Genomic DNA, 451,655 nt, shown 5'->3' with positions numbered 1-451,655 from the left:
CACCGTCGTACCGAGAACCTTCTCTTATTTGTTAATGGAGATAATAAGAAGGGTGAAATCTGCTGCAATATTCTCACAGAGTCTTGCTTTTCCCAAGCGGCCGTCAAGGCGGGATAATCCCGCGCATTTCCCTATGGGGGGACGGTTCACCTTTGCATCTCCTGTTGCAAAAAAACAGCGGATACCCCTTGTCGGAGTATCCGCCGCAATTGACGTGTTGACGACTTTTTAGGAAGCCCTAGTGTCCTCAAACGTCGAAGGCCGTGCGTGCACCTGATCCACGCGCAAGCCGTCCCGGCGCGTCACCTCAAAGCCCCAGTCATGCAGCCGGATGGTATCCCCGGCGTCCGGAATCCGGCCGACCGCCCGCAAGAGGCACCCCGCCAGGGTGGCGTCTGGGTATTCGTCGGCAAGCGCCGGCGCATTCAACAGGCGGGCCGCCTCGCCCACGGACAGGCGCCCTTCCAGCAACCACGTGCCATCAGACAACTGCAAGGCTTCAGGCTGGTCGTCGCTGTGCTCGGGCAATTCGCCGGCCACCGCGGTCAGCACGTCCATCGGCGTAACCAGCCCTTCGCAGACGCCGTGCTCGTCCACCACGATCAGCATGTGGTCGCGCGAGGCGCGCAGTTCCTCCAGCACCTTCAGCACCGGGGTCGTTTCCATGACGTAGCGCGGCTCGCGCGCCAGTTCCACCAGGTCGATCGGACCTGGATTCTGCAGCAGCGGCAGCACGTCCTTGAAATGCAATACGCCCAGCACGTTGGAGGCCTCGCCCGCGCACAGCGGCAGGCGCGAGTGGCCACTCGCGAATTTGCGGACGACGATGTCGGGCGTGTCAGACACATCCAGCCACGTCATGTCGCCGCGCGGCACCATGATGGAACGCACGTCGTGCGCGCCCACCGACAGCACGCGCTCGATCATCGAGCTTTCTTCCGGCGCGAAGGCAGGTTCGTCGCCTGCGCTGTCCACCAGCGCCACGACCTCGTCGGCCTGATGGCCGGGTTGGCCGGCACGGCCCGCGCGCAGCAGCCGCAAGACCGCCTGGGCCGTGCGTTGCCGGCGTCCCAGCGCGTGCGTGCCGCGGGCGCGGTTGCGGCGCGCCAACTGGTTGCACAACTCGATCAGGATCGAGAAACCGATGGCGGCGTACAGGTAGCCCTTGGGCACATGGAAGCCCAGGCCTTCGGCCACCAGGCTGAAACCGATCATCAGCAGCAAGCCCAGGCACAGGATCACCACCGTGGGGTGACGGCCGACGAACGCCATCAGCGGGCGGCTGGCCAGCATCATGACGGCCATCGCCAGGACCACGGCGATCATCATGATGCTCAGGTCCTGCACCATGCCCACCGCGGTAATCACGGAGTCCAGTGAAAACACAGCATCCAGCACCACGATCTGCAGGATCACCTGCCAGAACACGGCGTGTTGCGGCTTCTGCCCGGCGTCATGCGACGCGCTGCCTTCCACGCGCTCATGCAGCTCCATCGTGCCCTTGAACAGCAGGAACAAGCCGCCCAGGATCAGGATCAGGTCGCGGCCGGATATCTCGGCCCCCCAGACGGTGAACAGCGGCGCCGTCAAGGTGACGACCCACGCGATGCTCGCCAACAGGCCCAGGCGCATCACCAGCGCCAGCGTCAGGCCGATCAGGCGTGCGCGGTTGCGCTGCTCGGGCGGCAGCTTGTCGGCAAGAATGGCAATGAACACCAGGTTGTCGATGCCCAGCACAATTTCAAGAATGACCAGCGTCGCCAAGCCAAGCCAGGCGGTGGGGTCGTTCATCCAGTCGAAAATCATCGTTGGTCCACGGAAAACGGGCGAGCGCGCGCGAAGGCGTCGCCTTGCTGAAAAGGAAAAGCGTGATCAAGCGAGGGGATGCGGCCAGGCGTCGGCGGCGCGCGGCCGCCCAATCGAGGCGTCGCGGCGATGGCGCGGACCAGATCGGCGCAGCCGGGCTTGCTGGAGGCCGAGGGACAGGCAGGATGGGATGTCGGGCGCCGCAGCGCCCTGCTAGGAGGGGGGTCTTCGGTCATAGTTGGCGGCATTCGCGCACTGCCTGAGGCAGTGATAGCGCGTGAAAACCGCCGTGCTCTCGTTCTTACAGGAACCTGAATATTACCTGAATCCTGTCAGGATGCGAGCCCCGGCGGCCCCTGACGCTAACGGGGATCCGCGCCACCGCCGGAACCAGAGGACGCGCCCGAGCCCGGCATGCCGGCATTGTCGGGCGCGCCCGTCTTGCCGCCAGGCGTGCCCTGCCCGTTGCGGGTATCCGCCCCGGGATCCTTCTGGCGCGGCGTGGAGCCCGCCTTGGAGCGGGAGTCCGTTTCTTCAGTCGATGGCATTTTCTTCTCATCGGTGGTGCGGGCGCCCGGGACGGGCTTGCCGATGGCGTTCGCGGGCGCCGTCTTCTCGTCGGCGGTCGGCATGGGCTGCTGCGGTGCCGCGGCCTGGGCGACCAGCGTAGTGTGGGCGGATTGCGCCCCGGCTGCGTGCCAGGGAAGCAATGCCAGGGCGGACAGCAGTAGCAGTTTGTGGCTTTTCATGGTTGTCTCCAAATGGAAAACAGTGACAAACTAGGCGCCGACAGATAACGAGCTGGTGCGGGATCTCTTTCACCCGGGGGCAAGTAGCGTGCCTGCCCCCGAAGCTGGAGTGATGCATGGACGATCAACCCTCGGACAATCTTTCCCCTGGTCTTCCACGCCCGGACGATCCGCCTGCCCCCGGACGGCGCGGATTGCTCAAGGCGCTGGCGGTCGGGGTCCCCGGCGCCGCCTGGGCGGTAACCGCCCGCAGCGCGCCCGCCGACGCCGCGCCCGCCGCGGCCCCAGGGCAGACGCCCCACGCTCCCGCCCCATCCCCCAATCGCACCCTCACCTTTTTCAATGCGCAGGAAGCGGCAGCGATGGACGCCATCGCCGCGCGCCTGATTCCGGCCGACGACCTTGGGCCCGGCGCCAAGGAAGCGGGCGTCACGCGCTTCCTGGATGGCCAATTGGCCGGCGCTTGGGGCGCGGGCAGCCAGTTCTACCGCCAAGGCCCGTTCGAAAAAGGCACGCCCGAACAGGGCTACCAGCTGTCATTCACGCCTGCCGAGATGATCCGGCGCGGCCTGGCTGCGCTGGATGCCGCAACTCGCAAGCAGGACGGCAAACCGTTCGCCGAATTGGACGAAGCCAGGCAGGACGCCTGGCTTCATGACTTGCAAGCCGGCAAACCGGATTTTTCGCCCTTGCCATCCGACGTGTTCTTCCAGACCCTGCTGGACGCCACCATCGAAGGCTTCTTCTCCGATCCGCTGTACGGCGGCAACGCCGACATGGTGGGCTGGAAGCTGGTGGGGTTCCCGGGCGCGTTCGCGTCGTTCTCCAACGATATCGAACGGCACGGCGTCATCTGGGCCGGCAAGCCCGTATCCATCGCCAATGCCACGGGACATGCGATGAAACCGGGAGACAAGCATGGCTAAGACCTTACCCGCGGTAGACGTGGCGATCATCGGCGGCGGGTGGACAGGGTCCATCATCGGCAAGGAACTGGCGGCCGCCAAGCAGCGCGTAGTGGTGCTGGAACGGGGCCAGGCGCGCTGGCCCTCTCCCGACTTCCAAGGGCCGAACGTCCACGACGAATTGAAATACACCCGCCGGCACGAACTGCACCAGGACGCCGCGACCGAAACCTACACGTTTCGCAACAACACCGACCAGAAGGCGCTGCCCATGCGCCGCTGGCAATTCGCTTATCCCGGCACGCATCTGGGCGGCGCGGGCAACCACTGGTCGGGCGCGTACTACCGCTTCGACCCCACGGATTTCCGCATCCGCAGCCACTACACCGAACGCTACGGCGCGGGCATTTTTGACAAGGAGTTGACCTGTCAGGACTGGCCCCTGACATACGACGAACTCGAGCCTTACTTCGACCGCTACGACTACCTGATCGGTGCGTCCGGGCAAGCGGGCAACATCAAGGGGCAAAAGCAGGAAGGCGGCAACCCGTTCGAACCCTGGCGGTCGCGGCCGTATCCGAATCCGCCCATGAAGGTGCCCTATGCGCCGGCCTTGTTTGGCGAGGCCGCCAAGAAGCTGGGCTACCACCCCTATGTGCAGCCGTCGGCGCTCTGTACGCGGCCCTACGTGAATTCCGAAGGCCTGCACATGAGCGCGTGCGTGTACTGCGGATTCTGTTCCAACTTCGGCTGCGAGCACTTCGCCAAGGCCTCGCCGCAGGTCTGTATCCTGCCGGTGGCGATGAAGATGGAGAACTTCGAAATCCGCACCGGCGCCCACGTGCTGCGCGTGGAGCTGACGCCCGACAAAAAGCGGGCACGCGGCGTGACCTACGTGGACGCCGCCGGCGAAGAGGTCTTCCAGCCCGCCGAGATCGTGGTGCTGTGCGCCTTCAGCATCAACAACGTGCGGCTGCTGCTGCTCTCAGGCATCGGCAAGCCCTACGACCCGGTCACCGACACCGGCGTCGTGGGGCGCAACTATACGCACCAGACGACGTCGGGCGTGAACCTGTTCTTCGACGAATCCGTCAACATCAACCCCTTCATGGGCGCGGGCGCCGTCGCAGTGACGATGGACGATTTCAGCGCCGACAACTTCGACCACGGGCCGCTCGGGTTCGTGGGCGGCGGCTACCTGCAGATCCAGGTCGTCAGCGGCGCGCCGATCGGGTACCACCCCACGCCCAAGGGCACGCCGACCTGGGGCGCTGAATGGAAAAAGGCGGTCAAGCGCTACTACAACCATTCCGCGTCGATCACCATCACGGGGTCCGCCCAGCCCTGGCGCGGCGGATATCTGAGCCTGGACCCCACCTACAAGGACGCCTGGGGCCTCCCGCTGCTGCGCGTGACCTACGATTTTCCTGACAACGACATCCGCATGTCGGCCTTCCTGACCGACAAAGGCGACGAGATCGCACGCGCGATGAAAGGCATTGCGCGTACCGAACCCGGGCCCCGCAAGCGGCCGTTTTCGTCCACCGCCTACCAGTCCACCCATTTGACGGGCGGCGCGGCCATGGGCGACAACCCGGAAACCAGTGTCGTCAACCGCTATGGGCAAAGCTGGGACGTGCCCAACGTATTCGTGACGGGCGCATCGCTGTTTCCGCAGAACTCGGGCTACAACCCGACAGGCACCGTAGGCGCCACCGCCTATTGGATCGTCGAGAAAATCAAGGCGGACTATCTGCGTTCGCCAGGGCGGCTGGTGTGATCATGATCGAACATCGCAAAGGCATCACCATCGCGGTCCTGCTGATCATGGCGCCGCCACTCGTTACGCTGATCGCCACCGCGCACCAGATGATCGGCACGGGCGGTGACGGCCTGATCCGTGCAAGCGCCGTCACCGCACCGCCCGCCCCGCCGCCGGCCGCCAAACCGGCGGCACCGGCGCCGGCACCCGCTGCGTCCGCCACCCCTGCGGCGCCTGCCGCTCCTTCTGCGGCCGCTCCAGCGCCATCGCCAGCCCCGGCCGCAGCCACTCCGGTGCCAGGCCGAAGCGCATTGGACTTCAGCGCCTCGCGTCCTGACTGGGAGGGATTCCTGCGTGGGGCCGATCCCGAGGCCGGCAAGCAATTGGCGGCAAACGGCAAGCCCGGAGCCGGCGTCCAGGCCTGTATCGCCTGCCACGGGCCCGCCGGCATCACGCCCACCGGCGGCATCTTTCCCAACCTGGCCGGGCTGAGCCAGGAGTATCTGGCCAAGCAACTGGCTGACTTCCGCAGCGGGACACGGGTGCAGCCGCTGATGAACACGGTCGCGCGCGCACTGACCGAGCAGGAAATCGGCCAGGTGGCGGCCTATTACGGCACCTTGGCCGGCCCGCCGCTGCATGTGGGCGAATTCGGCGGCGAAGCGGCGCGCAAGCTGGACCTGCAAGGCGACGGCGCGCGTGCATTGCCCGCCTGCGCGAACTGCCACGGGCTGCGCGGCATGGGCGAAGGCCCCTTGCTGCCCAGGCTGGCCGGGCAATCCAAGGAGTACTTCACCGACCAGATGACCGCCTTTCGCAATGGCTCGCGCCAGAACGACGACGTGGGCGTCATGCGCGCCTTCTCGCAACGTCTGACAGACAGCGAGATCGAGGCGCTGGCCTTGTATTACGCAGGTCCCCCGCCCAAACCGAAGTGAAACCCCACCCGCCTTGCGCAATCCGCAGGGCGGGCAATTTTTACTGGTGTTTACCCTAGCCCGGCGCTATACTCGCGGCACTTTCAACCACCTAGAGATCACTGTGGACAACGACGGATGTAGTCGAAAACCGACTGCTCGCGCCGCTTGACGCAGGATCCGCGGAATCTCCCTTCCGCGTGAGTCCTGCGATCAGCCAGGACTTGGGCTTTCAGCCCCTCTCCCCCTAAAGCTTACCGACGCGATACGCGGGCCTAGTTGCGCGCGTGCCTTGCCGGTCAGGCGGCGCATGCCTGTGGACCTTCCACCGTACTCCCCTGTCAAGGAGACGACCATGCGCATCAAGAAATTCTTCCCCTTCCTGGATCGGGCCCATGACGCCCGCGCCGAAGGCCCGGTGTCGTTCGGCGCCCTGCCGTCGCACGCGCCCGTCACGCCGGTCTATCAATTCACCATCGTCAGCCTGAGCGCCACCCTCAACACGCTGAGAAAGCAGCTGTACTACGAGCTGCAAGCCCTGGACCTGCGGGTGATCGCCGTGCGCATTTCGCGCGGCGAATCCGACCAGTTGGCGTCCACGGTCGTCACGCTGCATTGCCCGCCGCACCTGCGCAGCCTGCTCAGCGCCGTGGCGCTGCGGCTGGGACAAAGCCCGGATGTGCGCCGCGTGCACTGGGAAAACGAAACCGGCGCGTCCATCGCCGTGCTGCCGGCCTGAAACCCGGCTTTCCTGGCAAGGAGATTGTCATGAAAGACCCGTACAAAGTCCTGTTGCTGGCCCGCGTGCTGGCCCTGGTGCTGATCTGGCTGGTCGGCGCAGGCCTCGTGCTGGCCTCAGTCTGGCGCCTGCCCTGAGCCCGCCAGGGGGCCCGCCCGGCCCCGTCGAACACCCATAAGCTGAAAAAGGGGCAAGACTATGAAGAACTTCGAAAACATCCAATTCCTGACCCTGGCCAACACGCTGGTCAGCCTGCTGACTGCCTTCGTGCTGGGCTCGATCGTCGGGTTCGAGCGCCAGTTCCGGCAACGCACGGCCGGCCTGCGCACGAACGTGCTCGTGGCGGTGGGGGCCGCCATCTTCGTCGACATGGCGTTCCGCGTGGGCGGCGCGGACGGCGGTGCGCGCGTGATCTCCTACGTGGTGTCGGGCGTGGGATTCCTGGGCGCCGGCGCGATCATGCGCGAAGGCGGCAGCATCCGCGGCCTGAACACCGCAGCCACCTTGTGGGGCTCGGCCGCCATCGGCGCCTGCGCGGGCGCGTCGCTGATGCTGGAGGCGGTGGCGGCCACGGCCTTCGTGCTGGCGGCCAACACCTTGCTGCGCCCCGTCGTCAGCTACGTGAACCGCCAACCGCTCGACTCGCAGACTTCCGAAGTCACGAACGTGATCCACGTCATCGCGAACGTGGAACATCGCCAGGCCGCGATGACCGTGCTGGAGGAGGTGCTGGAGGCCGAACAGCTGCCGCTGTCGGAACTGAAGATCGACCAGTTCGGCGAGAACGAGGTCGAGATCGAAGCCGCGCTCAGCGAGGCGTCGGTCGACGAGCTGGATCTGGACCGGGTGACCGCGAGCATCGCCGCATCGCCCGCCGTGCGCACGGCGTTCTGGGCTGCACGCACAGTGTGAACCTGGGGACGGCTGCGGCGAAACGCTCTAGAATGGGCGCCGACCATGCATACCCCTCTCCCTACTTTCCACCGCGGCAACGCCGGCCTTTGGCTGGTGCTGATGCTGTTCGTGCTGAAGGCGATGGTGCCGCAGGGTTTCATGCCGGCCACGCACCAAACCGGCACGCTGATCCAGCTGTGCTCGGCCGCGGGCCCCATCTGGGTGGCAGGGCCGTCCAAACAGGACAACGCGCCGGACGAACGGCACGCGGCGCAAGCCGCCACCTGCCCCATGGGCATGGCGGTTGCCGCGGTGGCCCTGCCGCCGTCGCCCGTCGTGCTGCCGGCGAAGTTGGCCGTCATGGCCCATCCGCTGGCCGCGCGCGCCCCGCCGGGCCCGGTTCTCGCCTCCGTCACCGGCGCGCCGCTAGGCGCCCGCGCCCCACCCACTGCCTCGGTATCCCGCTAGATCCTGCGCCGCCCCTGCGCGGCAATTTTTAGCTTACCGAGAGCACTCATGCCTTTTTCTTCCGCCAGGACGCATCGCGTCCTGAAGCGGCGCGTGGCCATTTGGACCGCGCTCGCCTTCACGCCCGCGCTGCACGCGCAAACCGCGCCGGTCGCCACGCTGCCGGCCATTTCCGTATCCGGCGACACGGTCGCGCCGACCTTGCTCGAACATGCCGCGACCGGCACCTTGCTGGGCCTGACCCCGTTCGAAACGCCTGCCAGCATCGACATCATCAGCAACGAACAGCTGCGAGCACGCGGCGCCACCACGGTCACCGACGCCATCACCCAGGCGGCAGGCATCAGCGCCATGCGCCATCCGGGCAACGGCGGCTCATCCCTGTCTTCCCGGGGATTCACCGATTCGAACTCCGTCGCGCAACTGTATGACGGCGTGCGCCAGTACGGCGGCGTGGGACAGACCTTCATCTACGACCCCTGGGCGGTGGACCGCATCGAAGTGCTGCGCGGCCCCGCCTCGGTGCTGTACGGGGAAGGCGCCATTGGCGGCGTCGTCAACGTCATCCCCAAGAAGCCCACGCGCGGCCCCATCGAAAACGAACTGATGACGACGCTGGGCACGCACGACACCCAGCGCTTTGGTTTCGGCAGCGGCGGCGCGCTGGATGACAAGTGGTCGTACCGGCTGGACGTCAGCGGCAACCACACGAATTCCGGGATCAGCCTGGGCGATTCACGCGATGCTGCTGTCACCGCTGCCCTGCGGCTGGACGTGTCGCCGGAACTGAACTTCACGCTGACCCAAGCCTACGCCTGGCAGGAACCCACCCGCTACTTCGGCACGCCGCTCGTCGACGGCAGGATGGACTACGGGCTGGCCAAGCAGAACTACAACGTGGCCGACAGCAAGATCATCTACCGCGACAGCCGCACGGAATTGAAGGCCGAGTGGTCGCCCAACGCCGCCACCACCGTGCGCAGCCGGCTGTACTACATCGGCAGCAACCGCGACTATCGCGATGCCGAAAACTACGCGTGGACGCCGGCCGGCCAGATCCTGCGCAGCGGCTATACCGAAATTGGCCACGACCAGGAGCAGACCGGCATGGTCACCGACGCCTCGTTCGACGGCCATCTGTTCGGACTGGCGAACAAAGTGGCGGTGGGGGTCGAGCTGAACCGCGCCTCGCTCAAGCACACCAACAATTCGCCCTATTCCGGCACATCGCTGGTGGATCCGTACGACGTCGATCACGGACGCTTCATCAATGTGGCCGGCACGACGCCGCGCTATCGCAATACGGCCAGCCAGTACGCGCTGTTCGCCGAAGACCGGCTGATGTTGACATCTCGCTGGTCGGTGCTGGGGGGCTTGCGCTACGACCATATCGACCTGAAACGGCGTGATCTGGTCGCTGACGAGACGGCCTTCCGCAGCACCTACACCAACGTCGGATGGCGCTTGGGCACGGTCTACGACGTGCTGCCCACCTTGTCGGTCTATGGCCAATACGCGCAGGCCGCCGACCCGATCGGCAGCCTGCTGTTGCTATCGCCCGCCAATAAGGGCTACGAGCTGTCGCAGGGCAAGCAGATCGAGATCGGCGTGAAGCAGACGTTCTGGGACAACAAGGGCCAATGGACGCTGGCCGCCTATCACATCACCAAGAACAACCTGGTCACGCGCGACCCCAACGACCCCGCGCTGCGCATCCAGGTGGGCGAGCAATCGTCGCGCGGCCTGGAGGCCACGCTGGGCGTGGAACTGTCGCCCACCTGGCGAGTGGACCTGAACGCCGTGGCGCTGCGCGCGCGCTACGACGACTTCAATGAATCGGTCGGCGGCGTGGCAGTGTCGCGTAACGGCAATGTGCCGACCGACGTGCCGGAACGCGTGGCCAACGCGTGGGTCAGCTGGAAGTTCGCTCCGCAATGGACGGCCAGCGCCGGCGTGCGCTACGTGGGCAAGCGCTATGCCGACGCCGCCAACCGGCTGGAAATGGCGGGCTACACCACGACCAACCTTGCGCTGCAATGGGAGCCGCGGCGCGACCTGAGCCTGGCGCTTCGCGCCTTCAACGTGTTCGACCGCCAGTACGCCGAAACCGCCTACTACAACCAGACGCAGTGGCTGCTAGGCGAAGGCCGGCGCGTGGAGCTCAGCGCCAACTACCGGTTCTGAGGCAGGGGCGCATTAAGGGCTGAGCAAGTCCGACAAGGCGTTGCCCAATTCCTTGACGGCGCCAGTCACGCCTTCGGCCGCGCCTTCCGCGCCCACGCCGATGGCGCGGCCAAAGCCTTGCGCCACCTGTGCGGCAAAGCCCCGTCGGACCGAGAACTTGGGATTGTCCAGGCTGCCTTGAAGTTTGAACTGGAAGCGCAAGGCGCCGGTCTTGTCTTTCATGGCGGCCAGCACCGCCTTGCGCGGCAACGAAAACAGGGTGCCGTCGCCGCTGAACTTAAGGTCACGCAGCGCGACGGTGCCCGAGGCCTGCAATTCGCGCTTGGCGATGGTGGTATTCATATCCAGATCCATCGCACCGCCAGTCAGCGACCCCGCGTCCTTTTCCGACAGGTAAGGCGCGGCGTGCCGGATGTCCATATTGCGCACGGCCACTTTCATGTCGGCGTCCGTCCCGCCGACTTGCAACCAGCCCTGCGCGCGCACGGTCGACTCCCCATTGCGGTTCTCTTCCAAGGTGCCGCTGAACTCCATATCGCTGTGCGTGCCATCCCCCGGGACCGACAACGGGCTCAAGCGGGCCTGAACGTTCTTGAATGGAATGCGATGCGACGGCTTGGACACCGCGGCGTCCTCGAAATCCAGCCGGCCGTCACGCAGGATCAGCTCCGCGACACGGATCGTGCGATCTGCGCGCGATTTGCCGTCGCCGCCGGCGCCTGCGTGCAGCGCCGCTTGCAAGGCAGGGGCAATCTGCATTTCGCCATCGGCGCCGCGCACGACCGCAAAATCGAAGCCTTCGACCACGACGGCGTCGAATACGGCCTCATGGCGCAAAAAGGCCGACCATTCCGGTTCCAGCACAACGCGTTTGGCGCTTGCGCCCGCTTGGCCCGGGGCGCCGGACACCTTCACATCAGTCAGCACGACCTGCCGCCAGCCGACCTGCACGTTGCCTACCTGGCCCCGGGGCCCCAGCATGCTTGAAATCCGCTGTTCGGCGATGCGGGTGGCGGCAAACGCCAGCACCCCGGCCAACGCGGCAAGGACAAGCAGCACGGCAAGAGTGGTGCCCAAGGCCGATCTCCGGCGCGGCGCGGCGGCGTTCAAGCTCATTGCGGTTCCTGTTTCGTGATGCCGGGGGGACGCAGACTGCGCATCGCGCAGCGTCAAACTGCAGGCCTCACCCGGGATGGTCAGCGATACGGCGCCATTATTCAATGGACGAAATGGATGATGCAGCTTATGTCCCCTTCGCGCAAACGGCCCCGTCCACGCCATTGAAAGCGCGGACGGGGCCGTTGGAATTCGCGCTGCCGGCTTGCGGACTCAATGCGCGATCAGGGGGTCAGCGCTGCGGCTTGCCGGGCTGCCCGGGTTGCTGGCCGCCCTGCTGGCCCTGGCCTCGATCGGCATTCTGGCCAGATTGGCCAGGCTGCTGGCCGGGCGACTGATTGCGGTCCTTGGGGTTTTCCTGGGCCTGTTGCTTTTGCGGCTGCTTTTGCTGGTCTGGCTGATTCTGATTGGACATTACAAGTCTCCTGATAGGCGGAAAAGGCTCCGCTACATCAGGAGTAGCAACTGGCGTGCCCAACGGCCGTAGCGACAGGATTCTGGAGAAGCAAATCGTAGTCCCCATTTTTTTGACCGGTAAGTCCTGGCCCTGCTGGAAGAAATTGCGCAAGCGGCAACGCGCCTGCGAGCGCTACTGCGTGATGACGCGGGCCGGGAAAGCCGGTTCGGTCTCTTTGGCGCCGCCATCAAAGGCCTCGATCCAGGACGACGCGTAATTGGCAGGCGCGGCCAGGGGTTCGCCGCCGTCACGCTGGGTGCGCAGCCGTACCATCAGGGCGTCCAGGGGCATCGGACGCCCAAGCGCGAAACCTTGCCCATAGCGGCAGCCAGCCGCCCGCAAGGCGGGGATGTCGGCCACGTTTTCCACCCCTTCGGCCACGACGCGCCAGCCCAATCGCGTGGCCAGTTCCGCGGCAGTGCGCAGCACTTCAAACGCCACGGCACTGCGCCGCATGCGCGTCACGAAATACTGGTCGATCTTCACTTCGGACAAGGGAATGGCCGATAGCAACTTCAGCGAGGCATGGCCCGTGCCGAAGTCGTCCAGGCTGACCTCGCAACCCGCGTCCTCCAGTTTCATCAACGACGCGCGCAAGACATCCAGCTCGCGGATGGGCTGGTCTTCGGTCAGCTCGACCCGGACCAGCGAAGCCGGCAGCTCGGCGGCGTAGATGAGATCCAGCAGGAAATCCACGGCGCTATCGTCGGATAGCGTCGACGCGGGCGCGTTGATGGCGACCGGCACCGCAATGCCCGCTCGCCGCATCGTCAGCAATATATCGATCACGCGCAGGCAGACTCGCTCGAACAGCAGCTTGTCCAACCCCATGCGGTTGATCGCAGGAATGAATTCGGCAGGCATGACGACACCCAGGCGAGGATGCTGCCATCGCGCCAGTGCTTCGGCGGATACGATCCTGCCTGTCATCAGGTCCACCTGCGGCTGCAACAGCACCCGCAGGCCATCCTTTCCTGCCACCATGGCCGCGATTTCTTCGTCGCTGACCACCGAGCTTGTGGAAGCCTCGTGATTGGGCGTCATGTCTACGCTCCTCGCGTGCCCCTGGGTAAGGCCTGCGCTGTCCGGGCGCAGAAAGAGGCACATTGGGACATGAGTATTCACTATCGGCTTACCGCGATGCGCCGGCCGTAATTTCCGGCGCATTGAACTGCCAAATGTTTTTTTATGCGATTTCGAGCAATTGTTCCAGGCAAATTTGCGTTCAAGAGGCAGTAAAGTCGCACAAATGAAACCATTTGTGTGGACCCATCCGAATTCATGCACCTGACATCCCGTGGACGACGATGGCGAGGCCGATAAAACCGCCTTGTCGACATGGTAGGGTTTGCGTCTTTCGGCCTTCGGGTCCTACTGCAGCTTGATGAATAGCGTGACGAATTTGCTTACCCGCTGGCGCGCTTCCTTGCGCAATGTCTTGTGGCTGGATGCGCTGCAAGCCGCCGCCATCAGCGCGGCACCCGTGATCCTGGCCGTGCTCGTGCACGAACCCCGCCTGGGCTGGACCGCGATTGCTGCATTCTGGGCCTGCTTCGGCGATCCTGGCGGCCCCTTGCGACAACGTGCCGGCTCCATGCTGGCGCTGGGCCTGATCGGCGGCCTCTTCTGTTTCCTTGCCAGCGCTAGCGCCAGCCATCTGTGGCTGCTGCTGCCGCTGACGTTTATCTGCTGCACGTTCGGCGGCTTGCTGCGCGTGCTGGGGCCGGCGGCGGCCATCGTCGGCACCTTGCTGTCTGCCGGCTTCGTCGTCGCCGCCGAATTGCCGGCGCCCACGCTGACCGAAAGCCTGTCGTACACCCTTTTCTTCCTGGCGGGTGCCGTCTGGGCCATTCTGATGACCGCGCTGGTATGGCGCCGCCGGCCCTGGAAGGACGCCACGCACGCGGTCGCGCATTGCTACCGCGGGCTGGCGGACTTTGCCGATGCGCTGGCACGCATGTATTCGGGCCTGACCCCGGCAGCCGGCCCCCAAGCGTGGACTGCCGTCACCAAGCCGCAGCGCAGCGCCCAGCGCGCCGCCTTGGAAGCCGCCCGCGTCCGTATCCGCGAAGTGCAGGACTCGCGCCCTTCCCGCCGCGCGCGCGCCAATCAGCTGACCTACTTGCTGGACAGCGCCGAAGACAGTTTCATTGCGCTGGTCGCCTGCGCCGACCTGCTGGAATCCCACGCGCCGCAATGGCTGGGCCGCAGCGCCGGCGCACACCTGTCGCATGCGCTGCACCGCTACGCCAGCGTGTGCAACGCGATTGCCAGCACCTCGGACGTCAGCGACCCCAAACAGGCGCAATGCCTGCGCGAGCGACTGGCCCACTATGGCGCCGGCCTGCATGACCTGCGCGGCGGCGCCATGGCCTATGCGCCCGATCTGGCCACGATGGTGCCCGTGCTGGACCGCCTGCTGCACACCGCACAAGCCGTCACGCAAGCGCTGTTCGACCAGGGCGGTGCGCCTGCCGCGCCCGCCCAGCAAGGTCGCGGGACGTCTCGCGCACGGCAGGCCTGGCGCACACTGCGCCAGAACCTGGGGGTGGAATCCGATGCCTTCCGCCACGCCTTGCGCGTGGGCGTCGGCGCCACCATCGCCGTGGCCTTGTCCAAGACATTCGCCGTCAACCATGGTTATTGGATGTCGCTGACGCTGGTCTTCATCCTGCAGCCCTATTTCGCCACCACGTGGCAACGTACCCTCGAACGCGTCACCGGCAGCGTCGCCGGCGCCATCGGCGCATCGCTGCTGGGCCTGCTGTTGAGTACGCCGCTGTCGGTGGCGCTCGCCGTGCTGCCCATTGCGTTGGGCACCTTCGCCGCGCGCACCATCCATTACGCGCTGTTCACCTTCTTCCTGACGTCGCAGTTCGTGCTGGTCAGCCATATCCAGCAACCGGAAATCTATGAGCCCACGCTGGCAGCTTTGCGGGCCTTCAACAGCGTGCTGGGCGGCATCCTGGCGCTGCTGGTGGGCTTTCTGGTGTGGCCGGAAAAAGAGCCGCGGCAATTGGCCGGCGCCCTGACACGGGCACTGGACCGGCACGCCGCGTATGCGCTGGCGCTGACACGGCAAAAAAGCGGCGAGGCCTCGCTGCCGGGCGAAAGCAGCATCGTCGCCTTGCGCCGCCAAGCCTGCCTGTCGGCCGATAATGCCGAGGCCTCACTGCAGCGCCTGCAACAGAATCCCGTGCACCGCGAGCGCAACGTCGACACCGCGGTGAACCTGCTGAACGCCATGCGGCGTATCACGGCAGCCGGCACGGTGCTGGAGATCCAGCCCGCCCTACCTGCCGAAGCGCCTGCGGCGGCTGCCCTGCGCGACTACGGCCTGGTGCTGGCCCACGCGCTGCATCCGCAGGATCACGGGGCGGACCTGCCTCCCCGCCAATGGGCCGTGCCGGCCGCCGTCGCCGCCGCCGACCCGGCCTTGGCCGAGCCGCTGGACCGCATCGCCCAGCAGGCACGCCAAGTGCGCCAATTGCGCGACCGCATCGAAAAAGATCCACCCCAATAGGCCGCAACCGGCCCACGGGCCGTCTTTGCGCCGAATCCGGGTATCTGAACGCCGCTTGATGCGCATCAAGGGCCGGCCCCTCGGAAAGCGTAACCATGTCGCTATGGGACGCTTACTGAGGAGACCCGCATGTATCGCCGCATTGCCGTACACCTGGACCACGGATTCGACTGCGAACGCCGCACCCGGCTGGCGCTGTCGCTAGCCAAACGCCACAAGGCCGAACTGGTCGGCATCTACGCCAGCGCGGCGCCGCCCCAGTATTACTACGGCGAATCCGTGTTGATGTCCCGTACGCTGAATGTCATGAAGGAACTGCAGGCGCAGAACCGCGCCGCGGTGCAGAACGCTTTCTTGGAAACGGCCGCAGCGGCCGATGTTCCGGCGGTCGTGCGCGCCGGAGACACCGCGCCCAGCGTCTGCGTGGCGCTGCATGCCCGCACCAGCGATCTCGTCATCGTCAGCCAGTTCAACCGCGACGATGTCGAAGCCGCGCATGAATCCGAATTCGTCGAGCAGATGTTGCTGACGGCCGGTCGCCCTGTACTGGTGCTGCCCTCCAGCGGCGATTTCCTCACCGTGGGCGACCGCGTGCTCTTCTGCTGGGACGGTAGCCGCGAAGCCGCGCGCGCCCTGGGCGACGCCACGCCGGCGCTGCGCCTGTCGTCGCACCTGATCGCGCTGACCATGGACGAAGGCGGATCCTCGCAGAAAGACGAAGCCACGCCGTTTGAAGACCTGGCCACGTATTGCGTCGCCCATGGCATGCCTGCCCCGGACCACGTGCGCCGCGACATCAAGGGCGTTGGCGTGGGCAGCACCATCCTGAATGCCGCCGCCGACCATAGCGCGGACATGATCGTGATGGGCGCCTATGGCCACAGCAAGCTGCGTCAATGGGCGATGGGCGGCGCCACCGCGTCCATCCTGAAAAGCATGACCGTCCCGATCATGTTCTCGCACTAGGCACGCGGCTAGGCCGCTTCGGCTTGCGCCTCCACCACCGGCGTCAACACGGGCTTGCCGCTGAAATGCGCCGTGGCGTTCCGCAGGAACAGCGCCACGGTCGCCGCCACCGCCTCGGGTGAACGGCCGGCGCTATGCGGCGTCAGCACCACATTGCCCAGTTGCTTCAAGGCATCCGGCACTAGCGGTTCACCATCCACCACATCCAGCCCGGCACCTGCGATGCGCTTTTCAGCCAGCGCGGCGATAAGCGCAGCGGTATCCACCACGCTGCCGCGCGCAATGTTCACCAGATAGCCGTCGGGGCCCAATGCGTCGAGTACCTCGGCGTTCACCAGATGGCGGGTGCCCGCTCCCCCAGGAGTGGCCACCACCAGGAAGTCGGAAGCCGCGGCCAGGGCGCGCGGCGTGTCGAAATAGGTGTACCCGGTTTCGGGCCGCGCGCGACGATTGTAGTAACCGACGCTCATGCCGAATCCGTTGGCGCCACGCTTGGCGATTTCAAGCCCGATGGTACCCAGGCCAAGAATGCCCAGGCGCTTGCCCGACACTTGCGGGCCCATGAAGCCGCTCCAGTGCCCTTGCCGCACCCAGGCGTCCGCTTGAGGCAGATGGCGCGCGACGCCCAACAATAGCGCCATCGCGTGGTCGGCCACCGACACCGCGTTGGCGCCCGGGCCGTTGGTAACGATGATGCCGCGCGACGCAGCCGCGGCCAGATCAATGTTCTCGAAGCCCACTCCAAGCGAACAGACCAGTTCAAGTTTCGGCAAGGCCGCCATTTCATCGGCGCGCAACCCGGTCGCGCCGCGCGTCAGCACGATGCGGATGTCCTGGGCATGGTCCTGGATGGCTTGCGCGCGGGCTTGCGCCGTCGGCGCATAGATGGCTTGAAAGCCGTGGCCTTCAATCGCGGGCAGGAAACCCTGCACGCTGTCGATCAAAATCAATAAGGGAATGGTCATGGAGGCGTTGCCGGATAGGCGGATGGCTGCGAAAAGGCGGGGAAATCTTACGCCTTGCCACGTACCCGCGCTACCAGCCGTCCAAGGGACGGCCATTCCCGGAAAAACCGAGGGCCGGCCGGCGCCGCGGGGCGCTCAGCCGGCCCTCGGCGTTATATCCGTCCCATCAGCAACATCACGATCAGCACGATCACGACAATGCCCAGCAAGCCGCTGGGGTAATAGCCCCAGCCCTTACTGTGCGGCCACGCGGGCACGGCACCGATAAGCAGCAGGATCAGAATGATCAGCAGAATGGTCGACATGATGACTCCTCGTCGTTATTGATTCGAATTGTTCAGCGGCATGCGGGCATCAGCGTTTGGGAGGGTCGATTTCCCTGATCGGCGGCGAAAGCGGCGGCAGATCGACTTCCGGTTCGTCCGTATCGGGTTCTACCGGCAGATCCCCGGGCGGCGATCCCGGCGGGATCGGATCGGGCTTGGGCGGCACGTGTAGCTGTAAGGTGGGTTGCATGGCACTCTCCTGTAAGGATCCTTGCCGGGACGGGAGGTTGGCCCCGGCCCGCAACGATCGGTTCGCTGATGTTGTTGCTGCCGATTGCCTCAGCAAGCGCCGTGCCTGACCCTGTTGATTCCCGCGTAACGTCGCCGTCGGGCACGTTGCTTGCTGCAGGCGCGCCGACGCCGTTGGAGATCAGGATGGACGCCCGCATATCGCCCCCCGAGCCCGTACCGCTGGTCTACGTTGACGACACGCAGCCGGGCTATCGCCGGGTGCGCGTGAACGGCAGCAAATTCCATTACGTGGACGCGCAGGGAAAACGCATCAAAGATGACAAGGAGATCGCCCGCATCCACGCGTTGGTGATTCCCCCCGCCTATGAAGACGTCTGGATCTGTCCCCTGCCCCATGGGCACCTCCAGGCCACCGGCCGCGACGCGCGGGGCCGCAAGCAATACCGGTACCACCCGGGCTGGGCGGCATTGCGCGATGCGGACAAGTATCAGAACCTGCTGGCTTTCGGGCAGGCCCTGCCGCGCATACGGCGCCAAGTGGACCGCCACATGCGCGCAGCCGGGTTGGCGCAAGAAAAGGTAATCGCGACGCTGGTGAAATTACTGGAGACCACGCTGATCCGGATCGGCGCGCGCGAGTATGCCCGGACCAACCAGTCGTACGGCCTGACGACGCTCAAGCGTCGGCATACGACCGTTGCGGGCAGCAGCTTCCGGTTCCGCTTCCAGGGCAAGAGCGGCGTGCCGCACGATGTAACGGTGAAGGATCGGCGCGTGGCCCGCATCATCCGCCGCTGCCTGGAAATCCCGGGCCAGCAGCTCTTCCAATACCTGGATGAAGACGGCGGCAAGCATCCCGTGGATTCCGGGGCAGTCAATGCCTATCTGCGCGCCGCCGGTTCGGGCGACTTCACGGCCAAGCATTACCGCACTTGGGCGGGTTCCGTGCTGGCATATGCTGCGTTGCAGGCTCGCCCCTTCGAAAACGAAGCGCAGGCCAAACAGACCGTGGTAGACGTTATCAAGCAGGTGTCGCAGCGCTTGGCCAACACGCCCGCCGTATGCCGCGCCTGCTATGTGCATCCCGCCCTGCTCGAGGCCTATCTGGCGGGCACGCTGCCGCCGAAGTCGCGGGCGCCGGAGGGCCCGCGCGGCCTGGACGCTGACGAACGGCGTCTCCTGGCATTCCTGCGCGGCCTGCCAGGCAGCGTAGACGGCACCGACCCGGCCGGCGAATCAAAAAAGGGATGAGCGGGCGTTCTTCGCGCGCGGCTGCGGCGCGGCGCCGTCTGCCCAGTTCGATTCGGTTTGATTGTCGACCACCGCGCGTTTGTCGCGCGCCGCCTCATCCGGGGTGGAGGCGTCTGGTTTGACTGGTTGTTTCGGCACATCGACGGGGCCGCTCGGCGGCAGTATCTTAGCGTTGTCTTGCGCGCCGGCCTGCGCGGACCGGTCCGCACGAACAGAGGCGGCCGGCGTCGACGGGGAGCGGTTTTTCATTGGTATCTCCTGCCTGGTTTCGATTTTCCATCCTACGGCCAGCGGCCTCGATAAAACACTCGCAGTACCTTCAAATTGCAAGCGGATGTGCCCGTGCCGGCCGGGCATACCTTTGCCGACGGCCATGGGAACTCACAAGGAGATGCAATGCGAGACCCAAACTTCGAGCAATGTGTGCAAGCCTGCTATGAATGCGCGGTGGCTTGCGACCAGTGCGCCGCGACCAGCCTGGAAATCAATGCCACGCGGATGAAGCGCTGCATCAGTCTGGCCACGGACTGCGCCAGCGTGTGCCGCCTGTGTGCCGCGATGCTGGCGCGCAATGGGGAGTTTTCTACCGCGTTATGTACTTTGTGCGCCTTGGTTTGCGATGCCTGCGCGCGGGCATGCACGCCGCATCAGGACATGGAGCATTGCCAGATCTGCGCCGGCGCTTGCCTGGCCTGCACCCTGGCCTGCCAAGACATGCTCGAGGCCTAGCGCCCCGACACGCCACGCGGCCGCACGGGCCGGTTCGCGCTGGTGGAACTCCCGCCCGATTGCCAGGAGCTTTCTGATGGCCTCTACGAATACCCCTCTGCCTTCCGACTTTCCCGAGAACGGCCCGGACAATCGTGGGTCGCGCAGGCGCGCGCGTCATCCGGAAAGTTGGATCGATGAAATCGAGGCGACGTTACGCGACGCCGACCCGACGGATCTGGACGCGCTGAAGGCCCGGCTGTCGGACCAGTTGAACGCCACGCGGCGCAGCCTGCGTGACGCCTCGGAGAATGCGGGTGATCTGATGCGGGAAACGATCGACTGCACCGAGGAATACATTCATGCCCGGCCGTGGCAAGCGGTCGGGCTGGTGGCCGGCGCAGCATTTCTGTTCGGCGTCATCGTCGGACGCCAATAGCTGCGCCAGCCGGGCCGTGCCGGGCGTCAGCCCGGCTTTTGCGCCTTTTCCTTGGCATCCCCGTAAGCGGCCTGCGTCTTGCCGGCCACCTTCTGCGCTGTCCCCTTCAGTTCGGTGGACGTGCTGCCGGTGGCCTTGCCGGCGACTTCCTTCGCCTTGCCGACGGCTTCGTTGACTTTGCCCTTCACCTGGTCCTTGTTCATGGCTCTCTCACTTTTCATCGCGTGGTTGGAATAACGGCGTCTGGGACGACGCCCACGGCAGGCCTCGCAAGCCGCGTGCCCAAAGCTCCACCCCTGTAATAAAACACTGTGCCAGGAACAGCAATTGCGTCCTTGAACCCTACCGCGCGCCTTGCGCGCCAGCTTCGAGGAGCATCGCATGAGCAAAGCCCCCAGCGCCGGCACCGGCGACCGTCCCCATCCCACCCCGCCCATGCCGGGTCAACATCTTGAGAAGCCCGGCAACGAAGCCGACATGGCGCTCAAGCCGCAATATCAGGCCCCCGGCTATTCGGGCAGCGCCAAGCTGCAGGACATGGCCACCATTGTCACCGGCGGAGACTCCGGTATCGGCCGCGCGGTCAGCGTGCTGTTTGCGCGTGAAGGCGCGGACGTCGCGGTCATTTATCTGAATGAACACGAAGATGCCGAGGACACCCGGCGTGCGGTCGAGGCCGAAGGCCGGCGCTGCCTGCTGATTCCGGGCGACGTGCAGGATGCGGCCTTCTGCAAGGACGCCGTGGCACAAGTGGTGAGCGCCTTCGGCAAACTGGATGTCCTGGTGAACAACGCGGCTTACCAGCAGCATACCGATACGCTGACCGAGATCGACGACGACAAATGGGACAAGACGCTGCGCACCAACATCACCGCTTATTTCTACATGGCCCGGGCGGCGCTACCCCATCTGAAGGCGGGCGCATCCATCATCAATACGGGCTCGGTGACCGGACTTCGCGGTAGCGCCAAGCTGCTGGACTATTCGTCCACGAAAGGCGCCATCCATGCTTTCACCCGTTCGTTGGCGGCGAACCTGGCGGACCAGGGGATCCGCGTGAATGCCGTGGCGCCCGGTCCTGTCTGGACGCCCTTGAACCCGGCGGACCAAAGCCCGAAGGCCATCAAGGAATTCGGCAAGCACACCGACCTGGGCCGGCCGGCGCAACCCGAAGAGATTTCTCCCGCCTATGTGTTCCTGGCGTCTCCCGTGTGCGCCAGCTACATCACCGGCATCGTGCTGCCCATTACGGGCAGCGCCGGCGACTGACCCGTCAGGTGACGGAGGTGGGGGCCTCGACGTGCTGGGGCGGCGTCAAGGGGTCGAAATCCTCCCACTTGCCGTTCAACCAGCGCCCCTGTGCACGTTCGATATCGCGGCCACCGGATTCGCGCAATACCTGCCGCGCAAGCGCCTCTTTGCCCACCGGCACATGCAACGCGAGCATCACGCCCGCCGGGCGAATCGCAGGATGCATTGCTTGCGGGTGGAGTGTGGACTTCCCCTTGCGCTTGTCCCGTCCGACGATCCACAGCGCGCCCGCCAACGCCCCCAGATAGGCGCCTACGCCCGCTGCAGCGATGACGATGAAGATCGATGCCGCCATCTGTGCCGCGATCAGGCCGCCCAGCAGCGCAAACAGCAATCCCAGCGCCGCTGCGCCCGCCACGGCACCGAGGTGGCCGCCTTTGGCGTCCGGATCTGCGACCCGGTCGCCGCCCAACGGATACCGACCGTGCTCACCCGCGGAATTGATATAGAACGTATGCACGTCGTCCTCGGTGAAACCTTCGGCAAAAAGCTTCTGCGCGGCCACGGTGGCTTGGTCGAAAGTCTGGAAACGTGCGGCGACAATCAAGGACATGACGTTCTCCCGGTTGCATGTGTCATCGGTCGCAGCAACTCGCATGCCCGTCACGCGAAGGCACGGCGCTTGCTGTCAGGCGTGCGCACACCTGTCCGGGTGCTGCGCTTCACCCCTACCCGGAGACCGCCATGCCCCGTACCCCCTCCCCCGATTTTCCAGATGGCTTGCCGGACCCGAACGACAATGGCCGCCCCGATCTGGGCCCCAGCGATTCGTCCGATTCGGCCAGTGACCTGCCGCCCGGCCTGGCGCATTCCGACAGCGATTCGCAGGCAACCGGTGAACGCGAAAGCGTTGAGCCGGATGTGCGCAACGACGATGGCAGCGATATCGCACCGGACCGCGTCACCGACGCTGACGAGGCCGGCATTTCCCGTTCGGCGCCTAATCCGGTGCGCAATGGCGGCTGATTCCCTGTCCGCTGAGTCCGCACCGTCGCCGTCGCCCCTCGCGTTCAACGCCGGCACGGCCGGCACGACTCGGGGGGAAAATGTGGACATTCCTGGGGACAGTGAAGTTTTTTCCAACCCTGAAGCAGAAACTGCCGCAAGCGGTGATCCTCGCGGGCGTGAACTGTCGCGACTGGATTGGCTGGCGCTGATGGCGGTCGTCGCGGGCGGGTTGAACTGCGGCCTGATCGCCGCCGTCAACCTCGACGTGTTTGCGAAAATCCTGCCGTACACGGTGGCGACCCGCGCTGTGCAGGGCCTGATCGGCCTGGCCGCCCTGCATTGCGTGGTGCTGCTCTTCCGCCTGGCGGAAGCCCCGGATTGATCGGGGCCTGCCGCCCTACTTTCCGCCCGGGCGCTTGCCGGGATACTCCCCTCCTTCTTCGAATTGCGGCCCCTTGGTGTTGGGCGTCTTGTCTGCCGGCCGCTTGGTTGGCGGATTTTCGGCAACCTCGGGCTCGTCCGCACCGAACTGGCCGCTGCGATGGGCGGCGTCCGTCTTGTCGTTCGGTGTGTTCGCCTCGGGCTTGGCCGGCTTCTGTGCAGTGGGCTGTGTCATCTTGCTCTCCATGTTCCCAATGATGCGCGGGTGGACGCCGCAAGCGGCGTGCCCGGGGGCCGGGAACGCCGCTTGCTTAGTGGTGTGCAGGCCCGCCTTACACCGGGCCCTTACCCAAAGGAGTCAGTCATGAATCTGTCCAAAACCGTTTGCCCCGCTATCGCCCTGTGCCTGTCCGCCCTGGCGTTCCAGGCCTCCGCGCAAACCACGCCGGTACGCAGCAGCGACCAGATCGACAATCAGTACAAGATGGATAAAAAGCAATGCGACGGTATGAAGGGCAACCAGAAGGACGTCTGCCAGCAGCAGGCAGAAGCCAACCGCGACAAGGCGAAGGCCGATGCCAAGGCCGGCAAGGAAAAGGCCGAAGCCAATCATGACGCCGCGAAAACGCGCAACGATGCCGACTACAAAGTAGGCAAAGAAAAGTGCGATGCGATGTCCGGCAACGCCAAGGACGCCTGCATGGCTGACCTGAAGACGCGCTACGGCAAGTAAGATCCGCCGGCGCGATGGCCGCCCCGCTCTGGCGGGGCTGCCATCGCGCCGGCAAAATCTAGCTTTAGCTGCGCGCCTCGTCCGAGCCGCCCTCTCCTGGCAAGACGTAGCCGGCAGCCGCATATTCTTCCAGCCGGTTGTAAAGCGTTTTGGGACTGATGCCCAGCATTGCGGCAGTCTGCTTCTTCACGCCATTGCAGCGTGCAAGCGTTGCCAAAATCAGGCGACGGTCCGCTTCCGCCAACGTCTCGCCCACCGGCACGCTGACCTGCCCGACCGCGGCATCCCCGCTTGGCGAGACGTGAGGTGCCAACATATCCGCATTCAAGACGTCGCCCTCCGCCATGATGAACGCTCGCCGCACAAAGTTCTTCAGTTCGCGCACATTGCCGGGCCAATCGTATTGCGCCAGCGCTTGAGCAGCTTCCGGAGCGAACACCTTGTTCTTTCCAGTTTCCTGGTTCTGGGCCTGGAGGAATCGTTGCGCCAAAAACAAAATGTCGTCGCCCCGCTCGCGCAGCGGAGGCAACTCAATGGGAAAGACACTCAGCCGGTAGTACAAGTCCTCACGCAACTTGCCGTCCTGCACAGCCTGTTCGGGATTTCGGTTCGTGGCGGCAATGATCCGGATGTCGCAAGCAATCTCTCGGTTGGTGCCAACCCTCATGAACTGGCCGGTTTCCAGCACCCGCAATAACTTGACCTGCAGGTCCAGCGGCATCTCCGTGACTTCGTCCAGGAACAGGGTGCCGCCGTCAGCGCGCTCGAAATAGCCCTTGTGCTGGCGGTCGGCCCCCGTAAAGCTGCCGCGCTCGTGTCCGAACATTTCGCTTTCGATCAAGTTCGGGGAAATCGCGCCGCAGTTGACGGCGATGAACGGACGCTGGCGGCGCGAACTCAGTTCGTGGATCGCATGAGCCGCCAGCTCTTTGCCGGTGCCGCTTTCGCCGATCAGCAAGGTCGTAACGTTGGTGGGCGCGACGCGCCCGATCTGGCGATACAGCGCAGTCATGCAATCCGACGCACCATACAGCTTGCCGAATCGCCCGGCTTCCTCGAACGGCATTCCAGGCAGGTCGCCGCCGGCATTGGCGACGACGCGTGTCAGGATGGCGTTCAACCGTTCCATGCAGATCGGCTTGACCAAAAAGTCGGTGGCTCCCAGGCGCAAGGCCTGGACGGCATAGTCCACCGTGCCATGCCCCGTCATCACAACGACTTCCGCGCTGGCTGCGGCGACACTCTTGAAAATGTCCATGCCATTGCCGCCCGGCAGCCGGACGTCGGTCAGCACCAGATCCGGCGCCTGCCGCTCCAGCTGTATGAACGCGTCCTTGACGCTGGCCGCCACGGCAACCGAGAAACCGCTGTCGCGGCCCAGCTCGGCCAAGGTCTCTCGAATCGCGTCGTCATCGTCCACGACCAGCAAGTGAGGCATCTACTTCTCCATAGGGCGATAGGCGGCGCGATGTCCGCGCCGCGCATTCTTGTTTCAATGAGAATAGTCACTCTGGCGACGAGAGGCGTAAATATTCGATACTGTCCACTAAAGTTTTCGAATACTTGCAACTGGTCGCATTCCTGCGCCCACCCCGCCACTACGATTATCAAATCGCGATAGGCTCCCGGCGGGCCGAGGTATAAGCATGGCAAATCGCATCACCACTGGTCGCGAGGACGCGGTAGTGTCCCCGGCCCCCCCGATGGACGTAACCGGCCTGTCCCCGGTCATGCAAAAACTGGGCACCCAGTTGCAACTGGCGGCGTCCACCGATGCCAGCGTCTTCATCGTGGGAGAGAGCGGCGCGGGCAAAGAGATTGTTGCGCGCGCGATCCATGACGCCAGCGAACGGCGCAGCCAGCCTTTTGTCGCCGTGAACTGCGGCGCCATCAGCGGCACGCTTGCCCACGCTGAACTGTTCGGGCACGAGAAGGGAAGTTTTACCGGGGCATTGGCCCAGAATGCGGGCTACTTTGAATATGCCAGCGGCGGCACCCTGTTTCTGGACGAGGTTACCGAGATGCCTCCCGACATGCAGGTGCATTTCCTGCGCGTGCTGGAGGCCGGGACATATCAGCGCGTGGGCGGGTCCGATCTGCTCCGGGCCAATGTGCGCATTATCTGCGCCAGTAATCGCGACCCAGCGGCATCGGTCGCTGAAGGCCGGCTGCGACAGGACTTCCTCCATCGCTTACTGGTCATTCCCCTGCGCGTGCCGCCGCTGCGCGAACGCGGCGACGATGCGGTGATCCTGGCGCACCGGTTCCTGGACACTCTGAATGCGCAGCACCGCACGAAGAAGACGTTTTCCAAGCAGATGCTCGATGCGATCCATCAGCACGACTGGCCCGGCAACGTCCGCGAATTACGCAACGTCGTGCAGCGCGCTTTCATCCTGTCTGATACCCAACTGGACACCGATCTGCTGGCGCGCGCCCCTGCCCGCCAGCGGACGGAGGTTCGCGATGGCGCCCTCAGTTTTCCCGTCGGCATGCCCCTGGGCCGGGCCCAGCGTGAATTCATCCTGGCAACCCTCGCGCATCATGACGGCGATAAGCGACTGGCCGCTGACACGTTGGGCGTCAGCCTGAAGACCCTCTACAACCGGCTGGACGTCTACGACAAGGAAGGCTTGGCAGACCGCTGAGCAGTTCTTACCGCCGGCTTGTAATAGCGTCTCCGCCCGCAGCCGCCATCCCCCCGATACTCACCCGCAAACCCACCTGGCATGGAGTTTGCTTGAGTATCAGGGATGCGCCGCCTTCCGGCGGCTCCCGGCAAGGAGACTCGATTGGGCCACCCTACGCAAGAATTGCGCCTGCGACAGCAGATGACGCTGGCGCCCCGGCTTCAGCAGTCCGTCAAGCTGCTGCAAATGTCGGCGCTTGAATTCACGACCGCGGTGGAGCATGCGCTGGCCACCAATCCGTTTCTTGAAGACGGCGACGAGCAGGATAGCGAGACCACCGACAACGGGCCGGACACCCGGCCCGTCGGCCACGGCGAGCACGCTGATGCGCCGGCGGAGCACACGACCACCCCAAGCGCTGAAAACGAAGAAGCGCCCCCCGACGCCCCCGCCTATTCCGGCGACTACCCCATGCCGTCGTCCGGCACCGGCGAAGGCAAGGACCTGGGCCAATGGGCCAGCGCATCCCTATCGATGCGGGAGCGCCTGTCGCAGGATCTCGGCAACTATCACCTGGAGCCCCGTGATCGGTTGTTGGCGGAATTCATCATCGACGCCCTGGACGACGACGGCTATCTTCGCGTTCCGCTGGGCAGCCTTTGCAGTGCGGACCGGCCCGAATTCAATCCCCCGCCCGATGACGGGGAGTGGATCGCTGCGCTGCGCCTGGTACAGCAGCTGGATGCACCCGGCCTGGGCGCGCGCGACCTGACGGAATGCCTGACGCTGCAATTGACGGCCGCCCGGACGGTCGACGCAGCCACTCGGGACCTGGCGCTGCGGATCGTGCGCGAGCACCTGGACCGCTTGGGCAAGAACGACTGCGTCGGACTGCGCCGCCTGCTGGAATGTTCCGACGAGGCACTGCGCGAGGCGTGCGCGCTGATCCGAAGCCTGGATCCCAAACCGGGCGCCCGCTACAGCGCGGAAGCGCCGGTGTACGTCGTGCCGGATGTATTCGTTGATAAATGGCATGCCCGCTGGCGCGTGCTGCCCAACCGCAATGCGATGCCGCAAGCGCGCCTGCACCGCACCTATGCCGACCTGTTCCGCCGCGCCCGCCTGGACGACCGCAGCCCGATGGCTCAAGAGTTGCAGGAGGCGCGCTGGCTGGTGCGCAATGTGGAACAGCGCTACACCACCATCCAGCGTGTCGCGGAGGCCATCGTCAAGCGGCAGCAGACGTTTTTCGAATATGGCGAGGTGGCGTTGCGCCCGCTGATGCTCCGGGAAGTGGCCGACGATCTCGACATGCACGAGTCCACGGTATCGCGAGCAACCGTCGGCAAGTACATGGTGACGCCACGCGGCGTATTTGAATTCCGCCACTTCTTTTCGCGCGAGCTGGCCACCGAATCGGGCGGCTCGTGTTCGGCCGCCGCGGTACGGGCGCTGATCAAGGAAATGGTCGACGCCGAAGACCCCACCATGCCCTTGTCCGATGTGGCCCTGACCCAGCAACTGGCCGCCAGCGGCATCCTGCTGGCACGCCGCACCGTGTCCAAGTATCGGGGGCAACTACGGGTGCCGCCGGCGGAGTTGCGCCGCCAGCACTAGCCGTTGCCGGTCGGTGCCGCATGCAAAGAAGGCTTCCCTGCGGAAGCCTTCTTTTTATGGCTGCCCTTTCGGGCAGTCAGGTTCAGGGCGCTTACTTCGAACCGCCCGTGTTCGGGTACCCCGGAGGCGGCGCGGCGCCAGCGGCCGGCGTGCGCGGCACGTTGTCGTTGGCTTCGCGCGGACGCTTGGGCGTTTCATCGGAGTGCTTCTTGCCCGAAGACATGGTGCCGCTATGTTGCATCGCGGGCGCGGTGGTCCCCGTAGAGGGCGTCGCGTTAGGCGCAGGCGCCATCTGACCCGCCGGCAAGGGGCGGTTCGGCTGGGCGGCGGAGGCGTCATTCGGCGTGGAAGACGGCGTAGTCGGGCTGGCCGACTGGGCCAGCGCGGCGCCGGCGGACGTCAGGCCCGTCAGCAGTACAAAAGCGCAAGTCATGGCACGGGTTTTCATAGTCAGACTCCTTGGTTGGAATGCGTGGACTTATTCGCAAGCCCCGTTCCCGTCCTTGGAATGACCCTCCCGCCACCGTGCGCCTGGGTAATCCACCCGCCAGCACGCCCGGACGGGTATTTTTTACCTGCCTTTGCAACCCTGGCATCCCACCGCCGGCGCTACCCCTGGCCTGCGCCGCCCGGCACCGCGTCGCGGGACTCCGCCAACATGTGTTGCACCCTTTGGCCCAACGCATCCAGCGAGAACGGCTTCACGATCAGTTCCATCCCCTGTTCCAGAAATCCCCGGTCATGCGCCGCGCTTTCCGCGTACCCAGTCATCAACAGCACCTTCAGCCCGGGGTGCGCCGCCCGCGCGGCATCCGCCAACTGCCGCCCGTTCAGCGCCGGCAGCCCAACGTCCGTCACCAGCAGATCGATGCCTGAAGTGCCCAGCACCAGCTCCAGCCCCGCTTCACCATCGGCTGCGGTCAGCACGCGCATGCCCAATTCGGCCAGGCATTCGTGCACCATGTCGCGCACGTTGTCGTCGTCTTCCACCAGGACCACCACGGACGGCTGTCCGACGCCCGGCACCTGCTGGGCAGAGGGTTCCTGCCGCGCCGCGGCATCCGGCGCGCCGTCATACCGAGGCAGAAACAGCCTGACCGTCGTCCCCTGGCTGACTGCGCTTTCCAGCGTGGCCATGCCGCCGGCCTGTTTGGCAAAACCATAGATCATCGATAGCCCCAAGCCCGTGCCTTCCCCCAACGGCTTGGTGGTGAAGAACGGATCAAAGGCATGGGCCAACACGTCTGGCGGCATGCCGCAGCCGACGTCGGACACGGAAACTTCCACGAAGTCGCCGGCTTTCAAACCCGGAAACTGGCGCAAGCGCATCGCATCCATGGACTGGTTCGACCCGGCGATGGTCAATGCGCCGCCGTTGGGCATGGCATCGCAAGCGTTGATCACCAGATTCAGCAAGGCGTTCTCGAACTGGTTCTTGTCGCACCGCACCGTCCACAGTGCCGGATCCAGGTCGAAGAGCAAGCGCACACGCTCGCCCGTGTAGCGATGGAACAGGTCCGCCATCGATTGCAGCGTCGATGCCACGCTGAACGGTTTCGGATCGATGGGCTGTCGCCGCGAAAAGGTCAGCAACCGCTGCGTCAAGTGCGCGGCCCGGTTGGCGGAGTCCATCGCTACGTTGATGAAGCGCTCGGCCTGCTCGGGCGTGTCGGCGTCCAGCTTGCGCTTGATCAGATATAAAGCGCCGGTGATGCCCTGGAGCATATTGTTGAAGTCGTGCGCAATCCCTCCGGTCAGGCGCCCTACCGCTTCCATCTTCTGCGACTGCCGCAACGCCTGCTCGGTATCCCGCAGCATTTCCGCCTGCGCCTTCAGATCCGTATCGTCCCGGCCCGTCATGTACAGGCTGTCTTGCGACCAAGACATGCTCCAGGTGATCCAGCGATAGGCGCCGCCGCGAGTCAGCAATCGGTTTTCCATATGCCGCACCGCTTGCGCGGGGTCCGCATGCGCGGCCTGTGCAATGGCGGCGCGCGTGGCCGCCTGGTCATCCGGATGCACCAGCTCGGCCAGCCCCATGGAGATGAACTGCTCCGGACTCCAGCCCAGGATGGGGCGCACGGCGGGATTGACGCTGACGAAACGTTCTTGCGCGTCGACCACCGCAAGCAACTCCGGTGACAGGCGCCAGATGCGGTCGCGCTCGGCAATGGCATGCTCGACCCGTTGCTCCAGCGTCCGGGCGTATTGAGACCGCTCGACGGCGTCGCACATGCGTTCCGTCACTTCTTCAATAAAGGTAAGATCGCCGGCCTTGAGCCGACTCGTGGACTGCGGACGCACTACCAGCGCGGCCCCCTGCCGCCCCCAGCGGCGCATGGGCACCACGATCGCAGAGGGCCGGACTTCGCCGCCTGGATCGGCCAACAGCGGTTCCACATAGGCGGTGCGTCCCTTGCGCAGCGCCACCTTGAACTCTTGTCCGAACTGCCCCGGCCCTAGCGCCGGCTGCGTGGCCCGGTCCCCCTCGGACCGCCAGCACGTGGATGGCGACACCGCCGCCGCATCGTCGCCGGGCCAGTCCACCACGGCCACCAGGCCCAACGACAGATGCTGGCCCAACCCTTCGCAGGCGGCGCGTTCGATTTCCGACTGGTGATGCAGTTCACGCATGCGGTCGCCCAACGACAGCAGGAAATTCTTCCGGTGCTGCCCCTCCCACAATTCCGTCTCGGCCGCCTTGCGTGCGGTAACGTCCAGGAACAACGCCATCATACGGTCGTCGCCGTCCTTGCGTGCGCGGGCCTCGTACCAGGCCTCCTTGGGCGCCGGCACGGCGAACTCGAACTGGGTCGGCTCACCCGTTTCCACCACCTGGGCGAACGCGTCCATAATCTGGCCGGGCACTCCCGGGATCATTTCGCGCAGCGTATGGCCCAGCGTGTCGCCTTCACGCATACCGCTTTGGCGCTCGAAGGCCGGGTTCACCTCCAGGAAGCGAAAGTCCACGATGCGCCCGCTGTCGTCGCGCAGCGCCTCGCTCAGGAAGAAAGCTTCCTGCATGCCGTCAAACATGGCGCGCCAGCGCTGGCCGCTCGCGCGCAGCGCGGTATCGGTCAGGTGGCGCTCGATGGCCAGCGCGGCGCTGCGCGTCACGAGCGCAATGGCGTCGATATCGTCGGCCGACGGGGAACGCACGGCGCTGTAGTAGTTCGAGAACACCCCAAGCAAGCGTCCGTCCGGCGCCTTGATTGGCGTGGACCAGCACGCCCGCAATCCGTGGGCCAAGGCCAGGTCACGCCAGCGCTCCCAATCGGGATGCGAGGCGATGTCCTCCACATAGACCGCGCTGCCGGCATAGGCCGCCGTGCCCCAGGAGGCCATGTGGGGCCCGATCGGCGTGCGTTGCACGGCCACATTGAATGCCGCCGGCAAGCTGGGCGCCGCCGCATGCAACAGGAAGGTCCCGGTATCGTCGATCAAGGCGATCGCCGCGCGTAATTCGACGCTGGATTGCGCCTCGATAGCGTGCAGCACGTGTTCCAGCACGTGCGCCAGCGGCATGCCCGCGGCAATCCGCTGCAGCATGATGCGTTCGTCTTCCAGACGGGCAAGCGTATCCGTCCAAGGGAGGGCGACGCGATCTTGTTTTTTCAGCATGTTTGCCCCTTTGCCAACGTCTACTGTATTGCGGGGCGGCGTCACCGTGCGGAAACGCTCGGTAACGCGACGCTACCGTTCCTGCTCGAACGCAGGTTCCCCGTCCAGGCGCAAGGCATTCAGCGCTTCGGGCTTGTCGACCAGCACGCACTGCTTGCCGGTGCGGGTGCAGTGGTCCTTGACGCGCCAATAGGCGCCGTGGCTGACGCACCCCGTCTGGCAGATAACCAGGTCGGCGGCGACCAGGCTGGCCTCCAGCGTGGCGCCGTCCGCGTCGCCTTCGCCACTGTGGCCCAGGTAACGACCGCCGGCAAGTTCAACGACCTTGCGCGTCAACATCAAGGCCATGGCGTCTTCGCCCACGCAGAGCACGGATTTCTGGCGCAGGGCCACCGCCGTCACGGCCGGTAGCGATGCCACGGCTTCTGCCAACCGTTCGACGGGTCGCGCCCGCGCCTGGCTGGCGCGGTCCTGCCAGGCCAGCCGCTCGCGCATAAGGCACTGGATGCGTTCCATCAGTTGCGTGACTCGCCGCGCCAGCGCCACCCGCTTGGGCAGGCCCGGTATAGATCCTTCCAGTGCGAGATGGTCTTCGCGCGCCCAGGCCAGCGCGGTATCCCGCTGGACCACTGCGGCGCGCAGGCGCATCGCTTCGCCTTCCAGGTGCAGGATCCGCGCCGCCTGCGCGCTGAGCAACTGGCTGCAATGCGATTGCGCCTGGCCGTAAGCGGCAAGCAGCGCCGCATGTTCACGCTGCAGCGTCTGGCGGTCTAGGGAAGAGGAAGTCATCGCAGGCCTCGGTTGAAACACCTACCAGGGCGCTGCGTGCAGAAGCACCCCGCAACGCGCCACTTGGCATGCGGGCAATTATAAATGAGAATGCGTCGTTTTTAGAAAATGACCTCATATCCGAAGCGCGCACAGGGAAATCCATAACTGACGCGCCCGAATCGCTTAAATATGATCGACAGATTCTACCGGCTCGCAAGCCCGCCCCGGGCTTGGAATAGGCGTTCCCACGAGGACGCCACGCGCCCTTCCGCTCCGGCCGCGGCCGACCGGCGGAAATTTCGAAGTCAGGGATGCCCGATGCCGAAATCCACCGAACTTCTGCGCGATATCCACGAAACCAACCTGATGTATCTGCTGCTGTTGCAGCGGCTGGCCCGCACCGGCAACGCGCCGGCGATGGCCGGCCTGCAGATATCGGCGCATGCCTGCCAGTGGTTGGCCGCCCTGTCCCATGACGATCTAGCCAAGATGTCGCGATGCAGCGTGCTGCTGGCACAGCTGGATTTGGCGCCGCACCTGTTGCTGTCAGCGCTAAGCCAGGGCATCGACGCCACCCTTGCGGCGCGAACGGTCGCTGCGGCGCCCCTAGAACCGCAGGCAGCTCGACTACCCTAGAAGCCTCAGGAAGACTCGCCGACGATGGCCGTGGCGCGCTTGGCGCTGCCGCTCGTGCGCCAGGCCAGCCCGACGCTGATCACGAGCGCCAGCGTAAGCAGGCCGCCGGCCATCGCCGCCACGCCCGGCCATTGGCTGGAGGCCCAGAAATGCCCGCCCCAGGCGCCCAGCACGCTGGACCCCACGTAGTACACCAGCAGGTACAGCGACGCGGCCAGCGCCTTGTAGCCGCGCGCCATCTGCCCGACCCACCCGCTGGCCACCGCATGCGCCGCGAAAAACCCGAAGGTAAAGAGGACGATGCCGGCGATCAGCACGGGCAATGAATCAGACAGCGTCAGCAGCAGGCCGGCCAGCGCCAGGCCCGTGGCCGCGGACAGCATCGCGCCCCGCCCATGGCGGTCGGCAAGCCGGCCGAAGAACGTCGACGCGAAAATTCCCACCAGATACACGACGAAGATGAAGCCAATGAAGGTCTGGCTCAGCGAGAACGGCGGCAGCAGCAGGCGGAACCCCACATAGTTATAGAGCGTGACGAATGCGCCCATCAGCAAGCCGCCCATCGCGAACAACGCGCACAGCGGGCCGTTCTTCAGATGGGCGCTGACGCCGGCGCGCACGTCGCCCGCCACGCCCGCCCAGCCCCGGCCGCGTTGCGGCGCAAAGCGGCGCGAAGGCGGCAGCAGCCAGACGAACAACACGGCGGCCACAATGCCCAGCAAGCCCAGCGTGCCCATCGCCGCCCGCCAGCCGAAGTGGTCGGACACCAAGCCCGTGATGACGCGGCCTGACAGGCCGCCAAAGGCGCTGCCGCTGATGTACAGGCCCATGACGAAGCCCAGCGTGTCCGGTTCGACCTCTTCGGCCAGATAGGCCATCGCCACCGCGGGCACGCCGCCCATCGCCACGCCTTGCAAGGCGCGCAGCGCCAACAGGCTGTGCCAATCCGGTGCCACCGCCGCGATCGTGCCCAGCATGGCCGACGCAACCAAGGACAACGCCATCACCCGCTTGCGCGGCAGCGATTGCGAGAACAGCCCTACAAAGAAAATCGCCACGGCCAGCAGCCCCGTGCACAGCGACAAGACCAGACTACTTTGCGCGGGTGACACGCCGAACGCCTGCGTGAACAGCGGCATCAGCGGCTGCACGCAATACAGCAGGGAAAAGGTGGAAAAGCCGGCGGCGAACAGCGCCCATTGCGCACGGCGCAACCCGGGCGTGCCCCGGGCAAGATAGTCGGTGGGGGCCGGGGAGGAAGAATTGGCGGAGGGGGTAGACATCAGGATTCTCGAAAGGCATCGGGCGTAGAGCCCGCCCCATCAAAGTAGACTTTTCCCCTGCATATGTCCAATATATGAAACTCACAGAGCCCATACTTTAAACCGATGGAACTCCGCCACTTGCGTTATTTCACCGCCGTCGCTGAAGAACTGCACTTCACCCGCGCGGCCGCCCGTCTGGGCATCGGGCAACCGCCGCTCAGCCAGCAGATCCAGCAACTGGAACGCGAAATCGGCACGCCGCTGTTCCTGCGTCTGCCGCGAGGGGTGGAAATGACCGAGGCCGGCGTCCAGTTCCTGGAAGACGCCCGCGCCATCCTGGCAAGCGCCGACCGCGCCATCGACACCGCCCGCCGGCTTGGCCGCGGCGAACGCGGCGCCCTCACCGTGGGGTTCACCGCATCGGCCGTGTTCCACCCTTACCTGCCGCGCGCCATCCGCGCCTTCCGCGACCGCTATCCCGATGTGCGCGTCACGCTCACGGAAAGCAATACCATTTCGCTGCTGCGTGGTCTGCGGCTGGGCGAGGTGGACGTCGCCTTCGTGCGTCCGCCCTACCTGTTGGACGCCGAATTCGAATCCGAGCGAGTGCTGGACGAGCCGATGCTGGTCGCCCTGCCGCCCGACCATCCCTTGAGCCGCCTGGCCAGCGTGCCCATCGCAGCGCTGGCCGACCAGGATTTCGTGCTGTATCCGCGCCCCATCGGCGCAGGGCTGTACGACGCCATCCAATCCGCCTGCCAGCGGGCGGGATTCGCCCCGCGTGTGATCCAGGAGGCGCCGCAGATGGCGTCCATCGTCAGCCTGGTCGCCGCCGGCGTCGGGATCTCGGTCGTGCCCGCGGCGATGCGCCACATGGGCGCCGAAGGCATCGAGTACCGGCCCATCGCCGGCGACGCCCCGCACGCCTTGCTGGATATGGCCTACCGCCGCCACGACCGTTCGATCGCGGCCGTCAACGCCGTCGACATGTTGCGTCGCCTGGCCCATCCCGAACGGGCTTGAGCGACGGCGCAAAAATGGGGCGGTATCACCCTGTCGCTTTTGTCATCTTCTGTAAAGCCGGCCGGAAAGACGCGGAGTAAATTGTCGCGCTATCGGCGATCCGTCCCTGAACCGGGCCGCAGCCTTGCCGACCTCAACCTTCCTACAGGTGACTTAGTGCGACGTACCCTTCTTGCCTTGGCCATCGCAACGATTCCCGGCTTGGGCGCAGCCGCCGGGCTGGCTTCCTCGATCGGCGCAGTGACGGTCTATCAAGACCGCGCGGTGGTGACCCGGTCGGCCAGCAGCGAGCTTGCCGCCGGCGAACACGAACTGGTGCTGGAGAACCTGCCGGTCACGTTGCAGGAGAGTTCGCTGCAAGTGTCGGCCAAGAGCACCGGCCAAGCCTCGCTGCTGGACGTCCAGGTGCGTGACGCCTACCAGGCCGACACCGCCAATGAACGGGTCCGCGTGCTGCAGGAGCAATTGCGCAAGCTCGAGGCCCAGCAAGCCGAACTGGACGACGAAGCCGCCGTGCTGGACAACCAGCGCGAGCTGGTCCTGATGATGCAGCGCGGCGCGACTGAACCCGCCAAGGAAGGCGCCCGCCTGACCTTGGACGAACTGAAGGCGATCCAGACGCTTAGCGCCGACAGCCTGGGCAAGACGCTGGCCAGCCTGCGCCAGGTCGCCGAACGTAAGACCGTGCTGGAACGCGAAATAGAAGCGCTCCACGACCAATTGAACGTCCTGCAAGGGCAGTTGAGCCGCCGCACCAAGACGGTCACGCTGCGTGTGAACCTGGCGCGTGCGGGCAAGGTGGACCTGGCGGTGTCGTATGCCGTGGGCGGCGCCCGCTGGACCCCCGCCTACGACGCCCGGTTGCGCCCGGCGGACCGCAGCGTGGACCTGGGCTACTTCGGCGTCATCAGCCAGAACACCGGCGAAGACTGGAAGAACGTCAAGCTGACCTTGTCCACGGCTCGCCCCTCGCTGGGCGGCGGCGCGCCGCCCCTGCAACCGTGGATCATCGATGTGGCGCCCCCGCCTCCGCCGCCTCGGCCGCCCCGCCCCGTCGCCGCGCCCGCTCCCGTCACGAGCGAGATGTCGATGAAGCGCTCGCGCCCGAGCTCAGCCGCCGAAGCCTACGCTGACGCCAGGATGGCCGAACCGGCGCCCGAAGCCGTGGAGGTGTCCACCGCCCAAATGCAGAACGAGGCGACCAGTGCCTCGTTCCAGATCAAGAATCCGGCCACCCTGCCCTCGGACAACTCCTCGCAACGTGTCGCCATCGCAACCGCAAAGCTGCCGGCCACGCTGCAATACCAGTCCACGCCCGCACTGCGCGAGGCCGTCTTCCTGACCGCGCAAGCCAGCAACAATACGGACTTCCCGTTCCTGGCCGGCCCGCTGAACACCTTCCTGGATGACGCTTTCGTGGCATCAAGCCGCATCAAGGCGGTCATGCCTGGCGAAAAGGTCGAACTGGCCATGGGCGCGGACGATGGCATTTCCATCAAACGCCAGTTGGTGAACCGCTTTACCGAAAGCACGGGGTTTTCTGGCAGCGGAAAACGCGTGACCTATGAGTACAAGATCACGGTCAAGAACAACAAGGCTACGAAGGAACAGCTCGTGTTCAAGGACCGCCTGCCGGTCTCGCGCAACGAGAAGATCGTGGTCAAGCTGCTGTCGCCTGCCGACCGCGACGTCAAGCGCGAAGAAGACGGCAAGCTGGCCTGGGAATGGGAGCTGGAACCCGGCAAATCGCGCGAGACGGTGCTGAAGTTCTCGGTGGATTACCCGGGCGACGTCGACGTATCCGGCATCTGAATTCCTGGGACGGGTCTTAGCGCATCTGGAACGCTTCCTGGTGAAACAAGCGGCGCACCGGCATTCCCCGCCGGTGCAGCCCATCTTTCAGCGCATCGGCGAAGCCGGTGGGCCCGCAAAACCACACACTCGGCCAAGGCGCCCCGGCGATATGGCCCGTCAGTAGATCGGCGGCCGTCAACGGCCTTTGCCCCTCGCTGTACCACACACGCAGCGCCACCCGGGGGACCTGTGCGCAAAGTGTCTCCAGCTTCCGTGCGAACGGCGCGTCGGCCTCATTGCGCGCACAGTAGTACAGCGCCGCCTGCGGAGCACGTTCCGGCTCGGCCTGCAACGACTCCAGCCAAGATATGAATGGCGTCACACCGATGCCCGCGGCCACCCATATTTGCGGACGGCCGTCATCTTGCTGCAAGTCGAAGCAGCCATACGGCCCCTCCACCATCACCGCCTGTCCCGGCTTCAGACGGGTCTGGAGCCGCTGAGTGTAGTCTCCCAGCGCCTTGATGGAGAACTGCACACGCCCCGTGCCGTCATCTGCACCCGATACCGTGAAGGGATGCGCGCCTTCGCGGCGATCGGCCGTCAGGAAGGCGAACTGGCCGGCGCGGTGGTGCCAATCCCCCTCGACCCTGCAGGTCAGCGACAGAATGTCGTCGGACAGCGGGTCGACCGATAGCACCAACCCCTTATGCCGCCTGGCTCTCCCGATCAAGCCGGTCAACGCCATGACGGCACAGACACTGCCCACGGCAGTCGCTGCCGCCACCAGCCATCCCGCAGGTTGCCACCACCAGGCAGCGGGCGTCAGCACTACCCCATGAAACGCGACCACCAGGAACACGACAGCCGCGATGCGGTGCACCTGCCGCCACAGATGATAGGGAAACCGCCGCCAAAGCGTCAGCACGACCAATGCCACCAAAATCCAGACCGCCCATTCCCCGATGTCCTTGGCGGACCCGCGGAACATGTCCAACCAAGCCGTCGCGCGTGGCGTCTTGGGCACGGGGTCGAACAGCGCAAGCAGCAGCGGTTTGCCTATCTTGACCAGGTAGTGTGCGGCGGCAAGGGCCGTCGCCAGGATGCCGCTCCACTTATGCAAGCGGTACATTTTGTCCAGGCCACCTAGCCTGGATTCGATCCACTGCGGCCGCACGGCCAGTAGCATGATCAGGGCCATCAGGGCGTAGGCGCCCAGGCCCGTCAACAGGATGAGCTGGTCGCGCAGGGTCCAGATATTGAATTCAGCCGGTGGATTCGTCCAGACCGTGCCGGCCCAGGCCAGCAGGGACAACAGCAGGACGGCGGCAAGTATGCGTCGCATCGATTCACCACTCCAGGGAAACCCTCAAACAGCTTCCATGGTAGTAGCTCGCGGATCACCTAGCCCCTGCGCGACCCGCCCACGTTGATCCCGGTCAATACGGCCAGCAATCCATGCTGGCGGGAGGCGGCCGGGACGCCCGGCCTCAGTGCCGGCGGCAGAAATCGATGAACGCCTCGGCATCCAGCGGCACGGACAGCCCGTAGCCCTGCGCGACGTCGCAGCCCAGCTCCCGCAACAACTGCACGTCGCGGTCTTGCTCAACGCCTTCTGCCACCACGCGCCGCCCCAGCACGCGGCCCATTTCGATGGCCGCGGCCACTACCGCCCGCGAGGCCGCTTCGCGATGCATGTGCACGATGAAGTCGCGGTCGATCTTCAATTCGGTGAACGGCATGGCGGAAAACAGCCGCATCGACGCGATGCCTGCGCCGAAATCATCCATCGCCAGTTCAAAGCCCCGCACCCGCAACAGGTTCAGCACCGACGACAGCGCCAACCAGTCATTGACGGGTTCGTCCTCGGTCAGTTCGATCTTCACCAGCCGGGCCGGCAGCCCCGCCTGCGCCACGCGCTTTTCCAGCAGCGTGGGCAAGTCGCGGGAGCACAGCGTGGACGACGAGGCATTGATGGCGATCGGCACGGCGATGTCCTCGGCATGCATGCGCTGCAATACCTCGATAACCCGGTCTACAACCCGCAGGAACAGCATCCGGTCCATACCCAGGCGATGCGCGGCCGGCACGAAGTCGGCCGCGGAAATCGGGCCCAGTTCGGGGTGATCCCAACGCGAGAGCGCTTCAGCCGCCAGTACCTGGCCCGTCACCAGGCTCATCTGCGGTTGCAGCACCACGCTCATACCCTGGCCGGTGATCAGGGCGCGCCCGAGTTCCGCCTCGATCACGTCGCGCCGCACGGAGGGCTGGCGTGGCGATATTACGTCATCGGCGGACAGCAGCGCCGTCTTGATCGCCTGCTGCATGGACGTGCGCGATACGGGCTTGGACAGGGCCTGCGCCGACGGACAGCCCGCTTGCAGCGCCAGCCGCACATGGGACTGCAGCAGCTCGTCGCTCAGGCTGCTGATCCAGATGATGGGCGGCATAGCTTTGAGCCGCCCGACGTCGACAAGCCGGCGCAGTTCGTTGGGCAGATGCGTGCCGTCGCCATCGCCCATGACGATGTCGCTGATGACCAGGTCGTAGAACTGTCGGCCCAGCGCGCCGACGGCTTCGGTGCTGCTTCCCACGCCGGCGACCCGGCGATATCCCAACGCTAACAGCATGTTCTGCAGGTAAGCGCGCTCGACCGGGTGGTCTTCAACCAGAAGAATCCGTCGAGCCGCTCCGGCGTCGGTTTTAGGCATTACGTTCCGTCCTAGCTTATAGGGCGGGCCTTTGCAGGCGACCGCTTGAAATCCGTGGACTCCATCCTACGGCATCTGCAACCGATCTGTCGTTATCGAGAACGGTTTAGTGCCATTTCCATGCCGATAGGCTTAGGTTTTGGAGCATCTTCCGCCGATAGGCCCGACTCCGTTCGGACGTCCGCAACGCCCGGACTCGGCCAGACGGCCCCCACCGCCCGGCGCACCGCGGCGGCGCCGGTGCGATAATGCCAGTCTTTACGTATCTACGGCACGGAGCATCCCTTGACCCGCATTGACGACCCCCAGCACGACCGCGAGGTCGGCACGGCCGACTCGACCCAGGACAACACGCGCACCGACGACACGCGCATCAGTGCAGTGCGTCCGCTGATTTCGCCCGCGCTGCTCCAGGACGAACTGCCCGTTTCCCCCGCCATCCAGACGCTGGTCGAAGACAGCCGCACGCAGATCGCCGACGTGCTGCATGGCCGCGATGACCGCCTTCTGATCGTGGTCGGCCCCTGCTCCATCCACGACCACGGGCAGGCGATGGAATACGCCCGCCAGTTGCGCGCCGCCGTGGACCAGCACAAGAAAGACCTGCTGATCGTCATGCGCGTCTATTTTGAAAAGCCCCGCACCACCGTCGGCTGGAAGGGCTATATCAACGACCCGCGCCTGGACGGCAGCTTCCGCATCAATGAAGGCCTGCGCCGGGCCCGCGAACTGCTGCTGGACATCAGCGGCCTGGGCCTGCCGATCGCCACCGAATTCCTGGACCTGCTCAGCCCACAATACATCGCTGATCTGATCGCCTGGGGCGCCATCGGCGCGCGCACCACTGAAAGCCCCAGCCATCGCCAGCTGAGCTCGGGCCTGAGCTGCCCGCTGGGCTTCAAGAACGGCACCGACGGCGGCGTGCAGATCGCTGCGGACGCCATGGTGGCCGCCAGCGCCAAGCACGCCTTCATGGGCATGACCAAAATGGGCATGGCCGCCATCTTTGAAACCCGCGGCAACCAGGACACCCATGTGATTCTGCGCGGCGGCAAGCAAGGGCCCAATTACGACGCCGCCAGCGTGGACGCCTGTTGCGCCGCCCTGCGCGCCGCCGGCCAGCGCGAACAGGTCATGATCGACTGCTCGCACGCCAACTCGAACAAGTCGCATCTGCGCCAGATCGACGTGGCCAACGACATCGCCGCGCAGCTTGCCCAAGGCGATGCCCGCATCACCGGCGTCATGATCGAAAGCCACCTTGAAGAAGGCCGCCAGGACTTGAAGCCTGGCCAGCCGCTGCGCCGCGGCGTGTCGATCACCGATGCCTGCCTGGGCTGGTCCCAGACCGAACCGGTGCTGGACACCCTGGCGCTCGCCGTGCGCAAACGCCGCGAAAAGGCCTCGGCCTGATCCTGCGTCAGCGGCGCAAGCCGTAAGGCGCCGGATCCATATCCGGCGCCTGTCCCGTGATCAGGCTGGCCAGCAGCTTGCCGGTCACAGGGCCCAGCGTAAAGCCGTGATGCGCATGGCCAAACGCCATCCACAGCCCGGGGTGCTGGGGCGCGGGCCCGATCACCGGACGCATGTCCGGCATGCAGGGGCGGCAACCCATCCACGGTTCGCGCTCGACCGCGGCGCCCAAGGGCAGCAACTGCCCGGCCAACACCCGCGTCCGCTCAACCTGGATGGGAGACGGCGGCGCGTCGCGCGCCGCGAACTCCGCCCCCGTCGTCAGCCGCACGCCCAACGTCATCGGCGTTACGACGAATCCGCAGTCGATGTCCGCCACCGGGTGCGATAAGGTCGCGCCGTCCTCCAGCGCGAAGTGCTGGTGATAGCCCCGCTTGACCGCCATTGGAATGCGATAGCCCAATGGACGCAGGACATCGGGCGACCACGGCCCCAGCGCCACGACCACGTCGCGCGCTTCGATCACTCCATCCTCGCCCTGCACCTGCCAGCCTTTGCCCGCGGCTGGCTTCAGGCTGCGTGCGTCGCCCCTGGCAAGCTGCCCCCCACGCTGCTGGAACAAGGCGGCGTAGCCCCGCGTCACGGCGCCGGGATCCGACACGTTGACGGGGTCCAGCCAATGGACCGCGCCCACCATCCGCGCAGACAGCGAGGGCTCCAGCGCCGCCAGCGCCTGCCGATCCAATACGCGGTAATTCAAACCATAGGGAGCCAGGGCGTCGGCCTCGGCGATGGCGCGCGCCAAGCCGGCTTCGGTGCGCACACCGTCGATCCAGCCGTTGCGGCGGAACAGGTGCGAGATCTGCGCGTCGTCCTTCAAGGCATCATGCTCGGCCACGCTGCGCTCGATCAGCGGCAACATCGCGTCGGCCGCGCGGGCCAGCCGCGCCGGCGATGAATGCCACCAGTAGCGCAACAGCCAAGGCGCCACGCGCGGCAAGAAGCGCGGGTGATAGCTGACGTCCGGCGTGTTGTTCCGCGCATAGCGCCACAGGCTGCGCCAATCGCGCGGAAACGCATAGGGTATGACGCTGGCGCGTTCGATCAGGCCGGCATTGCCATAACTGGTTTCCTCGCCCGGACCGCGCCGGTCCAAAAGCACCACGGATCGCCCGCCCGCCACCAGATGCAGCGCGGTGCTGACCCCCACGATGCCCGCCCCAAGAACCACGACGTCTGTTTTCATGCGCCGGATTCTGCGCCAGGCGCCCGGGTTCGGCAAGCCTGCGGCAAGCGTAGAATCCAACGCTGCACACGCCCGCTCCCGGATTTCGACATGCCCCTTCCCTTGCTGCAACCCGTCACGCTTGAAGGCGACGTCGTCCGCCTGGAACCGCTGGCGATTGAACACGCCGACGCGCTGGCCGACGTCGGCCTGCATCCCGAGCTGTGGCGCTTGCAGCCCGAACCCATCGCCACCGCCGACGACATGCGGCGCTACGTCGAGCGCGCGCTGGCCGGGCAACGCGACGGCGCCTGTCTGCCTTTTGTCATCGTGCAGCAAAGCTCCGGGCAGATCATCGGCACCACGCGCTATATGGACCTCGCGCTTGCGCACAAACGGCTGGAAATCGGGGCAACGTGGCTCACGCCGGCCGTCCAGCGCTCTGGCGCCAATACCGAAGCCAAATTCCTATTGTTGCAGCACGCCTTTGAAACAATTGGTATCATACGCGTCGTCTTCAAGACGGAGCTAAGCAACGCGCAGTCGCGTCAAGCCATTCTCCGGATCGGCGGCGTCGAAGAGGGTGTGTTCCGCAAGCACCTGATCGCGCAGTCGGGACGCGCCCGCGACATGGTCTATTACGCCATCCTCGACGAGGACTGGCCATCGGTGAAGGCCCGCCTGAAGGCGCGCTTGCACCGGCCGCAATAGCGCCGCGCGCATTACGCTCTTTTCGCAGCCGGTTTCCGCGTTCATTAGAACCGGGCCGTTATCGCAGGACCGGTGAGTCGCGGGCGCCCAATGCCCGCGCCGCCATTTTCAAGTCAGGTATGGACTCTTCTCCCCTCCTCCCGGCCGCAGGCTCCCAGGCGCGCCACACCATATTCCTCTATACGGAAGAACAGCGGGGCAACCAGTTGGTCGAGTCGCCGGTCATCGGCATGCTGTCCGATGTGTCGGGCTCCGACAAGCTGGTAGTCGTGCAGGATCCGCACAGCGGCCTGAAGTTCATCTATCGCGTCGACCACGAAAGCAGCAACCTGGATGCCGCCGCCATCACCGAGCAAGACCCTGCCTCGTTCAACGGCAAGACCTCGGTGCAGATCAATGCGATGTCGTACCGCCTGGGCACCGTCGAAAATGCCATGAAGCTGCTGCGCGGCAAAACTCAGTGGATCCAGGACAAAGGGGCCGTGCTGTCGGTATTGCTGCAAAATGCCGCCGCCCGCAAGACGCGCTTCTCTGCCGTGCGCATCGAGCGCGACCGCATGCGCAAGGTGCCACAGGGCGTTCCTGTGGAATACCTGCCTACATAAATAGGATGGCGCCAGACGGGCGTGTCTTATCCACAATTTCTGTGGATAAGACACGCCCGTCTGCATGATGACCGGCCGTTCAAGCGACCGCGCACGGGGCTGCGCATTTTTTGATCAATCCAAAGTTCTTTGCGAGCGGATGACATCCCGCACACGTGCCGCACCGCCACAAACGAGGAAGTGATATTCTCCGCAAGCGCCGACGATACAAAACGTATCTCGCCCCTTGGCCGGCGCACCCGCCCGCAGCGGACTCCCCCAAACAAGAAGCCGTAGCATGACAACAGCAAAAAGCGTGCTTGCCGTTGGAGCGCCTCGCGTGCAAGCGCGGGGGCCTTCCACGCCGTGACGATCATCATCGTCGACGACCATGGAGACTGGCGCGACACCATCGCCGAATACATCCAGGACCTGGGCCTGGACAAAGCCATCCTCACCGCAGGCTCGCTGGCCGAGCTGGATCAGCTATTGCTGACCGTCACGCCCGGCATCCTGGTGCTGGACGCCATGCTTCCCGACGGCGACGCACTGACCCGGGTGTCGCATCTGCGCACGACCTATCCGTCAATGGGCATCATCATGCTGACCGGCCGGCTGCTCAGCGAAGACAAGGTGTCGGGCTTGAGCCTGGGCGCCGACCACTATCTGACCAAGCCCGTCAACCTGGCCGAGTTGGGCGCTACCCTGGTGTCGCTGTCGCGCCGACTGCGCGTCGTGCGGCCCGCCGATGCCAACGACGCGCAGTCCGATGCCTGGCGTTTCGATCCTTCGCGCCGGACGCTGATGTCCCCCAACCAGGTCTGCGTCGACATTACCGATACCGAAAGCCGGCTGATCGGCGCGCTGATCCAGGCCGCGCCACTGCCCCTGTCGCGCGGCCGGCTGGTCGAAGCCCTGGGCGCCAGCGCCGACGCTTACGACACCCACCGCCTGGATGCGCACATGCACCGCCTGCGCCGCAAGCTGCGCGCGCAAGCCGGCGGCGACATGGGCATCCGCACCGTGTATGGCGTAGGCTATGTCTGCACCACGCCGGTACAGATCGTCGGCAACCTCAAGCCCTGATACGCCTCTTATGACGCTACCTATCCGCCCTCGCCGCTCCGTTCTCTACATGCCCGGCGCCAATGCGCGCGCGCTGGATAAAGCGCGCAGCCTGGACGCCGATGCGCTGATCCTGGATCTGGAGGACGCCGTCGCGCCCGACGCCAAGGCCGCGGCCCGCGAACAAGTCGCGCACGCCTTGCGCGAAGGCGGCTACGGCCGTCGCGAATGCATCGTACGCATCAATGCGCTGGACACACCATGGGGCCAGGACGACGTCGCCGCCATCGCGCAAGCCGGCGCGCATGCGGTGTTGCTGCCCAAGGTGCAATCCGCCGGCCAACTTGGCGCACTGGCGCAAGCCTTGGACGCCGCCGGCGCGCCACCTGATCTGCCCTTGTGGGCCATGGCGGAAACCCCGCTGGGCTTCTTGCGCCTGGATGCGATCGCGGGCGGGCATCCGCGGCTGGCAGCCATCGTGGTCGGCACCTCCGATCTGGTCAAGGACCTGCACGCGCGCCACACGCCGGCGCGCGAAGAAACGCTGCTGGCGCGCTCAATGGCCGTGATGGCTGCCCGTGCGCACGGCCTGGCGGTGCTGGACGGCGTGCATCTCGATTTACAGGACGACGCGGGCCTTGCCGCCGCCTGCCGCCAAGGACGCGATCAGGGCTTTGACGGCAAGACGCTGATTCACCCCAAACAGATTGCCGCCGCGAATGACGCGTTCGCGCCCACCGAAGCGGAGCTGGCCACCGCCCGCAAGCGCCTGGATGCCTGGCGCGCCGCACAAGCCGCAGGCCAGGGCGTTGCCGTGGTCGATGGCGCGCTGGTGGAAAACCTGCACGCGCAGGAAGCCGAACGCCTGTTGGCGCTGGCCGCCGCCATCACGGTACAATAGCGCCCACGACTGGACGGCGGCTTTGATTGGCCGCCCTTCTATTTCGCCTTTCGCGCCCGACTGCACCCATCAGTTCGCCAGCCTCGCGCGCGATCCCGCCCCGGTTCCCTTTTTTGCGCCGCGCCTTGTGGCGGGAGCCTTGCCGCGCGCCTGACGCGCCACCCCCAGCCACACGATTCATGATCCGCTTCCAACAAGTTTCACTCATGCGCGGCGTCAAGCCCTTGCTAGACAAGGTCGACCTGCTGCTGAACCCCGGCGACAAGATCGGCTTGATCGGCGCCAACGGCGCCGGCAAGTCGAGCCTGTTCGGCCTGCTGCGCGGCACGCTGCACGCCGACCAGGGCGACCTGGACTACCCCTCCAGCTGGCGCATGGCCTATGTGGCGCAGGAAACCCCCGCGCTGGATCGCCCCGCCATCGAGTATGCGATCGACGGCGACGTCACGCTGCGCAAACTGGAAGCGGAACTGGCGGCCCTGGAAGCCGAACCGGAAAGCGCCGAGAACGGCCTGCGCATGGGCGACATCTACGCCGCGCTGGCCGACGCGGACGCCTACACGGTGCACTCGCGCGCCGAACAGCTCCTGACCGGCCTGGGCTTCACGCAAGCGCAGATGCATCTGCCGTTGACGAGCTTCTCGGGCGGCTGGCGCATGCGCCTGAACCTGGCGCAAGCGCTGATGTGTCCGTCCGACCTGCTGCTGCTGGACGAGCCCACCAACCACTTGGACCTGGACGCGATCATCTGGCTGGAAGACTGGCTCAAGCGCTATCCGGGCACGCTCATCGTCATCTCGCACGACCGCGATTTCCTGGATGGCGTGGTGAACGTCATCGTCCATATCGACGAACGCAAGCTCAAGCGCTACTCGGGCAACTATTCGTCGTTCGAACGCCAACGTGCCGCCCAGCTGGAATTGGCTCAGGGCATGATGGAAAAACAGATGCGCCAACGCTCGCACCTGCAGTCCTTCATCGACCGCTTCAAGGCCCAGGCCAGCAAGGCGCGCCAGGCACAGAGCCGCATCAAGGCGCTGGCCCGCATGGAAGAAGTGGCGCCGCTGCGCGCGGCCGCGGAATTCTCGTTCGAATTCCGTGAACCGCTGCGCGCGCCGAACCCGCTCTTGACGATGGACAAGGTCAGCGCGGGCTATCGTGTCGAAGATGAAGACACACAAGCCGTGTCCGACAAGATCATCGTGTCGGGCATCAATTTCTCGTTGCAGGCAGGCCAGCGCATCGGGCTGCTGGGCATCAACGGCGCGGGCAAGTCCACCTTCATCAAGACCATCGCCGGCGACCTCGAAGCACTGGCGGGCGACACGCAGTTCAACAAGGGCCTGTCCATCGGCTACTTTGCCCAGCACCAGGTCGAAATGCTGCGCCACGACGAATCCCCGCTGTGGCACATGATGAAGATCGCGCCCACCGTGCGCGAACAGGAACTGCGCAACTTCCTGGGCAGCTTCAACTTCAACGGCAACATGGCCACCAGTTCCATCGCCCCGTTCTCCGGAGGCGAAAAGGCCCGGCTGGCACTGGCGCTGATCGTCTGGCAACGCCCCAACCTGCTGCTGCTGGATGAGCCCACCAACCACCTGGACCTGGAAACGCGCGAAGCGCTGACTACCGCGCTGGCGCAATTCGAAGGCACGCTGATGCTGGTCTCGCACGATCGCCACCTGCTGCGCGCGACCACCGATGAGTTCATCATCGTGGCCGATGGCGCCGTCAGCCCCTTCGACGGCGACCTGGACGACTACAAAGACTGGCTGTACAAGACCAAATTGGCCGCCAAAGCCGCCTGATCGAGTTACAATCCCGCGAATTGCCCGCACCGGTCTTCAATCGGACTGGTGCGGGCAACCTTCAACCACGTCCCGCTGTTCGCGGGACGCGTTTTTTCAGCGCTCGTAGATGACGATCAAAGACCAAGTATTCCTCGCCAGCCAGTATCTTGCGCCCCACCACCTGGTGTCGCGCTTTTTCGGATACGCCTCAGACTGCCGGGAACCCGCGGTCAAGAATTGGATGATCTCGCGCTTTGTCCGCAAGTACGGCGTGGACATGCGCGAAGCCGTGCAAGAAGATCCGCTGGCCTACGAGTGCTTCAACGACTTTTTCACCCGCGCGCTGAAAGACGATGCGCGTCCGCTGGACGACGAGCCCGGCTCGGTGCTGTGCCCCGCCGACGGCGCGATCAGCCAGATGGGCGCGATCGAACAAGGCCGCATCTTCCAGGCGAAGGGCCATAGCTACGGGCTGGTCGATCTGCTGGGCGGCGACACCGAGCGCGCCGCGCCCTTCCAGGGTGGCCAATTCGCCACGGTGTATTTGTCGCCCAAGGACTACCACCGCGTGCACATGCCGGTTGCCGGCACGCTGCGCGAAATGGTGCACGTGCCTGGCCGCCTGTTCTCGGTCAACCCGCTGACAGCCCGCAACGTGCCGCGCCTGTTCGCCCGCAATGAACGCGTCGTCTGTCTGTTCGACACTGAGCACGGCCCGATGGCCCTCATCCTGGTTGGCGCGATGATCGTCGCGTCCATCGAAACCGTGTGGGCGGGTCTTGTCACCCCGTACAAGCGCCGCGTCAAATCCGTGCGCTACGACGACCTGGCGCGCGCGCCGATCCATCTGGCGAAAGGCGCCGAAATGGGCCGCTTCAAGCTCGGCTCGACGGCGATCGTGCTGTTCGGACCGAACAAGGTCCGCTGGGCTGACACGCCGTCGGTACTGGGCCCCGTGCGCATGGGCGAACTGCTGGCATTGCCCGCTCAGGGCTGAACGCCGATCCAAATGCGGCGAGCCTTCTTGGCCGCCGCACCAGCAATTTCGCTTTTAGCGAATAGGGTTTTCCTTATTTATTCGCTTTCAGCGATGAAGTGGCGTTGTTAGATTACGGGCTTTTACCGGCCCGCCATGACATCCACCGCCCTGCCCGCCACCGCGCCCAATGGCGCTGCCACCCGCCAGCCCCTGCCGCGCGCGCTGGCCCGCATGCTGTCCCTGGACGACTTCGAAGCGGCGGCGCAGCGGCGCCTGCCCCGGCCCATCTTCGGCTATGTCGCCGGTGCCGCTGAAGACAATCAATCCCTGCAAGACAACCGCCACGCATTCGCACAGTACGCGTTCATGCCGCGCGTGCTGGTCGACGTGTCCCGACGTACGCAGCAGACTGAACTGTTCGGACGCCAGTACGCATCGCCCTTCGGCATTGCCCCGATGGGCATCAGCGCCTTGTCGGCGTACCGCGGCGACGTCGTGCTGGCGCGCGCCGCGCGCGAGCAGAACATCCCCGCCATCCTCAGCGGCACTTCGCTCATTGCCCTGGAAGACGTCATCCGCGAAGCGCCCGGCACCTGGTTCCAGGCCTACCTGCCCGGCGACCCCGCGAAGATCGATGCACTGGTCGAGCGCGCCCGCCGCGCGGGCTACGAAACCCTGGTGCTGACCGTGGACATACCGGTCTCGGCCAATCGCGAAAACAACGTGCGCACGGGATTCTCCACCCCGCTCAAGCCCAGCCTGCGTCTGGCCTGGGATGGCCTGACGCGGCCGCGCTGGCTGGCCGGTACCTTCCTGCGCACGCTCATGGCGCATGGCATGCCGCACTTCGAAAACTCATTTGCGACGCGCGGCGCCCCCATCGTATCGGCGTCGGTGCTGCGCGACTTCACCGCCCGCGACCACCTCAGCTGGGAGCACGTGGCGCGCATCCGCAAGCAATGGCCCGGCACCCTGATCATCAAGGGCATCCTGCATCCGCGGGACGCGGCACTCGCCCGCCAACATGGTGCCGACGGCGTCATCGTGTCCAACCACGGCGGCCGCCAATTGGACGGTGCGATCTCGCCGCTGCGCGCACTGCCCGGCGTGGTCGCGGCCGCCGGCGGCATGACGGTCATGATGGACAGCGGCGTGCGCCGGGGTGGCGACGTGCTCAAGGCGCTGGCCCTGGGCGCGCGCTTCGTCTTCGTCGGGCGGCCGTTCAACTACGCGGCGGCCGTGGGCGGCCAAGCAGGCGTCAGCCATGCGATCGACCTGCTGCGCGCCGAGGTCGACCGCAACATGGCGATGCTGGGCATCAACAACGTCCGTGAGATGGACGCCAGCCTGCTATGGCGAGACGGCCCGGTCGGCCCTTGACGCAAACGGGCACGAAGCGCCGCGTGCACCCGGCATAGAATGGCGTTTCCCTTGCTACCCGTGCGCCGGCCCCGAAACCGGCGCGCCCTGTGCCCGCCGTGTCCCTACGCCAATCCTCGTTTTTCCTGCGCTTCCTGACTCTCGGCGCGCTAGCCCACGTCTATGTGGGCGCACGACTGATTCCAGACGCGCTGCTCAGCAACGCGGGCGCCGCCGCCGCCACCATCGCCCTGATCCTGTCATGCATCCTGATCCCGCTGGGGATGCTGGGACGTTCGTCCGTGCATCCCCCTTGGGGCGACCGCATCGCGTGGGTCGGCCTGATCGCAATGGGGCTGTTCTCGTCGTTGTTCGTGCTGACCGTGATCCGCGATGCCGTGCTGCTGCTGACCTGGCTCATCAGCCTGGCGGCGGGCGCCGACCTGCCCTGGATCCGGCTGCGCAGTATCAGCGCGTGGACCGTGGCGGGGCTGGCGGCAGCCGGCACGTTGCTCGGCTTCTACAACGCGCGCCGCCGGGCGCGCGTCGTTGACGTGGACGTACCGATTCCGGGCCTGCCGCAGGACCTGGACGGCTTCACCATCGTGCAGATCAGTGACATCCATGTCGGCCCGACCATCAAGAAGCATTACGTGCAGGCCATCGTCGACGCCGTGAACGGACTGCTGCCCGACGTGATCGCCGTCACGGGCGACGTGGTCGACGGCAGCGTCGAGCATCTGGCCGCGCAGGCCAGCCCGCTGGGCACGCTGCGTGCACCATTCGGCGTGTATCTGGTCACCGGTAACCACGAATATTATTCAGGCGCCGCGCCCTGGGTAGCGGAGTTCCGCCGCATGGGGCTGCGCGTGCTGATGAACGAACACGCCGTGATCCACCCCTCGGGCCTGCCCGTGGTGGTAGCAGGCGTGACAGACTACAGCGCCGGCGCGTTCGACCCGCAGCAATGCAGCAATCCGAAGGCCGCGCTGGCGGGTGCGCCCGCGGACGCCTGCGCCAGAATCCTGCTGGCCCACCAGCCTCGCAGCGCCGCCGCGGCCGAACCGCTGGGTTACCACCTGCAGCTATCCGGCCACACCCATGGCGGGCAGTTCTTTCCGTGGGGCTTTTTCGTGCGCTTCCAGCAGCCGTTTACGGCGGGCCTGCACCGCCTTGGCAAGATGTGGGTGTACACCAGCCGCGGCACCGGCTATTGGGGCCCGCCAAAGCGCTTGGGCGCTCCGTCGGAAATCACGCGCTTGCGTCTGCGCACGGCGCCTCTGCGCAGCTAGCGCCCTCAGGCCTTCGCGTCCGGCGTCGTGTCCGGCAGCGGCCCGCGTTCCAGGTAGCTGGTCAGCGCGATATCGCTGGTGGTGTTGGTGATGCCGTCGATCTTGTGAATGCGCGCCAGCAGCAGTTCCAGCGCCTGGGTATCGCGCACCCGCACCTTCAGCAGCATGGCGCTTTTGCCGGTGATGGTGTGGATCTCTTCCACTTCGGTCAATTCCGCCAGACCCAGCACCTGTTGCGTGATGCTCCAGTTGTTGGTGTCCACGTGCACAAAAGCCAGCAAGGGGCGGCCGATGCGCGCGCCGTCCAGCTTGGCGGCGATGCCCTTGATCAAGCCGTCGCGCTTCAGGCGCTTGACCCGTTCGTGCACCGCGGGCGCCGAAAGGTTCAGCATTTTGCCCAATTCGGCATAGCTTGGCGTGGCGTCGTCCGCCAGCAGCGTTAATAGTTTTCGGTCGCGGTCGTCCAGGTCTGGCATCGGAATCAGGTTCTGCCTTACGGCATTCGAACTTTTATGGAATAAGGAAATATCAGCGTTAACCCTTATTTTATTCCAATAAAATTCGCGGCATGCAGAATCGTAGCAATCGCAATACCCGTACACCCTCTTCCGTCCCCGCATTGATGTTCGCCGTCAGTGTCGTGGGCTCCAACGGGCTGGCGCTCAGCCCCATCTTGAGCGATGTGGCGCGTTCGTTCTCGACGTCCGCGCTGACTATCAGCACCGCCATTTCCGCCTATGGCGCCGCCACGGCGGCCAGCGCCTTCTTCCTGGCCGCGCGCATTGACCGCATCGGTATCCGCCGGGCCTTGCTGGGCGCGATGGTGGCGCTGATTGCCGCCCTGATCCTGTCGGCCGCCGCGCCGCACTGGATCGTGCTGACCCTGGCGCAAGCCCTGGCCGGTGCCGCCGCCGGCGTCATCCTGCCCGCGGCCTACGGTTCGGCATCGCTGGTCGCGCCGCCCGGCCAGGAGGCCCGCACACTCGGCCGCGTCATCGCCGGCTGGTCGGTGTCGTTGGTGGCCGGTGTGCCGCTGTCGGCCCTGATCTCGGACGCCGTGGGCTGGCGTGCCACCTATGGCGTGCTTGCCCTGTGCGCCGCGACTGCCCTGCTGGGGCTGCGCAAGCTGCCCGAGCGCCGCGCCGAAAACCCCGCGCCGCTACGCCTGTCGCGGCTGCTGGCGCCCTTGTCCTATCGCGACGTGCCGGTGCTGCTGCTGGCTTGCCTGGCGTTTTCGTCGGCGTTCTACGGCGTGTATGCCTTCCTGGCGGACCACGTCCGCACATTGCTGGCGCTGTCTGCCGGGCAAGTCGGCTTCATCGCCTTTGCCTACGGCGCCGGTTTTCTGCTGGCCGGCATCGCGGGCGCCCCGCTGATCGAACGGCTGGGACCGCGCCGCGCCTTGCCGCTGGCCCTGGGCGCGATCGCGCTGGTCTATCTGGCGCTGTTGCCCGCCGCGCATGCCCTGGCCGCCGTGCTGGCCATCGCGGCATTCTGGGGCGCCGCGTCGCAACTGAGCCTGAACCTGCTGGTGCTGCTGCTCTCGCGCGCACGCCCCGATGAGCGGGGCGCAGTGCTGGGCCTGAACACCTGCACCACCTATCTGGGCGCAAGCGTCGGCACGGCGATCGCCGGCACGCTGTATACGCACGCCGGGTTCGAAACCCTGGGGCTATGCGCCTCGGCGGCCGTCGGCATGGCCGCCATCGGCCTGCATTGGCGGTTGAACGGGCGCCGGGCCGCGCGCGGCGAAGCCGCCGCCTGACCGGCGCGCCGGCTTACCAGGGGAAGCTGATCAGGTCGCCGTACAAGCGCTTCAGGGTGCTTTTGACCTCCGGCGAGTTCTGGTAGATCGCAATGAACTTCAGCAGCCGGGGATCCTGCGCCTTGTCCGGCGTCGTGACCCAACGGATTGCGTAGCGCCGGATGCTGACGGGGTCGGTGTTGTCGAAGGCCAGCCCGTCCTTTTCATTCAGGCCGGCCTGCTTGGCGAACGTCGTATAGGTCACCGAAGCCGTCACATCGTCGAACGTACGCGCGGACTGCGAGCCTTCGATCTGCACGAACTTCAACTTCTTGGGATTGGACACCACGTCTTCCAGCGCGGCCTCATGCGCCACGCCTGGCTTCAGCTTGATCAAGTCGATCGACTCCAACAACAGCAAGGCCCGCCCGGTGTTCACGGGATCGTTGGGCACGGCGATCGTGGCCCCGTCCGGCACCGTGTCGCCCTTTTTCAGCTTCTTGGAAAACAAGCCGATCGTGGTGGAGTAGCCGTAAGCGATGGGCGTCAGGTTCGCGCCGCGCCGCTGGTTGAACAGTCGCAGGAAGGGTTCGTGCTGGAAGAAATTCGCGTCGACCGAGCCGTCCGCCACGGCGATGTTGGGCAGCACCCAGTCGTTGAATTCCACCAGTTTGACGTCCAGGCCTTCTTTCTTTGCCTGCGCAATGGCCAACTCGGTCGCTTCGTTCGCCACACTGGGAATCACGCCAATGCGCAAGGGCTTGTCCTGCGCCATCGCGGTGGCGGACGCCGCCAGGCCCAGGGCCGCAACGGCTACGCCGCGCGTCAGTTTGAAAAGCAGGTGCTTGAGAAGCATGAAGAGTGTCCAGAAGTCTTGGAAAGCCGGCCCCGCGCCGGCGCTGGCGATATTGTGCAGCAGCTTGCGCGCCGATTCCCGAAAGGCCTTTGTCACGCAATGGCAATGTCTGGACGCCGGGACTAGCGCTAAGATGGTCGCAATCCGTCCCTTCCGGGAGGCCTCATGAATTCCGTGCTGACCACCCTGCCCGGCGCCCGGGCCGCCGCCCGCCGCCGCGACCAGATCGAAGACCAGCTGGGCGCCCACAACTACCATCCCCTGGATGTCGTCATCGCCCGCGGCAGTGGCGTCTGGGTCTATGACGTGGATGGCCGCAAATACCTGGATTGCCTGTCGGCATATTCCGCCGTCAACCAGGGGCACTGCCATCCGCGCATCCTGGCCGCCATGGTCGAACAGGCGCAAACCCTTACGCTGACCTCCCGCGCCTTCCGCCACGACCAGATGGCGCCGTTCTACGAAGACCTGGCCCGGCTTACCGGGGCGCACAAGATCCTGCCCATGAACAGCGGCGCGGAGGCTGTCGAAACCGCCATCAAGGCGGTACGCAAATGGGGTTATGAGGTACGTGGGGTGCCGCAGGACCAGGCCGAGATCATCGTCTGCGCCAACAACTTCCATGGCCGCACATTGGGCATCGTGGGCTTTTCCACCGACCCCGACGCCTACGGCAGCTACGGCCCCTTCGCGCCCGGCTTCAAGATCGTGCCCTTTGGCGACTTCGACGCCTTCGATGCCGCCATCACCCCCAACACCGTCGCCTTCCTGGTCGAGCCCATACAAGGCGAGGCCGGCGTGGTGATGCCCCCCGCCGGCTACTTCACACGGGTACGCCAGCGCTGCACCGAGCGCGGCATCACGCTGATCCTTGACGAGATCCAGACCGGGCTGGGTCGCACGGGCAAACTGCTGGCCGAAGAGCACGAAGGCATCGAAGCCGATGTCACGCTGATCGGCAAGGCGCTGTCGGGCGGCTTCTATCCGGTGTCCGCCGTACTGTCCAACGCCGACGTGCTGGGCGTGTTTCAGCCGGGCCAGCATGGCAGCACTTTCGGCGGCAATCCGCTGGCCTGCGCCGTGGCCCGCGCCGCGCTGCAAGTGCTGACCGACGAAGGCATGATCGAGAACGCGGCGGCAGTCGGCGCCTATTTTCTGGAACGGCTGCGCACCCTGCCCGGCCCCGTGCGCGAGGTCCGCGGACGCGGCCTGATGCTGGCAGTGGAGCTTGAGCCCGATGCGGGCGGCGCGCGCCGCTTCAGCGAACGCTTGCAGGCACGCGGCATGCTGGTCAAGGATACCCACGGCCACACGCTGCGCCTGTCGCCACCGCTCATCGTCACGCGGGAACAGGTCGACTGGGCATGCGACCAATTGGCCGCGGTACTATCCGCCTCTTGAAGAACCCACCGGAGCCCGCCCACGTGCAGAACACCGCCACCCTGCCTACCCAAATCACCCTCATCGGCGCACCGACGGACATTGGCGCCGGTGCGCGCGGCGCATCCATGGGCCCGGAAGCCTTGCGCGTGGCCGACCTGGGTCCCACGATCGAGGCCCAAGGTTTCCAGGTGACCGACCGCGGCAACCTGTACGGCCCCGCCAACCCCTGGCTGCCGCCTGTGGACGGCTACCGCCATCTGGAAGAAGTCGCGGCATGGAACCGGGCGGTGCACGATGCCGTGTACGCCGAGTTGGCCGAAGGCCGTCTGCCCGTGCTGCTGGGCGGCGACCACTGCCTGGGCATCGGCTCGATCAGCGCGGTGGCGCGCCACTGCCGCGAAGCGGGCAAGAAGCTGCGAGTGCTGTGGCTGGACGCCCATGCCGATTTCAATACCAACGCGTTGACGCCCACCGGCAATGTCCACGGCATGCCCGTGGCCTGCCTGTGCGGCTACGGTCCCGAGCAGATCACGGGCATGTCCGGCCAGACGCCTGACATCGAACCGGGCTGGGTCCGCCAGATCGGCATCCGCAGCGTGGACCAGGGCGAAAAGCGGTTGGTGCATGAAGCCGGGCTGGAAGTGTTCGACATGCGCTATCTGGATGAAATGGGCATGCGCGCCACGATGGAAGCCGCGTTGGCCGGGCTGGATGCCGACACCCACTTGCACGTGAGCTTCGACGTGGATTTCCTGGACCCCGAGATCGCCCCCGGCGTGGGCACGACGGTGCCCGGCGGCCCGACCTATCGCGAAGCGCAGCTGTGCATGGAAATGATCGCCGACACCGGGCTGATGCGCTCGCTGGACGTAGTGGAACTGAACCCTGCCTTCGACGTGCGCAACAAGACGGCGGAACTGGCGGTGGATCTGATCGAAAGCCTGTTCGGCAAATCGACGCTGATGCGTCGCGGCCCTTGAATCTGGGCTGGATGGCCCTCCGGGGCTAAACTGCGCGCGCCCGGCGGATCGCTTCCGCCGCCGCGTGCAGATGACGCAGGTTCTGGTCGCGCTGTTCCCACACCCGCGGCGTGGGTCCGGCCATGCACAGCGCGTACCATTCCCCGCCCAGATCCAACGCGACCGCCAGTCCGGTCAGGTCGGCCACGCTTTCGCCCACGTTGGCCGCCCACCCTTGCGCCTGAACCTGTTCCACCTCGGCCCGCAAGGCATCGCGGGTAACCAGCGTGCGTTCGGTGTAGCGCGTGTAGTCCGGCGCCGCCAGCAGGCCATCCCGATCCGCCGGCGCGAGCCGCGCCAGGATGGCTTTGGCGACCGAACTGGTGTGCATCGGACGGCGCTCCCCCGGGCGCGCCGCGTAATGCACCGGGTGGGTCGATTCCACCACGTCCAGGAACACCACGGCGCCATCCTGGATCTTGCCCAGCATCACGGTTTCATTGGCCGCGTCGCGCAAGGCAACCAGATGCGGCCGCACGGCCTCCAGCCAGGGATCGCCTGCCTGGATCTGCCCGCTCAAGGCGTGCAGCTTGGCGGTCGGGTAATACCCCCCGCGTCGGCGCACTTCGTACAGATAGCCGCGCGCGACCAGCGTGCGCACCAGCGCCAGGCAACTCGACATCGGGGCGCCCAAACCCTGCGCCAATTCCGTTAACGGCATCGGCCGCCGCGTCTGTGCGAACAGCTCGATCAGTTCCAGCGTCCGCACGACTAGTTTCACTTCCATGTGTCGACCCCTGTTCGGATTTGCCTTCAGAAAATTTGTAAATCTGCTAGGTCATCCACTAAGTTGACTTTTCATATGGGCGAACCTAAATTCTTGCACAGGAATTTATATTCACCAATAAGAAATGAATTTCAGCCGGCTGGAGAACTGGCGCCTCGGATAGCGGTACCGCGTCATCACCACAATTCCAATAATCGGCCCCGACCCGGGCCGGGGAGACAGACAGATGCGTATCAAACCCCTGCTGGCGGCCCTTGCCGCCGTGATGGCCGCGTCCGCGGCCCAAGCCCAATCGGATGTTGTGCGCCTGGGAGTGTCCAATGACCGTTCAGGCATCTATTCCGACCTGGGCGGCCTGGGCTCCGAAATGTCAGTGCGCATGGCGGTCGAGGATTTCGGCGGCAAAGTGGCCGGCAAGACCGTGGAAGTGATCGGGGCCGATAACCAGAACAAGGCAGACGTGGCCTCGGCGCTGGTCCGCCGCTGGTTCGATACGCAAGGCCTGGTCGCCGTGGTGGACGGCGGCGCCAGCTCCGCAGGCCTCGCCGCCCAAGGCGTCGCCAAGGAGAAAGGCGGCACCGCGCTGATCAGCGGCGGCTTTGCCGGCGACTTCAGCGGCAAGCAGTGCAGCAACCTCAGCACGCAATGGGCGCCCGACACCTATGCGCTGGCCAACGCGGTCGTCAAGAGCGTGGTGGAAAGCGGCGGCAAGTCCTGGTACTTCATCACCACCGACTACGTCTTCGGCAAATCGCTGGAAAGCAATGCCACGCGTTTCGTGCAGAACGCGGGCGGCAAGGTGGTGGGCAGCACGCGCCACCCCTTGGGTGCCATGGACTTCGCCTCCTTCCTGGTTCAGGCGCAGTCCTCCAAGGCCGATGTGGTGGGCCTGGCCAGCGCAGGCGGCGACCTCGTCAACCTGATCAAGCAGGCGCAGGAGTTCGGTCTGACCGGCGGCAAGCAGCGCATGCTGACCTTCCTGACCTTCATCAACGACGTGCAGGCGATGGGCCTGCCCGTCGCCCAAGGGCTGACCTTCCCCACCGGCTTCTACTGGGACGCCGACGAAGACACCCGCGCGTGGACGCAACGCTGGCAGAAGAAGATGGGTGTCACGCGCCCGCCTTCCATCGTGCAGGCACTCAGCTACGTCGCCACCACGCATTACCTGCAAGCGGCCCAGGCCGCCGGCACGTTCGAGGGCGCCGCGGTCAATCAGAAGATGCGCGAGTTGCCCATCACAACCAAACTGATCAAGAATGCCCGGATCCGTCCTGAAGACGGCCGCGTCATCATGGACCTGTATCTGGTCGAAGTGAAGAAGCCCGCCGAGTCCAAATATCCCGGCGACTTCTACCGTATCCTGTCTACCGTGCCTGGCGAAAAAGTGTTCGTGTCGCTGGCCGACAGCGAATGCCCGCTAGTAAAGAAGTAGCGCCCCTCGCAGTGCCCCGGCCATAAGAATCACTAAAGGAGACATTCCATGAAGTGCTATTGCGTCGTCAACTTCCGCGAACCCTTGCAGGAAATGAATCAGCCCACGCCCACCCCGCAAGGGACGCAGGTGCTGCTGAAGGTCCGTGCGGCGGGGGTTTGCCACAGCGATATCCACTTGTGGGAAGGCGGTTATGACCTGGGCCAGGGCCGCACGCTGTCCTTGAAGGACCGCGGCGTGTCGCTGCCGCTGACGATGGGCCATGAAACCGTGGGCGCCGTCGTCGCGGCAGGCCCCGAAGCCTCGGGCCTGTCCGGCGACCGCAATTACCTCGTCTATCCGTGGATCGGCTGCGGCAAGTGCCCGTCCTGCGTATCAGGCATGGAAAACCACTGCTCCGCGCCGGCCTGCCTGGGCGTGCACCGCGCCGGCGGCTACGCCGACCACATCGTGGTGCCGCATCCCAAGTACCTGATCGACATCGGCGACCTGGACCCGGCGCAGATCGCGCCTTACGCCTGCTCAGGCCTGACCACCTACTCGGCGCTCAAGAAGATCGGCGCCAACATCTACCGCGAACATCCAGTCGTGATCTTCGGCGCTGGCGGCTTGGGCCTGATGAGCCTGACCCTGATCAAGGCGCTGGGCGGCGCGGGCGCCATCGTGGTCGACATCGATCCCGCCAAACGTCAGGCCGCGCTGGACGCGGGCGCATTGGCTGCCATCGACGGAGCCGCGCCCGACGCCGCGCAGCAGATCATCAAGGCGGCTGGCGGCAAGCCCGTCCAGGCGGCGATCGATCTGGTGGGCGCGCCCGCCACCACCTCCCTGGCCTTCGACTTCCTGACCAAGGGCGGCAAGCTGATCATCGTGGGCCTGTTCGGCGGCGCCTCGTCGTGGCCGATCGCACTGATCCCCATGAAGGCCATGTCCATCATCGGCAGCTACGTGGGCAACCTGACCGAACTGCAAGAATTGATGGAACTGGTGCGCGCCGGCAAGGTGCCGCCGATGCCGGTGCACCGCCACGCGCTGGCCGAAGCCGACAGCGTGCTGTCCGCGCTGCGGGCCGGCAAGGTGGTGGGCCGCGCCGTGCTGACGGTGGATTGACGCGCCAAGGCCGCAGGCAAACCGCGCTGGGCGGCCGGGCTGGATCAGCCGGGCCGCAAGCGCGGGTCGTAGATGAACCGTTCGCGCCGCACCACCACGATGTGTTCCGCATCCGGATGCGCGGGGTTGATCAACAGATTGCAGTCGGGCACGCCGCGATACGGCACGATGGCGCTGGGCAGTTCCAGCAGCGCCGACACGCCAGAGGCCACCCAGTTGTCGCCCACGGCCTGGGAGGCCTCGGCGAACGGCACCGCTTCCCAGAAGGGATAGTCCTCTTGCAGTTGGCCTAACGTCAGGACCTGCCGGGCCTCATGAATGGCGCGTGGCACCGCCAGTTCGATCAGATACCGGTTGGCCTGTTCGGACGCGCGGGCCGCGAAATGCACCACCGTTTCCAGCACGGCCAACGCCACGCTGGACGAGGCATACACCACCGCCGTGCCCGGGCTGTTGTAGCGCCCCCCCACAGCGGCCGCGCCGGCTCCGCTCAAATCGTCGGCGCGGTACTTGCCGGCCGTGGTGCCGATGCGCCACAGCGAGACGAACTCCGTCATGCGTAGACGCCGGCCGCGGCGCGCGCCAAGGTGTCTTCCACGATTCGGCTGCTGGCGTCAGACGTCAGCAGCGACAAGGGCTTGACGTTGCCCAGGGCCGGCACCGGCGTGTTCAACCACAGCACCGCCTCTTCGTCGCTGCCCAGCACCTGGCGGGCTACACGTGCCACACGGGCCACCCGGGCCAGACGGTCCGATTCACCCAGCGGCAGCATCTGGCCTTCGCGAGTCCAGCGCGACAACGACGCCGCCTTGACCTCGGTGATGGCCATGATTTCCGATTTGGGCACTTGCAGGAAGTCGGCAGCGTCGTCCACCATCTGCGCGGGCAGGCCCCGGCGCACGTCGCGCGCAATGTCGCTCAACGGGCTGTCCACCAGTTCAAGGAACAACTGCTTGGCCCGGGCCGCCGCGTGCCGCGGAGGACGCTTGGCAGAAGCGCCGCGCTTGTCGGCCGCCTTTCCAACGATGGCGATAGTCATGATGCCCCCAGATAGTTCCAAACAGAATTTATAATATCCCATTTGGAACATCGATTTCAAGGCGACTTCCGGTGGATGCGCGCGCGCCTCCGGGTTGCACCGGATTTGGGCATATCATAGGCGGCGTTACACACGATCACGGACAAGGACAGGCAATGACGGACCGGCAGCTCACGATACTCGCGGCGTTGAACCTCATGGTAGCGGTGGGTGCCGGCGCCTTCGGCGCGCATGGACTCAAGCGCATGCTGACCCCGGAGCTGCTGTCCGTCTGGCAGACGGGCGTGATGTACCACCTGATCCACGCCCTGGGCCTGTTCATCATTGCGCTGCTGGGCGCCCGGTTCGGCTCGCCGCTGCTGTCGGCGGCCGGCCTCGTCATGTTCGCGGGCATCGTGCTGTTTTCGGGCAGCCTGTACATCCTGTCCCTGACGGGCACCCATTGGCTTGGCGCCGTCACGCCCATCGGCGGCGCCGCCTTCCTGGCGGCTTGGGCCATGGTGGCGCTGGCCGCCTACCGCGCCCAGGGCTGATACCCGCCCGCCCGCACGTCCCCTTTTCCCCATGGCGGCAGGAACCGCCGCCCTTGCAGGTTTCAGATGTCTTCCTCAACCGTATTACCCGCCGCCCGGGACCATTCCGCCGCCGCAGGCATCGCCTGCGTGGTGGGCGGCATCTTTTTCCTGACGCTCAGCGACGCCAACGCCAAATGGCTGGGCGCCCACTACAACCCGCTGCAGATCCTGTTCCTGCGCGCCTTGATCGCACTGCCCTTCGTGACCGCGCTGGCCTTGTGGCTGGGCGGCCGCCGCGTGCTGCGCACCACCCATCCGGGCCTGCACCTGACCCGCGGCGCGATCAACGTGGTGTCCGCCTGTTGCTTCTATCTGGGCTTGCGCGCGCTGCCGCTGGCTGAGGCGACCGCCATCGCGTTTGCCGCGCCGCTGTTCGTCACCGCGCTGTCGGTGCTGATCCTGAAGGAACGCGTGGACGGCAAGCGCTGGCTGGCGGTGTTGGCCGGCTTTGCCGGCGTGCTGATCGTGGTGCGCCCCGGCTCGGCCACGTTCCAGGCGGCAACGCTGTACCCGCTGACGACCGCCCTGCTGTATGCCGTGATGATGATCACCGCGCGCGGCATCAACCGCGGCGAAGGCATGCTGACGACGACGTTCTACATCGTGCTGGGCCAATTGGTGTGCAGCGCGGTCGCCCTGCCGTGGGTCTGGCAGACGCCCGCCACGGAGCATCTGCCCTACTTCTTCGGCATTGCGCTCTTTAGCACCTTGGGCTTGGCGTTGATCACGCAGGGTTTTCGGATTGGCCCGGCGTCCGTCGTCGCTCCCTTCGATTACACGGGCCTGATCTGGGCCACGATCCTGGGCTGGATCTTCTGGCGCGAAGCGCCGGATGCCTTTGCGTATCTGGGCGCGCTGTTCATCGCGGGCAGCGGCGTGTACATCGCCGTGCGCGAAGCGCGCGCCAAGGGCAAGCGGCGCGGTAAGGCATAGCGCCGCGCCGCCGAACCCGCCGCCGCGCCTATTCGGTCGGCGGCGGGAAATTCCGTCGCAGCACCCGCGCCACGTTCGGCTCCAGCGCGGCTTCGCGCGCCACGGCCGTCAACGCCGGGCAGACCGAGGCGAACCAGGCTTGCCCTGGCCGCCAATGCGTCATGACCGTCACATACAGATCCAGCGCGGAAAACCGGCGGCCCAGCATGTGGGGCGCCCCCGCCTGACGCTCCAGTTCCTGCCACAATTCCGCCCGCCGCGTATGCACGCGCTCGCGCAACAGGTCCGCGGCCGCGCCTTCGCTGGTCCATTGGGGCGGATTATCGCCGTAGGTGAAGGTCGGGTAGATGGCCGCGACCAGGCGCAGCAGCAGATTCAGGAAGCGCGCGCGCTCGGGCTTGTCGGGCCCCGGCGCCAGGCCCGCTTGCGGCGCCACATCGTGCAGGTGCAGGATCATTGCCGCGCTTTCCGTCATGACCTCGCCGTCTGGCGTGACCAGCGTCGGCACCTGCCCCAGCGGGTTAAGATGCAGCAGCCGGTCGCGCTCGGGGCCGGGTTTCAGATACGGCACATCGGTCAACGTGTGCGGCACGTTGGCCAGCACCAACGCCATCTCCACAACGGCCGAACCGCAGCCCGCGGATCCGATCAGTTCATAGGTTTTCATCGCTCACCCTCCCGACTCGGCCGGCGCGATCCGCAGCAATTGGCCGGGCGATGCGTCGGTCAGCACATACACATACCCGTCCGGCCCTTGCCGCACGTCGCGTATCCGGCTCTTGCGGTCAACCAGCAACCACTCCTGCCCCACCACCCGATTGCCGTCGAGCGTCAGTCGAATCAGGTTCTGATTGGCCAGCGCGCCGATGAACACGGATTTCTGCCATGCCGGAAACCGGTCTGCGTTGTAGAACGCCATGCCGCTGATCGCGGGGGACTTGGCCCACCAGAAAAGCGGCTGTTCGGTGCCCGGCGCGGTTTCGCCCTTGGCCTCGGGAATGGGTTGGCCCGAATAGTTGATGCCGTAGGTCGCCAGCGGCCAGCCATAGTTCTTGCCCGGCTGCACCAGGTTGATCTCGTCGCCCCCGCGCGGCCCGTGCTCGTTTTCCCACAAGTCGCCGGACCACGGGTTCAGCGCCATGCCCTGCGGGTTGCGATGCCCGTACGACCAGATTTCGGGCCGCGCGCCGGCCTTGCCCACAAAGGGATTGTCGGGAGGCACGCTGCCGTCGACCTTCAACCGCACCACCTTGCCTTGCAGCTTATCCAGGTCCTGCGCGGTCGGGCGCTGGTTGTTCTCGCCCAGCGAGATGAACAGATACCCCTTGCCGTCAAACACCAGGCGCGACCCGAAGTGCAGGCCGGAAGACAGCTTGGGCGCCTGGCGAAACAGCACCTTGAAATCCTGCAAGCTCGTCGCGTCGTCCGACAGGCGTCCCCGGCCGACAGCCGTGCCGCTCTTGTCCCCATCGGATTCCGCATAAGACAAATACACGTAACGGTCGGTCGCGAAGTCCGGCGACAGCGCCACGTCCAGCAAGCCGCCCTGGCCGGACGCGGCCACCTTGGGCACGCCTGCCAGCGGCTTGGACAGCCCACCCGGCGTGCGCAGCAAGCGCAGGTTGCCGGGCCGTTCGGTGATCAGCACTCCGCCGTCAGGCAGAAAGGCCATCGCCCAGGGGTGGTCCAATCCGCCCACGACAGGCGTGACGCGAGCGGCGACCGATGGCGGTTCCTGGGCGGCGCGCACAGGCGTAGCCGCGTACAGGGCGCCCGCGACCACCAGCAACGAGGAAACAAACAGGGGAATCGCGCGCGTGCTCGCGGCGGTGCGTGACTGCATGGACATCTCCGGCGGCAACTGGGTTGAATGCGGGCACGGATGGCATGACAAGATGGCGCGGACTGCACCGCGTGTGGCGTACCATAGCGCCCAGGGACGGGTGTCTCCCGTCCTTCCTCTCAGGAGACTCCATCAGATGAAACTGTACTACATGCCCGGCGCGTGCTCGCTCGCTTCCCACATTGTCCTGGAGTGGGTCGGCAAGCCTTACGAAACGCACAAGCTCAGTCGCGAAGAGCTCAAGGGCCCCGACTTTCTGAAAGTGAATCCGCTGGGCGCGGTGCCCGCGCTGGTCGACGGCGATTGGGCCGTGACGCAGAACGCATCGATCCTGGAATACATCGCCGAACAGGCTCCGCAAAGCAAGCTGCTGGGCGACGGCAGCGCCCGCTCGCGCGCGGACGTGCGCCGCTGGCTCGGCTTCATCAATTCCGACATCCACAAGACCTTCTCGATGATCTTTGGCGCCTCCCGCTTCCTGGGCGACGAAGGGGCGCAGAAGGAACTGGCGGGCTCGGCCTCCAAGCTGTTGACGAAGCTGTTCTCGCAACTGGATGCGCAACTGGCCGGCAAGGCGTACCTGACGGGCGACGCGCCCTCCATCGCCGACGCCTACCTGTACGTCGTGCTGCGCTGGGCGCATGCCAAGGAAGTCGACCTGTCCGGCCAGGACAATCTGGCGGCTTTCTTCAAGCGGATGGAAGCCGACAAGGGCGTCCAGGCCGCACTGAAGGCCGAAGGACTGTAAGCCCCCACCGGGCGGCGCGGCCAGCCGCTACCGCCCGCGTCCGCCTGATTCAGTCCTCATCTGGCGCACCGGTCAGCCCGGGTTGCGCCACCCCTTCCAGCGTTTTCTTCACCGCCGCCAAAAAGCGCCGTGCCAGCAAGGGCGGCGCGCTCAGGTTCGAGTGCGTGGCCCAGATCTCCACACAGGCCTGGGGCTCGATCGGCCGCAGCACCATGTGCGCCGCCTGGTCTGGCGTAACGCACCACGCGTCCACCAGCGCCGGCCCCAGACCCTGCTGCACGAATGAACAGGCCGTGACGGGCGAATGCACCTCGACCGCCGCCGCGCATCGGGGTCCATCGCCGAAGAACGGTTGCAACGCCCGGCCCAGCGGCGTATCCCGCGGATAACCGATCCATGCCGCCGACGCGAAGTCCTCGGGCCGCACCACCTCATGGGTGGCCAGGGGATGGGACTTGGGCATCACGCAGACCACCGGCACCTGGGCCAGGCGGATGGAGGTCAGGTTCGGATGATCAGGCGGCTGCATGGAAATGCCGATGTCCGCTTGCCCCGACAGGAAGTACGCCGCCAGTTCATCAAACGTGACACTGCGGTAGTCGACCCGGGCATCCGCGTTGCGGCCGCGAAAGCGCTCCAATGCCATGGGAATCAGGCGCTGGCCGAAACTGGCGCTAGCCACGATCTTCAGCATGCCCGCGCCAGACTGCCCCAGGCTGGCCGCCAGGTCGTTCACCCGCTGGATGCCGCCATAGACCTGCTCTACCTCGGCATAAAGCCGGCGCGCCTCGGCCGTGGGCGACAGCCGGCTCTTGACGCGTTCGAACAGACGATAGCCCAAGCGGCTTTCCGTCAACGCCAGCACCCGGCTGACGGCGGGTTGCGACACGTGCAGCATGCGCCCCGCCCCGCTGATCGAGCCGGACATCATGATCGCCCGGAATACCTCGATCTGGCGCAGGTTCAACGGCCGTCCGGCACTGGGCCCGACCTCGTCGGCATAGGCATCCGCATCCAATTTGTTCCCCTTGATCGATAACGGCGGATTATAGGAGTGCCACATTTTTCGATGATGCAGCGCCGCAATGCGGGTGTAATCTGCGCCCCTCAACACAACAAAACAAGGGGAATACCACCATGCACCGCAACTTTTTCCGCAGTTTGTCCGCGCTGGCCATCAGCGCCGCATTGATCGGCACCGCCGTCGCCGGCCCTTATCCCGACAAGCCCATCACCTTCGTCGTGCCGTCGGCCGCCGGTGGATCGCCCGACGTGCTGTCGCGCCTGATCACGACGCAGCTGGCCCGCGACACGGGCGCGACGATGGTCGTCGAAAACCGTCCGGGCGCTGCCGGCAACATCGGCATCGCGCTGGTCAAGCGCGCCGCCGCCGACGGCTACACCGTGGGCTACGGCAACATCAACACGCTAGCCGTGAACCGTTCGCTGTTCAAGCGCCTGCCTTACGACGTGGACCAGGACCTGACGCCTGTGGCCCACATGTTCGACCTGTACAACGCGCTGATCGTGCCGGCCGACTCCCCCGTCAAGAGCGTGCAGGACCTGATCGACCTGGCCCGCAAACAGCCCGGCCGCCTGTCTTACGGCGCCTCGGGCGTCGGCACCACGGGCCACATGGGCGGCGAACTCTTCAAGAGCATGGCCAAGCTCGATGTGATGTTCATCCCCTACAACGGCGGCCCTGCCGCCATCCAGGACCTGCTGGGCGGCCGACTGGACTACCTGTTCGTCAACACCTCCGAAGCTACGCCGCTGGTCAAGAGCGGCAAAGTGCGCGCCATCGGCGTCAGCAGCCTGAAACGCCTGTCGCTGATGCCCGATGTGCCCACGCTGGACGAATCCGGCTTGAAGGGCTATGAAACGGTCGCCTGGGGCGGCGTGGTCGCCCCCAAGGGTACGCCCGCCGACGTAGTGGCCACGCTGAACGCTGCCATCCAGAAGGCTCTGCAGGCGCCCGAAGTGCGTACCGGCCTGGCCACGCTGGGCGCCGAGCCCGCCACGGGCTCGCCCGAGGATTTCAAGCAGCTGATCGATCGTGAAACCGCCAAGTGGCAGAAGATCATCGAAACCGCTGGCATCGAGAAACTGGACTAAGCAACCCCATGACGGATCGCACCTTGCAGGCAGACTTCATCGTGGCGGGCGCCACGCTTATCGACGGCTCGGGCGGGCCCGCCCGTCAAGGCGACCTGGCCGTGCTGGGCGAACGCATCGTGGCCGTGGGCAGCTTCGTCCACCCCGAAGGCGTGCCCGTGATCGACGGCCGGGGCCAGGTCCTGGCCCCCGGCTTCATCGATTCGCACACCCACGATGACGGCTACCTGCTGGCGCATCCGGACATGCTGCCCAAGGTGTCGCAAGGCATCACCACGGTCGTCACCGGCAATTGCGGGATCAGCCTCGCGCCGCTTCAGCGCGACGCCATCCCGCAGCCGCTGGACCTGTTGGGCCCGCCCGAGCTGTTCCGCTTCGGCACCTTCCGCGCCTGGATGGATGCGCTGCGCGCCACGCCCGCCGCCGTAAACGTCATCCCGCTGGTGGGCCATACAACGCTGCGCGTCGCCGTCATGGACGACACGTCACGCGCCGCCGACGAAGGCGAACGCGCCGCCATGCGCAATCTGATGCAGGAAGCGCTGGACGCCGGCGCGTTCGGCGTTTCCACCGGCACGTTCTACCCCCCGGCCAGCGCCGCGCCCACCGATGAAATCATCGATGTCTGCCGCCCGCTCAAGGACTTGCGGGAATCGGGCCGGCACGGCCTGTACGCCACCCACCTGCGCGACGAAGCCGACCACATCGTGCCGGCCATGGAAGAAGCGCTCCTGATCGGCCGCGAGCTGGACTGCCGCGTGGTGTTCTCGCACCACAAGCTGGCGGGCGAACGCAACCATGGCCGCACGCGCGAAACCCTGGACCTGATCAGCCGCGCGGCCGCCAGCCAGCCGGTCTGCCTGGACTGCCACCCCTACCCCGCCACCTCCACCATGCTGCGCCTGGACCGCGCGCGGCTGGCCAGCCGTACGATGATTACGTGGTCCAAGGGCTACCCCGAGGCCACAGGCCGCGACTTCAGTGAGGTCATGCAGCAACTCGGCCTGGACGATGAAGCCGCGGTCGCCCGGCTGGCACCAGCCGGCGCGATCTACTTCCTGATGGACCCGGCAGACGTCAACCGGATCTTCGCGCACCCTTTGACCATGGTCGGGTCAGATGGCCTGCCCTTCGACCCGCATCCGCACCCCCGCCAATGGGGCACGTTCACCAATGTGCTGCGCACGATGGTGCGTGAACAGCAGCTGCTGTCGCTGGAGGCCGCCATCCACAAGATGACGGGATTGGCGGCTGGACAGTACGGCGTCGCCGAGCGCGGGTTGCTGCGCGAGGGGTATCATGCTGACCTGGTGCTGTTCGATCCCGCCACGGTGACAGATGTGGCCACTTTTTCAGCTCCCATTCAGGCAAGCCAGGGCATCCACACGGTGTGGGTCAACGGCAAACCGGTGTGGGACGGGGAACGGACCAGCGCTGAACGCCCGGGCCAGGTCCTGACGCCCGGCGACGCATTACCTCGGAGTTTATAAAGTGAAGACGTTTTCCCAGGGCTGCTACCTGGGTGTATTGGGCGGCATGGGCCCCATGGCCGGTGCGGCTTTCGCCCTTCGCCTGGCGGCGCTGACGCCCGCCGCGATCGACCAGCAACACATCCCCACGCTGCTGCGCAACGACCCCAGAATTCCCGACCGATCCAGCGCCTATATGGCGGGCGGCGAAAGCCCCCTTCCCCATATGGTCGACGGCGTGCGCTTCCTGGAGCAGGCTGGCGCCCAATTGATCGCCATTCCCTGCAACACGGCCCACCTCTGGTACGACGAGATCGCCGCGTCCACCGGCCTGCCCGTGCTGCACATCATCCAGGCCGTCATCGACGACCTGCGCCGGCTGGGCCTGCCGCGCGGCCGCATCGGCCTGATGGGCACCGCGGCCACCTTGAAGCTGGGGCTGTATCAAAAGCACCTTGAAGCCCAAGGCTACGAGTGCATCGTGCCCGACGACGATGAAGTCGAACGCTATTGCATGGGTTCGATCCGCGCCGTCAAAGGCAACCAGCTGGAAGCCGCCTTCGCGCCCGCCGCCGAGTGCATCGCTCGCCTGAAAGCACGCGGCGCCGACGCCGTGGTGCTGGGCTGCACCGAACTGCCGCTGGCCGTACCGCACGCGCTGCGACCGAGCCTGGGCGTGACGCTGACGGATTCGATCGACGCGCTGGCCCGCGCCGCCATCGCGCACTATGAAGCCGACCAGGCCAAGCAACTGATCGCGGCGTGAGGGGTGACGCGCGCTGACGGTCAAGCCCTTTGGCCCGCCTTGCGCGCCACCCGAAAAAAAAGCGCATCTTTCGATGCGCCCCAATTTCCCTTCGCGGGGAATAATGTTCTGAACGTCAGCCGCCCAGGTAAGCCTTGCGGACCTGATCATTGACCAGCAGATTGGCGCCCGTGTCCTGCAGCACGACACGGCCGTTCTCCAGCACATAACCGCGGTCGGCCACGCCCAGCGCCTTGTTCGCGTTCTGCTCCACCAGGAACACCGTCACGCCTTGTTCGCGGATCTCGCGGATGATGTCGAAGATCTGCGCGATTACCAGGGGCGCCAGACCCAACGTGGGTTCGTCCAGCAACAGCAGGCGCGGACGCGTCATCAAAGCACGGCCGATAGCCAGCATCTGCTGCTCGCCGCCCGACATCAGGCCGGCACGCTGGCTGGAACGCTCCTTCAAGCGCGGGAACAAGCCGTAGACGTGCTCGATGCCCGCCTCGATTTCCGACCGCTTCGAGAAGAAGCCGCCCATCATCAGGTTTTCGGCAACGGTCAGGTCCTTGAAGACCCGGCGACCTTCCGGCGAAATGGCGATGCCATTGCGCATGATGTGGTGCGTGTCCTTGTTGGTGATGTCCTCGCCTTCGAACGTGATCTTGCCTTCACGGGCCCGGGGATTGCCGCAGACCGTCATCAGCAGCGTTGTCTTGCCGGCGCCGTTAGCCCCGATCAAGGTCACGATTTCGCCCTTGTTGACGTCCACGGACACGCCGTTCAACGCCTGGATGGCGCCGTAATAGGTGTGTATGTTTTCCAGCTTAAGCATCATTCCTCCCCCAGGTACGCTTTGATGACGCGCTCGTCGTTGCGCACCTGCTCGGGGGTGCCGGTAGTGATGGGCTTGCCGTGTTCCATGACGAGGATACGGTCGGAAATGCCCATGATCAGGCTCATGTCGTGCTCGATCAGCAGTACCGCGACGCCGAACTCGCGACGCAGTTGGTCGATCAGCGATTGCAGATCGCGCTTTTCCTGAGGGTTCAGGCCAGCCGCCGGTTCGTCCAGCATCAAGAGGCGCGGCTTGGTGATCATGCAGCGCGCGATCTCCAGCCGGCGCTGATGGCCGTACGCCAGGTTGCCCGCTTCGCGGTTGGCGAATTCGCGCAAGCCCATGAAGTCCAGCCATTGCGCCGCGCGCGACAGCGCATCGGTTTCGGACTGGCGATAGCCCTTGAGCTTCAGCAGGCCCGGCAACAGCCGCGATTCCACCTGCGTGTGCTGGGCGACCAGCAGGTTTTCCAGCACGGTCAGCTGCTTGAACAGGCGCACGTTCTGGAACGTGCGCACCAGCCCGTGGCGCGCGACCTTATGGCTGGGCAGGCCGGTGATCGGCTTGCCGTCCATGATGATGTCGCCCGCCGTCGGCGCGTAGAAGCCGCCCACGCAGTTGAACACGGTGGTCTTGCCGGCCCCGTTGGGGCCGATGATGGCGAAAACCTCGTCGGATTTGACTTCGAACGCCACGCTGTCGACGGCCAGCAGGCCGCCGAACCGCATGGTCAGTCCGGATACTTTAAGCAATGCCTCGCTCATTTAGACAGCTCCACGTGGGGACGCTTCATGGGCAACAACCCCTGCGGACGCCACATCATCATCAACACCATCACCAGACCGAACATCAGCATCCGGTACTCGGCGAATTCGCGCGCCAGTTCAGGCAGGACCGTCAGCAGCACGGCCGCCAGGATCACGCCCACCTGCGAGCCCATGCCGCCCAGCACCACAATGGCCAGGATCAGCGCAGATTCGATGAAGGTGAAGGATTCCGGGTTCACCATGCCTTGGCGCGCCGCGAAGAACGCGCCACCGAAGCCGGCAAACGTGGCGCCCAGCGTGAACGCGGACAGCTTGATGCGCGTGGGGTTCAGGCCCAGCGAACGGCAAGCGATCTCGTCTTCGCGCAGCGCTTCCCACGCACGGCCGACCGGCATGCGGATCAGTCGCGTCGACACGAACAGCGTGACCAGCGCCAGCAACAGCGCCATCATGTACAGATAGATCACCATGTCCTGGTTCTGGAACGTCAGGCCGAAGAACTCGTGGAACGTCGTGCCCCCTTCCGTGCTGGCGCGGCGCGTCATCTCCAGGCCGAAGACGGTGGGCTTCGGAATCCCCGAAATGCCGTCCGGACCTCCGGTCAGCGTATTCAGGTTGATCAGCAGCAGGCGGATCATTTCACCGAACCCCAGCGTCACGATGGCCAGGTAGTCGCCCCGCAGGCGCAGCACTGGGAAACCCAGCACGAAGCCGAACAAGGCCGCCATCGCGCCCGAGAACGGCAGCGCTTCCCAGAAGCTCCAGCCGCCCCAGTGATACAGCAAGGCATAGGTGTAGGCGCCCACGGCATAGAAGCCTACAAAGCCCAGGTCAAGCAGGCCGGCAAACCCCACCACGATGTTCAGGCCCAGGCCCAGCATCACGTAGATCAGCACCAGCGTGGCGATGTCGACCGAGCTGCGTCCCGCGAAGAACGGCCAGACGACCGCTATCGCCAGGATCAGCAGCATCATCCCCTTGTGGTTCTTCGCCGGCGCCGACGGCAAGGTCGGCAACGCCGTCTTGAGCTTCTTGAACGGCAAGGCGATCCACGGGCGCAGCATCTGGAACACGAACACGACGGCCGCGGCAAGCGCCACCAGCCCCCAGTGGGATTCCATTGACGTGCGTGCACCCTGGCGGATCAGTTGCAGGCCGAATACCGGGGTAACGATGACCGCCGTCAGCACGGCCGCCATCGTGGCGTTTTTAAGATTATTTTTCGACATCAGACTTTTTCCACCTCAGGTTTGCCCAGCAGCCCGGTGGGACGGAACAGCAGAATCAAGACCAGCAGCGAGAACGCCACGATGTCCTTGTACTGTGACGAGATATACGCAGCTGCGAACGTTTCGGCCAGGCCCAGCAGCACGCCACCCAGCATGGCGCCGGGGATACTGCCGATACCGCCCAGCACAGCTGCCGTGAAGGCCTTGATGCCGGCCAAAAAGCCGATGAAGGGATTCAGTTTGCCGATGGTGATGGCGATCAGCACGCCGCCCACCGCCGCCAGGATCGCGCCCATCACGAACGTGAAGGAAATCACGCGATTGGTGTCGATGCCCAGCAGGTTGGCCATGTGCATGTCCTGCGAGCAGGCGCGCGAGGCGCGGCCCATGCGGGAATACTTGATGAAGAGCGTCAGCCCGACCATCAGCACGACCGTCACGACGATGATCATGATGCGCGAATACGGCACCGTCACGTCAAAGTCCGATCCCATGTGGAACTGCACGGCGCCCGACACCAGCGAGGGCACGGCCATATCGCGCGCGCCTTGGCCAAGAGCCACCCAGTTCTGCAGGAAGATCGACATGCCGATCGCCGAGATCAGCGCCACCAGTCGGGGGCTGCCTCGTACGGGCCGGTAGGCCACGCGTTCGACGGAAAAGCCGTAGATGCCGGTCACGGTGATCGCGACAAGCAGCATGGCGGCGATGATGAATGGCACCGGCAAGCCGCTGTTGGTGCCGATGGACGTCAAGGTGACCAGGCCGACATAGGCGCCGATCATATAGATTTCGCCGTGGGCGAAGTTGATCATACCGATGATGCCGTAGACCATTGTGTAGCCGATGGCAATCAACGCATAGATCGCGCCCAGAGACAATCCATTGAAGAATTGCTGGGTAAGTTGGGGTATGAGGTCAGACATTATTTCTCTTGCTCCAAATGGTTCCGGCCCCGGTAGAGAGACCCGGAGCCGGAAACCTGGGCGTATTTTATAAGGGCCTGCCGTCAACTGATGCCGGCCGCACAGCGCTTTTGGCGCATCGCTACGCGGATTACGGCACAACGAGGACGACAGGCCCTACACGCCGGCACCGCGCCGGCGGGATCGCGAGTTTACAGCTGGGTCTTCTTTCCGTTCTTGTCCCATTTGTAAACAGCAAACTCGAAGTTCTTCAAATCACCCTTGGCATCGTATTCGACCTTGCCGATGCCGGTGTTGAAGGTAGTCTTGTGCATGTAGTCCGCGACCTTGGCGGGATCTTCGCCCACGGCGTTGATGCTGTCGGCCAGGATCTGCACGGCGGCGTACGCCGGCATCTGGAAGGCGCCGTCCGGATCGCGCTTGGCGTCCTTGAAGGCCTTCACGATGCTTTCGTTGCCGGGCAGCTTGGTGAAGTCGGCCGGCAGCGTGACGAGCAGGCCGTCGATGGCCGGGCCGGCGATGGCCACCAGATCCTGGTTGGCCGTGCCTTCCGGACCCATGAACTGGACCTTCAAGCCCTGTTCGCGCGCCTGGCGCAGCAGCAGGCCGAGTTCGGGGTGGTAGCCGCCGAAATAGACCAGGTCCACGCCCGCGGACTTCAGCTTGGTGATGATGGCCGAGTAATCGCTGTCGCCGACGTTGATGCCTTCGAACATGGCGACGTTCACGCCTTCCTTGCCCAGCGAATCCTTGACCTGGGTGGCCACGCCCGAGCCGTAGGTCTGCTTGTCGTGCAGCACCGCGACCTTCTGCGGCTTCAGCGTCTTGGCGATGTAGCTGGCGGCGTACGGGCCTTGCTGGTCATCGCGGCCGATGGTGCGGAAGAAGTAATGCGGCTTGATGGTGTCCGTCACCAGCGGCGACGTGGCGCCCGGGGTGATGCCGACAATCCCCTCTTCCTCGTAGACCTTCACGGCGGCAACGGTCACGCCCGAGCACGCATGGGCCACGGCGAACTTGGCGCCGGAGTTGACCACGCGGTTGGCGGCCGGCACGGCCTGCTTGGGTTCGCAGCCGTCGTCGATCAGGATCGGTTCGAGCTTCTTGCCCTTCACGCCGCCCTTGGCGTTGATGGTCTCGATAGCGGTCAAGGCGCCGGCCTGGATCTGGTCGCCATATTGGGTGTTGGGACCGGTCATGGGCTGGGGAATGCCGATCTTGATCGTGTCGGCGGCGTGCGCGGCGCCAGCCAAGGCAAGTGCCCCAAGCGCCATGGCTACCGGGGTAAGGCGATTCAGAAACTTCATGCGGAGTTCTCCAGCGAGGTTTTGAGCGGCTCTGATCGAAACGGGTTATCGGGTGGGTACCCCGCAATCCGTATCGCGCGTCGCCGGCTTCTTGGGCAAAAACACGGTGTGGCCGGTATTCTGGAAGCAAGCCGCCATACTGTCACTGCGTGTAATCCCCAATATTTCCAGGCCAACCTTTAATCGTGACGGATCAGCGTGACAAGCCCATGAATTCACTGGATAAATCGCAAATTTGCCTTATTAATAGATTGGCAAACGACAAGATTTTGTGCTTGGCGCAATTTATGAAAAATCATTAATACGCCGTTCGAAAATGCATTTAAATACAGTACTTACGCGGGACTTACGAATAATGATTATCGCGTTAATAAAAAAGCGCACATCCGGCGGGCCTTGAGCCGCCGCGATGCACGCTTTTCTTTGGACGCCTTGCCTGCCCCGATGATCGCGATCAGGCGTTGGCGGGTTTGGCCAGGTTCCACATCAGCGCACGGAACGGCGCCAGCATGCTGATATTGACCACCAGCTTGATCGCCAGGTCGCCCATCATCCACGTCGTCCAGGGCGCGCCGGTGGCGGCGAACGCCACGCTGAAGAACACTGCCGTGTCCAGGATCGCGCCCAGCACGCCCGATACCAACGGCGCGCGCCACCAGCGCTGGTCACGCAAGCGGTCAAAGACCTGGATGTCGACCAGTTGGGCGCAGATGTAGGCCAGGCCCGAAGCCAGCGCGATGCGCGGCGACGCTACCCAGAACGACACCACCAGCGCAGCGGCAAAGCCGAACCAGACCACGCGGCGCGCGGCGCGCGGGCCAAAGCGGCGGTTCAGTACGTCAGTGACGAGGAAGGCCACCGGATACGACAGCCCGCCCCACGTCAGCCAGTCGTTCAGCGGCACCTGGACCAGGATGTTCGAGCCCACCACCACCAGCAGCATGCACAGCACGGCAACACCGAACTGCAAGCGGCTCATGGGCGGAAAGCCCCGGCTTGCCACGCTCATTTCCCGAACTCCTCGGCCAGCTCGCGCGAGCGACGGGCCGCGGCGGCCATCGCGTCTTCCACGATGCCCGTGAAGCCGGCATCGCCGAACGCCGCCAAGGCAGCAGCCGTGGTGCCGCCCTTGGAGGTGACGCGTTCGCGCAGCACCGCCAGGGGCTCGGTAGACTCGGAGGCCAGCTTGGTCGCGCCCGCCAGCGTGCCCAGCGCCAACTGCTTGGCCTGGGCTTCGGTCAGCCCGACCTTCAGGCCGCCCGCCACCAGCGCTTCGAGGAACAGGAACACATACGCCGGACCACTGCCCGACAACGCCGTCACGCCATCCAGCGCGGCATCGTCGGCCACCCAGACCACTTGCCCGACGCTTGCCAGCAAGGTGGCGGCCAATTCGCGGTCGGCTTCGCTCACGCCGTCCAGCGCGGCAAGACCCGTGATGCCCGCGCCCACCAGCGCGGGCGTGTTCGGCATGCAGCGCACCAGGCGCTTGAACGGCGCGTCAGGCGAACCCAGCCAGCCGGCCAGGGTGTCGGCCCGGATTCCGGCCGCAACGCTTACCACCAAGGTGTCGTCCTGCAACCACTGACGTGTGGAAGCCACAACATCTTTCATGTTCTGTGGCTTGACTGCGAACACCCATACGCGGCACCGCGCCAGGGCCTCGTCGGGGGCCGTCGCGGTGGTCATGCCGCGGGCCTGCCAGGCGGCATGCCCATCCTGGTTTATGTCAATGACATGGATGTTCCCGGCGGGGCATACTTTGCCAGCCAGTCCGGAGGCCAAAGCGGCCGCCATATTGCCGCCGCCAATGAACGCAATCGAAAGTTCGTTTTTCATAGCCAAGCATTGTAAACGGTCAGCTTCGTTGGGGAAAAAAAAGAAAATGTTCGTTCGCGCCTAAAACGCGCAATTTGACAGGCGTTTAGAGTGATGTGAAAGTCACGGTTTTGTCACAAACAATTCATAAGGTGTCGTGTTTTCTGTGCCCGGACAACCCGGTCGCAACACGCCCAACTGGAGGAAACCTCACCATGCGATCCCATCGTATTGCTTTAACCTTCGCCGCCATCATGACGGCTTTCGCAGGCGCCTCCGCGCATGCCGCCACCGAGATCCAGTTCTGGCACTCGATGGAAGGCGCCCTGGGCGACCGCGTGAACGGTCTGGTGGACGAATTCAACAAGAAGAACCCTGACTACCAGGTCAAGGCAATCTACAAGGGCAACTACGGTGAGTCCATGAACGCCGGCATCGCCGCGTTCCGCGCCGGCAACGCCCCGGACATCCTCCAGGTGTTCGAAGTCGGCACCGCCACCATGATGTACGCCAAGGGCGCCATCAAGCCGGTGCAGCAGATGTCCGAAGAAGTCGGCAACCCGATCGACCCGAAGGAATTCATCGGCGCGGTCGCGGGCTACTACTCGTCGGCCGACGGCAAGCTGGTGTCGATGCCCTTCAACAGCTCGACCGTGGTGTTCTACTACAACAAGGACGCCTTCAAGAAGGCTGGCCTGGACGCCGACAATCCCCCCAAGACCTGGGAAGAGCTGGCAGCCGCTGGCCAGAAGCTGAAGGCAGCCGGCCAGGAATGCGGCTACACGACCTCCTGGCCGTCGTGGGTCCAGCTGGAAACGTTCTCGGCCTGGCATAACGTGCCGTACGCCACCAAGGACAACGGTTTCGGCGGCCTGGACGCTCGCATCGCCATCAACACTCCGCTGCACGTGCGCCATCTGGAAAACCTGGCCAAGCTGGGCAAGGAAGGCATCTTCATGTACGGCGGCCGCGGCGACGAGCCGAACTCGCTGTTCATCAGCGGCAAGTGCGCCATGATCACCGGTTCGTCCGGCCTGCGCGCCAACATCGCCAAAAACGCCAAGTTCGAATTTGGCACCTCGACCGTGCCCTACTACGCCGACGTGCAAGGCGCCCCGCAGAACACCATCATCGGCGGCGCTTCGCTGTGGGTCTTCGCCAACAAGAAGCCGGAAACCTACAAGGGCGTGACCGCGTTCTTCAAGTTCCTGGCCAGCCCGGAAATCGCTGCTCGCTGGCACCAGCAGACGGGCTATGTGCCGGTCACCAAGGCTGCCTACGAACTGACGAAGAAAGACGGTTTCTATGACAAGAATCCGGGCACCGAAGTCGGCGTGAAGCAGCTGAACGTGGAAACGACCGCGCAGTCGCGTGGCCTGCGCCTGGGCTTCCTGCCGCAGATCCGTGAAATCGAAGACGCTGAAATCGAACGCATCGTGTCCGGTAAGGTTGCGGCCAAGGACGGCGCCGAGAACATCGTCAAGCGCGGCAACGAGTTGCTGGAGAAGTTCGAGAAGAGTGTAAAGTAACGCCCTTTCCGGGACGCCGGCGGGTGTTTGTCAACTAGCATTTTCCATGCAATGACAAGCACTTAGCGGCCAGACCGGATGCAAGCGCAAGGCTTAAAGCCCTGGTTTTTTTAGGGCTTTAAGCCTATCGTATTTTTATGAAAGCGGTTTCAAGCGGCGGTTAATCCAACCGCCGCTTTTCTGTACCTTGGGTTCCCCCTATGGAAAAACGCGTTGTATTCGGGCACAAGACCTTGCCCTATCTGCTGCTTCTGCCGCAGCTGATCATTACCGTGGTCTTCTTTTTCCTGCCTGCCGGACAAGCCATGTGGCAGTCCATGCGGCTTGAAGATGCCTTCGGTCTGTCGTCCGAGTTCGTCGGGCTCGACAACTTCATGGAACTGTTCTCGCAACAGGCCTACCTCGATTCCTTCCGCGTCACCGCCGTGTTCTCGGTGCTGGTGGCGGTGGTGGGTCTTGGCGTGTCCTTGCTGCTGGCCGTCATGGCCGACCGCGTGATTCGCGGCGCAGGACTCTACAAGACGCTGCTGATCTGGCCCTACGCCGTGGCGCCCGCCGTCGTCGGCGTGCTGTGGCTGTTCATGTTCTCCCCTTCCGTCGGCATCCTGGCGGTTGCGTTGCGCAAGTCCGGCGTGGACTGGAACCCCCGGCTGGACGGCAACCAGGCAATGATGCTGGTGCTGGTGGCTGCCGTGTGGAAGCAGATCTCGTACAACTTCCTGTTCTTCCTGGCAGGCCTGCAATCGATCCCGCGTTCGCTCATCGAAGCCGCCGCGATCGACGGCGCAAGCCCGGCCCGCCGCTTCTGGAGCATCGTGTTCCCGCTGCTGTCGCCCACCACGTTCTTCCTGCTCGTGGTCAACATCATCTATGCCTTCTTCGACACCTTCGCGGTCGTGGATACCACCACGCAAGGCGGTCCCGGCACGTCGACCTCGATCCTGGTCTACAAGGTGTACAGCGACGGCTTCCGCGGCCTGGACCTGGGTTCGTCCGCGGCCCAGTCGGTTGTGCTGATGTTCATTGTGGTTGCCTTGACGGTCGTACAGTTCCGGTACGTCGACCGCAAAGTGCAGTATTGATTTTGTTCGAGGCTAATAACAATGGTTGAACGCCGTCCCTGGCTGGATATTCTGGCCCACGTCATTCTGCTCTGCGGGGTGGCGATGGTGGCATTTCCGCTTTACATCACTTTCGTCGCGTCTACCCAGACCGCTCAGGAAGTGGCGCAAGCGCCGATGTCGCTGATTCCCGGTCCGCACTTTGTCGATAACTACATGCAGGCGCTGTTCGGCGGCTCGTCCGGCGGTTCGTCGGGCGCGCCCGTGGGCCGCATGATGTATGTCAGCCTGATCATGGCCCTGTCGATTTCCATCGGCAAGATCGCGATCTCGCTGCTGTCGGCTTTCGCGGTCGTGTACTTCCGCTTTCCTGGCCGCATGTTCTTTTTCTGGATGATCTTCGTCACCCTGATGCTGCCCGTCGAAGTCCGGATCGCGCCCACCTACAAGGTGGTGGCGGACCTGGGCCTGCTCAACAGCTATGCCGGCCTGACGCTTCCGCTGATTGCGTCGGCCACGGCCACCTTCCTGTTCCGCCAGTTCTTCCTGACGGTGCCGGACGAGCTGATCGAAGCCGCGCGCATCGACGGCGCAGGCCCGGTGCGCTTCTTCTTCGACGTGCTGCTGCCCCTGTCCAAGACCAGCATCGCCGCCCTGTTCGTGATCCAGTTCATCTATGGCTGGAACCAATACCTGTGGCCGCTGCTCGTTACCACCCAGGAAGACATGTACCCCGTCGTCATCGGCATCAAGCGGATGATCAGCGGCGGCGACAGCGTCACCGAATGGAACATCACCATGGCCACCGCCATGCTGGCCATGATTCCGCCGGCGCTCGTCGTCATCCTGATGCAGAAATGGTTCGTCAAGGGTCTGGTCGACACTGAAAAGTGACGCTTGCCCATCCGCACCCACCCGAACACGACTCCGAACACGAATAAACATGGCTACTCTCAGCTTCCGTAACGTCAAGAAAACCTACGCCGGCAACGTGCCGGTCATCCATGGCATCGACATGGATGTCAAAGACGGTGAATTCATCGTCATCGTCGGCCCGTCGGGCTGCGGCAAATCCACGCTGATGCGCATGGTCGCCGGCCTGGAATCCGTCACCAGCGGCGACATCGTGATCGACGACAAGGTCGTCAACACGCTGGAACCCGCCGAACGCGATATCGCGATGGTGTTCCAGAACTACGCGCTCTACCCGCACATGACCGTGTTCGAGAACATGGCCTACGGCTTGAAGATCCGCAAGTTCTCCAAGGAAGAAATCAAGAAGCGGGTCGACGTCGCCGCGCAGATCCTGGAACTGAGCCACCTGCTGGACCGCCGTCCCCGCGCGCTGTCCGGCGGCCAGCGCCAGCGCGTCGCCATGGGCCGCGCCATCGTGCGCGAACCCAAGGTCTTCCTGTTCGACGAGCCGCTGTCCAACCTGGACGCCAAGCTGCGCGTGGCGATGCGTCTGGAAATCATGAAGCTGCATCGCCGCCTGGGCACCACCAGCCTGTACGTGACGCACGATCAGGTCGAAGCCATGACCCTGGCCCACCGCATGATCGTCATGTATCAGGGCGTGCCCGAGCAGATCGGCACCCCGATGGAAGTGTTCGAAAAGCCCGCATCGACGTTTGTCGCCGGCTTTATCGGCTCGCCCCCGATGAACCTGATGGAAGTGCAAGTGGCCGGCGACGGCACGGTGCAGACCACCGACGGCATGGCGCTGGAGATCTCGCCGCTGCAGGTGCCGGCGCAGGTTCGTGGCCGCAAGGTCATCATGGGCATGCGTCCGGAACACATGCTGCTGAACACGCAAGGCGTGCCGGCGGAAGTCGAAATGGTGGAAACGCTGGGCTCGGAACAACTGGTCCACTGCCGTTGCGGCAAGACCACGCTGGTCGTGCGCTGCACCACCCGCCAGTTGTCCGAGTCGTCCGCCAAGGTGACGGACCGCGTCAACGTGGGCCCGGACGGCCGCCATCCCCTGCACTGGTTCGAAGCCGACACGGGCCGCCGCGTCCAAGGCCTGTAAGCCTTTCTGCGCATCCTCGAAAGAACCGGCGGCCAAGCGCTAGCCCGGTTCCTTTCCTAAACTCGCCGCCTGCCGGCGGCGAGTCCCTTCCCGCCTCAATACGTGTACGTCACCATCGTTCCGATGGTGTACTGGTTCCGGTCTTTCACGATCGGGCTGTCTGCCGCGTCTCCAAACAGCCGCCGTGCCTCGGCCGCGACCGTCCAGGACCAGGACTGGCTAACCGGCAGCGTCCAGGTTGCGCCCAAGCCCATGCTCTCCAGGCCGCCCTTGGGGTTGTAGCGGCGATAGCCCGATTTGGCCGATTGCCGGTCACTGACGCCGTACCAGGTGCGCATGTAGTTGCCGTCGCCCAACGTGCCGCTCAGCGCCAGGGACACCGAGCCCGCCGAACCTTCATACACCGTCGTGCTGGCGCCCAGGTTGAACATCGTATAGGCGCTACCCACGTCGCTGTCGTCGCCCTTCTTGAACGCGTGCGCCACGGTCGCCGACAGCACGACAGGCCCCAGCGCCGTTTCGGCATCCATGCCGATCTGGGCGCGGCTTTTGATGTCGCCCATGCCGCGCAGCTTGTCCGATCCCTGGAAGCCTTTCTTGTGGTCCTTGCGCGAGGCACTGGGCGACACATAGAAGCGGAACGTACTGTCCAGCGCCTGCGTCTCCCAGCCCAGGCCGTGATCAGTGCCCAGGAAGAAGCCGTTGGGACTGCGCACACCGAAACCAACGATCGGCACGACGGAACTCTCGTCGCTGCCGCTATACCGCGGCGCATAGCCCACGCCGGCCGTGCCGTAAAAGGTCCATTGGCCTTCCGGGCGCTCGTCCCCGGTCGCCACCGTCAAACCCCGAGAGCTCGCGCCCCGCTGTCCATAGACTGAACTGGCGTCCGTGACCGACAGATCGGCGGCAACGGCGGACAGGCTTGGGGCCGCCACCAGCAATGCTGCCGCGGCGGCACGGCGCGGGACAAACGACAAAAGGGGAAATCGCTTCATAAATGCATCCGGGAAACGAGGTTGATGAACGGTGCAGGCTCAGCGCGCCTGCGGGGCGCGAAATATGTCCTGTCGGCCTGGGCTAGTCGACGCCAGCGCCTTGCTTGGCCTGCCGCATCAGATGCATGGCCAGCGTCGATACAGACGCCACCAGGGGCTCGCCCGTATCGGCATTGCTCATGACCAGCACGGCAAGCTTGTCTTGCGGGGCCAACAGGTATCTGGCGTGAAAGGCTTCGGTAGCGCCGCTGTGCTCATGCAGTGGAGCGCCGCCCACGATGTCCTCGCCGCAGGGCGCGGCCAGCCAGGAGAGCGCCAGGCGGCAACTCAGGTCCAGACTGGCGCCGGATACCGTTTCCAGGTTCAGGACGGCGGTGGCGGATTCATCCTTCAGCACACGCGCGCCCCGGTACACGCCGCCGGCGAACAACATGCTGGAAAACCGCGCCATTTCGGAGGTGCTCATCCACAGGCCGTCGGCCGCCTCGTTGGGCTGCGGGCCTTCGTTCCAGGGAACGCCGCGGCGATAACCCGCCGCACGCAAATCAAGCATGCGGGCGTCTGCCCGATAGCCCGCGCGCGGCATGTTCAACGGCTGCAAGATCGTGCGGCGTACATAGTCGTCAAGCGGTTCGCGGGCCACATGCGCCACCATGTCGCCCAGCAAGGCGTACGCCATGTCAGCGCGGGCTCGGCCCATTGTGTCTTCCAGCGTGGACGGATGCAGGGTCAGCAAGTTGCGCGCGGTGTAGGGATCTGCCCCCATCCACTGCAGGGCGTTGCGGCGCGGTTCGACATGCCAATCGGGCAGGGACTGTCCGGCCGGCGCATCCAGCGGCAGGCTGCCGTCATCCGCGGCGCGCAGGACGCCTGCCGCCGTGACGATCTTGCTGATGGCGCCTACCCGGTACAGGGTGTCGCTGGTCGCGGTGCGATGCCGGACCGGATCCGCATACCCGAAACCCGTGCTCCAGACCACGCGCTGGTCGTCGACGATGGCGATCGACAGGCCAGGCACCTTGTGCTTGCCCATGTCGTAAGGAATGCGTGCTTCCAGATATCCCAGAACCGCTGCGTAGTCGCCTTTTGCGACGGTGGGCGGCGCCGCCGGCGGCAGATGCTGACAGCCGCCGGCGGCGACCAGCAACGACCCGATGGCGACGAGGCGGCTAAGGGAAAACATGGTTGGCGGCAAACCCTCTTCAAGAAGAATGCCGTCATGCTATCCACGCGCCCGAGCCGGATCTTTCCCGCTTTGTATGGAGTTTGTGAAGATTCGGAGCGCGTTTTGTGAAGTTTCTTTACGCCTGTCGCCGACGCCGCGTCAGTCCGCCTTCCAACTGACCACGAAACGCGCGCCCCCCAAGGGGCTGTCGGTGGCCAGCGCCGTGCCGTTATGCCACCGCGCGACCCGGCTCACGATGGCCAGCCCCAACCCGGTGCCGCCCGTGCCGCGGTCGCGGCTTTCGTCCAGGCGGATGAAGGGCTCGAAGATGCGTTCGCGGTCGGCGGGCGGCACGCCCGGCCCGTCGTCATCCACCGTCAGTACGTATTCCTGCGGCGCCGGGCTGGTCAGGCTGACCTGCACCCGGCCGCCGGCATGGCGGATGGCGTTCTGCAGCAGATTCAGCAGCGCCCGCGTCATGTAGCGCTGGTGTAGCCTCACTTGGGCCACATCGCACTGCGACACGGCACAATGCACGCCCGAGACGCCGGCTTCGTAAGCCGCGTGCTGCACGACGGAATCCAGCCACCCGCGCGCATCCTGCGCCCGCAGCGCGACGTCGTCGCTTTTGTGTTCCAGTCGGGCGTACATCAGCAGTTCGGATGCCATGCTGTCCAGTTCCGCCACGTCGTTCTTCATTTCCTCGACCAACCGCTTGCGCGCTTCGGGGTCGGCTTCGCGATCGATCATGTCCAGTTCAAAGGACAGGCGGGCGATCGGGGTGCGCAGTTCGTGCGACACGGCGTTGGTCAGGTCGCGCTGATTGCTGATCAGCGCGCCGATGCGGTCGGACATCTGGTTGAATGTCTCGCCCAGGTTGCGGATGCTGGAATGGCGCGACAGCCGCGCCCGCGCCTGCAAATCGCCCTGCCCCATCCGCTGGGCCGCGGTCTTCAGCGCTTCCAGGTCACGCCAGATGGGCAGCGCCCACACCAGCATGAACGCGCACAACAGCAACCCCAACGCGGAATAGATGCCCGCGATCACCCACGGGCCGATCGGTGGCTCCGGAGGCAGCTTCACTTCGATCCACTGCGCCCCCGGCCCTGGAATGGCGGTGACGAACGTCATCAGCTTGTCACGCAGGAAAAAGCCGCCGTCGGCGATCGTCTTGCGTTCTTCTTCCGTCAGTTGATAGCTTGCGGCCTCGTAGTCCGCGGGATCCAGCACTTTCAGCCCCAGGCCGTAATGCGGAGCCAGCGCATCGCGCACATAACTCGCGCGCGCCTCTGGTGCGACCCGCCCCACTTCCTGGGTCAGGCTGTGGAGTTGCCCCCGAACAGCTTCGCGCGCGTACGCCGCATTGACCGGCTCGAAGAAGTAATTTGCGGTCCGATCCACCACTTCGTTGGAGATGACGAAACCGATCGCCATCACCACGAAGAGCCGCAGGACAAACTTAAGCATCGCTGCCCTCGTGCGCCTTGGGCGAGAACAGATAGCCCTTGCCCCACACGGTCTTGATGCGCGCCGGATCGCGCGGGTCGTCGTCCAGCTTGCGCCGCAGCTTGCTCACGCAGACGTCCACGCTGCGATCCAGCCCATTGAATTCAATACCCCGCACGGCATTAAGCAAGTCGTCGCGGGTCAACACCTGGCCGGCCTGGCTGGCCAGCGCCCAGAGCATCTCGAATTCCATCGTCGTCAGATCGACTTCCACGCCGGCATGAACGACGGCGCGCGTGCGCCGGTCAATGGTCAGCGGCCCGAACTCCAGATGCTCCGGCGGCTCGTCCAGCTGATTGTGGCGACGCATCAGCGCGCGGATTCGCGCAAGCAGCACGCGCGGCTCCACGGGTTTGATGACGTAATCGTCGGCGCCGGACTCCAGCCCCAGGATCTGGTCCAGGTCGTCCTCGCGCGCGGTCAGCATCAGGATGGGCGCGGACGAGAACGCGCGCAGATCGCGGCACACCTGCAGGCCATCCCGTCCCGGCAGCATCAGATCCAGGATGGTGATCGCCGGCTCGTGGCGGCGGAACGCTTCCACGGCGTGGTCGCCGCGGTAGGCCTGGGCGACGTTGAACCCGTGTTGCTCCAGGAACTGCGCGATCAGGCGCGACAGCTTGGGATCGTCTTCAACTAGTAGGGCCTTGGTCATAATGTGCGGACAAGAGTAGGTCTAGGGGCCGCTGCGCTTTCGCGGGCGGTGGTCCGGCCGTTCGACACCGCAGTGGCGGTCCGGTTCCCGGCAGGGGGCACTCAAATGCAAAAACCGGGCCGGAAGTCTGTGGCTTCCGGCCCGGTGGTCATGCGGACGCTTGCGGGTCCGCATCCGATGCCGCGGGCGATAGGGCCGACGACCCTATGCCCGCTGGCGCATCACTTGTAGACGGTCTTGGAACCATCCTTGTGCCAGGTGAACACGTCGAACGAGAAATTCGTCAGGTCACCTTGCTTGTTCCACGACACCTTGCCGATCGGCGTGTCGAAGGAATTGGCGTGCAGGTACTTGGCAACCTTGGTCGGGTCGTCCGAACCCGCGCCCTTGATGCCGTCCGCGATGACCTGGGTGGCCGTGTAGGCCGTCATCTGGAAGGCGCCGCCGGCATTGCGCTTCTTGGCTTCGAAAGCCTTGACGATATCGGCGTTGGCGGCGTTCTGGGTGAAGTCGGCCGGCAGGGTCACCAACATGCCTTCGACGGCGTCGCCGGCGATGGCGTTGATGTCCGGGTTGCCCGCGCCTTCCGGACCCATCCACTTGGCCTTCACGCCTTGCTCGGCCGCCTGGCGCAGCAGCAAGCCCATTTCAGGGTGGTAGCCGCCGTAGTAGACGAAATCGACGCCTTGGCTCTTCAGCTTGGTGATCACGGCCGAGTAGTCGCTGTCGCCGGCATTGATGCCCTCGAACACCGCGACCGGCACGCCGCCCTTTTCCAGGTCGTTCTTGACGGCCGTGGCGATGCCCTGGCCATACGACTGCTTGTCGTGCAGCACGGCAGCCTTCTTCGGCTTGATCTTCTCGAGCACAAACTTGGCGGCGGCGGGGCCTTGCTGGTCGTCGCGGCCGATCGTGCGGAAGATGAACTCGTAGTTCTTGCCATCCGTCAGCGCCGGGGCCGTGGCCGACGGCGTCACCATGACGACGCCTTCATTGTTATAGATGTCCGCAGCGGCGATGGTGGCGCCCGAGCACACGTGGCCCACGACGAATCCGATCTTGCTGTTGACGACGCGGTTGGCGGCCACCGGACCCTGCTTGGGTTCGCAGCCGTCGTCGATGACCACGGTTTCGAGCTTCTTGCCGTTCACGCCGCCAGCGGCGTTGATGCGCTCGACAGCCGTGTCGACGCCTTCACGGACCATGTCGCCATACTGGGTGACGGCGCCGGTGGTGGGGCCGACAACGCCAATCTTGATGGTTTGCGCTTGCGCTCCCGCCGCAAACGTCAGGCCAGCGGCGACTCCCAGCGCCGCAATGACCGGGGTCAGACGAAATACTGGCTTCATGAGTGGACTCCTCTAATCGCTTGTAATCGTTGGTTTTTGAACCGGGCGGACGCTTCAAACCGATGTGGTCACGCCCCGTTACTGTGCATGTGCACGGCAAGCATACACTGAAAAAACCCCGCTTTTGGAGCCCATCCGGCCCGACTTCCGGTGCTCTTGGCGCACCTGGGTGCCGCATCGCGGGCAGGTGCCGCTTTATACCCGGCACCATCTATGCAAAGGACGATTTATTCGTTTGAGTTACTAGGGCGTCGCGGCATCATGGCCGCCATGAGACTCCAACCGATCATCGTCCCCGGATGGAAAAACTCCGGACCGGACCACTGGCAATCACGCTGGGCAACCCTGCTGCCCCACGCCGTGCGCATCCAGCAGCGCGACTGGGAGAACCCGGCCGCGCCTGAATGGATTTCCACGCTGGCCACCGAAGTCGACCAGGCCCGCAGCCCGGTGCTGCTGATCGCCCACAGCCTGGGCTGCCTGATCAGCGCCGCCCTGCCCGTCCCGCTACGGGCCAAGGTCGCGGGGGCATTGTTGGTCGCGCCCGCCGATGTCGAACGCCCCGACGCGCCCGATTGCTTGCGAGGGTTTGCGCCCATTCCGCGCCAACCCTTGCCGTTCCAAAGTGTGGTCATCGCCAGCGACAACGATCCCTACTGCCGCCTTGAGCGTGCGCGCGCCTTCGCGCAGGACTGGGGCAGCCGGGTCGTCGTGCTTCCCGGCGCCGGACACATCAACGCCGAAAGCGGCTTGGCCGACTGGCCACAGGGGCTGAAGATATTCGGCGCATTGCGCCGTCGCGCCTCGTGGCGCATTCCCACCCCCGCCAAGCGGATACCGCCTGTTCCGGTCTGCGGTGTGTCGTGACCAACTGCTCATCGTGGCACCCGCGCAAGCGCACCTTCCCGGTGCGTTTTTTTTGCCACAAATCTGCAGGCAATTGACCCAGGATTAGCCAGGTTTGGTCTTTTTGTTGTTCGATTCTTGCAAGTTTTGCAGGTCACAACAGGAAAGATCGAGATTTTCGTCACTCCTGAATTGTTTTGATTAATCTTGCCCAATACTAGTTACAAATGGTTGATATCCTACGGCCCGAGACGCTTAAGACAGCATTTTGAAAGCATGGCTTCCGGTGTTTCGCGGGGTGTGTGCTTTTGGGGTCAATCTGGCTGACAGTACGGTTACGGTAAAATCGGCAAGTTTTAAATCAATTTGTTTCTGCAAACGCACCCAAAGACGCCCCTTCATCCACGAATGAAGCCGAGAACGCGTCGGAGCAACAGAGAACAGAACAATCAAGTAATGGGCATAACAATTATTTACACGGCGCGCCGGCAGCAGCGCCAATGCAGAGTACAGGTCAAGGGGGCCATCCCAGCGATGGCAGCAATAGGGAGAACCGCCACATCCGGCCGTATCGGCCGCACTTGATCCTCAGGCGCAGTTCGCCCTGCTCGGGTCTCTAGGCGTCCGGATTCACCGGCACAAGGCCGTTACAGGCCACATTCCCCCTGCGGTTTGACCGCATTCTCATATACCGCGTCGCGACTCGACGGGGCTAGAAGGACACTGCATGGCTAAGCGCGTTGCCGTCATCGGACTATCGTTCCGATTCCCCAGCACCACTGTAGACAGCTACTGGCCAGCGCTGCTGGAAGGCCGCGATCTTGTCTCCCGCGTCGCCGAAGACCGCTGGTCCGCCGATACGTACCTGCATCCGGCCAAGGACCACCCCGGCACCGCCTATACCTTCTCCGCTGGCTCTATCGGCGATATTGCCGGTTTCGACGCGGGCTTCTTCGGCATTTCCCCGCGCGAAGCCGCCCTCATGGACCCGCAGCAACGCCTACTGCTGGAAATGAGCTGGGAAGCCATGGAGCAAGCGGGCGTGCGCCCCTCTACCCTGCGCGGCACCAATTGCGGCGTCTATATAGGTATCGCCAGCTCCGACTACGCCTACCGCCTGGCCGAAGACCTGAACGCCGTCGATGCATCGATGGCGACGGGCAATACCGCCAGCATTGCCGCGAACCGCTTGTCGTACTTCTTCGACCTGCGCGGACCGAGCATCGCCATGGATACCGCGTGCTCGTCATCGCTGGTCGCCTTCCACCAGGCTTGCCGCAGCATCATCTCCGGCGAGTGCAGCCAGGCCCTCGCAGGAGGCGTGAGTCTGCACCTGCACCCTTACGGTTTCATTACATTTTCCAAGGCATCGATGCTGTCGCCCCGCGGCCGCTGCAATGTCTTTGACGCAGCGGGCGACGGCTACGTCCGCTCGGAAGGCGGCGGGATCTTCCTGCTGAAGGACTATGATCAGGCCGTTGCCGACGGCGACAACATCCTGGCCGTCGTAGCCGGGTCGGCCGTCAATACCGATGGCCGCAAATCGGGGCTGACGGTGCCAAGCGCCGATGCGCAGGCCACGCTGATGCGCCAGGCCTATGAACAGGCAGGCATTTCGCCCGCCGACATCGATTACCTGGAAGCGCACGGCACCGGCACCGCGGTCGGCGACCCCATCGAGACGCGCGCCATCGGCGCCGCCCTCGCACAGCAACGCAGCAAGGACGCGCCGCTGCCGATCGGATCGGTCAAAAGCAACCTGGGCCACCTGGAAGCCGCGTCCGGCGTTGCCGGCCTGGTCAAGGCGATGTACGTGCTGCGCCATCGCGTGGTGCCCGCCACCATCGGCATCAAGACGCTTAATCCCAAGATCGAATTCCAGAACTGGAACCTGGATGTCGTCACCCAGAACCGCAAGCTGCGCCCGACGGGCAGGCTCGTCGTCGGCGTGAACTCGTTCGGATTCGGCGGCGCCAATGCCCACGTGATCCTGGAAAGCGCCCCGCCGCGCAGCCCGGCCGCTGAAGGCAAAATGGCCAAGACCGCACCGATTCCGGTTGTGGTGTCGGGCAAAACGCCCCAAGCCCTGAAAACCGCAGCACGCCAGATGGCGGCGGTCCTGCGCGATCAGCCCGCCAAATTCCTGTACAACGCGGCCTATCACGCCGCGATGCGCCGCGACTGGCACACGGAACGGGCTGTGGTCTTCGGCACCCATTGCAATACGATCGCCGACCTGCTCCAGCAGTTCGCCGACGACACCGAACCCAAACCAGAGGTGACAGCCGGCACGGCGCTGAAGCACGCGCGCGGCCCCGTCATGGTCTATTCGGGCAATGGCTCGCAATGGGCCAATATGGGCCGCCGCCTGTTGGCAGACCCTGTTTTCGCTACCGCCATCGACGAAGTCGACGCCCTGTTTTCGCAGTACGCCGATTTCTCGCTGCACAAGGAATTGGCCGGTGAAAACGGCGACGACCGCTACGAACGCACCGAAGTCGGGCAGCCCGCGCTATTCGCGCTGCAAGTCGGCATCACCCGCATGCTGGCGCAACGTGGCGTCGTGCCGTCGGCGGTTATTGGACACAGCGTCGGTGAAGTGGCGGCCGCCTGGGCCTGCGGCGCGTTGAGCCTGCCAGACGCCGTCTGCGTCATCTTCCAGCGCAGCCGACTGCAAGGTGAAACCAAGGGCCAGGGGCGCATGACGGCCGTCGGCATCAACGGCGAAGAAGCGCTGGCGCTGATCGCCCAACACAATCTGGGCGACCGGGTTTGCGTAGCCGGCTTCAACAGCAGCCGCGGCGCCACCGTGGCCGGCTCACCGGACGCCTTGAGCGTGCTGGAGGCGGCACTGGCCGAGCAAGCGCTGTTCTTCCGGCGCCTGGACCTGGACTACGCCTTCCACAGCCCTGCGATGGATTCCATCGAAGCAGGTATCCGTGAAGCGCTTGCCGACATTCAGCCACGCGCGACCGACGTCCCTTTCTACTCCACCGTCACCGGTACTCCGCTGGACGGCACCGCCCTGACCGCCGACTACTGGTGGCACAACGTACGCGAACCGGTGCGCTTCGAGCAAGCCGCCAACCGATTGACGGCCGAAGGCAACAATATTTTTGTCGAAGTGGGCCCGCACCCGTTGCTGCGCTCGTACTTGAACGACACGCTCAAGACCGCCGACATGCACGGCCGCGTGCTCAGTACCGCGACGCGCGGCGGCGATGATCCCGAAAAGATCTGGACCGCGGCCGGACAGGTCATTGCCAGCGGCGGCCAAATCGATCTGCAATCGCTCTTCCCGTGGGAAGGAACGGCGGTCGACCTGCCGACCTATCCGTGGCAACGCGAGCGCCATTGGCATCCCACCACGCCGGAATCGCTAGGCATGCTGTCGCGCCGCCACGTGCATCCGTTGCTGGGCTATGCTTTGCAGCAGCATGAGAACACCTGGCAGAACCAGCTGGACACCCAGTCCCATCCGACGCTGGCAGACCACGTCGTCGGTGACGCGGTGGTCTTCCCCGGCACCGGCTTCGCCGAAATCGCCCTGGCGGCCGCGTTGCAATGGCAGGATGGCGACTATGCCGAGCTGGAAGAACTGGAAATCCACGCCCCGTTGCTACTGAACGCCGCGCCCAGCAAGCTGACGCGCCTACTGCTGGACGACGCCGACGGCCGGTTCCGCATCAACGCCAAGGACAGCAACAGTACGGAACCGTGGGTCAAGCACGCCAGCGGCCGCCTGCTGCGCGAAGCCAGCTCGGCCCGCCTCACGCAGGCCAAGCTGCTCCTGCCGACCCGCGCGGCCGACTTTACCGGCGACACCCATGAGGCCCTGACGCGCGCCGTCGGCCTGGATTACGGCACCGCCTTCCGCGCTGTGTCGCACGGCTGGATGGAATCGGACACTAGCGTCCTTGCCGTCCTGCAAGCCGACCCCGTCATTGAAAGCGAACTTGGCGCCACTCACCTGCATCCCGCCCTGCTGGATTGCGCCTTCCAGCTGATCATCCAACTGCTGCGCAATGACCCGGCCATGGGCCAGGGTATCGCTTTCGTGCCTGCCAAGATCGGGCGCTTGAGCCTGCGGGCCCATGCGGGCCAGCCCGCCGCCGCGCGTGTGCGCCTGGAACGCCGCGCCCCGCATTCGCTGACCGCCAGTTTCGAACTCTATAACGCCGCCGGCGAGCAGATCGCCGCCGTCGAACAGGCGCGGTTCCGCAGTATCCGGCTGCGCAAACCGGCCGCCGACCATCTCAGCTTCCTGGATGTCGCCGCAACGCCGCGTCCGCACGCGCCGTTTGGCCCCTCCCCCCTGGACCTCGCCACGTTGCGTGCCGCCCTGGCTGAAGCCATCGCGGAATGCATCGAAGATGGCGCACACGCGCGCTATGCAGAAGAGGTCGACCCGCTGCTGGAAAGCCTGTGCGACGGTTTTTCGCTGGACGCACTGCGCCAGATCGCACCCGACGGACAACTGGTACCGCAGGCGCTGGTGACCGAACTCTGCCGCTACGCACCGGAATCCGCGTTGCTGCTTCAACACACCATCTCGCGCCTGACGGCGGCCGGTTTCGTTGAAACCGGCGCCGCAGGCGTCCATTTACCCGCCCCGGACGGCAACGAAAACGGCACGACAGACATCTGGAACACGCTGCTGCGCGAGTATCCGGACTACGCCCAGATCGTCCATGCGGTGGGCCGCGTCGGCCTGCACCTGCCCGCTTTGCTGCGCGGCGAAGCCACGCTGGACGCGGTTTGCCCGCGTGCCAGCACACCCGCCTCGATCGGCCGCAGCGCCCTGGGCGCCGCCAGCGGCCAGCGCCTGGGCACCGCCTTGCGGGCGGTACTGGCGCAAGCACAAGCCAATCGCCTTCCCGGCCAACGCCTGGCGATCATCGAAGTCGGCCAAGCCGCGCCGCTGTTCGCATTCAGCTGCTGCGACGCGTTGGACTTCAACGTGGCCGACTACTGCTACGCGTCGAACGACCCGGATGTGCTGGATCACGTCATTCATCAACAGGCCGAACGTTACCCGAACGCCCGCACCGAGCTCATCGGCGAAGGGGGTATCGCGCCTACCGCCCTGTGCGACCTGGCAATCTTCCACTGCGAGTTCGACACCCTGGAAGCCGCACGCGCGGCCTTGCGCCATGCGCGCGCCAGCCTGAGGGCGGACGGCGTGTTGCTGGTCTGCGGCGCGCACCCTGCCGCCTGGGGCGACTTCGTCTTTGGAGGCCGTCAGAACTGGTGGCAAACCAGCGAGGGCGGAGAACAACTGTCCACGCAGCAACCCATCGGCTTCTGGCAGGATGAGCTCCAATCGCTTGGATTCCTGTGCGACAGTCCGCTAGAATTTTCTGGATCGTTCGCCAGCGGCGCCTATCTGCTGACCGCGCGGCTGGACGGCGTGCAAGCCTTGGATGCCCTGCCCGGCGCGGATGCCTCGAATGCACCCACGAACTGGCTGATTCTGGCCGATCGCAACTCCGAGCACGGCGCGGGATTGGCGCAATCGCTGGAAGCCAAGCTGAAAGCCGCCGGCCATCACGTCCGCCTGGCGGTCCAGGCGGATCCGGAAGCGCTGGACGGCTTGCTGCGCAATGGCGCCACCGGCCCGGTCAACCACGTCATCCATCTGGACGGCCTGGCGTGGGCCGATGCGCACCAGACGCCTGAAGAACTGCTCGCCCTGCAGACCCGCCGCTGCGCCACCGCCGCTGCAGTCATCCAGGCTTGCGAACGCACGCAGACTGGCGCCACCGTCTGGCTGGTCACCGCCGACGCCGTACAGTATCTGCGCCAAGGGCCCCAAGCCCCCGCCGCCATGCACGCGTTGAACGACGCTGCGCTGTGGGGCTACGGTCGTACGCTGGCCAACGAAGCGTCCAATTTCCGCATCCGCATGGTCGACCTGCCGCTGGCTCACGCCAGCAATCTGGCCGACGCGCTGATCCGCGAATTGAGCTGCGCGGACAACGAAGACGAAATCATTCTCGACGAAAGCGGCGCACGCTATGCGCCGCGCCTGCGCCACGCTCCGCGCCCTGCGCCGACTGCCGCTGACGCCAACACGTCGCAAGCCGTGCGCCTGGGCTTTGAGTTCCCCGGCCAGCTGCGCAACCTGCGTTGGGAGTCGTGCCCGGCGCCGACACCGGCCGACGACGAACTGGAAGTCCGCATCGAGGCCACCGGCCTGAACTTCCGCGACGTCATGTACGCATTGGGCCTGCTGTCCGACGAGGCCATCGAAAACGGCTTTGCCGGCCCGACACTCGGCCTGGAGTTTTCGGGCACGGTGGCCAGGGTCGGGTCGGACGTCGACGGCTACGCCGTAGGCGATGCCGTCGTGGGTTTTGGACCCGCCAGCTTTGGCGACCGCGTGCTGACCAAGCCCAGCGCCATCTCGCACATCCCCGAAGGCTTCTCGTTCGAAGCCGCCGCAACCATTCCCAGCACGTTCTTCACGGTCTACTACGCGCTGCACCACCTGGCGCGCCTGGAAGAAGGCGAGAAGATCCTGATCCACGGCGCGGCCGGCGGCGTCGGCATCGCCGCCATCCAGTTTGCACAATGGCTGGGCGCTGAAATCTACGCGACCGCCGGTTCCGACGAAAAGCGCGACCTGCTGCGCCTGCTGGGCGTGCGCCATATCTATGATTCGCGCTCGCTGTCATACGCCGACGAAATCCTGGCAGACACAGGCGGCCGGGGTGTCGACGTCGTACTGAACTCGCTGGCCGGCGAAGCGATCAACCGCAACCTGCGCGTGTTGAAACCGTTCGGCCGCTTCCTGGAACTGGGCAAGCGCGACTTCTACGAAAACACCCGCATCGGCCTGCGCCCGTTCCGCAACAACATCAGCTACTTCGGCATCGACGCCGATCAGCTGATGAACGAGCGCCCGGACCTGACCCAACGGCTGTTCGGCCAGATGATGGCGCTATTCCGCCAAGGCGCGCTTCATCCGCTGCCCTATTCCGTCTTCGACGCGAACGACATCGTCGACGCCTTCCGCTACATGCAGCAGGCCCGCCAGATCGGCAAGATCGTCGTCACGTACCGCAACGGCATCAGCGGCGTGCATACGCCGGCTGCCCATACGGCACCCGGCCTGACGTTGTCCGCCGACGCGACCTATCTGGTCACCGGCGGATTGGGCGGATTCGGTCTGCGCACTGCCCAGTGGCTGGCTGACAAGGGTGCCCGCAACCTGATCCTGATCAGCCGAAGCGGCCCTGTAAGCGAAGCCGCGCAAGCAGCACTCTCAGCATTCGACGCGCAAGGCGTACGCGTCCACGCGGCTGCCTGCGACGTCACGGACCGCGCGGCGTTGGCCCGCCTGCTGGACGAAACCGCGGGCACCATGCCGCCCCTCAAGGGCGTCGTCCATGCGGCTGTCGTCATTGACGACGGCCTTGCGCGCAGCGCCACCCCAGTGCAGATTGAACGGACGCTCGCGGCCAAGGTGCTGGGCGCCCAGCACCTGCACGAACTGACGCGCGCGCTGCCGCTGGACCTCTTCATCTTCTATTCGTCGGCTACGACCTTGTTCGGCAACCCCGGCCAAAGCAACTACGTGGCCGCCAATGCCTGGCTGGAGCGCCTGGCCGCGCAGCGCCGCGCGGAAGGCCTGCCCGCCACGTGCGTGCGCTGGGGTGCCATCGACGACGTCGGTTTCCTGGCCCGCAACCAGAAAATCAAGGACGCGCTGCAAGGCCGCATGGGCGGCGGCGCGCTGGCTTCGCAAGTCGCCCTGGACGCCCTGGAAGACATGCTGGTTGCCGACGTTTCAGGACTGGGTGTCCTGGAACTGGATTGGCGCGCGCTCAGCCGCTTCCTGCCGTCCGCGAATCTGCCCAAGTTCTCGGAGATCGCCCGCCAGGCCGGTGACACCGGCGACGACGACAGCGGCGCCAACGACATCGCGCACCTGATCGCCACGCTGGACGATGCCGCCCTGCACGAACGCTTCACCGAGATGCTCAAGGCCGAGATCGGCGAAATCCTGCGCGTGTCTCCCGACAAGATTGAAGCGACCCGCTCGGTCTACGACATGGGCCTGGACTCGTTGATGGGGGTGGAACTGGTCGTGGCGCTGGAGAACCGCTTCGGCATCCGCCTCCCGGTGATGGCGCTCAACGAAAGCCCCACCCCTGCCAAGCTGGCCGAAAGGCTCGTGCTGCTGCTGCGCGACGAACACGACGAGCAGACCGATGCCGTGACCGCCAGCGTTCAACAGGTGGTCGCCAGCCACGCGGCGGAAGTCGGCTCCAACTCCGTGTCCGATTTCGTCGACGAAATCAAGATGAACGGCAGCCTTCCCATGCAACGCATGATCCAGTAGGTCGGAATTAATTGAGCACCATGAAGAAGTTGCCGGGCCTTGCGGCCGGCATCAAAGACAAGCTGATCCAGCAAGCCCTGGAGCGCAAACTGCGCCAAGCCGCCGCGCCCGGCGGCCAGGCACCTGCGCGCCCCGCGGAGAAAAAAGCCGAGATCCCCGAGGAACACTACCGGTTCCATCTGCATCCCGGCTATCAGCAACTGCGCATCATCAACGATGGCGCAAAGCGCCTGGGTGTCAAAAACCCCTTCTTCAAGCTGCACGAAGGTACCGCCGGCGCGGACACGCAGATTGGCGGCCGCGAATTCATCAACTACGCCAGCTACAACTACCTGAACATGTCGGCCGACCCGGCGGTCACCGCGGCGGCCAAGGCGGCTATCGACCGCTACGGCACGTCGGTCTCCGCCAGCCGTCTGGTCTCGGGCGAACGTCCCGTGCACCGCGAACTGGAAGATGAAATCGCCGCGCTGTACGGCGTGGATGACGCCATTACGTTCGTCAGCGGCCATGCCACCAATGTATCGACCATCGGCTATCTCTTCGGCCCACGCGACCTGGTCCTGCATGACGAACTGATCCACAACAGCGTCCTGCAAGGCATCCAATTGTCAGGCGCCCGCCGCCTGCCCTTCCCCCACAATGACTGGGAAGCACTAGACACCATCCTGAACGAACAACGCCACCAGTTCGAACGCGTGCTGATCGTGCTGGAAGGCATCTACAGCATGGACGGAGACTATCCCGACCTGCCCCGCTTCATTGAAATCAAGCAACGCCATCGCGCGTTTCTGATGGTCGACGAAGCGCATTCCCTCGGCGTCATGGGCGCGCGCGGGTATGGCATCCGCGAACACTTTGGCGTGGCTGGCAAAGACGTCGACATCTGGATGGGAACGCTGAGCAAGACGCTTGCGGGCTGCGGGGGGTATATCGCGGGAGAGACGGCGCTAGTGGAACATTTGAAGTTCCTGGCGCCGGGGTTTCTTTACAGCGTCGGCATGCCGCCGAGTGTCGCTGCCGCGTCGCTGGCGGCCCTGCGACGAATGAAAGAACTGCCGGATCGCGTGGCGACCTTGCAGGCGCGCGGGAAATACTTCCTGGAGCAGGCGAAGGCAGCGGGGATTGATACCGGGACGAGCACTGGATTTGCAGTCGTGCCGGCAATTACCGGAAGTTCGTTGAAGGCGACGCGCCTGTCAGCAGCGTTGTTCAAACAAGGGATCAACGTGCAGCCGATTCTTTATCCGGCAGTGCCGGAGAAGTCGGCCAGGTTGCGGTTCTTTATTTCTTGCATGCATACAGAAGAGCAGATCCGCATGACGATTCAAGAGATTATCAGGGCAGCACAGCGCGACAAGGCTTGACTCCAGCCTAGGACGAACAGCCTGCCCCCGCCAATTACAAACTGCAATCCAAAACTCCAGATTCTCAATGCAAGACTCCCCCCTGTTTGGCACCTTCTATCGCGAGATCGCAGAACTTCCTGGGATAGAAGCATTGTTGGGCGCGCAGGTCCGGCAAATCAAGTGGCCGCGCCAAACGTCGCCTAGCAGGCTGGCGGCCGTTTTGGGCTGGGGATTGCGTCCGACGACAGCTCGTGCCCGAAAGTGGGCCGTTGCACGAGAGCTGCCATTCATTGCACTGGAAGATGGATTCCTGCGTTCGTTTGGTACGGGAAGGGAAAATCCTTCGGTGTCGCTAGTTGTCGACGACCTTGGCATTTATTACTGCGCCACCCGTCCTTCTCGGCTCGAAGCCCTGCTCGCATCCGACGCCGACCTGCTCATCGGTGAAGGCGCTATCGCTCAAGCCGCATTGGAGACCATTCTGCGCCTTCGCTTGAGCAAGTACAACTTCGCGCAGGACTTTCAGCCTGACCAGAGAAAGCGCAGCACGAAATCAGTATTGATTGTGGACCAAACACAAGGCGATGCATCCATTTTTCACGGCTTGGCCACGCCCGACAGCTTTAGGCATATGCTCGAAGCAGCGCGCCTAGAGAATCCCGGCGCGACGATCTACATAAAGACCCATCCTGAAGTGAATAAGGGTACAAAGCGCGGATACTTGACCGACGTCCGGGAAGATGCCCGTACCATCCTGATTCGAGAGTCAGTGAATCCACTCAGCTTGGTCTCCCACATGGATCGCATCTATGTCGTTACATCACAACTGGGTTTTGAAGCACTTATGGCGGGTAAGCCTGTCACTTGCTTCGGCATGCCCTGGTACGCCGGTTGGGGCGCAACGGATGACCGTCAACGTTGCGCCCGGCGCCAACGTATACGCAGTCCGATCGAGCTTTTCTCAGCGGCATACCTCCACTACACGCGTTATCTGAATCCACTCACACACCAACGCGGCACAATCTTCGACGCTATTGATTGGCTCCAAACTCAACGCCAGAGCGCGATACGATACACAGGCAGAAGTATTGTCGTCGGTTTTAAGCGATGGAAAGCGACGAACGTCCTCCCCTTCCTGCACTTTGACTCCAAGCACGTGCACTTCGTACCCTCGGCGACTGACGCCGCACGCATGCAGCCGACGACACAGGACCGCATCATTGTCTGGGGCGGCATATCAGCTAACGAAACCGTGCAACTGGCAACTCGTACCGGGGCCTCGCTGCTACGCATGGAAGACGGTTTCCTGCGGTCTGTAGGCCTAGGGTCGGACTTTGTTCCACCTTCGTCTTTGGTCATGGATTCAGGTGGCATCTACTTCGACCCGTCCCGCCCTAGCGATCTTGAGAATCTTCTTAATCAACAGGAATTTTCAAATCAAGACCGACAGCGCGCGCAACACGTCCGGGCGCAGATACTCCAACATGGATTGACCAAATACAACGTTGAGCCGCAACGCAAGCCCACGTGGGCTTCTAAAGACCTCCACGTCGTATTAGTGCCTGGCCAAGTGGAGGACGACGCCTCCATCCGCCTGGGTTGTGACGACGTCAAAACCAACCTTGACCTGTTGCGTTCCGTCAGAGCCGCGAAGCCGGATTCGTTCATTGTGTACAAACCGCATCCCGATGTCTTGGCTCGAAACCGCAATGGAGATGTTGTACAAGGCTTGGCACTGCAATATGCAGATGTTGTTGAAAAAGAGGTCTCGGTCGTCAGTTGCCTGGAATCCTGTGACGAAGTGCACACCATGACATCGTTGACCGGATTTGATGCGTTGCTGCGCGGAAAGAAAGTCACAGTATATGGACGCCCTTTCTACGCAGGTTGGGGGCTGACGCAAGATTTGCTTACTGTCCCCAGGCGCGATCGTCGTCTGACCCTAGACGAACTTGTGGCTGGCGCATTGCTGCACTATCCCGTCTACTGGGACTGGACCTTGCGAGGATATACACAGTGCGAAGCCGTCATCACCCAGTTGATCAACCGCCGGGATCACATCATGAGAACCCGAGGACAGCTATCAACTGGCCTTGGATACGGCGCGCGGCAATGGCACAAGGTGAAGCTCTGGGCCCGGGCGGGCTTTGTACTCAAACGTTGAAAACTAACAAGACGTGCACATTCCATGGACTTACAGCCTAACCGCTCCATGATCGCGCAAATCAGCGATCAGCGGCGAACTCATAACGCATGAATCAGCACTTTCTATTCCTGCAAGGGGTATGCTCACCATTCTTCCCAAGGCTTGCAACCGCGCTTCGCCATCAAGGCCATGCCGTCACCAAAGCGAATTTCACAGTTGGGGACCGCGTTTACTGGCGTCAGGGCCAGCATCTGAATTATCGCGGCCCGATGGTGGGTCTGCCGGATTTCTATCAGACGATTTATGCAAGCCGCAGCATCAGCGACATTGTCCTGTTTGGCGATTGCAGACCAGTACATCAGCCCGCTATTGCGCTCGCGCGCTCCGCCGGCATTCGTATTCACGTTTTCGAAGAAGGCTATTTCCGGCCGCACTGGATAACGCTTGAACGTGACGGCGTCAACGGCAATTCGACCTTGCCCCGCGACCCAGCCTGGTATCGAGACCGAGAAAATCACGTTCCCCATTATGATAATGGCCAGCCGTTTAACACAGCATTCTGGAAACGTGCGGCGTACGATGTCGGATATAACTTCTGGGCAGGGTTAAATCCAGTGCTGCATCGCGGAGTTCGCAGCCACGTCCCATATAGTCCTTTGACTGAGTATTTTGGTTATATCCGTCGCGGGATCCGCCTTAAATACTATGCAAAGGATGCCAAAAATAAAGAGAAGGAATTACTGGCCTCGAAAGATTCGAAGCCGTTCTTCCTCCTACCGCTGCAATTGGCCACCGATGCGCAAATCGTGCATCACTCGCAGTTTTCCAGCATGGCACAGGCGACACACCATGTCATGCAGTCGTTTGCAGCCAATGCCGCCGATAACACTCGGCTGGCCATTAAGATCCATCCTCTGGATCCAGGCTTGGTCGACTATCGGAGGCTGGCACAAGTATGGGCCCGGCAACTGCGGATACAAGATCGAGTGTTTTTCCTGGAATCGGGCAATCTCCCGCCGCTATTGACCCACACGGCGGGCGTCATTACTGTCAACAGTACTGTGGGCGCATCAGCTATTCTTCATGGAAAACGCACCATTACGCTCGGCAACGCAATTTACGACATGGCGGGCCTAACCTATCAAGGGCAACTTGACAATTTTTGGGCCGCCGATGAACGCCCGGACTTGAAACTGTTCAAGGCGTTTCGCAATGTCGTCATCAACACCTGCCAATTGAATGGTGGCTTCTATTGCGCCCGTGGCATCGATCTGGCCATTGACGCCGCCCTTCCGCGTCTACAGGCGTAGTAGCTTGGCACAGCAGATATGCAGGCGCCGGCGCATAACGCGCCGGTACCCCAAACTAAAAAACTATGCTTTCTTGGCCTGACGCAGCCCTGCAATGATCTGTTGGCTCGCGGTGCCATCGCCATAGGGATTGTGGGCGAAACTCATCCTGCGGTATTCCTCGGAATCGTCAAGCAGTAGCGACAGCTGTTCGCGGATCCGAGCCACATCCGTACCGACCAGGCGCACCGTGCCCGCCTCGACTGCCTCGGGACGTTCCGTCGTGTCTCGCATCACCAGGACCGGTTTTCCCAAGGATGGGGCCTCCTCCTGGATGCCCCCCGAATCAGTCAGGATCAGGTACGAACGGGACATCAAATAAACGAACGGCAAATAGTCCTGTGGTTCGATGAGGTGCACATTGTTGCGCCCTTGTAGCAGCCGGTTGACAGGTGCTCGCACATTTGGGTTCAGGTGCACGGGATAGACGAAATCCACGTCAGGATACTGGTCGGCTGAAGCCGCGATTGCTTCGCATATTCTTTCAAATCCCGAGCCAAAGCTCTCGCGCCGATGGCCGGTAATGAGTACCAGACGCCGGTCTGCCGACAAAAAATCAAACTGGCAGCCCATCGCCTCGGACAGTTGAACATCAGTCTCGACTTTCTTGCTGACCCACTGTAGCGCATCAATGACGGTATTTCCCGTGACGAGAATTGTTTCCTCGCTCACCCCTTCCCGGCGCAAATTGTCTCGCGACGAAGCCGTCGGCGCAAAATGCACCGACGCAAGCACCCCCGTCAATTTCCGATTGCCCTCTTCCGGCCATGGCGAATAGATATTCCCCGTACGCAACCCTGCTTCAACGTGTCCGACAGCAATGCCCTCGTAGTATGCGGCCAAACTGGCAGCGAATGTGGTTGCGGTATCACCATGAACGAGAACATAATCTGGCCGAAATTCTTTGAGCACGGATCTGAGCCCAGCGAGGATACCGCAAGTAATATCCGTCAAATCCTGACCGGGTTTCATGATGTTCAAATCAAAATCCGGTTTGATTTCAAACAAATCGAGAACAACATCGAGCATCTCTCGATGCTGAGCAGTCACGCAAACTCGTGCGTCGATGCCATCCGCGACTTGCAAAGCCCTGACCAGCGGAGCCATCTTAATGGCCTCAGGACGCGTACCAAATACACTTAAGACTTTCATTCAGATACCCATAATTAAGTTAAAGCCCAGGCTCAGGAAAAATCAACGCACGACACGCCGGATTTACCTGCCTCCTGAACCAGCTCCCGGTAATCATGATGAGGAACAAGCATGACAACAAGCTTGGTGTTTCGCTTCAAGAGCGTACCGACGGTCGGCACTTCCCTCAGTATTTTCGGCGCCAGGGCATCTGCCGAAGCAAAATGATCGTAAATGTCTACACGACCGTTCCAGCGATGGACAATTGAACTTGCGAGTGCCATTGCCGCGCTATTCCTGCAATCGCTGCTGTCCGCCTTGTAGGTAACGCCCAGTACGGCCACCCGAGCCTGAGTGTCTTGCTCCAGCAACTGATTCACCAGGTTCAGCACCTTAGTTGCCACGAAGTTGCGCCGATCGGTATCGACAGCCCGAGCGGCGCGGATCAATTGCGTATTATGATTTGTGGAACCCATCAGGATCCAGGGTGAAACCGGTATGCAATGGCCCCCGACGCCACAACTGGGCTTCAGGATGTTCACTCGCGGATGTAGATTGGCAACCGAAATCAATTCGTTTGCATTTACACCGACGTCATCGCAAACCATCGCCAACTCATTGGCAAATGCGATATTGACATCGCGATACGTATTTTCAGTGACTTTCGCCAATTCTGCCACGCGGCTGCTGGTAATAACCACGTCGACGCCCAAAGCCTTACGTAGCACCGCTGCGGCCTTCTGCCCGGAACCTTCATCGACGCCGCCGACGATTCTCACGTTTTGCGTCAATTCCGACAAAATATTTCCGGGGATGACTCGCTCTGGGCAATACGCGATCGAAATTGCTGCCTCGCCGTCCACCGAGCATAGGTCAGGTCTGGCGTCGAGGATATACTGTAATACACGTTCTGTCGTTCCCACCGGGCACGTTGACTCGAGAATGATAATATTTCCGGCCTCCAGCACTGAGCAAATGCTGTCGATCGCAGCGAACACAAAAGACAGGTCAGTCCTATACTCCCCATCTAGAGGCGTGGGCACGGACACAAGATGTACATCCGCCGCAACCGGCGTTACGCTGGCAAGTAGCTTTTCTGACTTCACGCTGGTGTTGACTAGTACGTCGAGCCCGGGTTCTGGATGCGAGAGAGTAGCCGAATTGATGGCATCAACAAGATCCCGATTAATATCGACACCGTGCACACGATTTCCCTCAGCCGCAAAAACTGCAGCAGTCGGCAACCCAATATATCCTAAACCGTATACGGCCACTTGCATTCTATAATCCGCTTAATTTAAATTATTAGAAAACTTATTCAATGGAATACCCAGCGCAATCGCAACCCGAGGCACACAGGCCTCTTGCTACCGCCCGAGTCTATCTTGTCAGCGACGACCTCACAGCGGATGCGCTGAAAGATGAAATCGACTTAATACACTTATCACCACTCAACTATCGACTAAGGACGTATTTTCAACGTGCCGACTACCTGCTGGTTGAGTCAGCTTGGCAGGGTCAAAACAATAAGTGGAAGTACAGGATTGCCAACTACCCCGAACATCCGAAAAGAACCAATAAAAGCCTCAGGCGGTTGGTGGATTTTGCGAAAAACTGTGGAATATCCACGGTATTCTGGAACAAGGAGGACAGCGCCCACTTCCACCGGTTCATCGATAGCGCCAAGCTCTTCGATCACATATTCACGGTTGACGAAAATTGCATCGGTGATTACCGTCGAATAGTGCCTGCCGCCACAACTGTAGATACGTTGATGTTTGCCGTTCAGCCGTCAATTCATCACCCGGATCCCTCAATTCGCCCGGAAAATCGCGCCACTTTCATTGGAAGCTACGGCAAGCATGTTCACGATGCGCGACGCGCGTGGCAGGACATGATCTTTCAAGCCGCTTCCGACGAAAAATACCCGGTCCTTATCGTAGATAGAAATTCTCACAGAAAAAATGATACCTATCGATATCCGGGCTTTACGAACGTCACTGTCTCGCCACGCGTTTCCTACAGTGAAACGGCAAACCTATATCGACGCAATGCGATTTCCTTGAACGTCAACACAGTAACTGACTCGAAAACTATGTTTTCGCGTCGATTAGTCGAGATCCTCGCCTGCGGCGGAATTGCGGTAAGCAATCCCGCAGCTTCCGTGCTCACGCTATTCAAAGACTATTGCCACATCATCAGCAACCTGGACCAAGCCAGGGAATTGTTTTCCCGGCTTCAGCTTGATGGTCCCTCAAAGTTGGATATAGACCGAGCGATGTCTGGCGCAGAATATGTCGCCAAAAATCACACTTGGGCCCACCGACTAGCTCAAATATCCGAGACCATTCACCGATAGACGCCGGAACCCGGGGCGCGCCGCTCTTGCAATGTGCCCCAAGCTTCCATCATCTGCCCAGCAATGACAGGCCAATCACGCTTCAACGCCACAAAATCGCGGCCCTCCCGCGCACGTTGCTCGGCTTTTTCCTTGTTTTTCGACACCTCGTCTATTGTGTTCGCTAAATCTTCGAGGTCCCCCGCAATGAACGAATAGACGCTGTCGCCGCACAGCTCTTTCAACGCGGGCACATCAGAGATCAACACGGGAATCCCCATGCTCATGGCCTCCAATGGCTTTAGCGCTGGCACGATGCGGCACACCATCTCCGGCAAGCGAGGATACGCCGCCAGATCAAACAGCGAATAATATCTATGCACTTCATCCGGTGACACCCGACCCACCAATTTGAAGGCGCTTGCAACGTCTGGTGGAAACTGAGCGATAGCTTCTTGTACCGCGGCACGCGCATTGCCGTCGCCAACGACGATCAGAGCTACATTCTGGCCGCGGCTCAATAGCTTCTGTATTGCTCCGACTAGAAGGCTCAAGCCCTCATAGCCTACGACCGAACCAAGAAACCCGACCACGAATGTGTCAGCGGATATGCCAAGCTTCTCGCGGTCAATGGGTTCCGGGTTCCGAGCAGGAAAATCTTGAAGAAATACGCCATTTTCCACGACTCGAATCTTTGCACTGTCACAACCTCGGGAAACCAATTCGTCCCGTAACGTGGCTGAGATTGCTAATACCAAGTCCGCGGATTGCGCAATGGACAACTCCAAGCCCTTCATGCACTCGAACTTCTCCGTATTCTCGAAGTTCGGAATGCGCGAAACAGCCGTCAACTCCCATAGGCCTCGAACCTCGTATACAAAGGGAACCTGGGCGGATCTCGCCGCTAGTAGCGCTGGTAAGGCATTGACGTAGTTCGAAGGAGCCTGGACCAGGTTCAGATTTTCTTGCCTAATGGTCCTGAGAATTTCGTCGCGCGAGCGAAGGATGTAATCCGCCGCACTCAAATTGCGGCCGTCCCGCAATGGCAGACGCCGATAAGCGCTGAACTCATGCGGCATTGGGGGGGTGCCGTCTTTGATGGCATCATCGCGATCTTCCGGATATCCCAGCCTCGTGTAGCAAAGCACTTCCGCCCCCCGCGCGATCAAGGAGCGGCATACCGCCTCTGACCGGCGGCTGTAGCCGTTCACGTGGAAAGGATAAGAGCAATGCAGAAAGTAGCCGACCCTCCATCGCCGCTCGCCGAGCGGCACATTCTGCAGAACGTCGTACGTCGGCGGCGGCAACGAGGCAATCAGTTGCTGCGTGTGCTCCAACGCCAAGATTCTGCGCGCACGCAAGCGTTGCACGTCGTTCAATTGATGGAGGTCGGCGCCAATAGCATTAATAATCCGGCAAGCCGTCTTTACATTGCCGGCAGCATCCAGGGTCGAAGCCGTCCAGAATCCAGAGTTTACGTCTGGCTTACCAACACCCATTGCAAAATCAATCAATGCTGTCGCGGCTTCGGGAAAACCCGCGAAATAGCATCGGGCGACGCGAAAGCAGATCTCAACGACCACCTCGGGTGACAGACCTTCTAGGCCTAGCGAACGTAGCTGGTGTGGCTCTTCGTTGATTACGACGAACTGCACTGCCAGTTCGAACTGCTTTTCCGGTCCTAACAAACCTTTTGACTGTTTGGAGAGTCTCTTCCGCTCTTCGGCATACTTGTGAATGCGCCACAACGCCAGCGGCAGCCTTACCGCTGAATTCAAGTTTCGCAGTCCGTCCAGCAGTGTCTTGCCAAGCTGGAACGAAATTGTCCCTTCTTTGCGGACCAACGCGGATTCCAGCTCATAGATGCGTTCGGAAAGCGCAGCCAGCTTACGACGATAGGAAGCATCATCTTCAGACGCCCGCCGATCCTGAATCGCTTGTCCAGAGATCGGCAACGGAGGCTGCTCCCCCCCATCGCAAGACTGTGCGGGAGTTGCCCGTTCAAAGGAAGGCATCAAGTCGGATGGCAAGCCGGTGGACGTATTGTGCGTCTTCAACCCAGCAATGCCGTCAGTCGCCATAAGCTGCTGCGTCATTTCAGTACTTAGTCCAACACGAACACTTCATCAAGGATCTTGCTCACGCGATTCGCACGGATGTCACGCGGATTCTCTTCCAGGATGTTGGTGGCCAGCGCCTCAGCAGCGCGCAGGGCGCGATAAACGACCTTGTGTGCATCCTGATCCTCGATCGCAACGGCCAAGGCTTTGGACCATGCGCGAATGGCCTGTGCAGACTCGGTTTCGGCGAGCGCCTTCAGACTGGTCGCGGTGTGGTCAGCGAAGGGCTCAGCGACGCGGCACACTCTTGCCAGCTTCGCGCGGGCTTCATTTCGTTCATTAGCAATGCGTTTGACCCGTTGTTCCAAGAGCTTGATGCGCTCTTCAAGTTCCAAAATGGTAGGCGCTTGAGTAGTATCAGTCGTCATTTGTAATTCCTGTATAAAAACTCAGATTGCTTCAAATCCGAGCTTGCAGTCACGTTTGCTGTAGTGAGTAGATAAGTTAGAAAATCGGCGCGAGCGTTTGGCGAGAAATGCGCCCTATGGCAAGCCAGAAGCTTTGCAGAGAAGTCCTGAAGCTGAGTTGGGTCTATCACACCCAACTTGGCTTCAATATCTTCCAAGTCTGACGTATCGATAATTCTAAATTCTGGTAGATGTTTGTTTACCTCCCTAACTCCAAGGGATACGTGAGGCACCCCAAGTGCGGCATATTGAACTACTCTGCTGGGTAGATAGAAACTGCCAAATTGTTCCATCCCGTGGAAGTAGTTCTCAGATCCCACGTAGTCGCCAAAATACTGTGGGATATTTACAGCCAAGCGCCCAGAGAGCAGCGCCTTAGTAATCGATCGCGAATCACTCAAATAGCCCTTAAAGATCCCGAGTTCAGGCCTATCAGTCTTCCCGTAACAGGAAATCCTTGTCCCGAAGCGCGCAAGGATGTCGTTGCGCTTTGTTTTCACGGGCCCTACCGCATTTCCGAGAAAAACGAAATCGGACGACGCTCGTCCGACGTCATAAACGCTCTCATTGCCAGTTTCGCACCAAAACGGGAAATTCACGCCGGGCCTATGGCCCATTTTTTTATAGAATTCCAGGATATCGGCTCCCCCCGCATGCAACACGAGATCATAAAAATCGACCACGTGCCGATAAAGCGACGTGTAAAGCACGGGATCATCCGCCAGCCACACAACCGAACGAATTCCAACCTGTCTCAGCCGAATCAGCATCGCTGGCGATAGCGACCCGGGCCTGAAATTCACGAGCACATCTGGTTTCGCCGCAATAATTGCTTCGAATTTTTGCTCAATCTTCACTCGCGATTGCCACGACTGCAGCGGCAAAACCGTCTTGCCCAGCAAGCCCGTCGAGATAATCTCGTGCCCTTGATGGCGCAAGGCGTCGGCAAGACTTCGTGCCAAGTGCTCTTCGAGCAACGAGTCAAAGATGGCGATGTGCATTGTCAAAACCAGCGAGGCAGATAGGCAGCCCAGACCTTGCCAAGCCACTTGTACTCACGCTTGGCGCTCTGGTTGATCAGCGAGTATGGACTTGAGGCAACTGCGCGAGACGCGCCTTCGTAATCTGTCTGACGAATGCACGCATTGCTAATTTTTATCTTTGCGGCCTTTTCCCAACTCCAGTTCTTGCAATTGCGGGCCGCAACCAACTCGAACGTCAGACGCGAAATGCCCGCCTCTGCCTGCTTCTTGCCGATCAGGACAGAAAGATTGATATCTCCGCGACGCAGCGCGATGTCTTCCATCCAAACCGGCGTTCCGTCGACCTTAAGCAAGCAATAGATATAGCCCTTGTTGCGCGGCCGCTCATAGTGCTTGTGCAATTGGAACGACAATTCGTGTCCTCGACCCATAATCAGAGGCACTTCAATAATGGCTTGAGTCGAATCCCTACGCCGAGGCGCCGAAATCGGCAATCGCAACGAGATTGCAGCAGCTGAAGTTACAACGGCACCTTCCACTGAGACATGCGTGTGCACATGGCTCGTCACCCCCTCGTCCAAGCGAAGAACGTAGCGACGGTCGTCGACCTCTTGAGTCTCCTGGAACGGATTGCCCCCCACACCCACCAATTCGGACCCTGACGTCCGCAGATCAAGGCGAACAGCCCCTTCACTGTCGTTCCTCTCCGAGTTGACGCCGCTCCGCATTGCAGGCCTGTAGGCCGGGGAAATTCCGGCGAGATCAGCATCAACCGACGCGAACGCATCAGCCGCTGCACTTGCTGAAGCCCTGTCAAAGTTGCGCATCTGGGGCCGGCCCGAAAGCCAGTCCCCGCCAGGCGCCATGGCCTCAGAGCCACGCACCTCGAAGGAGCGCAGCGCGGGCCGGACCGTCTTCCGTTGCCACACCTTGTCCGTCGTAAATCCTTGCGCGCCACCGGCAGGGGCCGGTGAAACCTCATGGGCCGCAGCCGACAGGGGCAATTCGAAAGCCTTGTCCACTGCCGGAACCTGCGCAATATCGGCCGCAACGCGATCCAGTGCGCTCGACGCGTCCAGTTCCATTTTCGCAACATCGGCCAAGCTCTGCGCCGATAATTCACCCTGCACTGATACCAACACGTCGAATTTCTCGACAACCTGCGTCGCAGAAGCTGAGATATCAAGCACGAAGTCCGAGCGGCTGATTTCCGCAAAGTGCTTCCGGACCTTCGGATCGTACGACAACCCGAGCACCCGCTTATGCAAGCGATGCGCGATTAGCGCGGCATGCAGGCGCATTGCGATCAAATAGTCAAAGCTGTTTAGCACATTAGCAATATTGTGGACGCCAATCACTTCAGGATAGATTTCAGTCGAAGAGCGGTCTTGCATTCTCGAGAATACGAATTCCAACGCATCCCGATCATGAGACCCACCTTCCTGCATGGGGATGCCAACGAAATAGGCATTCCCCCGCGCAGCGATCACATCCAGGGCAGCGGCCAGCGCGACCAAATTCGGCTGCCCCGACTCCTTCTGCCAATGCCGTACGTTCACTCCTACAATCAGCCGCCCCCCCGCGCGCTCGCGCAGCCCATCATCCGGGGTCGTGTCGCCCAAGTCCACGGCGTACACGACGTCCGGCTCCAGCGAGCAAGGCGTCGTCAATTCGAGTTCGTGCAAGGCATCCAAAGATTCCTGGTCACGCACTTGGATGGACGTCGCGTGATTTGCCACCCACTTAAGCAACTGCTTCGCATCCGGATCGTGAAGCGGCCCAACGCCTAGTCCCACCCCAAAAAATGGCACTTGCCGAACCATGCCGATCATTGGCAGAATTGAAAAGCCCGCGATCGAGATTTTGGCGCCGGTGAAGAGACTGCGAATACCACCAGCCCGGCTGAATGTGTAGTCGTGCCACAGCCCTCCTCCTCCCACAACGATGGCGGAGGCATTTCGGCTGTAACTGTCGGCCACGTGATGAGTGCTGCGTCGGAACGCTTCCAATCCGTGAGTCAGTTCCACAAACAGCGGATTTTCAGCCGCGATGACGACCTGCGTAGACTTATCAGCAGCGGCGATACGCTTCGAAATCGAGCGCAAGATCATCTCGTCGCCTGCGTTGTTCGCGCCATAAAAGCCGGAAAGAATAACTCGCTTGGCACGTCCTAAATCCTCGGACAGCCGTTCCCGGAATACATTGCGGGCGGGTTCCGGAATGGGGCAGTTGTCCGATTCAAGCGACTCGTGGATATCCTTGAACAATTGCAGCCAGCGGTGCTCGTACAGGTGCTCACTCACGAGCCTCTCGAACGCACTCTCTACCGCGGCTTGGTAGACAGCGGGATCAGATAGCACACGCGACAGCTCGGACTCTAGCTCTGCCTCACTATCCCAACCGACGATCTGTGTGTCGTAGTCGAAGAAATTCGACATCTCGTCGAAACGCGCAGTGCAAAGCAACCGCCCGCTGGCTATCGTTTCAAAGACACCACACTTGATATTGATATAGCCAGCTCGAGTGGCGGCGAAGTTAACGTGACACTTCCCCTGCCGCGATGCCTGCAATTGACGAGTACCTTCCACCACCTCGCTTCCCGGTAGCAGCCAGCCCCGCCCATACGTCTTCACATTGAAGCGCTCCGCCAATGCAAGCATGACGTCGTTACGCTCTGGCCGAGACGTAGCATGGCCCAAGCAAATCACATCGGCATCCAAGCCAGGCACGTGTGCAACTTCCTGCGTCACATACCCGCGGTCGATCGCAAACGGAAAATACAGCGTATTGTTGACACCAGCTTCCTTATACATGTCCATGGCGCGCATGGCATTTGTTGTATGGAAGTCGAACGATTTTGCGTAAGTAGAAACCGTAGGGAATACATCAGGATCGCTCAGCGTGATTCCCAATGACAGGATGCCCCTATCCTGCACTGCTTTGGCATCCTCCTCGCTGAAACACAATCCGCCAGCACCGAAGATGATGATGTGAGGATGAAACTGATCCACTGCCTTTTCTATCTTGGACAGTTTGACGTAAATAGGACCATTTCCACCCTGCGCACGCGTAGGGTTTTCCGTCATTTCCTTGTGCTTGCCGGTATCGATATTCAGGACTTGGTGGCCCAAATTCTGAAGTGCTCGCATCAAGCAAGAGACGATGTCGGTACTACCATTAACCGAGCGACCCAGAAACATTATTCTCCAATGTTTCTCGGCATCAATCTTCTTGGTACGTAGCTCTTGGCGAAGAGTTTCAATCTTGGAAATCATCTGGAACCCGCAGTTTTAGTTGGAAGATATTATCAGTTTGAGCGGCCATCAGACTCATATCGCCTTATACCCTCTTCCACATCTTCATAAATTTCAATATTTCCATTCTTCATGAAAAATACCATATCGCACATTTTTCTCACTTGACCCATGCCATGAGTCACGAGTAACAACCGGGATTTCAGGACTCGTTCTTTGAACGCGGCGGCGGCCTTTTCGCGAAAATGCGCATCTCCCACGGACATAGCCTCGTCGACCAAGTAGTAATCAAAATCAAAAGCCAAACTTAGACCGAAGGCAACACGGGACCGCATACCCGACGAATATGTCTTCACTGGCAAATCAAAATGCTCGCCAATTTCGGCAAAATCACGCACATAATCTACGATCTTACGCATCTGATCGCCACCGGCGCCCATTACACGCGCCACGAACTTCACATTATCCTGGCCTGTCAGAGAGCCTTGAAACCCGCCACTCAGACCGATGGGCCACGAAATCCTACTGCTAGTGACAATACTGCCTCGATCTGGCTTATCAAGACCTGCGATCAGCCGAAGCAAGGTCGACTTGCCCGAACCATTCCGGCCAATCAGCGCGACATTGCGGTTCGATGGTATTTCAAAGGACAAGTCCTTGAACACGGTATACCTACCAGCCGCAGATATATATGTCTTTTGAATATTGACAAACCGAATCATGCTTGCGCCAGGCTCCTGCGATCATATCGATAAATCAACAAGCCTGCTGCCAGCGCAATCAATGCAATGGCGGGCGGCAAACCGGGATTAACCGTGTCGGTTCGTGGATAAAATTCAAACACCGAACGCCGCAACATATCGATGATGTGATAGAAAGGGTTGTACGCCATGAATTCCTGCACGGTTTGCGGCAAATGCCAAATAGGCGTAAGAATCCCGGTCATAAAATACAGTGGCAAGAACGTAATACGGATCACGAGTTTTGATTCTGGGACCTTCTGAACCAGCACCGACAACATCATCGCCAGACCGACGCAAAATACCGCCCCGCAGGCCATGTAGTAAGCCCACTGAAGTGGGTAGTGAATGGCGACATCAAAATCCATCCAGAACCCCAGGGCGAAAACAAAAATCGTATAAATGACGATCATCAAAAATGATTCGACGACTGCCCGCGCCAAAATGCAATCCAGTGGTTGAATCTGCTTATAGGCGAACAAAGCCTTATTGGCATTGACCGCTTCCATGCCCTTAAGCGCAATATTCTTGAAGAGGATGTAAGGAACGATTCCATTCAGCAGGAAAACCGGAAAATCCACCCCGGGTATCGTCCGAGCCCTCAAAAACGTAAAGATCACCATCGTGCCGATCATCTGAATCGCCGGAGAGATGAACATCCCCAGAAATCCCAGACGATCGAGTCCAACTCGCGCCTTAAGTTCTCGCAAAATCAGCGAAAAAACGACGTCACGAAAAATTCGGACAGACGACCTCTTTTGAAACATTTGGATCTGCCAGTACCTAGTATTTACTGATGGTGCGCCCAAGCAGCATCACTTGAACAATCGGAGCGATAATCTTCTGCCATTCATACACCATGGCAGATGTGACATAGACGGCATCTTCTGGGCGCACCAAAAATTGGCGCGCCAGAAAAATCGCTGCAGGATCCTTCATATTCAAGCGAAACACGATGGGTCGGGCCTGGGTCGCATCGGACTCGCCAGCCGGCTTATCATCCAAACCGTCGGTCGGATCTGGTTGCTCTGGCATACGGAAGACAAACACGCCACTCGGATCCGCCTTTGACTCATCCAGACCTTTGATCTTTCCCAGCACCTCAAGCAAACTCGGATTGTTCGACGGCAAGTCATGCAATCCAGGATCGCCTACAGACCCCATGGCAACGAAACGTTTGCGTGCGCGCTCCAGGATGATTTCCGCGCCGGGGGCCACCACATGGTTGGCACCAGTCAGCAGCTCTTCATAGTTATAAGCAAACGAACGTGAGCCCGTACGTACCAGCACACGAATCAAATGAGGCTCAAGTAGCGGGCCACCGGCGCGATTGATTGCGTCTAGCAAGGTCAATGGACCTTCTAAAGCAGAGAAACGCCCCGGGGCCTTGACGGCGCCGGCGACCAACACAGATCCGGACAAATCACCAGTTACGGAAACTCGAACCTGCACGTCGCTCGTTACGCCAGCCAACCGCTTACGGATGATCTTTTCGATCTCGCTCAACGTTTCGCCCGCAACATTCACCGTGCCGACGTAGGGGAGCGAGATTTTCCCCTTGTTGTCCACTCTGACGCTTTCAAAGGTTGTTCCTCCCAGTGCTAGAGGGGCAAAAATAGCGCCTTCCGTCACGCTGTCAGCGATGAGGACGCGCAGGACATCACCAGGCATCAGCCGAACTTCCGGTACGTCGGGCATAGCGACATGCGTTGCTAGCGGCTTGTCAAGCGGACGCATATATTGACCAATCGTCTCAGCTGAGATGTCGACCAACTCATAATTCTGTGGCCCTTCCTCAGTCGAGATTGCGGCACGTGAGGGCCCAGCACCCGACAGCAAACTGCCGCATCCAGTGAGCAATAAAGGGAGGGACAAGGCCATGGTACGAATCAGCACACGCCCGTCAAAACTAAATATCATGATATATGCTCTAGTCGCGATGATCTTCAATAGTGGCAACCGCAAATCGGACAATGCCAAAGAGCAACATCAACCCGATGAAAATTGTCAGAAGGTCATACAACCGCTCGGGATAGCTTGGACGTTCGGCCATGTTCGGCGACACCACCATGATTAGGCTGCGCAGCTTCTTGCTTGCCTCGATCCGAGCCGACTCAACCGAGCTAACCGCAAACTTGTACGTTTCCTCGGCAATAGCAGCGTCAATGGTCAGGCTACGATAGCGGGAGGCCACTACATTAAATTGGCTGCCCGTATTCTGCGAAACTAAACGGCGTGTTTCGGATTCAAGTTGCTGTTCTAGCGCACGAATCCGGTTCCGTTGCTGACGAATCTGGGGAGTGTCGTTATCTAATCGACTCTGCATATTCTTGAGGGTCGTCCGCTCTTTGGTAAGGTTGCCTTCCAGCTCGACAATAATGTCGCCCCGCGCCTTGGCGGTCGCCTCCGCATCTAGCACGCTATTCTTGCCCTGGAACTCGAGCATTGCCTCTCGACGCAGTTCGTAGTTTTCACGCGCCTTCGATAGTTCGCCCTGTGCAAACGCCATCTGCTCACGCGCCATACGATGTGACAACTCATTAACGAATCGTTCGCTTTCACCCAACATCACTTGTAGTGTGTCATTTGCAAACTTGGGCTCGAACGCCTGGACGCTTACACCGAGCAGACCCGTCTGCTCATCAAAGTGGGCCCGCACTACTCGCCTGAAGTATTCCAGCTTGTCTTCCTGCGGGGCGTCGTCCTCCAACCAATAAATGGGGTCTCGCAGTTGCGCCGCATAATGCTTGGACCAATCGAGTTCACGTTCAAGCACATCCAACATGTCCTGTGAGCTCAGGAATTCGCGGAGGAACAACGTCTCTTCACGGGAAGTGGGGTTGAGTCCACTAAGCATTATCGCTAGACCTGGAACTGCAGGCGCATCGTTATTGCCGACCTGCCTGACAGCAACTTGTGCGGTGCTGACATAGCGGTCAAGCGCAAAGAAGCTGAAATAGACGATAGCGACGATCATGGGCATCACGATCATCAGCAGAATCAGTCTGCGGCCTTTGAAAAAATCCAACTTGATCATTGCGACTATTAGAGCGAAGAGGAATAAACAGGCTGAAAACGCATTGGGGACGCCTAGGCGCCTGCCGGAGATTTCGGCACTGAAAAATTAAAAGGGAGCAGAGACTACTGCGATTTCGTCCCCTGATGGGCGAACTCTTCGACACGGCCCGATGAACGAATGAAAGAAATCGAGACCAACTACATACTGATACAGAAACACATTGAAACAATCTATCATTTGAATATACATGACTTCATCAATTCTTTCGAAATGCACGCTTTATTAGCGAATATCGAATAAATGCCACAAATTCAGTATAGTCAAATGGCCCTTTTTATTAAGCGACCTGATTGTAGTAGAAATCGCATCGCAATCTGTTGCACAACGGAACCTAAACAAGACGAGCTATTGTAAAGTACAACAATAAGTAAATCTTCGAGGCATTACTCCAGCCCTCGAGCTGCAACTGCTTCTGGCGGCCATACCCCCATGCCCGCTAGAAAAGTCGTAGACAGGGCAGAACTGCTTACACGGTCCGCGTCCGTCAGCTGCGCTCTCCACGAATGCCAAATCACATAGTCTGTAGTGCCATCCACGACGCCTAGTTGCTTGTAGACAGTGGGCATGATCGGCACGTGATCGCCAAAGATGCATAGACCGGCAGGTCGAGACCGCGCAAGTAGGCCACGACGCAATGCGCCAAACATCGCGTCGGCGTTACGCAAATGGCGGGTATAAGCCAGCAAATCAGCACACCCCTGTGGCACGGGCTGCGCCATTAGTTCCTGCTCTGTTCGCTTGTCCACGCCTTCCCAGTGCAAAGGCCCGTGGTTCTCCATGGTGATGACATGAAGGTACAACGGCCTATCCCCCGGACTGTCCAACAGGGCCAATGCTCGCTCCGCCACCGCACGATCCCCAATGTAGGGCCCGTCCGGCAGGACACCCGCGAAATGCGAAATATCCAGGAATTCCTCGAATCCCAGCAACGGCAGAATCTTGTCCCGACGATAAAAACTGCCGTGAAAGGGATGGATGCACACCGTCCGATATCCCAGCGATTTCAGATACGACGCTATCGTAGGAAACCCCTTCGCGGCCAAGCGCCTGTAAGGGTTGTATTGATGGACACCAAGAGCCGCCGCGGGCATGCCCGACAGAAAAGCAAATTCCGTACGCACCGTATTTGCGCCCCAGGCTTCGACAGTCAATTGCCCGTGTCTCGCAGATTCGGATTTCAGCAGGTCGAAATTGGCCAACACGTCACGCCGCACCTGCGGATAGGCACGCCGCACATCGAAGAACGACTCACTTTGCACTACGACCAGATCCGGCATGACGGTCGATTGCCGCGGCAGTTCGGTGGCTGGATTGAACGGCGCAAGCTGTTTCAGCCTGATAGTAGGCTGACGTTCCATTCGAGCATAAGCGCACAATGCTGCGATTAAGCCAATCCGGCGCAGGTCAGCACTTGCGTTCACGGAAGCATCGACCCATGCCCCCGTGCCTTTAGCCAGTGCGAAGCCACATAGCGCGAGTACGCCCGAATGCGAAAAAAATGGCACGGCAGGTGCCGTCGGATCGAACATATGCTCTTGCGGCAAGTCGGCAAATGAAACGAGCCACATGCCTGCGCCTGCGGTGACCGAATCTTCCAACGTCAGCCCAGCCCACAACGCAACCCCATAGCCGCCACCAGACACCATAGCGCGCCAAGCCCCAAAGAACGGCAAATACAACCTCGGATGCCGGATCGCATCCGTGAAATACTCAAAATCCGGATAAACAAACGGTTCCCTCAGCGCCTGATACTTCGCATTGCTGACCAACACGATCACCAACTCGATCGCCAGCACATTCGCGACTGCAAAATAGGGTCGCCTGAACAGCATCAACTCCAACGCAAACGCAAACGTCCATACGCCGACATGCACGCCGACCGCCGCCAGCGGGCGCCGCCACGGCGCAACCGGTCGCGGCGTCAACATCGCCTCCACCAAGAACGACAACACCAGCCCGATCAAATACGGCGGCAGCAACGGAATCCAGAACGCCTCAATCACCGTAGCCCAACCTCTTCAGGATCCAGCCCGACACGGCCGGATGGATCACCGACAGCAGGAAGCAACCCAGATTCAGCGGAAACGGGAAGCTGATCCGCGCCCGGTTCGCCTGCAACCCACGCCGGATTACACGCGCGGCCTTGTCCGCCTTCCATAGGAATGGCTTGGGGCCGGGCATGTCGAAGCACATCTGCGATTCCACGTAACCCGGCATGATGACGTTGAATTTGATGCCCTCATCGGCCAGCGCATCGCGCATGGCTTCGCCATAGACTTTGACGGCCGCCTTGCTGGCGCTATAGCTGGGGGTTTCAGGCAGGCCGCGCCAGGCAGCCAGCGAGCTGATCAGGGCGATCTGGCCGTGGCCACGCTGGCGCATTGCCGGCAGTACGCCATGGACCGTGGCAAAAACGGCCCGGACATTGACGTCCAGCAGGCGGATCACGTCTTGCCAGTCCTCGCCCTGCCCCTGCGGCCCCGTATTGATATTGACGCCGGCATTGGCAACAACCAGCGCGGGCATTTCAGTTTCGCAGACGTCGACCAGCCACGCCATCAAAGCGTCGTGGTCGCGCACATCCAGCGCCTTCGTGACGACGCGCGTCCCCAAAGCGCCGCAGCTGTCGGCCAGCTCTTGCAGGCGTGCGGCGTTACGGCCTTGCAGGATCAGGGTCTTTGCGCCGGCGGCGGCATATTCCAAGGCAAGCGCACCACCGATGCCACCCGTGGCACCGGTAATGAGCACGCAGCTCGGAAAGCCGGGTTCGCGGCTATCAGTGTGGTTCATGCTTGCTGGGATGAGATGGCGGAATCGCCAGAGAACGCGCGACAGAGCGGCGCGACGCGCGGAGCCGGCACTGCGTAGGCGCGGCGAAAGAAATATGAAGCAGAAGGTCGGTGTATAGGCGTTATCTGTGGCACGGTCGCATAGACATGGCCGCCTTTCGGCGGCCATGTTGGGTGTTCACAAGGATCCGGTCACCTCCCCCGAGCAGGGAAGATGGCCGGCCATTGTAAGCGAACGCGCGATTTAGATCATTGCAGCAAGCTGCGCAGCATCCAGGCGTTCTTCTCATGCACGTCCAGGCGCTGCGTCAGCAGGTCGGCCGTGGGCTGGTCGTTGGCGGCGTCGGCCTTTTCAAAGGCGGCGCGGGCGGTCTTGGCGACGGATTCGTTGGCGCTGACCAAAAGTCGGACCATTTCCAGCGCTTCCGGCACCGACTCGGGCTCGGCAATCGACGACAGCTTGGAGTATTCGCGGTAGGTGCCCGGCGCGTAATGGCCCAGCGCGCGGATGCGTTCGGCGATGCTGTCCAGCGCGTTCCACTCCTCCGTGTACTGCGTCATGAACATCAGGTGCAGCGTATTGAACATCGGCCCCGTGACGTTCCAGTGGAAGTTGTGCGTCATCAGGTACAGCGTGTACGAGTCGGCCAGCAGCTTGGACAATTCACCGGCGACGGCCGCGCGGTCCTTGTCCGAAATGCCGATGTTGATGCGCGGAACGCTCGGGGTCTTCTTGGTGGACTTGGCCATTGCTAGCTCCTATGGGATAAGTACGAATTAAGGATACCACTGCAAACACTACGGATTGACTCAAGACAAGCACGAAGCAAGGGATTGCGCGACGACGTTTTGACGCGGCTCAAAAGACCTTTCCGTCGCGTCGCGCCAGCCCTTGCAAAATCAGTCCTGAATCGCGGCCGCCTCGTCGGTCAGCATCTTCACGCCTGGCAACTCGCATTCATAGACGGCCTGCGCCAGGGCCTCGATTGCAGCCAGGCGGGGGAAGCTGCGGCGCCAGGCGAGCACCACGCGGCGCTCGGGCACATGGCCGTCGAACGGCAGGTAGCGCAGCAGGCTGTTGCTGGGCGGATGCTCGGGCACGGCCGTGATCGGCAGTACGGTGACGCCGATGCCGGCCGCGACCATGTGGCGGATGGTTTCCAGCGATGAACCTTCGAAGGTGCGCTGGATGCCGTCGCTGGCGGCCGAGAACCGGGAAAGTTCGGGGCAGACTTCCAGTACCTGATCGCGGAAACAGTGTCCGCTGCCCAAGAGCAGCATGGTCTGCTGCTTCAGGTCCTGGGCATCGATGGACTTGCGCTGGGCCAGTTCGTGGTCGTTGGGTACCGCGACGATGAAGGGCTCGTCATAGAGGGGCTGCATGACGAGGCCGGCTTCGGGCAGCGGCAACGCCATGATGGCGCAATCGATCTCGCCCTGGCGCAGCAGTTCCACGAGGCGCACGGTGAAGTTTTCCTGCAGCAGCAGCGGCATCTGCGGCGTGCGGCCGATCTGCACCGGCACCAGCTTGGGCAGCAGATACGGGCCGATGGTGTGGATGACACCCACGCGCAAGGGGCCGGCCAGCGGGTCGTGCCCCTGCCGTGCGATTTCCTTGATGCTGGCGCTTTCTTCAAGCACTTTCTGCGCCTGCGCGACGATGCGCTGGCCGATCGGCGTCACGCCCACCTCGGCGCCGCCGCGTTCGAACAGCGTCACGCCCAGTTCGTCTTCCAACTTGCGTATCGCGACGGACAGTGTCGGCTGGCTGACGAAACAGGCCTCGGCCGCCCGGCCGAAATGCCGTTCGCGCGCGACGGCGACGATGTACTTGAGTTCGGTGAGAGTCATGGTGGACTACGCCCCCGGGGGTTGCGCGCGGGCCTTGCGGCCGGCGCTTGAAAGATTCAGGTTAAGAATAGGCCGCATGGCGTCACGTCCGCAGGAAGTCTTCGCGGCCGCGCATCCAGCGCGCCAGGTGCGCTTCGACGGCATCGGGATGCTCGGCGCGCAGCCATACCGCGGCATCGCGCGCGTCTTCGGCGATGGCGGCATCGGTTTCCAGGTCGGCAAAGCGCAGCAGCGCCATGCCCGACTGGCGCGTGCCCAGGAATTCGCCCGGGCCGCGTTGTTCCAGGTCGCGACGGGCAATTTCAAAGCCGTCCGACGTCTCGAACATGGCGCGCAGGCGTTCGCGCGCGATCTGGGACAGGGGCGTTTGATAGAGCAGCACGCAGACCGATTCGGCGGTGCCGCGCCCTACCCGGCCGCGCAACTGATGCAGCTGAGCCAGGCCGAAGCGTTCGGCGTGTTCGATGACCATCAACGATGCGTTGGGCACGTCGACACCGACTTCGATGACGGTGGTGGCCACCAGCAGGTCTACCTCGCCTTCGCGGAATGCCTGCATGACGGCGGCTTTTTCGGCTTGCGGCAAGCGGCCATGAACCATGCCGATTCGCAAGTCGGGCAGATCAACCCGCATGGCTTCGTAGGTGTCCACCGCCGTCTGCAACTCCAGCGCTTCGCTTTCTTCGACCAGCGGACAGACCCAATAAACCTGCTGACCACCCCGCGCGGCCTGGGCCACGTGGGCGATGACTTCTTCGCGCCGTGCGTCCGACACCAGTTTGGTGAGCACCGGCGTGCGGCCCGGCGGCAGTTCGTCGATGACGGACACGTCCAGGTCGGCGAAGAATGTCATGGCAAGCGTGCGCGGGATGGGCGTGGCGCTCATGTTCAGCTGATGCGGCACGATGCTGCCACGGACGGTTTCGCCCTTTTTGGTCAGCGCCAGGCGTTGGCCGACGCCAAAACGGTGTTGCTCGTCAACGATCGAGAGGCCCAGGCGATGGAACTCGACGTGATCCTGGATCAGCGCCTGCGTACCGACGACCAGTTGGACGCTGCCGTCGGCAGCGGCCGCGGCGGCCTCGCGGCGGGCTTTGGCGGTGAGGCTGCCGCTTAACCAGGCGACGTTCACGCCTAGCGGCTGCAACCAAGACACCAGCTTCTGGAAGTGCTGTTCCGCCAGGATATCAGTGGGCGCCATCAACGCCACCTGCGCGCCGCTGGCGATCGCTTGCGCTGCCGCGATGGCGGCGACGACGGTCTTGCCGCTGCCCACATCCCCTTGCAGCAAGCGGTGCATGGGATAGGGCTTGGCCAGATCCGCCGAGATTTCCTGCACCACGCGTTCCTGCGCAGCGGTCAGTTTGAATGGCAGCTTGGCGTAGAGCTTGGCCACCAGGCCACCCGGCTCGTTACGCGCCGGTAGCGATTCGGCTTCTTTCACACGGCGCGCCGCACGCGCGGCCGCCAGCGACAACTGCTGGGCCAGCAACTCATCGAACTTGATCCGACGCCAGGCCGGATGCACGCGGTCCAGCAGCGCCTGCTCGGACTCGCCTTGGGCGGGCGTGTGCAACGCGCGAATGGCGGGTTCGAAGGGCGGCAGGTCATAGCGCTGACGCGCTTCGTCCGGCAAGGTATCGGACAAGTCGGCGCGGTCCAGCGCTTGCGCGATGGCGCGACGCAGGGTCAGCTGGGGCAGCCCTTCTGTCGTCGGATAGACAGGGGTCAGCGCCGTGGGCAATGGGGCATCCGCATTGGTCATGCGCGGGTGCACCATCTGGCGGCCGAACATGTTGGTACGGACTTCGCCGCGGGCGCGCAAGCGCTTGCCCACGGTGATCTGCTTCTGCTGGCTGGGATAAAAGTTCAGCCAACGCAATTGGAGTTCGCCGGTTTCATCCACCAGCGTGGCGGTGAGTTGGCGCCGAGGCCGGTACAGCACCTCGGATTTGGTGATCTCGCCTTCGACCTGGCCGGAAAAGCCGGGGCGCAAGGAACTGATCGGAATGACGCGGGTTTCGTCCTCGTAGCGCAACGGCAGGTGCAGCACGAAGTCCTCGGGCAGCACCAAACCCAGGTTACGGAGCTTGCGCTCTGTATCCGTCAACGGTTTCCCGGCGCCTTTGTTATCGGCGCCGGGTCGCTTGGAAGCCACGGCCGCGGCCGGCATGAAGGAACGAACCCCTGGTATCGAAAAGTCCGGGTGTGCCTTACAGGACGAGGATGGCTTCGACTTCGAACTGCGCGCCCTTGGGCAGGCTGGCCACGCCGATGGTCGAACGCGCCGGGAACGGCTGCGGAATGAGTTCGGCCATGATGGAGTTGGCGGCGGTGAACTTGCCCAGGTCGGTCAGGAACAGGGTGAGCTTGACGACGTTGTCCAGCGTGCCGCCGGCGGCGGTGATCACGGCTTGCATGTTGGCGAACGCCTGGCGCACCTGGGCGTCGAAGTTTTCGGAGACCAGATCGCCGGTGCCGGGCTCCAGGCCGATCTGGCCCGAGAGGTAGACAGTCTTGGTGCCGCTAACGGCAACCGCTTGCGAGTAAGGGCCAACGGCGGCGGGCGCGGCGTCGGTATGGATGATTTGCTTGCTCATGGGCGGAATCCTTCAGGTGACGGATAGAAGCTACAACTATCGGAGTTTAAACAGCAATAGACTTTTGCGAAAGTGCCCGGATGACGCAGGGTTGTCACTTCCCGGGTGCTACGAGTCTGCCTGATGCCCCGCCCCGCCGATATCGCCCCGATGCGCGATCAGCAGTTCGTATAGCGCCTGGGCCGCCACCGAGAGGCTGCGGCCTTTGCGTTGCACCAGGTAGAGCGGCCGCGTCAGGGCGCGTCCGGCAAGCGGCACCACACGCAGGTCATCGCTGCGGAAATGAAAGAGCGTCATGGCGGGCACGACCGACACGCCCAAGCCGGCCCGGACCAGGCCGGTCACGGTGGCCAGGTGCTCGACTTCGAACACGGGCAGCGGCGCGTCGGCGCCAAGCGCCTCGTCCAGATGTTTGCGCACACTGCTGCCCCGCGCAAGTTGAATGACGGGATAACGCACGATGTCGCGCAGGCGGACTTGGCTTTGCGCTGCCAAAGGATGATCCGCCCGGCACACCAGGAAATAGCGGTCGGCGTGCAGGAATTCGCTGTCCAGGTCCGTCATGTCCGGGCGGCGGGACGCCACGGCAAAGTCGACCTGACCGCTTCGCACCATGTCCAGGCAGGGGTCCAGCAGCGCATCACGCAAGTCCAGCACGATGCCCGGGTGCGCCTGGCTGAAGCGCGCCAGCAAGCCCGGCAGCCAGCCGGCGGCCAATGAGGGCAGCGCTGCCAGCGCCACGCGGCCGCGGCGGCGGGCGGCGTGATCGCGCAGGTCGTCCATGACCAGATCCATGTCCGCCAGCAGGCGGCGCGCCGAGGCATCCAGCACCCTGCCCTCGGCCGTCAACTCCACGTGCCGCGTGTTGCGGTCGAAGAGCCGCAGGCCGGCGGCGTCTTCCAGTGAACGGATCAATGCGCTGAAAGCCGGCTGCGTCAGGTGGCAGCGCTGGGCGGCGCGGGTGAAGTGCCGCTCGTCGGCCAGGGCCACGAAGGCGCGCAATTGCCGGGCAGATAGATTCATGAGTTTCTTCTATCAATTCATCCGATCTTTCTATTTTACTGATGAACCTCGTATGCCTATAGTGGCCCGGACAGCCCTCAAGGCCGACTGGACCCTTTATGCCTCAATCTCCCCTGCTTATCGGCTGCGCCTCCGGCTTCTCCGGCGACCGCAGCGACGGCGCCGCCGCGGTGGTGCGCACGCTGGCCGCCCAGGGCGGCGGCACGCTGATTTTCGAAACCCTGGCCGAGCGCACGCTGGCGTTGGCCCAATTGGCTCGCAATGACGATCCCAGCCGCGGCTACGAGCCGCTGCTGGACGAACTGGTATCGCCGGTGCTGGCAGATTGCCTGCGCCATGGCATCAACATCGTCAGCAATTTCGGCGCCGCAAACCCGGCCGCGGCAGCCCGGCGCATTGCCGCAATCGCGCGCGAGCAGGGGCTGCCCGTGCCGAAGATCGCGGTGGTCCATGGCGACGCCTTGAATACGGCGGCGCAACGCGCCTTGCTGCAGGAACGCCTGGGCGCGGCGCTGGAAGGACAAGAGGTGGTTAGCGCCACGGCCTATCTGGGTGCGACGGAAATCGCGCAGGCCCTGGCCGCCGGCGCGCAGATCGTCGTGGCAGGCCGCGTGGCGGACCCCTCGCTGACATTGGGACCGGCAATGGCGCACTTTGGCTGGGATGCGGCTGACTGGCCCCGCCTGGGCCGCGCCACCATGGCGGGCCACATGCTGGAATGCGGGTTGCAGGTCACGGGCGGCTATTTCTGCGTGCCTGGCCTGAAAGAGGTGCCCGACGTGCACGCGGCGGGATTCCCCATCGCCGCAATCCATGCGGACGGCGAATTCATTATCGGCAAGGCCGCAGATACCGGCGGCGCGGTGGACGCCCGCACCGTCAAAGAGCAATTGCTGTACGAAGTGCATGACCCCGCCCGCTATCTGACGCCCGACGTCGTGGCCGACCTGAGCCAGGCCCGGGTCGTCGAATTGGGCGGCGACCGCGTCGCCGTGCACGGCATCACCGGCCACACCCGTCCGTCCGAACTCAAAGTCAACGTATGCTATCGCGGCGGCTGGCTGGCCGAAGCCGAGATCTCGTACGCGGGCGTGCAGGCCGAAGCCCGCGCGCGCCTTGCTGCGGACATCGTCCAGAAACGGCTGGGCGCTGCCTTCAGGCTGCGCGCCGATCTCATCGGTGCGATCAGCATCCTGGGCGACGACGCCGGTGAAATGCGCCGCGCGCGGCCCGACGGCCACGCGCGCGACGTGCGCCTGCGGATTGCCGGTGAACATGCCGACCGCGCCCAGGCTGAACGCATCCTGCGTGAAGTGACCGCGCTGTATACCTGCGGGCCGGCCGGCGGCGGCGGCGTCCGCACCGCGTTGCGCCCGCGCCTGAACATGGTGTCCTGCACCATTTCCCGCGAAGCCGTGCACAGCGGCTGGAACTTCCTGGAGGATATCGCCCCATGACTCGCAACCCCGACACGCAAGCCGTGCCGTTGTACCGGCTGGGCCACAGCCGCTCCGGCGACAAAGGCGATATCTCCAACCTGAGCCTGATCGCCTGGGACCCGGAATGCTATGCGGTACTGGCGGCGCAAGTCACCGAGGCACGCGTTGCCGCGTGGTTTGCGTACCGGCACCCTGCCCGTGTCACCCGCTACCTGCTGCCCACCCTGCATGCCATGAACTTCGTGCTGGAAGGCGTGCTGGACGGCGGCGTGAACGACGCGCTGAACCTGGACACGCACGGCAAGAGCCTGTCTTTCCGATTGCTGGACTTGACGGTGGAGGTCAGCCCCGACCTGGCCCGCCGGCTGCCAGACATACCCGGCGACCGTCCCGCGGCCGCCTGATCACTGCCATCACCACCCTATAAAAAAACACCACAGGAGACACACACATGCGCATTTCATCCAAGGGCCGGCTGGCCCTGCTGCTGGCGGCCGCCCTCCCCCTGACCGCGCTGGCCCAAAGCTTTCCGGCCAAACCCATCACGTTCATCGTGCCCTTCGCAGCCGGTAGCGCCACGGACCAGATCGGCCGCGCCATCGGCCAGGGCGTCACGGAACAGACCGGTCAGGCCGTCGTGATCGAGAACAAGCCCGGCGCCAGCGCCATGATCGGCGCCGCCGCAGGCGCGCGCGCCGCGCCCGACGGCTATACGGTCCTGATCACCACCAACACCACCCACGCCGCCAATGAACACCTGTACAAGTCGCTGACGTACCAACCCGTCAAAGACTTCGCGCCGATCTCGCTGTTGGGCAAAGGCGGCCAGATCATGGTGGTCAATCCCAATTCGTCCGCCAAGACCGTGGGCGACTTCCTGGCCCAGGCCAAGCAGTCACCGGGCAAGCTGAGTTTTGGCAGCGGCAGCTCCAGCAGCCGCATCGCGGGAGAATTGCTGCAGCAGATGGCGGGCGTGCAGCTGCTGCACGTGCCCTACAAGAGCAATCCGCTGGCCGTGACCGACCTGCTCGGTGGCCAGATCGACATGATGATCACCGACACAGCGACCGGCCTGCCCCAGGTCAAGTCCGGCAAGCTGCGCGCGTTGGGAGTGACCGGGCTGGCGCGTTCGCCGCTGGCGCCTGACGTGCCGACGATCGCCGAAGCCGGCGTGCCGAATTACGAGATGGGTTACTGGTTCGCGGCCTATGCGCCGGCCGGCACGCCGCCCGACGTGATCAAGCGCTTGAATGAGTTGCTGGTGAACGCCACCAAGACCAAGCCCGCCCAGCAGTTCTATGCCCAGACCGGCACTGACCCGGCCACCTCCACGCCCGACGAATTAGCCGCGTTCCAGCAGGCCGAATCCAGGAAGTGGGGCGACATCATCAAGAAGGCCGGAATCCAGCCTGAATAAGCGGGCCTGCCCTGGAATGCAAAAACCCATCGCCTGGGCGATGGGTTTTTTATCGGCACAAAACGCGGTGGCTTATTTGTCGACGAAAGCGCGTTCCACCACGTAATCGCCCGGCTGGCCCACGCCCGGAGACACGACGAAACCGCGCTTGTCCAGCATGGCGCTGATGTCGGCCAGCATATGCGGGCTGCCGCAGATCATGGCGCGATCGGTTTCGGGGTTGATCTGGGGAATGCCGATGTCTTCGCAGAGCTTGCCGTTTTCCATCAGTTCCGTGATGCGGCCCTGGTTGCGGAACGGCTCACGCGTGACGGTCGGGTAGTAGACGAGCTTGTCGCGAACGACGTCGCCGAAGAATTCATTGTTCGGCAGTTCCTTTTCGATGAAGTCCGCATAAGCCAGTTCGCTGACCCAGCGCACGCCATGAACCAGGATGACCTTGTCGAAGCGTTCGTAGATGTCCGGGTCTTTGATGATGCTCATGAAAGGCGCCAGGCCCGTGCCGGTGCCGAACAGGAACAGGTGCTTGCCCGGCTTCAGGTCGTCGACGACCAGCGTGCCCACGGGCTTGCGGCTGACCAGGATGGTGTCGCCTTCTTTCAGATGCTGCAGTCGCGACGTAAGCGGACCGTTCTGCACCTTGATGCTGAGGAATTCGAGGTTTTCTTCGTAGTTCGCACTGGCGATGCTGTAGGCCCGCAGTAGCGGCTTGCCTTCAACTTCCAACCCGATCATGACGAAGTGGCCGTTGTGGAACCGCAAGGCCGCATCACGCGTCGTGGTAAAGGAAAACAGGGTGTCGTTCCAGTGGTGCACGCTCAGTACGCGCTCAGTGTTGAAAGCAGCCATGTCGTAGTAGGTAATATTAGGGTTGACCCTATTCTACAGGGTCTTGATAGGAATTGCTCTCATTATTCCGTAATACCCTTATGCCGTATTGATGGGGATCAAGGGTTGGAACCCATGCCTTACGAATAGTTGAATGCTGTTTCGCTTCCTGTTATCGTCCGGGTCTCAGTTGATAATCGTTTTCGTTAGCAGACCGTTTTAAGCAACGGAAAGCCCTTCACGGCTTCCTCGTTGCTGCCCTAGCCGGAGTTCCCGACATGACCAAGCGTCCCCAATTGAATTCGCTGCTTCGCGCCCTGGCGCTGGCCGGCGCCGCCGCCTTCACCGTCTCGGCCAACGCCGCGGAAGAAGTCAGCCTGTACACCACCCGGGAACCCAAGCTGATCCAGCCGCTGCTGGATGCCTTCACCAAGGAAAGCGGCATCAAGGTCAACACCGTCTTCGTCAAGGACGGCCTGCTGGAACGCGTGAAGGCGGAAGGCGCCAAGTCGCCCGCCGACGTGCTGATGACCGTGGACATCGGCAACTTGCTGGATCTGGTGGACGGCGGCGTAACGCAATCGATCAAGTCCCAGACCCTGGAATCGGTGATTCCCGCCAACCTGCGCGGCGCCGACGGCAAGTGGTACGCCCTGTCGCTGCGCGACCGCGTGCTGTACGTAGAAAAGGACCTGAAGCTGGAATCCTTCCGCTACGAAGATTTGGCCGACCCGAAGTGGAAGGGCAAGGTCTGCATCCGTTCGGGCCAGCACCCCTACAACACCGCCATGGTCGCCTCGATGATTGCGCATGACGGCGCGGAAGCCACCGAGAAGTGGCTGCGCGGCGTCAAGGCCAACCTGGCCCGCAAGGCGGCCGGCGGCGACCGCGACGTGGCGCGCGACATCCTGGGCGGCATCTGCGACATCGGCCTGGCCAATGCGTACTACGTCGGCCACATGAAGAATTCCGAACCCGGCACCGACGGCCGCAAGTGGGGCGACGCCATCAAGGTCATCCGCCCGACGTTCGCCAACGAGAAGAGTGGCGGCACGCACGTGAACGTCAGCGGCGCCGCCGTTGCCGCCCACGCACCGAACAAGACCAACGCGATCAAGCTGCTGGACTTCCTGGTGTCCGAACCGGCCCAGGCACTGTATGCCCAGGCCAACTATGAATACCCCGTCCGCAAGGGCGTGAAGCTGGATCCCGTGATCGCCAGCTTTGGCGAACTGAAGGTGGATCCGCTGCCCCTGACCGAAATCGCCAAGCACCGCAAGCAAGCTAGCGAACTGGTGGACAAGGTCGGCTTCGACAACTGATAAGCCCCAGGTCGCCACGCCCCCGGCGTGGCGCAGCCCTGCGGCAGTATTGGGCCTGTTCCCTTCTTTCCGGAGGGAACAGGCCTTGCCTTTGATGCAATCGACTTTGAAGCATGCACACAGAATCTTTGCCCCGGCCGTTGCGTTTGCGCTGGACTGAACGCGGCGCCGGCTGGCTTGCGGGCGCGGGCCTGATCGCCCTGGCCGTGCTTGCGCCCGTGCTGACGCTACTGTGGTGGGCGTTGGGCGGCGAACTTTCGCACTGGCAGCACCTGGCAAGCTATGTGCTGCCGCAAGCCCTGGCCAACACGGCCATGCTGCTGGCGGGCGTGGGCGTGATGGTGACGCTGCTGGGCACGGGCGCCGCCTGGCTGGTGACCGCCTACGACTTCCCCACGCGCCGCATCCTGACCTGGGCGCTGCTGCTGCCGCTGGCCGTACCCACCTACATCATTGCGTTCTCTTACCTGGACTTGCTGCACCCGATCGGGCCGGTCCAGACGGCGATCCGCGCGCTGCTGGGCTATGACAGTCCGCGGCAATTCCGCCTGCCCGACCTGCGCTCCATCTACGGCGCGATCTTCGTGCTGGGCTTCGTCCTATACCCGTATGTCTATCTGAGCACCCGCGTCATGTTCATGACGCAGGCGGCCAGCCTGCTGGAAGCCGCGCGCACGCTGGGCGCCGGACGCGTTGCAGTGTTCTTCCGCGTCGCCCTGCCCCTGGCGCGGCCGGCCATCGTCGTGGGCGTCAGCCTGGCGCTGCTGGAAACGCTGAACGATATCGGCGCCTCCGAGTTCCTGGGCGTGCAGACGCTGACGGTGTCGGTCTATACGACCTGGGTGACGCGGTCTGACCTGGCCGGCGCTGCGCAGATCGCGCTGACGATGCTGGCCATCGTGATCGGGTTGATCATGCTGGAGCGCCACGGCCGCAAGCGCCAGCGCTACGCCAATACGCAGCGTATGCGCCCGATGCAACCGCGCCGCCTGCGCGGCCTGCCCGCCGCCGTCGCCGCCCTGCTGGGCTGGATCCCCGTCGTCATGGGGTTCATTGCGCCGGCCGCCTATCTGATTTATGAAACCTACAAGCGCCTGCATTTAGTAGGCGGCGTATCGAACCAGTTGATCAACGGCTTGGGCAACACGCTGATCGTCGCGTTCAGCGCCACCATTGTGACCCTGCTGTGCGGGCTGATCGTGGCCTGGGCCGGCCGCACCATGCGCGAAAGCGCCAGTTTCAATCCGGGCCGCGCCTGCGCGCGCATCGCCAGCCTGGGCTACGCGGTGCCGGGCACGGTGCTGGCCATCGGCCTGTTGACGCCTTTCGTCTGGATCGACCATGCGGTCGCCACGGTATTCGGCGGCTCGGGCCTGTTCCTGATGGGCTCCATGGGCGCGCTGGTCATCGCCTACGTGATCCGCTTCCTGGCGATTTCCACGGGCGCGCTGGAAGCCGGCCTTGCCCGCATCCCGCCTTCGCTGGAACAGGCATCTCGCCTGCTGGGCGAAAGCTCGGCGGGCACCTTGCGCCGGGTCCATCTGCCGCTGCTGCGCCCCGCGCTGGCCGCAAGCGCCTTGCTGGTCTTTGTGGACGCCATGAAGGAACTGCCGGCAACCTTGCTGCTGCGGCCGATGAATTTCGATACGCTCGCCACTTGGCTCTACGCCGAAGCCGCGCGCGGCACGTACGAGGAAGGCGCCGTCGCGGCGCTGGCGATCGTCCTGGCCGGCCTTTTGCCCGTCATTCTGCTGGCGCGCACCAATCTGAAAATGGGACATTGATCATCGTGCCCGATCTGTTAGAAATCGATCACCTTTCGCTCGCTTACGACACGCCCGCCGGATTGAAGCCGGTGGTGCAAGACTTGACCCTGGGTTTGCCGACCGGACACATTGGCTGCCTGTTGGGTGAGTCCGGCTGCGGCAAGACCACGGTGCTGCGCGCCATCGCCGGCTTCGAACCGGTGCGTGACGGCCGCATCCTGCTGGACGGCACCGTCATTTCCTCGGCCACCGAGCAAGTGGCGCCGGAACTGCGCCGCGTCGGCATGATGTTCCAGGACTACGCCCTGTTCCCACATCTGACCGTGGCCTTGAATGTGGCGTTCGGCCTGCGCAAGCTGGCGCGCGCGGATCGCGCTCGCCGCGTTGAAGAAATGCTGGAACTGGTGGGTTTGGCGCATGCCGCCAACAGCTACCCGCACGAGATCTCGGGCGGCCAGCAACAGCGCGTGGCGCTGGCCCGGGCCCTTGCGCCCTCACCCGATCTGCTGTTGTTGGACGAACCGTTTTCGAACCTGGATGTGGACACGCGCGAACGCCTGGCGTTCGAAGTGCGGGACATTCTCAAGACCACGGGCCACACGGCCATCCTGGTCACGCACAACCAGGCCGAAGCCTTCGCCATCGCCGACCGCATCGGCGTGATGAGCAAGGGATCCATTGCGCAGTGGGATACGCCCTATAACCTGCATCACCATCCGCGCAACGATTTCGTGCGGGACTTCATCCGGCGCGAAGCGCTGGAGGCGCAGCGCGAGCAGGCTTTCGCCCGCGGGCGCTGAGCCGGCCATCAATCCGCCGACAGCTTGACCTTTTGCGACAGGGCCTTGAAGGCCTCGTGCTGGCTTTGGGTCAGGCGCTCGACCTCTTGCGGGGTCGATCCGTACGGCATGAAACCGGCTTGCTCCAGCTTGTCCTTCACGTCCGGCAGGGCCAACGCCCACTGGAACGCCTCGCTCAGCGCCTGGGTGACTTCCGGCGACATCTTGGCCGGGCCGTACACCGCGAACCACGGGTCAACCACCGCCCCCGCATAGCCCAGTTCGGCCAGCGTGGGCACGTCCGGCAGTGCTGGCGCCCGCTTGCTTCCCGTGACGGCCAGCGCATACACCTTGCCTGCCTTGATGTGCGGCAGCGAGGCAGGCAGGTTGTCGAACATCACAGGCAGGTGTCCGCCCAGCAGATCGTTCAGCCCTTGTGCGCTGCCCTTGTACGGAATGTGCTGCATGCCGACGCCCGTCAGTTGGTCGAACATCACGCCGGCCAGATGCATGGACGTCCCGGTGCCCGGCGTGCCGAAGGCGGTGCCGGGGTGCTGCTTGGCGTACGCGACCAGATCCTTGACGCTCGCCACCTTCAACGCGGGGCCGACCTCAAGCACCACGGTGGATGCGCCCAGCATGCTGACGCCGGTGAAATCCTTGGTGGGATCGAACGGCATCGACGGGTAGACGAAGGGATTCAGCGCGTTCGTGGAGATGGCGCCGAAACCGATCGTGTAGCCGTCCGGTGCGGCCTTGGCCACGGCATCCATCCCGATGTTGCCGCCGGCGCCGGGCCGGTTTTCAACAATGACGGGCTGGCCGAGTTTTTCGGCCACCTTTTGTCCAGCGGTGCGGGCCACCAGATCGGTGGTGCCGCCCGCCGTGTAGGGAACGATGAAGGTGATGGGCTTGGCCGGATAACCAGCAGCGAACGCTGCGGACGCGCCGTTGACCAGCGCCAACGCGGCCAGGCCGCGCGCAAGGTTGGGAGTGTAGCGATGCATGAGTCTCCATCCTGTTGTTATGAAGGTTTGGAGGCGCATCATACTGCCGCGCACGCCTCGCGCGGCAGCGGAAAACACGTCGGCCGCAATCAGGCGCGTGGTTCGGGCAGCGGGATGTATTCGGTCTCGTCGCCGGGCACGATCTGGTCGAAGCGCGTGCGCTGCCAATCCTGCTTGGCCTGCTCGATGCGGTCTTTGCTGCTGGAGACGAAGTTCCACCAGACAAAGCGCGGACCGTCCAGGGGTTCGCCACCCAGCACCGCAAACCGCGCGGCGGTGACAGCGCGGATCTGCACCGGCCGGCCCGGGGCAAACACCACCAGCCGGCCGCTTTCGAACACTTGCCCATCCACCTCGACCGAGCCTTCGGCCAGATAGGCGGCGCGCTCTTCATACTCCGCCGGCAGCACCGTCGTGGCGCCCGCCTTCAGTTGCAGGTCGCCGTAGAACAGGGGCGACAGCGTCTTGACAGACGAGGTCTTGCCGAACAGTGAGCCCGCCACGACTTGGGCGCGCACGCCTTCGCCTTCGACTACCGGCTGCGCATCCAGGCCATAGTGCGTAAAGCCCGGGTCCGTTTCCTCGTGCTGCTTGGGCAGGCCCACCCAGATCTGCAGGCCACAGAGGCGCTGCGGCGCCTGGCGGCTTTCCGGCGACGAACGTTCCGAATGGACGATGCCGCGGCCGGCCGTCATCCAGTTCACTTCGCCAGGCAGAATCGTCTGGGTGTTGCCCGCGCCGTCACGGTGCACCATCGACCCTTCATACAGGTAGGTGACGGTGGACAGGCCGATGTGCGGGTGCGGGCGCACGTCGATGCCCGAGCCGGCATCGAATTCCACCGGACCCATGTGGTCAAGGAACACGAACGGCCCGACGGTTCGGCGCTGCGCCGACGGGATCGCACGGCGGACGGAAAAGCCGCCCAGGTCGCTGGTGCGCGGCACCACGACGGTTTCAATCTGGTTTTCGCCTGCATCGGACAACGTAGACATGGTGTAGCGCTCCGCTTCAATAGGCCAATGGCCATGTTAAGGCCCAACGGCCCGTTCAAAAACAAGACCGGGCGGAAACCCTTCCGCCCGGCCTCGGGCATTACGCCAAGTCAAACACCAGCACTTCGGCGTTCTTGCCGGCCGACAGCTCGACCCGGGTGTCGTCAGTAATAGCGACCGCATCACCGGCCGAGAGCTCGGCGCCGTTGACCGTGACGCTGCCCCGCGCCACATGCACCCAGCTGCGGCGGCCGGCGGCCAAGGCCAGGGTGGCGGACTCGGCGCCGTCGAACAGGCCGCCATACAGGCGCGCATCCTGATGGATCTTCATCGAGCCGTCTTCGCCATCCGGCGACACCAGGGCTTGCAGCCGGCCACGCTTTTGGGCGTCGCTGAAGGTGCGCTCTTCGTATTCCGGGGCAATGCCGGTCACGTCGGGCTCGATCCAGATCTGCAGCATGTGCGTTTCGGTGTCCGGCAGCGGGTTGAACTCGGAGTGCATCACACCGCGGCCAGCGCTCATCCGCTGCACGTTACCGGGCTGGATGGTCGAACCGCTGCCCATGCTGTCCTTGTGCGCAATGGCGCCGTCCAGCACATAGGTGATGATCTCCATGTCCCGATGGCCGTGCGTGCCGAAGCCGCGGCCGGCAGCAATGCGGTCGTCATTGATCACGCGCAGTGCGCCGAAGCCCATGTGAGCCGGGTCGTAGTAGTTGGCGAAGGAAAAGGTGTGAAACGAATCGAGCCACCCATGGTTGGCGTGACCCCGTTCGGCAGCGCGGCGAATCGTAAGCATTGTGGACTCCTGTTTCAATAATATGAATGGTCTGCAGGGTGCGGCGCCGGCATTTCGCTTCGCCGTTTCCACTTAACCCCTGGCATGAGTGATATTCTGCGCGTGCAGGAGGGTCGCTTTGGCGCTATATTTTGATGACTTCATTCAAATTATTTGAATGATCTGCTCGAGCCCCCACCATGCAGCCCATTACGCCTGAATTGTTGATCCTGGTTGACGCCATCGCCCGCCATGGCAGCTTTGCCAAGGCCGCGCGCGAACTGGGCAAAGTGCCGTCCGCCGTGACCTATTCGATCCGCAAGCTTGAAGACGGCCTGGACGTGCTGCTGTTCGACCGCTCAGGACACCGGGCGCTGCTGACGCCCGCGGGCGAAGCCCTGCTGAAGGATGGGCGCCACGTGCTGCAATCGCTGGACGATCTGGCCTGCCGCGTGAAGCGCATCGCCACCGGCTGGGAAGTGGAGCTGCGCATCGCCGTCAGCGCCGTATTACCGTGGCGGCCCTTGTACGACCTGATCGACGAATTCCAGACGCTGGAAAGCGCGACCACGCTGCGCTTTTCCAGCGAAGTGCTGAGCGGCAACTGGGATGCATTGACGAGCGGACGTGCCGACCTGGTGATCGGCGCCGGCGCAAATGCCGAGCCGACGGGGCCCTACCGGTCGCAGGCGATCGGCGCGACGCAGTTTGGATTCTGCGTCGCGGCGCATCACCCCCTGGCGTCGTTGCCGCAACCGCTCAGCCGCGCCGACATCACGAAGTACTGCGCGGTCGTCGTGGCGGATACGTCGCGCAACCTGCCGCCGCAATCGCGCGGCATCCTGGCAGACCAGCCGACCTTGGTGATGCCGTCCATGCAGGCCAAGATCGACGCGCAGGTACGCGGCCTGGGCTGCGGCTACCTGCCGCTGACCATGGCGGCGCCCTACCTGGCGCAGGGTCTGTTGGTGGTGTGCGAGACGGATGAAGGCATGTCCCTCACGGAACACGTGGCGTACGCCTGGCGGGCCGAACCGCCGGGTGAAGCGCTGAAGTGGTGGCTGCAAAAGCTGAAATCGCCGCGGCTCTGCGAAAGCCTGCTGGGAATGGGCTGACGGGTTGCCGGGCGTACAACGCCCGGCAACCCATCAACGATCACTCGTCTTCGATCCCCAGCTCGCGCAGCTTGCGCGTGATGGTGTTGCGGCCGATGCCCAGGCGGGATGCGGCCTCCACACGGCGGCCGCGGCTGGCGTCCAGCGCGCTTTGCAGCAGGATCTTCTCGAACTGGCGCGTCAAGGTCGCCATCACGGCAGGTTCGCCGCGCTCCAGACGGTACTGCGCATCGCGCAGCAGGGAATCCTGCCAGTTGCGCGGCGCGCCGTCGTCCAGACCTTGGGACGCTTGCACCACCGTGCCGATACCCGGCATCGGCGTTGCAGGACGCAACGGGGCCAACCCGGGTTGCTGCTGATGCTCCAGCGCGCGGATTTCCGGCGGCAGGTCCTGGCGGTCCACCGTCTGGCCCGGCGCCATTACCGTCAACCAGTGGCAGAAGTTCTCCAGCTGGCGGACGTTGCCGGGAAAGTCGAACTTGGTCAGCACGGCCAGCGCGTCGGGCGTCAGGCGTTTGACCGGCACGCCCAGCGTGCGGGCGCTTGCCGTCAGGAAATGTTGCGCCAACGCAGGAATGTCTTCCACGCGCTCGCGCAGCGGCGGCAGGCGCAGCCGGATCACGTTCAGGCGATGGAACAAGTCCTCGCGGAACAAACCCTGTTCGACACGCTGCTCCAGCGGCTGGTGGGTCGCGGCCACGATGCGCACGTCCACTCGCACGGGCTGAGCCCCGCCCACACGGTAGAAGCTGCCTTCGGCCAGCACGCGCAACAGGCGCGTCTGCAGCTCGATCGGCATGTCGCCGATTTCGTCCAGGAACAAGGTGCCGCCGTGCGCTTCTTCGAAGCGCCCACGGCGCAAATTGTTGGCGCCCGTGAATGCGCCGCGCTCGTGGCCGAAGAGTTCGGCTTCCAGCAGGTCGCGCGGGATGGCCGCCGCGTTCAGGGCCACGAACGGGCCGCTGGCCCGCACGCCGTGGCCGTGCAAGGCACGGGCGACGAGCTCTTTGCCGGTACCCGATTCGCCGGTGATCAACACCGTCACCTTGGACTGGGCCAGCCTGCCGATCGCGCGGAACACTTCCTGCATGGCGGTGGAAGACGACTGCGTCATCATCCAGCGCTCGTTGTTCTGCGCCGCCTCGCCCTGCCCTTCAGGCGTTTCCGGCTGCGTGGATTCCTGCATGGCGCGCTGGATCAGCGCAACCGCCTCGTTCACGTCGAACGGCTTGGCCAGGTAATCAAACGCGCCGCCCTGGAACGCGGACACGGTGCTGTCCAGATCGGCGAACGCGGTCATCACGATGACCGGCAAGCCGGGATGGCGCTCTTTGAGTTGACGCAACAGCTCCAGGCCGTTGCCGCCGGGCATGCGGATATCGGATACCAAGGCGACGGGCGTTTCGCGCGACAGCGCTTCCAGCACGTCAGCCGATTGGGAGAAACTGCGGGTGGGGACACCAGCGCGGGCCAGGGCCTTTTCGAGGACCCAGCGGATGGCCTGGTCGTCGTCGACGATCCATACGGGTTTCATCAGTGTGCAGGCTCCATCGGTAGGACCAGGCGAAACTCGGTGCGCCCCGGTCGGGATTCAAATTCGATGATGCCGCCGTGCTGCTGCACGAAATCCTGGGCCAGGCTCAAGCCCAGGCCCGTTCCGCCCGCCCTGGCCGTGACCAGGGGGTGGAAAATGCGGTCGCGGATGTGGTCCGGCACGCCGGGACCGTTATCGATAATGGACAGCACCAGCGCCAGCCGGTGCTGGCGGTGGGCCAGCATGACCTGCCGCGCCACACGGGTACGCAGCGTCACTACACCAGGTTCCGTCTTGGGCCCTTCGGGGCGTGCGACCAGTTCCTGCGCGGCGTTACGCGCCACGTTCAGGACGGCCTGCATCAGACGGGCGGCGTCGCCCTTCAGATCGGGAACCGACGCGTCATAGTCGCGCAGGATGGTGACGTCGTTGCGGAATTCAGCCTGGATCAGCGCGCAGACGCGCTCGCAGATCTCGTGGATGTTCACCGGCCGCGCATTCAGCGGCACACGTTGCGGGCCGCTCAGGCGGTCCACCAACGCCTGCAGGCGGTCGGCTTCGGAAATAATGACCTGGGTGTATTCGGCCAGGGCCGCGCTGGGCAGTTCGGCTTCCAGCAATTGCGCGGCGCCGCGCAAACCGCCCAGGGGATTCTTCACTTCATGCGCAAGATTGCGCAGCAATTCACGGTGGGCTTCGATCTCATCAACCAGTCGATGATTGCGGTCGGCCAGCACGCGCTGCTCGATCTCGCGGGTCTCTATCAGCACGGGCCAGCGCTGGCCCGTCAGCCCCACCGTCGTGACGGCGACTTCCACGGATTCGGCGGCGCGGCGCAACGAGGCCAATTGCCTGACGTCGGCGTACCTGCCGGCCGCGGCGCGGTCGATCGAGGACTGGATATTTTCTGGGGTGTCGAACAGCGTGGCGGCGGAGTGCCCGCCCAGTTGCTTGCGCGAGCGGCCGAACAGATCTTCGGCGGCAGCGTTGGCGTATTCAATGTGACCGCGCTCGTTGACCAGGAAAACGGACGTGGCAAGCAGATCGAGAGCTTCTACATTCATTTTTCAACGTACCCGAATGACAGGGGGAAAGCGGAACGCGCCCGCGACGGCGGCGCCGGAACCCGGCGCCCTGCCCGCCAGGCGTGATGCCTGGCGGACAAACCGTCGAGCCGCGACCTGGTGGTGCGCGTGGTGTGGGCCCTGGTTTCTGCCTACATCATCGCGCTCCCCCCCGCCACAGCCTCTAAACGATCAGAGGCTGTAGTACATGTCGAATTCGACCGGGTGCGTCGTCATGCGCAGACGATTCACATCGGCCATTTTCAGGTCGATGTAGGCGCTGAGCATGTCGTTGCTGAACACGCCACCACGGGTCAGGAATTCGCGGTCGGCGTCCAGGGCTTCCAGCGCTTGTTCCAGCGAGGAGCACACGGTCGGGATCTTCGCGTCTTCTTCCGGCGGCAGGTCGTAGAGGTTCTTGTCGGCCGGATCGCCCGGGTGGATCTTGTTCTGGACGCCGTCCAGGCCGGCCATCATCAGGGCCGAGAAAGCCAGGTACGGGTTGGCCAGGGGGTCCGGGAAACGCGCTTCGACGCGGCGGCCCTTCGGGTTGCCGACGTACGGGATGCGGATCGAGGCCGAGCGGTTGCGGGCCGAGTAAGCCAGCTTGACCGGGGCTTCGTAGTGCGGAACCAGACGCTTGTACGAGTTCGTGCCCGGGTTGGTGATGGCGTTCAGGGCGCGGGCGTGCTTGATGATGCCGCCGATGTAGTACAGCGCGAATTCCGACAGGCCGGCGTAGCCGTTGCCTGCGAACAGGTTCTGGCCATCCTTCCAGATGGATTGGTGCACGTGCATGCCGGAACCGTTGTCGCCAACGATGGGCTTGGGCATGAACGTCGCGGTCTTGCCGTAGGCGTGGGCCACGTTGTGCACGACGTACTTGACGATCTGCGTCCAGTCGGCGCGCTGGACCAGCGTGCTGAACTTGGTGCCGATTTCCAGCTGGCCGGCGCCGGCCACTTCATGGTGGTGCACTTCGACCGGCACGCCCATTTGTTCCATCAGCAGGCACATTTCCGAGCGCATGTCCTGGAACGAATCAACCGGCGGAACGGGGAAGTAGCCGCCCTTGACCAGGGGACGATGGCCGGTGTTGCCGCCTTCGAATTCCTGGCCGCTGGACCACGAGGCTTCTTCGGACTTGATCTTGACGAACGTGCCCGACATGTCCGTGTTCCAGGTCACACCGTCGAACACGAAGAATTCGGGTTCCGGACCAAAGTAGGCGGTGTCGCCCAGGCCGGAGGACTTCAGGTAGGCTTCGGCGCGCTTGGCCAGCGAACGCGGGTCGCGGTCATAGCCCTTCAGGTCCGACGGTTCAACGACGTCGCACGACAGGATCAGGGTCGGCTCTTCGCGGAACGGATCCAGGTTGCCGGTCGAGCAATCGGGGATGAGCAGCATGTCGGAGGCTTCAATGCCCTTCCAACCCGGGATCGACGAACCGTCGAAAGCCTGGCCGCTTTCCAGCTTGTCTTCGTCGATCTGGCTGGTGGGCACGGACACGTGGTGCTCACGGCCAACCGTATCGGTGAAGCGGAAATCCACGAATTTGACTTCGTTATCGGCGATCTGTTTCAGGACGTCTTTCGGGCTTGCCATGTCATCTCCATTAGATAAAAGGGTCGAGGGCTTTGCCTCTCGACTGGCATAAAAGAGGGAAGCAATAAGCGTGCCAGGTTTTACCCCCTGGAATCCCTGGGGAAGACCGCACGGTCATGAAAAAATGTAGCACCACTTTGGTGCAAATGGTGGGGCACGATTGCCCCGTTATGGTGCATTCCTGCTAAAGGAACATTTCCTGAAGGTCATTCAGGAAGCGCCACCCCAAGGGCGTCGCCTTCAGACGGGTCGGATCGCCGTCCAGCAGGCCCCGTTTGGAGGCTGCCTCCAATTGGTGCGCAATGGCCGCAAGCGACAAGCCGGTGCGTTCGTTGAACGCCGTGCTGGGCACCCCGTCTTTCAGGCGCAGAGCGTTCAGCATGAATTCGAAAGGCAGTTCGTCGGGGCCGACCTGGCGGCTTTCAGCCAAGTGGCTGCCATCGCGGGCCATCGCAGCCTGCATCCAGGAATCGGGGCTGCGCAGCCGCGCTTCGCGCACGATACGGTCATGGAATGACAGTTTGCCGTGCGCCCCGGGGCCGATGCCCAGGTAATCGCCGAATTCCCAGTAATTCACGTTGTGGCGGCAGCGGGCGCCGGGCTTGGCATAGGCAGACACCTCGTAGCGGGCCAGGCCGGCCGCCGCCAGTTCGGCCTCCACAGCGTCCTGCATGGCGGCGCTGGTGTCGTCGTCGGGCAGGTCTTCGGGCGGGAACTTGGCGAAGACCGTATTGGGCTCCATCGTCAGGTGATACAGCGACAGGTGTTCGGTGCCGAACGAGATGGCCTCGCGCAGATCGGCCACACAGGCGTCCAGCGTCTGGCCCGGCAAGGCGAACATCATGTCCAGGTTCACCCGCGAGACGGCGCGTTGCGCCATGCCAATGGCGGCGCGGGCCTGATCGGCATCATGGATGCGGCCCAGCTTCTTCAATTGGGCATTGTCGAAACTCTGGATGCCCAGCGAGAAGCGCGTGACGCCACTGGCCGCGTAATCGCGAAAGCGGCTGGCCTCGGCGGTGCCGGGGTTCGCCTCCATGGTGATCTCGGCATCCGGCCATACATTGAGACAGGCGCGCAGCATGGCCAGCAATTCGTCCAGCCCTGCCGAGGACAGCAGGCTGGGCGTGCCGCCACCGATGAAGACGGACACGACCTGGCGGCCCCAGATAGACGGCAGCGCCTGTTCCAGGTCGCTGCGCAACGCATCCAGATAGGCGCGTTCGGGGATTTCGCCCGGCGCGGCGTGGGAATTGAAGTCGCAATACGGGCATTTGCGCACGCACCAGGGCACGTGCACATAGACGGACAACGGCGGCAGGCTGGTCAGCGTGGCGCCCGCCGGCACGAGCCGGCGCGAGGGCGATGCGCCCAGGTCGTTGCGGATAGGGATAGTGATGGACATGCGGTTTCCTGGAGCGGGCGCGGCGCGCGCGCTCAAGCCTGGCTCAGCTTGCTCAGCAGTTCGCGCAGCGCGCGGGCGCGGTGGCTGACGCGGTTCTTTTCCTCGGGGTCCAGCGTGGCCGCGGTCAGCCCCATGTCGGGCAGGTAGAAATGGGGATCGTAGCCAAAGCCGTTCGCCCCTTCGGGCTGGTCGATGATCTCGCCATGCCACAGGCCTTCGCCGATGATCGGGCACGGGTCGTTTTCCGAGCGTACCAGCGCAAGCACGGCGACATACCAGGCACGGCGGTCAGCGTGGCCGGCCAGGTTCTGCGTCAGCAGCGCGTTATTGGCCAGATCGGATTTCTCTCCCCCATGCATCTTGGCGTAGCGGGCCGAATAGACCCCGGGCGCGCCATCCAAGGCCGCCACGCACAGGCCGGAATCGTCAGCCAGGGCGGGCAGCCCGGTCAGGCGGCTGGCATGGCGCGCCTTGGTCAGGGCGTTTTCGACGAAGGTGACGTGCGGCTCTTCGGCCTCGGGCACGCCCAGCTCGCCTTGGGGCACCAGTTCGATGCCCAGGGGAGCGAACAAGGCGGAAAACTCGCGCAACTTGCCGGCATTATTGGACGCCAGCACGATGCGGCGCAGGGAATCGGGAATCTTGGGGGAAGTCATAAGGCAAATTGTATAGGGCACAGCCTGCCCGCGCCGCGGCATGACCGCCTGTCCACGTGCGCTCCCGCAACACCGCCGACACATTTTGTCGTCAACATCAGCGATCTTGTCACTGATCGTATCTGACCCCCGGCGATGACCCCTACTCACGCTATGCCCCGGACGGCTTCGGTCCGCGCGCCCCACACCTCCCTGGGCGATGCGCCCACGTCAGCCGGCTTGGCCGGCATTCTGCGCGAACGGCTGCTCCGCCCCCGCTACCAGCCCGTCGTCGACCTGTCGCACAGCCGCATCTACGGCCATGAAAGCCTGATCCGCGGCCCGGCCGATACCGCCCTGCACTATCCCGACGCCCTCTTCGCCGAAGCGCGGCGCCAGGGGCTGCACCCGCAAGTGGAGCTGGCCAGCTTCCGGGCCGGCGCCCAGGGCTTCCAGGACAACGAAGCGGCCGGCAAGCTGTTCCTGAACCTGTCGGGCTCGGCGCTGATCCACTATTGGACGCTATGGGGAGACGACATGCCGCTGCGCCTCTTGAAGGATTGCACCCTGCCCCCGTCGAGCATCATCGTCGAACTGACCGAACAGGACCCGCTGTCGGACCACATGGGCGAACTGGGCTGCGCCTTCGCGTGCCTGCGGGAGCGCGGCATGCGCATCGCCCTGGACGATTACGGCGTGGGCAATTCCAACCTGCAACTGTGGTCCGAGATGCAGCCCGATCTCGTCAAGATCGACCGTTATTTCTTCAACGGCATCGGCCAGAGCGATCGCAAGCAGAACATGGTGCGGGCCATCCTGAAGGTGGCCCAGCACCTGGGCACGGCCATCGTCGCCGAGGGCATAGAAACGGCGGAAGACCTGGCCGTGGTGCGCGAACTGGACATCCGGTACGCCCAAGGCTGGTTTCTGGGGCGCCCCGAGGAAACGCTGCTGACTGAGCTGAACGCGCCGCTGCGCGATTCCCTGCGGGTACGCAGCCCTGCCCCCTTGTCGCAACGTTCCGCAGGCGGCACCGCCGCCAGCCTGCGGGTGGCAGCACCCGCGGCGCTGCTGAATAAGGACACCAACGACGACGTGCATCGGCTCTTCATCGAACACAAGAACATGCACGCGGTGGCGGTCATCGACGGCGACAACCGGCCGGTAGGCATCATCAACCGCCGCGATTTCTCGGAACACTACGCGCAACGCTACACGCGCGAACTGTTCGGCCGCGACGCGTGCTCCACCTTCATGAACGGCGAACCGGTGCTGGTGGACCTGAACGTATCCATCGACCAGCTCAGCCACGTGCTGATTTCAGAAGACCAGCGCTATCTGATGGACGGGCTGATCATTACGCGGGATGGCCGCTACGACGGCCTGGCCACGGGCGAAACGCTGGTGCGCTCGGTGACCGAAATGCGGATCGAAGCGGCGCGCTACGCCAACCCGCTGACGTCCCTGCCCGGCAACATCCCCATCAGCCGGCACATCGCCACCTTGCTGGAGGACGCCGCCGACTTCACCATCTGCTACGGCGATCTCAATAACTTCAAGCCTTTCAACGACGTATATGGCTATTGGCGTGGCGACGACATGATCATGCTGACCGCCGAAGTCGTCAAACAGCATTGCGATCCGCTGCGCGACTTTGTCGGCCATGTGGGTGGGGATGATTTCGTGGTGCTGTTCCGCAGCCCGGACTGGACGCAGCGCGTGCAGCGGATCATCGCCGAGTTCAATGAGCAGGCCGTCGACCTCTATGACGACCAGGGCCGCCACAACGGGGGCATCGAGGCCGAAGACCGTTATGGCGTGCCGCGCTTCTTTCCGTTCGTGACGCTGGGCGTGGGGGCGCTCACCGTCACGCCTTCCCTATGCGAGCGCATCCGCCCGGAGGACATCGCGTCGGCCGCCGCGCATGTCAAGCACAAGGTCAAGCATGGGAACCTGTCGCTGGTGATCGAGCGCTACACCGGCGGCGCCCTGCCCCAGCTGGCCGATTGATTGCCCGGCTGCCGCCTGCACGGCGGCAGCATTCTGGGCCGCCTGGGCAATCTGGAACACCGCCACCGCGCGGCGCAGGCCTTGCGCCTGGATCTCCAGCGCGGCGGCGGCCGCCGCGGTCTGTTCGACCATCGCCGCATTCTCTTGCGTGGACCGCTCGATGTCGGCTACCGCGTCGTTCACCGACGCGATGCCGGCGGCCTGTTCGGCAGTGGCGCTCGAGATCTCGGCCACGATCTGCGTCACCCGGTCAACCGACGCCAGCATGTCGCGCATCGTGTCGCCGGCCAGGTTCACCTGGCGCACGCCCGCCTCGACCCGCGACGCCGAGTCCTCGATCAAGCCCTTGATTTCGCGGGCGGCCTGCGCGCTGCGCTGGGCCAGCGAACGCACTTCGCCCGCGACCACGGCAAAACCCTTGCCCTGTTCGCCCGCACGCGCGGCTTCCACCGCGGCGTTCAACGCCAGGATGTTGGTCTGAAAGGCGATGCTGTCCACCACCCCGACGATTTCGCCGATGCGCCGCGCGCTGTCGGCGATGCCCTGCATGCTCTGCACGACTTCGTCCACTGCCTGGCCGCCGCGTTGCGCCAGACGGGTGGCGCTTTCGGCCTGCCGGCTGGCCTGGTCCGCGTTGCCGGCCGTCATCTGGACGGTGTGCGCCAGCTGGGTCATGTTGGCCGCGGCCTCTTGCAACGAACCGGCCTGGCGCGCCGTGCGATCGGACATGTCCGCCCCGCCGGCCGCGATCTCGCCCGAGCCCGTATGGATTTCCTCGACGCCCTGGCGCACGGAGGCCACGGCGGCAGACAGCCCGGTCTGCATGCGGCGCATGGCTGAATACAGCACGCCGATTTCGTTGTCGCCGCGCATGGCGATGGCGCCCGTCAGGTCGCCGTCGGCGATGCGGTCAAAGTGCGCGCCGGCCTCGTTCAGCGGCCGCAGGATGCTGCGGCGGAACGCCAGCCGGATCAGCACAGCCAGCAGCAGCACCACGCCCAGCACGCCGGCCGCCACCAGAATCACCCGCTCCAGCGTCTGGCTGGCGCCCGCGACTGCGGCCTGGCCCTGCTCGCGCGAATAGGTCTGGTAAGCGTCTGCCTGCTTGACGTAGGCCGCGCCGCTGGCGGGCAGCACCTTGTCCACCAGCCGGTTGACCTCGATGCCGTTCCACCCCTGGATCGCCTTCTGCATGGGCACGAGCGTCTGCTCCGCGAACGCCGTATAGGCCTTGAGCACCTGCTCGAACAGCGGGCCGCCCTGGGCGCTGGCATCGGGATTGCCGCGCAGGCGCGCCAGGCTGGCGCCGGCCTGCTTGAGCAGCGCGTCTGCCTGGGCCAGGGACTCGTCGCGGGCGGCTTCCAGCCCGCCCTCCATGCCGGTCTTGGCGTCGGTCAGCGCGGCGCGCGCCTGAAACAAGCGGCTGGTCATGTCGGCCAGGTCGCTGGCGCGTTCGATGCTGCCGCGGCCCAAGGCTTCGATGTCGGCCCGGTTGTCGCGCAACACCGCGATGCCGGCTGCCGCCGCGACGGCGAACAGCACCACAAACAACGCCAGAATGGCCGATACCGCCGTGGTGACCCTGAGATTTTTCCGCATATCCATCCGTATATAGCCTGGCGCCAAAGGCGCAGTGCATCGGATTATGGGCATCCAGTTTGGCAATTTCTTGACACAACCTGGGCCCGAGCATGACGAACGCCCGTCATGAAACTGCGCTTTTGCGAACAGGAACCCCGTATTAAGGAATTGTGAATTGGCAGCGACACGCCCTTGCGGCACATTCGATGCTGTACCGAACCATTCCCATCATCCATACAGCAGCCCTATGCCACACGCCTCTGACGCTTATCAGGACATCCGCGAAGCCGTGCGCGACCTTTGCGCCCAATTCCCTGGCGAATATTTCCGCAAGATCGACGAAGAACGCGGCTATCCCGAGGACTTTGTCCGCGCGTTGACCGAGGCCGGCTGGCTGGCGGCACTGATCCCGCAGGAATACGGCGGCTCGGGCCTGGGCCTGACCGAAGCGTCGATCATCATGGAAGAGATCAACCGCAGCGGCGGCAACTCGGGCGCCTGCCACGGCCAGATGTACAACATGGGCACGCTGCTGCGCCACGGTTCCGACGCCCAGAAGCGCGAATACCTGCCCCGCATCGCCGCCGGCGAACTGCGCCTGCAATCCATGGGCGTGACCGAGCCCACCACCGGCACCGACACCACCAAGATCAAGACCACCGCCGTGCGCCGCGGCGACCGCTACGTGATAAACGGCCAGAAGGTCTGGATCTCGCGCGTGCAGCATTCCGATCTGATGATCCTGCTGGCCCGCACCACGCCGCTGGACCAGGTCGCGCGCAAGTCCGAAGGCATGTCGATCTTCCTGGTGGACCTGCATCACGCCGTCAAGCACGGCATGACGATCCGCCCGATCCCCAACATGGTCAACCACGAGACCAACGAGCTGTTCTTCGACAATCTGGAAATCCCCGTCGAAAACCTGATTGGCGAGGAAGGCAAAGGCTTCAAGTACATCCTGGACGGGCTGAACGCCGAACGCACGCTGATCGCCGCCGAGTGCATCGGCGACGGCTACTGGTTCGTGGACAAGGTCACCGCCTACGCCAAGGAACGCATGGTGTTCGGCCGCCCCATCGGCCAGAACCAGGGCGTGCAATTCCCCATCGCCCGCGCCCACATCAACGTGGAAGCCGCCAGCCTGATGCGTTACGAGGCCTGCCGCCTGTTCGACGCCCACCAACCGTGCGGCGCCCAGGCCAACATGGCCAAGCTGCTGGCTGCCGACGCCTCGTGGGAAGCCGCCAACGCCTGCCTGCAATTCCACGGTGGTTTCGGCTTCGCGACCGAGTACGACGTCGAGCGCAAGTTCCGCGAAACGCGGCTGTATCAGGTGGCGCCCATCTCTACCAACCTGATCCTGTCCTACGTCGCCGAACACATCCTGGGCCTGCCCCGTTCCTTCTGACCCGACTACGCACATGAACGCCGCCAAAGACACTCCCCACCTCAGCGCTGAACTCGCCGCCTTTGCCGCCAACCTGCGCTACGAGGACATCCCCGCGCCGGTATTGCGCCGCGCCGAAGACCTGCTGCTGGACTGCCTGGCCTCGATCCTGGCGGGCGCCTCCGCCCGCGCCGTGCAGGCCATCGACCGCTATGCCGCCGCCATGGGACCCGCCGACGGCCCAAGCGAAGTGCTGATCACGCGCCGCCGCACGTCGCCGCTGTTCGCCGCGATGGTCAACGCCGCGGCCGCCCATGTGGTTGAACAGGACGACGTCCACAACGGCTCGGTATTCCACCCCGCCGCCGTGGTCTTCCCGCCCGCACTCGCCGTGGCGCAAGCGTTGGGCAGCTCGGGCCGCGACCTGATCACCGCCGCCGTCGCCGGCTATGAAGTCGGCATCCGCGTCGGCGAATTCCTGGGCCGTTCGCACTACAAGATTTTCCACACCACCGGCACGGCGGGCACCCTGGCCGCCGCAGTCACCACCGGCCACCTGCTCAAGCTGTCGCCTGAACAGATGCTGCACGCGCTGGGCTCGGCCGGCACCCAGGCCGCAGGCCTCTGGGAGTTCCTGCGCGACGCCGCCGATTCCAAGCAATTGCACACAGCCAAGGCAGCAGCCGACGGCATCACTGCCGCGTATCTGGCGCGCGAGGGCTTCACCGGCGCCCGCCACATCCTGGAAGGTCCGCAAGGCATGGCGGCCGGCATGTCCACTGACGCCGACCCGTCCAAGCTGTGCGACCGCCTGGGGCAACGCTGGGCGCTGGCTGAGACCTCGTTCAAGTTCCATGCGTCCTGCCGCCACACCCACCCGGCCGCCGATGCGCTGCAGCAGGCGCTGCGCGACAACAACCTGACCGAAGCCGATGTGGCGCGTGTGGTGGCCCACGTGCACCAGGGCGCCATCGACGTACTGGGCCCGGTCGTCAATCCGCAGACCGTGCACCAGTCCAAGTTCTCGATGGGCACCGTGCTTGCGCTGATCGCCCGCAAGGGCCGCGCCGGGCTGGCCGAGTTCGACGCTGGGTTGGACGACCCGGCAGTCGCCGACTTCCGCGGCAAGGTTGAGATGGTGCTGGACGAAGAAGTCGACCGTGCCTACCCGCAACGCTGGATCGGCAAGGTCACCGTCACGACCCGCGACGGCCGCACCGTGCACGGCCGCGTGGACGAACCCAAGGGCGACCCCGGCAACACGCTCAGCCGCCCCGAGATCGAAGACAAGACGCTCAGCCTGGGCCGCTACGCGGACGCCGCCACGGACGCGGAACTGCGCGCGCTGATCGACACCATCTGGGGATTGGAAAAAGTCACCAAGGTCGACGCCTTGTTATCACGCAAGGCGGCCTAATCCTCGCCTTGTTGCCCTCGCCCCATGCAAAACAGCCGCTTTCGCGGCTGTTTTTTCGTGCCTGAAAGCTGTCCCTATCAGGCTAGCGCAGCGCGCTGCGCGCGCACCAGGCTGGCGATACCGCTTTCGGCCAGCACCAGCATCGTGTCCAGTTCGGCGCGGGTGAAGGTCGCGCCTTCGCCCGTGCCCTGTACTTCCACAAAGGCGCCACTGCCCGTCATGATGACGTTCACGTCGGCATCGCACGCCGAGTCTTCCTGGTAGTCCAGGTCCAGCACCGAGCGGCCTTGCACCAGCCCGACGGACACGGCTGCAACCGCATCGCGGATCGGATTGACGGCCAGGTCGCCGCGCTTCATCAGCAAGGCGACGGCATCCGCCGCTGCCACCCAGGCGCCGGTGATGCTGGCGCAGCGCGTGCCGCCGTCGGCCTGCAGCACGTCGCAGTCCAGGTGCAGGGTGCGTTCGCCCAGGGCCTTCATGTCGAACACGGCGCGCAGGCTGCGGCCGATCAGGCGCTGGATTTCCTGCGTGCGGCCGCTTTGCTTGCCGCGCGCCGCTTCGCGATCGCCACGTGTATGCGTCGCCCGCGGCAGCATGCCGTATTCCGCCGTGACCCAGCCTTCGCCCTTGCCTTTCAGGAACGGCGGCACCTTCTCCAGCACGCTGGCGGTGCACAGCACGTGGGTGTTGCCGGCCTTGACCAGCACCGACCCTTCGGCGTAGCGCGTGAAGCCGCGCTCCAGGGCAAACGGCCGCAGTTCGTCGACGGCGCGGCCCGACGGGCGGGCAATGGTGGGCGTAGTGGTCACAGGCAGACTCCAGACAGGAACATTGATTCGCGGCATTGTACGGGCTGGCGCCGCAGGAAATCCCCGCTTGGAGTATCCTGCGGCGATATATCACCAGGAAACGCCCATCATGATTCGCAGCATGACCGCCTTCGGCAACGCCCGAGCAGACTTAGAGCAAGGCACGCTTGCCATCGAACTGCGCAGCGTCAACAGCCGCTTCCTCGACCTGTATTTCCGGCTGCCCGACGAACTACGGCACGTCGAGACGCCGCTGCGCGAACTGCTGACCGCCAACCTGGCGCGCGGCAAGGTCGAGATCCGCGTTTCGTTCACGCGCAACGCCAGCACGGACCTGTCCAAACTCGACCCGACCTGGCTTGAAAGCCTGGCCGAGCAGCTTCAGGCCGCCCGCCGCATCGTCCCCGATATCGCCCCGCCCCGGCTGGTGGAGCTGTTCAACTGGCCCGGCCAGCGCGGTAACGATGCGCTCGACCCGCAAATCTGGGGCGCCGCCTGCCTGCAGGCCGGCCAGCAAGCGCTGACGCAGTTGCAGGAAGGCCGTGCCCGCGAGGGCGAACGCCTGGCCGGCATGATGCGCGAATGCGCCGATGGCGTGGCGCGCGTCGTCGACATTGTGCAGGCTCATCTGCCCCAATTGCTGTCCGACCACCGCGACAAGCTGGCGGCCAAACTGCGCGAAAGCGTGGAATCGGCCTTCCCGGGCGGCTTCACGCATATCTCCGGCACCGAGCTGTCCGAACGCCTGTCGCAGGAAGCCAATCTGTTCGCGCTGCGCATCGACGTGGCGGAAGAGCTGTCTCGTCTGCGTTCACACCTGGAAGAGCTTCGCCACCTTTTGACCGACGGCGGCGGCAAGTCCGCGTCGGGCAAGAAGAATGCGGGCAGCGCCGGCAAGCGCCTGGACTTCCTGTTTCAGGAAATGAACCGCGAAGCCAATACGCTGGGGTCCAAGGCGGGCAGCATGGAAGTCACGCGCGCCGCGATGGACCTGAAACTGCTGATCGAGCAGATGCGCGAGCAGGCGCAGAACATCGAGTAAGCGCCTCGCGCGCAGCCACGCCCGCCTCCCGCAAGCGGAGGGTCAACGGGCGTCGCCCGCCGCGGGTTCGCCGCGCAGGGCCGAATCCAGGTACTGGCTGCGAGCGCGAGCGTCCGGGAAACGCATATCCCGATAGCTGATGAATCGCGACCCGCGCGCCAGCCGGTAGCCCAGCCAGATCAACAGGAACAGCGGAATGCCGACATAGGTGGCCACGACGCCGCCCCAATCGATCCGGTCCTGCAGGAAGGCCTGGTAGTTCTGGCCCAGGGTGATGACCAGGCACAGCACGAAGGCGAAGATCGGGCCGAACGGGAAGAACGGCGACACATACGGCAGGTCGGCCAGGTTATGGCCCTGCTTCACATAGCCGCGGCGGAAGCGGTAGTGACTGATGGCGATGCCCAGCCAGGCGATGAAGCCCGTCATGCCCGACGTGTTCAGCAGCCAGATGTACACCGCATTCGGGCTGAAAATGAAGGTGAAGAAGCACAACGCCGCCACGACTGTCGTGGCCAGCAGCGCCCACAAGGGCACGCCGTTGCGCGAAATGCGGCCGAAGATGCGCGGCGCCTTGCCCTCGCGCGCCAAGCTGTAGAGCATGCGGGTCGCCGCATACATGCCCGAATTGCCCGCCGACAGCACTGACGTCAACACCACGGCGTTCATGATCGACGCCGCCCCCAGCAGGCCGGCGCGCTCGAAGATCAGCGCGAACGGGCTGACGCTGATGTCCTCGACTTCGTTGCGCAGCAGATGCGGATCGGTATAGGGGATGAGCAGGCCGATCACCAGGATGGCCGCCACGTAGAACAGCAGGATGCGCCAGAACACCTGGCGCACTGCGCGCGGCAGGTTACGTGCCGGGTCTTTCGATTCGCCCGCGGCGATGCCGATCAATTCCGTGCCCTGGAACGAAAAGCCCACCACCATGGCCACGCCGATCAGCGCCGCGAAGCCGCCTGCGAACGGCGCATCGCCGACGGTCCAGTTGGCCACACCACCCGTCTCGCCGCCGCGGATGATGCCCAGCAGCATCATCACGCCCATGGCCACGAAGCCCAGCACCGCCACCACCTTGATCAGCGCGAACCAGAATTCGGCTTCGCCGAATCCGCGCGCCGACATGGCGTTCAGGCCGAAGGTGATCGCCAGGAACAAGGCGCTCCAGTAGAAGCCAGGCACGTCCGGGAACCAATACGCCATGACGAGCTGCGCCGCCACCAGGTCCACCGCCACGGTGACCGCCCAGTTGTACCAATAGTTCCAGCCCAGCGCGAAGCCGAAGCCGTCTTCGACGTAGCGGGCGCCGTAGGTGGAAAACGAGCCCGACACCGGCATGGCAGCGGCCAATTCCCCCAGGCTGGTCATCAGGAAATAGACCATCACCCCGATCAGCACATAGCCCAGCAACGCGCCGCCGGGTCCGGCCTTTGCGATGGTCGCCCCCGAGGCGACGAACAGGCCGGTCCCGATGGACCCGCCGACCGCGATCATGGTCAGGTGGCGCGCGGACAGGGTTCGGCGCAGCTCGGACGGCTGATCCGCCTTCGCCGCGCGCGTGCCGCCTGCGCGGCCTTCATCGTGTTCCGATGGTGCCAAAATGCTTTTCCTTCACGTCGTGAAGGCACCCGTGCGATGCGCTGCGGATGCCTTGGGATTACCGGGCAACGCGCGAGAATAGCGCAAACCGCCCCGCCGCGAAAAATGGCGGGGCGTTGGGGACAGATCCTGCTATTGGAAAGCGGTTTCCATGAAGGTGCGCAGTTTGCGCGAATGCAGCCGCTCCGGCGGCATGTCGCGCAGCCGCTCCAGCGCCCGAATGCCGATCTCCAGATGCTGGTTGACCTGCCGGCGATAGAACACGCTGGCCATGCCGGGCAGCTTCAGTTCGCCGTGCAACGGCTTGTCGGATACGCACAGCAGCGTGCCGTAGGGCACGCGAAAGCGGAATCCGTTAGCCGCGATAGTGGCCGATTCCATATCCAGCGCGATCGCCCGCGACTGCGCGAACCGCTCGACCAGTTCCACATGGTCGCGCAATTCCCAGTTGCGGTTGTCGATGGTGGCGACCGTGCCGGTGCGCATGATGCGCTTCAAGTCCCAGCCGGACAGCCCCGCCACTTCTTCCACCGCCTGCTCCAGCGCCACCTGCACTTCGGCAAGCGCCGGGACCGGCACCCAGGTGGGCAGATCGGCGTCCAGGACGTGGTCTTCGCGCACGTAGCCGTGGGCCAGCACGTAGTCGCCCAAGCGTTGGGAATCGCGCAGGCCCGCGCAGTGGCCCAGCATCAGCCAGGCATGCGGGCGCAGCACGGCGATGTGGTCGGTGATGGTCTTGGCGTTGGACGGGCCCACGCCGATGTTCACCAGGGTGATGCCGGAATGGTCGCCGCGCACCAGGTGGTACGCGGGCATCTGCGGCAAGCGCGCGGCCTGCCCCTCATCGCCCGGGCCGCTTTCGCCGCGGCGCGTGATGCGGTTGCCGGGCTCGACCAGCATGTCGTAGTCCTCGTTGCCGCTGGCCATCAGCGCGCGGGCGCGGGCGCAGAACTCGTCGACATAGAACTGGTAGTTGGTGAACAGCACGAAATTCTGGAAGTGCGCCGGCGCGGTCGAGGTGTAGTGCTGCAGGCGGTGCAGCGAATAATCCACGCGCTGGGCGGTAAACGGCGCCAGCGGCTTGGGTTCGCCCTCCTTGCCGCGCCACGAGCCGTTGACGATGGCGTCGTCGGTCACGGCCAGGTCCGGCACGTCGAACAGGTCGCGCAACGGGCGCTTGAGCGCCTCCAGGTGCTCGCCTTCGACATAGGCGCCTTCCGGAAACGCGAAATGCAGCGGGATGGGGGAATCGGATTCGCCGACTTCGACCGCCACGCGGTGGTTCTGCAGCAGTTGGCCGACTTGCTCGATCAGGTAGTCGCGGAACAGTTCGGGCTGCGTGACGGTGGTCTGGTAAATGCCGGGTTCGGCCACATGGCCATAGGACAGGCGCGTGTCGATCGGGTCGTAGGTTTCAACCACGATGCGGATGGCCGGGTAGTACGCACGGGCGCGCTCGCGGCCGTTGCCGGTGCCGTTCAGGACCTCGCGGAACGCGGCACGCAGGAAAGCCGTGTTGCGCGCATAGATCTCGGCCAACCGGTCCACCGCGGCCTGGGCATCCTGGAATGGTTCAAAAGGCATGGCATCGGGCCGGTTCATCGACGACAAAGGGTGGACTGCATTCATCATTGAGCTTTACTCCGCTTTCTTGTCTGCCGATTATGCCCGACCGCGTGGCAGATGAAGCGTCATATTCCGGCGTGCGGGGCCAGCGGTGACGTCGCCAATGATATAGAAACAATATATCATTCCGATTCTTCGAATTTCCTGTCCCCTTCGTCCATGCCGCCCCTGCCAGGCCACCGCCACGCCGCCCCGCCGCCCTACGCGCGCTGGGCCGTGCTTGCCTGGCTGTCCGTTTGCCTGCTGCTGGCGCCGATGGGCAGCCTGCGCCATGCGCTGTCGCATCTGGGCGAGGCGCCCGCCGCCAGCCAGGACGATGCCCACCCGCATGAAAAGCTGGGCCATTGCGACCTGTGCCAACTATGGGATGTGCTGGACGCGACGCTGCCGTCGTCGTTCGCGTGGGTCGGCGGGGACGCCGCCCCTGCGGCGCCGGTTGCCCACCTGCCCGCCGGCACCACCGCCGTCGGCGGAACCTGGTTCCAATCCCGCGCCCCGCCCTTCCAGGCCTGAAATCCGACTTTTCAGCCGCCTTGTAGCGGCGCCGATTTCATCCGCCGGCCGTCTCGCCGGCACCCTGGATTGCCACCATGAATTTTCCGACCGTCCCCGCCGGGGAACGCGCGCCCCTGCGCGCCTTCGCCTTGCGTCCGCTGGCACTTGCCTGCCTGTCTGTCCTGCCCCTGGCCTTGCCCGCCGCAGTCCGCGCGCAGGCCGCCCCCGACACCGCCACGCTGTCGCCCGTCATCATCACCGCCAACCCACTGGGCAGCGACGCGCTGGCCTCGCCTTCTACGGTCCTTCAAGGGCAGGAGCTGGATCTGCGGCGCGGCTCCAACCTGGGTGAAACACTGAACGGGCTGCCCGGTGTGTCCACCACCAGCTATGGCCCCATGGTGGGCCGACCCATCATCCGCGGGCTGGATGGAGACCGCATCCGTTTGCTGAACAACGGCGTCGGCACGCTGGACGCGTCCTCGCTGTCGTTTGATCACGCCGTGCCGCAAGACCCGTTATCGACCAACCGCGTCGAGATCCTGCGCGGGCCCGCCGCCCTGCTGTATGGCGGCAACGCCATCGGCGGCGTCGTCAACACGCTGGACAACCGCATCCCCACCGAACCCATCGATGGCATCCATGGCGACGTGGGCGGCAGTTATGGCGGCGCCAACAATGACCGCAACGGCGCCGTCCAACTGGAAGGCGGCGACGGCACCTTCGCCATCCATGCGGACGTCTTCGGCCGCAAGACCGGCACGCTGCGCATTCCCGGCTACGCCCGCACCGCCACGCAGCGCGCCGCCGACGGCCCCGACGCCGACCAGCCCCGCGATCGCCTGCCCAACAGCGACGGCGAGGCCAGCGGCGGCGCGCTGGGCATGTCCTGGACCGGCGAACACGGCTACGCCGGCCTGTCCTACAGCGGTTACGACTCCAATTACGGTTCGGTCGCCGAAGCCGACGTGCGCCTCAAGATGCACCAGGAACGCTTCGGCCTGGCCGGTGAACTGCGCGACCTGACCGGTCCGTTCCAGAGCATCAAGCTGAACTTCGCCTATACCGACTACCAGCACAAGGAAATCGAAGATGGCGAAACCGGCACGGTTTTCAAGAACCGCGGTTATGAGGCGCGCCTTGAAGCCCGGCACGCCGACATTGGCCCGCTGCACGGCGTGGTCGGGCTGCAACTGGGCCAGACGCGCTTTTCGGCATTGGGAGACGAAGCGCTGGTGCCGACCACCGACACCGATTCCGCCGCCCTTTTCGCGCTTGAGGAATGGAACCTGACCGAGCGCCTGACGCTGTCGGCCGGCGCCCGCATGGATCACACGCGGCTAAGCCCGGCAGCGGGCGGCAACGACCGGTTCGACGATTCGGCCCGCCGCAGCTTCACAGCAGGCAGTTTTTCGCTGGGCGGCATCTACAAGCTGACCCCGGTCTGGTCGCTGGCGGCCAACGGCGCCTACACCGAACGCGCACCGACGTTCTATGAGCTGTACGCCAACGGCCCGCACGCCGCCACCGGCCAATATCTGGTCGGAGACCAGAACCTGGGCAAGGAGCGCGCCTGGTCCGGCGATTTGTCGTTGCGATACAAGGACGGCACGGATCACGGCAGCGTGGGCGTGTTCTACAGCAGCTTCGCCAACTATCTGGCAGAGACGAACACCGGCCGCTATCGGAACGACGATGGCGACGTGGTGGCAGCCGGCGACGACGGCGCCCTGCCCGAGGCGCGCTACCAGGGTGTCTCCGCACGCCTGTACGGCCTGGAGGCGGAAAACGTCACCCGCATCCTGCAGCGCGACGGCCACGCGCTGGATTTGGGCCTGTCGGGCGACTACACGGTATCGCGTAACCGGGATACCGGGCGCTCGTTGCCCCGCATCCCTCCGTTGCGCCTGCGCGTGGCGCTGGATTACGGCTATGGCCCGTATAGCGCGGGCGTGAGCGTGTCCAAGGCGTTCGCCCAGCACGACCACCCCGCCAACGACACGTCCACGCCCGGCTATTACAGCCTGGACGCCAACGCCGGTTACCGGTTCAAGGCCACCGGGGTGCAATGGCAGGCCTACGTGCGCGGCATCAACCTGACTAACCAGGACATCCGTTACGCGACCTCGGTGCTGCGCGACGTGGCCCCCGAAGGTGGCCGCGCCGTGATGGTCGGCCTGCGCGGCAGCTTCTGACAGGCCTATTTGCTGTGGCCGTTACGTTTCGCCCGGGGCGCGGCGTAACGGCAGCGTCCAAATAATGCTGCATTGCACTACAAATGTAATGAAACTTTATTCCATTATAATTTGCGAGCATCCGGGGCGTGCGCCCGCCGGATGCACCCCTTTCCGCCGGCTTGCCCCCTCTGGGCAAAGCCATGCCGCCCACTCCGATTTTTGAAGTGACGTAATGACTCCGCCCACGCGAAAAGTCCGAATTGCCAATTTCAGCATTCCCGTTTTCCTGTCAGCCCCCCTTCTGGCCCTGACCCTTTCCTGGATTCCCGGCGCCGCCCAGGCGTCCATCCCCGCCGAGCAAGCCCGCCCGACGCTCAGCGGCCTGCGCCTGGCGCAAGAGCCCACCGTTCCCACCCTGCGTGAACGCGTCGTGCAAGCCGGCCTGGACGCCATCGGTACCCCCTACAGCTGGGGCGGCGACGACGCCGAAGGCTTCGATTGCAGCGGCCTCGTCCTGTACGTGTTCCGCGAAATCGCCGGACTCGAACTCCCCCGCACGGCACGCGCGCAGCGCACCGAAGGGGAATCCGTGTCCAACAAGAAAGAACTGCGTCCCGGTGACCTGGTGTTCTTCGCCACGCGCGGGCGCGGCGTGACGTCGCACGTCGGCATCTATATCGGCCAGAACAAGTTCGTCCACGCGCCGCGGCGCGGCACGAAGGTGCGTGTCGACGAAATGAAGAATCCTTACTGGACCAAGCGCTACGTCGGCGCGCGGCGCTACCTGGATTCGACGCAGGGCCAGATGCTGGCCCAGGCATCGCGCTAAGCGCGACTGCTGCAAGTCCAGGCGGAAAAAAGGCGCCTGCCGGGCGCCTTTCCTGGGAACATCGACGAGCCTGCCGCGGGCATTACCCGCCGCGGGCCGTTTGCGCGTTCAGCCGCGGCCCACGAAAGGCATGTTCGTCGCCATGATCGTCATGAACTGCACGTTGGCCTCCAGCGGCAGGCGCGCCATGGCGGCAACCGCCTGCGCCACATGCGCCACGTCCATCCGGGGCTCGACCTTCGTGCTGCCGTCCGCCTGCAGGATGCCGGCCGCCATGCGCTCGGTCATGTCGGTAGCGGCATTGCCGATGTCGATCTGGCCGCAGGCAATGCTATAGGGCCGGCAATCCAGCGAAATCGATTTGGTCAGCCCTGTCACCGCGTGCTTGGTCGCCGTATAGGCGATGGAGAACGGACGCGGCGCGTGCGATGAGATCGAACCGTTATTGATGATGCGGCCGCCTTGCGGCGTTTGCGCCTTCATGATGCGGATGGCGGCTTGCGCGCACAGGAACATACCCGTCAGGTTGGTGTCGACGACGTCGCGCCAAACCGCTACCGGCAATTCCTCAATGGGCATCGCCGGCGCACCGCGGCCCGCATTGTTGAACAGCACGTCCAGCCGGCCGTATTCGCGCTGCGCCGTGTCGAACAGATCACGCACGGCGTTCTCGTCCGTCACGTCGGTAGGCACGACCAGCGCTCTCACGCCGTCTTCGCCTGCGGCAGTGCGGGTGGCTTCCAGCGGCTCGCGGCGGCGGCCGGCCAACACCACGCGATAGCCCTGGGCCAGGAATTCCAGCGCCACGGCGCGTCCAATTCCTGTGCCGGCGCCGGTCACCAGGGCAACGCGGGGCGGTTCGATCTCGTTCGTATGCATCGGATTCTCCTTGTTCTCAACCGCCGTGATCCTACCGCAATCATTGTCCCGATGCTGCAAGCAAAGTTAGCAGCGTCGACACACTTTCGCCCCCTGCCACGCAAGCAAAAGAAACGCGGATGCGCGCACTCAAGCCGACGATTTCGCGTTGATCTGTCACAAGTCTTTATATAATTTATGGAAATTAGCTTATTACTCAAAATCCAATAACATTCCTCGGAGCAGGCAACCATGACCCCACGGTCCCTTCCGCGTGCGTTAGCGCTTGGCGCGCTGATCGCCGCAGCCACCAGCGCCCAAGCCGCGCCTGACGGCAAACAGATCAGCACCCAGGGGGCCAATGGCGCACCCGCCTGTATCACCTGTCATGGCGCCCGGGGCGAGGGCAACCCCGCCGCGGGCTTTCCGCAACTGGCCGGCATCGGCGCCAAGTACCTGGCAGAGCAATTGGAAGCCATGGCCAACGGCTCGCGCGTCAGCCCCGTCATGGCGGCAACGGCCAAGGCCCTGGACCCGGCGCAGCAACAAGCGGTGGCAAGCTACTACGCCAGCCTGCCCTCCCCGCTGAACATCGACCGCCTGGCCGCCACCGCCATGCACCCCGTCAAGCCTGCCGATACCGGCGCCTGGCTGGCCACGCGCGGCGCCTGGGACAAGAACGTACCCGCCTGTAATCAATGCCACGGTCCTGGCGGCATCGGCGTGGGCGACAACTTCCCGGGTCTGGCGGGCCAACCCGCGGCCTACATCGCCGGCCAATTGCGTGCGTGGCGGCAAGGCCAGCGCCCGCCCGGCCCGCTGGCCCTGATGCCTGCCGTCGCCACCCGCCTGACCGACGCCGAAATCAACGCCGTGTCGGCCTACTACGCCGGCCTGCCCAAAGCCGCCGACCTGCTTGCCGCGCAAGGCGGCGCTGCCGAGGGGACCAAGCAATGATCCGCTTCCCGCTTTTCCGCCTGGGGTCCGTTGCCGCCTGTCTGGCGTTCTCGGCCACGGCGCTTGCCGCCGATCCCCGCCCCGCCTTCACGCCGCCTTCGGCGGCATCGCTCCCAGACACCGAGTTCGGCAAGATCGTGCGCCAGGGTGAACAGATCTTCCTGCACACGCCGCAGATGGCCGGCAAGTTCGTCGGCAACGACCTGAACTGCGCCAGTTGCCACCTGGATGCCGGACGCCGCCCCGATTCCGCGCCCATGTGGGCGGCCTACGTCCTGTATCCCGCGTATCGGGCGAAGAACGAACACGTCAATACCCTGGCCGAACGCCTGCAAGGCTGTTTCCGCTTCAGCATGAACGGCAAGGCGCCCGCCGCCGACGATCCCACGCTGACGGCGCTGCAAAGCTACATGTTCTGGCTGGCCAGCAAGGCGCCCACCGGCGTAGTGCTCGAAGGCCAGGGTTACCGCAAGCTGCCGGCGCCGGCCCAAAAGGCCGATTACGTGCGCGGCAGCGAGGTGTACGGCCAATATTGCGCCGTGTGCCACGGCGCAGACGGCCAGGGCCAGAAGAACGGCAAGCACTGGGTGTTTCCGGCATTGTGGGGCGCCGACTCATTCAACTGGGGCGCGGGCATGCATCAGATCGGCAACGCCGCCGGCTTCATCAAGGCCAACATGCCGCTGGGCCAGGCCGGCATGCTGAGCGACCAGGAAGCCTGGGATGTGGCCTATTTCATGAACGCGCATGAACGCCCGCAGGATCCGCGCTACGCAGGGTCCGTCGCAGCCACGCGGGCGAAGTATCACGATTCGGACGATTCGCTCTACGGCATCGAAATCAACGGGCATTTGCTGGGCAGCGATTCCCCGGCGCCGGGCGGCAAGCTGATCCAGGCCGCCGCCAAACCCGCCGGCTGACAGGCAGGCGGTCGCCGCGCAGCCGCGTGGCACGCATAAATCGCATGGCCCGACAGCGGGTTTTCCCCCTGCCGGGCCGCGCGATTTGCTAGACTTCCGGTCTTAGCATCACACGCCGGTCATATTCATGCACGCCAACCCCGGAAACGTCTTCATGGTCGTCGCGCCCAGCGGCGCGGGCAAGTCCAGCCTGGTCAAGGCCTTGCTCCAGCAAGACCCTTCCATCGAGCTTTCCATTTCCTGCACCACGCGCGCGCCCCGTCCGGGCGAAGAAGACGGCCGTGAATACCGCTTCGTGACGCCTGACGACTTCAAGCGCATGCGCGACGATCAGAACCTGCTGGAATGGGCGGAAGTCCACGGCAATTTCTACGGCACGCCGCGCGACCGTATCGACGCCGCTACCCGCGAAGGCCGTGACGTTCTGCTCGAGATCGATTGGCAAGGCGCCCGCCAGGTCAAGCAACGTTTCCCCAGTGCAATCGGTATTTTCGTGCTGCCGCCGTCCATCGATGAACTCGAAAGCCGGCTCAAGGCGCGGGGCCAGGATGCGCCCCAGGTGATCGCGCGCCGACTCATGGCCGCGGGCGGCGAAATCGCCCACGCGCCTGAATGCGAATATGTTATTATTAATCAAGAATTTAGCGTAGCCTTGTCGGAACTGATACAAATCGTCAGTGCCGCACGGCTACGCTTTTCGTCTCAGGCCGCCCGCCACGCCGAGTTGTTCTCGCAACTTGGCATCCCGGCCGAGCACTGAGCCGAACGCATTCTCCCTATCATCCATCAGCACCAGGTGTCCTAATGGCTCGCATTACCGTCGAAGACTGTCTGAATCAAATCCCCAACCGTTTCAAGCTCACGCTGGCCGCGACGTATCGCGCTCGCGAGTTGGCCCAGGGCCATGCCCCGCGCCTGGACAGCAAAGACAAGCCCACGGTCACTGCACTGCGCGAAATCGCGGGCGGCCTAACCGGCGTGGAAATGCTGCGTAAAGTTCCCACCTGATAGTCTCCGGGGGGCGGCAAGCATGGCTTTTCCCGGGCTGAAGTACGCTTCATCTGGTCTGCTTGCCGCACTACGTGCCGGCTCCCGTCTTGGGCGCCGCACGGGCAAGAAAGACAAAAAACTCGCTACGCCACCGTCCGTCGCCGCGCAAGAAGCGGCGGACGCAACCGCCTCGCCGGTTGCTTCGCTGGCACCGCTGACCGAAATCATCGGCAGCTATCTCGACAAGAAAGATGTAGAGCGCGTGCGCGAAGCCTATCGCTTCGCGGACCAGGCGCATCTGGGCCAGTTCCGCGCCAGCGGTTCACCCTATATCTCGCATCCCATCGCCGTCACTGAAATCTGCGCAGGCTGGAAGCTCGACGTCAACGCGTTGTCGGCCGCCCTGCTGCACGACGTGATGGAAGATCAAGGCATCGCCAAGCACGAACTGGCCGAGAAATTCGGCCCGGAAGTCGCTGAACTGGTCGATGGCCTGTCCAAGCTGGACCGCCTCGACTTCGCCACCAAGGCCGAACAACAGGCCGAGAGCTTCCGCAAGATGCTGCTGGCGATGGCGCGCGACGTGCGCGTCATCCTCATCAAGCTGGCCGACCGCCTGCACAACATGCGCACGCTGGACGCGGTCAATCCGGAGAAACGCCGGCGCATCGCCCGCGAAACCCTGGACATCTACGCGCCCATCGCCCATCGCCTGGGCTTGAACCTGCTGTTTCGCGAACTGCAGGACTTGTGCTTCGCGGCCATGTACCCGAACCGCTACCAGGTGCTGTACAAGGCCGTGCTGGCGGCGCGCGGCAACCGTCGCGAAGTCATCACAAAGATCGCCGATTCGGTCCGCGCCTCGCTGCCCGCCGCCGGTATCGAAGCCGAAGTCACCGGCCGCGAGAAAACGCTCTATGGCATCTATCGCAAGATGGTCGACCAGAAGAAGTCGTTTTCCGATGTCCTGGACATCTACGGCTTTCGCGTCATCGTCCATACCCTGCCCGAGTGCTATCTGGCCCTGGGCACCCTGCACCAGCTGTATCGCCCGGTGCCCGGCAAGTTCAAGGACTACATCGCCATTCCCAAGGTGAACGGCTACCAGTCCTTGCACACGACGCTGGTGGGCCCCTACGGCACGCCGGTGGAATTCCAGTTCCGCACGCGCGACATGCATCATGTGGCCGAGGAAGGCGTGGCGTCGCACTGGCTCTACAAGGGCGCCGACCTGACCCTGAACGACCTGCAAAAACGCACGCACCAGTGGCTGCAGTCCCTGCTGGACATCCAGAGCCAGACGGGCGATTCCGGTGAATTCCTGGAACACGTCAAAGTCGACCTGTTCCCGGACGCCGTGTACGTGTTCACGCCGCGCGGCAAGATCATTTCCCTGCCCCGTGGCGCGACGCCAGTGGACTTCGCCTATGCGATCCACACCGACATCGGCAACCAGGCGGTGGCCGCCAAGGTCAACGGCGAGTTCGTGCCGTTGCGCACCGAGTTGAACAGCGGCGACACGGTGGAAATCGTGACCTCGCCGGCATCGCGCCCCAATGCGCAATGGCTCAACTATGTGCGCACGGGCCGTGCCCGCTCTGAAATCCGCCACTACCTTCGCACCGTCAAGTACGAAGAATCGGTGGCCTTCGGCGAACGCCTGCTTAGCCAGGCGATGCAAGAGCTGCACATGCCGATGCCCGCCACCGACGACCCGGCCTGGCAAAAACTGGCGCGCAGCACCGGCGCCAGTTCGCGCGAGGAAATCCTGGCCGATATCGGATTGGGCAAGCGCCTGGCAGCCGTGGTTGCACGCCGCTTTGCGCCGGAGCACCAACTGGTCGCCACGACCGCTGCCGCGGTGGACGAACTAACCTCGGCGCGCAGCGCCCCCATCCTGATCCAGGGCAACGAAGGCCAGGCCGTGCAGTTGGCGCCTTGCTGCGGTCCGCTGCCCGGTGACCCGATCGTGGCGGGCATGCGCATGGGACATGGGCTGGTGGTGCACACTGCCGACTGCCCCGTTGCCATGCGCCAGCGCCTGCGCGAACCGGAACGCTGGATCAACGTAGGCTGGGACGCGCACACGGCCAAGCACCTGGCGACCCGCCTGGACATCGTCACGCGCAACGAACGCGGGGTGCTGGGTCGCCTGGCGGCCGAAGTCACGGCCGCCGACGCGAACATCATGCACGTCACGATGCACGACGACGCGGTGTCCACGGTGTCTTTGCATCTGACGATCCAGGTCGACAGCCGCAAGCATCTGGCCCAGGTCATCCGCGCCATCCGCCACGTGCCCCAGGTGCAGAAGATTGTCCGGGTGAAGGGCTAAGTCCTTTCGTCCAGGCGTAAAAAAACCGGCGCTTGCGCCGGCTTTTTTTACGTTTAACACCCCTTCATGCCACGTGCTGCAGAAAATCCTTCAGGCGTTGGCTGGGCGGGTTGCTCAGCAATTCCGCGGGCGGCCCATCATGCGCGATCTTGCCGGCGTCGATGAAGATCAGTCGGCTGCCGACCTTGCGCGCGAATTCCATTTCGTGCGTGACGACAACCATCGTCATGCCCTCTTCCGCCAGATCGCGCATGACCTTCAGCACTTCATGGCGCAGTTCGGGATCCAGCGCGGAGGTGGGCTCGTCGAACAGCATCAGCTTGGGCTTGATGGCCAGCGCCCGGGCAATGGCCACGCGCTGCTGCTGGCCACCGGATAGCTCTGCCGGATAGTGGTGCATGCGTTCGCCCAGCCCCACCTTGTCCAGCAGCCCCTCGGCCAGCTTGCGCGCTTCGCCCCGGTCTTGCCCGCGCGTATGCACCGGGCCGAACATGACGTTCTCCAGCGCGGTCATCTGCGGGAACAGGTTGAACTGCTGGAACACCATGCCGGCCTCGCGGCGGATCTCGCGCACCTGGGCGGAATCGCCCTTCACGCTAAGTCCGTCGACGAGCAGGTCGCCGCCATTGATCGTTTCCAGCACGTTAATGCACCGCAGGAACGTGGACTTGCCCGAGCCCGACGGCCCGACCACCACCACGACCTCGCCCGCGTCGATGTTCAGCGAGATGCCGTTGAGCACCATGGATTCGCCGAAGTTCTTGGTGACGTTATGAAATTCAACCATGCTCATAGTATGCGCATCCTCTTTTCCACCAGGTGCAGGCCCAGCGCCATCAGGCCGGTCAGGATCAGGTAGACGATCGCGACGGCCGACCAGATTTCAACGGCGCGGAAGTTGCTGGCCATGATTTCCTGGCCCTGGCGCGTCAGTTCCGCCACGCCGATCACGATGAACAGCGAGGAATCCTTCAGGCTGATGATGCACTGGTTGCCCAGCGGCGGGATCATGCGGCGAAACGCCACCGGCCCGATGATGTGGAACAGGATCTTGTGGAACGGCAGGCCCATTGCCTGGCCCGCTTCCTTCAGGCCCTTGTGCACCGACAGCAGCGCACCGCGCACGATCTCGGAAATGTAGGCGCCCGAGTTGATGATGAGCGTGACGATGGCGGCCCACTCCGCATCCACGCGGATGTTGACCAGCAGCGGCAAGGCGAAGTAGATGAACATCACCTGCACGACGATCGGCGTGCCGCGGATGACCGCGACATAGACCTGCGCGATGGCCGACAGGACCGGATGCCCATAAGCCCGCGTCACGCCCGACAACGCGCCCAGCAGGAAACCGCCGAACAAGCCCCAGAACGTGATCTTGATGGTCATCAGCGTACCCTCAAGCAGATTGGGTAACGCGTCTTGAATTACACCCCAGTCAAACTCCACGATATTCCCCCTATGGCGCCATCTTGCGCCGCATCATGGCGGGTCCTGCCCGCCGGCGGAAACGGCGCGGGGCCGTCCGCCGGCGTCCGGCGCTCCGGTCAGGAACGTCCGGAGCCCGTTACCGGCGGGCGGCCCCGAATGCAAAGCGACTTCGCATCAATTACGGCTTCTTGCCGAACCACTTTTCGTAGATGGCGTCGTACTGGCCGTTAGCCTTCAGGGTGGCCAGCGCCTTGTTCACCTGCGGGACCAGTTCGCTGCCCTTGGGGAAGGCGATGCCGTAGAAGTCGCCGCTCTTGACCGAGCCGACCACCTTCACACGGCCCTTGCCCGCCGTATTGGCGTAGTACTGGACGTTGGGCGTATCGTGCACGGCGGCGTCCACCCGGCCCGTGGCCAGTTCAAGGTAGGCGTTGTCGATGTTCGGGAAGAGCTTGAGCTTGGCGTCCGGCACCTGCGCCTTCAGGAAGTCCACCGTGGCGGTGCCGGTCTTGACGGCGACGGTCTTGCCGGCCAGGGACTTGGCGTCCTTGATGTCGGTGTTCTTCTCGCCCACCAGGATGGCCAGGCCGCTTTCATAGTAGGGATCAGAGAAGTCGATGACCTTCTTGCGGTCGTCGCGGATCGTGATGCCTGCCAGCGCGGCGTCGATGTTCTTCGTCTGCAGGCCCGGGATGATGCCGTTGAAGTCCATCGGCTGCAGCTTGTACTTCAGGTTGAGTTCCTTGGCGACCGCTGCCCAAAGATCCACGTCGAAGCCCACGTAGGTATTACCCTGCTTGAATTCGAACGGCACGAAAGCGGTATCGGTGGCCACCACCAATTCCTTGCCTTGGGCCTGCGCGCCGGAGACGGCGCCGAACATGGCCACGGACAGGCCGACCAAGGCGGCGGCGACTTTACGTTTGATCATGAAACTCTCCTCTTGGGGACCGTCGGCACCCCGGGGTTGTTGTAGGGGCATGATTCCTGGGCTACGCCGGGGTCTCCGGTGCAACTTATTGGGGATCTTAACGCATCCGTCCCCACCCGAGAGAGCTTAGAAAAATTACAATCCCCATGACACCCGGAGAATCCCCATGCCCTACAAATATGTACGCATTGCCGGAAATCGGCGCCAGGTCGGTCAGGCGCTGGGCAAGCTGGCCCGTCCCCTCATGTCGGCGTATTTGAACCAAAGCGGCACCTGGGAAGCCCTGCGCCCGTGGCGCGGCCATGCCTATGTCGCCGAGCTTGGGCAGCAGGCCCGGGCGGCGCTGCCGCAGGTCTGGGAAGAGCTTGAGGGCTTGGCTGACGGGCTGCGCATGCCGGTCGAAGACGTGCTGCTGTGGAACTGCCGCGGCGACCTGCTGCACAGCACGGGGGACGGCTGCACCTCGGTCGCCCTGAGGGCGGCGGACGGGTCACGCTGGATCGGCCACAACGAAGACGGCGACCCCTATCTATACGGGCGCTGCCACCTGGTGGACGTGGCCCTGGACGACGCGCCGGGCTATCTCAGCTTCTATTACCCCGGCTCGCTGCCAGGCCATACCTTCGGGGCCAACCGGGCCGGCCTGGTGCAAACGATCAACAACCTGCGCACCCGCCAGCGCCATGCCGGCGTGCCGCGCATGCTGCTGGCGCGCGCCGTGCTGGATTGCACGACGCTGGACGAAGCCACCGACCTGTTACGCGACACGCCGCGTTCCGGCGGCTTTCACCATACGCTGGGCAGCGCATCGGACCCGCGCCTGATCAGCGCCGAGGTCACGCCCGGCGCGGTCTCTTTTTTGGAGATCGGCACGCGCTACGGCCATGCCAACCACATGGTGCACCGGGAAACCCGCGGCCAGCCGCAAGTGATCACCGAATCGTCGCGTGAACGGCAGAACCGGATCGACGGGATCGTGGACGGCTGGTCGCCCGAGACCGATAGCACGGACCTGCTGGCCGCGCTGCACGACACGTTGGGCGCCCTGCCCATCCTGCGCACGGACGCCAAAGACCCCGACGGCGAAAATACGCTGGCAACCGCTGTCTTTGAAATCCGGGACGAGGAAGTGGCCTTGCGGGTGTACGACCGCAAGACCAAGGCCGATATCGCGTTGGACGTGATGTCCGACCCCGATTGATCGGAGCCGGACATCGGCGGCGGCCTTACAGCGCGCCGTAACCGCCCCCGCCCGGGGTTTCCACGACGAACACATCGCCTGGATGCAGCTGGGCGCTGTCTTGCGGGCCAAGCTCCTGGATGGAACCGTCGACGCGTTCGACCGAATTGCGCCCCATAGACCCCGGTTGCCCGCCCCCCAGGCCGAACGGCGCAAACCGGCGGTTGTTGGACAGGATGGCCGCCGTCATGTCTTCCAGGAAGCGGATGCGGCGCACGCCGCCTTCGCCGCCCGGATAGCGGCCCGCGCCGCCCGAGCCCTTGCGGATCTCGTAGGACTCCAGCCGGACGGGGAACCGGAACTCCAGCACTTCGGGATCCGTCAGGCGCGAATTGGTCATGTGCGCCTGCACGACGGACGTGCCCGCGAAGCCCTCGTCATGCGGACCCGCGGCGTCGATGCGCACCGGACCCGCGCCCGTGCCGCCCGAGATGGTCTCGTAGTACTGGTGGCGGGCGTTGCCGAACGTGAAGTTGTTCATCGTGCCCTGGCTGGCCGCCAGCACGCCCAGCGCGCCGTACAGCGCGTTGACGATGCACATGGACGTCTCGACATTGCCCGCCACGACTGACGCCGGAGGATTCGGGCGCAGCATCGAGCCTTCCGGCACGATGATGGACAGCGGCACGAGGCAGCCGTCGTTCAGCGGGATGTCGTCGTTGACCATGGTCCGGAACACATACAGCACCGCGGCCACGGCGATCGCCCCGGGCGCATTGAAGTTGTTGTCCAACTGCGCCGAGGTGCCGGTGAAATCCACCACGGCGCTGCGCGCCTCGGTATCCACCCTGACCGCCACGCGGATGACCGCGCCGTTGTCCAGCGGGTATTCGTAGCTGCCATCCTTCAGGACCGAAATCACGCGGCGGACCGCCTCTTCGGCATTGTCCTGCACGTGGCCCATGTAGGCGCGCACGACGTCCAGCCCGAAGTGGTCGCACATGCGCAGCAGCTCTTGCACGCCCTTTTCGTTGGCGGCGATCTGCGCGTGCATGTCAGCGATGTTCTGGTCCGGATTGCGCGCCGGCCAGCGGCCCGAGCCCAGGATGTCCCGGGCGGCCTGTTCGCGGAATTCGCCGTTCTTCACCAACTGGAAGTTGGTGAACAGCACGCCTTCGTCTTCCACCGTCTTGGAGTCCGGCGGCATCGAACCGGGGGTCGTGCCGCCGATATCGGCGTGGTGCCCGCGCGAACCCACATAGAACAGAATCTGGCGCCCGTCGTGATCGAACACCGGCGTGATGACGGTGACGTCCGGCAAGTGCGTGCCGCCGTGGTAGGGATCGTTCACGACGTAGGCGTCGCCGGGCATCATGCGCCCGGCGTTCGCGTTCATGACCGTACGCACGGACTCGCCCATCGATCCCAGGTGCACCGGCATGTGGGGCGCATTGGCGATCAGGCGGGCCTGCGCGTCGAAAATGGCGCAGGAAAAATCCAGACGTTCCTTGATGTTGACCGAATAAGCGGTGTTCTGCAGCCGGTAACCCATCTGCTCGGCGATCGACATGAACAGGTTGTTGAACACCTCCAGCATGACCGGGTCGGCCTGCGTGCCGACCACGCGGCGTTCCTTGCGGACTTCGACGCGCCGGATCACGAAATGGTCCTGCAGCGTCAACTCGGCCTGCCAGCCCGGTTCGACCACGGTGGTCTGGTTGGGCTCGGAAATGATGGCGGGACCCGCCACCACGTCACCGCCCGCCATGTCTTCGCGCACAAACAAGGGCGTGTCGCGCCAGGCCCCGGCGCTGTACATGCTGACCACGCGACGCGGCGTCAGCGCGCCTTCGCGGGTGCGCGACACCGAGGCTTCGCCGACGCGTTCGCCGCCGCCCGTGGCTTCCACCGAGATGGTTTCAACCACCAGTTCGCGATTGGGCATCAGGAAGGAATAGCGTTGGCGATACGCCGCTTCGAAGTCGCTGCGCGCCTGCTCCAGGTCCGAGAACGCGACTTCCAGCGCGGTGTCGGTACCGCGGTACTTCAGGTGCAGCCGGCGTTGGACGCTGATGTCGCCGTCAGGCACGTGCTGACGGCGCAGTTCACCCACCGCTTGCCCGGCCAATTCATCCAGTTCGTCTTTCAGCTGGCCCATCAGGCCCGCGTCCAGCACCTTTTCCACGGTCTTCTGGCGCATGTCCGTCTGGTCGGCCAGCCCCATGCCATAGGCCGACAGCACGCCACCCAGCGGGTGCGCGAAAACCGTCGTCATGCCCAGGGCATCGGCCACCAGGCAGGCATGCTGGCCACCGGCGCCGCCGAATACGGTCAGCGCGTATTCCGTGACGTCGTGGCCGCGCTGCACCGAAATGCGCTTGATGGCTTCCGCCATATTGCCCACGGCGATCTCGAGAAAGCCTTCGGCCAATTGCTCCGGCGACATCTCGCGGCCGGTCGCGGCGCGCACCTCGTCGGACATGGCGGTAAAGCGCTGGACCACGGCATCGCGGTCCAGCGCTTCGTTGGCCTCGGGGCCGAACACCTTGGGGAAGAAATCCGGCTGGATCTTGCCCAGCAGCACGTTGCAGTCGGTCACGGCCAGCGGGCCGCCCCGGCGATAGCAGGCGGGTCCGGGGTTGGCCCCTGCGGAATCGGGCCCCACGCGCAAACGCGCGCCGTCAAAATGCAGGATCGACCCGCCGCCAGCAGCCACCGTATGGATGCTCATCATGGGCGCGCGCATGCGCACGCCCGCCACCTGCGTTTCGAACTCGCGCTCGAACTCACCCGCGTAATGGGACACGTCGGTCGAGGTGCCGCCCATGTCGAAACCGATCACCTTCGGGAAGCCGGCGATTTCGCTGGTGCGCACCATGCCCACGATGCCGCCGGCCGGCCCGGACAAGATCGCGTCCTTGCCGCGGAAGCGGTGCGCGTCGGTCAGGCCGCCGCTGGATTGCATGAACATGAGGCGGATGCCCGGCAGTTCGCCGGCCACCTGGTCCACATAGCGCTTGAGGATGGGAGACAGGTAAGCGTCCACCACCGTGGTGTCGCCACGCGAGACGAATTTGATCAGCGGGCTGACCTCGTGCGAAGCCGAAACCTGCGTGAACCCGATGTCGCGGGCGATGCGGGCGGCGCGCTGTTCGTGCGCGGTGGCGTGCCAGGCGTGCATGAAGACGATCGCGACCGCGCGAATGCCGCTGTCATACGCCGCCTGCATGCTCAGGCGCAGGCCGGCCTCGTCCAGGTCGCGGATGACCTCGCCATCGGCCGCCACGCGCTCATCGGCCTCCACGACGGATTCGTACAGCATTTCCGGCAGCATCACGTTGCGGTCAAACAGCCGTGGCCGGTTCTGGTAGGCGATGCGCAAGCCATCGCGAAAGCCTCGGGTGGTGACCAGCAAGGTGCGTTCGCCCTTGCGTTCCAGCAAGGCGTTGGTCGCGACGGTGGTCCCCATCTTCACGCATTCGACCTGCTCGACCGGCACCGGCTGGCCGGGCGCCACGCCCAGCAGCTTGCGGATGCCGGCCACCGCCGCGTCGCGGTACTGCTCGGGGTTCTCCGACAGCATCTTCGCCGTGGTGGTGGTGCCATCGGGGCGGCGCGCCACGATGTCGGTGAAGGTGCCCCCACGATCAATCCAGAATTGCCACTTCTTCATACATGTCCTTGAAAACGAACGGCCACGGCGCGTATCGCCGCGGTCGGATTGCAGGAGACGGGGTCGTGCCCGAACGGATATCAGAGAGAGGTTGCCGCGCGGGCCGCCTGGTCGTAGAGGCCCGATAGCGCGCGCAAGGTGTGGGCCAATTGGCGGCTGAACTCCAGGCCGCCGCCGCCCGGTCCGTCCAGGCCCGCTGTCAGGCATTGTTCGCGGATTTCGCCATAGCGCTTGAGGATGGCCGCGCCCTGGGGCGTGACGCAATAGAAGACTTCCTTGCTGCTGCGCTCGCCTTGCACTACGCCCAGGCGATCCAGTTTCTTCAGGGCGTAGCTGACGATGTGCGTGTCTTCGACATTGAGGGTGAAGCAGATGTCGGCCAGCTTCTTCGGACGCTGCCGGTGGTAGACGTGATGGAAGACCATGACATCGGTAGGCGTCAACTCAGGCAGGCCGGCAGCGGCCATGCACCGCACCGTCCAGCGGTCGAAGGCATGGCTGGCGATCATCAGGCCGAATTCGACTTCGGACAGGTCAGGCGCGCTGCCGCCGGCCAAATGGGCCGACGACGCGATCAGAGAGGGGCTCATGGAAGGCGCAAGCCAAGTTAACTTGAGCGAAATACTAATAATTTATGGATAGTTCATCCATAAAAAATGATCATTTGGCCGCAGGAAACCCCCATTTCGAGGGAAATCCCCTAGCGCCTGCCTGGCGAATTCACGAAATCAGGGCGCCGACCAACCCATGGGCAGATTGGCGCGGATCAACCAGCCGGCGATCGAAATACGGGGCGCTATGTCGGGCATGGGGTCGCCTGGACCGAACCAACGCGCGTCCGCTATCTCGTCTTCCTGCACGCGGATGTCGCCCGATACGTAGTCGGCCGTGAAGGCGACCATCAGCGAATGCGGGAACGGCCAGGGCTGGCTGCCGAAGTACTGCAGGTTGCCGACCTTCAGACCGACCTCTTCGAAGACTTCGCGGTGCACGGTCTGTTCGATGCTTTCGCCCGGCTCGACGAAACCCGCCAGCGCCGTGTAGCGCGACGTAGCGGTGGTGGTGTGGCGGGCCAGCAGAATGCTGTCGCCCTTGCGGATCAGCACCATCATGGCGGGCGAAATGCGCGGATAGGCCGAGAAGCCACAGGACGGGCAACGCAGGCAGAACTCGTGCGCGACGCGTTCGGCCGGCGTCCCGCAAACGCCGCAGAACCGGTGCGTGCGCGCCCATTCGGCGATCTGGTAGGCGCGGCCCGCCAGCGCCATGCGCTCATCGTCCAGTACGCCGAACAGCGAACGCAGCTTCTTGAAGGCGTAGCCTTCGGGCGCTTCCAGGCCGGGATCGACATGGACGGTGCGGTAAGGCGAATCGGGCGCAATCCACACCGGCTGCAGCGCCGTGGGCGGCACGCCGATCCGTTCGCATAACGCCGTGTCCGGCAACACGCTGGACGTCTCTTGGACCAGCAACTCATCACGGCGGAATACGAAATTCACACAAGCCTCTGCACTACGTTTTCGATCTTGCAATCTTAGAAGAAAAACGTCCGCCCGGATGCGTGGCGGTGGCGCGACGAAAAAAGATTCAACCTTCAATCACCTCGCTATGGCCAGCTTAGGATTAACCCGTAAAACGCCTTTTTTTGTGCGCGTTGTTGCCGCGCAGCACCCTAGAATGGCACGGCTTTCAAGCCGAGCCTCGGCGGCGCAGCCGTCTTTTTCGCAATGCCTATCGGGCACAACCCGTCTTCACCATTCGCAAAGAAGGACCACCCCATGTACAAGAAAATCTCGCTGCTGGCTGGCAGCATCATCCTGGCGTTCAGCGCGGGCGCACAGGCACAAACCAAGTGGGACCTGCCCAGCGCTTACCCGGCCAGCAACTTCCACGTTGAAAACCTCACGACCTTCATCAAGGATGTGGACACGCTGTCGCAAGGCAAGCTCAAGATCCAGTTGCACAACAACGCCTCGCTGTACAAAGCGCCGGAAATCAAGCGCGCGGTGCAAGGCAATCAGGCGCAGATCGGCGAAATCCTGTTGACCAACTTCGCCAACGAAGACCCGATCTACGAACTGGACGGACTGCCCTTCCTGGCGACCGGCTACGACGCCTCGTTCAAGCTGTACCAGGCGCAGAAGCCGTTCCTGGAAAAGAAGCTGGCCTCCCAAGGCATGACCCTGCTGTACGCCGTGGCATGGCCGCCCCAAGGCATCTTCGCCAACCGCGACATCAAGCAGATCAACGACATGAAGGGCCTGAAGTGGCGCGCTTACAGCCCGGTCACGGCCAAGATCGCCGAATTGGTCGGCGCGCAACCGGTCACGGTGCAGCAGGCTGAACTTGCCCAGGCGCTGGCCACGGGCGTGATCGATTCCTACATGTCGTCGGCTTCCACCGGCTACGACACCAAGACGTATGAGTACATCAAGAAGTTCTACGACACGCAGGCCTGGTTGCCCAAGAACGCCATCATCGTGAACAAGAAGGCGTTCGAAGCGCTGGATCCGGCTACGCAGGAAGCCTTGAAGAAGGCCGGTGCGCAGGCCGAGGAACGCGGCTGGAAGCTGTCGCAGGAAAAGAACAAGTGGTACCAGGAAGAGCTGGCCAAGAACGGCATGGAAACCATCAAGCCCACGGTGGAGTTGAAGGAAGGCCTGTCGGTGATCGGCAAGCGCATGCTGGATGACTGGCTGAAGAAGGCGGGTGCCGACGGCCAAGCCATGATCGACGCCTACAAGAAGCAGTGATATCGCCATGCGCCGCTTTCTAGATGGTCTTTACGGCGCGGCCGGCCTGTTGGCCGGCTTGTGCACGATCGGCGTGCTGGTGTCGGTGCTGGCGGCGATCATCGCCCGCCAGCTCAGCCTGAACATCCCAGGCACCGACGCCTACGCCGGGTACTTCATGGCCGCAGCGGGATTTCTCGCACTGGCCAGCACGTTCAAGCACGGCGAACACATCCGCGTGACGCTGATCCTGAATTCGCTGTCCCCCGCCCCTAGCCGCAGGCTGGATATCTTCGCGCTGGCCGTCGGATGTCTCCTGGCCGCCGCCTTCGCGTTCTTCAGCATCAAGCTGACCTACGATTCGTGGCAGTTCAACGACATTTCCACGTCCAACGACGCCACCCCGCTCTGGATCCCCCAGACCAGCATGGCGGTGGGCACGGTCTTGTTTTTGGTCGCCCTCATTGACGAACTGATCCGCCGTTCGCGTGGTCTGGCCGCCGCCTCTTCGCAGCAAACCCATGAATGAACTTCTCGTCATTACCTTATTGGTCGTCTCGATCTTCGTCCTGCTGGGTTGCGGGGTCTGGGTCGGCCTGACACTGGCGGGCACGGCCTGGATCGGCATGGAGATCTTCTCCAGCCGCCCGGCGGGCGACGCCATGGCCGTCACCATCTGGGGCGCCTCGTCCAGCTGGACCCTGACCGCCCTGCCGCTCTTCCTGTGGATGGGAGAAATCCTGTTCCGCACCCGGTTGTCAGAAGACCTGTTCAAAGGCCTGGCCCCCTGGCTGAACCGGCTGCCTGGCCGGTTGCTGCACACGAACGTGATCGGCTGCGCCATTTTTGCGGCCGTGTCGGGTTCGTCGGCTGCCACCTGCGCCACCGTCGGCAAGATGACCATCCCCGAACTGACCCGTCGCGGCTACCCCGAGGATAAGATCCTGGGCACGCTGTCCGGCGCGGGCACGCTGGGGCTGCTGATCCCGCCATCGATCATCATGATCGTGTACGGCGTGGCCGCCGACGTGTCCATCGCCAAGCTGTTCATCGCGGGCATCGTGCCGGGCATCGTCTTGGCGCTGCTGTTCAGCGGCTACATCGCCTGGTGGGCCATCCGCAATCCCGGCCAGGTGCCGGCGGCGGATCCGGGCATGTCGTTCATGCGCAAGTTGTCGCAGTCGCGCCATCTGATTCCGGTGATGCTGCTGATCGGTGCGGTGCTCGGTTCGATCTACTCCGGCATCGCCACGGCGACGGAAGCCGCTGCGGTAGGCGTCGTCGGCGCGCTGATCCTGTCGGCGCTGCAAGGGTCGCTGAATCGGTCCACCTTCAAGCAATCGCTGCTGGGCGCCACGCGCCTGTACTGCATGATTGCACTGATTCTGGCGGGTGCGCAGTTCCTGACCCTGGCCATGGGCTATATCGGCCTGCCTCGCGCGCTGGCGGAATGGATCGGGGGCCTGGGCCTGTCGCAGTTCTGGCTGATCATGGCGCTGATGGTGTTCTTCATCATCCTGGGCTGCTTCCTGGATGGCATTTCGATCGTGGTGCTGACCATGGGCGTGTTGCTGCCGACGGTGCAGGCGGCTGGCATCGACCTGATCTGGTTCGGCATCTTCATCGTATTCGTGGTGGAAATGGCACAGATCACGCCGCCGGTGGGCTTCAACCTGTTCGTGCTGTCGGGCATGAGCGGACGCGAACTGCCCTACATTGCCCGAGCCTCGCTGCCGATGTTCTTCCTGATGATCCTGGCGGTGCTGCTGCTCTATGCCGTGCCCGGCATCGCGACGTGGCTGCCGCTGCACATGACGCTGTAGCCCATCTCGGCCTCTTGAAACCCCGTTCTCTGAACGGGGTTTTTTTTGGGACAATCCGACGATTGTTCCAATAACCGCTTATTTTCGAAATCTGTAAACCAGGGAAAACGCCGAAAAAAAATTGGCCCTACACACCCGGTAACTTTTTTAGAATCCCCAGGCGCTTACACGTTGCACCAAAGTGGCGCAGTCGTACCTTTTGGGCCAATGCTCCGGACCCGCGCTTACTCACAGCGACGGTGCGGCGGCCCAGCGTCAGACGATCCGCCTGGCGCAACAGACCCGGCCACAAGCCCGGTGCAATCAAAAAACAGCTACACAGGAGGAGTCATCAGTGAAACGCATCACCCTATCCCTCGCCCTCGCAGGCCTTGGTCTGGCCGCCGGCACGGCTTCGGCTGAAACCAGCGTCACCCTGTACGGTATCGCCGACGTCAGCATCCGCTACCTGAACACCAGCGCCGGCAGCGTCGGCCAGGAAGGCAGCCGCGTCTCGATGGAAAACGGCGCCATCTCCAACAGCCGCTGGGGCCTGCGCGGCTCGGAAGACCTGGGCAACGGTAACCGTGCCTTCTTCCGCCTGGAAAACGGCTTCAACATGCAGAACGGCAACTCGTCGGCCGCCGGCAAGACGTTCGGCCGTCTGGCCTACGTCGGCCTTGATGGAGGCAACATCGGCCAGTTGACCCTGGGTCTGCAAAACACCCCGATGTTCGACCTGCTGGCCGACCATTTCGACCCGCTGACCGTCGGCAACTACGACCAGAACGCCTGGCTGCCCGCCGCCATGTCGCGTGTGCGCACCAACAACATGACCAAGTACGCCAACAAGCTCGGCGACCTGGATCTGGCATTGTCCTGGGCTAACGGCGAAAGCTGGGAAGACCACAAGGCCGGCCAGCAGTACGGCGCCAGCCTGCGCTACATGATCGGCCAATTCGGCCTGGGCGCTGCCTACCAGCAGACCTACGACGGCGGCAATTCCGATTTGCGCCAGCGCGTCTGGAACTTGAACGCGTCCTATCAGTTCGACGGCGCCAAGGTGTTTGCCGGCTACTTCAACGGCCGTGACGAAACGGGCTGGGTTAACGCCGTCATGGGCGGCACCACCACCGCCTCGGGCCTGGACCGCAAGGACAACGGCTACTTCGCCGGCGTGACCTGGCAGGCCACCCCGCGCTGGGCCATCACCGGCGCCGGCTACTACGACCAGAGCAAGAACGTGGTCACGGACGGCGACAAGGGCAAGCGCTACGCGCTGGTCGCGGTGGCAGAATACTCGCTGTCCAAGCGCTCGCAAGTCTACGGTACCGTCGACTGGAACAAGGTCAGCGATGCCGCAAGCGGCGAAATCGCCGGCAAGAGCAACCAGGTCGGCGCAGCCGTGGGCTTCCGCCACATCTTCTAAGACCTGTCCGCCTCAAGGCCTACCCCCGGCCGCATTGAAAAGCCCATCGCTTGCGATGGGCTTTTCTTTGCTTGCGACGTGCGCGGGAGCGCTGCCTGATGGGTTACGCGCGCTGGATGTCAGTGTTCTTCATCCAGGCTGCTCACGCTACCCCCATCCTACATGCCCAGGTAGGCCTTGCGGACCTCGTCGGAGGCCGCCAGTTCCGCGGCATTTCCCGACAGCGCCACGCGACCGCTTTGCATCACATAGGCGCGTGCGGCGACTTCCAGCGCCTGCGCCATGTTCTGCTCGACCAGCAACACCGACAAGCCGTCATCGCGGTTCAAGGCGGCAAGCGCATCGAACACCTGCTCGACCAGCAAGGGCGACAAACCCAGGCTGGGCTCATCGATCAGCAGCAGGCGCGGGCCGCTCATCAGCGCGCGTCCGATGGCCAGCATCTGGCGTTCCCCGCCGGACATGGTGCCAGCCAGTTGCTCGCGGCGTTCCTTCAAGCGGGGAAACAGGGTGTAGACCCGCTCCAGGCGATCGCGGTAGACGCGCTCGTCGCGCACCGTATAGGCGCCCAGGCGCAGGTTCTGCTCCACGGGTTGGCGCGCGAACACGCGTGCACCTTCCGGGATCATCGCGATACCCTGCGTCACCAGCTTGTCGGGCGGCGTGCCCGTGATCTCGCGCCCTTCGAAGATGACGCGCCCTTCCTTCGGTTTGACCGATCCGATGGTGGCCAACAAGGTGCTGGACTTGCCCGCGCCGTTGGCCCCCAGCAAGGCCGCGATCTCGCCTTTGCGCACTTCCAGGGACACGCCCCGCACCGCCTGAACGCCGCCATAGGCCACGCTCAGGTTCTCGACTTGCAGCATCACGTCAGGCACGGTGCTTTCTCCCCAGATAGGCTTCGATCACGGCCGGGTCGCGGACGATGTCCTGCGGCGCGCCCTCGGCGATCATCTGGCCGAAATTCAACACCAGCACCCGCTGCGCCAGGCGCATGACCACTTCCAGCACGTGCTCGACGATGATCAGCGTGACCCCGGCGGCGTGGATGCCGCGCAGGATTTCCGCCAAGGCGATGGCTTCAGCCGGGTTCAGGCCGCCCGCCACTTCGTCCAGCAGCAGCATGCGCGGTTCCGTCGCCAACGCACGCGCCAGCTCCACCCGCTTCTGCCCGGCCACGTTCAGATCCGCCGCCTTCACGTCGGCGCGGTCGGCCAGCCCCACCAGTTCCAGCACCCGCGCCGACTCGCGGCGCGCGTCCGGCAGTCGCGGATGGCGCAACAGCGCACCGACCATGGCGTTCTCCAGCACGGTCATCTGCCCGAAGCTGCGCGGGATCTGATAGGTGCGCACCAGGCCCAGCGCGGCCACCTGCTCCGGCCGCAGGCCGATCATGGACCGGCCGTTGAAGCTGACCGTGCCGGAGGTGGGTTCGTGGTGGCCGACCAGGCCGTTGAACAGCGTGCTCTTGCCGGCGCCGTTGGGGCCGATGATGGCGACGATTTCGCCCGCCTCCACCGACAGCGAAATGTCCTTGTTCGCGACCAGGCCGCCAAAGCGCTTGGTCAGATTGTTAACGTCCAGCAGAGCCACGGCGCCTCCTCAATGTCACCAGACCACCCGGCAGGAACATCGTGACGAGCAGGATGGCCAGACCGAAGATCAGCAGGTCCAGGCCCAGGCCTGAACTGCCCCACAGCACCCGCGTGCCTTCCGACAGCGGCAGCAGCACCGCTGCGCCCAACCAGGGGCCGATCAGGGTGCCCACGCCGCCCAGGATCGTCACCAGCACGACCTGCACCGACATGGTCAGGCTGAACATGGATTCCGGATCGATGAAGCCCACGTACATCGCGAAGAAGCCGCCCCACACGCCGGTCATCCCGGCCGATAGCACGAAGGCCAGCATCTTGTAGCGGTCGGCGGGCACGCCCAGGCTGCGCGAAGCCGCCTCGTCGCCGTTGATGGCCCGCCAGTAGAAGCCCGCCTTGGAATGCACCAGGAAATACGTGGCGCAGAACGTCAGGAAGGCCAAGCCCACGGCGATCCAGTAGTACGGCACCTTGCTGCGGAACAGCAGCATCCAGGCGGCGTCGCCGATCGGCGCCTCCAGCCCGACCGCGCCCCCCGCCCATTCCCAATTGATCAGCAGCAGCAGGCCGATCTGCAGCAGCGCGATCGTAGCCATCGCGAAGTAATGGCCCGACAGCCGCAACGTGGGTCCGCCCACCAGCCAGGCCAGCGCCGCGCTGATCACGCCGCCCAGCGGAATGCCAAGCAAGGGCGTCAGCTTCAGATGGTGCAGCAGCAGCAAGGTGGTGTAGCCGCCCACGCCCACGAAGACGCTATGCCCGAACGAAATGCGGCCCAGGAAGCCGCCGACCAGGTTCCAGCAGGCGCCCAACGCCCCGAACATGATCGCCAGCAACAGCACCTGCAAGGTGAAGGAGTCCGTCACCACCAGCGGCACCGCCGCCATCACGGCGGTAGCCCCCAGCGCTACGGCGATCGGCCATTTCGGCACGCCCGAGGACGTGGAATCGATTTTCTGTGTCGTCATGTCACCACCGCCCGAACAGGCCGCGCGGCCGATACCAGAGAACCAGGATGAACAGGATGAAGACGCTGACGGTCTTCAAGGCCGGCGCGACGAAGTAGCCCGTCATGGCCTCGATGATGCCGATCAGGATCCCCGCGATGAAGGCGCCCGGCAGGGAGCCGAAGCCGCCCATGCACACCGCCACGAACGCCAGCAGTCCGAAGACCGTTCCGACGGACGGAAAGACATAGAAGAACGTAGTCAGCAAGGCGCCGGCCAGGCCCACGGCCGCGCTGCCCAGCATCCAGACCTGCGCGTTGACCCGGTCCGGCGAAATGCCGACCAGGGCCGCCACCTGGCGGTCTTCCGCCACCGCCTGCAGGGCATGTCCCCACCGCGTGCGGTACACCAACACAAATAGCGCCACCACGACGACCAGCGCGATCAGGCCCGTCACCACCTGCGGGCGGCCCAGTGAAATGCCCGCCACCGTCACGCTGCCGGACACCAGCGTGTCGGGCAGGCTGCGATAGTCGGGGGAAAAGGCGATGAAAGCGAGCTGGCGCAACACCAGCCCAAGGCCGAAGGTGGCCAGGATGACCGCCATGGGCGGCCCTTTCTGCAAGCGCCGGATGATCAGCGCATAGGTCAGGAAACCGACGAAAGCGAGCACGATCGCCACCAGCGGCGCGGACATCGTGGGGTCGATGTGACCCAGGGTATAGAGCCAATAGGCGGCATACATGCCCAACATCAGGAATTCGCCGTGCGCGAAATTGATGACGTCGGTAATGCCCCAGATCAGCGCCAGCCCCACCGCCACCGCGGCATAGATCAGGCCGTTGAACAGGCCTGCCGAGAGAGCTTCAAACATGGAGGGCTCCTGTGGCGGACCCCCGCGGCCCGCCACGCAAGAAAGCGGTTTACTTCCAGGAGAACGGCAGCGTGGGCAGCGTCTTGTCGGTGCGGTATTTTTCCGGCCATACCGTCTGGTAGGACGAGCCCTTGAGCTCCAGGATCAAGCCCGAACCCTTGGTGTTCTGGCCCTTGGCGTCGAACTGCACGCCGGCCCAGGGCATCGCCACCTGCGCTTCACCCAGGTCCGTGGCGGCCAGGGCCTTGCGGATGGCCTCGGGGTCCGTTGAGCCGGCGCGGTTGATGGCGTCGGCCAGCACCAGCACGCCCTGCATCGAACGCGCGTTGTTGCCGTTCAGGTCCTTGCCCGTCTTGGCCTTGTACATGTCGTTGATCTTCTTCAACCCCGCCTTGGCCGCGGCGACGTCGTTGCCCCACACGTCGCGTGTCAGCACACCCTGCACTTGCGGGCCCACTTCCTGCACGAAGCGCGAATCGATGAAGCCGGCGTCGTTGGCCAGCAGCACCGGCGGCGCATACTTGCTTTCGCGCATCGTGCGCACGAACAGCATGGCGTCGGACGTGTAGCTGGCGAAGATCGCCACGTCGGCGCGGGCAGCAGCCAGCTTCTGGACTTCGGCCGTCACTGACGCCGAACCCGCGCTGTACGCGATGTTGGCCACCAATTCCCGCTTGTACTGCTTGGCGAACTTCTCCACGGCCTTGTACGTGTTCACGCCGAAGTCGGTGTTTTCATACACCACGGCGATCTTGGCGGTCGGCACCGCCTTGATGCCGTCCAGGAACTGCATCATGTTTTCAACGAACGTATCGTCGTTGGGCGAGGTGCGGAAGAACCACTTGTAGCCGCGTTCGGTCAGGTCCGGGCTGCTGGACTCGCCGTTGACGTAGGGAATGCCGCGTTGCTCGGCGATGCGGCTGGCCGTCTTGGTGACGGCGGACTGGTAGGCGCCAGTCAAGGCCACGACCTTCTCCTGATCGATCAGGCGCTGCGCGTCGGCCAGGCCGACTTCGGGCTTGCCTTGGGAATCCCCGAACACCACTTCGATCTTGGCGCCGCCCAGCGCGGGCAGGCCGCTGCCGGCGGCAAGCGGAATCCCTTCCAGCTCGGGATGCGGGTTATTGACGATATCGACGGCCAGTTCGACCGCAGCCTTGATTTCGGCACCGGTGGACGCCAAGGCGCCCGACAAGGGGTAGATCGCCCCGATACGCACCGTCTTCTGCTGCGCCTGGGCAGGCACGGCGCTCAGCAACGCCAGACTTGCGGCGACACCCGCAATGAGCTTCATCTTCATTACTAGACTCCTGGAATAAACCAACTTGGAAAGCAATGCGCCGGGCGGCAGCCCCGGCCTGGAACGAACGGACTCGCGGCAGCCCGCCGTCCTGCGGCAAGCCGCAAGACATTGGGTGCTGAACGGTTGTCGCCTTTTCCCCTTGTCCTTTAATGGATCGTTTTGGTGGCACAACTGGTACGGCTGAAAAATCGCCGTCTGGGTGGTTCTAACTGCTTCGTGCTGACAAATGGCTGATTAGTAGGGTCAGATCCCGCGTCGCGCGGCCTGCGCAACCGTCAAAGAATCGCCATCCGGCTGTTGATCAGGTCCGTGACCAGCATGTGGCCCGGCGCGTGGGTGATGCAGAATTCCGGGCGCACGGCAGCCACGACCGACTGCGGCGTCACCCCGCAGGCCCAGAATACGGGCAACTCGCCCTCGCGTATCTCGACTGCATCACCGTAATCCGGCTGGTTGATGTCGGCAATCCCGATTAATGCGGGGTCGCCGATATGGACGGGTGCGCCGTGCACGGAAGGAAAGCGCGACGTGACCTGGATGGCGCGGATCGCGTCGGCCGCCTTCAAGGGCCGCATCGACACCACCAGGGGGCCGCCGAATACGCCAGCGGCATGCGTCGGCACACTGGTGCGGTACATGGGCACATTGCAGCCCTGTTCGATATGGCGCACCGGCAGGCCGTTATCCAGCATGGCTTCTTCGAAGGAAAATGAACAGCCGATCAGGAACGAGACGAGGTCGTCGCGCCAGATATCGCGGACATCCGTGGGCTCGGCGACCAGTTCCCCGTCTTTCCAGACCCGGTAGCGCGGAATGTCGCTGCGGATGTCGATATCGTGGCCCAATTCCGGCAATGCGGGGTCGCCTGGTTCGGACATGGCCAGCAACGGGCATGGTTTGGGGTTGCGTTGGCAAAAATGCAGGAAGTCGGCTGCCAGTGCACGCGGCAGGATGGCCAGATTGGCCTGCACGTGCCCCGGCGCGAGATTCGCCGTGGGCCCTGTCAGCTTGCCGCTGCGGGCGTCCAGGCGCGCCTGCCGCGCCAACGCAACACTGTCCCGACCTGCCATGCCCTGTGCCATGCCTATCCCCTGGATGTGTGATTGATAGGGGGCATTGCACCGGAAGTACAAGCGGTCGTCTAATCACATGTTGCGATAGACCCCGATCAACATTCCTTATCAGGGTTTTGCCGGATGGCGCAGTGCGTCTTCACGCGCGATCTGCTGCGCGGCTTCGGCCACCACGCGGGGAATCTGGCTGTCGGGGCCCTGCATCCAGCAGGCCGTGTAATGCAAGGGCGGCAAGGCCGGCGCCTTCACTTCCAGGATGCGCAATTCGCCCTGGGCAAGTTCTTTGCGCAGGATGACCGGCGCGATCACCGCCGTGCCGATGCCGTCCTGCGCCATGCGCACGATGACGCTGAGCGCGGAGCTCCCGTACATGCGCGGCGACTCCACGCCGGCCTGCAGCATCAGCTGCCGAACCGAGCGGTGCGGATCCGTGGTGGACGAATAGGTAATGACCGGCCACTCCGCCAGCCGTTTCAGGCTGATGGGCTGCCGTCCGACCTTCAGCTTCGGGCTGGCGACCCAGCTTAGCGGGTAGTTGCACAGGTACAGGTTTTCCACGCGGGGCTCTTCCATCGGCCCCAGCAGAAACGCCAGGTCGATCTGGCGCGCGGCCAGTTGCGACTTCAGCATGGTGGTCGTATCGACCTGGATCTCGACCATCAAGGCCGGGTAGCTGTCGTGCAGATACTCCATCAGCGTGGGCAGCCAGGTGTGGACGATCGTCTCGGAGACGCCCAGCCTGAGCGTGCCGCTCATGATGCTCTTGGCGGCTGCGGCCTCTTGCATGTCGCGCCGCAGCTGCAGCATGCGCTCGGCGTGGGACAGCAATTCACGGCCCTTGCCCGTGAGCTTGATGCCGCGGGCGTCGCGGTCGAACAGGCGGATGCCCAGGTCTGATTCCAGCGACGCGATGCGCTGCGAAATCGCCGGTTGCGTCGCGTTCAGCTTTTCAGCGGCAGCGCGGAACCCGCCCAGGGTGGCAACCCAAAAGAATGTTTCGATATTGCGCAGATCGATCATGGAGCCGGCGTCCCGCGTATGCCCACAGCGTGTGCAATCCCAATCCTCATCTTAGCCGCAGACGGGCTGCGGCACGGCCTGCCCGCGCCCTGCCCCGCCCGTCTTTGGCATGGCCTGCGATCAGCGCGCGGCCAGGCGCTCTTCGACCGACAGGCCGATCGCCAGGATACGGCGGTCGGCGCCGTTGCTGCCCGCGATCATCAGCCCCACCGGCGCCGTGCCCTGCGCGTGGCACGGCAGCGACAGGGCGCAGCCATCCAGGAAATTGATCAGCGTGGGGTTGCGCAGGATCAGGCCGTTGGCCGCGTAGTAGGCCTCGTCGGAAGCTGCCAGGTCCGCCACTGCGGGGGCCACGATGGGCGTGGTCGGCATGATCAGGGCGTCGTAGCCGGCGATACGGCGGTCCACGGCCGCCACCCAGGCTTCGCGGGCGTCCAGCAAATCCAGGTAGTCGGCGGCCGACATGTCCTGCCCACGCATGATGCGCGACACGACGCGCGGGTCGTAGCGCTTGCCGGCGCGGGCGATCAGGCCGCGGTGCCAGGCCCAGGCTTCCGCGGCGGTGAAGCCGCCCTTGCTGTTGATGTTGCCCAACTCCGCGAATTCGGGAATGGCGATTTCGTCGACCATAGCGCCCGCTTCCTTCAGGCGCGCCACGGCGGCGGCGAAGCTGTCGGCCACGTGCTTTTCCATGGCGTCCAGCGCCAGGGTCGTCGGCACGGCCAGGCGCAGGCCGCGCAGCGGCAGCGCCTCCGGCACGGGGCCGCCGTCACCCGACAGGATGGCGTCCAGCTCCGCGCAGCAGCGCACGCTGGCGGCGATGGGGCCGATGGAATCCAGGTTGGCCGACAGCGGCAGCACGCCGGTCATGGAAACCCGCCAGGCGCTGGGCTTGAAACCCGTCAGGCCGCACAGCGCGGCCGGGATGCGCACCGAACCACCGGTGTCCGACCCGATGCCGGCAACGGCCATGCCGTCGGCCACCGACACGGCAGCGCCCGAGGACGAGCCGCCCGGAATGCGGCCGGTCGCGCGGTCGTAGGGGTTCAGCGGCGTGCCGTAGTGCGGGTTGATGCCCAGGCCCGAATACGCGAATTCGGTCATGTTGGTGCGGCCGATGATGACCGCGCCCGCCGCGATCAGGCGCTGCACGACTTCGGCATTCTCGTCGGCCGCCGGTTCGCCTTCGCGCGCCACCGAGCCGGCCATCGTGGTTTCGCCTTCGATGTCGAAGAGGTCCTTGATGCTGATGGGCAGGCCTTCCACCGCAGACCGCACAATGCCGGCCGCGCGCAAGGTATCGGAGGCGCGCGCCTGGGCCAACGCCGATTCCGTATACAGCTTCGTAAACACACGAGCGCCCTCGCCCGCCTCGTCCCGGGCGCGCGCCAGCGCGGCCTCAGTCAGTTGCACAGCGGTGGTGCGGCCCTCGCTCAGGGCCAAGGTCAGTTCATTCAAGGTCGAAACCATCATTGTCCTAGTGCCGTCTTGCGGCGTAAAAGTGCGGACAGGCGCAGCCTCAAGAGGTGCGCCTGGCGATCAATACCGTGCGAAACCGGAATCAGGCCACCACAGGCAGCGATTCGACATGATAGCGGTGACTCAGCGTGCGTTGGCGGCGCGGGTCGAACAGTTCCATGGTGAAGTCCGCCGCCGCGCGGATGCCGCCAATGGCACCCACCGTGCCGCAGGTCATGCCGGCGCCTTGCGGCAGGACGGCCGCGCCGCCGGTGTAACCGGCGATCAGGTCCTGCGGCGTGCGCAGCGTGGACAGCGGGCCTTCCTGGTACAGCACCTTTTCGCCGTTCTCGACGATGTAGGAGCGGATGACCAGTTCATCCCAATAGTCGGCCACGTCGGCCAGGCGCCAGGCGCCGGTGGCAACCGGCTTGACGCAGACCTGCTTGGACATGGCGACGCTGACCGTCTCCAGTTTGCGGTCGGTATGGTCGGACGCGATGCTGACGTACATCTCCCCGTCCACGGCGAAGACGAAGGTCTCGACCTCGCCCGAGGATTCTTCGCCCACGGCCTGCACGCTTTCGGCCTGGGTCAGCTGGTTGTCGGCGATGCGGTAGTACAGCGGCACGCTGGTCGGGCGCGGCACGCCGATGGCGGCCAGCTCTTCGATGTGGTGCTCGATGGCGGCGATGTCGCGCCCGGCCCAGCCGGCCACGATCAGCGTGTTGAAGTCCACTTCCACCTGGCGGGGATTAGCGTCGTCGATGTTGAATACGGCTTTCATATCAGTCCTGCGGATTCAAAGGGAGGGAACGGGGCGACCCAGGCCGGGCCGCCGCCGGTACGGATAGGGAATCAACCGAAGGCGCGCGGCAGCCACAACGCCAGGTCGGGCCAGAACGCCAACAGGGCCAGCATCACGAACATGGCGAGGACGAACGGCAAGCTGCCGACGATGACCGCGCTCATGGATCCGGCCTTGCGCAGACTTTGCACCACGAACAGGTTCAGACCGACAGGCGGCGTGATCAGGGCGGCTTCAACCAGGATGATGATCACGATGCCCAGCCAGATCGGGTCGTAGCCCAGCGCGATCATGATGGGCGCGACGATCGGGATCGTCGTGATCATCATGGACAGCGTTTCCATGAAGCAGCCCAGCACCAGGTAGAAAATCACCACGATCAGCAACATCCAGCCGGGCGACAGGCCCAGGCCAGTAATCGACTTGGTCAGCGCGTCGGTCAGGCCGGTGGCCGACATGACGAAGTTCAGGAAGCTGGCTGCGATGACAATCAGCATGATCATCGCCGTGGATCGCATCGTGCCTTCCAGCACTTCGCGCAGCATCGACCAGTTCAACCGGCGGAACCATGCCGCAAGGATGAAGGCGCCCAGCACGCCCAGCGCCGCGGCCTCGGTGGGCGTCGCAAGCCCCGCGTAAATGGAGCCCACCACCAGGAAGAAGATGCCCATGGGCGGCGCCAGATGTACCAGGCTGGCGAATCGTTGACCCCAGGTCGCATGGATCTTCTTGCCGCCCCACGAGGGCTTGGCCACGCAGGCGATCACGACCGTCAGCATGAACAAGGCCGCCATCGCAAAGCCGGGAATGATGCCGGCCAGGTACAGCTTGGGCACCGACGAATTCGTCAGCACGCCATAGATGACCAGGTTGATCGAGGGCGGAATCAGGATGCCCAGCGTGCCGCCGGCGGCCAGGCTGCCCAGGAACAGGGGCTCGTTGTAGCCATACTTGCGGATCTGCGGAAGGGCGACCGTGCCCACCGTGGCCGCAGTGGCCACGCTGGAGCCCGACGTGGCCGAAAACAGCGTGGACGCGCCGATGTTGGCATGCATCAGCCCGCCCGGCAGCCACGACAGCCACAGGCTCATCGCGCCGTACATGCGTTCGGCAAAGCCTGCGCGCAGCAGCACCTCACCCAGCATGATGAACAGGGGAATCGCCACCAGCAGGAACTCGTTGTTCGAGCTCCAGGAAATCTCGCCGATGGCGCGCGACAGCGGCAGCATCGAGAACAGCGGGTCCAGGATCAGGCCCAGCACGCCAAGCGCCGCGCCCACCGGAATGGACAGGCCGATCAGCACCAGCAATAAGGTCAATGCGGTGGAAATCATGCGGCCTCTCCCTTCACCATGCGCTCGCCCGCGGCGGCTTCTTCGTCGGCTTCTTCCTGCGCCGAACGCACGCCGCAGATCTGCTTGACCAGTTCGATGTCGCCCGTGACCAGCGCGGCGGAAGCGCGCGCCAGCATCAGGGCGACCGTGATGCACATCCAGGCCAGCCCCAGCAGCCAAAGCCCTTGCGGGATCCACAACGGGGTGGCCAGCGGCGTATTGGCGGCGGATTTCTGTGCCCATGAGGTCTGGACCACCTCGTAGGCGTAGTACGTCAGGAACACCATGAAGACGGCCATCGCCACCATGGAGATCCAGTCCAGCGCAGCGGACAGGCGCACCGGCAGGTATTGATAAAGCACGTCGACACGCACGTTGGCGCGCTGCAGCGTGGCGAACGCCAGCGCCCACGAGGTGCTGATGGCAAAGGCATAGCTGGACAACTCGTCGGCGCCGCCCGTGGTGAAGCCCAGGAATTTGCGGGCAAGGACGTCAAAGGAGATCAGCAGCACGCTGGCCACCGTCAAGGCGCCGCCGGCCCATACGGCCGCGCGAGAAAAACTCTCGGCGCGCCGCAACAGGCCGCCAAGCAGGCGGAAGTGTTCGGTTTGGGTCATGAATGGAACCTTTGCGGGCAACGCCCGTAATGACTTGCCTTGCAACGCGCCGCCGCGCAAGGCGGCGGCGCGCGACGGCGCTTACTTGCTGGCGGTCAGACCCAGCGTCTTGCCGATGGTGGCGTTGAAGTCCTTGACGCACTGCGCCGAGCAACGCGCGGCCCACTTCGGCAGGACGGCTTCCTGGGCGACCTTCTTGAGCAGGGCCTGGTCGGCCTCGGTGGGCTGCACCAGGACCATCTTGCCCTTGACCGGGAACGGGCACGCGGCGGCACCGGTGTTGCAGTCATAGCCTTCCTGCGTCTGGCGCGCGGCGGCTTCCCAGATGTTGTCGACCAGCGTCTTCACGTTGGCCTGAAGGAAAGTACGAACCGCGGGATCCAGCTTGTCCCAGGCTTTCTGGTTGACGGCGTGGATCTGCTGGTTCCAGTTGATGGGCAGCGCGACCAGGTGCGTGGAGACCTCGTACCACTTGGCCGAATAGCCCGACAGCGAACCCGTGATGGCGCAATCGACCACCTTGTTCTGCAGGGCCGGGACCACTTCGCCGAAGGCCATGGTGACGCTGGAACCACCCAGCGCTTCAACGAATTCGGCCGTGGTGCGGCTGCTGGTGCGCACCTTCTTGCCCTTGATGTCAGCCAGGCTCTTGATCTCGGCATTGCAGAACAGCACTTGTGCCGGATAGGTCGAGATGCCCAGCAGCTTGACGTTGCTGCCTTCGCCATACAGCTTGGCGTAGACGGGTTCGAACGCTTCGGTGACGGCGCGCGCGGTCTTGACGTCCGGCGCCAGGCCGGCCAGGTCGATCGCTTCGTTGATGGGGTTGTCGCTGGCGAAGTACGACAGGGTCGCGGTGCCGAATTCAATCACGCCCTGCGACATCAGGCGCAGCAGTTCGGGGCCCTTCAAGCCCATTTCATTGAAGCCCTTGATGTCCGCCGTAACCTGCCCTTTGGACAGCTCGGGGATGGTCTTGGTCCAGAACGGCTTTTCGTAGTCGTTGTAGGCGGTCAGGTTGGACAGGCCTCCCACGACCTTCAACTGGGTTTTGGGCAGATCTTGCGCGTGGACGGCGCCTGCCAGCAAGCTGGCAGCGACGGCGGCGAAAACAAGAGACTTCTTCATGGACAAAACTCCTGGCTGGCGGGATGGTCTGTCGCGCGCGGGATCCCGTTACCCTGATCGCACGCGGTTAGGAATCGGGGATTCAGGGTCGGGAGTCGAGCGCGCGGCGCGGCAGATCCGCCACCGCCTGCGTCCAGTGTTGGAACAGATGCGTATTCATGCTTTCCCCCCGCGCTGTGTATCCAGGCGTTGCTTGCTTATTGATGTGCCGCCATTGCATCGTCAGGGGCGCGGAGCGTCCAATCGTATGTTGCGATGTGGGGGTATAAATATTTCTTGGGTCTCCTGACGGCAGCCCGCCAAGAATCCCGCAAACCGCCTATTGACGGGGCTTAGCGGGCGATCGGGCACACCCGGACGCGGGCGGCCGAGGGACGCACCGGCACGCGGCTGTGCGTGGCATATGGGGAAAACACCTAGGCGGGAATGCCGTCGGCGGCCTGCGCGGCGACCTTCTGCGCCATCTGCGCAATGACCTTGACCGCATGGCTGTCCGGGCCTTGCACCCAGGTCGCCGTGAAACTCAGCTCAGGCAGCGGATCGGCCTCGACGCGCAGGATGCGCAATTCGCCGCGCGCAAGCTCCTTGCCCAGGAACACCGGCGCGATCACGCTGGTGCCGATGCCGTCCTGCGTCATGCGCACTACCATCGACATCGACGCGCTGCCGTACATGCGCGGCGCCGACACGCCCGCGCGCGTCAGCATGTCGCGCACGAAGCGGTACGGCGCGCTATTGGACGGGTAAGTGATGATGGGCAGCTTCCCAATCCGTTCCAGGGTCAGCGGTTCGGGCCCCAGATCCAGCGTGGGGCTGGCTACCCAGGCCAAGGGATAGGTGCACAGCGGCAAGTTCTCCACCCGCGCCTCCAGTACCGGCCCCATCAAGAAGGCAAGATCGATCTGGCGCGACATCAGGTGCGAGCGCAGCACGTGAGTGGTGTCGACTTCGATCTCCAGCACCAGCGCCGGATACGTCGTGTGGATCAGTTCGATCAACGTGGGCAGCCAGGTCTGCACGATGGTCTCGGCCACGCCGATACGCACCGTGCCCGTCATCACGTTCTGTTCGCGTGCGGCTTCAAACATGTCGCGCCGCACCTGCAGCATGCGCTCGGCGTGCGAGAGCAGTTCATGGCCCTTGGCGGTGAGCTTGACGCCGCGCGCGTCGCGCTCGAACAACAGCACGCCCAGGTCGGCCTCAAGCGAGGCAATGCGCTGCGATACCGCAGGCTGCGTGGTGTTGAGCTTTTCCGACGCGGCACGAAAGCTGCCCAGCGTAGCGACCCAAAAAAAAGTTTCGACGTTGCGTAGTTCTATCATTGGCCTTTTCCCCCGGCGCGATGAGCGTATCATGGCAGCCGCCCGTTTCCCCATTAGGAGCCTGTCCATGCCCCCGGCCGATCACGGTCGCCCGCCAGCCGCCGCGCCCGCCTCCCGCGGCCCGCTCGTCGGGATCCTGTTGCTGGTGCTATCGATGTGGACGCTCTCCTGTCTGGACGCCAGCGGCAAATGGGTGATGAACGCGGGCGTGCCGCTGCTGGTGCTGTCCTGGTTCCGGTATGTGGTGCACCTGGTCCTGGTGCTGGCATTGGTGCTGCCCACCAAGGGGGTCGGCGTGCTGCGCAGCAAACGCCCGCGTGAACAGCTAATCCGCGGGGGTTCGATGTTCCTGGCCACGCTGATGTTCTTCACGACACTCAGCTACATCCCGCAGGCCGAGGCCACGGCCATCAACTTCCTGGCGCCCCTGCTGGTGCTGTCGCTGGCGCCCTGGATCCTGAAAGAACCCGCGCGGTTCTCGCGCTTCGTGGCGGCGGGCATCGCCTTCATCGGCGTCATCATTGTCATCCGCCCGGGCGGCGGCCTGCATCCGGTGGGCACCATTTTCGGGCTGCTGACGGCCTGTTGCTTCGCGGCCCAGTTCATCGCCACGCGGCGCGTCGCCGGGGACGATCCGTTCACGTCGCTGATCTGGAGCGGCGCGGTGGGCACGGCCTGCCTGACGCTGTCCCTGCCCTTCGTGCTGCCAGCCGCCCTGCCCGTGCTGCAATCGCTGTCGGCCTTCGACTGGTTCCTGCTGATCTCGACCGGCGTGACCGGCGGCGTGGGCCACCTGTTCCAGATCGCCGCCTACCGGCGCGCGCCCGCCTCGACGCTGGCGCCGTTCATCTATCTGCAGATCATCAGCGCCACCTCCGTGGGGTGGCTGGTCTGGGGCCATTTCCCGGATCCACTGACCTGGCTGGGCATCGCCATCATCTGCGCCAGCGGCATCGGCATCGGTCTGGTCGAATGGCGCCGCGGGCCCGCCGCTGCCACCGCCCCGGCCAAGGCCGGCGTCCGCTGACCGGGGAAGGCGCAGCCAACGCCGACCCGCCAGCGGCCCTGGGCCGGCTCCCGTACAATGCTGGTCGCTTTTTGCGCTTTCGCGCACCGGTCGCGCCGGCATCCGGCATTCCCCCAGCATTTCGCACTTCCCCGAACGAGGTCTTCATGATCATCAAGCCCCGCGTGCGCGGTTTCATCTGCGTCACCACCCATCCCGTCGGCTGCGAGGCCAACGTGAAGAACCAGATCGACTACGTCAAGGCGCAAGGCCCGATCGCCGGCGGCCCGAAGCGTGTGCTGGTGCTGGGCGCGTCGACCGGCTACGGCCTGGCCGCGCGCATCAGCGCGGCGTTCGGCTGTGGCGCGCAGACGCTGGGCGTGTTCTTCGAACGCCCCGCCGAGGCCGCCAAGGCCGGCACGCCGGGCTGGTACAACTCGGCCGCCTTCCACAGGGCGGCCGAAGCGGAAGGCCTGTACGCCAAAAGCATCAATGGCGACGCGTTTTCGGACGAGATCAAGCAAAAGACCATCGCCGCGATCAAGGCGGACCTGGGCCAGGTCGACCAGGTGATCTATAGCCTGGCCGCCCCGCGCCGCACGCACCCCAAGACCGGCCAGGTCTTCAATTCGACGTTGAAACCGATCGGCCATGCGGTCAATCTGCGCGGCCTGGACACGGACCGTGAGGTCGTCAAGGAATCCGTGCTGGAACCGGCCACGCAGGCCGAAATCGACGCCACCGTCGCCGTCATGGGCGGTGAAGACTGGCAGATGTGGATCGACGCACTGCTGGAAGCTGGCGTTTTGGCCGAAGGCGCCACGACCACCGCCTTCACGTACCTGGGCGAGAAGATCACGCACGACATCTATTGGAACGGCTCGATCGGCGCCGCCAAGAAAGACCTGGACCAGAAGGTGCTGGACATCCGCGCCAAACTGGCCGCACGCGGCGGCGACGCTCGGGTCTCGGTGCTGAAGGCCGTGGTCACGCAGGCCAGCTCGGCCATCCCGATGATGCCGCTGTACCTGTCGCTGCTGTTCAAGATCATGAAGGCCGAAGGCACGCACGAAGGCTGCATCGAACAGGTCTACGGCCTGTACAAGGACAGCCTGTGCAGCGCCACGCCGATCCTGGATGCCGACGGCCGCCTGCGCGCGGACTACAAGGAACTGGATCCGCAAGTGCAGGCGCAGGTGCAGGCGCTGTGGACCCAGGTCACCAGCGACAACATCTACCAACTGACCGATTTCGCCGGCTACAAGCAGGACTTCCTGCGCCTGTTCGGTTTCGAGATCGAAGGTGTGGACTACGAGGCGGATGTGGATCCGGCCGTGGAGATCCGCGGCCTGATCTGACCCGGCTTCCTACAGGTAGTCGAGCGTCACGATGCTGTAGCGCTGATCCGGGCCGCCGTTGCGGCCCGGCACCGGCGGCAAGGCCTTGATGCTGACCGAGACGATGTTCGCTGCGGGAAGCGGCAAACGGCCGGCTGGTTGGTCGCACTGCGCTGAGGGGGGAACCGCCCCGGCCTTGCGGCCTTGCATATCGACCCGACACGCCGCGGGCTCGACGATGGCCCCCGTAAACCGGATCGCGCCATCACTGGCGCCGGCCACCGCAGGGGCCAGCAACGAGACAAACGACAACGCAAACACCGAATTGCGAATAGTCATGACGCCTCCCAAGGCGTAAGCAGGATCCGGAAGGCGGGTTTGCCCTCCCTTTCCCCATTACGGCGCCGTTTCGCTGAACCTCAAGCGCCCTGCCTATGGACCGGCTACTGGTGCACGCCCTGCTTGAAGCGATGCCGCAAACTGCTTTATCTCGGTTGTCAATCAGACTACTAGTGATTTTTCATCGGATCAATCTGGATTTTGTCTGAAACTCGGGCTCAGGCGGCGTCTTCGATCTTGAACAGCGTCAGCAGGCGGTCCAGCCCGCCTTCGTCGATCGCTACATTCACTTCACGCCGAACCGCCGGCTTGGCGTGATAGCCCACGGACAGGCCCGCCGCACGCATCATCGGCAGATCATTGGCCCCGTCGCCCACCGCAATCGCGCGCTCGGTGCCCACCCCCAGGGATGCGCACACCTCCGCCAGCTTGCGGCGCTTTTCTTCGCCATCGCAGATATCGCCCCAGGCCTGCGGCAGCAGCCGGCCCGTCATACGGCCATCCACCACTTCCAGCACGTTGGCGCGCACCTCGTCCAACCCCAGCCGCACACGCAAGCGGTCGGTAAAGCACGTGAACCCGCCCGTGACCAACAGGCAGGTCAGGCCGGCGGCCTTGCAGGCGGCGATCAGCGTTTCGGCGCCCGGATTGATCTGCACGCGTTCGTTGTAGACCTCGTCCAGCAACGCCTCGGGCATGCCGGCCAGCAAGGCCACTCGGTCGCGCAGGCTCTGCTTGTAGTCCACGATCTCGCCGCGCATGGCGGCTTCGGTCAACGCCGCCACTTCCGCCTTCTTGCCCATCAAGTCGGCCATCTCATCCAGCGTCTCGATCGAGATAAGCGTGGAATCCATGTCGAATGCGATGACGCGGTAATCGGAAAGCGCCAACGGCGGCGTAATGCCACGCCATTGCAGGCCGGCGGGCGGAGTGGAATGCAGCATGGGAGTCCTTGTCTATCCGGGATGGGGCAAGCCGTGCTGTTGCGCGCACAGCCAGGCGATGAAAACTTGCGCCGACGCCGCGGCCGGGCCGTCGTGCCGATACAGCGCATGGATGCCGGCGTTGGGCAATTGCGGCTGCGCGAACAAGGGCCGCAGGCGGTCGGCGCGGATATCGTCTTCCAGCAGGCTCCACGGCGCCAGGGCGATGCCCAGGTCGTTCATGGCGGCCTGCATGCACAGGAACTGATGGTCGAACACCGGGCCGGGCAACTGCGCGGGCACGTCCACCTTGGCCAGCGCAAACCAGCGCGGCCAATGGTCCATGCCGCCCGAGATCTTCAACAGCGGATGCCCCAGGCAGTCTGCCGGGGCCGCCAGCCGGTTGCGCTCGATGAAGCGCGGGGATGCCACCGGCAGATGGAAATCGTCCAGGCAATGCACACAGGCCAGGTCCGACTGCGCCATGAAGCCGTGGCGGATCAGGACGTCACTGCCGGTATCGCCGCCCCGATCCAGGAACGGGCGCGCCTGCGTGCTCAACTGCACGTCGATTCCCGGATGCTGCGCCTGGAAGGTCGACAGGCGCGGGATCAGCCACTTCATCGTCAGCGACGGGGTCGCACACACGCGCAGCACGCCGCCGTAGGCTGGCGCCTTCAGTTTGGCGGTTGCGATCGCGATGCGTTCCAGGCTGGCCTGCACTTCCGGAAAATACGCCTGCGCGCAAGGCAGCAACGCCACGCCGCGCGCTTCCCGGGCGAACAACTGCTGGCCCACATACTCTTCAAGAATGCGGATCTGCTGGCTGACCGCGCTGTGCGTGATGCTGAGCTCGTCGGCGGCGGCCGTGAAGCTGCGCAGCCGCGCCGCGGCTTCGAAGACGCGCAAGGCCTTCAATGGCGGCAGGCTCTGCCCCGCCATGTCAGCGGACGCCCGCCCGCGCGCCGTCCAGGCGCATGACTGTGCTGCTCTTTCCCACGTGTTCCCTTGTTGTGGTCTTATCGGCGGCGCGGCCTTGACCGGGCGCCTGCCTTGTTCAGCCGCATTCTAGGGGATAGTCGCGGCGCCGACCTCTTAGAAAATCTAACGCCACGCCTTAAAAAACACTGCTGGTCGCCGCCGGGACGCATTCCTATGATGCCGGGAACCCAAGCAGGAACCCAAAAATGGCATCGATCACGGTAGACGGCATCGTCAAGACTTTCGGCGGGCAGCAAGTGCTGCGCAATCTGTCGCTGCACATCCCCGACGGCGCGTTCTACACGCTGCTGGGGCCCAGCGGCTGCGGCAAAACCACCTTGCTGCGCTGCATTGCAGGCTTTTACGCACCCGATGGCGGACGCCTGTTGTTCGACCAGGACGACGTGACCCATGTGTCCGCGCACCGCCGCGACATTGGCATGGTGTTTCAGGACTACGCCCTGTTCCCTGACAAGACCGCGTTCGACAACGTGGCCTATGGCCTGCGCGCCCGCGGCGTGGCACGCGCCGAGACCACGCGGCGTGCCAATGAAGCGCTGGATAAAGTGGGATTGCTGGCCTTGGCCGACCGCTACCCCGCCCAGATGAGCGGCGGACAACGCCAGCGGGTTGCCCTGGCGCGCGCGCTGGTGATCCGGCCGCGCGTGCTGCTGATGGACGAGCCGCTGTCCAACCTGGATGCCAAGATGCGGCTGCAGATGCGCGACGTCATCCTCGACCTGGTGCGCGAAGCCGGCATCACGACCGTGTTCGTCACGCACGATCAGGAAGAGGCGTTGGCGATGTCGGACCGCATCGCCATCATGGACCACGGCAACATTGCCCAATTGGGCACGCCGGAAGAGCTCTACGGCACGCCGGTCAACGCCTATGTGGCCGACTTCATCGGCTCGGCCAATGTAATTCCCGTGCCGGCGCAGACCGGGCTGGAGGGCGCGCCAGAGGGCCATGTCCGCTACGAACTGTGCGGCCTGGGCTTTGATGGCATGCAAGGCAGCACGCGGTTGGACGCCAACGGCGTACTGATCGCGCGTCCCGAAGAACTCGCCCTGATGGCGCCCGCGCCCTACGTGCCGAACACGCTGCCGGGCAAGGTGCTGCGCCGCCAGTACCTGGGCTTCAAGACCGCCTATCGCATCGCGTTGGACAACGGATCCGAGATCCGGGTCGAATTGCATGCGGGCAACATGGTCGCGCAGTTCCAGCCCGGCGAAGCCGTGCAGGTGCTGATCCCCGCCGACAGCCGCGTCGTCAACGCCTAAGGACGCGCACGCCATGAAAATCAAATGGTGGCCCTGGGGCATCCTGACCGCGATCAGCCTGGTCTTGCTGCTGTTCTTCGTGCTGTACCCGCTGGGCGTGCTGTTCGGCAACAGCGTCACAGGAGAAGATGGCGGCTTTTCGCTGGAAGGCTTCAAGGCCCTGCTGGCGGATTCACAATACCTGGAGGCCTTCGGCAACACGCTGATCCTGGGCCTGGCGGTCACCACCTGCACCGTGCTGGTGGGCGTGCCGTTTGCCTACATGGTGGCGCGCTACGACTTCCCGTTGAAGAACCTGGTGGCGATCCTGCCGGTGCTGACCATCGTGATCCCCGAGATCATCGTGGGCCAGTCCTGGCTGCTGATCCTGGGCAACAACGGCCTGTTGACGAACCTGCTGGGCGACGCGGGCATCTCACTGCCCTCTTTCTACGGCTGGACGGGCATGGTGTTTTCCATGACGCTCGTCTATTACACGTACATCTACCTGGGCGTACTGGCCGCGCTACGCGGCTTTGACGGGCAACTGGAAGAAGCCGGGCTGAGCCTGGGCACGCCGCCGTTCCTGACCAAGCTGCGCGTGCTGGTGCCCGTGCTGCTGCCCGCGGTGCTGGTCAATGCGCTGGTGGTGTTCACGCTGGTGGTCGGCAACTTCGCGCTTGCGATGCTGCTGGGCAGCCGCGTGCCGCTGCTGTCGGTGATGACCTACAACACGTTCGTCAGCGAAATGGGCGGCAGCCCCACGCTCCAGAGCGCCATGTCGGTGGTGTCGATCGCCATCGTCGCCATCGTGCTGTTCTTCCAGAAGCGCGTGGTGGAACGCAAGGTCTACACCATGACGCAGGGCCGCGCGCCAGCCGCCGTGCGCGTGCGTTCGTGGACCGCCGCGCTCTATACCGGCGGCGTCGGCTTCGTGATCCTGTTGTCCATGCTGCCGCTCATCATCGTGTTCGTGGCCGCCTTCACCAAGACCAGCGGGCCCGTCATGCAATGGGGCCAATGGTCGCTGGCCAGTATGCAGCGCGCGGTGCATGGGGCGCCGGAACCAATCCTGAATTCGTTGAAATTCGCCTCGCTGGCGACGGTGCTGGGCGTGGCCTTCGCCGTGCTGGTCAGCTACCTGACGATCAAGAAGCGCAGCGCCTTCACGCAGGTGCTGGACTACATCGTGGTGCTGCCGCTGACGATTTCCGGCACGGTGCTGGGCATTGCGCTGGTGCAGACCTTCAACACCGGCTGGCTGGTGCTGGCCGGCACCTCCGGCATCATGGTGCTGTGCTACACGGTGCGCCGCCTGCCATTCGCCGTGCGCAACGCCTCGTCGGTGCTGTTCAACATTCCCGACTCGATCGAAGAGGCTTCGATCAGCCTGGGCGTGTCGCCACTGATGACCTTCTTCAAAGTGATCCTGCCCGCGATGAAGGCATCGATCATTTCGGCTGCCATCCTGATGTGGCTGACGACGATCTCCGAGCTGTCGGCTTCGATCGTGGCCTACAGCGGCGGCCTGGAAACCATGCCGATCGCCATCTTCCGCCAGGTCGACGGCGGCAGGCTGGGCATGGCGTCCGCCTATGGCGCCGCGCTGGTCACGGTGATCGTGCTGCCCATCATCGTGTCGGTCAAGGCATTCCGCATCAAGCTGTTCTCCGGCAAATAACCCCCTCGATCCAAAGGCTACCCATGCAACTCAAGCACCTGATACTCACCAGTGTCCTGACCGCCGCCCTGGCGACGGGCGCCGCGCACGCCCAGAACGTCGTGCTGTATTCGTCGAACAATACGGAGACCATCGAGACCGCGCTGGAAGCCGTGAAGAAGACGAGCCCCAAGCTGAATGTGCAGCCCGTCACGGGCGGCACCGGCACGATGATGAAGCGCATCGAAGCCGAATCGCAGAACCCGCGCGGCGACCTGTTCTGGAGCGGCGGCTTCGGCACCCTGGGCGCCTACCGCCAGCATCTGCAGGCCTATCGCCCGGCAGACCTGGACAAGATCCCGGCCGAATTCCGCGGCCCGGACGACCTGTGGGTGGGCACGAACGTGCACGTCATGGTGATGATGGTCAACGAGCGCCAGTTGAAGGGTCTGCCGGCACCGGCCACGTGGTCGGACCTGATGCAGCCGCAGTGGAAGAACAAGTTCGCCATCACCGATCCGTCCAAGAGCGGCACGGCCTACATGCTGGTGTACGGCCTGTACAAGCAGTTCGGCCAGGCCGGGCTGGACAAGATCGCCGCCAACGCGGTCGTGACGGCCTCGTCGGGCACCACCTACAAGGGCGTCGCCGCCGGCGAATACGCCGTGGGCATGACGCTGGAGTACGCCGCGCAGGAATACGTAGCCGGTGGCCAGAAAGAGATCAAGCTCGTCTACCCGAGCGAAGGCAGCTACCTGGCGCCGGAAGGCATGTTCATCATCAAGGGCGCGAAGAACCTGGATGCGGCCAAGGCGCTGTACGACGGCCTGCTGAGCAAGGCGTCGCAGGAAGCGCAACTGGTGAAGAACTTCCGCCGCCCGACGCGCACCGACGTGGCGGTGGCCAGCCTGACCACCCTGCCCGACCTGTCGACGATCAAGATCTTCCCGGTCAGCCAGGAAGCCGCCGCCACCGAGTATGAAGCCGTGGTCGCGGCCTGGAACCAGGCCGTCGCCAAGGCGAAGTGATTGATCCGGCGAACGCCGTGATCAGATAAGGCCGGCCGGGGCGCCTCAGGCGCCCTGGACCATCCGGCCTGCTGCCAGCACCAGCTGGCGCCCGCAACGGGCGGCCAACTGCGGGTCGTGCGTCACCAGCACCAGCGTGGTGCCGTGCTCGCGGTGCAGGTCGAACATCAGGTCGATGACGGTCACGCCCGTGGCGGCATCCAGGCTGCCCGTGGGCTCGTCCGCAAACAGCAGGTCGGGCTGCACCACGAAGGCGCGCGCCAGCGATACGCGCTGCTGCTCGCCGCCGGACAGCGTCCGCGGGTAATGATGCAGCCGGGCGCCCAGCCCCACGCGTTCCAACATGGCCTGCGCCGCCTCGCGGGCGGATTGCCCGGCCAGCTCCAGCGGCAACATGACGTTTTCCAGCGCCGTCAGGTTCGGCAGCAGCTGGAACGACTGGAACACGAACCCCACATGATTGGCCCGCAGCCGCGCACGGCCGTCCTCATCCAGCGCGAACAGGTCCTGCCCGGCCAGGTGTACGCTGCCCATGCTGGGAACATCCAGCCCGGCCAGCAGTCCCAGTAACGTGGACTTGCCCGATCCGGAGCTTCCGGTGATGGCCACGGCGCTGCCGGCGGCCACCGTAAAATCAATACCTTCCAGGATAGACAGCGTCCCGCCGGCATCGGCCACCCGCTTGCCCAGCCCTTTCACCTCGATCGAATTCTTGCTATCCATGCGCCTATTTTCCCGTCTGCGTCTTACTTCCGCCCTGGCGACCACCGCCCTGGCAGCCGCCGTCATGGCGTACCCCGCCCACGCTCAGACCACCGCGGCGGCCCAGGGTTCCGCGTCGCGTACCGTATTGGTGGTGGGCGACAGCCTGTCCGCCGAATACGGCCTGAAGCGCGGCACCGGCTGGGTGCCCCTGCTGTCGGCCCGCGTTTCGGAACAATACCCGAAGTACCAGGTGGTCAATGCCAGCATCAGCGGCGACACGACCAGCGGCGGCGTGGCGCGCCTGCCGGCGCTGCTGCGCCAGCACGCGCCGGCGGTGGTGGTGCTGGAACTGGGTTCGAACGACGCGCTGCGCGGCCTGTCGCTGGCCATGACCGAACAGAACCTGCGCGCCATGGCCCAGGCATCGCGCAAAGCGGATGCCCAGGTGCTGATCGTGGGCATGCAGATTCCGCCCAATTATGGCCGCGACTACACGCAGCGCTTCGCCCAGCTGTTTCCTACGGTCGCCAAAGACGAAAACGCCCGGCTCGTGCCCTTCCTGATGGAAGGTATCGCAACGAACCGGGCGATGTTCCAGGCTGACGGCATCCATCCGAACGAGGATGCCCAGCCGCAATTGCTGGACAACGTGTGGCCGACGCTGCGGCCACTGTTGAACTAGGGGCCGCGCGGCCCCTGGTGGGCTGATCAGCCCGCCGCCTGCGGCTGGTCGCCGCGGATGACTTCGGCGGCGCTGGGCAGCACCTGCACCTTGTACTGTTCACGCAGCATCTTCAGCAGCGCTTCGATCTCGGCCTGGCCCAGGCCACCCGACAGCTGTTGCGCCAGGCGGTCCTTGGCGGACGCGTCCACCGTGCCGGCCTCGACCTTCTCCAGGCGAACCAAGGTGTAGTCCACGCCCGATTGCACGCCGGCATAACCGGGCAATTGGGTGGCGGGCAAACGCATCGCGGCGTCGACCACCGCTTGCGGCACGTCCTTCGGATCCTGGCGCGACACGGTCACGGCGGGCGAGAAGCCCTCCGGCGCGGCCGACGGGTTGGCCTTGTCGGCGGCCAGCGCGGCTTCGCCTGCCTTCTTGGCGGCTTCGGCCGAACGCTCGTCCAGCAGCTTGGCGCGGATCGAATCGCTGACCTTGTCCAGCGTCGGCACGTGTGCCGGTTCCACGGCAGCGACGCGCACGGCCAGCATCGTGGCAGGCGACAGTTCAATCACGCCAGAGTTCTGCTTTTCACGCAGGACATCGGGCGAGAACAGCACCTGACGCACACGCGGGTTGTCCAGCAGTTCGGCGTCGGGGCTGTCGATGGCCGAGCCCGGGCCGGCCTTGTCGGCGGGCAGCAGGCCTTCGCGGGTCACGCCCGAGGCGGTGCGCAGCTTCAGGCCGACGGCGTCGGCGGCCGGTTGCAGGCTGTCGCGCTGGTCATAGACCTGCTTGTTCAGCTGGCTGGCCATTTCGGAGAAATGCACGGCGGCAAGCTGCTTGCGCACTTCGCCCGTGATCTGGTCCTTGACCTCGGCCAGCGGCTTGACGGCCGCGGGCTGGATCTCGGTGACCTTGACGATGTGCAGGCCGGACGGGCTTTCCACCACGCCGGACACCTGGTCCTTGGCCTGGCCGAAAATCGCCTTTTCCAGCGGGCCGGTCAACATGCCCGGCGCCAGCCAGCCCAGATCGCCACCGTTGGCGGCCGAACCGGCATCCTGCGAATTCTTGCGGGCCAGTTCAGCGAACTGCGCCGGATCGGCAGCCGCCTGACGAGCCAGGTCTTCCGCCTTGACGCGCGCGGCCTTGCGGGCATCTTCCGAGGCGCCCGGTGCCACTTCGATCATGATGTGGCTGGCGCGGCGGCGTTCGGGCTGGCCGAAGCGGTTCTTGTTCTGCTCGTAATACGAAGCCAGGTCTTCGTCCTTGACCTGGATGCCTTGGGTGGCGGCAGCCTCGTCCAGCACCAGGTATTGCACCTGGACCTGTTCGGGGATCTGCAGCTGCTGCTTGTTGGCGTCGTACCAGGCCTGGATATCGGCCGGGGTAACGGTAACTTGCGAGCGGTAGTCGGCGGCAGCAAAGCGGCGCAGTTGCACCGTGCGCTGCTGCGTCAACGCCGTTTCCAGCGATGCCACCACTTCGGCGGGCGCGCGCGACGATTGGCCGACGGGCTCCAGCACGCGGGCAACCGCCAGGTCGCGGCGCAGGCCGGCTTCAAAAGAAGTCGGCGACATGCCCTGGGCCGCCAGCACCTGGCGATAGCGCTCGGGCGAGAAGCGGCCGTTGTCCTGCACTTCCGGAATGGCGGCGATGGTGTTGCGCAGCGTTTCGTCGGACACCGTGAAACGGTTGTCGACGGCGACGTTGGCCAGCAGGCGCTGATTGATCAGCTGGTTCAGCAGGCTTTCGCGCATGGCCGGCGTATCGATCACGGCCGGGTCGAACTGCGCGCCCAGGCGTTGACGGAACTGCTCGAGCTGGTTGCGGTGCGCCTGATCAAACTCGGCACGCGAAATAGGCTGGCCGGCGACTGTCGCCAACTCAGGCTCTTTGCGCATGAAGCTGTCATAGCCTTGAATCCCGACCAGGAAAAAGGACGGCACAATCAGAAGCAGCAGGATGAACTGCATCCAGCGCCGATGGCTGCGAATAAATTCGAACATGGAATCCCTGTTGCCGCACTCCAGGGGTATCCACCCAGAGCCGCACGAAAACGCATAAAAAAAGGCGAACTCGATTCGCCCTATTCCCATACCGGTCATTACCGGATCAGCGGGCGGATTTTAGCATTACCCGCCCGTATGGGAGCTTCGGATTCACTTCAAGTTCCCGTGGGGCCGTCCAACCTGTCCCCGGTACATGGAAGCCGGATGCCGTCAACCCGGGAAATCACCATTTTCGCGCCTCTTGCGCACTCGTATCGTGACCTGCAGGGTCAAGCCGCCACCCGGCCGCGCACCCCTGACGCCGGCCCATACCGCCGGCGCCCCTTTCCCAGCCACATAAAGGGTTCTCTCAATGCCGATTACCTCTCCCCGCCTGCATGTCCTGCGTGCCTGTATCGCCCTGGCGTTCCTGGGCGGCGCGCACGCGGCGCTGGCCGCGCCCGTGGCCGCCGTGCACGAAGCCGCGCAAGGCCAGCAGCAGGCCATGCTTGACACCATGCGGGACCTGGTCAACATCGAATCCGGCAGCAAGGACGTCGAAGGCGTCGAACGCATCGCCGAATTGATCCGCGACCGCCTGAAGGCGCTGGGCGGCACGGTCGAGATCCTGCCGGCCACCGATGTCTTCCGGCTGGACGACACTCCGGAGAAGGTCGGTCCGATGGTCCACGCCGAATTCAAGGGCACCGGCACCAAGAAGATCATGCTGATCGCCCACATGGACACGGTCTACCGTAACGGCATGCTGAAGGACCAGCCGTTCCGCGTGGACGGCGACAAGGCGTACGGCCTGGGCATCGCGGACGACAAGCACGGGGTTGCGACCATCATCCACACCCTGACCCTGCTGCAAAAGCTGGGCTTCCGCGATTTCGGCACCATCACCGTGCTGATCAACGGCGACGAAGAGATCAGTTCGCCGGGTGCCCGCAGCACGATCACCCGCCTGGGCGCCGACCAGGATGCCGTCTTCTCGTTCGAAGGCGGCGGCGCTGAAGCGCGCCTGACGCTGGCCACCAGCGGCATCGGCGCGGCCTACCTGACCGTGCAGGGCAAGACTTCGCACGCCGGCGCCCGTCCCGAAGGCGGCGTCAATGCCCTATATGAGTTGGCGCATCAGCTATTGCAGTTGGACAAGCTGTCCAAGCCCGAGGAAGGCCTGAAGCTGAACTGGACCGTGGCCCAGGCAGGCACCAACCGCAACGTCATTCCCGGCCAGGCAACCGCCCAGGCCGACGCCCGCGCCCTGCGCGTGTCCGACTTCGACGCCCTGGCACGCACGCTGGAAGAGCGCGTCCAGAAGAAGCTGCTGCCCGAATCCAAGGTCACGGTGAAGTTCGAAGTGCGCCGGCCGCCGCTGGAGGCCACCGCGGCATCCCGCGCCCTGGCCCAGCACGGGGTGCAGATCTATAAGGAACTGGACCTGCCGATGAAAGTCGTCGACCGCGCCAGCGGCGGCGGCACCGACGCCGCCTTCGCCGCCCTCAAGGCCCGCGGCCCGGTCATCGAAGGGATGGGGCTGAGCGGCTTCGGCGCCCACTCCAACGACGCCGAATACATCCAGATCAACAGCATCGTGCCGCGCTTGTATCTGGCCACCCGCATGATCATGGATGTGTCGCAAGACAAAGCGCCGCTGAAGTAGAGCCCGGGTGGAAGCCGGCCCCCAGAAGGATAGCCGCCCCGCCGCCGGACCGCCCCAAGGCGGGGCAGCCCCCTCGGGGGGCAGCAAGCGAGCGCAGCGAGTGCGGCGTGGGGGCCTTCCGGGCGTCATTGAGGCAAGAAGGAGTATCCTTGCAACCCTGTCCATAAGAAGCACACGCAACACCAAAAATGACCGCAAAACTCCCGTCCTGGCCCTATTCCCGTTACATCGCGCACCGCGGCGGTGGTCGATTGGCGCCGGAGAACACGCTGGCCGCCATGCGCGTGGGCGCCGAGCATGGTTTCACGATGTTCGAATACGACGTGAAGCTGAGCAGCGACAACGTCCTCGTGCTGATGCACGACGATGACGTCGACCGCACCTCCAACGGACAAGGCCCGGCCGCCGCCAAGACCTACGCGGAACTCGCGCAGCTGGACTTCGGCAGCTGGCACTCAGCCGCCTACGCCGGCGAGCCGTTGCCCACCTTTGCCGCCGTGGCCCGCTACACGGTCGCCAACCACATCGCCAGCAACGTCGAGATCAAGCCCTGCCCGGGCCGCGAAGCCGAGACCGGCGCCGCCGTCGCGCTGGCCTGCAAGCAGTTGTGGCAAGGCGCCAGCACGCTCCCCCTGCTGTCTTCCTTCGCCGAAGAAGCGCTGCAAGCCGCGCTGGAAGTGGCGCCCGAGCTGCCGCGCGCGCTGCTGGTAGAGAAAGTCCCCGCCGATTGGCGCGAACGCCTGGTCAAATACGACTGCGTCGCGCTGAACATCAACCAGAAAGACGCAACCCGCGAACTGATCGATGCCGTGCATGCCGCCGGCTACCGGATCGCGGCCTGGACCGTCAATGACCCCGAACGCGCCCGCTTGCTGCTGGACTGGGGCATCGACGGCATTTTCACCGACGAGCTGGCCGCGATCCGGCCGGCCGCCTGAGGCAGAACGCCCCGTGTTCAGTTACCGCCACGCCTTCCACGCCGGCAACCACGCCGACGTGCTCAAGCACGCCATCCTGGTTCACACCTTGGATTACTTCAACAAAAAGGACGCGCCCTATTGGGTCGTGGACACCCACGCCGGCGCAGGCCTCTACAACCTGGAAGGCGACTGGGCGAACAAGACCTCGGAATTCGTGGACGGCATCGGCCGCCTGTGGGAAGCCAAGGACTTGCCGCCGCTGCTGGCCGACTATGTTGCCCGCATCCGCGACTACAACACCAACGGTCGCCTCAAGCGCTACCCCGGTTCGCCGTGGCTGGCGCTTGACGTGATGCGCCCCTCGGACCGCCTGCGGCTGTTCGAGATGCACCCGACCGAAATCGATACGCTCGTCGTCAACCTGGAACACCAGGGCCGCGCCGCGCAGCGCCAGACCACGATCTACGGCGATGACGGCTTCGAAGGCGTCAAGGCCCTGCTGCCGCCGCCCACGCGCCGCGGCATGGTGCTGATCGACCCGTCGTACGAAGACAAGCACGACTACCGCCGCACGCTGATCACCGTGAAGGAATGCGTCAAGCGCTTTGCCACCGGCACCATCGCCGTCTGGTATCCGCTGGTGCAACGCCGCGAAGCCAGTGAAATGGCGCGCCACTTCGAGAACCTGAAGGTCAAGAGCTGGCTGCACGCCACCTTGACCGTCAAGAAGGCGACCATCGATGGCTATGGCCTGCACGGCAGCGGCATGTTCCTCATCAACCCGCCCTGGACGCTGCACGAAGGCTTGAAGCAAGCCATGCCGTACCTGGCCCGCGAACTGGGTCAGGACGAACGCGCCGGCTTCACGCTGCAATACCGCGAAAACCCCTTCCCGGTTCCGAAGAAGCAGTCGGACGACTAAGTCGGATCGACGATGAAAGTGGGCCGCAACATTGCGGCCCATTTCCATTGCGGTCTATATCTTTGGCGGTTTCGGCCGCCGATCAGGCCGTCGCGTTCTCCGACGCTTCGCTGCGCAACGCCTCCTGCGCGCGGGCCAGTTTGGCCGCCGCATCACGCAACGCCGTACGCAGGCCCTCTTCGATCACGGGATGGTAGAACGGCATTTCCAGCATGCGCGCCACGGTCAGCTCCTGCTGCACCGCCCAGGCCAGCAAGTGGCCAATGTGCTCGGCGCTGGGTCCGACCATTTCGGCGCCCAGGAAGCGGCCCGTCGCGATGTCGGCGTATACGTGCAGCATGCCTTTGTTCTTCAGCATCACGCGTGACCGACCCTGGTCGCTGAAATCCACTTCGCCAATCACGAAGGTGCCCGGGACCAGGCGTCCATAGCCCTGCCCCGCCAGCGCGATCTGCGGATCCGAGAACACCACTGCCAGCGGCGCGCGCCGCAAGCCCTGGCGCACCTCGGGAAAGCGCGCGGCGTTTTCGCCTGCGATGCGGCCTTCATCGGCAGCTTCGTGCAGCAGCGGCGCATCGGCATTGGCGTCGCCAGCGATGAAGATGGGCGAATCCCCCGCCTGCATCGTTTCCCGGTCGAACACCGGCACCCCGTGCGCATTCAACTCGAGCGAGGTGTTCTCCAGGCCCAGGCCGTCCACATTGGCGCGGCGCCCCGTGGCGACCAGTGCGTAATCGAAGCGTTCGGTGCGTTCGCTGTTGTCCAGCGTCACGTAGCGCACTTCCACTTCGTCGCCGACGCGGGTGGTCTCCAGCACGCGGGCATCCGGGTCCAGATAGAACTCGCGCTGGAAGATCTTGCGAGCATTCAGGCGCACCTGCGGATCGCTGATGCCGCCCAGGCTGCCGCTTACGCCGAAGACGCGCACGTCCACGCCCAGCCGCGCCAGCGCCTGGCCCAATTCCAGACCGATCACGCCGGGGCCGAATACGGCGACTCGACGCGGCAGGTCATCCCAGGCGAAGACGTCGTCATTCACTACCAGGCGATCGCCCAGGGCCCGGAACGGCGGCGGCACCGACGGGCGCGAACCCGTGGCGATGACCACGCGGGTGGCATGCACTTCGGTGTGGTCGTCGACCCGCAGCACCGTGTCGGACACGAAACGCGCATAGCCGCGCAGCTTGTCCTCGGCCGGAATGTTTTCCACGCCTTCCAGCACGAAGCCGACGAAGCGGTCCCGTTCGCGCTTCACGCGGTCCATCACTTCCAAGCCGTCCACCGAGATTTCGCCGCTGACGTGCACGCCGAAGGCTTCCGTATGGGCCGCGTTGTGGGCGGCTTCCGCCGCGGCGATCAGCAGCTTGGACGGCATGCAGCCCACGCGGGCGCAGGTCGTGCCGTAAGGGCCGCCTTCGATCAGCAGCGCGCGTTTGCCCGCCGCCTTCGCGGCGCGATAAGCCGCCAGGCCGGCAGTGCCGGCGCCGATGACGGCGATATCAGTGTGCAGAGTTTTCATGACTGGGTATCCCCCATGTTGCGGGTAGCAAGGATTCAAAGGCGAGTTCCGCCTTGTTGCGCATCCTCGGGACGAACAGCGTCCGGCGACGCCAGCGAAGGGCCGCGCAAGGAATGCGGTAAGGGTGCGTAAAAAGGGAAGCTCGTGCCGGCGGCAACGGCGCGGTCAACCTGCAACCGCGCCGTTGCGCCGGCCGGGCGCGGGGATTGCCCCCGCCCGGCTGACAGACTTAGGCGAAATGCGCCTTCAGGTCTTCCAGGCCGCCAACCAGCGAGCCGTTGATGAACACCTGGGGAGCGGTGCCCTTGCCGGACACGGCGCCGATCACACGGCCGCGGACCTTGTTTTCCAGCGGGATTTCGATCGGGGCGTAGCCCTTTTCTTCCAGCAGCGCCTTGGCTTCCACGCAGAACGGGCAGCCCGGCTTGGAGAACACGACCACCTGGTCGGGCTTCTTGGCCGTCGGGGCGATGTGCGCCAGCATGGTGTCGGCGTCCGACACTTCAAACGGGTCGCCTTCCTTTTCGGGTTCGATGAACATCTTCTGGACGACGCCGTCCTTCACCAGCATCGAATAGCGCCAGCTGCGCTTGCCGAAGCCCAGGTCGCTCTTGTCGACCAGCATGCCCATGCCTTCGGTGAAGGCGCCGTTGCCGTCGGGCAGCAGCGTGATATTGGCCGATTCCTGGTCCTTGGCCCATTCGTTCATGACGAAGGTGTCGTTGACCGACACGCAGACGATGCTGTCCACGCCGGCGTTGAAGAACGCGGGGGCCAGTTCGTTGTAGCGCGGCAGGTGGGTCGACGAGCAGGTCGGCGTGAAAGCGCCGGGAAGCGAGAAGACGACAACCGTCTTGTTCTTGAACAGATCGTCGGTCGTGACCTTCTTCCACGTGTTGTCCTCACGGACGGGGAACGTTACGTTCGGAACACGTTGGCCTTCGCGGTTTTGCAGCATTCAATCTCTCCTTGGGTAGCGGGGTTTGTTTAACCACCATGGAAAGAATGATAAATCTTGGCTATCAATTAATCAAATTTAATAAACTAAATTGATCGATAGCTTTTGGCAATTAAGAAATAATCACCGAAAAGCCAGGCCTATCATAACCTGGCTGTCCGGCGGGCGGCGTTACAGGCGCGTCGGCTCGTAGCCCGCGTCGCGGATGGCAGCTTCGAGCTTGTCGGCCTGGTCCGTGCCCGTAATGGTGACGCGGTGCGTCGGCAGATCCACCGCCACGGTCGCGCCCGGCGCCGCCTGGCTCACCGCACCGGTGATGGTCTTCACGCAATGGCCGCAGGTCATGTCGGGTACTTGGAATTCGATGCTCATGGTTTTTCTCCGGAAATTTCAAGGCGGTGGGCACCCTTTGCACACCATGGATCACAGCTTAAACATTCCCACAATGGCAAGGTCAAGCGTAGAATGGGCCTTGACCTTCCCATTATGGGAAGGTCAACACTGGGCATTCCACTTCGGAACCAGCCTGGCCTGCCTTGCGCGCGCCGGGCAAGCCTGACCCAAGGAGCCTGACATGAATATCGGAGAAGCTGCAAAGAGCTCGGGCATTTCCGCCAAGATGATCCGCTATTACGAGAGCATCGGCCTGATCGGCCCGGCAGTGCGCACGGACTCTGGCTACCGCGTCTATGGCGACCACGACCTGCACACGCTGCGCTTCGTGCGCCGCGCCCGTGACCTGGGATTTTCAGTGGAGCAGATGAACGAGTTGCTGGCCCTGTGGAAAGACCGCAGCCGCGCCAGCGCCGACGTCAAACGCATTGCGCTGGGGCATGTCGAGGAACTGGAGCGCAAGGCCGAGGCGCTGCGCGACATGGCCGCCACCTTGAAGCACCTGGCGCACAACTGCCATGGGGACGACCGGCCCGACTGCCCGATTCTGGAAAACCTGGGGCGCTCGCACTAAGGCCGGCCGCGCAAGAACGACGGGCCGGGACTGTCCCGACCCGTTGCGCAGCATCAGCCCTGAGGCTGGCTGGCGTCTTCGGAAGCCTGTTCGGCCTCGGCGGCGACGCGGGCGTGGTACGCATCCGTCGCCGCCTGCTTGGCAGCCGCCTTCTCTGCGGCGGCGGCAGCCTTGGCCTCTTCCGCTGCCACCGCATCCGCCGCCGCCTGGATGGCGCGCTGGCGCGCGCGTTCCTTCACTTCCAGCACGCCTGCGGCGTCCAGCGATTCAAACACCGCAATCGATTCCACATGGCCCGTGTGCGGGAACATGTTGATGACACCGGCGCTCTTCAACACGTAGCCGCCTTCATGCACCAGGATGGCAGCGTCGCGCGCCAGCGTGGCCGGATTACAGGACACGTAGACGATGCGGCGCGGACGCTCTTCCGCAGACAGTTCCGACAAGGCTTGCGACACGGCATGCGCGCCTTCGCGCGGCGGATCGATCAGCATGCGGTCGAAGTAGCCCAGGCTGCGCAGCCAGTGCGCATCCACCTCGAACAGGTTCAGCGTGGCGAAGCTGGTGCGGTCGCCCAAGCCGTGGCGGGACGCGGCGTCGAACGCGCGGTCGGTCAGCATCTTGCTGCCTTCCACGCCCACCGCTTCGCGGCCTTGCGTGGCCAACGGCAAGGTGAAGTTGCCCAGGCCGCAGAACAGGTCGGCCACGCGGTCGGTGGGCTGCACGTCCAGCAGTTTCAGCGCGCGCGACACCATCGCGCGGTTGATGGCGTGGTTGACCTGCGTGAAATCGGTCGGCCGGTACGGCATGCGCAGGCCGAATTCCGGCATCGTGTAGGCCAGCGTGTCGCCATGCTCGCGCTCCATGGGATGCACGGTCTCGGGGCCCTTGGACTGCAGCCACCATTGCACGTTGTGCTCGGCGGCGAAAGCACGCAGGATGGCGATGTCGCCATCGGTCAGCGGCAGCAGATGGCGAAGGACCAGCGCCGTCACGCCTTCGCCCAGCGACACTTCGATCTGGGGCATGCGGTCCGGCGCGGACATCGATGCGATCATCGCGCGCAGCGGCATCAGCAGGTCGCTGACGTGGCGCGGCAGCACGTGGCATTCGCGCATGTCGGCGACGTAGCTGCTCTTGCGTTCATGAAAACCGACCAGCACGCCGCCCTTTTTCGGCACGACGCGCACCGACAGGCGCGCGCGGTAGCGGTAGCCCCAGGTTGGGCCTTGCAGCGGCGGCAGGATGAGCGCGGGGCGCAGCTTGCCCACATGCCAGAAGGTATCTTCCAGCGAACGCTGCTTGATGGCCACTTGCGTGCTGGGCTCCAGGTGCTGCATGGCACAGCCGCCGCAGACCCCGAAGTGCGGGCAGCGCGGCACGACCCGCTGCGACGAGGGGCGCATCACCTGATCCACGCGCGCGATTTCGTAAGACGGCTTGCGGCGCAGCGTCACGGTGGTGACCCGTTCACCCGGCAGGGCCCCTTCCACGAACACCACTTTCCCGTCGCGACGGGCGATCCCCCTGGCTTCCAGGTCCAGGGACTCGATACTCAAAACGTCTGACATCTCACGCAGTCCAGAATTACACGCAACCCAATATTGTAGAAGGACTCTGGCCATTCGCGAAAATGGTCTTTCATGGGGCCGGACCGCCCCGCCGGATGGACGCGTTTCAGGCCGGCTGGCGCCCAGGCGACCGCGCCGACTGCAGCCACAACGCCCCCATGGCCGCGACTGCCGCAGCTGCGCCGGCCAACGGCAGCGCCGGCAAGCCAGCCCAAGCGATCGTCAGGCTGCCCAGCCCGCCGCCCACCGCCGTTCCCAGATTGAACGACGCGATGTTCAGCCCCGCCGCCACGGCCGTGGACTCAGGCACATGGCGTTGGGCCAGCTTCAGCAGCCGCAGCGTCAGCACGGTCACGATGCAGAAGAACACCAGCCCCAGCGCGCCCGCCAAAACCACGACCGCCCAGCCAGACTGCCGGAACCCGTACAGGCCGAGCAACGTCGCGGTCAGCCCGGCCAGCGCCAGCAACGCCGCGCGGTCCGCATCCATCTTGTCGACCAGATAGCCGCCCAGCAGGTTGCCGGCAATGGAAAACACGCCGAACAGCAGCATGGCCGCGCTCAACCGCTGCACGTCCGCCCCCGTCACCTGCAGCAGATACGGCGAAACAAAGGTGAAGAAGCAGAACGTTGCCACGCTGACCAACGCGCCCACGCCGGCGGTCATCAGCATCCTGGGGTGCGTGATGGCCCGCAAGCCCGCGCCTACACCGGGCCGGCCCGCCGCGGGTGCGGAAGACACGCCCCTGCCGGGCATGCACCACAGCAGTCCGCCCAAGCCGATCAGGGCCAGCACGCCGATCGCCGCGAAAACGGCCCGCCACGACCAGATGCTGCCCAGAAAGGTGCCCAGCGGCACCCCGAGCGCCAGCGCCAGCGTCAGGCCGATCCACACCACGGCGACAGCGCGCCCGGCGCGTGCCTCATCCACAAGCCGGGTTGCGGCGTCCGACGCCACCGCCATGAAGACCCCATGGGCCAGCCCCACCACGAAGCGCACGCCCAGCAGGATCGGCAAGGTGCCCGACAGGCTCATCAAACCGCTGCCCACGGCCAGGACGGCCATGGACCACGCCAGGGTGCGGCGGTCGCGCCAATGGGCCACCAGCGCAGGGATCAACGGCGCGCCGATCGCGGCGCCGAAGGCGTAGGCGGCAATGGAGGTCCCGACCGCCTCGATCTTGGCGTGCAGGCCATCGGCCATCGCCGACACCAGGCCGGCCACCACGAATTCAGACAGGCCGAATGCAAAGGTGCAGACGGAAAAAACATAGACAGCAACAGGCATGGCACGCTCAAACTCGACAAAGACGTGCCGAGCTTAGAGGGCCACCTACGCGCCGTAAAATATATTATTTATTGCTGAACAAGACGCCGGAAGTCTTAATCGGCACGCCCGAGTGACTGCAGCAACGCGTCGACTAAGCGGTCGCGCACCGGGGATGCCCGTTCGAAATTCCACCCGATCAAGAGATCCAGATGCCGCAAAGGCGCCGGCGCGTCGGCTGCGATCGGCCGGAAGACGACATCCGCGCCCGCGGTCTGGGCCAGCGATGCGGGCAGCAGCGCCACGCCAAAGCCCGCAGCCACCAGCGCCACCACCGTCTGCAACTGCCGCGCTTCCTGCGCCACCCGGGGCACGAAGCCGGCCGACTGGCACAGCTGGATCAACTGGTCGTGAAAACCTTGCCCCAAGCGCCGCGGCGATGCGACGAAGGGCTCGTCTTTCAGGGCGGACAGCGCCACCACGGCATTGCCCGCCAAAGGGTGCGCGGCCGGCAAGGCCACATGAATCGGTTCGCGCAGCAAGGTCTCGAACCGCAGGCTCGGCGTCGTGGCGCCCGGCGTGCGCATGAATCCGATGTCCGCGCGGCCCGCTTCCAGGGCCTGCACCTGCTCATGCGTCGTGGCCTCCTGGAGCGTGAACGCGACAGCCGGATGCGTGCTGCGGAAATCGCGCAGCGCGCGCAGCAGCGAAGCATACGGCGCGATGTTGATGAAGGTGAGCGTGAGGTGCCCGTCCATCCCCTGAGCCACGCGGCGCGTATGCGCCACGCCTTCTTCCAGCGCATCCAGGATGCGCCGGGCGGACTCCAGGAATGCGGCGCCCGCCGGCGTCAATGCCACACTGCGGTTGGTGCGTTCAAACAGCGTCGCGCCGATCTCCCCTTCCAGCCGGCGGATCGCCTGGCTGAGCGGCGGCTGCGCCATATGCAGGCGCTCTGCCGCTCGATTGAAGTGCAGCGTTTCCGCGACGGCGACAAACTGCCGCAACAAGCGGGTTTCGATCATTGAGACGCCCACCGTCGATCAAAGGTCAGTCCAACTCGGCCCGAGAGAACAGGTCCTGGATCTGCCTCCAGTCTTCACATGCGGCCTTGAAGCCGACGATGAAGGCCTTCAGCGCTTCGCTGTCGGAAGAATAGGCGCAGAACGTGTCCGCTTCGGGATCAAAATCAATCTGTTCAGAGAGCTCGGGCATTTTTTCATTCAGAAAGACCAGCGCCAATGACGCCCAGTCGTAGCCCGAACCCACAAAACCCTCTTGCCTGCGGCGGCGGAAGACCTCTTCCTTGTACTCCCCAACGGTGAGGATGACTGAAAAGCTGCCTTCGTATTCCATCCAGGAAAAAGGCTTGATTGATTCTTCGAAATCGATGGTCACTGCGCTCAAAGCTCCTTGAATAGCCTGCCGCCCCGGTGGCGGCATGGGTCAACACCGCGCAAATATACCTTTGCGCGATGCCGATGGCGCGACCATTAAAGGCAATTATCGAGTTTCCCGCAACGTGAGCGCGGAATCGGGCAACACGCGGGCCTTCCATGGCGAGAACGCCAGCAGGCTGATCACGGCAAAAACGAACGCGCTGCCGGCGCCATACGCCATCACCCATCCAAACCCGGACAAGAGCGCGGCCTGCAACGCGCCAGCCCCTTGGCTCAGGTGCGAGAACAGCGCCTCGTGCTCCAGCACGGCCAGGTCGCCGGCGGCAATCTTCTCTGCAAAGAGGCGCAGCCCCGGCCCGGCGGACACAGCCAACGCTTGCGTCAAGTACGCCATGACGCCCTCGACCAGGACCAAGCCCATCAAGGCGATGCTGAAGGCCAGGGACGTCATCCGTGCACTCATGTCGGCGCCCGACGCCATCCCGGCCCGCTCGCGCGAGACCGCGGCCGTGATCGTGTTGGCCACCGGCGTGTTCGTCAGCCCCAGGCCCATGCCGGCGACGACGCAGCCCGGCAGGATCCACCAGCCCGGTTGCGAAGAATGGCTGCCGAACGCCATCAGAAGGAAACCTGAACCGATGAGGCTCAAGCCAGCGGGAATCACGAATCCCGGGTGATACCGCAAGGACAGTTTTTCACCGACCGGCGGCATGAAGAGCGTGGGCAAGGTGTAGGCCAGCAGCGCCAAGCCGGTCTGCACGCTGTCGTAGCCCAGCCCGCCGTGGAAATAGATCGGCAGGTAGATGATGAATGGCCAGAAGCTGAGATTCATCCCTACCGAACCCGCGAGCGCGCCGGAGAAGTTGCGGTTGCGGAACACGGCGAAATCGATCATGGGGTGGCGGCTGCTTTTCTCGGCGGCGATGAAGCCGATGAAGCTGGCGACCGACAGGCCGATGATGCCCAATGCCACCGGGCTTCCGAAGCCCAGCACCGGACCTTGCGTGACGAACAACACCAGGCAGAACACCGCGACGGAAAGCGTCAGGATGCCCGCGATATCCAGGGGCCGCACTTGCGGATCGCGCGATTCCTCTACCGCGGCGCAGGCCAGGACCAAGGTGATCACCGCCAACCCGCCGTGCACCAGGAAAACCCATTCCCAGCTCGCCAGCGCTAGGATGGCGCCGCCCACGATCGGCCCGAAGCCCAGGCCGACGCCGAAGACGATGCCCCACCATGAGAACGCGGCGCCCCGTTCACGGCCGTCGCGGAACTGGCTGGACAGGATCGCCACCTGGCAGATCAGCATCATCGCGGCGCTCAGCCCCTGAAGAAAGCGCGCCACGATCAGGACCTGGATATCTTCCGTCAGCCCACACACCAGCGAGGTCACGCCGAAGGCAATGATGCCGACCATGAATAGCCGCTTGCGCCCGTAGCGATCGGCCAGCGTGCCCGTGGCCATCAGGATGGTCGTCATCGCGATGGTGTACGCGGCCATCACCCACTGGAGCTGCCTGAAGCTGGCCCCCATGGCGTGTTCGATCGTCGACAGGACTGGCGGCACGCTGGATATTTCCAGGCCCAGCATCAGTGCGGAAAGGCAGATGGAGGCCAGGGCGAGCTTGCCCCGGCGCGAAGAGACGGCGGTCATGAGTGAGCATCCAGACTAAGGTGCACGCATGGTAGGCGCCCGCCGTCTATTCCACAATGCTATGCTTGGATATATCAGAAACAACAATTTCGGATAGATGATGACCAAGCCTACGCTGGATGTGGACGCCGTCCAGGCCTTCGTGAGCATCGCGGAATTTCGAAGCTTCACGAAAGCGGCGGACGCCCTGGGCACGACCCAAGGCGCGATCAGCGTCAGGCTCAAACGCCTGGAAGACCGCTTGGGCCAGAAGCTGATCGAACGGACGCCGCGGCACGTGCGGCTTTCCGCGCAGGGCGCAACCTTCGTGAACGGGGCGCGCGAATTCCTGGCCGCGCACGACCGCGCGCTGGCGTTGCTGGACGCCGAACGGCGGCATTTCCGGCTGGGCATCGCCTCCCACATCGCGGGGCCGGAAACCCCGACCTTGCTGGCCCGGCTGCACGAACGCGATCCGGCGCTGAGCATCGAGGTCCGGCTGGACAATTCACACACGCTGCTGGACGCATTCGACAATGGCGACCTGGAAGCCGTGATCGTCGGCCAGGAGGATGACCGCCGCGACGGCGAAGACCTCGGGCCCGAACATTTCGGCTGGTTCGCCGCCCCGAGCTTTGAATGGCGCACCGGCGAACCGCTCAGGCTGGCTGCCTTGATGCCCTGCTGCCAGGTCCGCAACACCGCAATCCAGGCCCTGGATCGGAACGAGATCGCGTGGAACGAGGTCTTCGTAGGCGGCGGCTATGCCGTCATGGCAGCGGTCTCGGCCGGCTTGGCGATCGGCGCCCTGGCTTGCCGCCTGGCGCCGGCCGACACAATCGAAGTCGGCGCACGCTTTTCGTTGCCCGCCCTGCCCGCCTCCCGCATCACGCTGCACTCGACGCTGACGGACTCGCGGTCGCGCGACGCGTTGCGCACGATCGCAGCTGCCTACCGCGAACACGGCAGCGTCAGGCCTAGCGGCATTCGGTGAGCACCCCAACTGTCTCAGTTCGGGCCATCCTTGCCCCTCGCCAGCCCGCGGCTACGATAAGCCCACCCACGGGAACCTTTTCACCCCCTCTCCATTTTAGAAACCTATGAACGAGCAGACCGCCATTCCCGTTTCAGTTGATACCGAGTCCTGCAAAGGCAGGTTCTTTCTCATTGATCCAAGCCTCGGAGGTAATGGTCAGGTTTCGGGGCTGGAGTTTGCGAACGAAGACGCACTGATCCACCCCAGCATGAATATTGTCGAGCGACCGACTGGCGAACCCGATCAGTATCCCGAGCGGCCACATCTGGTGCTCGTGCCGGACAAAGGGGGGCTACCGCGCGACTTTGAAGTGCTGGCAGGCATCTGGGTTGTCTCCGAGGCACTCAGACAGGTATTCCTGCGTGTAGACCCCGAAGCATTCGCATTCGTCCCATGCGACTTCACCCTTGCCGACGGCTCTCCCGGTCCGCAGTACTACCTCTGCAATGTGCTGCGCACACTGAATGCACTGGACGAAGCCCGATCGCGGATGAAGATCAAGCTTGAGCACGACCCCCAGACTGGCCAGGACGTAAAGCTGTACAGCGTGGTGGGTGGAGCGAGTCTGATCTTCAAAGCAGACGCCGTGGCAGATGCCCACATTTTTCGCCAAGAGCGTTTGGGTGCTTCTCCTATCTGCGACCGGGTGATGTCTGATGCCCTGGTTGCGGCGAAGTTGAACGGTGTCCGGCTGCGTGACGTAGCGGAGCTCTAAAAAAAAAGGGGAATTGATGGGGACTGCCCATCAGGCAGTCTCCATCAATTCCCCAAAAGGCCGGCGCGTTTTCAAGGCGCCGCCACGGATTGCAATTCAGAACGCGCGCGATACCGAGAAGACCGCGCCCAGACGGCCCGACGGGTGGCCGTATTTGGTGGGCAGCCAGTTGTCCTTGGTGGCCCCGACCGCGGCCAGACCCAGCACCCAGCCCTTCAAGTCCTTCGTCACGCCGACCTTGTAATCGACGTAGTGGCCAATCGAATCGCCGTCCATGTTCGATTGGTTCTTCAGCTTCTGATAGCCCAAGTGGCCAAGCAGGCCCCAGCCATCGCCCAGATCGAACGTGGCCGTGCCGTCCAGGTACCAGGTGCCTTTGCTGTCCGGCGTGCTGAAGAAGTCGCTGGGCGTGTACGAATACTTCAGCGAGTAGTTGCCGTAGGACGCGCCCACGTACAAGTCGGTATTGTTGTAGTTGCCGCCCTTGGGCGAACTGGAGCCCGGGTAGTAGTAGTGCAGCACGCCGGCGTCAAGCGTGAAGCCGCCACCCACGTCGCCCTTCCAGCCACCGTAGAAATCCATTTCCAGGTTGCCGTCGGTGAACACGAAGTTCGAGACGTTGGAGTTCCAGTTGCCCAGGTAGAAGCCGGAGCTGTGGGTCAGGTCGATACCCAGTTGCACTGCGGGGCGGAAGTCGGTCTGCGAGTAACCGCGGAACCGGTAGTCGCTGGCAATGGTGGCGTTGCCGCTAAGAGAAAAACCGCCCCCCAGATCGGTGGGTTCAGCCTGGGCCGTCGAGGCGAAACAAGCGGCAAGCGCAAAGGGCAAGGCTAGCAACGTCTTCTTCATGGTGCGGAGTCCTGATCGGATTTAACGAGGAGGAGGACGGCCTCGCGGCGCATCCCTCTGACCGGCTTTGCAGCGGTGAGTTACCGGCTCACTTTCCAATAAGCAATGTCCATGCCAGGTTTCAAGCGGGTGACAATCGGCTGTCGGGCCGTTGAAAACCGCTTGCCATGCACCAGAAGCGTGCGGGTGCTCCGCCTCCATTTGCGGCCCGTGCGTCAAAACGGGGAATCTGCGCCAAAGTGGAGCGCCGTACCCTCGCCTACAGCAAAAAAACCCCGGCCCGCGCGATGCGCGTCCGGGGTTTTGCGTCAGGCCGCAGCGCCTTCCGGCGCCACGTAGGGCAGGCTTAGCTGGCCGACTGCGGGGGCGGCGGCGGGGGAACGTCGCCGGCAGCCGGCGGAGCAGGCGGCGCGCCGCGGCCCTTGCCGCCATGGCGCCCTTCCATCTTGGCGTGGCGCTCCTGCATCTTGGCTTCGCGGTCCTTCACCAGCTTTGTCACCTGGCCGCGCTGCGTGTCATTCAGGCTGTCCCAGACGGCGAGCCACTGGTCACGCACCTGTTGACCCTGCGCACGGAACTGGTCACGCGTCTGGTCCGATTGCGCCATCAGGGCGCGCGGATCCAGCTTGCCGCTGTCCAACTGGGACTTCAAGAGGTCGTGGCGCTTGCCGCCGGAGGCGCGCATGGCTTCGTGCAGGCTGCGTTGGCCGTCCTGCGCGGTCTTGAACAGCGCTTGCTGCTTGTCATCCAGCTTCAGTTGATCGACCTGCGCCTTGGAGACGGGGCCGATGCCGGGGATGAACAGGCCGTCGCGCATGCCCTTGTGGAATTCGCCACGCGGGCCGTGGTGCATGGCGGCCGGGCCACCATCAGCGGGAGGAGGCGGCGCAGCCATGACGGAACCGGCCACCAGACCGCCCGTCGCGGCGACAAATGCAAGAGCGGCCAAATTGGAGCGAATAGCGAATCGGGACATGTTGTGTCTCCTGAAAGTGAAGAAAGCGAGACCATTGTGCGATCCGCCCGGTTTCAACCGGGTTTCGTCCCCGCCATCCATGTTTCAGTCGATTGCGCATCCGCCAGACGTGAAGACGGGGCCTTGCCGGCCCCGTGCTTCGTCCTCGCCAGCCCTGCGCAACGCGTCAGGGCGCGTCCCAGGCCGCCATGTATTCCTTCCAGTGCGGCGCGTCGCTGGCGGACAGCGTGTCGCGCACCAACGCGATTTCCGCGTCGTAGCCGGTGCGGTCCAGTTCGCCGCGCAAGAAGCGGAAGCGGCAGTACACCAGCCACGTGTTGACGACGTCAGTCTCGCAATAGGCGCGGACTTCGTCGGCACGGCCCGTGCTCCAGGCCTCCCAGACCTTGCTGCCGTCCATCCCGAGCTTGCCGGGAAAGCCGCACAGCTTGGCCAGGTCATCCAGCGGCGCGTTGGCGCGGCCGTTGTACTTGGCCAGCACGTCCATCAAGTCCAGATGGCGCGTGTGGTAGCGGGCGATGTAGTTGTTGAACTTGAAGTCGCGGTCTTCTTCGCCCATGTCCCAGTAGCGCGGCGCGGGCACGCCCAGGATCAGGCTGCGGTAATGCAGGACGGGCAGGTCGAAACCCGATCCGTTCCAGCTCACCAGCTTGGGCGTGTAGCGCTCGATGGTCTTGAAAAAGCCGGCCAGCAAGGCGGCTTCGGGATCATCGGGCTGGCCCAGCGTCTTGACGCGGAAGCCCTGGTCGTCGCGGAACACGCAGCCCACCACCGCCACCTTGTGCAGGTGCAGCGGCAGGAAATCGTGGCCAACGGCCTCGCGGCGGGCGGTCAGCGCGCGTTCGACCACTTCCTGGTCAGGTACCTCGGCGCCCCAGCCGTTGAGCTTGCGCAGCCCATCGGCGTCGGGGATCGTTTCAAGGTCGAATACCAGGGTTGGCGTCATTTGGCGGGCAGGTACTGCATCGGGTCGACCGGCGTGCCTTGGCGACGGATTTCGAAATGCAGGCGCGGCGACGTGGTGTCGCTTTGGCCGAGCTCGGCGATCTTGGCGCCGCGCTTGACGTTCTGGCCCGTCTTCACCAGCAAGGCGCGGTTATGCGCGTAAGCGGTGATGAAACCGTTCTGGTGTTCGACGATGATCAGGTTGCCCAGACCACGCACGCCGTTGCCGCTGTACTTGACCAGGCCATCCGCCGCGGCGGTGATCGGGTCGCCCAGCGCGCCGGAAATGTCGATGCCCTTGCTGCTGGCGTTGAAGGTCTGCACGATCGCGCCGTTGGCGGGCCATGCCCAGTTGATGACGCTGGCATCCGCTGCGCGCGGCGAGGGCTTGACCTCGACCGGGGCAGGCGCCGGCGTGGCCGACGAATCAGGCGGAGGCAGCGATGCGACCGGCGCTTCGGGCTGATCCAGCGGCCGCGGTTGCGGCTTGGTGCTGGCGATGGGCGCGGGTTGCGCGCCGCCGCCCGACCCGCCGGACATCTTCAGGACCTGGCCGACCGAGATCTGGTTGGGGTCGCTGAGGTTGTTCCAACGCTTGACGCTTTCGATGTCCACATTGTTGGCACGGGCGATCTTGTAGAGCGTGTCGCCCGGCTTGACCACATAGCTGCCGCCCGGCTGAGCCGCCGGTGCGGGTTGCCCGCCGGTCATGTCGACCACCGGTGCACGAGTCCCTTTCGATGCGCAGCCGGCCAAAATGGCCAGGCTGAGCGCCCCCGCGATAAAGAGCGGGCGGCGCAGGCGCGTCATGGACGCGCCCATAGTCATATCGGTCAGTTGCAACTGCCCGTTGAGCATACGTTTCTCCTGTTTGCTCAAGATTGTATTCCGGCGCGTAGCGGCACAAAGCGCACGGCCTCTAATTCAGTTCGTTTCCAGCTGGCCGCGCCAGTGCGTTCGATCAGCACCAGGCGCTGGTTCGAGCCCCCTTCGGGAGCGATGAGGCGTCCACCCGGCGCAAGCTGCGTGAGCAGCGCTTGCGGAATGGCCAGGCCAGCGGCAGCCACAACGATAGCATCGAACGGGGCCACGCCGGGCAGGCCCAAGGTGCCGTCGCCATAGATCAGTCGAATCCGAGTGGTCAGCCGCAAGGCGCGCAGATGCTCGCGCGCGAGCTCGTAGAGCCCGCGGATGCGTTCAATCGAATGGACCTCGCGCACGAACTGCGCAAGCACCGCCGCCTGATAGCCGCAGCCCGCACCCACTTCGAGTACACGGGTTGGCGTGCGGTCTTCGCACACGGCGGCGATCATGCGTGCCACGACCCAGGGCTGCGAGATGGTCTGCGAATGGCCGATGGGCAAGGCGGCGTCTTCATACGCGCGGCTGGCCAGCGCTTCATCGACGAAAAGATGGCGCGGCACGGCGGACATGGCGTTCAGGACGCGCTCGTCGGTGACGCCCTGGCTGCGCAGACGCTGCACCATCGCCTGGCGCAGGCGGTCGGAGTTCAGGCCCAGGTTGCTGCCGGCAGCCGCCACGGGCGCCTGGGGCTGACGCGGCAAGGTCGCCGCGGAAATGCGGGTATTGCTATTGGCGGGCGTGACGCCGGGGCTGAGCCGGCCGGAGTCATAGCGGACCGGGCTGGGCCGGCCCGGCACCGCCTGGGAGACATCGGGTTGGCTTATGCGTTTGCGCATAGCGGCTCTGCCCAAGTGCGGATTTCATCCAGTTGGCTGTGCTGGGTCAGGTCCAGACGCAGAGGCGTGACCGACACCGTGCCCTGCTCCACCGCGTGGAAATCCGTGCCCGGGGTGGCATCAGCAGCCAGGCCGACCGGGCCGATCCAATAGACCGTGTCGCCGTAGGGCGTCGTGGTGCGCACCACAGGCTGCGACGGGTGCCGCTTGCCCAGGCGCGTGACCGCGAAACCGTGCATGTCCTCGAAACGCCGGTTGGGGATGTTGACGTTGAGCAGCACCGGCGCCGCCAGGGGCTTTGCCAGGTGCCGTTCGACGACCAGCCGGGCGGCGCGCGCCGCGGAATCGATGTGCTCCCAGCCTTTTTCTGCCAGCGAGAACGCGATGGCGGGAATGCCGAACAGATAGCCTTCGCTGGCCGCGGCGACCGTGCCGGAATACAGCGTGTCGTCGCCCATGTTGGCGCCGTTGTTGATGCCGGACACGACCAGGTCCGGACGCGTGTCCATCAGCCCCGTCAGCGCCACGTGGACGCAGTCCGACGGCGTGCCGTTCACGGCGATGAAGCCGTTGGACGCGGTGCGCACCGACAGGGGCCGGTTCAGCGTCAGGGAGTTGGAGGCGCCGCTGTGGTTGGTCTCGGGCGCGACGACGGTTAAATCGCCCAAGCCTTGCAGCGCCGCTACCAGCGCTTCGAGCCCAGGGGCCGAGTAACCATCATCGTTCGAAACCAGAATTCGCATTGTGCATCCGAAAGAAAATAAAACGCGGGTGGACGTGTCGGATTGTACCGTCCGCAGCCATACCCTGTATGTCAGTCTTGCCACCGCCTGTCGGCCGAGGCGCCGGCGCCACGCTCGATAACCCGTAGCCAGGGGTGGCGCCCGGCGCGGTAGAATCCGCGCCATTACGACAACAACGGACTCCCTTTCCATGGCGATTACCGAACCCTCCCTGGTGTTCACCGCTGCGCTCATCGTGCTGGCCTACCTGATCGGCTCCGTGCCGTTCGCAGTGGTCGTCAGCAAACTGATGGGGCTGCAAGACCCCCGTAGCTACGGGTCCAAGAACCCCGGCGCCACCAATGTGCTGCGTACCGGCAACAAGACGGCCGCCGCGCTGACCTTGCTGGGCGACGCCGCAAAGGGATGGTTCGCAATCTGGCTGGCCGAAAGGCTGGCCCCGGGCATGGCCCCCACCGGCCTGGCCCTCGTGGCCCTGGCCGCTTTCGTCGGCCACCTGTACCCCATTTTCCTGGGGTTCAAGGGCGGCAAGGGCGTGGCGACGGCACTGGGCGTGCTGGTGGCCATCCAACCGTGGCTGGCCGTGGCGACAGCAGCCACCTGGCTGATCATCGCGGTGTTCTTCCGCTATTCGTCCCTGGCCTCGCTGGTGGCGGCGTTCTTTGCCCCGGTGTATTACGTCTTCGGTTCGGGGCTGGCCTGGTACGCGCAACCGGCGATGGGTGTGGCGCTGGCCGTGATCGGCGTGCTGCTGTTCTACCGCCACCGCGCGAACATCACCCGCCTGATCCAGGGCACCGAAAGCAAGATCGGCGGCAAGAAGAAGTAAGTCTTGCTCCCAACGGAAATGGGCGGCCTGGCCGCCCATTTTCATGTCTACAAACCCGTTCAAGCGATATCGGCCAAGTCCCAGCGCGGCTTGACGGTAAAGCTGTGCGCATCCGGATCCAGCGTCACGAGCCCCGCTTTCACCCGCTCGGCCGCCGCGAAAGCGATCATCGCGCCATTGTCGGTACACAGCTCCAGCGGCGGGAAATAGGCTTGTGCGCGCAGCGGTTTCAACGCCGCGGCCAGCTTGGCGCGCAGCAGCTGGTTCGCCCCCACGCCGCCCGCCACCACCAGCCGGCGCAGGCCGGTCTGCTTCAAGGCCTTGATGGCTTTGGCCGCCAGCACATCGACGATCGCACCCTGCGTGGCCGCCGCCAGGTCGGCGCGGGTCTGGTCGTCCAGACCGCCGTCCTTTTCCGCGGCCTTGACCCGGGTCAGCACGGCGGTCTTCAAGCCACTGAAGCTGAAATCCAGGTCGCCGCTGTGCAGCATCGGGCGCGGCAGTTCAAAGCGCGACGCATCGCCCTGCCCGGCCAGCTTGGCCAGGGCCGGGCCGCCGGGATAACCCAGCCCCATCAGCTTGGCCGATTTGTCGAAGGCTTCGCCGGCGGCATCGTCCAGCGTTTCGCCCAGCAATTCGTAGCGCCCCACGCCATCCACGCGCATCAGCTGCGTGTGGCCGCCGGACACGAGCAGCGCCACGAAGGGGAAATCGGGCCGCGGATCGGCCAGCATGGGCGACAGCAGGTGGCCTTCCAGGTGATGGATGCCGATGGCCGGCAAGTGCCGAGACCAGGCGAACGACTGCGCCACGCTGGCGCCGACGAGCAAGGCGCCCGCCAGGCCCGGGCCGGCCGTATAGGCCACGGCGCCGATGTCGGACATCTGCAGGCCGGCCTCTTCCAGCACTTGGCGGGTGAGCGGCACGACGCGGCGGATGTGGTCGCGCGAGGCGAGTTCCGGCACCACGCCACCGTATTCCTGGTGCATGGCGATCTGGGTATGCAGCGCGTGCGCGAGCAGTCCCCGTTCCGTACAGACGGCTGCGACACCGGTTTCGTCGCAGGAGCTTTCAAAGCCGAGAATAATCATGGCGGCAGAGTTTACAACTGATGCGAAAATACGCCTGTTTTTGAAATCGCGGGGGCCATCCGGCACCCGCCCACAACAACCTACAAGCCTGCAAACACACTGGGGACTCGAATGCTGGAGAAGCTATTCAAGCTGCGTGAACACGGGACCACCGCGCGCACCGAGATCGTGGCCGGTCTGACGACCTTCCTGACGATGTCATACATCATCTTCGTCAATCCGGATATCCTGTCGTCCACCGGCATGGACCGCGACGCCGTTTTCGTGGCCACCTGCCTGGCCGCCGCGCTGGGTTCGCTGGTGATGGCCCTGATCGCCAACTGGCCGATCGGCATGGCCCCCGGCATGGGCCTGAACGCGTTCTTCGCCTTCACGGTCGTCAAGACGATGGGCTACACCTGGGAGCAGGCGCTGGGCGCCGTGTTCATCTCGGGCGTGATCTTCCTGATCCTGACGATCTCGGGCATTCGGGTGTGGCTGGTGAAGGGCATCCCGCATTCGCTGCGCAGCGCCATCGCCGCAGGCATCGGCCTGTTCCTTGCCATTATCGCGCTATCGAGCGCCGGCATCGTCGTCGCCCATCCGGCCACCAAGGTCTCTTTGGGCAACCTGACGACGCACGGCCCGCTGTTCGCGATCCTGGGCTTCTTCATCATCGCCTCGCTGGACGCGCTGCGCGTACGCGGCGCGATCCTGATCGGCATCATCGTCGTCACCGTGCTGTCGATGGCGCTGGGCTACAACGAGTTCAAGGGCATCTTCTCGGCCCCGCCCAGCCTGGCTCCCACCTTCCTGAAGCTGGACATCCTGGGCGCGCTGCATAGCGGCTTCGTGCACGTGATCCTGGTGTTCGTGCTGGTCGAAGTGTTCGACGCCACCGGCACGCTGGTGGGCGTGGCCAAACGCGCCGGCCTGGTGCCGGAAGGCCGCCCCAACCGCCTGGGCCGCGCGCTGTTCGCCGACAGCACCGCTATCGTCGCCGGCTCGGCGCTGGGCACCAGCAGCACCACCGCCTTCGTGGAAAGCGCGTCGGGCGTGCAGGCCGGCGGCCGCACGGGCATGACCGCGCTGGTGGTGGCCCTGCTGTTCCTGGCCGCACTGTTCATTTCGCCCCTGGCCGGCGCCGTGCCCGCCTACGCCACCGCGCCCGCCCTGCTCTACGTGGCCGGCCTGATGATGCGCGAACTGATCGACATCGACTGGAACGAAGTCACGGAAGCCACGCCCGCCGCCCTGACCGCGCTGGTGATGCCCTTCACGTACTCCATCGCCAACGGCATCGCCTTCGGCTTCATCAGCTACGTGGTGCTGAAGACGGCCACCGGCAAGGTCCGCGACGTGCACCCGGCCACGTGGCTGGTGGCAGTGCTGTTCGTGATCCGCTACGCGTTCTTCCCCGAATAAACCGTTCCGGGGCCACCCGCCCAAAAAGCCGCCCGGCGCCCTGCCGCGGCGGCTTTTTTGTGGGTAACGCCTGCGCAGCGTGGGGGGCGGCCCTCCACCCATGGAGGCGATAGCCCCTGGCAATACAACCCGCCCGGCCATAAGGTTGCTGCGGCCTCAGGTTGAATTCGCCGATACACTCCCCATGTATCACGGTATATGGAGTTCACCTTGCGCCTTGCCCGCTTTGCCACCGCGTTGCCCCCCTGTTCCGCCCGTTTTCCGGAGATGTCCGCATGAGCAACCTCGCGCGCATCCCCTTTTCGGTTCTGGACCTGGCCCCTATTGTGCATGGCCGTGACGCGGCCGACGCCTTCCGCAACACCGTGGCCGTGGCTCAGCATGTGGAGCGCCTGGGCTACAAGCGCTTCTGGCTGGCTGAACACCACAACATCAACGGCGTGGCGTCCAGCGCGACGGCGGTGCTGATCGGCCACGTGGCCGGCCACACCAGCACGCTGCGGGTCGGTTCGGGCGGCATCATGCTGCCCAACCATGCCCCGCTGATCATTGCGGAACAGTTCGGCACCCTGGAAACGCTGTATCCAGGCCGTATCGACCTGGGCCTGGGCCGCGCCCCCGGCAGCGATGGCGCAACGCAGCATGCCCTGCGCCGCGGTCCGCGCAGCGGCCTGGAATTTCCGGCGCTGGTCGAGGAATTGCGCGGCTTCCTGGCCGCCTCGCGCCCCAATCAACCGGTGCGCGCCATCCCCGGCGAAGGCCTGGACATTCCGATCTGGCTGCTGGGCTCCAGCGACTTCAGCGCCCGCCTGGCTGCCGAACTGGGCCTGCCGTTCTCGTTCGCGGGCCATTTTTCGCCTGAAGGCATGGCGGCGATGCGCCTGTACAGGCATCTGTTCAAGCCCTCGGCCACGCTGTCACGCCCCTACGCCATGATCGGCGTGCCGGTGATTGCGGCTGAATCCGACGAAGCGGCGCAGCGCCAGTCCACCACGCAGCAACTGAAATTCCTGTCGCTGGTGCGCGGCAACCGCCTGCAACTGCAGCCGCCCGTGGACAGCATGGACGGTTTGTGGAACGAATGGGAGCGTGAAGCGGTCAATCAAAGACTGGGTGCTGCCATCGTGGGCGGGCCCGAGACCGTCAAGCGCAGGCTCGAGGCGCTGGTGGCCGAAACCGAGGCCGACGAAGTCATGATCGTGTCCGACTTCTTCGACATCGCGGACCGCCTGCGCTCCTTCGAAATCGTCGCGTCGTTGAAGAACGGCGCCTGAGTCTTCATAAAAACCGCGGCCTGAGGGCCGCTGACCGCGCTCTCCATAGCGCCAACCATTGCGACGCCGCCACCGGCGGCTCTACTATTACCTCTAGAGCGCGTGGCACCTGAAGCGTCGCCGAATCAGGTCCGGGACAGGAACATCCCGGATCTCTGACACCGCCTTTTTTGCGCCGCGCTCCGCGGCAAGGATCCAAAATGAGTATTGTTGAACTCACCAAAGACAGCTTCCAGGACGCCATCACCCCCGACGGCACCCTGATCGTCGACTTCTGGGCTCCCTGGTGTGGCCCCTGCCGTGGTTTTGCGCCCGTTTTCGAGCAAGCCGCGACCGAGCACACCGACGTCACGTTCGCCAAGGTGAACACCGACGTAGAGCAGGAATTGGCCGGCGCCCTGGGTATTCGTTCGATCCCCACGCTGATGGTCTTCCGTGAGAAGGTCCTGCTGTTCTCGCAACCCGGCGCCTTGTCGGGCGGCCAGCTGAACGAGCTGCTCGCCAAGATCAAGGAAGTGGACATGGAAAAGGTCCACCAGGAAATCGCCGCGGCGCAAGACAGCCAAAACGCGTAAACATGCAAAGGGGCCCGATCAAGGGCCCCTTTTTCTGGCTCGCGCGCCGTCAGGCCGCGGTCACGACACCTGTTCCCAGGCCGAACGCCCTCGCGTGATGTTGGCGACTGTGACCTCCAGGTCACCCACCACGCTGCGGGGCACCACGAAGCACAGCGCCACGCCCTCTTCATTGAAGTCTTCTTGCTGGATGACCGCGCCGGCTTGCGCCAGGCGCGACTTCAGCAAGGCCAGTTCGGCAAAGCCGCAGGTGCAGGTGACGGTGGCCAGGTCCACGATTTCGGTCCGTTCGCCCAGGCGCAGGCAATTCGCCGCGCATCCGCCGTATGCCCGCACCAGTCCGCCCGCCCCCAGCTTGATGCCGCCGTACCAACGCACCACCAGCACGGCCACGCGGTCCATGTCCTGCCCTTCGATCGCTTGCAGGATGGGGCGGCCCGCCGTCCCGCCGGGTTCGCCGTCGTCGTTGAAGCGGTATTCCTGCCCGATGCGGTAGGCCCAACAGTTGTGGGTGGCCTCGGGGTCGCTGCGCTCGGCGAAGAATCGCATCGCTTCGTCCACCGTAGAAACTGGCGCGGCGTAAGCGGCAAAGCGGCTTTTCTTGATGTCTTCCTGATACGAGCAAGGAACGGTCAACGTGTGCGTCATGCCCGGCATTGTAAGTGCTGGCGCAAAGCCGTTCTAACCGTGGCAGTCGGCCACTTCCTGGTCCAGATAGACGTCGAACGCGACGTCGCGCGCCCATTTGGCCGTCATTGCCTTCCAGGCGCCCGCGCGGTCCCAGGCCCGCATCTCGTCCGCCAGCAAGGCGCGGCCGGCCGTGTCACCGGCCGGCAGCAGCCACACGCGTTCGCGCCGGGCGCCGTCCGCGGCCAGCGTGGACGAGAATTTCTTCCACTCCGGAAACCGCACCAGGGGTTCCCAGACGGCGTCATCCACCAGCCCGATATCGCAACTGCCTTCACGCACCGCAACCAGGGCATCGGACGGCACGCGATACGTGCGCACCACCGCGCCCCAGCTTTCGGCCAGGGCGCGGGCTTGCGTTGCCGCCTCGGCCATGCAGACGCTGCGGCCGCGTACATCGGCTGGCTTGCGCATCGTAGTGTCACTGCGGATCAGCGCCTTGGGACGCGCGCCGTAGCCCGTGGTTTGCACGGCAACGGTTTGCGGCTGGGCGCCTGCGCTATCCGCCAACACCAGGTCCACCTGGCCCGCCGCCAGTGCGGCGGCGGCCTGATCGGCCGGCACCTGCTGCAGCCGTACGGGCAAACCCAGCCGCTGGCCGAGCTTGTCGGCCATCTGCGCATCCAGGCCGTCGGGGGTACGGATCTTGGCCCCCGCCGCAGGCGGCGGCGCCAGATACGGCACGCCCACCACCAGTTCGCCCCGCGCCTGGGCGGCGGCGAAGCCGGTGGTCTGCGCCTGCGCGATGCCGGCAAGCAGCGTGCAGGCAGTCAGGGCAACAAGGCGAATCCGGCAAATCATGCAAGGCTCCGGCACTTAAACGTATTGATAGCGCAGCAGGCGATGCTTGAGGTTTTCAAGCACGAACTGGTCGATCAGCGCGGCAAGCACGGCGATAACCAGGATGTTGGTCATGACGCCTGTCATGTCGGCGATTTCACCCGAATAGGCCAGCGACCGGCCCAGGCCCTTGCCGAAGCCGATCAGCATTTCGGCCGAGATCAGCGCGCGCCACGCATTGCCGAACGCCAGTTGCGCGCCCGTGATCAGTTCAGGCATCACGGCCGGCAGATAGACGCGTTTGACCAAGCCCCAGCGCGTGGCGCCCATGACGCGCGCCGCCGACACGTGCACGCGCTGCACGGATTCGGTGGCATTCATCACGCTGAGCGCGGCCGGAAAGAACGCCGACAACGCGACCACGACGATGATGGGCGTATTGCCGAAGCCCATCACGATCAGGAACAGCGGCACCCAGGCGATCGACGGAATCGACTGCAGGATGACGATGGCGCTACGCAGGACTTCACGAAAGAAGAACAGCACTGCGGCGACCAGGCCGAAGCCGATCCCCGCCGCCAACGCCAGGCCGTAGCCTGCGCCCAAGCGGCCCAGGGTGCCCAGCAGGCTTTGATGGAACGATTGCTTGCCCAGGTCTTCGAACAGGCGCTGCACGACGGCAGGCACGCCCGGCATCAGGAAATCCGGCAGCGCGAACGCTGCCAACTGCCACAGGGCAAGAATGAACAGGACGCCCAATACGCCCGCAAGATGCTTGCGGGCGCCGGTCACTCGGGTAGACGAGCTCAAAGTTTGCGCGCCTCTTGCCAGGACAGGTCGACGATGCTGGACACGTCGTACGGCTTGCCGTCGCGCGTCTTCAGCGAACCCTGGGCCTGCAGGATGTCCGCGATTTCCTGCATGCGCGCCGTGTCTTTCTCGGTCAGCTTGGGCGTGAACACCTGCGTGCTGATCGCCTCGGTAATGACAGTTTCACGCGGCAGTTCGCCACGATGCAAGGTCTTGAGCGTGGGCTCGGCGATGAAGTAGGAAGCGATCAGCTTGGACGCCTGCGCGGGTTCTTTCTGCAGCAGCGTGATGGCCTGGTTCTGCGCGTCCAGCGCCTTCCAGACATCGTCCTTGCGCTTGGCCAGCGTTTCGCCCGAGGTGATCACCACCATGCACGGGAACGGCCAGGCCTGGCCCACTTCGTAGATCTGCTTGACCGGGGCCACCAGTTGCGCGATGCGGTCATAGGGTTCGAACAGGAAGGCCGCGTCGACGCGCTTGCCCACCAGCGACTGCACGGCCACGGCGGGGCTCACGCCCATGACGTTGACGTCGTCGGCGCCCAGGTTGCCTTGCTTGAGCACGACGCCCTTCAACACGACGTCCGCGGTGCTGCCTTCCGCTTGGGACGCCAGCGTCTTGCCCTTCAAGCCCGCGATGTCCTTGATGCCGGAATCATCGCGCACGATCAGCGAGTGATAGCCCTGCTGCGCGCCGCCCACGACTTTCAAGTCCGCGCCCTTGGAGGCCCAGGCCACCGCGTTGGTGAAGCCCAGCACGCCAATATCCAATTGGCCGCCCACGATCGCCTTGATCAGGTCGGTGCCCGACTTGAATTCGATGAGCTCGGAGTCCAGGCCCGCCTTCTTGTAGTAGCCGCCCTCTTGCGCCACGATCGCCTGCGCGTCGTCCATCACGCGCAGATAACCCACGCGGAATTTCTCGGCGGCCATTGCGGGGGCCGCCGCCAGCAGCGCCGCAGCCAGCGGCAGGGTCAGCCATTGCTTCAATTTCATGAGAGGAGCTCCAGGGAATTCAAGATCGGCAGCGCCACGGCGCCACCGGAACGGAAAAGGGGGTAGGTCAGGCGGCCAGCGCCAGATCGGAGTGGGCTTGCGAGCCGTCCACCCCAATGCCCAGCAGGCGCAGGATCTCGCGCTTCTCGGCGGCCAGATCCGACAGGTCGTGGGTCTTCTCGCGATGCGCCAGATTGAATTCGCGCAGCACGCGCGCCGGGCGCGGGCTGAAGACGACGATGCGGTCCGCCAGGAACAGGGCCTCGTCCACATCGTGCGTGACCAGCAGTACGGTCGGCTTTTCTTGCGCGATCAGCTGGCGCAGCACGTCCTGCAGGCTCAGGCGGGTCAGCGCGTCCAGCGCACCGAAGGGCTCGTCCATCAGCATCGTCTTGGGCTGCGCGATGAAGGCGCGCGCCAATGCGGCGCGTTGGCGCATGCCGCCCGACACCTGATGGGGGTAATAGTGTTCAAAGCCGCCCAGGCTGACCCGGGCCAGCCAATGGCGCGCGGCCTCGCGGGCGCGCTTCTTGGGCGTGTTCTGGAATTCCAGGGCCAGCGCCACGTTGTCTTCAAGCGTCAGCCACGGATACAGCGCGTGCTCCTGGAACACCAGCGTGCGGCTGGGGTGCGGGCCGCTGATCGCCTGGCCATCGGCCAGCACACTGCCTTGCGTGGGCTTTTCCAGGCCCGCCGCCAAATGCAGCAGCGTGGATTTGCCGCAGCCCGACGGGCCGACCAGGGCGACCAGTTCACCGGTCTTGATTTCGCTGGTAAAGCCGTCCACGACGGGCAGGTCGCCGAAGTGCTTGTGGACGTGGTCGAAGGTCAGGTTCATGGAACGAATCGTGGGCGCGCGTGGGGACGAGGCCTAAATCTAACAATTCGTTATATGAATTCAAACGATCAATATTGAATGTCTTAACTTCTTTTGGTTATTAACTGCAGCCCTAGGCCCTCTGCTACGCCATTGCCCGCTGGCGGACCGCATGGCGTTGCAAGCCGAATGCAATCAGAAAACCCACCAGCACGGCGACGGCGGCCGACAGGAAGATGGACGGGTAGCCGTAGCCGCTGGAAATGTAGCCCGCGACAGGCCCCGTCACGCCCAGGGCCAGGTCCAGGAATGCCGAGTAGGCGCCCAGCGCCGCGCCGCGGCTGCCGGCCGGCACGCGCGCCACCGCCTCCACGCCGATGGCGGGAAATACCAGCGCAAACCCGCAACCGGTCAGCGCCGCACCCAGCAACGCGGCCGTGGGGTTGGGCGCCAGCCACAACAGCAGCAGCCCTGCGGCCTCGACCAGGAACGAGACCTGCGCCACGCGGAAGCCGCCGAAGCGCGTGATGGTGCCCGCAAACAGCAGGCGCACGCCGATGAACGCGCAGCCGAAGGCGCTGAGCGCATGCGCCGCCCCCTCCCAGGAGAAGCTGGCGTAGTACAGCGCCACGAAGGCCGCCAGTGTGCCGAAACCCACCGAACCCAGCCCCAGCGCCATGCCGTGCGGGAAGACGCGCATGACCACGCTCTTGAACGCCATGCGGTGGCCGCCCACGATCGCCACGGCGGCGCGCGATACCGCCATGCCCAGGCCGGCCAGCCCCAGCAGCAGCACCATGCCGCCCAGCGCGCCCATGCTCCATTCGGTTTCCAGCTTGACGCCCAGTGGCGCGCCCAGCGCCAGGCCGCCGTAGGTGCAGATCCCGTTCCAGGAGATGACGCGGGCGGTGTGCAGCGGGCCGACCCGCGCGATCGCCCAGGTGGCCGAACCCGTGCCGACCCAGCTTTCACCGAAACCCAGCGCCAGCCGGCTGATGATGATGGCCGTCAGGCTGAGCCACCCGCTGCGTTCGAAGGCATAGGCCAGCAGCAGGAAAACGCCGCTGGCCGCGCACGCCACCATGCCGATCACGACCGTCTGCTTCGGCCCCACGGTGTCGGCCATGCGGCCCGCGTGGGAGCGGCTGAGCAGCGTCGCCACGTACTGCACGCTGATGGCCAGGCCGGCCAGCACCGAGCCATAACCCAGGTTTCCGTGCACATAGCCCGGCAGCACGGCCAGCGGCAAGCCGATGGCCAGATAACAGATGAAGGTGAAGAACGCGATGGAAACGATGCGCGCGGTCAACGCATACGTCCCGATGGGCGCGCCATCGGGCGTGGTGTGGGGTGTGGGAGACATGAATCGGAAAGGCGGGCGAGGTGCGTTTTGCACCAGGGTTTACCCGGATGATAGCGCACGCCATATTGCAGCGGGCTGAACGCCCGCGGGCCCACACATAACAGGGTTCGCTCCGATTGGAGCGAAGCGGAAGCTAGCCCATTGCCCCGCCGCCGGCGCGGTGGGGCAATGGGCGTCAAGCCGGAATCAGGCCTCGATGCCGCGCGATTCCAGATAGTCTTCGTAGCCGCCGCGGTAGTCGATGATCTCGCCCGAGGGCAGGATTTCGATCACGCGGGTGGCCAGGCCCGACACGAATTCGCGGTCGTGGGACACGAAGACCAGCGTGCCTTCGTACTTTTCCAGTGCGAATTGCAGCGATTCGATCGATTCCATGTCCAAGTGGTTGGTCGGCTCGTCCAGCAGCATGACGTTGTGCCGGCCCAGCATCAGGCGGCCGAAAGTCATGCGGTTCTTTTCGCCGCCCGACAGCACCTTGGGCGCCTTGGGCAGATCGTCCGCCGAGAACAGCAGGCGGCCCAGCACCGAACGGATCGATTGGTCGTCATCGCCCGGCTGACGATGGTCGCCCATCCAGTCCAGCAGATTGATGTCGGTTTGCAGGAACTGGTCCGACACGTCCTGGGCCATGTAACCCAGGTCGGCGTTATCGGACCACTTCACCGAACCCGAGTCCGGCTGCAATTCGGTGGCCAAGAGACGCAGCAAGGTCGTCTTACCCACGCCGTTGGCGCCGATGATGGCGATCTTTTCACCGGCATCGACCATGGCCGAGAACTTGGTGATCACCGGCGCATCGTAGGCCTTGGTCAGGTTCTCGATGGTGACGGCCAGGCGGTGCATGACCTTGTTCTGTTCGAACCGGATGTACGGGTTCTGGCGCGACGACGGCTTGACCACGACCTGGTCGGCCTTGATGCGGTCGATCTGCTTCAGGCGCGAGGTGGCCTGGCGCGACTTGGACTTGTTGGCGGCGAAGCGGCGGACGAAGTCCTGCAGTTCAGCAACGCGTTCCTTGGCCTTGGCGTTGTTCGACACCAGGCGCTCGCGGGCCTGCGTCGAGGCCAGCATGTAGTCGTCGTAGTTGCCGGCGTAGATGCGGATCTCGCCGTAGTCCACGTCAGCCATGTGCGTGCACACCTGGTTCAGGAAGTGGCGATCGTGGCTGATGATGATCATCGTGCTCTGATAGCTGTTGAGCACGTTTTCCAACCAGCGGATGGTGTTGATATCCAGATTGTTGGTGGGTTCGTCCAGCAGCAGGACGTCGGGGTTCGAGAACAGCGCCTGCGCCAGCAGCACGCGCAGTTTCCAGCCCGGGGCGACTTCGCGCATGGGCAGGTTGTGCTGGTCCACGGCGATTTCCAGGCCCAGCAGCAATTCGCCGGCGCGCGCTTCGGCGGTGTAGCCGTCGTACTCGGCGAACTTGGCTTCCAGGTCCGCGGCGCGCATGTAATCGTCTTCCGTCGCTTCCGGGTTCGCGTAGATCGCGTCGCGCTCGGACATGGCGCCCCACATTTCGGTGTGGCCCATCATGACGACGTCCAGCACGCGCAGGTCTTCGAACGCGAACTGGTCCTGGCGCAGCTTGCCCAGGCGCACGCCCGGCTCAAGCGACACGTTGCCGGCGGAGGCTTCGAGGTCGCCGCCGATGATTTTCATGAACGTAGACTTACCGGACCCATTGGCCCCGATCAGCCCGTACCGGTTGCCTTCCCCGAACTTGACGCTGACGTTCTCGAAAAGGGGCTTGGGACCGAACTGGATGGTGAGATTGGCTGTGGATATCACGGTGTATTTGAGTCTGAGGGCGTCCGAGGACGCATGCGAGGAAACCCGATAGTGTAGCAAATGGGGCTGCGGCCCCGATTTTCAATCTTCCGCCGGGAACACCGGGACCGGCCCTACCCTGCCCTGATCGGGTCCGTCCCCAAATGAAAACGCCCCCGAGTCCGGCCAGGGCCGGACGTCGAGGGCGTGCCGCCGATGGCGATGATCAGTGGTGGTGTTCGTCCAGCACCAGGTGCGCCAGGCCCTTTTCGGTAGCGATGCCCACCTTCTGGCCGATCGGCAAGGTGGCCTTGGTGGCCACATGTCCATAAGGCAGACCGGTGATGACCGGCACCTTGACCGTCTTGCGCAGCCAGGCCACGACTTCGTGCAGGTCGTAGCCCTTGTCGTGGGGCGCCAGCTTGTAGTCCGAGAAACGGCCCAGCACGATCGCCTTCTGCTTGCCCAGCACGCCGGCCTGCCACAGCTGGATCAGCATGCGTTCGACGCGGTAGGGATGTTCGGCCACGTCTTCCAGGAACAGGATGCCGCCGCGGATCTTCGGAAAGTATGGCGTGCCCAGCAGCGAGGTCAGCATGGCCAGGTTGCCGCCCCACAGGATGCCGCGGGCATCGACGGGATCTGCGTCCTGCGTTTCGAAACTGAGGATCTCGAGTTCGCCGCGCATGACTTCGCCAAACAGCGCTTCGGTCAGGTCATCGACCTTCTTGCCGCCGAAGTCAGCCACTGCGGTGGCGCCGGTGTAGCTGACGGCGCCCGTCTGCGCCAGGAGGCCCAGGTTGAAGGCAGTGAAGTCGCTCATGCCGACGAAGCGCTTGCCGCTGTCGGCCATCGCTTTCCAGTCGATTTGGTGCAGCAGCCGGCCCATGCCGTAGCCGCCGCGCGTCACCATGACGATGGGCAGCTTCTGCTTGACGGCGCGCGCCAGGCTGGCCAGACGCTGCGCGTCGGTGCCGGCAAAGCGCTGGTGTTCGGCATAGGCCGTGCGGTCCAGGGCGGTCTTGAAGCCCTGCTGCTGCAGGCGTTCGCGCGCCAGTTCCACCGTGGCGGGATCGCGTACGGCCGACGACGGCGAGATCAGGTAGATGCCGCGGGCGTCCGGCAGCGTGTGGCTGTGCCCGTGGTCATGGCTGTGGTCGTGGCCGCAGTTGTCGTCGCAAGCGGGGCCGTGGTCATGGCCGTGATCATGATCGTGGACTGCCGTCTTGGCCGCCGTTCTGGCCGCGGGCTTGGCGGCCGTTCTTGCGGCGGGCTTGGCGGTGCGCTTGGCTGCGGCGTTGCCGGCGGCGGCCTTGGTGCCCGCCTTGGCGGCTTTGGGGGTGCTCATGCTATGGATTCCTTGGCGCGGCGTTCGCGGAAGAACCGGCGCAGCAGGTCGCCGCAAGGTTCCGCCAGCACGCCGCCGGTGACTGAAGTGTGATGATTGAGTTTCGGGACCGACCCGACGTCCAGCACGCTGCCGCAGGCGCCGGTCTTGGGGTCGTAGGCGCCGAACACGACGCGCGCCAGCCGCGCGTGCAGCATGGCGCCGATGCACATGACGCAAGGCTCCAGCGTGACATACACGGTAATTCCCGGCAGCCGGTAGTTCTCCAGCTGGCGGGCGGCGCTGCGCAAGGCCACGATTTCGGCATGGGCGGTGGGATCGTGGTCGATGATGGTGCGGTTGTAGCCGCGCCCCAGAATTTCGCCCTTGGCGGACACGACCAGCGCCCCGACGGGCACCTCGCCGATGTCATAAGCGGCCTGGGCCTCTTCGAGCGCCAGGCGGATGTAGCGGGCGTCTTCTTCGGTCCAGGGCGTCACGGGCGTCGCGGCCGTCAGCGAACCGGCCTCAACCACGGTACACCCGGGACTTCAGCGCGATGCGGCCGGCCAGGCTGGTCACAGCCTCTTCCAGCCACTGGTAGAGCTCGGCCTGTTCGTCGTAGCGGGCCTGGTTCAGGTTGGACACCCGCCCTTCTTCGATGAAGCCCCAGGCGCGGCTGCGCTTGTCGCGGTGCTTCGGGTCCCAGACGCCGAAGGCGAAACCGCCGGCGCGGCGGATCAACGAAAAGCAAGGGATGTCGGTGTAGCCGTCGCCGACGAACACCATCTGGTCGAACGGCACGCGCAAGCGGTCTTCGGGCACCTTGCGGTTGACCTCGAAGGGCTTGTTGCGGAAGTCGCGCCCGATGATGCCCTTCTGGATGTGGAACAGATAGCGCGTCTTGTCGGTGAAGCTGACGATGCGGCGCGGGAACGTGATGCCGCCGTCGTCGCCGTAGACGAATTCGGACGCCCAGATTTCAGTGAATTCATGCGCAATGGGTGTGGAGCGGACCACGTCGCCGATGCCGCTGGAGATCAGGTAGAACTCCAGCTGCACCTGCGGCTGTTCGGCGCGCACCGCCGCGCGCAGGCGTTGAAACAAGGTCGGCACGCCGTCGTGCAGCTCCAGGCGCGAGCCCCATTCCTGCAGGCGCTGCTGCGTAATGCGCCCATGCGTGCCCGCCTGGGACAGCTGGATCATCTTGTACAGGTAGGCGGGGACGGGATCCCAGTCCTGCTTGGACAGCAGCGGATCGACCTCGTCTTTCCAGAACGAGGCCGTGTCAACGCCGATGCTTTCCAGGAAACCGGACGTGCTGTCCGAGGCCAGCGTGTCGTCGAAATCGAAAATCAGGGCGATGACGTCGGACATGGATGCGTGAATAAAGGACGGAATAAGGGCGGGAAAAGCGCAACAGCCGCCATTTTGCCTGAATGCGGCGGCGGCTGTGCGTCGTACCCGGCCCTACGCGGCCATTATTGGCGCATCGGCGCGCTCATGGTGCCGGTGCCGGTGCCCGGGGCGGGCGCCATGCCGGGAGCAGGTGCCATGCCAGGCGCCGGCGCCGTGGTGGCCGGCGGGACCGTGCCAGCCGGCACCTGGATCACCGTCTCACGCAACACCCCACCCCCCTGGACGCTGCCGCGCACATTGGTGGGCGAGCTCATCTGCGTCAGGCAGTCCTGGCGCGATTCCGCGGGCAGGCGGTTGCAACGGTCGACCATGTTCTGCTGATGCTGGTCGGTGGAGCCTTCCTTCAGATTCTGGCGATTGGCTTCATCGCGCGCGGCGCCGGCTTCGCGCATGCACGTCGCGCGGTCCTGGTTGGTATTACCGCTCTTGCATTTCGCCACGTCCTGCTCGTACTGGGACTGGATGGCGGCGCGGCCGATCGCATCTGCCGCGTGGACCGCGCCCGCGGCCAACATCAAGCCCGCCGCGCAAAGGGTTGCTGCGAGGCGTTTGGTATGCATGGGTCGTACGTTCATGGCCAGCTCCTTGATGAGAATTGAACCGTAAGCGGTCAAGACCACCTGCCCGTCCTGCCGCTTGCTTGCACCTACTATCCCACGATGCGGCGTCGGGGACATGTCCAGCAACTTGCATTCGTAAGGTTACGTATCAAGCGCTCTTTTTGCGGTGGGGCGGCCCGGGGGCAAAAAAACAGGGCCGATTGGCCCTGTCGTTGATGCCTGCCGCGGTGCAGCATGGCGTTTCGCGTTCACATGCGGTGGCGCTTGTTACCGGCCTTCAGCGGGCATCCAGGTCCGCGTCGGCCTTGGTCAGCCGATTACGGTAGGTGGCCGCGCGCATCAGCAGCATGGCCGTGACGGGCGACGACACGACCAGCAACAGCGTGATGATCACTTCGTGGAACACGGGCCGCGCCGACAGGGCCGAGAACACCAGGATGGACGCCGCCAGCACGCAGCCGCAACCCAGGGTGTTGCCCAGCGTGGGCGCATGGATGCGTGCGTAGAACGTGCGAAAGCGCAGCAGGCCTGCCGAACCGGTCAGCGCCAGCAGGCCGCCCAGCACCAGCAGGATGCAGGCCGGGATGCCGGCCCACAGGGGGATGGCGGTTTCGATCATGGCTCGATCACCTCGCCGCGCAGCAGGAAGCGCGCCATCGCGGTGGATCCCACGAAGCCGAACAGCGCGATCAGCAACGCGATATCGAAGTACAGCGACGCCCCCGATCGGATGCCGAAGACCAGCATGGTGAGCATGCCGTTGATGTACAGCGTGTCCAGCGCCAGGACGCGGTCCTGCGCCGTGGGGCCGCGCAGCAGGCGGATGGCGGCAAACACCATGCCCAGCGCAAAGCACACCAGGGCAAAGGACGCTGCCCAATACAGTGCGGTGTTCATACTCATTCAAACATCTCCATCAACGGGCGCTCGTAGCGCTCCTGCACCAGCTTGACCCAGTCGTCTTCGTTCTGGAGGTCGAGCACGTGCAGCTTCAAGCTGTGGTCGGGCGTCAGGTCCACCCAGACCGTGCCTGGGGTGTAGGTGACGATGCAGGCCAGCATGGCCAGGCCGTGCGGATCGCGCATGGTCAGCGGGATCATGATGAAGCCGGGTGAAAAATCGTTCCGGCGCGGATTCAGGATCAGCTTGCCCACGGCGATGTTGGACTTGATGATGTCCGCCGTGACGTGCAGGAACAGCGGCACGGCCTTCCACAGGTGGCGTGGCCGCGCATGCAAGGGACGCAGGCGCGACGCCGCCCACGTGAACCACAGCGCCAGCGCCGCACCCAGGGCGATCTGGCCCGCGGACAGGCTTTCGTTCAGCACCAGCCACAGGACGAACAGGAAAACGGGCAGGAAAAGGAAGTAAAGACGGCGCATCAGCTTCCTCCCTTGACGCCGCGCACGGTCTGCGCGGACATGACGGCGTCGATATAGGACTTGGGTTGATCCAGCGAGCGCGCGGCTTCGTCCAGATAGGCCGACACCGGCCCCGCCCCTGCCGCCAGGCCGACGCACAGCAACAGCAGCACGGCCACCGGCCCTGCTTCGATCACGCGCAGGCGCGGCGTGCTGCGGTCGTCGCTGGCCCAGAACACGCGGATGCCGGTGCGGCCCAGGCCGACCAGACCCGCCAGGCCCGAGACCAGCACGGCGGCCACCAGGATCCATGCGTCAAACGGCGGCGCAGATTCGGTGGCGGCCGACACCGCCGCCGACAGCAGCGAAAACTTGGCCACGAAGCCCGACAAGGGCGGCAAGCCCGTTACCAGCAACGCGCAGCAGATGAACGCCAGGCCCAGGAAGGCCATCGCCGCCGGTATCGCCACGCCGACCACGTCGTCGGAACGGTTCACCGACGCAGGGTCGTCCAGGTCGAAAGCATCCAGCGTCACCGCCAGCACGTTGGCACCGAAGCTGCGCGTGCGCTCGATCAGTTCGGCCAGCATGAAGAACGCGCCCGTGGTCAGCACCGAGCTGATCAGGTAGAACAGCGCGGGGCCGGTCAGGGTAACGCCGGGCATGCCCAGCGCCGTCAGCAGCGTGCCGGCAGACACGATGACGCAATAGCCCACCATCTTCTCCAGCTGCTGGGTCGCCAGCAGGCCCAGCGCGCCGAACAGCAGCGTGGCCAGGCCCGCCGCGAACATCCAGTCCAGGCTGAACGCCGCAGGCGCGCCCGACGGCAGCAGCAGAGACCCGATGCGCAACAGCGCGTAGATGCCGACCTTGGTCATGATCGAGAACATGGCCGCGATCGGCGCACCTGCCGAGCCGTAGCCCTTCACCAGCCAGAAGTTCAGCGGCCAGGCGCCCGCCTTCACCAGGAAGGCCACCCCCAGGATGGCGGCCCCGGCTTCGAACAGCATGCGTTCGGCGCCCGTCAGGTTGCCGGCGCGCAGGGCCAGGTCCGCCATGTTCAGCGTGCCGGTCACGCCATAGATCAGCGCGATGCTGATCAGCAACAGGAACGAAGCCACCAGGTTCACGGCGATGTATTGCAGCCCCGCGCTGACCCGCGCAACGCCCGAGCCGTGCAGCAGCAGGCCATAGGATGCCGCCAGCAGCACTTCGAAGAAAACGAACAGGTTGAAGAGGTCGCCCGTCAGGAAGGCGCCGTTCAAGCCCATCAGCAGGAACTGGAATAGCGAATGGAAATGCACGCCGGCGCGGTCCCAGCGGGCCAGCGCATAGATCAGCGTGGCCAGGCCCAGCACGGCGGTCAGCGTCAGCATGACGGCGGCCAGGCGGTCCACCACCAGCACGATGCCGAACGGCGCGGGCCAATCGCCCACCAGGTAGACGCCTACGCCATCGGGCCAGACGCCGGGCACGCCGCCGCCGGCCACGGCCAGGAGCGCAATCGCCGCGGCCAGCTGGGCCAAGGTGGCGACCACCGAAATCGCGCCCCGCGTGTAGCGGCTGGTATCGGCCAGCAAGAGCATCGCCGCGCCTGCAAGCAGCGGCGTGATGATGGGCAGTACAGGAAGGTGTTGAAGCCAGAAACTCAAGATTGGGACTCCCGTCCATCAACGTGGTCGGTACCCGTGAGGCCGCGCGAGGCCAGCAACACAACCAGGAACAGCGCAGTCGTGGCGAAGCCGATCACAATGGCCGTCAGCACCAGCGCCTGCGGCAGCGGGTCGGCGTACCAGGAAGGGTCATGCGCCATGGCGGGGTCCACGACGGGCGGACGGCCCGAGGTGAGCCGGCCCATGCCGAAGATGAAGAGGTTCACCGCATACGACACCAGCGACAGCCCCATGATGAACTGGAAGGTGCGCGGCCGCAGCAGCAGCCAGACCCCCGAGCCCGCCAATACGCCGATCGCGACGGCATAGATCAATTCCATCAGGCTTCCCCTGTTTGTGTGGCGGCCGCCTGGATTTCGGCGGCGGCCTTGCGTTGCGCGCGCAGCGATTGGTGGGCCAGCGCCACCAGCACCAGCACGGTGGAGCCCACGACCAGCATGTACACGCCCAGGTCGAACAGCAGCACGCTGGACAGGTGGACGTGGCCGATGAGCGGCAGCGCGACGTCCCAGGCCAGCGCGGCCAGGAACGGCTTGTAGGCCAGCCACGCGGTCACCGCCGCGATGCCGGCGGCCAGCAGGCCGATCCCGATCCAGTTCTGCGGGTTAAGCCGGCTGCGCGACTCCACCCAGTACACGCCGCCCACCATGTATTGCAGGATGACGGCGGTGGCGAAGATCAGTCCGCCGACAAAGCCGCCGCCCGGCTGGTTGTGGCCGCGCAGCAGGAAGTACACCGAAATCAGCGCAGCGGTGGGCAGCAAGAGGCGCACCAGCACCGTCGGCACCATCATCGAGCCTTCGGGCACCAGCGACTTGATGTCGGGCGCGGTCGGCACGCCGCCGTCCTGTTCCTTCTGTTGGCGCGGCAGGTCGGCGCTTTCGGCGGCCGGACGGAAGCGGCGCAGCAGCGCGTAGACCGTCAGCGCCACGATGCCCAGCACCGTGATCTCGCCGAAGGTGTCAAAGCCGCGGAAGTCCACCAGGATCACGTTCACCACGTTGGTGCCGCCGCCGTCGGGCAGCGCGCGATCCACGAAATAGGAAGAGATCGTCTCGCCTTGCGGACGCACCAGCACCGCGTAGGCCAGCGCCGCCATGCCGGTGCCGGCGGCCGTGGCCATCAGCAGGTCGCGCAAACGGCGGCCCCGGGCGCGCAGCGTGGCCTTGAGCGTTTCCTCGTCGTCCTTCTCGATGCGGCGGGGCAGCCAGCGCAAGCCCAGAAGCAGCAGCACCACGGTGACCACTTCAACGGACAACTGGGTCAGCGCCAGGTCGGGCGCGGAAAACCACACGAAGGTCAGGCAGGTGATCAGGCCGGCGCCGCCGGCCAGCGCCAGCGATGCCAGGCGGTGGTATTTGGCCTGATAGGCAGCACCCAGCGCGCAAGCTCCGCCCACCAGCCACAACAGGGCGAAAGCGGGGTCGACCGGCGTCATGCGGCCCGTGCCTTCCAGCCATCCGCCGCCGCGCAAGGGCAGCCAGGCCACGAACAACGTGCCCAGCACGATCAGCAGCATCTGCACCTGCAGGCGCGACGACGCCACCCAGCGCAGCAGCCAGGCCGCCGCCACGCTGGAGCCATCAAGCAACGTTTCGAAGGTGCGGCGGCCGTCCAGGCGGTAGATGAACGGCACGCGGCCCGGGTTGGCGCGCTGGTGGGCGCGCAACGCCAGGTACAGGAGCACCCCGGACGCCGTGGCGACCAGGCTCATCACCAGCGGCAGGTTCACGCCGTGCCAGACGGCCAGGCTGTATTCGGGCATGTTCTCGCCCAGGATGCTCTGCGCCGCGGTCGCCAGGAACGGGCCGACCGTCAGGGCGGGCAACACGCCCACCAGCAGGCACATGAACACCAGCAGCGCGCTGGGGAACAGCATCCAGCGCGGCGGCTCATGCGGCGCGCGCGGCAGGTCGGTGGCTGGGGGGCCGAAGAACACCTGCAGGATGAAGCGCAGCGAATAGGCCACGCTGAACGCCCCGGCGATGGTGGCCATCAGCGGCAGGCCGATCTGGGTGAAGCTGTCGCCGCTGACGAAAGTGGTCTCGGCGAAGAACATTTCCTTGGACAGGAAACCGTTGAGCAGCGGCACGCCCGCCATGGACGCCGCCGCCACCATCGCCAGGGTGGCGGTGATGGGCATGGCCTTGTACAGGCCGGACAGGCGGCTCAGGTCGCGCGTGCCGGTTTCGTGGTCCACGACCCCGGCAGCCATGAACAGTGACGCCTTGAAAGTGGCGTGATTGATCATGTGGAAGATGGCGGCCACCAGCGCAAGCTCGCTATTGAGCCCCAGCAAGAGTGTGATCAGGCCCAGGTGGCTGATGGTGGAATACGCCAGCACGCCCTTCATGTCCTGCTGGAAGATGGCGGCATAGGCCCCCAAGACCAGCGTGATGAGCCCTGCTCCGCCGATGATCCAGAACCATTCGTCGGTGCCCGACAGCACCGGCCAGAAGCGGGCCAGCAGGAATACCCCGGCCTTCACCATGGTGGCCGAGTGCAGGTAGGCGGACACCGGCGTAGGCGCCGCCATGGCGTTGGGCAGCCAGAAATGGAACGGGAATTGCGCGCTTTTGGTCAATGCGCCAAGCGCCACCAGCACCAGCACGGCCGGATACCAGGGGTCGGCGCGCACCAGGTCGCCCGAGGCCAGCACGCGATCCATGTCGTAGCTGCCCACGATATGGCCCAGGATCAGCACGCCCGCCAGCAGGCAGAGGCCGCCTGCGCCCGTCACCGTCAGCGCCATGCGGGCACCGCGCCGGGCGTCCAGGCGGTGATGCCAATACGCGATCAGCATGAACGACGCCAGGCTGGTCATTTCCCAGAACATCACCAGCTGGATCAGGTTGCCGGACAGGACCACGCCCAGCATGGCAGCCATGAAGGCCTGGAAAAACGAGAAAAAGCGCGGGACCGGATCTTCCGGCGACATGTAATAGCGGGCGTACAGGACCACCAGTGCGCCCATACCGGAGACGATCAGCGCGAACAGCCACGCGTAGCCGTCCATGCGCAAGGTGAACTGCAGGCCCAGGGCGGGCGCCCACGGCATGTCGAACCGGATAACGCCGCCGTTGGCGACGTCCGGGTAAAGGCTGGCAATCAGAACCACACAGGCCAGGGCGATCAAGCCGGCCAACCACGCCTCGGCATTACGGGCGTTCGAAGGCAACAGCGCGGCGCACAGGCTGCCGGCAAACGGCAGAGCGAGGATCAGGATCAGCGACATGGCGTTCCGAGAATGTCCGGGCCCCCTCCCGCCGGCACGTGGCAGCGAGAGACGAAACAGACCGGGGATTGAAAAACGGACGGAACCCTGGCCCGGTGCGTCGCTGCACTACACGTTGCCCCGCGGGGACATCAACCAACGCCCCATTGAACGGCGCAGACAGAAACAAACGCAATAGCTTTCTTGCAAGACCGGCCAAGAATCTCATCCGAAAAATATCAGATTCTTGTAAGTTATGCAGAGATTTATGCGTGAACCCGGCTAATGACAGCACGATGACTGCGCAATGATTGCGCAATGACAGGGTTTGAGAAATCGTTCATCTTGTTGTCAGGCTTGGCTTTTTCGGCGATCTGACGCGATTTCCACACAACTATCCGTCACTGAAAAAATATTTTTGCGTAAAGACAGGGAGAATCCTGAGTTGACCGTAGGGGGATTCCTGTGTGGAATTGCGCCCACGAAGCGTCGGCTACGCCAGCATCCCGGCAAAGCGCGCTTCACCGACGCCGGCCCAAGAAGCCGGTCGGCTCGGAACAACAAAATATGGAGAAGACTCTTGACCGTGCTGTCTCATGCCAAGGCCATCCTGGCCGCCGCCATCGCAGGCGTCTGCTTTAGTTCCGGCGCCCACGCCGCAGATCCGTACCCCAATAAGCCCATCCGCCTGATCGTCCCCTTTGCCGCGGGCGGCACGACCGACATCGTCGCCCGTATCGTCGCCGAAGGCCTGGGCCGTGAACTGGGCCAGGCCGTGGTGGTGGAAAACCGCGGCGGTGGCGGCGGCTCGATCGGCGCCGACGCGTTGGTCCGTTCCGCGCCTGACGGCTACACGCTGGGCGTGGCCACCGTCAGCACCATGGCCACGAATCCGGCCACCAACCCCAAGAACCCCTACAACCCGATCAAGGACTTCACGCCGATCACCAATCTGGTGAACGTGCCGAACGTGCTCACGGTCAACCCGGCCGTGCCCGCCAAGTCGCTGGCGGAATTCATCACCCTGCTCAAGGCCAACCCCGGCAAGTACAGCTATGCCTCGTCCGGCGCAGGCGGCATCGGCCACCTGGACGGCGAATTGTTCAAGTCGCTGACCCAGACCGACATGGTCCACGTGCCCTACCGCGGTTCGGGCCCGGCCCTGAATGACGTGATCGCCGGCCAGGTGAACGCCCAGTTCGACAACCTGCCCTCGTCCATGCCCCACATCCAGGCCGGCAAGCTGCGCGCCCTGGCCGTGGCTGCTCCCAAGCGCCTGCCCGCCCTGCCGGACGTCCCCACCTTCAAGGAAGGCGGCCTGCCCGAAATGGACAACATGGCCTGGTACGGGCTGGTCGCGCCCGCCGGCACGCCGCAAGCGGTGGTTGACCGCATCCACGACGCCGCCGTCAAGGCGCTGAAGGACCCGAAGATCGTCCAGCGCCTGGCCGACGGCGGTTCGCTGGTGGACGGCAATACGCCCGCCGAGTACGCCGCGCAGATCAAGCGTGAACTGGAACTGCGCCAGCGCATCGCCAAGGAACGCAACATCGTCTCGACGAACTGATCCCCGCCTGAGGGAAAGGCTGCTGCTTCATTCGAAGCCAGCCTTTCCCACTTGACTCCGGACGCTCGGGTGTTAGCATCTGCCCCCGTGCGATCCGATTTTTCTCCCATCCCCCCCGCTGCCTGCGTCCTTTGCGCCCTGCGCTCGACTTTGTTGAGCTCGCAGGAAGTCGCCGCGCGTTCCGCTTACGCGCGCTCCAAGCCCGGCTAATCGCCCGGCGCCTCCGCTTTCCCCCTTCCTATTCCGGCCTGTCGCCGGTGGCCCTGCACATCCGTGCGCGTTGCCGCCTGCCACGCGCCGGCGGACGCCCTGCCGCGTGGCCGGGCGCCCGCGCCTGAATCTTCGCCGCCCGCCCTGACCGCTGGCGGCCGGGCCACGCACAGATCTCCCCTTTCAGCGCCATGCAACTTACCAAGAAATTCGTCAAAGCCAAGAACCCCTGCGCGGGCGGCTATAAATGGTTCATCCGCGACCACAACGGACAGGGGGATTACCAGGCCGTGCTTGATGCGCTGGTGGGCGACGGCCGCGTCAGCGACGCCTGCTGGCTGCTGGACCAGTTCGGTCCCACCGACGCCGTGCTGAAGCTGGATGCCGTGGACGCCAACGCGATCGTCTTCGCGGGCACGCTGGAAGTGCGCATGGGCATCAACGTGGACAGCGTGGTGCGCGCCGGCCGCAGCATCATCACCGGCGGCGGCATCCGCGCGGGCGAGACGATCATGGCGGGGGAAAACATCACTGCCGCGGCCAACATCGCCAGCGGCGGCAATCTGCGCGCGGGCGGAGACATTGCGGCGGACTGGGGCATCGAAACCGCCACCAGCCTGGGCTGCGGCGGTAACGTACGCGCCAAATGGGACATCTGCGCCGGCCAGGACCTGGCCGTGACGGGCCACCTGCATGCCGGCCAGGACGTGCAGACGCAAGGCGCCATCAAGTGCGGCCAGGGCATCAAGACCGGCGGCGACGTGCGCGCCGACAAGGAAATCAACGCGGCCTGCGGCATCCAGGCCGGGGGTTCCATCCAGTGCGGCGAGCACCTGGCGTCCGGGTGGGGCCTGATCGCCGGCGGCGACATCCGCGCCGAAGGCTCGATCCGCGCCGGTGAAGGCGTGCAGGCCGAAGGCGTGATCCAGGCCGGCGACGGCCATGGCGTCTATGCCGGGCTGAGCGTCCGGCTGGACGCCTGGTCCGTCTGCGCCCGCGTCTCGGCCCAGACGCGCCCTGCCCAGCTTGTCAGCGGCCATTGGGTGGGGCAGGACGCGGCGGAAGGCGGAGACTCGGCGCCGGCCGCTACGCGGTCGTCTTGGCCGACGGCCGCTTATCCGGCGCTGGCTTGACCGCCGCCGCCGGATTGCGCAACACCAGCATCAGGCCCAGCAGGATCGCCCCCATGCCGGCCAGGCTCAGCGCAGACAGGCGGTTGCCCAGGATCAGGTAATCCAGCGCCGCCGTGCCGGCCGGCACCAGATAGAACAGGCTGGTGACGTTGACGAGGTTGCCGGCCTGGATCATGCGGTAAAAGAGCAGCGTCGCGCCCACGGATATCACGAGCCCCATCCAGATCAGTGGCACGACAAACCCGACGGTCCAGTCCACCCGGACCGGTTGGAACGGCACGAACAGCAGGCACAGCGCCAGACTGACCGCGTATTGCAACGGCATCACGTCCATGGGCGCCTGCTTCACGCGCTTTTGCAGGATGGCGCCCGCGGTCATGCTGGCCAGCGCGGCAAAGGCGAACGCCATGCCCGCCACTGAGAAGCGCGCCATGCCGATGCTTTGGTACACCACCATCACGAGTCCGCACAGCGCCAGGAACAGCCCCGCCAGCCGCGCCGGCGAATAGCGGCGTTCCATCACCGCCAGGGTCAGGATGGGCTGCGCGCCCAGCAGCGTGGCCAACACGCCCGGCGTGATGCCATGGTCCAACGCCAGCAGATAGCAGATGGAATAGCTGCCGATCAACAGCAGCCCGGTCAGCGCCACGGTCTTGCGCGTACCGCGCTCCGGAAGGCAGCGCTTGCGCCACAGGCATATCGCCCCCAGCACCGCCAAGGCAAGGATGAAGCGCCACAACAGGAAGCCGAACGCGGAGGCGTGCGACAGCCCCCATTTGGCGAAGATCGCGCCGCCGCTCCACAGCAGCACGAACAAGGTGGTGGAGCCGTAAGCGGTCCACGTGGATCGATTGAAAGACATGAGGTTTCACCTGTCAGGGTAAGAACAGGCTCCAGCCCTGCGCCGGGTTGCCGCGACTTTCGGCAAGCCGGCACGGATCAGCGGCGCTTGGGGCGCGCGATACGCGTCAACCCATCATGCGCACTGACAACGGACAAGGACTGGAGTGGAGAGTTTGGCGGTCAGCCGAACACAACCGCCAAGGGCGGATGTACGCCCGAGACCACGCCGGCAGGCGGCGAGGCGGGCGGAGAGACGACCGCAGAAACGACAGGAGAAACGACGGGAGAAATTGCGGCAGGCGCCGCAGGGATCAGACCGGCATGCGCAGACCACGCGCGCGCGCCGCGGCCGGCTGCTGAAGCAGCGGCAGCGAAATCGGCGTAGGGCGTGAAGTCAGGCATGGGCGTAGCCTATCCGTTCACCCCTTACGCCGTCAAGCCATTCAGGAAGCGCCGATGCGGCGCTGCTCGACTCCCATGTCCCGCCACGCCTCGCCGTGGCACGTGAACATCAGGATCTGGTGGCGCGTGGCCGCATCGAACAGCGCACGCTTCATGAAGTCGCGCCGCGCATCGTCAGTGTGGACCAGAGCGTCGTCCAGCACCAGCAAGGTGGGCCGCCCGGCTTCGCGCAGCAGGTCGGCATAGGCGAACCGGGCCAGGATGCCCAGTTGCTCGCGCGTGCCGAAACTCAGCGCCTCCAGCAGGTCTTCACCTTCGCCGCGACGCAACGCAGTCGGCAAGAGCGCATCGTCCAGCCGCAGCGCGGCCTCGGGGAACAGCAGGGCCAGGTAGTGGTTCAACCGCCGCGCCAGCGGCGCCTGCAGCCGCTGCGTGGCGGCCGCGCGCTTGTCGGTCAGCAGGGTCAGCAGCAGCTCCAGCGCGGCGGCGCGGCGGGCGAACTCATCGCGACGGCGCGCCAGGCGTTCACACGCGGCAGCCGATTCGGACAGGCGTTCGCCCAAGCCCTGCGCGCCCGCCTGGTCCAGCTTGCCCTGCAGTTGCAGGATCTCGCCGTGGCGCTTGTGCTGCGCGTCGCGTTCGATGGCGGCGGATTTCTCGTAGCGCTGGACGTCTTGCTCGAGCAGGTCGGGACGATGCTCCGCCAGTGCCGCCTGCGCCTCGCGCACGCGGCGGTCCAGTTCATCGTGGCCGCTGCGCACTTCGGCCAGCCGGCCCGCGCGCGCCTGGCGTTGCGCGGCGCGCTCGGCCGATTGCAGTTCGGCGCCCCGCGCCGCCGCCTGGCCCTCGAGCAATTGCGCGCGGGCGCTATCGGCGTCCAGCGCCCGCTGCGCGGCCGCCAGCGACGCGTCGGCCTGCGTGGCAAGCGCCTCGACCTCACGCAGCGCCTGAACCGCGGCAGGCAGGTCATCCTGATCCGACATCTGGCCCGCGGCCGGCGCGGGCAGCTTGGCCAGCCGCTCCTGCAAGGGCACGCGCCGGGCCAACGCGTCATCGCGTTGGCCGCGCAGCACGTCCACGCCCTTGGGCGCGTGGATGGCGAGCGTCTTGCGCATGCCGTCCAGTTCGCGCTGCAAGGCCGTATAGCGCGCGTGGCGCTGTTCAGCGTCAGCCAACGCCGTCACCCCCAACCGTTCCAGCAACGCGTTCCAGGCCGTCTGCAAAGCGGCGCGTTCGCGTTGCAACGCCGGCAGGTCCTGGCCGCCCGGTTCGATGCGCAAGCGCCCGACTCCCGGCAGATCCAGGTCGGCGGCGGACGTCAGCAGCACCTGGCCGTCGCCGGCCAACAGCCTGCCGTCCAGCGTGGCCTGGCGCCCGGCTTCCAGCTGATATGACAGCCGGGTGGCGATGGCTTGCTGGCGCAGTTGCAGATTGGCCAGTTCGCGCTCGCTCTTGCGCAGCGCATCGATATCGCCATCGGCGATTTCGATGCGGACGGCTTCGGCCTTCAGCGCCGAACCTTGTTCGATCAGCGTGGTAACGGCTTTCAGGGCGTCGTCCAGGCGTTCGACTTCGGCATTCAGTTGCGCCAGCTGGTGCTCCAGGTCGCGGCGGTCGGCCACGGCCTGGACCGCGGCCACGCGCAAGCGGGCGGCATCAACCGCCGCGGCGTGCGTTTGACGCTGTTGCTGCGCGCGGGCCAGCGGCGCTTGCGCGGCGTCGACCCGGGCCCGTGCCGCCTGGGATTCCTTGGCAAGCGCCTGGTAGTCGGCCTCGTCCTGCTGGTCGCGCCGCACCTGGTCCTGCAACAAGGTCAACGTCTGGGCGGCCTGGGTCTGCTCGCGGCGCAGGCCGTCAAACGCTTCGCGTTCCTTCGCCAATGCGGCCAGCCGGGCCCGGGCCTCGACGGCTTTGGCCTCGAAGTCCTTCCATGGCTGGCTGGCCTGGGCGCGCTCGTGGTCGCGGCGCAGTTCCGCCAGGCGGTCAACGTCGGTATTCAGTTGCGCCATCGCCTGCGCGCATTCGTCCCGTTCGGCGATGGCGCGCGCCAAGGCGTCCTCGGCGTCTTTATAGGCGCCCTTGGGACGCCCGTTGCGCGCATCCAGCAAGGCGGCGCGTTCGGCCGACACGCGTTCGAACAGGCGGTCGCCATCACTCGCGGCCAGCTCTCCGGACAACTGCGTCAGCGCGTCGCGCAGGTGGACGCCGGCATGACCGGCCGCCTCTTGCAGATTATGGCCATCGCCCTGCTGGATCCACAGCAGGCCGGGAATGCCCGCCAGGTCCGGCTTGCTTTGGCCGCGCCCCGGTAGTTCGAACCCCAGCAAGGCAGCCAGCGCGTTTTCCGCTTCTTCGCCGTCCAGGCGTTGGGCGCCGTCGTCGATCAATAGCTCGCATCGGGCTCGCGACAGAAATTGCTTTTTCAACACGTAGGAATGATCCGCGTGCGTGAACGCCAGCTCCACACTGGGCCGCGCGCCGGACTCGCCGCGCGGCGCCAGGTCGGCGACCTTGCTGGTGCTGTAGCGTTCCAGGAACGCCGCGCGGATGGCGGACGCGACGGTGCTCTTGCCCGCCTCGTTCGCACCGACGAAAAGGTTCAAGCCGTCTTGCAGGCCGTCCAGCACCATCGGCTGGCGGAACTTGCGGAATTCTTCAAGCGCAATCCGGGAGAGTTTCATTTGGCAGCCCCCTGCGCGGCGCTTTCGCGCTGGAACCGCAACAGCAGCCGCAGGGCTTCGCCCGCGACCGCGGCCTGCGCGCCATCCGCCTGCAAGGCCTGCAATTGCGCGGCCACCTCGCCGACGTAACCACTGGCTCCCAGTTCGGCCAGATCGGCCTGATCAGGTTCCAGCAGCAGGCCGGACAAGTCCGGCAGCAAGGCCCGCACCTGGGCGGTGGCCTGGTCTACGGCGCGTTGCAGCGCGTCCCAGGTCTCCATGTTGACGTGGCCCTGCACGTCCAGCCGTAGCACGTCTTCCGCGCGCAGCGCCGCCAACCGCTCGGCAAGCGCGTGCGCGTCGGTGGGCAGGCTGACGGTCTCCGTCCAGGCGGACCAGCGGTACTTGCCGGTGGCCACGCGTTCCACCACGGGCTCGGCGCCCGGGGCATCGATGCGCACGTCCAGCACGTAGCCGGGTTCATTGCCGCGGAAGCGGTCTTGCTCCGGCGTGCCGGCATACCAGGTGCGCGCGTCGATGGACAGGCAGCCATGCCAATCGCCCAGCGCCAGATAGTCCAGCCGCGCGCGGGCGCTGCGGTCGGGTGCGATGGGATTGGTGGCGTCGATCGTGTCGGGCAGGCGGCCCGCGACGCTGCCGTGGGCCAGGCCCACCCGCACGCGCCCGGGTTCCGTTTCCAGGGTGTCGAAGGCCTGCGTCACGTCATCGTAGGTGTGGCGTTGCGTGAGCGGCGCGGCCAGCACGGCCAGGTTGATGGCAGGCAGATCCACGACGCCGGTGCGCAACGGCACGTGCACGTTGCCGGGGATGCAGCCCAGTTGCATCGCGCGGCTCCAGACGCTGTCGGCCAATGCCGCGTCGTGGTTGCCGGCGATCATCACCCACGGGCCGGCGTAAGCGGCCATGGCGGCGAACAGCCGGCGGATCGTGCGGTCCGACACGCCTTGCGTATCGAACACGTCACCGGCCACCAGCACGGCGTCTACGCCGCGTTCCGCGGCAAGCGCGGCAATGCGCGCCACGACGTCAAAACGCGCTTCGGCCAGCATGGCGGCGTCGTCGGTGTCGAACTGGCCGTATTGACGGCCGATCTGCCAGTCGGCAGTGTGCAGGAAATGGGTCATGGGCCGATTTTGGCACAAGCGGCGTCATTCAAAACAGACAACGGCCCTCCCCGCATTTTGCGCGAGGAGGGCCGTCGAGAGCATGGCTTTTGGCCGATGCCCGATAAGCGAAGCGGGGCGAGTCGAAGCGCCGGCTCAGGCGCGCTTGCCGTCCAGCACCAGCGGCGGAGTCGACGAGGCGCGGCGGTCATAGCGCGACAGGCTCAGCCCGTCGGTACGGATGGCCGGGCGCTGGCCCATGACCTGGTCGGCGACCAGCTTGCCGGAGCCGCAAGCCATCGTCCAACCCAGGGTGCCGTGACCGGTGTTCAGGAAAAGGTTGCCGTAGCGCGTCGGGCCGACGACAGGCGTGCTGTCGGGCGTCATGGGGCGCAGGCCCGTCCAGAACTCGGCCTGGGCGACGTGTCCGCTATCCGGGAACAAGTCGTTGACGACCAGTTCAAGCGTCTTCCTGCGGGCGTCTTTCAGGCGCAGATCGAAGCCGGATAGTTCCGCCATGCCGCCCACGCGGATGCGCTCGTCGAAGCGCGTGACGGCGATCTTGTACGTTTCGTCCAGGATGGTCGACACCGGCGCGGCGGACTCGTCTTTAAGCGGTATGGTCAGCGAATAACCCTTGACCGGGTAGACCGGCAGGTCCAGGCCCAGCGGCTCCAGGAAGCCGCGCGTATAGCTGCCGAAGGCGGCCACGTAGCGGTCGGCCGTCAAGACTTCGCTGCCCACGCGCACGCCAGTGATCTGGCCGCCGGCGGTGTTCAGGCCAGAGACCGTCTGGTTGTAGCGGAAGTCCACGCCCAGCGCCGCCGCCATCTCGGCCAGCCGCGTGGTGAACAGGCGGCAGTCGCCGGTTTCGTCGTTGGGCAGGCGCAGGCCGCCGGCCAGCTTGTGGATCGAACGCGCCAAGGCGGGCTCGGCCGTTACCAGGCGGTTGCGATCCAGGAGTTCGTAGGGCACGCCCACTTCTTCCAGCACGGCGATGTCGCGGCGGGCGGCTTCCAGCTGGGCCTCGGTGCGGAACAGCTGCAAGGTGCCGCGGGTGCGCTCTTCATAATGGATGCCCGTGGCCGCGCGCAGTTCGCGCAGGCAGTCGCGGCTGTACTCGGCCAGCCGCAGCATGCGTTCCTTATTGACGGAATAGCGGTCGGCCGAGCAGTTGGCCAGCATCGCCGCCATCCACTTCAGCTGATACAGGCTGCCGTCCAGGCGGATCGCCAGGGGCGCATGCTTCTGGAACAGCCACTTGATCGCCTTCAACGGAATCCCGGGCGCGGCCCAGGGCGTGGAGTAGCCCGGCGACACCTGGCCGGCGTTCGCATAGCTGGTTTCCTGGGCGGCGGCGGGCTGGCGGTCCAGGACCGTCACCTTGGCACCCTGACGGGCCAGGTAATAGGCGGTGGTGGTGCCGATAACGCCGCTGCCGAGGACGATCACATGCATGATTCTTTCCGTATTTGGATTTGGTCAGTATTTTCGGTAGTCTATGAGCCTATTCGCAGTGAAAAGCACTGATTATTTTCCTTTGCCAGTGCTTTTCCCGGGCACGCCCCTGTTTTTCGATCGCCAAAAGTGAAATGCGCGACCTAGACCGAATCGACCTGAAAATTCTGGATATCCTGCAGCGCGAAGGCCGCATTTCGGTGACCGAATTGGCCGATCGGGTGAGCCTGTCCGCCACCCCGTGTTCGGACCGCGTCAAGCGCATGGAGCGCGAAGGCGTCATCACGGGTTACCATGCGCGCGTCAACCCGGCCGCATTGGGCAAGAATCTGCTCGTCTTCCTGGAAATCAAGCTGTCGGCCAAGTCCGGCGACGTCTTCGACAAGGTCAAGAAAGAGCTGCTCTATGTTCCCGAAGTCATGGAATGCCATCTGGTGTCCGGTGATTTCGACTACCTGGTGAAGGCCCGCCTGACGGAAATGAACGAATACCGTCGCCTGCTGGGCGAAATCCTCAAACGACTGCCGGCTTCCGCGGAATCGCGCAGCTATGTGGTCATGGAGGAAATCAAGGAAACCCTGTACCTGCCCGTCGACCGCTAGGCCGCGCGCGCAGGGTTCCCTGGCCCCGATATCCCCGGGGCGATGCGGTTTATTACGAAACACGCGGGCGCCGGCTGCTATGCTGGCGGCCCTCTGACCCGCGCCGGCAAGCCTTGGTCCGACCCTAATTCTCTAGTTCCTGCCTATGACTCGTCTCTACAAATACTTCTTCCGCGGCCTGATCACCGTCCTGCCGCTGGCTTTGACCATCTACCTGCTCTATATCTTCCTGGCCTGGACGGAAGCGGTGGCGCTGACTTTCCTGCGCCCCTTCATCGGCGGCTTCTACGTGCCGGGCATGGGGTTGGCGCTGGGCATCCTGGGCATTCTGGCCATCGGGTACCTGGTGTCCAAGGAACGCGTGCAGCGCTTCCTGACCGTGGTGGAAATGCCCTTCACCAACCTGCCGGTGGTCAAGAGCATCTATTCGTCCTTGAAGAGCTTCGCGGACTATTTTTCGCCCAGTTCCAAGAATACGGCGCAGCAGGTCGTGATCCTGCGCGTGCCAGGCCAGCAACTGGAGCTGGTGGGCCTGGTCACCCGCCGCAGCATGGACGGCCTGCCTGAAGGCTTCACGCAGGGCGACCGCGTGGCCGTCTACCTGCCGATGGGCTACATGATCGGCGGCTACACCGTCTTCGTACCGCAGGACTGGGTGACGCCCATCCAGATGTCGGTCGAAGAGGCGATGCGTTCGTCGCTTATCGCCTGGATGGCGCGCGCGGAAAGCGCACCCCGCCCCGCCGCGCCCAGCGTGCCCGAGGCGCCTGCCGCCGCCCCCGAGAACACCAACCGCGGCGGCCCGGCCTGAGGCCGCCTGACGTACGTGGCCGATCCGGCCGCTTTCACACCTGAATTTGCGCAATTCCTCCATGCCCATCATTGAATTCACGCTTGCCGACGGCAGCCCCTATATCGAAGTGAACCAGCTGCTTAAGGCCACCGGCGTCTGCGACAGCGGAGGCGCGGGCAAGATGATGGTGGCCGACGGCCTGGTCAGCGTGGGCGGCGTCGTCGAGACCCGCAAGACCGCCAAGATCCGCGGTGGGCAGATCGTCACCTGCGGCGACGTCCGCATCGTGGTGCGCGCCGCAGACGCGCCCGCCGACAACGCCTGACCCCGTTCCCCCCGTCACCGCAACGCCGCGAGCCGCCATGAAACTCAAGATGTCTCAGAACTCCATCTTCGCCGTCCTGCTGCGCTCGCCGTGGTGGATGAGCGCTGGCGTGGCGGTGCTGCTGTGCGTGGGCGGATTCGCCGCGCTACCGCTGGACTACGCGGCGATGGGCGTGTTTGCGGCAGTGCCGTTCGCGGTCATTTCCATCATGGCCGCCTACAAGCAATTGCGGGCGCCCTCGGGCACCCGCGTGCAGGCCGTGGCCGAAACCGCCGCCGCCATGTCGTGGGCCGACTTCGCCGCCACGGTCGAGGCCGGCTTCAAGCGCGACGGCTGTGAGGTGCAACGCCTGCAGACGCCCGGCGCGGACTTCGCCCTGAGCAAGGACGGCCACGTGGCCATCGTCAGCGCCAAGCGCTGGAAGGCCGCCCGCGTGGGGGTGGAGCCCCTGCGCGAACTGCAGGCGGCACGCGAGAAACGCGGCGCCCGCGAAGCCATCTACATCGCCCTGGGCGACGTGTCCGACAACGCCTGGGCCTATGCGAAGGCGCAAGGCGTGTCGCTGATGACGGCGCCCGAACTGGCCAAGCTGCTGCGCGACCTGAAGGTCTGAGGGCGCCTGGCGGGCGTCACACCACCATGACAGAACTGGCCGCGATCACGCGCCATTGACCGGAGACCGCGTCCAGCGCCCAGGTCCGCATGAACCGGAATGTGCCGTTGGCCGGCACCCCGTTGTAGCTGCCCGATATCCGCGCCTGCACCGACACGACCGCGCATTCCGCACGCGGCAGGATGTTCAGTTCGGACAGGTCCAACCCATGGATCTTCAGCATGCCCGAACGGTGCGCGTCCAGGTCGTCTTCGCGGGTGAAGCTCCAGCCCATGTGGTTCGTGAACAGCAGCTGCGGATCCAGGAGGCGCTCAAGCGCCGCGATGTCGGATGCCAGCATCGCCTGGCGCAGTTGCTCTTCGGCGGCTTGAATCCGCCCTTCTATCGTCTGGCCCATTGTCCTTGCCTCACGCTGTGTAATGACGCCGGCATTCTATTCCGACACCAAGCGTCTTGCTTTGTTGCCAATATGCCGCCCGGCCCGCGCAGCCTTAAGATTAAATGCGGGTCCGGCGAAGCACGCCGGCCATTTCCTGAACCTGCAGAGAACTTCCGATGACTTACCGCATCCTTGCCGACCTGGTCCTGGTCGCGCATGGCCTCTTCATCGCCTTCGTCATGTTCGGCGGCTTGCTTGCGCTGTGGAAGCCCCGCATCGCCTACTGGCATCTGCCCGCATTGGCGTGGGGCGCGATGGTGATCGGCATGGGCTGGATCTGCCCGCTGACGCCGCTGGAGGTGTCGCTGCGGCAGCAGGCGGGCCAGCAGGGATACGCCGGCGGCTTCATCGAACATTATGTGCTGGGCCTGATCTACCCCGAGGGCATCACGCGGACCACGCAGATCGTGCTGGCCACGTTGCTGATCGTAGGCAATATCATTGTCTACACGCTGTGGACGCGGCGGCGCCGGCGCAACTTTTCCGAAGGATCCAACGCATGAGTTCCCAACCCGACAGTGACCAGATGATCCGCGCCTACGACGCCCAGGGCCGCGAAGTGCTCGTCACCCGCGAGCAATGGCGCCAGAACGTGCTGCCCGGTGCCATCGAACAGGACTGGAACGATGCCGACCGGCTGGCCGGCCTGATCATCCAGTCGCTGAACGACGGTTTCATCGACGAGATGGTGCGCCCCGCCGAACGGCTGGTGGAACTGGACCCGAACCCCGAACGCGCCGTGGTGCTGCAGGCCATCGTCTACATGAAGCAGGACCGGCTGGACGACAGCGAACGCGTGCTGCAAGCGTTCTGCGCGCAGCATGGCGAGACGGGCATCGTGCTGACCAACCTCGCCAAGATCCACGCCGAACGCGATGACGAAGCCCGGGCGCTCGACACCTTGTGGCGCGCCTTGCAACGAGACCCCAACCAGGACAACGGGCTGGGCTGGTTCGAGGCCATCCACCGCGATTTCGGCGGTGACGCGGCGGGCATCACGGCGATGCGAAAAGTCGCCGCCCTGCCCGGCAGCTGGCGTGCGCAGCTATGGTTGGCGCGCGGTGAGCTCGGGTCGCACAACTACGCCGGCGCGATCGCCCTGTACAACGAGGCGCTATCGCGCGCGGGCGACCCCGCCCCCGCCGACTTGCTGATGCAGATGAGCGGCGACCTGGGCAATGCCGGCCGTATCGCCGACATCCTGGAATTGGCCGGCCCCCGCTTCCAGGTTCACGCGCATGGCCTGCAGGTGGGCAGCAACCTGATCAAGGCCAACCTGCTCCTGGGCCGGCCGGACGATGCCCAACGCATCCTGGATCAGTTGCGCGCGCTCGACCGCCCCGACTGGCAGGAACACCTGGCGTATTGGGACGCGCAACTGGCGCAAGGCCGCCCGGGCTGAAGCCGGACCGGCCGCGACGGCGCAGTCTGGGAGACAACGCCGTCGCGCGGGCTACAGGCCGCGTGCGATCACCAGCCGCTGGATGTCGCTGGTGCCTTCGTAGATCTGGCACACGCGCACATCGCGGTAGATGCGCTCCACCGGGAAATCCTTCAGGTAGCCGTAGCCGCCCAGCGTCTGGATCGCGGCCGAGCACACCTTTTCGGCCATTTCAGAGGCGAAGAGCTTGGCCATCGAGGCTTCCATCAGCGCCGGCCTGCCCGCTTCACGCAACGCCGCGGCGTGCAGCACCATTTGGCGCGCCGCATGGATCTGCGTGGCCATGTCGGCCAGCCGGAACGACACCGCCTGGTGCTCCATGATGGGCTTGCCGAACGCCTGCCGGTCGCGGGCGTAGTCGCGCGCGCATTCGAACGCCGCGCGCGCCATGCCGACGGATTGCGAGGCGATGCCGATGCGTCCGCCTTCCAGGTTGGCCAGCGCGATCTTGTAGCCTTCGCCTTCTGCGCCCAAACGGTAAGCCGCCGGAATGCGCATGTCTTCAAACGCAATCTGGCACGTGTCCGAGGCGTGCTGGCCCAGCTTGTCTTCGACGCGCAGCACTTGATACCCCGGGGTGTCGGTCGGCACGATGAAGGCGGAAATGCCGCGCTTGCCGGCGTCCGGATCAGTCACGGCGAAGACGATCACCGTCTGGCCGCTTTTGCCCGAGGTGATGAATTGCTTGGCGCCGTTCAGGATGTAGTCGTCGCCGTCGCGGCGGGCCCGGGTGCGCAGGCTGCTGGCATCGGACCCCGCTTGCGGCTCGGTCAGCGCAAAGCCCCCGATGTGTTCGCCCGTGGCCAGAGGCCGCAGGAACTGGTCTTTCTGCGCATCGGTGCCGAACTTCAGGATCGGCATGCAGGCAACCGAGTTGTGCACGCTCATGATCGTGGAACACGCGCCGTTGCCTGCGGCAATTTCCTCCAGCGCCACCGCATACGAGATATAGCCGCTGGCGTTGCCGTCCCATTCTTCCGGCACCAGCATGCCGAAAAACCCCAGTTGCGCCATCTCCCGAATGGCGTCAGCGGGGTATTCGTGGTCGCGGTCCCAGCGTTCGGCGTTGGGCGCCAGGCGTTCGGCCGCAAAGCGGCGCGCCATTTCCTGAATGCTCTGCTGTTCTTCCGTCAACAACATGGTCCTGTCTCCTGGATATTCGCGTGCGGACGGGCGCCGGATGGGCGCTGCCCGCTTTGTTCTGCTTCGCGCGCACCGGGTTGGCAAGCGCGCCACGCAATCGAGAATACACCGTCAAACGCGCGGGCTCTATGCGCCGGGTTTGCGCGGACGCGTCAGCTCGGCACGCGTCAGAAAGAAGTCCTGGTTGTCCGCCAGGCGCTCCACCATGAAATCGATGAACGCCTTGACGCGCAGGGGCTGTTCCGTTCGCCGCCGATAGTAGATATAGAACGATTCCCGCTGCGTCAGATGCTGCGTCAACAGCGGCACCAGCAAGCCGGCGCGGATGGGTCCGGCGGCTGAAAAACTGCCGAGTTGCCCGATGCCCAGTCCCGCCACCACGGCATCGGTTTCCGCTTCGGCATCGTTCGTGCACAACACGGCCGGTACGTCGCGATACTGGATTTCGTCGCCGACCATGAACTCCCAGGGTGCAAGCTTGCCGGTGTTGACGCGCCGGTAGCCCGTGCAGCGGTGTGCGTCCAGCGCCTCGATGGTCCGGGGCGTGCCGTGGCGGGCCAGATAGGCGGGCGAGGCGCACACGATCAGCTGGATCGGCACGAGCCGGCGCGCGATGGCCCCTTCGGCCGGCGGCGAACCGCCCCGGAACCCGACATCGGCGCGGTCTGCGACCAGATCGGTGAACTGGTCATCGAACTGCACGTCCAGCTGCACGCTGGGATGTTCCGCGGCGAACGCCATCAGGGCGGGCCAGATCACGTGGCGCGCCATCGTCCTGGGCGCGCTGACGCGCAAGGGGCCGGCGATGTCCTGACGCGACCGGCGCGCATCATCCAGCGCGGTCGCGAACATTGCCAGGGCTGGCGCCACGCTTTCGAGCAGTTGCTGGCCTTCTTCGGTCAGGCTGAGCTTGCGTGTGGTGCGGTGGAACAAGCGCACGCCCAGTTCCTTTTCCAGCTGCATCACCGCGTGGCTGGCGGCCTGAGGCGAAATGCCCTGGTCCACCGCCGCGCGGCGCAGGCTGCCCAGCACGGCGGCGCGCGCAAAGATGGTGACCGCACGGATTTCGTTCATGGGACGCTCATTCGCAAATTTTTGTTGATTATATTTCCGCTATTTCCTATCTATTCCGGGATTATCGATCCCCCTACGATCTAGGCTCATTCCCCCCTTTCGGAGCCTCTCCATGCAAACCCCCGTCACCTCCTTCAAACGCGTCTGGCTCATCACCGGCGCCTCGCGCGGCATCGGTGCGCTGATCGCCGAGGCGGCACTTGCCGACGGCAACGCCGTCATCGCCGCCGGCCGCAATGTCGACGCCATCGCAAAACGCCTGGGCGAGTCGCCCGCCCTGCTTCCCGTTGCGCTGGACGTCACCGACGAAGCCCAGGCCAAGGCGGCCGTCGCCGCCGGCCTGGCGCGATTCGGCCGTATCGACGTACTGGTGAACAATGCGGGCTTCGGCTTGCTGGGCGCCGTTGAAGAGTCCAGCGATGCCGACGTGCGCCGCATGTACGACACCAACGTGTTCGGCCTGCTGAACGTCACGCGCGCCGTGCTGCCCACGCTGCGGGCGCAACGTGCCGGCCACGTGATCAACCTGTCTTCGCTGGGCGGCTACCGGTCCGGCGCGGGGTTCGGCGCGTACTGCTCGACCAAGTTCGCGGTCGAAGGGCTGACCGAAGCGCTGCATGCGGAACTCAAGCCGCTGGGCATCCACGCGACCGTCGTCGAACCCGGCTACTTCCGCACCGATTTCCTGGACGCGACGTCGCTGACCGTGGCAGGCGCCATCATCGACGACTACGACGCCACGTCGGGCAATGTGCGACGGATTGCGGCCGGCCTGAATCACCAGCAACCGGGCGATCCGGCAAAGCTGGCTGCGGCCATGATCACCCTGGCCGATGCCGCAACGCCCCCGCTGCGCCTGCCCTTGGGCACGGACGCCCTGCGCGTGATCGCGGAAAAGAACGCGTACGTGGCCGAGGAAACCGAAGCCTGGAAGGCGCTGGCGCAGTCGACGGATTTCCCGGTGTAGGCGGCGCGCCGCCTTCCCCGGCAAAATACGACACATCGAAAGTTGCATGAAACCTGGATTCCACCCTATCATGCAACTTACGAAGTATCTTGATAGTCTCTGAATAGGAATCCAGCCGATGACTTACGACGCCATCATCGTGGGCGGCAGCTTTGCCGGCCTGTCCGCCGCCCTGCAACTGGCCCGCGCCCGCCGGCGCGTCCTGCTGATCGACGGCGGCCAGCCGCGCAACCGCTTTGCCGCGCATGCGCACGGCTTCCTGGGCCAGGATGGCAAGCCGCCCCGGGAAATCTTGCGGCAGGCGCGCGAGCAGTTGGCCCAGTACCCTTGCGTCAAGTTCCTGGATGGCGAGGCGGTCAGTGCGAGCGCGCACGCCGGACTGCTGCGCGTGACGATGGCGGCGGGAGAGGAAGTCCAGGGCAAGCACCTGATCCTGGCAACGGGGCTGCGTGACCAATTGCCTGCACTGGCCGGCCTGCAGGAACGCTGGGGGCAGACCGTGCTGCATTGCCCCTATTGCCATGGCTATGAAGTGGCCGGCCGCCCGCTGGGCGTGCTGGCCGCGCATCCGCTATCCGCGCACCAAGCCGTGCTGCTGCCGGACTGGGGGCCCACCACCTATTTCACGCAGGGCGAATTCGAACCGGATGCGGAACAGGCAGCGCTGCTGGACAAGCGCGGCGTGCGTATCGAACGCACGCCCATCGTGGAACTCATGGGCACGGCGCCGGCGCTGGATGCCGTCAAGCTCGCCGATGGGCGGCGCATGGCGGTGCACGCGCTGTTCGTCGCCAGCAAGACCCATATGGCCAGTCCGCTCGCGATGCAGCTGGGTTGCGCGTTCGACGACGGTCCGCTCGGCCCCGTGATTCGCACCGACGAGTTCAGGCAGACCACGGTGCCTGGCGTCTATGCCGCGGGCGATGCAGCCATTCCGATGAGCAACACGACGCTTGCCAGCGCCTCAGGCGTGATGGCCGGCGTGTGCGTGCATCGCGCGCTGGTCATGGCGTAGGCGGAGCCAGGCTGGTCCGGGCCTGGTCTGAAGGGGCCGGGACCGACCTAAAGGTGGTTCTTGAAGAACTCCACGACCTTCGCATTCAGGTCCTGGTGGAACTGCTGGCGGTCGAAGCCCGCCGCCTCCCTGCAATATACGGACAGGGTCTCGGCCTGCTCCGCCGGGCAACGCGCCAGGAAATCGAAGTGCCCTGCCCCCGTCGCCATCTGAAAGTCCGGCGCGGCGGGCAGCCCCTGGCGCACCGCCTCCACGCTGGCAGGGCTGACGCCATCACCGCCCCGTTCCGATGCCCACAATTGCACCGGAATCTTCACCGCATTCAAGGCATCGCCGGGAAACGCGTTCAACGGGTCCGCGATGACGGCCGCCTTGATGCGATCGTCATGCACATAAGACTGCTGTGGAATCTTTCCGGCGGCAATGTCACGGCACATCGGCAGCGACGGGGTAGTCTGGCAAACGGCGAGGCCGGCCCGGAAATCCGGCACGCCCCCCGCCAGCACCAGCGCGGTGTAGCCGCCGCGTGAAAAGCCGTAAATGCCGATCTTGCCAGCATCCACCTTCGCCTTCTGCGGCCAGGCGGTCGTCATGTAATCGATCAGCCGCCGCATTTCACGAGGGCGCGTCGAGAAAATCGACAGATACCCCTGCCGCGACCGGTCCTCCCAGTTGTCGCCTACATGGTTGACCGCCGCGACCACGAAACCCGCATTGGCCAACGCGGCAGCAGTGTCGTGATGACCCAGGAACGAGCCGCTGGATCCATGCGACATGACGACAAGCGGATGCCGGCCTTCGGGCACCGGGCAGTTCAGGACGCCGGAGATCGGGGTCCGGCCGACTTTGATCTCGGCGGCAGGTGCCGCGCACGGATACCAGATGGCGCCGGACAGCCCGGGGCCGTTCTGGTCCATGGGGAGGGTCAGGCGCTGGAAACCGGCGGCTTGGGTGTGAGCGGCAGCGAGGCCGAGGAACGCGGACAGGCAAAAACGGCCAAGAAGATGCGCGGACATGCGGAATGGAAGACCTGAAAAGAAACCAAGAGGAATCGTGCAGGCGGTGATTATCCCATCGGCGCGTCGTAGAGGAACGTAGGATGGGTAGAGCGCGAGCGCATCGCGCCATACGAGCCGGTCATCAACGCGCGAAATCCATCAGGCGGCGGTGGTGTTCTGGCTGACGCTGCCAAACAGTCACCGCTGCTTGATGGGTTTCGCGCGCGGGACAGTCGGGTTCTTGCTTAAGAACTCTCGCGCTACACCCATCCTACCGACCCGTGCTGCCCTACCGGACCTTGCCCTCCTTCCAGGCCGCCAGCAGCTTTTCATACGGGATGGTCTCGCCCTTGGGCTTCTCGTTCGCCAGTTTCTTCCAGGGCGCGTGCTGATCCGACAGCCACTTGCTGGGATCGCTCTTGGCGTTCAGCTTCGGCGCGCATTGCGCCATGCCTGCCCGTTCCAGGCGCGCCATCACCTGGTCCATTTCATTGGCCAAGTTGTCCATGGCGGCCTGCGGGGTCTTTTCGCCCGTGACGGCCGTCGCGACGTTCTTCCACCACAGTTGCGCCAGCTTCGGATAGTCCGGCACGTTGTTGCCCGTGGGCGTCCATGCCACGCGGGCGGGGCTGCGGTAGAACTCGATCAGGCCGCCGTAGTTCGCGGCGTTCTTCGTGAAGAAGTCGCTGTGGATGTCGCTGTCGCGGATGAAGGTCAGGCCGGTGATGGATTTCTTCAACGACACCGACTTCGACGTGACGAATTGCGCGTACAGCCAGGCGGCGGCCATCTTGTCGGGGTTGGTGGACTTGAAGAACGTCCATGAACCCACGTCCTGGTAGCCGTTCTGCATGCCGTCCTTCCAGTACGGGCCATAGGGCGACGGGGCCATGCGCCATTTCGGGGTGCCGTCGTCGTTGACGACCGGCAGGCCCTTCTTGGTCATGTCGGCCGTGAACGCCGTGTACCAGAAGATCTGCTGGGCGATCTGGCCTTGCGCCGGGACGGGGCCGGATTCCGAGAAGGTCATGCCCATGGCTTGCTGCGGGGCGTACTTCTTCATCCAGTCGATGTATTTGGTCAGCGCATAGACGGCGGCCGGGCTGTTGGTGGCGCCGCCCCGCGATACCGAAGCGCCCACCGGGGTGCATTTGTCGTCGGCGACGCGGATGCCCCATTCGTCCACTGGCATGCCGTTGGGCAAACCCTTATCGGCGGCGCCGGCCATGGACAGCCACGCGTCGGTGAAACGCCAGCCCAGCGACGGGTCCTTCTTGCCGTAGTCCATGTGGCCGTAGACCTTCTTGCCATCGATCTCCTTGACGTCGTTGGAGAAGAAGTCGGCAATGTCTTCGTAGGCGGACCAGTTGGTGGGCACGCCCAGGTCGTACCCGTACTTGGCCTTGAACTTGTCCTTCAGGTCCTGCCGGGCGAACCAGTCGGCGCGGAACCAGTAGACGTTGGCGAACTGCTGGTCGGGCAACTGGTACAGCTTGCCGTCGGGCGCCGTGGTGAACTTGGTGCCGATGAAATCCTTGATGTCCAGGTCGGGGTTGGTCCATTCGCGGCCCGCGCCGGCCATGTAGTCGGACAGTGGCAGGATGGCGCCGTAGCGATAGTGCGTGCCGATCAGGTCGGAGTCCGAGATCCAGCCGTCGTAGATGGACTTGCCGGACTGCATGGACGTCTGCAGCTTTTCGACGACGTCGCCTTCCTGGATCAGGTCGTGGTTGACCTTGATGCCGGTGATTTCACTGAATGCCTTGGCCAGCGTCTTGGATTCGTACTCGTGCGTGGTGATGGTTTCGGATACGACGCTGATTTCGTTAACGCCCTTGGCACGGAGTTTGGCGGCGGCGTCCATGAACCACTTCATTTCCGCCATCTGCTGGTCCTTGGACAACGTCGACGGCTGGAACTCCGAATCCACCCACTTCTTCGCTTCCGGCTCGCCGGCCCATGCCCCTGACGTTCCGATCAGGGCGATAGCCGCTGCCATGGCATGCATGCGCAATTTCATGACCTGTCTCCTCGAATGGCCTTCCCCATCTTTTGCTGCGGACCTCTGGCCGGGGAAGATGCGGGCCCGTAGTCCTTGAACCAAGTCAGGGATCGAAACGCCCCTTCAGCCTTTTCTCATGATGAAGGCCAACAGCAGCATGGACAGCACGAAGCTGATCCACACCGATGGCGGCTCATCCAGCGAAAACCATTCCACCGCCTTCTGCCCGAACCCCAGGAACGCCAGGTTGAGCCAGGCAGCGGCCATCAAACCGATGAACAACCTGTCGCCACGCGTGGTGCGCAGCGGCAGGAAACCCTTGCGCTCAACCGTGGGCGCCTTCAATTCCCAGACCGTCATGCCGATCAGCATCAGGACGATGCAGGTGAAGAACACGGCGACGGGAGTGGTCCATACCATCCAGCTGAACATGTCGCGCCCCTCCCCCTAGACCCGGCCCATCGCGAAGCCCTTCGCGATGTAGTGGCGCACGAACCAGATGACGATGCCGCCGGGCACGATGGTCAGCACGCCCGCGGCCGCCAGCACGCCCCAGTCCATGCCGGAGGCCGACACGGTGCGGGTCATGGTGGCCACGATGGGCTTGGCGTTGACGGACGTGAGCGTGCGCGCCAGCAGCAGTTCCACCCAGCTGAACATGAAGCAGAAGAACGCCGCCACGCCCACGCCCGACTTGATCAGCGGCAGGAAGATCGTCAGGAAGAACCGCGGGAACGAATAGCCATCGACATAGGCGGTTTCATCGATTTCGCGCGGCACGCCGGACATGAAGCCTTCCAGGATCCACACGGCCAGCGGCACGTTGAAGACCAGGTGCGCCAGCGCCACGGCCAGATGCGTGTCCATCAGCCCGAACGAGCTGTACAGCTGGAAGAACGGCAGCAGGAACACAGCCGGCGGCGTCATGCGATTGGTCAGCAGCCAGAAGAACACGTGCTTGTCGCCGATGAAGCGGTAGCGCGAAAATGCATAGGCCGCCGGCAGCGCCACCGCCAGCGAGATCACCGTGTTGATGACCACATAGATCAGCGAATTGATGTAGCCCGAATACCAGGCCGGGTCCGTGAAGATGGTGCGGTAATGCTCGAAGGTGAAGTCGCGCGGCCACAGCGTCAGGGTGCTGACGATCTCGGTGTTCGTCTTGAACGACATGTTCAGCATCCAGTACAGCGGCAGGATGGCGAACACCAGGTACAGGATCAGGAAGGCGGAGCGCCACCAGGTGGAGTTGTCACGCATTGGCACGCTCCTCGTCGACGCCGCCCGTGGTGCCCGCGCGCTGCATCCAGTTGTAGAGGATGAAGCACAGCAGCAGGATGATCAGGAAGTAGATGATCGAAAACGCCGCGGCCGGGCCCAGGTCGAACTGGCCCACGGCCTTCTGCGTGAGGTATTGCGACAGGAACGTGGTGGCGTTGCCCGGCCCGCCGCCCGTCAGCACGAAGGGCTCGGTATAGATCATGAAGCTGTCCATGAAGCGCAGCAGCACCGCGATCATCAATACGCCGCGCATCTTGGGCAGCTGGATGTAGCGGAACACCGCCAGGCGCGACGCGCCGTCGATGCGGGCGGCCTGATAGTAGGCGTCGGGGATGGCGCGCAGGCCCGCATAGCACAGCAGCGCGACCAGCGGCGTCCAGTGCCAGACGTCCATCACCAGCACGGTCACCCACGCATCGACGTCGTTGCCGGTGTAGTTGTAGTCCACGCCCAGCCATGACAAGGTGGCGCCAAGCAAGCCGATGTCGGTACGTCCGAACACCTGCCAGATGGTGCCCACGACGTTCCAGGGGATCAGCAGCGACAGCGCGATGATGACCAGCACGGCGGACGCGCGCCACCCGCTGGCGGGCATCGACAGCGCCAGCAGGATGCCCAGCGGGATCTCGATGGCCAGCACCGCCAAGGAAAAACCGGTCTGCCGGAACAAGGCCCCGTGCAGTTCTTCGTCCTGCAGCACGGCGGCAAACCATTCCGTGCCGACGAAGACGCGGCGTTCGGGCGAGATGATGTCCTGCACCGAATAGTTGACGATGGTCATCAGCGGCAGGATGGCCGAAAACGCCACGCACAGCACCACGGGCAGGACCAGGAACCAGGCCCGGTGATCAATGGGTTTCATGGGATCAGCACCTCGTCGCGATAGAAGCAGGTGTGCGGGTTCAACATCGACAACCAGACCGTGCCGCCGGCGGCGGCGGGCACGACGTTGCTGCCCAGCCGCGCGCGCACGGGCGTGCCTTCAAAATCGGCCACCAGCAAGGTATAGGTGCCGACGTCCTGCACGCGGTCCACACGCACGGGCACGGCGCCTGCCGCGCCGGCTTCGGTCACGCGCAGGTATTCGGGGCGCACGCCCAGCTTGACGGGGCCGGCGTCGGCCAGTCTGGCCCCCAGGGCCTCGGGCGCGCCGCCGACCTGGCTTTGCCCGACCCACAGCGCGCCGTCACGCCAATGCGCGGGCAGGAAGTTCATGCCCGGCGAACCGATGAAGTGGCCCACGAAGGTGTGGGCGGGCCTTTCGAAGAGGTCGTCCGCGGTGCCCACCTGCACCGCGCGGCCCCGCGCCATCACCATGACCTGGTCCGCGAAGGTCAGCGCCTCGGTCTGGTCGTGGGTCACGTAGATCAGCGTGAGTTTGAATTCGTGGTGGATTTCCTTGAGTTTGCGCCGCAGCTCCCATTTCAGTTGCGGGTCGATGACGGTCAGCGGTTCGTCGAACAGGATGGCCGACACGTCGCTGCGCACGAGGCCGCGCCCCAGCGAGATCTTCTGCTTGGCGTCGGCGGTCAGGCCGCTGGCGCGGCGGTCCAGCACTGCGGACATCTCCAGCATTTCGGCGATGCGGCCCACCCGCTCGCGAATGCGGTCCGGCGCAATGCCGCGGTTGCGCAAGGGGAACGCCAGGTTTTCGGCCACCGTCATGGTGTCGTACACGACCGGAAACTGGAACACCTGGGCGATATTGCGCGCTTGAGGGGTCTTGGCGGTGACGTCCTGTCCATCGAACAGGATGCGGCCATGCGACGGGCGCAGCAGGCCCGACACGCAATTGAGCAGCGTGGTCTTGCCGCAACCTGACGGGCCCAGCAGGGCATAGGCGCCGCCGTCGCGGAAGGTGAACTTCAGCGGCAGCAGCGCGTAGTCCTCGTCGGTCTTGGGATCGGCCACGTAGGAATGCGAGAGGTCCAGCTCGATCTGGGCCATCAGGCAACCTCCCCCGCGCCGGCAGGCTGGCGCGGCGCGGCAAGCAGCGCGCCGTCGGCGTCGAAGGCATAGGTCTGAGCCGGATCGAAATAGAGCTCGACGCGCTGGTCCAGCGTGTACCGGTGCACGCCCGGCAACTGCGCGACGACGTTGCCCGCGGCCGTTTCGGCATGGACGAAGGTGTCCGAACCGGATATCTCGGCAAGCTTCACCACGCCCGGCAGGCCGATGTGGCCGGGACGCGGCTCGACATCCAGGGCGCCGGCACGCAGGCCCGCGGTCAGGTCGGCGCCCGCCTCGGGCGGCAGGCGGCGCTCGACCGCCATCTGGCCTTGCAAGACGAAGCCCGTGTCCGTGCGGCGCGCGGCGAACAGGTTCATGGGCGGGTCGCTGAAAGCGCGCGCCACGCGGATGGAATTGGGCCGGTGAAACACCTCGGCGGTGGGCCCGTATTGCAGCAATTCACCCGCATCCAGCACCGCGGTGTGGCCGCCAAGCAACAGGGCTTCCCCGGGTTCGGTCGTGGCGTAGACCACCGTGGACCGCCCTTCGGCGAACAATTCCGACAGTTCGTCGCGCAATTCCTCGCGCAGCTTGTAGTCCAGGTTGACCAGCGGTTCGTCCAGCAGGATCAGCGGCGCGTCCTTGACCAGGGCGCGGGCCAGCGCCACGCGCTGCTGCTGCCCACCGGACAGTTCCGAGGGGTAGCGCTCAAGCAGATGATCGATATGCAGGCGCGCCGCCATGGCGCGGACCTTTTCGCGAATGTCCCGTTCGCCGCGCAGCTTCAGCGGCGACGCGATGTTCTCGTAGACCGACATCGACGGGTAATTGATGAACTGCTGATAGACCATGGCCACGTTGCGCTGGCGCACGGGCACGCCGGTCACGTCCGCGCCGTCGACCAGCACGCGGCCTTCGGTGGGCCGGTCCAGCCCGGCCATGATGCGCATCAGGGAGGTCTTGCCGGCCAGGGTCACCCCCAGCAGCACCGTCATGGCGCCCGGAACCGGGGCCAGGCTCATGGGAGTCAGGTGCGTCTGCGAGCCGGCTCGCAAACCAATCCTGTCCAGGGTCAGCTGCATCTAGTCTCCTCAACCTACTTATACGTCCCTATTTTTCACACGGACTTCGGTATTCGGTACAGCGAGCCAGCCTGCGCGCGAACGCACGCAACAGGATGAGCATACTCTTTCAGATGGCTTTCGTTTTTTGTGCGTTTTACTCAAGAAGCGAACAAAAAACAATCTTGCAGTGCGGCATTATTTTTCGCTTTTGTTGTTTTATCATTCGTCTATGACACTGAATCCACGACAGAGCGCTTTGATCGAAATGGTGCGGGCCCAGGGCTCGGCATCGATCGAAGAGCTTGCCAAACGCTTTGACGTCACGCTGCAGACCGTGCGGCGCGACGTGAACATCCTTTCCGAAGCCGGCCTGCTGTCGCGCTTTCACGGCGGCGTGCGCATCGAAGCGTCGACCATCGAGAACATCGCCTACCGCAAGCGCCAGGGCCTGCACGCGGCCGGCAAGCAGCGCATCGCCGAGGCCGTGGCCCGCGCCGTGCCCGACGGCTGTTCGCTGATCCTGAACATCGGCACCACCACCGAGGCCATCGCACGCGCGCTGCTGCGCCACCGCGGCCTGCGCGTCATCACGAACAACCTGCATGTGGCCGACATCCTGTCCGACAACCCGGACTGCGAAGTCATCGTGGCCGGCGGCGTGGTGCGTTCGCGCGACCGCGGCATCGTCGGCGAAGCCACCATGGACTTCATCCGCCAGTTCAAGGTGGATATCGGACTGATCGGCATTTCGGGCATCGAAGCCGACGGCACGCTGCGCGACTACGACTTCCGCGAAGTGCGCGTGGCCCGGACCATCATCGAGCAATCGCGCGAGGTCTGGCTGGCCGCCGACAGCAGCAAGTTCAAACGCCAGGCCATGGTGGAACTGGCGCACATTTCGCAGATCGACCGCTTCTTCACCGACGCGCATCCGCAAGAACCGCTGGCGCAAGTGCTGCTGGATTCCGGCGTGCGCTGCGATGTGGCGGCAGCCCCAAGCGCGGCCGGCGCGTCCTCCACGAATACCTCGGCACCCAACGCTTGAACCGGCGCGCCGGATCCGGGCCCCCTGCCCGCCCCCGGCTGCCCGCACACGATAACCACGCTTTTACCTGGCGGCCCCGCCGCAACGACTTATGAACCAACCGCTCGCCAACGTCACCCCGCCCGACCGCAACCGCCTGTTGTCCACCTTGGACAACACGCCTTCCTGGGACGTCATCGTCATCGGCGGCGGCGCGACGGGCCTGGGCACCGCGGTCGATGCCGCCTCGCGCGGCTACCGCACGCTGCTGATTGAGGGCGCCGACTTTGCCAAGGGCACGTCCAGCAAGGCCACCAAGCTGGTGCACGGCGGCGTACGCTACCTGGCCCAGGGCAACGTCAGCCTGGTGCGCGAAGCGCTGCATGAACGCGGCCTGCTCAACCGCAACGCGCCGCATCTGGTGTGGCCGCTGGGCTTTGTGGTGCCCGCCTACAACTGGATGGACCAGCCCTTCTACGGCATCGGCCTGAAGATGTACGACATGCTGGCCGGCAAGCTGAACCTGGCGCCCAGCCGCTGGCTGTCGCGCCGCGACACGCTGGCCAACGCCCCCACGCTGGCCGAAAACGTCAACGGCCGCGGCCTGAAAGGCGGCGTGCTGTATTACGACGGCCAGTTCGACGACGCGCGCCTGGCCATGAGCCTGATGCGCACGCTGTTCGACCTGGGCGGCACGGCCGTGAACTACGTGCGCGCCACGGGTTTGACCACCACCAACGGCAAGGTGGACGGCGTGACGGCGCAGGACGTCATCGGCGGCGCCAGCTTTTCGCTGCGCGCCCGCTGCGTGATCAACGCCACCGGCGTCTGGGTGGACGCCGTGCGCCGCATGGAAGACAAGAACGCGCCGACGATGGTCGCGCCCAGCCAGGGCGTGCATCTGACCTTGCCGCGCGACTTCCTGCCGGGCAACCGCGCCATCCTGATTCCCAAGACCGACGACGGCCGCGTGCTGTTCGTGGTGCCGTGGAACGGCCACACCATCGTTGGCACGACCGACACGCCGCGTGACGACTTGCCGCTGGACCCCGAAGCCGGCGCCCAAGACGTGGACTTCATCCTGGGCACGGCCGCGCGCTACCTGAGCCGCAAGCCCACGCGCGACGACGTCACCAGCGTCTGGGCCGGCCTGCGTCCGCTCGTCAAGGCCACGGGTGAGGCGTCGACCAAGCAGCTGTCGCGCGAGCACACCATCCTGGTGTCCAACGCCGGGCTGGTGACGGTGACGGGCGGCAAGTGGACGACGTACCGCCGCATGGCGCAGGACGTGGTGGACACCGCGATCCAGCACCAGTTGCTGACGCAAGCCAGCTGCCGCACCGAATCGCTGCCGTTGCATGGCGCTTCTGGCCTGGCGCCGTCGCAGGAACACGCCGGCACGCCGGACAGCTACTACGGCACCGACCTGGCCACCTTGAAGGCCCTGCCGGGCGCGGACCGCATGCTGGTCAACGCCAGCGGCCTGTCCGAAGCGCATGTGCGTTTTGCCGCGCGTTTCGAATTGGCGCGCAGCGCCGAAGACGTGCTGGCCCGCCGCAACCGCGCACTGTTCCTGGATAGCGAAGCGGCGATGCTGGCCGCCCCCGAAGTGGCGCGCATCCTTGCCGAAGAACTGGGCCACGACGCCGCCTGGCAGCAACGCACGCTGCAGAACCTGGCCGTGGTCGCGGCCAACTACCGCCTGAAATAAGGCCGGCGCGTGCCGTTACGGCACGCGCAACGGGCTTTTCAATATCATCGCTTCGAAGAGCCGCAGCAGGTCCGGATCGCACTTGGATCCGGACTCGCGGTTCAGGATGCGCATGATCTCGGCGTGGGAACGCGCCGGATGGTAGGGCCGCGTGTCGCCCAGCGCATCGTAGGAATCCGCCAGCGAAATGATGCGCGAATGCAGCGGGATATCGTGCCCTGACAGCCCTGCCGGGTAGCCGGAACCGTCGAAGTGTTCGTGGTGGTGGCGCACCGCGTGCGCGATCAGGTCGCGCTGCGGCATCGCGCTTTTCATGATGATGTCGGCGCCGGTGGCCGCATGCGACTTCATGATTTCCCAATCGTCCGCTTCCAGGCGCTTGGGTGAAAACAGCACGCGGTCGGGCGTGCCGATCTTGCCTACATCATGCAGCCTTGCAGCGACGGCCACTGCGGCTTGCTCGGGCTCTGGCAGGCCGCAGGCCTGGGCCAGCGCCACGCTCAGCGCGACCACCCGGTCGCAATGGCGGCCAGTGGCCGGGTCACGCGCCTGCATGGCGGCAAACAGCGCGGCCTCACAGGAACCATCGGGGTATTCGGGTACGTCTGGGGGCATCAGGAAGATGCGCGGCGTTGCAACGGAACGCGCGCAGTGTGTCAGAAAGTAGCAATTCTGACACACTGCGCAGCAATCCTGACCAAACAGATTTCAGTTCTTCAACCGTTCCAGCAAGGCTTGCGCCACGCCGACTGACGACGCCGGGTTCTGCCCGGTGACCAGCAAGCCGTCGCTGACCACATGCGGCTGCCAGTCCGGCCCGCTGCTGTACAAGCCGCCCAGCCGGGTCAATTCGTCTTCAACCAGGAACGGCACGACGTCGGTCAGTTGCACGGCCGCCTCTTCCGCGTTGGAAAAGCCGGTGACCTGACGCCCCTGCACCAGCGGCTTGCCGTCGGCGGTCTTGGCATGGCGTAGCACCCCGGGCGCATGGCACACGGCCGAGACCGGCTTGCCGGCGGCCAGCATGGTTTCGATCAATCCGACGGACTTGGTGTCTTCCGCCAGGTCCCATAGCGGGCCGTGGCCGCCGGGATAGAACACCGCGTCATAGTCGGCCGCCTGCACGTCCGCCAGCCGGTGGGTGGACGCCAGCACCCGCTGCGCCTCGGTATCCTGGCGAAAGCGTCGGGTGGCGTCGGTCTGCGCGTCGGGGTCATCGCTTTTGGGGTCCAGCGGAGGCTGGCCGCCCTTGGGCGACGCCAGCGTCACCGTGGCGCCCGCATCCACGAACGCGTAGTACGGCGCGGCAAACTCTTCCAGCCAGAAGCCCGTCTTGCGGCCGGTATTGCCCAATGTGTCATGGGATGTCAGCACGATCAGGATTTTCATGTTGCGCTCCGTTGTATGGCGCTATTCGTCAGGGCCGACGCGCACAATGCGCTTGCCGGCGTTTTCGCCCTTCAGCAGCCCCATCAGGCCGCGCGGCGCATTCTCCAGCCCTTCGACCACGTCCTCGCGGTACTTGATGCGGCCTTGCGCGATCAAACCTTCCATCGCCTCGCGGAATTCGCCGTAGCGGTGCGCGTATTCGTTGAAGATGATGAAACCTTGGAACTTCAGCCGCTTGGTCAGGATGGTGCGCATCAATAGCGCCAGGCGGTCCGGGCCTTCAGGCTGGCTGGTGGCGTTGTAGGCCGAGATCAGCCCGCAGACCGGCACGCGGGCGCGCGGGTTCAACAACGGCAGGACGGCGTCAAACACCGCGCCGCCGACGTTTTCGAAATAAACGTCGATGCCCTGGGGCACGGCGCGCGCCAGCCGGCCGGGCAGATCCGGCAATTTGTGGTCAACGCAGTCGTCAAAGCCCAATTCGTCAATCACATAGCGGCACTTGTCGGCGCCGCCCGCGATGCCCACGACCTTGCAGCCGTGGATCTTGGCGATCTGCCCCACCACCGCGCCCACCGCGCCGCTGGCCGCGGCCACCACCACGGTTTCGCCGGCCTTGGGCTGGCCGATGTCCAGCAGGCCCATGTAGCCCGTGAAACCCGGCATGCCCAGCACGCCCAGCGAATACGAGGGATGCTGCGGGTTGGCGCCCAGGCGCAGCAGGCCCGTGCCGTCGGACACCGCAAAATCCTGCCAGCCGGATTGGGCCAACACCCATTCGCCAGGCTTGAAGTCAGGATGGTTGGACGCCTGCACGCGTGTCACGGTGCCACCCACCATGGGCTGGCCGACCTGGACAGGTTCGGCATAGGACGGCGCATCGCTCATGCGGCCGCGCATATAGGGATCCAGCGAGAGATACACGGTGCGCAGTAGCACCTGGCCGGGCCCGGGTTGCGGGACGTCCCCGGTTTCCAGACGGAAATCGCTGTCTGTGGGTTCGCCGTGCGGGCGCGCGGCAAGCACGATACGGCGGTTGATCGACGATGATTGCGGCATGAAGTCCAGCCTCCTACAGGAAGCCGCCCGGGCCTTGCGGGCAACACCCGGGTGGCAAGTTGGGGAACCGGTCCATTACACCATCGTTGTCCATCGACTCGCGCGGTAACCCTGTCATCGTTCCCCCTTTTAATTAATTAAATACTTAATTAAACTCTGCGCCATGTGTCCTGTACCGCCTCCCGCCCCCCGCCGCCCCGGACGTCCCGCGCGCCCCGACAACGCCGCCATGCGCGCCAGGCTGCTGGAAATCGCTACCGGCCTGTTCGCCTTGCAAGGGGTCGCCGCGACCACCATCGCCCATATCGCCCAACGCGCCGCCGTGACGCCGGCGATGGTGCATTACTACTTCAAAAGCCGCGACCAATTGATCGACGCGGTCGTGCAAGAGCGCGTGTTGCCCGTCATCGGATATGTCTGGGCGCCGGTGCCGGTGGCCCTGGATGCCAGCCAGGATCCCGCCGCCGCGGCGCGCGGCTTCCTGGCGGAAATCGTGAAGCGCATCGTGCAAAGCGCCACGCAACAGCCGTGGTTGCCATCGCTCTGGATGCATGAAGTCGTCAACGAAGGCGGCCAACTGCGCGAACGCGTGCTGCCGCATCTGCCCTCCGATCGCTTGCAGGCGTTCGCCGGCATGATCGGGCAAGCCCAGCGCCAGGGCGCCATCACGCCGGGCGTGGAGCCCCGCTTGGTGTTCCTGTCCATCCTGGGCCTGACCCTGCTGCCGCTGGCCACGTCCAATCTGTGGCGCCGCATCTGGCAGGGCGACGCGCAAGCGCAGGCCATCGATACCGAGGCGATCGCGGCGCACGCCATCGCCATGCTGACGGGCGGCCTGTTCTCGCCGCCCGCCCCGCCCCCTGCCCTCTGAGGATGCCGACCATGCGCACCCGTCCCGCCCTGCTTCGTTCCCTGCCGGCCTTACCGGTGCTGGCCTTGCTGTTGGCCGGTTGCGGCAATGATCACGCCCCCTTCTACCAAGGCTATGTCGAGGGCGACTATGTCTATGTGGCCTCGTCCGAAGCGGGCCGGCTGGATGCGCTGCCGGTCAAGCGCGGGCAGCAGGTGACGGCCGATGCGCCGTTGTTCACCCTTGAGGCCACGCGCGAGCGCGCCGCCCGCGACCAGGCCAGCGCACAATTGGCCGCGGCGACGGCGCAGATGGAAGACATCGCCACCGGCAAGCGCCCGCCTGAAGTCGACGTCAGCCGCGCCCAACTGGCCCAGGCCGAGGCCGCCAGCCGCCGGTCTGCCGCGCAACTGCAGCGCGATACCGCGCAGTTCCGCATCGGCGGCATTGCGCGGGCGCAGTTGGACGACAGCCGCGAACAGGCGCAGTCGGACGCCGCCCGCGTGCGCGAGCTGCGCGCGCAGCTGGAAGTCGCCGCCCTGCCCGGGCGCGACGACCAGCGGCGTGCGCAAGCCGCCCAGGTGGACGCGGCCCGCGCGACGCTCGCGCAAGCCGAATGGACGCTGGCGCAAAAGCAGCTGGGCGCCCCGGCCGCAGGTCAGGTGTTCGACACGATGTACCGCGTGGGCGAATGGGTGCCCGCGGGCAGCCCCGTCGTCAGCCTGCTGCCGCCCGGCAATATCAAGGTGCGCTTCTTCGTGCCGGAGACGGTGGTGGGGTCGCTGAAGGTCGGCCAGCAGGCCACCCTGCGCTGCGACGGCTGCGGCGATCCGATACCGGTGCATATCGACTACGTGTCGAACCAGGCCGAATACACGCCCCCGGTCATCTACAGCCGCGAAAGCCGCAGCAAGCTGGTCTACATGGTCGAAGCCCGGCCCACGCCGGACGCGGCCACGCGCCTGCATCCCGGCCAACCCGTCGAGGCCACCCTGCAATGAGCGCGCCGGACGACACCGCGCGGGACGCGGGCACCGCCGTTATCGACGTGCATGGGCTGAACAAGCACTTCGGCGACAAGCACGTGGTCAACGACGTGTCGCTGCGCGTGCGCGAAGGCGAGATCTTCGGCTTCCTGGGCCCCAACGGCAGCGGCAAGACCACCTGCATCCGGCTGATGTGCGGCCTGTTGACCCCGGACTCGGGCAGCGGCACCTGCCTGGGCTACGACATCCTGCGTGAAAGCGCCGAGATCAAGCGGCACGTGGGCTACATGACGCAGAAGTTCTCGTATTGGGACGACCTGACGATCCGCGAGAACCTGGATTTCGTGGCGCGGATGTACGGCATGTCGAACCGCAAGGAGACCGTGGACCGCGCGCTGGAGGACCTGGGACTGCACAGCCGCGCCAGCCAACTGACGGGCTCGCTGTCGGGCGGATGGAAGCAGCGCCTGGCGCTGGCCGCCTGCCTGTTGCACGAGCCCCGCCTGCTGCTGCTGGACGAACCGACCGCCGGCGTGGACCCGACGGCACGCCGCGATTTCTGGGAACAGCTGCACGAACTGGCCGCGCGCGGCATCTCGGTGCTGGTCAGCACGCATTACATGGACGAAGCCGAACGCTGCCACAAGCTGGCCTACATCTCTTACGGCAGGTTGCTGACCCAAGGCACGGCCGAAGAAGTAATCGCCGAACAACACCTGACCACCTGGGCCATCCACGGCCATAACCTGGTGCCGCTGGGGCAACGGCTGCGCGGCGCACCGGGCGTGGACCAGACGGTGGCCTTCGGGTCGGCACTGCATGTCAGCGGCCAGGACGCGGCGCTGCTGGAACGCACGCTGCGCGGCGCCATCGACGGCCAGGACCTGCGCCTCGAGCGCATCGACACCAGCCTGGAAGACGTCTTCATCTATCTGATGAACCGGTCCACCGACAACTTTGCGAGCCCGCCATGATGCGCCATCTGCAAGGTTTTTCGTGGGCCCGCTGGTGGAGCATGGTGCTGAAGGAATTCCTGCAGCTGCGCCGTGACCGCATCACCTTCGGCATGATCGTGGGCCTGCCCATCATGCAGCTGGCGCTGTTCGGCTACGCCATCAACACCGACCCCAAGCAGATGCCCACGGCCGTCATCACGGCCGACCACAGCCCGTTCACGCGCAGCTTCATCGCGGCAATGAAGTCGTCTGACTACTTCCACATCACCGAAGAACTGGACAACGAGGAAGCCGGGCGCGCCGCGCTGGCCCAGGGGCGGGTGCTGTTCGTGGTGACGATACCGCCGGACTTCTCGCGCCGGCTGCTGCGCGGCGAACGCCCCGCCCTGCTGATAGAGGCCGACGCCACGGATCCCATGGCCACCGGCATGGCGATTGGCGCCGCCACCCAACTGACCCAGGCCGTGGCGCAGAAGGACCTGACCGGGCCGCTGGCCGGCCTGGCAGGCGGACAACCGGCGTTCGACGTGCGCGTGCACCAGCTCTACAACGAAGAGCAGATCTCGCAATACAACACGGTGCCGGGGCTGATGGGCGTGATCCTGACGATGACGCTGGTGATGATGACCGGGCTTGCCATGACGCGCGAACGCGAACGCGGCACGATGGAGAATCTGCTGTCGATGCCCGTGCGGCCGATCGAGGTGATGACGGGCAAGATCGTGCCCTACATCGCCATCGGGCTGATCCAGGCCACCATCATCCTGTTGGCGGCACACTTCGTCTTCCATGTGCCGATTCTGGGCAGCCTGCTGTCGGTGTACCTGGCGGCGTTGCTGTTCGTCGCCGCCAACCTGACAGTGGGCATCACGCTGTCGTCGCTGGCGCAGAACCAGTTGCAGGCCATGCAGCTGACCATGTTCTATTTCCTGCCCAACATGCTGCTGTCGGGCTTCATGTTCCCGTTCCAGGGCATGCCCATGTGGGCGCAGTACCTGGGCAACCTGCTGCCGCTGACGCACTTCAACCGGCTGATTCGCGGCATCCTGCTCAAAGGCAACGGCTGGTGGGACCTGTGGCCCAGCATCTGGCCGCTGATGCTGTTCACCGTGGTCGTCATGACCGCCGCCGTGAAGTTCTATCGCCGAACCCTGGATTGACGCGCCATGCCTCGCTTAGCCCGCCCGCCCTTCGCTTCCCGTCCGCTGCCGCGCCGCCGCGCGGCGCTGGCCGTCCTGAGCCTGCTTGCGCTGGTCTCGGGCTGCGCGGTCGGGCCCGACTTCGCCACGCCCGCGGCCCCCGATGTCGCCTCCTATATGGCGCCGCAAGACGCCCCGTCCGCGTCCGGCGGGCAGCAGTTGCAGGCGGGCGCCGACATTCCCGCGCAATGGTGGCAACTGTTCCATTCCGACGCGCTGGACCAGTTGGTGCGTCAGGCGTTGGACGCCAACCCGACGCTGGAACAGGCGCGGGCCAGCCTGCGCCAGGCCACTGAAGACCTGAACGCCGAAACCGGCGGCCGCCTGCTGCCCGCCGTCGACGGCAATCTGTCGGCCGCGCGCAAGAAGGTGGACCCGTCCGCCTATGGCGTGCCCGTCTCCGAACTGCCGCCGCCGTTCACGCTGTACAACGCCTCGATCGACGTGTCCTACACGCTGGACGTGTTCGGCGCCAACCGCCGGGCGCTGGAAGGCATGGCCGCCCAGGTGGATTACCAGGCGCACGAACTGCAGGCGGCACGCATGTCGCTGGCCGCGAACGTGGTGACGGCCGCCATCCGGCAGGCCGACTTGTCGGAACGGGTGGCCGCGACCCGCGAACTGCTGGCGGCGCAATTGCAGCAGCAGGACATCATGCGGCAGCGCCTGGCCGCGGGCGGCATCGCGCAGGCCGACTTAAGCAACCAGGAACTGCTGGTGGCCCAGACCCGTTCCACCCTGCCGCCGCTGGACAAGCAATTGGCACAGGTCACGCACCAGCTGGCGGTTTACCTGGGCCAGCCGCCGGCCGCATTGCCCGTAGCACCGCTACGCCTGGCCGACCTGACTTTGCCCTCAAGCATCCCCACCGGCGTGCCGTCCGCGCTGACGCGACAGCGGCCCGACATCCTGGCCGCCGAAGCGCTGTGGCACAAAGCGTCGGCCGATGTGGGCGTGGCCACCGCCAACCAGTATCCGCAGTTCACGCTGACCGCCAGCTTTGGGTCGCAACGTACGCGCGTGGGCGATCTGTCCGATGGCGTGAACGTGTGGAACCTGGGCCTGGGCCTGGTGCAACCGCTGTTCCATGGCGGTGAACTGCGCGCGCGAAAACGGTCGGCGGAAGCTGCCTACGATGCCGCGGCCGCTGCGTACCGGCAAACGGTGCTGGACGGTTTCCGGCAAGTGGCCGACGCCTTGCGCGCCGTGCAGACGGACGGTGAGGCCTACCAGGCCTATGACGACGCCTGGCGCCGCGCGACCGAGGCCGAGCGCATCGCGCAAGGCCGCTACCAGGCCGGCGGCATCAGCCATCTGAGCCTGCTGGACAGTCAGCGCCAACTATTGCAGACGCGCATTGCGCGCACGGAAGCCGATGCCGCGCGCTATGCGGATACCGCGGCGCTGCTGCAGGCGCTGGGCGGAGGCTGGTGGAACGAACCCGCCGCGGAGCTAAGCGCCGAGACAGAGCCCGCTGCAAACCCGCACCGACTTCCGCGGCAGGAACGTTAAGGCGTTGGTCAGCCTGCGGCCTTCGCGCACCAAAGTGGCGCACGCATCAGCGCCTCCATGCGTCGCGCGTAACAGACGCCCCGCAATCATGTCTGAGAATTCGGGTACGAAACGGGCGTTGTGCGAGGTTTAGGAATTCGATGTATCCGTAGCATCATGCATGCGCTCAAGCTGCACAGATCACTACGATTCATGAATGACCTACTAGACCTGATCGTCTTCTCTCCCGATCCCGACCAACGCGTGCGCCGCAGCGACGCACTGGCGGGCATGGGTTTTTCGCCCCGCCGTTGCGAGGACTCCAACGGCCTGTTCCGCCTCTTCCAGTCGCGTCGTACGCCGTTGCTGGTGATGGAAGCCGAATTATCCGATCTCTGCATGGCCGTCGCAGGTCTGCGCGCCATGGACACCACCGCCGGCATCGTTGCCGTCTCTACCTTCGATTCCCCGGAAAACCGCATCCTGGGCCTGCATTGCGGCGCCGACGCCTGCTTCCAGCCCGACGTGGCCACCGCCGAAATCGCCGCCGCATTGCAGGCCCTGGTTCGCCGCGTGCCCGCCATGGCCGGCCGCCGGACGGCCCCCGAGGCGGAACCGCGCGCGCCCAGTGCGGCCGCGTCCGTCGACGCCAGCGGGAAATGGCAATTCCATGACGCGGCCTGGACCCTGGTCAGCCCGCAAGGTATACGTTTGGCGCTGACGCTGGCCGAGCGCGAATTCCTGCTGAAACTGACCACCTCGGCGGACAAGCGGCTGCCCCGTAGCGATCCGCCCGGGATCGATCCGCAAGCGGGCCGCGAGTCCATCCGCCGCACCGACGTGGTCGTCAGCCGCTTGCGGCGCAAGGCGCAAGACATGAACATGGAACTGCCGATCCGCACCGTCTGGGGCTGGGGCTACGCCTTCACCGGCGAGATCTGACGGCTTGCCCGCGGGCGTATCATGCGATGTGTGCGGCGCCGACTCCCGGCGCCTGCCCATCCCATTCTGATCCGCCGCCCGACATGGAAGTCTTTGAACGCCTGCAAGCGATGCTTGCCCAGAACCAGGCCCGCCATCGCCTGATCGAACACCCCGCGGCCGGCCGCTCAGTGGAGGTCGCCGCCATCCGCGGCACCGCCGTCAGCCAGGGCGCCAAGGCGCTGGTCTGCCGCGTGAAGATCTCGTCGAACCAGCGCAAGAACGTGCTGGCCGTCTTCCCGGCCGACAAGCAGGCCGACCTGGACGCCATTGCGCGCGCGGCCGGCGGCAAGAAGGCCTCGCTGGCCTCGCAGGACCTGGCGCGCGAATTGACGGGCTGCGAGATCGGCGCGATTCCGCCCTTTTCCTTCAACCCCGACCTGCATCTGCTGGTGGACCCCAGCCTGCGCGACCGCCACGATGAAATCGTGTTCAACGCCGGACGCCTGGACGCGTCCATCCTGCTGAACACGGAAGATTACTTCCGGCTGGCCGCGCCGGAAGTCGCCCCGTTGATCAAAGCCTGATCCCGCCCGCCATGAGGCCGCCGTGTCCCGCCCCCTGAACCGCCGCGGCGCGCGCACGTCCAACATGCGGTGGCTGATGAGCCTGGCGCATATGGAACCGTCGCCGGTCAGCCGCTGGGTGGCATTGCGGGCCGCGCTGGCCATCGGCCTGCCATCGGCGGTCGGGCTGGCGCTGGACCAGAGCGCGGCCGCCGCGCTGGTGGCCCTGGGCGCGCTGCCCGCCATCACCGGCGACAACGGCGGCCCCTACCGGAACCGGGCGCTGTCCATCGGAGCCACCGTCTTCGGCGGCGCGCTGGGCTACCTGCTGGGCAACCTGGTGGCCGGACATGGCCTGTGGACCTCGGCTGCGATGACCGTGCTGGTGCTGATCGCCAGCCTGGTCGGCACCTTCAATAACATCGCCGCGGTGGCGACGCTGCAGTTCGCGGTGTATGTCATCGTGGGCGCCAGCCTGACGTCCAGCCTGCCGCCCTGGCTGCCGTCGGTGCTGGTGGGCGCGGGTGGGCTGTTCGGCCTGGCTCTTACCTTGTCGGGCTGGGTCGTGAACCCGATCGCGCCGGAACGCGCCGCGGTTGCGCTGGCCTACCGCAAGCTGGCCGCGATGTTCGCCGCCATCGGCACGTCACGCACCATGATCGCGCGCCGCGACATGGAAGCGGCCATGACCACCGCCTACGACACCGTGCTGGCCGCCCGCGGCCGCGCCGCCGGTCCATCGCCGCGCCTGGCCCGGCTGGCCGCCCAGTTGCAAGCCTGCACGCCGCTGACCAACGCCGCGCTGGCGCTGGCGCGCGCCGGCCGCGTGCTGCCGCCGGAATGCGCGCGCGTCATGAACCGGCTGGCGGACCGCGTGGAAAACGACGCGGAGCCCAACCCCGGCGACGACATCGCCGCGCTGAGGCTGGCGGACATGCCGCAACTGGCGGACGCGCTGGCGCAAGCGCTGCCGCTGCTGGACGGCGCCATGCCGCCCGGCGCGGATGCGTTGGCCACGCTGGCGCCCGTCCGCCCGCGCACGCCGTGGCGCGTGTTGGCGCGCACTTATCGGCCCGGACCGGCCACCGTACGCTACCTGGTCCGGCTAGGCCTGTGCCTTATCGCCGCCGAGGCCGTGGCGTGGGCGGTGGCCTTGCCCCGGTCCTACTGGGTGCCGCTGATCGTGGTGGTGATCTTCAAGCCCAACTTCGGCTCGGTCTTTGCCCGGGCGCTACAAAGCTGCGGCGGCAGCGTCGTGGGCGTCGCCATCAGCGCCACCGTGCTGGCCGTGGATCGCAGCGGCATCGCCAGCCTGTTGACGGTGGCGGTGCTGGCTTCCCTGCTGCCCTGGTCCATCCGCCGCAACTACGGGCTGTTCTCCGCCATTCTGGTGCCCATCCTGATGCTCTTGATCGGTGCCTTGCAGCCCGGCACCTGGGCGATTGCCCTGGCGCGGCTGATCGACGTGGGCATCGCCGCCGGCATCGTGCTGCTGGTGGGCTACCTGCCGTGGATCCGCATCGAACGCCACAACCTGGACCATGCCGTATCCGCCGCGATGGATACGTTGGCCGCCTATCTGAATACGGTCTTCCAGGCAGCGCCCGGCAGCCGCCACAGCCTGCGCGCAAGCGCCTATGCCCGCTTGTCCGACCTGCGCATCGCGCTGCAGCGCGGCTTGTCCGAACCCCGCCTTGTCAGCCGCCGCGCGCTGGCGTGGTGGCCGGTGGAGGTCGCCCTCGAACGCGTGGCCAACGCCATTTCGGATACGGCGTGGTCGCTGCCCGCCGGCCAGGCCGCGCCCAGCGCTGCCGAAGTCGCGGCGCTGGCGGAAACCTTGCATGCCATGAGCCTCGCCGTCGACCAGGGCGCAGCCGTATCCGCCACGCCCATCACCGCCCCCTCGCCTGCGCTGGCCGACGTCGCCGCCGAAATCGAAGCGCTGCGCGCCGCGCTGGCCGGCCCGGATTTCGCCGCCGCGCCAGGCGCCGGCGCCCCCAGAACCCCCGTACACCAGGTCTGAACCATGTGTCTTGCCGTATTGGCCCTGCATGCCTTGCCGGGCATCCCCGTCCTGATCGCCGCCAACCGCGACGAATTCCACGCCCGCTTGACGCATCCGGCGGCCGAGTGGGCCGATGCGCCCGGTGTCTACGCCGGCCGCGACGGCTTGGCCGGCGGCACCTGGATGGGCGCGACCTCGCGGGGCCGCTACGCGCTGGTCACCAACTTCCGGGAACCGGGCCGGCACCTGGATGCCGCGCCCTCGCGCGGCGCGCTGGTCGAAGACTTCCTGCGCGGCGGGACGTCGCCCGCCGAATACCTGGCGCGCGTCCATGAAAAGGACCAGGCCTACAACGGCTTCAACCTGATCGTGGGCGACGCGCTGCAAGCCTGGTACCTGAGCAACCGCGATGGCGCGCCGCGCGCGCTGCCACCCGGCATCTACGCGCTGTCCAACCATCTGCTGGACACCCCGTGGCCGAAGCTGGCACGCACCAAGACCGCCTTTACCGCCGTCCTGGACCGGGCGCCGCAGCCCGATATGCCCGCGCTCTTCGCCGCCCTGGCGGACCGCCAGGGCGCGGAAGACGACGAACTGCCTGCCACGGGCCTGCCGCGAGATCGCGAAAAGCTATTGAGCAGCCCTTTCATTGTCAGTCCGAACTATGGCACCCGCAGCTCCAGCGTGCTGGCGCTGCACGCCGACGGCGCGGGTCAGCTGGAAGAAAGGCGCTTCGCCCCGGACGGAACGATCAGCGGCGAGAGCCGGCTGGCGTTCGCCTGGCAGACGGGGTTTTCCGGCGATATGCTTGCCGAATGCGGTTAAGGTCGGCGCGTGGTTTCTTTTCGTGTCAGCCGGCCCCAGACACGCGAACTCGGCGCCCGCTTCCCGGTCGAAACCCTTGTCGCCTACTCCAGGAGAACCTGATGAACAAACGCATTGAACGCTGCACCCTGGCTGCCATGATGGCGGTGGGCAGCATGGCCATCGCCGGCGTCCTGTCGACCGCGCACGCGGCGTTGCCCCCAGTCAAGCACCAGGGCACGGTGCAGTATGTCAGCGGCGGGATCGGCATCGATGAATCGGAAGCCATGAAGGCGGCCGCCCGCGACTATCCGCTGGCGCTCACTTTTGCCGCCCAACGCGATGGAAAGGCGGATTACGTCGCCAGCGTCGGCGTCGCCATCCATGACGCGCAAGGCAAGGAAGTGCTGAAGGCCACGGCAGAAGGCCCGTACATGCTGGTGAAGTTGCCGGCCGGGGCCTACAAGGTCTCTGCTACCTACGAAGGCAAAGCCCAGGTGCGCGAAGTGACCGTGCAGAACACGGGTACCGCGCGCGCCGTCTTCGAATGGAAGTAAGCGGCGCCCTCGCGCCGCCCGCACGTGGCGCGCACCGGAACGTTTTCCGGCCCGCGCCGCGCGCCATTCGCGTGGCATTCGCGCGCCTTAGACGCCCGAGAACAGGATGGCGATCACGAAGCCTACGCTGATCGCCCAGACCAGCGACCGCAACGCGCCCCAGCCGGCCAGGTACATGGCCAGGTAGCCCAGGCGCACGCCCAGCCAGCAGGCCATCAGCGTAGCGACATGCGCGGGCGATGCCTGGGTATACAGCGCGAACAGCACCGCTGCGTAGAAGAACGGCAGGGCCTCGAAGGTATTGATCTGCGCGGCATTGGCCCGCGCTCGCCACCCTTCCTGGCGCGCTAGCCACGCCCGCGGATCATTGTTGTCGAATTGTTTGCCCCCCGCCTTGGCGACTATCGTCGAGACGAACGGCAGAATCGCCGCCGCCAGCATCAACCACGCGATCATTTTCATTTTTGCTCCAGGGTGCGAAAAAGGCGGCTTTGCGCCGCCGTGTGCGGCATCGTCGCCTGAAAGGCCCGGTTGGGCAAGCCGGTACGCTTACACTTTGCGCTTTGCGTGCCCGCGCCTGCTTCGATGCCGTTCCTGTCTCCCTGGTCCGCCCTCTTTCTTTCCACCGCCCTGCTCTGGCCGCCGGCCACCCGCCGCTGGGCGCTGGCGCCGCTCGCCATCGCCTGGGCCTGGGCGTGGTCGGAGGGGTTGATCGATCCGGTGGCGTTCGCTGCGCCTGCACTGCTGTTGCTGGCGGCGGCATGGGTGCGGCCCGCATCCGACGCGGTAACGCGCGCAGCGGGCCATGCTTTGTTCCTGACATTGGCGGCCGCGCTTTTCCTGCATCTATTACCCGGATTCCACAATCCGCAGGTCATCGCGCCGGCGCCGTTGAGTCCCGACGCGGTGCCCTTCGGCATGTACCTGAACCTGGACAAGCCGCTCGTGGCGTTCTGGGTGGTGCTGGCCTTGGCGCCGCCCATGGCGGGCGGCAACGCGCGCATCACGGCGGCGTCTGCCTTGCTGACGGCGGCCGCGGCGATTGCGGTGTGTCTGGGGGTTGCACTGGCGCTGGGCGTGGTGGGCTCGGCGCCCAAATGGCCGGACAGCGGCTGGATCTGGCTGATCAACAACGCGCTACTGGTCACGCTAGCCGAAGAAGCCTTGTTCCGCGGCTATGTGCAGCAGCAGCTGGCGACGTGTTGGCGCCGCCATCGCTGGGGAGGCTGGGCCGCCGTGGCGGTTGCTGCCGTGCTTTTCGGACTGGCACATTACGCCGGCGGCTGGCAATGGGTTTTGCTCGCGGGCCTGGCCGGCGTGGCCTATGGCGTCGCGTACCGCTATGGCGGACTGGCGGCAGCGGTGCTGGCGCACCTCGGCCTGAACGCCGCGCACTTCGGCCTATTCACCTATCCGATGCGCGCGGTGCCGTAGGCGCGGCTGCCGCGCTGCTTTACGGCAGCGCCGGGTAGTCCGTGTAGCCGGCGGCGCCCTGCGAATAAAACGTGGACGATTCCGGCGCGTTCAGCGGGGCGTCCAGTTCGAAGCGGCGCGTCAGGTCCGGGTTGGCGATGTACTGCACGCCGAACGCCACGGCATCGACACGGCCTGCCGTGATGGCGGCCTCGGCGGATTCCCGCGTGTAGCCTTCGTTGCCGATATAGACGCCGCCAAACGCAGCCTTCAGCTTCGGCCCCAGGCTGTCTTCGCCTTCATGTTCGCGTGCGCAAATGAACGCGATGCCGCGTTTGCCCAGTTCGGTCGCCACATAGGTGAAGGTCGCCGCCGGATCCGAATCGCCCATCGTGTGCGAATCGCCGCGCGGCGACAGGTGTACGCCCACGCGCCCGGCGCCCCACACTTCGATGCACGCATCCACCACTTCCAGCAGCAGGCGCGCGCGGTTTTCCAGCGAGCCGCCGTATTGGTCGGTGCGCAGGTTCGTGCTGTCTTGCAGGAACTGGTCCAGCAGGTAACCGTTGGCGGCGTGCACTTCCACGCCGTCAAAACCGGATTCCTGGGCCATCTTGGCGCCGTGGCGATAGGCTTCGACCACGCCCGGGATCTCGGCCGTTTCCAGCGCGCGCGGGGTGACATACGGGCGCTTGGGGCGCACAAGGCTTACGTGGCCGCCAGCCGCAATGGCGCTGGGCGCGACGGGCAGTTCGCCGTTCAGGAAAACCGGGTCGGAAATGCGGCCCACGTGCCACAGCTGGGCCACGATCAGGCCATCCTTGGCGTGCACGGCGGAGGTGACCTTGCGCCAGCCCTTGACCTGCTCGGTGGACCACAGGCCCGGCGTGTCCGCATAGCCCACGCCCTGCGGCGTGACGGACGTGGCTTCGGTCAGGATCATGCCGGCGTCGGCGCGCTGGGAGTAGTACTCGACCATCAGGTCGCTGGGCACGCGGCCTTCGTTGGCGCGCTGGCGCGTCAACGGCGCCATCACGATGCGGTTGCGCAGCGTGAGGTCGCCGGCGCGCAGGGGTTCAAACAGGGAGCTCATGCAAAATCCTTCCGCCCGGGCAACGGGCGCAACGTGTAGGGCTGACTACATATCCTGGTTCAACTGCCGCAGGAACGCGGCAATTACGGGTTCATTGCGACGGAAAAAGACCCACTGCCCCACTTTCGTCGCCGAGATCAGGCCCGCGCGCTGCAAGACGGCCAGGTGCGACGACACGGTCGACTGCGACAAGCCGCAGCGGTGATCGATGTGGCCCGCGCACACCCCATGCTCGAAGGTGTGGCCCGGGCGCTCTTCGAAATGCGCTTGCGGCGTCTTCAGCCAAACAAGAATGTCGCGCCGCACCGGGTTCGCCAGCGCCTTGAGGATGGCGTCGGCGTCGATAGCGGGCTGCACGTCGGTCTGATCGGGGGTTGAAGGGGATGCGGTCATATTTGTATATCGCAATTTATCGAATCATATATCGTTGTTGTCCGATATATAGTCATGCCCCTGTGGCGCATGGGGCTATTGGCCGGCCTCAGTCGCCCTGCACGCGCCCGCGCAGGCGCTTGACCTCGCCGTGCTGGACCTTGCGCTGCACCCGGCGGCGCTGGGACGACCGCGTCGGCTTGGTCGCGCGGCGCGGCTTGTCCACCTCAAGGGCGGACCGCAGTATGCCGAGCAGGCGTTCGATGGCCTCAACCCGGTTCTTTTCCTGGCTGCGGAAGGATTGCGACTTGATGACGATCACGCCCTCTTTCGAGATGCGGTGGTCGCTGACGGCGCAGACGGCGTCCTGGACCTCGGGCGGCAGGCCCGACGCACGGACGTCAAAGCGCAGATGGACGGCGCTGGAGACCTTGTTGACGTTCTGACCGCCCGCGCCTTGGGCGCGGATCATGGTGAACGTCAGGTCGCGCTCGTCCAGATAAAGGGAATCTTGGATGTGGAACATAGGCCGGGAGTCTACAAGATCAGGCAGGCGCCGGCGACGCGGCGCGCGCGGATCCGTTGATTGACGGCCATGCGCGTCGCTACAATGCGCCGGCCCTGCACGCAGGCCCCCCCCATCCGCCCCCCCCACCGCCCAGGCCCCTTTCCCCATGATCACCTGCTATTTGCGCTACGTCATCGACGCCAATGCGATCGCCGAGTTCGAAACCTACGCGAAGATGTGGATTCCGCTGGTCGAGCGGTTCGGCGGCACGCACCACGGCTACTTCCTGCCCTCGGAGGGCGCGAACAACATCGCGCTGGCGCTGTTTTCCTTCCCCAGCCTGGCCGCCTACGAAACCTACCGCCAGGACTCGCTGAAAGACGCCGATTGCCAGCAGGCCTACGCCTATGCCGTGCAAACGCGCTGTATCGTCAGCTACGAACGCAGCTTCTTCCGCCCCGTCTTCGAATAAAGGGGGTTCACCCCCAAAGCCGGCGCCGCGCGGGGTCTTTCGGCGCGCCGGCGCCGCTGGAAGTAAAATAGCGCGCTTTTGCTCGACTATTTACGGCGTCCGGCCACCCGCACCCGCCATTACCCCTTATGACCTACTCCGCCAAAGAAATCTTCAAGACCCTGCAAGGCGAAGGCGCCCACGCAGGCCGCGCGGCGGTATTTTGCCGGTTTGCAGGCTGTAATCTCTGGACGGGCCGCGAAAGCGACCGCGCCAGCGCCGCCTGCACCTTCTGCGACACCGACTTCATCGGCACCGACGGCGAAGGCGGCGGCAAGTTCGCCACGGCGGATCTGCTGGCCGACGCCATCGCTGCCTCGTGGGGCGCCGGCACGGAAGACCGCTATGTGGTCTTTACCGGCGGCGAACCCCTCCTACAGCTGGACGCGGCGCTGCTGACGGCCATCCATGCCCGCGGCTTCACCGTGGCGATCGAGACCAACGGCACCGTCAAGCCGCCGGCCGGCATCGACTGGATCTGCGTCAGCCCCAAGGGCACCGCGCCCATCGTCATCGAACGCGGCGACGAATTGAAGCTGGTCTACCCGCAATCGAATGCGCTGCCCGAAACCTTCGCGCATCTGGATTTCGAGCATTTCTTCCTGCAACCCATGGACGGCCCGGCTCGCGTGGCCAACACCGAACAAGCCGTCCAGTACTGTATGCAGCACCCGCAATGGCGGCTTAGTTTGCAGACCCACAAATACATAGGCATTCCATGATTTACCCCGACGCCTTGCGGAGCACGCGATGATTTCCGTGACCCGCAGGCTGGAATTCGACGCCGGCCACCGCATTCCCGATCACCGCAGCCAGTGCCGCAACCTGCATGGCCACCGCTATGTGCTGGAAATCACCCTGACGGGCGACGTGGTGCAGGCCCCCGGCGAATCCGACAACGGCATGCTGATGGATTTCTCCGAAATCAAGCACATCGCCAAGACCCATATCGTGGACGTCTGGGACCATGCATTCCTGGTCTATGAAGGCGACGCCGCCGTGCGCGGCTTCCTGGACAGCTTGCCCGGCCACAAGACCGTGGTGCTGGACCGCATTCCCACCGCCGAGAACCTGGCCCAGATCGTCTTCGACACCCTGGCGCCGCAATACCACGGCCACTACGGCGCCGACCTGCGCCTGACCCGCGTGCGCCTGTACGAAACGCCCAACTGCTGGGCCGACTGCAACGGTTGAGGGAAGGCCGGCGTTCGGAGGGCCATGCCCTTCAGGCCTATCCCCGCTAGCCCTCCCCCTGCGCTCACCGTCCCCGGTTTTCCACTGATGGAAAACCGCGCTCCTATCTAGCCAATTGAAAAAATCAATGGGAATATTCGCCATTTTCAATTATTAGTAAGCTAATAGATAGGATACAATCTATTCCATGAACTCACCTTCCGACTCCCAACTCATGGCTACCACCGCAAACCTGATGGTGCTGTCACGCGCTTATCGCGGCGCTGCCGACAAGGCGCTGGCCGACTACGGCCTGTCGCAAGCCACGGCCTGGCCCGTCATCCTGGCGGGCCGCCTGGGCGACGGCGTGCGCCAAGGCGCGCTGGCCGAAGCGCTGGGCGTCGAAGGCCCGTCGCTGGTACGCGTGCTGGATCAACTGGTCGCCGCCGGCCTGATGGAACGCCGCGAAGACGCCCATGATCGCCGCGCCAAGACGCTGCACCTGACGGAGGCCGGCCATGCGCTGCGCGCGCAGGTCGAAGACGTGCTGGTGGAACTGCGCCGCCGCCTGTTCCAAGGCGTCAGCGAAGCCGACCTGCAAGCCTGCCTGCGCGTCTTCGACGCCTTGAAGGTGTCGCTGGGCCGAGGCGCCACCGGAACACCCGCCCAGGACGATCAATCGTGAAACTGCCGAACGTCCGCGAAACCATCTTTTCGCTCAAGAGCTACCTAAGCGCCATCATGGCGCTTTATCTGGCCTACAGCATTGGTTTGCCGCGTCCGTTCTGGGCAATGACCACCGCCTATGTCGTGGCGCAGCCCTGGTCGGGCGCCGTGCGCTCCAAAGCGCTGTACCGCCTGGTCGGCACCTTCATCGGGTCGGCCGCCACCGTCTACATGGTGCCGCGGCTGTCGAATTCGCCTGTCGTCATGACGGCGGCGATGGTGCTGTGGGTGGGCGCCTGCCTGTACATGTCGGTGCTGGACCGCACGCCGCGGTCGTACCTCTTCATGCTGGCCGGCTACACCGCAGCGATGATCGGCTTTCCCAGCGTGACGGACCCGTCGCTGGTATTCGACACCGCGCTTGCCCGCGTCGAAGAGATCAGCCTGGGCATCGTCTGCGCCACGCTGATCCACAGCATCGTTCTGCCCCGGGGCCTGGCGCCCGCACTGACACTGCAATTGGACAAGGCCGTGCGGGACGCCCGCAACTGGATGCACGACACGCTCAGCGGCCAGAATGCCGAACAGCGCGACCGCGACCGCCGCGTGCTGGCCAACGACATCACGCAACTGCGTCTCTTGTCCACGCACGTGCCGTTCGATACCAGCAACCTGCGCTGGACCTCCGGCGCCGTGCGCGCCATGCAGGACCAGATCTCGGCGCTGACGCCGGCGGTGTCCGCCGTGGAGGACCGCCTGCGCGCCTTGCAGGCCAACGACCAGCCGCTGCCCGAACCCGTGTCCGCGCTGCTGCACGACATCTCCGAATGGATCAACGCCGGCGCCCAGGCGTCGCACGAGACCGCCGTGCAATTGCGCGCCGCCGTCACGACGCTGACGCCCGCCATCGACAGCCACTCTACGTGGCGCGACGCCTTGCTGGCCAGCCTGATGACGCGGCTGCGCGAACTGATCGACACCTATGACGAATGCCTGGCCCTGCGCCGCGAAATCCGCGCGGGCCTGCAGGGCGCTCCACTGCGTTCGCCGATGCGCCCCTCCCGCGGCGCCCGTGATCCCAACGCGGCGCTGCACCGCGACCACGGCATGGCGCTGCTGTCGGCGCTGGCCGCAGGCGTGGCCATTTCGGTGTGCTGCGCGTTCTGGATCGGCACAGCCTGGAGCAACGGCGCCACCGCCGCACTGATGGCCGCAATCTTCAGCTGCTTCTTTGCCTCGCAAGACAATCCCGTGCCCGGCATCATGCAGTTCCTGACCTATACGGTGTATTCGATCCCCGTGTCGGCGCTGTACCTGCTGGGCATCATGCCCGCCATCCATTCGTTCGAAATGCTGGCCCTGGCGATGCTGCCCACGGCCTTCATCCTGGGCATCTTCATCGCGCGCCCCGCCAGCGCCGGCAAGGCCATGGCCATGCTGTTCGGCTTCCTGGGCACGATGGCGCTGCAAGACACCAACACCGCGGACGTCGTGTCCTTCATCGACACGCAAGTCGCGCAGTGCATGGGCGTGGCCACCGCCGCGATCATCGCAGCCATCTTCCGTACGGTCAGCGCCGACTGGAGCGCTCGCCGCATCCAGGCCGCCAACTGGAAGGAACTGGCGACGCTGGCGAGTTCGCCCCGCGCCCAGTCGCGCCATACGTACGCCGCCCGCATGCTGGACCGCATCGGCCTCTTGCAGCCGCGACTGGCGCTGGCCAAGCGCCCTGACGACCTGGTCGCTGCGGACGCGTTGAAAGACCTGCGCGTGGGCCGCGACATCACGGAACTGCAGCACGCCCGCCGCCATCTGCCGATGGCCGAGCCCACGATCCAGCCCGTGCTGAACAGCCTGGCCCAATTCTTCCGCGCCCGTTCGTCGTGGCGCATCGGCGAGAAGACGCCGGAATTCCTGGCGCAGATTGACCGCGCGTTGTCCAGCGTGGCCGCCACGCCGCAAGGCCTGGCCGCCCGGGACCGCGCCGTGGTGGCGTTGGTGGGCATCCGCCGCGCCTTCTTCCCCGACGCGCCCGACTACCAACCCGCCCATCCCACGCTGGAGGGCCACGCATCATGATCGGCGAATTCAATCTTTACGGCATTTATTTCCCCTGGCTGCTGGTGCTGGGCATGGTCACCCTGGGCGTTGCCTGGGCCGTGCGCCGCGTGCTGGCCCGGGTCGGCCTGTACCGCCTGGTGTGGCACCCCGCGCTATTCGATCTGGCGCTGTTCGTGGTGCTGCTGTATGGCGTCTCCCTGATATCCCCTTATTTTCTCCAGAGATAGGTATGAAACTCCCCAATGCCCTTCGCCCTGCTGCTATCGGCAAGTTCGCGGTGACGGCCGTCGTCGTCGCCGCCGCCGCTTACGCCGGCTGGCAGCTCTGGGTGCACTATGAAGTCGAACCCTGGACGCGGGACGGCCGCGTCAAGGCCTATGTGGTCCAGGTGGCGCCCGACGTCTCCGGCCTGGTGACGAGCGTGCCCGTGCATGACAACCAGGACGTGAAGGCCGGCGACCTGCTGTTTGAAATCGACCGCGCGCGGTTCCAGCTGGCCTTCGACCAGGCCCAGGCCTCGGTGCGTTCGCAGCAGGTCGCCCATGACCAAGCGCTGCGCGACGCCAAACGCAACCGATCGCTGGGCCAACTGGTGGCGGCCGAAGCCGTCGAGCAAAGCCAGACCAAGGTGCAGCAGACCGAAGCCGCGCTGGCCCAGGCCGAAGTGCAGCTGAACACCGCCCGCCTGAACCTGGAACGCAGCCGCGTGCTGGCCGCCAGCGATGGGCGCGTCACCAATCTGGACCTGCGCGCCGGGTCCTATGCCTCAGCCGGCCGCGGCGTGATGGCGCTGGTGGACGCGGGTTCCTTCTACGTGGAAGGCTATTTCGAAGAAACCAAGCTGCCCGGCATCCACGAAGGCGACCCCGTCACGGTGACGTTGATGGGCGATTCGCGCCGCATCCGCGGCCACGTGGAAAGCATCGCCATGGGCATCGCCGACCGCGACCGCAGCACGGGCGCCAACCTGCTGCCCAACGTGAACCCCACGTTCAACTGGGTTCGCCTGGCGCAACGCATCCCGGTGCGCGTGAAGATCGACGACGTGCCTGACGGCGTGCGCCTGGTCGCTGGCCAGACCGCCACCGTGTCGGTCGACCCCAAGCCCGCGCAAGCGGCTTCGGCCGACACGCGCCAGCCGTCTTGAACCCCATTTCTGCAACCCTGTTTTTCAACCCTCTTATCGACGCCAAGCCGTACCTGCCATGAACACCAAACACTTCCTGCCGCTGATGCTGGCCCTTGCGCTGGCCGGATGCACCACCGTAGGCCCTGACTATCAGGTGCCCGCCGGATCGGTCGTCCAGCGACAGGCCGCCCAGGGCGCTTTCGTTGAAGCGCAGGCCGGCGTGTTCCAGCAGGAAGCGGTGTCCGGCCACTGGTGGCGCCTGTACAACGACCCGGTGCTGGACGGCCTGGTCGAGAAAGCGCTGTCGGCGAATACGGACTTGCGCGTGGCCAGCGCCAACCTTGAACGCGCGCAGGCCGCCGTGCAGGAATCCCAGGCGCAGCAGCAACCCACGATCGGCGTGAACGCGTCGCCCACCTTCGGCCACGTATCGGGCTTGCAGGAACTGCAGCCGGGCGTGAATCCGCCCAGCCGCTGGTCGTACTCCACAGGCGCCAGCGTGTCGTATCAGCTGGACCTGTTCGGCCAGATCCGCCGCGCCATCGAAGCCGCCAGCGGCGACGCGCAAGCCGCCCAGGCCGCCTACGACGCCACCCGCGTCACGGTCGCGGCCGAGACCGCGCGCGCCTACGCCAACATGTGCGCCGCCGGCATGCAACTGGCGTCGGCCCAGCACTCGGTACAGGTGCAAAAGGAATCGCTGGACGCCGTCAGCCGCTTGCAGCGCGCCGGCCGCGGCACCACGCTGGACGTCACCCGCGCGCGCAGCCAGCTGGAACAATTGCAGGCCAACCTGCCGCCCTTCCAGTCGCAGCAGCGCACCGCGCTGTACCGCCTGGCGGCACTGACGGGCCAGACGCCGAATGAAATCCCGGCGTCGCTGCTGCAATGCGCCGCGGCGCCGCGCCTGACCGATACCATCCCCGTAGGCGATGGCGCCGCGCTGCTGCGCCGCCGCCCCGACATCCGCCAGGCCGAACGCACGCTGGCCGCCAGCACCGCGCGCATCGGCGTCGCCACCGCCGACCTGTATCCGAAGATCACGCTGGGCTTGTCGGGCGCATCGGGCGGCCCCGCCTCGATGTTCGGCGACCGCGGCACCTTCGGCTGGAGCGTGGGTCCGCTGATCTCATGGACCATTCCGAACACGGGCGCCGTGCAGGCCCGCATCGCCGAAGCCGAGGCCAACACCAAGGCCGCCGTGGCGCGCTTTGACGCCACCGTGCTGAACGCGCTGCGCGAAACGGAAAGCGCGCTGGTCGTCTACGCCCGCCAACTGGACCGCGACGCCTCGTTGCGGGCCGCCCGCGACCAAAGCGCCGAAGCCGCGTCGCAGGCACGCCAGCTGTTCCAGTACGGCAAGACCGACTACCTGACGGTGCTTGACGCCGAGCGCACGCTGGCCACCAACGAAAGCGCGCTGGCCGCCTCGCAGGCCGAACTCAGCAGCGACCAGATCGCCGTGTTCCTGGCCCTGGGCGGCGGCTGGGAGAAGTAAACAGCCCTCAGCTGCGAAACAGGGTCAATGCACCGTGGCGCCGTCCGGCGGCGTCTGGTTCAGGCCCAGGGCCGCTTCCCAGGCGCGCAGCGGCACGCAGGTCTGCAGGCGCACGATGGCGCGCTGGATCAGTGCGGGATGCAGTTCATGGCCGACGTGGCTGGCGATGTCGATGGTGGAATCGCCATGCAGTTCTTCCAGCCGGGCCTGCGCGGCCTGGATGTGCGCCGCGCTCATCACGGGATCGTCGGCGCCGTGCAGCAGATGGATGGTGGTGTATTGGGGCGCGGCCTTGGGCAGTTGCGCGTAGCGGCCGGAGAACGCGATCACGCGCCCGGCCATGCCGTCGTGGGCCTGCACCAGTTCCAGCGCCATGATGGCGCCTTGCGAAAACCCGGCCAGCGCCGTGTCGGATTGCAGCAGGCTGAAGCGGGCCTGCGCTTCACGCACATAGGCTTCCAGGGGCGGCATGGCCTGCGCCACGCGTTCGGGGCGGTTGTCCTCGGTCACGCCACGCACCGAAAACCACTGCCGGCCTGCCGCGCCTCCGTCAAAGGGTTCGAACCCTTCGGGCACCAGGACCGCCGCGGTGGGAAACGCCGTGCGGACCGCTTCGGCCATCGGCCGCAGGTTTTCGGGCGAACCGCCCACGCCATGCAGCAGGATGAACAACTGGCGCACATCGACGCCGGGTTCGGGAAGGAATTCAAGAGAACTGGAAGACGCCATGAGACTGCTCCGTGCTGGCATAAGACCGGTGGGCTACGCCCTGATGACAGCATTGTAAAATGCGCGGCTTAAAGCGGACGGCAGGCAGGCTTTGAGCCGGATTACCGCCGCAACGGCCTTCTTTTACCCCTGTAATGCAAACACCGACAACCGACTCGGGCGCCACGCCTGCGAGCCAGAATCAGCTGCACCGCGTGCTCAAGGCACGCCACCTTACGATGATAGCGCTGGGCGGGGCCATCGGCACCGGCCTGTTCGTCGCCTCCGGCGCCGCCATCGCCCAAGCCGGCCCGGGCGGCGCCCTGCTGGTCTACCTGGTGATCGGCCTGATGGTGTATTTCATCATGACCAGCCTGGGCGAACTGGCCACCTTCATGCCGGTATCGGGCTCGTTCTGCACCTATGCGTCGCGTTATGTGGACCCGGGTTTCGGTTTTGCACTGGGCTGGAACTTCTGGATCAGCTGGGCCACGGTGGTTGCCGTGGACGTGGTGGCCGCCCAACTGGTCATGGCGTACTGGCTGCCGGACACGCCAGGCTGGATATGGAGCGTCGCCTTCCTGGCGCTGACCTTCGGCCTGAACGCGTTTTCGGCTCGCAGCTTCGGGGAAGCCGAATACTGGTTCGCCATCATCAAGGTCGTTGCCGTCCTGTGCTTCATCGCGGTGGGGCTGGGCATGCTGGTGGGCATCATCCATAGCGGCGACCCGGTCGGGCTGGTCAACTGGAAGGTCGGCGACGCGCCGTTCGTGGGCAACGCGGCCACCTGGGTCGGCGTGGCGATGGTGGTGGCCTATTCCTTCCAGGGGACCGAACTGGTGGGCGTGGCCGCGGGCGAATCGGAAAATCCGCGCCGCAACGTGCCGCGCGCCATCAACAACGTGTTCTGGCGCATCCTGCTGTTCTATGTGCTGGCCATCCTGATCATCGGCCTGCTGGTCCCCTACACCGACCCGCAACTGCTGCGCAACGAAGTCGAGGACATCGCCGTCAGCCCGTTCACGCTGGTGTTCCAGCATGCGGGGCTGCTGTCGGCCGCCACGGTGATGAACGCCGTCATCCTCACGTCCGTGCTGTCGGCCGGCAATTCGGGCATGTACGCCGCCACGCGGATGCTGTTCAACATGGCGGCCGAAGGCCAGGCGCCGGCCCTCTTCAGGCGGCTGACCGCCAACGGCGTGCCGCTGTATGCGCTGCTGGCCACCACCGCGCTTGCCTGCCTGTGCCTGTTCAGCGTCGTGTACAGCCCGAAGGCGGTCTACATCTGGCTGCTGAATTTTGCGGGCATGACGGAATTCATCGTGTGGCTGAGCATCGCGGTCAGCCACTACCGCTTCCGCCAAGGCTACGTGAAGCACGGCTATGACACGGCCGACCTGCCCTACAAGGCCGGCCTGTTCCCGTTCGGCCCGCTGCTGGCCTTCGTGCTGTGCCTGGTCGTGACACTGGGCCAGAACTACCAGGCCTTCCTGGAAGAACGCATCGACTGGATCGGGGTGGTGTCGACCTATCTGGCCATCCCGCTGTTCATGGCGCTGTGGATCGGCCATCGCGTGGTGAAGCGGTCGCGCTGGGTCAAGTACGCGGACATGCGCTTCTAGAGGCTGAGCGTCAGCTCCTGGTCGAGGTAGGTGGCGCGCAGGACGTGCCCTGCCCCCACGATATCGAAGGGTTTGCACATGGCGCCGGTGGAGACGATCTCGCCGGCGCGCAGCGTCACGTTCCGGTCGGCCGCGTGCGCGTAAAGCGCCGCCAGCGAACGCAGCGGGTCCGTCACATCGTCGCCGGTCTGCGCGCGGGCCTTGACCTGCCCGTCCAGCGACACCGCCGCCGACGCGTCGACCTGACGCAGCAGATCGGCATCCAGGCCGTCGCTGAACGGTGCGCTCACGACCAGGGCCTCGAACCCGACGTTGTCGGCCACGAAACTGGGCCACCCCACCGCGCGGCGGTCGACGAAGCGCGAACGCACCAATTCGAACGTGACGCAGGCGTGACGGATGTCGGCGGGATCGACCTCGCGCCCTGCTAGCGGGGGAAGGTCGCGCGCCAGGACGAATGCGATTTCGCATTCCACGGTGACGGGCGCGTTCAAAGGCAGACGCACCTGGGCGCCCGAGCGGTGCAGGCGCTGTGCTTCCAGCTGGCCGATCAAGGGCCGCGACAGGTTGCCGGCGCGCAATTGCGCCGGACTGCCGACCCCCAGTTTCCATCCGCCCCGCACCCCGCCCGCGGCGCGGAACAGCGCGTCCTGCGCGGCGTAGCCTTCCGCCAGGGTTTGGGGCCGCAGCGCCACGGGAAGGGCCTCGAGCTGGGTCTCGCGGCGCCATTGGTCAAGCAGGAGTTCCGCGGTGGCGGCGGGGTCGAAGGGGGAAGTCGGCATGGGCAGGGAAAAAGGGGGGGAATGTTACGGGCGCAAGTCCTTGGGGCGGCAACCCGAACCGGGGCCAGATCACATGATAGCGATATCGTCCGGGACGCTCCACGGGGGGCTGGAAGGCCGGTACAATACTGTATATTCATACAGCATAAGCCTTCTCTTTCCCGACCCGGGCCTTACCCGCCATGCAGTCCCCTGAACGTATCCACCCCGCGTTGTGGCGCGCCACCCAGATGGCCAAAGGCGCCGCCCGCAACCTGCCCACCGGGCACGCTTCGCTTTCCGCCGAGTTGCCGGACGGCGGCTGGCCGTTGGGTGCGTTGATCGAACTGCTGACCCCGCACCCCGGCATCGGCGAAATCCGCCTGCTGCGCCCGGCGCTGGCCCAACTGGAAACGCGCCGGCGCATCGCCCTGGTGCAACCGCCGCACGCCCCCCATATCGCCAGCTGGATGAGCTGGCGGCTGGATCCCCGGCAGTTGCTGTGGGTGGCGCCGCAAAAGCCCGTCGATACGCTATGGGCCACCGAACAGATCCTGAAGAACGGCAGCTGCGGCGCCCTGATCTGCTGGCTGCCCCACGTGCGCCCCGAATCCCTGCGCCGCCTGCATCTGGCGGCCCAGGCCAGCGATTTGCTGTTCATCGCCGTGCGCCCGGCCAGCGCGGCGCAGCACGCCACCCCCGCCCCGTTGCGGCTGGCGCTTGCGCCCGCTCCGGGCGGATTGTCCGTCCACATCCTGAAACGCCGGGGTCCGGTCTGCGACACGCCGCTGTACGTCGCCCTGGAACCCGGCGCCCTTACGCCTTCTTCCCCCCGCCATGCGCCTTTGGATCGCCGTCTTCCTGCGCTGCCTGCCGCTGGACGCACTACGCCCGCACTGGCCGCTTGAGGGGCAGGCGTTCGCCGTCCTGGACCAGGAACGCGTCGCCGCCCTCACCCCCGCCGCCCGCCAGGCCGGCGTCAAGCCGGGCATGCGCCGCGCCGGCGCGGCGGCTATCGCCCCCGACGTCGAACTGTTGCCGCGCCAGCCCCAAACCGAAGCCGACGCCCTGCTGGGCGCGGCGCTGGCCCTGCTGCAGTACACGCCCGAAGTCGCCCTGGCCGGCGACGACACCGTGCTCCTGAACGTGGGCGCCAGCCTGATGTTCTTTCGCGGCCCGCGCGCGCTCAGCCAGCGGGTCCGCGCCACGTTGCAGGCCCTGGACCTGCGCGTGGCGCTGGGCATGGCCCCCACCGCCACGGGCGCGTGGTTGCTGGCGCACCGCCCCGGCCGCCGCGTGCCCCGGCGCACCTTGACCCTGCCCACGCTGACGCGCCGGCTGGACGCGTTGCCGCTGGCGCTGCTGCCCCAGGCGCAACCGCGCCGGGACTGGCTGGACGACATCGGCTGCCATACGCTGGCAGACCTGCGCGCCCTGCCGCGCGCCGGCCTGCAACGGCGCAGCACGCCCGACCTGCTGCAAGCCCTGGACGCCGCCTATGGGCAGGCGCCCGAACTCTATCGCTGGATCGAACCGCCCCACCAGTTTTCGCGGCGCCTCGAACTCACGGACTACGTCGAGCACACCGACGCCGTGCTGGCGGTGGCGCGCCGGCTGGCCGAACAACTGGGCGGCTGGCTGACCGCCCGGCAACTGGCGGTGCAGCGCGTGGTGCTCAGCATGGAACACGAACGCGGCCGCCACGCCCGCCCGCCTACCGAACTGGAACTGGCGCTGGCGCAACCCGTCTGGCAGGCGCCGCAGCTCTTGCATCTGCTGCGCGAAAAGCTGAACCACTTCACCCTGGAGGCGCCCGTCATCGCCGTCGCGCTGCAGGCGCCCGACACGGTCGAGCAGCCCGCCGCCAGCACCACCCTGTTTCCCGAACCCGGCGGCACGGCGGCCGACCACGCCCGGCTGCTGGACCTGCTGGTGGCGCGGCTGGGCCGCGACCAGGTGCGCCACGCCCAACCCGCCGCCGACCACCGTCCCGAAGCCGCCAATGCCTGGGGCGACGCGCTGGCGCCCCCTCACCCCCCCGGCCCCTTGCCCTCCTTGCTGGACCGCCCCTTCTGGCTGCTGGAAACGCCGCTGCCCTTGAAACTGTCGGGCCATCGCCCCCAGTACGGCGGCCAGGCGCTGCGGCTGATGCGCGGCCCCGAACGCATCGAAAGCGGCTGGTGGGACCCCGCCCTGACGGTACGCGACTACTTCGTGGCCGAAGACGCCGCCGCCGCGCGCTACTGGATCTACCGCGAGCGCGACGCAGAACACGCGCGCTGGTTCCTGCACGGGCTGTACGCCTGAGGCCGTCCGCAGCATGCACGACGACTCCTTCGACGCGCTCGATCCGTCCGACCTGCCCGCGGCGCTGCCCGGCTATGCCGAGCTGCAATGCCAGTCGAACTTCTCTTTCCTGCAAGGCGCCTCACACCCGGAAGAACTGGCCGCGCGCGCAGCCGAACTGGGCTACGCCGCGCTGGCGCTGACCGACGAATGCTCGCTGGCGGGCGTGGTGCGCGCCCATATGGAAGCCAAGGCCCAGAAGCTGCCGCTCATCATCGGCGCCACCTTCCAGCTACGCGCCGCCCCGGACGCCGCGCCGCTGGGCCTGACCCTGCTGGCACAGACCCGCGAGGGCTACGGCAACCTGTCCGAACTCATCACACTGGCCCGTACCCGCGCACCCAAGGGCGAATACCGGCTGGCGCCGGAAGACCTGACCGATCCGCCCGAGGGCTATGCGCATTTGCGCCAGTTGCCCGAATGCCTGGCCATCCTGACGCCCGCCTACGGCATCGACGCCGACCGCCTGGCTGAACAGGCCCGCTGGCTGGCGCGTGTCTTTCCGCACCGCGCCTGGGTCGGCCTGAACCTGCTGTACCAATCGCGCGACGATCTGCACCGCGCCGCCGTCGAAGGCGCCGCCCGCGCGGCGGATTTGCCTATGGTGGCCGTCGGCCAGGTGCAGATGCACGTGCGGTCGCGCAAGCCCCTGCACGACACGCTGACCGGCATCCGCACCCGGCAGCCCGTTTCCCAATGCGGATACGAACTGTCCGGCAACGCCGAACAGCATCTGCGCACCCGCATGCGGCTGGCCACGCTGTACCCGCCCGAGGCATTGGCGCAAACGCTGGCGGTGGCCCGCCGTTGCGCATTTTCGCTGGACGAACTGCACTACGAATACCCCGACGAAATCGTGCCGCGCGGCCACACGCCGGCCTCCTACCTGCGCCAGGAAACGCTGGCGGGCGCGGCCCGCCGCTTTCCCGCCGGTGTCCCGGACCTGGTGGCCGAACAGATCGAAAAGGAACTCGGCCTGATCGCCGACCTGCACTACGAAGCCTATTTCCTGACCGTCTACGACATCGTCCTGTATGCGCGCAACGAAGGCATCCTGTGCCAGGGCCGCGGGTCGGCCGCCAACTCCGCCGTCTGCTATTGCCTGGGCATTACCGCGGTGGACCCGATGCGCGGCAACAACCTGTTCGAACGCTTCATCAGCAAGGAACGCAACGAGCCCCCCGACATCGACGTGGACTTCGAACACCAGCGCCGCGAAGAGGTCATCCAGTACATCTACCGGAAATACGGCCGGCAGCGCGCCGCGCTGACCGCGGTGGTCATTTCCTACCGGCCGCGCAGCGTGCTGCGCGATACCGGCCGCGCGCTGGGCGTGGACCTGGGCGTCATCGACGCCGTGGCGCGCGCCCATCAATGGTGGGACGGCAAGAAAGAAATGCTGCGCACGCTGGGCGCCTGCGGCCTGGACCCTGAATCCCGGGTGGCGCGGCAATGGGCGTCGCTGGCGCAGACCATGATGGGCTTTCCCCGCCACCTGTCGCAGCATCCCGGCGGCTTTGTGATTTCACGCGGCAAGCTGTCGCGCCTGGTGCCGATCGAAAACGCCGCCATGGAAGACCGCAGCGTCGTGCAGTGGGACAAGGACGACCTGGACGCGCTGAAACTGTTGAAGGTGGACGTGCTGGCGCTTGGCATGCTGTCGGCGCTGCGCCGCACCCTGGAACTGGCCGGCCAGCGCCGCGGCCAACCGCTGACGCTGCAGGACATCCCCGAAGGCGACGACGCCACCTACGACATGATCTGCGACGCCGACACGGTCGGCGTGTTCCAGATCGAATCACGCGCGCAGATGACGATGCTGCCGCGCCTGCGGCCGCGCAAATACTACGACCTGGTCGTGCAGGTGGCTATCGTGCGGCCCGGGCCGATCCAGGGCGGCATGGTCCACCCCTATCTGCGCCGCCGCCAGGGCAAGGAACCCGAAACCTACCCCAGCGAAAAAGTACGCGGCGTGCTCAGCCGCACCATGGGCGTGCCCATCTTCCAGGAACAGGTGATGCAGATCGCCGTGGTGGCCGCGGGCTTTACGCCGGGCGAAGCCGACCAGTTGCGCCGGTCGATGGCCGCCTGGAAGCGCAAGGGCGGCGTGGACAAATTCCGCGTCAAGCTGGTGGGCGGCCTGCTGGCGCACGGCTACACGCTGGACTTTGCCGAAGCGCTGTTCCGGCAGGTGGAAGGTTTCGGTGAATACGGTTTTCCGGAAAGCCATGCCGCCAGCTTCGCGCTGCTGGCGTACTCCAGTTCATGGTTGAAGCGGCACGAGCCTGAAGCCTTTCTGGCCGCCCTGCTCAACTCCCAGCCCATGGGCTTTTACGCCCCCGCGCAACTGGTGCAGGACGCCCGCCGCCATGGCGTCTGCGTGCTGCCCGCGGACGTCACCGTCAGCGGCTGGGACTCAGCCTTGGAAGCCCTGCCGGACGGCCACCCCGGCACTCGCCGCAGCGCCCGCCCGCACGCCCCCGGCCCCGACGCCCCGCGCCCCGCCGTCCGGCTGGGCCTGAGCCTGATCCAGGGCATGCGGGAAGACGCGGCCCGGCGCATCGAGGACGCGCGCGCGCAGTCCTCTTTTGTCGACACCGGCGACCTGGCCCGGCGCGCCGCGCTCAACCGCCATGACCTGAACGCGCTGGCCGCCGGCGATGCGCTGCGCACCCTGGCGGGCCACCGGCGCCAAGCCAGCTGGGAAGCGGCGGCCAGCGTGCACAGCCGCGACTTGCTGCGCGACGCCGCCATCGAAGAAACCCAGGCGCCGCAGTTGCAGGCGCCATCGGAAAGCCAGACCGTGGCCGCCGACTACCGCAGCGTGGGCCTGACGCTGCACAGCCACCCGGTGGCGCTGCTGCGGGACCAATTGGCGGCCCGCAATTTCCAGCCCGCCGAAGTCCTGAACCGCTACCCAGACAAGCGCGTGGCGCGCGCCTGCGGCATCGTCACCGTGCGTCAGCGGCCGCAAACCTCCAAGGGCGTGATTTTCGTGACGCTGGAAGACGAGACCGGCCCCGTCAACGTGGTCGTGCGGCCGGAACTGATCGAACGCCAGCGTCGCGAACTGCTGGGCGCCAAGCTGTTGGGCGTCTACGGCGCCTGGCAAAGCGTGGACGGCGTGCGCCACCTGATCGCGCAACGGCTGGTGGACCTGTCCGACCTGCTGGGCGGGCTGGCCACGCAAAGCCGCAACTTCCATTGACGGACGACCCCGGCGCCGCACAGCCCGGCTATCGCCCGAACAGGATGCCGTCGTCCAGCGCCTGCGCCATCGCCTGATAGCCCGCGTCCCCGGGATGCAGATGATCGCCCGAATCGTAGGCGGGCAACAGGCGCGCGGGATGCGATGGGTCCCGCAGCACGGCGTCCATATCCACCACGGCGTCGAACACGCCGCTGCTGCGGATCCACCGGTTCACCTCGCGCCGCACCGCGTCCTTGGCCGGGCTGTAGTGGCGGGCCAGCGGCGTGCCGTGCAGCGAGCCCTCGTAGGGCGCGATGGTGGCCCCGACGATGCGCACGTTGCGGGCGTGCGCGGCCTCGGCCAACTGCCGGTAGCCCTCGGTCAGCCGCGCCGCGGTCATCGGTGCGTCGCCGGGCGCAAACCCGCTGTCCGGCCAACCGATATCGTTGATGCCCATCAGCAGGACCACCGTCCGCACGCCGGGTTGCGACAGCACGTCGGCCTCGAAGCGCGCCATCGCGTTCACGCCCATCTTGTCGCCCCACACCCGGGCCCCCGAAATGCCCGCATTGACCACGCCCACGCCCTGCGGCGCCAGCCGGCGGGCCAGAAAATCCGGCCAGCGGCGGTTGGCGCCGGGTGTCGATCCGTTGCCGTCCGTCAACGAGTCCCCGAACGCCACGACGACCGGGGTGTCGGCCGCGGTTTCCACCCAGACGCCCGCCAGGAACGCCCGGCCCTGCAACGCGGCGGCGCCTGGCAGGTCCGGTGCGCCGCTGGCATCGCCCGGCGCCAGCGCCGCGGTTTGCTGGGCGCCCCAGTGGAACGTCGCCACCGGCGTCGGCTGCGGGAAATAGGTGCTGATGGCCAGTTCGCTCAAGGCGGCAACGGGCAGATCCACCGGATCGCTGATCGCCTGAGCGCCCGGCGCAATCGTGACGCCCGGCTGACCGCCAAAGCGCAAGACGCGATCCGACGCGGGGTCGATGGCCGCCCCCGCCCGGGCCCGCGCAATCCGCGCGGCGCCGATCACGAGCGGCTGTGCGCCGTATCGATTGGACAACACCACCCGCAGGCGCCTGCCGCCCAGGCTGATTTTGACGGTCTCGCGCAACGTCTGGTCCGCCACCCGCGCCGGCATGCCGGTCGGCAGCACGAACGACGTGTCCCATAACGGCTGCGGGCTGGCGAACCACGAACTAACCCAGGACGATTGCGGCGCGGCCGCGGTAGCGGCCGCGTGCGTGGCGGATGGATGCCAGACCAGGCCCGTGGCGGCCAGGCTGGCGGTGCGGACGAAAGAACGGCGGTTCATGGCGGGTGGCATAGGGACTCCTGGAAACGGATAGCGGTTTCAACCGCGACACCGTCACGATAGGTTCTTCCAAACCATGCCGGTAGAGCCGTAAAATGCATACCACTTCTTCCAAAATGGAATGCTTACCATGGATACCCTGCGCGCCATGCGGGCCTTTGTGCGTGCCGTGGAACTCGGCACGCTGTCGGCCGTCGCCCGGGAACTGGGCTTGAGCCAACCGGCGCTGAGCAAGATCGTGGCCGCGCTGGAGAAAGACCTGAACGTGCGCTTGCTGGAACGCAGCACGACTCGCGTTGTGCCCACCGAACAAGGCAAACGCTTCTACGAACGCGCCAACCGCGTGCTGGAGGAATATGCCGAAGCCGTGGCCGACGCCCGTGGCCAAACGGAGCAGCCCGCCGGCTTCCTGCGGGTCAACGCCCCGGTCGCACTCGGGCAGTTCCGGCTGAATGCGCTGATCCGGGAATTCCTGGACGCCTATCCCGACATCCAGGTCGAATTGATCCTGAACGACCGCTTTGTCGACCTGGTGGAAGAAGGCGTGGACGTGGCGCTGCGCCTGGGCGGCGACCTGCCGCCCAATGCCATCGCCCGCAAGGCGGCCCTGTCGCCGCGCCATCTGGTGGCGGCGCCTTCCTATCTGGCCCGGCACGGCAAGCCCCGCACGCCTGAGGACCTGACCGCCCACGATTACGTCCGGTTCGCGTGGCTGCCAGACGGCGACACCCTGGAACTGCACCACGGTGCCTCCCGCGCCACCGTCCAGACCCAGGGACGCTACCGCGTCAACAACGCCCTGGCCATCCGCGAAACGCTGGCGATGGGAGCCGGCCTGGGACTGTGCCCCGCCTGGCTGGTCGAGGACCTGGTGGCCGACGGGCAATTGCTGCGCGTTCTACCCGAATGGAGCGGCGCGCCGCAAGAGGCTTTCCTGATCTACCCCTCGCGCCGCTACCAGGCGTTGCGGGCCCGGTTGCTGATCCAGTTCCTGGCCGACCGGCTGCCTGCGCTGCCCGGCATGCAGCCGGCCGGCGGCCCCTGATTACAGTCCGCCCCGGCTGGTCTATCATGGCTTTTTTGTCGCGTAGTTGTAAGGAGCTTTACATGATCCGCAAGCTGATCCCTTTCCTTCTGGTTGCCAGTTTGAGCGCATGCGCCAATACGGGAACGTCGTCGTCCAGCAGCGCGCCGGCAGCCTCCAGCTCCTCCAGCGCGTCAAGCTCCTCGGGGACGTCCGGCGGCGCGAGCTATGGCGGATCCTCCTATGGATCGTCGTCAAACATCCCCGGCGCCACCAGCGGCAAGACGTGCGATGCCGGCGCCCTGCAATCGCAGATTGGCCAGAAGGCCACCCAATCTGTCATGGAAGACCTGCGTTCGCGCAGCGGCAGCACGACCGCGCGCATCCTGCGCCCCGGCCAGCTTGTCACCATGGAATACAACGCGACCCGCCTGAATCTGATCGTGGACGACAAGGACGTCATGACGGCGATCCGCTGCGGCTAAGACCGTCTTGGAGGCCGGCGCCCGCCGGCCTGCCGCCTAGGCTTGGCGCCGCAAGGCGGCCGGCGGCACGTGGGGCAGGAATGCCCCCGCCACTTCGAACGCGCATTCCTCGCGCGCAATATCGATCACCCGCGACACGATCGGGTTGACGATGTTCTTCTTGTGCACGGCGTAGTAATTGATGGTGGGCAGGTCCGGCTGCACGTTCAACTGGCAGAGCGCGCCGCGCTCGACCAGCGGCGCGAAATACGCGCCCGGCAGATAGCTGATGCCCAGGCCCAGCATCGTCAGCTGCGCCATCATCCCCAGGCTGTTGCAGGTCAGCACGCGCTTGACCGGCAGGCCCTGCTCGGCGAACCACGCGTCATACAGATGCGACAAGGCCGAATTCGTAGGCTGCGAAATCACGGGATACGGCGCCAGGTCCTGCGGCGTCAGGCGGGCTGCGAAATCGATGTCCAGCGCGGGGCTGGCCATCCAGACATTGGTGACGGCGCCCAGATGCGTGCAGTCGTACTGGTAGCTCCAGAACGGCCCGGGCATGATGGCCAGGTCGATCTGGTCCTGCTCCAGCCTTTCGTACAGCGTGATGCCGCCATCGATCTCGGGCATCAGCTGCACGCGGGGGTAGCGCTGGCTGATCTGGTTGATCAGCCGCGCCAGCCAGGTCATGCCCACCAGTTCGGTCACGCCCAGCCGCAGCACGCCTTCAAAACTGGCCGGATCGGCCATGTTTTGCACGATGCGGCTGTTCAGATCCAGCATTTCGCGCGCCAGTTCGAAGAGCTTGCGCCCTTGCGGCGTCATCACCAGCTTCTTGGCCCGGCGTTCGAACAGGGGCGACCCGGCAAACGCTTCAAGCTCGCCCACCCGCTTGGCCACTGCCGACTGCGTGGTGTGCAGTTTGCGGGACGACGCGCTGAAGCTGCCCAATTCGGAGCTCCAGTAAAAAGCCTCTAGCTGTTTAAGGGTGTACATCGCGGCGGTCGATGCCAAACGCATGGAAACCCTCACCTTAACATCGCCGCCACGCTGCCTGCTGCGACCTTAGCCGCGCGGATGCAGGATGTCGGCCAGGAAGCGCTGCGCGCGCGGATGGGATGGCGCGCTGAAGAAGCGCTCGGGCGTATCCATTTCCAGGATCTCGCCGCCGTCCATGAAGACGACCCGGTCGCAGACGTCGCGCGCGAAGCCCATTTCGTGGGTCACGCACACCATCGTCATGCCGTCCTTGGCCAGTCCCTTCATCACCTGCAGCACCTCACCCACCATCTCGGGGTCCAGCGCGCTGGTCGGCTCATCGAACAGCATCACCGGCGGTTGCAGGGCCAGCGCCCGGGCGATCGCCACGCGCTGCTGCTGTCCGCCCGACAAAGCCCCCGGATAGGCGTCGATCTTGTGTTCCAGGCCCACACGTTCCAGCAGGCTTTTCGCCAGCGCCACGGAGTCCTTGCGGGACTGCTTGCGGATGTTCACGGGCGCGAAGATCACGTTTTCCAGCACGCTCATGTGCGGGAACAGATTGAACTGCTGGAACACGAAGCCGATCTTCTGCCGCAGCGCGTTCAGGTTCGCGCCCTTGGCGTAGATGTCCGCGCCGTCGATCAGGATGCGGCCCTTTTCGATGGGCTCCAGGCGGTTGATCGTGCGGATCATGGTGGACTTGCCCGACCCCGACGGGCCGCACACCACCAGCACTTCGCCGCGCGCTACCGACAGGTCCACGTCCTTCAGCACGTGATGCGCGCCATACCACTTGTTCACTTTTTCAAGATTGATCATGTTTTGTCCTTGCTTTAAGCCATGGCGCGCGAGCGGCGGATACGCAGGTCCAGCCAGCTCAAGCCGCGGCTCAGGCTGAAGCACACCAGGAAATAGATGATGGCCAGGATGCCGAACACCTGCAGCGGCTGGGTCAGCACCAGGTTGTTGACTTGGTTGGCCGCGAAGGTCAGTTCGTTGACGCTGATGACATAGCCCAGCGACGTCTCCTTGACGGTCGACACGAACTGGCTGGTCATGCTGGGCAACACGTTAAAGAGCGCCTGCGGCAGCACCACCTTGCGCATCGTCGTCCAGTAGCCCACGCCCAGCGAACGGGACGCCTCGATCTGGCCGCGCGGCACCGCCTCGATGCCCGAACGGATCACTTCCGACAGGTACGCGCTTTCATAGACCACCAGCGCGAAGATCAGCGTCCAGAAGCCGCTGACGACCTGGCCGGTCAGTTTCGGCACGACGAAGTAGGCCCAGAAAATCAGCATCAGTAGCGGCATGCCGCGCACCACGTTGACCAGCGCCTTGCTGGCCACGCGCAGCCAGCCGAACGGGCTGACCCGGGCCAGCGCAATCAGCAGCGCCAGCGGCATCGACATCGCCAGGCCCAGTGCCGCCAGGATCAGCGTGAGGACCAGTCCGCCCAGCGGGCCGTTAGGGTATTGGCCGACCAGCAGCGTGGGCCAGTATTGCAGTAGCAGATCAAGCACCGTGGCCTCCGCGGTTCAGACGATAACGGGCGTAGATGCGCGATCCGACCGCCATGATCAGGAACGATCCCAGCAGGTACATGATCGTCGCCGCGCCGAAGGTGGCGAAGGTGCGGTAGGTCTCGTTTTCGATCTCGCGGGCCTGGTAGGTCAGTTCCATCACGCCGATCGCCATGGCCACGCTGGTGTTCTTGAACAGCAGCAGCGCCCGGCCCACCAGCGGCGGGATGGAAATGCGCACGGCCTGCGGCACGATCACGAAGCGCATGCACTGCAGATAGCTGGCGCCCAGCGCCCGGGCCGCTTCGAACTGCGTGCCCGGGATGGCGCGCAGCCCGCTGCGGATGTCTTCGGCGATGTAGGCGGCCGAGCCCAGCGCCAGCGCGATCGCCGCCAGCGACATCTCGGCGTTGTGCTCGTACAGCCACATGCGAAAGCCCTCGGGCAGCAGTTCAGGCATGCCGAAGTACCAGAACAGCACCTGCACCAGCAGCGGCACGTTGCGGTGGTATTCCACGTAGGCATCGACCACCCAGCGGCACGGCGCCAGGTTGGTGGCGCGCACCACGACCAGTGTCACCGCGATCGTGAAGGCCATCACCCAGGCAACCAGGAACAGCTGCACGGTGACCAGCATGCCGCTGGCCAGCAGCTGGTATTGGGAAGCGTCAAGTAGGCTCATAAAGCAATCAATCTCCTGCAATCGCGCGGCCCACGCCAAACGTCACGGGCTCCGGCCGCCCGCCTGGGCGGACGCCGGAAACCGTGACGGGGACATGCGGGCCGCGCTGGGGTCAGCGGTCTTTCAGCTGGCGATGGGGCCGATCTTGAAGCCGCGTTCCAGCTTGTACGGCGTTTCGGGGCCGAACCACTTGTCAAAGAGCTTGGCGGCCGCGCCCGAGCTTTCCGCTTCATCCAGCGCCTGGTTCACGGCCTGCAGGAAACGCGGTTCCGACTTGCGCACGCCCAGGCCCCAGGGTTCGTCGAACACCGACTTGGCGATCACGCTCACGGGCGCGGTCGGCGGGCTCTGCAGCACCAGGCGCACAAGCACCAGCTCAGAGGCGAACTGCGCATCCACCTTCTTCTGCTGCAAGGCCAGATAGGTGGCCGAGCTGTCGCCGTAGCCGATGACCTGGGACTTGTTCAGGATGCGCTTGATCTCGCGCTCCGAGCTGGAGCCCTTGGTGGCGCCGACGCGGCGGCCGTTCAGGGCTTCCACGGTGTCCAGCCCCGAGTCCTTGCGCACCAGCAGCTTCTGCGGGCTGACGTAGTAGGCGTGGCTGAAGGCGATCTGTTCGGCGCGGTCAGGCGAATAACCCAGGTTGGCCGCCAGGATGTCCACGCGGCCTTCGTTCAGTTCCGGCACGCGCGCCGCCACCGACAGCAACTTGTAGTTGACCTTCACGCCCAGCTTGTCGGCGACGAGCTTGCACACGTCGACGTCGTAGCCCACCAGTTGGCGCGTGGCGCCGTCCTGGAAGCTGAACGGCTGCGAGGTGCCCAGCGTGCCGCAGACGAGTTCGCCGCGCGCCTTGATGTCGTCGACCTGATCGGCCTGGGCGGCGGCGCCCAGCGCCAGGGTGGCCAGGCCCAGGCAGGCGGCGAAGAGAGTGTGGCGTTTCATGGTTGATTCCCCTTGTCTGTTTGTGTGGTGGTCGTACTGGAATGAAATGCGTGGCGCCGGCTCAGGCCAGCTTGGCGCAGGCCTCGCGGATGGCGGCGCATCCCTGCTGGATATCGTCCAGGGACGCGGCGAACGACAGCCGGAACGTGCCCGGCGCGCCGTAGGCGTGGCCGTCGATGACAGCCACGCCGGCCTCGCGCAGCAGATAGTGCGTCAGGTCGGTGTCGGTGGCGATCACGTCCCCGGCAGGCGTCTTCTTGCCCAACAGACCCGAGCAGTCCGGAAAGACGTAGAACGCGCCTTGCGGCACGACGATTGCCAGGCCCGGCGCGCCGGACAATTCGGCGATCGCCAGGTCGCGGCGTTCGCGGAAGACTTGGGCGAACTGGGTCACGCAGTCCTGCGGACCGGACAGCGCTTCCAGCGCCGCAGCCTGGCTGACGGACGATGCGCCCGACGTGCTCTGGGACTGCAGGATCGCCATCGCCTTGATGAGTTCATCGGGGCCGGCGCCGTAGCCGATGCGCCAACCCGTCATGGCGTACGCCTTGGACACCCCGTTGACCACCAGCGTGCGGGCGGCCAGTTCCGGCGCGACCTGCAACGGATGCACGGTCGGTTCGCCGGTGAAGTTCAGGCGGGCGTAAATGTCGTCGGTCATCAGCCATACGTGCGGATGGCGCTTGAGCACGTCGGTCAGGCCGCGCAGTTCGTCGGCCGTGTAGACCGAGCCCGTCGGGTTGCTGGGCGCGTTCATCATCAGCCACTTGGTGCGCGGCGTGATGGCGCGCTCCAGCGCTTCCGGGGTGACCTTGTAGTCCGTGGCGGGCGAGGTCTGCACCGCGACCGGCGTGCCGCCGTTGACCAGCACCATGTCCGGGTACGACACCCAGAACGGCGCGGGAATCAGCACCTCGTCGCCCTCGTTCAGCGTGGCGGCCAGGCCATTGAAGATCACCTGCTTGGCGCCGGTAGAGACGATGATCTGTGCCACGGGGTAATCCACCCCGGTCGCTTCCAGCAGATGGCCGCGCGCGGCGCGGCGCAAGGCAACCGTGCCCTGCGCGGGCGGGTATTTGGTTTCGCCGCGGTTCATGGCGGCAGTGGCGGCCTGGCGGATGTGTTCCGGCGTCGAGAAGTCGGGCTCGCCGATCGTCAGGTCGATGATGCGGCGGCCCTGCTCGCGCAGTTCGGCGATGATGGCGCGCGCGGCGACGCTGGGCGACAGCTTGATGCGCTTGATGCGGTCAGCGACGATGCTCATTTGGCGGCTCCCATCTTCTCGGCCAGGGTCTTTTCCAGCCAGGGCTTGGTGTAGGTGCCGGCGCGCAGCTTTTCCTTGGCCACGGCTTCGTCCGCTTCCTTCTTCTGCGCCAGGGCCAGCACGGCCGCGGCGAATTCGGCGGGGATCACCACCACGCCGTCGGCGTCGCCCACGACCACGTCGCCCGGGTTGACCACCTGGCCGCCCACGGACACCGGCACATTGATTTCGCCCGGGCCATCCTTGTACGGGCCCTTGTGCGACGCGGCGCGCGCGAAGCAGCCGAATTCGCCCTGGGCGAAGACGTCCAGGTCGCGTACGGCGCCGTCGATCACAAAGCCCTCGATGCCGCGCGATTGCGCATCCATCATCATCAGTTCGCCGACCAGCGCGTTGCTGGTGTCGCCGGCGCCATCGACGACGATCACGTCGCCCGCGCCGCCCAGCGAAATCGCCTTGTGGATCATCAGGTTATCGCCCGGACGGGTCTTGACGGTCAGCGCCAGGCCGACGGTGCGACGCGTGCAGGCATGCATCGGGCGCAGGCCCGACACGCCGTACAGGCGGTTCATGCAGTCGCTGATCTGGGCTGAGCCGATGGCGGCGAAGCCGGCCAGCACGTCGGCCGAGACGGCCGGGCCGGAACGGGGAAGAATGCGGTATCCGATGGGATTCATGAGGGAGTCTGGGGTAGATGCGTGGACAGCGTTAAGCGAACACGCATTACAAGGCCCCAGGGGGTGTTCCTCAAAACGATATAAATTCCCAGCCATTCAGGAATTTTATTCGTGAATTTTGCACTTAAGGGTTATCCCTCATTCGTGATTCGGCGGTTGGTCGCCGCCGTTCGCCACCTTTTATTCGCACCCCGGCCCAGCATCGTTCGCTGAACCGGTCGACGAGCAGCCGGCAAACAAGGCGACAAGGCACAGGGCTGCGACGCGGGGGATTCAACAGCCACCGTGCGCGGTGATATCAGCCATAATCAATTCAACCTGACCCCGCGTGACAGCAGGAGTTCAGTTTTCGCTCCCACATCAACCGGTAGCGGGTAGGCCGTAGCGTACTCAGTGCGGAGTATCTCAATGATGACACCGGAAACGCCAGACGACGACTTGGTACGGACCCGCAGCCACAGGCCACACGCACTGCCCCAGGGCTATCGGGCCGGATTGATTACGGCCATCACGGTATTGCTGGGCTTTTCGCTGGGTTTCCTGCGCTACTGGGGCTTGGACGCGCCGGGCGATTGGAGCGCGCTGTCCGTGCTGCCAGGCGTGTCCTTGTTGCTCGCCAGCCTGCTGCAGATCATTGCGCTTTACCGCGCCTTGCGTTTGGAGGATGAAGCCGAGGATGAATACCGGAAAACCGTGCGATGGTTCATCGCGTCGGCGATGCTGCTGTTGCTGGGCCTGACAGCGGCGTTGTGGGAGGCGGCGTGAATTGCTCGTACCCGGATCGTCAAGGTAGTAGCGAAAGAAATGACTAGCTGAGGAGGCTGATCATGAATGAAAAAGATCTGCTACTGGGGCCTGTGTTGTCGTTCCGTGGTATCGGAAAAGGTGACGTCTGGAAAGTAAGCGCGCTGGTGGGCCTCAAGGCGGGCGCCGTCACCCCTGCACTGGAGGTCGACGGCAAGGCTTGCGCCGCGCCAAAGGAGCTATTGGCCATCAACGGCGAACGCTATCTGCGCTACGACCTGTCCTGCAAGATATTGAAGAACGAGCGCACCGTAAGTTACGGTATTTCAGGTGGATTGACGTGGCGGATGACGGTACCCGGCAAGGATTTCTCGCCGCGCATGGCCTATGTGTCGTGCAATGGGTTTTCAGACCCGGCCGTGATGCGAAAGCTCATCCGGACGTCGGACGCGGTGTGGGAAGACCTGCTCTACAGCCACGACCGCGAACTGCGAAAAGAACAGGGTGCAGGCGAAACCAAGCTGCTGGACAAAGAGCAGTTGTGGCATGAGAAGCGCATCCATGACAAGGGCCTGCAGCGCTTTCATCTCATGCTCATGGGAGGCGACCAGATCTACTTCGACTCGATCTGGGAAGACGTTAAGGCGCTGCGCCGGTGGGTGGCCTTGCCTCGGCAGGCGCAATTGGAGTTCAAGGTCACCAAGGCGCTGGACCGCGAGATCGAGGCCTACTACTTCGGACTGTACAAGCAACGCTGGCTGCCCAGCGAGCGCAAGCCCTGGTCGTCGCCAACGGCCACGCTAGATGCGAGCGCGGCGATGGCGTCGATGCCGACCGTCATGATGTGGGACGACCACGACATCTTCGACGGCTGGGGTTCGTACAGCTGCGAGATGCAGAACAGCTCACTCTTTCAGACGCTGTTCCGCCACGCCCGACGCGCCTTCTGGGTGTTTCAGATGCAACATGCGCTGGACGACCTGCCCCAACAGGAAGACACGACGCCAGCGGGTTTTTCCCGACAAGACCCGCTGCTCCAGCCCATCGTGTGGAGTCAGGTACTCGCCAAGGATGCGTTGGCGCTGCCCCTGCTGGACGGCCAGCCGGGATTCACTTCCGCGTACGCCATCGGGCCGATGACCATCCTGGCGGCCGATCTGCGCACCGAACGCTCGCGGACACAGGTGATGGGCTCGGACACCTGGGGCCAAATCAAGAATTGGACCGACAGCCTGAAATCCGGCAACGCGGGCGCACAACCCAAGAATGCTTGCCAGCATCTTCTGTTCATGTCCTCGGTGCCCGTCGTGCACCCAAAACTGCCCCTGGCCGAGCTGCTGATGGACAAGTTCGGACAAGACCACGTCACGGACAGCAATGCCGACGACTTGAAGGATCACTGGTCCCACGACGACCACGAAGGTGAGCGCAAACGCCTCCTGGAAGTGTTTTCCCAATTGGCGCGCGACAAGAGGATCCGCGTGTCCCTGGTGTCGGGCGACGTGCACGTTGCAGCCTGGGGCACGGCCTACCGCAAGGACCTGCCTGCCACAGAGACTTGGTCCCAGATCCACCAGTTCACCTCGTCCGCCGTGGTTCATCCTTCGCTCATGGGCGTGATGGAGCGGCTGTTTCTCTCCTGGTTGAACAGCAATGCCAAGCAACCTCAAAACATCGACGTGCAGTACGTTGCGGAAGTGATGCCTTTCCCTGGGCACGACAAACATGTCATGGCAGCGCGCAACTGGCTGGCCCTGGAGTTGGACATGGGCTCGGCCGAGGGGTGCAAGTTATGGGCAACTTGGCGATGCGAAACCGAAATCAGCTTTTCGAATCACTTGCTCGCAGTCGCAGCCGTTGCATGAATAAGGGTTATCCCTTATTCATGCTCCCATCCGGTATTCCGCCTTAATCGTCGCCCGCGCTGCCCCCATTGCGCGCTTCCGATAGTGCGATCGTCAGGTGCATCACCTTCTTTTTCAGCTGGTCGCGTTCGTCCGTCAGGCGCGCCAGGACGCCGCGCAGACGCGCCACCTCGGCAGGCAAGTCCGCGATGCTTTCGATCGGCACCTCGGGCGGGGCTTCGCGGGGCGGCGGCGCCTTGGCCAGGCGCACTTCGCGCGCCGCCTGCTGCAGCTCTTTCCTGCCGCCGGCCACGGCCGCCGCCTGACGTTCGGCGGGCAAAGACGCCACCGCTGCGGCGGCATTGATCGAAATCGCGCCCTCTTTCACTGCGCGCACCAATTCCGGCGCGGCGTCTTTCTGGATCTTTTCGATCTGGCCCAGCGTATTGCTGCTGATGCGCGCCGCGCGCGCCAGAGCCTGGCGGCTGGGCACGGGTGGCGTCCAGGAGATGTTCGGCGGCAGGCGTGGCGCGCCGTCGGCGCCAGGAGCATCCTCGTCCCAAGGCGGTGAACCCTCAGGCGATGTGGCGTCAGCCGACCCGGCGTCGGGCGGCGCGCTGCCTTCTGGAGGCGTGCGCGCCAGCAGGATCTCTTTCTTGCGCAGCGCCAGCACGCCCCGCTGGAAGTCCGACACGCTGCGCCGGCCCAGGTGGTTTTCGATCATCCACAGGTGCACGTCTTCCATCGACTTGAACGTGGTGTTCTGCCGGGTCTGGAATTCGATGCCGTGCTTCTGGCAGATGGCGTAGCGGTTGTGCCCGTCCACCAGCAAGTCGCCCCACAACACCAGCGCATCGCGGCAGCCCTCGGCCAGCAGGCTGCGCTCCAGCGCTTCGTGCTCGTCTTCGGTCAAGGGGTCAATATAGGCGCGCAGGCCCTCGTCAATCCTGATATCCATGATGTCCAAAAAGGTTACTCGCCCGGCGTTTGCACCGGCGACCCGCTACGCCAGCCCTTGGCCGCGCAACAAGTCCTGAATAGCCGCCAACCGGGCCTCGGGGTCCGTCAGGCCCAGCAGCCGGGCCTTGTCGTCCGGCGGCAGCGGCAGCAGTTCGCACCAGCGGTCCGCCACCCAGCCGCAGTCGTCCAGCCGGTACGGCGGCGCCAGCGGCATCCGGTCGGCCGGCACGCCGTCCTGCTGCCATTGCGCCACCAGCCGGCCCAGGGCATCGGCGCTGGCCTGCATGGACGCCGGCACCGGCGTGGGCGGATCGTCGGCGATGGGCTCGGTCTGGCCCATCCAAAGACCGTATTTTGCCACCTCGCTGGAAAGCAGCCGGAATCGGCTGGTGCCGATGCAGCGCACCTGCAGCAACGCGGGCATCGGCGCGTCCCAGGTCGCGATGCGGGCCATCGTGCCCACGGGGGCCAGGGTCTCGACGCCTTCGGGCGAACGGACTTCGCTGCCCGCCAAGAGGCCCACCACGCCGAACTCGCTGCCGTCCGCGATACAGCGGCGGATCATATCCAGGTAGCGCACCTCGAAAATGCGCAGATGCAGCACGCCGGCGGGAAACAGCGCATTGGATAAGGGGAACAGCGGGATCAGCGCCATGGTGGCCTCCTACTTGACGTCGAACGCGGCGTCCACCGGCACCTGCATGGCCGTCACCATCGCGTTGGTCTGCGCCGCCATGCCGATGACCGACAGCAGTTCGGCGTGCTGGCCGTCGGTCATGCCCTTGGCCTTGGCCGCCGCCGTGTGGGAATGCACGCAATACGAACACCCGTTGGCCGTGGACACGGCGATGTAGATCATTTCGCGCACCAGCGGGGACAGCTCACCTTCCGCCATCATCACCTGCTTGAGTTGCGCCCAGACGCGCTGCAACTGCGGCGGGTCATTGGCCAGCGCACGCCAGAAATTGTTGACGAAATCCGATTTGCGCGTGGCACGGATGTCCTCGAAAACCGCCCACGCCTCGGGGCTTTTGCGGACATCCTCGTCCGACAGCAATTTGACCGTACTCATGCGCGGGTTCCTTTACGTTGTTGAGGGTTCAGACGCCCGATTTCACACATTGCGGCCATCGTACGGGATACGCGTCAGGGCATTGAGGTCGACGTTTTCCAGGCATCGCGCATTGACCGCCGCGGTCTCTTCGCCCTTGGGGCTGGCCCCGAAACCAAACGGCGCGCAACCGCAATTGGCGCAAAAATGGTGCGCAATCACATGCTTGTTGAATTTGTAGGTGGACAGGCTTTGCGTGGGCGACGTGATGCGCAACTGCGCACGCGGCACGAACCACAGCAAATAGCCTTTGCGGCTACAGTGGGAACAGTTGCACTCCAGAACCTGCGACACGTCGCCATCGACTTCAAATCTGATCTGTCCGCAGTGGCAGCTACCTTGTTGCATGGCCGGGCTCCTTCAAGTCTCACGGGTCGGGCCTTCCATCATAGATCGGCCACGGCTGCCCCGGCACCTGCCCGCCCAACCAGGAAGACACCATGCCCCAACTCTCCGCCTACCTCAGCTTCGACGGCAACTGCGCCGAGGCCCTGCACTTCTACGAGCGCGTGCTGGGCGGCCGGATCGAAGCCATGATCCGCTACGCCGACGCCCCGCCCGAGGCCGCCATGCCCGCCCTGTCCGCCGACGATGCCGAACGCATCATGTATGCACGGCTGGCCCTGGACGAGCAGACCCTGATGGGCAGCGACGCGACCGCCGGGCACCCTTATCCCGGCAAGAAGGGCATGGCGCTGTCGCTGGCCTACCCCACGGTGTCGGATGCGCAACGCGTGTTCGAGCAATTGTCCGACGGCGGCACGGTGACCATGCCGTTGCAGAAGACGTTCTGGGCCGAGGCGTATGGCGCGCTGGTAGACCGGTTCGGCACGCGCTGGATGGTCAGCGGCGGCCGGCAGACCCACTAAGGCCGGTATCGCCTGATCGGCGCGCGCCCCCGCCGTCGCGCCCGCGCGACGTCCGGCGCCGCTTTTGAATCATTGACATTTCCCCGCCCGCGCTCTGCAGTAATCTGGCAGCGCCCCTACCTACCGGACGCGCCCGCCATGAACTTTCTTGCCAGCGCCACGCTGCTTCGCCGCCGGGACGGCCACGAAGCCCGCGTCACTTATGTGGAATTGTTCTTCGACCTGGTGTACGTCTTTGCCGTGACGCAGCTGTCGCACAGCCTGCTGCACGACCTGACGCTGATGGGCGCCGTGCATACGCTGGTGTTGTGGTTCGCGGTCTGGCTGGGGTGGCAGTACACGTGCTGGGTCACCAACTGGTTCGATCCCGACGCCATCCCCATGCGGATCATGCTGTTCGCGGTGATGCTCGTGGGCCTGATCGCCGCCGCGGTCCTGCCCGGCGCATTTGGCGACAACGGCCTGATTTTCGCCGTCTGCTACGCGCTGCTACAGGTCGGACGTACGGCGTTCATCGTGCTGCACCTGGGGCCGAACCACCCGCTGGCCGACAATTTCCGGCGCATGCTGGGATGGCTCGGCATCTCCGCCGTGTTCTGGATCGCGGGCGGCCTGGCCTCGGGCGAAGCGCGGCTGGCGCTGTGGATCCTGGCCGTGGCGTGCGAGTACATTTCGCCGATGTTCGGCTTCCGCCTGCCCGGCATGGGGCGGTCTTACACCAGCGACTGGACGATCGAAGGCGGGCATCTGGCGGAGCGGTGCCAGTTGTTCGTGATCGTGGCGCTGGGCGAAACCCTGCTGATCACGGGCGCCACGCTGGGCGAACACCCGCATTGGGACGCCCCCACGCTGATCGCGCTGCTGGTGGCCTTCCTGGGCACGGCGGCGATGTGGTGGGTGTATTTCGACACCAGCAGCAAGGACGGCAGCAAAGCCATCGTGCATTCCTCGGACCCGGGCCGCATCGGCGCCTACTTCCACTACGTGCACGTGATCCTGATCGCAGGCGTCATCGTGTCGGCCGTGGCCAATGAACTCGTCATCCTGCATCCCGACGGCCGCATCGCCACCCCGGCCGCGGCTGCACTGATCGGCGGCCCCGCGCTCTACCTGCTGGGCAACGGCATCTACAAAACGGTGGTGTACGCGCGCTTTCCGCTATCGCATGGGGTCGGGCTGGTGTTGCTGGCGGCGCTGGCGCCCGTGTCGTATGTAACCGACAACCTGATGGTGGGCGGCCTGACCACGCTGATCATGATGCTGGTGGCCGTCTGGGAAAGCGTGTCGCGGCGCCGCCTGAATAGCGGCGCTCGCCCTGGCCGCGCTGAAACGCGGTGACGGTCACGTGGCCGCCGCGGGAATCCAGGCCGGCGCCCTGTGCGCCCCGGAGGGTAGTGGCGACTGACACGGAGCAACGTAAAATGCCAGGACTCTAGCCTCTACATGCTTCCCTTATGAACCTTGAACGACTGCGCCGCGAATTTCCCGACTTCGACATAACCACCCTGCCGACCCTACCCGAAGGGTATTTGGACACGTCGAGCTACATCGATGCCGCTCCTTCATTCGAGAACAAGGAGCGCGGTTTGAAAGTGTTTGTCGACTACGCCAACTATGCCGACCGCGAATCCGGCAGAAGCCAGCGCTTCTGCGTTTCGCGCTACGACGAGGAAGAGGGCGACTACGAGGACGTCGCCCTGTCGACCAACGATTGGGCCGAAGTCATTCGCTTCCTGAGCGCCTGACGCTGCTGCTCAATCCAACAAACCGCAATCGGGATAGGCCCCTTGCGATAAGTCCGAGATGCGCGTCGCCTCGTCCGCGCTACGCGGCGAGGTCTTCCTGAGGTGCTTTCACCTCTTTTTCCTTCTTCTCCTTTTTTTCTCCATCGTAATGAGACTTGATGGCGAAAAACATGCCCGTGCCCAACACGAGGATCTTGAACGTACCGAAGACGACAGGGACCCAAAAATTCATCATTTCCTCAAAACGCTGCTTCAGCAGCTTTAATTACGGGTCAAATTTTAGCGTCAAGCTCCATACATATTGGTGAAGCGTGCAAATTCAACGCACCGTTTTCGGTAAGCGATTGATTTCTATAGATTAGTATTTTCGCTTCGAATAGACTTCTACCGCTGGCTCAGCCTCCGGGCCGATGCTGAGCCAGCACCTCGTGCAGCGACTGCGCCGCGCGCTGCAACACTGGCACCGCCCGCAGCAGGTCGTCCAGCATGACGCGCGCGGTCGGCGCGTGGCAGGCCACGGCCGCCACTACCCGGTCTTCCGCATCCTTGACCGGCACCGCCACGGCACTCATGCCTCGTACGAATTCCTCGTTGTCGATGCCGATGCCACGCGCCGCCAACCGTTCCAATTCCTCTTCCAGCAACGTGGGATCGGTCAAGGTGCGCGGCGTGTTGCGCGTGAGCGGCAAACGGGCCAGCACGCGGCCTCGCTCCAGCCGGTTCATGGATGCAAGGAATAGTTTGCCGCTTGCCGTGCAGTGCATCGGCACGTGGCTGCCCACCGCGAAGAACAGGCGCAGCGGCTCGGTGGTCTCCACCCGTTCCATATAGATCACGCGGTCGCCGTCCGGGGCCGTCAGATTGCAGGTTTCTCCCAGTGTGCCGGCCAGTTGCGCCAGCACGGCGCGGCATGCCCGCGTGAACGCCGAGGCGCGCAAGGTGGACAAGGCCAGTGACGTGGCCTGCGGCCCCGGCACGAAGCCGTGTTCGGTCGGCGTAGCGGCCACGAAGCCGGCACGCTGCATGGCGGCCAACAGGCGCATCAACGTGGTCTTCGGCATGTCCAGGCGCTGCGCCAATTGCGCCAGCGTGGGCGGATGTTGGGCCCGCGCCAGGTGCTCCAGCACCACCAGGGCGCGCAGCGAACGCGCGGCCTCCTGCTGCACGGCGGGCGTGTCGACCGAAGCGCCGGCAGGCGCCTCTACCGATGCTGCACTGCGATTTTGAAACCGAAGTTGCATGTTCCGTTCCATTTTGCCGCCCCCACGCGTGTTGTGCTTTGCGCGACGCGCCCGCTTCCTAGAATCGCCACAGATCCCCAGCCGAATGCAGCGTCTCTGGGCGCTGCCGGGATCGACCCAGTATATAAGTGCGCCCCGCCGCGGCAAGCAGGGTAAACGCGCCGTCCCGCCGACGTGGCGCAGGCGGACGACAACAGGGAGACAAGGCAATATGTCCGACACCGTGGATGTCATCGTGGTTGGCGCCGGCTCAGCCGGATGCGTGATGGCCAACCGGCTGAGCGCCGACGGCGCACTGTCCGTGTGCCTGCTGGAAGCCGGCCCCAGGGACCGCTCCCCGTGGATTCATATCCCCATCGGCTATGGCAAGACGATGTTCCACAAGGTGGTGAACTGGGGCTATTACACCGACCCCGACCCCAACATGCTGGGCCGGCGCATTTACTGGCCGCGCGGCCGCACGCTGGGCGGATCCAGCGCCATCAACGGGCTGATCTACATTCGCGGCCAGCGGCAGGATTACGACGCTTGGCGCGACGCCGGCAACCCGGGATGGGGCTGGGACGATTGCCTGCCGGCCTTCCGCAAGCTGGAAAACAACGACCTGGGCGTGGGGCCCACCCGAGGCGTGGACGGCCCCTTGAACGCCACCTCCATCAAAACGCCGCATCCGCTGGTAGAAGCCATGATCGCGGCGGCCGGCACGCAGGGTGTACCGCACGTGCAGGACTTCAACACGGGCGACCAGGAAGGCGTGGGCTATTACCAGCTGACCACGCGCAATGGCTGGCGCTGCTCGACGGCAGTGGCCTATCTGCGCCCGGCCGAAGGGCGTCCCAATCTGCGCGTGGAAACCGGCGCCCACACGATGGCCGTGCTGTTCGAAGGCAGTCGCGCCTGCGGCGTGCGCTACCGGCAGGACGGTCAGGTGCGCACGCTGCGCGCACGGCGCGAAGTGGTGCTGTGCGCGGGCGCGCTGCAATCGCCGCAACTGCTGCAACTGTCCGGCGTCGGGCCGGCCGCGCTGCTGCGGCAGTTCGGCATCGGCGTGGTGCGGGATCTGCCGGGCGTCGGCGAGAACCTGCAGGACCACCTGCAGATCAGGCTGATCTACGAAACCACGCGGCCCATCACCACCAACGACCAGTTGCGCACGCTGAGTGGCCGCGCCCGCATGGGGCTGCAGTGGCTGCTGTTTCGCGGTGGGCCCCTGGCCGTCGGGATCAACCAGGGCGGCCTGTTCTGCCGGGTGGACCCCGCCAGCCGCACGCCCGACACCCAGTTCCATTTCGCGACCCTGTCGGCCGACCTGGCCGGCGGCAAGGTGCATCCGTTTTCGGGTTGCACGTATTCGGTCTGCCAGTTGCGCCCGTCTTCGCGCGGCCAGGTCCGGCTGCGCAGCGCGGACCCGTTCGAGGCGCCTTCCATGCAGCCCAATTACCTGTCCACCAAATTGGACCGGCGCATGACGATCGCCGCGGTCAAGTATGCGCGCGCGCTGGCCGCGACGGAACCGCTGGCCGGATTGATGAAGCGGGAATTCCGCCCCGGGCTGGACGTGCGCACGGACGACGAGATCCTGCACTTCTGCCGGGAGTACGGCGCCACCATCTTCCATCCTTCCGGCACCGCCAAGATGGGACCGCGCAGCGATCCAATGGCCGTGGTGGACGAGCGCCTGCGCGTGCACGGCGTGGCCGGCCTGCGGGTGGTGGATTGTTCCATCATGCCCACGCTGGTTTCCGGCAACACCAATGTACCTGTCGTGATGCTGGCCGAACGCGCAGCCGGATTCATGCTGGAGGATCTGAAGGCAACGCGGCGGCAGGCCGAGCTAGTCGCCGCGTAAGGCACGAGCAACCCCCGCAGGAAAGCATGGCGAGCGGCAACGCAGAGTGCCCCGCCCCCCCATCAAAGGAGACTGGAATGGCCAAGCAGAACGAAGCCGCAGTACGCCGTGTCGTCACCGCGTCGCTGATCGGCGCCACGATCGAGTGGTACGACTTTTTCCTCTACGGTGTCGTGGCGGGCATCGTATTCAACAAGCTGTACTTTCCCACCGGCGACCCGCTGGTCTCGACCATGCTGGCCTACACCACGTTCGCCGTGGGCTTCGTGACGCGGCCGCTCGGCGGCCTGATCTTCGGCCATTTCGGCGACCGTATCGGCAGGAAAAGCATGCTGGTGATGACACTGATGATCATGGGCGTGTCCACATTCCTGATCGGTCTGGTGCCCACCTACGACAGCATCGGCGTCTGGGCGCCCATCCTGTTGCTGCTGCTGCGCGTGTTCCAGGGCATCGGACTGGGCGGCGAATGGGGCGGCGCGGTGCTGATGGCGTATGAATACGCGCCGCCGGGCAAGAAAGGCTTCTACGCGTCGCTGCCGCAGATCGGGCTGGCGATCGGCCTGTGCCTGGCTTCCGGCACCGTGGCGCTGCTGTCCACCTTGCTGACCGACGAGCAGTTCATGGCCTGGGGCTGGCGCATCGCCTTCCTGGCGTCGGCCGCCATGGTGCTGGTGGGCATGTACATCCGCCTGAACATCAAGGAAACGCCCGAGTTCACCGCGGTCAAGGAAAGCAACGCCGAAAGCCGCATTCCCTTCTTCGACATGCTCAAGCGCTACCCGGGCAACGTCTTCAAGGGCATGGGCGCCCGCTACATCGACGGCGTGTTCTTCAACGTGTTCGGCGTGTTCTCGATCTCGTACCTGACGCAAACCGTGCAGATCACGCGAACCGAAGCGCTGACGGGCGTGATGGCCGCGGCCCTGGTGATGTGCTTCTTCATCCCCTTCTTCGGCAGATTGTCTGACCGCATCGGCCGCACCCGCGTCTACTTCTGGGGATCGCTGATCACCGCCGCGGCATCCTTCCCGGGCTTCTGGCTGATGCTGCACAGCGAAGGCAGCGTGATGCTGATCTGGCTGGCGATCATCATCCCGTTCGGCATCTTCTATGCCGCCGTGTATGGTCCCGAGGCCGCCCTGTTCTGCGAGCTCTTTGACGCCAAGGTGCGCTACACCGGCATCTCGTTCGTCTACCAGTTCTCGGGCATTTTCGCCTCGGGCATCACGCCCATCATTGCCACCGCCCTGCTCAAGACCGGCGGCGGCCAGCCGTGGCTGATCTGCCTGTACGTGCTGTTTGCCGGGGTGGTGTCGGCGCTGTGCGCATGGCTGATCGGACGCGGCCGGCCGGCGGACGAGCCCGCCAGCCACCCGGCGGCGCCCCTGCCCCGAGCGGGGTTGCGCAAGGCCTGAGCGGGGGGTGCGGCGCCGTACTTAAGCGCGCGGCGGCCGCGCAAACCAGGCTTCGGCCAGCTTCACGAACGCGCTGGCGCCGATGGGCAGCAGCGCGTCGTTGAAGTCGTAGCTGGTGTTGTGGACCAGGCACGGCCCCTCGCCGTGGCCCAGCTCGCGGTGCCCGCCATCGCCATTGCCGATGAAGCAATAGCTGCCGGGCACCGCTTCCAGCATGAAGGAGAAGTCTTCCGCCGCCATGATGGGCGTCTGCGCCAGCAAGCGCTCCTGGCCGACCACCTGGGCCAGCGCGTCGCGCATGAAGGCCGTCTCGGCCTCGTGGTTGATCGTGGACGGATAGTGGCGCGTGAAGACGAAATCGCATTCGGCGCCGAACATGGCGGCCACGTGCTGCGCCACCTCGCCCATGCGCCGCTCGATCAGATCCAGCGTCTCGGCGGTGTAGGCGCGCACCGTGCCGCCCAGTTCGCAGGTGTCGGGGATGACGTTGACGGCCTCGCCCGCCCGCAGCGTGGTCACGGAAATGACGGCCGTCTCAAGCGGCTTCTTGTTGCGGCTGATGATGGTCTGGAAGGCTTCGATCATCTGCCCCGCCGCCGGGATTGGATCGATGGCCAGGTGCGGCATGGCGGCATGGCCCCCCTTGCCGCGTATGGTCACGTGGAACTCGCTGTTGGATGCCAGCACCGGGCCCGGCGACGACGCGAAACAGCCCTCCGGGATGCCCGGCATGTTGTGCATGCCGAACACGGCCTCCATCGGGAATTTCTCGAACAGGCCGTCACGCATCATCTCGCGCGCGCCGCCGCCGCGTTCTTCGGCGGGTTGGAAGATCAGGTAGACGGTCCCGTCGAAATTGCGATGGCGCGCCAGGTACTGGGCTGCGCCCAGCAGCATGGCGGTGTGGCCATCATGGCCGCAGGCGTGCATCACGCCCGCGTGCTTGCTGGCGTGCGCGAACTGGTTCGCTTCCTGCATGGGCAGCGCGTCCATGTCGGCGCGCAGCCCCAGTGTGCGCGACGAGGTGCCGTTGCGGATCACGCCCACCAGGCCGGTCTTGCCGAAGCCCCGGTGCAGCTCGATGCCCCAGCTCTCCAGCAGCTCGGCCACCCGTTGCGCAGTGCGGTTCTCCTCGAACGCCAGTTCGGGATGGGCGTGGATGTCGCGCCGGACGTCTCGAATGGCGGGGGCGTTTTCAACAATCTCTTCAATCAGGTTCATGGCTACCGGTGCCGGCTCCCCGCAGGGAGCCGTTGATTCCAGGGTTGGAGGGAAAGGATGAGGATCAATCGGGCTTGATGCCCAGCTTGCGCAGCACGGGGCCGGTGGCCTCGCGCTCGTCGGCGACGCGCTGCGCGAAGGCGCTGGCTTCCAGATGGTACGGCAGCGAGCCGTGGCTGGCGTACATTTGGCGCATGGCGCCGTCCTGCTGCGCGCGACCGATCTCGGCGTTCAGGCGCTTGACGATGGCTTCCGGCGTGCCCGCACGCGCGGCCAGCCCAAGCCACACCGCGCCTTCGAAGCCGCGGAAGTCCTGCTGCGCCAGCGTCGGCGCGCGGCCAAAGGCGGCATCGGGCACCGCGTCGCTGATGGCCAGCACGCGCAGGCGCCCTTCCTTGACCATCGGTTCGACCAGCGCGGTGCCGGCGAAATACATCTGCGTATCGCCGGCAAGCACCGAATTGAGCGCGCCCGTACCCGTCTTGAACGGCACGTGCATGATGTCCACGCCGGCCTGTTCGCGCAGCATTTCGAATAGCACATGTGGCGGGCTGCCATTGCCCGAAGACGCATAGTTCAGCCGGCCCGGCTGCTGGCGGGCCAGCGCGAACAACTGCGCCAGCGACTGCGCCGGCACCTTGTCGTTGACCGTCAGCGCCATGGGGATGACGGCCAACGGACTGACGGGCACTACATCGCGCACCGGGTCATACGTCAGCGCGGGAAAGATATAGGGATTCCACACCAGATGGGCGTTGGTGACGAGCGCCAGCGTGTATCCGTCGGCGGGCGCCGACTTCAGTTGCTGCATAGCCAGCAGACCGCCCGCGCCGGGCTTGTTTTCAACGACGACAGGCTGGCCGAATGCGTTATGCAACCGCTCGGCCAGCGGCCGCGCGAACAGGTCAGGCAGGCTGCCCGGCCCGCCGTTGACCACAATGGTCATCGGCCGGGCGGGCCAATCGGCCGCACTGGCGGGCACCGCGGCCGCCAACGCCGCGCAAGCGGCCAGACCGCCGCAGGCACGCCGTAACCACGAACGCCAGAACCCGGCGCCGCGTGCCGACTGCGCACGCCCGGCACGCGGGGACGCCGCGCGGGATAGCTTCCGGCACGGCCGGCTGTCGCTTGGACGTATCACTGCTTGTCTCCTCGTGCGCCTGCCGCCGGCGAAAAGCCAGGGAATGGCAGCCGGCTCTCTGGCGGCGCTTTTTTTCTACGATAAGCAGCATAAATCTCGACGTCAATATCTTTTATCGAGATTTTGGAAAATAGGGCTAAATCATCCCTCCCCGGCTCCCGCAGCCGCGACCGGCGGCCGTTCGCCCGGCCAGCCGCCGCCCAAGGCCTTGAACAGGCTTGCCAGGGCCATCTGGCGCTGGGTGCTGACCTCGATATAGCTCAGTTGGTCGGTAAACGCGCTGCGCTGAGCGTCCAGGTAACGCAGATGGCTATCCACGCCGCCACGGTAGCGGGCTTCCGACAGGCGCATGGCTTCCAGGCTGGACTCGGCCAAGGAGCGGCGCGACGCCTCCTCGCGCCGCAGGGTGTCGGTGGCCGCCAACGCGTCGGCCACTTCCTTGAACGCCGTCTGGATGGTCTTTTCGTAGGCCGCGACCGCAATGTCCTTACGCACGTGCGACAGATCCAGGTTGGCGGTATTGCGGCCGCCCGCGAAGATCGGCAGCGTGATCTGCGGCGTGAACGACCAGGCGCGCTGGCCGCCGTCGAACAGGTTGGACAGGTCGGCGCTGGACGATCCGAACAGGCCGGTCAGCGAAATGCTGGGAAAGAACGCCGCCCGCGCGGCACCGATGCTGGCGTTGCGCGACTGCAGCTGATGCTCGGCCGCCAGGATGTCGGGCCGGCGCTCCAGCAGTTCAGAGGGCGCGCCCGCCGCGATTTCTTGCAGCAGCACGGGGGAAGCCGCCAGTTGCTGCGGCAGGTAGGGTCCCAGGTCGTTCACGCCCACCAGCAGCGCCAGGGCGTTGCCGGCCTGCCGCACTTCGCGGTCCATGCGCTCGAGTTCCGCCCGCGCCTGCTCGGTCAAGCCCAGCGCTTCCTGGTAATCCAGCGCCGTGGCCGCGCCGGCCTGGCGCCGCTTGACGATCAGTTCCAGCGACGATTCGCGGCTGGCCAGCGTCTGGCGCGTGACCAGCAGGCGGCGCTGCGCGCTGTCGCGCGTCAGATAGGCCTGGATCACTTCGGCCACCAGGCTGATCCGCGTGCTGTGCGCGGTTTCCTCGGTTGCCAGGTATTCCTGCAACGCGGCGTCCGACAGGCTGCGCACGCGACCGAACAGATCGATCTCGAACGAGGTCAGCCCGATTCCCGCCTGGTAGGTGCTTTGCACGCCGGCGCTGCCGGTACTGCTCAAGTCGCCCGGCACCCGTTGGCGCGTGCCCGTGCCTTGGGCGTTGATGCCCGGCAGGCGGTCCGCGCGTTCGATCCGGTACTGCGCCCGCGCCGCTTCGATGTTCAGCACGGCCTGGCGCAGGTCGCGGTTGTTCTCAAGCGCCAGCGCCACCAGTTGCCGCAGCGGCGCATCGGTCACGAACGACTGCCAGTCCAGCGTAGCCGCCGCCGACGGCGCGGCCGGCGCGGCCGGCTGATTGAACTGCGCCGGATACTGCGCGGGAATCGGCGCATCGGGCCGCTGGTGCACCGGCGCCAGTGAGCATCCCGCCAGCACCGCGCTCAGCGCCAGGGCGCCCAGGCGCAAGGGGAAATAGGTTTGCATCATGAGTCTTACTCCTCGGCCGTGCGCGGGGCCGGCAAGGGTTCGGATGCCGGCCGGCCGCGTTGCTTCGACACCAGCGACAGCACCCACACAAAGAAGATGGGCACGAAGATCACGCCCAGCAGCGTGGCGGTCAGCATGCCGCCGATCACGCCTACGCCCAGGGCACGCTGGCTGGCGGCGCCCGCGCCGCTGGCCAACGCCAGCGGCACCACGCCCAGGATGAACGCCAGCGACGTCATCACAATGGGGCGGAAGCGCAGCTTGGCGGCCTGGATGGCGGCGTCCATCAGCGAATGGCCCTGCTCGCGCAGGCTCTTGGCGAACTCCACGATCAGGATCGCGTTCTTGGCCGCCAGCCCGATGATGGTGATCAGGCCGACCTTGAAGTACACGTCGTTCGACATGCCCAGCACCGTTACCGCCAGCACCGACCCGAGCGCGCCGATCGGCACGATCAACATGACGGACGCGGGGATGGCCCAGCTTTCATACAGGGCGACCATCAAAAGGAACACCACCAGGAACGCCAGCGCGAACAGCATCGGCGCCTGCGCCCCGGCGAACTTCTCCTGGTAGGACAGGCCCGTCCATTCATAGCCGATGCCGCTGGGCAGTTCCGACACGATGCGCTCGATCTCGGCCATCGCCTCGCCGGTGCTGCGCCCGGGCATCGCGTCGCCCGCGATCTTGAACGCCGGATAACCGTTGTAGCGCGAGATCTGCACCGGGCCGTTCTCCCAACTGGTCTGGACGAACGCGCTCAGCGGGACCATGCCGCCCGACTTGTTGCGCACGTTCAGCATCAGGATGCTCTCGGGCGTCATGCGGTCACGCACGTCCGCCTGCACCACCACGCGCTGCAAGCGCCCGGCGTTGGCGAAGTCGTTGATGGTGGCGGACCCGTAGGCCGACGAGATCGCCGTGCTGATCGTGTCGAACCCGATGCCCAGCGCTTCCGCCTTCTGGCGGTCGATGTCCAGGCGCAACTGCGGCGCGTCGGCCAGGCCTTCCATCATGGCGTAGGCGATCACCGGCGAACTGTTGGCCTTGGCCAGCAGTTGGTTGCGCGCGTCCGTCAGGGCCGCGCGGCCCAGGCCACCGCGGTCTTGCAGGCGCAGCGCGAAGCCGCCGGAGTTGCCCAGGCCGTCGATGGGCGGCGGGTTCACCGCCATGATCGAACCATCGTCGATGGCCGTAAAGCGCGCGTTCACGCTGTTGGCCACGTCGCTGGCAGCCTGGCCCTTGCCGCGCTCGGACCAGTCCTTCAGCGTCGGGAACGCGATGCCGGCGTTCTGGCCCGTGCCCGAAAAGCTGAAGCCCATCACCGTGAAGGCGTCGCCCATCGCGTCCAGCGACATCAGGTGCTGCTCGACGTCCGCCACGACCTTGTCGGTGCGGGTGTGGGTGGCCCCGGGCGGCAACTGGACGTCGACGATCACATAACCCTGGTCTTCCGGCGGCACGAACGATTCCGGCACGCGCACGTACAGCACGCCCAGCACCGCCACGATCGCCACGTAGATCACCATGTAGCGGCCGGTGCGCTTGACCAGCCGCGTGTTCAGCGCCTCGAAGCGGCCGGTCAGGCGGTTGAAGCTGCGGTTGAACCAGCCGAAAAATCCTTTCTTTTCATCGTGATGGCCCTTGGGGATGGGCTTGAGGAACGTGGCGCACAGGGCGGGCGTGAACGTCAGCGCCAGGAAGCCCGAGAACAGGATCGACACTGCCAGCGACAGCGAGAACTGCTGGTAGATCACGCCCACCGAACCGCTCATGAACGCCAGCGGCAGGAATACGGCGGACAGCACCAGCGTGATGCCGACGATGGCGCCCGACACCTGCTCCATCGCCTTGATCGTGGCCTCGCGCGGCGGCAAGCCTTCTTCGGCCATGATGCGTTCCACGTTCTCGACCACCACGATGGCGTCGTCCACCAGGATGCCGATGGCCAGCACCATGCCGAACATCGTCATCATGTTCACCGAGAAGCCCAGCACGGACATCACCGCGAACGTGCCCAGCAGGCACACGGGCACAACGATCGTGGGGATCAGCGTGTAGCGGATGTTCTGCAGGAACAGGAACATCACCAGGAAGACCAGCACCATCGCCTCCAGCAGCGTGTGCACGACCTTTTCAATTGCCACGCTGACAAAGCGCGACGTGTCGAACGGCACCGAGAATTCCACGTCTTCCGGGAACGAGGCGGACAGCTCCTGCAGGCGCGCCTTCACGGCCTTGACCGTATCGATCGCATTGGCGCCGGGCGCCAGCTGCACGGCCGCGCCGACCGACTTCTTGCCATTCAGGCGCGTTTCAAAGTCGTAGCTCTGGCGGCCCACTTCCAGGCGCGCCACGTCCGCCAGGTGCACGGACGAGCCGTCGTCGTTGGCGCGCAGCACGATGCTGCCGAATTCTTCCGGCGAATCCAGCATGCCTTTCACGGCCAGGGTGGCCGTCAGTTCCTGCTCGGCCGAACCGGGACGGCTGCCGAAGCTGCCTGCGGGCACCTGCACGTTCTGGGCGGCGATGGCGGCATTGACGTCGGCCACTGACAGGCCCAGGCCCAGCAACTTCTGCGGGTCGATCCACACCCGCATGGCGGCTTCGGCGCCGAAGAACTGCACCTTGCCCACGCCGTCGACGCGACGGATTTCGTTGTTGATATGGCGCGCCGCGTAGTCCGACAGGCCCACCACGTCCTTGTGTGCGTCGTCGCCCTTGTAGGTCAGGGCGTAGATCATCAGGAAGTTCGAGCTGGCCTGCTCGACCTGCAGGCCCTGCTGCGTCACGGCGGACGGCAGGCGGGCCTCCGCCTTCTTGATGCGGTTCTGCACGTCGACCTGGGCCAGGTCGGGGTCCGTGCCCGGCTCGAACGTGACGGTGATTTCCGCGCTGCCGCTGGAGCTGCTGGACGACTCGTAGTACAGCATGTGCTTGGCGCCGTTCAGCTCTTCTTCGATGACGCTCGTCACCGAATCGACCAGCACCGAGGCGGAGGCGCCCGGGTATACGGCGGCGATGGTCACCTGAGGCGGCGCCACCACCGGAAACTGCGAGACCGGCAGCGACGGAATCGCCAACAAGCCCGCCAGCGAAATGAAGATGGCCACCACCCACGCGAAATTGGGGCGGCCAATGAAAAACTTGGACATGATCTATCCTTGCGAAGGCATGGGGTGCGCGGGCGGACGGTCAGTTCGCGGCAGAGGCGGAAGCCTTGCCGGCGGCCGCGACCTTGGGCTCGGCCGCCGGCGTCACGCTGACTTTCTGGCCGGGCACGGCGGCGTTGACGCCGCCCACGATGACACGGTCGCCCGCGTTCAGGCCCTCGACGATGTGCCAGTCGCCGCCGCGCATCGTGCCGGTCTGCACCAGGCGGGACTCCACGACCTCGTCCTTGCCCACCACCATCACCTGCGGCTTGCCGTCGGTGCTGCGCAGCACGGCGCGCTGCGGCACCAGGATGGCTTCGGGGTCCACCCCTTGCCGCGTCTGCACGCGCACGTACATGCCCGGCAGCAGCAGCACGTCGGGGTTGGCGAATTCGCCGCGCACGGACACCTGCCCCGTGGTCCGGTCCACCGCGATGTCCGAAAACAGTAGGCGCCCGTTGCGCTTCTGGTCGGTGCCGTCGATGGTGAGGGAAATGGCGGCGCCCTCGCCCTGCCCCAGGCTGCCGTCCTGCAGCGCGGCCCGCATGCGCAGCATGTCCGCCACCGGCTGGGTGAAGTCCACGTAGATCGGGTCCAGTTGCTGGATCTTCGCCATAACCGTGGCCTCGTTCTGGCCCACCAGCGCGCCTTCGGTGACCTGGGCGCGGCCGATGCGCCCCGAAATCGGCGCCTTGACCGTGGCGTAGTCCAGGTTCAATTGCGCGGTTTCCACGTCGGCCTGCGCCGAGCGGCGCGCGGCCTGGGCGCTCTTGAGCGTGGTGGTGGCGGTGTCGAAGTCCTGCTGGCTTACGGCTTCGATCTTGACCAGCGGCGTATAGCGCTTGACGATGGCCTGGGCGTCCGACACGGCGGCATCCGCCTTGGCCAGTTCGCCCTGGGCGCGCGACAACGCCGCCTTGAACGGGGCCGGATCAATGCGGAACAGCACGTCACCCGCCTTCACGTCGGCGCCTTCCTCGAAATTGCGGCTAAGCACGATGCCCGCCACGCGGGCGCGCACTTCCGCCACCCGCATGGGTTCCACCCGCCCCGGCAACGCGCTGGTCAGCGCGTAGCGTTCGGGTTGCACCGCCAGCACCTGCACGGCGCGGGGTTCGGACGCCTGCGAATGCGCGTCCTCTCCACCCCCGCAACCTGCCAAAACGATCGACATCACCAACGCCGTCAGGGGCCACTGCCACCTGGTCTGATTCTTCAACATAGCAACCCCCGCCCGCGGCGTCCTGAATTCAACAAGTCGCCGATGCTACCCGATTGCTTAATTTGAATCAATAACGATTCATTTGATTCTGTGAAGTTGATTGCATGACGCTTAACAAGTTTTTACTTGCCAACTTCGCCAAAGTTTGTACAAAGTGAATCACGCATGATTCAATAACGCCTGATGAAGTTCCATGACAGAACAGGGGCAGAAAATGTCTGACGAGGCGGGGCACGAAAAACTTCTGGTGGCGTTGGCGATGGCAATGGTCGACCAGCCCAGGGGCACCCTGCAGGAACTGGCGAAAGCCGTGGGCGTGAGCAAGGCGACGCTATACCGCTTCTGTCAGACGCGGGACCAGCTGGTCCTGCGACTCACGACGCATTGCGCCCACGTCATGAAGAAGGCGCTGGCGGACTCGCATCTGGATACGGCGCCGCCGCAAGAGGCGTTGCGCAACCTGATCCATCAGAATCTGGCGCACAAGGAATTGACGGCTTTCCTGATGTACAACTGGAAGCCCGACAACGAGCAGCAGCCCGACATCATGAACAGCTGGTCGGGGTATCAGGAATCGCTGGACGCGTTCTTCCTGCGGGGGCAGCGCGAAGGCGCCTTCCGCGTGGACATGACGGCGGCGGCGCTGACGGAGATGTTGTTCGGCGTGCTGACCAGCATGGTGGACGCCGAACGCCGAGGACGCGTCGCCCGCCTGGGCATTGCGTCCGTGGTCGAGCAGATGATGCTGCACGGCATTGCTGCCGAACCGGTCCGCGCCCCGGCCTGAGGCGCGCTCCCGGGATACCTTTATGCAGCGGCTACCGGCCGCCCGTAGAATGGGTAGTTCGGGTCGTTGTAGCCGTGCGTCGACGCATGGCCGGGCGTCACCCAGCCGTCCACGACGGCTTCGTCTTCCGCCGTGATCTTCACGTCCAGCGCCGCATAGTAGTCGTCCATCTGTGCCAGCGTGCGCGGGCCGGCGATCACGCTCGTGATGACCGGATTGGCCAGCACCCAGGCGGTGGCGAAGTGGCCCGGCTGCACGCCGCGCGCCGCGCTGTGCTGAACCAGCTGCTGCGCGATCTGCAGGGACTCTTCACGGAATTCGGTAGCCAGGATGCGGCGGTCGCCACGCCCGGCACGGGTATCGGCCGCCGGCGCCTGGCCAGGCAGGTACTTGCCCGTGAGCACGCCGCGCGCGATGGGGCTGTACGGCACCACGCCCAGTCCGTAATGCTTGCAGGCGGGCAGGATTTCCACTTCCGGACCGCGATTGAGCATGTTGTAGTACGGCTGGCACACCACCGGTTGCGGCACGCCCAGCTTTTCGGCAAGGCGCATGACCTCGGCAATGCGCCACCCGCGGAAGTTCGACAAGCCGAAGCTGCGCAGCTTGCCCGCGCGGATCAGGTCGCCCAGCGCCCACAGCGCTTCTTCCAGGTTTTCCTCGTGGTAGTCGCGGTGCAGGTACAGGATGTCCATGAAATCCGTGCCCAGGCGCGAGAGGCTTTGCTCCACGCCGCGCATCAGCCACTGGCGCGAATAATGGGCCTGGTTCGGGCCCTTGCCCACCGGGTTGCCGATCTTGCTGGCCAGCACCCAGTCGTGGCGCTGCCCTTGCAGCAGCTTGCCCACCACCTCTTCCGAACGGCCTTCGTTGTAGACGTCGGCCGTATCGATGAAATTCAAGCCATGGTCGCGCGCCGACGCGACAATGCGCGCCGCCTCGTCATCAGGCGTCTGTTCTCCGAACATCATGGTGCCCAGGCATAGCGGCGAAACGCGCAGATTGCTGGTTCCCAGTCGGCGGTAGTTCATGGCTTCATTCCTTGGTCGGTAAGAGGTCAGAATGTTACGCCTGTGGCGCGTCCACCGCTGCAAGGATCTTGCCGAACAGTGCATCCGCATGGGCGGAATTCAGCCAGCGCACGATCACCACCATCTTGCGCTCGGGCTCCACCCAGGTAAACGAACTGCCCGCGCCCACGCCGAAGAAGCTGCTGGCCGGCACGCTGGGAAATACGCGGCCTTCGTGGTTCAACCAGATCAGGTAGCCGTAATACGGCGCGATGGCGCAGGGCGTGCGCATCGCTTGAATCCATTCCCGAGACAGGATCTGCTTGCCATTGGCCTGGCCGTCGTTCAGCAGCATCTGGCCAATCAGCGCCTGGTCGCGCGCGCTGATGGACATGCCGCCGCCCCAGTGGGATCCGCCCGGCACCGACGGCATGCGCTGGCCGTCGATCTCGACCCAGGCGGTGTCGTAGCCCACCCATTGCCAGTCTTCGCTCGCGCCGATGGGGCGCGTGACGGCTTCGCGGAACACGTCCGGCAGCGGCTTGCGGAACAAGTGCAGCAGCGCGTAGGACAGCTGGTTGATGCGCACGTCGTTGTATTCCCAGTAGGTACCGGGGCGCTGCAAGGGGCGCGCGTCGCCCTTCTTGCCATCGGGCGGCACGCCGAACGTGACGGCGCGATAGCGGTCCGCCTGGTCCGACACGCCGAAGCGCTCGCCTTCCCATTCGCTGGTCTGCTGCAACAGGTGACGCCACGTGATGTCTGCGTTCTGCCCTTCGTCGAAACCGATGCCGGGCACCCGCTTGCCGACGGGCTCGTCCACATCGGGCAGCAGGCCGCGATCATGCGCCACGCCCGCCAGGATGGCCAGATACAGCTTGGCCACGCTGAAGGTCAGGTCGGCGCGCTCGGGCTCGCCCCAGGACGCGACGGTCTTGCCGTCGACCACGACCACGCCCGATACCGGGCCGCGGTCATGGATCGGCCCCAGCAGGCGGTTCCAGGGCGGCGGATCGTTCAGGTGCACGCCGAAATTGCCCTTGACGCTGCGGTCCCAGGTGGATTCGTGTTCATTGGCGAACTGGATCGCCTGCTGCATAAGCGTGTTCATTGCTTCCCTCGTTATTGTGGTGTGTCAGGCCGTGGCGCCTTCGGGCGTGCGGGCCAGGAATTCCATCGCGGCCTGCATGCCGCCTGCGCGGTGCGGCACGCCGGCGGCGGCCAGACCCATCTCGACGCCGGCCAGGGTGCCGCACAGGGTCAGGTCATTGAAGTGGCCAAGGTGACCGATGCGGAAGACCCGGTCGGTCAGCTTGCCCAGGCCCTGCCCCAACGACATGTCGAAGCGGTCCAGGATGATCTTGCGCAGCGCGTCCGCGCCGTGGCCCTCGGGCATCAGCACGGCGGTCAACGCAGGGCTGTGCGCGGCCGGATCCAGGCTTAGCAATTCCAGCCCCCATCCGGCCACGGCCAGGCGCGTGGCGCGCGCATGGCGTTCGTGCCGCGCGAACACACGCGGCAGGCCTTCGGCTTGCAGCATGGCCAAGGCCTCGTGCAGGCCGTACAGCAAGTTGGTCGACGGCGTATACGGGAAATAGCCTTTGGCGTTGGCGGTCAGCATGTCGCGCCAGTCCCAGTAGGCGCGCGGCAGGCGCGCGGTGTCGGCGGCGGCAAGCGCCCGCGCGCTGACGGCATTGAACGCCAGGCCGGGCGGCAGCATCAGGCCCTTTTGTGAGCCGGCCACCGTCACGTCCACGCCCCATTCGTCATGGCGGTAGTTGATCGAGCCCAGCGACGAAATCGTGTCCACCATCAGCAGCGCGGGATGCGCGGCGCGGTCGATCGCGGCGCGCACGGCGGCGATGTCGCTGGTGACGCCCGTCGAGGTTTCGTTATGCACCACGCACACGGCCTTGATGCGGTGCTGCGTGTCTTCGGCAAGGCGCGCGCCGATCACGGCGGCGTCCACGGGGTGACGCCAGTCGCCTTCGATGTAGTCGACCTCAAGCCCCAGGCGGCCCGCCAGCTTCTTCCACAGGCTGGCGAAGTGGCCGGTTTCCACCATCAGCACCCGGTCGCCCGGCGACAGCGTGTTGACCAGCGCCGCTTCCCACGCGCCGGTGCCCGACGACGGAAAAATGACCACGGGGGATTGCGTCTGGAAGACCTGCTTGACTCCCGCCAGCACGGCCAGCCCCAGCGCGCCGAACTCCGGCCCTCGATGGTCGATGGTGGGCTGATCGATGGCCCGCAGCACGCGGTCAGGCACATTCGTCGGCCCCGGAATCTGCAGGAAATGCCGGCCGGACGGATGGGAGTTCAGGGTAAGCATGCGTAGCCCAAGAGTGGAATTTTTTGTATACCAACGAAAGATGCGCGACGAGTAAACGACGTTTGTCTCGCATGCGGACTTGCGGCATGCGCCACTCTATCCCATTGTTTTTACATCGATAACCTAGGGTATACACCCATGATTGAACCGCAGGCCGCAGGTTTATAGTCTAGAAAAATACGGGGAAATGTTGGTATACCAATGAGCAGCAATCCTAGCCTGATGCCGGATCTGGCAGGGTCGGCAGATGCCGGCCGCGCCGATTCCGATGCGACGCCAACCGCCAGGGTTCCGCCCTCGGCGCCGCGCGCCGCCGGCAACGGCCGCACGCTGCCTGGCGCGGTGGCCAGCCAACTGCGCGAACGCATCATCCAGGGCGAATTCCCGCCCGGCTCCCGCCTGAACGAACGTGCGCTGTGCGACCTGCTGGGCGTCTCGCGCACCCCGATGCGCGAAGCGTTCCGCGTGCTGGCGGCCGAAGGGCTGGTGCAGATCGAACCGAACCGCGGCGCGCAGGTGGTGGCGCTGTCTGAGGCGAACATCCGCGAAGCCTTCGAAGTGATCGGCGGACTGGAAGCCATGTCGTGCCGGCTGGCGTGCCAACGGGCGACGGATGTCGAGATCGCGGAAATCCGTGCGCTGACCTACGAAATGATGGCCAGCCACGCCCGCCACGACCTGCCTACCTACTTCCGCACCAACCGCGAAATCCACGAACGCATCAGCCTGGCCTCGCACAACAGCCTGCTCAAGCAGCTGTACGACGCCCAGAACGCACGCATCCAGAACCTGCGCTTCGTGTCGAACGAAGACCGCCAGAAATGGGATCTGGCAATGCGGGAACACATCGAAATGGCCGACGCCCTGGACGCGCGCGACGCGGACCGGCTGGCGGGCATCATGCGGCAGCACTTGCAGCGCAAGTGCGAGGCCGCCTTAAAGACGTTGAACGCAGGGCAGGCCCCCGCGACCGCGCAGTCGTCCGGATCGGGTTGAAGCCCTTCCCAGCCCACGGACGACAACGATAAGAACAAGGGTGGCGCGGCCCGGAGCGAGATGATGGATACGCAGTACATGTAGTGCCTTCCAGAGGAGCCTTCACCATGGCTGATTGTCGCTTCACACCCGTCTCACCCGCCTTGCCCTCCCGCCGCACCCCTGCCCTGCACGCGCTTGCCGCCGCCTTGCTGGCCTGCGCCACGCTTGCCTCCCAGCCCGCGCTGGCCGGCAAGAAGGACGACACCTTGCGCATGGCCTACGACCAGGCGCCGGAAAGCGTGGACCCGTATTTCAACAACGTGCGGATCGGCGTCATCATCGCCGCCAACGTCTGGGACACGCTGCTGTACCGCGACCCCGTCACCAACGAGTACAAGGGCCAGCTGGCCAAGAGCTGGAAGCAGGTCGACGACAAGACGATGGAATTCGAGTTGCGCGAAGGCGTGAAATTCCATAACGGCGAGGAGTTCGACGCGGACTCGGTCGTGTACACGCTGAACTACGTGGCCGACCCCAAGAACAAGGCCGTCACCCAGCAGAACGTGGCCTGGATCGACAAGGTCGAGAAGATCGACAAGTACAAGGTGCGTCTCACCACCAAGGAGCCCTTCCCCGGCGCCAAGGAATACCTGTCCACCACCGCTGCCATCCATCCCGCCAAGTACTACCAGGAAGTGGGTCCCAAGGGCATGAACGCCAAACCCGTGGGGTCGGGCCCCTACAAGGTCACCGACTACCAGCCCGGCAAGTCCATCACGCTGGAGCGCAACGCCGACTACTTCAAGGATTCGCCCAAAGCGCAGCCCAAGATCGGCCGCGTCGTCATCCGCTTCATCCCCGACCGCCAGACCCAGATGGCCGAAGTGATCTCGGGCGGCGAAGACCTGATCATGAGCGTGCCCAAGGACCAGGCCGAACAGCTGGGCCAGATGCCCAACCTGCAGATGGTCACGGGCAACACGATGCGCATCGTGTTCATGCAGATGAACATCCAGGATGGCACCCCGGCGCCCCAGCTGAAAGACGAGCGCGTGCGCCGCGCCATCATCCACGCGATCGACCGCAACGCCATGCTGAAGAACATCGTGGGCGAAGGCGGCGGCCTCATCAACACCATCTGCACCCCGTCGCAAGTGGGCTGCACGCAGGATGGCGCGCCCACCTACAAGTACGACCCGGCGCTGGCCAAGAAACTGCTGGCGGACGCCGGCTACGCCAACGGCTTCGACATCGACATCGTGGCGTACCGCGAACGCAATCAGACCGAAGCCATCATCAACTACCTGCAGGCCGTGGGCATCCGCGCCAAGCTGAACTACCTGCAGTACGCCGCCATGCGCGACATGATCCGCGCCAACAAGGCGTCGCTGACCCACCAGACCTGGGGCTCGAATCTGGTCAACGACGTCTCGGCGTCCACGCCGGTGTACTTCGCCTTCGGCAACGACGACGTCACGCGCGACGCCCAGGTGCGGGACCTGCTCAACAAGGGCGACCACACGATCGATCCCGCCCCCCGCAATGCGGCTTACAAGGAAGCGCTGGACCTGATCGCGCAAAAGGCCTATGCGGTGCCGCTGTGGACGCTGCCCGCCTACTACGTCGCCACCAAGGACGTGAACTTCAAGCCCTACTCGGATGAGCTGGTGCGCTTCTGGGACATGAGCTGGAAGTAAGGCGCAGGGTTGCGCCGGGCAGGCATCGCGCCGCCCGGCGCCGCGAAACGATAGAGGAAGTCCTATGCTTTATTTCACGATCAGGCGCCTGGGCCTGGCGGCGCTGGTGGCGCTGACCGTTTCGATCCTGGCGTTCCTGCTGCTGCACCTGTCCGGCGACCCGGCCCTGGCCCTGGCGGGCGAAGGCGCGCGCCAGGCGGACATCGACATGATCCGCAAGACCTACGGGCTGGACCGGCCACTGGCGGTGCAGTACGCCGACTGGCTCTGGCACATTCTGCAAGGCGATTTCGGCACGTCGGTGTATTTCAAGACCGAAGCCGGCCCGCTGATCCTGTCCAAGCTCAAGACCACGCTGCTGCTGGGCATGGGCGCACTTGGGTTCGCGCTGCTGATCTCCATTCCGCTGGGCGTGCTGGCCGCGCTATATAAAGGCAGCCTGATCGACCGCATCTGCCTGGCGATCGCGGTGCTGGGCCAGGCGCTGCCCAACTTCTTCTTTGCGCTGATCCTGATCATGCTGTTCTCGATCTCGCTGCGCATCCTGCCCGTGTCGGGCAGCGGGACGTGGCAGCATTTCGTGATGCCGGCCATCGCCCTGGGCTATTACGTGGCGCCCGCCTTCATGCGGCTGATCCGCGCCGGCATGATTGAAGTGCTGGGCGCGGACTACATCCGCACCGCGCGGGCCAAGGGCCTGCCCGCGCGCAAGATCATCTTCAAGCATGCGTTGCGCAACGCCATCGTGCCGGTGGTGGCCCTGGCCGCCGTGCAGCTGGGCTACCTGCTGGGCGGCTCCGTCGTCATCGAAACCATCTACGCGCTCGACGGCCTGGGCTACCTGGCCTACCAAAGCATCACGTACAAGGACTATCCCGTCATGCAGCTGATCGTGCTGCTGCTGTCCGTGCTGTACGTGCTGCTGACGCTGGCCGCCGATATCGCCAACGCGTGGCTGGATCCGCGCATCCGGGTGTCCTGACATGAATACGCCTACCCTCACCCCTGCCGCGCCCGGCGCCCCCGCGCCGGCTCCGCTGGAACTCTCCGCCTCCACGCTGCGCTGGCGCCGCCTGCGCCGCAACAAGGCCCTCCTGGCCGGCGGCGGCATCCTGCTTGCCATCGTGCTGATTGCGCTGCTGGCCCCGTGGATCTCTCCGCACGACCCCTACTTCCAGGACCTGGCCTACCGTACCGCGCCGCCGGTCTGGTACGAAAAAGGCACCTGGCTGCATCCGCTGGGCACCGACCAATTGGGCCGCGACTATATGTCGCGCCTTTTCTACGGCGCGCGCATTTCGCTCTTGATCGGCATCAGCGTGGCGCTGATCTCCGGGCTGATCGGCACGGCCATGGGCATGGCCGCCGGCTACTTCGGCGGCAAGGTCGACATGGCGGTGTCGTTCCTGATCACGACCCGATTGTCGATGCCGGTCATCCTGGTGGCGCTGGCTACCGTGGCCATCGTCGGCGGATCGCTGTGGGTGGTGATCCTGGTGCTGGGCCTGTTGAAATGGGACCGCTACGCCGTCGTCATGCGCAGCGCCACGCAGCAGGTGCGGTCGCTGGAATACGTGGCTGCGGCACAAGCCGCGGGCGCGTCCACCTGGCGCATCGTCTGGGGCGAAGTCCTGCCCAACGTCGTGCCGCAGCTGATCGTCATCGCCACGCTGGAAGCCGCCAGCGCCATCCTGCTGGAAGCCTCCCTGTCGTTCCTGGGCCTGGGCGTGCAGCCCCCGCTGCCGTCCTGGGGCCTGATGATTTCCGAGGCCAAGGCCTACATGTTCTTCTCGTTCTGGCTGATCGCCATCCCGGGCTCGGCACTGGCGCTGCTGATCTTCGCGATCAACCTGGCTGGCGACGGGCTGCATCAACTGCTGACGCCTGAAGAGAGGGCCTGACCATGAACGACAAAGAAATCGTCCTGGACGTACAAGGGCTGACCGTCGACATCGCCACGCCCCGCGGCCCGCTGCACGCGGTGCGCGACGTGTCCTTCCAGGTCCGGCGGGGTGAAACGCTGTGCCTGGTGGGCGAATCGGGATGCGGCAAGTCGATGACCTCGCTGGCCATCATGGGGCTGCTGCCCAAGGCCGCGCAGCGCAGCACCCGCCGGCTGTCGGTGTTGGGCGAAGACCTGTCGGCTGCGCGCGGCCGCCGCATCAACGCCTTGCGCGGCAGCAAGATGGCCATGATCTTCCAGGAACCGATGACGGCGCTGAACCCGGCCTACCCCATCGGCGAACAGCTCACCGAGCACTACATCCATCACCGCCATGCCACGAAGCAGCAGGCGCGCGACCGCGCCATCGAGCTGCTGGAGAAAGTCGGCATCGCGTCCGCCGGACAGCGGCTGACGCAGTACCCGCACCAGTTGTCCGGCGGCCTGCGCCAGCGCGTGATGATCGCGATGGCGCTGATGTGCGGCCCTGAACTGCTTATCGCCGACGAGCCCAGCACCGCGCTGGACGTCACCATCCAGGCCCAGATCCTCCGCCTGCTGGCCGACTTGCAGGCCGAGCTGGGCATCGCCATGGTGCTGATCACGCATGACCTGGGCGTGGTAGCGCGCATCGCGCGGCAAGTCGCCGTGATGTATGCGGGCCAGATCGTCGAGGAAGGCCCCGTCGAGAGCATCTTCGCCACCCCGCGCCATCCCTACACGCAGGGGCTGCTGGGCTGTATCCCCGTTCCCGGCCGCACGCCGCCCGGCGAATCGCTGGGCACCATCCCCGGCGTCGTGCCCTCGCTGGTGGGCGACCTGCGCGGCTGCGCCTTTGCCGACCGCTGCCGCTACGCGCAGCCCCAATGCCGCGACACGATCCCCATCTACGGCCACCCGCCCGAACAGCAATGGCGCTGCATCCGCCAAGAGGAAGGAGTCCCGGCATGAGCGTGCTCTTGCAAGCCGAAGCCGTCAGCCGGCAATTCTCGATCCGCGCGGGCCTATTCCGCCCACGCAGCACGCTGCATGCCGTCAACGGCGTGGACCTCGCCGTGGAACGCGGCGCGGTGCTGGGCATCGTGGGCGAATCCGGTTGCGGCAAGTCCACCCTGGCCCGCATGCTGCTGGGCCTCACGCCCCCCACCGAAGGGGCCATCAAGCTGGACGGCCAGGACATCCGGCAGATGGACCGCCGCGCGCTCGCCCGCCGGGTGCAGCCGATTTTCCAGGACCCGTATTCATCCTTGAACCCGCGCCGCTCCATCGCGTCCATCGTGTCGCTGCCGCTGGAAGTGCACGGCATCGCCAACCCCAAGCTGCATAAAGCGATCGAGATGCTGGAGCGGGTCGGCCTGCCGCCGCGCCTGGCGCACAACACGCCGGGGCAATTGTCCGGCGGACAGCGCCAGCGCGTGGCCATCGCCCGGGCGCTGGTCATGCACCCCGAGATCGTGATCTGCGATGAGCCCACCTCGGCGCTGGACGTGTCGGTGCAGGCGCAGATCATGAACCTGCTGATGGACCTGCGGCGCGAGTTCAACCTGACCTATGTCTTCATCAGCCACAACCTGGCGGTGGTGGAGCACATCGCCACCCACGTTGCGGTGATGTACCTGGGCCGCGTCGTGGAGTCCTCTCCCACGGCGCAACTGTTCCATGACCCGCGCCATCCATACACGCAGGCGCTGCTGGCATCGGTGCTGACGCCGGAGCCCGGCCTTGGCATCCCCGACATGGGGCTGGGGCTGTCGTTTCCCGACCCGCTGCATCCGCCGCCGGGCTGCCCCTTCCATCCGCGCTGCCAATACGCCATGGCGCAATGCAGGACCGAACGCCCGGCGCTGGCGCTGCGCGACGAATCCGTGGTGGCCTGCCACCTGTACCCGACCTCTTCCTCTCATCCCGACGGAGCCCGACCATCATGACCCGTGAGCAAGCCATCGCCCAAGCGGAACACTGTTTTGATTCGGGCGCCTTCCGCGCGCTATTGGCGCGCCGGCTGGCGCTGCCGACGGAAAGCCAGAATCCGGAGCGCGCCGCCGTGCTGGCCGACTACCTGGAATCCGAGATCCGACCGGCATTCGAAGCCTTGGGATTCACCTGCCGCACGCTGACCCACCCCAAGGCGCTGGCGCCTTTCCTGTATGCCGAGCGCATCGAAGACCCCGCCCTGCCCACCGTGCTGGGCTACGGACACGGCGACGTCATCCGCGGCCTGGAAAAGGAATGGAAGGACGGCCTGTCGCCGTGGGCGCTGACCGAGGCCGAGGGCCGCTGGTACGGCCGCGGCATCGCCGACAACAAGGGCCAGCACACGATCAACATGGAGGCGCTGCGGCTGGTGCTGGAAACGCGCGGCAAGCTGGGCTTCAACGCCAAGTACCTGATTGAAATGGGCGAAGAGACGGGGTCGATGGGCCTGCGCGAGCTATGCGCCGAGCACCGCGACCTGCTGGCCGCCGACCTGCTGATCGCCTCAGACGGCCCGCGCCTGGCCGCCAAGCGCCCCACCATTTTCCTGGGCGCGCGCGGCAGCCTGAACTTCGACCTGAGCATCGAGGCGCGCGCCGGCGGCCATCACTCCGGCAACTGGGGCGGGCTGATTTCCAACCCCGGCATCCAACTGGCGCACGCCATCGCCACCATCGTCTCGCCCACCGGACAGATCCGCATCCCCGAATGGGTGCCGGCCGAACTGCCGGCCGCCGTACGCCGCGCACTGGCCGATTGCCAGGTGGACGGCGGCGCGGACGGCCCGGAAATCGAACCGGAATGGGGCGAGCCCGGCCTGTCGCCCGCTGAACGGGTGTTCGGCTGGTGTTCGTTCGAAGTCCTGGCCTACAAGACGGGCAACCCCGAAACACCCGTCAACGCCATCCCGCCGCGCGCCTGGGCCCGCTGCCAACTGCGCTTCGTGGTGGGCGTGGACGCGGAAGACCTGATCCCCGCGCTGCGCCGGCACCTGGATCGCCAGGGCTTTCCGATGGTCAAGATCGCACTCACGCGCGAATCCATGTTCTGCGCCACCCGCATCGACCCCGATGACGCCTGGGTGCAATGGGCGGTGGATTCGCTGGAACGCACCTCCGGCGAAAAGACCGCGCTCTTGCCCAACCTGGGCGGATCGCTGCCCAACGACATCTTCACCGACGTCTTGGGCCTGCGGACGATCTGGGTGCCGCACTCGTATCCGGGCTGCTCGCAACATGCGCCCAACGAACACCTGCCGCCGGAATTGCTGCGCCAGGCGCTGGGGCTGATGACCGGGCTGTACTGGGACCTGGGCGCAGGCGGTACGCCCGCGGTCGGGCGCTAAGGCTTATCCGGCGCTCGCAGGAAATCGATGAAGCGCCGGACCTTAGCGCTGACGTGGCGGGTGTCAGGGTAGACGGCATACACCGGTTGCGGCGGCAGCGAAATCGTCGGCAGCACCCGCTGCAACACGCCCCGCGCCAGCGGTTCTTCCAGTAGCCAGTCCGGCAACGCGGCCACCCCGCAGCCGGCTTCGGCAAACGCCAGCAACGCCGACGCCGTGTCGGCATGGGCCACGGGCGCGACCCGCAGCGCGTGTTCTCGCCCTTTGCCATCGGTCACGCGCCAGTGGTCGCTGCGTCCCGGCCGGTTGGCCAGCCAGGGCATCGCGGCCAGGGCCTCCAGCGTGCGCGGCGCGCCGTGCTCGGCCAGCAACGCCGGGCTGGCCACAAGCAGAAGTTTGAATTGGCCGATCGGCGTGGCGCGATAGCTGGAATCCGCCAGCGTCCCCACGCGGATCGCCAGATCCAGCCGGTCGCCGATCAGGTCGGCGTGCGCGGAACTGGCCTGGTAGCTGACCCGCAACGCAGGATGGCGCCGCGCGAAAGCCGCCAGGGCGGGCGCCACGATACGGTTGCCGTAATCCACCGTGGCGGTTACGCGCAAGCTGCCCGCCAAGGTGGCCTGCCCCGACCGCGCCTGATCCACGGCCGCGTCGGCCTCGCGCAGCAGTCGCGCGCATTCCGCATAAAAGCCTTCGCCGGCCTCGGTCAGCGCCAAGCGCCGGGTGCTGCGGGTCAATAGCGCCACTCCCAGCTCTTGTTCCAGCTGCTTGAGATTGAAGCTGACGACCGCTTTGGTCGTGCCCAGCGTGTCGGCAGCCGCCGTGAACGAGCCGGCTTCAACCACCGCGACGAACATCCCCAGGCGATTCAGATTGATCATGGGAGCATCCCATTGTCAAAAAAACACGAACAGTATATCCAGTCATTTGAGCTTCTTTCAGAACACCGGCCTACCTAGAATGGCGCTCCTTATTGTCTTTGAAGCCCGCCATGACGGACCTGTCTACCCCGTGCCTGCGCCTGACGCTGGACGCCCACTCCCTGATCGAACACTGGATCGGCCAGCCCGACGCGCCGGACCACGTCCTGGCCGACCTGCTGTCGCGCTTTGCGCCCGGCTTCACCATGATCGCCACCGACGGCCAGCGTCTGGACGGGAATGCGCTACCGGCTTTGTTCGCCGGCTTGCGCGGCGCGCGTCCTGGCCTGAAGATCGACATCGACGACATGACGGTGCGGCACATTGATACGGCGTCGGTGCTGCTCACCTACCGCGAACGGCACGTCTGGAGCACAGGCGCTACGCAGCGACGCGCGACCGTCCTGTTCACAGCCGGGGCGGGTGAGATGCCGCAATGGGCGCATCTGCACGAAACCTGGGCGTGACCCGACGGCGGCGGGCGGCCATATCCCCTGCAGCTATATGCAAGCGGGGAATAAATCGTTGGCGTGGGCGGTGTGAATCATTAGAGTCCAACGCCGTCCCGTCGCGCCGGCAATCCGCCAGCGCGCGCCCCCGATACGAGCCGCTTTCATGCCCTTCCGATTCCGAGCTGTACGCCGCACCACCCTGCTTGCCCTGACGCTGGCCCTTGCCGGCGTCGGTACCGCCCATGCCGAACAACGCGTCATCCGCATCGTCGTTCCTTACGGCACCGGCGCCGTCCAGGACACCATCGCCCGAGCCATCGGTGACGAACTGGGTCAGGCCTTGAACGCCTCCATCGTGGTGGAAAACCGCGCCGGCGCGGGCGGCACCGTAGGCACGTCGCAAGTGGCCCGCGCCACGCCAGACGGCAACACCCTGGTGCTGGCCGCGGCCAGCCACAACATCGCCGGCTATCTGTACAAGAACCTCAGCTACGACCCCTACAAGGACTTCACGGGGGTCGCCTACCTGGGCAACACCGGCTACATCATCCTGGCGTCCGCCGGCTTGCAGGTGAAGAACACGGCTGAATTCATCCAGGCCGTCAAAGCGAAACCGGGCGCCTACGATTACGCGTCGGCCGGCAACGGCAGCGCCTCCCATCTGGGCATGGCGTCGTTCCTGACCGCCGCCGGCGTCCAGATGCAGCACATCCCGATGAAGTCCACGGGCGACGCCGTCACGGAACTGCTGGCCGGACGCGTGCAAGCCGTCACCGCCGCCACCATCGGCGTCACGGCGTACCGCAACGACCCGCGCGTGACGTTCCTGGCCTACACCGGCAAGACGCGCTCGCGCTTTGCGCCCGACCTGCCCACCGTCGCCGAAAGCGGCTTGCCGGGCTACGCCTTCGATTCCTGGCTGGGCCTGCTGGCGCCCGCCGGGCTACCGTCGGCCGAACGCGCCAAGATCAATGCCGCGGTCAACAAGGTGCTGGCCGACCCCAAGGTGCAGGCTCGCCTGGCATCGCTGGGTGTCGAAGCCGAAGCCAAGTCCCCCGAACAGTTCCAGGATCTGCTGAAGGCGGACTGGGAAGCCGCCGGCAAGCTGGTGGCCGCCTCGGGCGCGCGGGTCGAGTAGCCAGGCGGCGCGTGCTTGCTGCCCCCCGAGGGGGCGCTTTTTGTCTTGGGGCGGCCCGGCGACAAAAAATGCCCCCACGCTACGCACGCGGCGCGTGCTTGCTGCCCCCCGGGGGGGGGGGGGCGTTTTTTGTCTTGGGGCTGCCCTACGACAAAAAAAAGCCTCCGGCTAGGAGGCTTGGCGTGGCGGTTGCCGGTCGCGTTGACGATCCGGGTCGGGGTCCCGTATGCCGTCCAGCAGCAGGTCGGTGATGAATTCCGCCAACGCCTGCTGCTGCGCGGCGTCCGGCAGTTGGCGCGTGAAGCGTTCGATGATGCCCATCAGCGACTGCGCGAACCAGTCGGCCGGAATCGCCGCCCGGAACAGCCCGGCCTGCTGCTCGGCGCGGACATTGTCGGCGATCATCGCCACCAGTTCGTCCTTCAGCGCTTCAGCCGCGGCCACCTGGAAGAAACCGATGCGGGTCAGGTTGGGATCTTCCTGCAAGATGGCAAGCAGGCCGCGGACGCCACGGCGGATTCGGTCCGACATTTGCGTGCCGTCCAGGTCGGCAGGCAAACGCGCCAGGCTGATCGCCTGCCGCAAGCGCTGCGCGAACATGCCGACCAGTTCGTCGTAGGCCGCTTGCTTGCTTGAGAAGTATTGATAAAAGACAGGCTGGGTCACACCGGCGCGGGCGACAATGTCGCTGATCCGCGTTTGCTGGAATCCGCGCTCGGCGAACTCCGCCGCGGCGACCTGCAGAAGCTGTAACCGAGTGCGTTCACCCTTCGTGAGCCGCTTGTCTTGCAATAAAGAAGAGGGTCGTGCCGTAATCATCGCGAGAAAGTACTACCGTTCATGGCTTTCCGCCACTACTTCCCAGAATGGTCAGGCTGCCCGATGTCACGATCGTTACGCATGTTGCGACATGTCGAAAAGCGCCCCGTACGGCTATTGAATCATCCTGCAAGCCGCATCGCCGTATGCGGCGCCAGCCAAGGTTGCCAATCCGGCGACGCGATTGATGGAATGCTGAAACATTGCATCGTCGCAAATTGGCGACAAAGGGCCGGAAATACCTCGGCCCAGCTAGCGGTATTCCTCCATCGTCGCCCTGAAGTCACTTGAAATGCCCGTAGCGTTTGCAACATATTTTGGTGCTCCCGCAGCAGTAAAGTAGCGTTATCGCCGCGAGTCTCTTATATGGAGGCTGTTGCGCGGCGACTTAGGAGCAAGATCATGAAACGGTTTACAGGCCGGATGGTTGTCGTGGCGTTGGCGCTTGCCGTTGCGAGCGCGCCCGTGATGGCCGGCGGACGCGGCGGTGGTTGGGGTGGCGGCGGCTACCACGGCGGCTATCACGGCGGTAATAACTATCACCACCACGGCGGTGGCGGCAGCAGCTCGGCGGGCTGGTGGGTGGGCGGCGCCTTCGCGTTGGCGGCGGTCGGCCTGTTGCTGGCGGCTGACTCCGGCCCTAATTATGTGCAGACTGGGGTGTATGCATCGCCGGGCGTGGCCTATACGAGCCCGCCGGTGTATGCCGCACCCGTCTACGAAGCGCCCCCCGTCTACAGCGCCCCACCCATTGCCTACGCGCAACCGCAGCCGCAATACGCACCCGTGCAATATGAATCTGCGCCCAAGGTCAATTCGGCCCAAGCCAATGCCACCAGCGATTGCCAGCGCTGGGCTATGAACCAAAGCGGCTACGACCCGGCAACCATTTCGCAATGGACCACGCAAGTCATGGTGGATTCCTACAACCACGCGCTGGATTCCTGCATGAACAGCCGCGGCTACCGCGCCAACTGACGCCGCAACCCCGGATATTCCCCATTGTCCTGACGCGCCGGCCTGCACACACTGCATGCCGGCGCGCCGCATTGGACGGCCCGCAAAACGCGCGGCCGTCACGCCGGGCAACAAGGGAAAGCCATGCTCAACTTCAAGCGGTTCGCCGGCCTTTGCGCATTCAGCGCAGTTTGCGCCGCCTCGTTCGCCGTCCACGCCGAGACCGACCCCAAGCCCCAGGTCCTGACCATCGTGGTGCCTTACGGCGCCGGGGGCATCGTTGACAACACCGCGCGGGCCTTTGCGCAGAAGCTGGCCGCAGAGCTCGGCCGGCCCGTCGTCGTTGAAAACCGCGGCGGCGCCGGCGGCATGATCGGCATGAACACCGTGGCCCGCGCCCACGATGAAAACACCTTGGGTTTTACCGCCGTCAGCCCGGTCACGTTGTCGCCGCACGTCATGAAAACCCTGTACGACCCGCTGAAGGACCTGGCGCCGGTGGCTGCCGTGATGTATTCGCCGGTGTACCTGGTGGGCGGCCCGAAATTCACGGGCAAGGACTTCAAGGACATGCTGGACCAGGCCAAGGCGGACCCCGATGGCTTGTCGCTGGCGACGGCGGGCGTCGGGTCGCTCGGGCACCTGATGCTGGAACAAATCAACGGCCAGGCCAAGGTGCGCATCACGCACGTGCCGTACAAGGGCATGGCGCAGATGGTGCCGGACGCCCTGGGCGGCCAGTTCACGCTGATGCTGGTCAACGCGTCCGCCCCCGTCAACACGTTGATCGACGAAGGCAAGCTCAAGCTGCTGGCGGTGGGCTCGCCGGCCCGCCTGCCCGGCCGGCCGGACGCGCCGACCTTTGCCGAACTGGGCTATCCCATGGCGAACATGACGTCCACCTTCGGCTTTTTCGCCCCGGGTACATCCAGCGCCGATTTCCGACGACGCATGAACGCCGTCATCAACCAGGTCGCCGCCATGCCCGACATCAGCAAGCCGCTGACCGATGCCTTGAACATCATGTCGCCCGGCAGCGTCGAGCAATTCGCGCAGCAAGTGCAGCGGGAATACGCGGACAACGGCAAGATCGTAAAGGCCGCGAATATCCGCAGCGAGTGATTTGCTCCCGGCGTGCGTAGGGATCAGCGGCGCCAACCGCGCCAGGCGCAAAGCAGCCCGGCGGCCAACAGCAGGGTCGCCGGCACCACCCAGACAAACCCCGACGACGTGTAGACCACCTGGTCATCGGGATCGTAGTAGCGGCCCAGTTCGTTGAAATCCCACTTCAGGTAGAACGCATACCAGGCGTAGTAGAAGAACGCGGATAGCGGCAGGCACAGCGCGGCGGCGACACGCGTCGGCCACCGCCGGCCGCTGGCCACCACGCCGGAGCGCCCGGCGGACGACCCAAGCCGCCCGGTCAGCACCAGGACTGCCAGCAGCGCCAGGACCACGGCGCCTGCGCTAATCCACATGCTGCGCCTCCCATTGCGCCAGACAGGCCTGGGCCTCGCCCCATTGCTTTTCACTGAAGACCTGCACGCCCGCCCGCGTCAGCAATTCCGCCGTCACGCCCACGCCCGGTTGGCGGCGGCCCGCGAAATGGCCGTCATACACGTAACCGCTGCCACAGGACGGGCTACCTTCTTTCAGTACCGCCACACGGATGCCGCGTTCCCGCGCCGCCGCCAATGCCGCGTGCGCGCCCTGCACGAACGGCAGGGTGACATCTTCACCCGTCACCGCCACGACCCGGGCGCCGGCGTCCAACACCGCAGCGGCCACCTTGCCGGGTTCGATCTCGGCGGGCGGCCGGGGAATGGGCATCCCGCCTGCCACCTCCGGACAGACCGGCACAACGCGGCCTTCGGCCAGCCATTGCGCCAGCACGGCGTCGCCATTGGGCACGCCGCGCCCGTCGTAGCGGACGGGGTTGCCCAGCAGGCAGGAACTGATCAATACGTATTGCATGGAAAATCCGGCAGGCAGGAGGCCAAGGGGCGGCCCGCAAACTGCGGCGCTGGCCCAAAACGTGGAATCATAGTCCACCAGGGCCGTGCACTTCTGCCCGCCTAGGCGCCCTGGTCCGCGCCGCCTTCCTCCGCCTGCACCCAGGCGCGCAACCCCGCATCCTTGACCTGCAGGATCTCAAACAGGCCCAGCGCGCGCAGGGCGGGCAGCGCGTCCTGGATATCGCGCCGGGCCGCGTCCACCGCCTGCGGCGCCGCCAAGGGGTCCAGGCATATGCGCGCGTTCGCCAGGAAGGCGCCCACCGTCCCTTTGCGTACGGCAACGCCGTTGAAGTTTCCTTGGTCTACGCCGTCCGGCAAAACGTCCTGTGCTTGCATTGGTTGCTCCTGAGGGTTGGACACAAGCGCTACGATAGGCGTTGCCGGCTGGCAATTCTGCGGTGTTTCTGACATTCAATACGGTAATTCGGCCATATGGAACCCTTGGCTCTCCCTCCGCCCTTGCTGGCGCCCGAACGCGCCCGCTCGCGGCAAGGCCCCCGGCTGATCGCCGTGCGCCGCGCAGACGGCGCATTGCGCGACACCGCCATGCATCGGCATGCGCGGGGGCAATTGCTGGGTGCCTATCAAGGATTGTTGACCGTCTATGCAGGCGAGCAGCAATGGGTGGTGCCGTCCATGCACGCGGTCTGGATTCCGCCCGATCATCCCCACGGCCTGCGCTCTCACGGCCCCTATGCCGGCTACAGCGCCTACCTGAGCCCGGCCGCCTGCGCCGGCCTATCGGCCTCACCCTGCCTGCTGCGCGCTTCCGCATTGCTGGTGGCCGCCGTGGACCGCGCCGCGGCGTGGGAAGACGGCGCACCCGATACGGCGCGCCGCCACATCGAAGCCTTGATCCGGGAAGAAATTCGCACGCTGCCGCGAGCGGGCGCGGCGCTGGTGCTGCCGCGCGACCCGCGGCTGCGACGCTTGGCATTGGCGCTGTCGGACGCGCCGTCCGACACCCGGCAACTGGACGCATGGGCCGAGACCATCGGCATGGCGCCGCGGACGCTGGCGCGCCGCTTCCAGGCGGAAACCGGCATGACGGTCGGTGCATGGCGCCAGCACGCCCGCTTGATGCGGGCGCAGGAAATGCTGGCCGCCGGCGCGCCGGTCACCACCGTGGCCTTCGATCTGGGCTACGACAACGTCAGCGCGTTCATCGCCATGTTCAAACGCGAGTTGGGTATGACGCCGGGCCGCTACCGCAGCCCGGCAATCTGAATCGGCGGCGCCTCAGGATTCCGAGGCCGCCGTCTTACGCGGCTGGCGCGTACGGCTGGCGGTCTTGCTGGCCGTTTTGCTAGCCGCCTTGCGGGCGGGCTTGGCGGCCACCTCATCGGGGGTTTCAGCCTGCGGCGCAGAAGCCGTCACGGCCTTGGCCGTGGCCGTCTTGGTGGCGCTGCGGCCGCGGGTAGCGGCGCGCTTGACCGCCGGCGTGGCCGGCGCCTCTTCAACCGGTCTGGCCTGGCCGCCGGCGAACGGGTCCGACGCCTTGGCAGGCGCCTTAGTGGGTTCACGACGCGTTTCTGCAGCAGGTTCGACAAACGTCCATTCGGCGATGTCCACGGCAGGCAGCGGCTGGCGAGCCTGCGGCAATGGCGTGGGCATGGGCGGCAGCCGCGAGGGTTGGACCGGCTTGGGCGCCTGGGCGCGGGCCAGCGCATCCGCGCGCATTGCCTCCAGCGTGGCGGCTTCCTCGGCAAGCTTCTTGGCGGTTTCCTTGTCGACTTCCGCCTGCTTGGCGGCTGCGACCTGCTTGTCGGCCTCTGCCTGTTGGTTGGCTTCTGCCTGCTTGTTCGCCTCTACCCGTTGGCTGGCTTCTGCTTGTCCGCCGGCCTGAACCAAGGCCTCGGACGGCGCGGCCGGTTCCTCAGATGCCGCATCCGACGGCACGGCCACAGCCGCTTCCGCATGCTGGCTGGCGCCCCTGCCCGACTTGCGCCCACCGCGCGATTTGCGGGAAGGACGGGGGTTGGCTTCCTCTTGCATCGCGCCGGCTTGCACCGCGCCGGCTTGCGCTTCGTCGGCCTCGACGTCGGCCGGCGCCGCCTGGCGGCCTTGCGCGGAACGGGATCCGCTGTGGCCACCCGAGCGGTTCACGGCCGGTGCGCTGTCGGCGCTGTCGCGATAAACGTAGGTGCCGGACTTCTCTTCACGGCCCACTTCCAGAAAGCCGCGCGACTGCGCTTCGTCCAGCAGATTGCCGAAGGCGCGAAAGCCGTAGTACGACTCGTTGAAATCCGGTTTGCGGCGCTTGAGCGCATCCTTCAGCGCCGACGCCCAGATCTTGCCGCTGTCGCCGCGCTCGGCCATCAGCGCCTCGAAGGTCTCGACGACCATTTCCACCGCCTGGGTCTTGCGGGCCTCAAGCTCTTCCTTGCGGCGGCGCTCTTCGTCCGGCGTCCGGCGCTGGCCGGCGTTGGCGCCGCCCCGGTTGTCGCGGCGCGCGTCGGCGGTGCGCTGGCCTTCGCGGGCCAGATCGTCATAGAAGATGAATTCGTCGCAGTTGGCGATCAGCAGATCGGACGTGGATTGCTTGACGCCCACGCCAATGACCTTCTTGTTGTTTTCGCGCAGCTTGGACACCAGCGGCGAAAAATCGGAATCGCCGCTGATAATCACGAACGTGTTGACGTGCGACTTGGTGTAGCAAAAGTCCAACGCGTCGACGACCAGGCGGATGTCGGCCGAATTCTTGCCCGACTGGCGCACGTGCGGAATCTCGATCAGCTCGAAATTGGCTTCGTGCATCGGGGCCTTGAACTCCTTATACCGCTCCCAGTCGCAATAGGCTTTCTTGACGACGATGCTGCCCTTGAGCAGCAGGCGCTCCAGCACGGGCCGGATGTCGAATTTCTGGTATTTGGTGTCGCGCACACCCAGCGCTACGTTCTCGAAGTCGCAGAAAAGCGCCATGCTGACGTTTTCGTTGGGGGTATTCATGTGGTTCTCCAATGCTGCGGCGGCTGTAGCGGCTGACCGCCAGATACCGCTCATGATATACATATCCGGCTCCTCCACCCTCTGGCCGCCCTCTGGCCGCCCTCGCGACCGCCCTTCCGGCCCCTCTGCGCCCGCTCCTTCAGCCACCATGCCCTACCCCGCCCTGACCACCGCCCGCCTTACCCTGCAGCCGCTAGGCATGGAGGACGCCGACGCCATCCAGCGCGTCTTTCCGCAATGGGAGATCGTGCGTTTCCTGGCGGATCAGGTGCCCTGGCCGTACCCGGACAACGGCGCAAGTGACTACATCGAGCGCGTGGCGCTGCCCGCCATCCGCCGGGGCGAACAATGGCATTGGACCGTACGCACGCTGGACGCCCCCGGCCGCCTGATCGGCGTGATCAGCCTGATGGACGACGAATCCCATAACAACCGCGGCTTCTGGCTGGCCCCGGACTTCCATGGCCGCGGCTACATGACCGAAGCCAGCGACGCCGTCACCGCCTATTGGTTCGAGGTGCTGGGCAAGCCGCTCCTGCGGGCGCCCAAGGCCGTCGCCAACACCGGATCGCGCAAGATCTCCGAACGCAGCGGAATGCGCGTGGTGGGCACCGAAGAGCGCGGCTTCGTCAGCGGCCGCCAGCCCGCGGAAATCTGGGAAATCACCCGCGAAGAATGGCTGGCCCGGCGCCAGCGCCATGCTTGAGCAGCGGAATACGACCCCATTTTTTTGGGGCCAGACCCCCGGCTGACTAAGCGGTTAAGCCGGTGCTTACCGGCCCTTTCGCCCTCTTTTCCGGCGGATTGACTCGCTCGGGTCCTGGCTAGAATTTCCCGAAAATCCGGCATTCCGCGCGCGGCATGCCTACCCTTTCGGCCAAGATCCATGAATCCGTCTTCCGTCATCGGCGCCGTCGTCGGCCTGCTTACCCTGCTGATCGTCGTCGCGCTGTCCGCCACCGACGCCAGCATGTACTTCAACCTGCCCGGCCTGGCCATCGTTCTGGGCGGCACCTGCGCCGCGCTGTTCATCGCCTACCCGCTGCCTGAAGTGCTGCGCATCTTCAAGCTGGTGCGCACCGTTTTCCGCAACGACCAGCACGACCAGCAGCGCGACATCGAAGAACTGGTGTCGATGGCGCAGCTGTGGATGAACACCGACGTCCACAAGGTCGAGCAAGAACTCAAGAAGGTCTCGAACCCGTTCCTGCGCACGGGCGTGCAGCTCATCATCGACAACACCCCGGAAGACCAGATCATCGAAGTGCTGCAATGGCGCGTCGCCCGGCTGCGGGCCCGCGAACAGGCCGAAGCGCAGATGTTCCGCGTGATGGCCACCTTTGCGCCGGCCTTCGGCATGCTGGGCACGCTGGTCGCCCTGATCAACCTGATGGCGGTGTTGGGCGACGGCAGCATGACGATGATCGGCCAGCATCTGGCCGTGGGCCTGATGACGACGTTCTACGGCATCCTGCTGGCCAACCTGGTCTGCAAGCCGATCGCCTTGAAGCTTGAACGCCGCACCGCCCGCCGCATCGAATCCATGAACATGGTGCTGCAAGGCATCTCGATGATGTGCGAAAAGCGCGGCCCGGCGGTCGTGCGCGAGACCCTGAATTCCTTCGTCATGCACGTCGAAGACGAAATCTACGACGGCGGCCTGGCCGCCACGACGCAGCCCAAACCCAAGACGGAAGGCCAGGTCAAACCCGCCGCCCAACCCGTCTCCATCACCCGTCCGGCCGCCGCGCGTCAATGAGCCTGATTTCCCCTTCCCTGGCGCAGCGGATCGAACAGGCCCGCCAGGCCCAATTACGCGCCCAGAAAGCGGCGGACAACAGCGGCTGGCGCCCCAGCCAGACCGACCGCAAGGATCGTTACGCCCGCTGGCACGTCGAAGAGACCGTGGAGCAGGACTCCGAGAACTGGTTGCTGAGCTATCTGGACCTGATCACCCTGCTGCTGGCCATGCTGGTGGTGATGCTGGCGGTGGCGCGCCTGCACGGTCAGGCGCCTGCCGCGTCCGACACGCCCGTCGAGCTGGTCGGCACGCTGGCCGCTAGCGGCCTGCCTAAATACGACGGCGAATACGCCGAATTCGACGCCACGCCGATCCCTGCCAGCTGGGCCGAACCGCCCGCTGAAAGCCCAGCCGCCGAAGCGCCCCCCGTCGACGACGGCGTGAAAGTGGCCGACGCCGCCCCGCCGTTGAAGGCGCCTTCCAAGGAATCGCTGGGCCTGGGCGACCTGGGCAAGTCGGTGGACGTGATCATCAACGAGCAGTCCGTCAGCTTCCGCATCAGCAACGAACTGCTGTTCCCCTCGGGCCAAGCCACGCTCAGCCCTGCCGGCCTGGAGGTCATCAAGCGCCTGGCCGCCATCCTGACCAAGAACGAATACCAGGTGTCGGTGGAAGGCCACAGCGACCCGGTGCCGATCCAGACCCGGCAGTTCGCCTCCAACTGGGAACTGTCCAGCAGCCGCGCCACCAGCGTGCTGCGCGAACTGGTGCGCGACGGTGTGTCGGCCCAGCGGCTGCGTGCCGTGGGCTACGCCGAAACCCGGCCCATCGAGTCCAACGACACGCAAGCCGGCCGCGCCGCCAACCGCCGCGTCGAACTGATCATGGACATCGCGCCGAAGCAGACGCCGGTCAAGCAGGCCCAGGCCCCCGCCCAAGCTGCCGACCCAGCGCAGTGACCCGCCAGGGCTGACGCCTTTCCGTTCACTGGAAGGCGGACAAACTCTGCGCGGGCAAGATGACGCAATCGACGGCACTGGAAAGGCAGCTGGATTTTCTACGGGAAATCGACCGGCTGAAGACGGTCATCCGGCAATCGCCACTGCTGGATCAAAGCCGGAAGGAAAACTCCGCCGAGCACTCCTGGCACCTGGCGATGTACGCGCTGGTCCTGGGCCAGTATGCCGCCGGGTCGGTCAATATCAACCGGGTCATGCAGATGCTCCTGCTGCATGATGTCGTCGAGATCGACGTCGGCGATACGCCGATCCACGGCGGGCATTCCGCACAACGGCAGGCTGAACGCGAATCCCAGGCGGCGACGCGGCTATTTGGCCTGCTGCCCCAGGCGCAACGCGACGAATTCCTCGGTCTGTGGCAGGAATTCGAGCAAGCCGAGACCGACGACGCGCAGTTCGCGAAAGCCCTCGACCGATTTCAGCCGCTGCTGATCAACATCCACACTGGCGGCGGCACCTGGACCGAAAGCGGCGTGTCGCTGGAACAGGTCGTTTCGCGCTATGGGCCCGCCATCAAAAAAGGCGCGCCCGAGCTATGGGCGGTGTGCGAGCGATGGGTCACACGGCATTTTTCGGGCCAGGCGCCCATGGCCGGCTAGCCGGCATCAATCGATTTTCCAGGAAGACTGACGTAAGCTTTCCGAACCCGCCACCGCGAGCCAGAATCCGGAAACCCCATGTCCTACCTGCTGCTGATCGTTGAACCCGTGGGCCAGCGCGCCCAACGCACGCCCGAGGAAGGCCGCGAGGCCTATGCGCAGATGGTGCGCTACGCCGAAGGCCTGAAGGCACGCGGTCTGCTGACGCAAGCTGAATCCCTGAAATCAGAGTCCGAAGGCGTGCGCCTGCAAATCCGCGACGGCGAACGCTCGTTGTTGGACGGCCCCTACGCCGAGGCCAAGGAAATGATCGGCGGCTTCTTCCTGCTGACGTGCGACACCCGCGAAGAAGCCCTGGCGCTGGCCGCCGAATGCCCGGCGGCGCAATGGGCAACCGTCGAGGTCCGCGAACTGGGGCCGTGCTTCATGTAGCAGCCTGCCGACCTAGTACTTACCCTAGGTCGGCAAATTCTTTGTCGATCTGACGTCTCGCCGTTCGTCGTGCCAGTACAAGCCCGGAGTTTCCAACCGGAATGCGGGCTGCGATGTCCAAATCCAAGGAGAGACGCAGATGCGATTCATGATCATCGTCCGGGCCACGCCCGACAGCGAAGCCGGCGTGATGCCGGAAGAAAGCCTGCTTGCCGCAATGGCGACGTACCACGAGGCGCTGGCCAAGGCTGGCGTGCTGCTGGACGCCAGCGGCCTGCAACCGTCGTCCAAAGGATGGCGTGTAGAGTACGAAGGCGGCCAGCGCAAGGTGGTGGACGGCCCCTTTGCCGAAACCAAGGAATTGATCGCCGGCTACACCATGATCCAGGTGCGTTCACGCGAAGAAGCCATGCAATGGACGCTGCGCTTTCCGGAGCCGTTCACCGGCCAGCCCTGCGCCATCGAAGTCCGCCAGTTGTTCGAACTGGACGACTTCGGCCCCAGCAAGGCCGTGGAACGTTTTCGCGACATCCCCGGCGTCAGCCACTGAGCCGCGCGGAATCCCACCATGCTGAAAACCCTGTTGCTGATTGTCCTGGCCGCCCTTGTTCTGCTGCTGGCCTATGCCGCCACGCGGCCAGACACGTTCCGCGTTGAACGTAGCGCGCAGATCCAGGCCCCGCCCGACCGGCTGTTCCCGATGATCAATGATCTGCACGCGTTCAACACCTGGAACCCGTACGAAAAGAAAGACCCCGCCATCAAAGGCCGCTACGGCGCGACCACCGTCGGCCCGGGCGCGACCTACGCTTGGGAAAGCGACAAGGTCGGTGTGGGGGAAATGCGCATCGAGTCGGCGCAGCCGGACACGGCCGTGACGATGCGCCTGACCTTCATCAAACCGTTCTCGGCCGTCAATCTGGTGAACTTCAGCCTGACGCCGGCCGGCGATGGCACGCGCGTCGCCTGGGTCATGGAAGGCCGGCTGAACTTCATTGCCAAACTGATGCACATCTTCTTCAATATGGACCGCATGGTCGGTCAGGATTTTGAAGACGGCCTCGCCAACCTCAAGGCCTTGGCTGAAAAGCGCTAGCGCCATACCGGAGCACTGACATGCACAAGCAGATATTCGTCAACCTCGCCATCGGCGACATGCAGAAATCCCAAGCCTTTTTCAAGCGCCTGGGCTTCACCTTCAACCCGCAGTTCACCAACGACCAGGGCGCCTGCATGGTCATCAGCGACGACATCTACGCCATGCTGCTGACCAAGGACTTCTTCCAGGGGTTCACCGGCAAGCCGCTGGTCGACGCCACCCAGGCCACCGAAGTGCTGATATGCCTGTCTTGCGAAAGCCGCGCCGAAGTCGATGATCTGGTCGCCCGGGCGGTGGCCGCTGGCGGCACTGCGCCGCGTGCGCCGCAAGACCATGGTTTCATGTACGGCCATGGCTTCGAAGACCTGGACGGCCATATCTGGGAACTGGTGTACATGGTTCCGGGCGAAGCGGCCGGCGCATGAGCCAGGCGGCAACCCATCGGGCCATCGAGGCGGTCTGGCGGATCGAAGCCGCCAGCGTCATCGCCGGCGTCGCGCGGCTGGTGCGCGATGTCGGCCTGGCTGAAGAGCTGGCGCAGGATGCGCTGGTGGCCGCCCTGGAACGCTGGCCCGATACCGGCGTGCCGGATAACCCGGGAGCGTGGCTGATGACCACCGCAAAAAACCGCGCCCGCGACCGCTTGCGCCTGGACGCGCTGCACACCCGCAAGCACGATCAGATCGGCCACGAGCTGGAGGCCTTGCAGGCCGACGTGGAACCCGATTTTGTCGATGCGCTGGACGCCGCCCGCCAGGACGATATTGGTGACGACCTGCTGCGCCTGGTGTTCACCGCCTGCCATCCGGTGCTGTCCACCGAAGCGCGCGTGGCGCTCACGCTGCGCTTGCTGGGCGGTCTGTCTACCGCAGAGATCGCCCGTGCCTTCCTGGCGTCGGAGTCCACGATTGCCCAGCGGATCGTGCGCGCCAAGCATAGCCTGACCGCGGCCAAGGTGCCCTTTGAAGTGCCTCGCGAGCAGGACCGCGGCCCGCGCCTGGCGTCCGTGCTGGAGGTCATCTACCTGATTTTCAACGAAGGTTATTCGGCCACGTCAGGCGATGACTGGATGCGCCCGGCGCTGTGCGACGAAGCGTTGCGCCTGGGCCGCATCCTGGCTGAACTGACTCCAGGCGAAGGCGAGGTGCATGGGCTGGTGGCGCTGATGGAACTGCAGGCCTCCCGCTTGCCGGCCCGCACCGATGCGCAAGGCCGCCCGGTGCTGCTGATGGAGCAGGACCGCGGCCGCTGGGACCCCTTGCTGATCCGGCGCGGGCTGGCGGCGCTGGCGCGGTCGGCCGCCCAAGGCGGGGCGTTGGGCGCGTATGCCTTGCAGGCGGAATTGGCGGCCTGCCATGCGCGCGCCCGCACGCCGCAGGACACCGATTGGCCGCGCATCGTGGCGCTTTACGACGCGCTCGCGCAAGTGATGCCGTCGCCAGTGGTGGCGCTGAACCGCGCCGTTGCCGTCGGCATGGCGTTCGGCCCGCAAGCGGGACTTGACCTCGTCGACGCGCTGGCGGCGGATGCAGCACTGGCCAACTACCATTGGTTGCCCAGCGTGCGCGGCGACCTGCTCGCCAAGCTCGGCCGCCACGCCGAGGCCTACGCGGAATTCGAGCGCGCCGCCGGCATGACGCGCAATACCCGCGAACGCGAGTTACTGCTGGCGCGCGCCCGCGACATGCAGGGGCAAGACCCCTCGTCCAGCCCGGGGTGAGACCGCACGCTCCCTTCGACTGTCAAATATTGTCAATGCACACGCCGCGGCCTCCTGCCGGGAGTAGCCTCATCCGACACAAAAATGCGGGGGATGGAGCGGCGCATGAACAAGACTGGCACGGTGTTGCTGGCGTCGGCGGTCGGAGTACTGGCTCTGCTCGTACCCTTCTCGTTGTCGTTGCTCTTGGCGCAAATCCAGGGGCGCGAGGATGTATTGGCCACGCTGCATGACATGGCGGACGATGTGTTGCAACGTGCCGACACCGCACGCCTGCAAATCAGCGACGCCATCAGCGCCCTGAACAACCATCCCGCCGGCGCCCCTTGCTCGACGGAACAACTGGCGCGCATGAGCATGCTGTCCGGCTCTTTCAGCCACGTGGCGGGCATGGGCCGCCTCGAGAACGATGCGCTTATTTGCACAACGCTCGGCACGCATGATATCCGCATCAATCTCGGCAAGCCCGACGCCAATCGCCAGTCCGGATTGCACTTCTGGAGCGCGGTCGAACTGCCCGGCCTGCCGGGCCAGGTCTTCAGCGTGGCGGGACGTGACGGATATGCCGCGCTTGCCGACGCCGATCTGGGGCTGGATCTGCTGAACCGGGATTCCGCCGTGTCCCTGGCATTCTTTATCGGCGGCCAGCACCAGATCGTGGGACACCGCGGCGCCATCCGCGGGGAATGGGCCCACCGCTATCGCGACCAGCCCGTCCAGTTCGAAGACAACGGCTATCTGGTGGTCATCCGGCCGTCGCAGACGACCGACAGCGCAGCGCTGGCGGCCATACCATCTTCGCTGGTGGCGGCGCAGGTACGGCGTTCCGCGTACGTACTGGGACCCGTTGGCCTCGCCCTGGGCGTGCTGCTGACGGGCGCCGTTGGCGTTGTCGCGCGGCGCCGCTTGTCCTTGAGCGGCGAGTTGCAGGCCGCTTTCGAGCGCGACGAGTTCTTCGTCGAATACCAACCCATCATCGATTTGCGCAACGGCCGGTGCGTGGGCGCTGAAGCGCTGGCCCGGTGGCGCAATGAAGACGGCGTGCTGGTCAGCCCGAACGTTTTCATCCCGCTTGCGGAGGCGCAAGGGATGATCGGGCGGATCACCGCCCGCGTGATGGAGATCGTCGTGCGGGAAGCTGCCGGGCTGCTGCGGGCGAACCCGGGCGTGCACATCTCCATCAACCTTTCATCCGAGGACCTGCATTCGCACGATGCCCAGATGCGCATGAGGGAATTGGCGCAACACGCAGAAATCGAACCGGCCAGCCTGATGTTCGAAATCACCGAACGCGGGCTGATGGCGCCGGAAAAGGCGCGCAATGTATTGTTGGCGGTGCGCGCAGGTGGCTTCCGCATGGCAATCGACGACTTTGGCACGGGGCATTCCAACCTGTCGTACCTGGCGACTTACGAACTGGATTTCCTGAAAATCGACAAGATGTTCGTGGACACGCTCGGCACCGAGGCGCCGACCAGCCTGGTGACCTTCCACATCATCGACCTGGCACGCTCGCTGGGCATGCAAGTCATCGCCGAAGGCGTGGAAACGGAAACACAGCGGGACATCCTGCAAGCGCGCGGCGTCCAATATGCGCAAGGCTGGCTGTTTGGCCGCCCTATGAGCATTCAGGAACTCCAGGGATTCATTGCACAGGTGGGCCCTGGCGTACGCCACACGTCAAGGTCCCCCTGACGCGGTCTCTGCGGCATGCTTAAATCCCAATCATGCGTTCCGATTCCGCCGCCTCTGCCGAGCCGGGCGCGCCCGTCCTGACGGGCGTGCCGGCGGCGTTCGACCATCCCAATGACCGTGCCGAATTCCGTCATGCGGCGTACCAGCCGGGCGTGGAGCTGTACCGCGCGGACATCGTGCGCCACGCCTTCGAACCCCACACGCACGAGGCCTATGGCCTGGGCGCCATCGAATCCGGGGTGGAACGTTTCCGTTACCGGGGCGCGGAGCATCTGGCACCCTCCGGTTCGGTCGTGCTGATGAATCCGGACGAACTGCACACCGGCCAGGCGGAAACTGAGACCGGCTGGCGCTACCGCATGGCTTACATCGACCCGGACGTGGTGGCGCGCGTCACCGGGGAATCCGATTGGTGGTTCGATACGGCCGTCGGCCACGACAGCGCTTGCGCGCAGCGCGTCACCGCCCTGCTCGACACCCTGTGGCAGGCGCGCGAACCGCTGGCCTTCGACAGCGCCTTGTACACGTTGCTGGGCGAATTCCGCCGCCACGCTCAAGTGCCCCGCGCCGCGCCGGACGAAGGCGCGCTGCGCTTTGCGCCCGTCATCGATTACCTGCGCGCCCATCTGTCGCGTCGGCTGACGCTGGACGAACTTGCGGCGGTTGCGGGACTGAGCCCGTTCCACTTCCTGCGCCGCTTCCAGGCGCAGCACCACGCCACGCCGCAACAGATGCTGATGGCCTTGCGGCTGTTCGAAGCCAAGCGCTTGCTGGCTGCGGGCATCGAGCCCGCCCAGGTGGCGCTGGCCGCCGGCCTGACCGATCAGGCGCACTTGACCCGCGCTTTCTCGCGCCGCTACGGCGTCACCCCCGCCCGCTACCAGAAGCAGGTCCGCGGCTAGCCGGGGCACCGCAATCTGGTACAAGACCGGCCTGCCCGCCGCTGGCTAGACTGCCCGCATTGATTACCTGGAGCAATGTATGTGGGCGGGAACCCTTTATGCCCTGGCCGCCGGCCTGATGTGGGGGCTGGTCTTCGTAGGGCCCCTGCTGTTGCCGGAATACCCGGCCGCACTCCAATCTGTTGCGCGCTACCTGGCCTTCGGCCTGATTGCGCTGCCGCTTGCCTGGCTGGACCGCCATCGCCTGCGGCTCTTGACCCGTGCCGACTGGATTGAAGCCCTGAAACTGGCCGCCATCGGCAACCTGCTGTACTACCTGTGCCTGGCCAGCGCCATTCAGCGCGCGGGCGGCCCCGTCCCCACCATGATCATCGGCACGCTGCCCGTCGTGATCGCCGTGTGCGCCAACCTGCGCAACGCGCGCCGCGACGGCAAGCTGCCGTGGAAGCGCCTGGCGCCGTCGCTGGCGCTGATCGCGCTGGGCATCGGCTGCGTCAATCAGGTGGAGCTTGCCGCACTGCGCCAGGACGCCGACGCGGACCTGGGCCGCTACGCGGTCGGCGCAGTACTGGCGCTGGCCGCCGTCGCTTGCTGGACCTGGTATCCGCTGCGCAACGCCGACTGGCTGCGGGCACACCCCGATCGCAGTCCCAGCACCTGGGCCACCGCCCAGGGCGTGGCCACCCTGCCCCTGGCGCTGGCGGGCTACGCGGTGCTGTGGGGCGGCATGGCCGTCGCGGGCAGCGGTTTCGCCATGCCGTTGGGGCCCCGTCCGGAAGTGTTCTTGGGCCTGATGATTATCATCGGCCTGTTCGCGTCCTGGCTGGGCACGCTGTGCTGGAACGAGGCCAGCCAACGGCTGCCCACCGCGCTGGCCGGCCAACTGATCGTGTTTGAAACGCTGGCCGCGCTGGCTTATGCCTTCATCCTGCGTGGCTCGATGCCCGAACCGCTGACGATGGCGGGCATCGCCCTGCTGGTGGTCGGCGTGCTGCGCGCGGTGCGCGTCAAGCCCGAACCCGTTCCCGCGGCCGTCTGACTACAGCAGGCCTGGCAACTGGCTCAGGTCGTCGATCACGTCGGACGCGCCTTCAGCCAGCAAGCGCTGGCGCTGGTCCGGCCCGTTGTGCGACGCGCCGACGTAACCCACCGCCCGCATGCGTGCGGCGCGGGCGGCGCGCACGCCGGGCACGCTGTCTTCCACCACCACGCAGTCCAGGATGGCGGTGCGCATCTGGCGCGCCGCGAACAGGAAGACGTCCGGGGCGGGCTTGCCTTTGGCGACCTGCGCCGTGCTGAACACGTTGGGCGCAAAGGCGTCCCACAGGCCTACCAGCTTTAACGCGGCCTCCAGTTTCGGCGGCGTGCTGCTGGATGCCACGCAGACATCCAGCCCCCGCGCGCGTAGCGTGGCCAGCGTCTCGTGGACGTGGGGCAAGGCCCGCAGCTCCTGGCGGAACGTGCTTTCCAGGCGGTCGGCATACTGCCGCGCGAAGCCGTCGGGCAAGGTGCAGGCGTTCTCGGCTTGCAGCGTCTGCCACATGTCGGCGTCGGGGATGCCGGCGAAGCGGCGGGCGGCGTCTTCGGGAGTGATGGCGATGCCGTGTTCGGCCAGCGCGCGCGACTGGGCGCGCGCCGCAATGATTTCGCTATCGATCAGAACGCCGTCGCAATCGAAGATGACGAGGCGGGTGGCAGGCGTATGCATGGTGGCTCCAAACAGAATCAACCCAGTATCGACCTCCATGATAGGCCGGCTTCATGACGCGCCGCCAAACGCCACGCGACGGACGGCCCGCCTTGAGGTTATAGGCGCGCCGCGCGCACCCGGCGCAGGCAAGCCGCGATCAGCAACCCGCCCAGGCCGGCCGCCAGCACGACGTAGGACGCCGACGCCCAGCCGTAGCGGTCGATCACGCCGCCCACGGTGACCGGGCCGATGACCTGCCCCAGGTTGCTGCCCTGCATGACCAGGCCTACCGACGCCGCCGTCAGCGCGGGACGCGGCGCCACCAACGGCGCGGTGCCCAGCAAGGTGGCGGGAATCAGGCCGCCCACCGCCGAAAACAGCACGCACAACAGGAAGGTGGGCATCGCCGGCAAGACCGAGCGGAAGATCAGCAGCGCCACCACGCCCATCGTCACGCTGGCGCAGGCAATCAGCGTCGACCGCCGCCAGCCCCGCGCCAGCAGCATGCCCGCGCCCAGGTTGCCGATGATGTTGGCGGCGCTGGCCATCGCGCTGTAGAGGCCGGCCTTCGCCAGCGTCAAACCCAATTGCTCCATCAGCAGCACCGGCAGGAAGGTGAACAGCGCGAAGAACATCAGGCTGTACAGCGTGAACGACAGCGCCAGCAGTACGGGCCCCGCCGCCCCCAGCGTGTCGGCCGTGTCTTGCCGCAAGCCGCCCCAAGACAGGCTGGCGCTACCGGGCGTGGCCGGCGCCAGCGCCGCCACGCAGGCCAGCGCGACCACGACCGCCGCGCCCGCGCACCACCAGTACGCCTGCCAATGGTCAAACGCCTGCGACGCCAGCATCGCGATGGCCATGCCGGCGGGCATGTAGCAGCTCCAGAGCGCAAAGGCGAAATCCCGGTTGGAGCCCGACACCATGCGCTGCAGGGCCGCGGGCCCCGCCACCGTGATCATCAGGAAACCCAGGCCTTCGATCACGCGCGACGCCAGCAGAATGCCGTAACCGGGCGCCGTGGCGCCTGCGGCCGTGCCTAAGGCCGTCGCCACCAGTCCCAGCAGCAACATGCGGCGCGCACCAAAGCGGGCAATCACGCCGCCTGCCGCAATCCCGCCGACCACGCCCAGTATTGAAAACACGGCCGTCAGCGTGCCGATCGAGGCCAGGTCCAGCCCCATGTCCTGGCGCAGCAGCGGCGCGGCGATGATGACCTTGCCCACTTGCAGCGACGCCACCACACCCGCGCCCACGATGGCCAGCACCCCGGCCCAACGCGTTTCAACCTGGTTCATTCCCGCCTCTCTTCCCATGCGATCCCGACAGCATGCCTGCCGGAAACGATCTTGATAAGTGATAATCTTTTGATGAAAGCGATCGATTGAATAGATCAACCGGACGATGATAGACGCTCTTACCCTGGACCAGCTGCGCGTGTTCGCCGCCGTGGCCGACACCGGCAGCTTCCGCGCGGCCGGGCGCCGGCTGTCCCGCGTGCAGTCGGCGGTCAGCCACGCCATCGCCAATATGGAAGGGCAACTGGGCGTGACGCTGTTCGACCGCAGCGGCCGCCGGCCCATCATGACCCCGCAGGGCCACGCGCTGCTGGCCAACGCCCGAGACATCCTGCTGCGTGTGGACGCCCTGCGCGCCCGGGCGCAAGGCCTGGGCGAAGGCGTCGAGCTTGAGCTGTCGATAGTCGTCGATACGCTTTTCCCGATCGCCGCGGTCGGTACTGCGCTGAACGCCATGCGTGCCGCCTACCCGACCGTCGCCACCCACGTATCCGTGCTGCCGCTAGGCGGCCCGATCGACGCACTGCTGACTGGCAGCCACACGCTGGGCATCATCGCCGGCGAACATTTCCGCCACCCGCGCATCGCCGTAGAGGCGCTGTCCTCGGTGCAGATGGTCGCTGTCGTCGGCGCCGGCCATCCCCTGGCGCGGCGCCCTTCGTCCGACGCCACATTGGGCACGCCCGAACTGGCCGACCACCTGCAGATCGTGCAGTCGGACCCGTCCACTCTGACCGAAGGGCGCGACTTCGCCGTGCTGTCGCCGCAGACGTGCCGCGTCAGCGGCCAGGACACCAAGCATGCGCTGATCCTGGCGGGCGTGGGCTGGGGCCGTCTGCCGCTGTGGCTGGTGGAACGCGACCTGGCCGAAGGCCGCCTGTTGCGCCTGCCCACGGACAGCCTGGGCCGCGCCAGCCAGGTCGCCACCGAGACCTATCTGGCGCACCGCATCGACCTGCCTTTGGGGCCCGCGGCACGCGCGCTGGCGGCCGCCCTGCGCGACGCCGGCTAGGCCTTGGGCGTTTGCGCATAGCTCACGCCCATGCCTGCGCGTACATCGTTCTGGATGCCGTAAGGCGCGATCGGATATCGCAACCCGTTGGCGGCCAACGCCTTCATGCCTGCGATCGCCACCGGCAGGTAACGCGGCGGCAGCGCCATCAGCATCTCTTCGTCAGGCACGCCGCCATAACGGCGTTCGGCGAAACAGGGCAAGGACAAGCTGGGTTCGCCGGTAGCCAGCGCCCGGCCCCATGAGTCCGCACAGGCCGTCTCGCCCACCACGCTCCAATCGAAACGCCGGTAGTTCTTCCACTGCAAGCCATTGATAAGAATGATCATCTGGCCTGGGGTGGCATACACCAGGCAGATGTCGGGCGGGTCCAGCCGGCCCGAGGCCAGCGGCGACACCACCAGCCCACGGTATTTGCCCGCGGGCACACAGGACAACGCCTCCTGGCGTGCCCGCGCGTCGGCCTCGGTCGCATGCCACACACCTACGTAGTCCTTGCCGCTTTTCCAGGCTTCGTCCTGCGGGCCCAGGCCCACCACCGCGCGGCATTGCGAACCGACCAGGTCGTCGCCGGTAATGCCCACCGTCCAGCCCAGCCGCGCCGCCATCCCGACAATCTGGTCGGTCGTATGCGTGGCCTGCGGCCGCCGCAAGCCCTTCACGCCCGCCATGGCGGCCTCGTCCTCGAACAGCTTCATGCCGATGACCGTGGTCTTCAAGCGCAGCAGCTTGTTCAGGTCGTCCACCAGCGACGCCCAATCAAGGGGCGTGTCTTGCGTTGTCTCTTCCATTCCCGTCCTTTGGACTGTTGTGCGCGGCGGATGCCACGTTGGATGTCTTAGGCGGGATTTTACGGATTACGACACCCGCTTCATCAAATACTTCGGTGACTCCTCGTACCCCTGCCGGTAATAGAACCGGTGCGCATCCTTCCTGCGTTCATGGCAATGCACTTCGATCCGGTCGCAGCCGCGTGCGCGCGCTTCGTCCTCGGCCGCCGCTTCCAGCCGCCGTCCCACGCCTGCGCTACGCGCTTGGTCGCTGACGCAGAAATATGTGATGCGGCAGAAATCGCCGGGCAGCGCCAGCTGGATCATGAAATGCAATCCGATGAAGCCCAGCAACTGGCCCGCCTCGTCTTCGGCGACCAGCAGCCGCACATCGGGGTGAACGGTCAGTTGCGCGATCTTCTGTGGCATGAAGGGCGCGGTACCGGGGTAATCCAATTGCGTCAGCAATGCCGCGATGGCGGCGCTGTCCTCGGAAGTGGCGGTGCGTATCAGCATGGGGGCATCCCGTCGATGTCTGCTAGAAAGCGCGAAAGCGTATGACAGCACCGTGTCCGCGCCATGACACGCGCGCCGGATCCGACTGCCCTGCCTACCCCGCCTTGTCATCCCGCTGCAACATGCTGAACAGCGCCCGCACCGACGGGCTGTCCGCCGCCTGCGCCGAGGCCGCCAGGCCAAACGACCGGTACAGCGGCAACGCCAGCCGCAACACGCGCAGGCCGCGGCGGTTTTCCGGCAAGGTCAGCGTGGGCACCAGCGTCACGCCCAGGCCTTCACGGACCAGCGCGAAGGCGCTGCTCCAATCGCGGACCGAAGCCCGCACGTCTGCGATGGCCAGGCCGGCATCCGCCGCCAGGCTCTGCGCATGCACGCTGCAACCGCCCGTGGCCAGCACGAAGGGTTGGGCCGTCAGCGCTGCCAAGTCGATGGCGCTGCCCGCGCGCGCCAGCGGATGCGCGGCGGGCAGCACGGCCATCCATTCGTCTTGCCCCAGCGGGCATACCTGCCGGCCCGGCGCGGCGTTCAGCACGACGCCCACGTCCACGGTACCGGCAGCCAGCAGGGTTTCGACTTCGTCGTCGGAGGCCTCCAGCGACACCACTTCGATGGCCGGGTGCAATTGCCGGAAGCGCCGCAGCACCGGCGGCAGCACGGTCGAGAACACCATCGGGAAACTGGCCAGCCGCAGCGTGCCGCCTGCGGCGCCGCGCGCTTCGCGCGATAGCGCCTGGATGCGATGCAGCGCGCCCAGCATGGCGCGGGCTTCGTCCGCCACGCGCAGCCCCAGCGCCGTTGGAACGGTTTGCCGGCGCTCGCGCGTGAAGAGCGGCGCGCCCAAGGTGTCTTCCAACTGCGCGATCGCCTGGCTGGCGCCGGACTGGGTCATGCCCACCTGCGCGGCAGCGTGCGTGATGTTGCCGGCGTCCACTACCGCCAACACCAGCCGCCAATGCATCAGATTCATCATGGAATCAGTTTTACTTATGGCACATTTCTAAAAGAGTAATTTTACGCATGCCTTGCGCGGGCTCAAGCTGGGCGTCTCGTTGAATCCAGGACTCACCATGAAGCTGTATTACGCACCCGACACCTGTTCCCTGTCGCCGCACATCGTGCTGCGCGAACTGGACCTGCCTTTCATGCTGGTACGCGTGGACAACCGGACAAAGCGCAGCGCCGATGGCAGCGACTTCCTGACAATTAATCCCAAGGGGTATGTCGCTGCGCTTGAATGCGGCGACGGGCAGGTGCTGTCCGAAGGCCCGGCCATCGTCCAGTATCTGGCCGACCTGAAGCCCGAGGCCGGCCTGGCGCCGCCCAACGGCACGTGGGCGCGCAGCCGGCTGCAGGAATGGCTGAACTTCATCAGCACCGAAATCCACGGCGGTTTCGGCCCGTTGTTCAACCGCGACCTGCCGGCTGCGGCACGCCTTTGGTGGCAAGCGCGGCTGGAAAAGCGCCTGGACTACACGGCGCGCGAACTGGAGGCGCGCCGGTACCTGGTCGAAGACCGCTTCGGCGTGGCCGACGCCTACCTGTACACGGTACTGCGCTGGGCGGTCTTCTTCGACATCGACCTGGCGCGCTGGCCCGCCCTTGCGGCCTATATGGCCCGCATCGCGCAACGGCCCAGCGTGCTGGCGGCGCTGGCCGCCGAAGGCGCTATCAGCGGTACGTGACGCGGGCGCACCGGCCACTCACCGATGGGCGACGGATCAACTGGCCCCTCAACCGAAAGCGTCGATCCCCCGCATCAGGGCTAGCGCCATCTTGGGTTGGCGCAGCGCCTCCAGCCACCATTGCAGCGCCCTGCCCTCATGCCCGCCGCGCCATGCCAGATACAGCAGGTTCGGCTCGCGCGGCGTCTCGGTTGCCTTTTCCACGAGTTCGCCGCGTTCCAGCAGAGAGGCCACCCGGTGGCGCGGCACCCAGCCCACGCCCAGGCCGTCGCGCTGCGCCAGGATCTTGGCGCGCATGCTGGGCACCGCTAGCACCGCCTGGCCACCCACCCGTCCATAGGCACGAGCCGACGCGCCGCGAGCCGTATCCGCCACGACCACGGCCCGATGCTGCTGGATCTGGTCCTGGCGCAAGGGGGCTTTCACCTTGGCGAGCGGATGGCGGCGCGATACCGCAAACAGCCACTCCATTTCACCCAATGCCGCCCACTGCAGATTCGGCATAGACTGGGGTTCGTTCGTCGCCCCCACGATCAGATCGGCCCGGCCTTCGCGCAGCGCTTCCCACGTGCCGCCCAGGACTTCGTGCGTAAACCGAAGCGTCACGCCCGAGTCCAGACGGTCGAACGCCTGAATCAAGGGCGACATCAGTTCGAATTCCAGGATCTCGTCGCTGACGATGTGCAGCCGGTCCTCCCAGCCGCTGGCCACCTGCTTGACGCGTTGCGTCAGGCGCGAGACGTCCAGCATCAGCCGGGCGGCCTCGTCGGCCAGCAACTGGCCCGCCGGCGTCAATTGCAGCCGGTAGCGGCGGCGGTCGAAGAGCAGCGCATCGAACCGTTCTTCCAGTTGCCGGGCCGCGTGCGACACCGAAGACGGCGCGCGCCCCAGCTTCACCGCCGCCCGCGACAGGCTGCCGCTGTCGCGGATGGCTTCCAGCAGCGCCAGTTCATTCACTGTCAACATGTGCGATTCCTTCGAACGTGTTCGTCCGGAAGATCGTACGACAAAGCGCCCGGCACGGCGCACTATGGCTACACCTTATCGAACGACTCCCAAGGAGATCACCATGAACCGTTTTGAACAGAAGACCGTCCTGGTCACCGGCGGCACCAGCGGCATCGGCCTGGCGGCCGCGCAAGCCTTCGCGGCGGAAGGCGCCCGCGTCATCGTCACGGGGCGCGACGCCGCCGCCCTGGAAACCACCCGCGCCACGCTGGGCGCGCGCGCCGTGGCCATCCAGAACACCGCAGGCGCGCCCGGTGCGGCAGCCGCCCTGGCCGACGCGCTGCAAACGGCCGGCATCCGGCTGGACGCGGTCTTCGTCAACGCCGGCATCGCCAAATTCGCCACGCTGGCCGACGCCACCGAAGACCTTTGGGACCAGACCTTCAATACCAACATCAAAGGCGTGTTCTTCCAGCTGCAGGCCTTGGACCCGTTATTGAACCCCGGCGCCTCCATCGTGCTGAACGGGTCGATCAACGCCCACATCGGCATGCCGGCGTCGTCCATCTACGCCGCCAGCAAGGCCGCCCTGATTTCCTTGGCCAAGACGCTATCGGCCGAACTGTTGCCGCGCGGCATCCGCGTGAACGTGGTGAGCCCGGGCCCGATCTCTACCCCCATCTACGGCAAGCTGGGCCTGGACGCCGAGGCCCTGGAAAAGACCGCAGCCGGCATCCAGGCGCAGATTCCGCTGGGCCGTTTCGGCACGCCCCAGGAACTGGCGTCCACCGTGCTGCACCTGGCCGCGCCGGAGTCCGCCTTCATCGTGGGCACCGAGATCATCGTGGACGGGGGGATGAGCCAGCTCTGACATCGATGCCGCTACGCCCCGATCGAACGCAATGCGCGCTTGCAGATGCGCTCGGTCGCGGCGGCGGGCTTGCCGGCCAGCCACCGCGCACACACGGCGCGCACCCATGCAGGCTGGTCCTTGCTGGCATCGTTCAGCCAGTTCGCCACCGAATCCTGGACATAGGCCGCCGGGTCGGCGCGTAGCGGCTCCAACAACGGCAGCGCGATGGCCGGGTCCGACTTCAGCGCCGCGATGTGGGCGCACCAGACCCCGCGCGGACGCAAGGCTTCGCTGGCGAAACGGCGCACACGCTCGGATGGGTCCTGGGTCCACGGCCGTAGCGCCTGTACTGACGCTTCCACGTCGTCGGCCAGGCGCGGGCGCAGCGCCAGCCACGCCCATTCGCGCACGCCGAAATGGGCGTCGTCCGCCAAGGGGCGGATACGGTCCAGGCGGGCTTCCAAGGGCACGTCCGGCGAGGCGCCAACCAGGAAGCAGGCCCAGCCGCGCACGGTATCGGACTCGTGCGTCCTGAATTGCGCATCGGCCTGCGGACCGCGGTGGTCGCCCAGGATACGTGCCGCCACCGCCATGCGCTTGGAAATGCCGGTGGCGGCTTCCGCGCGCATTAGCGCGATGGCTTCGGCGCCGACTTCCGGCGCGACCGCCTGCATCAACGCCGCGAAATCCACCGCCAGGCATTCGGTCAGGGTCGAGGCGGGCGCGCCCGCGTTCAACTGTGCCAGTCGGGCGGCGCTGATGTCCTTGACGCCGCGGCCCGAGGCTTTGGCGGCAGGCGATGCGGTCCGGGTCATTGCGGCTCCTTGCGCAAGGCGGCGCGGCCGGTGTCGGTGCCGACCCAGACGCGCGCCAGCAGGTCGCTTAACCGAGCCTTGTCCGAAGCGGCCAAGCCCCCGAACAGGGAACCGATCCAGTCCGTGTGTTCCTTGAACAGCGTCGCCGCCACCGACTTGCCCTTGGCTGTCAACGTCACCATGACCCTGCGCCGATCCAGCTGGCCGGGTTCGCGAAGCACAAAGCCGTCGCGCTCCAGTCCATCGAGCAGGCCGGTGATAGTCGCGCGCGTCACGCCTGCCCCTTCCGCAAGCTGATGCGCAGACAGGCCATCCGCCTGATCGTGCAACAGGAACAACAGCACGAACTTGCCTTCCGACAGCTGCTGCGGCGCCAGCCGTGCCGCGCAATCGCGGTCGATGGCGTTGGCCAGCGACAGCAACTGAAAGCACAGGCCGATGTCGTCGGCTGAGGCCAGCCCGCGGCGCGCTGCCTCGTCCAGCAACGCATGGTGTTTCGGTTCGAGCATGGGCGGCGTGCGTATAGCGTGGGACATGGGTGTCTTCCTGTTCTTCGATTCAGCGGCATATAGTAAGGCACCTAATTATGTGCGCGCAAACCGGCTCCACGCGTGCCGGTATCATCAGGCATGCCCCCGTATTCCGACCCATCACCCATGCCCGCCCCCTGCCCCAGCGTGACCCTGCGTCGCGTGCAGACGGACGACGTGCCCATGATCCTGGCGATGGAGGCCGACCCCGCGGTCATGCGGCACAGCACCGGCGTCAAGCCTGCAACTGAAGCTCGGCGTCAGGAATTGCTGACGTGGCTGCGCGAACCGCTTACCGACATCGGCCATTGGACCGTTCTGATCGACGGCGCCGCCGTCGGCTGGGTCAGCCTGGTCCCCCTTGAAGACGGCGGTCGCCTGCAACTGGCCTACCGCCTGTGCCGCGCCGCCTGGGGCCAGGGGTACGCCACGCAGGCGGCCCGGCTGCTGTGCGACTACGCCTGGCGCGCGCTGGATGTCCCCGAGCTGGTGGCCGTAGTCTGGCCCGACAACCACGCTTCGGTGCGCGTTCTGGAAAAACTGGGCTTCGCCTTCAGCGCCTACGAGCGGCACTACGATCGTCCCACCGCGGTTTACGCCTTGCCGCGTCCGGCCGCCTGATCTGCCCTATCATTCCGACTTCCCATTCACGGAACCACCCAGCATGTCCGACACCACCCAGCCCTTCGACGTCCAAGCCTTCATCGCCCAGAGCCTGGAGGGCATGCAGGCCGCCACCAGCGCGCATTGCGCCACGTGGCACTTGGACGAAGCCGAGCAATGGTCGGTGGACATGGACAGCGCCAGCATCGTCTTCCAATTGCCCGGCGGCATCACCGCGACGGCACCCGTGCAGATCGTCGGCACGTCCAACAGCGCCGACGGCAGCTTCCTGTGGGGATGGGATCACCCCTCCGTGCCCGCCGAACTGTCCGAACACGCGCAACTGGCGCTGGCCTTCGGACGCGCGCACGGCCTTCCCGCCTACACCCACCGCAAGGTCCAGTGCGACGACGCGCTGGCCTGGGAGTTCACGGCCGTGGCCATGCGCCTGGGCGAAGCCACCGGCACCTATCGGGCCCAAGCATCCGAAACCGCGTATGTGTGGATGACGTTCGGGCAAGTGAGCCTGTCGGCCGCATCGGGCCAATCCGAAAGCTGATCACCTCATGATCCCCTTCCGCCTGCCCCGTTCAACGCTTGGCGCCGTCGCGCTGGCGCTTCTGGCGCAAGCCGGCAACCTGGCCCAAGCGGCCCCGCGCACCGTGTACACAGGCACGCTGCAAGGCGCGGGCGACGTGGTGATGGAACTGGACAGCCGGCCGGCGGAAAACGGCGTGCTGACCGGCCGCTACTTCTATCCCAAGCATGGCGTGGACATTCCGTTGAAAGGCACGGCGCAGGCGCTGGTCGAACCGAAGACCGTCCAGGCGCTTGTCGACGCCGGCAAGGATCCGGAAACGGACGAGTTGGCGACCATTGCCGCCGCCACCTGGCAAGGCAGGCGCGACGCCGACGGCTACACGGGGCAATGGATCGACGCGCGCACTGGCAAGCCGCGCAGCTTTACCTTGCGCCGCGTAGCCGAATACGATCCCGAGGTATCGGCGCCAGGCAGCGTACAGGCCGTCACCAATGCAATCAGCGGCGGCGTGGGTAGCGGCATCGACGTGAACGTCGGCATCAATGCCGAAACCGCCCCCTATGAAACCCTGAAGCTGGCCGGCCATGCCGTGCCCGTCGGCCAGGACAGCGGCAACGGCCCGGTCGCCTATCGCATGTGGCGCGACCCCCGTACGCAATTCAGCTACCCGCGGCTGAGCCGGCACCCGGACCCGCAAGTCGCCAAACGCGTCAACGCCTTGCTGGAACAGCGGCACTGGCAGATGAACCTGGCAGCGCTGGCCTGCATGGCGTCGGCCTACACCGACGGCAATCCCGCCGCCGGCACGCTGGGCAGCTATGACGATGAAGCCATCACCGTTCAATGGCTGTCCAAGGCGCTGATGACCGTGACGGAGTCAGGCAGCCTGTACTGCGGCGGCGCCCACCCCGACAACCATTTCGAGCCCTACACCTTCGATCTGCTGCGCGGCGAATACCTGGACTGGAACCGCGTGCTCGACGCCTACGTCCCCGGCGAGAACGGCTGGCGCAAGGAAAGCCCCGCCCTGCTGGCGCTGATGGAAAAAGCGCGCGCGCCGCTGGCCGCCGCCAAGGCCAACACCAAGGGCGACGCGGAAGACGATTCTTTGGACAACTGCTCGGACCTATGGCCCAGCTATCTGGCCTTGGGCACGGAATCGCCGGGCGTGCTGACCCTGTCGATTTCCGGCATCGGCCATGCGATGGGCGTCTGCCTGGGTACACACGCGACGGTGCCCTTCAAGGATCTGACGCCCTACCTGGCGCCGGGCGGCCAGGCGTATCTGGTCACCGAATAGCCAAGATGGCCGGCACGCTCAACGCTTGCCGAAATCCTTCTGGCTGAAGTCCGTCTCGCCGCGATAGCCGTACATCCGGGAAACGGCCTGGAAATCCTCGGGCGCGAAGCCGGTCCAGGAATAATTCCGGACATTCTTCTTGGTCTTGGCGCTACGCACGTAGAACGACAACGCGGCGCGCTGTTCGGGCAGGTTCACGGCCTTATGCAGCGACGGCACGAACTCGTACTCGGACGTGGCATAGCTTTTCTTGACGCCCAGCAAGGTGTGGACCGAGATCTCGTTGTCGTTAAAGGCATAACGGTTCACGAAGACATAGTCCCGGCGGATGATCAGGAACACGATCAATCCCAGCACCACCGTCGACACATGAAAGACCGTCGAATTGATGTTCCGGTCCACCGTGAACCGATAGACGTAGTTGAAGACCAGCGCCAGCAGGCCCACGCCGATGACCAACTGCCCCAATTGCGAAAACAGCCATTTCGGTTTGTTCTGGATGTTGGCGATCATCGGTCGTCTCTATGACAGGTTGCGGGATAGGCATGGCACCGGAACCCGGGGCCGGCCGATTATTCCAGGGAAGGATGACGGTCCGCAAGCCGTTGGCGTCGCTGCCGCAAGGCCTCCAGTTTTTCTTCCAGCTCCGCGATCTCGGTCTCGACGTCCTGCACGCTTTGCTCGATCGTTTCGTACGCTTCCTGCAGCAGCACCTTGGCTTCTCGCTTGCTGGATGCATTCGGCGTGTCGCCCCGTAGCGGCCGGTTTGCCGTTTCAGGCAGGAAGAACGAGGTAATCAGCCCGATGGTGGCCGCCACGATTAGGTAGTAGGCGGGCATCATCAGATTGCCGGTTTCCTCGACCAGCCACGCGGCAAGCGTCGGCGTCAGGCCGGCGATGATGATGGCGATGTTGAATGAACTGGCCAGCGCGCTATAGCGGATCCGCGTCGGAAAGAGCGCAGGCAGCGTCGAGGCCATGACGCCCGTCAGGCAATTGAGCAGCACCGCGATGAACAGCAGGCCCAGGAAGATCAGCCCAGTATTGTCGCTGCCCACGAATTTGAAGGCCGGCACCGCCAGCACCAGCAGGCCCAGGCTGCCCGCCAGCAGAAAGGGCTTGCGGCCCACCTTGTCGCTGGCGAAACCGACGACCGGCTGCACGAACAGCATGCCGATCATGACCACGATGATGATCAGCACCCCGTGCTCTTCGGAATACCCCAGACTGCTCGTCAGGTAGGTGGGCATGAAGGTCAGCAGCATGTAGTAGGTGATGTTCGTCACCAGGACCATGCCGATGCAGATCAGCAGCGCCTTGCGGTATTTGGAGAAGATCTCGCGGAACGACACCGTGGGCCGCTCCTGCACGGCGTCTTGATCCTCTTTCTCCATCTTTTCAAGCTGTTGCGTGAACGCGGGCGTCTCTTCGGCGGCGTGGCGCAGATACAGGCCCAGCAAGCCCAGCGGCCCCGCCAGGAAGAACGGCAGGCGCCAGCCCCAGTCCAGGAAGGTCTGCTCAAGCAGGATCGTCTGCAACAGCACCACCAGCCCCGCGCCCAGTACGAACCCCGCGATCGACCCGAAATCCAGCCAGCTGCCCAGGAAGCCCCGCTGCCGGTCGGGCGCGTACTCGGCCACGAAGATCGCCGCCCCGGTGTACTCGCCCCCCACCGAGAAGCCCTGCGCCAGCTTGCACATCAGCAGCAGGATCGGCGCCCAGATGCCGATGGATTCATACGAGGGGATCAGCCCGATGCAAAAGGTGCTGATCGCCATGATGATGATGGTCAGCGACAGGACTTTCTGCCGGCCGAAGCGGTCACCCATCACACCGAAGAACACGCCGCCCAGCGGCCGGACCAGAAAAGGCACCGAGAAGGTACCCAGCGCGGCGATCGTCTGGACCGCCGGTGATGCATCGGGGAAGAAGACTTTGCCCAAGGCGAAGGCGACAAAGCCATATACGCCGAAGTCGAACCATTCCATGGCGTTGCCCAGCGCCGCGGCCGTCACGGCCTTCTTCAGCTTGGAGTTGTCGATGACGGTGATGTCACCGATCTCCAAGGGCCGTGCCTGCTGCGATGAAGAGGGTGTAGAGGTCATGTGTCAGCTTCCCGTAGTGCGTCCAGGATGGTGCTGACGACAGCATACTCCCCTACCGGTACAGCACCGTCGGCAGCCACATCCCGATCCCCGGGAACATGTACAGCAGGAAAATCGCCACCACCTGGATCCCCATGAACGGCATCATGCCCAGGAAAATCTGGTTCAGCGTCACATGCGGCGGCGACACGCCCTTCAGGTAGAACGCGGACATGGCCACGGGCGGCGACAGGAAAGCGGTCTGCAGGTTCAGCGCCACCAGCAGGCCGAAGAACAGCGGGTCGATGCCGAAGGCGTTCAGAAGCGGCACGAAGATGGGCATGAAGATCACGATGATCTCGGTCCATTCCAACGGCCAGCCCAAGAGGAAGATGATGACCTGCGCCAGCAGCAGGAACTGGATGGGCGTCAGGCCCAGCGACAGCACCCAGTCCTCGATGATGCGCTGGCCGCCCAGCAACGCGAACGCCGCGGAAAAGATCGACGAGCCCACGAACAGCCAGCACACCATCGCGCTCGTCTTGGCGGTCAGGAACACGGATTCGCGCAGCACCGGCAGGTTCAGCCGCCGGTACGCCAGCGCCAGCAAGGCGCCGCCCATTGCCCCCATGGCCGCTGCCTCGCTGGGCGTGGCCAGGCCGAAGGCGATCGACCCCAGCACTGCCGCGATCATGACGGCCAGCGGGAAGAACGACGACATCAGCATCTTGAAGATTTCCAGCCTCGCCCACGTCAGCGCCGCGTAGAACACCACCAGCAACGCGGCGCACACGGCGACGAAGATCCAGAAACCTTTCGGTGCGGGAACGGACTGCGCCGCCGCCCCGTCGGGCGCGACGGGCTCTGCCGCTGGGGTTTGAGCCCCGCCCGACGCAGCAGGCGTGCCGGGCGGCTCGGCCAGGCTGGAGCTTCCCGCATCCGAAGACGGCGGCTCGGCCAATTCGCCCGACGGCGGTTCCGCCAGGCCGCCCACGTCGGGTTCGCTCAAGCCGGAGCCGGAATCAAAGCCGCCCGATCCCAGTTGCAGTTCTGCCGGGATGTCGTAGACGACCTGGGGCCGCGTGACCCCATAGTGCACCACCGCCACCAGCAGCAGCGTCAAGGCCAGCGGCGCCAGCGCCGTCGCCATGTTGCGCAGCAGGAAGCCGAACGGCACGTCGCGGTTGCGGCGGCCCTTGAACATGGCGGCCACCATGCCCGAAACGGCGCGCGTGTATCCCGTAGCGGCGAGCGAGCGGGCCTCGGGCGACAACGGCACGCCGCGCTCATTGACCGGCAGCGGCGGCGCCATGTCCGGACGCAGCTTGGCCACAATGATCACGTAGACCATGTACAGCACCGCCAGCATGATCCCGGGGAACAGCGCGCCCGCATACAGCTGCACCACCGACACCCCGGTCGTCGCGCCATACACGATCAGCATCACCGACGGCGGCAGCAGGATGCCCAGGCAACCGCCCGCCGTGATGGCACCCGCCGTCAGCCGCACGCTGTAGCCCGCCTTCAACATCGCGGGCATCGCCAGCAGCCCCATCAGCGTCACCACCGCCCCGACGATGCCGGTCGCCGTGGCGAAGATCGCGCAGGTGGCCAGCGTGGCCACCGCCAGCGCACCGGGCAGGCGCGCCAGCGCCAAGTGCATGGAACGGAACAGCTTTTCGATCAGGTTGGCCCGCTCGACCAGATAGCCCATAAACACGAACAACGGGATCGAGATCAGGGAATCGTTGGTCATCGTGGCGTACGTGCGCTGCACCATCAGGTCCAGCGTCTGCCCGATGGAACGCCCCGCGTCCGCGCTCTGCATGTAGTACGCCAGGAAGGTGAACAACACGCCCATGCCCATCAGCGTGAACGCCGTAGGAAACCCCAGCATGATCGCCACCACGATCAGCGCCAGCATCAAGAGGCCGATGTGCCCCGTGGTGAGCTCGCCCCACGGGGTCAGGAACGCGATCATCAGCAGCACGATCCCGATGCAGGACAGCCCGAACCACAACGCCTTGTGGATTTTCATCAGCGGGGCTCCTTGGGCGTGGTCACGTAGCGGTCCAGTTGGGCGATGTCTTCGTCCTTCACGTGCACCATCTTCTTCAGCTTGTCGACGTCCACTTCCTCGACGTCCTCTTCGCGCGACGGCCAGGCGCCGCGCCGCAGGCACAGCACGCAACGCAGCACCTCGGCCACGCCCTGCAGCAGCAGGACGGCGCCCGCCACCGGAATAAAGGCCTTGAAGGGATAGATGGGCGGCCCGTCGGCCATCAGCGACGAGTGCTCGCCGATGGCGATGGAGTAGCCGGCGTAATACCAGCCGGCCCACACCAGCGCGATCACGCCCGGGAAAAAGAACACGATGAAAAGAACCAGGTCCAGCCCGGCCTGTACCCGCGGCGGCAGGAAGCCGTACAGGATGTCGCCGCGCACGTGCCCGTTCTTGGCCAGCGTGTAGGCCCCCGCCATCATGAAGAGGATGCCGTAATACATCATCTGCATGTCGAACGCCCAGGCGCTGGGCCGGTTCAGCAGATAGCGCGCCGCCACCTCCCAGCACACGTGCAGGGCCAACACGACGATCAGCCAGGCAAACGTCTGCCCGACGAAGGTGGAGATGCGGTCAATCAAGCGTATGAGTCGGATCATCGGACATCCCGAACGAGACGCATGGCGCCCTTCGCGCGCACGCGCCGCCCGCCTGGCCCCCAGGGGGCAGCAAGCAGGCGGCAAGGCAGACCTGCGTCAGGCCGGCTTGGTGCTGCGCGAGAAGTAGTGGTTGTAGGCCATGCGGTAGTTCACCGACACGTCCCCGTGCCAGCGTCCCACCCGCTCGGCGAAGACCCGCTGCGAGTCCAGCACCTTCTTGAACAAGGGGTTCTCGGCCGACCGCTTGGCAATCATCTCGTCCCAGATCTTCAGCTGCGCCTGCAGGATCGCGTCAGGCGTCTTGTAGAACTTGACGTTGTGGTCCTTCTGCAGCTTGATGTAGTCCTGCGAATAGCGGTTCGCCGCCTTCCAGGACATGTCCGCGCTGCAGGCCTGGGCGGCATTGCTCAAGACGTGCTTCAAGTGCGGCGGCAGGGAGTCGTACTTGCCCTTGTTGAACAGCACTTCGAACTGCTCGGCGCTTTGGTGAAAGCTCTGCAGCATGCAGATCTTGGAGACGTCCTGAAAGCCTAGCGCCAGGTCCGACGACGCGTTGTTGAACTCGGCCCCGTCCAGCAGGCCGCGGTCCAGCGCCGGCACGATCTCGCCGCCGGGCAAGGCGTTCACCGCCGCCCCCATCGCCGTGTACATGTCGATGGCCAGCCCCACCGTGCGGAACTTCACGCCCTTGACGTCCTCGACCTTGGTCACCGGCCGCTTGAACCAGCCGAAAGGCTGGGTCGGCATCGGCCCGTACATCAGCGACACCACGTTCACGCCCATCGCCTTCTGGATTTCCACCAGCAATTCCTTGCCGCCGCCGTACTCGTGCCAGGCCAGCAGCATGTTGGCGTCCATGCCGAAAGACGGCCCCGATCCCCACAGCGCCACGGCCGTGTTTTTCCCGTACCAATAGGCCACGACCCCGTGGCCGCCGTCCAGCGTGCCTGCCGACACCGCGTCCAGCAGGTCGAACGCCTTCACGACCGCCCCGGCGGGCAGCACCTCGATCTTCAACTGGCCACCAGCCATGTCGTTGACCTTCTGCGCATAGTCGCGCGCGAACTCGTGGAAGATGTCCGTGGCGGGCCACGTGCTTTGGAACCTTAAGGAAATGGGCGCGTTCTGCGCCCGGGCGACGGCGGGGAATCCCAGTGCGGCGGCGCCCGCGACGGCAGCGCCGGAAATGAACTTGCGGCGGGGTTTCGTGGGTTGTTGCATGGCTTGTTGTCTCCTTGGTGGACTACACGGACCAGCTTGTAGTGACTGCACCTGCATGGACACGAGAGAAACGCCTGCTGCGAGCTTCCCGGTGCCGGGACTGCGACCGCTTTGCAACTTTGTGCTGATTAAACCTTCCTGACTAACAGCTGACAATCAGCTTGTTGTCAGGAATTACCCTAGACCTTCGTATTAATCCTTTCGGATAGGGGCGGGCGCGCCCGCCAGCAAGTCGCGCAGCAACGCCCCCTGCCGAACAAGTTCCTGCTCGTCCAGCCCGCTGTAGCCGATCACCAGGCCCTCAGGCAAGGCCACGCGCCGGCAATAGTCCGACACGGGTTGCAACGCCACGCCCCGCGCCCGGGCCGCATCCTGCAACGCTGCCGCATCCACATCGGCAGGCAGCCACCACAGCAGATGGAAGCCGGCATGCTCGCCGCTGGTCCGTAGCGCCTTGCCGCCCGCCGCCTGCGCCAACAGCCGCAACACCAGATCGCGCCGCTGGGCATACACCGCGCGGGCCTTGCGGACATGGCGGGCAAAGCTGCCGTCTGCAAGAAAGCCCGCCAGCGTCATCTGCTCGATCATGCTGTTGGACCTTCCTGTCGTATGGCGCGCCCGGGCGAATGCGGCGACCCATCGCTTGGGCACCACCGCGTAGCCAATCCGCAGCGCGTTGAACATCGTCTTGTTGAAGCTGCCGCAATGGATGACGCGGTCTGCGGTGTCCAGGCTTTTCAGCGCCGCCAAGGGCGCGCTGTCGTAGTTGAATTCGCTGTCGTAGTCGTCTTCGATGATCCAGCAATCCGCCTGTTCGGCCCATGCCAGCAGTTCCAGGCGGCGCGAGACCGGCATCGTGACGCCGGTGGGCGACTGGTGCGCAGGGGTCACGTGCACCAGCTTCACGCCGCGTTGCCGGCGGGCGCGCGCCACGGAAAAGCCGTGTTCGTCGATGGCGATCGGCACGACGCGGGGCGTGAACTGGCTGAACAGCGGCATGGCGTTCAGATAGCCCGGGTCTTCCACCAGCACCTTGTCCTGCCGGGTAAGCAGGATGCGGGCGCTCAGGTCCAGCCCGTCGCGGATGCCGGTCAGGATGACGACCTGATCGGCGTCGCACGAAATGCCGCGGGCAGCGCCCAGATAGTGCGCGATCTGTTCACGCAACGGCAGCCAGCCTTGGGATTCTTCGTTGGCCAACTGGCCGGGCGTGACGCGCTGCGCGCTGGCCATCAGCCCCTTGCGCCAGGTTGCCATGGGGAACAGCGACGCATCGGCGGTCCGGGCGGCGAACAGCGGTTCGAGCCGGGGCGCGGGCGGGGCGGCAGAGGCGCCCGCAGGCCGCGCCGGCCTCGTGTCGGGGCCGCCTGCGCCTGGCAGGCCCCGATGAAAGAAATTGTCCGGGATGACGGCCGACACGTAGGTGCCCGACCCGACCGCGCCCGCCGTATACCCTTCGCCCCGCAATTGGTCGTAGGCGGCCTCGACCGTCGAGCGCGACACGTGCCAGCGTTGCGACAGGCTGCGCGTGGACGGCAGGCGCACGCCGGAAGCCAGCGCCCCCTTCAGGATCCGCTCCTGGATCTGCCGATAGACCCAGGTTTGCTTGGATTCCCCGTCACGCGGCGACTCCAGGGGCAAGTCCAGGCTGGATTCCAATTTCTTCCGGTTTGAAAGTGGCTTGTTCATTATTAGAAATATGGCTCTATTGGATAAGCCATTCTATCGATAAATTGTGGTCTGGATGCCCTCTGCCATCAGTCACCCGGAACCTGCAATGACCTCGTCCTACACCATCACCCTGCCCGCCGGCGCGTTCGCCACGGACGGCCAGGCTTCTATCCTGGATGCCGCGCTGGCCGACGGCACGCCGGTCCCGTTTTCCTGTCAGCGTGGAGAGTGCGGCTCGTGCCGGGCGCAGGTGCTGGCGGGGCGCTACGAGCGCATCGTGCCGCCGACCGAGCGTTCCTATGTGCCTGCCGACGATGAATTGCTGATGTGCCAGTGCCGCGCGGCCAGCGACCTGACGCTGCGCTTTCCGCACTGGACCGCGCCAGCCAAAGCGCCGCAGCCCGTGCGCGCAAGCGTGGTCTCGCGCCGTCCGTTGACGACGGATGTGACCGAACTGATCATCGAAGTCCCGGGCGACGCGTCCTTCGACTACCAGCCCGGGCAACATATACGCTGGCTGCTGGACGATGGCAGCCATCGCTGCTTTTCGATTGCGAGCCTCCCCACGGCCGGCGGCCCGCAACGGCTGGCGTTCCACATTCGCCGCACGCCCGCCGGCACGTTCACCAACCAGCTGTTGCCCGCGCTGACGCCGGGCGACACGGTGACGCTGGACGGGCCGCACGGCGCTTGCGTGTGGCCGGCCACCCACCCCGACGGCATCGACCATCTGGTGCTGCTGGCCACGGGCACGGGCTTTGCCGGCGTGTTCCCCATCCTGATGGCGGCCCTCGACAGCCGCAGCATGCAACGCGTGACGCTCTACTGGGGCGGCCGGACGCCGGAGGATTGCTACGCCAGCGGCCTGCTGAACGCATTGCAAAGCAAGGACGGGGTCTTCCGGTGGCATCCAGTCGTGTCGGGCGACGTTTCCGCCGACGGGATCCACACGCGCTATGTGCAGGACGTGGCGGCCGAAGCGGGCCACGATTGGTCGCGCACGATGGTCTACGCCTGCGGCAATGGCGCCATGGTTCGCGCGGCGCAGGCACGCTTGCGCGAAATGGGCTTGCCGGAAGGACGCTTCCAGTCTGAAGCGTTTCTGCCTTCCGACAGCACGGGGCCGGTCAGGGCCTCCGCCGGCCAGCCGCCGCATCCCTGGGAGCGCGTCAGCGAACGCTTCACGCTGGACGGCATCCTGGATGCGCGCCGGCGGTCGATGGACGCCGTGCGCGAGATCGCCGCGCTGATGACGCCCGGCATCACCACCGGCGAGGCCATCGCGCTGGCGGACCAGCATTTACAGCGCATGGGCGCGTCCCACAATTGGCATCCCACCTACATCCGCTTCGGCCCAGACTCGCAATCCCCCGCGGTGCAACCCACCGACCGGTGCCGCACGCTGGGCGAAAACGATATCTTCGTCGTCGATATCGGCCCGGTCTGGGACGGTTACGAAGGCGACTATGGCGACACCTTCGTGACTGGCGCCGACGCCGACCAGCAGCGCTGCGCCCAAGCGGCCCGCGACGTCTTCCAGCGCGCGCGCCTGGCGTGGCTGGACGGCCTGACCGGGCAAGCCCTGTATGACCTGGCCGATGTCTATGCCCACGAATACGGCTGCGCGCTGGTGCACGATATCGCGGGGCACCGGGTATCGGATTTTCCGCATGCGCTGTACGGCAAGCACCGGCTGGCGAACGCCGACTTCATTCCCGGCGACGGCATCTGGGTGCTGGAGATCCAGGTCCGCGACCTGGCCTCACCCATCGGCGCGTTCTACGAGGACGTGCTGCTGCGCCCCATTACTCTGCCCCCCCTCACCGCCTGAACGCCTGGGCAAGATGGGCGCACATGGCCATACGCGATCGGCCGACCCGGCGCCGGAGCCAGGGGCAGCACAAGCATGAAGCGGCTTCGGCCGTCTACGGCTTGCCTGTACCCGGCACCCAATGCTGGTTCGCCAGCTTGGGATCGGGAAACGGCAATTCCAGGTTGGTCGGCGGCGAGGCCACCCACTTGCCGCCATCCTGATAGAAGTCCATCGGCGCCTCCGAGGTGCCCGCCGGCATCAGCAGCATGGTGGTGCAAGAGACCCGCCCTTTGTGCGACGGGTTGGGCGCGGGCAGGCAGGTGCCGATGGCCAGCTGCGACTGTTTCATGCCGGGCAGATCGTCGCCCAGCAATGTGACCACGGCGGCATGCGCCTGCTCCGGAGTCGGGACGACGAGCGGCTCGGCGTGCGCCGCGAAGCCGACCACGGCCATTCCCAAAATACCTAGCGAAGCAAGCTTCATGCGTTTCCCAGAGTGAAGTCCAGGGGCCAAGCCCCACGACTGATTCTACCCGGGGCGCCGCACCGCCCTGACCTTGCCGCTATTGCCCCCGCCGCAGTAGAAGCGGTCCGCGCCATCCGACTCCAGGCCCGACACCCCGACACCGGCGGGCATCTCGACACTTTCCAGCACGTCGCCGGTCGCGGGTTCCAGGCGCCGCAGCTCGCTGGCGTCGTTCTCCCAGGTGCCGTGCCAAAGCTGGCCGTCCACCCACGTGACGCCGGTGACATAGCGGTCGGAATCGATGGAGCGCAACACGCGGCCGGTCTCGGGATCCACCTGATGGATCTTGCGTTGCTGATACTGGCCGACCCATAGCGAGCCTTCGGCCCACGCCATGCCGGAATCCCCGCCGCCGCCGGGCGCTGGAATCGTCGACAGCACGCGGCCGTTCTTCGGATCCACCTTTTGGATGCGCCCGTCGGCGATCTGATAGAAATACTCACCGTCAAAGGCCGTGCCGGCGCTGGCCGCGACATTCAGCGCCCGCGGGGTTTCGCCGCTACCGGGATCCAGCGCGACGAGTTGCTCACCTGTCGCGAACCAGACCTGTTGGCCATCGAACGTGACGCCATGCACGTTGTCGACGCCGGGGAACGGGCCGTATTCACGGAGGATTTGGGCTTGGGTTCGTTTCATGATCGCATCCTGTTTGGGTGGAGAAGTCATGCTACTCACCGGGCAGCAATGCCGGGAGTAACAAGCTTGTCGTGAAACCCGGCACCGGCGGCGTCATCCACCGGCGCGCGCGCCCGTGCCCCAACGGCTGCGCCTGCCCGGCCGCCGCCAGCGCATCCAGCGCCCGCTGCATGGTGCGCTGGCTGGCGCCCAGCGCCAGCGCCAACGCGGAACTGGACCACGCCTGGCCATCGGCCAGGCAGGCCAGCACCGCGGCTTGATCCCGGTCGGCCGCCTCCAGGGGTCGGGCAAGCACCACCACCTCCGGCGCCCCCTCCGGCTTCAGCACAAAGCCGTGCTTCGTCGCGCTGACGCCGGCCAACGGACGCATCGCCGCGCGCAAGCGCCCGATCTCCACGCGCAATCGCACACGATGGGAGTCGTCCTGGAAGCCAGTCCGAAAAGCCTGGGCGATCAGCAGTTCACGCGATACGTCCTGCGGCCAGGCCTCGGCCAGCAGCCGCGCCAGCGTGAACAGGACGGGGCGGCTGGCCAGCGGCACCGCCCGGCCCTCGCGCCGCAATACATTGCGGCAGGCGTCGACGACGATTGCCTTGGACGCCAGCAGTGCTTCCACCTCGCCCAACGTCATGTCCCGCGATTCGCCCTGCCCGACCCGGCGGCCGGCCGGCGCGCTCAACGCGGAGAACGCATGGTCCACTTCCGCCAGCAAGGCCGGGATGCCCGCCCGGCCGGCGGCGTGTGCAGCGCGGGCCAGCGCCGCGCTGGCCGCCGACGCCTGCACCTGGCGCAACGCGATGCCGCCCCGGATCAGTTCATGGATCGCGCGCGACGCGGCGGGCAGCCCCGCAGCGTCCACGGCGGCCAGCGTGTGCCCCGCCTCTTCCAGCCGGCCGGTCAGCAATTGCCTGCGCGCCTGCAGATGCGCCGCATGGGCGGCATTGACTACGTCCCCGTGCGCGGCCAGCGCGGCCCGGGCGGCGGCCAGCGACTTTTCCGGCCATGCCAAATCCCGCGAGGCCAGCGCGACCTCGGCCTCGGCCACCACGCAACGGGCGCGGGCAATGGCGTCCGTCGCGCCGAATGCCTTGGCCGCGCGGCGCAGCAGCGCTTTGGACCGCACGAAGTCGCCCAGTTGCGCCATCGCGATCCCGCGCAACGCCAGCGCCGGCGCATCGTCGCGCAGCGCAACGTGGTTCAGCGCGCCCAGCGGATCGCCCGCCGCCAACGCGCGCGACGCGCTTGAAATCAGAATATCCATGGAGGTGCCGCCACGCTATCGCTCCTGCTGGCCCGGGCCTGGAAACTAATCTACCACCCGTGGGCACCCGTGCCAGCAACCCGCCTGCGCCGTCACACTGTTGCACCCTGAAAGCGATGCGTCCCCGTTTTATACCGAAAGCCCCCGCCAGCGCTCCCTTTCCCGCCTCGCCAGCGTGTAAACTCCCCCCTTTTTGACTCTGGTGGTATGTTGCAAGCCCCACAGCGCACAGGTTTAAGCGGCCCGACGCTCATTCGCTTGCTGACTCGCCTGACGGATGTCGACGTTCCGGAATCCAGGCAATCGCTTTCCGACCATCTGAGCCAGTGGCTTGGCTGGACGGACGCGATCGCGCTATCCGCGGCCTTGAACACCAGCCCGCCGGTGATTGCCCCCGGCGCGCGGACGTTCAGCAGCGCCGAGGAACGCGAGTGCATGCGCGTCCGGACCACGCTGGCGGATGCCATCGCCAGCGACACCGCGGCGACCGCCGCCAAACGGCCTATTCCGGGGCAAGCGCCGGCGAAGAAGCCGGCGGCCGTCGCGGAAGCCGAAGCGGATTACTCGAATTTCCGGCAACGGTATCAGTCGTTGCAGCACACGATGGAGACCAGCGTGGGCAATCTGCGCAGTCGTCTGCGCGGAATGGTCGCCGCCAAGAACGGCGAAATGACGCGTCTGGCAGTGGTGGACGCCATCATGGACCGGGCGCTGCTGCCGAAGGAACGCGCCCTGCTCGGCGTGATCCCCAAGCTGCTTGGCGGGCATTTCGACCGCCTGCGCCTGGCCGAAGCGGCAGCATTGGCCGAGGCCAGCGCCGATACGCAAACTGAAGACGGCGCGGGCGCCGAGGCAGAAGGCGCCACGGCGCCTGAGCCGGCGCCCGTGTCGATAACACCCGGCGCATGGCTGGACGTGTTCCGCAAGGATATGCGGAGCGTCCTGCTCGCCGAATTGGATGTTCGTTTACAACCGGTCGAGGGGCTGCTTGCCGCCCTTCGCGCCAGCTAACCGGGACACTATGTCCAAGTATCTGATCAATTTCGTCGTTTTCCTGGCCGGTCTGGCCGTCGTGGGCTGGATCGGCGCGGGCTATGCCGGCACCAATCCGCTGGCGCTGGCCGTCACGCTGCTGATCGGCGTCTGCTATCTAGCCGGCGCGGTGGAACTGCTGCGCTACCAGCAAGCCACCTCCAGCCTGACGCGTTCGGTCGCCAACCTGAAGGAAGCGCCGGCCAGCCTGGCCTCCTGGCTGGACCCATTGCATCCCAGCCTGCGCAATGCGGCGCGGCTGCGGGTGGAAGGCGAACGGGTCGGCCTGCCCGGCCCGGCGCTGACACCCTATCTTGTCGGCCTGCTGGTGTTGCTGGGCATGCTCGGCACCTTCCTGGGCATGGTCGTGACGTTGCGCGGCACCGGCATGGCACTGGAAAGCGCCACCGACCTGGGCGCCATTCGCGCGTCGCTGGCAGCTCCCGTCAAGGGCCTGGGATTCGCATTCGGCACCTCGATCGCCGGCGTGGCTACGTCCGCCATGCTGGGTTTGTTGGCCGCGCTATGCCGCCGCGAACGCGTACAAGCCGCGCAACTGCTGGACACCAAGATCGCCACCACCCTGCGGGTGTACTCGCAAAGCTATCAGCGCGAAGAGTCCTTCAAGCTGCTGCAACGGCAGGCTGAGGTGATGCAACGCCAAGCCGAGGCGATGCCTACGCTGGTCGACCGCCTGCAGACCATGATGCAAAGCATGGAAAAGCAGACCCAATCCATGAACGAGCGGCAGCTTGCCAGCCAGGACGTGTTCCAGGGCAAGGCCGAGGCGGCCTACGCCCGCCTGGCCTCCGTGATGGAACAGTCCATGAAGGAAGGCGTGGCCGAAAGCGCGCGTTCCGCCGGCGTGGCGCTGCAGCCCGTGGTGCAAGCCACGATGGCCAGCCTGTCGCGCGAGACCGCCAGTCTGCAAGACACGGTGACGCAGGCCGTACAGCAGCAGTTGGCCACCCTGACCTCGGGTTTCCAGGCGTCCACCGCCAATGTGGCCGACATCTGGAACCAGGCCCTGGCCGGCCAGCAGCGCGCAAGCGAAGCGCTTGCGCAGGACCTGCGCGCATCGCTGGACCGTTTCGCCGAGACCTTCGAACAACGCTCGTCCGCGCTGCTGGACGGCGTCTCCACGCGCCTGGAAGCGTCGTCGGGCAACTTGTCTGACGCCTGGACTTCCGCGTTGTCGCGGCAAGAGCGCGTCAGCGAAAAGCTGGCCGGCGACAACCTGCAAGCCCTGACCGCGGCGGCCGCCAGCTTCGAGCAGCACTCCGCCTCGTTGCTGCGCACCTTGAACCAATCGCACTCCCTGCTGCAATCCGAGCTGGCTTCGCGCGACCAGCAACGCCTGGCCGCCTGGACCGAGACGCTGGGCGCCATGGGCGCCACCCTGCGCCAGGAATGGCAGCAGTCCGGCGCGCAAGCCGCCGACCGCCAGCAGGCCATCAGCGATACGCTGGCCCAGACCGTGCGCGACATCAATGCCCAGGCGGCCACGCAAGCCAGCCTGCTGGAAGGCGTGTCGGCGCGCATGGAAGCGGCCGCCAACAGCGTGTCCGACCGCTGGGACGCCGCGCTGTCCCGCCAGGAACAGGTCGGCGAAAAGCTGGCCACGGACAACCAGCAAGCCTTGACCACCGCCGCCGCCGCCTTCGAGCAGCACGCGGCATCGCTCTTGCGCACGCTGGACCAGTCGCATACCGACCTCCAAGCCGCATTGGCTGCCCGCGACGAAGCGCGCCTGACCGCCTGGACGGATTCGCTTGCCCGCACGGCACGCGACGTCACGTCCCAGACCGAGGCCCAGGCCCAGCTGCTTGAAAGCGTGTCGACCCGTCTGGAAACAGCCGCCGCTCGCGTGTCCGACCAATGGAACACAGCGTTGTCCCGCCAGGAGCAGGTCAGCGAAAAGCTGGCTGCGGACAACCAGCAGGCCCTGACCACCGCGGCAGCCGCGTTCGAGCAGCACTCGGCGTCGCTCTTGCACACCCTGGCGCAATCGCACACGGACCTGCACGCCGCGCTGGCCGCGAAGGATCACGAACGCCTGGCCGCCTGGACCGGCACGCTTGCCACGATGGCCGCGGCGCTGGGCCAGGAATGGAAGGCGGCCGGCGACCACACGGTCACCCGCCAGCAGGAAATCAGCGACACGCTGGCCTTGACGGCCGAAGACGTCGCCACCCGCAGCGAGGCGCAAGCCCGCTTGCTGGAGACCGTGTCGACCCGCCTTGAGACGGCCGCGCGCGAAGTCACCCAAGCCTGGACCGACGCACAGACGCGCCAGGAACAGGTCGGCGAAAAACTGGCCGCGGACAACCAGCAGGCGCTGGCCGCGGCAGCCGCCGCGTTCGAGCAGCACTCGGCGGCGCTCCTGCGCACGTTGGACCAGTCGCATGCAGACCTGCAAGCCGCCCTGGCCGCGAAGGACGAAGAACGCCTGTCCGCCTGGACCGGTAAATTGGCCGCCATGGCCGATGCGCTGGGCCAGGAATGGGAACTGGCCGGCGTGCAAGCCGCCGACCGCCAGCAAGCCGTCACCCAGACGCTGACTCAGGCTACGCGCGACATCACCGCGCAGACCGAGGCGCAGGCCAGCCTGCTGGAAAACGTGTCCACCCGCCTGGAAACGGCGGCAAGCCATGTCACCCAGGCCTGGACCGACGCGCAGGCGCGCCAGGAAAACGTGGGCGAACAACTGGCCGCCGCCAATCGCCAGGCGCTGGAAACCGCTGCGGCGACCTTCGAGCAGCACTCGACCTCGTTCCTGCGCACACTGGATCAATCGCACGCCGACCTGCAAGCCGCGGTGGCGTCCAACGACGAAGCGCGCCTGGCCACATGGACTGACAAACTGGCCGCGATGGCTGACGCGCTGCGCCACGAATGGGAACGGGCCGGCGCCGCAACCGCCAGCCAGCAGCAGCAGATCTGCGACACGCTGGCCCAGACCGCGCACGACATCACCGCGCAGACCCAGGCGCACGCCAGCGACACCATCGCCGAGATCGGCCGCCTGGTGCAAGCTGCGTCGGAAGCGCCCAAGGCCGCCGCCGAGGTCATCGGCGAACTGCGCCAGAAGCTGTCCGACAGCATGGTGCGCGACAACGACATGCTGCAAGAGCGCAACCGCCTGCTGGAAACGCTGGACACGCTGCTGAACGCCGTGAACCACACGGCCACCGAACAACGCACGGCCGTGGACGCGCTGGTCGCCTCGTCGGCCGAGTTGCTGGAACGCGTCGGCACGCAGTTCACCGACCGCGTCGAAGCCGAAACCGGCAAGCTCACCGACGTGGCGGCGCAAGTCACCACCAGCGCCGTGGAAGTGGCCAGCCTGGGCGAATCGTTCGGCACCGCGGTGCAACTGTTCGGCGAGTCCAACGACAAGCTGGTGGCCCATCTGCAACGCATCGAAGCGGCGCTGGACAAGTCCATCGCGCGCGGTGACGAGCAACTGTCCTACTACGTGGCGCAAGCCCGTGAAGTGGTCGACCTGAGCCTGATGTCGCAAAAGCAGATCATCGAAAACCTGCAGCAGCTGGCCATCCAGCGCGCCACCGCCGGAGCCGAAGCCGCATGAGCGAGGACATCGACGGCGGCGTGGAGGCGACCGCACCGGCTTGGGCCGTCTTCGGCGACCTGATGTCGGTGCTGCTGGGCGCCTTCGTGCTGATCCTGGTCAGCGTGATCGGCGTGCAGCTGCAACTGTCGACGCAGCTGGAAGAAGAGGTGAAGCAGCGGCAGGAAGAAACGCAGCGGCGCGAAACGCTGGAGCAGGCGCTGGCGGGCCCGTTGGCGGCCGGCCGCGTCACGTTGATCAATGGCCGCATCGGCATCAGCGGCAGCGTGCTGTTCGCGTTGAACTCCGACCAGTTGCAGCCTGAAGGCCGCGAGATCCTGAAGACCCTGATCGAGCCCCTGGCATCCTATCTGAAGACGCACGACGAAATCCTGATGGTCAGCGGCTATACCGACGACCAGCAGGTGCGCGAAGGCAATCGCCGCTTTGCGGACAACTGGGACCTGTCGGCGCAGCGTGCCCTGACCGTCACGCGCGCGCTGATCGACGAAGGCGTGCCCTCGTCCACGGTGTTCGCCGCCGCCTTCGGGTCCGAGCAGCCGGTGGCCTCCAACGCCGATGAAGCGGGGCGCGCGAAGAACCGCCGCGTGGAAATCACGCCTATCCCCAAGCCGTCCAACGATCCGGGAAAGCCGCGTGAGCAGTGACGGCACGCACTTGGCCCCGCCTGACGCGCAAGCGACGCTGGATGCCTGGCGTGATTGCAGGGCAGACCGCATTGACCCGGTGCGCTTCCGTTTTCTGGAGGCGATGGCGCGGCGCTCGGCTCTGCTGGACGGCCCCGCGCGCCAACTGCTGGACGCGAAGCTGGCCGCCCTGCTCCAGGCTTACGAGAGCCAGGTGGCAGCCGCTGCCGCTGACACCCGCGCCCCGGATGCCGCCCCCACCTCCAGCGCCCTGGCCGGCCTGATCGATTATCTGGCCGACCCGGATCCCCCCGGCGGCGTCAGCGGCTGGACGCGCGACACGCTGGGCCTGCGGGCCACCTATCCCGACGTGCAGATGCTGGACTACTTTCGCGGCGTCTGGTCGCAGGTCAGTGCCGACCGGCAAGTGCGCCAATCGCAGGAGCAGGTCCACAAGAACGCCGGCCCGCTCAATTCCAACCAGCTGGTTCACCGAGCGCTGACCTTGATGCGCGAGCTGTCGCCCGGCTATCTGCAGCAGTTCCTGTCGTATACGGACGCGCTGATGTGGATGGAGCAGGTCCACGTGGCGACGGCGCCGGCGCCGAAGGAAACCGCACGCGCGGGCGCGGCCAAAACGGGTACGGCCAAGTCTGGCGCCGCCAAGAAGACGCCACGCGCCAAGACGCGCTGAACGCAGCGGCGGACCGCCTGCCGGTGCCGGCGATTTGCACCGCTCACTGCCACGCAGTAAGATACGATCCATATACAAACCATATACGGATCATTCCCACCATGGGTCTCGTCAAAATCTCTGAGCAGATGCATGAGAATCTGCGCGTCGCCAGCGGCGCCCTCAGCCGCTCGATCAATTCCCAGGCCGAACATTGGATGCGCATCGGCATGCTGTCCGAACTCTATCCCGACCTGCGCCACGCGGATATCTGCCAGTTGCTGATCCGCATCGAACAAAGCGAAGGCTTTACCATCGCGTCCCTTTCCCGGCGCCTACCGGATGCCGCCCAACAGGAGGCCGCATAAATGGCGAAGAAGGTTTCCATCAAATCCGCCGCCGACATTGAAATGGCCCGCAAGGCCGGCGCCATGGCGGCGGAAGTGCTGCACATGATCGGCGAACACGTGCGCCCCGGCGTCACCACCGATGAGCTGGACCGCATCTGCAACGAATACATCGTGAACGTGCTGAAGGCTATTCCGGCCAACGTCGGTTATCACGGCTTTCCGAAAACGATCTGCGCATCCGTCAACCATGTGATTTGCCACGGCATCCCATCGGCCAAGGTGCTGAAGAACGGCGACATCCTGAACATCGACGTGGCCGTCATCAAGGACGGCTGGTTCGGCGACACCAGCCGCATGTACTACGTGGGCCAGCCCAGCCCGCTGGCGCGCCGGCTGGTCAACACCACCTACGAAGCCACCCGCGCCGGGATCATGGCAGTCAAGCCAGGCGCGACGCTGGGCGACATCGGCCATGCCATCCAGACCGTCGCGCACCGCGAGCATTTCAGCATCGTGCGCGAATACTGCGGCCACGGCATCGGCCAGATCTACCACGACGACCCCCAAGTGCTGCACTACGGACGTCCTGGCGAAGGCATGGTGCTGCAACCCGGCATGATGTTCACGATCGAACCCATGATCAACGCCGGCAAACCGGCGTCCAAGCAATTGCCCGACGGCTGGACGGTAGTCACCAAGGATCGCTCGCTGTCGGCGCAGTGGGAGCACATGGTTGTCGTGACCGAAACCGGGTACGAAGTGCTGACCCCCTGGCCGGACGGCTACGGCGACTACCCGCCTATCCCCTGACTCACGCGAATCCGGCCGCAAGGACCGGAGTGCGGCCGCCCAAGGGCACGATCATGATCGTGCCCTTGCCGTTTCCAGCGCCCTGACGGGCGTCGCTCATGCCTGCCCTGCCCTCCGCCTTCCGCCGTCTGGCCGCCTCGAACCTGGCTGCCCAGTTTTCTGAACAGATGGCCTTGGCGGCGGCGCCGCTGGTCGCCGTGCTGGCGCTGGGCGCCACCGCCGCGCAGACGGGTTATCTGCAAACCGCGCAAACCCTGCCCTTCCTGCTGCTGTCCCTGCCCGCCGGCGTGCTGGCGGACCGGATGTCGCGCCGCGCCTTGATGACCGCCGCCGAGTGCGTCCGCGCGGCCAGCCTGTTGGGCCTGCTGGCGTTGCTGTGGATGGGCGGACTGGGCCTGGGCTGGCTGGCGGCGCTGGGTTTCCTGGGCGCGGTCGGCACGGTGGCCTACAACGTGGCCGCCCCGGCGCTGGTACCCCGGCTTGTCCCCGCCAGCGATTTGGCCAGCGCCAACCGCTGGCTGGAACTGGCGCGCAGCAGTGCGTTCTCCGCGGGTCCCGCGGCAGGCGGTGCGCTGGTGGGCTGGATGGGTGCGCCGGTCGCCTATGTGATCGCCACCACGCTGTCGCTGCTGGCCGCGGCCCTGCTGGCGGGCCTGCCTGCCGATGCGCCCAAGCCCGTGACCCGCCGGCGCTTGCTGGCCGAACTGCGCGAAGGCGCGGCCTTTGTCGGCACGCACCCGCTGCTGCGACCGGTGCTGACGACCGCCGTGTTCTTCAACACTGCCTGGTTTGTGTTGCAGGCCGTATACGTCGTGTACGCCATCGAACGCCTGGGCCTGACGGCCGCCGGCGTGGGCATCACATTGGGCGTGTATGGCGGCGGCATGCTCGCCGGCGCCCTGGCCGCGCCGTGGCTGGCGCGCCGCCTGTCTTTCGGCGCGATGATCGCCTCGGGTCCGCTGTCGGCGCTGGCGGCAAGCGCCATCCTGCTGTCGACGCTGGTCTTGCCCTCCGGCATCTGGGCGGCGGTGGGGTTTTTCCTGTTCGGCGCCGGCCCCATCCTCTGGACCATCACCACCACCACGCTGCGCCAGGCCGTGACGCCCAACGCCCTGTTGGGCCGCGTGTCCGCCGTGATCCTGACCGCGACGTTCGGCGCCCGGCCCGTCGGTGCGCTGATCGGCGCGACGTTGGCCGCCCGCGTGGGCCTGGATGCGTGTTTGTGGGTCTCGACCGCAGGATTCCTCATTCAGTTCCTGGTGCTGTTCGCCTCGCCCGTGCGACGGCTGCGCAGCCAGCCTGAAGCGGCGGGCGCCTGAAGGCAGGCCGCCGCCTGCCACGCCGCTGCGCTGTTACGCCCGCCGTCGCCCCGATCTGTATCTGGCGACGGTACCAGGCAGCCGCTAGACTGCCCGGATTCCTCCACGCCGATGAACCGGGCCGTTCGCAAGATGCTGAAAATACTGGGTAAAGCTTCGTCCATCAACGTACGCAAGGTGCTGTGGACCTGCGCCGAACTGAACCTGCCGTTTACCCGCGAAGATTGGGGCGCGGGCTTCCAGGCGACCTCGGACCCGCGCTTCCTGGCGCTGAATCCCAATGCCATGGTGCCCGTCATCGAAGACGGCGACTTTGTGCTCTGGGAGTCCAACACCATCATCCGCTACCTGGCCGGGCAATACGGCGGCCAGCAGTTTTACCCGGCCGAGCCTCGGCTGCGTGCGCGGGTGGATCAATGGATGGATTGGCAGGCAACAGACCTGAACCGGTCCTGGAGTTATGCCTTCATGGCGTTGGCGCGGCGTTCGCCTGAACACCTGGATGCCGCCAGCATCCAGGCGTCGTGCCAGGCTTGGGCGCATTTCATGGGCATCCTGGAACAACGCTTGGCGCTGACCGGCGCCTATGTGGCGGGTGACGCTTTTTCGCTGGCGGACATTCCCGTGGGGCTGTCGGTGAACCGGTGGTTTGCTACGCCCTTCGACAAGCCCGCCCTGCCGGCGATTGCCGCCTATTACGACCGGCTGGCCGTGCGCGAGGGCTACCGGCTGCACGGCCGCAACGGCACGGCCTGACCGGCCGTCACGGCAACCCGGCGCACCCTTCCTTGCGCTTACTTCACCACGCCGCAAACCAGGCGGCCGCCTCCGCCGCCCAGCGGCGCGGGCGTGTCGCTGTAGTTGTCGCCGCCCACGTGCACCATGACCGCGTGCGTCTTCACGTCCGCCAGCTTCAGGTGCGGCGCCACCACAGCCTTCTTGGCCGTGCCGTCGGCTGCCACCACGATGAAGGGCAAGTCGCCCTGATGGCCGTCGGTGGCCATCGGGCCCTTGTGGGCCTTGGTGCCCTTGGGATCCAGGTGGCCGCCTGCGGCACCGCCCGGCGCCGTCTGGCCGTTCACCATGCCCGGCATGCAAGAACCCTTTTCATGCACGTGGAAACCGTGTTCGCCCGGCGGCAAGCCCTTCAGGTTCGGCGTGATCTGCAAGCCGCCCTTGGTGTCCTTCAGCGAAATCGTGCCGGCGCTTTTGCCTATGCCGTCGGCGGTCAGGAATGACATCGAGACGTTTTCGGCCAGTGCGGCGCTCGAGGCGCCCGCCATTGCCAGCGCCGCGACAAGCATCGAGATTTTCTTCATGAAGTGCCTCCTGGAATCATGCACGCGAAGTGCGGATGCCCGGCCCGGCGCAAACGGCGCCAACCTGGCCCTGGGCGCCAATGACAATAGCACCGGCGCCGCCTGGTGGGCCAGCAATCTTCATTCCTGATACAAGCGATCAGGCTTGTTAACGATTGACCAGCAGCACCAGCGCGTGCAGCGCCACGCCGATGAGCCCGCCCACCAGCGTGCCATTGAAGCGGATGTACTGCAGGTCGCGCCCCACGCTGAGCTCCAGTTCGTCGACCAGGTGGCGTTCGTCCCAGTTCTTCACGGTGCGCGAAATATGTTCCGTCACGCCGATGCGCAGGCGGCCGGTCAGGCGCCGCGCGCTGCCCAGCACGTGGTTGTTGATGGCGTCACGCAAGCTCGGGTCTTCGCCCAGCTTGCGGCCCAGCGCCAGCAAGGCGCTTTCCAGATGGCGGGCCAGTGCCGAATCCTCGTCCGACAGGTCGCGCCGCAGCGCCGCGTGGATGTCGTCCCACAGGCCCTGCACATACTCCTGCACCTTGGGGTGGTCGATGGCCCGCTGCTTCAGGTCTTCGACCTGCGCCGACAAGGCGGGGTCGGTCTTCAGGCGTTCGATGTAGTTCAACACCCAGGCTTCGTAGTCGCGCCTGACGGGGTGGTCGGGTTCGGACAGCACATCGCGCACTTCCTGCACCAACGCCAACGCCAGCCGGTCGGCCAGATTGTCGGCAATGCCGTCCACCGACTTGATCACATCGACGGCCGCGATGATGCGCGGCCATTCCTTGCGGGCGAATTTCACCAGCAGGGTCGATGCGCGTTCCTTCACGTCGTCTTCGCCCAGGTAGCCGCCCAGCCGCTCCATGGCCGCGTCCAGCAGCTCCTGATGGCGACCGTCTCGGGTCAGGAGACCTAAAACCTCGCCCACGGTACCCGCCGCATCCCAGCGGCGCAGGTTCTTCACCACGAATTCCTGGATCACCCCGCGCACTGCCTGGTCGTCCAGCATGTCCAGCGTCTGCAAGGCTACGCGGCGCGCGCCGTCGCTCAAGGCATGCGCCTGGCGCGGCCGGATCAGCCAGCGGGACAGGCGGGCGGCCGGGTCGAAGACCCGCAGCTTCTCCATCAACGTGTCCGGGTCCAGGAAATGATCGCGGACGAACACGGCCAGGTTGTCGCCGATGCGGTCCTTGTTGCTGGGAATGATGGCCGTATGCGGAATCGGCAGGCCCATTGGACGGCGAAACAGCGCCACCACCGCGAACCAGTCGGCCAACGCCCCCACCGTCGCCGCTTCGCAAAACGCCCGCACCCAAGCCCACACGCCCTGCCCGCCCATGACGTGGCTGGTGATGAAGCCGCTGACCATGGCCACCAGCAAGGCCAGCGCAGCGATCTTCATGCGCCGCAACTGCGTGCGGCGCGTGTCGGACGCCAAGGCGGAGTGCGGGGCGGATGGCGTCGAGGGTCGGGACGGATCGGGCATGGAGTTTCCGGCAAGGCGATGCGTCAGCATACCAACTGGCAGCGCCGATCAGGCTGCCTGGGGGATCTTTGCGCCCCGCTTACGCCGCCGGATCCGCCAGCGCGCGGCGCAGCCACCCGACAAACGCATCCGCGTGCCCCGACAGGCTCCGACTGGCGGCGGGCAGCGCGCGCAAGCCGCCGTCGAACACCACGAATCCAAAGGGTGCGACCAGGGTGCCCTCTTCCAGTTCGCGGCTGATCAGCCGCTTCTCTACCAGCGCCACCCCCAGTCCGGAAAGCGCGGCCTCGATGCACAGGTGCGTGTGCGGAAACGCCAAGTGGCCCGCGGTAGCAACCGCTACGCCTGTAATGGCCTCCCATTGATTCCAGGCGCTGGACGTGTACTCATGGGCGATGCGCACCTGGTCGGACGCCGCGCGCCGGGCATAGGCGGGCGTGCAGACCGCGCCAAATCGCACGGGCGCAAGCGTCAGCGCGCGGCGCCGGTCGGCGTCCGTGTAGCCCGACAGGTCCCACGCCAGCAGCAGGTCCGCGCCCTCGTTGCGCATTTCACGGGCGGACGTCATCGACAGGCGGATGCGGATATCGGGATGCTCGCGGTAGAACACCGCCAGCTGCGGCACCAGCCAGCGCATCGCGAAGGTCGCACTGCAGGCCACGTGCAGCCCCGGGCCCTGGGCTTCGCGGCCCAATCGTTCGTAAGCGCTTTCCAACTGGTCGAACGAGGCGCGCACCGACGCGTAGAAGGTCGCGCCCGCGGGGGTGAGCTTCAGCCCGGTGCCGTCTTTGTCGAACAGCGGCACGCCAGCGTGTTCCTGCAACAGCTTCAGGTGCCGGCTGACGGCGCCGTGGCTGCGGCACAGCTCTTCCGCGGCGCGCGTGACCGAGCCGGTCCGTGCAATGGCTTCGAATGCCCGAACGGCGGCTAGGGGCGGCAGGTGGCGCACGGCACTCCTTATGTCAATAAAACTGACGAATATCCAGAAAAACTGCATTTTCCGGATTGCGTTGTTTTTTTAGGATATCGCCTGGATATCCCGCAATCAGTTCGATGCGTTGCAGTATTGCACGCCGGACTGCAAGGATAAAGACCATTCCTTTATTTCAATAATCTGACCATCAGGAGCCCCATGAACATCATCGACATCACCGCCCACGAGGCACTGGACAGCCGCGGCAACCCGACCGTCGAGGTCGAAGTCCGGCTGAATGACGGCGCGATGGGCGTGGCGCTGGTACCGTCCGGCGCATCGACGGGCCAGCATGAAGCACTGGAGCGGCGCGACGCGGATCCCGCACGCTATCTGGGCCGCGGCGTGCTGGGCGCCGTGCGTGCCGTCAATACCGAGTTGCGGGATGCGCTGCTGGGCCAGCAAGCGGATCAGCAGGCCACCATCGACCGGATCATGATCGGCCTGGACGGCACGGCGGACAAAAGCCGCTTGGGCGCCAACGCCTTGCTGGGCGTCTCGCTGGCAGTGGCGCACGCGGCAGCCGCCAGTGAAGGGCAGCCGCTGTGGCGCCACCTGGGCGGCGTGCAGGCGCAAGTGCTGCCCGTCCCGATGATCAACATCATCAACGGTGGCGCACACGCCGACAATCCGCTGGATTTCCAGGAATTCATGATCTTGCCGGTGGGCGCGGAAACCTTCGCCGAAGCCATCCGCATGGGCGCCGAAGTCTTCCACACCCTGCGCGGCAAGCTGCTGGCGGCCGGCCACAGCGTCAATGTGGGCGACGAGGGCGGATTCGCACCCGTCCTGCGCACGGCACCAGAGGCGCTGGACTTCATCATGGCGTCCATCGAGCAGGCCGGCCTGCGCGCGGGCACGGACATTGCGCTGGCACTGGATCCGGCGGCCAGCGAATTCCACACCGATGCGGGCTATCGTTATCAGGGCGAAGGCGTGGTTCGCAGCCGCGAACAGCAGGTGGATTACCTGGCCCGCCTGGTACGCGACTACCCCATCGTATCCATCGAAGACGGTATGGCCGAAGACGACCCTGCCGGCTGGCAAGCCCTGACCGCACGGCTGGGCGATGCCTGCCATCTGGTGGGTGACGATGTCTTCTGCACCAACCCCCGCCTGTTCGAAGCTGGCATCTCGGCCGGAATCGGCAACGCCATCCTGGTCAAAGCCAATCAGATCGGCACGCTGAGCGAGACCCTGCAGGTATTGGGAATGGCCCGCCGCGCGGCATACGGCGCCGTCATGTCGCACCGATCCGGCGAAACCGAGGACACGACCATTGCCGACCTGGCGGTGGCCGCCAACTGCGGCCTGATCAAGACCGGGTCGCTATCGCGCGCCGACCGCACCGCCAAGTACAACCGCCTGCTGCGCATTGAACGCGAACTGGGCGCGGCTGCCGTCTACGCCGGCCGCGATGCCTTGCCGCGGCGCGGCCGCGCTGAGAGCCGCGAGTAGTACCACCCCATCAGGGGCGACGCCGAGATGCCGTGCACCAGCACGGACGCGACGATGGCGGCCAGCAACAACGGCGCAAGCGCCCGGGACACGTCCTGCGGCGCTTGCTCCACCGCCAGCAGCAGATAGTAGAAAGTGCCCACGCCGCGTATGCCCAGCCAGCTTGCCAGCCAACGCTGGCGCCGGTCCATCGACGACCCGGCCAGCGCCAGCATCACGCTGGCCGGCCGCACCGCGAAGAACAGCACCGCCGCCACAAGGAGCGGCGTCCAACCCAGCATGTCGCGCCAATGCGCCGACACCACGCAGCCGATGACCAGCATCAGCGCCAATTCGGCAAAGCGTTCCAGCCCCACCGACGTCGCCATCATCGATTCCGCCAGATGGGCATGGGCCAATTGCGGGTCCTGGGTGCTTTCTTCGCTTTCGGCGGGCGTGACTTCCTGCAAGACGGCACGCGGCGTCCGACCGCTGCCGGTGGCGCGCAGCTCCTGTTGGCGCAACGCCACCCCCGCGCAGAAGACCGCAAGAAAGCCGTAGCCATGCGCAAGCAAGGTCGCCCCGTAGCACAGCGCCATCAGACCCAGGGCCAGAAACTCGTCCAGCCCCAGGGCGTTGCCATAGCGGATCCGCAGCGTGGCGATCAGGCGTTCGCCCAGCGTGCCCAGCAACCAGCCGATTCCCACCGCGCTGACCACGCCCCAGATCAGGGCGGCCGCCAACGGCCACGGCTGATCAAGCCCGGCCGGCCCCGCGTTGCACAGGGCGATGCCCAGGATCACGAAGGGAAACGCCGCCCCGTCATTGGCGCCGCCCTCGCCCGACAAGGCAAAGCGCAGCGGTTCGTCATCGCCCGCTTCACGCGGGCGCAATTCATTGGCCAGCACCGGGTCCGTCGGCGCCAGCGCCGCCGCCAACAGCACTGCCGCCCCCAATCCCAAGCCCAATAGGCCCATGCCGAATGCCGTCATCAGCGCAATGGTCAGCAGCATGGCCGGCGCCGCCAGGCGCAGCGGCAGGCGCCACAAAGGATGCCCACAAGCCACGCGCAAATGCATGCCGACTGCGAACAGCGAAACCGGCAATGCCGCTTCGGTCGCCAGGCGCAGCAAGTGGCTGTCTCGGTAGAGATCCAGGTTCAGCAGCCCCAATCCTGTCGGGCCGATCAGAAAGCCCACGACCAGATACACCATGGCGCCGGTCATGGGCAGCGCATCGATCAGGCGTTTGGACACCGCCATCAACACGAACAACGCGCCGATCAGCAGGAACCAGACGGCTTCGATATTCATCGCATCTCTCCGGCGGTCGCCAGTGGTTCAAGCTAGTCGGGTTCGTCCCAGCCTTGGCGCAAGGCGCTGGCAAAGCCGCCTTCCACGCGGGAGTACGGCCGCGCGCTGGTTGTCACCCGCGGCAGCGCCGTCCAGGCGATGCGGGCGCCGCCTTGCTCCAACCGGTCCACCAATGCCTGGTCTTCGCTGCAGGCCAGCGCGGCAAAGCCGCCGATGTGCCGATAGGCATGCGCCTCGATGCCAAGGTTTGCGCCGTGCACGTGGCGGTGGCCGTCCTGATCCTGGTAGTGGGTGGCGAAACGGCGCCGGGCCTGGCGCGCATGCGCGCCATGTTGGGCCCAGCCCGACACGCCCACGGTGCCGCATACGACTTCCGCCCCTAAAGACAACTGATCCACCAGCCAGCGCGCCGACACGCGGGTATCGGCGTCCGTGAATGCCAGCCAGCGTGCGCCCGCATCAAGAAGATGCTGCGCCCCGAAGGCCCGGGCCACGCCCACGTTACCCGCCTCGACCCGCAGGCACCGCACCGGCCACGCCGCCGACAATTGCTCGGTACGGTCCCGGCAGCGATCCAGCACCACCACGATCTCGACGCGTTCAGCCGCCAGCAGCGGGTGCCGGGCGGCGCGGGTCGCGGCGCGCAGGCAGGCGCCGATCATCCGTTCTTCGTTGTGGGCGGGTATGCAGATTCCGATCATCGCCTGCTCCTTACAAGGGGTTGCGCCAGAGGTCCAGACGAAAATCTTCTTCATGGTGATGTACCAGCCGTTGCAGGCCGGGCAACGCTCCCATCGCATCATGCAGACGGTCGGTGGGTTGCAGGCGGTCATCGAACGCGGGGCGCCAGTGGCAGGCGACCAATTCGCCGCCCGCTCCCAAACTGCTGCGCAGGCGCGCCAGGAACAGCGCGCAGGCGGCGTCGTCCAGGTAATACGCCAGCTCCGAGACAACGATCAGATCGAAGCCCGCAGCGGGCACGGGCGGCCATTGTTGCGGCAACTTCAACGCCAGCGAGCGCACCGTGGCCGCCACCGGATCGGCACGCAGCCGGGCCTGGACGCGGCGCACCGCGCTGGGCGCCAGATCCACGGCGCAGAGCTGGTCGCAGCGCTGCGCCAGGGCAAGCGTCATGTCGCCCCCGCCGCAGCCCGCCTCAAAGATGTGGCCATAGCGTTCGCGCGCCAACGTCGCCAGCAGCACGGCGCGCTTGCGGCGCTCGTACCAGGCAGTGGCCACCCGCCAAGGATCGTCGTCCTTGCGGTACAGGCGCTCGAAATGGTGGTCATCTAGAGTGACCAAGGCGGCTCTCCGTGTTGCGCAACGTGCTTGCCATGCGCGGCCTGATCGCGTTCCGCGTGGCTCTGCCGGATGAACACGGGCAAGTCCGCCAAGGCTTGCGCCAAAGCGGCATCGCGGCATAACGGGCCGGCCCCCAGCGCGCGCGGCACGCGGTTCAATACGTCTTCTGCGGCGGCTTCCACCGCCAGGCGGGCCCGCGCGGTATGCAGTACGCAGCCGTCTTCGGGATGGGCGTCGATCGCCGCGGCGGCCTCGCGCAACACCGCACGCGCCTCGGCCAAGGCAACATCCACGGCGCCAAGATGCGCCAGCCGGTACGGGTCGGGCCGACCCTTTGCGACAGCGGTGCGCAGCCTTTCGGCAATGCCCGCCAACGCGCCGTACCAGCAAGCGGCAACGCCCGCCCCGCCATGCAGGAAACCCGGGCGGTCCACATAGGCGCCCGGCGCACCGACGGCGGCGCCTCGCGCCTGGTCGAAAACCACATTCACACTGGCGGACGAGCGCATGCCGACGGCGTGCCAGCCTTGCGTGGTGACAGTCACGCCCGGCTGGTCCAGCGCCACTGCGGCCAGGCAAGGTTCGCCTGCGCCGTTCCAACCGCTGACGATCGCGTGGCTTAGCGCCGCGGCACCCGAGCACCATCCCTTCAAGCCGCTGACCATGACCCCGCCGGCGGCGTGGGCGCGTATGCCCACGCGCATGTCGGGCGGCTCGGCGCACCAGACGCCCCAGCAGGCATCTTCGGGCGCGTCCACGCGTGCTTGCAGCTCGGCAAGAATGGCCAGCGCATCCGTGTGCCCCTCGAATAATTTGGCCAAGCCCAGATCCACCGCGGCAACCGCGGCGAGCGCCCGCCAGCGCAGCAAGGTGCCGCCCGAGCCCGGCAACGGCAACCCGCCGAAGCCGGCGCGCACGAGTTCGCCCAGCCAATGGCCGGGATCCACCGGCGGCCGGGCGCCGGCCAGGACGTCCTGGATCGTCTGGCCGAGGGATTCGGAGGAAATCGAACGGGCGAGTCGGGTTGGCATGGCGAGCACGGTGGCGTGATTCAAGGTGAGGAAAACTCCCTTCAGCATGTGGCGTGCCCGTGCTTACTCGCCCAGGAACTCCGACACGGCCTCCAATCCTTCGATGTGGTCAGCGACCACTTTCGCGATGAAGGCCAGCGGCACGGAAAGCAGCGTTCCCCACACGCCCCACAGCCAGGTGAACAACAGCAGCAGCATGAAGACCGCGACGGCGTTCATCTTGGCGATGCGGCCGGACATCCAGGTCGTGACCACTACGCCCATCAACAAGGCGATGGCCACCGAACTGCCGGCCACCGCCAGCGCCGGGCCGATCTCGCCGAATTGGATCAAGGCCGCGATCCCGGTGCCCACCGCGGTGAGCAACGGGCCGAAGTACGGAATGATGTGCAGCGCGCCAGCGACCACGGCCCAGGTCGCGGCGTTTTCCAGGCCCAGCAGACGGAATGCCACCCACGACATCAGGCCCAATGCCAGGTTCGTCACCAGCATCATCGCCATGTACCGATGGATGGAGCTGTTGATCTGGTCCAGCATGTGCACGCTGATCTTCTTTTGCGACAAGGTCTTGCCGGCCACTTTCACGAACTTGCGCTTGAACGCGTTGCCGGACAACAGCAGGAAGAACACCAGGAACACGCTCATCGTCGCCTGCCCGATGAAGGCGGCCACGCCCTTGGATCCCCACAGCAGAAAATCGCTCAAGCCGGAATCGGACTTCGCCACCACCACCTGCCGACCGGGCACGATACCCCCGCTGTCCTGCAACACGCCGGCCGCGCCCTTGAGCTTTTCAAAGAAAGAACCGTCCCCGCTGGAAATGCCGGTCAGGGTGCGAGAGAGCTTTCCGGAGATTTCCGGCAGCGCCTGCACGATGGAACTGACCTGATTCTGCGTGACGTAGGCCAAGCCCGCCAGGCCGGTGGCGATGACGAACATCAAGATCAGGATCCCGACCGCGCGCGGCACGCGGGCGCGCCCCATCAGGCTCACGATGGGGTCCAGCGCGTAGGCCACGACAATCGCCATCACCACGGGGACGATGAATTCCTGCGCCAGCTTGAGGGTGAACAGCACTGCCAGGACGGTCAACGTGGTCAGGCAGGCGCCGCGCGCCCAGACATAAGGGGTGTCCGGCCGGGGCTCGGAGATCAGTCCTGCCTCCTGCACCGTCACTTTCTCTTCGGCGGGGCTTGCAGCCTCCTCCCCCGTGTCGGCGTTTTCTGTCGGCTTCGCGCGTTCGACCGCGCCCGGTGCTGTCGCGACCGGTGTCGTGATTTCCATCTTGCCCCCCAACAATCGATTATCGACAGCGGACAGCAAGTGGCGTGCCTGACCGTATTTAGCCCGCCAGCGCCAGCAGGCCCGGCTGGCCCTCGTGGCCGCGCTGGGCCCGATCCAGGATGAATTCGATCATCATCGAGATCGCGCGGGGATGGTGCCGATTCGGCATGTACAGCATGTACATGCCCCGGCCGAAGATGCTCAGCCGCCACTCGGTCAGCGCGGGCAACAGGTCGCCACGGGCGATGTCGTCGTGCACCACGTAGTCCGGCACCACGCCCACCCCCAGGCCGGCGCGGATCGCGTCGCGCAGGAAGGCGTAGTTGCGGGAGATCACGGTGGGTTCCAGCACCACGTGCTGGCGCGGCTGGCCGCCATAGTAGGCCGACAGCCGCAACGGCCGGCCGATGACGGCCGCGCTGATGACGGGCGTGCTCGCCAGGTCTTCAGGGCGCTGCGGCAGGCCGCGGGCGTCGGCAAAGGCCTGGGACGCGCACGCCACGTAGCGCACCTGGCCCAGTTCGCGCGCCACCAGGTTCTGCGGCGGCTCGGACATGATGCGCACCGCGATATCCACTTCGTCGCGCAGCAGGTCGTCCACGCTGTTCTCGAACAGCACGTCCAGCACGATGTCGGGGTACGCCTGCTTGAATTCCAGCAGCCACGGCGTCATCACGAACTGCCCATAGCCACTGGGCACGCTCAAGCGCACTTTGCCTTGCGGCGTCTTGCCCAGCGTTTCAACGGATTCACGGGCGGCCACCAATTCATCCTGGATGCTGCGCCCGTGCTGATACAGCTTCAATCCAATTTCAGTGGCCTCGACGTGCCGCGTCGTACGCCGCACCAACTGCATGCCCACCGAACGCTCCAGCTGGTTCAGGTGGTAGCTGACATTGGCGCGCGTCATCTTCAGGCGGCGCGCGGCTTCGCTCAGGTTGCCGGCGTCCAGGATTTCCACCAGCAAGGTCAGGGATTTAGTGTCCATGAGGCTCCTCCACGGCCATTGTCAAATTTTATTATCCGCCATGTCAATTCTAGATGCCATTGTCAAGACATCTTTACTGGGAAAGAATAAGGAAATAAGAGACGAGCCGTTCTGGCCCGCCAGGCGCCGCCACGGCGGACGCCCCATTGGAGACAAGGTCCCATGATGGACAAGCAACCTGCCGGCGCCGCCCACGCGCGCCGCGACGACGACATCCTGGTCATCACCCTTGACCACCCTCCCGTGAATGCGCTGAGCGCCGACGTGCGCCACGACCTTGCCGCGGCCATCCAGGCCGCGCAGTCGGACCGCCAAGTGCGCGCCATCCTGCTGGTGGGCGCCGGCAAGAACTTCATCGCCGGTGCGGACATCCGCGAATTCGGCAAGCCGCCCAAGCCGCCCGCCCTGCCCGACGTGTGCAACCAGATCGAAGCCAGCGACAAGCCCGTGGTGGCCGTGCTGCACGGCGCGGCCCTGGGTGGCGGACTGGAAGTGGCGCTGGCCGCGCATTACCGCGTCGCCCTGCCCGGCGCCAAGCTCGGCCTGCCCGAAGTGAACCTGGGCCTGCTGCCCGGCGCAGGCGGCACGCAACGCACGCCCCGCCTGATCGGCGCCCGCGCGGCGCTGGACCTGATGCTGTCGGGCAAGCACCTGTCCGCCGAGGCGGCGCTGAAAGCCGGCCTGGTCGACGCCCTGGGCGACGGCGACGATGCCCAGGCCGCGGGCCTGGCCTACACCCGCCGCTTGCTGGCAGAAGGCGCCGGCCCGCGCCGCAGCCGCGATGCCACTGACGCGCTGGCCGACAAGGCCGCAGCGTTGGCCGAAGCCTCCGCCGCAGGCGAACAGGTCGCCAAGACCTTGCGCGGCCTGTACTCGCCCGCGAAGATCGTCGACGCCGTGCGCGCCGCCATCGAACAACCCTTTGACGAAGGCCTGCGCACCGAACGCGCGCTGTTCCTGCAATGCCTGGATAGCCCGCAGCGGGCCGGCCTGGTGCACGCGTTCTTTGCCGAACGCGAAACCGCCAAGATCCCTGAACTGAAGGCGGCGCGTCCCCGCCGGCTCGAGAAAATTGGCGTGGTGGGCGGCGGCACGATGGGCGCGGGCATCGCCGTGTCGGTGCTGGATGCCGGCCTGCCGGTCGTGATGGTCGAACAGGACGACGCCGCGCTGGAACGCGGCCGCGCACGCGTGGCTCAGGTGTACGACCTGCTGCAGAAGAAAGGCCGGATCACCGCAGGCGAGCGCGACGCCCGGATGGCGCGCTTTACCGGCGCCACCACCTACGACGCGCTGGGCGATGCCGACCTGATCATCGAAGCCGTCTTCGAGGACATGGACGTCAAGCTTGCCGTCTTCGCCCAACTGGACCGCGTGGCCAAGCCGAGCGCCGTCCTCGCCACGAACACGTCCTATCTGGACGTGAACCGCATCGCCTCCGCCACGCGCGGCCCGGCCGATGTGCTGGGCCTGCACTTCTTCTCGCCCGCCAACATCATGAAATTGCTGGAAATCGTGGTGGGCGAACACACGTCCGCGGAAACGGTGGCCACCGGGTTCGAACTGGCGCGGCGGCTGCGCAAGACGCCCGTGCGCGCCGGCGTGTGCGACGGCTTCATCGGCAACCGCATCCTGGCCGTGCACCGCCAGGCGGCAGACATGATGATGGAAGACGGCGCATCGCCTTACGACATCGACGCGGCCGTGCGCGAATTCGGCTATCCGATGGGGCCGTACCAGATGGCGGATCTGGCCGGCGGCGACATCGGCTGGGCCACGCGCAAGCGCCGCGCCGCCACGCGCGACCCGGCGCTGCGCTATGTGCAGATTCCCGACCGCCTGTGCGAACGCGGTTGGTTCGGCCAGAAGACGGGCCGCGGCTTCTACCTGTATCCCGACGGCGCGCGCGTGGGCACGCCCGATCCGGAAGTGCTGGCCATCATCGACGAAGAACGCCGCCGCGCGGGCGTCACGCCGCGCCCCTTCACGCACGAAGACATCCAGCGCCGCTACCTGGCCGCCATGATCAACGAGGCCGCCAACGTCCTGCACCAGGGCATTGCGTTGCGTCCGTCCGACGTGGACGTGGTGTTCCTGTCGGGCTACGGCTTTCCACGCTACCGCGGCGGGCCGCTGCATTACGCCGATAGCGTGGGGCTGGACCGCGTGCTGGCCGACATCCGCAGCTACGCCGAGGAAGACCCCGCATTCAGGAAGCCGTCGCCGCTGCTCGTGCAGCTAGCGGAATCCGGCCGCAACTTCGCCAGCCTGAACCAGGCTGCCTGATCCGCCGGATTCCGATCCCACCGACTCCGAACCTCCTTTCTTCGACAGGAAACCCCATGCGCGAAGCCGTTATCGTCTCTACCGCCCGCACCCCCATCACCAAGGCGGGGCGCGGTGAATTCAACCTGATCGCCGGGCCCACCCTGGCCGGTCACGCGGTGCGCGCCGCCGTCGACCGCGCCGGCATCGACCCCGCGCTGATCGAAGACGCCTTCATCGGCTGCGGCTACCCCGAAGGCGCCACCGGCCGCAACATCGGCCGCCAGGCGGTGATCCGCGCCGGCCTGCCCGTCAGCGTGGGCGGCGCCACCGTCAACCGCTATTGCGCCTCCGGCCTGCAGGCCATCGCCTCGGCCGCTGGCCGCATCGTCATGGACGGCGCGCCTGCCGCCATCGCGGGTGGCGTGGAACTGGTGTCGCAGATTCGCACCCGCGACGACGGCGTCAGCGGCATGGATCCCTGGATCGTGGCCAACAAACCCGAGCTCTACCTGCCCATGATCGAAACCGCCGACATCGTGGCGGCCCGCTACGGCATCAGCCGCGAAGCCCAGGACCGCTTCGCCGCGCAAAGCCAGGCGCGCACCGAAGCCGCCCAAGCCGCCGGCCGCTACCGCGAAGAGATCATCGCCGTCACCACCACCATGTCCGTCACCGACCGCGCCACCGGCGCCGTCACCGAACGCGAAGTCACGGTGGACAAAGATACGTGCAACCGTCCCGGCACCACCTATGAAGCGCTGACGGGGCTTGCCCCCGTGCGCGGCGAAGGCCAGTTCGTGACGGCCGGCAATGCATCGCAGTTGTCGGATGGCGCGGCGGCCTGCGTGCTGATGGAAGCGGGCGAAGCGCAGCGCGCCGGCATTCGCCCCCTGGGCGCCTTCCGCGGCCTGGCCATTGCCGGCTGCGAGCCCGACGAAATGGGCATTGGCCCCGTCTATGCGGTTCCCAAGCTGCTGGCGCGCCACGGCCTGAAAGTGCAGGACATCGATCTCTGGGAACTGAACGAAGCCTTCGCCTCGCAAGCGCTGTACTGCCAGGAAAAGCTGGGCATTCCGATGGACCGCCTGAACGTGGATGGCGGCTCGATCGCATTGGGCCACCCGTTCGGCGTCACGGGCGCGCGGCTGGCCGGCCATGTGCTGATCGAAGGCCGGCGCCGCGGCGCCCGCTATGCCGTCGTCACGATGTGCATCGGCGGCGGCATGGGCGCGGCCGGCCTGTTTGAAATCTATTAAGGACCGACATGGACCTCGAATTCACCCCCGAAGAAAACGCGTTCCGCGACGAAGTGCGCGCGTTCCTGGCGGCCAAGCTGCCCCAGCGCCTGTCCGACAAGGTCGGCCAGGGCAAGCTGCTGGCGCGCGCCGACATGGTCGAATGGCACGCCATCCTGAATCAGCAAGGCTGGCTGGCCAGCCATTGGCCCGTGGAATACGGCGGCACCGGCTGGAGCGCCACGCAGAAATTCATCTTCGACAATGAATGCGCCTTGGCCGCCGCGCCCCGCATCGTGCCCTTCGGGCTGAGCATGCTGGGCCCCGTGCTGATCAAGTACGGCACCGAAGCGCAGCGCAACTACTGGCTGCCCCGCATCCTGGACGGCAGCGACTGGTGGTGCCAGGGCTATTCCGAACCGGGCGCGGGCTCGGACCTGGCTTCCGTCAAGACCACCGCCGTGCGCGACGGCGACAGCTATATCGTCAACGGGCAAAAGACCTGGACCACGTTGGGCCAGTACGCCAACATGATCTTCTGCCTGGTGCGCACGTCGCAGGAAGGCCGCCGCCAGGAAGGCATCAGTTTCCTGCTGGTCGACATGAACAGCCCGGGCGTCGAAGTGCGCCCCATCATCACGCTGGACGGGGAACACGAAGTCAACGAGGTGTTCTTCTCGGACGTGCGCGTGCCGGCCGAAAACCTGGTAGGCGAAGAAAACCGCGGCTGGACCTGCGCCAAGTACCTGCTGACCTACGAACGCACCAACATCGCGGGCGTGGGCCAGTCGACGGCAGCGCTGGAACGCCTGAAAGCCGTGGCCGCCCGGCAAAAGAAGCATGGCCGCCCGCTGGCACAAGACCCGGACTTCGCCGCCCGCCTGGCCCGCGTCGAGATCGAACTGGCCAATATGCGCACCACCAACCTGCGTGTCGTGGCGGCAGTTGCCGGCGGCGGCGCGCCCGGCGCCGAAAGCTCCATGCTGAAGATCCGCGGCACGCAGATCCGGCAGGAGATCACCGCGTTGAACCGGCGCGCCATGGGCCCCTATGCGCGCCCCTTCGTGCCCGAAGCACTGCATGACGGCTATGACGCCCCGCCCATCGGGCCGGAAGGCGCCGACAGCGCCGCGGCGCAGTACTTCAACAACCGCAAGCTGTCGATCTTCGGCGGCTCCAATGAAATCCAGAAGAACATCATCTCGAAGATGATCCTGGGACTGTAAGGGCCGGCCATGAATTTTGAACACACTGAAGACCGGCGCATGCTCTCCGACATGCTGCGCCGCTTTGTCACCGAGCAGTACGACTTCGCCACGCGCGAACGCCACGCGCAATCCCCTCAGGGCTACAGCGTGGAATTCTGGCGCCGCTATGCCGAACTGGGCGCCATCGGCGCGCTATTCACCGAGGCCGACGGCGGCCTGGGCGGCGCGGGATTCGATATCTCGGTGGTCTTTGAAGCGCTGGGCCGCGGGCTGGTCGTCGAACCGTTCCTGGACGCCCTGATGGTGGGCAGCGCCATCGCCGCGGCCGGCACGCCGGCCCAGCGTGAAGCGCTGGAGGGTCTGATCGCAGGCGCCATCACCGCCGCGCTAGCCCAAGCCGAGCCGGAATCGGGCTATGACCTGGCGCAAGTGCGTACCCGTGCCGAACGCTCGGGCGAGGGCTGGGTGCTCAATGGCGCCAAGGCGGTCGTGACGGCGGGCGAACATGCGGACCTGTTCCTGGTGTCGGCCCGCACGGCAGGCGCCGAAGATGACGAAGCCGGCATCAGCCTCTTCCTCGTCAGCGCCGGCACGCCCGGGCTGTCGGTACGCGGCTATGGCCTGATCGATGGCGGACGCGCCGCCGAAGTCAGCTTCGACAACGTCCAGCTTGGCCCCGACGCGCTGGTGGGCGAGGCCGGCGCGGGTTACGCGGTGCTGGAACGCGCCATCGGCCGCGGCATCCTGGCCCTGTGCTCGGAAGCCGTGGGCGCCATGGATTGCGCCCGCGACGCCACGCTGGAATACCTGCGCACGCGCCGCCAGTTCGGCACCCCCATCGGCAGCTTCCAGGCCCTGCAGCACCGCATGGCCGACGTGCTGCTGGAAATCGAACAGGCGCGCTCGGCCGTGATCAACGCCGCCGCCGCCGTCGACCACCCCGACCGCGCCACTCGCGAACGCGCGCTGTCCGCCGCCAAATACACCATCGGCCGCATCGGCACGCTGGTGGCCGAAGAAAGCATCCAGCTGCACGGCGGCATCGGCATGACGTGGGAACTGCCCCTGGCGCACTACGCCAAGCGCCTGGTGATGATCGACCACCAGCTGGGCGACGAAGACCACCACCTGCGCCGCTACATCGCGCTGGGGCAGGCTTGAACGGAGGACGCCAGGACATGACGCAGGCCTATACCGTCCCGCCCTTGTCGCGCCCGTTCGCGGCGCCTTTCCTGGTGCGCAGCGCCGCTGACGTGCAACGCTTGCAATCGCGCCCGCTGGCCGAAACGCTGACGGTGCAGAGCACCTACGAGATCTTCCGCAATTCGGCTGCGGCTTTCGGCGACAAGACCGCGCTGACCTTCTTGCGCACCGCCAACCCGGATGACGAGGCCGTACGTTGGAGCTATCGGGAGCTGCTGGCCGGCATCCACCAGACCGCCAACCTGCTGCATGACCTTGGCGTGCGCGCGGGCGACGCCGTCGGCGTGATCCTGCCCGGCTGCCTGGAATACCATCTGGCGCTGTGGGGCAGCGAAGCCGCCGGCATCGTCCAGCCGCTGAATCCGCTGCTGAGCGAAGACAAGCTCGCCTCGCTGATGACGACGGCCCGCGCCAAGGTGCTGATCGCTTATGGCTCGGACGCCGAATGCGGCACCTGGTCCAAGGCCTTGCGGCTGCGTGAACGCGTGCCCACCTTGCAAACCCTGCTGCGCGTGGCGCCGCTGGACGAGCCCTTGTCGGCCCGCCCCGCCTTGCCCGACTATGCGCTGGACTTCAACGCCAACCGCTCGGCGCAACCGGCCGACCGCCTGCTTAGCGAACGCGTGATCCGCGCCGACGACGTCGCGGCATACTTCCATACGGGCGGCACCACGGGCGCGCCCAAGCTGGCCATCCACACCCACGCCAACCAGGTCTTCACCGCCTGGGCCGCCGTGCAGTTGCAGAATGCCGGGCCCAGCGACGTGGTCATCAACGGCTATCCGCTCTTCCACGTGGCGGGCGTGCTGCCGGCGTCGCTGGCCGCCCTGTCTGCGGGCGTGGAAACCGTCATCCCCACCACCCTGCTGCTGCGCAACCGCGATGTGCTGCGCAACTACTGGCGGCTGGTGGAAAAGCACCGCGCGACCTCTTTGCAGGGCGTGCCCACCATCCTGGCCGCGCTGGCGGACATACCGCTCGCCGGCGCCGATATCTCGACGCTGCGCTATTGCCGCACGGGCGCCGCGCCGCTGCCCGCCGAGCTTGCCGCGCGCTTCAAGCGCCTGTTCGGGCTGCACGTGAACGAGAGCCTGGGCATGACCGAAATGGCGGGCATTTCGTCCATCACGCCGCCCGGCTCGGAATTTCCCGTGAACTGCGTGGGGTTTCCCCTGCCCTATGTGCAGGTGCGCATCGTGGGGCTGGACGTCCCGTCGGGCCAGGCGGCGCGCGACCTGCCTGCAGGCACGGCTGGCATGGTGCTCTTCAAGGCGCCCAACGTGATCCCCGGCTTCCTTGACCCCGAAGACACTGCTCGCGCCTTTACCGAAGACGGCTGGCTGATCAGCGGCGACGTGGGGTTCATGGATGACGAGGGCCGGCTGCATCTACAAGGCCGCGCCAAGGATCTGATCATCCGCGGCGGCCACAACATCGACCCGAAAACCATCGAAGACGCGCTGGCCACGCACCCGGCGGTGCACTTGTGCGCCGCGGTCGGCGCACCGGACGCCTACGCCGGCGAACTGCCCGTGGCCTTCGTGACGCTGGCCGACGGCGCCCAGGCCACCGAAGCCGAACTCGTCGCCTACGCCGCGGCCCACGTGGACGAAGGCCCGGCGCGGCCCAAGCGCGTCATCGTCCTGGACGCCATGCCCATGACCAACGTGGGCAAGATCTACAAACCCGATTTGCGCCGCCTGGCCACCGCTGTAGCGGTGGAGTCCGTGGTGGCGCGCACCTTGCAGGCGGCCGGCCTGACGGAAGACGCCCAGATCTTCCGCGTGCTGGCCGACGCGCAACCGGAGGTCGCCGTGCAAGCGGCTCCCGGCACGCCCGCGCCGCTGAGGGAGCAGTTGCGCGAAGCCTTGGCGCGGCTGCCGGTGAAGGTCGCCCTGCGCGACTGAGCCGCTGCCGTTCCAAACCTCACAACAAGCCATAACAACACCACTGGAGACAAACCCCATGCTCAAGAAGCCTCTGCGCCGCGCCTGCCTGGGCGCCCTGCTGTTCGCCGCCGCAGGCGCCGCCCTGCCGCTGTCCGCCGGCGCGCAATCCACTTTCCCCACCAAGCCGATCACGCTGATCGTGCCCTTCCCGGCCGGCGGCTCCACCGACCGCCACCTGCGCATCGTGGCGCAGGACGCCTCCAAGTACCTGGGCCAGACCGTCATTGTCGAGAACCGCCCCGGCGCAGGCGGCACGCTGGGTACGGCCACAATGGCCCGCACCGCCAAGCCGGACGGCTACACGATCAGCCTGTACACGCTGGCGATGCTGCGCATGCCCTACATGCAAAAGAGCAGCTGGGATCCCATCAACGACTTCAGCTTCATCATCGGGCTGTCGGGCTACACCTTCGGCTTCACGGTCCGTTCGGATTCGCCGTACAAGACCTTCAACGAATACATAGAAGCCGCGCGCCAGAACCCCGGCAAGATCGATTACGGCTCCACCGGCATCGGTTCGTCGCCGCATCTGCTGATCGAGGAAATCGCCATCAACGCCAAGGTCAAGCTGAACCACGTGCCGTTCAAGGGCAACGCCGACATGCAGCAGGCGCTGCTGGGCGGCCACGTCATGGCGCAAAGCGACGCAACGGGCTGGGACCAGTTCGTGGACGCCGGCAAGATGCGGCTGCTGGTGACCTTCGGCGACAAGCGCACGACCCGTTGGCCCGACGTGCCCACCGCGCAAGAGCTGGGCTACAAGGTCGTGTCCACCTCGCCCTACGGTCTGGCCGGTCCGAAGGGCATGGACCCCGCGGTCGTGAAAACCCTGCACGATGCGTTCAAGAAGGCCTTGTTCGATCCGGCCAGCGTGGACGTCATGAAGCAGTTGAACCAGGAACCGGCCTACCGCAACAGCCAGGACTACAAGGACTGGGCCCAGGCCACGTACGTCAAGGAAAAGGGCCTGATCGAATACCTGGGCCTGATGGCGAAGGACTGACGCACGCGGGGCTTACGCCCCCGCCGCTTCCTGAATGACCTGAAAGCAGCGTTCCCGCGTGATGCGCGTGGCCGGGCTGATGCTGCGGCCACGCAGGGTCACGAACGCGAAGTGCGCCTGGATATCGAAATCCGGCGGCGGCGGCAGGCGGACAAGCCGTTCCGATTCCGTCAGCGTGCGCGCCGAGGCCAGCACGCCCAGGAAGACCGCATCCGACCGCTCGACGATATCGAACAGGTAGGAAATGTCTTCGCATTCCATATGCAGCTCGAACCCCGCCGGCGCGGCGGCGCCCGCCAGCCGCCGCCGGATTTCCGGGCTTAAACCGGTCGACACGACGGGATAGCGCAACACGTCGGCCAAGGTTGCGCCCCGCAAGTCCCGCAGCGGATGGTCCGGCCGGCAGACAAAGCCCGACGCCAGCGCCGGCATCGGCGCCACCTCCAGGTCTTCTTCGTTGTCCAGCGTACGGATGTGCACGATCAGCGCGTCCAGCACGCGCTCGCGCAGGCTGACCAGCAAGGATTCCGTGGGGCCGCGCGACAGCTTGACGCGCAGCTTCGGGTAGTGGTCCAGCAGGTGCTGCATCAACGGCACGCTGAGCAAGGCGCTGGGCGCCGCCCCCAACCCCAGCCGGATGGCGCCGGTTTCGCCTTGCGCCAGCATTTCCGCTTCGCGGCGGATTTCTTCGACCTCGGCCAACACGCGCCGCGCTCGCTGCCCGACCAGGCGGCCTAGCGGCGTGGGTTCATTGCGCTTGCCGATGCGGTCCACAAGCGCGCCCAGTTCTCCTTCCAGCAATTGGATGCTGCGGCTGAATGCCGGCTGCGACAAATGCAGCGCTTCGGCCGCCCGCGTGAACGAGCCGGTCTCCAGAAGCGCCACCAGATGAGCAAGCTGCGAAAGGTTCATGGCCCCGACCCCGTTGATCGCATTAATCATGCATAAAACGCATTGTAATCAGCCAATCAATCGATTGGACAGATGAAACGGCCGCTTCTAGCATCCCATCCAGCACTCGGATCCATCACAAGGGGAATGCCATGAAAAAGAATCTGATGATCGCCGCCGTCTTGCTGCTGACCGGGTTGGGCGTCGGCGCCCACGCGCAGGCGCAGGACTATCCTGCCCGGCCCGTGTCCCTGCTGGTGCCCTACCCGGCGGGCGCGGCGAGCGACATCACTGCTCGCGCCGTGCAGGCGCCGATGTCGCAGTCGCTGGGCGTGCAGGTGGTCGTCGAAAACCTGGGCGGCGCCAACGGCGCGCTGGGCGCGAACCGCGTGCTGAATGCCAAGGCCGACGGCTATACCCTGTTTCAGGGCTCGCCCAACGAGCTCATCCTGGCCGGGCTGACCAACAAGTCCGTCACCTACAAGCCGGACGACTTCCAGTTCGTGGCGCCCGTGGCTACGTCGCCCTACGTCGTCGTGACGCGCGCGGACCTGGGCGCGGCCAATGTGGATGAACTGGTCGCCCTGGCGCGCCAGCGCAGCGTGCCGTTGACCTACGGATCAGGCGGCGCGGGGTCGATGATCCACCTGATCACCGCTGCGCTGGCCGAGCGCACAGGTGTCGCGCTGACGCACATCCCATACCGCGGCGGCGCGCCGCTGATCACCGACATGGCCGGTGGCCAGATCGATTTCGCCATCATGCCGTACCAGGCGAACTACGAAGACCTGCGCCGCGAAGGGCGGCTGAAGATCATCGGCACGCTGAACCGGGAACGCCTGGCCGCGCTGCCCGACGTGCCCAGCGTGCAGGAAAGCGCCACGCTGAAGGACTTCAACTACACCATCTGGACCGCCTATCTGGTGAAGAAAGGCACCCCGGCCGCGGCGGTCCAGAAGCTGCACACCGCGATCCAGGCCTCGCTGCGCGACCCCGCAGCCCGCAAGACGCTGGAGGCGCAGGGAAAGATCCTGTTCGCACCGCAGACGCTCGCCGAAGGCGACGCCTTCTACACGGAACAAATTGCCGGTCTGGCCGACTTGGTGCAGCGCAGCGGCTTCCGCGGCGATTAAACGCCCCGCCCGACCGGCCCGCGCCCCGGCGCGCGCCGCCTTCCCTTTCTTCCGGACCCTTCCATGACCAATACTCTCCAGCCCGTCCTGAATCATCTGGCCGCCCGCCAGCCGCAGATCGAAGCGTGGCTCAAAACGTTCCTGCGCATCCCCAGCGTCAGCGCCGACCCCGCTTACGCCGCGTCCATGGACGAGGCGCGCCGCTTCCTGTGCGAACGGCTGCGCGCCGAAGGACTGCAACAGGTGCAGTTGCTGGACGGCGGCGGCGAAGCCGCGGTGTATGCCGAATGGACCGGCGCGCCGGGGCGGCCGACCGTGCTGATCTATGGCCACTACGACGTCCAGCCCGCCGACCCCGTCGCGTTATGGCGCACCCCGCCTTTCGAACCCACGCAGGTAGGCGACCGCCTGTATGCACGCGGCACGTCCGACGTCAAAGGGTCGACCACCATTGCGCTAGAAGTCGTGTTCGCCTTCCTGACCACGCTGCGCGCCTGCCCGGTCAACATCAAGGTGTTCATCGAAGGCGAAGAGGAAACGGGCAGCCCGTCGTTGCGCCCGTTGATTGATCGCTACCGCGACCTGCTGGCCGCCGATGCCGTGCTGTCGGCCGACGGCGGCCGCGCCAGCGCCACGACACCCACCATCAACACCGGCGCGCGCGGCAATGCCGCGTTGGAGGTCAAGCTGCGCACGGCGTCCAAAGACCTGCATTCCGGCCGCTACGGCGGCGGCGTCAGGAACGCCCTGCACGAAATGGCGGCGCTGTTGGCGTCGCTACACGCGGACGACGGCAGCGTCGCCGTCGACGGTTTCCATGCGGGCGCCGAGCCCCCTACGCCGCGGCAGCGCCAGGACACGGCGGCCTTCCCCTACGACGAAGCCGCCTTCTTCACGGATGTAGCGGGTGCCTCGCACGGCGAACCGGGCTACAGCCCCCGAGAACGGATCACGCTACGCCCGGCGCTGGACGTGAACGGCATGTGGGGCGGCTACACCGGCGCGGGCGTCAAAACCATCATCCCCTGCGAAGCCCAGGCCAAACTGACGGTCCGGATCGTGGAAGGCCAGGACCCCGCGCAAGTCATCCACGCGGTGCTGGCGCATCTGCAAGCCCGCTGCCCGGCGGGCTGCGAACTCGAGGTCGTGGCGCTGAACCCGGGGTCGCCCGCCGCCACGCTGCATCCGGAACATCCCCTGGTAACCGCGGCGCAAGCCGTGCTGCAGGTGCCCGGCGGGGCCAGGCCGATCCACGTCCGGCTGGGCGCCAGCGTCCCCATCACGTCCGTCTTCAAGGAAATGCTGGGCATCGACACCCTGATGTTCGGGTTCAATCTGCCCGACGAAGACGTGCATGCACCCAATGAATTCTTCCGCCTGTCGTCGATCAGCCAGGGGCTGAAGGCCTGGACGGCATTGCTGGACGCGCTGGGGCGCTTCGAGCCTGCAGCCTTCCACCCGCGCTGAAAGGAGGAAAGCCGGCCAGGATTGCATGGTATTTTTGTATTCAAAAAATGTCTGCCTTTCCTGTTCGGCTTTTTGATAGACTGGCTGCCCGATGGTTTTTCCCTCCCGGCAGCCCCAGCCGCGCCCCATGACCCAGGAAGTTCAGCTAGATCCCAGCGCCGACGACATCGCCCGCGAAGTGGCCGCCGCCATCGTGGCACACAAGCTTCCGCCGGGCACCCGGCTGCGCGAAGAAGCGCTGGCGCGCGTCTACAAGGTCAGTCGCACCAAGATCCGCGCGGCGCTGCTGATGCTCAGCAAGGACAAGCTGATCAACATCGTGCCCGACAAGGGCGCCTTCGTCAGCAAGCCGGACGCGAACGAGGCGCGCGAGGTCTACGCCGTGCGCCGCATCCTGGAGGCCGCGCTGGCCAAGGAATTCGTCGCCAACGCCACGGCCGCCGATTTCCGCCGCATCGATGCCCACCTGGCCGAAGAGCGCCGCGCGCTCGAGAGCGGCGACGTCCAGAAACGCAATCACCTGCTGGGCCATTTCCATATTCTGCTGGCCGAAGCCGTGGGCAATTCGGTGCTGACGGGCATGCTGCGCGAGCTGTCCGCGCGCAGCGCCGTGATCACCGTCCTGTATCAAAGCTCGCACGACGCCAGTTGCTCGTCGCAAGAGCACCACGCCTTCATCGAGGCCGCCCGCGCGGGCGACACCGACCGCGCCTGCGCGCTGATGGACGAACATCTGGAACACGTCCAGACAGCGCTGAACTTCACGGACGACGGCCGGTCAGGCGGCGATCTGGTCACCGCCCTGCTCAGCTAGCCGCCCGCCCCCAGCAGTTGGCCCATGCGCTGCTGCAACCAGGTTTCGGTCGCGCTCAGCGACGCGCCTTGCAACCATAAGGTCCGCACGGACAGCATCGGCAAGGACAGGCCCGCGCACGGCACGCGCGCAAGCGTGGTGCGAAAGCTCTCGTATTCCGCGATGTTCAAGGGCAGGATCGCCCAGCCCAGGCCGTCCGCCACCATGCCGGCAATGCTGTAGAAGCTGTCGGTGCGCCACACGGTCGGGCTCAGCACCACCTCGTCCACCCCTTCCATCTGCATCACCAGTTGCCGGTAGCGCGCCAGATCGCTGCGCGTCACTTCGGCCAGGCCCGCCAGCGGGTGGCCCGATGCCACGAAGACGGCCTGCTCCACATGGCCCAGATAGCGGTGCGCAAAGGCGCTGCCCGGATCGCCTCGGTCGAAGTGGAAAGCAATGCTGGCGCGGCCCTGCTGCACGTAGTCAGCCACTTCGGTCGCGGTGCCATTCAGTTGCGTCAATTCCAGCGCCGGAAAGCGCGCCGCAAGCTCCAGCACCAGCGCGCCCAGCACCTGATACGGCAACGCTTCGTCCAGCGCGATGGACAGCCGCGCGTCCTGCCCCGCGGCGAACGACAGGGCGCGCTGATCCAGGCCTCCCGCCTGGCGCAGCAGTTCGCGGGCCTCTTGCAGCATCACTTCACCCACGGGCGTCAGCGTGGCATTGCGCCGCGACCGGTCGAACAGTTCCACGCCCAGGTCCGCTTCCAGCAGCCCTACCGACGTACTGACGGCCGACTGCGCGCGGCCCAGCCCGCGTGCCGCGGCGGAAAACGAACCGGCGTCCGCGGCCGCCACGAATTGGCGTAGTTGGTCCAAGGTCCATTGCATGGCGACTCCTATCCATCCATCAATTTAATAGATGGAATCAAACTTTTTCAGGCAAATATACAGATAGATAATACCGGACCTGACGCTGGCGCCGCACCGTAGCAGCCGCCGGTTTTCAGTTGCCTCACAGGAGTAGAACTATGCAGCGGAGTCATTCGAACGCTGTCGCCACGGCCGATCCGCGCCGTTGGCTGGTGCTGGCCATCGTGTCCATCGCCTTGTTGTTGATCGTGGTGGACATGACGGTGCTGTACACCGCCTTGCCCCGGCTCACGCACGACCTGGGCGTCTCGGCCTCGGCAAAATTGTGGATCGTGAACGTCTACGCGCTGGTCGTTTCCGGCCTGCTGCTGGGCATGGGCACGCTGGGCGACCGGCTCGGCCACAAGCGCCTGTTCATGATGGGCCTGGCCGTGTTCGGCGTGGCCTCGTTCGCCGCCGCCTATTCGCCCGGCGCCCCCGCCCTGATCGCCGCCCGCGTGCTGCTGGCGGTGGGCGCCGCCATGATGATGCCGGCCACGCTGTCCATCATCCGCCTCACCTTCACCGACGAACGCGAACGCGCCGTCGCCATCGGCATCTGGGCGTCGGTCGCCTCCGGTGGTGCTGCGTTGGGCCCCGTCGTGGGCGGCGTGCTGCTGGAGCACTTCTGGTGGGGCTCGGTGTTCCTGATCAACGTGCCGATCGTGCTGCTGGCCCTACCGCTGGCCTGGCGCTGCACTCCCGCCAGCCGGCCCAGCGCCGCGCGCCCCTGGGACCTGGCCGGTTCGCTGCAGGTCATGGCGGGGCTGATCCTTTGCGCTTATGCGCTGAAGGAACTGGGCAAGGCCGCGACCTCGTGGCTGCATGCGGGCCTGGCCTGCGTGGCGGGCGTCGCGATGCTGACGGTGTTCGTCCGCCGCCAGCGCCGTCGTCCGTACCCGTTGATCGACTTCGCCATCTTCCGCAACGCCACCTTCAGTTCGGGTGTTGCCGCCGCCTTGTTCGCGGGCGCCGCCTTGTTCGGCATGGAGCTTGTATTCAGCCAGCGCCTGCAGTTGGTGGTGGGCATGTCGCCCATCCAGGCCGCGCTCTACATCCTGCCGCTGCCGCTGGCCGCCTTCGTGGCGGGTCCGCTGGCGGGATGGCTGTTGGCTTACATGCGCGGACCTCGCCTGATGTTCCTGGCGCTGACCGTCTCGGGCTTGGGCATGGGCGGCTACCTGCTGAGCTATGACGGGTCGTTCATGGCCCAGATGGCCAGCCTGACCGTGCTGGGCGTGGGCATCGGCGCCACCATGACGGCGGCCTCCAGCTCCATCATGCAAAGCGCCACGCCGGAACGCGCCGGCATGGCGGCCTCGATCGAAGAGGTGTCGTACGAATTGGGCGGCGCCTTGGGCGTGACGTTGATGGGATCGATCCTGACCGGCGTCTACGCGCAGACGCTGGACGTGCCGGCGGGCGTGACGCAGGCGGCGTCCGTACGCGACAGCCTGGACGACGCGCTGCTGGTGGCCGAAGGCCTGCCGGCAGACGTTGCGGCCGCCTTGACGCAGGTGGCCAAGTCGGCCTTCGACACCGGCTATGCGGTGGTGATCGCGACCGCCACGGTAATGCTGTTGGCCACCGCCGTCTTCGTGCTGCTGAACCGCACGCGCAGGCCGGCGCACGCCGCCTGAGCGGCGGCGCCTGGCCCGGTCAGCGTTTGCGGAAGGCGTTGTCCATGTCGGCGATCAGGTCTTCCTCGTGCTCAAGCCCGATGGACACGCGGATCAAGCCTTCCGACACGCCCGCCGCGTCGCGTTCGGCCGCCGGCACGCCCGAATGCGTGGTGGATGCGGGATGGCAGACCAGCGATTCGGTGCCGCCCAGGCTGACTGCCGACTTGAACAGATGCAGCGCGTTGATGAAGCGGAACGCGCGCTCGCGCCCGCCGTCCAGCACGAAGGCAAACGTCGACCCCGGCCCGGTGCACTGGCGCTTGTAGACCTCTTGATACGCGCGGTCGGACATCATCTCGGGATGGAAGATCTGCACTTTTTCATACGGGTTGCCCGCCAGCCATTGGGCCACCTTGGTCGCCGTGCGTGCCGCCTGCTTCATGCGCAGCACCACGGTCTCCATCGAGCGTGTGATCATCCAGCAGGAATGCGGATCCAGCTGCGAGCCGAACGCGCTGCGGATCGCCCGCACCTTCTTGATCAACTCCTTGGTGCCCGTGACGGCGCCCGCCACCAGGTCGCTGTGGCCGCCCACGTATTTCGTCAGCGAATACACGCACAAGTCCACGCCATGTTCGGCGGGCTTCTGGAAGATGGGCCCCAGCAACGTGTTATCGCATACCGAGATCGGCCGGTAGCTGTGGCGCGTTTCGAACGCGTCCAGCTCATTCTTCATGGCCTCAAAATCGATCAGCGAGTTGGTGGGATTGGCGGGCGTTTCGATATAGAACACGCGTACCGGTCCCTTGGCCGCGGCGGCCTCGAGCGCGGCCCGCATGTGCTTGGGCGACAAGCCGTCCTGGATCGGATGCGATCCGATGCCCCATTCCGGGAAGATCTTGGCGATCAGGGTCTCGGTACCGCCATACAGCGGCAGTGACTGCACCAACTGGTCGCCAGGCCGCAGAAAAGCCATCAGCACCGCGCTGATCGCGGCCATGCCGCTGGAGGTCACGGCGGCATCTTCCGAACCGTCAAGCAACGACAGCCGGTCTTCCACGATCTCCAGGTTGGGATGGTTGAAGCGGCTGTACACGAGGCCGGCCGATTCGCCCTGCGGCAGGGGTTTGCGCCCTGACACCAGGTCGAAAAAGGCCGCGCCGTCTTCGGCCGAGCGGAACGCGAACGTCGACGTCAGGAACACCGGCGGCTTGACCGCCCCTTCCGACAGGAAGGGGTCGTAGCCGTACGACATCATCTGCGTCTCGGCATGCAGGGGGCGGCCAAAAAACTCTTTCTTGTGATAGGTCGAATACGTCATGGTGTGCCTCTTCTCTGGGGTTCCAGCCGACCGGGCAGGCGCGTCTCGCATTCGATGACAATAGCGCCGGCCGCCTCGGGATGTCTTGCAGTATGGGCGCAGGCCATCCCAATATTCTTTCCATTTCAGTCACAAGACCGCGATAATTGGAAACGTTGTTTCCCATCAGAACGAATTTATGAAAGACACTGCCTTGTTACATCAACTTGACGCGATCGATTGGAAAATCATGAAAATCCTTCAAGAAGATGGACGCCTGAGCAATGCCGAGCTGGCCGAGCGCGTATCGCTGTCGGCCTCGCCTTGCTGGAAACGGTTGAAGCGACTGGAGAACTCGGGCGTCATCCGCGGCTATCAGGCCATTCTTGACCGCCGCGCGCTGGGGATGGGGGTGGTGGCGTTCGTCAGCATCTCGCTGGAGAACCACACTGAAAAACTGTGCCACGCCTTCGAGGCCGCCGTGGCCGCCATGCCCGAAGTGCTGGCCTGCCACAACACCACCGGCCAACACGACTACCTGCTGCATATCGTCGCGCGCGACTTCGACGCCTATTCCGAATTCGTGCGCAACCGCCTGCGCACCTTGCCCGGCGTGAAGGAATTGCTAAGCACGCTGTCGATGCATGAAGTGAAGTCGTCGACCAAACTGCATCTGTAGGCGGCCGCCTATTCCGCCACGGGCGGCATCTGGCCCGGCACGACGCGGTTGCGTCCCTGGTGCTTGGCCTGGTACAGCCCGCGGTCGGCCGCGAGGATCAGGTCGGTGCACGGCTGGTCTGCCGCGGGCACGGCGGTGGCAGTACCGATGCTGACCGTCAGCCACGGCCCCGAACCTGTGTCCTTTTGCGGAATCTGCATGGCCTCGACGGCGCGGCGCAGCTTTTCTGCGGCCAGCCGCGCGCTGCCGGCGGGCGTGCCCGGCAGCACCAAAGCGAATTCTTCGCCGCCGAAGCGGGCCGCCAGGTCGGTGGACCGGTCGCAGCTGGCGAAAATGGTGTTGGCCACGCGCTTGAGCGCTTCGTCGCCCGCGATGTGGCCATAGGTGTCGTTGTAGGCCTTGAAGTGGTCTACGTCGATCATGAGCATGCTGATCTCGCGGCCGTCGCGGCGCGCGCGTTGCCATTCGGCGTTGAGGTACTCATCGAAATAGCGGCGGTTGCCCAGGCCGGTCAGGCCGTCCGAATTCGTGAGGCGGCGCAATTCCATATTGCTTTCCAGCAGCTGCTGCTGACTTTGGCGCAGGGCCTGGTAGGCCTCGTCGCGCTGCACCAGCGCCAGGTACGAACGCGAGTGGTAGCGGATGCGCGCCACCAGTTCGATGGAATCAGGCAACTTCACCAGATAATCGTTGGCGCCCGCAGCAAAGGCCGCGCTCTTGATGGCCGGGTCTTCCTTCGTGGACAGCACGATAATCGGGATGTCTCGCGTGACGGGATGGTTGCGGTATTCCTGCACCAGGCTCAAGCCATCCACGCCCGGCAGAACCAGATCCTGCAGGATGACGGTGGGACGCGTCTGGATCGCCACCGTCAGCGCCTTGTAGGGGTCTGAGCAGTAGTGGAAATCGATATTCCCCTCCGTCGCCAGCGCCCGCCGGATCGCTTCGCCGACCATCACCTGGTCGTCGACGAGCAGCACCATGGCCGCATGCGAGTTCAGATCCGCGGAAGCCGAGCTGTCAATGGGAGGGTGCATAGTATTTCCTTGATGTCTGACGATATCGAGCCGCTCAGGCAAAGGCCTGGATCAAGCGGGGAGCGATTTGGTTCAATGGTCGGATTTCCACCGCCGCCTGCAAGGCCGCCGCCGCTTTCGGCATGCCGTACACAGCACTGGTGGCCTGATCCTGCGCGATGGTGAGGTATCCCCGTTCACGCAAGGCCTTCAGCCCGCGCGCCCCGTCTTGCCCCATGCCGGTCAGCAGCACCCCGACCGCGGTGCCGCGCCAATGTTGCGCCACGCTGTGGAAGAACACGTCGATGGAGGGTCGATACAGGCTTTCCTTCGGGTCTTCGGTGTAGCGCAGCGTGCCATCCGCCAGCAAATGCAGGTGGTCGTCGGTGCCCGCCAACAGGATCTGCCCCGGCAGCGGCCGTTCGCCTTCCCGCACCAGCCGTACCGGCAACAGTACCTGGTCGTTCAGCCAATCCGCCATGCCGGCGGCGAACGACGCGTCCACATGCTGCACCAGCACGATGCCCGCGGGAAAATCCAGCGGCACGTCGCGCAGCAGTTGCGCCAGGGTGGCCGGGCCGCCAGCCGACGCACCGATCACCAGCAGGCGCTGCGCGGACGCTTTGGGCGATGGCTTGTCCACGGGCGTCAACGCCGGCCGATTGCCGTAGCGGCCGATCAACCAGCCGATATTACGGATCTTGCGCAGCAGCGGCGCGGCGGCCGTGCGCATGTCGGCATCGCCCACCACCGGCGTGTCCACCGCATCCAGCGCGCCATAACCCATGGCGTCGAACACGCGCGTCGTGTGGCGGGCCACGTCCGCCGTCACTACGACGATGGCGCAGGGCGTTTCCGCCATGATGCGGCGCGTGGCCTCCACCCCGTCCATCACTGGCATGATCAGGTCCATCAGCACCACGTCCGGCCGGTCGCGCGCACACTGCGCCACCGCCTGTTCGCCGTCGCTTGCCACCCACGCCACTTCCAGGCCGGGCTCCAGCGCAATCGCGCGCCGCATGGTCTCAACCGCCATTTGCAGATCGTTGACGATCCCGATTCTCACGTGAGTGCCTTTCCGATCAAGTCTTCGACGGCGTCAAGCAGCGCGTCGTCATGGAAGCTGCCCTTGGCCAGATAGTAATCGGCGCCGGCATCCAGCCCACGCCGCCGGTCTTCCTCGCGGTCCTTGTACGACACTACCATCACCGGCAGGCTTTGCAACCTGGCGTCCGCCTTGATCCGGGACACGAGCTCGATGCCGTCCATGCGGGGCATGTCGACGTCGGTGACGACCAGGTCGAAGTCCTCGCCGCGCAGCATGTTCCAGCCGTCCATGCCGTCCACCGCGACGGCAACCTCGAAGCCCCGGTTCAGCAGCAGCTTGCGTTCCAGTTCGCGCACCGTCAGGGAATCATCCACCACCAGCACGCGCTTGCGGCGCCGCGCCTGGACAACCGCGCCGCCGCCATCCACGCGCGTCAGGCGTCCGCCTTCGATCAGCTTCTGGACCGACAGCAGCATGTCTTCGACATCCAGGATCAGCAGCGGCGTGCCGTCGTCCATCAAGGCGCCCGCCATTACATCCTGCACCTTGCCCAGCCGCGGGTCCAGCGGCTGCACCACCAGCGTGCGTTCGCCCACATAGCGGTCTACGGCAATGCCGTAAAGCTTGTCGTGATCGCCCACGACCACCACGGCCACCGACTCCGCCGCAGGCGCCGGTTCGCCAGCGCGCAAGATCTGGCGCGCCGACACCAGGCCGATCTGCTTGTCCATGAAGCGGAAGTGTTGATGGCCTTCCAGTTGTTCAATCTCTTCAGCGCGCACTTGCAAGGCGTGGCTGACATACGCCAGTGGAAACGCGTAGATCTCGCCCTGCACTTCCACCAGCAAGCTGCGCACCACCGACAGCGACAGCGGCATTTCCAGCACAAAGCGCGTGCCCTGCCCCGTGGTCTGGTGGATCCGCACGGCGCCGCGCAATTGCCGCACCATGGTCTGCACCACGTCCAGGCCCACCCCGCGCCCCGAAATTTCGGTGACTTCGCCACGCGTGCTGAAGCCCGACAGGAACAGGAATTCCAGCAGTTCGGCCTCGCTCAACCGGGCTGCCGTTTCGGCGTTCGTCAGTTTGCGCTGCACCACTTCGACGCGCAGCCGGTCCAGGGAAATGCCCCCGCCGTCGTCGCTCAGCTCGATCAGCAGCATGCCGGCGGCGTGGCGCGCCGCCAGCTTGATCAGGCCTTCCGGCGACTTGCCGGCGTCCATGCGGTCCATCGGCATTTCGATGCCGTGGTCCACCGCATTGCGCAGCAGATGCATGAGGGGCGCATCCAGCTTTTCCAGGATGTCGCGGTCGACCTGGGTGGCGTCGCCCTCGATCTCCAGCCGCACCTGTTTGCCCAGCGAGCGGCCCAGATCGCGCACCATGCGGGCCATGCCGCCCACACCGTCGCCGAACGGGCGCATGCGGCAGGCCAGCGCGGTGTCGTACAGGCGTTGCGCCAGATGGCTCATGCGCCAGCCGAATTCGTCGACCTCGCTGGTGCGTCGCGCCAGTTCCTGCTGGCATTCCCCCACGATGCGCTGGGCATCGTCCAGCGCGGCCTGGACGCGTGCGTCTACGTGCTGGCCCGCCAGCGCGGCGCGCACGCCGTCCAGCGCCTGCGCGGCGCCCGACTGCATGCGCCGTAGCCGCAGCATGGATGCGCCGAACGGTCCGACCCAGTGCGATTCCACCAGCGTTTCGCTGGACAGGCCCAGCAGCTTGTTCAGCGTATCGGCCGTCACGCGCAAGACGCGCTCGCCTTCCGAGATGCCCTGGTCTGAACTCCGGCGCACCATCGTCTGCGATGACGGCGCCGATGCGGCCACAGGCGCCGCTGCCGGCGCCGCCAAGGGCGGCTCATCCACGCGTTGAATCGGCGGCAGGAAGTCCGACGGCCGGGGCGCACGCGGCGGCACGGCCGGCGCCGCTGGCGGCGCATTGGGCGCATTACTCAGGCGGACCACCAGTTCATCGATCTCGCCGCCCAGCTCGACGCCGGGCGTGGCGACCCGCTGCAGCAAGTCGGTGCCCAGGAGCAATGCATCGATATCGGTGGCCTGCAGCCGCAACCGCCCTTCTTGCGCCGCCACCAGGCAATCTTCCATGGCGTGCGCAATCCGCACCGCCGGATGCAGGTCCACAATGCGGGCCGCGCCCTTGAGCGAATGCGCCGCGCGCATGCAGGCTTCCAGCTGGGCCGCCGACGTCGGATCGTGTTCCAGCGCCAACAGGCCGTTGTTCAGCACCTGCACCTGGGTGCGGGTTTCGAGCTGGAACAGCTCCAGGAGCGACGCGTCGCGCATCTCGTCCGGATTCACGCCAGACTCCGTTCCAAAGCTTGCATCAGCAGATTCTCGTCCAAAACGCCTACGCCGCGGCCGCCGCAACGCGCCATGCCGCGTGAATAGGTCTGGCTTGCGCCTTCCACGGTGGCCGGCAGCGGCTCCAGCGCATCCAGGTCCACGGCATGTATGCCTTCCACTTCATCCACGGGCAGCACCACCGCCCGGCCGGTGCCGCCAAAAATCAGCATGCGGGCAGCGGCCCGTTCTCGCGCATCCACCGGCGCGGCATCCAGGCCAAGCAGGCGCGCCAGCGACACGCAGACGGTCAGGGTGCCGCGCACGTTGGTCACGCCCAGCACGGCCGGATCGCGGCGATGCGGCAGCGTCAGGACGGGGCGCGTGCCGGCCACTTCGTCCAGCGCCCGCGTGGGCAGGCCCAGCCACTCCCGGCCCAGGCGGAACACCAGCAGCGACGACTGACGCGTGCTGTGTCGGGCTTCCGGTTCATGATCCTGCACGTCCATCTGGGGCGGCAGCCGGTCCAGGATGCGTTTGGCCGCCGTCGCATAGACCGGACAGTTGCGGCAATGCACATGCCCCGCCAGCTGGCCACAGCTCTTGTCGCCGCGGATGCCAATACGGTTCCAGCAGTCGTCCACGTCGGACAGCAGCGCGATGGATTCACTCACGACGGGCCTCCTCTCGCGCCGCGCGCGCTTGCAGGCGGCGGGCGCCTTCCACATCGCCCGCCGACGCGATCAGTGCGGCCAGATGCAGCAGGGCTTCGCGATGCGTCGGATCCAGGTACAGCGCCTTGCGATAGGCGGCCTGCGCCTGGCGCGCGTCGCCCGCGGCGTCTTGCAACAGGCCCAGCAGATGCAGGCCATCGGCGCTGGCGCCATGGATTTCCAGGTGCGCCCGGCACTGCGCCAGCGCGTCCTGCACGCGCCCCTGGTCCGCCATCGCCGCAATCTGGCGCAAGGACACGTCGGCGTGGGTGCCGTTTGAAGTCGGAACCGAGGCCGGAGCCGAAGCCGGGGCCAGGACGGTCGCCGCAGCCGCAATCGCCGCATGCGGCAAGGGCAAGCGCGCCGCCGGCGGCTGCGCCACGGGTCGCCGGGGCGGCGTCCAGGCATGCACGATCGGCTTGGGCGGCGCGTACGTTTCGGCGGGCGGCGGCATCGCCTGCGCCGAAAATGCGAAAGACCGGGCCATCTGTACGGCAGGCAGGCGCCGCGCCGTCATCAGGCTGGTTTCTGCGGGCCCGACGAAGATCACGCCGTCGCCGCGCGTAAAGCGCCGCAACACCTGTACCGCACGCTCTTGCGTGGCCGCGTCGAAATAGATCAGCAAATTGCGACAGAACACGAAATCGTAAGGGGCGGCGCCCAGCAGCAGGTTGGTGTCGAACAGGTTGCCCTGCTGAAAGCGCACCTTTTCCCTGACCACCGCCGCCAACCGGTAGCCATCGGCCGTCTCGGCAAAGTGACGGCCGCGGTAAGCCAGATCATCGCCCCGGAACGAGTTGCGGCCATACACCGCGCGCCGGGCGAATTCCACCATGCGTTCGCTGATGTCCACGGCATCCACCTGGAACCGCGCGGCGGGAACGCCCGCATCCAGCAAGGCCATGGCGATGGAATACGGCTCTTCGCCGCTGGAACACGGCACGCTCAGCACGCGCAGCACACGGTCTTCAGCCACGCCCGCCGCGAACAAACGTTCGCATGCCAGCTTCGCCATGGCCGCCTGCGACTCCGGGTACCGGAAAAACCAGGTTTCCGGCACGATCACGGCTTCGATCAGCTGCTGCATTTCAGCCGCCGAGGCCTGCACCCGCATCAAGTAATCGTTTTCGTCCGCCGCGTTCACCGCGCCCATGCGGTGCCGGACCGCGCGCTCGACCGCCGCCTTGCCGATCGAGCCGCTGTCCAGGCCCATCTTGCGCTTGAGCAGGGCGCTGAATTCGTCGATCAAAGTCATGGCCGCGCCTCGCCTTCACGCCTGTCGCCAGGCTCCGGGAACAGCAGCGCCCGCACCGGGGCGGGCAGCAGGTCCCCGACGTTGACGGCCTGCACCATGCCGTGCGCGTCGCTCAGCACCGGGCCCAGATAGCGGGCGCCGGCATTGTCCAGCCCGTAAGGCTGGAACGCCGCCGGGTCGTAATGCACCGTCTCGGTCGCCTGTTCCAGGATCAAGCCCAGCAAGCGGCTTTCCGCCCCGGGATCCGGGCGGTAGCGCACCAGCGCCAGCCGGGTGCTGGTCACCGTGACCGCACTGCCGTGGCCTGCCAACGCGCTCATGTCGATCACCGGCACCGGCACGCCGCGCCGGTCCAGCATGCCCGCGACCCAGGGCGGCGTGCCGGGCACCTGCTTGAAGGCGCGCAGGCCCAACACTTCGACCACGTCCGCCGCATCCAGCGCATAGCGGTCTTCGCCGATGCGGAACAGCAGATAAAGCCGCCGCGCCGCGGCAAGCGCCGCGCCGGGCTCAGAAGGGGCTAGCGCAGCCATGACCGGACTCACACCTTGAAGCGCGACACGCCGCTGCGCAGGTCATTGGCAACCAGCGTCAGCTCTTCGATGGCCAGACTGGACTGGCGCAGGGACTCCACCGTCTGCTGCGCCGCATCACTCAACTGCTGCAGGGCCTGGTTGATCTGTTCGGCGCCTGTGGCCTGCGCCTGCATGCCTTCGTTGACCATCTGCACGCGCGGCGCCAGCGTCTGCACCTGCTGGATGATCTGCGACAGCTGATCGCCCACCTGCTGCATGTCGGCCATGCCGCGGCGCACTTCTTCCGAGAACTTGTCCATGCCCATCACACCCGCGGACACCGACGACTGGATCTCGCGCACCATCTGCTCGATGTCGTAGGTGGCCACCGCGGTCTGGTCGGCCAGGCGGCGGATCTCGGTCGCCACCACCACGAAACCGCGGCCGTATTCGCCGGCCTTCTCGGCTTCGATCGCCGCGTTCAGCGACAGCAGGTTGGTCTGGTCCGCCACCTTTGTGATGGTAGTGACCACTTGCGTGATATTGCCGGCCTTCTCGTTCAGGATCGCCAACTTGGCGTTGACCGATCCCGCCGCACCGACCACGTTGCGCATCGTGTCTTCCATGCGCGCCAGCCCGACCTGGCCGCTGCCCGCCAGCGACGCCGTCTGCTCGGCAGCGCCGGACACTTCGGTCATGGTGCGCACCAGTTCGCGCGAGGTCGCGGAGATCTCGCGCGACGTCGCGCCAATCTCGGTCGTGGTGGCCGCCACTTCGGACGCCGTGGCCTGCTGCTGCTTGGACGTGGCCGCGATCTCGGTAACGGACGTTGCCACCTGCACGGCCGAGCGCTGCGTCTTGCTCACCAGCCCCGTCAACTCGTCGACCATGCCGTTAAAGCCGGTCTCGATGGCGTTGAACTCGTCCTTGCGCGCCAGCGACAGCCGGCGGGTCAGGTCGCCGCCGCCCGTGGATTCCAGGGTCTTGACGATATCGCGCATCGGGTTGGCGATGGCCCGCATCAACAGGAAGCCGCACACGACGGCGGCGGCAATCGCCAGCGCCAGCGACACCAGCATCCCGACCTCCGCCGTATCCACCGACTTCTGGATGCTGACCGCGGACTCGTCCGCTTGCCGCTTGTTTTCAGCCACCATCTTGGCCAGCGTGTCGCGGCCCTTGTAGAAAGCGGGCCGCAGTTCCGTCTTGATGCGCGCCTGCGCCTGCGCCACGTTGCCCGTCGCGGCCTGCTCCAGGATGTCGGCGCGGATGCGCTTGTATGCCTGCAGTTCCAATTCGAATTCGTCGAACATCTTGCGGTCGTCGCCGCGCGATACCGTCCGGCGGTACAGCTCGATGTTCTCTTCCAGCTGCTGGTCGTTCTTGGGTAGCGCTTCCAGGGCGCTGCGGCGCTCGGCATCGGTGTCCGAGTTATAGGCATCCTGCACCACCACGAAACCCGCGAACCACGACGACCGGATCGAGGTGCTGTAGTAAATGCCCGGCACCGCATCGGTGTTGATCGTGGCGACCTCTTCCTCGATGTGCAACAAGCGCCGGTAATCCACCACCACCATCAACGCCATGATGGCCAGGATGACCAGGAAGCTGGCCAGGATGCGCTGGCGGAGTGTCAGATTCTTCATGCCGGGAGACCTTTGTGCTGGTTCAATGCTTCAACGCCCCAAAGGACGCCCCTGAACGACTGGACGCGCCGCGACGCGCGCCCGCGCCCACTTTATGACGGGATGTGGGTAATTTCGCTAATTATTGCAAAGGCTTGGCCTGTCAGCCATGAAAATGCAAGGGAAACCCCGACGAAGCGCCCGGTTCGTCGGAAAAATGCAAAGTCCGCTTACAAGCCCTTGTCTTTTGCGGTGACAGTGCGTACCAGAATCGCCCTTCAGCCGGGCTCACGCCACAAGGCTTCCGGCTGCCGCGCGTGCACCCAGTCGCTTGCCTGCTCGTAGGCGTGCGCCAGGCACAGCACGTCCCGGTCGGCCTGCGGCGGCCCCACCAGTTGCATCCCCATCGGCAAGCCCTGCGCGTTGAACCCCACCGGCACGCTGATCACGGGGCAGCCTGCCAGCGTCCACGGCGTCACCGTCTCCATCCAGCGGTGGTAGGTATCCATGGGGCGTCCGGCGATCTGCTTGGGCCAGTCCAGCGTCGCGTCGAACGGAAAGACCTGCGCCGATGGCACGGCCAGGAAATCGACCTCGTCGAACATGCGCAGCACGGTCTGGTACCAGGCACTGCGCTCTTCGGTGGCCTGGTAGACCTGCCGCGCCGTCATGCCTTCCAACCCCTCGACTTCCCAGATCAACGCCGGCTTGACCAGCTTGCGCGTTTCGGGGTTTTCGACCAGGGCATGGAACTGGCCGCCCACCATCAGATGCCGATGCGCCAGCCAGATGCGCCACAGGCGGTCGCCGGCGAAGGGCACCTGGTAATCGACAACATCGCAGCCCACGGTGCCCAGCGCGGCCAGCGCCTGGCTGCACAGGTCCAGGATGCCCGGCTCCATGGCCAGGTAGCCGTTCCAGTCGCCCAGCCAGCCGATGCGCTTGCCGCGCAGGTCGGCGTCCAACGGGGCCGCGAACTGCGCCGGGTCGTCGCGCAACGACAGCGGAGAGCGCTTGTCGTGCCCCGCCATCACGGACATCAGCAGCGCCACGTCGCGCGGCGTCCGGCCCATCGGGCCTTCGTAGGACAGCTGTTTCAAGAATACTTCCGGCGCCGGGCCAAAGGGCACGCGACCGGCCGATGGGCGCATGCCATAGACGTTGCAGAACGCCGCGGGGTTGCGCAGCGACCCGCCGAAGTCGCTGCCATCGGCAACCGGCAACATACGGGCGGCCAACGCGGCCGCGGCGCCGCCGCTGCTGCCGCCGGCGGTCTTGGTCGGATCGTAAGGGTTGCCGGTAGTGCCGTAGACCCGGTTATAGGTGTGCGAACCCAGGCCGAATTCCGGCACATTGCTGCGGCCAATGAAAATGGCGCCCGATGCCCGCATCCGTTCGACGATGATCGAGTCATGCGGCGTCACCAGGTCCTTGTAGACCAGCGACCCCATGGACGTGACCATGTCGCGCACCGCCGTCAGGTCCTTCGGGGCCTGCGGCATGCCGTGCATCCAGCCCAGCCACTGTCCCGCATCCAACTGTGCGTCACGCTCGGCGGCGTCGCGTAGCAACGCGTCCGAATCACGGCGGGCGACGATGGCATTGATCTTGGGATTGACGCGGTCGATATGCGCCAGATAGGCGCGCATCACTTCGACGCAGGACAGCTCGCGCCGCCTGATCGCATCCGACAGGGCGTGCGCCGGCATGGCGACGATGGGGTTCAGGCTGGCGGTTGCAGCCGGCGTGGCGGGGGGCATGCGGTCTCCTGGTTTGTCATTATGGGCGCGGGCGGCGACCGCCCGGCGCAACCGACATACTACGCAAACCCGGCAGACCGCGCGCGCCCGGCAGGCGCCGGGCCGGTCTGCTTAAACCCGCTCTATCGCCACGGCCGTGGCCTCGCCCCCGCCGATGCATAACGCCGCCACGCCGCGCCGCAGGCCACGCGCCTGCAAGGCGTGCAGCAAGGTCACGATCAGCCGCGCACCCGTCGCGCCGATCGGATGCCCAAGGGCGCAGGCGCCGCCGTTGACGTTCAACCGGTCGCGGGCAATGCCCAGGTCCTGCGCTGCGGCCATGGCCACCACGGCGAACGCCTCATTGATCTCGAAGAGGTCGACGTCCTGCACCTGCCAACCGGCCTTGTCCAGCAACTTGCGGACGGCCGGGATGGGCGCCGTCGTGTACCAGGCCGGCTCCTGGCTGTGCGTCGCATGGCCGTGGATGCGGGCCAGCACCGGCCAGCCTTCGCGCCGCGCGACCGATTCGCGGGCCAGCACCAGGGCAGCCGCGCCGTCCGCGTTGGCCGATGCGCTGGCCGCGGTAATGGTGCCGTCTTCGCGGAAGGCGGGCTTGAGGGTGGGGATTTTCTCGGGCGATACCTTCAACGGGTTCTCGTCCTGGTCGACCATCAGCGCCCCGCCCTTGCCCGGCACCGCCACCGGCGCAATCTCGGCCGCGAACGCGCCGGACTCCACCGCCTGCCGCGCGCGCCGCAGCGTCTCGGCCGCATAGGCGTCCTGGTCGGCGCGGGTGAAACCATAGGCTTGCACGGCGCTTTCGCCAAAGTCGCCCATCGGCCGCCCTGCCTCGTAGGCATCTTCCAGCCCGTCCAGCGCCAGATGGTCGTAGACACGGTCATGGCCGAAGCGATAACCCGCCCGCCCCTTCTTCAGCAGATACGGCGCGTTGCTCATGGACTCCATGCCGCCGGCCACCGCCACGTCGATCGCGCCGGCCAGGATCTGGTCGTGCGCAATCATCGCCGCCTTCATGCCGGACCCGCACACTTTGTTGACCGTGGTGGCGCCCACCGCATCCGGCACGCCGGCCGCGCGCATGGCCTGACGCGCCGGCGCCTGTCCCTGGCCAGCGGGCAGCACGCATCCCATCAGCACTTCATCCACGCTGGAAGCCGGCACGCCGCCGCGTTCCAGCGCGGCGCGGATCGCGACGGCGCCCAAGTCGGCGGCGGTGACGGGGGCCAGGCCCCCGAGGAAACGCCCCAGCGGAGTCCGCGCGGCGGCAACAATGACAATGGGATCTGCGGCAATCATGGCTGTTCCTTTTAAACGAGTCGTCTCAACCCGCAGCGACGGCCGGGGCCGGCCGCGCGAACACGAGCAAGGTGGACGTGGCCGAGGCCAGCAGGCGGCCCTGCGCGTCCGTCAATTTGGCTTCGGCATAGGCCACGCGTTGGCCCATCGACAAGACCCGGCCTTCCGCCCGCAGCAGGCCGCTGTGGCGCGTAATGGCCTTGTGATACGCCACCTTCAGCTCCAGCGTGGTGTAGGCCTGCTCGGCCGTCAGTTGGGAATGCGCGGCGCAACCACATGCCGAGTCCAGCAGCGTGGCGGCATACCCGCCGTGCACCGTGCCAATGGGGTTGTAGGCCTGCGGCCCCGGCGTGCCGGCGAATACCGCACGTCCGGCTTCCACTTCCACGAAGTCGAAATCCAGCGTCACCAAGATGCCGGGCTTGCGGCCGGAGGCCAGCAACGCGCGCAGTTGCGCCAGGCCGTCCAGACCCGCGCCGGTCTCCTCGACCATGCTGGGTTCGCGATGGGGGGTCGGTTGGGATGTCATCAGCATTGCTCCAGGCCCAGGCGGGCCTTCAAGAGCCGGCGGGCGTCCGCCAGCATGGCATTCGCCCGTTGCGCATCGGTCTCGCAACGGGCCAGGGAAACCGCGCCCACCAATTCAGCCAGCACCGAACGGGCCAGCGGTTCCGGTTCGGGGTAGCCGGCATCGGCCAGCCGGCCGGCCAGGGCCTGAACCAGTCGGCGCAACCCGGCGGCGTACGCCTGCCGGCAGGCGTCAGACTGCCGCGGCAGGTCAGCCGCCAGCGCCACCAGCGGGCAGCCATGGGCGCGCGCCTCGCAATGGGCGGTCGACAGGTAGGCGTCCACGTAGGCGGCAAGGCCGTCGGCGGGCGGTCGTCCGTCCATGCGCTTCTGGGCGCGGGCCAGCGCCTCGTCGAACATGTGTTCGATCGAGGCCTCGACCAGCGCGTCCTTCGAATTGAAATGGGCGTAGAAGCCGCCGTGCGTCATGCCGGCCTGGCGCATCACCGCAGCCACGCCGATCCGGTCGGGCCCGTCGGCACGCACCGCTTCCGCCGCAGTCTTCAGAATGCGTATCCGCGTTTCGCGTTTGTGTCCGTTGTCGTAGCGCATGACAGGCCCAGCCATTAGATGATGATCATCATATTAATATGATGATCATCATCCTACAAGGGCGGCCTGGCGGGGTTCAGGGAAACAGGTGCTGCGCCAGATGGTCGATGAAGACCCGCAGCTTGGGCGACGCATGGCGGCTGGCGGGCCACAGCGCCCACATCGTGCCGCTGCCGCGCGTGCGGTCTTCCATCACGATCTGCAACTGGCCCGCAGCCAGTTCGCGGCGGATCGTGAAATCCGGCAGACAGACGATGCCCTGCCCGCCCACCGCCAGGGATATCCGCATCTCGACGCTGTTGCAGACCAGCGTCAGGGGCAAATCGAGCGATTGCGCGTCCGGCCCCTGTTTCAGCGGCCATTTTTCAAGCCGGCCCGTCGCGGGATACCGGTAATGCAGGCAGGCGTGGCGCAGCAGGTCGCCCGCGCGCTTGGGCGTGCCATGCAGGCGCAAATAGTCGGGCGCTGCGGCCAGCACCCGCCGGAACGGCCCCAGCCGCCGGCGCTTCAGGCCGGAATCGTCCATGTCGCCGGTGCGGACCACGGCGTCGTAGCCTTCGCCGATCACATCCACCATCCGGTCCGTGAAATCCAGGTCCAGTTCCACTGCCGGGTACTGCTGCATGAAGCTGGCGATGCTGGCGTCGAACAGCCCGCTGTAGCGCGGCAGGCTCACCCGCAGCTTGCCGTGCGGCGCATCCGTCGCTTCGGAAAGTTCCAATTCAGCGGCTTCCACTTCGCACAGGATGCGGCGGCAACGCTCCAGGAATTTCTCGCCTTCCGGGGTCAGCGCAATGTGGCGCGTGCTGCGATGGAACAGACGCACTTTCAAGCGCTCTTCCATCCGCGCCACGCTTTTGCCCACCGCCGACGGTGACACCCCCAGCACCCGCCCCGCCTCGGAAAAGCTGCGCGTTTCCGCGACCAGCACAAGTACGCCGATGCCGCTAAGACTATCCATCCTCATCCCCATTGCGGACGTTTTTGTCCTGAATATTCGGAATCCTAGCCTGTTTTTCTTTTATCCAGTGGCCCCTAAGCTTGCCGTCATTCTGCCGCCGCACCGCAATCCCGCCGCGCGGCGCCCTTGTTTAGACCCGCTCGTCCTCATGCACCTTTCCGAATCCCCATCCTCCCGCCATCGCTGGCTGCAACTGCTGTCTGCCTGCCTGACAGCCCTGCTCATCCCGCTGTGCTTCACCGGCCCCGCCGTGGTCCTGCCGTCGATCAGCCAGGCGCTGGGCGGCACGCCGGTTGAACTGAACTGGATCCTGAACGGCTACATCCTCGCGTACGGCAGCGTCATCATGGTGTCGGGCAGCCTGACCGACCTGTACGGCCCCCGCCGGGTCTGGCTGCTGGGCCTGGCATGGTTCTGCGCCGCCACGTTCGCCATCCCCTATCTGCCCACCACGGGCTGGATCGACGTCATGCGGCTGATGCAGGGCATGGGCGGCGCAGCCGCGTTTGCCGCCGCCATGTCGTCGTTGGCCCCGCTGTTCCACGGCGTGGCGCGCACCCGTGCGTTCAGCTTGCTGGGCACCACCTTCGGCATCGGCCTGTCGTTCGGGCCGCTGGCGTCCGGTTGGATGGTGCAGGCAGCCGGTTGGGAATGGGTGTTCCTGGCGACGGGCGGCGTGGGCGTGCTGGGCGCCGTCATGGTGGCCGTCAGCGTGCGCCCGACCGTCGGCGCCCCCCAAGGCCGCTTGGACTGGCCGGGCGCCATCAGCTTCACCGGCGCGCTGGGCCTGTTCACCTACGGCATGTTGCTGGCGCCCGAAGCGGGCTGGACGGATGCGCACGTCATCGGCGCGCTATTGACGTCTGCCCTGCTGGCCGGCGTATTCGTGCACGTCGAGCGCCGCGCCGCCCGGCCCATGCTGGACCTGAGCCTGTTCCGCGACGCGCGCTTCGTGGGCGTGCAGGTGCTGGCGGCTTCGCCCGCGTTCCTCTTCATCGTGCTGATCGCCGTGCTGCCCGGCCGCTTCATCGGCATCGACGGCTACAGCGCGCTGGCGGCCGGCCAGTTGATGATTGGTCTGGCCGCACCGCTGCTGGTCGTGCCGTTCCTGGCCGCATTGCTGACACGCTGGTTCAACCCGGGCGTGCTGTCCGCGGTGGGCCTGCTGGCGGTGGCCGCCGGCCTGGTCTGGTTGGCGGACGTCATGACCACAGGCGCCACCGGCCTGTGGTTGCCGATGAGCCTGATCGGCATCGGCATCGGCGTGCCGTGGGGCTTGATGGACGCGATGGCCGTCAGCGTGGTGGAACCGCGTAACGTCGGCATGGCCACCGGCATCTTCAACACGGTGCGCGTATCAGCGGATGGCATTGCCATCGCCGTCGTCAGCGCGCTGCTGGCCTTGCTGATCCAGATGCCGCTGACGGCGGGGCTGCCTGCCGGCACCGACGGCCAGGCCATCCTGATGGCCGCCAACCGCGCCGCGCTTGGTCAGTTGCACGAAGCGGCGGCCTTGTTGCCGGGCGCATCCGAGCTGCTGCAGCACAGCTATAACGAGGCCTTCCGCCACGTGCTGCACGCCTTGGCTGGCATTGCCGTGCTGACCGCGCTGGCCATCCATGCGCTGCTGGGGCGGCGGCGCCCGCACGCCGCCCGCGATGGCGTAACGGCCACGCCCTAGCGGATCAGTCCACCTGCCACCAACTGGGCAACAGGCCGCGCACTTTGGCGCGGCGATAGCGGTCGTCGATCAGGTGCACGGTGCCCACGTCCTGTTCGGTACGGATCACCCGGCCGGCCGCCTGCACCACTTTCTGCATGCCCGGGTACAGGTACGTGTAGTCGTAGCCGTTCTCTTCGCCATAGCGCAAGTCCATGGCCCGCTTCATGTTTTCGTTTACCGGGTTCACTTGCGGCAGGCCCAGCGTGGCAATGAACGCGCCGATCAGCCGCTTGCCTGGCAAGTCCACCCCTTCCGAGAACGCGCCACCCAGCACCGCAAAGCCCACCCCCTGGCCGGTCTCGGTGAAGCGGGCCAGGAATGCGGCGCGGCCGGGTTCATCCATGCCCGGCGTCTGCAGCCAGATCGGCACCGTGGGATGGCGTTCGCGCATCAGGTCGGACACCTGGCGCAAATAATCGAAGCTGCTTAAAAACCCCAGATAGTTGCCGGGCCGCTCAGCATACTGGGTCGCGATCAAGTCGACGATCGGCGCCAGCGAACGTTCGCGGTCGCGATAGCGCGTGGACACGTTGCCCACCACCCGTACCGCCAGTTGCTCGGCCTGGAACGGCGCGGCCACGTCGATCCAGGGCGCATCCTTGGGCAGTCCGAGGGTGTCGCGGTAGAACTGCTGCGGGCTCAGCGTGCCGGAGAACAGCACCGTCGCGTGCGCCGCCGCGTAGCGCGCCGCCAGATACGGCGCCGGGATCACGTTGCGCACACACAAGGTAGACGGCCGCGTCTTGGCGCTGGCCACGCCCACGTCCGACAGCGTCACGTCAAAGAGCGCATGCGAACCGAACTGCTCGGCCAGGCGCATGAACTGCAGCGCTTCGAAGTAGAACGTCAGGACGGGATCGTCTTGCGCCAACGGCGACTCGGCCATGTGCTCCATGATGGCGCCTACCGCTTTCTGCACGGCGGTCAGCACGCCCGGGGCCACCATCTCGTAGGCCTGATACCGTTCAACCTGCTTCTTGTTCAGCGCGTTCCAAGACCGCTGCAGGCCGTCCAGCGGCTTTTTCAGCGCCTTGGGCGCGGCATAGCGCGCGGCGGACAGCGATGCCTGGTCCAATTCACCCGTGTACATGCGGCGCGCCCGGTCCACCAGATTGTGGGCTTCGTCCACCAGCACCGCCACCTTCCACTGGTAGGCCTGCGTCATGGCGTACAGCATCGCCGTGGCGTCGTAGTAATAGTTGTAGTCGCCCACCACCACGTCGCTCCAGCGGATCAGCTCCTGCGACAGGTAGTACGGACACACCTGATGCGCGCGGGCCGTCGCGCGTACGGTGGGCGCATCCAGCCGGACGTGTTGCAACGCCGCTTCGCGCGCTTGCGGCAAGCGGTCGTAAAACCCTTTCGCCAAGGGGCAGGAATCTCCGTGGCAGGCCAGATCCGGATGCTCGCAGGTCTTGTCACGCGCCTGCAGGTCCAGCACCCGCAGCGCGGGCGCAGCAGGCTGCGCATTGACGGTGTCCAGCGCTTCGACTGCCAGCCCCCGCCCCGACCCCTTGGCCGCCAGGAAGAAGATCTTGTCCAGGCCCGTGCCGGGGCTGGCCTTGAGCAGCGGGAAGATCGTGCCCAGCGTCTTGCCGATACCGGTGGGCGCCTGCGCCATCAGGCAGCGGCCGTCGCGCGCCGTGCGGTACACGGCCACGGCCAGGTCGCGCTGCCCGGCACGGAATTCCCCATGCGGAAATGCCAGCTTTTCCAGCGCGGCATCGCGCGCTTGCCGATGGGCAAGCTCGGTCTTGGCCCAGGCCAGGAAACGGCCGCATTGCTCCTGGAAGAAGGCCGCCAGCGCCGACGCCTCGTGCGTTTCCACCAGGACCGTTTCTTCTTCGGTGACCACATTGAAATACACCAGGGCCACGCGCACTTGCTCCAGCCCGCGGGCCTGGCACAACAGATGGCCGTAGACGCGCGCCTGCGCCCAATGCACCACGCGGTGGTTCTCGCGCACGCTGTCCAACTGGCCGCGATACGTCTTGACCTCTTCCAGCTGGTTGGCCACCGGGTCGTAGCCGTCGGCCCGCCCCCGCACCAGCAGGTTTTCATGTTGGCCGGACAGCGCCACTTCGGTTTCATAAGCCGGCCCGCGCCGGCCCGTCACCACCGCGTGGCCCGCCATTCCTTCCAGCCCCGTCGGCGCCGGCGTGAAACGCAAGTCCAGATCGCCCGCCCGCGCGGTGAACTCGCACAGCGCACGCACCGCCACGGCATAACTCATGCCGCATCCTCCCGCCAACTGACGTGGCAGACGCGAACCGGCATCCCATGCGACACGCAATACTGCAGCCAACGGATCTGGTTATCCTGCAGTTTGTCGCCGGGCCCTTTGACTTCGACCAGCTCGTAGCGGCGCTCTGCCGGCCAGAAACGGATCAGGTCCGGAAAGCCCGAGCGGTTGGTCTTGACGTCCCGCAGCAGCCGGGTGAAATACAGCTTCAGATGCGCGGCCGGCAGGCAGTCCAGGGCTTGCGCCAACAGCGTGTCCGACAACGCGCCCCAGAACACGAACGGCGACTGCACGCCCGATTTTTCCGCATAGCGCTGCAAGATCACATCGCGATACGCGTGCGTGTCCAGCTGCCCCAGGCAGTCGTTGAACAAAGCCGCGCGGCGCTGGTGGAAATCCGGCGCATCCAGGTCCGCCGGGGCGCGCTGGAACGGATGGAAGAACGCGCCCGGCAACGGCGCAAAGACGGCCGGCCAGCACAGCAGGCCGAACAGCGAATTGATCAGCGCGTTCTCAACGTAGTGCACCGGCGCATCGTCCTGATGCAGGTGGTCCCGGGTAACGAATTCCACCGCCATCGGCTGGGCCGGCCGCGGCAAGCTCAGATCCGTGCGCAGCAAGGCCGGGGCCGCCGCCCGCGCGGGCGCGCCCTGCCCCGCGCCCCGATACAGGCGCGGCAGCATCCGCGCCACGCGCTGGCTTTCCTCTTCGCTTTCGGGTGCGGATTGCGCCTGCAAGGCCAGCGCCAAGGCCTCGCCATACTGCGCCATGCGTTCATGCACGCGTATGCGGCGATGCCGCGCGCCGGGGTACGCGCAGCGCGTGTACACGCGTTGCGCCGCCGCCCAGTCCTGCGCCCGCTCGCACGCCTGCCCGATCCGCAGCAGCACCTTGGCGCGGCGCTTTTCCAGCCAGGGGTTCTGGCTGGCGCAATCGTCCACCGCCCGCAGCAAGGCGTCCAGTTCGGCGCCTTCGTCCAGCGCCGCCCGGCAGGCATGCAAGGCCAGATAGCCGTCCACGTCCGCCCGCGTCTGGAATGCCCGCGACGACGCCTCGAACGGCACGGCCTCGTACTGGAACACGCCCAGGTCGGCCAATACGAATTCCGACCAGTCCTGGTACAGGTTGCCGAAGAACATCAGGCGCAAGCGTTCGCAAAGATCGCCCACCATCACGCGCCACACGGGCTCGTCGGCCGCGGGGTTCCAAGCCGCATAGGGCTGGGGCGCATCGTGCCGAGCCCGCAAGGCCTCCAGCAGGTCCGCCTTGCGCGCCGCCGGCTTGACCGAGGCATCCCCAAACAGGCGGCAAAGCTCGGGCTTGGTATGCAGGGCGAACACCTCGTCCAACGTCATTGGCGCGTCGGCGTCCAGCCACCCCAGCGCCTGCAGCGGCGCCGCGGCATCCTGCGTGCTGGCGATTTCCTCATAGACCAGCCGGCTGGCGCGGAACCACGGCCCGCGCCGCATCAGCATGCGCACCATCAACGCCTGGGACGCCTGCGGCAAGGCCTGGAAGTCTTCCAGGAAACGGCGTTCGCCGGCATCCAGCAGGTCGGCGTAGCGGTCAGCGACCCACGCCAGCGCGCGCTGGAAATTGTGAAGGTAGTAGTAACGGTGCGGGGGGAACATCGGCCGGGCCGGATAGCTGGGTATTTATCCAGTAATCATAGCAGCTGGGCAAGCTCCGCGTCTGCCCGTGGCGGACGATCTGGGCGCGACGCATCAAATAAAAAAGCGGCGCCGGAAAGCCTGGACTTTCCGACGCCGCCATCATGCGGGACCGTCTTGCGGAACCGCGGGGCGCGTTAACGCGCGGGCTGCGCGGCCGCCCCCACTTCCTTGCGCACCTTGGCCACATCCGACGCGCTGACTGCCGCGCCCTTGTTGCCCCAGCTGGACCGCACGAAGGTCACCACGTCGGCGACTTCCTTGTCGGTCATGCGCCAGTCGAAGCCAGGCATCGCGTAGGCCGTGGGCGCCGCCGTCGTGCCCGGCATCTGCGCGCCCTTGAGCACGATGTGGATCAGCGAGGCCGGATCCGCGGAATTCACCGTCGAGCTCAACGCCAACTGCGGGAACGTTTCCGTATAACCCTTGCCGGTGCTGCGGTGGCAGGCGGCGCAGTTATTCAGGAACGCCATCGCGCCATCGCTCTTATCCTTGCCGGTACGCAGCGCTTGCGCCACGGACTCGTCATCGGCCAGCGGCTTGGTCGCGTCCTTGTTGACCGGCGGCAAGCTCTTCAGATACACCGCAATGGCGTTCAGATCGGCGTCGGACAAGTGCTGCGTGCTGTCCTCGACCACTTGCGCCATGCCGCCGAACGCAGCCGAATGGCCGTTGCGGCCAGACTTCAGGAAGACAGCAATGTCTTCCTTCGTCCAGTTGCCCAGGCCGTCGGTGGCGTCGCCGCGCAGGTTCTTGGCCAGCCAGCCTTCCACCACGCCGCCCGACAGGAAGGCCGAGCCGTCCGCGTCGCTCAGCGCCTTTTCCTGCAAGGCGAAACCGCGCGGCGTATGGCAGGTGCTGCAATGGCCCAGGCCTTCGACCAGGTACTGGCCACGCAGCAGCGCTTCGCGGTCGGCGCCCTTCAAGTCGCTCGCAGCGGGGCCGCTGACGACGTCGGGTGCGAACATCCAGCGCCACACGGTCAAGGGCCAGCGCATCGACATGGGCCACGAGATGTCCGTGTCCTTGTTTTCCTGCTTGACCGGTTCCACGCCATGCATGAAGTAGGCATACAGCGCCTTCACGTCATCGGGCGTGACCTTGGCGTACGCGGTGTACGGCATGGCCGGATACAGCGAATGGCCATCGCGGGCCTTGCCGTGGCGCACGGCCTGGTCGAAGTCCTCGTAGGTGTAGTTGCCGATGCCCGTCTCTTTGTCGGGCGTGATGTTGGTCGAATAGATCGTGCCCAGCGGCGACTCGATGCCGAGTCCGCCGGCGAAGGGCTTGCCGCCCTTGGCCGTATGGCAGGCGATGCAGTCGCCGGCGCGCGACAGGTATTCGCCCTGCTTGATCATCTGCGCATCCGCCGCGGCCGTCGTGCCGTCCGCCGCGAATGCGGCGCTGGCGACCAGGGCCGAGAAGGCCGCAACAATGGTTTGCTTCAACATTGTTCCGTCTCCTTAAGCCTGGACCAGCGGGCCGGGGTTCTTCAGATACTGGTCGCGGATCGCCTGCGCGGCCCAGAAGGCCAAGGCGCCCACCAGCCCGGTCGGGTTGTAGCCCATGTTCTGCGGGAACACGCAGGCGCCCATCACGAACACGTTCGGCACATCCCAGCTTTGCAGGTACTTGTTGACCACGCTTTCCTTGGGGTTCGAGCCCATGATCGCGCCGCCGGTGTTGTGCGTGCTTTGGTAGACACGCGTGTCATAGCGCGCGCCCTTCTTGCGCACGGCCACGAAGTGCTTCTCCGGATTCATGGCCTTGGCCACGGTCTCCATGCGCTTGCCCATGTAGCCCAGCATGTCGAACTCGTTGTCATGCCAGTCGAACGTCATGCGCAGCAGCGGCTGGCCATAGGCGTCCTTGTACGTCGGATCCAGCGACAGATAGGCGTCGCGGTACGACATCACCGAACCGGAAATGCCGATGGTCATGAAGCGCTGATACGCGTCCTGCACACCCGCTTTCCAGGCCGTGCCCCAGCTGGGGGTGCCCGGCGTCGTCGGCGTCTGCTTGATGGGACGGCCGCCGTAGCGCACGTGGCGGATGCTGGCGCCGCCCAGAAAGCCCAGCGGGCCGTGGTCGAACTGGTCGCCGTTCAAGTCGTCCATGCCCACGCCGCCCGCGCCGGTGCCCACGAAGGGGTTCAGCTGGGTGCCCTTGGGCAGCAGCACGTTCACTGCGCCGTTCATCTGGTATGCGTAGTTCTTGCCGACCACGCCTTCATTGGTCTTCGGGTCATACGGCTTGCCGATACCCGAGAGCAGCAAAAGGCGCACGTTGTGCATCTGGTAGGCCGACAGGATCACCAGATCGGCCGGCTGGTCGATTTCCCGGCCCTGGGCGTCGATATACGTCACGCCGATGGCCTTCTTGCCGGTGGAATCCAGATTGACCTTGATCACCTGCGAATGCGTGCGCAGCTCGAAATTCGGCTTCTTCAGCAGCACCGGCAGGATGGTCGTCTGCGGCGACGCCTTCGAGTACATGTAGCACCCGTAGTTTTCGCAGAAACCGCAGAAGTTGCAGGGGCCCAGGCGCACGCCGTAGGGGTTGGTGTACGGGCCCGAGGCATTGGCGGCGGGTGCCGGATACGGATTGAACCCGACTTCGCGCGCGGCCTTCTCGAACAACTGCGCGCCATACGTGTTGGGCAGCGCGGGCAGCGGGAATTCCTTGCTGCGCTTGCCTTCCAGCGGGTTGCCGCCTTCCACGATCTTGCCGTTCAGGTTGCCGGCCTTGCCGGACGTGCCGCACACGTACTCGAATTTCGAGAAGTACGGTTCCAGTTCGTCGTACGTCACGCCGAAGTCCTGGATGGTCATGCCTTCCGGAATGAACTTCTTGCCGTAGCGCGTTTCGTAGCGCGTGCGCAGTTCCAGCTCTTCAGGCAGCGCGCGGTAGTGCATGCCGTTCCAGTGAAAGCCTGCGCCGCCCACGCCCGTTCCCAGCAGGAACGAGCCGTTCTGGCGGTACGGCACGGCCACGTCGTCCACGCCGTGGCGGATCGTCACGGTTTCCTTGGACAGGTCCTGGAACAGCTTGCCGCGCACGGAATACGCCAGCTCGTCGATCACCTTCGGGTACTCGGCGTCCTTCGGCGTGTCCTGCATGCCGCCGCGCTCCAGCGCCAGCACGTGCAACCCGGCTTCGGTCAGTTCCTGACCCAGGATCGCACCGGTCCAGCCGAACCCGACCAGGACCGCATCCACTTTATCTTTCTTGATCGCCATGATTAACCCTTCTCCCCAGAGATCGACACGGGGCCATAGGGGTACTTCACATTGGGCTGGTCAACCCAGTCCATATAGTCGGCGCGCGCGCCGGGAAAGCCCACCATCTTCCAACCCACCATGTTCTTGTTGCCGCCGTAGATCGGATCGGCAAAGAACCCTTCCTTCGTGTTGGACAAGAGGAAGCTGAAGAACGTCCTGGCAGGCACGGTCTCGAGCTCGATCTTGCCGCCTTGCAGATCCTTCAGGATCTGTTCCTGCAGCGGCTTGTCCAGCTCGGCATACACCTTGCCGTGCGTCTTCACGCACCAGGCGTTGCAGGCTTCGATGCCGTGGCGGTAGACCTCGCGGGGAGTCTGGTTCAGCTGGTAACCCAGTTCCGGCACCTGATCGGGATGGAACGGGCCTTGCATGTACCAGAGCTTGCCGTGGCCAAAGGGCGTTTCCATCTGGCGGTCGATGAACTCAGGCACGCCGGCGGCAATGGCGCCCGGACCGTACTCGTCGGCGGGGATCAGGTGATCCACGGCCGCCACGATGAAGGTCCATTCAGGCTGGGTGAAATAGGTGGGTGCGTAGGGCTTGGCGGCCTGAGCGGCCTTGCCTTCGTCGGCGCTGGTACAGGCCGTGGTCAAGGCCCCTACCGCCATCGTCGACGCTGGCACGATGGCCAACGCTTGCAGAAACCGCCGGCGCGGCTTTGCATCTTCTGTCATAGACATCTCCGTGAATACTCCAAGTTGTCCTAGCGCGCTACCGAACATGAAACCTGGAAACACGAACTGCCGAGCTAGTGACAACACGCTCTTTGCTTACAGAAAATCGAACCTGCTCTTGAAAAGGGACATAAGAGAAGGTGGTCGCATTATGCGCCTTTTCGACCATCTGATCTGCTCAAGTGACCATATCAGTTCGATTTTCTTGACATGGGATTGTCTTTTGCTTTAAGGACAATGTAAGAAGCCCGCAAAAGCGGGATTTTCTGACAAACGGGTTAACGGATTCTGTATATTTCGCGGCAAGGAACAGCAACGGATCCCTCCCATGAACGACAAGACGAAGACCTGGCGCAGTTCGACGACCACGCGCAGCTGGAGTTCCACCTCGGACCTCACGCCCGAGCAGCGCGTCCACATCGAAGACCTGCTGGACAGCAAGATGGACGGCGTCAGCGTCACTCAGGAATGGAGCTACGCAGGCCTGGAAAACGGGGAATCGTTCAACGTCCTGATCAAGGACGGCGCGGTCATGGTGAACGGCCGCAAGTACGACAGCCTGGATGAGGTTCCGCGCGCCGAACGCGAACGCATCGAGGCGTTGCGCAGCGGCAAAGACCTGGGCGGCCTGTGGGACATGCTGAAAAACGCGGGCATCGACGTGCAGGACTTCGCCGGCGATGCGGCTGACGTCAAGCGCAAGCCTGCGTTCACCATCGAAACGGATAGCCCAGATCAGGCCGACGCCCCCTCGGCGCGCCCTGCTCCCGCCGCCGGCGCGTCGCACCCCTCGCGCGTCAATGCGGATCCGTCGTTGTCGCCCGGCGCGGTCCCCTCGGGTGGCGGACTGCGGCGCATGCTGCTGATCGGCATCGCGATCGGCCTGGCGCTATGGGTGGCGCAAGCGCTGAACCTCTTCTAATGGGGCGGACCGCGGCCTCAGGTCGTGGTCTGAACGTGCAGCCGGCTCGATTTGCAGCGGTGCAACGCGCGGTAGTATTCCAGCGGCCGGCCATTCGAACCGTAAGCAATGGACTCGATGCGCAGCAACGGTTCGGCGCTGGCCATGCCCAACAATTCACACGTGTGCGCGTCGGGCGCCACCGCATCGATCCAGCGCTCCGCCCGCACGATGCGCAACCCATACTGGCGGCGCAACACGTCATACAGCGAACGGTTTTCCAGGCGCGTGCGGTGCAGGCCGGGCGCCAGATCCGCCGGCACGGCGGTCTCCACCAGTAACTGCAGTTCGCCGTCCACGCTGCGCAAGCGCTTTAGCGCCACCACCATGTCCGCTTCATTCAGCGCCAGCGACGTCGCTTCCTGCGCGGTCGGCGCGCGCAGCTCCTGCACCAGCACCTGGGTGCGGACGGTGCGACCCTTGCGGGCCATTTCGTCTGAAAAGCCCAGCACCGTCGATACGAAGTCCTCGTCGCGTTCGCGCGCCGACACAAAAGCGCCCTGCCCGCGGATCTTGTAGATCAGGCCATTGCGCACCAGATCCGCCAACGCCTCCCGCACCACAATGCGTGAAATGCCGTACTGTTCGCCGAACTCGGCCTCGGTGGGCAGCTTGGCCCCCACCGCCAGTTCGCCTTGAAGGATCTTGCCGCGCACCACGTCGCGAAACTGCGCCCAAAGCGGGGCGCCGGCGCTGCGGTCCAGTACGTCTTGGGTCGGAATGGGGCTGCTCATGTCGTGATAAGGCTAAGGCTTGAATCAATATCTACAAAATGCCGGTCGCGCAGAATGGCGGCGCACGCCAGCCACTCGTCGCGCCGGCGCGTGTCCGTCCAACCCAGCGCCTCTGCGGCCAGCTCCGCCAATTCGGCCAGCAAGCCGTCGGTGACGCGGCCGCATATCGCCAGCAAGGTCCGGCGGATCACCAGATCGGCCAGATGCTGCACGCCCGTCTGGCGGCACAGCATGCGGATCTCGGCTTCGGAATAGTCCGGCGCATGGCGCAGCGGAACGTCCCCTGCGGCCGCGAAGGCCTGCGCCAGGCCGTCGGCACGCGAACCGTAGCGGCTGACCAGCCCGTCGATCCGTTCGCGCGAAAGGCCTGAGCTAGCCCGGATCGTATCGACCAGTTGTTCCCTGGCCGGGCCGTCCGCGGGCATGTCCGCACCACCGCCGATGGCCAGCGCCTCGGTCAAGCGCAGACGGGGCCGATCCAGCAGCGTCAGCACCTGGTTCGCGGCCAATTCCGCCAAGGATCGGAACGTGGTCCACTTGCCGCCCACCAGGCACACCAGCGGAACCTTGCGCACGGCGTTCGGCGGATCGACCACCACCGCGTGGTCGCGCGATATCTGGCCGGGCTTGTCCGCATCCGAATACGCCAGCGGACGCACACCGACGTAAGTGTAGACGACGTCGCCGCGCGCAAAACGCAGCCGCGGGAAGACCTCGCCCAGCACGTCCAGCAGGTAATCGATCTCGGCGGATTCGGTAGCCGCCTGGTCGGGATCATCAACCGGAATGTCGGTGGACCCGACCAGCACGCGATCCATAAAGGGATAAACGATGCAGACCCGTCCGTCCGACGCTTCGAAGTACACCATGCGCCCGTCCAACGCCGCGCGCAACGCGGGATGGTCCAGGATCAAGTGCGAGCCCTTCGTGCCCATGACGCGTGAACCCGCCCCTTCCAGCACGCCGGCGGACCGGTCCAGCCACGCGCCCGTGGCATTGACCACGGTGTCCGCGGTGACCTCGACGGTTTCCCCGGTGATCTCGTCGCGCAGGCTAAGCGTCCTGCCCCGGCACGCCGTCACATTGCAATAGTTGGCCGCCAGCGACGCGGGCTGGTCGGCATGCGCGTCGGCCATCAGTTCCTGGATCAACCATTCGGGATGGCTGATCCAGGCATCGAAATACGTGGCCGTCCAGCCCACCGACTCCCGGAACAGGATGTTGTCGGCGGCCGAGGCCCTGGCGATGCGGTGTTCCGGCATCACGCGCTGGCGCCGTCCCAGGCGGTCATACAGGCGCAGGCCCAGCGCCACCACGAATACGCCGCGCGCCCCGGGCGACGCCTTGAACCCGGCAAAGCGCAGCACGCTGCCCAGCAGGCCGCCGAAACGGCTGGACAACGGCACCACCGTTTTCAGCGGACGCACCAGATGCGGCGCGTTGCGCAGCAGCCGATTGCGTTCGCGGGTGGCTTCCGACACCAGCGCGAATGCGCCGCTTTCCAGGTAACGCAAGCCGCCATGGATCATCCGCGACGGCGCACTGCTGGCGCCGGCCGCAAAGTCGCCCTTGTCGACGATCAGGCAGTCCACGCCCTGCAACGACAAATCGCGGAACACGCCCACGCCATTGATGCCGGCGCCCACGATCACCGTGGAAAAATGCCGGCCCGCCAACGCGGCCGGACGCACATAGGGCAAGGTTGGCGTCATCATGGCGCACGCCCCGCCAATTGCGCGAAGGCGGGCGCCATATTGCCGATCAGCGCTTCAAATTCCGAATGGAACTCGGCATGCGCTTGCGCCGTCGTCGCATCCGGCGCTTCGGTCACGCAACGCACGGGCAAGGCCTCGTCCGCGCTTGCGCCTTGCGACAACGCCGCATAGCCGGCCGCGCCGCGCGCCCCGGTCTCGTCATCGCCGCAGCGTTCAACAGGATGGCCCAGGAAATCGGCCAGCAAGCGCACCAGCCGCGGATCGCGCGCGCCGCCACCCAAGGCAGCCACCCGGCCCGGCACGCCCAGGCCATGCGCGGCCAGGCGCTTCAAGTGCCAGGCATGCAACGCCGCCACGCCGTCGATCACCGCGCGCGCCATGTGCGCACGCCCGTGATGCCCCTTCAAGCCCACGAAGCCCGCCGTTGCGCCCGCCGCCACCCCGCCCCCGTTGATGAAAGGCAGAAAGCGCAAGCCCTCCGCGCCCAGCGGCACCGACATCGCGCAGTCCACCGCCGCGGCCGCATCGTCGAACTGCAGCGCGCGTGCCAGCCACGCCACATTCGCCATGGACGAAGGGCTGTTCTCAAGATATAGCCGCGAGGCCGGCGGCCCATGGCGCACGATCGCGCCGACCTCCGGCTTGGGTTCGCGCGCATCGGCCACAACGGCGTTCACGCACCAGGTGCCGAACACCGCCACCGCATGGCCGCTTTTGACAGCGCCCACCGCCGACAGGGAGGCCAGCAGATCGATCGCGCCCATGACGACCGGCAGGCCGGCAGGCAGCCCGCAGGCGGCCGCGCGCGCCGGCAGCAGGCGCCCGATCACCGTGCCCGTGGGCACGATCGGTGGCAGTGCGCGCGGCATCAGATCCGCCAGGCCGGCCGCCTCGAATGCCAACGCGGACCACACGCCGGTGTCCAGATTCAGCAGGCCCGCCGTGCTGACGTCGCTGGCGTCGGTGGCGATTTCTCCGCTAAGCAGGAAGCCCAGATAGTCCTTGGCGAACAGCAGGCGGCGAATCGCCCGATGCCCACCGCCTTGCGCATCGAATAATTCCGTGGCAACCAGGCTGGGCTGGCCCGACCACGGCCGGCAGCCCACTTCCTGATACAGGGCGTCCCCCTGCCGCTGCGCCAGATTCCGCGCCAGCCCGGCAGCCCGCTGGTCGGTCGACGCCACGGCGCGCCCGGCCAACAGATCGCCCCGCTCGTCCAGCGCGTACAGCCCCGCGCCATGGCCGGTGCAGCACAGCGCCTGCACCTGAGCCACACGCGGCCCCAGTTGCGCGGCCACGCCGCGCAGGGCCTGCATCAGCGCCGCGTCGATGGCGTCCGCACGCAATTCGCAGCCGCCACCAGGCAGATGCCTATAGGGCAGCCCGCCGCCCGAGGCGGCCAGCGTGGCTCCCGTCCCAGCCTCGAAGGCAACCGCCTTCAGGCCCGTGGACCCCATGTCGATACCCAGGAATATGTCGGCTTTCATGTTATGACATTGTCTACAGATATTTTCGGCAGGATAGCAGTGTTTCCCCTAGTAAAAGAAATAATTCCGCTGCCATATAGTTCAGTCGATGTCATAACAACGAGTTGAGCCAATCAGGCCCACCACCGGGTATCCAAGCCAGCAGGCAATGGATCAATGCGAGGAAAAGGAGCGCAACATGAGAAGAGATTTCTTGAAGACCGTAGCCGCTGCGGGCGCCAGCCTGGCAGGAGCCAATGCCTTTGCGCAGAGCGCGCCCGCCGCGCCGGGTACGGGCTTGAAGGGAGCCACCAGCGACGTCTATGTCATGAACGTCATGGTGTCCGGCGTGGAATACTGGTTCCCGGTCTATGAAATGATGAAGCAGCTGGGCCACACGCTAGGCGTCAAGACGCGGTATTCGGGCACGCCCGAGTACGACGTCAACAAGCAACTGGCCTCCTTCGAGCAGGAGCTGGCCCGCAAGCCCGCCGGCATCCTGCTGCACCCGATGAACCCGGATCCGTTCATCGAGCCCATCAACCGCGCCGCGGCGATGGGCATCCCCGTCGTCACCTTCGCGGCCGACTCCCCCAACTCCAAGCGCGTGTCGTTCGTCACGTCCGACAACGAACGCGAAGGCGCCCAGGCCGCCGACGCGATCGCCGCGGCCCTGAACGGCAAAGGCGACTACGCCGTGCTGGAGAACCCCGGCCAGGACAACCACGACCGCCGCATCGCCGCCTTCATCAACCGCATGAAGACGAAACACCCCGGCATGAAACTCGTGGGCCGCGCCGCCAGCAACCAGGACCCCAACAAGGCCTACCAGGCCACGTTGAGCCTGGCGCAGGCAAATCCCGGCCTGGCCGCGCTGTTCATGCCCGAAGCCAATTCCGCGCTGGGCGCGGCGCAAGCCAGCATCGAAACCAAGGAGAACATCAAGGTGTTGTGCTGCGACGTGAACGCCAAGATCCTGGACATGATCAAGTCGGGCGAGGTCTATGGCTCGGTCAACCCGAACCAGGGCGTGCAAGGCTACATGGGCATGATGCTGCTGTTCCTGGCGCGCAACCAGCAACTGATCGACCCCATGAACGACGCCAAGCGCAACGGCACCAACCCGATGGCCGTGCCCTTCCTGGACAACGGCCTGTCCATCGTCAGCAAGGCCAACGCCGACGACTTCTACTGGGACAAGTACCTGGCGCGCCGCGGCACCAAGGGCATCAACGAATGACCGCGCAACCGCCCCTGCTGGAACTGCACGGCATCGCCAAGCGTTTCGGGGCGTCGCGCGCGCTGGCCGGCGTGCATTTCTCGCTGCAACGGGGCGAAA

The 451,655-nt window shown here is 65.4% G+C and carries 416 protein-coding genes and 1 pseudogene (1 of these 417 only partly in view); 191 read left to right on the top strand and 226 right to left on the bottom strand.

Annotation, left to right across the window (positions count from 1 at the left end; genetic code table 11):
- Positions 1-228 precede the first annotated feature (228 nt).
- Complete coding sequence (locus tag CEY09_RS02460) at positions 229-1,806, bottom strand: TerC family protein (RefSeq protein ID WP_088587392.1); 1,578 nt, start codon at positions 1,804-1,806, stop codon at positions 229-231.
- Between the two features lie 362 nt (positions 1,807-2,168).
- Positions 2,169-2,555: a hypothetical protein gene (locus CEY09_RS02455; protein WP_088587391.1), complete on the bottom strand. Its 387-nt coding sequence runs from the start codon at positions 2,553-2,555 to the stop codon at positions 2,169-2,171.
- 116 nt (positions 2,556-2,671) lie between these two features.
- On the opposite strand from CEY09_RS02455, the gene CEY09_RS02450 reads away from it, so the two are divergent.
- From CEY09_RS02450 to CEY09_RS02420, 7 genes are all read left to right on the top strand, one after another.
- Entirely contained in the window at positions 2,672-3,481 is an 810-nt protein-coding gene (locus CEY09_RS02450) for a gluconate 2-dehydrogenase subunit 3 family protein (RefSeq protein WP_052017786.1), read from the top strand.
- Positions 3,474-5,240: a GMC family oxidoreductase gene (locus tag CEY09_RS02445; protein WP_088587390.1), complete on the top strand. Its 1,767-nt coding sequence runs from the start codon at positions 3,474-3,476 to the stop codon at positions 5,238-5,240. The genes CEY09_RS02450 and CEY09_RS02445 overlap by 8 nt, the downstream gene beginning before the upstream one ends.
- Before the next feature lie 2 nt (positions 5,241-5,242).
- Positions 5,243-6,160, top strand: a complete 918-nt coding sequence (locus tag CEY09_RS02440; RefSeq protein ID WP_088587389.1) for a c-type cytochrome — start codon at positions 5,243-5,245, stop codon at positions 6,158-6,160.
- A 334-nt stretch (positions 6,161-6,494) separates the two neighbouring features.
- Positions 6,495-6,878, top strand: a complete 384-nt coding sequence (locus CEY09_RS02435; RefSeq protein ID WP_088587388.1) for a hypothetical protein — start codon at positions 6,495-6,497, stop codon at positions 6,876-6,878.
- A 198-nt stretch (positions 6,879-7,076) separates the two neighbouring features.
- Positions 7,077-7,790: an MgtC/SapB family protein gene (locus tag CEY09_RS02430; protein ID WP_006222104.1), complete on the top strand. Its 714-nt coding sequence runs from the start codon at positions 7,077-7,079 to the stop codon at positions 7,788-7,790.
- Between the two features lie 45 nt (positions 7,791-7,835).
- Positions 7,836-8,240 (top strand): DUF2946 family protein, encoded by a 405-nt coding sequence (locus CEY09_RS02425; RefSeq protein ID WP_088587387.1) that lies wholly within the window; start codon positions 7,836-7,838, stop codon positions 8,238-8,240.
- A 48-nt stretch (positions 8,241-8,288) separates the two neighbouring features.
- Positions 8,289-10,424 (top strand): TonB-dependent receptor, encoded by a 2,136-nt coding sequence (locus CEY09_RS02420; protein WP_088587386.1) that lies wholly within the window; start codon positions 8,289-8,291, stop codon positions 10,422-10,424.
- Between the two features lie 12 nt (positions 10,425-10,436).
- Here the strand turns inward: CEY09_RS02420 and CEY09_RS02415 are convergent, their stop codons facing one another.
- The 3 genes from CEY09_RS02415 to CEY09_RS02405 form a co-directional block, all read right to left on the bottom strand.
- The gene (locus tag CEY09_RS02415; RefSeq protein ID WP_088587385.1) at positions 10,437-11,540 is read right to left on the bottom strand and encodes a DUF748 domain-containing protein; all 1,104 of its coding nucleotides are present in this window, start codon (positions 11,538-11,540) and stop codon (positions 10,437-10,439) included.
- 232 nt (positions 11,541-11,772) lie between these two features.
- On the bottom strand, positions 11,773-11,955 hold the full coding sequence (locus CEY09_RS02410) for a hypothetical protein (protein ID WP_088587384.1): 183 nt from the start codon (positions 11,953-11,955) through the stop codon (positions 11,773-11,775).
- Positions 11,956-12,129: 174 nt separating this feature from the next.
- Positions 12,130-13,041, bottom strand: a complete 912-nt coding sequence (locus CEY09_RS02405) for an EAL domain-containing protein (RefSeq protein WP_088587383.1) — start codon at positions 13,039-13,041, stop codon at positions 12,130-12,132.
- Positions 13,042-13,390: 349 nt separating this feature from the next.
- Here CEY09_RS02405 and CEY09_RS02400 point away from each other — a divergent pair, with 349 nt between their 5' ends.
- Together CEY09_RS02400 and CEY09_RS02395 are read left to right on the top strand one after the other, a co-directional pair.
- Complete coding sequence (locus tag CEY09_RS02400; protein WP_234818205.1) at positions 13,391-15,520, top strand: FUSC family protein; 2,130 nt, start codon at positions 13,391-13,393, stop codon at positions 15,518-15,520.
- A 129-nt stretch (positions 15,521-15,649) separates the two neighbouring features.
- Positions 15,650-16,486 (top strand): universal stress protein, encoded by an 837-nt coding sequence (locus tag CEY09_RS02395; protein WP_088587381.1) that lies wholly within the window; start codon positions 15,650-15,652, stop codon positions 16,484-16,486.
- 8 nt (positions 16,487-16,494) lie between these two features.
- Here CEY09_RS02395 and CEY09_RS02390 read toward each other — a convergent pair whose 3' ends face one another.
- From CEY09_RS02390 to CEY09_RS32250, 3 genes are all read right to left on the bottom strand, one after another.
- Positions 16,495-17,451 (bottom strand): 2-hydroxyacid dehydrogenase, encoded by a 957-nt coding sequence (locus tag CEY09_RS02390; RefSeq protein WP_006222113.1) that lies wholly within the window; start codon positions 17,449-17,451, stop codon positions 16,495-16,497.
- A gap of 152 nt (positions 17,452-17,603) precedes the next feature.
- Positions 17,604-17,756: a DUF3309 domain-containing protein gene (locus CEY09_RS02385; RefSeq protein ID WP_006222114.1), complete on the bottom strand. Its 153-nt coding sequence runs from the start codon at positions 17,754-17,756 to the stop codon at positions 17,604-17,606.
- 49 nt (positions 17,757-17,805) lie between these two features.
- Positions 17,806-17,967 carry a hypothetical protein gene (locus CEY09_RS32250; RefSeq protein WP_167389996.1) on the bottom strand — a complete coding sequence of 54 codons (162 nt, stop codon included), beginning with the start codon at positions 17,965-17,967 and terminating at the stop codon, positions 17,806-17,808.
- A gap of 185 nt (positions 17,968-18,152) precedes the next feature.
- Here CEY09_RS32250 and CEY09_RS02380 point away from each other — a divergent pair, with 185 nt between their 5' ends.
- Complete coding sequence (locus CEY09_RS02380; RefSeq protein WP_088587380.1) at positions 18,153-19,220, top strand: DNA topoisomerase IB; 1,068 nt, start codon at positions 18,153-18,155, stop codon at positions 19,218-19,220.
- On the opposite strand, the gene CEY09_RS02375 is transcribed toward CEY09_RS02380, so the two are convergent.
- Positions 19,206-19,469: a hypothetical protein gene (locus CEY09_RS02375; protein ID WP_081533928.1), complete on the bottom strand. Its 264-nt coding sequence runs from the start codon at positions 19,467-19,469 to the stop codon at positions 19,206-19,208. The genes CEY09_RS02380 and CEY09_RS02375 overlap by 15 nt on opposite strands.
- 147 nt (positions 19,470-19,616) lie before the next feature.
- Here CEY09_RS02375 and CEY09_RS02370 point away from each other — a divergent pair, with 147 nt between their 5' ends.
- On the top strand, positions 19,617-19,949 hold the full coding sequence (locus CEY09_RS02370) for a four-helix bundle copper-binding protein (protein ID WP_006222115.1): 333 nt from the start codon (positions 19,617-19,619) through the stop codon (positions 19,947-19,949).
- Positions 19,950-20,025: 76 nt separating this feature from the next.
- Positions 20,026-20,367: an ElaB/YgaM/YqjD family protein gene (locus CEY09_RS02365; protein ID WP_006222116.1), complete on the top strand. Its 342-nt coding sequence runs from the start codon at positions 20,026-20,028 to the stop codon at positions 20,365-20,367.
- 26 nt (positions 20,368-20,393) lie between these two features.
- On the opposite strand, the gene CEY09_RS02360 is transcribed toward CEY09_RS02365, so the two are convergent.
- Positions 20,394-20,570, bottom strand: a complete 177-nt coding sequence (locus tag CEY09_RS02360) for a CsbD family protein (RefSeq protein WP_006222117.1) — start codon at positions 20,568-20,570, stop codon at positions 20,394-20,396.
- A gap of 178 nt (positions 20,571-20,748) precedes the next feature.
- On the opposite strand from CEY09_RS02360, the gene CEY09_RS02355 reads away from it, so the two are divergent.
- Positions 20,749-21,636, top strand: a complete 888-nt coding sequence (locus tag CEY09_RS02355; RefSeq protein WP_088587379.1) for an SDR family oxidoreductase — start codon at positions 20,749-20,751, stop codon at positions 21,634-21,636.
- Between the two features lie 4 nt (positions 21,637-21,640).
- Here CEY09_RS02355 and CEY09_RS02350 read toward each other — a convergent pair whose 3' ends face one another.
- Positions 21,641-22,231, bottom strand: a complete 591-nt coding sequence (locus CEY09_RS02350; RefSeq protein WP_006222119.1) for a hypothetical protein — start codon at positions 22,229-22,231, stop codon at positions 21,641-21,643.
- Positions 22,232-22,362: 131 nt separating this feature from the next.
- Here CEY09_RS02350 and CEY09_RS02345 point away from each other — a divergent pair, with 131 nt between their 5' ends.
- A complete protein-coding gene (locus tag CEY09_RS02345; RefSeq protein WP_088587378.1) occupies positions 22,363-22,644 on the top strand; it encodes a hypothetical protein in 282 nt (93 codons plus the stop codon).
- Positions 22,634-23,008: a DUF378 domain-containing protein gene (locus CEY09_RS02340; protein ID WP_088587377.1), complete on the top strand. Its 375-nt coding sequence runs from the start codon at positions 22,634-22,636 to the stop codon at positions 23,006-23,008. The genes CEY09_RS02345 and CEY09_RS02340 overlap by 11 nt, the downstream gene beginning before the upstream one ends.
- A 15-nt stretch (positions 23,009-23,023) precedes the next feature.
- Here the strand turns inward: CEY09_RS02340 and CEY09_RS02335 are convergent, their stop codons facing one another.
- Positions 23,024-23,242, bottom strand: a complete 219-nt coding sequence (locus tag CEY09_RS02335) for a hypothetical protein (protein ID WP_088587376.1) — start codon at positions 23,240-23,242, stop codon at positions 23,024-23,026.
- Positions 23,243-23,371: 129 nt separating this feature from the next.
- Here CEY09_RS02335 and CEY09_RS02330 point away from each other — a divergent pair, with 129 nt between their 5' ends.
- The gene (locus CEY09_RS02330; RefSeq protein WP_006222123.1) at positions 23,372-23,740 is read left to right on the top strand and encodes a hypothetical protein; all 369 of its coding nucleotides are present in this window, start codon (positions 23,372-23,374) and stop codon (positions 23,738-23,740) included.
- A 64-nt stretch (positions 23,741-23,804) separates the two neighbouring features.
- On the opposite strand, the gene CEY09_RS02325 is transcribed toward CEY09_RS02330, so the two are convergent.
- Positions 23,805-25,178, bottom strand: coding sequence for a sigma-54-dependent transcriptional regulator (locus CEY09_RS02325; protein WP_088587375.1), 1,374 nt, complete (start codon positions 25,176-25,178; stop codon positions 23,805-23,807).
- 265 nt (positions 25,179-25,443) lie between these two features.
- Between CEY09_RS02325 and CEY09_RS02320 the strand changes: the two genes are divergently transcribed.
- Together CEY09_RS02320 and CEY09_RS02315 are read left to right on the top strand one after the other, a co-directional pair.
- On the top strand, positions 25,444-26,388 hold the full coding sequence (locus tag CEY09_RS02320) for a sigma-54 interaction domain-containing protein (protein WP_088587374.1): 945 nt from the start codon (positions 25,444-25,446) through the stop codon (positions 26,386-26,388).
- Between the two features lie 144 nt (positions 26,389-26,532).
- Complete coding sequence (locus tag CEY09_RS02315; protein WP_446678353.1) at positions 26,533-27,987, top strand: RNA polymerase factor sigma-54; 1,455 nt, start codon at positions 26,533-26,535, stop codon at positions 27,985-27,987.
- A 91-nt stretch (positions 27,988-28,078) separates the two neighbouring features.
- On the opposite strand, the gene CEY09_RS02310 is transcribed toward CEY09_RS02315, so the two are convergent.
- The 3 genes from CEY09_RS02310 to CEY09_RS02300 form a co-directional block, all read right to left on the bottom strand.
- Positions 28,079-28,435, bottom strand: coding sequence for a superantigen-like protein SSL4 (locus tag CEY09_RS02310; RefSeq protein WP_088587372.1), 357 nt, complete (start codon positions 28,433-28,435; stop codon positions 28,079-28,081).
- 161 nt (positions 28,436-28,596) lie between these two features.
- A complete protein-coding gene (locus CEY09_RS02305) occupies positions 28,597-31,608 on the bottom strand; it encodes a PAS domain-containing protein (protein WP_088587371.1) in 3,012 nt (1,003 codons plus the stop codon).
- 72 nt (positions 31,609-31,680) lie between these two features.
- A complete protein-coding gene (locus CEY09_RS02300) occupies positions 31,681-32,397 on the bottom strand; it encodes a DUF2325 domain-containing protein (protein WP_088587370.1) in 717 nt (238 codons plus the stop codon).
- Positions 32,398-32,697: 300 nt separating this feature from the next.
- Here CEY09_RS02300 and CEY09_RS02295 point away from each other — a divergent pair, with 300 nt between their 5' ends.
- Positions 32,698-33,015, top strand: a complete 318-nt coding sequence (locus tag CEY09_RS02295; protein WP_006222130.1) for a flagellar transcriptional regulator FlhD — start codon at positions 32,698-32,700, stop codon at positions 33,013-33,015.
- Between the two features lie 5 nt (positions 33,016-33,020).
- On the opposite strand, the gene CEY09_RS02290 is transcribed toward CEY09_RS02295, so the two are convergent.
- Positions 33,021-34,298, bottom strand: coding sequence for an MFS transporter (locus CEY09_RS02290; protein WP_088587369.1), 1,278 nt, complete (start codon positions 34,296-34,298; stop codon positions 33,021-33,023).
- Between the two features lie 105 nt (positions 34,299-34,403).
- Here CEY09_RS02290 and CEY09_RS02285 point away from each other — a divergent pair, with 105 nt between their 5' ends.
- Positions 34,404-35,303: a LysR family transcriptional regulator gene (locus CEY09_RS02285; RefSeq protein WP_088587368.1), complete on the top strand. Its 900-nt coding sequence runs from the start codon at positions 34,404-34,406 to the stop codon at positions 35,301-35,303.
- Between the two features lie 156 nt (positions 35,304-35,459).
- Positions 35,460-37,115, top strand: coding sequence for a mucoidy inhibitor MuiA family protein (locus CEY09_RS02280; RefSeq protein WP_234818204.1), 1,656 nt, complete (start codon positions 35,460-35,462; stop codon positions 37,113-37,115).
- Between the two features lie 16 nt (positions 37,116-37,131).
- On the opposite strand, the gene CEY09_RS02275 is transcribed toward CEY09_RS02280, so the two are convergent.
- Positions 37,132-38,442, bottom strand: coding sequence for a ferredoxin reductase family protein (locus CEY09_RS02275; RefSeq protein ID WP_088587366.1), 1,311 nt, complete (start codon positions 38,440-38,442; stop codon positions 37,132-37,134).
- A gap of 145 nt (positions 38,443-38,587) precedes the next feature.
- Positions 38,588-39,808, bottom strand: coding sequence for an EAL domain-containing response regulator (locus CEY09_RS02270; RefSeq protein WP_088587365.1), 1,221 nt, complete (start codon positions 39,806-39,808; stop codon positions 38,588-38,590).
- 285 nt (positions 39,809-40,093) lie between these two features.
- Between CEY09_RS02270 and CEY09_RS02265 the strand changes: the two genes are divergently transcribed.
- On the top strand, positions 40,094-41,221 hold the full coding sequence (locus CEY09_RS02265) for a 3-deoxy-7-phosphoheptulonate synthase (protein ID WP_006222136.1): 1,128 nt from the start codon (positions 40,094-40,096) through the stop codon (positions 41,219-41,221).
- Between the two features lie 7 nt (positions 41,222-41,228).
- Here CEY09_RS02265 and CEY09_RS02260 read toward each other — a convergent pair whose 3' ends face one another.
- On the bottom strand, positions 41,229-42,467 hold the full coding sequence (locus CEY09_RS02260; RefSeq protein ID WP_088587364.1) for an NAD(P)/FAD-dependent oxidoreductase: 1,239 nt from the start codon (positions 42,465-42,467) through the stop codon (positions 41,229-41,231).
- A gap of 90 nt (positions 42,468-42,557) precedes the next feature.
- On the opposite strand from CEY09_RS02260, the gene CEY09_RS02255 reads away from it, so the two are divergent.
- From CEY09_RS02255 to CEY09_RS02220, 8 genes are all read left to right on the top strand, one after another.
- Positions 42,558-43,157, top strand: a complete 600-nt coding sequence (locus CEY09_RS02255; protein WP_088587363.1) for a GNAT family N-acetyltransferase — start codon at positions 42,558-42,560, stop codon at positions 43,155-43,157.
- A gap of 119 nt (positions 43,158-43,276) precedes the next feature.
- Complete coding sequence (locus tag CEY09_RS02250; RefSeq protein ID WP_052017788.1) at positions 43,277-43,762, top strand: hypothetical protein; 486 nt, start codon at positions 43,277-43,279, stop codon at positions 43,760-43,762.
- A 345-nt stretch (positions 43,763-44,107) separates the two neighbouring features.
- Entirely contained in the window at positions 44,108-44,827 is a 720-nt protein-coding gene (locus CEY09_RS02245; protein ID WP_088587362.1) for a response regulator transcription factor, read from the top strand.
- 10 nt (positions 44,828-44,837) lie between these two features.
- Positions 44,838-45,707: an HpcH/HpaI aldolase/citrate lyase family protein gene (locus CEY09_RS02240; RefSeq protein ID WP_088587361.1), complete on the top strand. Its 870-nt coding sequence runs from the start codon at positions 44,838-44,840 to the stop codon at positions 45,705-45,707.
- Between the two features lie 179 nt (positions 45,708-45,886).
- On the top strand, positions 45,887-47,518 hold the full coding sequence (locus CEY09_RS02235) for an ATP-binding cassette domain-containing protein (RefSeq protein WP_088587360.1): 1,632 nt from the start codon (positions 45,887-45,889) through the stop codon (positions 47,516-47,518).
- A gap of 109 nt (positions 47,519-47,627) precedes the next feature.
- Complete coding sequence (gene asd, locus CEY09_RS02230; protein WP_006222143.1) at positions 47,628-48,497, top strand: archaetidylserine decarboxylase; 870 nt, start codon at positions 47,628-47,630, stop codon at positions 48,495-48,497.
- A 135-nt stretch (positions 48,498-48,632) separates the two neighbouring features.
- Entirely contained in the window at positions 48,633-49,859 is a 1,227-nt protein-coding gene (locus CEY09_RS02225) for an alpha-hydroxy acid oxidase (RefSeq protein WP_088587359.1), read from the top strand.
- Between the two features lie 98 nt (positions 49,860-49,957).
- Positions 49,958-51,130, top strand: coding sequence for a metallophosphoesterase (locus CEY09_RS02220; protein WP_088587598.1), 1,173 nt, complete (start codon positions 49,958-49,960; stop codon positions 51,128-51,130).
- 5 nt (positions 51,131-51,135) lie between these two features.
- Here CEY09_RS02220 and CEY09_RS02215 read toward each other — a convergent pair whose 3' ends face one another.
- On the bottom strand, positions 51,136-51,606 hold the full coding sequence (locus CEY09_RS02215; RefSeq protein WP_088587358.1) for an Lrp/AsnC family transcriptional regulator: 471 nt from the start codon (positions 51,604-51,606) through the stop codon (positions 51,136-51,138).
- A gap of 92 nt (positions 51,607-51,698) precedes the next feature.
- On the opposite strand from CEY09_RS02215, the gene CEY09_RS02210 reads away from it, so the two are divergent.
- Entirely contained in the window at positions 51,699-52,895 is a 1,197-nt protein-coding gene (locus tag CEY09_RS02210) for an MFS transporter (RefSeq protein WP_088587357.1), read from the top strand.
- Positions 52,896-52,908: 13 nt separating this feature from the next.
- Here CEY09_RS02210 and CEY09_RS02205 read toward each other — a convergent pair whose 3' ends face one another.
- Entirely contained in the window at positions 52,909-53,730 is an 822-nt protein-coding gene (locus CEY09_RS02205; RefSeq protein ID WP_088587597.1) for a MetQ/NlpA family ABC transporter substrate-binding protein, read from the bottom strand.
- Between the two features lie 165 nt (positions 53,731-53,895).
- Here CEY09_RS02205 and rocD point away from each other — a divergent pair, with 165 nt between their 5' ends.
- Both rocD and rocF read left to right on the top strand, forming a co-directional pair.
- Entirely contained in the window at positions 53,896-55,131 is a 1,236-nt protein-coding gene (gene rocD / locus CEY09_RS02200; RefSeq protein WP_088587356.1) for an ornithine--oxo-acid transaminase, read from the top strand.
- Between the two features lie 23 nt (positions 55,132-55,154).
- The gene (gene rocF / locus CEY09_RS02195) at positions 55,155-56,093 is read left to right on the top strand and encodes an arginase (RefSeq protein ID WP_035212108.1); all 939 of its coding nucleotides are present in this window, start codon (positions 55,155-55,157) and stop codon (positions 56,091-56,093) included.
- A 25-nt stretch (positions 56,094-56,118) separates the two neighbouring features.
- Here the strand turns inward: rocF and CEY09_RS02190 are convergent, their stop codons facing one another.
- Entirely contained in the window at positions 56,119-56,859 is a 741-nt protein-coding gene (locus tag CEY09_RS02190) for an IclR family transcriptional regulator (protein WP_088587355.1), read from the bottom strand.
- Between the two features lie 226 nt (positions 56,860-57,085).
- Here CEY09_RS02190 and CEY09_RS02185 point away from each other — a divergent pair, with 226 nt between their 5' ends.
- On the top strand, positions 57,086-58,294 hold the full coding sequence (locus CEY09_RS02185) for an ABC transporter substrate-binding protein (RefSeq protein ID WP_088587354.1): 1,209 nt from the start codon (positions 57,086-57,088) through the stop codon (positions 58,292-58,294).
- Between the two features lie 48 nt (positions 58,295-58,342).
- Positions 58,343-59,404, top strand: coding sequence for an alcohol dehydrogenase (locus CEY09_RS02180; RefSeq protein WP_088587353.1), 1,062 nt, complete (start codon positions 58,343-58,345; stop codon positions 59,402-59,404).
- A gap of 44 nt (positions 59,405-59,448) precedes the next feature.
- Here the strand turns inward: CEY09_RS02180 and CEY09_RS02175 are convergent, their stop codons facing one another.
- Both CEY09_RS02175 and parS read right to left on the bottom strand, forming a co-directional pair.
- Complete coding sequence (locus CEY09_RS02175) at positions 59,449-59,961, bottom strand: RES family NAD+ phosphorylase (RefSeq protein WP_006222154.1); 513 nt, start codon at positions 59,959-59,961, stop codon at positions 59,449-59,451.
- Positions 59,958-60,443 (bottom strand): type II RES/Xre toxin-antitoxin system antitoxin, encoded by a 486-nt coding sequence (gene parS, locus CEY09_RS02170; protein ID WP_006222155.1) that lies wholly within the window; start codon positions 60,441-60,443, stop codon positions 59,958-59,960. The genes CEY09_RS02175 and parS overlap by 4 nt, the downstream gene beginning before the upstream one ends.
- A gap of 155 nt (positions 60,444-60,598) precedes the next feature.
- On the opposite strand from parS, the gene CEY09_RS02165 reads away from it, so the two are divergent.
- Both CEY09_RS02165 and CEY09_RS02160 read left to right on the top strand, forming a co-directional pair.
- Positions 60,599-60,976, top strand: a complete 378-nt coding sequence (locus tag CEY09_RS02165) for a DUF423 domain-containing protein (RefSeq protein WP_088587352.1) — start codon at positions 60,599-60,601, stop codon at positions 60,974-60,976.
- 66 nt (positions 60,977-61,042) lie between these two features.
- The gene (locus CEY09_RS02160; protein WP_088587351.1) at positions 61,043-61,951 is read left to right on the top strand and encodes a DMT family transporter; all 909 of its coding nucleotides are present in this window, start codon (positions 61,043-61,045) and stop codon (positions 61,949-61,951) included.
- Between the two features lie 28 nt (positions 61,952-61,979).
- Here the strand turns inward: CEY09_RS02160 and CEY09_RS02155 are convergent, their stop codons facing one another.
- The gene (locus tag CEY09_RS02155; protein WP_006222158.1) at positions 61,980-62,618 is read right to left on the bottom strand and encodes a glutathione S-transferase family protein; all 639 of its coding nucleotides are present in this window, start codon (positions 62,616-62,618) and stop codon (positions 61,980-61,982) included.
- A 3-nt stretch (positions 62,619-62,621) separates the two neighbouring features.
- Positions 62,622-63,794: a PQQ-dependent sugar dehydrogenase gene (locus CEY09_RS02150; RefSeq protein ID WP_088587350.1), complete on the bottom strand. Its 1,173-nt coding sequence runs from the start codon at positions 63,792-63,794 to the stop codon at positions 62,622-62,624.
- Between the two features lie 136 nt (positions 63,795-63,930).
- Here CEY09_RS02150 and CEY09_RS02145 point away from each other — a divergent pair, with 136 nt between their 5' ends.
- Entirely contained in the window at positions 63,931-64,542 is a 612-nt protein-coding gene (locus tag CEY09_RS02145; RefSeq protein ID WP_006222160.1) for a glutathione S-transferase family protein, read from the top strand.
- Positions 64,543-64,591: 49 nt separating this feature from the next.
- On the opposite strand, the gene CEY09_RS02140 is transcribed toward CEY09_RS02145, so the two are convergent.
- Positions 64,592-65,560, bottom strand: coding sequence for a LysR family transcriptional regulator (locus CEY09_RS02140; protein WP_088587596.1), 969 nt, complete (start codon positions 65,558-65,560; stop codon positions 64,592-64,594).
- Positions 65,561-65,679: 119 nt separating this feature from the next.
- On the opposite strand from CEY09_RS02140, the gene CEY09_RS02135 reads away from it, so the two are divergent.
- The 3 genes from CEY09_RS02135 to cuyB are packed head-to-tail and all read left to right on the top strand — an operon-like array spanning position 65,680 to position 68,892.
- Entirely contained in the window at positions 65,680-66,657 is a 978-nt protein-coding gene (locus tag CEY09_RS02135) for a Bug family tripartite tricarboxylate transporter substrate binding protein (RefSeq protein WP_088587349.1), read from the top strand.
- 8 nt (positions 66,658-66,665) lie between these two features.
- Entirely contained in the window at positions 66,666-68,147 is a 1,482-nt protein-coding gene (locus CEY09_RS02130; protein WP_088587348.1) for an N-acyl-D-amino-acid deacylase family protein, read from the top strand.
- Position 68,148: 1 nt separating this feature from the next.
- A complete protein-coding gene (cuyB, locus tag CEY09_RS02125) occupies positions 68,149-68,892 on the top strand; it encodes a cysteate racemase (protein WP_006222164.1) in 744 nt (247 codons plus the stop codon).
- Between the two features lie 115 nt (positions 68,893-69,007).
- Here cuyB and CEY09_RS02120 read toward each other — a convergent pair whose 3' ends face one another.
- The 7 genes from CEY09_RS02120 to proC all read right to left on the bottom strand — a co-directional run bounded on the left by CEY09_RS02120 (position 69,008) and on the right by proC (position 75,780).
- On the bottom strand, positions 69,008-69,709 hold the full coding sequence (locus CEY09_RS02120; RefSeq protein ID WP_006222165.1) for an ABC transporter ATP-binding protein: 702 nt from the start codon (positions 69,707-69,709) through the stop codon (positions 69,008-69,010).
- Positions 69,709-70,476 carry a high-affinity branched-chain amino acid ABC transporter ATP-binding protein LivG gene (gene livG, locus CEY09_RS02115; protein WP_006222166.1) on the bottom strand — a complete coding sequence of 256 codons (768 nt, stop codon included), beginning with the start codon at positions 70,474-70,476 and terminating at the stop codon, positions 69,709-69,711. Before livG ends, CEY09_RS02120 begins: the two co-directional genes overlap by 1 nt.
- Entirely contained in the window at positions 70,473-71,708 is a 1,236-nt protein-coding gene (locus CEY09_RS02110; RefSeq protein WP_167389995.1) for a high-affinity branched-chain amino acid ABC transporter permease LivM, read from the bottom strand. The genes livG and CEY09_RS02110 overlap by 4 nt, the downstream gene beginning before the upstream one ends.
- Positions 71,708-72,634, bottom strand: coding sequence for a high-affinity branched-chain amino acid ABC transporter permease LivH (gene livH / locus CEY09_RS02105; protein WP_006222168.1), 927 nt, complete (start codon positions 72,632-72,634; stop codon positions 71,708-71,710). Before livH ends, CEY09_RS02110 begins: the two co-directional genes overlap by 1 nt.
- Positions 72,635-72,825: 191 nt before the next feature.
- A complete protein-coding gene (locus CEY09_RS02100) occupies positions 72,826-73,941 on the bottom strand; it encodes a high-affinity branched-chain amino acid ABC transporter substrate-binding protein (RefSeq protein ID WP_006222169.1) in 1,116 nt (371 codons plus the stop codon).
- A 454-nt stretch (positions 73,942-74,395) separates the two neighbouring features.
- Positions 74,396-74,950 (bottom strand): queuosine precursor transporter, encoded by a 555-nt coding sequence (locus CEY09_RS02095; RefSeq protein WP_088587346.1) that lies wholly within the window; start codon positions 74,948-74,950, stop codon positions 74,396-74,398.
- Positions 74,947-75,780, bottom strand: a complete 834-nt coding sequence (gene proC, locus CEY09_RS02090) for a pyrroline-5-carboxylate reductase (protein ID WP_006222171.1) — start codon at positions 75,778-75,780, stop codon at positions 74,947-74,949. The genes CEY09_RS02095 and proC overlap by 4 nt, the downstream gene beginning before the upstream one ends.
- 194 nt (positions 75,781-75,974) lie before the next feature.
- Here proC and ugpB point away from each other — a divergent pair, with 194 nt between their 5' ends.
- The 4 genes from ugpB to CEY09_RS02070 all read left to right on the top strand — a co-directional run bounded on the left by ugpB (position 75,975) and on the right by CEY09_RS02070 (position 80,381).
- Positions 75,975-77,288, top strand: coding sequence for a sn-glycerol-3-phosphate ABC transporter substrate-binding protein UgpB (gene ugpB / locus CEY09_RS02085; protein WP_006222172.1), 1,314 nt, complete (start codon positions 75,975-75,977; stop codon positions 77,286-77,288).
- Between the two features lie 200 nt (positions 77,289-77,488).
- Positions 77,489-78,370: a sn-glycerol-3-phosphate ABC transporter permease UgpA gene (ugpA, locus tag CEY09_RS02080; protein ID WP_006219636.1), complete on the top strand. Its 882-nt coding sequence runs from the start codon at positions 77,489-77,491 to the stop codon at positions 78,368-78,370.
- A 21-nt stretch (positions 78,371-78,391) separates the two neighbouring features.
- Positions 78,392-79,243 carry a sn-glycerol-3-phosphate ABC transporter permease UgpE gene (gene ugpE, locus CEY09_RS02075; RefSeq protein WP_006222173.1) on the top strand — a complete coding sequence of 284 codons (852 nt, stop codon included), beginning with the start codon at positions 78,392-78,394 and terminating at the stop codon, positions 79,241-79,243.
- A gap of 49 nt (positions 79,244-79,292) precedes the next feature.
- Positions 79,293-80,381, top strand: a complete 1,089-nt coding sequence (locus CEY09_RS02070) for a sn-glycerol-3-phosphate import ATP-binding protein UgpC (protein WP_088587345.1) — start codon at positions 79,293-79,295, stop codon at positions 80,379-80,381.
- Between the two features lie 95 nt (positions 80,382-80,476).
- Here the strand turns inward: CEY09_RS02070 and CEY09_RS02065 are convergent, their stop codons facing one another.
- The 5 genes from CEY09_RS02065 to CEY09_RS02045 all read right to left on the bottom strand — a co-directional run bounded on the left by CEY09_RS02065 (position 80,477) and on the right by CEY09_RS02045 (position 86,054).
- Positions 80,477-81,379: a MipA/OmpV family protein gene (locus CEY09_RS02065; protein ID WP_234818203.1), complete on the bottom strand. Its 903-nt coding sequence runs from the start codon at positions 81,377-81,379 to the stop codon at positions 80,477-80,479.
- 82 nt (positions 81,380-81,461) lie between these two features.
- On the bottom strand, positions 81,462-82,562 hold the full coding sequence (locus tag CEY09_RS02060; protein ID WP_088587344.1) for a serine hydrolase domain-containing protein: 1,101 nt from the start codon (positions 82,560-82,562) through the stop codon (positions 81,462-81,464).
- 141 nt (positions 82,563-82,703) lie between these two features.
- A complete protein-coding gene (locus tag CEY09_RS02055; protein ID WP_088587343.1) occupies positions 82,704-84,011 on the bottom strand; it encodes an ATP-binding protein in 1,308 nt (435 codons plus the stop codon).
- Positions 84,004-84,705: a response regulator gene (locus tag CEY09_RS02050; protein ID WP_006222178.1), complete on the bottom strand. Its 702-nt coding sequence runs from the start codon at positions 84,703-84,705 to the stop codon at positions 84,004-84,006. Before CEY09_RS02050 ends, CEY09_RS02055 begins: the two co-directional genes overlap by 8 nt.
- Positions 84,706-84,926: 221 nt before the next feature.
- A complete protein-coding gene (locus tag CEY09_RS02045) occupies positions 84,927-86,054 on the bottom strand; it encodes a branched-chain amino acid ABC transporter substrate-binding protein (protein ID WP_088587342.1) in 1,128 nt (375 codons plus the stop codon).
- A 270-nt stretch (positions 86,055-86,324) separates the two neighbouring features.
- On the opposite strand from CEY09_RS02045, the gene CEY09_RS02040 reads away from it, so the two are divergent.
- The 5 genes from CEY09_RS02040 (at position 86,325) to CEY09_RS02020 (ending at position 100,052) form a co-directional block, all read left to right on the top strand.
- Positions 86,325-86,921, top strand: coding sequence for an RBBP9/YdeN family alpha/beta hydrolase (locus CEY09_RS02040; protein ID WP_088587594.1), 597 nt, complete (start codon positions 86,325-86,327; stop codon positions 86,919-86,921).
- Positions 86,922-87,627: 706 nt separating this feature from the next.
- Positions 87,628-95,247, top strand: a complete 7,620-nt coding sequence (locus tag CEY09_RS02035) for a type I polyketide synthase (protein ID WP_088587341.1) — start codon at positions 87,628-87,630, stop codon at positions 95,245-95,247.
- 20 nt (positions 95,248-95,267) lie between these two features.
- Positions 95,268-96,614, top strand: a complete 1,347-nt coding sequence (locus CEY09_RS02030) for an aminotransferase class I/II-fold pyridoxal phosphate-dependent enzyme (protein WP_088587340.1) — start codon at positions 95,268-95,270, stop codon at positions 96,612-96,614.
- Between the two features lie 67 nt (positions 96,615-96,681).
- Entirely contained in the window at positions 96,682-98,760 is a 2,079-nt protein-coding gene (locus tag CEY09_RS02025; RefSeq protein WP_088587339.1) for a capsular polysaccharide biosynthesis protein, read from the top strand.
- Positions 98,761-98,849: 89 nt separating this feature from the next.
- Positions 98,850-100,052 carry a capsule biosynthesis protein gene (locus CEY09_RS02020; protein WP_088587338.1) on the top strand — a complete coding sequence of 401 codons (1,203 nt, stop codon included), beginning with the start codon at positions 98,850-98,852 and terminating at the stop codon, positions 100,050-100,052.
- A 63-nt stretch (positions 100,053-100,115) separates the two neighbouring features.
- On the opposite strand, the gene wecB is transcribed toward CEY09_RS02020, so the two are convergent.
- Together wecB and CEY09_RS02010 are read right to left on the bottom strand one after the other, a co-directional pair.
- On the bottom strand, positions 100,116-101,243 hold the full coding sequence (gene wecB / locus CEY09_RS02015) for a non-hydrolyzing UDP-N-acetylglucosamine 2-epimerase (protein ID WP_088587337.1): 1,128 nt from the start codon (positions 101,241-101,243) through the stop codon (positions 100,116-100,118).
- 32 nt (positions 101,244-101,275) lie between these two features.
- Entirely contained in the window at positions 101,276-102,502 is a 1,227-nt protein-coding gene (locus CEY09_RS02010) for a nucleotide sugar dehydrogenase (protein WP_088587336.1), read from the bottom strand.
- A gap of 41 nt (positions 102,503-102,543) precedes the next feature.
- Here CEY09_RS02010 and CEY09_RS02005 point away from each other — a divergent pair, with 41 nt between their 5' ends.
- Positions 102,544-103,581: a CgeB family protein gene (locus tag CEY09_RS02005; RefSeq protein WP_088587335.1), complete on the top strand. Its 1,038-nt coding sequence runs from the start codon at positions 102,544-102,546 to the stop codon at positions 103,579-103,581.
- Here the strand turns inward: CEY09_RS02005 and CEY09_RS02000 are convergent.
- The 15 genes from CEY09_RS02000 to CEY09_RS01930 all read right to left on the bottom strand — a co-directional run bounded on the left by CEY09_RS02000 (position 103,572) and on the right by CEY09_RS01930 (position 122,406).
- Positions 103,572-105,656 (bottom strand): glycosyltransferase, encoded by a 2,085-nt coding sequence (locus CEY09_RS02000; RefSeq protein ID WP_088587334.1) that lies wholly within the window; start codon positions 105,654-105,656, stop codon positions 103,572-103,574. The genes CEY09_RS02005 and CEY09_RS02000 overlap by 10 nt on opposite strands.
- Positions 105,657-105,664: 8 nt before the next feature.
- A complete protein-coding gene (locus CEY09_RS01995; RefSeq protein WP_088587333.1) occupies positions 105,665-106,048 on the bottom strand; it encodes a hypothetical protein in 384 nt (127 codons plus the stop codon).
- Entirely contained in the window at positions 106,045-107,088 is a 1,044-nt protein-coding gene (locus CEY09_RS01990) for a CgeB family protein (protein WP_143219539.1), read from the bottom strand. The genes CEY09_RS01995 and CEY09_RS01990 overlap by 4 nt, the downstream gene beginning before the upstream one ends.
- 2 nt (positions 107,089-107,090) lie before the next feature.
- Complete coding sequence (locus CEY09_RS01985) at positions 107,091-110,345, bottom strand: polysaccharide pyruvyl transferase family protein (RefSeq protein WP_088587331.1); 3,255 nt, start codon at positions 110,343-110,345, stop codon at positions 107,091-107,093.
- Between the two features lie 32 nt (positions 110,346-110,377).
- Positions 110,378-111,046 (bottom strand): ABC transporter ATP-binding protein, encoded by a 669-nt coding sequence (locus tag CEY09_RS01980; protein ID WP_088587330.1) that lies wholly within the window; start codon positions 111,044-111,046, stop codon positions 110,378-110,380.
- A complete protein-coding gene (locus CEY09_RS01975; protein WP_088587329.1) occupies positions 111,043-111,831 on the bottom strand; it encodes an ABC transporter permease in 789 nt (262 codons plus the stop codon). Before CEY09_RS01975 ends, CEY09_RS01980 begins: the two co-directional genes overlap by 4 nt.
- Positions 111,832-111,847: 16 nt before the next feature.
- Complete coding sequence (locus CEY09_RS01970; RefSeq protein WP_208625033.1) at positions 111,848-112,984, bottom strand: polysaccharide biosynthesis/export family protein; 1,137 nt, start codon at positions 112,982-112,984, stop codon at positions 111,848-111,850.
- A gap of 10 nt (positions 112,985-112,994) precedes the next feature.
- Positions 112,995-114,101: a KpsE/RkpR family capsule polysaccharide export protein gene (locus CEY09_RS01965; protein WP_088587328.1), complete on the bottom strand. Its 1,107-nt coding sequence runs from the start codon at positions 114,099-114,101 to the stop codon at positions 112,995-112,997.
- A gap of 425 nt (positions 114,102-114,526) precedes the next feature.
- Positions 114,527-116,146, bottom strand: a complete 1,620-nt coding sequence (locus CEY09_RS01960) for an LTA synthase family protein (RefSeq protein ID WP_088587327.1) — start codon at positions 116,144-116,146, stop codon at positions 114,527-114,529.
- Positions 116,139-116,933 carry an SDR family NAD(P)-dependent oxidoreductase gene (locus CEY09_RS01955; RefSeq protein WP_088587326.1) on the bottom strand — a complete coding sequence of 265 codons (795 nt, stop codon included), beginning with the start codon at positions 116,931-116,933 and terminating at the stop codon, positions 116,139-116,141. The genes CEY09_RS01960 and CEY09_RS01955 overlap by 8 nt, the downstream gene beginning before the upstream one ends.
- 248 nt (positions 116,934-117,181) lie before the next feature.
- A complete protein-coding gene (locus tag CEY09_RS01950; RefSeq protein ID WP_006222203.1) occupies positions 117,182-117,682 on the bottom strand; it encodes a Dps family protein in 501 nt (166 codons plus the stop codon).
- A gap of 150 nt (positions 117,683-117,832) precedes the next feature.
- Positions 117,833-118,783, bottom strand: a complete 951-nt coding sequence (locus CEY09_RS01945) for a LysR substrate-binding domain-containing protein (protein ID WP_088587325.1) — start codon at positions 118,781-118,783, stop codon at positions 117,833-117,835.
- 82 nt (positions 118,784-118,865) lie between these two features.
- A complete protein-coding gene (gene recG, locus CEY09_RS01940) occupies positions 118,866-120,956 on the bottom strand; it encodes an ATP-dependent DNA helicase RecG (protein WP_088587324.1) in 2,091 nt (696 codons plus the stop codon).
- 40 nt (positions 120,957-120,996) lie between these two features.
- Positions 120,997-121,383: a Rid family detoxifying hydrolase gene (locus CEY09_RS01935; protein ID WP_006222206.1), complete on the bottom strand. Its 387-nt coding sequence runs from the start codon at positions 121,381-121,383 to the stop codon at positions 120,997-120,999.
- A 108-nt stretch (positions 121,384-121,491) separates the two neighbouring features.
- Positions 121,492-122,406, bottom strand: a complete 915-nt coding sequence (locus tag CEY09_RS01930) for a LysR family transcriptional regulator (RefSeq protein ID WP_088587323.1) — start codon at positions 122,404-122,406, stop codon at positions 121,492-121,494.
- A 98-nt stretch (positions 122,407-122,504) separates the two neighbouring features.
- On the opposite strand from CEY09_RS01930, the gene CEY09_RS01925 reads away from it, so the two are divergent.
- The 3 genes from CEY09_RS01925 to CEY09_RS01915 are packed head-to-tail and all read left to right on the top strand — an operon-like array spanning position 122,505 to position 125,262.
- Positions 122,505-123,863 carry an acyclic terpene utilization AtuA family protein gene (locus CEY09_RS01925; RefSeq protein WP_088587322.1) on the top strand — a complete coding sequence of 453 codons (1,359 nt, stop codon included), beginning with the start codon at positions 122,505-122,507 and terminating at the stop codon, positions 123,861-123,863.
- Positions 123,860-124,249, top strand: a complete 390-nt coding sequence (locus CEY09_RS01920; RefSeq protein ID WP_006222209.1) for an AtuA-related protein — start codon at positions 123,860-123,862, stop codon at positions 124,247-124,249. Before CEY09_RS01925 ends, CEY09_RS01920 begins: the two co-directional genes overlap by 4 nt.
- Before the next feature lie 47 nt (positions 124,250-124,296).
- Positions 124,297-125,262, top strand: a complete 966-nt coding sequence (locus CEY09_RS01915) for a Bug family tripartite tricarboxylate transporter substrate binding protein (protein ID WP_006222210.1) — start codon at positions 124,297-124,299, stop codon at positions 125,260-125,262.
- A 72-nt stretch (positions 125,263-125,334) separates the two neighbouring features.
- Here CEY09_RS01915 and CEY09_RS01910 read toward each other — a convergent pair whose 3' ends face one another.
- Positions 125,335-126,111, bottom strand: a complete 777-nt coding sequence (locus CEY09_RS01910; RefSeq protein WP_006222211.1) for a ferredoxin--NADP reductase — start codon at positions 126,109-126,111, stop codon at positions 125,335-125,337.
- 257 nt (positions 126,112-126,368) lie between these two features.
- Here CEY09_RS01910 and CEY09_RS01905 point away from each other — a divergent pair, with 257 nt between their 5' ends.
- The 3 genes from CEY09_RS01905 (at position 126,369) to CEY09_RS01895 (ending at position 129,978) form a co-directional block, all read left to right on the top strand.
- Positions 126,369-127,412, top strand: coding sequence for a Fe(3+) ABC transporter substrate-binding protein (locus CEY09_RS01905; RefSeq protein ID WP_006222212.1), 1,044 nt, complete (start codon positions 126,369-126,371; stop codon positions 127,410-127,412).
- Positions 127,413-127,525: 113 nt separating this feature from the next.
- Complete coding sequence (locus CEY09_RS01900; protein ID WP_088587321.1) at positions 127,526-129,196, top strand: ABC transporter permease; 1,671 nt, start codon at positions 127,526-127,528, stop codon at positions 129,194-129,196.
- A 5-nt stretch (positions 129,197-129,201) separates the two neighbouring features.
- Positions 129,202-129,978 (top strand): ABC transporter ATP-binding protein, encoded by a 777-nt coding sequence (locus CEY09_RS01895; RefSeq protein ID WP_088587592.1) that lies wholly within the window; start codon positions 129,202-129,204, stop codon positions 129,976-129,978.
- 8 nt (positions 129,979-129,986) lie between these two features.
- Here the strand turns inward: CEY09_RS01895 and CEY09_RS01890 are convergent, their stop codons facing one another.
- From CEY09_RS01890 to CEY09_RS01880, 3 genes are all read right to left on the bottom strand, one after another.
- Positions 129,987-130,964 (bottom strand): Bug family tripartite tricarboxylate transporter substrate binding protein, encoded by a 978-nt coding sequence (locus tag CEY09_RS01890; RefSeq protein ID WP_088587320.1) that lies wholly within the window; start codon positions 130,962-130,964, stop codon positions 129,987-129,989.
- A gap of 89 nt (positions 130,965-131,053) precedes the next feature.
- A complete protein-coding gene (locus CEY09_RS01885) occupies positions 131,054-131,959 on the bottom strand; it encodes a pirin family protein (protein WP_088587319.1) in 906 nt (301 codons plus the stop codon).
- Positions 131,960-132,059: 100 nt separating this feature from the next.
- A complete protein-coding gene (locus CEY09_RS01880; protein ID WP_088587318.1) occupies positions 132,060-132,758 on the bottom strand; it encodes a pirin family protein in 699 nt (232 codons plus the stop codon).
- A gap of 179 nt (positions 132,759-132,937) precedes the next feature.
- On the opposite strand from CEY09_RS01880, the gene CEY09_RS01875 reads away from it, so the two are divergent.
- Positions 132,938-133,852, top strand: coding sequence for a LysR family transcriptional regulator (locus CEY09_RS01875; protein WP_006222218.1), 915 nt, complete (start codon positions 132,938-132,940; stop codon positions 133,850-133,852).
- 40 nt (positions 133,853-133,892) lie between these two features.
- Here the strand turns inward: CEY09_RS01875 and ntrC are convergent, their stop codons facing one another.
- The 5 genes from ntrC to rdgB all read right to left on the bottom strand — a co-directional run bounded on the left by ntrC (position 133,893) and on the right by rdgB (position 140,116).
- The gene (gene ntrC, locus CEY09_RS01870; protein WP_006222219.1) at positions 133,893-135,386 is read right to left on the bottom strand and encodes a nitrogen regulation protein NR(I); all 1,494 of its coding nucleotides are present in this window, start codon (positions 135,384-135,386) and stop codon (positions 133,893-133,895) included.
- On the bottom strand, positions 135,386-136,450 hold the full coding sequence (gene glnL, locus CEY09_RS01865; protein ID WP_006222220.1) for a nitrogen regulation protein NR(II): 1,065 nt from the start codon (positions 136,448-136,450) through the stop codon (positions 135,386-135,388). The genes ntrC and glnL overlap by 1 nt, the downstream gene beginning before the upstream one ends.
- Before the next feature lie 192 nt (positions 136,451-136,642).
- Entirely contained in the window at positions 136,643-138,055 is a 1,413-nt protein-coding gene (gene glnA, locus CEY09_RS01860) for a type I glutamate--ammonia ligase (protein WP_006222221.1), read from the bottom strand.
- Between the two features lie 184 nt (positions 138,056-138,239).
- Positions 138,240-139,460: a radical SAM family heme chaperone HemW gene (gene hemW / locus CEY09_RS01855; protein ID WP_088587317.1), complete on the bottom strand. Its 1,221-nt coding sequence runs from the start codon at positions 139,458-139,460 to the stop codon at positions 138,240-138,242.
- Between the two features lie 32 nt (positions 139,461-139,492).
- Positions 139,493-140,116 carry an RdgB/HAM1 family non-canonical purine NTP pyrophosphatase gene (gene rdgB / locus CEY09_RS01850; protein ID WP_088587316.1) on the bottom strand — a complete coding sequence of 208 codons (624 nt, stop codon included), beginning with the start codon at positions 140,114-140,116 and terminating at the stop codon, positions 139,493-139,495.
- 135 nt (positions 140,117-140,251) lie between these two features.
- On the opposite strand from rdgB, the gene CEY09_RS01845 reads away from it, so the two are divergent.
- Positions 140,252-142,105 (top strand): EAL domain-containing protein, encoded by a 1,854-nt coding sequence (locus CEY09_RS01845; protein ID WP_377785510.1) that lies wholly within the window; start codon positions 140,252-140,254, stop codon positions 142,103-142,105.
- A 165-nt stretch (positions 142,106-142,270) separates the two neighbouring features.
- Here CEY09_RS01845 and CEY09_RS01840 read toward each other — a convergent pair.
- Positions 142,271-143,704, bottom strand: a pseudogene (locus CEY09_RS01840) (methyl-accepting chemotaxis protein); the annotation flags it as partial.
- Positions 143,705-143,933: 229 nt separating this feature from the next.
- Between CEY09_RS01840 and CEY09_RS01835 the strand changes: the two are divergent.
- The gene (locus CEY09_RS01835) at positions 143,934-145,094 is read left to right on the top strand and encodes an acyl-CoA dehydrogenase family protein (RefSeq protein WP_006222227.1); all 1,161 of its coding nucleotides are present in this window, start codon (positions 143,934-143,936) and stop codon (positions 145,092-145,094) included.
- Positions 145,095-145,107: 13 nt separating this feature from the next.
- The gene (locus tag CEY09_RS01830) at positions 145,108-146,490 is read left to right on the top strand and encodes an MmgE/PrpD family protein (protein ID WP_088587315.1); all 1,383 of its coding nucleotides are present in this window, start codon (positions 145,108-145,110) and stop codon (positions 146,488-146,490) included.
- A 77-nt stretch (positions 146,491-146,567) separates the two neighbouring features.
- Here the strand turns inward: CEY09_RS01830 and rph are convergent, their stop codons facing one another.
- On the bottom strand, positions 146,568-147,338 hold the full coding sequence (rph, locus tag CEY09_RS01825; RefSeq protein ID WP_088587314.1) for a ribonuclease PH: 771 nt from the start codon (positions 147,336-147,338) through the stop codon (positions 146,568-146,570).
- A 73-nt stretch (positions 147,339-147,411) separates the two neighbouring features.
- On the opposite strand from rph, the gene CEY09_RS01820 reads away from it, so the two are divergent.
- Positions 147,412-148,344, top strand: coding sequence for a YicC/YloC family endoribonuclease (locus CEY09_RS01820; RefSeq protein ID WP_006222230.1), 933 nt, complete (start codon positions 147,412-147,414; stop codon positions 148,342-148,344).
- Positions 148,345-148,386: 42 nt separating this feature from the next.
- On the opposite strand, the gene CEY09_RS01815 is transcribed toward CEY09_RS01820, so the two are convergent.
- Positions 148,387-149,946 carry an amino acid permease gene (locus tag CEY09_RS01815; protein WP_006222231.1) on the bottom strand — a complete coding sequence of 520 codons (1,560 nt, stop codon included), beginning with the start codon at positions 149,944-149,946 and terminating at the stop codon, positions 148,387-148,389.
- A 132-nt stretch (positions 149,947-150,078) separates the two neighbouring features.
- On the bottom strand, positions 150,079-151,578 hold the full coding sequence (locus CEY09_RS01810) for an AMP nucleosidase (RefSeq protein WP_377785509.1): 1,500 nt from the start codon (positions 151,576-151,578) through the stop codon (positions 150,079-150,081).
- Between the two features lie 153 nt (positions 151,579-151,731).
- Here CEY09_RS01810 and CEY09_RS01805 point away from each other — a divergent pair, with 153 nt between their 5' ends.
- The 3 genes from CEY09_RS01805 (at position 151,732) to CEY09_RS01795 (ending at position 155,073) form a co-directional block, all read left to right on the top strand.
- A complete protein-coding gene (locus CEY09_RS01805) occupies positions 151,732-152,085 on the top strand; it encodes a hypothetical protein (RefSeq protein WP_088587313.1) in 354 nt (117 codons plus the stop codon).
- 77 nt (positions 152,086-152,162) lie between these two features.
- Entirely contained in the window at positions 152,163-154,262 is a 2,100-nt protein-coding gene (locus CEY09_RS01800) for a TonB-dependent receptor (RefSeq protein WP_088587312.1), read from the top strand.
- 214 nt (positions 154,263-154,476) lie between these two features.
- Positions 154,477-155,073 (top strand): C40 family peptidase, encoded by a 597-nt coding sequence (locus CEY09_RS01795; protein ID WP_088587311.1) that lies wholly within the window; start codon positions 154,477-154,479, stop codon positions 155,071-155,073.
- A gap of 108 nt (positions 155,074-155,181) precedes the next feature.
- Here CEY09_RS01795 and CEY09_RS01790 read toward each other — a convergent pair whose 3' ends face one another.
- Positions 155,182-155,952, bottom strand: a complete 771-nt coding sequence (locus tag CEY09_RS01790) for an SDR family oxidoreductase (protein ID WP_006222236.1) — start codon at positions 155,950-155,952, stop codon at positions 155,182-155,184.
- 231 nt (positions 155,953-156,183) lie between these two features.
- On the opposite strand from CEY09_RS01790, the gene CEY09_RS01785 reads away from it, so the two are divergent.
- The 5 genes from CEY09_RS01785 (at position 156,184) to CEY09_RS01765 (ending at position 161,133) form a co-directional block, all read left to right on the top strand.
- Entirely contained in the window at positions 156,184-156,888 is a 705-nt protein-coding gene (locus CEY09_RS01785) for a c-type cytochrome (protein ID WP_088587310.1), read from the top strand.
- Positions 156,885-157,808, top strand: coding sequence for a c-type cytochrome (locus CEY09_RS01780; protein ID WP_088587309.1), 924 nt, complete (start codon positions 156,885-156,887; stop codon positions 157,806-157,808). Before CEY09_RS01785 ends, CEY09_RS01780 begins: the two co-directional genes overlap by 4 nt.
- 127 nt (positions 157,809-157,935) lie before the next feature.
- Positions 157,936-158,568, top strand: coding sequence for a guanylate kinase (gene gmk / locus CEY09_RS01775; protein ID WP_081533940.1), 633 nt, complete (start codon positions 157,936-157,938; stop codon positions 158,566-158,568).
- A gap of 44 nt (positions 158,569-158,612) precedes the next feature.
- Positions 158,613-158,816 (top strand): DNA-directed RNA polymerase subunit omega, encoded by a 204-nt coding sequence (gene rpoZ, locus CEY09_RS01770; RefSeq protein ID WP_006219679.1) that lies wholly within the window; start codon positions 158,613-158,615, stop codon positions 158,814-158,816.
- Between the two features lie 22 nt (positions 158,817-158,838).
- Positions 158,839-161,133, top strand: coding sequence for a RelA/SpoT family protein (locus tag CEY09_RS01765; RefSeq protein WP_006222240.1), 2,295 nt, complete (start codon positions 158,839-158,841; stop codon positions 161,131-161,133).
- 64 nt (positions 161,134-161,197) lie between these two features.
- Here the strand turns inward: CEY09_RS01765 and glnQ are convergent, their stop codons facing one another.
- The 3 genes from glnQ to glnH form a co-directional block, all read right to left on the bottom strand.
- On the bottom strand, positions 161,198-161,926 hold the full coding sequence (gene glnQ / locus CEY09_RS01760) for a glutamine ABC transporter ATP-binding protein GlnQ (RefSeq protein WP_035212131.1): 729 nt from the start codon (positions 161,924-161,926) through the stop codon (positions 161,198-161,200).
- On the bottom strand, positions 161,923-162,579 hold the full coding sequence (glnP, locus tag CEY09_RS01755) for a glutamine ABC transporter permease GlnP (RefSeq protein ID WP_088587308.1): 657 nt from the start codon (positions 162,577-162,579) through the stop codon (positions 161,923-161,925). Before glnP ends, glnQ begins: the two co-directional genes overlap by 4 nt.
- Before the next feature lie 160 nt (positions 162,580-162,739).
- Positions 162,740-163,492 carry a glutamine ABC transporter substrate-binding protein GlnH gene (gene glnH / locus CEY09_RS01750; RefSeq protein ID WP_006222243.1) on the bottom strand — a complete coding sequence of 251 codons (753 nt, stop codon included), beginning with the start codon at positions 163,490-163,492 and terminating at the stop codon, positions 162,740-162,742.
- Between the two features lie 166 nt (positions 163,493-163,658).
- On the opposite strand from glnH, the gene CEY09_RS01745 reads away from it, so the two are divergent.
- Positions 163,659-164,693, top strand: coding sequence for a C45 family autoproteolytic acyltransferase/hydrolase (locus tag CEY09_RS01745; RefSeq protein WP_088587307.1), 1,035 nt, complete (start codon positions 163,659-163,661; stop codon positions 164,691-164,693).
- Positions 164,694-164,718: 25 nt separating this feature from the next.
- Here CEY09_RS01745 and CEY09_RS01740 read toward each other — a convergent pair whose 3' ends face one another.
- The 3 genes from CEY09_RS01740 to nudC form a co-directional block, all read right to left on the bottom strand.
- Positions 164,719-168,345 carry a hydantoinase B/oxoprolinase family protein gene (locus tag CEY09_RS01740; RefSeq protein WP_088587306.1) on the bottom strand — a complete coding sequence of 1,209 codons (3,627 nt, stop codon included), beginning with the start codon at positions 168,343-168,345 and terminating at the stop codon, positions 164,719-164,721.
- Positions 168,346-168,425: 80 nt separating this feature from the next.
- Positions 168,426-168,935, bottom strand: coding sequence for a winged helix DNA-binding protein (locus CEY09_RS01735; protein WP_088587305.1), 510 nt, complete (start codon positions 168,933-168,935; stop codon positions 168,426-168,428).
- Positions 168,936-169,073: 138 nt separating this feature from the next.
- A complete protein-coding gene (nudC, locus tag CEY09_RS01730) occupies positions 169,074-169,844 on the bottom strand; it encodes an NAD(+) diphosphatase (protein ID WP_088587304.1) in 771 nt (256 codons plus the stop codon).
- A gap of 279 nt (positions 169,845-170,123) precedes the next feature.
- Between nudC and CEY09_RS01725 the strand changes: the two genes are divergently transcribed.
- The 4 genes from CEY09_RS01725 (at position 170,124) to CEY09_RS01710 (ending at position 174,308) form a co-directional block, all read left to right on the top strand.
- Complete coding sequence (locus CEY09_RS01725) at positions 170,124-171,098, top strand: TRAP transporter substrate-binding protein (protein WP_006222248.1); 975 nt, start codon at positions 170,124-170,126, stop codon at positions 171,096-171,098.
- A 7-nt stretch (positions 171,099-171,105) separates the two neighbouring features.
- On the top strand, positions 171,106-171,606 hold the full coding sequence (locus CEY09_RS01720) for a TRAP transporter small permease (RefSeq protein WP_088587303.1): 501 nt from the start codon (positions 171,106-171,108) through the stop codon (positions 171,604-171,606).
- A complete protein-coding gene (locus CEY09_RS01715) occupies positions 171,599-172,900 on the top strand; it encodes a TRAP transporter large permease (RefSeq protein WP_088587302.1) in 1,302 nt (433 codons plus the stop codon). Before CEY09_RS01720 ends, CEY09_RS01715 begins: the two co-directional genes overlap by 8 nt.
- 334 nt (positions 172,901-173,234) lie before the next feature.
- Positions 173,235-174,308 (top strand): porin, encoded by a 1,074-nt coding sequence (locus CEY09_RS01710; RefSeq protein WP_088587301.1) that lies wholly within the window; start codon positions 173,235-173,237, stop codon positions 174,306-174,308.
- Between the two features lie 158 nt (positions 174,309-174,466).
- Here CEY09_RS01710 and CEY09_RS01705 read toward each other — a convergent pair whose 3' ends face one another.
- The 13 genes from CEY09_RS01705 to CEY09_RS01645 form a co-directional block, all read right to left on the bottom strand.
- The gene (locus CEY09_RS01705; RefSeq protein WP_088587590.1) at positions 174,467-175,174 is read right to left on the bottom strand and encodes an ABC transporter ATP-binding protein; all 708 of its coding nucleotides are present in this window, start codon (positions 175,172-175,174) and stop codon (positions 174,467-174,469) included.
- A gap of 4 nt (positions 175,175-175,178) precedes the next feature.
- Entirely contained in the window at positions 175,179-175,901 is a 723-nt protein-coding gene (locus CEY09_RS01700) for an ABC transporter ATP-binding protein (protein ID WP_088587300.1), read from the bottom strand.
- Positions 175,882-176,868, bottom strand: coding sequence for a branched-chain amino acid ABC transporter permease (locus CEY09_RS01695; RefSeq protein WP_006222254.1), 987 nt, complete (start codon positions 176,866-176,868; stop codon positions 175,882-175,884). The genes CEY09_RS01700 and CEY09_RS01695 overlap by 20 nt, the downstream gene beginning before the upstream one ends.
- A gap of 1 nt (position 176,869) precedes the next feature.
- Positions 176,870-177,721 (bottom strand): branched-chain amino acid ABC transporter permease, encoded by an 852-nt coding sequence (locus CEY09_RS01690; protein ID WP_006222255.1) that lies wholly within the window; start codon positions 177,719-177,721, stop codon positions 176,870-176,872.
- Between the two features lie 49 nt (positions 177,722-177,770).
- Positions 177,771-179,021 carry an ABC transporter substrate-binding protein gene (locus tag CEY09_RS01685; protein WP_088587299.1) on the bottom strand — a complete coding sequence of 417 codons (1,251 nt, stop codon included), beginning with the start codon at positions 179,019-179,021 and terminating at the stop codon, positions 177,771-177,773.
- Positions 179,022-179,299: 278 nt separating this feature from the next.
- On the bottom strand, positions 179,300-180,106 hold the full coding sequence (locus CEY09_RS01680) for a putative hydro-lyase (protein WP_234818202.1): 807 nt from the start codon (positions 180,104-180,106) through the stop codon (positions 179,300-179,302).
- A 99-nt stretch (positions 180,107-180,205) separates the two neighbouring features.
- Positions 180,206-181,117, bottom strand: coding sequence for a LysR family transcriptional regulator (locus CEY09_RS01675; protein WP_088587297.1), 912 nt, complete (start codon positions 181,115-181,117; stop codon positions 180,206-180,208).
- A 120-nt stretch (positions 181,118-181,237) separates the two neighbouring features.
- Entirely contained in the window at positions 181,238-182,587 is a 1,350-nt protein-coding gene (locus tag CEY09_RS01670; RefSeq protein WP_088587589.1) for an amidase, read from the bottom strand.
- 91 nt (positions 182,588-182,678) lie between these two features.
- On the bottom strand, positions 182,679-183,362 hold the full coding sequence (locus tag CEY09_RS01665; RefSeq protein WP_088587296.1) for a DUF2848 domain-containing protein: 684 nt from the start codon (positions 183,360-183,362) through the stop codon (positions 182,679-182,681).
- 71 nt (positions 183,363-183,433) lie between these two features.
- The gene (locus CEY09_RS01660) at positions 183,434-184,717 is read right to left on the bottom strand and encodes a TRAP transporter large permease (protein WP_088587295.1); all 1,284 of its coding nucleotides are present in this window, start codon (positions 184,715-184,717) and stop codon (positions 183,434-183,436) included.
- The gene (locus CEY09_RS01655; RefSeq protein ID WP_088587294.1) at positions 184,714-185,334 is read right to left on the bottom strand and encodes a TRAP transporter small permease subunit; all 621 of its coding nucleotides are present in this window, start codon (positions 185,332-185,334) and stop codon (positions 184,714-184,716) included. The genes CEY09_RS01660 and CEY09_RS01655 overlap by 4 nt, the downstream gene beginning before the upstream one ends.
- 81 nt (positions 185,335-185,415) lie before the next feature.
- Positions 185,416-186,462, bottom strand: a complete 1,047-nt coding sequence (locus CEY09_RS01650) for a TRAP transporter substrate-binding protein (protein ID WP_088587293.1) — start codon at positions 186,460-186,462, stop codon at positions 185,416-185,418.
- Positions 186,463-186,878: 416 nt separating this feature from the next.
- The gene (locus tag CEY09_RS01645; RefSeq protein ID WP_006222264.1) at positions 186,879-187,784 is read right to left on the bottom strand and encodes a LysR family transcriptional regulator; all 906 of its coding nucleotides are present in this window, start codon (positions 187,782-187,784) and stop codon (positions 186,879-186,881) included.
- Between the two features lie 67 nt (positions 187,785-187,851).
- On the opposite strand from CEY09_RS01645, the gene CEY09_RS01640 reads away from it, so the two are divergent.
- Positions 187,852-188,811: a DMT family transporter gene (locus tag CEY09_RS01640; RefSeq protein WP_088587292.1), complete on the top strand. Its 960-nt coding sequence runs from the start codon at positions 187,852-187,854 to the stop codon at positions 188,809-188,811.
- 146 nt (positions 188,812-188,957) lie between these two features.
- Positions 188,958-190,148 carry an enoyl-ACP reductase FabV gene (fabV, locus tag CEY09_RS01635; RefSeq protein ID WP_088587588.1) on the top strand — a complete coding sequence of 397 codons (1,191 nt, stop codon included), beginning with the start codon at positions 188,958-188,960 and terminating at the stop codon, positions 190,146-190,148.
- Positions 190,149-190,157: 9 nt separating this feature from the next.
- Here fabV and CEY09_RS01630 read toward each other — a convergent pair whose 3' ends face one another.
- The 3 genes from CEY09_RS01630 to CEY09_RS01620 form a co-directional block, all read right to left on the bottom strand.
- Positions 190,158-190,466, bottom strand: coding sequence for a fimbrial protein (locus CEY09_RS01630; RefSeq protein ID WP_088587291.1), 309 nt, complete (start codon positions 190,464-190,466; stop codon positions 190,158-190,160).
- A 218-nt stretch (positions 190,467-190,684) separates the two neighbouring features.
- Positions 190,685-191,410: a phosphoserine phosphatase SerB gene (gene serB, locus CEY09_RS01625; protein ID WP_088587290.1), complete on the bottom strand. Its 726-nt coding sequence runs from the start codon at positions 191,408-191,410 to the stop codon at positions 190,685-190,687.
- 12 nt (positions 191,411-191,422) lie between these two features.
- A complete protein-coding gene (locus CEY09_RS01620; protein WP_088587289.1) occupies positions 191,423-192,331 on the bottom strand; it encodes a LysR substrate-binding domain-containing protein in 909 nt (302 codons plus the stop codon).
- Positions 192,332-192,576: 245 nt separating this feature from the next.
- On the opposite strand from CEY09_RS01620, the gene CEY09_RS01615 reads away from it, so the two are divergent.
- The 3 genes from CEY09_RS01615 to CEY09_RS01605 are packed head-to-tail and all read left to right on the top strand — an operon-like array spanning position 192,577 to position 196,320.
- Entirely contained in the window at positions 192,577-193,653 is a 1,077-nt protein-coding gene (locus CEY09_RS01615) for an ABC transporter ATP-binding protein (protein ID WP_088587288.1), read from the top strand.
- Positions 193,654-193,666: 13 nt separating this feature from the next.
- Positions 193,667-195,313 (top strand): ABC transporter permease, encoded by a 1,647-nt coding sequence (locus tag CEY09_RS01610; protein WP_088587287.1) that lies wholly within the window; start codon positions 193,667-193,669, stop codon positions 195,311-195,313.
- Between the two features lie 23 nt (positions 195,314-195,336).
- A complete protein-coding gene (locus CEY09_RS01605; protein ID WP_088587286.1) occupies positions 195,337-196,320 on the top strand; it encodes an ABC transporter substrate-binding protein in 984 nt (327 codons plus the stop codon).
- A gap of 45 nt (positions 196,321-196,365) precedes the next feature.
- On the opposite strand, the gene CEY09_RS01600 is transcribed toward CEY09_RS01605, so the two are convergent.
- Positions 196,366-197,043: an ABC transporter ATP-binding protein gene (locus tag CEY09_RS01600; protein WP_006222273.1), complete on the bottom strand. Its 678-nt coding sequence runs from the start codon at positions 197,041-197,043 to the stop codon at positions 196,366-196,368.
- Between CEY09_RS01600 and CEY09_RS01595 the strand changes: the two genes are divergently transcribed.
- The gene (locus CEY09_RS01595; RefSeq protein WP_167389992.1) at positions 197,042-197,707 is read left to right on the top strand and encodes an arylesterase; all 666 of its coding nucleotides are present in this window, start codon (positions 197,042-197,044) and stop codon (positions 197,705-197,707) included. The genes CEY09_RS01600 and CEY09_RS01595 overlap by 2 nt on opposite strands.
- 26 nt (positions 197,708-197,733) lie before the next feature.
- Here the strand turns inward: CEY09_RS01595 and CEY09_RS01590 are convergent, their stop codons facing one another.
- Complete coding sequence (locus tag CEY09_RS01590) at positions 197,734-199,698, bottom strand: SurA N-terminal domain-containing protein (protein ID WP_088587285.1); 1,965 nt, start codon at positions 199,696-199,698, stop codon at positions 197,734-197,736.
- Between the two features lie 355 nt (positions 199,699-200,053).
- Between CEY09_RS01590 and CEY09_RS01585 the strand changes: the two genes are divergently transcribed.
- From CEY09_RS01585 to CEY09_RS01575, 3 genes are all read left to right on the top strand, one after another.
- Positions 200,054-201,346: a M20/M25/M40 family metallo-hydrolase gene (locus tag CEY09_RS01585; protein ID WP_088587284.1), complete on the top strand. Its 1,293-nt coding sequence runs from the start codon at positions 200,054-200,056 to the stop codon at positions 201,344-201,346.
- A 188-nt stretch (positions 201,347-201,534) separates the two neighbouring features.
- Positions 201,535-202,284, top strand: coding sequence for a glycerophosphodiester phosphodiesterase (ugpQ, locus tag CEY09_RS01580; protein ID WP_088587283.1), 750 nt, complete (start codon positions 201,535-201,537; stop codon positions 202,282-202,284).
- Positions 202,285-202,297: 13 nt separating this feature from the next.
- Positions 202,298-203,188, top strand: a complete 891-nt coding sequence (locus CEY09_RS01575) for a 23S rRNA (adenine(2030)-N(6))-methyltransferase RlmJ (RefSeq protein ID WP_006222278.1) — start codon at positions 202,298-202,300, stop codon at positions 203,186-203,188.
- Between the two features lie 82 nt (positions 203,189-203,270).
- Here the strand turns inward: CEY09_RS01575 and CEY09_RS01570 are convergent, their stop codons facing one another.
- The 3 genes from CEY09_RS01570 to CEY09_RS01560 all read right to left on the bottom strand — a co-directional run bounded on the left by CEY09_RS01570 (position 203,271) and on the right by CEY09_RS01560 (position 206,037).
- Entirely contained in the window at positions 203,271-204,707 is a 1,437-nt protein-coding gene (locus CEY09_RS01570; protein ID WP_088587282.1) for a dihydrolipoyl dehydrogenase, read from the bottom strand.
- A gap of 229 nt (positions 204,708-204,936) precedes the next feature.
- The gene (locus CEY09_RS01565; protein WP_006222280.1) at positions 204,937-205,665 is read right to left on the bottom strand and encodes a glutathione peroxidase; all 729 of its coding nucleotides are present in this window, start codon (positions 205,663-205,665) and stop codon (positions 204,937-204,939) included.
- Between the two features lie 171 nt (positions 205,666-205,836).
- A complete protein-coding gene (locus CEY09_RS01560; RefSeq protein ID WP_006222281.1) occupies positions 205,837-206,037 on the bottom strand; it encodes a heavy-metal-associated domain-containing protein in 201 nt (66 codons plus the stop codon).
- A gap of 202 nt (positions 206,038-206,239) precedes the next feature.
- On the opposite strand from CEY09_RS01560, the gene cueR reads away from it, so the two are divergent.
- Positions 206,240-206,632: a Cu(I)-responsive transcriptional regulator gene (gene cueR, locus CEY09_RS01555; protein WP_006222282.1), complete on the top strand. Its 393-nt coding sequence runs from the start codon at positions 206,240-206,242 to the stop codon at positions 206,630-206,632.
- Positions 206,633-206,685: 53 nt separating this feature from the next.
- Here cueR and rlmD read toward each other — a convergent pair whose 3' ends face one another.
- From rlmD to CEY09_RS01530, 5 genes are all read right to left on the bottom strand, one after another.
- The gene (rlmD, locus tag CEY09_RS01550; protein WP_088587281.1) at positions 206,686-208,203 is read right to left on the bottom strand and encodes a 23S rRNA (uracil(1939)-C(5))-methyltransferase RlmD; all 1,518 of its coding nucleotides are present in this window, start codon (positions 208,201-208,203) and stop codon (positions 206,686-206,688) included.
- A 106-nt stretch (positions 208,204-208,309) separates the two neighbouring features.
- The gene (locus CEY09_RS01545; RefSeq protein ID WP_088587280.1) at positions 208,310-209,491 is read right to left on the bottom strand and encodes an MFS transporter; all 1,182 of its coding nucleotides are present in this window, start codon (positions 209,489-209,491) and stop codon (positions 208,310-208,312) included.
- A 95-nt stretch (positions 209,492-209,586) separates the two neighbouring features.
- Positions 209,587-210,495 (bottom strand): LysR substrate-binding domain-containing protein, encoded by a 909-nt coding sequence (locus CEY09_RS01540; RefSeq protein WP_088587279.1) that lies wholly within the window; start codon positions 210,493-210,495, stop codon positions 209,587-209,589.
- A 25-nt stretch (positions 210,496-210,520) separates the two neighbouring features.
- Positions 210,521-210,868, bottom strand: a complete 348-nt coding sequence (locus CEY09_RS01535) for an Imm51 family immunity protein (protein WP_035212214.1) — start codon at positions 210,866-210,868, stop codon at positions 210,521-210,523.
- A 105-nt stretch (positions 210,869-210,973) separates the two neighbouring features.
- A complete protein-coding gene (locus CEY09_RS01530) occupies positions 210,974-212,527 on the bottom strand; it encodes an MFS transporter (RefSeq protein ID WP_088587278.1) in 1,554 nt (517 codons plus the stop codon).
- 97 nt (positions 212,528-212,624) lie between these two features.
- Here CEY09_RS01530 and CEY09_RS01525 point away from each other — a divergent pair, with 97 nt between their 5' ends.
- Together CEY09_RS01525 and CEY09_RS01520 are read left to right on the top strand one after the other, a co-directional pair.
- On the top strand, positions 212,625-213,500 hold the full coding sequence (locus tag CEY09_RS01525) for a LysR family transcriptional regulator (protein ID WP_088587277.1): 876 nt from the start codon (positions 212,625-212,627) through the stop codon (positions 213,498-213,500).
- 106 nt (positions 213,501-213,606) lie between these two features.
- The gene (locus tag CEY09_RS01520; protein ID WP_088587276.1) at positions 213,607-214,257 is read left to right on the top strand and encodes an imm11 family protein; all 651 of its coding nucleotides are present in this window, start codon (positions 213,607-213,609) and stop codon (positions 214,255-214,257) included.
- Positions 214,258-214,353: 96 nt separating this feature from the next.
- On the opposite strand, the gene CEY09_RS01515 is transcribed toward CEY09_RS01520, so the two are convergent.
- The 6 genes from CEY09_RS01515 to surE all read right to left on the bottom strand — a co-directional run bounded on the left by CEY09_RS01515 (position 214,354) and on the right by surE (position 219,470).
- Entirely contained in the window at positions 214,354-215,106 is a 753-nt protein-coding gene (locus CEY09_RS01515) for a TorF family putative porin (protein WP_006222290.1), read from the bottom strand.
- Between the two features lie 346 nt (positions 215,107-215,452).
- Positions 215,453-216,082 (bottom strand): hypothetical protein, encoded by a 630-nt coding sequence (locus tag CEY09_RS01510; RefSeq protein ID WP_006222291.1) that lies wholly within the window; start codon positions 216,080-216,082, stop codon positions 215,453-215,455.
- A gap of 166 nt (positions 216,083-216,248) precedes the next feature.
- A complete protein-coding gene (locus tag CEY09_RS01505; RefSeq protein ID WP_088587275.1) occupies positions 216,249-217,028 on the bottom strand; it encodes a 3'-5' exonuclease in 780 nt (259 codons plus the stop codon).
- Positions 217,025-217,885, bottom strand: a complete 861-nt coding sequence (locus tag CEY09_RS01500) for a peptidoglycan DD-metalloendopeptidase family protein (protein ID WP_006222293.1) — start codon at positions 217,883-217,885, stop codon at positions 217,025-217,027. Before CEY09_RS01500 ends, CEY09_RS01505 begins: the two co-directional genes overlap by 4 nt.
- A gap of 17 nt (positions 217,886-217,902) precedes the next feature.
- Positions 217,903-218,727 (bottom strand): protein-L-isoaspartate(D-aspartate) O-methyltransferase, encoded by an 825-nt coding sequence (locus CEY09_RS01495; protein WP_006222294.1) that lies wholly within the window; start codon positions 218,725-218,727, stop codon positions 217,903-217,905.
- A complete protein-coding gene (gene surE / locus CEY09_RS01490; protein WP_006222295.1) occupies positions 218,712-219,470 on the bottom strand; it encodes a 5'/3'-nucleotidase SurE in 759 nt (252 codons plus the stop codon). Before surE ends, CEY09_RS01495 begins: the two co-directional genes overlap by 16 nt.
- A 190-nt stretch (positions 219,471-219,660) precedes the next feature.
- Here surE and plsY point away from each other — a divergent pair, with 190 nt between their 5' ends.
- On the top strand, positions 219,661-220,299 hold the full coding sequence (gene plsY, locus CEY09_RS01485) for a glycerol-3-phosphate 1-O-acyltransferase PlsY (protein ID WP_088587274.1): 639 nt from the start codon (positions 219,661-219,663) through the stop codon (positions 220,297-220,299).
- A gap of 59 nt (positions 220,300-220,358) precedes the next feature.
- Here the strand turns inward: plsY and tsaD are convergent, their stop codons facing one another.
- On the bottom strand, positions 220,359-221,390 hold the full coding sequence (gene tsaD / locus CEY09_RS01480; RefSeq protein WP_006222297.1) for a tRNA (adenosine(37)-N6)-threonylcarbamoyltransferase complex transferase subunit TsaD: 1,032 nt from the start codon (positions 221,388-221,390) through the stop codon (positions 220,359-220,361).
- A gap of 111 nt (positions 221,391-221,501) precedes the next feature.
- Here tsaD and CEY09_RS01475 point away from each other — a divergent pair, with 111 nt between their 5' ends.
- From CEY09_RS01475 to CEY09_RS01465, 3 genes are all read left to right on the top strand, one after another.
- Positions 221,502-222,794: an NCS2 family permease gene (locus tag CEY09_RS01475; RefSeq protein WP_006222298.1), complete on the top strand. Its 1,293-nt coding sequence runs from the start codon at positions 221,502-221,504 to the stop codon at positions 222,792-222,794.
- Positions 222,795-223,069: 275 nt separating this feature from the next.
- The gene (locus CEY09_RS01470) at positions 223,070-224,068 is read left to right on the top strand and encodes an LLM class flavin-dependent oxidoreductase (protein WP_088587273.1); all 999 of its coding nucleotides are present in this window, start codon (positions 223,070-223,072) and stop codon (positions 224,066-224,068) included.
- A gap of 200 nt (positions 224,069-224,268) precedes the next feature.
- Positions 224,269-224,643: a thioredoxin family protein gene (locus CEY09_RS01465; RefSeq protein ID WP_006222300.1), complete on the top strand. Its 375-nt coding sequence runs from the start codon at positions 224,269-224,271 to the stop codon at positions 224,641-224,643.
- Between the two features lie 60 nt (positions 224,644-224,703).
- Here CEY09_RS01465 and CEY09_RS01460 read toward each other — a convergent pair whose 3' ends face one another.
- From CEY09_RS01460 to CEY09_RS01380, 17 genes are all read right to left on the bottom strand, one after another.
- Positions 224,704-225,291, bottom strand: a complete 588-nt coding sequence (locus CEY09_RS01460) for an IMPACT family protein (RefSeq protein ID WP_088587587.1) — start codon at positions 225,289-225,291, stop codon at positions 224,704-224,706.
- Between the two features lie 33 nt (positions 225,292-225,324).
- Positions 225,325-226,131, bottom strand: a complete 807-nt coding sequence (locus CEY09_RS01455) for a transporter substrate-binding domain-containing protein (protein ID WP_088587272.1) — start codon at positions 226,129-226,131, stop codon at positions 225,325-225,327.
- 15 nt (positions 226,132-226,146) lie between these two features.
- Positions 226,147-226,920, bottom strand: coding sequence for an ABC transporter permease (locus CEY09_RS01450; protein WP_006222303.1), 774 nt, complete (start codon positions 226,918-226,920; stop codon positions 226,147-226,149).
- Complete coding sequence (locus tag CEY09_RS01445) at positions 226,917-227,915, bottom strand: ABC transporter substrate-binding protein (protein ID WP_006222304.1); 999 nt, start codon at positions 227,913-227,915, stop codon at positions 226,917-226,919. Before CEY09_RS01445 ends, CEY09_RS01450 begins: the two co-directional genes overlap by 4 nt.
- Before the next feature lie 67 nt (positions 227,916-227,982).
- Positions 227,983-228,753 (bottom strand): ABC transporter ATP-binding protein, encoded by a 771-nt coding sequence (locus CEY09_RS01440; protein WP_088587271.1) that lies wholly within the window; start codon positions 228,751-228,753, stop codon positions 227,983-227,985.
- A 124-nt stretch (positions 228,754-228,877) separates the two neighbouring features.
- Positions 228,878-230,095 carry an MFS transporter gene (locus tag CEY09_RS01435; protein ID WP_088587270.1) on the bottom strand — a complete coding sequence of 406 codons (1,218 nt, stop codon included), beginning with the start codon at positions 230,093-230,095 and terminating at the stop codon, positions 228,878-228,880.
- Positions 230,096-230,281: 186 nt separating this feature from the next.
- Positions 230,282-231,886: an ABC-F family ATPase gene (locus CEY09_RS01430; RefSeq protein ID WP_006222307.1), complete on the bottom strand. Its 1,605-nt coding sequence runs from the start codon at positions 231,884-231,886 to the stop codon at positions 230,282-230,284.
- 205 nt (positions 231,887-232,091) lie between these two features.
- Entirely contained in the window at positions 232,092-233,213 is a 1,122-nt protein-coding gene (locus CEY09_RS01425; protein WP_088587269.1) for an LD-carboxypeptidase, read from the bottom strand.
- Positions 233,210-233,710 carry a tRNA adenosine(34) deaminase TadA gene (tadA, locus tag CEY09_RS01420; RefSeq protein ID WP_088587586.1) on the bottom strand — a complete coding sequence of 167 codons (501 nt, stop codon included), beginning with the start codon at positions 233,708-233,710 and terminating at the stop codon, positions 233,210-233,212. Before tadA ends, CEY09_RS01425 begins: the two co-directional genes overlap by 4 nt.
- Positions 233,711-233,720: 10 nt before the next feature.
- Positions 233,721-234,569, bottom strand: a complete 849-nt coding sequence (locus CEY09_RS01415) for an HAD family hydrolase (RefSeq protein WP_006222310.1) — start codon at positions 234,567-234,569, stop codon at positions 233,721-233,723.
- A gap of 104 nt (positions 234,570-234,673) precedes the next feature.
- Positions 234,674-235,186 (bottom strand): hypothetical protein, encoded by a 513-nt coding sequence (locus CEY09_RS01410; protein WP_234704727.1) that lies wholly within the window; start codon positions 235,184-235,186, stop codon positions 234,674-234,676.
- 262 nt (positions 235,187-235,448) lie between these two features.
- The gene (gene mnhG, locus CEY09_RS01405; RefSeq protein WP_006222312.1) at positions 235,449-235,790 is read right to left on the bottom strand and encodes a monovalent cation/H(+) antiporter subunit G; all 342 of its coding nucleotides are present in this window, start codon (positions 235,788-235,790) and stop codon (positions 235,449-235,451) included.
- Positions 235,787-236,068, bottom strand: a complete 282-nt coding sequence (locus CEY09_RS01400; RefSeq protein ID WP_006222313.1) for a K+/H+ antiporter subunit F — start codon at positions 236,066-236,068, stop codon at positions 235,787-235,789. Before CEY09_RS01400 ends, mnhG begins: the two co-directional genes overlap by 4 nt.
- 2 nt (positions 236,069-236,070) lie before the next feature.
- Positions 236,071-236,553, bottom strand: a complete 483-nt coding sequence (locus tag CEY09_RS01395) for a Na+/H+ antiporter subunit E (RefSeq protein ID WP_088587268.1) — start codon at positions 236,551-236,553, stop codon at positions 236,071-236,073.
- Positions 236,553-238,184, bottom strand: coding sequence for a monovalent cation/H+ antiporter subunit D (locus tag CEY09_RS01390; RefSeq protein ID WP_088587267.1), 1,632 nt, complete (start codon positions 238,182-238,184; stop codon positions 236,553-236,555). The genes CEY09_RS01395 and CEY09_RS01390 overlap by 1 nt, the downstream gene beginning before the upstream one ends.
- Positions 238,181-238,525 (bottom strand): Na+/H+ antiporter subunit C, encoded by a 345-nt coding sequence (locus tag CEY09_RS01385; RefSeq protein ID WP_006227452.1) that lies wholly within the window; start codon positions 238,523-238,525, stop codon positions 238,181-238,183. Before CEY09_RS01385 ends, CEY09_RS01390 begins: the two co-directional genes overlap by 4 nt.
- Complete coding sequence (locus tag CEY09_RS01380) at positions 238,525-241,440, bottom strand: monovalent cation/H+ antiporter subunit A (RefSeq protein ID WP_088587266.1); 2,916 nt, start codon at positions 241,438-241,440, stop codon at positions 238,525-238,527. The genes CEY09_RS01385 and CEY09_RS01380 overlap by 1 nt, the downstream gene beginning before the upstream one ends.
- A 559-nt stretch (positions 241,441-241,999) precedes the next feature.
- Between CEY09_RS01380 and CEY09_RS01375 the strand changes: the two genes are divergently transcribed.
- Together CEY09_RS01375 and CEY09_RS01370 are read left to right on the top strand one after the other, a co-directional pair.
- The gene (locus CEY09_RS01375; protein WP_006227450.1) at positions 242,000-242,986 is read left to right on the top strand and encodes a Bug family tripartite tricarboxylate transporter substrate binding protein; all 987 of its coding nucleotides are present in this window, start codon (positions 242,000-242,002) and stop codon (positions 242,984-242,986) included.
- A 401-nt stretch (positions 242,987-243,387) separates the two neighbouring features.
- Entirely contained in the window at positions 243,388-244,329 is a 942-nt protein-coding gene (locus CEY09_RS01370) for a hypothetical protein (RefSeq protein ID WP_088587265.1), read from the top strand.
- On the opposite strand, the gene CEY09_RS01365 is transcribed toward CEY09_RS01370, so the two are convergent.
- The 4 genes from CEY09_RS01365 to CEY09_RS01350 all read right to left on the bottom strand — a co-directional run bounded on the left by CEY09_RS01365 (position 244,283) and on the right by CEY09_RS01350 (position 250,816).
- The gene (locus tag CEY09_RS01365; protein WP_088587264.1) at positions 244,283-245,191 is read right to left on the bottom strand and encodes a DMT family transporter; all 909 of its coding nucleotides are present in this window, start codon (positions 245,189-245,191) and stop codon (positions 244,283-244,285) included. The genes CEY09_RS01370 and CEY09_RS01365 overlap by 47 nt on opposite strands.
- Positions 245,192-245,615: 424 nt before the next feature.
- Positions 245,616-248,255, bottom strand: a complete 2,640-nt coding sequence (locus CEY09_RS01360) for an AAA family ATPase (protein ID WP_088587263.1) — start codon at positions 248,253-248,255, stop codon at positions 245,616-245,618.
- Positions 248,252-249,379 carry a metallophosphoesterase family protein gene (locus CEY09_RS01355; RefSeq protein ID WP_088587262.1) on the bottom strand — a complete coding sequence of 376 codons (1,128 nt, stop codon included), beginning with the start codon at positions 249,377-249,379 and terminating at the stop codon, positions 248,252-248,254. The genes CEY09_RS01360 and CEY09_RS01355 overlap by 4 nt, the downstream gene beginning before the upstream one ends.
- 135 nt (positions 249,380-249,514) lie before the next feature.
- The gene (locus tag CEY09_RS01350; RefSeq protein ID WP_088587261.1) at positions 249,515-250,816 is read right to left on the bottom strand and encodes a D-amino acid dehydrogenase; all 1,302 of its coding nucleotides are present in this window, start codon (positions 250,814-250,816) and stop codon (positions 249,515-249,517) included.
- 134 nt (positions 250,817-250,950) lie between these two features.
- On the opposite strand from CEY09_RS01350, the gene CEY09_RS01345 reads away from it, so the two are divergent.
- The 4 genes from CEY09_RS01345 (at position 250,951) to CEY09_RS01330 (ending at position 253,149) form a co-directional block, all read left to right on the top strand.
- Complete coding sequence (locus CEY09_RS01345) at positions 250,951-251,418, top strand: winged helix-turn-helix transcriptional regulator (protein ID WP_088587260.1); 468 nt, start codon at positions 250,951-250,953, stop codon at positions 251,416-251,418.
- Between the two features lie 145 nt (positions 251,419-251,563).
- Positions 251,564-252,229, top strand: coding sequence for a DUF502 domain-containing protein (locus tag CEY09_RS01340; protein ID WP_006227490.1), 666 nt, complete (start codon positions 251,564-251,566; stop codon positions 252,227-252,229).
- A 61-nt stretch (positions 252,230-252,290) separates the two neighbouring features.
- Positions 252,291-252,536 (top strand): RNA-binding S4 domain-containing protein, encoded by a 246-nt coding sequence (locus tag CEY09_RS01335; RefSeq protein ID WP_006227491.1) that lies wholly within the window; start codon positions 252,291-252,293, stop codon positions 252,534-252,536.
- A 37-nt stretch (positions 252,537-252,573) separates the two neighbouring features.
- Positions 252,574-253,149, top strand: a complete 576-nt coding sequence (locus tag CEY09_RS01330; protein WP_035214134.1) for a restriction endonuclease — start codon at positions 252,574-252,576, stop codon at positions 253,147-253,149.
- 16 nt (positions 253,150-253,165) lie between these two features.
- Here the strand turns inward: CEY09_RS01330 and CEY09_RS01325 are convergent, their stop codons facing one another.
- A complete protein-coding gene (locus CEY09_RS01325) occupies positions 253,166-253,546 on the bottom strand; it encodes a nuclear transport factor 2 family protein (protein ID WP_006227493.1) in 381 nt (126 codons plus the stop codon).
- Positions 253,547-253,704: 158 nt separating this feature from the next.
- Between CEY09_RS01325 and CEY09_RS01320 the strand changes: the two genes are divergently transcribed.
- The gene (locus CEY09_RS01320; protein WP_088587259.1) at positions 253,705-254,091 is read left to right on the top strand and encodes a DUF2784 domain-containing protein; all 387 of its coding nucleotides are present in this window, start codon (positions 253,705-253,707) and stop codon (positions 254,089-254,091) included.
- Complete coding sequence (locus CEY09_RS01315; RefSeq protein ID WP_088587258.1) at positions 254,088-254,990, top strand: tetratricopeptide repeat protein; 903 nt, start codon at positions 254,088-254,090, stop codon at positions 254,988-254,990. Before CEY09_RS01320 ends, CEY09_RS01315 begins: the two co-directional genes overlap by 4 nt.
- A gap of 51 nt (positions 254,991-255,041) precedes the next feature.
- Here CEY09_RS01315 and CEY09_RS01310 read toward each other — a convergent pair whose 3' ends face one another.
- Together CEY09_RS01310 and CEY09_RS01305 are read right to left on the bottom strand one after the other, a co-directional pair.
- Entirely contained in the window at positions 255,042-256,169 is a 1,128-nt protein-coding gene (locus tag CEY09_RS01310) for an acyl-CoA dehydrogenase family protein (RefSeq protein WP_088587257.1), read from the bottom strand.
- Positions 256,170-256,298: 129 nt separating this feature from the next.
- On the bottom strand, positions 256,299-257,246 hold the full coding sequence (locus CEY09_RS01305; protein WP_006227497.1) for a LysR family transcriptional regulator: 948 nt from the start codon (positions 257,244-257,246) through the stop codon (positions 256,299-256,301).
- 112 nt (positions 257,247-257,358) lie between these two features.
- Between CEY09_RS01305 and CEY09_RS01300 the strand changes: the two genes are divergently transcribed.
- Together CEY09_RS01300 and CEY09_RS01295 are read left to right on the top strand one after the other, a co-directional pair.
- Positions 257,359-258,213 carry an oxidoreductase gene (locus CEY09_RS01300; RefSeq protein ID WP_006227498.1) on the top strand — a complete coding sequence of 285 codons (855 nt, stop codon included), beginning with the start codon at positions 257,359-257,361 and terminating at the stop codon, positions 258,211-258,213.
- Between the two features lie 118 nt (positions 258,214-258,331).
- Entirely contained in the window at positions 258,332-259,228 is an 897-nt protein-coding gene (locus CEY09_RS01295; protein ID WP_088587256.1) for an NAD(P)/FAD-dependent oxidoreductase, read from the top strand.
- A 47-nt stretch (positions 259,229-259,275) separates the two neighbouring features.
- Here the strand turns inward: CEY09_RS01295 and CEY09_RS01290 are convergent, their stop codons facing one another.
- The 7 genes from CEY09_RS01290 to CEY09_RS01260 all read right to left on the bottom strand — a co-directional run bounded on the left by CEY09_RS01290 (position 259,276) and on the right by CEY09_RS01260 (position 266,541).
- Positions 259,276-260,244 carry an alpha/beta hydrolase family protein gene (locus CEY09_RS01290; RefSeq protein ID WP_234818201.1) on the bottom strand — a complete coding sequence of 323 codons (969 nt, stop codon included), beginning with the start codon at positions 260,242-260,244 and terminating at the stop codon, positions 259,276-259,278.
- A 271-nt stretch (positions 260,245-260,515) separates the two neighbouring features.
- On the bottom strand, positions 260,516-262,246 hold the full coding sequence (locus CEY09_RS01285) for an ABC transporter substrate-binding protein (protein WP_088587254.1): 1,731 nt from the start codon (positions 262,244-262,246) through the stop codon (positions 260,516-260,518).
- A 105-nt stretch (positions 262,247-262,351) separates the two neighbouring features.
- Entirely contained in the window at positions 262,352-262,660 is a 309-nt protein-coding gene (locus CEY09_RS01280; protein WP_006227502.1) for a DUF2160 domain-containing protein, read from the bottom strand.
- Positions 262,661-262,675: 15 nt separating this feature from the next.
- Positions 262,676-263,488 (bottom strand): carbohydrate ABC transporter permease, encoded by an 813-nt coding sequence (locus tag CEY09_RS01275; protein ID WP_088587253.1) that lies wholly within the window; start codon positions 263,486-263,488, stop codon positions 262,676-262,678.
- The gene (locus tag CEY09_RS01270) at positions 263,481-264,371 is read right to left on the bottom strand and encodes a carbohydrate ABC transporter permease (protein WP_088587252.1); all 891 of its coding nucleotides are present in this window, start codon (positions 264,369-264,371) and stop codon (positions 263,481-263,483) included. Before CEY09_RS01270 ends, CEY09_RS01275 begins: the two co-directional genes overlap by 8 nt.
- Positions 264,368-265,456, bottom strand: coding sequence for an ABC transporter ATP-binding protein (locus CEY09_RS01265; RefSeq protein ID WP_088587251.1), 1,089 nt, complete (start codon positions 265,454-265,456; stop codon positions 264,368-264,370). The genes CEY09_RS01270 and CEY09_RS01265 overlap by 4 nt, the downstream gene beginning before the upstream one ends.
- The gene (locus CEY09_RS01260) at positions 265,456-266,541 is read right to left on the bottom strand and encodes an ABC transporter ATP-binding protein (protein ID WP_088587250.1); all 1,086 of its coding nucleotides are present in this window, start codon (positions 266,539-266,541) and stop codon (positions 265,456-265,458) included. The genes CEY09_RS01265 and CEY09_RS01260 overlap by 1 nt, the downstream gene beginning before the upstream one ends.
- 211 nt (positions 266,542-266,752) lie before the next feature.
- On the opposite strand from CEY09_RS01260, the gene CEY09_RS01255 reads away from it, so the two are divergent.
- Both CEY09_RS01255 and CEY09_RS01250 read left to right on the top strand, forming a co-directional pair.
- A complete protein-coding gene (locus CEY09_RS01255) occupies positions 266,753-267,568 on the top strand; it encodes a DeoR/GlpR family DNA-binding transcription regulator (protein ID WP_208625031.1) in 816 nt (271 codons plus the stop codon).
- A 91-nt stretch (positions 267,569-267,659) separates the two neighbouring features.
- Entirely contained in the window at positions 267,660-269,258 is a 1,599-nt protein-coding gene (locus CEY09_RS01250) for a glycerol-3-phosphate dehydrogenase/oxidase (RefSeq protein ID WP_088587248.1), read from the top strand.
- A gap of 15 nt (positions 269,259-269,273) precedes the next feature.
- Here the strand turns inward: CEY09_RS01250 and CEY09_RS01245 are convergent, their stop codons facing one another.
- The 3 genes from CEY09_RS01245 to CEY09_RS01235 all read right to left on the bottom strand — a co-directional run bounded on the left by CEY09_RS01245 (position 269,274) and on the right by CEY09_RS01235 (position 271,706).
- Positions 269,274-269,873, bottom strand: a complete 600-nt coding sequence (locus CEY09_RS01245; RefSeq protein ID WP_088587247.1) for an HD-GYP domain-containing protein — start codon at positions 269,871-269,873, stop codon at positions 269,274-269,276.
- A 93-nt stretch (positions 269,874-269,966) separates the two neighbouring features.
- Positions 269,967-270,647 carry a type 1 glutamine amidotransferase domain-containing protein gene (locus tag CEY09_RS01240; protein ID WP_088587246.1) on the bottom strand — a complete coding sequence of 227 codons (681 nt, stop codon included), beginning with the start codon at positions 270,645-270,647 and terminating at the stop codon, positions 269,967-269,969.
- A gap of 21 nt (positions 270,648-270,668) precedes the next feature.
- Positions 270,669-271,706, bottom strand: a complete 1,038-nt coding sequence (locus CEY09_RS01235) for an NADP-dependent oxidoreductase (protein ID WP_088587245.1) — start codon at positions 271,704-271,706, stop codon at positions 270,669-270,671.
- A 229-nt stretch (positions 271,707-271,935) separates the two neighbouring features.
- Here CEY09_RS01235 and CEY09_RS01230 point away from each other — a divergent pair, with 229 nt between their 5' ends.
- The 10 genes from CEY09_RS01230 (at position 271,936) to CEY09_RS01185 (ending at position 282,041) form a co-directional block, all read left to right on the top strand.
- Positions 271,936-272,577 carry a TetR/AcrR family transcriptional regulator gene (locus tag CEY09_RS01230; RefSeq protein WP_234818200.1) on the top strand — a complete coding sequence of 214 codons (642 nt, stop codon included), beginning with the start codon at positions 271,936-271,938 and terminating at the stop codon, positions 272,575-272,577.
- Between the two features lie 11 nt (positions 272,578-272,588).
- A complete protein-coding gene (locus CEY09_RS01225; protein WP_088587243.1) occupies positions 272,589-273,557 on the top strand; it encodes an HlyD family secretion protein in 969 nt (322 codons plus the stop codon).
- The gene (locus CEY09_RS01220) at positions 273,554-274,516 is read left to right on the top strand and encodes an ABC transporter ATP-binding protein (protein ID WP_088587242.1); all 963 of its coding nucleotides are present in this window, start codon (positions 273,554-273,556) and stop codon (positions 274,514-274,516) included. Before CEY09_RS01225 ends, CEY09_RS01220 begins: the two co-directional genes overlap by 4 nt.
- The gene (locus CEY09_RS01215) at positions 274,513-275,658 is read left to right on the top strand and encodes an ABC transporter permease (RefSeq protein WP_006227515.1); all 1,146 of its coding nucleotides are present in this window, start codon (positions 274,513-274,515) and stop codon (positions 275,656-275,658) included. Before CEY09_RS01220 ends, CEY09_RS01215 begins: the two co-directional genes overlap by 4 nt.
- Positions 275,659-275,664: 6 nt before the next feature.
- On the top strand, positions 275,665-277,209 hold the full coding sequence (locus CEY09_RS01210) for an efflux transporter outer membrane subunit (protein WP_175216721.1): 1,545 nt from the start codon (positions 275,665-275,667) through the stop codon (positions 277,207-277,209).
- Positions 277,210-277,401: 192 nt separating this feature from the next.
- Positions 277,402-278,130 (top strand): response regulator transcription factor, encoded by a 729-nt coding sequence (locus CEY09_RS01205; protein WP_088587241.1) that lies wholly within the window; start codon positions 277,402-277,404, stop codon positions 278,128-278,130.
- An 83-nt stretch (positions 278,131-278,213) separates the two neighbouring features.
- Positions 278,214-278,696 carry a YbaK/prolyl-tRNA synthetase associated domain-containing protein gene (locus tag CEY09_RS01200; protein WP_006227518.1) on the top strand — a complete coding sequence of 161 codons (483 nt, stop codon included), beginning with the start codon at positions 278,214-278,216 and terminating at the stop codon, positions 278,694-278,696.
- A 22-nt stretch (positions 278,697-278,718) separates the two neighbouring features.
- Positions 278,719-280,698, top strand: a complete 1,980-nt coding sequence (locus tag CEY09_RS01195) for an FUSC family protein (protein ID WP_234818199.1) — start codon at positions 278,719-278,721, stop codon at positions 280,696-280,698.
- 3 nt (positions 280,699-280,701) lie between these two features.
- Positions 280,702-281,505, top strand: a complete 804-nt coding sequence (locus tag CEY09_RS01190; RefSeq protein WP_088587240.1) for an NRDE family protein — start codon at positions 280,702-280,704, stop codon at positions 281,503-281,505.
- Between the two features lie 101 nt (positions 281,506-281,606).
- Positions 281,607-282,041, top strand: a complete 435-nt coding sequence (locus CEY09_RS01185; protein ID WP_088587239.1) for a flagellar hook assembly protein FlgD — start codon at positions 281,607-281,609, stop codon at positions 282,039-282,041.
- Positions 282,042-282,128: 87 nt separating this feature from the next.
- Here CEY09_RS01185 and CEY09_RS01180 read toward each other — a convergent pair whose 3' ends face one another.
- On the bottom strand, positions 282,129-282,503 hold the full coding sequence (locus CEY09_RS01180; protein WP_035212970.1) for an MAPEG family protein: 375 nt from the start codon (positions 282,501-282,503) through the stop codon (positions 282,129-282,131).
- Positions 282,504-282,626: 123 nt separating this feature from the next.
- On the opposite strand from CEY09_RS01180, the gene CEY09_RS01175 reads away from it, so the two are divergent.
- Positions 282,627-283,475 carry a CPBP family intramembrane glutamic endopeptidase gene (locus tag CEY09_RS01175; RefSeq protein ID WP_088587238.1) on the top strand — a complete coding sequence of 283 codons (849 nt, stop codon included), beginning with the start codon at positions 282,627-282,629 and terminating at the stop codon, positions 283,473-283,475.
- Positions 283,476-283,494: 19 nt separating this feature from the next.
- On the opposite strand, the gene CEY09_RS01170 is transcribed toward CEY09_RS01175, so the two are convergent.
- The 3 genes from CEY09_RS01170 to arfB form a co-directional block, all read right to left on the bottom strand.
- Positions 283,495-284,547 carry an alkene reductase gene (locus tag CEY09_RS01170; protein WP_088587237.1) on the bottom strand — a complete coding sequence of 351 codons (1,053 nt, stop codon included), beginning with the start codon at positions 284,545-284,547 and terminating at the stop codon, positions 283,495-283,497.
- Between the two features lie 45 nt (positions 284,548-284,592).
- Positions 284,593-284,940 carry an ArsR/SmtB family transcription factor gene (locus CEY09_RS01165; protein ID WP_006224444.1) on the bottom strand — a complete coding sequence of 116 codons (348 nt, stop codon included), beginning with the start codon at positions 284,938-284,940 and terminating at the stop codon, positions 284,593-284,595.
- An 88-nt stretch (positions 284,941-285,028) separates the two neighbouring features.
- The gene (gene arfB, locus CEY09_RS01160; protein WP_006224443.1) at positions 285,029-285,445 is read right to left on the bottom strand and encodes an alternative ribosome rescue aminoacyl-tRNA hydrolase ArfB; all 417 of its coding nucleotides are present in this window, start codon (positions 285,443-285,445) and stop codon (positions 285,029-285,031) included.
- Positions 285,446-285,593: 148 nt separating this feature from the next.
- On the opposite strand from arfB, the gene CEY09_RS01155 reads away from it, so the two are divergent.
- The 8 genes from CEY09_RS01155 (at position 285,594) to CEY09_RS01120 (ending at position 292,465) form a co-directional block, all read left to right on the top strand.
- Entirely contained in the window at positions 285,594-285,899 is a 306-nt protein-coding gene (locus CEY09_RS01155) for an NIPSNAP family protein (protein ID WP_006224442.1), read from the top strand.
- Positions 285,900-286,027: 128 nt separating this feature from the next.
- Positions 286,028-286,660 (top strand): 7-carboxy-7-deazaguanine synthase, encoded by a 633-nt coding sequence (queE, locus tag CEY09_RS01150; protein WP_006224441.1) that lies wholly within the window; start codon positions 286,028-286,030, stop codon positions 286,658-286,660.
- A gap of 28 nt (positions 286,661-286,688) precedes the next feature.
- Complete coding sequence (queD, locus tag CEY09_RS01145; protein ID WP_006224440.1) at positions 286,689-287,132, top strand: 6-carboxytetrahydropterin synthase QueD; 444 nt, start codon at positions 286,689-286,691, stop codon at positions 287,130-287,132.
- 187 nt (positions 287,133-287,319) lie between these two features.
- Entirely contained in the window at positions 287,320-287,796 is a 477-nt protein-coding gene (locus tag CEY09_RS01140; RefSeq protein WP_088587236.1) for a MarR family winged helix-turn-helix transcriptional regulator, read from the top strand.
- Positions 287,793-289,856: an FUSC family protein gene (locus CEY09_RS01135; RefSeq protein WP_088587235.1), complete on the top strand. Its 2,064-nt coding sequence runs from the start codon at positions 287,793-287,795 to the stop codon at positions 289,854-289,856. Before CEY09_RS01140 ends, CEY09_RS01135 begins: the two co-directional genes overlap by 4 nt.
- Positions 289,853-290,065 (top strand): DUF1656 domain-containing protein, encoded by a 213-nt coding sequence (locus tag CEY09_RS01130; RefSeq protein WP_006224437.1) that lies wholly within the window; start codon positions 289,853-289,855, stop codon positions 290,063-290,065. The genes CEY09_RS01135 and CEY09_RS01130 overlap by 4 nt, the downstream gene beginning before the upstream one ends.
- Before the next feature lie 2 nt (positions 290,066-290,067).
- Positions 290,068-290,985 (top strand): efflux RND transporter periplasmic adaptor subunit, encoded by a 918-nt coding sequence (locus CEY09_RS01125; protein ID WP_006224436.1) that lies wholly within the window; start codon positions 290,068-290,070, stop codon positions 290,983-290,985.
- A 58-nt stretch (positions 290,986-291,043) separates the two neighbouring features.
- Positions 291,044-292,465 (top strand): efflux transporter outer membrane subunit, encoded by a 1,422-nt coding sequence (locus CEY09_RS01120; RefSeq protein ID WP_006224435.1) that lies wholly within the window; start codon positions 291,044-291,046, stop codon positions 292,463-292,465.
- Positions 292,466-292,489: 24 nt separating this feature from the next.
- Here the strand turns inward: CEY09_RS01120 and ypfH are convergent, their stop codons facing one another.
- Positions 292,490-293,194: an esterase gene (gene ypfH / locus CEY09_RS01115; protein ID WP_088587234.1), complete on the bottom strand. Its 705-nt coding sequence runs from the start codon at positions 293,192-293,194 to the stop codon at positions 292,490-292,492.
- 134 nt (positions 293,195-293,328) lie between these two features.
- On the opposite strand from ypfH, the gene CEY09_RS01110 reads away from it, so the two are divergent.
- Positions 293,329-294,795, top strand: a complete 1,467-nt coding sequence (locus tag CEY09_RS01110; protein WP_088587233.1) for an amino acid permease — start codon at positions 293,329-293,331, stop codon at positions 294,793-294,795.
- On the opposite strand, the gene CEY09_RS01105 is transcribed toward CEY09_RS01110, so the two are convergent.
- Positions 294,792-295,577, bottom strand: a complete 786-nt coding sequence (locus CEY09_RS01105; RefSeq protein WP_088587232.1) for a 2-keto-4-pentenoate hydratase — start codon at positions 295,575-295,577, stop codon at positions 294,792-294,794. The two genes, CEY09_RS01110 and CEY09_RS01105, sit on opposite strands and share 4 nt — an antisense overlap.
- A 182-nt stretch (positions 295,578-295,759) precedes the next feature.
- Between CEY09_RS01105 and imuA the strand changes: the two genes are divergently transcribed.
- The 3 genes from imuA to CEY09_RS01090 are packed head-to-tail and all read left to right on the top strand — an operon-like array spanning position 295,760 to position 301,110.
- The gene (gene imuA / locus CEY09_RS01100; RefSeq protein ID WP_035212963.1) at positions 295,760-296,464 is read left to right on the top strand and encodes a translesion DNA synthesis-associated protein ImuA; all 705 of its coding nucleotides are present in this window, start codon (positions 295,760-295,762) and stop codon (positions 296,462-296,464) included.
- Positions 296,394-297,863, top strand: a complete 1,470-nt coding sequence (locus tag CEY09_RS01095; protein WP_088587231.1) for a Y-family DNA polymerase — start codon at positions 296,394-296,396, stop codon at positions 297,861-297,863. Before imuA ends, CEY09_RS01095 begins: the two co-directional genes overlap by 71 nt.
- A gap of 13 nt (positions 297,864-297,876) precedes the next feature.
- Positions 297,877-301,110, top strand: coding sequence for an error-prone DNA polymerase (locus tag CEY09_RS01090; RefSeq protein WP_167389991.1), 3,234 nt, complete (start codon positions 297,877-297,879; stop codon positions 301,108-301,110).
- Positions 301,111-301,138: 28 nt separating this feature from the next.
- Here the strand turns inward: CEY09_RS01090 and CEY09_RS01085 are convergent, their stop codons facing one another.
- Positions 301,139-302,407, bottom strand: coding sequence for an SGNH/GDSL hydrolase family protein (locus tag CEY09_RS01085; protein ID WP_088587230.1), 1,269 nt, complete (start codon positions 302,405-302,407; stop codon positions 301,139-301,141).
- Between the two features lie 130 nt (positions 302,408-302,537).
- On the opposite strand from CEY09_RS01085, the gene CEY09_RS01080 reads away from it, so the two are divergent.
- Together CEY09_RS01080 and CEY09_RS01075 are read left to right on the top strand one after the other, a co-directional pair.
- A complete protein-coding gene (locus CEY09_RS01080; protein ID WP_088587229.1) occupies positions 302,538-303,452 on the top strand; it encodes a LysR family transcriptional regulator in 915 nt (304 codons plus the stop codon).
- Positions 303,453-303,514: 62 nt separating this feature from the next.
- Complete coding sequence (locus CEY09_RS01075) at positions 303,515-303,916, top strand: I78 family peptidase inhibitor (RefSeq protein WP_088587228.1); 402 nt, start codon at positions 303,515-303,517, stop codon at positions 303,914-303,916.
- A gap of 36 nt (positions 303,917-303,952) precedes the next feature.
- Here the strand turns inward: CEY09_RS01075 and CEY09_RS01070 are convergent, their stop codons facing one another.
- The 7 genes from CEY09_RS01070 to CEY09_RS01040 form a co-directional block, all read right to left on the bottom strand.
- Positions 303,953-304,918, bottom strand: a complete 966-nt coding sequence (locus CEY09_RS01070; RefSeq protein ID WP_088587227.1) for a LysR family transcriptional regulator — start codon at positions 304,916-304,918, stop codon at positions 303,953-303,955.
- Positions 304,919-304,963: 45 nt separating this feature from the next.
- Positions 304,964-305,698: an amino acid ABC transporter ATP-binding protein gene (locus CEY09_RS01065; RefSeq protein WP_088587226.1), complete on the bottom strand. Its 735-nt coding sequence runs from the start codon at positions 305,696-305,698 to the stop codon at positions 304,964-304,966.
- Positions 305,699-305,712: 14 nt separating this feature from the next.
- Positions 305,713-306,402, bottom strand: a complete 690-nt coding sequence (locus CEY09_RS01060) for an amino acid ABC transporter permease (RefSeq protein ID WP_088587225.1) — start codon at positions 306,400-306,402, stop codon at positions 305,713-305,715.
- The gene (locus CEY09_RS01055; protein ID WP_006224422.1) at positions 306,395-307,084 is read right to left on the bottom strand and encodes an amino acid ABC transporter permease; all 690 of its coding nucleotides are present in this window, start codon (positions 307,082-307,084) and stop codon (positions 306,395-306,397) included. The genes CEY09_RS01060 and CEY09_RS01055 overlap by 8 nt, the downstream gene beginning before the upstream one ends.
- Positions 307,085-307,207: 123 nt before the next feature.
- Positions 307,208-308,029 (bottom strand): ABC transporter substrate-binding protein, encoded by an 822-nt coding sequence (locus tag CEY09_RS01050; protein WP_088587224.1) that lies wholly within the window; start codon positions 308,027-308,029, stop codon positions 307,208-307,210.
- A gap of 61 nt (positions 308,030-308,090) precedes the next feature.
- The gene (locus CEY09_RS01045) at positions 308,091-309,293 is read right to left on the bottom strand and encodes an aminotransferase class I/II-fold pyridoxal phosphate-dependent enzyme (protein WP_088587223.1); all 1,203 of its coding nucleotides are present in this window, start codon (positions 309,291-309,293) and stop codon (positions 308,091-308,093) included.
- Positions 309,290-309,970: an RraA family protein gene (locus CEY09_RS01040; protein ID WP_006224419.1), complete on the bottom strand. Its 681-nt coding sequence runs from the start codon at positions 309,968-309,970 to the stop codon at positions 309,290-309,292. The genes CEY09_RS01045 and CEY09_RS01040 overlap by 4 nt, the downstream gene beginning before the upstream one ends.
- Positions 309,971-310,378: 408 nt before the next feature.
- Here CEY09_RS01040 and CEY09_RS01035 point away from each other — a divergent pair, with 408 nt between their 5' ends.
- Entirely contained in the window at positions 310,379-310,735 is a 357-nt protein-coding gene (locus CEY09_RS01035; RefSeq protein ID WP_088587222.1) for a hypothetical protein, read from the top strand.
- Positions 310,736-310,797: 62 nt separating this feature from the next.
- Positions 310,798-312,579, top strand: a complete 1,782-nt coding sequence (locus tag CEY09_RS01030) for an alkaline phosphatase D family protein (RefSeq protein ID WP_088587221.1) — start codon at positions 310,798-310,800, stop codon at positions 312,577-312,579.
- 43 nt (positions 312,580-312,622) lie between these two features.
- On the opposite strand, the gene CEY09_RS01025 is transcribed toward CEY09_RS01030, so the two are convergent.
- From CEY09_RS01025 to CEY09_RS01010, 4 genes are read right to left on the bottom strand one after another with little or no spacing between them, the layout of a single operon-like run.
- Positions 312,623-313,516 carry a ParB N-terminal domain-containing protein gene (locus tag CEY09_RS01025; protein WP_088587582.1) on the bottom strand — a complete coding sequence of 298 codons (894 nt, stop codon included), beginning with the start codon at positions 313,514-313,516 and terminating at the stop codon, positions 312,623-312,625.
- 45 nt (positions 313,517-313,561) lie between these two features.
- Entirely contained in the window at positions 313,562-314,173 is a 612-nt protein-coding gene (locus CEY09_RS01020) for an LON peptidase substrate-binding domain-containing protein (protein ID WP_088587220.1), read from the bottom strand.
- Between the two features lie 9 nt (positions 314,174-314,182).
- Positions 314,183-314,590 carry a carboxymuconolactone decarboxylase family protein gene (locus CEY09_RS01015; RefSeq protein WP_088587219.1) on the bottom strand — a complete coding sequence of 136 codons (408 nt, stop codon included), beginning with the start codon at positions 314,588-314,590 and terminating at the stop codon, positions 314,183-314,185.
- Between the two features lie 42 nt (positions 314,591-314,632).
- Positions 314,633-314,977, bottom strand: coding sequence for a GFA family protein (locus CEY09_RS01010; RefSeq protein WP_006224413.1), 345 nt, complete (start codon positions 314,975-314,977; stop codon positions 314,633-314,635).
- Positions 314,978-315,069: 92 nt separating this feature from the next.
- Here CEY09_RS01010 and CEY09_RS01005 point away from each other — a divergent pair, with 92 nt between their 5' ends.
- The 3 genes from CEY09_RS01005 to CEY09_RS00995 all read left to right on the top strand — a co-directional run bounded on the left by CEY09_RS01005 (position 315,070) and on the right by CEY09_RS00995 (position 317,243).
- Positions 315,070-315,498, top strand: a complete 429-nt coding sequence (locus tag CEY09_RS01005; RefSeq protein WP_088587218.1) for a VOC family protein — start codon at positions 315,070-315,072, stop codon at positions 315,496-315,498.
- Positions 315,499-315,636: 138 nt separating this feature from the next.
- Entirely contained in the window at positions 315,637-316,836 is a 1,200-nt protein-coding gene (locus CEY09_RS01000) for a low temperature requirement protein A (RefSeq protein WP_088587217.1), read from the top strand.
- 116 nt (positions 316,837-316,952) lie between these two features.
- Entirely contained in the window at positions 316,953-317,243 is a 291-nt protein-coding gene (locus CEY09_RS00995; protein ID WP_006224406.1) for a hypothetical protein, read from the top strand.
- A gap of 395 nt (positions 317,244-317,638) precedes the next feature.
- Here the strand turns inward: CEY09_RS00995 and CEY09_RS00990 are convergent, their stop codons facing one another.
- On the bottom strand, positions 317,639-318,496 hold the full coding sequence (locus CEY09_RS00990) for an IclR family transcriptional regulator (RefSeq protein WP_088587216.1): 858 nt from the start codon (positions 318,494-318,496) through the stop codon (positions 317,639-317,641).
- 199 nt (positions 318,497-318,695) lie between these two features.
- Here CEY09_RS00990 and CEY09_RS00985 point away from each other — a divergent pair, with 199 nt between their 5' ends.
- Complete coding sequence (locus tag CEY09_RS00985; RefSeq protein ID WP_088587215.1) at positions 318,696-320,333, top strand: GMC family oxidoreductase; 1,638 nt, start codon at positions 318,696-318,698, stop codon at positions 320,331-320,333.
- A gap of 77 nt (positions 320,334-320,410) precedes the next feature.
- Entirely contained in the window at positions 320,411-321,751 is a 1,341-nt protein-coding gene (locus CEY09_RS00980) for an MFS transporter (RefSeq protein ID WP_006224402.1), read from the top strand.
- 21 nt (positions 321,752-321,772) lie between these two features.
- On the opposite strand, the gene CEY09_RS00975 is transcribed toward CEY09_RS00980, so the two are convergent.
- From CEY09_RS00975 to CEY09_RS00955, 5 genes are all read right to left on the bottom strand, one after another.
- The gene (locus tag CEY09_RS00975) at positions 321,773-322,972 is read right to left on the bottom strand and encodes a M20 aminoacylase family protein (RefSeq protein WP_088587214.1); all 1,200 of its coding nucleotides are present in this window, start codon (positions 322,970-322,972) and stop codon (positions 321,773-321,775) included.
- 64 nt (positions 322,973-323,036) lie between these two features.
- Positions 323,037-324,113, bottom strand: coding sequence for a Bug family tripartite tricarboxylate transporter substrate binding protein (locus CEY09_RS00970; RefSeq protein WP_234818198.1), 1,077 nt, complete (start codon positions 324,111-324,113; stop codon positions 323,037-323,039).
- 141 nt (positions 324,114-324,254) lie between these two features.
- On the bottom strand, positions 324,255-325,715 hold the full coding sequence (locus CEY09_RS00965; protein WP_088587213.1) for an efflux transporter outer membrane subunit: 1,461 nt from the start codon (positions 325,713-325,715) through the stop codon (positions 324,255-324,257).
- A 5-nt stretch (positions 325,716-325,720) separates the two neighbouring features.
- On the bottom strand, positions 325,721-328,870 hold the full coding sequence (locus CEY09_RS00960; RefSeq protein ID WP_088587212.1) for an efflux RND transporter permease subunit: 3,150 nt from the start codon (positions 328,868-328,870) through the stop codon (positions 325,721-325,723).
- Positions 328,871-328,910: 40 nt separating this feature from the next.
- A complete protein-coding gene (locus tag CEY09_RS00955) occupies positions 328,911-330,092 on the bottom strand; it encodes an efflux RND transporter periplasmic adaptor subunit (RefSeq protein ID WP_088587211.1) in 1,182 nt (393 codons plus the stop codon).
- A gap of 214 nt (positions 330,093-330,306) precedes the next feature.
- Between CEY09_RS00955 and CEY09_RS00950 the strand changes: the two genes are divergently transcribed.
- Entirely contained in the window at positions 330,307-330,879 is a 573-nt protein-coding gene (locus CEY09_RS00950; RefSeq protein WP_167389990.1) for a TetR/AcrR family transcriptional regulator, read from the top strand.
- Between the two features lie 20 nt (positions 330,880-330,899).
- Here CEY09_RS00950 and CEY09_RS00945 read toward each other — a convergent pair whose 3' ends face one another.
- Genes CEY09_RS00945 through CEY09_RS00935 form a run of 3 tightly spaced genes read right to left on the bottom strand, consistent with a single transcriptional unit; the run spans position 330,900 to position 334,221 of the window.
- Complete coding sequence (locus CEY09_RS00945) at positions 330,900-331,910, bottom strand: aldo/keto reductase (RefSeq protein ID WP_088587209.1); 1,011 nt, start codon at positions 331,908-331,910, stop codon at positions 330,900-330,902.
- Between the two features lie 34 nt (positions 331,911-331,944).
- Positions 331,945-333,000, bottom strand: coding sequence for a serine hydrolase domain-containing protein (locus CEY09_RS00940; protein WP_234704787.1), 1,056 nt, complete (start codon positions 332,998-333,000; stop codon positions 331,945-331,947).
- 24 nt (positions 333,001-333,024) lie between these two features.
- The gene (locus tag CEY09_RS00935) at positions 333,025-334,221 is read right to left on the bottom strand and encodes a pyridoxal-phosphate-dependent aminotransferase family protein (RefSeq protein ID WP_088587208.1); all 1,197 of its coding nucleotides are present in this window, start codon (positions 334,219-334,221) and stop codon (positions 333,025-333,027) included.
- 201 nt (positions 334,222-334,422) lie between these two features.
- On the opposite strand from CEY09_RS00935, the gene CEY09_RS00930 reads away from it, so the two are divergent.
- From CEY09_RS00930 to CEY09_RS00900, 7 genes are all read left to right on the top strand, one after another.
- Entirely contained in the window at positions 334,423-335,217 is a 795-nt protein-coding gene (locus CEY09_RS00930; protein WP_088587207.1) for a GntR family transcriptional regulator, read from the top strand.
- A gap of 107 nt (positions 335,218-335,324) precedes the next feature.
- Positions 335,325-336,896, top strand: coding sequence for an ABC transporter substrate-binding protein (locus CEY09_RS00925; protein ID WP_006224391.1), 1,572 nt, complete (start codon positions 335,325-335,327; stop codon positions 336,894-336,896).
- A gap of 64 nt (positions 336,897-336,960) precedes the next feature.
- Positions 336,961-337,878 carry an ABC transporter permease gene (locus CEY09_RS00920; RefSeq protein ID WP_006224390.1) on the top strand — a complete coding sequence of 306 codons (918 nt, stop codon included), beginning with the start codon at positions 336,961-336,963 and terminating at the stop codon, positions 337,876-337,878.
- 1 nt (position 337,879) lies between these two features.
- Positions 337,880-338,797, top strand: a complete 918-nt coding sequence (locus CEY09_RS00915; protein ID WP_006224389.1) for an ABC transporter permease — start codon at positions 337,880-337,882, stop codon at positions 338,795-338,797.
- 2 nt (positions 338,798-338,799) lie between these two features.
- Entirely contained in the window at positions 338,800-339,789 is a 990-nt protein-coding gene (locus CEY09_RS00910) for an ABC transporter ATP-binding protein (protein WP_088587206.1), read from the top strand.
- The gene (locus CEY09_RS00905; protein WP_088587205.1) at positions 339,786-340,766 is read left to right on the top strand and encodes an ABC transporter ATP-binding protein; all 981 of its coding nucleotides are present in this window, start codon (positions 339,786-339,788) and stop codon (positions 340,764-340,766) included. The genes CEY09_RS00910 and CEY09_RS00905 overlap by 4 nt, the downstream gene beginning before the upstream one ends.
- A complete protein-coding gene (locus CEY09_RS00900; protein ID WP_088587204.1) occupies positions 340,763-342,157 on the top strand; it encodes a M20 family metallopeptidase in 1,395 nt (464 codons plus the stop codon). The genes CEY09_RS00905 and CEY09_RS00900 overlap by 4 nt, the downstream gene beginning before the upstream one ends.
- Here the strand turns inward: CEY09_RS00900 and CEY09_RS00895 are convergent.
- Positions 342,154-343,038 carry a LysR family transcriptional regulator gene (locus CEY09_RS00895; protein ID WP_088587203.1) on the bottom strand — a complete coding sequence of 295 codons (885 nt, stop codon included), beginning with the start codon at positions 343,036-343,038 and terminating at the stop codon, positions 342,154-342,156. The genes CEY09_RS00900 and CEY09_RS00895 overlap by 4 nt on opposite strands.
- A gap of 110 nt (positions 343,039-343,148) precedes the next feature.
- Between CEY09_RS00895 and CEY09_RS00890 the strand changes: the two genes are divergently transcribed.
- Together CEY09_RS00890 and CEY09_RS00885 are read left to right on the top strand one after the other, a co-directional pair.
- Positions 343,149-343,544, top strand: a complete 396-nt coding sequence (locus tag CEY09_RS00890) for a hypothetical protein (protein WP_088587202.1) — start codon at positions 343,149-343,151, stop codon at positions 343,542-343,544.
- 148 nt (positions 343,545-343,692) lie between these two features.
- The gene (locus CEY09_RS00885) at positions 343,693-344,667 is read left to right on the top strand and encodes a tripartite tricarboxylate transporter substrate-binding protein (protein WP_088587201.1); all 975 of its coding nucleotides are present in this window, start codon (positions 343,693-343,695) and stop codon (positions 344,665-344,667) included.
- A 168-nt stretch (positions 344,668-344,835) separates the two neighbouring features.
- Here the strand turns inward: CEY09_RS00885 and CEY09_RS00880 are convergent, their stop codons facing one another.
- Positions 344,836-345,459, bottom strand: a complete 624-nt coding sequence (locus CEY09_RS00880) for a TetR/AcrR family transcriptional regulator (protein ID WP_234818197.1) — start codon at positions 345,457-345,459, stop codon at positions 344,836-344,838.
- Positions 345,460-345,888: 429 nt separating this feature from the next.
- Here CEY09_RS00880 and CEY09_RS00875 point away from each other — a divergent pair, with 429 nt between their 5' ends.
- Entirely contained in the window at positions 345,889-346,464 is a 576-nt protein-coding gene (locus tag CEY09_RS00875) for a hypothetical protein (protein ID WP_088587199.1), read from the top strand.
- 123 nt (positions 346,465-346,587) lie between these two features.
- On the top strand, positions 346,588-347,565 hold the full coding sequence (locus CEY09_RS00870) for a Bug family tripartite tricarboxylate transporter substrate binding protein (protein WP_088587198.1): 978 nt from the start codon (positions 346,588-346,590) through the stop codon (positions 347,563-347,565).
- Positions 347,566-347,588: 23 nt separating this feature from the next.
- Here CEY09_RS00870 and CEY09_RS00865 read toward each other — a convergent pair whose 3' ends face one another.
- From CEY09_RS00865 to CEY09_RS00855, 3 genes are all read right to left on the bottom strand, one after another.
- Positions 347,589-347,921 carry a hypothetical protein gene (locus tag CEY09_RS00865; RefSeq protein WP_088587197.1) on the bottom strand — a complete coding sequence of 111 codons (333 nt, stop codon included), beginning with the start codon at positions 347,919-347,921 and terminating at the stop codon, positions 347,589-347,591.
- The gene (locus CEY09_RS00860; protein ID WP_035212956.1) at positions 347,911-348,417 is read right to left on the bottom strand and encodes a 2-thiouracil desulfurase family protein; all 507 of its coding nucleotides are present in this window, start codon (positions 348,415-348,417) and stop codon (positions 347,911-347,913) included. Before CEY09_RS00860 ends, CEY09_RS00865 begins: the two co-directional genes overlap by 11 nt.
- 101 nt (positions 348,418-348,518) lie before the next feature.
- On the bottom strand, positions 348,519-348,794 hold the full coding sequence (locus CEY09_RS00855; protein WP_006224376.1) for a hypothetical protein: 276 nt from the start codon (positions 348,792-348,794) through the stop codon (positions 348,519-348,521).
- A gap of 96 nt (positions 348,795-348,890) precedes the next feature.
- On the opposite strand from CEY09_RS00855, the gene CEY09_RS00850 reads away from it, so the two are divergent.
- Positions 348,891-349,685, top strand: coding sequence for an AraC family transcriptional regulator (locus CEY09_RS00850; RefSeq protein ID WP_167389989.1), 795 nt, complete (start codon positions 348,891-348,893; stop codon positions 349,683-349,685).
- 12 nt (positions 349,686-349,697) lie between these two features.
- Here the strand turns inward: CEY09_RS00850 and CEY09_RS00845 are convergent, their stop codons facing one another.
- A complete protein-coding gene (locus CEY09_RS00845; protein ID WP_088587195.1) occupies positions 349,698-351,407 on the bottom strand; it encodes an NYN domain-containing protein in 1,710 nt (569 codons plus the stop codon).
- Positions 351,408-351,555: 148 nt separating this feature from the next.
- On the opposite strand from CEY09_RS00845, the gene CEY09_RS00840 reads away from it, so the two are divergent.
- The 12 genes from CEY09_RS00840 (at position 351,556) to CEY09_RS00785 (ending at position 361,653) form a co-directional block, all read left to right on the top strand.
- Positions 351,556-352,113, top strand: coding sequence for a GNAT family N-acetyltransferase (locus tag CEY09_RS00840; protein WP_006224373.1), 558 nt, complete (start codon positions 351,556-351,558; stop codon positions 352,111-352,113).
- A 180-nt stretch (positions 352,114-352,293) separates the two neighbouring features.
- A complete protein-coding gene (locus CEY09_RS00835; RefSeq protein ID WP_006224372.1) occupies positions 352,294-353,166 on the top strand; it encodes a motility protein A in 873 nt (290 codons plus the stop codon).
- Positions 353,163-354,107 carry an OmpA/MotB family protein gene (locus CEY09_RS00830; RefSeq protein WP_088587194.1) on the top strand — a complete coding sequence of 315 codons (945 nt, stop codon included), beginning with the start codon at positions 353,163-353,165 and terminating at the stop codon, positions 354,105-354,107. The genes CEY09_RS00835 and CEY09_RS00830 overlap by 4 nt, the downstream gene beginning before the upstream one ends.
- Before the next feature lie 59 nt (positions 354,108-354,166).
- A complete protein-coding gene (locus tag CEY09_RS00825) occupies positions 354,167-354,766 on the top strand; it encodes an HD domain-containing protein (protein WP_088587193.1) in 600 nt (199 codons plus the stop codon).
- Between the two features lie 78 nt (positions 354,767-354,844).
- Complete coding sequence (locus CEY09_RS00820; RefSeq protein WP_088587192.1) at positions 354,845-355,198, top strand: YciI family protein; 354 nt, start codon at positions 354,845-354,847, stop codon at positions 355,196-355,198.
- A 139-nt stretch (positions 355,199-355,337) separates the two neighbouring features.
- Positions 355,338-355,748, top strand: a complete 411-nt coding sequence (locus CEY09_RS00815) for a YciI family protein (RefSeq protein WP_088587191.1) — start codon at positions 355,338-355,340, stop codon at positions 355,746-355,748.
- Positions 355,749-355,766: 18 nt separating this feature from the next.
- The gene (locus CEY09_RS00810; RefSeq protein ID WP_088587190.1) at positions 355,767-356,294 is read left to right on the top strand and encodes an SRPBCC family protein; all 528 of its coding nucleotides are present in this window, start codon (positions 355,767-355,769) and stop codon (positions 356,292-356,294) included.
- Positions 356,295-356,314: 20 nt separating this feature from the next.
- Positions 356,315-356,722 carry a VOC family protein gene (locus CEY09_RS00805; RefSeq protein ID WP_006224359.1) on the top strand — a complete coding sequence of 136 codons (408 nt, stop codon included), beginning with the start codon at positions 356,315-356,317 and terminating at the stop codon, positions 356,720-356,722.
- Positions 356,719-358,017, top strand: a complete 1,299-nt coding sequence (locus CEY09_RS00800) for an RNA polymerase sigma factor (protein WP_088587189.1) — start codon at positions 356,719-356,721, stop codon at positions 358,015-358,017. The genes CEY09_RS00805 and CEY09_RS00800 overlap by 4 nt, the downstream gene beginning before the upstream one ends.
- Positions 358,018-358,122: 105 nt before the next feature.
- Positions 358,123-359,712, top strand: a complete 1,590-nt coding sequence (locus CEY09_RS00795; protein ID WP_158218644.1) for an EAL domain-containing protein — start codon at positions 358,123-358,125, stop codon at positions 359,710-359,712.
- 32 nt (positions 359,713-359,744) lie between these two features.
- Positions 359,745-360,614, top strand: coding sequence for an AraC family transcriptional regulator (locus tag CEY09_RS00790; protein WP_088587187.1), 870 nt, complete (start codon positions 359,745-359,747; stop codon positions 360,612-360,614).
- A 79-nt stretch (positions 360,615-360,693) separates the two neighbouring features.
- Positions 360,694-361,653, top strand: coding sequence for a DMT family transporter (locus CEY09_RS00785; RefSeq protein WP_006224355.1), 960 nt, complete (start codon positions 360,694-360,696; stop codon positions 361,651-361,653).
- On the opposite strand, the gene CEY09_RS00780 is transcribed toward CEY09_RS00785, so the two are convergent.
- A complete protein-coding gene (locus CEY09_RS00780; RefSeq protein WP_006224354.1) occupies positions 361,654-362,322 on the bottom strand; it encodes an HAD family hydrolase in 669 nt (222 codons plus the stop codon).
- 98 nt (positions 362,323-362,420) lie between these two features.
- Complete coding sequence (locus CEY09_RS00775; RefSeq protein WP_006224353.1) at positions 362,421-363,599, bottom strand: MFS transporter; 1,179 nt, start codon at positions 363,597-363,599, stop codon at positions 362,421-362,423.
- A gap of 106 nt (positions 363,600-363,705) precedes the next feature.
- On the opposite strand from CEY09_RS00775, the gene CEY09_RS00770 reads away from it, so the two are divergent.
- A complete protein-coding gene (locus CEY09_RS00770) occupies positions 363,706-364,611 on the top strand; it encodes a LysR family transcriptional regulator (protein WP_088587186.1) in 906 nt (301 codons plus the stop codon).
- On the opposite strand, the gene CEY09_RS00765 is transcribed toward CEY09_RS00770, so the two are convergent.
- The 3 genes from CEY09_RS00765 to CEY09_RS00755 all read right to left on the bottom strand — a co-directional run bounded on the left by CEY09_RS00765 (position 364,608) and on the right by CEY09_RS00755 (position 366,870).
- A complete protein-coding gene (locus CEY09_RS00765; RefSeq protein WP_006224351.1) occupies positions 364,608-365,402 on the bottom strand; it encodes a DUF169 domain-containing protein in 795 nt (264 codons plus the stop codon). The genes CEY09_RS00770 and CEY09_RS00765 overlap by 4 nt on opposite strands.
- Before the next feature lie 66 nt (positions 365,403-365,468).
- The gene (locus tag CEY09_RS00760) at positions 365,469-365,897 is read right to left on the bottom strand and encodes a GNAT family N-acetyltransferase (RefSeq protein WP_088587185.1); all 429 of its coding nucleotides are present in this window, start codon (positions 365,895-365,897) and stop codon (positions 365,469-365,471) included.
- A gap of 94 nt (positions 365,898-365,991) precedes the next feature.
- Positions 365,992-366,870, bottom strand: coding sequence for a LysR family transcriptional regulator (locus tag CEY09_RS00755; RefSeq protein ID WP_088587184.1), 879 nt, complete (start codon positions 366,868-366,870; stop codon positions 365,992-365,994).
- Between the two features lie 97 nt (positions 366,871-366,967).
- Here CEY09_RS00755 and gstA point away from each other — a divergent pair, with 97 nt between their 5' ends.
- Positions 366,968-367,582, top strand: coding sequence for a glutathione transferase GstA (gene gstA, locus CEY09_RS00750; RefSeq protein ID WP_088587183.1), 615 nt, complete (start codon positions 366,968-366,970; stop codon positions 367,580-367,582).
- Positions 367,583-367,630: 48 nt separating this feature from the next.
- Here gstA and CEY09_RS00745 read toward each other — a convergent pair whose 3' ends face one another.
- Positions 367,631-368,548, bottom strand: a complete 918-nt coding sequence (locus CEY09_RS00745) for a LysR substrate-binding domain-containing protein (RefSeq protein WP_088587182.1) — start codon at positions 368,546-368,548, stop codon at positions 367,631-367,633.
- Positions 368,549-368,651: 103 nt separating this feature from the next.
- On the opposite strand from CEY09_RS00745, the gene CEY09_RS00740 reads away from it, so the two are divergent.
- Positions 368,652-369,401 carry an SDR family oxidoreductase gene (locus CEY09_RS00740; RefSeq protein ID WP_088587181.1) on the top strand — a complete coding sequence of 250 codons (750 nt, stop codon included), beginning with the start codon at positions 368,652-368,654 and terminating at the stop codon, positions 369,399-369,401.
- A gap of 11 nt (positions 369,402-369,412) precedes the next feature.
- Here the strand turns inward: CEY09_RS00740 and CEY09_RS00735 are convergent, their stop codons facing one another.
- Positions 369,413-370,198, bottom strand: coding sequence for a HEAT repeat domain-containing protein (locus tag CEY09_RS00735; RefSeq protein ID WP_088587180.1), 786 nt, complete (start codon positions 370,196-370,198; stop codon positions 369,413-369,415).
- Positions 370,195-370,734 carry a MarR family winged helix-turn-helix transcriptional regulator gene (locus CEY09_RS00730; protein WP_088587179.1) on the bottom strand — a complete coding sequence of 180 codons (540 nt, stop codon included), beginning with the start codon at positions 370,732-370,734 and terminating at the stop codon, positions 370,195-370,197. Before CEY09_RS00730 ends, CEY09_RS00735 begins: the two co-directional genes overlap by 4 nt.
- A 120-nt stretch (positions 370,735-370,854) precedes the next feature.
- Between CEY09_RS00730 and CEY09_RS00725 the strand changes: the two genes are divergently transcribed.
- Genes CEY09_RS00725 through CEY09_RS00715 form a run of 3 tightly spaced genes read left to right on the top strand, consistent with a single transcriptional unit; the run spans position 370,855 to position 373,172 of the window.
- The gene (locus CEY09_RS00725; protein ID WP_088587178.1) at positions 370,855-371,349 is read left to right on the top strand and encodes a GNAT family N-acetyltransferase; all 495 of its coding nucleotides are present in this window, start codon (positions 370,855-370,857) and stop codon (positions 371,347-371,349) included.
- 43 nt (positions 371,350-371,392) lie between these two features.
- Positions 371,393-371,890, top strand: a complete 498-nt coding sequence (locus CEY09_RS00720; protein WP_088587177.1) for a DUF6882 domain-containing protein — start codon at positions 371,393-371,395, stop codon at positions 371,888-371,890.
- Positions 371,891-371,897: 7 nt separating this feature from the next.
- Entirely contained in the window at positions 371,898-373,172 is a 1,275-nt protein-coding gene (locus CEY09_RS00715) for a hypothetical protein (protein WP_088587176.1), read from the top strand.
- An 18-nt stretch (positions 373,173-373,190) separates the two neighbouring features.
- On the opposite strand, the gene CEY09_RS00710 is transcribed toward CEY09_RS00715, so the two are convergent.
- From CEY09_RS00710 to pdxR, 6 genes are all read right to left on the bottom strand, one after another.
- On the bottom strand, positions 373,191-373,685 hold the full coding sequence (locus tag CEY09_RS00710; protein ID WP_088587175.1) for a hypothetical protein: 495 nt from the start codon (positions 373,683-373,685) through the stop codon (positions 373,191-373,193).
- A gap of 59 nt (positions 373,686-373,744) precedes the next feature.
- Positions 373,745-375,277, bottom strand: coding sequence for a glycine betaine/L-proline transporter ProP (gene proP / locus CEY09_RS00705; RefSeq protein ID WP_035212948.1), 1,533 nt, complete (start codon positions 375,275-375,277; stop codon positions 373,745-373,747).
- 52 nt (positions 375,278-375,329) lie between these two features.
- Positions 375,330-377,294 (bottom strand): TRAP transporter large permease, encoded by a 1,965-nt coding sequence (locus tag CEY09_RS00700; RefSeq protein ID WP_088587174.1) that lies wholly within the window; start codon positions 377,292-377,294, stop codon positions 375,330-375,332.
- Positions 377,294-377,917, bottom strand: coding sequence for a TRAP transporter small permease subunit (locus CEY09_RS00695; RefSeq protein WP_006224337.1), 624 nt, complete (start codon positions 377,915-377,917; stop codon positions 377,294-377,296). The genes CEY09_RS00700 and CEY09_RS00695 overlap by 1 nt, the downstream gene beginning before the upstream one ends.
- A gap of 96 nt (positions 377,918-378,013) precedes the next feature.
- Positions 378,014-379,138: a TRAP transporter substrate-binding protein gene (locus CEY09_RS00690; RefSeq protein ID WP_088587173.1), complete on the bottom strand. Its 1,125-nt coding sequence runs from the start codon at positions 379,136-379,138 to the stop codon at positions 378,014-378,016.
- 192 nt (positions 379,139-379,330) lie between these two features.
- Positions 379,331-380,797 (bottom strand): MocR-like pyridoxine biosynthesis transcription factor PdxR, encoded by a 1,467-nt coding sequence (pdxR, locus tag CEY09_RS00685; protein WP_088587172.1) that lies wholly within the window; start codon positions 380,795-380,797, stop codon positions 379,331-379,333.
- A 118-nt stretch (positions 380,798-380,915) separates the two neighbouring features.
- On the opposite strand from pdxR, the gene CEY09_RS00680 reads away from it, so the two are divergent.
- Positions 380,916-382,640, top strand: coding sequence for an NAD(P)H dependent flavin oxidoreductase family protein (locus CEY09_RS00680; protein ID WP_088587171.1), 1,725 nt, complete (start codon positions 380,916-380,918; stop codon positions 382,638-382,640).
- Between the two features lie 94 nt (positions 382,641-382,734).
- On the opposite strand, the gene CEY09_RS00675 is transcribed toward CEY09_RS00680, so the two are convergent.
- The 3 genes from CEY09_RS00675 to CEY09_RS00665 are packed head-to-tail and all read right to left on the bottom strand — an operon-like array spanning position 382,735 to position 385,045.
- On the bottom strand, positions 382,735-383,106 hold the full coding sequence (locus CEY09_RS00675) for a hypothetical protein (RefSeq protein ID WP_131224890.1): 372 nt from the start codon (positions 383,104-383,106) through the stop codon (positions 382,735-382,737).
- Positions 383,107-383,151: 45 nt separating this feature from the next.
- A complete protein-coding gene (locus CEY09_RS00670) occupies positions 383,152-383,784 on the bottom strand; it encodes a Vgb family protein (RefSeq protein ID WP_088587170.1) in 633 nt (210 codons plus the stop codon).
- A gap of 31 nt (positions 383,785-383,815) precedes the next feature.
- The gene (locus CEY09_RS00665; RefSeq protein ID WP_088587169.1) at positions 383,816-385,045 is read right to left on the bottom strand and encodes a helix-turn-helix domain-containing protein; all 1,230 of its coding nucleotides are present in this window, start codon (positions 385,043-385,045) and stop codon (positions 383,816-383,818) included.
- Positions 385,046-385,252: 207 nt separating this feature from the next.
- Here CEY09_RS00665 and CEY09_RS00660 point away from each other — a divergent pair, with 207 nt between their 5' ends.
- The 8 genes from CEY09_RS00660 (at position 385,253) to CEY09_RS00625 (ending at position 394,203) form a co-directional block, all read left to right on the top strand.
- Positions 385,253-386,056: a DUF3348 domain-containing protein gene (locus tag CEY09_RS00660; protein WP_035212947.1), complete on the top strand. Its 804-nt coding sequence runs from the start codon at positions 385,253-385,255 to the stop codon at positions 386,054-386,056.
- Between the two features lie 10 nt (positions 386,057-386,066).
- A complete protein-coding gene (locus CEY09_RS00655) occupies positions 386,067-389,669 on the top strand; it encodes a DUF802 domain-containing protein (RefSeq protein ID WP_088587168.1) in 3,603 nt (1,200 codons plus the stop codon).
- The gene (locus tag CEY09_RS00650; protein WP_088587167.1) at positions 389,666-390,316 is read left to right on the top strand and encodes an OmpA family protein; all 651 of its coding nucleotides are present in this window, start codon (positions 389,666-389,668) and stop codon (positions 390,314-390,316) included. The genes CEY09_RS00655 and CEY09_RS00650 overlap by 4 nt, the downstream gene beginning before the upstream one ends.
- Complete coding sequence (locus CEY09_RS00645; RefSeq protein WP_088587166.1) at positions 390,306-390,989, top strand: DUF2894 domain-containing protein; 684 nt, start codon at positions 390,306-390,308, stop codon at positions 390,987-390,989. The genes CEY09_RS00650 and CEY09_RS00645 overlap by 11 nt, the downstream gene beginning before the upstream one ends.
- A 101-nt stretch (positions 390,990-391,090) precedes the next feature.
- On the top strand, positions 391,091-391,336 hold the full coding sequence (locus CEY09_RS00640; protein ID WP_035212946.1) for a ParD-like family protein: 246 nt from the start codon (positions 391,091-391,093) through the stop codon (positions 391,334-391,336).
- The gene (gene map, locus CEY09_RS00635) at positions 391,337-392,128 is read left to right on the top strand and encodes a type I methionyl aminopeptidase (RefSeq protein ID WP_006224325.1); all 792 of its coding nucleotides are present in this window, start codon (positions 391,337-391,339) and stop codon (positions 392,126-392,128) included.
- A 98-nt stretch (positions 392,129-392,226) separates the two neighbouring features.
- Positions 392,227-393,447, top strand: coding sequence for an MFS transporter (locus CEY09_RS00630; RefSeq protein ID WP_088587165.1), 1,221 nt, complete (start codon positions 392,227-392,229; stop codon positions 393,445-393,447).
- Between the two features lie 132 nt (positions 393,448-393,579).
- The gene (locus tag CEY09_RS00625; protein WP_088587580.1) at positions 393,580-394,203 is read left to right on the top strand and encodes a glutathione S-transferase family protein; all 624 of its coding nucleotides are present in this window, start codon (positions 393,580-393,582) and stop codon (positions 394,201-394,203) included.
- A 38-nt stretch (positions 394,204-394,241) separates the two neighbouring features.
- On the opposite strand, the gene sodC is transcribed toward CEY09_RS00625, so the two are convergent.
- The 3 genes from sodC to CEY09_RS00610 form a co-directional block, all read right to left on the bottom strand.
- Positions 394,242-394,766 (bottom strand): superoxide dismutase family protein, encoded by a 525-nt coding sequence (gene sodC / locus CEY09_RS00620; protein WP_006224322.1) that lies wholly within the window; start codon positions 394,764-394,766, stop codon positions 394,242-394,244.
- A 148-nt stretch (positions 394,767-394,914) separates the two neighbouring features.
- Positions 394,915-396,243, bottom strand: coding sequence for a DUF445 domain-containing protein (locus tag CEY09_RS00615; RefSeq protein ID WP_052017861.1), 1,329 nt, complete (start codon positions 396,241-396,243; stop codon positions 394,915-394,917).
- Positions 396,244-396,322: 79 nt separating this feature from the next.
- On the bottom strand, positions 396,323-397,240 hold the full coding sequence (locus tag CEY09_RS00610; RefSeq protein ID WP_088587164.1) for a LysR substrate-binding domain-containing protein: 918 nt from the start codon (positions 397,238-397,240) through the stop codon (positions 396,323-396,325).
- 135 nt (positions 397,241-397,375) lie between these two features.
- On the opposite strand from CEY09_RS00610, the gene eno reads away from it, so the two are divergent.
- Complete coding sequence (gene eno, locus CEY09_RS00605) at positions 397,376-398,674, top strand: phosphopyruvate hydratase (RefSeq protein WP_088587163.1); 1,299 nt, start codon at positions 397,376-397,378, stop codon at positions 398,672-398,674.
- Here eno and CEY09_RS00600 read toward each other — a convergent pair.
- The 6 genes from CEY09_RS00600 to CEY09_RS00575 all read right to left on the bottom strand — a co-directional run bounded on the left by CEY09_RS00600 (position 398,620) and on the right by CEY09_RS00575 (position 404,571).
- A complete protein-coding gene (locus CEY09_RS00600) occupies positions 398,620-399,966 on the bottom strand; it encodes a cation:proton antiporter (RefSeq protein WP_088587162.1) in 1,347 nt (448 codons plus the stop codon). The two genes, eno and CEY09_RS00600, sit on opposite strands and share 55 nt — an antisense overlap.
- A 32-nt stretch (positions 399,967-399,998) precedes the next feature.
- Positions 399,999-400,667 (bottom strand): glycosyltransferase family 2 protein, encoded by a 669-nt coding sequence (locus CEY09_RS00595; RefSeq protein WP_088587161.1) that lies wholly within the window; start codon positions 400,665-400,667, stop codon positions 399,999-400,001.
- Positions 400,668-400,677: 10 nt separating this feature from the next.
- The gene (locus tag CEY09_RS00590) at positions 400,678-401,268 is read right to left on the bottom strand and encodes a class I SAM-dependent methyltransferase (protein ID WP_088587160.1); all 591 of its coding nucleotides are present in this window, start codon (positions 401,266-401,268) and stop codon (positions 400,678-400,680) included.
- A complete protein-coding gene (locus CEY09_RS00585; protein WP_088587579.1) occupies positions 401,256-402,299 on the bottom strand; it encodes an acyl-CoA dehydrogenase family protein in 1,044 nt (347 codons plus the stop codon). Before CEY09_RS00585 ends, CEY09_RS00590 begins: the two co-directional genes overlap by 13 nt.
- 63 nt (positions 402,300-402,362) lie before the next feature.
- The gene (locus tag CEY09_RS00580; RefSeq protein ID WP_088587578.1) at positions 402,363-403,583 is read right to left on the bottom strand and encodes an AI-2E family transporter; all 1,221 of its coding nucleotides are present in this window, start codon (positions 403,581-403,583) and stop codon (positions 402,363-402,365) included.
- Between the two features lie 58 nt (positions 403,584-403,641).
- Positions 403,642-404,571 (bottom strand): LysR family transcriptional regulator, encoded by a 930-nt coding sequence (locus tag CEY09_RS00575; protein WP_088587159.1) that lies wholly within the window; start codon positions 404,569-404,571, stop codon positions 403,642-403,644.
- 162 nt (positions 404,572-404,733) lie between these two features.
- Between CEY09_RS00575 and CEY09_RS00570 the strand changes: the two genes are divergently transcribed.
- Genes CEY09_RS00570 through CEY09_RS00545 form a run of 6 tightly spaced genes read left to right on the top strand, consistent with a single transcriptional unit; the run spans position 404,734 to position 413,437 of the window.
- A complete protein-coding gene (locus tag CEY09_RS00570) occupies positions 404,734-406,857 on the top strand; it encodes a 3-hydroxyacyl-CoA dehydrogenase NAD-binding domain-containing protein (RefSeq protein ID WP_088587158.1) in 2,124 nt (707 codons plus the stop codon).
- 56 nt (positions 406,858-406,913) lie between these two features.
- Positions 406,914-408,095: an acetyl-CoA C-acyltransferase gene (locus CEY09_RS00565; protein ID WP_088587157.1), complete on the top strand. Its 1,182-nt coding sequence runs from the start codon at positions 406,914-406,916 to the stop codon at positions 408,093-408,095.
- An 8-nt stretch (positions 408,096-408,103) separates the two neighbouring features.
- A complete protein-coding gene (locus CEY09_RS00560; protein WP_006224310.1) occupies positions 408,104-409,300 on the top strand; it encodes an acyl-CoA dehydrogenase family protein in 1,197 nt (398 codons plus the stop codon).
- A 9-nt stretch (positions 409,301-409,309) separates the two neighbouring features.
- Positions 409,310-410,443: an acyl-CoA dehydrogenase family protein gene (locus CEY09_RS00555; protein WP_088587156.1), complete on the top strand. Its 1,134-nt coding sequence runs from the start codon at positions 409,310-409,312 to the stop codon at positions 410,441-410,443.
- Between the two features lie 17 nt (positions 410,444-410,460).
- Positions 410,461-412,392: an acyl-CoA synthetase gene (locus CEY09_RS00550; RefSeq protein ID WP_088587155.1), complete on the top strand. Its 1,932-nt coding sequence runs from the start codon at positions 410,461-410,463 to the stop codon at positions 412,390-412,392.
- A gap of 58 nt (positions 412,393-412,450) precedes the next feature.
- Complete coding sequence (locus CEY09_RS00545; RefSeq protein ID WP_006224307.1) at positions 412,451-413,437, top strand: tripartite tricarboxylate transporter substrate binding protein; 987 nt, start codon at positions 412,451-412,453, stop codon at positions 413,435-413,437.
- A gap of 12 nt (positions 413,438-413,449) precedes the next feature.
- On the opposite strand, the gene CEY09_RS00540 is transcribed toward CEY09_RS00545, so the two are convergent.
- Positions 413,450-414,349 (bottom strand): LysR family transcriptional regulator, encoded by a 900-nt coding sequence (locus CEY09_RS00540; RefSeq protein ID WP_088587577.1) that lies wholly within the window; start codon positions 414,347-414,349, stop codon positions 413,450-413,452.
- A gap of 131 nt (positions 414,350-414,480) precedes the next feature.
- On the opposite strand from CEY09_RS00540, the gene CEY09_RS00535 reads away from it, so the two are divergent.
- From CEY09_RS00535 to CEY09_RS00525, 3 genes are all read left to right on the top strand, one after another.
- Complete coding sequence (locus tag CEY09_RS00535) at positions 414,481-415,461, top strand: Bug family tripartite tricarboxylate transporter substrate binding protein (RefSeq protein ID WP_088587154.1); 981 nt, start codon at positions 414,481-414,483, stop codon at positions 415,459-415,461.
- A gap of 63 nt (positions 415,462-415,524) precedes the next feature.
- The gene (locus CEY09_RS00530; protein WP_088587153.1) at positions 415,525-416,928 is read left to right on the top strand and encodes a dipeptidase; all 1,404 of its coding nucleotides are present in this window, start codon (positions 415,525-415,527) and stop codon (positions 416,926-416,928) included.
- Between the two features lie 127 nt (positions 416,929-417,055).
- Positions 417,056-417,742: a GntR family transcriptional regulator gene (locus tag CEY09_RS00525; protein ID WP_088587152.1), complete on the top strand. Its 687-nt coding sequence runs from the start codon at positions 417,056-417,058 to the stop codon at positions 417,740-417,742.
- On the opposite strand, the gene CEY09_RS00520 is transcribed toward CEY09_RS00525, so the two are convergent.
- On the bottom strand, positions 417,739-418,614 hold the full coding sequence (locus CEY09_RS00520; RefSeq protein ID WP_088587151.1) for a LysR family transcriptional regulator: 876 nt from the start codon (positions 418,612-418,614) through the stop codon (positions 417,739-417,741). The two genes, CEY09_RS00525 and CEY09_RS00520, sit on opposite strands and share 4 nt — an antisense overlap.
- 140 nt (positions 418,615-418,754) lie before the next feature.
- On the opposite strand from CEY09_RS00520, the gene CEY09_RS00515 reads away from it, so the two are divergent.
- The gene (locus CEY09_RS00515) at positions 418,755-420,275 is read left to right on the top strand and encodes an MFS transporter (protein ID WP_088587150.1); all 1,521 of its coding nucleotides are present in this window, start codon (positions 418,755-418,757) and stop codon (positions 420,273-420,275) included.
- Positions 420,276-420,294: 19 nt separating this feature from the next.
- Here the strand turns inward: CEY09_RS00515 and CEY09_RS00510 are convergent, their stop codons facing one another.
- The gene (locus CEY09_RS00510) at positions 420,295-421,578 is read right to left on the bottom strand and encodes a cystathionine gamma-synthase family protein (protein WP_088587149.1); all 1,284 of its coding nucleotides are present in this window, start codon (positions 421,576-421,578) and stop codon (positions 420,295-420,297) included.
- Between the two features lie 178 nt (positions 421,579-421,756).
- On the opposite strand from CEY09_RS00510, the gene CEY09_RS00505 reads away from it, so the two are divergent.
- Complete coding sequence (locus tag CEY09_RS00505) at positions 421,757-422,236, top strand: Lrp/AsnC family transcriptional regulator (RefSeq protein WP_081534155.1); 480 nt, start codon at positions 421,757-421,759, stop codon at positions 422,234-422,236.
- Positions 422,237-422,244: 8 nt separating this feature from the next.
- Here CEY09_RS00505 and CEY09_RS00500 read toward each other — a convergent pair whose 3' ends face one another.
- From CEY09_RS00500 to CEY09_RS00445, 12 genes are all read right to left on the bottom strand, one after another.
- A complete protein-coding gene (locus tag CEY09_RS00500; RefSeq protein ID WP_006224295.1) occupies positions 422,245-423,273 on the bottom strand; it encodes a response regulator in 1,029 nt (342 codons plus the stop codon).
- A 34-nt stretch (positions 423,274-423,307) separates the two neighbouring features.
- On the bottom strand, positions 423,308-424,318 hold the full coding sequence (cheB, locus tag CEY09_RS00495) for a chemotaxis response regulator protein-glutamate methylesterase (protein WP_088587148.1): 1,011 nt from the start codon (positions 424,316-424,318) through the stop codon (positions 423,308-423,310).
- Positions 424,315-426,621: a hybrid sensor histidine kinase/response regulator gene (locus tag CEY09_RS00490; protein ID WP_006224293.1), complete on the bottom strand. Its 2,307-nt coding sequence runs from the start codon at positions 426,619-426,621 to the stop codon at positions 424,315-424,317. Before CEY09_RS00490 ends, cheB begins: the two co-directional genes overlap by 4 nt.
- Complete coding sequence (locus CEY09_RS00485; RefSeq protein WP_088587147.1) at positions 426,618-427,277, bottom strand: chemotaxis protein CheW; 660 nt, start codon at positions 427,275-427,277, stop codon at positions 426,618-426,620. The genes CEY09_RS00490 and CEY09_RS00485 overlap by 4 nt, the downstream gene beginning before the upstream one ends.
- The gene (locus CEY09_RS00480; RefSeq protein ID WP_088587146.1) at positions 427,270-428,571 is read right to left on the bottom strand and encodes a CheR family methyltransferase; all 1,302 of its coding nucleotides are present in this window, start codon (positions 428,569-428,571) and stop codon (positions 427,270-427,272) included. Before CEY09_RS00480 ends, CEY09_RS00485 begins: the two co-directional genes overlap by 8 nt.
- Entirely contained in the window at positions 428,568-429,104 is a 537-nt protein-coding gene (locus tag CEY09_RS00475; RefSeq protein ID WP_088587145.1) for a chemotaxis protein CheW, read from the bottom strand. The genes CEY09_RS00480 and CEY09_RS00475 overlap by 4 nt, the downstream gene beginning before the upstream one ends.
- 8 nt (positions 429,105-429,112) lie before the next feature.
- Complete coding sequence (locus tag CEY09_RS00470) at positions 429,113-430,732, bottom strand: methyl-accepting chemotaxis protein (protein ID WP_088587144.1); 1,620 nt, start codon at positions 430,730-430,732, stop codon at positions 429,113-429,115.
- Positions 430,733-430,989: 257 nt separating this feature from the next.
- Positions 430,990-432,471, bottom strand: a complete 1,482-nt coding sequence (locus CEY09_RS00465) for an amidase (protein WP_088587143.1) — start codon at positions 432,469-432,471, stop codon at positions 430,990-430,992.
- Between the two features lie 111 nt (positions 432,472-432,582).
- Positions 432,583-433,770: an acetyl-CoA C-acyltransferase gene (locus tag CEY09_RS00460; RefSeq protein ID WP_088587142.1), complete on the bottom strand. Its 1,188-nt coding sequence runs from the start codon at positions 433,768-433,770 to the stop codon at positions 432,583-432,585.
- A 25-nt stretch (positions 433,771-433,795) separates the two neighbouring features.
- The gene (locus CEY09_RS00455) at positions 433,796-434,305 is read right to left on the bottom strand and encodes a PaaI family thioesterase (RefSeq protein WP_088587141.1); all 510 of its coding nucleotides are present in this window, start codon (positions 434,303-434,305) and stop codon (positions 433,796-433,798) included.
- Positions 434,299-434,904 (bottom strand): TetR/AcrR family transcriptional regulator, encoded by a 606-nt coding sequence (locus CEY09_RS00450; RefSeq protein WP_208625029.1) that lies wholly within the window; start codon positions 434,902-434,904, stop codon positions 434,299-434,301. Before CEY09_RS00450 ends, CEY09_RS00455 begins: the two co-directional genes overlap by 7 nt.
- Before the next feature lie 61 nt (positions 434,905-434,965).
- Positions 434,966-435,850, bottom strand: coding sequence for a LysR family transcriptional regulator (locus tag CEY09_RS00445; RefSeq protein WP_088587140.1), 885 nt, complete (start codon positions 435,848-435,850; stop codon positions 434,966-434,968).
- Between the two features lie 148 nt (positions 435,851-435,998).
- Here CEY09_RS00445 and CEY09_RS00440 point away from each other — a divergent pair, with 148 nt between their 5' ends.
- Complete coding sequence (locus CEY09_RS00440) at positions 435,999-437,531, top strand: MFS transporter (RefSeq protein WP_088587139.1); 1,533 nt, start codon at positions 435,999-436,001, stop codon at positions 437,529-437,531.
- Positions 437,532-437,535: 4 nt separating this feature from the next.
- Here CEY09_RS00440 and CEY09_RS00435 read toward each other — a convergent pair whose 3' ends face one another.
- The 5 genes from CEY09_RS00435 to CEY09_RS00415 form a co-directional block, all read right to left on the bottom strand.
- Positions 437,536-439,806 carry an ATP-dependent DNA helicase gene (locus CEY09_RS00435; RefSeq protein WP_088587138.1) on the bottom strand — a complete coding sequence of 757 codons (2,271 nt, stop codon included), beginning with the start codon at positions 439,804-439,806 and terminating at the stop codon, positions 437,536-437,538.
- Positions 439,803-441,446 (bottom strand): VRR-NUC domain-containing protein, encoded by a 1,644-nt coding sequence (locus tag CEY09_RS00430; protein WP_088587137.1) that lies wholly within the window; start codon positions 441,444-441,446, stop codon positions 439,803-439,805. The genes CEY09_RS00435 and CEY09_RS00430 overlap by 4 nt, the downstream gene beginning before the upstream one ends.
- A 176-nt stretch (positions 441,447-441,622) precedes the next feature.
- The gene (locus CEY09_RS00425) at positions 441,623-442,936 is read right to left on the bottom strand and encodes a c-type cytochrome (protein WP_088587136.1); all 1,314 of its coding nucleotides are present in this window, start codon (positions 442,934-442,936) and stop codon (positions 441,623-441,625) included.
- Between the two features lie 12 nt (positions 442,937-442,948).
- Positions 442,949-444,724, bottom strand: a complete 1,776-nt coding sequence (locus CEY09_RS00420) for a GMC family oxidoreductase (protein WP_006224279.1) — start codon at positions 444,722-444,724, stop codon at positions 442,949-442,951.
- A gap of 2 nt (positions 444,725-444,726) precedes the next feature.
- The gene (locus CEY09_RS00415; RefSeq protein WP_088587135.1) at positions 444,727-445,440 is read right to left on the bottom strand and encodes a gluconate 2-dehydrogenase subunit 3 family protein; all 714 of its coding nucleotides are present in this window, start codon (positions 445,438-445,440) and stop codon (positions 444,727-444,729) included.
- A gap of 328 nt (positions 445,441-445,768) precedes the next feature.
- Between CEY09_RS00415 and CEY09_RS00410 the strand changes: the two genes are divergently transcribed.
- Positions 445,769-446,362: a hypothetical protein gene (locus CEY09_RS00410; RefSeq protein ID WP_088587134.1), complete on the top strand. Its 594-nt coding sequence runs from the start codon at positions 445,769-445,771 to the stop codon at positions 446,360-446,362.
- 17 nt (positions 446,363-446,379) lie between these two features.
- On the opposite strand, the gene CEY09_RS00405 is transcribed toward CEY09_RS00410, so the two are convergent.
- Genes CEY09_RS00405 through CEY09_RS00395 form a run of 3 tightly spaced genes read right to left on the bottom strand, consistent with a single transcriptional unit; the run spans position 446,380 to position 450,337 of the window.
- Positions 446,380-447,135, bottom strand: a complete 756-nt coding sequence (locus CEY09_RS00405) for a GntR family transcriptional regulator (protein WP_088587133.1) — start codon at positions 447,133-447,135, stop codon at positions 446,380-446,382.
- A complete protein-coding gene (locus CEY09_RS00400) occupies positions 447,132-448,850 on the bottom strand; it encodes a glycerol-3-phosphate dehydrogenase/oxidase (RefSeq protein WP_088587132.1) in 1,719 nt (572 codons plus the stop codon). The genes CEY09_RS00405 and CEY09_RS00400 overlap by 4 nt, the downstream gene beginning before the upstream one ends.
- Positions 448,847-450,337: an FGGY family carbohydrate kinase gene (locus CEY09_RS00395; RefSeq protein ID WP_088587131.1), complete on the bottom strand. Its 1,491-nt coding sequence runs from the start codon at positions 450,335-450,337 to the stop codon at positions 448,847-448,849. Before CEY09_RS00395 ends, CEY09_RS00400 begins: the two co-directional genes overlap by 4 nt.
- Positions 450,338-450,515: 178 nt before the next feature.
- Here CEY09_RS00395 and CEY09_RS00390 point away from each other — a divergent pair, with 178 nt between their 5' ends.
- Together CEY09_RS00390 and CEY09_RS00385 are read left to right on the top strand one after the other, a co-directional pair.
- Positions 450,516-451,556, top strand: a complete 1,041-nt coding sequence (locus CEY09_RS00390) for a substrate-binding domain-containing protein (RefSeq protein ID WP_088587130.1) — start codon at positions 450,516-450,518, stop codon at positions 451,554-451,556.
- A protein-coding gene (locus tag CEY09_RS00385; RefSeq protein ID WP_088587129.1) for a sugar ABC transporter ATP-binding protein crosses the window boundary here: on the top strand, positions 451,553-451,655 show its 5' portion. 1,418 nt of this gene lie beyond the right edge of the window; the window shows 103 of its 1,521 coding nt (coding positions 1-103); the start codon lies at positions 451,553-451,555; its stop codon lies beyond the right edge, outside the window. Before CEY09_RS00390 ends, CEY09_RS00385 begins: the two co-directional genes overlap by 4 nt.

The organism is Achromobacter marplatensis, from assembly GCF_002209535.1.
In the GTDB taxonomy this organism is placed as follows: Bacteria; Pseudomonadota; Gammaproteobacteria; order Burkholderiales; family Burkholderiaceae_B; genus Achromobacter; species Achromobacter marplatensis.
Note: the sequence above shows the minus strand (reverse complement) of the source record. Positions and strands in the feature narration are given on the sequence as shown.

What these genes read in the sequence shown, in the direction of transcription:
- CEY09_RS02460 (WP_088587392.1), bottom strand. Translation starts at nt 1,806, where the DNA reads ATGATTTTCGACTGGATGAACGACCCCACCGCCTGGCTTGGCTTGGCG.
- CEY09_RS02455 (WP_088587391.1), bottom strand. Translation starts at nt 2,555, where the DNA reads ATGAAAAGCCACAAACTGCTACTGCTGTCCGCCCTGGCATTGCTTCCC.
- CEY09_RS02450 (WP_052017786.1), top strand. Translation starts at nt 2,672, where the DNA reads ATGGACGATCAACCCTCGGACAATCTTTCCCCTGGTCTTCCACGCCCG.
- CEY09_RS02445 (WP_088587390.1), top strand. Translation starts at nt 3,474, where the DNA reads ATGGCTAAGACCTTACCCGCGGTAGACGTGGCGATCATCGGCGGCGGG.
- CEY09_RS02440 (WP_088587389.1), top strand. Translation starts at nt 5,243, where the DNA reads ATGATCGAACATCGCAAAGGCATCACCATCGCGGTCCTGCTGATCATG.
- CEY09_RS02435 (WP_088587388.1), top strand. Translation starts at nt 6,495, where the DNA reads ATGCGCATCAAGAAATTCTTCCCCTTCCTGGATCGGGCCCATGACGCC.
- CEY09_RS02430 (WP_006222104.1), top strand. Translation starts at nt 7,077, where the DNA reads ATGAAGAACTTCGAAAACATCCAATTCCTGACCCTGGCCAACACGCTG.
- CEY09_RS02425 (WP_088587387.1), top strand. Translation starts at nt 7,836, where the DNA reads ATGCATACCCCTCTCCCTACTTTCCACCGCGGCAACGCCGGCCTTTGG.
- CEY09_RS02420 (WP_088587386.1), top strand. Translation starts at nt 8,289, where the DNA reads ATGCCTTTTTCTTCCGCCAGGACGCATCGCGTCCTGAAGCGGCGCGTG.
- CEY09_RS02415 (WP_088587385.1), bottom strand. Translation starts at nt 11,540, where the DNA reads ATGAGCTTGAACGCCGCCGCGCCGCGCCGGAGATCGGCCTTGGGCACC.
- CEY09_RS02410 (WP_088587384.1), bottom strand. Translation starts at nt 11,955, where the DNA reads ATGTCCAATCAGAATCAGCCAGACCAGCAAAAGCAGCCGCAAAAGCAA.
- CEY09_RS02405 (WP_088587383.1), bottom strand. Translation starts at nt 13,041, where the DNA reads ATGACGCCCAATCACGAGGCTTCCACAAGCTCGGTGGTCAGCGACGAA.
- CEY09_RS02395 (WP_088587381.1), top strand. Translation starts at nt 15,650, where the DNA reads ATGTATCGCCGCATTGCCGTACACCTGGACCACGGATTCGACTGCGAA.
- CEY09_RS02390 (WP_006222113.1), bottom strand. Translation starts at nt 17,451, where the DNA reads ATGACCATTCCCTTATTGATTTTGATCGACAGCGTGCAGGGTTTCCTG.
- CEY09_RS02385 (WP_006222114.1), bottom strand. Translation starts at nt 17,756, where the DNA reads ATGTCGACCATTCTGCTGATCATTCTGATCCTGCTGCTTATCGGTGCC.
- CEY09_RS32250 (WP_167389996.1), bottom strand. Translation starts at nt 17,967, where the DNA reads ATGCAACCCACCTTACAGCTACACGTGCCGCCCAAGCCCGATCCGATC.
- CEY09_RS02380 (WP_088587380.1), top strand. Translation starts at nt 18,153, where the DNA reads ATGGACGCCCGCATATCGCCCCCCGAGCCCGTACCGCTGGTCTACGTT.
- CEY09_RS02375 (WP_081533928.1), bottom strand. Translation starts at nt 19,469, where the DNA reads ATGAAAAACCGCTCCCCGTCGACGCCGGCCGCCTCTGTTCGTGCGGAC.
- CEY09_RS02370 (WP_006222115.1), top strand. Translation starts at nt 19,617, where the DNA reads ATGCGAGACCCAAACTTCGAGCAATGTGTGCAAGCCTGCTATGAATGC.
- CEY09_RS02365 (WP_006222116.1), top strand. Translation starts at nt 20,026, where the DNA reads ATGGCCTCTACGAATACCCCTCTGCCTTCCGACTTTCCCGAGAACGGC.
- CEY09_RS02360 (WP_006222117.1), bottom strand. Translation starts at nt 20,570, where the DNA reads ATGAACAAGGACCAGGTGAAGGGCAAAGTCAACGAAGCCGTCGGCAAG.
- CEY09_RS02355 (WP_088587379.1), top strand. Translation starts at nt 20,749, where the DNA reads ATGAGCAAAGCCCCCAGCGCCGGCACCGGCGACCGTCCCCATCCCACC.
- CEY09_RS02350 (WP_006222119.1), bottom strand. Translation starts at nt 22,231, where the DNA reads ATGTCCTTGATTGTCGCCGCACGTTTCCAGACTTTCGACCAAGCCACC.
- CEY09_RS02345 (WP_088587378.1), top strand. Translation starts at nt 22,363, where the DNA reads ATGCCCCGTACCCCCTCCCCCGATTTTCCAGATGGCTTGCCGGACCCG.
- CEY09_RS02340 (WP_088587377.1), top strand. Translation starts at nt 22,634, where the DNA reads ATGGCGGCTGATTCCCTGTCCGCTGAGTCCGCACCGTCGCCGTCGCCC.
- CEY09_RS02335 (WP_088587376.1), bottom strand. Translation starts at nt 23,242, where the DNA reads ATGACACAGCCCACTGCACAGAAGCCGGCCAAGCCCGAGGCGAACACA.
- CEY09_RS02330 (WP_006222123.1), top strand. Translation starts at nt 23,372, where the DNA reads ATGAATCTGTCCAAAACCGTTTGCCCCGCTATCGCCCTGTGCCTGTCC.
- CEY09_RS02325 (WP_088587375.1), bottom strand. Translation starts at nt 25,178, where the DNA reads ATGCCTCACTTGCTGGTCGTGGACGATGACGACGCGATTCGAGAGACC.
- CEY09_RS02320 (WP_088587374.1), top strand. Translation starts at nt 25,444, where the DNA reads ATGGACGTAACCGGCCTGTCCCCGGTCATGCAAAAACTGGGCACCCAG.
- CEY09_RS02310 (WP_088587372.1), bottom strand. Translation starts at nt 28,435, where the DNA reads ATGAAAACCCGTGCCATGACTTGCGCTTTTGTACTGCTGACGGGCCTG.
- CEY09_RS02305 (WP_088587371.1), bottom strand. Translation starts at nt 31,608, where the DNA reads ATGCTGAAAAAACAAGATCGCGTCGCCCTCCCTTGGACGGATACGCTT.
- CEY09_RS02300 (WP_088587370.1), bottom strand. Translation starts at nt 32,397, where the DNA reads ATGACTTCCTCTTCCCTAGACCGCCAGACGCTGCAGCGTGAACATGCG.
- CEY09_RS02295 (WP_006222130.1), top strand. Translation starts at nt 32,698, where the DNA reads ATGCCGAAATCCACCGAACTTCTGCGCGATATCCACGAAACCAACCTG.
- CEY09_RS02290 (WP_088587369.1), bottom strand. Translation starts at nt 34,298, where the DNA reads ATGTCTACCCCCTCCGCCAATTCTTCCTCCCCGGCCCCCACCGACTAT.
- CEY09_RS02285 (WP_088587368.1), top strand. Translation starts at nt 34,404, where the DNA reads ATGGAACTCCGCCACTTGCGTTATTTCACCGCCGTCGCTGAAGAACTG.
- CEY09_RS02275 (WP_088587366.1), bottom strand. Translation starts at nt 38,442, where the DNA reads ATGCGACGCATACTTGCCGCCGTCCTGCTGTTGTCCCTGCTGGCCTGG.
- CEY09_RS02270 (WP_088587365.1), bottom strand. Translation starts at nt 39,808, where the DNA reads ATGCCTAAAACCGACGCCGGAGCGGCTCGACGGATTCTTCTGGTTGAA.
- CEY09_RS02260 (WP_088587364.1), bottom strand. Translation starts at nt 42,467, where the DNA reads ATGAAAACAGACGTCGTGGTTCTTGGGGCGGGCATCGTGGGGGTCAGC.
- CEY09_RS02255 (WP_088587363.1), top strand. Translation starts at nt 42,558, where the DNA reads ATGCCCCTTCCCTTGCTGCAACCCGTCACGCTTGAAGGCGACGTCGTC.
- CEY09_RS02250 (WP_052017788.1), top strand. Translation starts at nt 43,277, where the DNA reads ATGGACTCTTCTCCCCTCCTCCCGGCCGCAGGCTCCCAGGCGCGCCAC.
- CEY09_RS02240 (WP_088587361.1), top strand. Translation starts at nt 44,838, where the DNA reads ATGACGCTACCTATCCGCCCTCGCCGCTCCGTTCTCTACATGCCCGGC.
- CEY09_RS02235 (WP_088587360.1), top strand. Translation starts at nt 45,887, where the DNA reads ATGATCCGCTTCCAACAAGTTTCACTCATGCGCGGCGTCAAGCCCTTG.
- asd (WP_006222143.1), top strand. Translation starts at nt 47,628, where the DNA reads ATGACGATCAAAGACCAAGTATTCCTCGCCAGCCAGTATCTTGCGCCC.
- CEY09_RS02225 (WP_088587359.1), top strand. Translation starts at nt 48,633, where the DNA reads ATGACATCCACCGCCCTGCCCGCCACCGCGCCCAATGGCGCTGCCACC.
- CEY09_RS02215 (WP_088587358.1), bottom strand. Translation starts at nt 51,606, where the DNA reads ATGCCAGACCTGGACGACCGCGACCGAAAACTATTAACGCTGCTGGCG.
- CEY09_RS02210 (WP_088587357.1), top strand. Translation starts at nt 51,699, where the DNA reads ATGCAGAATCGTAGCAATCGCAATACCCGTACACCCTCTTCCGTCCCC.
- CEY09_RS02205 (WP_088587597.1), bottom strand. Translation starts at nt 53,730, where the DNA reads ATGCTTCTCAAGCACCTGCTTTTCAAACTGACGCGCGGCGTAGCCGTT.
- rocD (WP_088587356.1), top strand. Translation starts at nt 53,896, where the DNA reads ATGAATTCCGTGCTGACCACCCTGCCCGGCGCCCGGGCCGCCGCCCGC.
- CEY09_RS02190 (WP_088587355.1), bottom strand. Translation starts at nt 56,859, where the DNA reads ATGGAAGTGAAACTAGTCGTGCGGACGCTGGAACTGATCGAGCTGTTC.
- CEY09_RS02185 (WP_088587354.1), top strand. Translation starts at nt 57,086, where the DNA reads ATGCGTATCAAACCCCTGCTGGCGGCCCTTGCCGCCGTGATGGCCGCG.
- CEY09_RS02180 (WP_088587353.1), top strand. Translation starts at nt 58,343, where the DNA reads ATGAAGTGCTATTGCGTCGTCAACTTCCGCGAACCCTTGCAGGAAATG.
- CEY09_RS02175 (WP_006222154.1), bottom strand. Translation starts at nt 59,961, where the DNA reads ATGACGGAGTTCGTCTCGCTGTGGCGCATCGGCACCACGGCCGGCAAG.
- parS (WP_006222155.1), bottom strand. Translation starts at nt 60,443, where the DNA reads ATGACTATCGCCATCGTTGGAAAGGCGGCCGACAAGCGCGGCGCTTCT.
- CEY09_RS02165 (WP_088587352.1), top strand. Translation starts at nt 60,599, where the DNA reads ATGACGGACCGGCAGCTCACGATACTCGCGGCGTTGAACCTCATGGTA.
- CEY09_RS02160 (WP_088587351.1), top strand. Translation starts at nt 61,043, where the DNA reads ATGTCTTCCTCAACCGTATTACCCGCCGCCCGGGACCATTCCGCCGCC.
- CEY09_RS02155 (WP_006222158.1), bottom strand. Translation starts at nt 62,618, where the DNA reads ATGAAAACCTATGAACTGATCGGATCCGCGGGCTGCGGTTCGGCCGTT.
- CEY09_RS02150 (WP_088587350.1), bottom strand. Translation starts at nt 63,794, where the DNA reads ATGCAGTCACGCACCGCCGCGAGCACGCGCGCGATTCCCCTGTTTGTT.
- CEY09_RS02145 (WP_006222160.1), top strand. Translation starts at nt 63,931, where the DNA reads ATGAAACTGTACTACATGCCCGGCGCGTGCTCGCTCGCTTCCCACATT.
- CEY09_RS02135 (WP_088587349.1), top strand. Translation starts at nt 65,680, where the DNA reads ATGCACCGCAACTTTTTCCGCAGTTTGTCCGCGCTGGCCATCAGCGCC.
- CEY09_RS02130 (WP_088587348.1), top strand. Translation starts at nt 66,666, where the DNA reads ATGACGGATCGCACCTTGCAGGCAGACTTCATCGTGGCGGGCGCCACG.
- CEY09_RS02120 (WP_006222165.1), bottom strand. Translation starts at nt 69,709, where the DNA reads ATGCTTAAGCTGGAAAACATACACACCTATTACGGCGCCATCCAGGCG.
- livG (WP_006222166.1), bottom strand. Translation starts at nt 70,476, where the DNA reads ATGAGCGAGGCATTGCTTAAAGTATCCGGACTGACCATGCGGTTCGGC.
- CEY09_RS02110 (WP_167389995.1), bottom strand. Translation starts at nt 71,708, where the DNA reads ATGTCGAAAAATAATCTTAAAAACGCCACGATGGCGGCCGTGCTGACG.
- livH (WP_006222168.1), bottom strand. Translation starts at nt 72,634, where the DNA reads ATGTCTGACCTCATACCCCAACTTACCCAGCAATTCTTCAATGGATTG.
- CEY09_RS02100 (WP_006222169.1), bottom strand. Translation starts at nt 73,941, where the DNA reads ATGAAGTTTCTGAATCGCCTTACCCCGGTAGCCATGGCGCTTGGGGCA.
- CEY09_RS02095 (WP_088587346.1), bottom strand. Translation starts at nt 74,950, where the DNA reads ATGAGCGTGGCAAGCCGGGGCTTTCCGCCCATGAGCCGCTTGCAGTTC.
- proC (WP_006222171.1), bottom strand. Translation starts at nt 75,780, where the DNA reads ATGAAAAACGAACTTTCGATTGCGTTCATTGGCGGCGGCAATATGGCG.
- ugpB (WP_006222172.1), top strand. Translation starts at nt 75,975, where the DNA reads ATGCGATCCCATCGTATTGCTTTAACCTTCGCCGCCATCATGACGGCT.
- ugpA (WP_006219636.1), top strand. Translation starts at nt 77,489, where the DNA reads ATGGAAAAACGCGTTGTATTCGGGCACAAGACCTTGCCCTATCTGCTG.
- ugpE (WP_006222173.1), top strand. Translation starts at nt 78,392, where the DNA reads ATGGTTGAACGCCGTCCCTGGCTGGATATTCTGGCCCACGTCATTCTG.
- CEY09_RS02070 (WP_088587345.1), top strand. Translation starts at nt 79,293, where the DNA reads ATGGCTACTCTCAGCTTCCGTAACGTCAAGAAAACCTACGCCGGCAAC.
- CEY09_RS02065 (WP_234818203.1), bottom strand. Translation starts at nt 81,379, where the DNA reads ATGAAGCGATTTCCCCTTTTGTCGTTTGTCCCGCGCCGTGCCGCCGCG.
- CEY09_RS02060 (WP_088587344.1), bottom strand. Translation starts at nt 82,562, where the DNA reads ATGTTTTCCCTTAGCCGCCTCGTCGCCATCGGGTCGTTGCTGGTCGCC.
- CEY09_RS02055 (WP_088587343.1), bottom strand. Translation starts at nt 84,011, where the DNA reads ATGCTTAAGTTTGTCCTGCGGCTCTTCGTGGTGATGGCGATCGGTTTC.
- CEY09_RS02050 (WP_006222178.1), bottom strand. Translation starts at nt 84,705, where the DNA reads ATGACCAAGGCCCTACTAGTTGAAGACGATCCCAAGCTGTCGCGCCTG.
- CEY09_RS02045 (WP_088587342.1), bottom strand. Translation starts at nt 86,054, where the DNA reads ATGAAGCCAGTATTTCGTCTGACCCCGGTCATTGCGGCGCTGGGAGTC.
- CEY09_RS02040 (WP_088587594.1), top strand. Translation starts at nt 86,325, where the DNA reads ATGAGACTCCAACCGATCATCGTCCCCGGATGGAAAAACTCCGGACCG.
- CEY09_RS02035 (WP_088587341.1), top strand. Translation starts at nt 87,628, where the DNA reads ATGGCTAAGCGCGTTGCCGTCATCGGACTATCGTTCCGATTCCCCAGC.
- CEY09_RS02030 (WP_088587340.1), top strand. Translation starts at nt 95,268, where the DNA reads ATGAAGAAGTTGCCGGGCCTTGCGGCCGGCATCAAAGACAAGCTGATC.
- CEY09_RS02025 (WP_088587339.1), top strand. Translation starts at nt 96,682, where the DNA reads ATGCAAGACTCCCCCCTGTTTGGCACCTTCTATCGCGAGATCGCAGAA.
- CEY09_RS02020 (WP_088587338.1), top strand. Translation starts at nt 98,850, where the DNA reads ATGAATCAGCACTTTCTATTCCTGCAAGGGGTATGCTCACCATTCTTC.
- wecB (WP_088587337.1), bottom strand. Translation starts at nt 101,243, where the DNA reads ATGAAAGTCTTAAGTGTATTTGGTACGCGTCCTGAGGCCATTAAGATG.
- CEY09_RS02010 (WP_088587336.1), bottom strand. Translation starts at nt 102,502, where the DNA reads ATGCAAGTGGCCGTATACGGTTTAGGATATATTGGGTTGCCGACTGCT.
- CEY09_RS02005 (WP_088587335.1), top strand. Translation starts at nt 102,544, where the DNA reads ATGGAATACCCAGCGCAATCGCAACCCGAGGCACACAGGCCTCTTGCT.
- CEY09_RS02000 (WP_088587334.1), bottom strand. Translation starts at nt 105,656, where the DNA reads ATGACGCAGCAGCTTATGGCGACTGACGGCATTGCTGGGTTGAAGACG.
- CEY09_RS01995 (WP_088587333.1), bottom strand. Translation starts at nt 106,048, where the DNA reads ATGACGACTGATACTACTCAAGCGCCTACCATTTTGGAACTTGAAGAG.
- CEY09_RS01990 (WP_143219539.1), bottom strand. Translation starts at nt 107,088, where the DNA reads ATGCACATCGCCATCTTTGACTCGTTGCTCGAAGAGCACTTGGCACGA.
- CEY09_RS01985 (WP_088587331.1), bottom strand. Translation starts at nt 110,345, where the DNA reads ATGATTTCCAAGATTGAAACTCTTCGCCAAGAGCTACGTACCAAGAAG.
- CEY09_RS01980 (WP_088587330.1), bottom strand. Translation starts at nt 111,046, where the DNA reads ATGATTCGGTTTGTCAATATTCAAAAGACATATATATCTGCGGCTGGT.
- CEY09_RS01975 (WP_088587329.1), bottom strand. Translation starts at nt 111,831, where the DNA reads ATGTTTCAAAAGAGGTCGTCTGTCCGAATTTTTCGTGACGTCGTTTTT.
- CEY09_RS01970 (WP_208625033.1), bottom strand. Translation starts at nt 112,984, where the DNA reads ATGATATTTAGTTTTGACGGGCGTGTGCTGATTCGTACCATGGCCTTG.
- CEY09_RS01965 (WP_088587328.1), bottom strand. Translation starts at nt 114,101, where the DNA reads ATGATCAAGTTGGATTTTTTCAAAGGCCGCAGACTGATTCTGCTGATG.
- CEY09_RS01955 (WP_088587326.1), bottom strand. Translation starts at nt 116,933, where the DNA reads ATGAACCACACTGATAGCCGCGAACCCGGCTTTCCGAGCTGCGTGCTC.
- CEY09_RS01950 (WP_006222203.1), bottom strand. Translation starts at nt 117,682, where the DNA reads ATGGCCAAGTCCACCAAGAAGACCCCGAGCGTTCCGCGCATCAACATC.
- CEY09_RS01945 (WP_088587325.1), bottom strand. Translation starts at nt 118,783, where the DNA reads ATGACTCTCACCGAACTCAAGTACATCGTCGCCGTCGCGCGCGAACGG.
- recG (WP_088587324.1), bottom strand. Translation starts at nt 120,956, where the DNA reads ATGCCGGCCGCGGCCGTGGCTTCCAAGCGACCCGGCGCCGATAACAAA.
- CEY09_RS01935 (WP_006222206.1), bottom strand. Translation starts at nt 121,383, where the DNA reads ATGAGCAAGCAAATCATCCATACCGACGCCGCGCCCGCCGCCGTTGGC.
- CEY09_RS01930 (WP_088587323.1), bottom strand. Translation starts at nt 122,406, where the DNA reads ATGAATCTATCTGCCCGGCAATTGCGCGCCTTCGTGGCCCTGGCCGAC.
- CEY09_RS01925 (WP_088587322.1), top strand. Translation starts at nt 122,505, where the DNA reads ATGCCTCAATCTCCCCTGCTTATCGGCTGCGCCTCCGGCTTCTCCGGC.
- CEY09_RS01920 (WP_006222209.1), top strand. Translation starts at nt 123,860, where the DNA reads ATGACTCGCAACCCCGACACGCAAGCCGTGCCGTTGTACCGGCTGGGC.
- CEY09_RS01915 (WP_006222210.1), top strand. Translation starts at nt 124,297, where the DNA reads ATGCGCATTTCATCCAAGGGCCGGCTGGCCCTGCTGCTGGCGGCCGCC.
- CEY09_RS01910 (WP_006222211.1), bottom strand. Translation starts at nt 126,111, where the DNA reads ATGGCTGCTTTCAACACTGAGCGCGTACTGAGCGTGCACCACTGGAAC.
- CEY09_RS01905 (WP_006222212.1), top strand. Translation starts at nt 126,369, where the DNA reads ATGACCAAGCGTCCCCAATTGAATTCGCTGCTTCGCGCCCTGGCGCTG.
- CEY09_RS01900 (WP_088587321.1), top strand. Translation starts at nt 127,526, where the DNA reads ATGCACACAGAATCTTTGCCCCGGCCGTTGCGTTTGCGCTGGACTGAA.
- CEY09_RS01890 (WP_088587320.1), bottom strand. Translation starts at nt 130,964, where the DNA reads ATGCATCGCTACACTCCCAACCTTGCGCGCGGCCTGGCCGCGTTGGCG.
- CEY09_RS01885 (WP_088587319.1), bottom strand. Translation starts at nt 131,959, where the DNA reads ATGTCTACGTTGTCCGATGCAGGCGAAAACCAGATTGAAACCGTCGTG.
- CEY09_RS01880 (WP_088587318.1), bottom strand. Translation starts at nt 132,758, where the DNA reads ATGCTTACGATTCGCCGCGCTGCCGAACGGGGTCACGCCAACCATGGG.
- CEY09_RS01875 (WP_006222218.1), top strand. Translation starts at nt 132,938, where the DNA reads ATGCAGCCCATTACGCCTGAATTGTTGATCCTGGTTGACGCCATCGCC.
- ntrC (WP_006222219.1), bottom strand. Translation starts at nt 135,386, where the DNA reads ATGAAACCCGTATGGATCGTCGACGACGACCAGGCCATCCGCTGGGTC.
- glnL (WP_006222220.1), bottom strand. Translation starts at nt 136,450, where the DNA reads ATGAATGTAGAAGCTCTCGATCTGCTTGCCACGTCCGTTTTCCTGGTC.
- glnA (WP_006222221.1), bottom strand. Translation starts at nt 138,055, where the DNA reads ATGGCAAGCCCGAAAGACGTCCTGAAACAGATCGCCGATAACGAAGTC.
- hemW (WP_088587317.1), bottom strand. Translation starts at nt 139,460, where the DNA reads ATGTCCATCACTATCCCTATCCGCAACGACCTGGGCGCATCGCCCTCG.
- rdgB (WP_088587316.1), bottom strand. Translation starts at nt 140,116, where the DNA reads ATGACTTCCCCCAAGATTCCCGATTCCCTGCGCCGCATCGTGCTGGCG.
- CEY09_RS01845 (WP_377785510.1), top strand. Translation starts at nt 140,252, where the DNA reads ATGACCCCTACTCACGCTATGCCCCGGACGGCTTCGGTCCGCGCGCCC.
- CEY09_RS01835 (WP_006222227.1), top strand. Translation starts at nt 143,934, where the DNA reads ATGCCACACGCCTCTGACGCTTATCAGGACATCCGCGAAGCCGTGCGC.
- CEY09_RS01830 (WP_088587315.1), top strand. Translation starts at nt 145,108, where the DNA reads ATGAACGCCGCCAAAGACACTCCCCACCTCAGCGCTGAACTCGCCGCC.
- rph (WP_088587314.1), bottom strand. Translation starts at nt 147,338, where the DNA reads ATGCCGCGAATCAATGTTCCTGTCTGGAGTCTGCCTGTGACCACTACG.
- CEY09_RS01820 (WP_006222230.1), top strand. Translation starts at nt 147,412, where the DNA reads ATGATTCGCAGCATGACCGCCTTCGGCAACGCCCGAGCAGACTTAGAG.
- CEY09_RS01810 (WP_377785509.1), bottom strand. Translation starts at nt 151,578, where the DNA reads ATGATGAATGCAGTCCACCCTTTGTCGTCGATGAACCGGCCCGATGCC.
- CEY09_RS01805 (WP_088587313.1), top strand. Translation starts at nt 151,732, where the DNA reads ATGCCGCCCCTGCCAGGCCACCGCCACGCCGCCCCGCCGCCCTACGCG.
- CEY09_RS01800 (WP_088587312.1), top strand. Translation starts at nt 152,163, where the DNA reads ATGAATTTTCCGACCGTCCCCGCCGGGGAACGCGCGCCCCTGCGCGCC.
- CEY09_RS01795 (WP_088587311.1), top strand. Translation starts at nt 154,477, where the DNA reads ATGACTCCGCCCACGCGAAAAGTCCGAATTGCCAATTTCAGCATTCCC.
- CEY09_RS01790 (WP_006222236.1), bottom strand. Translation starts at nt 155,952, where the DNA reads ATGCATACGAACGAGATCGAACCGCCCCGCGTTGCCCTGGTGACCGGC.
- CEY09_RS01785 (WP_088587310.1), top strand. Translation starts at nt 156,184, where the DNA reads ATGACCCCACGGTCCCTTCCGCGTGCGTTAGCGCTTGGCGCGCTGATC.
- CEY09_RS01780 (WP_088587309.1), top strand. Translation starts at nt 156,885, where the DNA reads ATGATCCGCTTCCCGCTTTTCCGCCTGGGGTCCGTTGCCGCCTGTCTG.
- gmk (WP_081533940.1), top strand. Translation starts at nt 157,936, where the DNA reads ATGCACGCCAACCCCGGAAACGTCTTCATGGTCGTCGCGCCCAGCGGC.
- rpoZ (WP_006219679.1), top strand. Translation starts at nt 158,613, where the DNA reads ATGGCTCGCATTACCGTCGAAGACTGTCTGAATCAAATCCCCAACCGT.
- CEY09_RS01765 (WP_006222240.1), top strand. Translation starts at nt 158,839, where the DNA reads ATGGCTTTTCCCGGGCTGAAGTACGCTTCATCTGGTCTGCTTGCCGCA.
- glnQ (WP_035212131.1), bottom strand. Translation starts at nt 161,926, where the DNA reads ATGAGCATGGTTGAATTTCATAACGTCACCAAGAACTTCGGCGAATCC.
- glnH (WP_006222243.1), bottom strand. Translation starts at nt 163,492, where the DNA reads ATGATCAAACGTAAAGTCGCCGCCGCCTTGGTCGGCCTGTCCGTGGCC.
- CEY09_RS01745 (WP_088587307.1), top strand. Translation starts at nt 163,659, where the DNA reads ATGCCCTACAAATATGTACGCATTGCCGGAAATCGGCGCCAGGTCGGT.
- CEY09_RS01740 (WP_088587306.1), bottom strand. Translation starts at nt 168,345, where the DNA reads ATGAAGAAGTGGCAATTCTGGATTGATCGTGGGGGCACCTTCACCGAC.
- CEY09_RS01735 (WP_088587305.1), bottom strand. Translation starts at nt 168,935, where the DNA reads ATGAGCCCCTCTCTGATCGCGTCGTCGGCCCATTTGGCCGGCGGCAGC.
- CEY09_RS01725 (WP_006222248.1), top strand. Translation starts at nt 170,124, where the DNA reads ATGTACAAGAAAATCTCGCTGCTGGCTGGCAGCATCATCCTGGCGTTC.
- CEY09_RS01720 (WP_088587303.1), top strand. Translation starts at nt 171,106, where the DNA reads ATGCGCCGCTTTCTAGATGGTCTTTACGGCGCGGCCGGCCTGTTGGCC.
- CEY09_RS01715 (WP_088587302.1), top strand. Translation starts at nt 171,599, where the DNA reads ATGAATGAACTTCTCGTCATTACCTTATTGGTCGTCTCGATCTTCGTC.
- CEY09_RS01705 (WP_088587590.1), bottom strand. Translation starts at nt 175,174, where the DNA reads ATGCTGCAAGTCGAGAACCTGAGCGTGGCCTATGGCGGCGTTCAGGCG.
- CEY09_RS01695 (WP_006222254.1), bottom strand. Translation starts at nt 176,868, where the DNA reads ATGACGACACAGAAAATCGATTCCACGTCCTCGGGCGTGCCGAAATGG.
- CEY09_RS01690 (WP_006222255.1), bottom strand. Translation starts at nt 177,721, where the DNA reads ATGTTTGAAGCTCTCTCGGCAGGCCTGTTCAACGGCCTGATCTATGCC.
- CEY09_RS01685 (WP_088587299.1), bottom strand. Translation starts at nt 179,021, where the DNA reads ATGAAGATGAAGCTCATTGCGGGTGTCGCCGCAAGTCTGGCGTTGCTG.
- CEY09_RS01680 (WP_234818202.1), bottom strand. Translation starts at nt 180,106, where the DNA reads ATGGCACAGGGCATGGCAGGTCGGGACAGTGTTGCGTTGGCGCGGCAG.
- CEY09_RS01675 (WP_088587297.1), bottom strand. Translation starts at nt 181,117, where the DNA reads ATGATCGATCTGCGCAATATCGAAACATTCTTTTGGGTTGCCACCCTG.
- CEY09_RS01670 (WP_088587589.1), bottom strand. Translation starts at nt 182,587, where the DNA reads ATGGTTTCGACCTTGAATGAACTGACCTTGGCCCTGAGCGAGGGCCGC.
- CEY09_RS01665 (WP_088587296.1), bottom strand. Translation starts at nt 183,362, where the DNA reads ATGAAAGCCGTATTCAACATCGACGACGCTAATCCCCGCCAGGTGGAA.
- CEY09_RS01660 (WP_088587295.1), bottom strand. Translation starts at nt 184,717, where the DNA reads ATGATTTCCACCGCATTGACCTTATTGCTGGTGCTGATCGGCCTGTCC.
- CEY09_RS01655 (WP_088587294.1), bottom strand. Translation starts at nt 185,334, where the DNA reads ATGACCCAAACCGAACACTTCCGCCTGCTTGGCGGCCTGTTGCGGCGC.
- CEY09_RS01650 (WP_088587293.1), bottom strand. Translation starts at nt 186,462, where the DNA reads ATGAAGAAGTCTCTTGTTTTCGCCGCCGTCGCTGCCAGCTTGCTGGCA.
- CEY09_RS01645 (WP_006222264.1), bottom strand. Translation starts at nt 187,784, where the DNA reads ATGATAGAACTACGCAACGTCGAAACTTTTTTTTGGGTCGCTACGCTG.
- CEY09_RS01640 (WP_088587292.1), top strand. Translation starts at nt 187,852, where the DNA reads ATGCCCCCGGCCGATCACGGTCGCCCGCCAGCCGCCGCGCCCGCCTCC.
- fabV (WP_088587588.1), top strand. Translation starts at nt 188,958, where the DNA reads ATGATCATCAAGCCCCGCGTGCGCGGTTTCATCTGCGTCACCACCCAT.
- CEY09_RS01630 (WP_088587291.1), bottom strand. Translation starts at nt 190,466, where the DNA reads ATGACTATTCGCAATTCGGTGTTTGCGTTGTCGTTTGTCTCGTTGCTG.
- serB (WP_088587290.1), bottom strand. Translation starts at nt 191,410, where the DNA reads ATGCTGCATTCCACTCCGCCCGCCGGCCTGCAATGGCGTGGCATTACG.
- CEY09_RS01620 (WP_088587289.1), bottom strand. Translation starts at nt 192,331, where the DNA reads ATGGCGGGGCAGAGCCTGCCGCCATTGAAGGCCTTGCGCGTCTTCGAA.
- CEY09_RS01615 (WP_088587288.1), top strand. Translation starts at nt 192,577, where the DNA reads ATGGCATCGATCACGGTAGACGGCATCGTCAAGACTTTCGGCGGGCAG.
- CEY09_RS01610 (WP_088587287.1), top strand. Translation starts at nt 193,667, where the DNA reads ATGAAAATCAAATGGTGGCCCTGGGGCATCCTGACCGCGATCAGCCTG.
- CEY09_RS01605 (WP_088587286.1), top strand. Translation starts at nt 195,337, where the DNA reads ATGCAACTCAAGCACCTGATACTCACCAGTGTCCTGACCGCCGCCCTG.
- CEY09_RS01595 (WP_167389992.1), top strand. Translation starts at nt 197,042, where the DNA reads ATGCGCCTATTTTCCCGTCTGCGTCTTACTTCCGCCCTGGCGACCACC.
- CEY09_RS01600 (WP_006222273.1), bottom strand. Translation starts at nt 197,043, where the DNA reads ATGGATAGCAAGAATTCGATCGAGGTGAAAGGGCTGGGCAAGCGGGTG.
- CEY09_RS01590 (WP_088587285.1), bottom strand. Translation starts at nt 199,698, where the DNA reads ATGTTCGAATTTATTCGCAGCCATCGGCGCTGGATGCAGTTCATCCTG.
- CEY09_RS01585 (WP_088587284.1), top strand. Translation starts at nt 200,054, where the DNA reads ATGCCGATTACCTCTCCCCGCCTGCATGTCCTGCGTGCCTGTATCGCC.
- ugpQ (WP_088587283.1), top strand. Translation starts at nt 201,535, where the DNA reads ATGACCGCAAAACTCCCGTCCTGGCCCTATTCCCGTTACATCGCGCAC.
- CEY09_RS01570 (WP_088587282.1), bottom strand. Translation starts at nt 204,707, where the DNA reads ATGAAAACTCTGCACACTGATATCGCCGTCATCGGCGCCGGCACTGCC.
- CEY09_RS01565 (WP_006222280.1), bottom strand. Translation starts at nt 205,665, where the DNA reads ATGCTGCAAAACCGCGAAGGCCAACGTGTTCCGAACGTAACGTTCCCC.
- CEY09_RS01560 (WP_006222281.1), bottom strand. Translation starts at nt 206,037, where the DNA reads ATGAGCATCGAATTCCAAGTACCCGACATGACCTGCGGCCATTGCGTG.
- cueR (WP_006222282.1), top strand. Translation starts at nt 206,240, where the DNA reads ATGAATATCGGAGAAGCTGCAAAGAGCTCGGGCATTTCCGCCAAGATG.
- rlmD (WP_088587281.1), bottom strand. Translation starts at nt 208,203, where the DNA reads ATGTCAGACGTTTTGAGTATCGAGTCCCTGGACCTGGAAGCCAGGGGG.
- CEY09_RS01545 (WP_088587280.1), bottom strand. Translation starts at nt 209,491, where the DNA reads ATGCCTGTTGCTGTCTATGTTTTTTCCGTCTGCACCTTTGCATTCGGC.
- CEY09_RS01540 (WP_088587279.1), bottom strand. Translation starts at nt 210,495, where the DNA reads ATGATCGAAACCCGCTTGTTGCGGCAGTTTGTCGCCGTCGCGGAAACG.
- CEY09_RS01530 (WP_088587278.1), bottom strand. Translation starts at nt 212,527, where the DNA reads ATGACCGCCGTCTCTTCGCGCCGGGGCAAGCTCGCCCTGGCCTCCATC.
- CEY09_RS01525 (WP_088587277.1), top strand. Translation starts at nt 212,625, where the DNA reads ATGATGACCAAGCCTACGCTGGATGTGGACGCCGTCCAGGCCTTCGTG.
- CEY09_RS01520 (WP_088587276.1), top strand. Translation starts at nt 213,607, where the DNA reads ATGAACGAGCAGACCGCCATTCCCGTTTCAGTTGATACCGAGTCCTGC.
- CEY09_RS01515 (WP_006222290.1), bottom strand. Translation starts at nt 215,106, where the DNA reads ATGAAGAAGACGTTGCTAGCCTTGCCCTTTGCGCTTGCCGCTTGTTTC.
- CEY09_RS01510 (WP_006222291.1), bottom strand. Translation starts at nt 216,082, where the DNA reads ATGTCCCGATTCGCTATTCGCTCCAATTTGGCCGCTCTTGCATTTGTC.
- CEY09_RS01505 (WP_088587275.1), bottom strand. Translation starts at nt 217,028, where the DNA reads ATGACGCCAACCCTGGTATTCGACCTTGAAACGATCCCCGACGCCGAT.
- CEY09_RS01500 (WP_006222293.1), bottom strand. Translation starts at nt 217,885, where the DNA reads ATGCTCAACGGGCAGTTGCAACTGACCGATATGACTATGGGCGCGTCC.
- CEY09_RS01495 (WP_006222294.1), bottom strand. Translation starts at nt 218,727, where the DNA reads ATGCGCAAACGCATAAGCCAACCCGATGTCTCCCAGGCGGTGCCGGGC.
- surE (WP_006222295.1), bottom strand. Translation starts at nt 219,470, where the DNA reads ATGCGAATTCTGGTTTCGAACGATGATGGTTACTCGGCCCCTGGGCTC.
- plsY (WP_088587274.1), top strand. Translation starts at nt 219,661, where the DNA reads ATGGCGATTACCGAACCCTCCCTGGTGTTCACCGCTGCGCTCATCGTG.
- tsaD (WP_006222297.1), bottom strand. Translation starts at nt 221,390, where the DNA reads ATGATTATTCTCGGCTTTGAAAGCTCCTGCGACGAAACCGGTGTCGCA.
- CEY09_RS01475 (WP_006222298.1), top strand. Translation starts at nt 221,502, where the DNA reads ATGCTGGAGAAGCTATTCAAGCTGCGTGAACACGGGACCACCGCGCGC.
- CEY09_RS01470 (WP_088587273.1), top strand. Translation starts at nt 223,070, where the DNA reads ATGAGCAACCTCGCGCGCATCCCCTTTTCGGTTCTGGACCTGGCCCCT.
- CEY09_RS01465 (WP_006222300.1), top strand. Translation starts at nt 224,269, where the DNA reads ATGAGTATTGTTGAACTCACCAAAGACAGCTTCCAGGACGCCATCACC.
- CEY09_RS01460 (WP_088587587.1), bottom strand. Translation starts at nt 225,291, where the DNA reads ATGACGCACACGTTGACCGTTCCTTGCTCGTATCAGGAAGACATCAAG.
- CEY09_RS01455 (WP_088587272.1), bottom strand. Translation starts at nt 226,131, where the DNA reads ATGATTTGCCGGATTCGCCTTGTTGCCCTGACTGCCTGCACGCTGCTT.
- CEY09_RS01445 (WP_006222304.1), bottom strand. Translation starts at nt 227,915, where the DNA reads ATGAAATTGAAGCAATGGCTGACCCTGCCGCTGGCTGCGGCGCTGCTG.
- CEY09_RS01440 (WP_088587271.1), bottom strand. Translation starts at nt 228,753, where the DNA reads ATGAACCTGACCTTCGACCACGTCCACAAGCACTTCGGCGACCTGCCC.
- CEY09_RS01435 (WP_088587270.1), bottom strand. Translation starts at nt 230,095, where the DNA reads ATGTCTCCCACACCCCACACCACGCCCGATGGCGCGCCCATCGGGACG.
- CEY09_RS01425 (WP_088587269.1), bottom strand. Translation starts at nt 233,213, where the DNA reads ATGAGCACCCCCAAAGCCGCCAAGGCGGGCACCAAGGCCGCCGCCGGC.
- CEY09_RS01415 (WP_006222310.1), bottom strand. Translation starts at nt 234,569, where the DNA reads ATGTCCGACGTCATCGCCCTGATTTTCGATTTCGACGACACGCTGGCC.
- CEY09_RS01410 (WP_234704727.1), bottom strand. Translation starts at nt 235,186, where the DNA reads ATGAACGTACGACCCATGCATACCAAACGCCTCGCAGCAACCCTTTGC.
- mnhG (WP_006222312.1), bottom strand. Translation starts at nt 235,790, where the DNA reads ATGATCGAAACCGCCATCCCCCTGTGGGCCGGCATCCCGGCCTGCATC.
- CEY09_RS01400 (WP_006222313.1), bottom strand. Translation starts at nt 236,068, where the DNA reads ATGAACACCGCACTGTATTGGGCAGCGTCCTTTGCCCTGGTGTGCTTT.
- CEY09_RS01395 (WP_088587268.1), bottom strand. Translation starts at nt 236,553, where the DNA reads ATGCGCCGTCTTTACTTCCTTTTCCTGCCCGTTTTCCTGTTCGTCCTG.
- CEY09_RS01385 (WP_006227452.1), bottom strand. Translation starts at nt 238,525, where the DNA reads ATGGAATTGATCTATGCCGTCGCGATCGGCGTATTGGCGGGCTCGGGG.
- CEY09_RS01380 (WP_088587266.1), bottom strand. Translation starts at nt 241,440, where the DNA reads ATGTCGCTGATCCTGATCCTCGCTCTGCCGTTTGCCGGCAGCCTGTGC.
- CEY09_RS01370 (WP_088587265.1), top strand. Translation starts at nt 243,388, where the DNA reads ATGCAACTTACCAAGAAATTCGTCAAAGCCAAGAACCCCTGCGCGGGC.
- CEY09_RS01365 (WP_088587264.1), bottom strand. Translation starts at nt 245,191, where the DNA reads ATGTCTTTCAATCGATCCACGTGGACCGCTTACGGCTCCACCACCTTG.
- CEY09_RS01360 (WP_088587263.1), bottom strand. Translation starts at nt 248,255, where the DNA reads ATGAAACTCTCCCGGATTGCGCTTGAAGAATTCCGCAAGTTCCGCCAG.
- CEY09_RS01355 (WP_088587262.1), bottom strand. Translation starts at nt 249,379, where the DNA reads ATGACCCATTTCCTGCACACTGCCGACTGGCAGATCGGCCGTCAATAC.
- CEY09_RS01350 (WP_088587261.1), bottom strand. Translation starts at nt 250,816, where the DNA reads ATGCATGTGATCGTCCTCGGCAGCGGCGTTATCGGCACCACCACCGCC.
- CEY09_RS01345 (WP_088587260.1), top strand. Translation starts at nt 250,951, where the DNA reads ATGCGCGACCTAGACCGAATCGACCTGAAAATTCTGGATATCCTGCAG.
- CEY09_RS01340 (WP_006227490.1), top strand. Translation starts at nt 251,564, where the DNA reads ATGACTCGTCTCTACAAATACTTCTTCCGCGGCCTGATCACCGTCCTG.
- CEY09_RS01335 (WP_006227491.1), top strand. Translation starts at nt 252,291, where the DNA reads ATGCCCATCATTGAATTCACGCTTGCCGACGGCAGCCCCTATATCGAA.
- CEY09_RS01330 (WP_035214134.1), top strand. Translation starts at nt 252,574, where the DNA reads ATGAAACTCAAGATGTCTCAGAACTCCATCTTCGCCGTCCTGCTGCGC.
- CEY09_RS01325 (WP_006227493.1), bottom strand. Translation starts at nt 253,546, where the DNA reads ATGGGCCAGACGATAGAAGGGCGGATTCAAGCCGCCGAAGAGCAACTG.
- CEY09_RS01320 (WP_088587259.1), top strand. Translation starts at nt 253,705, where the DNA reads ATGACTTACCGCATCCTTGCCGACCTGGTCCTGGTCGCGCATGGCCTC.
- CEY09_RS01315 (WP_088587258.1), top strand. Translation starts at nt 254,088, where the DNA reads ATGAGTTCCCAACCCGACAGTGACCAGATGATCCGCGCCTACGACGCC.
- CEY09_RS01310 (WP_088587257.1), bottom strand. Translation starts at nt 256,169, where the DNA reads ATGTTGTTGACGGAAGAACAGCAGAGCATTCAGGAAATGGCGCGCCGC.
- CEY09_RS01305 (WP_006227497.1), bottom strand. Translation starts at nt 257,246, where the DNA reads ATGAACGAAATCCGTGCGGTCACCATCTTTGCGCGCGCCGCCGTGCTG.
- CEY09_RS01300 (WP_006227498.1), top strand. Translation starts at nt 257,359, where the DNA reads ATGCAAACCCCCGTCACCTCCTTCAAACGCGTCTGGCTCATCACCGGC.
- CEY09_RS01295 (WP_088587256.1), top strand. Translation starts at nt 258,332, where the DNA reads ATGACTTACGACGCCATCATCGTGGGCGGCAGCTTTGCCGGCCTGTCC.
- CEY09_RS01290 (WP_234818201.1), bottom strand. Translation starts at nt 260,244, where the DNA reads ATGTCCGCGCATCTTCTTGGCCGTTTTTGCCTGTCCGCGTTCCTCGGC.
- CEY09_RS01285 (WP_088587254.1), bottom strand. Translation starts at nt 262,246, where the DNA reads ATGAAATTGCGCATGCATGCCATGGCAGCGGCTATCGCCCTGATCGGA.
- CEY09_RS01280 (WP_006227502.1), bottom strand. Translation starts at nt 262,660, where the DNA reads ATGTTCAGCTGGATGGTATGGACCACTCCCGTCGCCGTGTTCTTCACC.
- CEY09_RS01275 (WP_088587253.1), bottom strand. Translation starts at nt 263,488, where the DNA reads ATGCGTGACAACTCCACCTGGTGGCGCTCCGCCTTCCTGATCCTGTAC.
- CEY09_RS01270 (WP_088587252.1), bottom strand. Translation starts at nt 264,371, where the DNA reads ATGAAACCCATTGATCACCGGGCCTGGTTCCTGGTCCTGCCCGTGGTG.
- CEY09_RS01265 (WP_088587251.1), bottom strand. Translation starts at nt 265,456, where the DNA reads ATGGCCCAGATCGAGCTGGACCTCTCGCATTCCTACGTGGCCGATCCC.
- CEY09_RS01260 (WP_088587250.1), bottom strand. Translation starts at nt 266,541, where the DNA reads ATGCAGCTGACCCTGGACAGGATTGGTTTGCGAGCCGGCTCGCAGACG.
- CEY09_RS01255 (WP_208625031.1), top strand. Translation starts at nt 266,753, where the DNA reads ATGACACTGAATCCACGACAGAGCGCTTTGATCGAAATGGTGCGGGCC.
- CEY09_RS01250 (WP_088587248.1), top strand. Translation starts at nt 267,660, where the DNA reads ATGAACCAACCGCTCGCCAACGTCACCCCGCCCGACCGCAACCGCCTG.
- CEY09_RS01245 (WP_088587247.1), bottom strand. Translation starts at nt 269,873, where the DNA reads ATGCCCCCAGACGTACCCGAATACCCCGATGGTTCCTGTGAGGCCGCG.
- CEY09_RS01240 (WP_088587246.1), bottom strand. Translation starts at nt 270,647, where the DNA reads ATGAAAATCCTGATCGTGCTGACATCCCATGACACATTGGGCAATACC.
- CEY09_RS01235 (WP_088587245.1), bottom strand. Translation starts at nt 271,706, where the DNA reads ATGCCGCAATCATCGTCGATCAACCGCCGTATCGTGCTTGCCGCGCGC.
- CEY09_RS01230 (WP_234818200.1), top strand. Translation starts at nt 271,936, where the DNA reads ATGCGCGCCAGGCTGCTGGAAATCGCTACCGGCCTGTTCGCCTTGCAA.
- CEY09_RS01225 (WP_088587243.1), top strand. Translation starts at nt 272,589, where the DNA reads ATGCGCACCCGTCCCGCCCTGCTTCGTTCCCTGCCGGCCTTACCGGTG.
- CEY09_RS01220 (WP_088587242.1), top strand. Translation starts at nt 273,554, where the DNA reads ATGAGCGCGCCGGACGACACCGCGCGGGACGCGGGCACCGCCGTTATC.
- CEY09_RS01215 (WP_006227515.1), top strand. Translation starts at nt 274,513, where the DNA reads ATGATGCGCCATCTGCAAGGTTTTTCGTGGGCCCGCTGGTGGAGCATG.
- CEY09_RS01210 (WP_175216721.1), top strand. Translation starts at nt 275,665, where the DNA reads ATGCCTCGCTTAGCCCGCCCGCCCTTCGCTTCCCGTCCGCTGCCGCGC.
- CEY09_RS01205 (WP_088587241.1), top strand. Translation starts at nt 277,402, where the DNA reads ATGAATGACCTACTAGACCTGATCGTCTTCTCTCCCGATCCCGACCAA.
- CEY09_RS01200 (WP_006227518.1), top strand. Translation starts at nt 278,214, where the DNA reads ATGGAAGTCTTTGAACGCCTGCAAGCGATGCTTGCCCAGAACCAGGCC.
- CEY09_RS01190 (WP_088587240.1), top strand. Translation starts at nt 280,702, where the DNA reads ATGTGTCTTGCCGTATTGGCCCTGCATGCCTTGCCGGGCATCCCCGTC.
- CEY09_RS01185 (WP_088587239.1), top strand. Translation starts at nt 281,607, where the DNA reads ATGAACAAACGCATTGAACGCTGCACCCTGGCTGCCATGATGGCGGTG.
- CEY09_RS01180 (WP_035212970.1), bottom strand. Translation starts at nt 282,503, where the DNA reads ATGAAAATGATCGCGTGGTTGATGCTGGCGGCGGCGATTCTGCCGTTC.
- CEY09_RS01175 (WP_088587238.1), top strand. Translation starts at nt 282,627, where the DNA reads ATGCCGTTCCTGTCTCCCTGGTCCGCCCTCTTTCTTTCCACCGCCCTG.
- CEY09_RS01170 (WP_088587237.1), bottom strand. Translation starts at nt 284,547, where the DNA reads ATGAGCTCCCTGTTTGAACCCCTGCGCGCCGGCGACCTCACGCTGCGC.
- CEY09_RS01165 (WP_006224444.1), bottom strand. Translation starts at nt 284,940, where the DNA reads ATGACCGCATCCCCTTCAACCCCCGATCAGACCGACGTGCAGCCCGCT.
- arfB (WP_006224443.1), bottom strand. Translation starts at nt 285,445, where the DNA reads ATGTTCCACATCCAAGATTCCCTTTATCTGGACGAGCGCGACCTGACG.
- CEY09_RS01155 (WP_006224442.1), top strand. Translation starts at nt 285,594, where the DNA reads ATGATCACCTGCTATTTGCGCTACGTCATCGACGCCAATGCGATCGCC.
- queE (WP_006224441.1), top strand. Translation starts at nt 286,028, where the DNA reads ATGACCTACTCCGCCAAAGAAATCTTCAAGACCCTGCAAGGCGAAGGC.
- queD (WP_006224440.1), top strand. Translation starts at nt 286,689, where the DNA reads ATGATTTCCGTGACCCGCAGGCTGGAATTCGACGCCGGCCACCGCATT.
- CEY09_RS01140 (WP_088587236.1), top strand. Translation starts at nt 287,320, where the DNA reads ATGAACTCACCTTCCGACTCCCAACTCATGGCTACCACCGCAAACCTG.
- CEY09_RS01130 (WP_006224437.1), top strand. Translation starts at nt 289,853, where the DNA reads ATGATCGGCGAATTCAATCTTTACGGCATTTATTTCCCCTGGCTGCTG.
- CEY09_RS01125 (WP_006224436.1), top strand. Translation starts at nt 290,068, where the DNA reads ATGAAACTCCCCAATGCCCTTCGCCCTGCTGCTATCGGCAAGTTCGCG.
- CEY09_RS01120 (WP_006224435.1), top strand. Translation starts at nt 291,044, where the DNA reads ATGAACACCAAACACTTCCTGCCGCTGATGCTGGCCCTTGCGCTGGCC.
- ypfH (WP_088587234.1), bottom strand. Translation starts at nt 293,194, where the DNA reads ATGGCGTCTTCCAGTTCTCTTGAATTCCTTCCCGAACCCGGCGTCGAT.
- CEY09_RS01110 (WP_088587233.1), top strand. Translation starts at nt 293,329, where the DNA reads ATGCAAACACCGACAACCGACTCGGGCGCCACGCCTGCGAGCCAGAAT.
- CEY09_RS01105 (WP_088587232.1), bottom strand. Translation starts at nt 295,577, where the DNA reads ATGCCGACTTCCCCCTTCGACCCCGCCGCCACCGCGGAACTCCTGCTT.
- imuA (WP_035212963.1), top strand. Translation starts at nt 295,760, where the DNA reads ATGCAGTCCCCTGAACGTATCCACCCCGCGTTGTGGCGCGCCACCCAG.
- CEY09_RS01095 (WP_088587231.1), top strand. Translation starts at nt 296,394, where the DNA reads ATGCGCCTTTGGATCGCCGTCTTCCTGCGCTGCCTGCCGCTGGACGCA.
- CEY09_RS01090 (WP_167389991.1), top strand. Translation starts at nt 297,877, where the DNA reads ATGCACGACGACTCCTTCGACGCGCTCGATCCGTCCGACCTGCCCGCG.
- CEY09_RS01085 (WP_088587230.1), bottom strand. Translation starts at nt 302,407, where the DNA reads ATGAACCGCCGTTCTTTCGTCCGCACCGCCAGCCTGGCCGCCACGGGC.
- CEY09_RS01080 (WP_088587229.1), top strand. Translation starts at nt 302,538, where the DNA reads ATGGATACCCTGCGCGCCATGCGGGCCTTTGTGCGTGCCGTGGAACTC.
- CEY09_RS01075 (WP_088587228.1), top strand. Translation starts at nt 303,515, where the DNA reads ATGATCCGCAAGCTGATCCCTTTCCTTCTGGTTGCCAGTTTGAGCGCA.
- CEY09_RS01070 (WP_088587227.1), bottom strand. Translation starts at nt 304,918, where the DNA reads ATGCGTTTGGCATCGACCGCCGCGATGTACACCCTTAAACAGCTAGAG.
- CEY09_RS01065 (WP_088587226.1), bottom strand. Translation starts at nt 305,698, where the DNA reads ATGATCAATCTTGAAAAAGTGAACAAGTGGTATGGCGCGCATCACGTG.
- CEY09_RS01055 (WP_006224422.1), bottom strand. Translation starts at nt 307,084, where the DNA reads ATGAGCCTACTTGACGCTTCCCAATACCAGCTGCTGGCCAGCGGCATG.
- CEY09_RS01050 (WP_088587224.1), bottom strand. Translation starts at nt 308,029, where the DNA reads ATGAAACGCCACACTCTCTTCGCCGCCTGCCTGGGCCTGGCCACCCTG.
- CEY09_RS01045 (WP_088587223.1), bottom strand. Translation starts at nt 309,293, where the DNA reads ATGAGCATCGTCGCTGACCGCATCAAGCGCATCAAGCTGTCGCCCAGC.
- CEY09_RS01040 (WP_006224419.1), bottom strand. Translation starts at nt 309,970, where the DNA reads ATGAATCCCATCGGATACCGCATTCTTCCCCGTTCCGGCCCGGCCGTC.
- CEY09_RS01035 (WP_088587222.1), top strand. Translation starts at nt 310,379, where the DNA reads ATGATGACACCGGAAACGCCAGACGACGACTTGGTACGGACCCGCAGC.
- CEY09_RS01030 (WP_088587221.1), top strand. Translation starts at nt 310,798, where the DNA reads ATGAATGAAAAAGATCTGCTACTGGGGCCTGTGTTGTCGTTCCGTGGT.
- CEY09_RS01025 (WP_088587582.1), bottom strand. Translation starts at nt 313,516, where the DNA reads ATGGATATCAGGATTGACGAGGGCCTGCGCGCCTATATTGACCCCTTG.
- CEY09_RS01020 (WP_088587220.1), bottom strand. Translation starts at nt 314,173, where the DNA reads ATGGCGCTGATCCCGCTGTTCCCCTTATCCAATGCGCTGTTTCCCGCC.
- CEY09_RS01015 (WP_088587219.1), bottom strand. Translation starts at nt 314,590, where the DNA reads ATGAGTACGGTCAAATTGCTGTCGGACGAGGATGTCCGCAAAAGCCCC.
- CEY09_RS01010 (WP_006224413.1), bottom strand. Translation starts at nt 314,977, where the DNA reads ATGCAACAAGGTAGCTGCCACTGCGGACAGATCAGATTTGAAGTCGAT.
- CEY09_RS01005 (WP_088587218.1), top strand. Translation starts at nt 315,070, where the DNA reads ATGCCCCAACTCTCCGCCTACCTCAGCTTCGACGGCAACTGCGCCGAG.
- CEY09_RS01000 (WP_088587217.1), top strand. Translation starts at nt 315,637, where the DNA reads ATGAACTTTCTTGCCAGCGCCACGCTGCTTCGCCGCCGGGACGGCCAC.
- CEY09_RS00995 (WP_006224406.1), top strand. Translation starts at nt 316,953, where the DNA reads ATGAACCTTGAACGACTGCGCCGCGAATTTCCCGACTTCGACATAACC.
- CEY09_RS00990 (WP_088587216.1), bottom strand. Translation starts at nt 318,496, where the DNA reads ATGGAACGGAACATGCAACTTCGGTTTCAAAATCGCAGTGCAGCATCG.
- CEY09_RS00985 (WP_088587215.1), top strand. Translation starts at nt 318,696, where the DNA reads ATGTCCGACACCGTGGATGTCATCGTGGTTGGCGCCGGCTCAGCCGGA.
- CEY09_RS00980 (WP_006224402.1), top strand. Translation starts at nt 320,411, where the DNA reads ATGGCCAAGCAGAACGAAGCCGCAGTACGCCGTGTCGTCACCGCGTCG.
- CEY09_RS00975 (WP_088587214.1), bottom strand. Translation starts at nt 322,972, where the DNA reads ATGAACCTGATTGAAGAGATTGTTGAAAACGCCCCCGCCATTCGAGAC.
- CEY09_RS00965 (WP_088587213.1), bottom strand. Translation starts at nt 325,715, where the DNA reads ATGATGCAAACCTATTTCCCCTTGCGCCTGGGCGCCCTGGCGCTGAGC.
- CEY09_RS00960 (WP_088587212.1), bottom strand. Translation starts at nt 328,870, where the DNA reads ATGTCCAAGTTTTTCATTGGCCGCCCCAATTTCGCGTGGGTGGTGGCC.
- CEY09_RS00955 (WP_088587211.1), bottom strand. Translation starts at nt 330,092, where the DNA reads ATGTTGAAGAATCAGACCAGGTGGCAGTGGCCCCTGACGGCGTTGGTG.
- CEY09_RS00950 (WP_167389990.1), top strand. Translation starts at nt 330,307, where the DNA reads ATGTCTGACGAGGCGGGGCACGAAAAACTTCTGGTGGCGTTGGCGATG.
- CEY09_RS00945 (WP_088587209.1), bottom strand. Translation starts at nt 331,910, where the DNA reads ATGAACTACCGCCGACTGGGAACCAGCAATCTGCGCGTTTCGCCGCTA.
- CEY09_RS00940 (WP_234704787.1), bottom strand. Translation starts at nt 333,000, where the DNA reads ATGAACACGCTTATGCAGCAGGCGATCCAGTTCGCCAATGAACACGAA.
- CEY09_RS00935 (WP_088587208.1), bottom strand. Translation starts at nt 334,221, where the DNA reads ATGCTTACCCTGAACTCCCATCCGTCCGGCCGGCATTTCCTGCAGATT.
- CEY09_RS00930 (WP_088587207.1), top strand. Translation starts at nt 334,423, where the DNA reads ATGAGCAGCAATCCTAGCCTGATGCCGGATCTGGCAGGGTCGGCAGAT.
- CEY09_RS00925 (WP_006224391.1), top strand. Translation starts at nt 335,325, where the DNA reads ATGGCTGATTGTCGCTTCACACCCGTCTCACCCGCCTTGCCCTCCCGC.
- CEY09_RS00920 (WP_006224390.1), top strand. Translation starts at nt 336,961, where the DNA reads ATGCTTTATTTCACGATCAGGCGCCTGGGCCTGGCGGCGCTGGTGGCG.
- CEY09_RS00915 (WP_006224389.1), top strand. Translation starts at nt 337,880, where the DNA reads ATGAATACGCCTACCCTCACCCCTGCCGCGCCCGGCGCCCCCGCGCCG.
- CEY09_RS00910 (WP_088587206.1), top strand. Translation starts at nt 338,800, where the DNA reads ATGAACGACAAAGAAATCGTCCTGGACGTACAAGGGCTGACCGTCGAC.
- CEY09_RS00905 (WP_088587205.1), top strand. Translation starts at nt 339,786, where the DNA reads ATGAGCGTGCTCTTGCAAGCCGAAGCCGTCAGCCGGCAATTCTCGATC.
- CEY09_RS00900 (WP_088587204.1), top strand. Translation starts at nt 340,763, where the DNA reads ATGACCCGTGAGCAAGCCATCGCCCAAGCGGAACACTGTTTTGATTCG.
- CEY09_RS00895 (WP_088587203.1), bottom strand. Translation starts at nt 343,038, where the DNA reads ATGATCAATCTGAATCGCCTGGGGATGTTCGTCGCGGTGGTTGAAGCC.
- CEY09_RS00890 (WP_088587202.1), top strand. Translation starts at nt 343,149, where the DNA reads ATGACGGACCTGTCTACCCCGTGCCTGCGCCTGACGCTGGACGCCCAC.
- CEY09_RS00885 (WP_088587201.1), top strand. Translation starts at nt 343,693, where the DNA reads ATGCCCTTCCGATTCCGAGCTGTACGCCGCACCACCCTGCTTGCCCTG.
- CEY09_RS00875 (WP_088587199.1), top strand. Translation starts at nt 345,889, where the DNA reads ATGAAACGGTTTACAGGCCGGATGGTTGTCGTGGCGTTGGCGCTTGCC.
- CEY09_RS00870 (WP_088587198.1), top strand. Translation starts at nt 346,588, where the DNA reads ATGCTCAACTTCAAGCGGTTCGCCGGCCTTTGCGCATTCAGCGCAGTT.
- CEY09_RS00865 (WP_088587197.1), bottom strand. Translation starts at nt 347,921, where the DNA reads ATGTGGATTAGCGCAGGCGCCGTGGTCCTGGCGCTGCTGGCAGTCCTG.
- CEY09_RS00860 (WP_035212956.1), bottom strand. Translation starts at nt 348,417, where the DNA reads ATGCAATACGTATTGATCAGTTCCTGCCTGCTGGGCAACCCCGTCCGC.
- CEY09_RS00855 (WP_006224376.1), bottom strand. Translation starts at nt 348,794, where the DNA reads ATGCAAGCACAGGACGTTTTGCCGGACGGCGTAGACCAAGGAAACTTC.
- CEY09_RS00850 (WP_167389989.1), top strand. Translation starts at nt 348,891, where the DNA reads ATGGAACCCTTGGCTCTCCCTCCGCCCTTGCTGGCGCCCGAACGCGCC.
- CEY09_RS00845 (WP_088587195.1), bottom strand. Translation starts at nt 351,407, where the DNA reads ATGAATACCCCCAACGAAAACGTCAGCATGGCGCTTTTCTGCGACTTC.
- CEY09_RS00840 (WP_006224373.1), top strand. Translation starts at nt 351,556, where the DNA reads ATGCCCTACCCCGCCCTGACCACCGCCCGCCTTACCCTGCAGCCGCTA.
- CEY09_RS00835 (WP_006224372.1), top strand. Translation starts at nt 352,294, where the DNA reads ATGAATCCGTCTTCCGTCATCGGCGCCGTCGTCGGCCTGCTTACCCTG.
- CEY09_RS00830 (WP_088587194.1), top strand. Translation starts at nt 353,163, where the DNA reads ATGAGCCTGATTTCCCCTTCCCTGGCGCAGCGGATCGAACAGGCCCGC.
- CEY09_RS00825 (WP_088587193.1), top strand. Translation starts at nt 354,167, where the DNA reads ATGACGCAATCGACGGCACTGGAAAGGCAGCTGGATTTTCTACGGGAA.
- CEY09_RS00820 (WP_088587192.1), top strand. Translation starts at nt 354,845, where the DNA reads ATGTCCTACCTGCTGCTGATCGTTGAACCCGTGGGCCAGCGCGCCCAA.
- CEY09_RS00815 (WP_088587191.1), top strand. Translation starts at nt 355,338, where the DNA reads ATGCGATTCATGATCATCGTCCGGGCCACGCCCGACAGCGAAGCCGGC.
- CEY09_RS00810 (WP_088587190.1), top strand. Translation starts at nt 355,767, where the DNA reads ATGCTGAAAACCCTGTTGCTGATTGTCCTGGCCGCCCTTGTTCTGCTG.
- CEY09_RS00805 (WP_006224359.1), top strand. Translation starts at nt 356,315, where the DNA reads ATGCACAAGCAGATATTCGTCAACCTCGCCATCGGCGACATGCAGAAA.
- CEY09_RS00800 (WP_088587189.1), top strand. Translation starts at nt 356,719, where the DNA reads ATGAGCCAGGCGGCAACCCATCGGGCCATCGAGGCGGTCTGGCGGATC.
- CEY09_RS00795 (WP_158218644.1), top strand. Translation starts at nt 358,123, where the DNA reads ATGAACAAGACTGGCACGGTGTTGCTGGCGTCGGCGGTCGGAGTACTG.
- CEY09_RS00790 (WP_088587187.1), top strand. Translation starts at nt 359,745, where the DNA reads ATGCGTTCCGATTCCGCCGCCTCTGCCGAGCCGGGCGCGCCCGTCCTG.
- CEY09_RS00785 (WP_006224355.1), top strand. Translation starts at nt 360,694, where the DNA reads ATGTGGGCGGGAACCCTTTATGCCCTGGCCGCCGGCCTGATGTGGGGG.
- CEY09_RS00780 (WP_006224354.1), bottom strand. Translation starts at nt 362,322, where the DNA reads ATGCATACGCCTGCCACCCGCCTCGTCATCTTCGATTGCGACGGCGTT.
- CEY09_RS00775 (WP_006224353.1), bottom strand. Translation starts at nt 363,599, where the DNA reads ATGAACCAGGTTGAAACGCGTTGGGCCGGGGTGCTGGCCATCGTGGGC.
- CEY09_RS00770 (WP_088587186.1), top strand. Translation starts at nt 363,706, where the DNA reads ATGATAGACGCTCTTACCCTGGACCAGCTGCGCGTGTTCGCCGCCGTG.
- CEY09_RS00765 (WP_006224351.1), bottom strand. Translation starts at nt 365,402, where the DNA reads ATGGAAGAGACAACGCAAGACACGCCCCTTGATTGGGCGTCGCTGGTG.
- CEY09_RS00760 (WP_088587185.1), bottom strand. Translation starts at nt 365,897, where the DNA reads ATGCTGATACGCACCGCCACTTCCGAGGACAGCGCCGCCATCGCGGCA.
- CEY09_RS00755 (WP_088587184.1), bottom strand. Translation starts at nt 366,870, where the DNA reads ATGATGAATCTGATGCATTGGCGGCTGGTGTTGGCGGTAGTGGACGCC.
- gstA (WP_088587183.1), top strand. Translation starts at nt 366,968, where the DNA reads ATGAAGCTGTATTACGCACCCGACACCTGTTCCCTGTCGCCGCACATC.
- CEY09_RS00745 (WP_088587182.1), bottom strand. Translation starts at nt 368,548, where the DNA reads ATGTTGACAGTGAATGAACTGGCGCTGCTGGAAGCCATCCGCGACAGC.
- CEY09_RS00740 (WP_088587181.1), top strand. Translation starts at nt 368,652, where the DNA reads ATGAACCGTTTTGAACAGAAGACCGTCCTGGTCACCGGCGGCACCAGC.
- CEY09_RS00735 (WP_088587180.1), bottom strand. Translation starts at nt 370,198, where the DNA reads ATGACCCGGACCGCATCGCCTGCCGCCAAAGCCTCGGGCCGCGGCGTC.
- CEY09_RS00730 (WP_088587179.1), bottom strand. Translation starts at nt 370,734, where the DNA reads ATGTCCCACGCTATACGCACGCCGCCCATGCTCGAACCGAAACACCAT.
- CEY09_RS00725 (WP_088587178.1), top strand. Translation starts at nt 370,855, where the DNA reads ATGCCCGCCCCCTGCCCCAGCGTGACCCTGCGTCGCGTGCAGACGGAC.
- CEY09_RS00720 (WP_088587177.1), top strand. Translation starts at nt 371,393, where the DNA reads ATGTCCGACACCACCCAGCCCTTCGACGTCCAAGCCTTCATCGCCCAG.
- CEY09_RS00715 (WP_088587176.1), top strand. Translation starts at nt 371,898, where the DNA reads ATGATCCCCTTCCGCCTGCCCCGTTCAACGCTTGGCGCCGTCGCGCTG.
- CEY09_RS00710 (WP_088587175.1), bottom strand. Translation starts at nt 373,685, where the DNA reads ATGATCGCCAACATCCAGAACAAACCGAAATGGCTGTTTTCGCAATTG.
- proP (WP_035212948.1), bottom strand. Translation starts at nt 375,277, where the DNA reads ATGACCTCTACACCCTCTTCATCGCAGCAGGCACGGCCCTTGGAGATC.
- CEY09_RS00700 (WP_088587174.1), bottom strand. Translation starts at nt 377,294, where the DNA reads ATGAAAATCCACAAGGCGTTGTGGTTCGGGCTGTCCTGCATCGGGATC.
- CEY09_RS00695 (WP_006224337.1), bottom strand. Translation starts at nt 377,917, where the DNA reads ATGATCCGACTCATACGCTTGATTGACCGCATCTCCACCTTCGTCGGG.
- CEY09_RS00690 (WP_088587173.1), bottom strand. Translation starts at nt 379,138, where the DNA reads ATGCAACAACCCACGAAACCCCGCCGCAAGTTCATTTCCGGCGCTGCC.
- CEY09_RS00680 (WP_088587171.1), top strand. Translation starts at nt 380,916, where the DNA reads ATGACCTCGTCCTACACCATCACCCTGCCCGCCGGCGCGTTCGCCACG.
- CEY09_RS00675 (WP_131224890.1), bottom strand. Translation starts at nt 383,106, where the DNA reads ATGAAGCTTGCTTCGCTAGGTATTTTGGGAATGGCCGTGGTCGGCTTC.
- CEY09_RS00670 (WP_088587170.1), bottom strand. Translation starts at nt 383,784, where the DNA reads ATGAAACGAACCCAAGCCCAAATCCTCCGTGAATACGGCCCGTTCCCC.
- CEY09_RS00665 (WP_088587169.1), bottom strand. Translation starts at nt 385,045, where the DNA reads ATGGATATTCTGATTTCAAGCGCGTCGCGCGCGTTGGCGGCGGGCGAT.
- CEY09_RS00660 (WP_035212947.1), top strand. Translation starts at nt 385,253, where the DNA reads ATGTTGCAAGCCCCACAGCGCACAGGTTTAAGCGGCCCGACGCTCATT.
- CEY09_RS00655 (WP_088587168.1), top strand. Translation starts at nt 386,067, where the DNA reads ATGTCCAAGTATCTGATCAATTTCGTCGTTTTCCTGGCCGGTCTGGCC.
- CEY09_RS00650 (WP_088587167.1), top strand. Translation starts at nt 389,666, where the DNA reads ATGAGCGAGGACATCGACGGCGGCGTGGAGGCGACCGCACCGGCTTGG.
- CEY09_RS00640 (WP_035212946.1), top strand. Translation starts at nt 391,091, where the DNA reads ATGGGTCTCGTCAAAATCTCTGAGCAGATGCATGAGAATCTGCGCGTC.
- map (WP_006224325.1), top strand. Translation starts at nt 391,337, where the DNA reads ATGGCGAAGAAGGTTTCCATCAAATCCGCCGCCGACATTGAAATGGCC.
- CEY09_RS00630 (WP_088587165.1), top strand. Translation starts at nt 392,227, where the DNA reads ATGCCTGCCCTGCCCTCCGCCTTCCGCCGTCTGGCCGCCTCGAACCTG.
- CEY09_RS00625 (WP_088587580.1), top strand. Translation starts at nt 393,580, where the DNA reads ATGCTGAAAATACTGGGTAAAGCTTCGTCCATCAACGTACGCAAGGTG.
- sodC (WP_006224322.1), bottom strand. Translation starts at nt 394,766, where the DNA reads ATGAAGAAAATCTCGATGCTTGTCGCGGCGCTGGCAATGGCGGGCGCC.
- CEY09_RS00615 (WP_052017861.1), bottom strand. Translation starts at nt 396,243, where the DNA reads ATGCCCGATCCGTCCCGACCCTCGACGCCATCCGCCCCGCACTCCGCC.
- CEY09_RS00610 (WP_088587164.1), bottom strand. Translation starts at nt 397,240, where the DNA reads ATGCAGTTTTTCTGGATATTCGTCAGTTTTATTGACATAAGGAGTGCC.
- eno (WP_088587163.1), top strand. Translation starts at nt 397,376, where the DNA reads ATGAACATCATCGACATCACCGCCCACGAGGCACTGGACAGCCGCGGC.
- CEY09_RS00600 (WP_088587162.1), bottom strand. Translation starts at nt 399,966, where the DNA reads ATGAATATCGAAGCCGTCTGGTTCCTGCTGATCGGCGCGTTGTTCGTG.
- CEY09_RS00595 (WP_088587161.1), bottom strand. Translation starts at nt 400,667, where the DNA reads ATGATCGGAATCTGCATACCCGCCCACAACGAAGAACGGATGATCGGC.
- CEY09_RS00585 (WP_088587579.1), bottom strand. Translation starts at nt 402,299, where the DNA reads ATGCCAACCCGACTCGCCCGTTCGATTTCCTCCGAATCCCTCGGCCAG.
- CEY09_RS00580 (WP_088587578.1), bottom strand. Translation starts at nt 403,583, where the DNA reads ATGGAAATCACGACACCGGTCGCGACAGCACCGGGCGCGGTCGAACGC.
- CEY09_RS00575 (WP_088587159.1), bottom strand. Translation starts at nt 404,571, where the DNA reads ATGGACACTAAATCCCTGACCTTGCTGGTGGAAATCCTGGACGCCGGC.
- CEY09_RS00570 (WP_088587158.1), top strand. Translation starts at nt 404,734, where the DNA reads ATGATGGACAAGCAACCTGCCGGCGCCGCCCACGCGCGCCGCGACGAC.
- CEY09_RS00565 (WP_088587157.1), top strand. Translation starts at nt 406,914, where the DNA reads ATGCGCGAAGCCGTTATCGTCTCTACCGCCCGCACCCCCATCACCAAG.
- CEY09_RS00560 (WP_006224310.1), top strand. Translation starts at nt 408,104, where the DNA reads ATGGACCTCGAATTCACCCCCGAAGAAAACGCGTTCCGCGACGAAGTG.
- CEY09_RS00555 (WP_088587156.1), top strand. Translation starts at nt 409,310, where the DNA reads ATGAATTTTGAACACACTGAAGACCGGCGCATGCTCTCCGACATGCTG.
- CEY09_RS00550 (WP_088587155.1), top strand. Translation starts at nt 410,461, where the DNA reads ATGACGCAGGCCTATACCGTCCCGCCCTTGTCGCGCCCGTTCGCGGCG.
- CEY09_RS00545 (WP_006224307.1), top strand. Translation starts at nt 412,451, where the DNA reads ATGCTCAAGAAGCCTCTGCGCCGCGCCTGCCTGGGCGCCCTGCTGTTC.
- CEY09_RS00540 (WP_088587577.1), bottom strand. Translation starts at nt 414,349, where the DNA reads ATGAACCTTTCGCAGCTTGCTCATCTGGTGGCGCTTCTGGAGACCGGC.
- CEY09_RS00535 (WP_088587154.1), top strand. Translation starts at nt 414,481, where the DNA reads ATGAAAAAGAATCTGATGATCGCCGCCGTCTTGCTGCTGACCGGGTTG.
- CEY09_RS00530 (WP_088587153.1), top strand. Translation starts at nt 415,525, where the DNA reads ATGACCAATACTCTCCAGCCCGTCCTGAATCATCTGGCCGCCCGCCAG.
- CEY09_RS00525 (WP_088587152.1), top strand. Translation starts at nt 417,056, where the DNA reads ATGACCCAGGAAGTTCAGCTAGATCCCAGCGCCGACGACATCGCCCGC.
- CEY09_RS00520 (WP_088587151.1), bottom strand. Translation starts at nt 418,614, where the DNA reads ATGCAATGGACCTTGGACCAACTACGCCAATTCGTGGCGGCCGCGGAC.
- CEY09_RS00515 (WP_088587150.1), top strand. Translation starts at nt 418,755, where the DNA reads ATGCAGCGGAGTCATTCGAACGCTGTCGCCACGGCCGATCCGCGCCGT.
- CEY09_RS00510 (WP_088587149.1), bottom strand. Translation starts at nt 421,578, where the DNA reads ATGACGTATTCGACCTATCACAAGAAAGAGTTTTTTGGCCGCCCCCTG.
- CEY09_RS00505 (WP_081534155.1), top strand. Translation starts at nt 421,757, where the DNA reads ATGAAAGACACTGCCTTGTTACATCAACTTGACGCGATCGATTGGAAA.
- CEY09_RS00500 (WP_006224295.1), bottom strand. Translation starts at nt 423,273, where the DNA reads ATGCACCCTCCCATTGACAGCTCGGCTTCCGCGGATCTGAACTCGCAT.
- CEY09_RS00480 (WP_088587146.1), bottom strand. Translation starts at nt 428,571, where the DNA reads ATGACTTTGATCGACGAATTCAGCGCCCTGCTCAAGCGCAAGATGGGC.
- CEY09_RS00475 (WP_088587145.1), bottom strand. Translation starts at nt 429,104, where the DNA reads ATGGCTGCGCTAGCCCCTTCTGAGCCCGGCGCGGCGCTTGCCGCGGCG.
- CEY09_RS00470 (WP_088587144.1), bottom strand. Translation starts at nt 430,732, where the DNA reads ATGAAGAATCTGACACTCCGCCAGCGCATCCTGGCCAGCTTCCTGGTC.
- CEY09_RS00465 (WP_088587143.1), bottom strand. Translation starts at nt 432,471, where the DNA reads ATGCCCCCCGCCACGCCGGCTGCAACCGCCAGCCTGAACCCCATCGTC.
- CEY09_RS00460 (WP_088587142.1), bottom strand. Translation starts at nt 433,770, where the DNA reads ATGATTGCCGCAGATCCCATTGTCATTGTTGCCGCCGCGCGGACTCCG.
- CEY09_RS00455 (WP_088587141.1), bottom strand. Translation starts at nt 434,305, where the DNA reads ATGCTGATGACATCCCAACCGACCCCCCATCGCGAACCCAGCATGGTC.
- CEY09_RS00450 (WP_208625029.1), bottom strand. Translation starts at nt 434,904, where the DNA reads ATGGCTGGGCCTGTCATGCGCTACGACAACGGACACAAACGCGAAACG.
- CEY09_RS00445 (WP_088587140.1), bottom strand. Translation starts at nt 435,850, where the DNA reads ATGGATAGTCTTAGCGGCATCGGCGTACTTGTGCTGGTCGCGGAAACG.
- CEY09_RS00440 (WP_088587139.1), top strand. Translation starts at nt 435,999, where the DNA reads ATGCACCTTTCCGAATCCCCATCCTCCCGCCATCGCTGGCTGCAACTG.
- CEY09_RS00435 (WP_088587138.1), bottom strand. Translation starts at nt 439,806, where the DNA reads ATGAGTTATGCCGTGGCGGTGCGTGCGCTGTGCGAGTTCACCGCGCGG.
- CEY09_RS00430 (WP_088587137.1), bottom strand. Translation starts at nt 441,446, where the DNA reads ATGTTCCCCCCGCACCGTTACTACTACCTTCACAATTTCCAGCGCGCG.
- CEY09_RS00425 (WP_088587136.1), bottom strand. Translation starts at nt 442,936, where the DNA reads ATGTTGAAGCAAACCATTGTTGCGGCCTTCTCGGCCCTGGTCGCCAGC.
- CEY09_RS00420 (WP_006224279.1), bottom strand. Translation starts at nt 444,724, where the DNA reads ATGGCGATCAAGAAAGATAAAGTGGATGCGGTCCTGGTCGGGTTCGGC.
- CEY09_RS00415 (WP_088587135.1), bottom strand. Translation starts at nt 445,440, where the DNA reads ATGACAGAAGATGCAAAGCCGCGCCGGCGGTTTCTGCAAGCGTTGGCC.
- CEY09_RS00410 (WP_088587134.1), top strand. Translation starts at nt 445,769, where the DNA reads ATGAACGACAAGACGAAGACCTGGCGCAGTTCGACGACCACGCGCAGC.
- CEY09_RS00405 (WP_088587133.1), bottom strand. Translation starts at nt 447,135, where the DNA reads ATGAGCAGCCCCATTCCGACCCAAGACGTACTGGACCGCAGCGCCGGC.
- CEY09_RS00400 (WP_088587132.1), bottom strand. Translation starts at nt 448,850, where the DNA reads ATGATGACGCCAACCTTGCCCTATGTGCGTCCGGCCGCGTTGGCGGGC.
- CEY09_RS00395 (WP_088587131.1), bottom strand. Translation starts at nt 450,337, where the DNA reads ATGAAAGCCGACATATTCCTGGGTATCGACATGGGGTCCACGGGCCTG.
- CEY09_RS00390 (WP_088587130.1), top strand. Translation starts at nt 450,516, where the DNA reads ATGAGAAGAGATTTCTTGAAGACCGTAGCCGCTGCGGGCGCCAGCCTG.